The organism is Rhizobium sp. N731 (genome assembly GCF_001664145.1).
GTDB lineage: Bacteria > Pseudomonadota > Alphaproteobacteria > Rhizobiales > Rhizobiaceae > Rhizobium > Rhizobium esperanzae.
In genome coordinates this window covers 1298783-1758098 of the sequence record NZ_CP013601.1, presented here as the reverse complement: position 1 = coordinate 1758098, position 459316 = coordinate 1298783, and the positions used below count along the sequence as shown (strand labels likewise).

The window sequence follows — 459316 nt, the reverse complement described above, 5'->3', positions numbered from 1 at the left end:
ACTGGCCGACGGACGGATGATCTCATTGACCTGCGCCCCGTCGAGAGCGGGAAGCTGGATCCTGAGCTATGAAGACATCTCGACCCTCAGCCGCGTCGCAGACAGTCTGAGCGAACAACATCAGCGGTTCGACGCAGCTCTCAGCAACATGCCACATGGACTGTGCATGTTCGATTCGATGAAGAAGCTGATATTGTGCAACGCATCTTATGCACGGATGTACGATCTGCCGGATTTTCTCACTCAACCCGGAACGTCGCTGGTGGACATCCTCGCCTATCGGAGCCGGCTGGGAAATGGTCCGGCAGACACCGCCACCTATTTTGACGTTGTCTTCGAAGCGACGGCACTAGGCGCGCCGGCGAGCCAGAACATCGCGCTCACCGACGGGCGCATCATCAAAATCACCCACAATCCGATGCAGAACGGCGGATACGTGGCGACCCACGAGGATGTCACCAAGACTGTGCGGCTCGCGGAAGAGCTGCGCCGCCATCACGATCGGCTCGAAGTTACCGTGCAAAGCCGTACGGCGGAGGTCGAGCGGCAGGCGCGCGAGCTTGAGCGGATGCTCGCCCAGGAGCGGAGCATCAACGAATTGCAGCGGCAGTTCGTGGCGATGGCATCACATGAATTCCGTACGCCGCTTGCAATCATCGATGCTGCCGCCCAGCGACTGTTGCGGAAGGGAGGCGCGGTCGAGCCCGATTTTCTCAATGACAAGGTCGAACAGATCCGTGCATCGGTGAGCCGGATCGTCGATCTCATGGAGAGCATCCTGTCGGACGGACGCCTCGATACCGGGGAGATCGATATCAGTTACGACGCCTGCGCCCTGGGACCGTTGATCAGAACCTGCTGCGAGCGGCAGTCGGCAATCTCGAAGACGCATGGCTTCGTGCTTGACATAGACGGGTTGCCGGAATTCATCGATGCCGATCCCCGCAGCTTGAGCCAGGTCTTTACCAATCTGCTCTCGAATGCAGTGAAATACGCGCCAGGAACATCCGAAATTCGGATTGCGGCATGGGAGGAGACGGGCAACGTCAAGGTTTCGATCAGCGATGACGGCGTGGGGATCGATGCTGAAGACGTGCCCCGGTTGTTTCAGCGCTATTTCCGGGCGCGCACGTCGACGGGGATTGCCGGAACGGGTATCGGCCTCAACCTTGTGAAGCAGATCATCGAACTGCATCAAGGCTCGATAGAGGTGCGAAGTGCAAAAGGGTGCGGATCCACCTTCACGGTCACTCTTCCAATCAGGAGAGCCGCTGACGTTCTGGCGGGCAACGACGTTGCCTGATCATTCAGATCCTCAAATGGCGTCCTCTAGGGCCGATGGCTCGTTCCCGAACTGATGGCGCAGGATTGCTGTCCGGCATATCTACCCTATCCTTCTCGCAATAGAGGAGGACCATGCCATGGCTTTCATTCACACCCCGGATGCATCCGCCAGCGAGAGGACGACGTCGATGTACGCGTCGGCCGAGGCGAATTATGGTTATCTGCCGAACATGTATCGTGCCTTCGGCCATCGGCCGGAGGTGATGGAGAGCTGGGCGGGGCTGCTTTCGAGCATTCGCAGCCATATGAGCCCCAGGCGCTATGAACTGGTGACGCTGGCGGCCGCCAAGGAGCTCAAATCCTCTTATTGCATGCTGGCGCACGGCTCGGTGCTGCTGCGCGAGGGATTTACCAGCGACGGGCTGACGGCCCTTGTCAACGAGACGGAAAAGGCGCCGGTCGATGCCGGCGAACGTGCGATCATGGCCTTTGCGGCCAAGGTGGCGCGCGATGCGACGTCGGTCACGCAGCAGGATATAGACGGGTTGAAAAAACACGGGCTGAGCGACGCCGAGATCTTCGACGTCACGGCCGCCGCAGCCGCCCGCTGTTTCTTTCTCGAAAATGCTGGATGCGCTCGGCGCTGCCCCCGACCACGCCTATATCGAACGGCTGGAGCCGAATGTGCGAAAGGCGCTCAGCGTCGGCCGGGAGGTCGAACGGCCTCTGGCGCCTTCACCGGCCAGCGGCACATCGCAATGATGCGGTGACGCCGGCTGCCGTGACCGCTACTCTTCCGGCTTATCGGCAAAGTGCCGGATTGCAAACTCGGCAATAGTCTGGCTCGAGCGATCGGCATCGTCGAGCATCGCGGGAAACAGTTGCCACTGATGCGGCATGCCCGCCCACACCTCGGTGGTGACATCCACGCCCTCCCGGCGCGCCTTGTCGGCAAGGCGCAGCGTGTCATCAAGCAGGGCTTCGCCGGAACCGACCTGCAGCAGCAGCGGTGGGAATCCGGTCATGTCGGCGTAAAGCGGTGATGCCTGAGGATCGGTGGCAGGCCGGCTGCCGAGATAGGTCTTGCGCAAGGTCTCGATCGACGCCTTATCGACCAGCGGGTCGCTGCCGGCATTTGCCGTCATCGTTCCGCCCGTCGCGGCAAGATCGGTGATCGGGCTCAGCGCAATCACGGCCGCCGGCAAGGGTTTGGCCGCCTGCTTCTGCCGCAGCACCGTCTCGAGCGCAATATTGCCACCGGCGCCGTCTCCTGCCACGACGACATTCTCGTTGCGATAGCCGTTATCGAGAAGCCAGCGATAGGCCGTCAGCGCGTCGTTGATCTGGGCGGGATAGGTATATTCCGGCATCAGTCGATAATTGATCAGAAGCACGTCGCTGGATGCGGCCTTGGCGAGCGAACCGGCGAACAGGCTATGCGTGCGGATGGAACCGCCGGAAAAGCCGCCGCCGTGAATGTAGAGAATCGCCCTTTTGCCGATCGGATGATGGAGCCGGGCGGGCCACATCAGCTCGCCATCCACACCATCGGCATCGACCTGCCGGACCTGAATGCGCGTCGGCCCCGGCATCGTCTCCATCAGCCTGGCGAAAGCAGCCCTGCGCTCTTGCAGGCTGTCGGCGCCGGCGAAGTGCTCCTTCCACAGGCCGAGCAGTTTTTCGACCTGGGCACGCGAGGACTGGCTTTGCGGCCCGATGTCCTCTCCCAGCGCCAGCGGTGCCGATAGGATCAGCGCGGCCAATACGGGAAACAGATATCCGAGCCGCTTCGGCGCTCTTCGATCAGCATTTGACAAAATCCGCCCCTTCATCAATCTCTCCCGATGATGCTGCCGATGGCCGTATCTTTGGCCGCTTCGCCCAGCGAAGTCAAAAGGGTGACGAGCGCAACCTTCCGCTTTTTCGTCTTCCAACGAGCAGCCTGATGCCGGCCCGCGGCAGCTGCGGCCTGCTGCGGGCTGACCGGGCTGTCATCGGAAAAAATCGACAATTGCTGCCGGCGCGGCTTGCCATCTGCCAGGCTTCCATCGGAAATAGGTGCCGCCCTGCCCTCAACTCCCGTGCTTCGGTTCGCGTAGGAATGAAGGATACCGATGATCACCATTTACCTTGCCGGCCCGGAAGTCTTTCTTCCCGATGCATTGCCCATCATGGCCGAAAAACGCCGATTGGCGCGTCAGTTCGACTTCGAACCGACCGGTCCCGGCAGCGACGAAAACCAGACACCCGTGAAGCGGACGGCTGCAGAGATCTACGCCCGCAATGACGTCGCAATGCGCCGGGCCGAAATTTGCCTCGCCAATATCACGCCCTTTCGCGGCGTCAGCGCCGATCCCGGTACAGTCTACGAGATCGGCTTCATGATTGCTCTCGGCAAATCGGTCTTCGCCTATACCAATCACCCCGACGACTATGGGCTGCGCGTCCGCTCGATCTGGTATGCGGGAATGGAGATAGACGAGACGAGCGGACGCCCGCGCGGGCCTGACGGCATCGCCATCGAAAATCACGGCATGGCCGACAACCTGATGATCGACGGAGGCGTCGAGGCGGCGGGAGGCAAGGTATTCCGTGCGACCGCGCTGCCGGCGGATCCTGCCCGCGACCTCACAGTTTATCTTCAGGCGCTTCAGACGATCGCCGGCATGCGCGGGTAGGACTGCACGCTTCACTCCGCCCTGATCGCGTCGATCACCGCTCTGAAGCCCGCAGACATGTGGCGGCGGCTGGGATAGTAGAGATAGAGCGGTTCCTCCGGCTGACACCAATCATCGAGCACCTGGACGAGCTCTCCGTCGGCAATGGCCTTTGCGACGCGAGGCTCCCAGATATAGGCAAGGCCGACGCCGCCGAGCGCTGCCTGCATCATCAGTTCATGATCGTCGAGTGACAGCGGACCGGTCGGCTGAAAACTCACCGTCTGGCCGTCCTTCTCGAATTCCCAGGCATAACGCGCACCGGAGGGAAACATGTTCTGGATGCAGAGGTGGCGCTTGAGCTCGTGAGGCGTTTCCGGCCTCGGGCGCCTCTCGAAATAGCCGGGTGAACCGACGACGACCAGGCGGATGCGCGGCTTGATGCGCAAGGCGATCATGCCTTCCGTGACGCGCTCGCCGAAACGGATGCCGGCATCAAAACCCTCCTCGACAATGTCGACCAGCCTGTCGGTCGCGTTGATTTCCAGCTGCAGATTGGGATTACGCTCAATCAACGGTGCGATGACACGGCCGATGACGAAAGGACCGATCGAATTCGGCACGTTGATCCTCACCCTGCCGAAGGGGGTGTCGCGGTAGCGGTTCAGCGCATCGAGGGCCGCCGCCATCTCCCCGAAAGCCGGGGCGAGATGCGAGACAAGGAGTTCGCCGGCTTCCGTCAGCGAAACGCTGCGTGTCGTGCGGTTAAGCAGGCGGACGCCAATTCGGTCTTCCAGATTGAGCACGGCATGGCTGACGGCAGAGGCAGTAACGCCCCGCTCCTCCCCCGCCTTGCGGAAGCTCTTGTGCCGCGCCACGGCCGCGAAGGCGGCCAGTTCGGAAAGTTCGGTCGCACGCATTATTGAACTGTACTCATCATAGTTTCAATAATAACAAATCTTATACAGCACCGGAATTTCGGTCAAATTCAGCCCGTCAGCACAAAGATGCGACGCCAACAAAAGGAATTCGTCATGAAAGTCTGGTTCATCACTGGTGCATCCCGCGGTTTCGGCGCGCTGATGACCAAGGAAGCACTTGCATCAGGCGATGCCGTCATCGCCACCGCCCGCAACCCGAAGACCATCATCGAGCAATTCGGGGACCATCCGAACCTGCTGGCCGTCGCCCTCGACGTCACCAACGAGACGCAGGCGAAGGAGGCTGCGGCCGCCGGCATCGCCCGCTTCAGCCGCATCGACGTTCTCGCCAACAATGCCGGCTACGGCCTCCTCGGCGCGGTCGAGGAAGCCACGGCCGAAGAGATCGAAAAGATCTATGCCACCAATGTCTTCGGTCTCCTGAAGGTGACACGCGCCGTGCTGCCCTATATGCGTCGCCAGCGTTCCGGCCATATCCTGAACTTCTCCTCGATCGGCGGTTATTTCGGCTATCCCGGCTGGGGCGTCTACGGCTCGACAAAATTCGCCGTCGAGGGACTGTCGGAATCCATGGCCGCCGAACTCGCACCCTTCGGGATCAAGGTGACGATCGTCGAGCCCGGCTTCTTCCGCACGGACTTCCTCGCCGACACCTCGCTGGCAATAAGCCCTGCTTCCATCGCCGATTACGAGGGCACGCCGGCCGGAAACATGCGCAATTTCGCCGCCGACGCCAATCACGCCCAGCCCGGCAACCCCGCCAGGCTCGCGGCTGGCATCATGACGATGGTCAACTCGGCCAACCCACCGCTTCGCATGCCGTTCGGCAGCGATACGGTCGCCATGATCGAGGCGCAGCGTGCGAGTGTCGAAAGGGAACTGGCCGCATGGCGCGAGCTTGCCGTCTCCACGGATTTCGCAAGCGATGCAATGGCTGGGGCCTGAGCAGCCAGGATCGATGCCGTCGCATTCAAACTTGGAGATGCGGCGGCAACACCATGATCATGGAAAGAACACCTTGTGGCAAATTGGCATTCGCCTCTCGCCGGGGATGGCCTATGTAGTCAGCGTGACCCGTGAAGAGGCAACGCATGTCCATCAAGACCATCTGTATCTATGGCGCCGGCGCCCTTGGCGGCACCATCGCCGCCAAGCTCGCAGGCAGGGAAGATAACGACGTCTCCGTCGTCGCGCGTGGCGCGCATCTCGACGCGATCCGCAGCCACGGTCTCAGCCTGCGCGAAGCCGATGCGGAAACCCCGCTCAAGGTGCACGTGACAGCAACCGACGATCCGAAGACATTGCCGCCGCAGGATCTCGTCATCACCGGCCTCAAGGGGCACCAGCTGCCCCCTGCCGCGGAGGGGATCGCCGGTCTGCTCAAGCAAGGCACCCGCGTCGTCATGATCCTCAACGGCATTCCGTGGTGGTATTTCCATCGCGATACCAGGAGCGGACATGCGGAACTGCAATTTGATGAGCTCGATCCCGGCGGCAGGCTCTGGCGGCTGATCGGGCCGGACCGCGTGATTGGCTGCGTGGCTTATCAAGGTGCGGAAGTCGTCAGCCCGGGCGAGATCCGGCTCTCTCATAACGGCCGCTTCGTGCTTGGCGAACCCTGCGGCGAAATGTCTGCCGACCTTTCGGCCATAGCAGCAGTGCTGACCGGCGCCGGCCTCAGCATTACGACCACGACGGACATCCGCAGTGAAATCTGGAGCAAGTTGATGGGCAACGCCGCCTTCAACCCGATCAGTGCTCTGACACGGGCGCTGATGACTGACATCATGGCGGATCCGGCGCTGATGGATATGGTCAGCAAGGTCATGAAGGAAGTGCGCGCCGTCGGCGATGCGGTCGGCGCAGATTTCGCCATGTCAGTCGAGCGGCGGCTGGAGCAATCGCGCCACATCGGCGGCGTTCGAACCTCGATGCTGCAGGACTTGATCGGCGGCAAGGCGCTCGAAATTACGCCGCTTGTGGGCATGCTGGTGGCGCTTGGACGCCTGACCGCCGTGCCGACACCGGTATCGGAAACGATCCTGGCGCTGGTGACGCAGCTGGATCGGGAAAACCGGCGCGGCAACTGAAACGAGGAGAACGGCAGCCATCAGGCGGTCATCCCTTTCCGACACCGCGCGCCGAAATTTCCGCCGCCCGCCTTTATGCCATTCCTATATTTTTGTCCCTCGCCCCGAATGGATTTCCTATCGCAGCCGGCTGTAGATTCTCGCCGTAACGGCAAGGGTCAAACGCCATGCGAAATATCATGTCCTCCGCCTTCCACGCTCTTCGCCCACATCGGATCACGCGCGGCGACCGGCGGATGCGCGAGAGGCGCACCGCCTGGGCGCTCATCGCCTTCAGCGTCCTGCTGGCCTGCGTCGAACTTTACATCGTCTACTCCGCATTCTGAGCCCTCTGCGCGTGTTTTCCACGCAGCGAGAGAAGGCATGGGCTGAAGGGGCCGATTTCCAACTTTTCGTTAACCGGCATGCTGGTAAAATCTCGTCGCCAAGTTATCAGATGCCACGAGACCGATGCCGAAACCGAATTTCCGCTTCACCCATTACGATCTCAAGGAACAGCGAGCCGGAACGATCGTCGAGGTGTCGCTGAATGCGGTGAACAATGTTCGTCTGATGACGGCGCCGAACTTCCAGCGGTTCACCGAGGTTCTCGATTTCAAATATATTGGCGGCGTGGCGCGCAAGTCACCCGTCAAGCTCACCGTTCCGGAAAGCGGCCACTGGCACGTCGTCGTCGATATGGAAGGCCACCACGGCCTTGCCGAATCTGCTGTCAAGGTGATCGCCGCGCCACCCAATCAGAAGACGCCGCGTTCTTCCTGACATTCGGACGGGTCAGCGCGGATTGCGCTCCTTACGAAGCTTCGCCCACCATTCCAGCCGCTTGCGGATATCGCGTTCAAAACCGCGTTCCGGCGGATCGTAGAAGGTCTGGCGGCCCATTTTCTCCGGGAAATAATCCTGGCCGGAAAAGGCATCCGGCTCGTCATGGTCGTAGCGATAACCTTCACCATAGCCCTCGCCTTTCATCAGCTTGGTCGGCGCATTGAGGATATGCTTGGGCGGCAGCAGCGAACCGTTCTGCTTCGCGGCCTGGCTTGCCGCCTTGAAGGCGGTATAAACGGCATTCGATTTCGGAGCGGTGGCGAGATAGACGCAGGCCTGGGCGAGCGCCAGCTCCCCCTCCGGCGATCCGAGATAGTCATAGGCATCCTTGGCGGCGTTGCAGATCACCAGCGCCTGCGGATCGGCAAGCCCGATATCCTCCACCGCCATGCGCACCAGACGCCGGCCGAGATAGAGCGGATCCTCGCCGGCATCGAACATGCGGGCGAGATAATAGAGCGCAGCATCCGGGTCCGAACCGCGCACCGATTTATGCAGCGCCGAAATGAGGTTGTAGTGACCGTCCTGCGCCTTGTCGTAAACCGGGGCGCGGCGCTGGACGATACGCGTCAGGCCTTCGGTATCGAAGCTCTCGCCCTCGCGGGCGGCACGCCAGACCTCTTCGGCAAGCGTCAGCACCGCGCGGCCGTCGCCATCGGCCATGCGGATCAGGCTGGCGCGGGCCTCCTCGGTCAGGGGCAGCGGCCTCTGCTCGATCGCCTCGGCGCGCGTCAGCAATTCCTCCAGGCTCTCCTCGTCATGTGATTTGAAGGTGAGGACGCGGGCGCGCGACAACAGAGCGGCGTTGAGCTCGAAGGAGGGATTTTCGGTGGTGGCGCCGACGAGGATGACGGTGCCGTCCTCCATAACAGGCAGGAAACTGTCCTGCTGGGCGCGGTTGAAACGATGGATCTCATCGACGAACAGCAGCGTCTGGCGGCCGTCCATGCGGCGCATGCGAGCCGCCTCGAACACTTTCTTCAGATCGGCAACGCCGGAAAAGATCGCCGATATCTGCTCGAAGGCCAGCCCCGCCTCACCGGAAAGCAGCCGCGCCACCGTCGTTTTGCCGGTGCCTGGCGGCCCCCAGAAGATCATTGAGCCGAGCGAACCACTTTCGATCATCCTCTTCAGCACGCCGTCCTCTCCGGTCAGATGTTCCTGACCGGTGACATCGGCAAGCGTCTTCGGCCGCAACCGGTCGGCAAGCGGCCGCCTGGCGGCAACCTCTTCCGGAACACGCGGCGCGAAGAGATCATTGCTCATCGAAAGAACTGCCTGATGCGCTGGCCGTCGCGCTCGATCTCGACCCGCCACAGGCCGGGGTCGCTATCGGCGATCTCAGAGAGCTCTTTGGTCGATTTCACGTCCGTCCCGTTGATCGAAACGATGATATCCTTGGGCTCAAAACCAAGGCGGGCTGCCGGCGAATCCTCCTTGACATCCGCAACGACGACGCCCGCCGATTCCGAGGGCATACGCAATTCGTCTGCGACACGCGGCGACAGGTTTTCGACGACGGCGCCGGTAAAGGGCGTGCGCCCGCCGATAACGCGCTGGTCGCGCGGCGAGGTTTCCGGGGCGCGATCCAGCGCCAGCGATAACTGCTCCTCGCGACCGTTGTCGATGACGGTCAGATTGACCGATTTGCCAAGGCCAGCTGTCGTCAGGCGATAGAGCAATGCGTCCGGATGCTCGACGGAGATGCCGTTGACCGACGTGACGATCTGGCCGGCCTTCAGCCCGGCCTTGGCCGCCGGGCTGCCTTCAGAAACCTTGACGACGAGTGCGCCGCGCACTTTGTTGAGTCCAAGGGCTTCGGCGACTTCCGACGTCACCGCATCGAAGCTCGCGCCGACATAGGGCCGCTCGAATGATTTGACGCCGGCATCGGCGGAAGCGAGGAAGACCTTGACGAGATTGGCGGGAATGGCAAAGCCGATGCCGTTCGAGCCGCCGCCGCGCGAGAAGATCGCGGTATTGATGCCGATCAGTTCGCCCTTGATGTTCATCAGCGCGCCGCCGGAATTGCCGGGATTGATCGACGCGTCGGTCTGGATGAAGAAGCCGAACTCGTTCTTGACCACCTGGTTGCGGGCCAGCGCGGAGACGATACCGCTCGTCACCGTCTGCCCGACACCGAAGGGATTGCCGATCGCCAGTACGAGATCGCCGACCTCGACGTTATCGGAATTGCCGATCGGCAGCGTCGGGAAGCTCTCCTTGGTGTCGATCTTCAGCACGGCGAGGTCGACGCGGTCGTCGCGCAGCACCACCTTGCAGGGGAATTCGCGGCCATCCGACAGCGCCACCTTGATGTCGTCGGCGCCTTCGACGACGTGGTTGTTGGTGACGACGGTGCCGTTCGCCTCGACGATGACGCCGGAACCGAGCGAGGACTGCTTCTCGGATCGATTCGGCATCTGCTGGCCGAAAAACTGCTCGAAGAAGGGATCGCCGGCAAAGGGCGACTGGCGCTGGATGATCTTTTCCGCGTAGACGTTGACGACTGCGCCCGACGTCTGCTTGACCAGCGGCGCGAAGGAGAGCTGCATCTGCATCTGGCTCTCAGGCACCGTCTTTGCCGTCTGCGCCTGGGCTGCAGCCGGCAGAACGAGCATGAGAGCGAACAGCGAAACGGAGGCGCGCTTGAACAGGCCTTGCATGGGTATCCCTTTTGAATCCTCTTGACCAACGTTGTAGCGTCCGACGCTAGAAAGGAAAGAGGGCGGAAGCATGGAAGAATAAGGCAAGAGAATGCCCTGAGGTCGCTGCGAATTTGATTCAGGAAGATCAGCCATGGAACTGATATCAAAAGCCAAAATCTGGGCAAAGTCACTGAAGCGTGACATCGTAGCGCTGTGGCTTGCCGCTCGCGATCCTCGCGTGCCCTGGTATGCGAAAGCGGTCGCCGGTGCTGTCGCAGCCTATGCGCTTTCGCCGATCGATCTGATCCCCGATTTCATTCCCGTGCTCGGCTATCTCGACGATCTCGTCATCGTTCCGCTCGGCATCCTGCTGGCGACGCGTCTTGTCCCAGCAGAGGTGATGGCTGCGCTTCGCGTCGAAGCTGCGAGGCGGATCGAACGCCCGGCCGGCCGGGCAGGATTGATCTTCATCCTTGTCGTCTGGCTCTCCTGCATCATCTTTCTGGCTCTGGCAGTGCGCAAGCTGATTTGATCGGCAGTAAAGGAAGATGATGATGACATGGCGAATGTCGGCCGCGCTTGGTTTGGCGATCCTGATTTTCCCATCGGATCCGGCATGGTCGGCGAGCTTCGATTGTGATGCGAAGGAATTGAAGCCGGACGAAAAGGCGATCTGCGACAACCGCGCCCTCAACGACGCCGACGTCAAGATGGTGACGACCTTCGAGCTGCTCTCCGGGCTGCTGGCCATGGGTTCGCGCGGAACATTGCAGGACGAGCAGACCGCCTGGCTGAAGAAGCGACAGGAATGCGGGGCCGACGCGGCCTGTATCAAGGCTGCCTATGACGAGCGGATGAAGCAGCTCGGCGAGACCTACAAAAACATCAACCGGCCGCTTTGACAGCGGCCGGTTGGCAAAGCCGCTGACTCTTAATCAGCGGGTCGTAGGTTCGAGACTACTCAGCGGGCGTTGAGATCCCGCACGGCGCCGCGGTCGGCGCTGGTTGCGAAAGCCGCATAGGCCTTCAGCGCTGTGGTCACATTGCGTTTGCGAACCTCGGTCGGCTGCCAGCCCTTGCCGTCCTGCTCGGCGCGGCGGGCGGCGAGTTCGGCCTCGCCGACGCGCAGGCTGATCGTGCGGTTCGGGATATCGATATCGATCATGTCGCCTTCGCGCACCAGGCCGATCGTCCCGCCATTCGCCGCTTCCGGCGAGACGTGGCCGATCGAAAGGCCGGAGGTGCCGCCGGAGAAGCGGCCGTCGGTGATGAGCGCGCAGGCCTTGCCGAGCCCTTTCGACTTCAGATAGCTCGTCGGATAGAGCATTTCCTGCATGCCGGGGCCGCCCTTCGGGCCTTCGTAGCGGATGACGACGACGTCGCCGGCCTTGATCTCGTTGGCGAGGATCGCCTTGACCGACGCATCCTGACTTTCGAAGACGCGGGCCGGGCCGGAGAATTTCAGGATCGATTCATCGACGCCGGCCGTCTTGACGATGCAGCCGTCGACCGCGAGATTACCCTTCAGCACGGCAAGACCGCCATCCTTGGAGAAGGGATGTTCGACCGAGCGGATGACGCCGTGCTGGCGATCGGTGTCGAGTTCGTCCCAGCGAGCCTCCTGGCTGAAGGCGACCTGGGTCGGGATGCCGCCGGGAGCGGCGCGATAGAAGTTGCGGACGCTGTCGCTGGTGGTGCGGGTGATGTCCCAACGATCGATCGCATCGCCGAGCGTCTCGGCATGAACGGTCGGGCAATCGCGGTTCAGCAGGCCACCCTTATCGAGCTCGCCGAGGATCGACATGATGCCGCCGGCGCGGTGGACATCTTCCATATGCACATCGCTCTTGGCGGGCGCGACCTTCGACAGGCACGGCACCCGGCGCGACAGTGCGTCGATGTCGGCCATGGTGAAATCGACCTCGCCTTCGTGAGCGGCGGCCAGGATGTGCAGGACCGTGTTGGTCGAACCGCCCATGGCGATGTCGAGCGCCATGGCATTCTCGAAGGCCCGCTTGGAGGCGATGGTGCGCGGCAGCGCCTTGACGTCTTCCTGCTCGTAATAGCGGCGGGCGAGATCGACGATCAGGTGGCCGGCCTCGACGAAGAGGCGCTTGCGATCGGCATGGGTGGCGAGCGTCGAGCCGTTGCCGGGCAGCGACAGGCCGAGCGCCTCGGTCAGGCAATTCATCGAGTTTGCCGTGAACATCCCGGAGCACGAACCGCAGGTCGGACAGGCTGAACGCTCGATGACCTTGACGTCGTCATCGGAGATCTTGTCATCGGCAGCCGCGACCATGGCATCGACGAGGTCGAGCGCGTGTTGCTTGCCATGCAGCACGACCTTGCCCGCTTCCATCGGACCGCCGGACACGAAGACTGTCGGGATGTTGAGGCGCAGCGATGCCATCAGCATGCCGGGGGTGATCTTGTCGCAGTTGGAAATGCAGACCATGGCGTCGGCGCAATGGGCATTGACCATGTATTCGACACTGTCGGCGATCAGCTCGCGCGACGGCAGCGAATAGAGCATGCCGTCATGGCCCATGGCGATGCCGTCGTCGACGGCGATCGTGTTGAACTCCTTGGCAACGCCGCCGGCCGCCTCGATTTCGCGAGCGACCAGTTGGCCGAGATCCTTCAGATGCACATGGCCGGGAACGAATTGGGTGAAGGAATTCACCACCGCGATGATCGGCTTGCCGAAATCCGAATCCTTCATGCCCGTGGCGCGCCAAAGGCCGCGCGCGCCCGCCATGTTGCGGCCGTGGGTCGTGGTTCTGGAACGGTAAGCTGGCATTGGTGTCTTCCTCGACATGTCGGAAACATCAGGCGAAGCCGGGGCGGCAATGAAGCCTGCGGGCCGGGCGAACGCCGCTTTTTGGAATTGTCCTAATCCAATCGATGGGAGCTGTCACTACCGGCAAGGCCAAATCCGGTACGCTGCCGGGAGAAGCGCGTCGAACGCCATTCGAATATATACGGTTCGGCGGGACCTTTGGTTACGACCTATTCCATCACAGCCGAACACAAAAAATTGGCTTCCCGTCGGCAATATTCAAGGCATAGAGATTGATCCGAACATGCGGGCAGTTCGTTTAAGGACTATATTCGGAGTATCCGCCCTGGAGGTTTTCGACATGCCAAGCTACCGCCCCCCGAAGATCGCGTCGTCGGAGATCACGCCGCGTCAGGTCTATCTGCGCCGCCGTGAATTCCTGGGCGCCGCAGCGCTTGGCGCCATGGCGCTCTATGGCGCCGGCAAGGCGAGCGCGGCCGCCTTTTCCGCCGTCGAGAGCAAGTACAAGGTCGATGAGAAGACGACGCCGATCAAGGATGTCACGACCTACAATAATTTCTATGAGTTCGGTCTCGACAAGGGCGACCCTGCCGCTCTCTCCGGCGATTTCAAGCCGCTGCCCTGGACGGTCAAGGTCGACGGCATGGTCAACAAGCCAGGCACCTTCGACGTCGAGGCGCTGATGAAGGAATTCCCAATCGAGGAGCGCACCTATCGGATGCGCTGCGTCGAGGCCTGGTCGATGGTCATTCCATGGAACGGGTTTCCGCTGGCGGCGCTACTCGACAAGGTGGAGCCGCTCGGCAGCGCCAAATATGTCGCCTTCGAAACCGTCGTGCGGCCGGAGGAGATGCCGGGGCAGAAGGGCTTCTTCCAGTCGCTCGACTGGCCCTATGTCGAGGGGCTGCGGCTGGACGAGGCGCGCCACCCGCTGACGCTGCTTGCCGTCGGACTTTATGGTGAAACGCTGCCGAACCAGAATGGTGCGCCGATCCGCCTGGTCGTGCCGTGGAAATACGGCTTCAAGGGCATCAAGTCGATCGTCAGGATCACGCTCACCGACCAGCAGCCGAAAAACACATGGCAGGTGACAAATCCGCAGGAATACGGTTTCTACGCCAACGTCAATCCTGCCGTCGACCATCCACGCTGGAGCCAGGCGAGCGAACGACGCATCGGCGAAAGCGGTTTCTTCGGCGCAAGTCGCCACCCCACCCTGCCCTTCAACGGCTATGCCGACGAGGTGGCGAGCCTTTATGCCGGCATGGACCTGAAGGCGAATTTCTGATGGCCGAACTGTCGCTTGCCATCCCGAAGCGCTGGCAGCCTGCCTCCGTCTGGCTGCTTTATACCGTCGGGCTCGTGCCTGCCGCCTGGACCTTTTATCTCGCCGCGACCGATCAGCTCGGCGCCGATCCGGTCAAGACCTTCGAGCTCTTCCTCGGCATCTGGACGATCCGCTTCCTGATCGCGACACTTGCAGTGTCCCCTGCCCGCGAGTTGTTCGGCTGGAATTATTTGCGCTACCGCCGCGCTCTCGGCCTTTTGACCTTCTACTACGCGCTGATGCATTTCACCGTTTACATGGTGCTCGACCAGGCGATGGATATTCAGGCCGTCATCAATGACGTGCTGAAGCGCCCGTTCATCATGTTCGGCATGGCCGCCCTTGCGATGCTTATTCCCCTGGCGGTGACATCCAATAATTTCTCGATCCGTCGCCTCGGCAATCGCTGGATCTGGCTGCACCGCCTCGTCTACATCATTGCCGCCTCCGGGGCGCTGCATTTTGCGCTTTCGACCAAGGTCCTCGATCTCGAGCAGTTTATTTATGTGGGGTTGATCATCGCGCTCATCCTTTACCGCTCCTGGCGGCCGATCGCGCGCAGTCGGAAGAAAAGCCAGGGGCGGCAACGCAATCGTGCGGTGGCGTCGGTTTCCTGAAGCCAGCCGTCAACGGCGCGCGGGATCAAAGGCACAGGCCGCAGCGATGCCGATCGCATAGGCCAGTATGTTCCAGAGGGAAAATATCCGGCCAAGCAACAGGGCGCCTGCAGTCGTCAGCCGAAACGCGTCCAACCAGGGTGTATGATAAAGCCGGAACAATTCGACTGCGATTGCCATGAACAGCGCCATGACCGCAATGACTGCCCGCGGTGACTTTCCGAGAACGAGCGCCACCAGCAGATAGACCATCGCTCCCCACAGCGCCGACCCGCCATATTTGACGACGACAAAAGGCAGATCGACCGCGTAGCCGAAGCGCCTGAGCGCCAGGCCGGCCGCAATCACCACAAGCACAGCCGCGAGACGGAGGAACTGCGCTCGAGAATGCGCTTCGCGCATAGAATCTTCTTCCCTCTTAATCTCCACAGTTTGGAGCTCTGGGCGGACATAAGAATGGCTCCGTCGCTAAAGAAGCTGCGCCGCTTCCGTTTTCGACCGATGCACAAACGAAAACAGCCGGGCTTTGCAGCCCGGCTGTTTTCTATCCGCCGAAGCGGAAGACTTAGGCGGCGACGGCCTGCTCTTCGGCAGCGACGCGGGCCTTGTCGGCTGCGCCCTTGGCGTAGGTGTCACGGTCGACGAACTCGATCACGGCCATGGCGGCGTTGTCGCCCTGGCGGAAGCCGGCCTTCATGATGCGCAGGTAGCCGCCGTTGCGGGTGGCGTAACGCGTTGCGATCGTGTCGAACAGCTTCGAGACGACGGCGGCATCGCGGATCTGCGAGATCGCCTGACGGCGAGCGTGCAGGTCGCCGCGCTTGCCGAGCGTGACCAGCTTTTCGACGATCGGACGGATTTCCTTGGCCTTCGGCAGGGTCGTGACGATCTGCTCGTGGGTAATCAGCGAAGCCGCCATGTTGGCGAACATCGCCTTGCGGTGGCTTGCGGTTCTATTCAGCTTGCGGCCGGCTTTACCATGGCGCATTGCTATTCTCCTTTAATGCAGTGCCCTTACGTTAGGTGGGCCTGCCGTTTCCTGGCACATGCAGGCGATCGGCCTGCTGTTTGACGGGGAAAGGCAGCCGAAAGAGCCTGCCTTTTGTTATGTTCTTGCGATCGGCGTGCGGGCGGAAAACCGCTTTACACTTTTCCTCACGCCGCTCAGTACTGGTCTTCGTAACGCTTGGCGAGATCTTCGATGTTCTCGGGCGGCCATGCCGGCACTTCCATGCCGAGGTGCAGGCCCATGGAAGCGAGAACTTCCTTGATTTCGTTCAGCGACTTGCGACCAAAATTCGGGGTGCGGAGCATTTCTGCTTCGGTCTTCTGAATGAGGTCGCCAATGTAGACGATGTTGTCGTTCTTCAGGCAGTTTGCCGAACGGACCGACAGTTCGAGTTCGTCCACCTTCTTGAGGAGAGCCGGGTTGAAAGCGAGTTCGGTGACTGCTTCCTCTTCGGTTTCCTTCTGCGGCTCGTCGAAGTTGACGAAGACGCCAAGCTGATCCTGGAGGATGCGCGCCGCGAAAGCGACGGCGTCTTCGCCGGTGATCGAGCCATCGGTTTCGATGGTCATGTTCAGCTTGTCGTAGTCGAGAACCTGTCCTTCGCGGGTATTTTCAACCTTGTAGGACACCTTCTTGACCGGCGAATAAAGGCTGTCGACCGGGATGAGACCGATCGGAGCATCTTCCGCACGATTGCGCTCGGCCGGAACGTAGCCCTTGCCGTTGTTGACGGTGAATTCCATGCGGATTTCGGCGCCCTCGTCGAGCGTGCAGATCACATGCTCGGGGTTGAGGATTTCGATATCGCCGACCGTCTGAATGTCGCCAGCCGTGACAACGCCCGGGCCCTGCTTACGGACGACCATGCGCTTCGCGTCGTCGCCATCCATCTTGATGGCGATTTCCTTGATGTTGAGCACGATATCCGTGACGTCTTCGCGGACGCCGGGAATCGAGGAGAATTCGTGCAGCACGCCGTCGATCTGCACCGCCGTGACGGCAGCACCGCGCAGCGAGGAGAGCAGAACGCGGCGCAGCGCGTTGCCGAGGGTGAGGCCGAAGCCGCGCTCCAGCGGTTCGGCGACAAGCGTCGCCCTGGTGCGCGAGCTCGAGGAGAACTCCACCTTGTTCGGCTTGATCAGTTCCTGCCAGTTCTTCTGAATCATGAGTTTGCCTTCCGTTCGTTGCCACCATCCAATCGTGACAACCGAGCTTGAAAACCACCGGGAGCACCAAGGCGCTCACCGGTGACGAGAGCGATGATCAGACGCGGCGCTTCTTGCGCGGACGGCAGCCATTGTGCGGGATCGGGGTCACGTCGCGGATGGACGTGATCATGAAACCTGCAGCCTGGAGCGCGCGCAGAGCCGATTCACGGCCCGAACCCGGACCGCAGACTTCGACTTCCAGCGACTTCATGCCGTGCTCCTGGGCCTTCTTGGCGCAGTCTTCGGCAGCGATCTGGGCAGCAAAGGGGGTCGACTTGCGCGAGCCCTTGAAGCCCTTGGCGCCAGCCGACGACCAGGCGATCGCATTGCCCTGCGCATCAGTGATGGTGATCATCGTGTTGTTGAAGGTCGAGTTGACGTGAGCGACACCCGACGAGATATTCTTGCGCTCGCGACGGCGAACGCGGACGGCTTCCTTAGCCATGCTATTCCTTTCGTTGATCTCTTCACCGCCGTAACACCAGCGGCTACACCGGAACGGCGCCTATATGGTCCCGCTCCAAACTCAAAAGAGGCCGGCGCGGACCGCCAGCCTCCCCACCCCGGTTTCCCGGAAATTACTTCTTCTTGCCAGCGATTGCCTTTGCCGGACCCTTACGGGTGCGGGCATTGGTGTGCGTGCGCTGACCGCGGACCGGAAGGCCGCGACGATGACGCAGGCCGCGGTAGCAGCCGAGGTCCATCAGACGCTTGATGTTCATCGCGGTTTCGCGACGAAGATCACCCTCGACCTGATAGTCACGGTCGATGGCTTCGCGGATCTGAAGGACTTCAGCGTCCGTCAGCTGATGCACACGACGTTCAGCCGGAATACCGACCTTCTCGACGATTTCCTGTGCGAATTTCGGACCGATCCCGTGAATGTAGGTCAGCGCGATGACTACGCGCTTTGCAGTCGGGATGTTGACGCCAGCGATACGTGCCACGCCTGTTCTCCTTGCATTCCAGTTGCCATCCGGCAAGTGGGCTTCGTTATGCGGCCCTCAGGACCGCCCGTTCAGATTTAATGTCCGTAACATGTCAAAACGACCGCACCCGGACTTCCCAGGGAAATCCGCGCCGATCGCAGGGAATGTCGCGAGTTGGCGCGGTGTTTAGCGGAATCACTGCTGAAAAGCAACCGTTTCCGCCAAGTTTATTTTCAAGCCTTACAGCTTGGAAAGAATGGCTTCGACCTCGCCAGTCACCTGATCGATTTCAGCCATGCCGTCGACGGACCTGAGCTTGCCCTTGGCATGGTAGTAACCGATCAGCGGCGAGGTCTCCTTGTAGTAGACCTGCAGCCGGGCCGTCATGGTCTCTGGATTGTCGTCGGGACGGCGCTTGAAGTGGGTAGAGCCGCACTTGTCGCACACGCCTTCATTGGCCGGGACCTTGTCCGTGTCGTGATAGACGCTACCGCACTGCGCACAGGAGTAGCGACCGGCAACGCGCCGGACGAGCTCAGCGTCATCGACGCGGAATTCGATGACGACGGAGAGATCGAGACCCTTTGCTCTGAGCATCGCTTCCGTAGCGTCCGCCTGAACAAGGGTCCTGGGGAAGCCATCGAGAATGAAACCGTTGGCGCAATCGGGCTGATCGATTCGCTCCGAGACGATGGCGATGACGATCTCATCCGAGACCAGCTTGCCGGCGTCCATCACCGCCTTGGCGCGTTTGCCGACCTCCGTGCCGGCGTTGACCGCCGCCCGCAGCATATCTCCCGTGGAAAGCTGCGGAATGCCGTGCTTTTCCACGATCCGCTGGGCCTGGGTTCCCTTGCCCGCGCCCGGCGGCCCCAAAAGGATAAGTCTCATCGCCCCCTCTTTCCTCCTCGCAACTTCGATTTCTTGATCAGGCCTTCGTATTGCTGCGCGATCAGGTGACCCTGGATCTGTGCAACCGTATCAAGAGTTACGCTAACCACGATCAAAAGCGAAGTCCCACCAAGGGATAATGGAATGCCGGTTTGCGACACCAGAATCTCAGGGAGGATGCAGACGAAGACAAGATAGATGGCGCCGATCAGCGTGATGCGGGTCAGCACGTAGTCAATATATTCGGCGGTGCGCTCACCGGGACGGATGCCGGGAATAAAGCCGCCATGCTTCTTCAGATTGTCGGCCGTGTCCTTCGGATTGAAAACGATGGCCGTATAGAAGAAGGCGAAGAAGGCGATCAGCGCCGCATAGAGCACCATGTAGAGCGGCCGGCCATGACCGAGGGCGGCAACGATCGAGGTCGCCCAGGCAGGCATCGCAGTGGTGTTGGCAAAGCCTGCGACTGTCGCCGGCAGAAGCAGCAGCGAAGATGCGAAGATCGCCGGGATGACGCCCGAGGTGTTCAGCTTCAGCGGCAGGTGCGAGGTATCGCCTTGGAACATGCGGTTGCCGACCTGGCGCTTCGGATACTGGATCAGCAACCGGCGCTGAGCGCGCTCCACGAAGACGATGACACCGATGACGGCGATCGCGACTATGATGACGAGCAGGATCAGGCCGGTCGACAGCGCGCCGGTGCGGCCGAGTTCAAGCGTGCCGGCAAGAGCGCTCGGAAGGCCGGCTGCGATACCAGCGAAGATGATCAGCGAAATGCCGTTGCCGATACCGCGCGAGGTGATCTGCTCGCCGAGCCACATCAGGAACATCGTGCCGCCGAGCAGCGTCAGAACGGTGGAAATACGGAAGAACCAGCCCGGATCGACGACAAGGCCCTGGCCGCTCTCAAGGCCGGCGGCAATGCCGTAAGCCTGGAGCGCACCCAGAATGACGGTGCCATAGCGGGTGTACTGGTTGATGATCTTGCGCCCCTGCTCGCCTTCCTTCTTCAGGTTTTCAAGCGTCGGGACAACCGAAGTCATCAGCTGCACGATGATCGAAGCGGAGATATAGGGCATGATGCCGAGCGCAAAGATCGCCATGCGCTGAACGGCGCCGCCCGAGAACATGTTGAAAAGGCCGAGAATACCGCCTGCCTGGCCGCGGAACGCCTGGGCATAGGCTTCGGGATTGAGACCCGGAAGCGGGATATGGGTGCCGAGCCTGTAGACGAGGAGAGCAGCCAGTGTGAACCACAGGCGCTTCTTCAAATCCTCGGCTTTGGCAAAGGTCGAAAAATTGAGGTTGGATGCCAATTGTTCCGCTGCAGAAGCCATGCGATTCTCCGCCCTACCAATTCCGGCGTCCCTGGGGAAATACCGGCCCCGGAATCAGTATGAAAATAATTCAAAACCGGGCTTTGGACGGATTGCAGCGCAACCCCATGCCTCACCCTTGTTTTCCAGTCTTACCGGCATGACGCGGGCGCGCCAGCCAAGTTTTTGTGAGGCCCACATATGGGAGCAAAATCGCCCGGTGTGAAGCACTCCGGGCGATATATCATCAGATATTATTCTGCTGCAGCCGGAGCCGAAAGCAGCGTCACTGTGCCGCCGGCCTTTTCGATCTTCTCGACGGCGGGCTTGGAAGCGCCTGCGACGACGATGGTGATCTTGGCCTTGAGCTCGCCGTCGGCGAGAACGCGAACGCCATCCTTGGCGCGGCGGATAACACCGGCAGCCTTCAGGGCAGCTGCGTCAACAGTCGCCTTTGCATCGAGCTTGCCGGCGTCGATCGCAGCCTGAATGCGGCCGAGCGACACGACAACAAAATCGGAAGCGAAAATGTTGTTGAAGCCGCGCTTCGGCAGGCGACGATAGATCGGCATCTGGCCGCCTTCGAAGCCGTTGATGGCGACGCCGGAACGGGACTTCTGACCCTTGACACCGCGACCAGCCGTCTTGCCCGAGCCCGAACCGATACCGCGGCCGAGGCGCTTGCGGCTGTGGGTCGAGCCTTCGTTGTCCTTGATTTCATTGAGTTTCATGAGCGTTTCCTCCGTCTCACTTCTCGTCGACGATGCGAACGAGATGCTGGACAGCACGGATCATGCCGCGAACGGAAGGAGTATCCTCCAGCGTGCGGCGACGGTGCATCTTGTTCAGTCCGAGACCGATCAGCGTGCGCTGCTGGACGTCCGGACGGCGAATCGGGCTGCCGATCTGTTCGATCGTGACAGTCTTCGCTTCAGCCTTCTTGGTAGCCTTGGCCATTGGTCAGCTCCTCTTATTCTTCAGAGGCGTTGCCGGAGGCGCTACGACGAGCCTGCAGCGTTGCATATTTGATGCCGCGCTGAGCTGCGATGTCCTTCGGGTGAACCTGGTGCTTCAGAGCGTCGAAGGTTGCGCGAACCATATTGTAGGGGTTCGACGAACCGGTCGACTTGGCGACGACGTCGTGCATGCCGAGCGTTTCGAAAACGGCGCGCATCGGACCGCCGGCGATGATGCCGGTACCGACTTTGGCGGAGCGCAGCAGAACCTTGCCGGCGCCGTGGCGGCCGTGGACGTCGTGATGCAGCGTACGGCCGTCACGCAGCGGTACGAAGATCAGCTCGCGCTTGGCGGCTTCGGTTGCCTTGCGGATGGCTTCCGGCACTTCGCGTGCTTTGCCATGGCCGAAGCCGACGCGGCCCTTCTGGTCGCCGACGACGACGAGTGCTGCGAAACCAAAACGACGGCCGCCCTTGACGACCTTGGCGACGCGGTTGATCGCGACCAGCTTGTCGACGAATTCGCTATCGCGCTCTTCACGGCTCTGGCGGTCTTCCCGCTGCGGCCTTCTTTCCTGTGCCATTGTCCTCTTCCTTTTTCTTTTCCGGGTGCAATCGGCAAATGAATGTGGACCGCATCAGCCTCCCCTTCTTGCCGGGGAGTGCCTGCGGTCCGGCGAAAATCCGGCCGGAGCGACAGCGCCCGGCCGGAAACTGATCAGAAGGTCAGACCGCCTTCGCGGGCCGCTTCGGCGAGAGCCTTGATGCGGCCGTGATAGATGAAGGCGCCACGGTCGAATACGACGTCCGTAACACCGGCCTTGGAGGCGCGCTCGGCGACGAGCTTGCCTACGGCGGCGGCGGCGGCGGTATCGGCACCGGTCTTCAGAGAACCGCGCAGATCCTTGTCGAGGGTGGAGGCGGACGCAAGCGTCTTGCCGGCCACGTCATCGATGATCTGAGCATAGATGTTCTTCGAGGAGCGATGAACCGACAGGCGCGGACGGCCATTGGCCACCGACTTGATATGACGGCGCACGCGGTTGGCACGACGTGCAAGTGCTTCTTTCCTGCTAGCCATTTCGCGTGATCCTTACTTCTTCTTGCCTTCTTTGCGGACGATCCGCTCGTCGGCATACTTGACGCCCTTGCCCTTGTACGGCTCGGGACCGCGATATTCGCGGATTTCGGCGGCAACCTGACCGACCTGCTGCTTGTTGATGCCGCTGACGATGATTTCAGTCGGCTTCGGAACAGCGATCGAGATGCCGACCGGCGGTTCATAAACCACGTCGTGGCTGAAACCGAGGGCCAGCTGCAGGTTCTTGCCCTGCATGGCGGCACGGTAACCGACGCCGTTGATTTCGAGCTTGCGCTCGTAACCGTCCTTGACGCCCTTGAAGATGCCTTCGATCATCGTGCGGGACATGCCCCACTTCGAACGCGCATCCTTGGACTGGTTCAGCGGCGTCACGACGACCGCGTTGTTTTCGAGCTTGAGGCTGATTTCGTCATTAGCGACGAAGAACAGCTCGCCCTTCGGGCCCTTTGCGGTAACCTTCTGGCCTTCGACCGTAGCCGTGATCCCAGCAGGCACCTGAACGGGCTTCTTACCGATACGAGACATGTTTCAATCCTGTCTGTTCGCTATGGAGATCCCTGCCCGATCTTAGAAGACCGAGCAAAGAACCTCGCCACCAACGTTCTGTTCGCGAGCCTGGTGATCGGCCATCACGCCCTTCGGAGTCGAAAGGATGGTGATGCCGAGGCCGTTCGCGACCTGCGGAATGGACTTGACCGAGACATAAACCCGGCGGCCCGGCTTGGACACACGGCCGATCTCACGGATCACCGATGCGCCTTCATAATACTTCAGCTCGATGTTGAGCTCCGACTTGCCGTTGCCGAAATCGACAACGGAATAGCCACGGATGTAGCCTTCGGACTGCAGGACATCGAGAACACGGGCACGGAGCTTGGACGCAGGCGTCGAAACCGACGACTTGCGGCGGGAAGCGCCGTTGCGGATACGGGTGAGCATATCGCCCAACGGATCAGTCATTGTCATCTAACCTGCTCCTTACCAGCTCGACTTGACGATGCCCGGCACCTTGCCGAGATTGCCGAGTTCACGCAGCGCGATACGCGACATGCGCAGTTTGCGGTAGTATGCGCGCGGACGGCCCGATACTTCGCAACGGTTGCGAATGCGGGTCTTCGATCCATCGCGCGGCAGGGATGCCAGCTTGATCGAGGCCTTGAACCGCTCTTCGATCGGAAGAGCCTGGTTCATGATGATCGCCTTCAACGCAGCCCGCTTTGCGGCCTGGTTAGCGACCGTATTACGGCGGCGCTTGTTCTTTTCAACTGCGCTTGTCTTCGCCATGTCAGGTTCCTTTTCTACGCTCGTCGTTACGGTTATTGACGGAACGGGAAGCTGAACTCCTTCAGGAGAGTCCGTGCTTCGTCGTCGGTCGTCGCCGTCGTGCAAACGATGATGTCCATGCCCCACATCTGATCAACCTTGTCGTAGTTGATTTCAGGGAACACAATGTGCTCCTTGATGCCCATGGCGAAGTTGCCACGGCCGTCAAAGCTCTTCGGGTTCAGGCCGCGGAAGTCGCGAACGCGCGGGAGCGCGATGTTGACCAGGCGATCCAGGAACTCGTACATGCGGGCGCCGCGCAGGGTGACCTTTGCGCCGATCGGCATGTTTTCGCGGACCTTGAAGCCTGCGATAGAGTTGCGTGCGCGGGTGATGACCGGCTTCTGACCGGCGATCGCTGCGAGGTCGGCGGCAGCAACCGTCGGCTTCTTCGAGTCAGCGGTCGCTTCACCGACACCCATGTTGATCACGATCTTGTCGAGCTTCGGGATCATCATCTCGTTGGCGTAGGAGAACTTCTCCTGCATCGCCTTGCGGATGCGCTCGACATATTCCTTCTTGAGCCGCGGCTCGTATTTTGCCTCAGCCATCGATCACTTCTCCAGAACGCTTGGCCACGCGGACCTTCTTGCCGTCAACGACCTTGAAACCGACGCGGGTCGGCTTGCCGTCCTTGTCGACGATTGCAATGTTGGACAGGTGGACCGGGGCTTCCTTGTTGATGATGCCGGCTTCCTGGGTCTGCGTCTGACGCTGGTGGCGCTTCACGACGTTGACGCCACGGACGACCGCACGATCTTCCTTCGGCATGACCTGAACGACTTCGCCGGTACGGCCCTTGTCCTTGCCAGCGAGCATGACGACCTTGTCGCCTTTACGAATCTTCTGCATCGCTTCCGCTCCTTACAGTACTTCGGGAGCCAGCGAGATGATCTTCATGTGGTTCTTGGCGCGAAGTTCGCGCGGAACCGGTCCGAAGATACGGGTGCCGATCGGCTCTTTCTTGTTGTCGATGAGGACTGCTGCGTTGGTGTCGAAGCGGATGACCGAGCCATCCGGACGACGGATGTCCTTGGCGGTGCGAACGACAACCGCCTTCATCACGTCACCCTTCTTCACGCGGCCGCGCGGGATCGCTTCCTTGATCGAAACGACGATGACGTCGCCGATCGAGGCATACTTGCGCTTCGAGCCGCCCAGCACCTTGATGCACATGACACGACGTGCGCCGGAATTATCCGCGACGTCGAGGTTTGTTTGCATCTGAATCATATCAGGTCGCCTTCTTGGTTTACCGGAATGGTTGGGCCTAAGCCCCCTACCCCGGCTTATGAAAATGTTCGCCGGCCAGCCTGCCGTAACGGCAGGCAAAAACACGGCATAGCTGAATAGCGCGGGGTCGATCGTGCCAGGGTGGTTTCCCGAACGGGACCTTCCGTGCGCTCAAAGCAAAAGAACGCCCGGCATTCGAGCGTTCTGACGCTGCTTCATACAGATATTTCGGCGAGACGCAAGGCCTCGCACAAAATTCTGTTACTTGCCCTGGGCGGCAATCACCGTCCAGCGCTTGTCCTTGGAGATCGGCGCGCATTCCTCGATGGATACGGTATCGCCGATCTTGTACTGGTTGTTTTCGTCGTGGGCCTTGTACTTCTTGGAACGACGAACGGTCTTCTGGAGCAGCGGGTGAGCGAAACGACGCTCGACGCGAACCACTACCGTCTTCTCGTTCTTGTCGCCAACGACGACGCCCTGCAGGATGCGCTTCGGCATATTTTTCTTCCTTTAGGCCTTAACTTCTGCCGCCTTCTGGCGGGCAATGGTTTTGACGCGGGCGATGTCCTTGCGGACTTCGTTGATGCGCGAGGACTTTTCGAGCTGGCCGGTCGCCTTCTGGAAGCGCAGGTTGAACTGCTCCTTCTTCAGCTTGGCAAGCTCGTCCTTGAGTTGGTCGGCGGTCAACGCGCGAACATCTGAGGCTTTCATGAGCTCAATCCTTACTCTGCAATGCGCTGTACGAAGCGCGTCTTGACCGAGAGCTTGGCAGAGCCGAGACGAAGCGCCTCACGGGCGATCTCTTCGCTGACGCCGTCGATCTCGAACATCATACGACCGGGCTTGACCTTGCATGCCCAGTACTCAACGGAGCCCTTACCCTTACCCATACGGACTTCGGTCGGCTTTGCGGTTACCGGAACGTCCGGGAACACGCGGATCCATACACGGCCGGCGCGCTTCATGTAACGCGTGATCGCGCGGCGGGCCGCTTCGATCTCGCGTGCGTTGACGCGGTTGGGCTCCTGAGCCTTCAGGCCGAATTCGCCGAATGCCAGGTCAGAACCGCCCTTGGCGACGCCCTTGATGCGGCCCTTGAACTGCTTGCGGTACTTAGTACGCTTTGGCTGCAACATTTTCTTACTTCTCCGAGCTTATCTTTCGCCAGCGCTAATTACGCGTTGTCGCGTTCGCGGCGACGATCGCCACGGTCGCGTTCGCGGCTTGCCGGACCCTGTGCGTCGCCTTCCAGCGCGCGACGTTCGGAAGCCATCGGATCGTGCTCAAGGATTTCGCCCTTGAAGATCCAGACCTTGATGCCGCAGATACCGAATGCGGTTTCGGCTTCTGCCGTGCCGTAATCGATGTCGGCGCGCAGCGTGTGCAGCGGCACGCGACCTTCGCGGTACCATTCAGTACGGGCGATTTCAGCACCGCCGAGACGGCCGGCGCAGGTGATCTTGATGCCTTCGGCACCAAGACGCATTGCCGACTGAACGGCGCGCTTCATGGCGCGGCGGAAAGCCACGCGGCGCTCGAGCTGCTGGGCGATCGACTGAGCGACCAGCGTCGCGTCGACTTCGGGCTTGCGCACTTCGACGATGTTGAGGTGCGTTTCCGAGTTGGTCATATCAGACAGCTTCTTGCGGAGCTTGTCGATGTCGGCGCCCTTACGGCCGATGATCAGGCCAGGACGGGCCGAATGGATCGTGACGCGGCACTTCTTGTGCGGACGCTCGATAACCACCTTGGAGATGCCTGCCTGCTTCAGTTCGCTCATGACGAACTTGCGCATCTTCAGGTCTTCGTGCAGCAGCTGGCCATACTCGGCATTGTCCGCAAACCAGCGGCTATCCCAGGTACGGTTGATGCCGAGACGGAAACCGATCGGATTGATTTTCTGACCCATTATGCGGCCTCCTCTGCTGCCTGCACTTCACGAACGACGATCGTCAGGTGCGCGAAGGGCTTTTCGATGCGCGACGCGCGACCGCGGCCACGAGCGTGGAAACGCTTCATGACGATCGACTTGCCGACGTAGGCTTCGGCGACGACGAGCGCGTCGACGTCGAGGTCGTGGTTATTCTCGGCGTTGGCGATCGCGGATTCGAGCGTCTTCCTGACGGCGCCCGCGATGCGCTTGCGGGAGAACTCCAGCTCAGCGAGTGCACGCTCGACCTTCTTGCCGCGGATGGCCGCAGCAACCAGGTTGAGCTTCTGGGGGCTGACGCGGAGCGTGCGGGCGACTGCTTGCGCCTCGTTGTCCTTCAGCCGGCGTTCGGCTTTTGCCTTGCCCATTGTTACTTCCTCTTCGCCTTCTTGTCCGCGCCGTGACCGTAGTAGGTGCGGGTCGGAGAGAATTCACCGAATTTGTGACCGACCATGTCTTCATTGACGCTGACCGGGACATGTTTGCTGCCGTTGTAGACGCCGAAGGTAAGACCGACGAACTGCGGCAGGATCGTGGAGCGACGGCTCCAGATCTTGATCACTTCTGCACGTCCGCCTTCACGAACCTTCTCAGCCTTCTTGAGAAGATAGCCGTCAACGAACGGACCTTTCCATACTGAACGAGCCATTGGAGACTTCCTCTCTTACTTCTTGCGCTGATGACGCGAGCGCATGATCATCTTATCGGTCGACTTGTTCGACCGGGTGCGCTTGCCCTTGGTCGGCTTGCCCCACGGTGTCACCGGATGGCGACCACCGGAGGTGCGGCCTTCACCACCGCCGTGCGGATGGTCGACCGGGTTCATGACGACACCGCGGTTATGCGGACGCTTGCCGCGCCAGACGGTACGACCGGCCTTGCCGTCGTTGATGTTGGCGTGGTCCGGGTTGGAGACGGCACCGATCGAAGCAAGGCAGATGCCGCTGACGAGGCGCTGCTCACCGGAGTTCAGGCGAAGGATCGCCATGCCCTGGTCACGACCGACGAGCTGTGCGTAGGAACCGGCGGAACGCGCGATCTGACCGCCCTTGCCCGGCTTCATTTCCACGTTGTGGATGATGGAGCCGACCGGGATGTACTGCAGCGGCATGGTGTTGCCGGGCTTGACGTCGACAGCCTTTTCCGAAGCGATGACCTTGTCGCCGGCAGCGAGACGCTGCGGAGCGATGATGTAGGCCTGCTCGCCATCCGAATAGGTCACCAGCGCGATGAAAGCCGTGCGGTTCGGATCGTATTCGATACGTTCGACCGTGCCTTCGACATCGAACTTGCGACGCTTGAAGTCGACCAGTCGGTAGCTGCGCTTATGACCGCCACCGATGAAGCGAGCCGTGATGCGGCCGAGGTTGTTACGACCGCCGCTCTTGGTCAGACCTTCCGTCAGCGCCTTGACCGGCTTGCCCTTGTAGAGCGAGGAGCGGTCCACGATGACCAGCTGACGCTGGCTCGGGGTCGTCGGATTGAATGTTTTCAATGCCATTTTCTTATACCTCAGAGACCGGTGGAGACATCGATCGTCTGGCCTTCAGCCAGCGTCACGACAGCCTTCTTCACGTCCTTCTGCTTGCCGACGAAACCGCGGAACCGCTTGGTTTTGCCCTTGCGCAGCAGAGTGTTGACGGCCGTGACCTTGACGCCGAACAGCGCCTCGACAGCAGCCTTGATTTCCGGCTTTGTCGCCTGCTTGGCGACATTGAAAACAACCTGGTTGTTTTCGGATACCAGCGTGGACTTTTCGGTGATCGCCGGAGAGACGATCACATCGTAGTGGCGAAGATCGGTCACTTGAATCGCTCCTCTAGCGCTTCAACCGCAGCCTTGGAAAGCACGAGCTTGCCGCGGCGCACGATGTCGTAAACATTGATGCCCTGGATCGGCAGAACATCGATGTTCGGGATGTTCTGCGCTGCGAGCTTGAAGTTGCCATCAAGCTCTGCGCCGCCGATGAAGAGGGCGTTGGTCAGGCCGAGCGTCTCGAAAGCGGACGCGAGAACCTTGGTCTTGGCTTCGGCAGCAACCAGGTTGTCGATGACGATGACGTCATCAGCCTTGATCTTGGCCGAAAGGGCATGGCGAAGGCCGAGTGCGCGAACCTTCTTCGGAAGGTCGTGTTCGTGGCTGCGAACGACCGGGCCATGGGCCTTGCCGCCGCCGCGGAACTGCGGAGCGCGAGCCGAATGGTGACGAGCGCGGCCCGTACCCTTCTGCTTGTACATCTTGGCGCCGGTGCGCGAGACTTCAGCGCGGCCCTTTGCCTTGTGCGTGCCCTGCTGCTTCTTGGCAAGCTGCCAGCGGATAACGCGGGCGAGAATGTCTTCGCGGGGCTCGAGGCCGAAAATCTCGTCCGAAAGGGAGACCTTCCCGGCGTCTTTTCCCTCGAGGGTCTTGACGTTCAATTCCATTGATCTGGCTCCCTTACTTCGCGGCCGACTTGACGGCGTCGCGCACGATGATCCAGGCACCCTTGGAACCGGGAACAGCACCCTTGATCAGGATCAGACCACGATCTTCGTCGGTCGAAACCACTTCCAGGTTCTGCGTCGTGACGCGCGTCTGGCCCATGTGACCAGCCATCTTCTTGTTCTTGAAAACCTTGCCCGGATCCTGGCGCGAGCCGGTCGAACCGTGCGAACGGTGTGAAACCGACACACCGTGCGTGGCGCGCAGACCGCCGAAACCGTGGCGCTTCATGGCGCCGGCAAAACCCTTACCGATGGTCGTACCCGTCACATCGACGAGCTGACCGGCGGCAAAGTGACCCGCCTTGAGCTCCGTGCCGATCTCCAGCAGATTGTCTTCCGACACGCGGAATTCTGCGAGCTTGGCCTTCGGCTCGACGTTGGCGACGGCAAAGTTGCCGCGCATCGCCTTCGACGTGTTCTTCACCTTCGCCTGGCCTGCACCGAGCTGAACTGCGGTATAGCCATTCTTTTCGACAGTGCGCGTGGCAACGACCTGGCAGCCGTCCATACGCAGTACCGTTACCGGGACATGCTCGCCGGCGTCGTTGTAGACGCGGGTCATTCCCACCTTTTGTGCAATCACACCTGAACGCATCGGTTCAATCCTTCCAACTCAGCTCGAGCAAGCTCAGAGCTTGATCTCAACATCGACACCGGCGGCGAGATCAAGCTTCATCAGCGCGTCTACCGTCTGCGGGGTCGGGTCTACGATGTCGAGCAGGCGCTTATGCGTGCGCATCTCGAACTGTTCGCGGCTCTTCTTGTCGATGTGCGGGGACCGGTTGACCGTAAACTTCTCGATGCGGGTCGGAAGCGGAACGGGGCCCCGGACGCTTGCACCGGTGCGCTTCGCCGTCGACACGATCTCGCGCGTGGAAGCATCGAGAATCCGGTGATCGAACGCCTTCAGGCGAATGCGGATATTTTGGCCGTTCATTCGACGTTATCCTTGTGTTTGTTTTCCACATGTCTCTCAACAAGACACGGGTTGTTCTTTCTTCCTAAGGCGGACCACCGGTTTCAAAGATCGAGAGGGCGCCGATGCCGGCGTCCCTATCCAGTCTTCAGGGCCTTCTAGCCCACCTTATTTGCTTGTTCAGTCACCGCTTCGTCATCCAAAGCGGCACGCAAATCGCGCTCGCGCGCCATTTGCTACATTTCTGTGTAATAAGCAAGCGGCTTGCGCCGCCTGCATCATAATATTGTCATCGAATCGGCCACCCCACCGGAGTGGCCGAAGGAATTACTCGACGATCGAAGCGACGATGCCGGCGCCGACGGTGCGGCCGCCTTCGCGGATAGCGAAGCGCAGCTTTTCTTCCATCGCGATCGGAACGATCAGCTCGACGTCAACCGTGACGTTGTCGCCCGGCATGACCATTTCCGTGCCTTCCGGAAGCGTCACGATGCCGGTCACGTCCGTCGTGCGGAAGTAGAACTGCGGACGGTAGTTGGTGAAGAACGGCGTATGACGGCCGCCCTCTTCCTTCGTCAGGATGTAGGCTTCTGCCTTGAACTTCTTGTGCGGCTTGACCGAGCCCGGCTTGCACAGGATCTGACCGCGCTCGACGCCGTCACGGTTCACACCGCGGATCAGCGCGCCGATGTTGTCGCCGGCCTGGCCCTGGTCGAGCAGCTTGCGGAACATTTCAACGCCGGTCACCGTCGTCTTGGAGGTCGGACGGATGCCGACGATCTCGACTTCTTCACCAACCTTGATGATGCCACGCTCGACGCGGCCGGTCACGACCGTACCACGGCCCGAGATCGAGAACACGTCTTCGATCGGCATCAGGAACGGCTGGTCAACCGGACGCTCAGGCGTCGGGATGTAGGAGTCGACCGCTGCCATCAGCTCGCGGATCGCGTCTTCGCCGATCTTCTTGTCGGAATCTTCAAGAGCGGCAAGCGCCGAACCCTTGACGACCGGAATGTCGTCGCCCGGGAAGTCGTAGGACGACAGAAGTTCGCGAACTTCGAGCTCGACCAGTTCGAGAAGCTCGGCGTCGTCAACCTGGTCGACCTTGTTCAGGAACACAACGATCGCCGGAACGCCGACCTGGCGGGCGAGCAGGATGTGTTCGCGCGTCTGCGGCATCGGGCCGTCAGCGGCCGAGCAAACCAGGATCGCGCCGTCCATCTGCGCCGCACCGGTGATCATGTTCTTGACGTAGTCGGCGTGGCCGGGGCAGTCGACGTGCGCGTAGTGGCGGGCCGGCGTCTCATATTCGACGTGCGCCGTCGAGATGGTGATGCCGCGGGCCTTCTCTTCCGGAGCCGCGTCGATCTGGTCGTACGCCTTGAACTCACCGAAGTACTTCGTGATCGCTGCCGTCAGAGACGTCTTGCCGTGGTCAACGTGGCCGATCGTGCCAATGTTGACGTGCGGCTTGTTGCGCTCAAACTTACTCTTTGCCATTTTCGGCTCTCCGTTTTGCTAGTCCCCGAGGGGAGCTAATTCTTGTTATCGGTCAATAGGTATGCCGGTCACTTCTGACCGGAATACTTTGCCTGGATTTCGGTTGCGACGTTCGACGGGACCGGCGCGTAGTGATCGAAGGTCATCGTGTACTGAGCGCGGCCCTGCGACATGGAGCGCAGGTTGTCGACGTACTTGAACATGTTGGCCAGCGGAACGTTGGCGCTGATGACAACCGCGATGCCACGGCTTTCCTGACCCTGGATCTGGCCACGGCGCGAGTTGAGGTCGCCGATAACGTCACCGACGTAATCTTCCGGGGTGACGACCTCGACCTTCATCATCGGCTCGAGGAGCTGAGCGCCGGCCTTCTTGGCTGCTTCACGGAAGCAAGCGCGGGAAGCGATTTCGAACGCCAGGACCGAGGAGTCGACGTCGTGGAAGGCACCGTCGATGAGCGTCGCCTTGACGCCGAGCATCGGGAAGCCAGCCAGCGGACCGGAAGACAGAACGCTTTCGATGCCCTTCTGAACGCCCGGGATGTATTCCTTCGGAACAGAGCCGCCGACGATCTTGGATTCGAACTTGAAGTCTTCGCCTTCGGGGTTCGGTTCGAAGATGATCTTGACGCGCGCGAACTGGCCGGTACCACCGGTCTGCTTCTTGTGCGTGTAGTCTTCTTCGGTCTGGCGCGTGATGGTTTCGCGGTAAGCAACCTGCGGCGCACCGACGTTTGCTTCGACCTTGAACTCGCGACGCATGCGGTCGACGATGATGTCGAGATGCAGTTCGCCCATGCCGGCAATGATCGTCTGACCGGATTCCTGGTCCGTCTTCACGCGGAAGGACGGGTCTTCGGCTGCCAGGCGGTTGAGCGCGAGGCCCATCTTTTCCTGGTCGCCCTTGGACTTCGGCTCGATGGCGATCTGGATGACCGGCTCGGGGAATTCCATGCGCTCGAGGATAACCGGCTTCAGCGGATCGCAGAGCGTATCGCCAGTGGTGGTTTCCTTGAGACCGGCGAGAGCAACGATGTCGCCTGCAAAGGCTTCTTCGATGTCTTCACGAGAGTTGGAGTGCATCTGCAGCATACGGCCGACGCGCTCGCGCTTGTCCTTGACCGTGTTCAGAACCGAAGAGCCCTTTTCGAGCTTGCCGGAGTAGATGCGTGCGAAGGTGAGCGAACCGACGAAGGGGTCGTTCATGATCTTGAACGCCAGCATCGAAAGCGGCTCGGCGTCATCTGCATGCCGCTCGATATCGGCTTCGGTCTTGAAATCGATGCCCTTGATCGCCGGAATGTCGAGCGGCGACGGCAGGTAGTCGACCACGGCGTCGAGCAGCGGCTGCACGCCCTTGTTCTTGAAGGCGGTGCCGCAGAACATCGGATGGAACTTGACGTCGATGGTGCCGCGGCGAACGAGTTCGCGGATCTTGTCGTTGTCGGGCATGTTGCCTTCGAGGTAGGCTTCCATCGCAGCTTCGTCGATCTCGACAACGGTCTCGATCAGCTTTTCGCGATATTCTTCAGCCTTGGCCTTCAGATCTTCCGGGATTTCGACGACATCCCACTGGGCGCCGAGCGATTCGTCGCGCCAGATCAGCGCGTTCATCTCGACGAGGTCGACAACGCCCTTGAAGTCGCTCTCAGCGCCGATCGGCAGCTGCATGACGACGGCGGTCGCGCCGAGACGCGTCTTGATCATCTCGACAGAGCGATAGAAGTCCGCGCCGGTTTTGTCCATCTTGTTGCAGAAGATCATCCGCGGAACATTGTACTTCTCAGCCTGGCGCCAGACGGTTTCCGTCTGCGGCTCAACGCCGGCGTTGGCGTCGAGCAGCGCGATGGCGCCGTCGAGAACGCGCAGCGAACGCTCGACTTCGATGGTGAAGTCGACGTGGCCGGGGGTGTCGATGATGTTGAAGCGGCGCATCTTGCCGTCACGGCCTTTCCAGAAGGTCGTGGTGGCAGCAGAGGTGATCGTGATGCCACGCTCCTGCTCCTGCTCCATCCAGTCCATGGTGGCTGCGCCGTCGTGGACTTCGCCGATCTTGTGCGACTTGCCGGTGTAATAAAGGATACGCTCGGTGGTCGTGGTCTTGCCGGCGTCGATATGCGCCATGATACCGAAATTGCGGTAGTCTTCGATCTTATATTCGCGAGCCATTGTGGACTGCCTTTCGATACCGTTCGGAATTACCAGCGATAGTGCGAGAACGCGCGGTTGGCGTCAGCCATCTTGTGCGTGTCTTCGCGCTTCTTGACGGCGGAGCCGCGGTTGTTGGACGCATCGAGCAGTTCGCCGGACAGACGGTCGATCATGGTGGTTTCGTTGCGCTTGCGGGCAGCGGCAATCAGCCAGCGAATGGCGAGAGCCTGGCGGCGCTCCGGACGGACGTCGACCGGAACCTGGTAGGTCGCACCACCGACGCGGCGCGAGCGGACTTCAACGTGCGGGGCAATGTTGTCGAGCGCAGAATGGAAAACCGAAAGCGGCTCCTGCTTGGACTTGCCCTGGACGGCGTCGAACGCACCATAGACGATGTTTTCAGCAACGGACTTCTTACCATCGAGCATGATGGCATTCATGAACTTGGTCACGACGAGGTCACCGAACTTCGGATCCGGATTGATCTCGCGCTTTTCTGCTTTATGACGTCTGGACATACTTTTCGTCTCTTCAACCGTTAAGGCGCTTCATCACGCGGAGGACCTCGCGCAGCGCCGGATTATTCAAAATCCGAATTACTTCGGACGCTTCGCACCGTACTTGGAGCGACGCTGCTTGCGGTTCTTGACACCCTGGGTATCGAGAACGCCGCGGATGATGTGATAACGGACACCCGGAAGGTCCTTGACGCGGCCGCCGCGGATCATGACGACGGAGTGTTCCTGAAGGTTGTGACCTTCGCCGGGGATGTAACCAATGACTTCGAAGCCGTTGGTCAGGCGGATCTTTGCGACCTTACGCAGAGCCGAGTTCGGCTTCTTCGGCGTGGTCGTGTAGACGCGCGTGCAAACGCCGCGCTTCTGCGGGTTCTCCTGGAGAGCGGGAACCTTATTACGCTTTACGTTCGCCTGGCGAGGCTTGCGGATCAGCTGGTTTACGGTAGGCATTCAACCATCCCTTACGTTTATCTCAGTACCCTTGCGGGCTTGAACTCACGCCGTCTCCGGCAATGACGCATGCTTTCCGTCAATGCGCAAAATATGGCCCGATCCGCTTCCGCAGATGGACCACAAGGAGCAGAGGACGCATAATATCCTGCGTCATGCGTGCAGCATCATGACTTCAACGTGCGTTTAGAACCTTGTTTGAGGTGAATTTCAGGGCGCGTCGCCCCGAACAGCCAAGCCTCACATGGGATCTGATGGGCGGGGTACTACTGGTTTCCACCCGTCCCGTCAAGGCCGGTTAAGAAATAAACTTGGCCGCATCACCTTGATATGCGGGCCGAACGCCCTGTTTTCATCCTTCTAGACGCATTCAGGGACGTGCGCCAAGATAAAAACTTGGGCCTTGCAGCAAAAGCAGTTAAGGAATCAGCAATTGCGGCGTTAGGTCCTCTCAGCGGATTCGACAAAGCGAATCCCCAGGAACCGAGGACAGGCGATGATCACGACACCTGATAACGACAATAATTTCGACGGACCGATGATCTTCATCATCATCGGCAAAGGCTATGAGTCCGAGGCCAGCGAAGGCATCGACCTGCACATCCTGCTCCAGGCGCCCGATGACGACACCGCCGTGCGCGAAGCCTTGAACGCCCTTGCCGAGGAGGGTTTCATCGAGGCCGATCTCGACCAGATCGGCATGCTGACCGAAATTCCGGCGGAAGAGCCGCACGCTTCGGCCTATCAGGGTGCGGTTGACGGCGAGGTCGCGATCATCCGGTTCAACTGACGGGAACGCCTTCCCTCCCCTATCAATCAAAGACTAGCACAAACGAAAACCGCCCGGATCGCTCCGGGCGGTTTTTCAATTCGTGGACCTCAGCTGCGGATTATTCCGCAGCCGGGGCGTTTTCGGCCATGTCCTGCAGCATCGGGGTGGCGACCGCTGCCCCAGTGCCCTTGCGGCGCTCTTCGAGGATGAGCTCGTCGCGCGACGTGGCGATGCGGCGGATCTGGGTCATGGTGCCGCCGGTGCCGGCCGGAATGAGGCGGCCGACGATGACGTTTTCCTTCAAGCCCTGCAGACCGTCGGTCTTTCCGGCGATTGCAGCTTCCGTCAGCACCTTGGTCGTTTCCTGGAAGGACGCGGCCGAGATGAAGGACGGGGTCTGCAGCGACGCCTTGGTGATGCCGAGAAGAACCGGCTCGCCGCTGGCGGGCTTCTTGCCCTGCTCGATCAGGTGGTCGTTGACGTCCTCCAGCTCGATCCGGTCGACGTTGTCGCCGACGATGTAGGTCGAGTCGCCGGCATCGGTGATCTCCACCTTCTGCAGCATCTGACGGACGATCACCTCGATGTGCTTGTCGTTGATGACGACGCCCTGCAGGCGATAGACTTCCTGGATTTCGTTGACGAGGTAGGAAGCAAGAGCCTCCACGCCCTTGATCGCCAGGATGTCGTGCGGAGCCGGGTTACCGTCGAGGATGTAGTCACCCTTTTCGATATAGTCGCCGTCCTGAAGGTGGAAGGGCTTGCCCTTCGGAATCAGGTATTCGACAGGCTCGACACCGTCTTCCGCCGGCTCGATGATGACGCGACGCTTGTTCTTGTAGTCGCGGCCAAGGCGGATCGTACCATCGATCTCTGCGATGATGGCGTGATCCTTCGGACGGCGAGCTTCGAACAGTTCGGCAACACGCGGCAAACCGCCGGTGATGTCCTTGGTCTTGGCGCTTTCGAGCGGCGAACGGGCGAGAACGTCACCCTGCGAGACCTTCGTGCCCGGCTCGACCGACAGGATGGCGTCGACCGAGAGCAGGAAGCGGGCGTCACCACCACGGGACAGCTTGGCGACATTGCCGCTGGCGTCCTTGATGACAATCGCCGGCTTGAGATCCGAGCCGCGCGGGGTCGAACGCCAGTCGATGACCTGACGCTTGGTGATGCCGGTGGATTCGTCGGTCGCTTCCAGAACCGAGAGACCATCGACGAGGTCTTCGAACTGAACGGTACCGGCAACTTCCGTCATCATCGGACGGGTGTAAGGATCCCACTCCGCCAGACGCTGGCCGCGCTTGACCTTGTCACCTTCGTCGACATGCAGCTTCGAACCGTAGGCGACACGCTGCGAAGAGCGCTCGACGCCGCGCTCGTCCAGGATCTGGACGGTCATGTTGCGGCCCATGGCAACGAGGCTGCCTTCAGAGTTGCGCAGCACGTTGCGGTTCTTGATCTGCACTGTACCTTCGTACGAGGCCTCCAGGAACGACTGGTCGACCACGGTTGCCGTACCGCCAAGGTGGAAGGTACGCATGGTGAGCTGAGTTCCCGGCTCGCCGATCGACTGAGCGGCGATGACGCCGACGGCTTCGCCCATGTTGACCGGCGTACCGCGCGCGAGGTCGCGGCCGTAGCAGACCGAGCAGACGCCCGTCTGGATTTCGCAGGTCAGCGCCGAGCGGATGCGGATCGACTGGATACCGGCCTTCTCGATTTCGATGACATCAGGCTCGAGGATCATCTTGCCGGCATCGACGATGCGCTCACCCGTCACCGGATGATCGATGTCGTCGAGCGCCGTGCGGCCGAGAATACGGGCGCCGAGCGAGGCGACGACCTGGCCGGCATCGACGATGGCGGTCATGGTCAGGCCGGTTTCGGTGCCGCAATCGACGTGCGTGACGATGCAATCCTGCGCGACGTCGACGAGACGGCGGGTCAGGTAACCGGAGTTTGCGGTCTTCAAGGCGGTGTCTGCCAGACCCTTGCGGGCGCCGTGCGTCGAGTTGAAGTACTCGTTGACGGTCAGGCCTTCCTTGAAGTTCGAGATGATCGGCGTCTCGATGATTTCGCCCGACGGCTTGGCCATCAGGCCGCGCATGCCGCCCAGCTGGCGCATCTGGTTCGGAGAACCGCGGGCGCCGGAGTGGCTCATCATGTAGATCGAGTTCATCGGCTTCTGACGGCCGGTGTTCTCGTCGAATTCGACCGCCTTGATGCGTGCCATCATCTCTTCGGCGACCTTTTCAGTCGCCTTGCCCCAGGCATCGACAACCTTGTTGTACTTTTCGCCCTGGGTGATGAGGCCGTCATTGTACTGCTGCTCGTATTCCTTCACCAGATTTTCGGTGTCGTTGACGATCTTGGCCTTCGTGTCCGGAATGACCATGTCGTCCTTGCCGAACGAAATGCCGGCACGGCAGGCATGGGCGAAGCCGAGCTGCATGATGCGGTCGCAGAAGATGACCGTGTCCTTCTGGCCGCAATGGCGGTAGACCGTGTCGATCATCTTGGAGATGTTCTTCTTGGTCATTTCCTGGTTGCAGATGTCGAAGGGCACCTTGCCATTTTTCGGCAGCAGTTCGCCGATGAGCAGACGGCCAGGCGTCGTCTCGTAGATCTTCGAGTAAGGCTTGCCATCCTCGCCGATCGACTTGAAGCGGCCGCGGATCTTGGTGTGCAGCGTCACGACCTTGTTTTCCAGCGCGTGATGCAGCTCGCCGAGATCGGAGAAGGCCATGCCTTCGCCCGGCTCGTTCTGGTTCAGGATCGACAGATAGTACAGGCCGAGAACCATGTCCTGCGAGGGAACGATGATCGGCGCGCCGTTTGCCGGGTGCAGGATGTTGTTGGTCGACATCATCAGCACGCGGGCTTCGAGCTGGGCTTCGAGCGACAGCGGCACGTGAACAGCCATCTGATCACCGTCGAAGTCGGCGTTGAAGGCCGTGCAGACGAGCGGGTGCAGCTGGATGGCCTTGCCTTCGACCAGGGTGGGCTCGAAGGCCTGGATGCCCAGGCGGTGCAGCGTCGGTGCGCGGTTCAGAAGAACAGGATGTTCGCGGATGACCTCGTCGAGGATATCCCAAACTTCCGGCTTTTCCTTCTCGACCAGCTTCTTGGCCTGCTTGACGGTCGAGGAGTAACCCTTGGCGTCGAGGCGGGCATAGATGAACGGCTTAAAGAGTTCGAGCGCCATCTTCTTCGGAAGACCGCACTGATGCAGCTTCAGTTCCGGACCGGTGACGATCACCGAACGGCCGGAATAGTCGACGCGCTTGCCGAGCAGGTTCTGGCGGAAGCGGCCCTGCTTGCCCTTCAGCATGTCGGACAGCGACTTCAGCGGACGCTTGTTGGCGCCGGTGATGACGCGGCCGCGGCGGCCGTTATCGAAGAGCGCGTCGACAGATTCCTGCAGCATGCGCTTTTCGTTGCGGATGATGATGCCCGGAGCGCGCAGTTCGATGAGGCGCTTCAGACGGTTGTTACGGTTGATGACGCGGCGATAGAGATCGTTCAGATCCGACGTCGCGAAACGGCCACCGTCGAGCGGCACGAGCGGGCGCAGATCCGGCGGGATGACCGGAACGACCTTCATGATCATCCATTCCGGACGATTGCCTGACTCCATGAAGTTCTCGACGATCTTCAGGCGCTTCATCAGCTTCTTCTGCTTGAGATCCGACGTGGTGTCGGCAAGCTCGGAGCGCAGATCGCCGGCGATCTTTTCGAGGTTCATCGAAGCCAGCATCTCGTAGATCGCCTCAGCGCCGATCATCGCGGTGAACTGGTCTTCGCCGTACTCGTCGACGGCGAGCATGTACTCTTCTTCCGAGAGGAGCTGGTGCTCCTTGAGAGCGGTCAGGCCCGGCTCGGTGACGATATAGTTTTCGAAGTAGAGGACGCGCTCGACATCCTTCAGCGTCATGTCGAGCAGTGTCGAAATGCGCGACGGCAGCGACTTCAGGAACCAGATGTGGGCAACCGGAGCAGCGAGCTCGATATGGCCCATGCGCTCACGGCGAACGCGCGACAGCGTGACTTCGACGCCGCACTTTTCGCAGATGATGCCCTTGTACTTCATGCGCTTGTACTTGCCGCACAAGCATTCGTAGTCCTTGATCGGGCCAAAGATGCGCGCGCAGAACAGACCGTCGCGTTCCGGCTTGAACGTGCGGTAGTTGATGGTTTCCGGCTTCTTGATCTCACCGTAGGACCAGGAGAGGATCTTCTCCGGAGACGCGATCGAAATCCGAATGGAATCGAAATTCTGTGCAGGCACCTGCGGATTGAAAAGATTCATGACCTCTTGGTTCATGCCTGTCTCCTTCATGGGCTAAAGCGCCCTCAAAATGCGATGGCCGGCGGCAATTCCCGGGAGCCGCCTCCCTCGCTTAAACGAGAATAACCGCAAGATGCGGCGAAACTTCCCTTCCGGGCCGACACGGATGCGGCTCCCGGCGGGACCGGCGTGCGCCGCATTGGCAGCGCACGCCCTATCAATGTTTACTCGGCCGCGTCCGGCAGCTGGGTTGCCTGCGCTTCATCGAGCTTGGTGTTCTCGAGCTCGACGCTGAGGCCCAGCGAGCGCATTTCCTTGACGAGAACGTTGAAGCTTTCCGGAATACCGGCTTCGAACGTGTCGTCTCCGCGGACAATGGCTTCGTAGACCTTGGTGCGGCCGGCGACGTCGTCCGACTTCACCGTCAGCATTTCCTGCAGCGTATAGGCGGCGCCATAGGCTTCGAGCGCCCAGACTTCCATTTCGCCGAAGCGCTGACCACCGAACTGCGCCTTGCCGCCCAGCGGCTGCTGGGTCACGAGCGAGTAAGGGCCTATCGAGCGGGCATGGATCTTGTCGTCGACCAGGTGGTTGAGTTTCAGCATGTAGATGTAGCCCACGGTCACCTGGCGGTCGAACTGCTCGCCGGTACGGCCGTCATAGAGCGTCGACTGGCCGGTGTCCTTGAGACCCGCCAGACGCAGCATGTCGTTGACGTCACCTTCATTGGCGCCGTCGAAGACCGGCGTCGCGATCGAAACGCCGCGCTTCCACTGGTCGGCGAGACGCAGGACGGACTCGTCGTCGAAGTCCTGGACCTGTTCGGCCTTGGGACCGTCGCCGACGACATCGCCGATGGTCTTGCGCAGCGGCTCGATGTTGCCGTTGGCCTTATACGCTTCGATCAATTCGCCGATCTGGCGACCCATGCCGGCGCAAGCCCAACCCAGGTGCGTTTCCAGAATCTGGCCGACGTTCATGCGCGAAGGCACGCCGAGCGGGTTCAGAACGACGTCGACATGCGTGCCGTCTTCGAGGAACGGCATGTCCTCGACAGGCACAATGCGCGAGACCACGCCCTTGTTCCCGTGACGGCCGGCCATCTTGTCGCCCGGCTGGATCTTGCGCTTCACGGCGACGAAGACCTTGACCATCTTCATGACGCCCGGAGGCATTTCATCGCCGCGTTGGACCTTCTCGACCTTGTCCATGAAGCGCTGTTCAAGGCGCGACTTGGATTCGTCGTACTGGCCGCGGAGGGCTTCGAGTTCGCTCTGAACCTTCTCGTCCTCGACGGCGAACATCCACCACTGCGAGCGGGGATATTCGGAGACGACGGCGTTCGAAAGTTCGGTGCCCTTCTTGAAGCCCTTCGGGCCGGCGATGGAGACCTGGCCGCGCAGCATGTCGATCAGACGGCCGTAGACGTTACGGTCGAGGATCGCCTGCTCGTCGTCGCGGTCCTTGGCGAGCCGCTCGATCTCTTCGCGCTCGATCGCCATCGCGCGCTCGTCCTTCTCGACGCCATGGCGGTTGAAGACGCGAACTTCGACGATCGTGCCGTAGGTGCCGGGCGGCATGCGCATGGAGGTGTCGCGCACGTCGGAGGCTTTTTCGCCGAAGATGGCGCGCAGAAGCTTTTCTTCCGGCGTCATCGGGCTTTCGCCCTTCGGCGTGATCTTGCCGACGAGGATATCGCCCGGCTGAACCTCGGCGCCGATATAGACGATGCCGGCTTCGTCGAGGTTCTTCAGCGCTTCTTCCGAAACGTTCGGAATATCGCGGGTGATTTCCTCGGGGCCGAGCTTGGTGTCGCGCCCCATCACTTCGAATTCCTCGATGTGGATGGAGGTGAACACGTCGTCGGCAACGATGCGCTCGGAGAGCAGGATCGAGTCTTCGTAGTTATAGCCGTTCCAAGGCATGAACGCGACGAGCGCGTTGCGGCCGAGCGCCAGGTCGCCGAGATCGGTCGACGGGCCGTCGGCGAGAATATCGCCGCGGTTGACGACGTCACCGACAGTGACCAGCGGACGCTGGTTGACGCAGGTGTTCTGATTCGAACGCTGGAACTTCTGCAGGCGGTAGATATCGACGCCGGACTTGCCGGCTTCGAGGTCTTCCGTGGCGCGGATAACGATACGCGTCGCGTCGACCTGGTCGACGACGCCGCCGCGGCGGGCGCCGATGGCGGCACCGGAGTCACGCGCGACGACCGGCTCCATGCCGGTGCCGACGAACGGAGCTTCGGCACGCAGCAGCGGCACGGCCTGACGCTGCATGTTCGAGCCCATGAGGGCGCGGTTGGCGTCGTCGTTTTCCAGGAACGGGATGAGTGCCGCTGCGACCGAAACGACCTGCTTCGGCGAAACGTCCATCAGGTTCATGCTGTCGCGGGGCGCGAGCATAACTTCACCCGCGTGACGGCAGACGACGAATTCGTCGACGAAGGAACCGTCAACGTTCAGCTCGGCGTTGGCCTGTGCGACGTAATACTTGGCCTCTTCCATGGCGGAGAGGTAGAGCACGTCGTTCGTCACCTTGCCGTCGACAATGCGCCGGTACGGGCTTTCGATGAAGCCGTATTTGTTGACGCGGGCAAAGGTCGCAAGCGAGTTGATAAGACCGATGTTCGGGCCTTCCGGCGTTTCGATCGGGCAGATACGGCCATAGTGGGTCGGATGCACGTCGCGGACTTCGAAGCCGGCGCGCTCGCGGGTCAGACCGCCCGGACCAAGGGCCGAAAGACGGCGCTTGTGGGTGATTTCCGAGAGCGGGTTGACCTGGTCCATGAACTGCGAGAGCTGCGAGGAACCGAAGAATTCGCGGACGGCTGCGGCAGCCGGCTTGGCGTTGATCAGGTCCTGCGGCATGACCGTATCGATTTCGATCGAGGACATGCGTTCCTTGATCGCACGCTCCATGCGGAGCAGGCCGAGACGGTACTGGTTCTCCATCAGCTCGCCGACCGAGCGGACGCGGCGGTTGCCGAGGTTGTCGATGTCGTCGATCTCACCCTTGCCGTCGCGCAGTTCGACCAGCATCTTGACCACGGCCAGGATGTCGTCCTTGCGCAGGATGCGAACGGTGTCCTCGACGGAGAGGTCGAGGCGCATGTTCATCTTGACGCGGCCGACGGCGGAGAGGTCGTAACGCTCCGCATCGAAGAACAGCGAGTTGAACATGGCTTCGGCCGATTCCATCGTCGGCGGTTCACCCGGGCGCATGACGCGATAGATGTCGAACAGAGCGTCCTGACGGTTCTCGTTCTTGTCGGCCGAAAGCGTGTTGCGGATATAGGCGCCGACATTGATGTGGTCGATGCCGAGAACCGGGATCTCGTCGAAACCGTTCGCGAGAATGACGGCGAGCGTCTTCTCGTCGATCTCGTCGCCGGCCTCGAGATAGATCTCACCCGTCGAGTAGTTGACGATATCCTCGGCGAGGTAGTTACCGTAAAGGTCGTCGTCGCCGGCCTTCAGCGCCTTCAGGCCCTTATCGGAAAGCTGGCGCAGCAGGCGCGGCGTCAGCTTCTTGCCGGCTTCCACGACGACTTCGCCGGTATCGGCGTCGACCATCTCGGTGATCGCCTTGGCGCCCTTCAGGGTTTCCGGCTTGAACGGAATGCGCCAGCCTTCGCCGTCGCGCTTGTAGAGCGACTTCGTGTAGAAGGTGTCGAGGATTTCCTCGCCGTCCATGCCGAGCGCCATCAGCAGCGACGTGACAGGGATCTTGCGGCGGCGGTCGATGCGGGCGTAGACGATGTCCTTGGCGTCGAATTCGATATCGAGCCAGGAACCGCGATAGGGAATGACGCGGGCGGCGAACAGCAGCTTGCCGGAAGAATGGCTCTTGCCCTTGTCATGGTCGAAGAAGACGCCCGGCGAACGGTGCATCTGCGAGACGATGACGCGCTCGGTGCCGTTGACGATGAACGTGCCGTTGTTGGTCATGAGCGGCATGTCGCCCATGTAGACGGACTGTTCCTTGATGTCCTTGATCGACTTTGCGCCGGTATCCTCGTCGATATCGAACACGATGAGACGGAGAGTGACCTTCAGCGGCGCAGCATAGGTCAGGTCGCGCTGGCGGCACTCGTCAACGTCGAACTTCGGCGGTTCGAATTCGTAAGACACGAACTCCAGCATCGAGGCGCCGGAGAAGTCGGTGATCGGGAAAACGGATTTGAAGACGGCCTGAAGGCCTTCGTCTGGGCGACCGCCCTTCGGCTCTTCAACCATCAGGAACTGGTCGTAGGACGCCTTCTGAACCTCGATGAGGTTCGGCATTTCTGCGACTTCGGGGATCTTACCAAAAAACTTGCGTACGCGCCTGCGACCATTGAACGAAAGGGTCTGAGCCATCGTCGCTCCTTCAAAAATTGCATCCGGGCCTGCAACGGACGGGAACCGATGGCCAGTCGATCCCGCCGATCAATGAGTAGTTCAACCTCGTCCCACCTCCCGAAACAGCCAGGCCGGATTGCCTTGGCGCTTCGGTTCGAGACCATGCTCTTGAAGAACCCATTACCCAAAAGCCGTTTTCACGCGGCTTTTGGGTAATTCGTTCAGGAAAACGGCAAATGGGAGGCAGTAAATGCCGCCTCCCACGTGCAGTTCAAGATTACTTGACGTCGGCCTTTGCGCCTGCGTCTTCAAGCTTCTTCTTGATGTCGGCGGCTTCAGCCTTGGAAACGGCTTCCTTGACAGCCTTCGGAGCGCCTTCGACGAGGTCCTTGGCTTCCTTGAGGCCGAGGCCGGTGATGGCGCGGACTTCCTTGATGACGTTGATCTTGTTGGCGCCGGCATCCGTGAGGATGACGTCGAACTCGGTCTTTTCTTCTTCAGCCGGAGCAGCAGCGCCTGCACCACCAGCAGCGGCAGCAACAGCTACCGGAGCAGCAGCGGAAACGCCCCACTTTTCTTCGAGAAGCTTCGACAGTTCTGCAGCTTCCAGAACGGTCAGCGAGGAGAGGTCGTCAACGATCTTTGCGAGATCAGCCATTTTACTAGTTCCTTTTGTTCGGTTCGAACCGGTTGATTATAAACAGCGAAAAACCGCCTTAAGCGGCTTCGTCCTTCTTGGCGTAGGCCGCAAACACGCGGGCAAGCTGGCTTGCCGGTGCTGCAACAACCCCAGCGATGCGGGTAGCCGGTGTCTGGATCATGCCCAGCAGCTTCGCACGCAGCTCGTCGAGCGAAGGCAGGGTCGCAAGCGACTTGACTGCATCAGCGTTGAGCGTGGTTGTTCCCATGGCGCCGCCCAGAACAACGATCTTGTCGTTGGTCTTGGCGAAATCCATGACGACCTTCGGAGCGGTGATCGGATCGGTGCTGTATGCAATCAGCGTCTGACCCTTGAAGAGATTGGTAATCCCTTCCGCTTCCGTACCCTGAAGGGCAATTTTGGCCAGGCGGTTCTTCGCGACTTTGACGGTACCGCCAGCTGCACGCATCTTCGAACGAAAATCGTTCATCTGCGCGACTGTAGCACCAGCATAGTGGGCCACGACGACTGAGCCCGAAGCCTTGAAGACTTCGTTCAGTTCCGTGACGAATTCGCGTTTTTCCGCTCTTTCCACTGCCTATCTCCAGTTGGCGGGACCGAAAACGGGCCCGCCGGGTTGCCTTTTGCCTCCCGGGATCATGCGAGATCCCAAGCGACGCTTGAGGATCCTGTCCCCCCGCGCTCCCGCGCCAATCAAGGCTAAAGAGGCACAAGGCATCCAAGGCTCGAACCGAGTTACGAGAAGTGAACTTCATGCAATTCGGGTCTTACCCGTCTCATGCAGGCGAAGTGATTAAGGGAAAACCACCTGCAATCTCGGACAGGATTCCGGATTTCTCCGGAATATTCCGGCCCCTTGCGAGGCCGGAAATTCAGTGACCGGGCCGAAGCCCGGCCATAAACTTATGCAGTCGGAGCTGCGGTGACCGAGCCGACTTCGATCTTGACGCCCGGGCCCATGGTCGAAGAAATCGCCACGCGCTTGACATAGTTGCCCTTGGCGCCAGCCGGCTTCGCCTTGATGACGGCGTCAGCAAAGGCGCGGATGTTTTCTTCCAGAGCCTTGGCATCGAAAGAGGCCTTGCCGATGCCGGCATGGACGATACCAGCCTTCTCGACGCGGAACTCGACAGCGCCGCCCTTGGAAGCCTTGACGGCTCCAGCGACATCCATGGTGACGGTGCCGACCTTCGGGTTCGGCATCATGCCGCGCGGGCCGAGAACCTTACCGAGACGGCCGACGAGCGGCATCATGTCCGGGGTAGCGATGCAGCGATCGAAGTCGATCTTGCCGCCCTGAACGATTTCGACAAGATCTTCCGCGCCAACAACGTCTGCGCCAGCAGCCTTGGCTTCGTCAGCCTTGGCGCCACGGGCGAAAACAGCAACGCGAACCGTACGGCCCGTGCCGTTCGGCAGGTTGACGACGCCGCGAACCATCTGGTCGGCGTGGCGCGGGTCGACGCCGAGGTTCATCGAGACTTCGATGGTTTCGTCGAACTTGGCGACAGCCCGTTCCTTGACCATGCCGATGGCCTGGGTCAGAGCGTAGAGCTTGGTCGGATCAACACCTTCGTTGATTTTGCGAGTGCGCTTGCCTGCCATGGTCTTAACCCACCACTTCCAGGCCCATGGCGCGGGCAGAGCCCTCGATCATCGCCATTGCACCTTCGATATCCGCTGCGTTCAGATCCTTCATCTTGGCTTCTGCGATCGACTTGATCTGAGCCTTGGTGAGGGAGCCGGCCTTGGCGCCCTTGCCGGGCGTCTTGGAACCGGACGTGATCTTCGCTTCCTTCTTCAGCCAGTAGCTGACCGGAGGCTGCTTCATCGCGAAGGTGAAGGACTTGTCCTGGTAATAGGTGATGACGACCGGGATCGGCATACCCTTTTCCATTTCCTGCGTGGCGGCATTGAACGCCTTGCAGAATTCCATGATGTTAATGCCACGCTGACCAAGCGCCGGACCAATCGGCGGGGACGGGTTTGCCGATCCTGCCTTGACCTGAAGCTTGAGCTGGCCTGCAACTTTCTTAGCCATATCTCTCTGCCTTTCATGAACGGCCGGTCGCCCGGCCCGTGATGCCGGATTGCTCCGGCGGCTGCGGTTGCGTGGTGCGGATCATTAGGGTCCGGCTAAGACCCCTCACCTTCCACGCGGATGCGGACAAGGTCCGCAAGAAGCGGGCCACAAGGACCAGCTTCCCATCTCTCGCGATCAGACCTTCTCGACCTGCGCATATTCCAGCTCGACCGGCGTTGCGCGGCCGAAGATCGACACTTCCACCTTCAGGCGCGAACGCTCTTCGTCCACATCCTGAACCGTACCGTTGAACGAAGCGAAAGGACCGTCGGAAACGCGGACCTGCTCGCCGATCTCGAAGGTAACGGACGCCTTCGGCCGCTCGACGCCTTCCTGAACCTGACCGAGAATGCGCTCGGCTTCATAATCCGGAATCGGAACGGGCTTATTGTCGGAGCCGAGGAAACCTGTGACCTTCGGCGTATTCTTGATCAGGTGATAGGCCTCGTCCGTCAGATTGGCGCGGACCAGGACATAGCCCGGGAAGAACTTGCGCTCGCTGTCGACCTTGCGGCCGCGACGCACTTCCACAACCTTTTCGGTCGGCACGAGAATCTTCTCGAACAAGTGCTCAAGCCCCTTCTGACGAGCCTTGTTCTCGATGTCTTCAGCCACCTTCTTTTCAAAATTCGAGTACGCGTGGACGATGTACCAACGTGCCGCCATTTTCATCTCCACCCGTATCAGTTGCCGGTATTGAGCACGAAGCTCAGGGCCCAGCCGATCAGCTGGTCAGCGGCAAAGAAAAACAGCGCGGCAAAAACCACCATCACCAGCACCATGACCGTCGAGATCATCGTCTCGCGGCGCGACGGCCATGTGACCTTGGACGTCTCGGAGCGAACCTGCTGCAGAAACGCAAATGGATTGGATTTGGATGCCATCGACCGCCCACGCAATTACGGCGCGTAAAGCTGAAACTATCAGCCCCACGCACCGCGTGTCTGTTGAACCCTAAATAAACACCGATTTCCGAATGCACAAGAGGGAAACCGAAGTTTAACGAAATTAGTTGCCACCCATCAATCCCCAGCCGGAATGCCGCGAGCAACGCCGCGCTGTCCGTATCAGGGAAGATGGCAGGGGCAGAGGGGCTCGAACCCCCGACCTGCGGTTTTGGAGACCGCCGCTCTACCAACTGAGCTATACCCCTTCATGCCCGTCCTTCAGCGCCCGGGTCAAGACCCGCAAATCGCTGCCGAAATGCATGGCGCTCCCTTTAAGACGGCGGCAGCGGATTGGCAAGCACGATTTTCGATTTTCAAAGCCTTCTGCTCATTTGCGAGCGTCCGCTTTTCGATCGCGTAACCAGAGAGCATTCAGACCTTCACATATTTCCGCCAGCCGTGTTCTTCCTTGAAGCCCAACACCCCGCGAATCTTGCGGTTGGAAAGCAGCCCCTCATATTCACCGATCTCGCGGGTGAAGGGCACATTCGGGAAGAATCGCTTCGCCAGCTCTTTCGACGGCGTATTGGCCGAAACCGTGTCGTTAGCGGCGTTGAAGACCTGGTAGCCAAGCCCGTCCTTCTCGATGCAGAGATGGCAGATCTGCCCGAGGTCGCGAGCATCGATATAGCTCCAAGCGATGCGCTTGCGCATCTCGGGATGGGCAAAATAGGTTGGGAACCTCTCATATTCATGCGGCTCGATAACGTTGCCGATGCGCAGCGCATAGATGTCGAAACCCGACCGTTCGGCAAAGGCGCGCGCTGTCTTTTCGTTGACGACTTTGGAAAGGCCGTAAGAATCCATCGGATTGACGTCGTAATCTTCCTCCAGCGGGAACTGGTGGAAGTCGCGATGGCCTTCTGCAAAGCAGACGCCGTAGGTCGTTTCGCTCGACGCGACGATGATCTTCCGGATGCCGAGCTTCACCGCAGCCTCGATGACATTGTAAGTGCCCATCACGTTGATGCGGAAGGTCTCGTTGTCGGGCTTGATCAGGATGCGCGGAATGGCGGCGAAATGCACGACCGCATCAAAGGGCTGAACGCCCCTGCCCGCGTCGAGATCGGGAAAATCGCGATGCATCGACAGCGCGTTGAAGACCTGGCCGCTATCGGTGATGTCGGCGATGAGATTCGTGACGCCGGGGCTGTCCAGAGGCACGAGATCGAGGTTGTGAACCTCGTACCCTGCATTGACAAGCCATGGCACGGCATGGCGACCTGCCTTGCCGGAACCGCCCGTGAACAGAATCCGCTTTTTCATGGAAAAGTCCTCCGCATCATTAAACCGGAGGCATAGTTAGACGCTTCCGCGCGAAGAGCAAGCGAGCGTCCTGCGAGGGGTTTCACCCCGCCGCGCCAGGAGCACCCTATCCGGGAGCACCTGGCCCATTATTGCCCTATCACCGCAGCCCCGTGCGATGAACTGGTAAGGTCGTCACTTGACGACGCTTACCTCATTGATCTGCACTCCGGCCGATTGAACAACCTCTTGCGGAATCGCAGCGATGAAAAACATCGTGAAAACATACATCGCGAATATCGTCGCAACGAATGTGGCCTTTGGAATCATCCCGACTCTCCTCTTTACAAGGAGGAGTCTGGACTAAAATGAGCCAATCACAACTGCTTTCTGAACGTGAGATGAACAAAATACTGTGACGGGCATTCTTAACGATATTTTTACAACACCTGTTAAACGGCTCGGATGCATCAAAAACGAAAAACCCCGCTGTTTCCAGCGGGGTTTTCCTGATTGTGGATAACCTGAAAGGTTACTCGACGATCGAAGCGACGATGCCGGCGCCGACGGTGCGGCCGCCTTCGCGGATAGCGAAGCGCAGCTTTTCTTCCATCGCGATCGGAACGATCAGCTCGACGTCAACCGTGACGTTGTCGCCCGGCATGACCATTTCCGTGCCTTCCGGAAGCGTCACGATGCCGGTCACGTCCGTCGTGCGGAAGTAGAACTGCGGACGGTAGTTGGTGAAGAACGGCGTATGACGGCCGCCCTCTTCCTTCGTCAGGATGTAGGCTTCTGCCTTGAACTTCTTGTGCGGCTTGACCGAGCCCGGCTTGCACAGGATCTGACCGCGCTCGACGCCGTCACGGTTCACACCGCGGATCAGCGCGCCGATGTTGTCGCCGGCCTGGCCCTGGTCGAGCAGCTTGCGGAACATTTCAACGCCGGTCACCGTCGTCTTGGAGGTCGGACGGATGCCGACGATCTCGACTTCTTCACCAACCTTGATGATGCCACGCTCGACGCGGCCGGTCACGACCGTACCACGGCCCGAGATCGAGAACACGTCTTCGATCGGCATCAGGAACGGCTGGTCAACCGGACGCTCAGGCGTCGGGATGTAGGAGTCGACCGCTGCCATCAGCTCGCGGATCGCGTCTTCGCCGATCTTCTTGTCGGAATCTTCAAGAGCGGCAAGCGCCGAACCCTTGACGACCGGAATGTCGTCGCCCGGGAAGTCGTAGGACGACAGAAGTTCGCGAACTTCGAGCTCGACCAGTTCGAGAAGCTCGGCGTCGTCAACCTGGTCGACCTTGTTCAGGAACACAACGATCGCCGGAACGCCGACCTGGCGGGCGAGCAGGATGTGTTCGCGCGTCTGCGGCATCGGGCCGTCAGCGGCCGAGCAAACCAGGATCGCGCCGTCCATCTGCGCCGCACCGGTGATCATGTTCTTGACGTAGTCGGCGTGGCCGGGGCAGTCGACGTGCGCGTAGTGGCGGGCCGGCGTCTCATATTCGACGTGCGCCGTCGAGATCGTGATGCCGCGGGCCTTCTCTTCCGGAGCCGCGTCGATCTGGTCGTACGCCTTGAACTCACCGAAGTACTTCGTGATCGCTGCCGTCAGAGACGTCTTGCCGTGGTCAACGTGGCCAATCGTGCCAATGTTGACGTGCGGCTTGTTGCGCTCAAACTTACTCTTTGCCATTTGAATGCTTCCTGTGAACGAAATGGTGGCCCCGGCGAACCGGTTTAGTGCCGCCGTTTAAGGCTTTCGGCGAAATTGCGCAAGACTTAATTGCAGACGCCAATCTTGGCGTGACAGCGCATATGGGAGACAATTCGCCGCCTGCAAGGCGATTCGCCGCAGCCCCTCCAAAAATCGCTGGAATCCCAGGGAAATTCGCACGGATCACCAAGGATGAACCGCGGCCATTGACGATCTCTCGCCTGCGGCAACAGCGGTCGGCCTCCCCCCCGGCTGGAAACAGCGCGCACGACGATCGCGACTGCGATCGCATCAACCGGCTTTAAGAGAAACTGGAGCGGGTAGCGGGAATCGAACCCGCGTATTCAGCTTGGAAGGCTGCTGCTCTACCATTGAGCTATACCCGCGGGATGGTCAGATCCGATGACGAATGGTGGAGAGAGTTGGATTTGAACCAACGTAGGCTGAGCCAACGGATTTACAGTCCGTCCCCTTTAACCACTCGGGCATCTCTCCAGTTTTTCGTCCGGATCTTGAAGACCAAGTTCGTCAGACTTCGAAGCGTTGCCGCCCGTCGTCTGCGCCGCGTATATGACCGGAGCATTTCCGTCTGTCAACACGATGACAATGGAAAAAACACGAAAAATTTCATTCGCCGCCGAAAGCCGGCACATGAAAGAAAGCCTATGCGGCAGCGAACGCCATGGCTATAAAGCCGCATGAGCAAAGACAACAAATCCGGCGGCAAGGCCGCGACAGACCCATCCGCCAAGGATACGCACTACGCCAATCTGAGGCGCGCCCACCGCGACGCCAAGCGCGAACGCGGCGAGATCCCGACACCCCAGCCACAGAATCGCCGGCGTGGGGCTGAGGACTGGAAGCCGCCGGCGCTCGCGCCCGATCAGGTATATCTCTACGGTCTGCATACAGTGCGCGCCGCCCTCGACAATCCGGAGCGCAAGAAGATCAAGCTGTTTACGACGCAGAATGCGCTCGCGCGTCTGGAAATCGACATCGAGATGCTGGGCATTCCCTTCGAAATCGTCTCGCCGCACGAGATCGACAAGGTGCTCGGTCCCGAGGCGATCCATCAGGGCGTCATGCTGGAAACGCGGCCGCTACCGGTGCGCCGGCTCGAAGCGCTAAAGGACAGCCCTCTCCTGCTCGTGCTCGACCAGGTCACCGATCCGCACAATGTCGGCGCGATCATGCGCTCGGCCGTCGCCTTCAATGCCGGGGCCGTTATCACTACCCAGAGACATAGCCCGACCGAGTCAGGCGTGCTCGCCAAGTCTGCCTCCGGCGCCCTGGAACTGATACCTTATATACAGATCACCAACCTCGCCGACGCGCTCGGCGAATTGCACAAGCTCGGCTTCTCCACCATCGGCCTCGATTCGGAAGGGCCGGCGCCGCTCGAAGGTACCTTCTCAGGCGACAAGGTGGCGCTGGTGCTCGGCTCGGAGGGCAAGGGGCTCAGGCAGAAAACACGCGAAACCGTCAACGCACTTGCCCGCCTCGATATGCCGGGCGCGATCAAATCGCTGAACGTTTCGAACGCCGCGGCGATCGCGCTTTATGCGGCGCGGCTTTACTTAAAGACATAGGCTGGAGTTAAAGGCCGGCTTACGGGCCGCGGCAAAGGGGGATTGCCATGATTGGTTTCATGCTTCGGCTCACAATTCCAGCAGCCATGCTGCTGGACTGCGGTCCGGCTGGGGCGCAGGATATCGATCCCGATATTCTCAGGGCGCAGGCGGGAACCTATCTGGTCGCGCCCGAAGACGGACGCGCCGGATGTCGGCTGACGCTCGAAACCGATCTTGCGATCGGCGGCTATTCGCTATCGGGCCAGGACAATTGTTCCAAGCCGCTGCCGGCGCTTGCCGAAGCCGCTGCCTGGAATTTCGACGGCAATGGCGGCCTCATCCTGATCGATCCGACGCGCAAGGCCATCGCCCGTTTCGTCGAGAATGAGGGTTCGCCGATGAAAACGGAAGACGAAACACCGCTGCTGCTGCTCTCGGCACCCGACGGTGTCGATCGCCTGCCGACCCTCAGGAGCCTTGCCGGGACATGGGCGATGCAAAGACCGGGCGGCGAAGAACTCTGCAGCGTGACACTCGACGGCACCAGCGATGCGGACGGCCACGCACCCCTATCGCTTTCCCGAGACTGCGCCGCCAATGTCGCCAGGCTCAAGCTCGCCGTCTGGAATATCGAAGGTTTCGGGCTGACTCTGATGAGTCATGACGGTTCGTCGCTCAGCTTCGACATGCGCGCCGACGGCAATTTCAATAAGTCCAGTGAAGAAGGCGGCAAGCCGCTTTCGCTCGTGCGCCACTGATCCCGGCGCACGGCTCGATCCGGAGAAATCCACTTTTTGCCTTGGAATGACCTTCTGGAGCATTATGATCTGGCGGCGATCGATCCGTAACGACCGGTCACAAGCAAGAAGGAGCGATTCCCATCATGGCCATTCGACCGCTGATTTTCGGTATCCTCTTCATCGCGGCCTTTGTGGGAATCATCCTCAGCATCATCTGGGTGGACACGTCGCATCCCGTTCACCAGCCCGATCCCCTGTCGCCGACGGCGCCCGGCCCAGCGACGCCGGGGCCGGTGCAATAGGTCGAGAGAAACGCGGACGGCGATTGCGCGTTAATCCCACCGAACGACTATCCTCAGCTGCGATAGAACCGAGGCATGTCGCGATCATATTGGCGCCACTCGCGACGCTCTTCCCAGCGCCACGGCCGCCAATGGCGGCGTTCATAGCGCCATTCGGAGCGGCGCCAATCGCGGCCATCCCGCCAGTCACGATTACCCCGCCAATCACGGTCGTCACGCCAGTCACGATCGTCACGCCAACGGTCGTGTCGCCAGCTGTCATGAATCTGGATGATGTCGCTTTGCGCGGATAGCGGCGACCGGTCGACAGGCATGGCGGCGGCGGGCGCAACGGCAGCAAGGGCCGCACCGAGGGAAATGGCTGCGGTCAGGAAAATATGCGCGAACTTCATGGCTGCTTCCTCATTGACGATGAGGAGATACTGCGCCACCACGGCTGAACTGCTGCTGAAGCAGTCCTTCAGATAGGGTTCATCAAGGAAAAGCGCCGGAGCATTATCGGAACCAATCAGCCTTGTTCCCAACGGAACTACAGCGCGACAGCCTTCGCTTGGCCGCTCTCTTCGGCTCGCCGAGCCGAAGCTTACAGAGCGCAGGCTGGTGCCCCCGGCAGGGTTCGAACCCGCGACCCCCTGATTACAAATCAGGTGCTCTACCAACTGAGCTACAAGGGCAATAGCTGCCCAACTAACAGATTCTGCGATCCTGTAAAGAAAAATCCGTGCCGGCGCGGACAAGTCTGCGTGTGTCCAAACCGCCTTGTCGTGCAAAACGGCCTTGTCGCAACTGCCATTTATCCTTTAGCTAGAGCAGCTTCACAAAGGGTATTGTATGGGCCGTTCATTCCAGACGCTTTCCTTTATCGCCTCGCCGACGATGGAGGCGCTCGCAGCGCGCGAAGAGCTGATTCGCATCTATGGCGACGTGCCGCAGGACAAGGCTGATGTCATCGTCGCGCTGGGTGGCGATGGCTTCATGCTGCAGACGCTGCACAGCACCATGAACTCGGGCAAGCTGGTCTACGGCATGAACCGCGGCTCGGTCGGCTTTCTGATGAATGATTACAGCACGGAACGGCTTCAAGAGCGTATCTGCGTCGCCGTCGAAAACGCCTTCCGTCCCTTGAAGATGACGACGGCCAATGCCGACGGTACCAATTCGACAGCGCTCGCCATCAACGAAGTCTATCTTTTCCGCCAGTCCTATCAGGCCGCCAATCTCAGGGTCGTGGTCGACGGGCGCGTGCGTCTGGAGGAGCTGATCTGCGACGGGCTGATGGTGGCTACCCCTGCCGGATCGACGGCCTATAATCTTTCCGCCCATGGTCCCATCCTGCCGCTCGAGGCGCCACTGCTCGCCATGACGCCGGTCAGCGCTTTCAGGCCGCGGCGCTGGAGGGGCGCCCTGCTTCCGAACAAGGTGACTGTGGATATCGACGTGCTCGAGCCGGTGAAGCGGCCGGTGAATGCGGTGGCAGACAATACGGAAGTCAAATCGGTGCTGCATGTCCGCATCGCTCAGTCGGAGCATATGACGGCGCGTATCCTCTCCGATCCGGACCGCTCTTGGTCCGACCGCATTCTCGCCGAGCAGTTCAAGGATTGAGATGATGGCAATGCGCCTGACATTGATGGCTACGATTTTCCTCGTCGGATGCTCGGCCGCGATCGCTGCTCCCACGCAGGACGTCATCCTGCCGGCTTCTGTGATTTTTGCGACCAGCACCGGCTACTGGGAGGACGACGGCAACGCGCCTGATGTCGAGCGGGCGCCCACCAAGGCCGAAAGCGTTTCCGACACCCAGGAAAAGCGCCATGGTTACTATAAGCTCTTTGCCGTGCGTCAGCCGGACAGGACGTCGAAAGTCTATCTTCAGCAGATTGCCCAGACCGAGATCGGTCCGACGATTGCCTCGACCATCGAACTGCAGGAGATCAGCGACCTGAAGCCTTACGTGACCGATATCCGCCCGGAAAACTCGAGCGGCATCATCAAGCAACCCGGCCTCTTCGCCACGATCTATCTGAAGACCGATCCCGCGGCCGAGCCGGACGGCTGGACCGTGCTGATCGACGAACTCGGCGACGTCACCATCGAGAAAGCGACCAATTGAGCAGCAAGACGCTGTTCGCACAGGCGACCAAGATGAAGCTCGGCTTTCGCGAGGGCGTCCTTTACGACGACCGGAGACCGGATTGGGATGCTGCCGGTCCAAGGCCCGTCCGCTGGTCGCTATGGTATCCGGCTGCCGATGACGCGCTGGAATGTGAAATCCAGGAGAGAAGCTGGTTTCGCAAGGCGGCGGTCGCTCGCGATGCACCGATTCGGCTTTCAGACAGGCCTTATCCCCTGGTGCTGCTGTCACACGGCACCGGCGGTTCTGCGGCGGGACTGGAATGGCTGGCGCGACGCCTGGTCGATCGCGGATTTGCAGCGCTCGGCGTCGACCATCACGGCAATACGGGCAGTGAGGATTATCGCGCCGAAGGTTTTGCCTGTCTTTGGGAACGGGCGCCGGATCTGAGCTTGATGCTCGACCGCTGTCGCGACTGGCTTGGCGATCTCGCCGGTCGGATCGATGCAGATCGTGTATTCGCGGCCGGATTCTCAGCCGGAGCCTATAGCGTCATGCTGCTTGTCGGCGCTGTCACCCAGTTCTCCCAGTTCGAACCATCAAGGCTGAAGCCGGGTGCTCCACGCGGCCCAAGGGAATTTCCCGATCTTGCCGATCATATCCCCTCCTTACTTCGCACCAGCGAGGTGTTTCGCGAGTCTTGGTCCCGCATGTCGCAATGCTACCGGGATGACCGGATCACGGCGGCGCTCCTGTGCGCACCAGGTCGTTCCATTCTCGGTTTCAGCGAGGAAAGCCTGAAAACTGTCGAGGCACCCGCTCTTATCCTTGTCGGCGATGCCGATAAGGCGGCACCAGCCGAGGAATGTTCTTCATGGCTGCATGAGCGGCTGACCGGCAGCGCCCTGAAAATATTCGGCGGCGGTCTCGGGCATTATGTCTTTGTGCCGGAGGGCACAGGGCTCGGTCTTGCCTTTGCCGCCGAGCTCTTCACCGATCCGCCGGGCATCGAGCGGGGAGCCGTTCATGACGAGATTGCCGCTCTATCGGCAGCGCTGTTCATGATGGCGACGCCGGCGCGATAGGCTGAACAAAGAAAGCCCCGTTTCGGGGCTTTCTGATTTCCATGATGCTGATTGTCAGTCGACATCCTCGACGACCGCATCGGCGGCGCCGCTGATGCGGTGAGCAAGGGCCGCTTCCATGAATTCGTTCAGATCGCCGTCGAGCACGTCGTCCGGAGCGGTGCTGGCAACGCCGGTGCGCAGGTCCTTGACCAGCTGGTAGGGTTGCAGCACATAGGAGCGGATCTGGTGACCCCAGCCGATATCCGTCTTGGAAGCGGCTTCGGCGCTCGCGGCCTCTTCGCGCTTTTTCAACTCTGCTTCGTACATCCGGGCACGCAGCATTTCCCAGGCCTTGGCGCGGTTCTTGTGCTGCGAACGTTCCTGCTGGCAGGCGACCACGATCCCGGTCGGGATATGGGTGATGCGCACGGCCGAGTCCGTCGTGTTGACGTGCTGGCCGCCGGCGCCCGACGAACGATAGGTGTCGATGCGGCAATCGCTTTCGTTGATGTCGATGTTGATTGAGTCATCGACGACCGGATAGACCCAGATCGACGAGAAGGACGTATGGCGGCGCGCATTGCTGTCGTAGGGGGAAATACGCACCAGACGATGCACGCCCGATTCCGTCTTCAGCCAACCATAGGCGTTGTGGCCCTTGACGAGCAGGGTGGCGGACTTGATGCCCGCCTCTTCGCCGTCATGGACTTCGAGAAGCTCGACCTTGAAGCGCTGGCGTTCCGCCCAGCGGGTGTACATGCGCAACAGCATGTTCGCCCAGTCCTGGCTTTCGGTGCCGCCGGCGCCGGAATGGACTTCGAGATAGGTGTCGTTGCTGTCGGCCTCGCCGGAGAGCATCGCCTCCACCTGGCGGCGTGCGGCCTCGGCCTTCAGTGCCTTCAAGGCATCCTCGGCTTCCTTGACGACACCTTCGTCGCCTTCTTCCTCGCCAAGCTCGACCAGCTCGACATTGTCTTTCAGCTGCTGTTCCAGCTGCCGGACGCCGCTAACGCCGTCATCGAGCTGCTGGCGCTCGCGCATCAGCTTCTGGGCTTCGGCAGCGTCATTCCAGAGGTTCGGATCCTCTGCCTTGTTGTTCAACCAGTCCAGTCGTCTTATCGCCTGGTCCCAGTCAAAGATGCCTCCTCAGCAGGGTGATAGCCTGCTTGGTTTCATCGACCACGTTTTCGATTTCGGCTCGCATTTCCCTGCTTCTCTGTAACGGTCTTCTTCAAGTGCTGGTGACATAGAGACGCCCGCCGCGGATGTAAAGAGCCGTGGCGGGCTTCCAAAACTGGGTGAGGCTCAGAACAGGCCAGGCGTGCCGGTCTGAACCGCCTGGTTGGCCTGCGGCGAGGTTTTCAGGATCTCCTCCGGCGCCATGGTGCTGTCCATGCCGATGACGGAGAAGCTGTCGGCGGGTCCGGTACCGGGCTTGAAGGCTTCGACGATCGTGTTCGGATCGCCGTCGGCGGCGGCCATGCCGGTCTTGCGGTCGATCGGGATCAGGTTCATGCCCTGCGGAATGACGAACTTCGATTCCGGCATGTCCTTAACGGCGGCCTGCATGAATTCGTTGAAAATCGGGGCGGAGAGACCGCCGCCGGTACCGCCGCGGCCGAGCGGGGCCGGTGTATCGAAGCCCATATAGAGGCCCGCGACCAGATCTGGCGTGAAACCGACGAACCAGGCATCCTTTTCATCATTGGTGGTGCCAGTCTTTCCGGCGACGTCGCGGCCGCCGAGATCGATCTTGCCGGCAGCGGTGCCGCGCTGGATGACGCCCTGCATCATCGAGGTGATCTGGTAGGCGGTCATCGGGTCGAGGACGGTTTCGCGGTTGTCGACGACATTAGGCTCTTCCTGGTTCTGCCAGTCGCCGGCATTGCAGCCCTCGCAGAGGCGCTCCTCATGCTTGAAGATCGTCTTGCCGTAGCGGTCCTGGATACGGTCGATCAGCGTCGGCTTGATCTGCTTGCCGCCATTGGCAATGACCGAATAGGCCGAGACCATACGCAGCACTGTCGTGTCGCCGGCGCCGAGCGACATCGAGAGAACCGGCAGCATGTGATCGTAGATACCGAAGCGTTCGGCATATTCGGCAACGATATTCATGCCGAGATCGTTGGCGAGGCGCACCGTCATCAGGTTGCGCGAATGCTCGATGCCCGAGCGCAGCGTCGACGGGCCGCCGACTTCGCCGCCGTAATTTTCCGGCTTCCAGACCTGGCCGCCCGAGACGATCTCGATCGGCGCATCCATGATGACGGAGGCCGGCGTATAGCCGTTGTCCATCGCCGCTGCGTAGACGAAGGGCTTGAAGGAGGAGCCCGGCTGGCGCATCGCCTGGGTGGCGCGGTTGAATTCCGACTGGCCATAGGAGAAGCCGCCGACCATCGCGAGCACGCGGCCGGTCTTCGGATCCATGGCGACAAGGCCGCCCTGTACCTTCGGCGGCTGGCGCAGACGGTAGGAGGTCGACGCGTCGTCACCGAGCTTCTCGACATAGATGACATCGCCCGGGCTCAGGACGCCGGCCGGCGATTTCGCTGTCTTGCGCGAGCCATCCGCCGAACGGTAGGCCCATTGCATGTTCTTGGCGTCGATGGTGCCGCGAAGACGGTCCGCCGCAACCTTGCCGCTCCCGTCCTTGGCCGGCTGCAGGCCGATATCGACGTTATCGTCGGAGACGGCGAGCACGACGGCAAGGCGCCATTCCGGAACGTCGGACAGCGCGGGAATATCGGCAAGCGCCTTGCCCCAGTCGCCGTTTGCGTCGATCTGCTTGATAGCCCCATGGAACCCGCGGCGCTCGTCATAGGTCACCAGGCCATCCTGCAGCGCCTTGCGGGCGGCGAGCTGCATCTGCGGATCGAGCGATGTGCGCACGGAAAGGCCGCCCTCATAGAGGACCTTCTCGCCATATTGGTCGATCAGCTGGCGGCGCACGGCTTCGGCGAAGTAATCGGACGCGAAGAGCGACGGACCGTTGCTGCGGGCGGTAACGCCGAGCGGCTGCTTCTTGGCTTCCGCGCCGTCGCTCTGGCTGACATAGCCGTTCTCGACCATGCGATCGATAACCCAGTTGCGACGCTCGAGCGCCGCCTCAGGATGGCGGAAAGGATGATAATTGGCCGGCCCCTTCGGCAGCGACGCCAGATAGGCGGCCTCGGCGACGGTCAGTTCGGTGACCGACTTATTGAAATAGGTCAGTGCTGCGCCGGCGATGCCATAGGAATTCATCCCGAAGAAAATCTCGTTCAGGTAGAGTTCGAGAATCTTGTCCTTGCTGTAGGCCTGCTCGATACGGAAAGAGAGGATTGCTTCCTTGATCTTGCGGTCGATCGTCTGGTCCGAGCTCAAAAGGAAATTCTTGGCCACCTGCTGGGTGATTGTGGAAGCGCCGACGGGACGGCGGCCGGAACCGAAATTCTGCAGGTTGACGAGGATTGCGCGGCCGAGACCGGTGAGGTCGACGCCCGGATGGTTGTAGAAATTCTTATCTTCGGCCGAGAGGAAAGCGGCCTTGACACGGTCGGGAATGGCCTGGATCGGCAGGAAGAGACGCTTTTCCTTGGCATATTCGGCCATGAGAGCGCCGTTGCCGGCATGGACGCGGGTCGTCACCGGCGGCGCGTAGCTGTTCAGAACGGCATAGTCCGGAAGATCCCTGGCGACGTTGGCGAGATAGATGGCAATACCCGCCGCCGCGACCAGAAACAGGACGCAGGCCATTCCGAAGAAATATCCAAGAAGTCTAAGCATATTTTCAGCTACCGGTCTCTTCGATCTGCAATCGGCGCAGACGCAACGATTGCACAGATCGAGACAATTTGCACGTTGCGCGCGGCTTACTCCATGAGCGCTACCGCCACAAGCCGTTTCCGCGCCTCAAGCTAGGAAACATAAGCCGGAGTAACGGCGCGAATGTGAGCAAAATAGGGCTCTGCCCGCCGCAATCACCGCCGCGGCAGCGTTTCATCAGGACTGTCACATCCAAGCAACGCCCGTTCTGTTCCTGATTGAAACATCTTACTCAGAATTTGAGTCAGGCGAGGCAGGCTAAGTCTTTGTTTTTCAGGCTGCCGCCGTTCCAGCAGGCGCGAGGGATTTTTTGAACGGCGTCCATCAGCCGCCATTCGCCACGACGCCGGTGCGGTATCGCTTCACCGCCTCGGTCAGGAGATCGGCGATCCTGGTGCGCCAGGTTTCGTCGAGCAGCAGTTTTTCGTCTTCGGCATTCGACAGGAACCCGAGCTCGAGCAGGATCGACGGCACGTCGGGCGCCTGCAGCACGCGGAAGCCGGCGTGGCGGTGCGGATTGTTGATGGTGCCGACCTGGTCCTTGAAGGAATTCAGCACGCTCTCGGCCAGCGAGATCGAGAAGGCCTGCGTCTCGCGCCGCGTCAGATCGAGCAGGATGTCGGCGACCTCGGGCGGCTCGGCGACTACCTCCTTGCCGGCGATCTGGTCGGAAAGGTTTTCGCGATCGGCAAGATCGGCTGCGAGCTTGTCGGAGGCCTTGTCCGAAATCGTATAGACCGTCGCGCCGCGGATATCTTTCTGTTTCAGCGTATCGGCATGCAGTGAAATGAACAGGCCGGCATGGTTCTGGCGGGCGATCAGCACGCGCTGAGAAAGCGACAGGAACTCATCGTCGCTGCGCGTCAGGAACGCCTTGATGCCCGGCTCCTTGTTCAGCCGGTCGGCCAGAGCCCTGGCGAAGGCAAGCGTCACCTGCTTTTCCTCGGTCTTCGTATCGACGCCGACAGCGCCGGTATCGATGCCGCCATGGCCGGCGTCGACAGCAATAACGAAATCGCCGGGGGCGGCTTTCTCTGGCGCCGGAATGGCGCTCGTCGTCTGGGCCGCCTCGGTCCGATCATCCCAGGATTGTGTCTTGACCAGTTCGGCAAAGGCCTGCTTATCGATCATTTCGGCGTCGAGCACCAGGCGATGGCCCCTGCCCGCCTCGTCGGCCTGCACCTTGGCGAGCGAGAGCTTCACCGGCCTTGCCGCTGTCAGCACGATGCGGGCGCTCTCCTCATCCATCTTGCCGTAGCGGATATCTTTGAAGAGGCCGCGAGCGGCCAAATCCTTCGCCGGAAAACCGAAGGCGGTGGCCGGCAGATCAACGACGATCCGCTCCGGATTGGCGATATAATGGACAGAGAAACGCGGTTCGCGGTCGAAATCGATGACGATGCGCGTCCTGGCGTCATCGCCGATGATGCGCGCCCCATAAGCCAGCAGCGGATCCTTCGTCTCGGCAGAACCCGCGAGGCCAGACAGGAGGCAACCTGCAATGAGCACCACCGTCTGAACCCGCCTTGCGAATGTCGATCGCCGCGTTGCGGGCTGCACCGCGATCCGAGCCCTCTTAAACAATAAACCGCCACACCCTATTTATAACCACGATGGACCTGATATGGCCGGAACGGACGCTCGAGAGCGAAACGCCTTGCGACCTGCCGAATCGCGGTCACCTGCCCCCAGTTTCTATGCGATTCGAAATCCATCAATATTATGGCACATTTGGCTTTTCCCTTGCTATTGTGACAGAGAAAACATACAACGCATTTTAGGGTAGAAGTGTTGACGGGATAGAGTCGCCGCAAGGGCTGCCAGCCAGATCTGGACCTGGCGCCACATCGGTCATCGTCCGCCGTCTCATGCGCTTCAACCCGGGAACTGGATCCTGATTTTCCGGCTTCTGTCGGAACTTCATCGGTGGATCAGCCACCACGCTCTCAGGGAGCAACCTCATCGGACCCGAACCGGGTCTTCGTATTTGTCGATCACGCTTGGTTGTTGATGGTTTCGCAGCAGGTTTTATCTGAAGTGTACAGGCCCCGGACCGAAACGGTTCCGGCTGCGGTCTGGCTGCTGCTCTTCCCTTCGCGTCAAGCGCGACTTTCATTATCCGGCGCGGCCACGGTGGACCGCATTCTTTCTGTTTCAACAGCAGTCGGGAATGCGCTCTCGCGGCCACGCCGAGGAGCACAGCTTACATGGCAGACAAAATGCTTATCGATGCGTCTCACGAGGAAGAGACGCGCGTCGTTGTCGTTCGCGGGAACCGCATAGAAGAATTTGACTTCGAGTCGCAGCACAAGAAGCAGATCCGCGGCAATATCTATCTTGCAAAGGTAACGAGGGTCGAACCCTCGCTGCAGGCCGCTTTCGTCGATTACGGCGGCAACCGGCACGGCTTCCTGGCCTTCGCCGAAATCCATCCTGATTATTACCAGATTCCGCTCGCCGACCGTCAGGCGCTGCTTCGGGCCGAGGCCGAGGAGCACCGTCGTGACGAAGACGTCGAGCACGTCGAAACCGCGCCGATGGTCGACCTTTCGACCCAGGACCAGCCGGATGTCGGTATCGTGCCGCCGGAGGCGCCGGAGCCGGTTGCCGCAGCCGACGAGACAGCGACCGGAGAGGGTGCTGCAGCGCCGGAGGTCGTAGCTTCGCCCAAGGCCGCCGAAGAAGCCCCGGCCAAGAAGGCCAAACCACGCCGCAGCCGTAAGAAGGTCGCCGAAACAACCGCGACGGAAGACGCCGTTCCGACCGACGTCGAAGCGGAAGGCGCTTCGAGCGTCGACAACGACGATGATGCCCCTGCCGGCGGCACGATGGCCGCGATGGTGGAAACCGACGCCATCTCCGAGGATATCGACACCAGCAAGCGTCGCCACGATGACGACGATGACGATGATGATCACGGTGAAGAGGAAGTCATCGAATCCGTCGGCGCCGAAGACGCGATGGAAGAGGTGCCGGACCGCGTGCAGCGCAAGCCGCGCAAGCAGTATCGCATCCAGGAAGTCATCAAGCGCCGCCAGATCCTGCTGGTTCAGGTCGCCAAGGAAGAGCGCGGCAACAAGGGCGCCGCTCTCACCACCTATCTCTCGCTTGCAGGCCGCTATTCGGTTCTGATGCCGAACACGGCGCGCGGCGGCGGCATTTCCCGCAAGATCACCAATCCGCAGGACCGCAAGCGCCTGAAGGAAATCGCGCGCATGCTCGAAGTGCCGCAGGGCATGGGCGTCATCCTGCGCACCGCCGGCGCCAACCGCACCAAGGTCGAGGTCAAGCGCGATTTCGAATATCTGATGCGCCTGTGGGAAAATGTCCGCACGCTGACGCTGGCGTCGACCGCCCCCTGCCTCGTCTATGAAGAGGGCTCGCTGATCAAGCGCTCGATCCGCGACCTCTACAACAAGGACATCGGCGAGATCATCGTTGCCGGCGAGGAAGGCTATCGTGAAGCGAAAGACTTCATGAAGATGCTGATGCCGAGCCATGCCAAGGTGGTTCAGCCCTACCGCGACATCCACCCGATCTTCTCGCGTTCCGGCATCGAGGCGCAGCTCGACCGCATGCTGCAGCCGCAGGTGACGCTGCGTTCCGGCGGCTACCTGATCATGAACCAGACGGAAGCGCTGGTCTCGATCGACGTCAACTCCGGCCGCTCGACGCGCGAACACTCGATCGAGGACACCGCGCTGCAGACGAACCTCGAAGCCGCGGAAGAAATCGCCCGCCAGCTTCGCCTGCGCGACCTCGCCGGCCTGATCGTGATCGACTTCATCGACATGGAAGAGAAGCGCAACAACCGCGCCGTCGAGAAGAAGCTGAAGGAATGCCTGAAGAACGACCGCGCCCGCATTCAGGTCGGCCGGATCTCGCATTTCGGCCTGCTCGAAATGTCGCGCCAGCGCATCCGCGCTTCCGTTCTCGAATCGACCACCCAGGTCTGCTCGCATTGCGGCGGCACCGGGCACGTCCGTTCGCAGTCCTCCGTCGCGCTGCATGTGCTGCGTGGCATCGAGGAATATCTGCTCAAGAACACGACGCACAACATCACCGTGCGCACCACGCCCGATATCGCGCTCTACCTGCTCAACCACAAGCGCCAGACGATCGTCGATTACGAAGCGCGCTTTGGCGTAGCGATTATCATCGATGCTGACGGTTCGGTCGGCGCGCAGCACTTCGCGATCGACCGCGGCGAGCCCGTGGAAAACCCGGTCAAGATCGAAAGCCTCTTCAATTTCGCAGCCATCCCCGAGGATGAGGACGACGACATCGTCATCGAGGCTGATGAGGACGAAGACGAAGAACTCGAGGAAAAGGCTGCCGCGACCGAACGTCCCGCTGCGGCGCGTTCGGAAGGCGAAGGTGAAGGCAACCGTAAGCGCAAGCGTCGCCGCCGCCGTCGTGGCCGCAACGGCAATGCCGAGCAGCCGGCAGCCGCTGCAGGCGAAGCCGGCGACGAAGAGGAAGACGGCGACGACGCGGGCGCCGAGGGCGACGAAACCGCCGCCGCGGCACCCGAGAGCCGCGCCGAAAACGAGGAATCGCAGCGCCGCAAGCGCCGTCGCCGCGGCAAGCGCGGCGGTCGACGCAACCGGGAGGACGGCTCCGAGCTGACGGCGAATGAAGCCGGCGAAGACAGCGGCAGCGAGGATGAAGACGACGGCACTTCGGATGACGTCGCTCCCGGTGAAGCCGCAATTGTCGAGACGGTTGCCGAACAGGCCGACGAGAGCCAAGCTGTAACGGCTGCCGTCGAGGACGTGGCCGTCGTCGCCGAAGAGGTAAAGCCTGCCCGTGGCCGCGGCCGCCGCAAGCCCGCCGCAGCGCCGGTCGAAGAACCAGTCGCAGAATCGGCACCCGCCGTAGAAGCAGAGCCGGAGGTGGTCGAAGCCTCCGCCGATCTCGCAACGCCCGCGCAGGAAGAAGCAAAGCCGGTTCGCGCCAACCGCGAATCCAATATTTCTTCCTCAGAGCCGACGGTGAAATCCACCCGTACCGAAAATGGCGAAAGCGACGAAGGTAAGCCGAAGAAAGCCGGCTGGTGGCAGCGCCGTGGCTTCTTTTGAACGCTGATTTTCGGACGTAAATGAAGCTAAATCCGGCCGTGGCGACGCGGCCGGATTTTCGTTTATGGCGGCGGCATCAGCATCGATTTTCGGCAAGGCAGCGCGAGTATGTGTATTGTTGAGATTACACACATGGGATGCGACCGTGCGAACGACTCTGGATATCGATAGGGGCTTGCTCGAAGCGGCAATGGCCCCTACGGGATTGGCGACGAAAAAGGCCACGATCGAACAGGCATTGCGAAGCCTCGTCGACAGGCACCGTCAGAAAAATGCGATCGCAGATCTCGCAGGGATCGACTGGGAAGGCGACCTCGACGAGATACGTCATTCCCCCGCCGACAATCAGGCGGCCGGTGGGTAGAGCAGATCGACGACGTAGCTGGCGTCGAAGCGGGAGTCGAGCATGCCGTAAGTGGAGCGCCAGCCGCCGGCGAGGCGTGTCTCGATGAAGGCGTCGGCGATGCGCCCTGCCCCGAGCCGGTAGAGCTCGGCGGCGCCGGCGGCAAGTGCCAGCTGCTCGACAAGCAGGCGCGCCGCGCCCTCGTCCTGTTCGCAAAGCGCGATTGCTGCGCGCAACACGTCGATCGTCTTCTTGCCGGCAGGGCCGAGATCGCGGGCGAGACCTGCGAAGACCGTCTCGAACAGGTCCTTGCCACGGTTGAGCACGCGCAGCACATCCAGAGCCATCACGTTGCCGGAGCCTTCCCAGATGGCATTGACGGGGGCCTCGCGGTAATGGCGGGCGATCGGGCGCTCCTCGATGTAACCATTGCCGCCGATGCATTCCATCGCCTCATAGATCAGCGCGGGCGCGATCTTGCAGCACCAGTATTTGGCGACCGGCGTCATGACGCGGGCATAGGCCGCCTCCTCTGCATTGCCGCGCGCCTTGTCGAAAGCATCCGCAAGGCGGAAGGACAGCGCGGTGGCGGCAGCGACATCGAGCGCCATGTCGGCCAGCACGCGCGTCATGATCGGCTGGTTGACGAGCATCCTGCCGAAGACGCTGCGGCCGCGCGTGTGATGCACGGCCTCGGCCAGCGAGGCGCGCATGATGCCTGAGGAGGCCAGCGCGCAATCGAGCCGCGTCAACGTCACCATGTCGAGGATGGTGCGGATGCCGGCATCCGGGCCGCCGAGCAGGAAGCCGAAGGTGTCGGTGAACTCCACCTCTGAAGAGGCGTTAGAGCGGTTGCCGACCTTATCCTTCAGCCGCTGGAACTGCAGTCCGTTGGCGGACCCGTCCTCCAGCAGGCGCGGCACAAGGAAGCAGCCCATGCCCTCCTTGGTCTGCGCCAGCATGATGAAGGCATCGCTCATCGGCGCGGACATGAACCATTTGTGGCCGGAGAGCCGATAGATGCCTTCGCTGACCTTTTCGGCAGCGCTTTGATTGGCCCTGACATCGGTGCCGCCCTGCTTTTCCGTCATGCCCATGCCGATGGTCACAGCGGATTTCTGCATGGCGGGGCGATTGGAGGAATCATATTTGCGCGAGAGGATCTTCGGCGCCCAGTCCTTCTGCACCGCGGGCGAAGCAGAGAGGGCCGCGACGGAGGCGCTGGTCATCGTCAGCGGGCAGAGATGGCCGGATTCCAGTTGCGCCGTCAGGTAAAACCGCGCGGCGCGAACCTTATGGCCCGCGTCCTTCGCCTCAATATCGGCCTGCGGATCCCAGACGGAGGAATGCAGGCCGACCGACATGGAGCGACGCATCAGCGCGTGCCAGGCGGGATGAAACTCGACGACATCGAGGCGCTCGCCGCGCGGACCATGGGTGCGCAGCTGTGGCGCCCCCTGGTTTGCCATGCGCGCCAGCTCCTGTGCCTCCGGCGAGGTGACGTAGCGGCCGATATTTTCCAGGTCTTCACGGATGCCGCGCGGCAAGGCCGCCGTCAGATCGACAATCAGCGGATCGGACCGATAGGCATTGATGCCGGACCACAGGCTCGGCTGGTTGAGTTCTGCGAGTTTGTCGTCAGTCCGGTTTGCGGAGGTCATTGTTCGCTTCTAGTGCAAGAACCCGGCAAGGAAAACCGGAAGTTATGATTCGCTTTATTCTGCTCTATCGGAATTCGGGCGAAAATGCATGGGGACATAAGCCTTTGCCCACAGCGCGTGCTTGCCCCGGCGGGCGGCACTCATTATAGACCCGCAAGAGACAGCAAGAGGCAGGGTCATGGTCTTTTTCCCCCACCGCCACCTCATTGGCATCAAGGGCCTCACCGAGCAGGATATCACCTATCTTCTCGACAAGGCCGACGAAGCCGTCAAGATCAGCCGCCAGCGAGAGAAGAAGACGTCGACGCTGCGCGGATTGACGCAGATCAACCTCTTCTTCGAGGCATCGACCCGCACACAGGCCTCCTTCGAGCTTGCCGGCAAGCGGCTTGGCGCCGACGTGATGAACATGTCGGTCGGCAATTCCTCGGTGAAAAAAGGCGAAACGCTGATCGATACGGCGATGACGCTGAATGCGATGCGCCCGGACGTGCTGGTGATCCGCCATTCAAGCGCCGGTGCGGCCGCCCTTCTCGCCCAGAAAGTCTCCTGCTCGGTCGTCAATGCCGGCGACGGTCAGCATGAACACCCGACCCAGGCGTTGCTCGACGCGCTGACGATCCGCCGCGCCAAGGGCAAGCTTTCGCGCATCATCGTAGCGATCTGCGGCGACGTGCTGCACTCGCGCGTGGCGCGCTCCAATATCCTGCTGCTGAACGCGATGGGCGCACGCGTGCGCGTCGTCGCGCCCGCCACCCTCCTGCCCGCCGGCATCGCCGAGATGGGCGTCGAGGTGTTCCACTCGATGAAGGAAGGATTGAAGGACGCCGACGTCGTGATGATGCTGCGGCTGCAGCGAGAACGTATGTCCGGCGCCTTCGTGCCGTCGGTGCGCGAATACTATCACTTCTACGGACTCGACGCCGAAACGCTGAAAGCGGCGAAGGATGATGCGCTGGTCATGCACCCGGGGCCGATGAACCGCGGCGTCGAGATCGCCTCCGAGGTGGCCGATGGTCCGCAGAGCGTGATCGCCGAACAAGTGGAAATGGGGGTCGCAGTCCGCATGGCCGTCATGGAGACGCTGCTCGTCTCGCAGAACCAAGGTCCCCGAACCGACGGAATGATGGCATGAGCAACTCGATCGTCCTCAAGAATGTCCGCATCGTCGATCCCTCGCGCAATCTCGACGAGATCGGAACGATCGTCGCTAAAAATGGCGTGATTCTTGCCGCTGGCAGCGAGGCCCAGAACCAGGGCGCGCCGGAAGGCGCCGTCGTGCGCGACTGCACCGGCCTCGTGGCAACGCCCGGCCTCGTCGATGCGCGCGTCCATATCGGCGAGCCCGGCGGCGAGCATCGCGAGACGATCGCCTCGGCGAGCCGGGCGGCGGCAGCCGGCGGCATCACTTCGATCATCATGATGCCGGACACCGATCCCGTCATCGACGACATCGCGCTGGTCGAATTCGTCAAGAAGACGGCGCGGGACACGGCCGCCGTCAACGTCTATCCGGCAGCCGCCCTCACCAAGGGTCTTGCCGGCGAGGAGATGACGGAGATCGGCCTGTTGATGCAGGCGGGAGCCGTCGCCTTCACCGATGCTCATTCCAGTGTCCATAATACACAGGTGCTGCGCCGGATCATGACCTATGCGCGCGAATTCGGCGCCGTCATCTCCTGCGAGACCCGCGACAAATATCTCGGCGCCAATGGCGTCATGCATGAGGGCCTTTTCGCCAGCTGGCTGGGGCTCTCCGGCATTCCGAAGGAAGCCGAGCTGATCCCGCTCGAACGCGATCTCAGGGTGGCAGAGCTGACGCGCGGCCGTTATCACGCCGCGATGATCTCCGTGCCGGAGTCGGTCGAGGCCATCGAACGCGCCCGCAGCCGTGGCGCCAAGGTGACCTCGGGCATCTCGATCAACAATCTGGCGCTCAACGAGAACGACATCGGCGAATACCGCACCTTCTTCAAGCTCTATCCGCCGTTGCGCCCGGAGGACGATCGGGTCGCCATGGGCGAGGCGCTTGCGAGCGGCGCGATCGACATCATCGTCTCCTCGCACGACCCGCAGGATGTCGACACGAAGCGGCTGCCATTTGGCGAGGCGGCCGATGGCGCAGTCGGATTGGAAACGATGCTGGCGGCGGCCCTCAGGCTTCACCATGGCGGCCAGGTCGGCCTGATGCGGCTGATCGACGCCATGTCCACCCGCCCGGCACAAATCTTCGGCCTTGAGGCCGGCACGCTGAAGCCGGGTGCTGCGGCCGATATCACGCTGATCGATCTCGATGAGCCTTGGCTTGTCGCCAAAGACATGCTTCTCTCCCGCTCGAAGAACACGCCGTTCGAGGACGCGCGCTTCAGCGGGCGAGCGGTTGCGACCTACGTTTCGGGAAAGCTTGTCCACGCGGTTTAAGAGACGATCGGGACGATAAGGAGGGCTGAGGGGGCACATGTTATCCAATCTCATGTCATGGCAGATCACGCTGCCGATCGCACTTGCGGCCGCCGTCATCGGCTATCTCTTCGGCTCAATCCCCTTCGGCCTGATTCTCACCCGCGCCGCCGGCCTCGGCGATGTGCGCAGCATCGGCTCCGGCAATATCGGCGCGACCAATGTGCTCAGAACCGGAAACCGCAAGCTCGCCGCGGCAACCCTGCTGCTTGACGCCCTGAAGGCATCGGCGGCGGCCTGGATCGTCGGCTATTTCCTCGGTGAGGAGGCCGCGATCATAGCCGGCTTCTTCGCCTTCATCGGCCATCTCTTCCCCGTCTGGATCGGCTTCAAAGGCGGCAAGGGCGTGGCCACCTATATCGGCACACTTCTAGGCGTCGCGCCGATCATGGTGGTGCTATTCGCCGCCATCTGGCTGGCGGTCGCGGTCACCACCCGCTATTCCTCGCTGTCGGCCCTCGTCGCCATGCTCGTCATTCCGGTTGCCCTGTTGATACTCGGCAATGAAAAGGTCGCGGCCGTCATGGCGATCATGACGCTCATCTCCTACTGGAAGCACAAGGCAAATATTTCACGCCTGATGGGCGGAACGGAAAGCAAGATCGGGGCGAAGGGATAATGGACGCGCCGAGCGCGGGATCAACAGGTACGGTGCTAAGCGAAAGGCAGAGGATTGCCTGGCTGCGCCTGATCCGTTCCGACAATGTCGGCCCTGCAACCTTTCGCGATCTTATCAATCATTTCGGTTCGGCCGAGGCCGCACTCGCGGCGCTGCCGGAACTTTCGGCGCGCGGCGGCGCGACACGGGCCATCCGCATTGCCAGCGAGGCCGAGGCGCACCGGGAACTGGAGGCGGCGTATCGTTTCGGCGCTCGCTTTATCGGCATCGGCGAGCCGGACTATCCGCAGGCGCTGAAACAGATCGACGGCGCGCCGCCGCTTCTTGCCGTCAAGGGCGCACTTGCTGCCGCCAAACGACCGGCCGTCGGCATCGTCGGCTCCCGCAACGCGTCGGCCGCAGGCACCAAATTCGCGGCGATGGTGGCGCGCGACTGCGGCCGGGCGGGTTATACGGTGGTCTCCGGCCTGGCGCGCGGCATCGACACGGCAGCGCATCGAGCAAGCCTCGGCACGGGCACAATCGCCGCCCTTGCCGGCGGTCTCGACAAGCCCTACCCGCCGGAGAATATCGGGCTTATCGAAGAGATAACCGGCGGCAACGGCCTGGCGGTGAGCGAAATGCCTTTCGGCTGGGAGCCCCGCGCCCGCGATTTCCCGCGCCGGAACCGGCTGATTGCCGGCATCGCGCTTGGCGTGGTGATCATCGAAGCGGCGATGCGCTCGGGCTCGCTGATCACGGCGCGCCTCGCCGGTGAGTTCGGCCGCCTGGTGTTTGCCGTGCCCGGCTCGCCGCTCGATCCGCGCTGTCACGGCACCAACAGCCTGCTCAAGGACGGCGCTTCGATTGTTACCGAACCTGCCGATGTCATCGAAGCCCTGGCGCCGCTTGCGCAACTCGACCTCTTCCCCTTGTCGATGGCGGAGGAGCCGGCACGCGAGAGCCGGGCAATAACGATGCCACCCGGCGATTCGGACCGGATGCGCATCATCGGCGCGCTCGGGCCGACGCCTGTCGAGATCGACGACGTCATCCGCCACACCGGCCTTGCGGCATCCGCGGTCTATCTCATCCTTCTGGAACTCGATATATCAGGCAGGCTGCATCGGCATCAGGGCGGTCTCGTCTCGCTTTCCGATTGAAGCTTGCGGGGAACGGGGGAACTGCGTGTTGAAAACTGCACTGGCGCAATCTAGCATTGTTTTCTGCTGCAAATCTTGTTTCGCTTGCACCGTACGCAAGAAGTAAAATTGTTGCAAACCCCTTGACCGCAGCGATTTCCCTGTCCATGTCGGAGGGCCGGTATCCAATGTTGCGCTGCGCGTTGCGCTGGCTTCCACGCCGGCGTAGCTGTTTTTAGAGAATCATCATGAATGTTGTAGTGGTGGAATCGCCTGCCAAGGCCAAGACGATCAATAAGTATCTGGGTTCGGGATACAAAGTGCTCGCCTCCTTCGGCCATGTGCGCGATCTGCCTGCCAAGGATGGCTCCGTTCTTCCCGATCAGGATTTCGAAATGCTCTGGGAGGTCGACGGCGCTTCGGCCAAGCGGATGAAGGACATCGCCGATGCGGTGAAGTCCTCCGACGGGCTGTTTCTCGCGACCGACCCCGATCGCGAAGGCGAAGCGATTTCCTGGCACGTCCTCGACATGCTGAACAAGAAGCGGGTGCTGAACGGCAAGTCCGTCAAGCGCGTCGTCTTCAACGCAATCACCAAGAAGGCCGTCCTCGATGCGATGGCCGATCCGCGCGATATCGACGTGCCGCTGGTCGACGCCTATCTAGCGCGCCGCGCGCTCGATTATCTCGTCGGTTTCAATCTTTCGCCGGTGCTGTGGCGCAAGCTGCCGGGCGCGCGTTCGGCCGGCCGCGTCCAGTCGGTCGCGCTTCGTCTGGTCTGTGACCGCGAATCCGAGATCGAGCGCTTCATATCGGAAGAATACTGGAACATTTCGGCGCTGCTGAAGACTCCCCGCGGCGACGAGTTCGAGGCCAGGCTGGTTTCTGCGCACGGCAAGCGACTGCAGCCGCGCGCGATCGGCAACGGCGAGGATGCGGGCCGCCTGAAGGCCCTGCTCGAAGGCGCCAGCTATATCGTCGACACGGTCGAGGCAAAACCGGTCAAGCGCAACCCGGGACCGCCGTTCACCACCTCGACGCTGCAGCAGGCCGCCTCCTCCAATCTTGGCTTCTCCGCCTCGCGCACGATGCAGATCGCTCAGAAGCTCTATGAGGGCGTCGATATCGGCGGCGAGACCGTCGGCCTTATCACCTATATGCGAACCGACGGCGTTCAGATGGCCCCCGAAGCGATTGACGCAGCGCGGCGTGCCATCCTCGACCAGTTCGGCGAACGCTACCTGCCTGAGAAGGCCCGCTTCTACTCGACCAAGGCGAAGAACGCCCAGGAGGCGCACGAGGCGATCCGCCCGACCGATTTTTACCGCTCTCCGGACCGCGTGCGCAAATTCCTCGACGCCGACCAGATCAGGCTCTACGAGCTAATCTGGAAGCGTGGCATCGCCAGCCAGATGGCTTCGGCCGAGATCGAGCGCACGACGGCCGAAATCACAGCCGAGAACAAGGGCGAGAAGGCCGGCCTGCGCGCGGTCGGTTCGGTCATCCGCTTCGACGGCTTCATCGCCGCCTATACCGACCAGAAGGAGGACGGCGAGCAGAGCGACGACGGCGACGAGGATGGTCGCCTTCCGGAGATCAATGCGCGCGAGACGCTCGCCAAGCAGAAGATCAATTCGACCCAGCATTTCACCGAACCGCCGCCGCGTTATTCGGAAGCTTCGCTGATCAAGAAGATGGAAGAGCTTGGCATCGGCCGTCCCTCGACCTATGCAGCCACACTGGCGACGCTGCGCGACCGCGACTATGTGACGATCGACAAGCGCAAGCTGATCCCGCAGGCCAAGGGTCGGCTGGTGACGGCCTTCCTCGAAAGCTTCTTCACCAAATATGTCGAATATGATTTCACCGCCGACCTCGAGGAGAAACTCGACCGAATTTCCGCCGGTGAATTGAACTGGAAGCAGGTGCTGCGCGATTTCTGGAAGGATTTCTTCGCGCAGATCGAAGACACGAAAGAACTGCGCGTCACCAACGTGCTCGATTCTTTGAACGAGGCGCTGGCGCCGCTCGTCTTCCCGAAGCGCGAGGATGGCGGCGACCCGAGGATCTGTCAGGTCTGCGGTACTGGCAACCTTTCCCTGAAGCTTGGCAGATACGGCGCCTTCGTCGGCTGTTCAAATTATCCGGAATGCAACTACACCCGCCAGCTTTCTTCAGAAAACGGCGGAGAAGCGGAGGGTGTCGCGCTCAACGAGCCGAAGAGCCTCGGCACCGATCCGACGACCGGCGAGGAACTGACGCTGCGTTCCGGCCGCTTCGGACCCTATATCCAACGCGGCGACGGCAAGGAGGCCAAACGCGCCTCACTGCCGAAGGGCTGGAAGCCTGAGGATATCGACTATGAAAAGGCGATGGCGCTGATCTCGCTGCCGCGCGATATCGGCAAACATCCCGAAACCGGGAAGATGATCTCGTCGGGCATCGGCCGCTACGGGCCGTTCCTTCTGCATGACGGCTCCTACGCCAATCTGGAGACCGTCGAGGATGTCTTCTCCGTCGGCCTCAATCGAGCCGTGACGCTGATTGCCGAAAAAGCCAACAAGGCGCCGGGCCGCGGCGCGCGCGGTACGCCGGCAGCTCTGAAGACGCTCGGCGACCATCCCGACGGCGGCGCCATCACCGTTCGCGACGGCAAATACGGCCCCTATGTCAACTGGGGCAAGGTCAACGCGACCCTGCCGAAGGGCAAGGATCCGCAGGCGATCACCATCGAGGAGGCGCTTGCGCTGATCACCGAAAAGGCCGGCAAGGCCCCGGCCGGCAAGACGGCCAGGGCGAAAGCCAAGCCGAAGGCGGCCGCCGCCGAAGCCAAGGCAACCAAGACGGCCGCCAAGCCGAAGGCAACGAAGGCGAAGGCGCCCGCGAAATCGAAAAAGAGCTGACGTGAGCAAGACACCGCGCGACAGAACGAACCCCGCGGGCAAGCGCCCGGGCAAGATCGGCCGCGCCGGCAGGGATATTTCCGCCGTCGAACCGCTGAACATCGTCCACGGCACGCTGCCCTCGCGGGAAGTGATCCTGCGTTTCATCGCCGATCATCCGCAGAAGGCTTCCAAGCGTGAACTTGCCAAGGCGTTCGGGCTGAAAGGTGACAGTCGCGTCGAGCTCAAGCACATGCTGCAGGAGCTCGAGCAGGAAGGCATGCTGCAAAAGAGCCGCAAGTCGCTCATTCGTCCCGGCGCTCTTCCGCCCGTCACCGTTCTCGATATCACGACGCGCGATAAGGACGGCGACCTGATCGGCCGGCCGGCGGAATGGCCAGAGGAGCAGGGTGTGGCGCCTGCCGTCGCCATCCGTCAGCAATCGCCGGCAGGCCGCCAGGGTAAGGGCAAGGCGCCCGTCGCCGGGCTCGGCGACCGAATCTTGGCGAAGATCTTCCCGGCGGTCGATCGCGGCGGGCCGGCTTATACAGCGCGTATCATCAAGGTGATCGACAGGCGCCGCGGTGCGGCGATGGGCGTTTTCCGCAGCGCGCCGGGCGGCGGCGGCCGCCTGTTGCCAATCGAACGGCGCGGCGAAGAGATGGTGATCGACCCCGACTATACCGGCGGCGCCAAGGATGGCGACTTGGTCGAGATTGAAGTTGCGCGCCTCGGGCGCTTCGGCCTGCCGCGCGCCAAGGTCCTTTCCGTCGTCGGCTCGGTCGGCTCGGAAAAGGCGATCTCGATGATCGCGATCCATGCACACGGCATCCCGCATATCTTCCCGCCGGCCGTGATCGCCGAGGCGGAAGCGGCAAAACCAGCGACGATGGCGCATCGTGAAGATTGGCGCGACGTGCCGCTGATCACCATCGATCCGGCCGACGCCAAGGACCATGACGACGCAGTTTACGCCGAGATCGACCGCTCGCCCGACAATGCCGGCGGCGTTATCGTCACCGTCGCGATCGCCGACGTCTCCTGGTATGTCCGCCCCAATTCGCCGCTCGACCGCGAGGCGCTGAAGCGCGGCAACTCGGTCTATTTCCCCGATCGCGTCGTGCCGATGCTGCCGGAGCGCATCTCCAATGATCTCTGCTCGCTGAAGGAAGGCGTCGACCGCCCGGCGATCGCCGTGCGCATGAGCTTCTCGGGCGAAGGCCGCAAGATCGGCCATACCTTTCATCGCATCATGATGAAGAGTGCCGCCAAGCTCTCCTATCAGCAGGCGCAGGCGGCGATCGACGGAAGACCGGATGATCAGACCGGACCGATGCTCGAGCCGATCCTGAAACCGCTCTGGCACGCTTATGGAGTAATGAAGCGCGGACGCGACCGGCGCCAGCCGCTGGAACTCGACATGCCGGAGCGCAAGATCCTGCTGAAACCGGACGGCACGGTCGACCGGGTCTTCGTGCCGCCGCGGCTCGATGCGCACAAGCTGATCGAAGAGATGATGATTCAGGCGAATGTCTGCGCCGCCGAGACGCTCGAGAAGAAGCGTCAGCCGCTGGTCTACCGCATTCATGACGGCCCGACGCTTGCCAAGCAGGAAGTCTTGCGCGAGTTCCTGGCGACACTCGGCATCTCGCTCGCCAAGGGCGGCAATATGCGCGCCAACAGCTTCAACGGCATCCTTGCCAAGGCGGACGGCACGGCACACCAGACCATGGTCAATGAGATGGTGCTGCGCTCGCAGAGTCAGGCGATCTACAGCCCCGAGAATATCGGCCATTTCGGTCTCAACCTGATGAAGTACGCCCACTTCACCTCGCCGATCCGCCGCTACGCCGATCTCATCGTGCATCGGGCGCTGGTCGGTTCGCTCGGCTTCGGCGAAGGCGGCATCACCCCCGACGAAGAAGCCTCGCTCGACGATATCGCCGCCGAAATCTCGACCTTCGAGCGCCGGGCGATGGCGGCCGAGCGCGAGACCATCGACCGGCTGATCGCTCATCATTTGAGCACCCGCGTCGGCGAGGAGTTTGCCGGCCGCGTCTCCGGAGTTACGAAATCCGGGCTCTTTATTACCTTGCCGGACTATGGCGCCGACGGTTTCGTTCCTATATCTACGCTCGGGACCGATTATTTCATCTATGACGAGGCGCATCAGGCACTGTCGGGTGAAAAGACGGGCCTCGGCTATCGTCTTGGCGACAGCGTCACAGTGAAGCTTGCGGAAGCAATTCCGCTGGCCGGCGCGCTGCGTTTCGAGATGCTGAGCGAAGGACGCGAGATGCCGACGGCGGTGCGTTCCTTCCATAAGGCCGGCCGCCGCGACAGGGGACAGGTCCGCAAGAAACCGGGAACGCGTCCCCCGCGCGGGCGCCGCTAAGCCACGGGGTCGAAAGCAGCAATGGTCCCATTGCGGCGCTTCATGCTTTTTGCCTGAAAGAGGAAGATGCAATGAACACACCGACCGATCCGGTCGTCCGCTACGGGGATGGACCCGAAGCCGAGCGTCCGCTCGGGCGTTCCATCATGCGCGGGCTGTTGAACCGCTGCCCGGCCTGCGGCAACGGCAAGCTCTTCCGCGCCTTCCTGAAACCGGTCGATCATTGCGGCGCCTGCGGCGAGGCGATACATCACCATCGCTCCGACGACCTGCCGCCCTATATCGTCATCCTGGTCCTCGGCCACGTCCTCGTCGGCGGCTACATGCTGACCGATCTGACCTTCGTGTTGCCGGTATGGGTCCATCTTGCCATATGGGCGCCGATCACGGTCATCGCCGCGATCGCCTCGATCCAGCCGATCAAGGGCGGCGTCATCGGCCTGCAATGGGCGTTGCGCATGCATGGTTTCGGCGGCGAGAGCGACAGTCCCGATGATTACGAGCTTCCCCGCCGGCCGGATTGAGCGCCTTCACCTTCCAGACATATTTAGCGTGTAGTGCCAGCGCTCCACCGACCACCACCGACACGCGGGAGTCAACGATCTTCAACGACTTGACACGGTAAGCTTTTCTTGTCTGAACAGGCTTTACATTCCGCAGATCACATCGGAAATACTGCGAAACGCCGCCCGTCACCTGGATTTGGCACATCTGTGTCCCTTCTATGTGAGACGAGAGGTCGATTCGCTCGCGCAGCTTTCTAAGGATGGATAAATGTCTCAGCCGAGAACCGGCACACCGGGCGATGTCGAAGAAATCCATTGGCCTTCTCTGGTGGCAGCCATCTCGTCCATTTCAGCCGTCGGCATAGCAATCGGTCTCGGACTCCCGCTTCTCAGCATCATCCTCGAAAAACGCGGCATCTCATCCACGTTGATCGGGCTCAACACGGCGATGGCCGGGATCTCGGCGATGGCCGCGGCACCCGTTACCACCAAGCTCGCCCACAAATACGGCGTTGCGCCGACGATGCTCTGGGCGGTGCTGATTTCGGCGCTGAGTGCGCTCGGCTTCTATTATGCCGAGGATTTCTGGATGTGGTTTCCGCTACGTTTCGCCTTCCATGGCGCAACGACGACGCTGTTCATTCTCTCCGAATTCTGGATCAACGCCGCCTCGCCGCCATCCAAGCGCGGCTTTGTTCTCGGCATTTATGCGACCGTGCTTTCCCTCGGATTCGCTGCAGGACCCCTGCTCTTTTCGATACTCGGCAGCGACGGCATCTTTCCCTTCCTGGTCGGCGCGGGCGCCATCCTGCTTGCCGCCATTCCGATTTTCATCGCCCGTGACGAAAGCCCGGTGCTCGAGGAAAAGCCGGAATTGCATTTCATGCGCTACGTCCTGCTGGTGCCGACAGCGACGGCTGCCGTCTTCATCTTCGGCGCGGTCGAAGCTGGCGGGCTGTCACTTTTTCCGATTTTTGCCGTGCGCGCCCATTTCACCGAATCGCAGGCGGCGCTGCTGCTCACCATGATGGGCGTCGGCAACGTCATCTTCCAGATTCCCCTCGGCCTGCTCTCCGACCGCATCCGCGACAAGCGACCGCTTCTGGCAGGGATGGCGCTGATGGGCTTTATCGGCTCGATGACGCTGCCGATCCTCGTCAACAACTGGCTGCTGATGGCCGGGATGCTGCTCTTCTGGGGTGGCTGCGTCTCCGGCCTCTACACGGTCGGCCTCAGCCATCTCGGTTCGCGGCTGACGGGCTCCGATCTGGCTGCCGCCAATGCCGCCTTCGTCTTCTGTTATGCGATGGGAACCGTGGCTGGGCCACAGGTGATCGGCGCAGCAATCGACGTCGCCGGAAACAATGGTTTTGCCTGGGCGATTGCCGCTTTCTTCGGCCTTTATGCCCTACTTTCCGGCATCAGATTGATGTTCGTTCGAAAACGGACTTGACTTTTCGGGCGGGATTCGTAGTTTCGCGCCAGAATTTGCCGTGGAGCCCATCCGGCTTCCACGGCTTTCATTTCTTAAAGGCAGGACGACCATGGCCAAGGCTACAACAATCAAGATCAAGCTGCTGTCGACAGCCGACACCGGTTTCTTCTACGTCACGACGAAGAACAGCCGTACGATGACGGACAAGATGACGAAGACGAAGTATGACCCGATTGCTAAGAAGCATGTCGAGTTCAAGGAAACCAAGATCAAGTAATCACTTGGCCTGACGGATTTCAAAAAGCGCGCGCCTCCGGGTTGCGCGTTTTTTTGTCCTGGAAGATGGCCTTGGAAATGATAGCGCAAACAGACAAACGCCGCCCTTCCATCTTCGGGAAGTGGCGGCGTTTTCTTGAAAGGGGGTCGGCCAGCATGCAAAACGGCACGAGGAACCGTTATGACTTGCCTACTAGCCGACCGACCCCACGACCCAGGAGATGCGGCGGACCTGAGCATCATGGGGTATCGACAACTCCTCTGCGGGAGCGCTTCTTTTATGAGCCGATAATTTGCGCAGAAATGAAAGAAAATCAACAAATTCTTAATGATGAATTTTCCGAGCTTGATTCTATGGTTAAAAGTCCAGTTTTGGAACATACAAAGATTCGGCGGCTCTGCTTGACGGCTAAGCCTAATGACGACGGGCTGGAAGAAGTTCGACAATATAACTTACTAACTTAAGCAGCCCCTGCCCTTACGTGAGGTGATGCCACCACACTTTATTTGACCCTGTTGGCGGCGGGCGTTTTTTATAGTCTTCATTTCATTTTGGGCTGAGCTCCGGCATTCCGAAGACTGTCGCGCCGCACCATATCCACAGCAACGCCGGGAGTCCATTTTGGGCTACCGGGCTGGAAAAATCTGGGCCTGTGTCGCACAGGCGAAGGTTAAATATCGGTAATAAACCGCTTACCGCAGTGGAAAACCCGCAAATGGCCGATATGGCTCCCAAAGTGATTCGTCAGGCAGCCGCTGCGACCACGCGATTGCGGCCGGTATTCTTGGCCTCGTAAAGAGCAAGATCGGCCTGCTTCATCAGCTGGTCCGGGGTCAGCACAGCGCCAATGCGCGAGGCGATGCCGAAGGACGCGGTGACATTCAGGGCTTCACTTGAGCGCTTCAGCATGAAGGGAGCGCTTTCGACAGCCGCGCGCAGGCGCTCGGCGACAGCGGCGGCAACTTCCGGCGAGGTGTCCGGCATCACGACGACGAATTCCTCTCCGCCGTAACGGCAGGCGAGATCGGCGCCGCGGATGGTCGAACGGACGCGGTTTGCGAATTCGCGCAGCACTTCGTCGCCACCGTCATGGCCGTAGGTGTCGTTCACCTGCTTGAAACGGTCGATATCAGTGATCAGCACCGAAAGCGGCCGGCCCCGCGCCATCGACCGGTTGAAGAGCACGTTCAGGTGATTGTCGAGATAACGTCTGTTGTAAAGGCCGGTCAGTGGATCGGTCACGGCCAGCTCGATCGTCTGCTTGACGCTGGCGCGCAGACGGTCGTTGTAGCGCTTGCGACGGATCTGCGTCAGGCTGCGGGCGACGAGCTCGTTGGGATCGACGGGGCGGATGATGTAGTCGTTGACGCCGAGATCAAGGGCGCGGACGACCATGTCGTCGGCGCCCTGCTCGGTGATGATCAGGATCGGCAGGAAGCGTGTGCGCTCCAGCGAGCGCAGTTGCGAGCAGAGGCGAAGCGGATCGTAATCGTCGAAATTGGCATTGACGATGACGAGATCGAACATGTTCTCGGCCGCCTCGAAGAGGGCCGCCTGCGGATCGGAGAGGGCAAGCACATTGGCGACGGGCTTCAATGCCCTGACGATGCGCTCTTGCGAATTGGCGCGGCCATCGACCAACAACACCTGGCCGGCCTCGTCGCCACGGCCTTCGCCTGCCCGCATCAGATCGCCCATACCCATCGTATGAGCGGTGTCGGCGCGGATGCGCAGTTCGTCGCTCAACGTCTTCAGCCGCAGCAGGCTCTTCACCCGCGAGATCAGTTGCAGATCGTTGACCGGCTTGGTGAGAAAATCGTCGGCGCCGGCCTTCAGACCGCGCACGCGATCGGCAGGCTGGTCGAGTGCGGTGACCATGACGACGGGAATATGGGCGGTCTTCTGACTGGCCTTCAGCCGCTCGCAGACCTCGAAACCATCGATACCGGGCATCATGATGTCGAGCAGGATCAGGTCGACCTGGTTGCGCTCGCAGATTGCCAGCGCTTCGTGACCGTCGGCAGCGGTCATCACGTCGAAATACTCCGCGAGCAGCCGCGCTTCAAGCAGCTTCACGTTGGCCGGAATATCGTCAACCACCAGTATTCGCGCGGTCATAAGCGTCTTTCCGATGCGTCAGGCATCGCCCAGATAGGTCTTGATCGTCTCGATGAATTTCGGAACCGAGATCGGCTTGGAAACATAGGCCTCGCAACCGCCCTGGCGGATCCGCTCCTCGTCGCCCTTCATCGCGAAAGCCGTGACGGCGATGACGGGAATCACGTGCAGCTCGTCGTCCTCCTTCAGCCATTTCGTGACTTCGAGGCCGGAGACTTCGGGAAGCTGGATATCCATGAGGATGAGGTCGGGGCGATGCTTGCGCGCCAGATCGAGCGCCTCCATGCCGTTTCTCGTCTGGATCGTGGTATAGCCGGACGCCTCGATGAGGTCGCGAAAGAGCTTCATGTTGAGCTCGTTATCTTCTACAATCATCACCTGTTTGGGCATGACAAGCTGTCCCTACGTCCGTTCGCGCAGCGGTTCGTCCCATGAGAAAGGCACATGCGGATGAAGAGCTCCGTGAAACCGATAGCGCACGCTAGCGGTATTTGGTTGAAGAAAAGGTAACTTACCCCTCGAAATGCAAAGCAACTTCAAGACTTCGAAACAACTGGCGGCCGACCCGCACGAGACGGCGATCGCCGTGCTCGGCTGGCTTGCCGCCGATCCCGACATGTTCGGTCGCTTCCTTGCACTCACCGGCGTGGCGCCCGAGCAGGTGCGCAACGCGGTCAACGATCCGGGGTTCCTCTCAGGCATGATGGACTTCCTGATGAACCACGAACCGACGGCGATGGCCTTCTGCACGGCGAGCGGACTCAGCCCGGAGACGGTAACCGCCGCCTGGCGGCATTTCTCTTCGCCGGGGCTCGATTCGGGAGAATACTGAGGGTGACAGAGCTCGATATTTCGCACATCCGACTCGGCGAGCGGCCGCTGATTGTCTGTGACGTCGACGATGTCGTGCTGCGGTTCATCGACCCCTTCCAGCTTTTTCTCCAAAGCCTGGGTCACGAATTCCTGCCGCGATCGTTCCGGCTCCACGGCAACATTGTCTCGAAAGCGGACGGCACGGAGATCGAGGGCCGACAGGTCAGCCGGCTGATCGAAGATTTTTTCGAAGCGCAGGAATTGTGGCAGACGCCGGTCGACCGCGTCGTCGAAACGCTCGGCCGACTTTCGCAGGTCGCCGATATCCTTTTCCTGACGGCGATGCCGCCACGGTTCCAGGATCAGCGCCGCCGCCTGCTGGACAGCGCCGGCCTGCTCTTTCCGCTGCTTGCCAGCGAGCAGCCCAAGGGGCCGATCGTCCATGCACTGCATGCCAGCCGCTCCTTTCCCGTCGCCTTCATAGACGATATGGCGCACAATCTGCATTCGGTCAGGGAATACATGGCCGATTGCCTGCTCATTCACCTGATGCCGGACTCGCCCGTCCATCGTTTCGCGCCGGCGGCAGCCGATGACATCACCCGCGCCACCGATTGGGCGCATGCGGCCGAGGTGATCGAGGCCCATTTCCTTTCCGGCACAGTCAACCGCACAGTTCCAGCCGCATGAGCGGACGGCCGTCTTTGCGTCTGGCAATCGTCTCGAAACCAGCTGCCTCGAAGATTGCCGTCGAGCCGATGCAGAGCGTCACCGATTTCGACTGCTTCACATGATCGATCGGGCAGGCTTCGAGCAGCCGCGCGCCCTGGCGCCGGGCATGGTCGATCGCGCCGGCGAGCAGGCGATGACTTAATCCCCTGCCGCGCAGTTTCGGCAGCAGGAAGAAGCAGCTGACAGCCCAGATAGAGGGATCACGCGCATCCTCCTCCTCCAGCGGCCGCGAGGCGGTGCGCGGTGAATTGAACTGCGGCACGTCGTGGCGCGGCCCGACCTGCACCCAGGCGACCGGTCCGCCATCGGCATAACAGAGAATCCCCGGCGGCGGTCCCGCCCCGATCCGTTCGCGCATATGCGCCTTGCGCTCGTCGGCCGTCATCGTCGTCCTCACCGCATGCGGCAAGCGCAGCGCGACACACCAGCAATTATAAAAAGCCCCCTGCGGGCCGAACAGGGTCTCGAAGTCGCCCCACCGGTCTGCCGTCACCGGCTCGAAACGAAAATCTTTATCCAAAGGCAAAGCTCCCGTCCTCTCTTGTGACTCATAAGCTTAAGGCGTAGTGTCGCGCCGTTCAACCTTTGTTCTCACCATGACGCCCGCGCCTGACAAGACACCCGGCTTCTGTCGCGACTGCCTTGCCGAGCAGAAGGGCGAGGCGCGTCGTTGCCTATCCTGCGGCAGTCCGCGCCTGGTGCGCCATCGCGAACTCTATCGACTGACACTTGCGCATATCGATTGCGACGCCTTCTACGCGGCGGTCGAGAAGCGCGACAATCCCGAACTTGCCGACAAGCCGGTCATCATCGGCGGCGGCAAACGCGGTGTCGTCTCCACTGCCTGCTATATCGCCCGTATCCACGGCGTGCGTTCGGCCATGCCGATGTTCAAGGCGCTGGAGGCATGCCCTCAGGCCACCGTCATACGCCCGGACATGGAGAAATATGTCCGGGTTGGGCGCCAAGTGCGCGCGCTGATGCAGGATCTGACGCCGCTGGTGCAGCCGCTGTCGATCGACGAAGCCTTTCTGGAACTCGGCGGCACGGAGAGGCTGCATCACGATCCACCGGCGCGTACGCTCGCCAAATTCGCTCGCCGCATCGAAAAGGAGATCGGCATTACCGTTTCGGTCGGGCTTTCCTATTGCAAATTCCTCGCCAAGGTCGCTTCCGACCTGCAGAAACCACGCGGCTTTTCCGTCATCGGCCGTGAAGAAGCAGTGGAGTTCCTGGCGCCGCGTCCCGTCACCACCATCTGGGGCGTCGGCAAGGCCTTTGCCGCGACGCTGGAGGCGGATGGCATCCGCACCATCGGCCAGTTGCAGCAGATGGAGGAGAACGACCTGATGCGCCGCTACGGCAGCATCGGCCAGCGGCTCGCCCGGCTGTCGCGCGGCATCGACGACCGCGAGGTGCATCTCAACGATGCCGCCAAGAGCGTTTCGGCCGAAACGACGTTCTTCGACGACATCTCCCGCTACGACGATCTGGTGCCGATCCTGCGCAATCTTTCCGAAAAGGTTTCCTGGCGGCTGAAGAAAAACGATATCGCCGGCCAGACAGTGGTGCTGAAGATGAAGAGCGCCGATTTCAAGACGCGCACCCGCAACCGCAAGCTCGAGGACCCGACCCAGCTTGCCGACAGGATCTTCCGCATCGGCCTCGAGCTTCTCGAAAAGGAAACAGACGGCACGAAATTCCGCCTGATCGGCATTGGCGTCACCGATCTCGGCGATGCCACTCGCGCCGATCCGCCCGACCTGATCGACCGGCAGTCAGGCCGCCGGGCGGCGGCCGAAGCGGCGATGGACAAGCTGCGCGACAAGTTCGGCAAGAACACGGTCGAGACCGGCTACACCTTCGGCAGCGGCAAGCGCGATCACTAGAACATCTCGCGCAAAAGTGCGCGCTGTTATCAGAAATGCATACGAAACCAATGCTTTAAATCAGACAGCTCAAACTTTGATTCATGCGACATGCTTTGCCTTTATCTTATGCGTGTCATTATTGCGGAAGCGCTGCACCGTTCCGGGCGAGCCGACGAGTCCGGGTTTTAAAATCTTCCTTAAATTTCGTCCCGTAATGTGCCGAACCAGTATTGCGTATGGTTGGGTATCATGTTCTCGCGTCTCGTCTTCGGCCTCGGCTTGCTGTCGGCCACCGCACTCGTGCACCCTGCTCTTGCCGCGGATGCACGCACGCTGCAGATCTTCGTCTCGAAGAACAAGCAGTCGCTTGTGGTTTATGACGGCACCGAGGTCGTCGCGACCTCGAAGGTCTCCACCGGCAAGGACGGCCATACGACTCCGAGCGGCATTTTCTCGGTGCTCGAAAAGCAGAAATACCACGAATCCAACCTCTATTCGGCCGCCCCGATGCCCTTCATGCAACGGCTGACATGGTCCGGCATCGCGCTGCACGAATCCAATTCCGTGCCGCGTTATCCGGCCTCGCACGGCTGCGTACGCATGCCCGGCGCCTTCGCAAAAATGCTCTACCGAATGACCGAGCCCGGCATTCCCGTCATCATCAGCGACGACGAATTGGTGCCGCAGCCGATCGACCATCCGAACCTTTTCCGCCCGGATGCGCCGGCAGCGATGCCGCTGCTTTCGGATGTCGAATTGCGGCCCTCCATACCCGACAGCCCGCAAAAGCCGGTGCAGGTGGCGATGAACGATACCGCCGCCATGCCGATGCCGATGGTGCAGGCGCTTGCAACGCATGAAGCCGAGCCGCCGTCAGAGCCGATCAGCATGCTCATCACGCGGCGCACGCTGCGCGAGACGGTGATCGACATCCAGACGCTACTCAATCAGCTCGGCTTTTCCGCCGGCGATCCTGACGGCGTGCTCGGTCCGTCGACCGTGCAGGCGATCAACGCCTTCAAGACGCTGCGGCCGACGGAATTTGCCGGCGACAGGAGCCTGGTCTCCGACGCGTTGCTCAAATCCGTCTATGCCGCAACCGGCAAGGGCGAGCCGCCGAACGGCGTCATCATGGTGCGGCAGGCCTTCAAGCCGATCTTCGAGGCTCCCGTGACGATCGCCGATCCGGGCCTGGCACTCGGCACGCATTTCTTCACGCTGCATGCCGTCGATGGACAGGCCGGCACGGCGGATTGGCTGGGCATCACGCTCGAGAACAATCTCTCCCGCGAGACGATGAAACGGCTCGGCATCGCCAGCCAGGAAAGCTCGATTGTGATGGGCAAGCCGATTGCCCTTTCGCTGAGCCGCATCACGATCCCCGACGAAACCCGCCGCAGGATCGACGCGCTGATCTCGCCCGGCTCGACGTTGACGATCTCCGATACGGGCCTTGGCCGCGAAACCGGCGAAGGCACGGATTTCATCACAATCACCCGGGGGTGATGACTGTCACCCGGGGGTGATCACGATCAACTGGGTTGATCAGGATCAGCCGGGTTGATCAGACAAGCTCGACGTCGACGACGCCGGGGGCGGCGCGAAGGGCAGCGGCAATCTCCGGAGTGATGCGGTATTTCTCCGGCAGCGCCACTTCCACCTCGCGTTTGCCCTCTTCCTTGATGACAATGAAGGAAACCAGACCGTCGCCCTTGGTGTTCAGATGGCCGGCAACCATTTTCAGCGGTCCGGAATCTCTGACATAGACGCGCAGCGCCTTCTGCATCTGCAGCGACTTTTCCTCAAGCGACTGGATCGTCTGGATGCGAAGACCGATACCCTCCGGCCGCTCCTCACCGGTCGCGGTCAGCAGGAAGGATTTCCCGGACTCGAGCACGTCGCGATACTGGTTCAGCATCTCCGAAAACAGCACCGCCTCGAACTGGCCTGACGAATCGGAAAAGACAATGATGCCCATCTTGTTGCCGGTGCGGGTCTTGCGCTCCTGCTTTGAGATGACGGTTCCGGCAAGACGCGCATTGGCAGCCCCCTGCTTGATCGCCTGAGAAAACTCGGCAAAGGTCTGCACACGCATCTTCTGCAGGATGTTGCTGTAGGAATCGAGCGGGTGGGCCGTCAGATAGAAGCCCAGCACCTGAAATTCCTTGAGCAGCCGCTCCGATGCCAGCCAGGGTGAATAGGGCGGCAAGGAGATCTTCTCCGGGCCTGAGTTTAGTGCGCTGCCAAAAATATCCGACTGGCCGCTCAGCTTGTTTTCCTGGGCGCGCTGGGCATAACCGAGAATGCGGTCGAGGCCGGCGGCCAGCTGGGCTCGGTCGGTGCCGAAACAATCGAAGGCGCCGGCATAGATCAGGCTTTCGAGCACGCGGCGGTTCACCTGGCGCGGATCGATGCGCAGGCAGAAATCCTCGATGCTGGCAAAAGGCTTGTCGCCACGCACCTCGACGATGTGGTCGACGGCGGATTCGCCGACGCCTTTGAGGGCGGCCAGCGCATAGTAGATACGATTGTCGCCGGTCTCGAAATGGCGGAAGGAGGTCTGCACCGAAGGCGCGATCACCTCGATGCCGAGCCGCTTGGCGTCCTGACGGAAATCATTGACCTTTTCCGTGTTGGACATGTCGAGCGTCATCGAGGCGGCGAGGAATTCGACCGGATAGTGCGCCTTCATGTAGGCCGTCTGGTAGGAGACGATCGCGTAGGCGGCGGCGTGCGACTTGTTGAAGCCGTAGTTTGCGAACTTCGCCAAGAGTTCGAAGATGTTGTCGGCTTGCGGCTTTGATACGCCGTTCTTGACGGCGCCGACGACGAAGCGTTCCCGCTGCTGGTCCATCTCCGCCTTGATCTTCTTACCCATGGCGCGGCGCAGAAGGTCGGCTTCGCCAAGCGAATAGCCCGACAGGACCTGGGCGATCTGCATCACCTGTTCCTGATAGACGATGACGCCCTGCGTCTCCTTGAGCAGGTGGTCGATCATCGGATGGATCGATTCCAGCTCTTCATCGCCGTGCTTGCGGGCATTGTAAGTCGGGATGTTCTCCATCGGGCCGGGGCGGTAAAGCGCCACCAGCGCGATGATGTCCTCGATGCAGTCCGGCTTCATGCCGATCAGCGCCTTGCGCATGCCCGCACTTTCCACCTGGAACACGCCGACCGTCTCGCCGCGCGACAGCATCTCGTAGGTCGGCTTGTCGTCGAGAGGAATGGCCGCAAGATCGACATTGATGCCGCGCTTGGCGACGAAATCGACGGCGACCTTCAGCACCGTCAGCGTCTTCAGACCGAGGAAGTCGAATTTGACGAGGCCGGCCTGCTCCACCCACTTCATGTTGAACTGGGTGACAGGCATGTCGGAGCGCGGATCGCGATACATCGGCACCAGCTTGGAAAGCGGCCGGTCGCCGATGACGATGCCGGCGGCATGGGTCGAGGCGTGGCGATAAAGCCCTTCGATCTTCTGGGCGATGTCGAGCAGCCGCGCCACCACCGGTTCTTTCGCCGCCTCCTCCTGCAGCTTCGGCTCCTCCTCGATCGCCTTGGAAAGCGGCGTCGGATTGGCGGGATTGTTCGGCACGAGTTTGCAAATCTTGTCGACCTGGCCGTAAGGCATTTCCAGCACGCGTCCGACGTCGCGAAGTGCGGCACGCGCCTGCAGCGAACCAAAGGTGATGATCTGCGCCACCTGCTCGCGGCCGTACTTGGCCTGGACGTAGCGGATCACCTCTTCGCGGCGGTCCTGGCAAAAGTCGATGTCGAAATCAGGCATCGAGACGCGTTCCGGATTGAGGAAGCGCTCGAACAGTAGCGAGAAGCGCAGCGGGTCGACATCGGTGATCGTCAAGGCATAGGCGACCAGCGAACCTGCCCCCGAACCGCGGCCGGGACCGACCGGGATGTCGTGCTGCTTGGCCCATTTGATGAAGTCGGAAACGATCAGGAAGTAACCCGGGAAGCGCATGCGCTCGATGACGCCGAGCTCGAACTCCAGCCGCTCGCGATAATCCTTTTCCTCATAACCGGGCGACATGCCGAGGGTCGAAAGCCGCATGTCCAGCCCTTCCACCGCCTGACGGCGCAATTCGCCCGCCTCGGCGCGTTCCGCCTCCTCGGCATCGTCGGTGGCGCCCGTGAAACGCGGCAGAATCGGCTTTCGCGTTTTCAGCACGAAGGAGCAGCGCCTGGCGATCTCGATCGTGTTCTCAAGCGCTTCCGGCAGGTCGGCAAAGAGCTTGGCCATCTCAGCCCGGCTCTTCAGGTAGTGATCCGGAGTCAGGCGAAAACGGCTGTCGTCGGAGACGATGGCGTTATGCGCAACCGCCATCAGCGCATCATGGGCGTCGTAATCGTCGCGGGTCGGAAAGAACGCCTCGTTGGTGGCGACGAGCGGCAGGTCATGCGTGTAAGCAAGCCCGACGATCTTCTGCTCGTGCCGCTTGTCGTAGGTGCCGTGCCGCTGCAGCTCGACATAGAGTCTGTCGCCGAAGAGACGCTTCAGCGTGAGCAGCCGGGCTTCCGCCTGGGCGGAATGACCTTCCCTGACAGCTGCGTCGACCGGCCCGGTCAGGGCGCCGGTCAAGGCGATCAGCCCTTCCGTGCCTGCCTCTTCCAGCCAGGAGGTTCTGATATGAATGGCCTGGTTGCTATCGCCGCCGAGATAGGCGCGGCTGACGAGATCGACCAGCCTTTCGTAACCAGCCTCCGTCGCGGCAAGAAGAACGATCGACGGCAGCTTGATCAGGGTCGGCTGACCGCCGCGCTTTTCGCTTTCCAATCCGTCTTCCATGTCGATCGAGACCTGGCAGCCGATGATCGGCTGCAGGCCCTCGTCCATTGCCTTCTGGGAGAATTCAAGGGCGACGAAGAGATTGTTGGTGTCGGTAATGGCGATCGCCGGCTGACTGTCGCCGGTCGCCTTATAGAGGATCTTCTTCAGAGGCAGCGCGCCCTCAAGAAGCGAATAGGCGGAATGGACCCTCAGGTGGATGAAGCCCGGCGTGCCGCCGGTCGTCTCACCCATTGAACCCTTTTCCGTCTCCGCCATGACATGCCTTCCCAATCAGCCGAAATGAATCGGATGCATTGTCGGCATTGAGGGCGATGATGTCCAGAAGAAGACCCGCGTGCGAACCGCATGACTGCCATGCGATCCCCGAAAACTTTAGATTGCGATGACAATAAGCGAGAAGCTGGCAACGAACATTGCGATGGAGGTGAATGCTGCGATATCACGGATCATGTCAGTCATCTGGCTCTCCTTTACTCGTTATGTTTTCAATTTGTTCCATCTATGTTCTAATGTCAACAGGAATCTTTTCCTTTGCGCTTGCGTTTGAAGAATCTCGAAGCGCTTGGCGATTCGCATGGGCGCCTGCGCTCGGTTCGATAGGCAGCAGCCCGCCCCCTTTCCCAATCTTCGACAGATTCCGCCATTCCGTTCAGATAGGCCACCGCCCAAGTCGATTTACTGAATTCCGACGCATGTTCTCTGTATGTTCTTTACATGCCGCAGCATATTTGCCAGCATCCCGCCGAGAGGAGAATGACATGCTCGACATTGCGCAGTTGAACGAATTCATCGTGGAGGCGAAGGCTGCGACCTATGTCGGCGGCGGAGTGCCGCGCACGCCCTGCCGGTCGGGTTCCCATGATATCGGGTATGAGAGCGGCGACTGGCATTATCTCGACAGCTATTTCGGCGGCACCGACTTCGCCGGACAGGAAGTGGTTTGGTTTGCCCGCCAACCCGTCTGGGCGATGAATTATTTCGGCCGCGTCGTCGCGCCCGATCTCATCGACGGCAGTGCCGCCGGAACGGTGATCAAGGCAGCGCTGTCGGCAATGTATCGGGAGCGCCGCTTTCTTGGCGGAATGGAATTCGATCATCCGTTCGGCCGCTATGTCGACCGCAGCGAAGGCGGCTGCGAGAGTTTCAGCGGCCATGAATGCATCATGGTCGCCGGCAGGAAGGCCTATGTGCTCGATTACCGCGGCGGGCTGGTCATCCCGTGATCACCTTAGACTAAAACTCTACGACCTTGCCATCGGAGATCGTGACGCGCCGATCCATGCGGCCGGCGAGTTCGTGATTGTGGGTGGCGATGAGGGCCGCAAGGCCGGATTGGCGCACCAGCGCCTCCAGCGCGTCGAAGACGTAGCTTGCCGTTTCCGGATCCAGATTGCCGGTCGGTTCGTCGGCAAGAAGCAGCGTCGGCGCATTGGCGACGGCGCGGGCGATCGCAACGCGCTGCTGTTCGCCCCCGGAAAGCTCGGCCGGGCGATGCGAACCGCGATGGCCGATGCGCATATAGTCGAGGAGCTGCCCGGCCCGCTCCTGGGCTTCCTTCCAGGACAGCCCGGCGATCAGCTGCGGCATCATGATGTTCTCAAGCGCCGAAAATTCCGGCAGGAGATGGTGGAATTGATAGACGAAGCCGATCTCGCGGCGGCGGATCGCCGTGCGCTTCTCATCGGAAAGGCCGTCGCAGGCATGGCCGTTGATGGTAACCTCGCCGCCGTCGGGATGCTCGAGCAGGCCGGCGACATGCAGCAGCGTCGACTTGCCGGTGCCGGAGGGGGCGACAAGGGCGACGATCTCGCCTTTCGCCAGCGAAAAATCCGCTCCCTTCAAGATCGTGAGCAGCGTATCACCCTGCCCGTAATGGCGCTCGACGCCGGTAAGCTTGAGGACGACGTTGCGATTCATGAATGCGGCATTCCTTATTCGTAGCGCAGGGCCTGCACCGGATCGAGCCTGGAGGCGCGCCATGCCGGGAAGATGGTGGCGATGAAGGAGAGGCTGAGCGCCATGACGACCACCGAGATCGTTTCGCTGATATCCATCTCGGCCGGCAGCTGGCTGAGGAAATAGACCTGGGGATTGAAAATCACGGTGCCGGAGATCCAGGAGAAGAACTGGCGGATGGATTCGATGTTGACGCAGACGAGAACGCCGAGCAGCACACCGGCAAGCGTGCCGACGATGCCGATCGCCGCCCCGGTCATGAAGAAGATGCGCATGATCGCCCCGGCGCTGGCGCCCATGGTGCGCAGGATCGCGATATCGCTGCCCTTGTCCTTCACCAGCATGATGAGGCCGGAGATGATGTTGAGCGCCGCCACGAGCACGATCAGCGTCAGGATCATGAACATGACGTTGCGCTCTACCTGGAGCGCGGAGAAGAAGGTCTGGTTGCGCTGACGCCAGTCGGTGAGATTGATCTGGCGGCCGGCCGCCTCTTCCACCTTCGGCCTCAGCGCGTCGATATCATCGGGATGATCGACGAAGAGCTCGATCGACTGCACCAGCCCGGCCGCATTGAAGTAGAGCTGCGCTTCCTCGAGCGGCATGAAGATGATCGACGAGTCGTATTCCGACATGCCGATCTCGAACAGACCGGAGATCTTGTAGGATTTGACTCGCGGATTGACGCCCATCGGTGTGATGTCGCCTTCCGGCGAGGTCAGGGTGATGAGGTCGCCGACGCGCAGACCCAGCTGGTCGGCCATGCGGGTGCCGATCAGCACGCCTTCACCGGAGGCAAAGCCCACCATGTCGCCGGACTTGATGTTATTAGAGATCGTTTTGAGCTTGGTGAGGTCTTCGGCGCGGGCGCCGCGCACCAAAGCACCGGTGCTACCCCCAGCCTGGGCCGAAGCGAGCACCTGGCCTTCGACCAAGGGCAGCGCCATCTTGACGCCCGGCACCGCGGCGAGTTTGGCGGTCAGGTCGGGATAATCGGTAAAGGGGCCGTCGACCGGCTGCACGATCATGTGGCCGTTGATGCCGAGGATGCGCGAGACGAGCTCGGTGCGGAAGCCGTTCATGACGGCCATGACGATGATCAGCGTCGCGACGCCGAGCATGATGCCGACGAAGGAGAAGCCGGCGATCACCGAGATGAAGGCCTCCTTGCGGCGGGCGCGCAGATAACGCCACGCCACGAGACGCTCAAAGGTGGAAAATGGCTTGCCAGCCGGACCCAAGCCGGATTTTGAACTCCGGTCCACTGCTGCCTCCGCCATTTCGCCTCCGTTTCCTTAAGCCACGAACCTGTTGATCGCCGCTTCGATGGTCATCGTTTCGCGGGCGCCGGTCTTGCGGTCCTTCACTTCGACCTCGCCGTTCGCGACCGCACGCGGGCCGGCGATGATCTGGACAGGTACGCCGATCAGGTCGGCCGTCGCGAATTTCGTGCCGGCCCGGTCGTCGGTATCGTCATAGAGCGCATCCTTGCCGGCCTTTTTCAGAGCGGCGTAGATCAGCTCACACGTATCGTCGCAGGCCTCATCGCCCACCTTCATGTTGATGACGACGACATCGAAGGGTGCGACCGATGCCGGCCAGATGATTCCGTTGTCGTCATGCGAGGCTTCGATGATGGCGGGAACAAGGCGTGTCGGGCCGATACCGTAGGAACCCATGTGAACGAAGTGTTCCTTGCCGTCAGGTCCCTGCACCTTCGCGCCCATCGGCTCGGAGTATTTCGTGCCGAAATAGAAGATGTGGCCGACCTCGATGCCGCGGGCCGAAAGGCGGTCGCCCTCGGGCACGGCGTTGAAGGCCGCCTCGTCGTGCATTTCCGAGGTCGCCGCATAGAGCGAGGTCCATTTGTCGAAGATCGCCTTCAGGCCCTCGACGCTGTCGAAATCGGTGTTTTCGCCGGGAATATCGAAACCGACGAAATCCTTATGGCAGAAGACCTCGGATTCACCGGTATCGGCGAGGATGATGAATTCATGGCTGAGATTGCCGCCGATCGGGCCGGTATCGGCGCGCATCGGGATGGCCCGGAGACCGAGCCGGTCGAACGTTCTGAGATAGGCGGCGAACATCTTATTATAGGAATGCTCCGCCCCTTCGCGCGTCAGATCGAAGGAGTAAGCGTCCTTCATCATGAATTCGCGCGAGCGCATGGTGCCGAAGCGCGGCCGGATCTCGTCGCGGAACTTCAGTTGGATATGATAGAGATTGAGCGGCATGTCCTTATAGGACTTGACCGCAGAACGGAAAATATCCGTCACCATCTCCTCGTTGGTGGGTCCATACAGCATCGGCCGGTCCTGGCGATCCTTGATGCGCAGCATCTCCTTGCCGTAAGCATCATAACGGCCGCTTTCCTGCCAGAGCTCGGCCGACTGCAGGGTCGGCATCGAAAGCTCGATGGCGCCGGCGCGGTTCTGCTCCTCGCGGATAATGGCGTTGACCTTGTCGAGCACACGCTTGCCGAGCGGCAACCAGGAATAGATGCCCTGAGACTGCTGGCGGATCATGCCGGCGCGCAGCATCAACCGGTGGGAGACGATTTCCGCCTCCTTGGGGTTTTCCTTAAGAATGGGCATGAAGTAGCGAGACAGACGCATGGCGATTCCGGAGCAGTTGAGATCCCGCCGGCAAGCGGAATCGAAGATACATTATGAATGTGGGAGCGTTCATAGCCGCTTCGCGGCGGGAAGGAAACCCGCAACTGCCGTCGGCCGCCTCCCGGACACGCATGTTCGCACCCGCAAAATGAAAGGGCGTAAAAAAGCGCGTGTTTATAAGGACTTGAACGAAAATCTTGTCAACAGAAAAATTTTGCTGGTGTGTAGCAAAAATGCAAAAAAAGCTAATGACAAAGCCCAATGTTTGAGCTAGTTTTAGCTCACAAAACAGGCAGGAAGCTAAATTCTTGTCGAATTCGCGGTCAAGTCTTGGGAGGATCAGATCTTAGGCGCGCTCGTCGCAGCCCCGGCAACGGTTACAGATCACGCGATACTTAAAACAAGGCTTCCAGCCTTGTTTTTTTTTGGCTTTTCGCCCTCTCCTCCCATTCAAGCTCCAGACGGCTTCCGTAAGGGAACCCTCTCATTCCGTTAGGCGAGCTCCTTGCCGCAACAGCAAGACACCAATATGACGAAACGAATTTTCCCTGAATTTTACATCTGCTCAAAGTTTGAGCAAAAGCTATCTCAATAGAAGCTAGGCCCGAGTTGTGGAAGGGCGTCAAAGCCCCAGCCGAAATAGGTGTCGCAGACATACCAGATGCCATAGATCAGCGCCGAGATCAGCGTCGTCAGCGAAAAGACGAAGGCTGCGCGAAAGCGGGTGGGCGCGCTTGGCACGGTTCCGAGCACGATATTGTCGTCTTCCGCCTGAGTGCGCAGGCCGATCGGCAGAACGGCGAACAGCGTCATCCACCATATGATGAAGTAGACGGCGAATCCCTGAAGGAAGGTCTGGAGCATTATCTTTCCCGGTCGTGTCTTGCCGACAGAACGCGCGAAGCGCTGTGTCGCATGGAACTGGCGTACTTATACGGCGGAATAGGGTCCAACTCAAAGCGAAGGAAACATTTCGCCGTCTTCGGGTCACTCTGCCGCAGCGAAAAACGCGTCCGATTATATTTGATTTAGGCCTGTTCGAGTTCGATCAGCGTACCGAAGAAATCCTTGGGGTGCAGAAAGAGCACCGGCTTGCCATGCGCGCCGGTCTTCGGCTGGCCGTCACCCAGCACCCGCGCGCCGGCGACGATCAGTCGGTCACGGGCGAGGATGATATCCTCCACCTCGTAACAGATATGATGCATGCAGCCGGACGGGTTCTTTTCGAGGAAGATCGCGATCGGCGAGTCCTGCCCGAGCGGCTGCAGCAATTCGACCTTGGTGTTCGGCAATTCGACGAAGACGACGGTGACCCCGTGTTCCGGCAGAGACTGCGGCTGCGATACGGCGGCCCCCAGCGTGTCGCGGTAGGCGGCCGTCGCCGCTGCGAGATCAGGGACGGCGATGGCGATATGGTTTACCCGGCCGAGCATGGTCAGACCTTGGTGACGAAGGCGGTGACAACGGGCTTTTTGCCCCAGGCGTGATTTGCGGCTGCGCGGATGGCACGGCGCACGGCCTCCTGTAGCATGTCGATATCCTTGCGGCGGGCGCGCGGAATGCTTTCGATGGCGCTGATCGCCGCATCGTAGAGCGTATCTTCCATCTCCTCGCCTTCGTCATCATAAACCGGTAGGCCGATTGAGACGAGATCGGGATCGCCGAGAATGTCATAACGCGCGTCGAGCACGACGTTGACCGCAACATGGCCGACATAGGAGAGCTTCTTGCGCTCGCCGATACCCATTTCGTCGAAATCGCCGATCAGCAGGCCGTCCTTGTAGATACGGCCATGCGGCGCTTCGCCGATCACCTCGACCGGACCTGGCGCCAGCCGCAGGATATCGCCGTTGCGCACCCGCGGGACGATCGCGATGCCGGATTGCTCTGCCAGCTCTTTATGCGCCGTCAGATGCGTCGCCTCGCCATGCACGGGCACGACGATTTTCGGCCGGGTCCACTCATACATCCTCTGCAACTCGTTGCGGCGCGGATGGCCGGAGACGTGGACGAGCGCCTCGGTATCGGTGATGATATGCACGCCCTGCTCGACGAGGCCGTTCTTGATATCCTGAATCGCCTTTTCGTTACCGGGAATGGCACGCGAGGAAAAGACCACGATATCGCCTGCCGCAAAGGCCACGTTGCGCATCTCGTCACGGGAGAGCTTGGCAAGGGCGGCCCGCGCCTCACCCTGGCTGCCGGTCAGGATGACGACGACCTTGTCGCGCGGGATATAGCCGTATTCCTCCTCGGAAATGAAAGGTTTGACCCCTTCCATCAGGCCGATATCGCTAGCGACATCGACGACACGCTTCAGCGAACTGCCGAGCAGCAGCACTTCGCGGCCGGCCGCCTCGGCAGCCTCGGCGACGGTGCGAATACGCCCGACATTCGACGAGAAGGTGGTGATCGCTACCCGGCCCTCGGCATCCTCGATAATCTTGCGCAGGCTTTCCGACACATCCTTTTCGGAGGGCGAAACACCGTCGCGCAGGGCGTTGGTGGAATCGCACATCAGCGCCAGCACGCCCTCGTCGCCAAGCTGGCGGAATCGAGTCTCATCGGTCAGAGGCCCGAGCGAAGGCTCGTGATCGATTTTCCAGTCACCGGTATGGATGACGTTGCCAGCCGGCGTGCGGATCATCAGCGACATCGGCTCGGGGATCGAATGGTTGACGGCCACGCCTTCGATGCTGAAGGGGCCGACATTGATCGTATCGCCTGCCTTGAACGGCGTCACCGGCACTTCGCCGATCGTTGCCTTCTCGAAATTGCGTTTGGCTTCAAGCAAGCCCGATGTAAAGGCGGAGGCGAAAACCGGAACGTTGAGGCCCGGCCAGAGGTCGGCGAGTGCGCCGTAATGGTCTTCATGGGCATGGGTGATGATGATCGCCTTGAGGTTCTTGCGCTCATTGGCGAGGAAGCGGATATCGGGCAGCACGAGATCGACGCCCGGCAGGTCGGGACCGGGAAAGGTGACGCCGCAATCGACCATGATCCACTGGCGATGCTCGGGCGGGCCGTAGCCATAGAGAGCGAGATTCATCCCGATCTCGCCAACGCCGCCCAGAGGCAGGAATACCAACTCGTCCTGTTTCGCCATGATTTTCGTTTTATCCGCTATCCAAAAAACACATCACCGGCGGCAATGGACATGATCCTGCCAGCGCCGGTATCGAGCATCAACAAGCCATTATCATCAATCCCGGCGAATTGTCCGGAAATCGACCGGTCCGGTAAATTGACCGTGATCTTTTCACCGACGCCGCAGGCAATGGCGCGCCAGCGCGCGGTGATCTCGGCAATGCCGCGGCCCTGATCCCATATTTCCAGCAGTTCCGCCATCGCCGCGAAGAGATGAGCGAAGAGTTCCTCCGGCGAAGCCGCGCTTGCATGCTGACGCAGACAGGTGACGGGGTAGAGCGGATTGTCCGGCATGACCGAGACATTGATGCCGATGCCGACGATCAACGCGTAACGGCCGTCCGGCAGCTGCTCGCCCTCGACGAGGATGCCGCAGGTCTTTTTCCGGCCGATGAGAATATCGTTCGGCCATTTGACCTCAAGCGGTTCGGCGCCCGCGGGCAGCACCTGGCGGATCGCCTGGTGCACGGCGACGGCAACTGCCAGCGGCAGCGAGCCGAGGCGCTCAATCGGCGCCGGGTCGATCAATAGAAGAGACGCGTAGAGATTGCCGCGTTCGGACACCCAGAGACGGCCGCGGCGGCCGCGGCCGCCGGTCTGCCTCTCGGCCGTCACCCAGAGATTTCCGGGATCGCCCGCCCGCGCCCGGGCGAGGCATTCGCTGTTGGTGGATGATGTTTCCGACAGCGCCTCGTGCCTGAAATCGCCGAGCGATATCCGGCGCCGTCTGTCGGAAACCATCAGAAGAGCGTCGCGGCGGCAAGCTCTGCCGCGCCACCGATCGGGCCGCCGATCAGCACATAGGCGGTGACGAAGAGACCGGAGAGACCGAAGACCAGGCGCAGGGCGCTGGAGACACGGGCGAATTCGCCGGCCGCTTCATCGAACCACATCAGCTTGATGACGCGCAGATAATAATAGGCGCCGACGACCGAGGCGAGAACGCCGATGATGGCAAGCGCATAGAGCTTGGCTTCGATCGCGGCAACGAAGACGAAATACTTGGCGAAGAAACCGGCGAGCGGCGGAATACCAGCGAGCGAGAACATCAGCGCCGTCAGCACCACGGCCATGAACGGATTGGTCGCAGAAAGACCGGCGAGATCGTTGACGTCTTCGACAACGGTGCCGTCCTTGCGGCGCATCGACATGATGATCGCGAAAGTGCCGAGCGTCATGATCATGTAAATGACCATATAAAGCATGACGCCGGAAACACCGGTCTGGTTGCCGGCGGCAAGGCCGACCAGGGCATAACCCATATGGCCGATCGAGGAATAGGCCATCAGTCGCTTGATGTTCTTCTGGCCGATCGCAGCAAAGGAGCCGAGCAGCATCGAGGCGATTGAGATGAAGACGACGACCTGCTGCCAGTCGGCCAGGACCGGCTGGAAGGCGGTGATGACCATGCGTGTCATCATCGCCATAGCGGCAACCTTAGGGGCTGCGGCAAGGAAGGCGGTGACCGGCGTCGGCGCGCCTTCATAAACGTCCGGCGTCCACATGTGGAACGGAACGGCCGAGATTTTGAAGGCGATGCCGGCGAGGATGAAGACCAGGCCGAAGATGAGGCCGAGCGAGCGTGCACCTTCAACCGAAAGCGCCTGGGCGATTTCGGCGAAGTGAGTGTGGCCGGTGAAGCCGTAGACCAGCGACATGCCGTAGAGCAGCATGCCGGAGGACAGCGCGCCGAGCACGAAATATTTGAGGCCGGCTTCGGTCGACTTCAGGCTGTCGCGATTGATCGCGGCGACGACGTAGAGCGCCAGCGACTGCAGTTCCAGTGCGAGATAGAGCGAGATCAGGTCGTTGGCCGAAATCATCAGCAGGATGCCGAGGGTCGCAAGCACCAGCAGAACCGGGAACTCGAACTTATCGAGCTGATTTTCGCGGGCATGCCCCATCGTCATGAACAGCGCAACCAGCGAACCGATGAGCGCCACCAGCTTCATGAAGCGCGAGAAGCCGTCGGCCATGTAGACGCCGCCGAAGGCGAGGCCTTCCGCCGGCACGAAGAGCAGCCACAGGCCGGATGCGAGCAGCAGGACGATGGCAAGGCCGGTGACGACAAGGCCCGACCGCTCGCCTGAGAAGACGCCGACCATCAACAGGACCAGGGCGCCGACCGCGAGGATGAGCTCCGGCGCGGAAAGATGCAGACTGAGGAGAATTGTTTCAGCGGTCATGTCCGATAAGTCCCGTCATCATTTCATAGACAGCGCAACGTTCTGCGCTGCGTGCACGGCGGCCGTGTAGTTGTTGACCAGCAGATCCACCGAGGCGGCCGTCGCATCGAAGACCGGAGCCGGATAAACGCCGAAGAAGATGGTCAGCGCGACCAGCGGATAGAGGATCAGCTGTTCGCGTCTGGAAAGATCGAGCAGCGCCTTCAGCTTTTCCTTCTCCAGCGCGCCGAAGATCACCCGGCGATAGAGCCAGAGCGCGTAGGCGGCCGAAAGGATGACGCCGGTGGCGGCAAAGAGCGCGACCCAAGTGTTGACCCGGAAGACGCCGATCAGCGTCAGGAATTCGCCGATGAAGCCAGACGTGCCGGGAAGCCCGACATTGGCCATGGTGAAGACCATCATTGCCACGGCGTATTTCGGCATGTTGTTGACGAGGCCGCCATAGGCGTTGATCTCGCGGGTATGGGTACGGTCGTAGACGACGCCGACGCAGAGGAAGAGCGCGCCGGAGACGATGCCGTGCGACAGCATCTGGAAGATCGACCCCTGAACACCCTGCATGTTGGCGGCGAAGATTCCCATGGTCACGTAGCCCATATGCGCCACGGAGGAATAGGCGATCAGCTTCTTCATGTCATCCTGCATCATTGCCACCAGCGAGGTGTAGATGATGGCGATGACCGACATGGCGAAGACGAGCGGCGCGAAATAATCAGACGCTACCGGGAACATGCCGAGCGAGAAGCGGATGAGACCGTAGCCGCCGAGCTTCAGGAGCACGCCGGCCAGGATCACCGAGCCTGCGGTCGGCGCCTGAACGTGCGCATCCGGAAGCCAGGTATGAACCGGCCACATCGGCATCTTCACCGCGAAGGAGGCAAAGAAGGCAAGCCAGAGCCAGGTCTGCAGCGCCGGCGGGAACTTGTAGGCGAGCAAAGCAGTGATGTCAGTCGTGCCGGCCTGCCAGTACATCGCCATAATGGCGAGCAGCATCAGCACCGAGCCGAGCAGCGTATAGAGGAAGAACTTGTAGCTCGCATAGACACGATCTCTTCCGCCCCAGACGCCGATGATCAGGAACATCGGGATGAGGCCCGCTTCGAAGAAGACGTAGAAGAGCACGATATCGAGCGAGACGAAAACGCCGACCATCATCGTTTCGAGGATGAGGAAGGCGATCATGTATTCCTTCAGGCGCTTCTCGATCGAGAGCCAGCTTGCCAGTACGCAGAAGGGCATGAGGAAGGTCGTCAGGATGACGAACAGCATGGAGATGCCGTCAACGCCGACATGATAGCCGATGCCGGTGCCGAGCCAGTCATGCTTTTCGACCATCTGGAAGCCGGGATTGGCATTGTCGAAGCCGATCCAGATGACGAGCGAAACGATGAAGGTGAAGACGGTGGTGAACAGCGAAATCGCCAGCACGTTCCTCCGGCCGCTTTCGCTGTCGCCATTCATCAAGAGCAGGAGCACCACGCCGGCGAGCGGCAGGAAGGTGACCGTTGAAAGAATAGGCCAATCGGTCATCAGAAGGAACTCCCGAGCATCATCCAGGTAACGAGCGCCGCAATGCCGAGCAGCATGGCGAAGGCATAGTGATAGAGGTAACCGGTCTGCAGGCGGACCACGCGATCGGTGACGGCGACGACGCGGGCGGCTACACCGTTCGGGCCGTAGGTATCGATGACGCCGACGTCACCCTTCTTCCACAGGAAGCGGCCAAGCCCCCTTGCCGTGCGGACGAACAGGAAGTCGTAGAGTTCGTCGAAATACCACTTGTTGAGCAGGAAATGGTAGAGCACCCGGTGCTGCTTGGCGAGGACGCGCGGCGTCTGCGGCGAGCGGATATACATGTACCAGGCGATGACGAAGCCGAGCACCATGGCGATGAAGGGGCTCAAGCCTACGAGCGCCGGCACGTGGTGGAATTCTTCGACGAGTTCGTTTTCGGCGCCGGTAAAGAGCGCGCCCTTCCAGAACTCGGCGTATTCCTCGCCGTAGAACCTGCCTTCGAAGATCACGCCGGCCAGCACCGCGCCGATCGCCAAGAGATAAAGCGGCACCAGCATGACCTGGGGGGACTCGTGGACGTGGTGCATGACTTCATGCGAAGCGCGCGGCTTGCCGAAGAAGGTCATGAAGATCAGGCGCCAGGAGTAGAAGCTGGTGAACAGAGCGGCGATGACGAGCAAGGAGAAGGCAAAGCCGGCGACCGGTGAATGTGAAGCATAGGTCGCTTCGATGATCACGTCCTTGGAGAAAAAGCCGGCAAAGCCGATCGGCGTGAAGGGAATGCCGACACCGGTAATCGCCAGCGTGCCGATGATCATCAGGCCGCCTGTAACTTTAATATGCGGCCAAAGCCCGCCCATGTAGCGCATATCCTGCTCGCCATCGACGGCATGGATGACCGAGCCGGCGCAGAGGAAGAGCAGCGCCTTGAAGAAGGCGTGCGTGAAGAGATGGAAGATCGCTGCGCCATAGGCCCCTACCCCCAGCGCCACGAACATGTAGCCGAGCTGCGAGCAGGTGGAATAGGCGATGACGCGCTTGATGTCGTTCTGGACCAGGCCGACGGTTGCCGCGAAGAAGGCGGTGATCGCGCCGATCACGGTAACGACGGTCAGGGCGTCCGGCGATAGTTCGAAGAGCGGCGACATGCGGGCGACGAGGAAGACGCCGGCGGTGACCATGGTGGCGGCATGGATGAGAGCCGAGACCGGGGTCGGGCCTTCCATGGCGTCCGGCAGCCAGGTGTGCAGCAGGAACTGGGCCGACTTGCCCATCGCGCCCATGAACAGCAACAGGCAGATGCCGGTCAGCGCATGCGCCTTGTCGAGCTGCATGCCGAACAGGTTGAGGATCACTTCGCTCGCCTCGCCGCCGCCTTCATGCGGGGCGAAATTCGATGCATTGGCGAAGATCGTATCGAGGTTGATCGAGCCGAACAGCACGAAGACGCCGGCTATGCCGAGCACGAAACCGAAGTCGCCGACGCGGTTGACGATGAAAGCCTTCATCGCCGCGGCCGTCGCCGACGGCTTCTTGAACCAGAAGCCGATCAGCAGATAGGAGGCGAGACCGACGCCTTCCCAGCCGAAGAACATTTGGGCAAGGTTGTCGGCCGTCACCAGCATCAGCATGGCGAAGGTGAAGAGCGAGAGATAGGCAAAGAAGCGCGGGCGATGCGGATCGGTATGCATGTAGCCGATCGAATAGATATGCACCAGCGTCGAGACCGTGTTGACCACGATCAGCATGACTGAGGTGAGCGTATCCACGCGCAGCGACCAGGAGACATCAATGCCGCCGGACTGGATCCAGCGCAGCACCTCGACCTTGATCGGCCCGCCTTCAAGATGGCCCATGCCGACGTTGAAGAAGACGATCCAGGAGAGGATGCCGGCGATGATCATCAAGCCGCTGGTAACATATTCCGAAGCCTTGGCGCCAATGGCGCGGCCGAAAAGGCCGGCGACGATCGCGCCGATCAAGGGAAGAAAGACAATAGCCTTATAGAGGAACATGAGTCACTCAGCCCTTCATCATATTGACGTCTTCGACCGCGATCGAGCCGCGGTTGCGGTAGAAGACAACGAGAATTGCAAGACCGATCGCCGCTTCGGCAGCCGCGACCGTCAGAATGAACAGCGCGAAGACCTGACCGACAATGTCGTTCAGGAAGTGAGAGAAGGCGACCATGTTGATGTTAACGGCAAGCAGAATCAATTCGACCGACATCAGGATGACGATGACGTTCTTCCGGTTCAGGAAGATACCGAAGACGCCGAGCGTGAAGAGGATGGCGCTGACCGTCAGGTAGTGGGAAAGTCCGATGACCATGTTCTTTGTTCCTTGACCTGCCTTTAGACGCCCTGCCCCGGCTTGACCGACACCACCTCGACGGCGGTGGCGGGCGTGCGGGCAACCTGCCTGGAAATATTCTGCCGCTTGATATTGGTGCGGTGCCGGAGCGTCAGCACGATCGCACCGATCATGGCGACCAGCAGCACCAGGCCGGCAATCTGGAAGAAATAGACGTAGTTGGTGTAAAGCACGTCGCCGAGAGCGGCCGTATTGGTGCGCTCGCTGAGCGCCGGGATCGGCATGGCGACTGATTTGGCGATCTCGGGCGAGATGACGCTGCCGCCGATGACGACGATCAACTCGGCCGCCAGGATGATCCCGATCAATCCGCCGATCGGCGCATATTCGAGCACGCCTGCCCTCAATTCGGTGAAGTCGATATCGAGCATCATCACCACGAAGAGGAAGAGGACGGCGACGGCGCCGACATAGACGACGAGCAGGATCATCGCCAGGAACTCGGCGCCAAGCAGCAGGAACAGGCCGGCCGCGTTGAAGAACACCAGGATCAGGAACAGAACCGAGTGAACCGGGTTCTTCGCCCAGATGACCATGAACGCCGACGCCACTGCGACAAAGGCGAAAAGGTAGAAAAATAGAGCCTGCAGACCCATGTTGGTGCCTTTTTCATCTTCCCCCGGGCAGCCGGGAGTTTTCCCTGCCCGATGGAGCTTCGCGGCACTCGCCGGCAAAGCTCCTGTGCATATTGACCGCGACAGGAGCGAGCAGCTCCATCGCGGCATTTCAGATCTCAATCAGCGGTACGGCGAGTCGATCGCGATGTTGCGGGCGATTTCACGCTCCCACCGGTCTCCGTTATCGAGAAGGCGCGCCTTGTCGAAATAGAGCTCTTCGCGGGTTTCCGTGGCAAATTCGAAATTCGGACCCTCGACGATCGCGTCGACCGGGCAGGCTTCCTGGCAGAAGCCGCAATAGATGCACTTCACCATATCGATGTCGTAGCGCACGGTGCGGCGTGTGCCGTCGTTGCGGCGCGGACCGGCCTCGATGGTGATCGCCTGGGCAGGACAGATCGCCTCGCAGAGCTTGCAGGCGATGCAGCGTTCCTCGCCGTTCGGATAACGGCGCAGTGCATGCTCGCCGCGGAAGCGCGGGGAGACCGGACCCTTTTCGAAGGGGTAGTTGATGGTCGCCTTCTGGCGGAAGAAATAGCGCATCGACAGAAAGAACGCGCCGAAGAATTCCTTGAGGAACAGCGAGTTGATGGAGCTGGACAAGCTTGCCATCTTCAACCTCCAATTTTGCCGCAAACGAGAGCTGGGATCATTACGCCCATCCCATCAGTTTCAGCACGAATGCAACGATGATGACCATGGCGAGCGACAGCGGCAGGAAGACCTTCCAGCCGAGGCGCATGAGCTGGTCGTAGCGGTAGCGCGGGACGAAGGCTTTGACCATCGCGAACATGAAGAACACGAAGCAGGCCTTCAGCATGAACCAGATGATGCCGGGAACCCAGTTGAGGATCCAGATATCGACCGGAGGCAGCCAGCCGCCGAGGAAGAGGATCGTCGTCAGCGAGCACATCAGGCAGACGGCCGCATATTCGCCGAGCATGAACATCATGTATGGCGAGGAACCGTATTCGACCATGAAGCCGGCGACGAGTTCCGATTCGGCTTCCGGAAGGTCGAACGGCGGACGGTTCGTCTCGGCGAGCGCCGAAATGAAGAAGACGATGAACATCGGGAACAGCGACAGCCAATGCCAGTCGAGGAACGAGGCCGGCAGGCCGAGCATGGTGCCGAGGCCATTGTGCTGCGCATTGACGATGTCGGTCAGGTTGAGCGATCCGACGCAGAGCAGAACGGTGACGATGACGAAGCCGATCGAGACTTCATAGGACACCATCTGCGCGGCCGAGCGCAGCGCGCCGAGGAACGGATACTTCGAGTTCGACGCCCAACCGCCCATGATGATGCCATAGACTTCGAGCGAGGAGATCGCAAAGATATAGAGGATACCGACATTGATGTTGGCGATCACCCAGCCGTCGGCGAGCGGCACCACCGCCCAGGTCGACAGCGCCAGAAGCACCGTCACCAGCGGAGCGAGCAGAAACACCGCCTTGTTGGCGCCGGCCGGAATGATCGGCTCCTTGAAGACGAACTTCAGAAGGTCGGCGAATGACTGGAACAGGCCGAAGGGGCCGACGACGTTTGGACCGCGGCGCAGCTGCACCGCCGCCCAGATCTTGCGGTCGGCAAGCAGCACGTAAGCGATGAAGACGAGCAGGCAGACGAGAAGCAGCAGCGACTGACCGATCATGATGATCCCCGGCCAGACATAGGTTGAGAAGAAAGAATCCATGAGTTCCTGCCCTTACTCTGCCGCGACTTTGAAGTTGTTGCGGGCCAATGCCGAGCACTCGGCCATGACAGCCGAGGCGCGCGCTATCGGGTTCGTCAAATAGAAGTCTTTGACCGGCGACGCAAACCCTGACTTGTTCATCTTGCCGGCTTTTTTCGCGACTGCGGCAATTTGGGCGCTATCGGTTTCGGCGATCTCGTCGATGGCGGCGAAATGCGGGAAAGCGGCATAGAGCCGGCCACGTAACTCACTCAGCGAATCGAAGGGAAGCTTCTTGCCGAGCACATCGGACAGGGCACGGATGATCGCCCAGTCCTCACGGGCATCGCCCGGTGCAAAGCCTGCGCGGTTGCCCATCTGGACGCGGCCTTCGGTGTTGACCCAGGTGCCGGACTTTTCGGTATAGGCGGCGGCCGGCAGGATGACGTCGGCATGGTGGGCACCGTTGTCGCCGTGCGAGCCGATATAGACAGTCAGGCCGGCCTTTTTGACAGTGAAGTCGAGTTCGTCGGCGCCGAGCAGGAAGAGCACGTCCATCGACTGCAGCATTTCAGCGGCATTGACGCCCGCAGCGCCCGGCACGAAGCCGAGATCGAGGCCGCCGACACGCGAGGCGGCGGTGTGAAGAACGGCGAAGCCGTTCCAGCCTTCGACAACTGCGCCGACCGAACCGGCGAGCTTGGCGGCACTGGCGAGAACGCCAGCGCTGTCGCTGCGAGACAGCGCGCCCTGGCCAATGATGATCATCGGCTTGGCGGCGTTCTTCAGGACATCAGCGAAGGCGTGAGTGCCGTCGACCAGATCCTTCAGCGTGTCGGGACCGCCACCGAGATAGTCATAGCTGTAGCGCAGTTCGCCGGGCTCGCCGATGACGCCGATCGGGAACTTGCCACGGCGCCAGCGCTTGCGGATGCGGGCATTGAGGATAGCCGCCTCAAAGCGCGGATTGGCGCCGATGATCAGCAGCGCGTCGGCTTGATCGATGCCTGCGATGGTCGGGTTGAAGATGTAGCTTGCGCGGCCGAGCGACGGGTCGAGTGCCGCCCCATCCTGGCGACAGTCGAGATTGGCCGATCCGAGCGACTTCACCAGTTCGGAGAGCGCATACATTTCCTCGACGGAAGCGAGATCGCCGGCGATCGCGCCGATCTTGTCGCCCGAGGTGGCGCCGACGGCGGCCTTAATAGCGCCGAAGGCCTCGGCCCAGCTCGCCGGCTGCAGACGGCCGTCGCGGCGGACATAAGGCCGGTCGAGGCGCTGGGTCTTCAGCCCGTCCCAGATGAAGCGGCTCTTGTCGGAAATCCACTCTTCGTTGATCGCCTCATTGACGCGCGGCAGGATGCGCATGACCTCACGGCCGCGGGTGTCGACTCGGATCGCCGAACCGACGGCATCCATGACGTCGATCGATTCAGTCTTGTTCAGCTCCCAGGGGCGCGCGGTGAAGGCGAAGGGCTTGGAGGTGAGCGCGCCAACCGGGCAAAGGTCGACGACGTTACCCTGCAGTTCGGAGGTCATCGCCTGTTCGAGATAGGTGGTGATCTCGGCATCCTCACCGCGGCCGATCAGACCGAGTTCGGAGATGCCGGCGACTTCGGTGGTGAAGCGGACGCAACGCGTGCAATGGATGCAGCGGTTCATCACCGTCTTGACAAGCGGGCCGATATACTTGTCCTCGACGGCGCGTTTGTCTTCCTGATAACGCGAGGTGTCGATGCCGAAGGCCATCGCCTGGTCCTGCAGGTCGCATTCGCCACCCTGGTCGCAGATCGGGCAATCGAGCGGATGGTTGATCAGCAGGAATTCCATCACGCCTTCGCGGGCCTTCTTGACCATCGGCGTGTTGGTGAAGACCTCGGGCAGTTCGCCGTTCGGGCCGCCGCGGATGTCGCGAACGCTCATGGCGCAGGAAGCCTGCGGCTTCGGCGGGCCGCCCTTCACTTCGACAAGGCACATGCGGCAATTGCCGGCAACCGACAGGCGCTCATGGAAGCAGAAGCGCGGAACTTCGGCCCCGGCATCCTCGCACGCCTGCAATAGCGTGAAATGATCCGGAACTTCGATCTCGTTGCCGTCAATCTTCAGTTTTGCCATCGTCGCTCAGTCCTGTTTTCCGTTTGCCTGATGACGGCAAACAAACCTGTTTTTGCAACATTCTCTTTGCCGAGCCGGATCTTTCGTCCTGCCGGCAGCCGATGTCGCCCAAATTTTCTGTCGCGCGTTCCAGACGCGGAACCCGCACCGGCATCTGCAGCGTGAGGCTCCCGCCCCTGCGCCGATCCGCCCTATCTCCGGCCGGTTTGCACGGCCGGACAGTTCATTTCCTTCTGCGGCCCCGCCCGGCGAGAACCTTCGCCTGGCCGATCCAGTCGTCGCGGGCGATGCGGCCGTTGAAGCCAAGATCGGCGTCGAGCCGGGCGATGTCCTCGTCGGTCCAGGCGGCAATCTCAGCAAAGCTGCGAACGCCCCTGGCATTCAGCACCTGCTCCAGCTTCGGGCCGATGCCGGCGATCAGCTTGAGATCGTCGGCCTTTGCAGTCCGCGCAACCGGCTTTGCCTTCGCGACCGACTTTGCCTTGCTGGCCGGCTGCGGTTCGCTTGCCGGGATGGGCGCGCTCGCCGGTTTAACCACGGTCAGTCTCGGCCCTGCCTTCTTCTCGAGCTCGGGTTTGTCGGCCGCGGGCTCGGTGAAAACCTTGACGGCCGGACGGATATTTTCCGGCCGGATGTCGACATCGGGCACCGGTTCGTCCGGCGGCGTATCGTCGAGGGCGGCCGCGAGCTTGCCGGTCGTTTCCAGCGCGCTCTGGAAGGCCCCGAAAAAGGCGCCCGCCATCTGTGTCGAGAAACCGAAGCCGATCGCGGTTGCGGCGGCAAAGGCTGCGGCGGGATGCGCCATCAGCGGATGCACAGGCAACGCCTGTGCGTTTTCCAGCATCTCGGCGGCAAGACGACCGAAGCCGGCCGCGATATCGGCTGTCTCTTCCTTCTTCCCACTTTTCGATGCCTTGTCCGTCATGATTATTCAGCCGCCTCCAGAACCGCGCCGTGGTCGAGCGCGCTTGCGGTATACTGGTCGATGCGCTTTTCGATCTCCGGGCGGAAGTTACGGATCAGACCCTGCACCGGCCATGCGGCGGCGTCGCCGAGCGCACAGATGGTGTGGCCTTCGATCTGCTTCGTCACCTGAAACAGCATGTCGATTTCGCGCTTCTGGGCATTGCCCTTGGCCATGCGTTCCATCACCCGCCACATCCAGCCGGTGCCTTCGCGGCAGGGCGTGCACTGGCCGCAGCTCTCATGCTTGAAGAAGGCGGAGATGCGGGCGATCGCCTTGATGACGTCGGTGGACTTGTCCATGACGATCGCGGCGGCCGTGCCGAAGGAGGAGCCGACGCCGCGCAGGCCGTCGAAATCCATCGGGCAGTCGATGATGTCCTTGGCCGGAACGATCGGGCAGGATGCGCCGCCCGGAATGACGGCGAGCAGATTGTCCCAACCGCCGCGGATGCCGCCGGCATGGCGGTCCACCAGTTCGCGGAAGGTAATGCCCATTTCCTCTTCGACCGTGCACGGCTTGTTGACGTGGCCGGAGAGCATGAACAGCTTGGTGCCGACATTGTTCGGGCGGCCGATGGACGAGAACCAGCCGGCGCCGCGGCGCAGGATCGTCGGCGCCACAGCAATCGATTCGACGTTGTTAACCGTCGTCGGGCAGCCGTAGAGACCCATATTGGCCGGGAACGGCGGCTTCAGGCGCGGCTGGCCCTTCTTGCCTTCGAGGCTTTCAAGCAGCGCGGTCTCTTCGCCGCAGATATAGGCGCCGGCGCCGTGATGGACGAAGATGTCCATGTCCCAGCCGAGCTTGTTATTCTTGCCGAGCAGGCCGTAATCATAACATTCGTCGATCGCCGCCTGCAGCGCCTCGCGCTCGCGGATATATTCGCCGCGCACATAGATATAAGCGGTATTGGCGCCCATGGCGAAGCTTGCGACGACGCAGCCTTCGATCAGCGTGTGCGGATCGTGGCGCATGATGTCGCGGTCCTTGCAGGTGCCGGGCTCCGATTCGTCGGCATTGACGACGAGGTAATGCGGACGGCCGTCGCTTTCCTTCGGCATGAAGGACCATTTGAGACCCGTGGGGAAGCCGGCGCCACCGCGGCCGCGAAGGCCAGAGGCCTTCATCTCGTTGATGATCCAGTCGCGGCCTTTTTCGAGGATCTGCTTGGTGCCGTCCCAGTGGCCGCGGCTCATCGCACCCTTCAGGGACTTGTCCTTGAGGCCGTAGATGTTGGTAAAGATGCGGTCTTTATCTTGTAACATGCTTCACCTCTTACCGCGGCTTCTTGCCGAAGACCTTGATATATTCCGCTTCGCCGCCCTTGGCGAGCGCCTTGGCCTGCTTGACCCAGTCGTCACGCTCGATGCGGCCGCGGAAATTCAGGTAGCCATCGACCCATTCGCGCTCGGCCTTCTTCCAGCCTGCCACCTGCGAGAAGGTGAAGATGCCGATTTCGTTCAATGTCGCCTCGATCTTCGGACCGACGCCGGAGATCATCCTCAGGTCATCCGGAGCGGCGGGCTTTTCGATGCCGGCCGGGCGGTTCTTGTCGGTCAGGCTTGGCTTGGCCGCCGGGGTGGTTTCGGCCTTCGCGGCCGGCGCCGGCTCGGCAGGCGCGGTGCCGGAAACCGGCTGCTGCTCGGCTGCCTTGGCGTTTTTCGCTGCCGCCTTCGGCGCCGTTGCCGGCGTCTTCAAGATCGCATTGGTCTCGGCATCGGTGCTCTTCGGGCGGCCGGCCTCGGAGGGCGGGATCGGCGCGCCGTCGGCCGGCGCCGACACGCTTTCGGCATCGGTCTTCTTGGCGCGTGTCCTTGCCTTCGGCTCTTCCGTCGTCAGCGAGGTCAGGCCGCCTTCAGGTGCTGAGAATATCCGGTCGACCTGGGTGCCCGGCTTGATGCTCGCGCCATTGCCGGTGGCAAAGGTGTCGATGATCTCTTCGAGACGTTCGGGCGTCAGATCCTCATAGGTGTCCTTGCCGATCATCACCATCGGGGCGTTGACGCAGGCGCCAAGACACTCGACCTCTTCCCAGGAGAGCGTGCCTTCGGCATTGCGCTCGAAGGGGTGCGCGTGGATCTTGCTCTTGCAGACCGACATCAGCGCTTCCGAACCGCGCAGCATGCAGGGCGTGGTGCCGCAGACCTGGACATGGGCCCGCGTGCCGACGGGATGCAGCTGGAACTGCGTATAGAAGGTCGCGACCTCGAGCACTCTGATATAGGCCATGTCAAGCATGTCGGCGATCTTTTCGATCGCCGCGCGCGTGACCCAGCCGTCCTGTTCCTGCGCTCGCATCAGCAGCGGAATGACCGCCGATTGCTGGCGGCCGGCGGGGTATTTCTGGATCGTCTTGTCCGCCCAAACCGCATTTTCATCGCTGAAAGCGAATGCGGCAGGCTGAAATTGATCTTCGGCTAATCGACGAACGGACATTCTTCCTCACGCCTTGTCAGTTTAGGGTTCCACACCGCGAAGCGGTCAAAGACTGCATTTCGCAGGCATAGGCCGACTGGTCTTTCTGCATAAATACGACGAATTTTCCGCCGTTCGGAACGGCGGCCTTGATCTGATAGCCCTTGGACAGAAGCTCGCCCATGGACGATTGCTGCCCCGGCGGCGTCACTTCCTTATGACCCAGCGGCGTGCCGAGGGTGTCGGCCTCCTGGGCCGAAACCCCGGATGCCGCAAGAAGAATTGCGACGGCCAGCGGCAGAAGCTGCATCAGCGGTCCACCTCGCCGAAGACGATATCGAGCGAGCCAAGGACGGCAGCGACGTCGGCAAGCTGGTGGCCGCGGCACATAAAGTCCATCGCCTGCAGATGGGCGTAACCCGGAGCGCGGATCTTGCAGCGATACGGCTTGTTCGAGCCGTCGGAGACGAGATAGACGCCGAACTCGCCCTTCGGCGCCTCGACGGCGGCGTAAACCTCGCCGGCCGGCACGTGGTAGCCTTCGGTGTAGAGCTTGAAATGGTGGATCAGCGCTTCCATCGAGCGCTTCATCTCGCCGCGCTTCGGCGGCACGACCTTGCCGTCGATCGACGAGAACGGACCGGTCTTGGCATCCGAGAGCAGGCGATTGACGCACTGCTTCATAATGCGGACCGACTGGCGCATCTCGATCATGCGGATCAGGTAGCGGTCGTAATTGTCGCCGTTCTTGCCGATCGGGATGTCGAATTCGAGATCGGAATAACATTCGTAGGGTTGGGCGCGACGCAGGTCCCAGGCGGCGCCCGAACCGCGCACCATGACGCCGGAGAAGCCCCAGGCCCAGCAATCTTCCAACGAGACGACGCCGATATCGACGTTGCGCTGCTTGAAGATGCGGTTGCCGGTGAGCAGGTCGTCGATATCATCGAGCGCCTTCAGGAAGGGATCGCACCAGTCGCCGATGTCCTGAACGAGCTTTTCCGGCAGATCCTGATGGACGCCGCCCGGGCGGAAATAAGCGGCATGCATGCGCGAACCGCTGGCGCGTTCATAGAACACCATCAGCTTTTCACGCTCTTCAAAGCCCCAGAGCGGCGGCGTCAGCGCGCCGACGTCCATCGCCTGCGTCGTGACGTTCAAGAGATGCGAGAGGATGCGACCGATCTCCGAATAGAGCACGCGGATCAGCTGGCCGCGGATCGGGATCTCGATGCCGAGCAGCTTTTCGACGGCCAGCGCATAGGCATGCTCCTGGTTCATCGGCGCGACATAATCGAGCCGATCGAAATAGGGCACCGCCTGCAGATAGGTCTTGGTCTCAATCAGCTTCTCGGTGCCGCGATGCAACAGGCCGATATGCGGATCGACTCGCTCCACAATTTCGCCGTCAAGCTCCAGGACAAGACGAAGAACGCCGTGCGCCGCCGGATGCTGCGGTCCGAAATTGATGTTGAAGTTGCGGACGTTATGTTCTGTCATTTGCAACGCGCTCCGCTATTGCAGGCATTAGCCAATAGGCAATAGGCAATGGTGTATTCTTCAGATCCTACTGCTTCGCCTTTTCGTCGCCCGGCAGCACATATTCCGTGCCTTCCCAGGGAGACATGAAGTCGAAATTGCGGAATTCCTGTTTCAATTCCACTGGCTCGTAGACGACGCGCTTTGCAGCGTCGTCGTAACGGACCTCGACGAAACCTGTCGTCGGGAAGTCCTTGCGCAGCGGGTGGCCCTCGAAACCGTAGTCGGTCAGGATGCGGCGCAGATCCGGGTGGCCGGTGAACAGGACGCCGTACATATCCCAGGTTTCGCGTTCGAACCAATCGGCGCCGGGATGAACCGCACAGGCCGATGGGACCGGCGTATCCTCATCGGTCGCGACCTTGACACGGATGCGCAGGTTCCTCTTCGGCGACAGCAGATGATAGACGACGTCGAAACGCAGTTCGCGCTGCGGCCAGTCGACGCCACAAATATCGATCAGGTTGACGAATCCGCATTTGGCGTCGTCACGCAGGAAGGTCAGGAGCGCGATCAGGTTTTCACCCGTCGCCGTCAGCGTCAGCTCGCCATACTTCATCTGCGAAGCGGCGATCAGGTTGCCGCGCATTTCGCCAAGATAGGAGGCAAGCTCAGTCAGGGCTTCACTCATATGCCTTGTCCTTAACCCTTAGCGTTCGATCGTGCCGGTGCGGCGGATCTTCTTCTGCAGCAGAAGCACGCCGTAAAGCAGTGCCTCCGCCGTGGGGGGACAGCCCGGCACGTAGATGTCGATCGGCACGACGCGGTCGCAACCGCGCACCACGGAATAGGAATAATGGTAATAGCCGCCGCCATTGGCGCAGGAGCCCATCGAGATGACATAACGCGGCTCGGGCATCTGGTCGTAAACCTTGCGCAGAGCCGGCGCCATCTTGTTGGTCAGCGTGCCGGCGACGATCATCACGTCGGACTGGCGCGGCGAAGCGCGCGGCGCGAAACCAAAGCGTTCGACGTCATAACGCGGCATTGACAGCTGCATCATTTCGACGGCGCAGCAGGCAAGACCGAAGGTCATCCACATCAGGGAGCCGGTGCGAGCCCAGTTGATCAGTTCGTCCGTCGAGGTGACGAGGAAACCCTTGTCGGCGAGTTCGTTGTTGATCTCGCCAAAAAATGCGTCGTTGCTGCCGATCGGCTTGCCGGTCGACGGATCGATGATCCCCTTCGGCTGCGGTGCGACGAGCGGCTGATTGCTCACAGGGGTCACTCCCATTCCAGGGCTCCCTTCTTCCATTCATAGATAAAGCCGATGGTCAGCACGAGGAGGAAGACCATCATGGACCAGAAGCCGAACCAGCCGATGGCGCCGAAGGAAACGGCCCAGGGAAAGAGGAAGGCGACCTCGAGGTCGAAGATGATAAAGAGGATCGACACGAGATAGAAGCGGATGTCGAACTTCATGCGGGCGTCGTCGAAGGCGTTGAAGCCGCATTCGTAAGCCGAAAGCTTTTCCGAATCGGGCGCTTTGAAAGCCACGGCGAACGGCGCAATGAGCAGCGCCAGGCCGATAACGAGCGCGATGGCGATGAAGATAGCGATCGGAATATAGGAACTGAGCAGTTCAGTCATCATGTTCATCCTTGCTTGCCGGAGGCGCCAGGCGGCGCATTTGGGCAATTGCCCGACAAGCGAACGTGCGTTGCAACAAGCCGTGGTTAGCGCAGCCGACGCCGCGGCGCAAGACTTTTACAGAGGCAATTCGACGCGTCGCGCGCGGACATTATCAAGCAGATGCAACGATGTCGCGACAAATTCGCAGAAGTCGATTCAAGCTGCATGCCTGACCCTTGAAAACTGCATGGCTTTCGGAAGAGAATGGCGCGAGTGACGGGGCTCGAACCCGCGACCTCCGGCGTGACAGGCCGGCACTCTAACCGACTGAGCTACACCCGCGCATAGTGGACGAAAGAGCCGGACCGCGGCGTCTGAACGCCTGCTTTGAAATGGCGCGAGTGACGGGGCTCGAACCCGCGACCTCCGGCGTGACAGGCCGGCACTCTAACCGACTGAGCTACACCCGCACTTCATTTCAAGCAATCCGGATGCCTTCGCACCCTTACCAAAACGGCTGCCCGTTTCGATGAGCGGCTAACTACGGGGTTCGCCTTTTAGTGTCAAGCAGGTTTGGAGACAAAACCATGACAGTCGTTGAATTGTTTCGGCAAAGCCGCTGCAGGAAGAACGGAAAGCCGGCAATTCCAACCTCCGCAGCCGTAGCGAGGCACGATCGGAGCCGACGGCGCAGGCAAAATGCGTAAGTCCGCCGCCTTCCCCTCCCCTTTATCCACAGGCGACCGCGCCCGATCGGCAGCGCAGACCAGCAGACGACCGCCAAAAAAATCAAAAATTCTTCACAAACACTCTTGCGGTTTTGCCGCGATCCGCATAGATCACGGCCACCAACGCAGCAGGCCGATCCGGCTTCGCCAGCGATGGGCGATTAGCTCAGTTGGTAGAGCGCCTCGTTTACACCGAGGATGTCGGGAGTTCGAGTCTCTCATCGCCCACCATTTTTTACAAAGTGCCAAACAGCTGGATAATGCCGAGGCTTCGCAGACAGACGCCCGCATTGATTCGTCACCATATTTGCAATTCCAGTTGCACAACCTATCCAGCCGAGGCGCCCGGCAGCTTTAAATGCGCCGCTCCTTGAAAGCCAGTGCTCCACCAAAACGGACTATCCCCGGCTGGCACGCCACCTCCTATTGGGCGAATGGATGGGGGCGGGCAAAAGTGAGACTATTCGTCGCCCGGAAGTCTCCGCAGTTGAAGGCTTACGGCGCCGGGGGGTGCCATGAGAACTCTATGCTCCGCATTGACGCTGTGCATCGCGATCGCCCTTGGCGCGCCGAGCGCCACATATGTCAGCCTGCCCGGATACGCGTTCAAAACGAATCCGAACTGCCAACGCCACGTACCGAAGACGAAGTTTGACAGAAGGTGCGACCAGCCGAGACTGGGTTTCAAGGACTTTACGCCCCCGCTTGTGACCGTGCTCGGGATCTGAAGATCCTGCTCGGCTCCTAGCAAATCATCCCTTCGCCAGCTCTTGATCCACCGCCGAAACCAGCCGCGAATCGTCTGCCGTCACATCGGGCGCGAAGCGGGCGGCGATTTGGCCGCCGCGGCCGATCAGGAATTTTTCGAAATTCCAGAGGATGTCATCCTCGTCGCCGCCTGATATGCCGTGGGATTTCAGGCGTTCGCGCATCGGACCCTCGCCCGTCGTCTTCACGCCCGATTTGGTCAGCTGCCGGTAGAGCGGGTGCTGGGCGTCGCCCTTGACCGAAATCTTAGAAAAAATCGGGAAAGTGACGTCGTAGGTGGTGGTGCAGAAATCGAGGATCTCGGCGTCGGTGCCGGGTTCCTGGCCCTTGAAGTCGTTGGCGGGGAAAGCGGCGATGACGAAGCCGCGCTCGCGCTTTTCGCCATAGAGTCTTTCAAGCCCCTCATATTGCGGCGTGAGCCCGCACTTCGAGGCGACATTGACGATCAGAAGCACCCTGCCCTTGTATTCGTTCAGCGTGGTCTGTCGACCATCCACCGTCTTGACCGGAATATCCAGCACATTGCCCGTCATGGGAACCTCCAATTGGCAAGGATCGTTCGGGGAGCTTAGCGATAGCGCCGCCATTGTCATCAGGGTGAAGGATCAACTCGGCGTCAGCATCCCCGGCGTCGCCGTTTGGCGACACCGGGGAAGCCCCTCAGGCGGGTGAGGTTTCCCTTACGTCGTCGAGCAGGAAATGGACCACGAGGTAATCGGTCCTGTAGTGGCGGCCGCTGTCGGAGACGGATTCGACGCTCCTGCCATCCTTTGGATGCCAGGGATGGTAATGGGGATTAGTGGTGATGAGCGTGATGGCCTTGCCGACGAACGGTCCCTCACCCAACCGGAAACGCATCTCGGCGAGCGGCCAGATTCGCTCGTAATCTTCCATGGCGATTCGCGCCTTCAGCGCTTTCCGATGCAGCGGCTCACCGGCGCCAGGCTCGGCGGACGATTCCAGCATCACTTCTTCGGCATCGGCAATGATGGCATTGAACTCTTCGGGCCACATCCGTCTCATGAAGTCGCTCCTCCCAGGGCTCTTTCGTCATTTACAGGCGAAACTTAACCTTTTGTCCGGAAGAAGCAAATTCTTGTCATGCCGTTGTCATCCGCGTCGGCTGCTCCTACGTTCCCGTCATACCGCATCAGGGCCGTCAGCCGCCCCAATCCCGAGATCAGAGATGAAGACACGTGAAGAAAGGCAGGCGCTGCGGGCGAGCATGCCGCGCACCCCGCTCAGCGCCCATCATATGGAAAACGCCCGCCTGCTGCCGGATCGCGGCGAACTGCTCTACCGGATCCCGAATGGCGGCATCGGCGTCGAAGTGGGCGCAGCCTTCGGCGAATATACGGCGGAGATCCTGGAAAAGAATCGCCCGGCGCAGCTATATCTCATCGATCCCTGGTCGATGGATCGCTACAGCTCCGGGCTCGACGCGATTCACACGAATTTCGCGGCCGAGATCGAGGCCGGCCGGCTGCACCTGATGCAAGGCACATCGCTCGACAAGCTCGCCGAATTCGAGGACGACTTCCTCGACTGGGCCTATATCGACACCGACCATTCCTTCGAGCTCACCTGGCAGGAGCTCCTGCTCTGCGAGAAGAAGGTGAAGCGGACAGGACGCATTGCCGGCCACGATTTCTGCACCGGCAACACGGTCAAACCGATCGTCTACGGTGTCGTCGAGGCGGTTACCAAATTCTGCAAGGATTATGGCTGGCAATTCGAATTCCTGACGGTCGAATCACATGCGCATTTTTCCTATTGCCTGAAGCGCCTCTGATCAGCTCACGCCTTGCCGGAATATTGATCGTCGCTGACCTTTTCCATCCAGTCGACATGCCTGCCGTCCAATGCCTCGTGGATGGCGATGTGCGTCATTGCCGTGTCCGGGCCGGCGCCGTGCCAGTGTTTTTCGCCCGGCGCAAACCAGACGGTGTCGCCGGCGCGGATCTCGCGGATATCCCCGCTCCAGCTCTGGGCGAGGCCCTTGCCCGAGGTGACGATCAGCGTCTGGCCGAGCGGATGCGTGTGCCAGGCCGTGCGGGCGCCCGGTTCGAAGGTGACGGAGGTTGCCCTCACCCGGGCCGGCGCCGGCGGCTCGATCAGCGGATCCTGGCGAACGGCGCCGGTAAAGTAGTCGGCCGGCGGTTTCGTCGAAGGGCGAGAGCCGGCGGGTTTGATCTCCATGATCGTTCCTTTCCATCCATTGCGGTTGAAGCCTTATCTGCGGACGATATTTGATCGAGGCGACCGATCAAGACCGGATCGGCAATTGCCGCACAGTTGCCCGCCTGATAGGCCAGTGTCTTTCATAACGGGGAGATGTTCATGAAACACCATGCTTTTGGCCGCATGCCCTTCACCGTCACCAATGTCGGCTTCGGCGCCTGGCAGATCGGCGGCTCCTGGGGCGACATCAGCGAGGCGGATGGGCGCGCGGCGCTGAATGCCGCGCTCGATGCCGGTATGACGTTCATCGACACGGCGGATGTCTACGGCGACGGACGCTCGGAAAAGATCATTGCCGATGTCTTGAAGACGCGCGGCGGCGAGCGCCCGATGGTCGCGACCAAGGCCGGCCGCCGCCTCAACCCGCATGTCGCGGAAGGTTATAGCAAGGCCAATCTCGAAGGCTTCATCGACCGCAGCCTAGAGAATCTTGCGGTCGACAGTCTCGACCTCGTGCAGCTGCACTGCCCGCCGCGCGAGGTGCTTTACCAGCCTGAAATCTTCGAGAGCCTGGATACGCTGCAGAAAGCCGGCAAGATCAAGGGCTATGGCGTCAGCGTCGAAAAGGTCGAGGACGGGCTGAAGGCGATCGAATATCCCGGCGTCGTCAGCATCCAGATCATCTACAACATCTTCCGCCAACGCCCCGACCATCTGTTCTTCGCCGAGGCGCGCCGCAGGAACGTGGCGATCATCGCCCGCGTGCCGCTCGCAAGCGGCCTTCTCTCCGGCAAGATCAGCCGCGAGACGCAGTTTGCCAGCGACGACCACCGCAATTTCAACCGCCACGGCGAAGCTTTCGATGTCGGCGAGACCTTTGCGGGCGTACCCTTCGAGGTCGGGCTGCAGGCGGTCGAGGAAGTGCGCAAGCTAGTGCCGGCCGGCGCCACCATGGCCGCCTTTGCGCTGCGCTGGATCCTGATGAGCGATGCGGTCACCGTCGTCATCCCCGGCGCCCGCAATGCCGAACAGGCGAAAGCCAACGCGGCTGCCGCCGACCTTGCGCCGCTTTCAGCGGATGTCATGGCGGCAACGCGCGAGATCTACGAGCGGCTGATCGCCCCGCATGTGCATCAACGCTGGTAGCGCTGGAGGTTCTTCGTAAGGACTACGCGAGACGAGAACAGCCTCTCATCCGGCTACCCTCACCGACCGGGGTCGAGCCACTCGTCTCGACCCGTCCTTCGGACCCCCGCTCGCGGGGCGAGGGGACCAAGCCGCAACCTCCCCGTCCCCCGCTTGCCTCTCGCAGGGCGCGTCCCCTCTCCCCGTTTTTACGCATGACGGAGACATGACGACCGGCAGGATTTCAGAGAGTCGGCGTCAGGCTGCCTGCTTTTCCCGACGCATCTCATTTCTCATGATGAAGAGCGACGCGGAAAGAATGAGTGCAGCGCCCAACCACAGATAGCCGGCGGGCGCATAGCCGAAGAACAGCCAGCCGGCGAGAACGTTCAGCGGCAGCTTCAGGTCATCGAAGGGCTGGACATAGGCGGCGTCGGCGCTGGCATAGGCTAGGGTCAGCAGATATTGCGCCACGACCGTCAGGAGGCCAGCCAGAAGGAAGAGCGCGAGTGTCGTGCCTGTCGGCACTGCGAAACCCGCGGCAAGCGCCAGACCGCCGTTGATCGGCGTCAGCAGCACCAACAGCCAGACGGTGATGGTCTCCGGCCTCTCGATACCCGTCAGGCTCTTGGTGATGAGCGATGAGGCACCCCAGAGCAGTGCCGAGAGCACCGGCAGGAGCGCTCCCCAGGTGAAGCTGTCCGACCATGGCTGGAGGATGATCATCGCGCCGGCAAAGCCGACACCGGTCGCTGCCCAGCGGGCGGGGCCGACGCGCTCACCGAGGAACAGGCGGGCACCGAGAATGATGAAGAAGGGTGAGGTCATGACCAGCGCGATCGCCTGCCAGATCGGCACCGAGGCAAGACCGGAAACCCAGGCCTCGACACCAAGCGCGGCAAAGACGACGCGCACGACGTGGCGCCAGGGATAGTCCGTCCGCATAGCAGCAAGGCCGGATTTGCGCAGGAAGGGCAAGGAGAAGAGGAAGGCGAAGGCATATTGCCAGAAGGCTGCGGAGGCTGGCGGAAAGGCAAGCTTCATGGTCAGCCATTGGGTGACGACGTTGAGCAGCGAGAAGGCGACGCCTCCAAGCACCATGAAAACGGCGCCGGCAATGGCGCGGGAACGCGGCATTGTAAGGGAATTCTGATTCATGTCTTCCATCCAGAACTACAGCGCAGCGCGTCTTTCCAGACGCGCAAAGGACGCTGTAGCGCTTTTAATTGCTGCATAATTTCATCCTTAAATCGATTCCGATTTGAGGAGTTATGCAGGCGACCAACATAAATCAGGACGCATGAGGCAACGGCGCGCAGACGCCGGCAGTCCCCTGCTCGCTCGCGGCCATGCTCATTCTCTTTCATCCGGACTATACCGTCGGCTCCGGAATCGCACCGGATCTGCTGACCCTTCCCCGGCCAAAGCTTCGGAAGGCGCTCGCGGGCTCGGGCCGCAGCCCTTACCGCCGGTGGGGACTTTCACCCCGCCCTGAGAACAGCACGTTCGTAAAACAAAGCACTGCTTGCGGCAAGCGGCAAAACAAAAGGGGTCCGGCAGTGCCGAACCCCTCGAAATCCTGCTCAGCCGTTCTCGTTTACGGCCGGCGGACGATCAAATCAGCCGTTGACGGCGTCCTTCAAGCCCTTGCCGGGCGTGAACTTCGGCACGTTGCGAGCCGGGATATCGACTTCAGCGCCGGTCGACGGGTTACGGCCCTTCGTTGCAGCGCGATGAGAAACGGTGAAGCTGCCGAAACCAGCGAGGCGGATGTCGCCCTTGTTCTTGAGTTCGGCCTGGACAACGTCGAAAACCGCGTCAACAGCGGAAGCCGCGTCAGACTTCGTCAGTCCTGCCTTTTCGGCGACTGCGGACACGAGTTCATTCTTGTTCATGTTTCCACCCCTTTCTAAATGGTATGAAACGACTCAAATCTAAGCTAGGCGCAGATTAGGTTTCATCAGGCCCGCCGGGAACCCAAAAGCCCTGCAAATCAAGGAAAAGCAAGCGTCTCCATGACGTTTTCACAAAAAAGGCTGGCGTTTCCGCCAGCCTTTTCGCGTCTTTTGCGCTAATAGGGCACAAATGTGGCAAACGCCACTCAATGCGCTATGGTTGCGCCCGTATCATCAAGGCCTTCGACCGACGTGATGACAGGCGTTTCCACCGTGCCATCCCACTCGATCGGCTCCGGCCGCCGGATCAGCGCGTGCTTGATCACCTCGCCCATCCGGGAGACCGGGATGATCTCCATGCTGTTCTTCACATTGTCCGGAATCTCCGCCAGATCCTTGGCGTTCTCCTCCGGAATCAGCACCTTCTTGATGCCACCGCGAAGCGCTGCGAGCAGCTTTTCCTTGAGGCCCCCAATCGGCAGCACACGGCCGCGAAGGGTGATTTCACCGGTCATGGCCACATGCTTGTTGACCGGGATGCCGGTCATGATCGAGACGATGGCGGTTGCCATGGCGACACCGGCCGACGGACCATCCTTCGGCGTCGCACCTTCCGGCACGTGCACGTGGATGTCGTTCTTTTCGAACATCGGCGGTTCGATGCCGAAATCGACGGCGCGCGAGCGGACATAAGAGGCCGCCGCCGAGATCGATTCCTTCATGACGTCCTTCAGATTGCCGGTAACCGTCATGCGGCCCTTGCCCGGCATCATCACACCTTCGATGGTCAGCAGTTCGCCGCCGACTTCCGTCCAGGCAAGACCGGTCACGACGCCGACCTGATCCTCGCCCTCGGCTTCGCCATGGCGGAAGCGCGGGACGCCGAGATAGTCGGCGATGTTGGCGGCCGTCACGTGAACGGACTTCGTCTTGCCCTTGATGATCTCGGTGACCGCCTTGCGGGCGAGCTTCATCAATTCGCGTTCAAAGCTGCGGACACCGGCTTCGCGGGTATACTGCTGGCTGATCGCCATCAGGGCGTCGTCGCTGACCGAGAATTCTTCCGGCTGCAACGCATGTTCCTTGATAGCCTTCGGCAGCAGGTGCCGCTTGGCGATCTCGCGCTTCTCGTCCTCGGTGTAACCGGCGATACGGATGATTTCCATGCGGTCCATCAGCGGTGCAGGGATGTTCAGCGTATTCGCCGTCGTGATGAACATCACGTCCGACAGGTCGTATTCGACTTCCAGATAGTGGTCCATGAAGGTCGAGTTCTGCGCCGGGTCGAGCACTTCGAGCAGGGCGGAGGACGGGTCGCCGCGGAAATCCATGCCCATCTTGTCGATTTCGTCGAGCAGGAAGAGCGGGTTGGACTTCTTTGCCTTCTTCATCGACTGGATGACCTTGCCGGGCATCGAGCCGATATAGGTGCGGCGGTGACCGCGGATTTCGGCTTCGTCGCGAACGCCGCCGAGCGCCATGCGGACATACTCACGGCCGGTCGCCTTGGCGATCGACTGGGCGAGCGAGGTCTTGCCGACACCCGGAGGGCCGACGAGGCAGAGGATCGGGCCCTTGATCTTGGTGGCGCGGGCCTGCACGGCGAGATATTCGACGATGCGCTCCTTGACCTTGTCGAGACCGAAGTGATCGGCTTCGAGGATCTTTTCGGCGTTGTTGAGATCGGCCTTGATCTTCGACTTCTTGCCCCAGGGAATGCCGAGCAGCCAGTCCAGATAGTTGCGCACGACGGTGGCTTCGGCCGACATCGGGCTCATCTGACGCAGCTTCTTCAGCTCCGCATCGGCCTTTTCACGGGCCTCCTTGGACAGCTTGGTCTTGGCGATGCGCTCTTCCAGTTCGCTCATCTCGTCGCGGCCTTCCTCGCCGTCGCCGAGCTCCTTCTGGATCGCCTTCATCTGCTCATTGAGGTAGTACTCACGCTGGGTCTTCTCCATCTGGCGCTTGACGCGCGAGCGGATGCGCTTTTCGACCTGCAGGACCGAAATCTCGCCTTCCATGAAGCCGAGAGCCTTTTCGAGGCGCTGCTTGACGCTGGTGGTTTCCAGCATCTCCTGCTTCTCGGTGATCTTGATCGACAGGTGCGAGGCGACCGTATCGGCGAGCTTGGAATAGTCGTCGATCTGGCTGGCGGCGCCGACCACTTCAGGGGAAATCTTCTTGTTGAGCTTCACATAGCTCTCGAATTCGGAAACGACCGAGCGCGACAAGGCTTCCAGCTCGACCGGATCGTCATGGGGCTCCTCGAGCACATGGCCGAGCGCCTCATAGAAATCCTCACGGCTCGTATAGGTGTCGATCTCGGCGCGGGCGCGGCCTTCGACCAGAACCTTGACGGTGCCGTCAGGAAGCTTCAAGAGCTGCAGCACGTTTGCCACGGTGCCGACATTGTGGATCGCCGAAGGGTCCGGATCATCGTCACTGGCGTTGATCTGCGTCACCAGCATGATCTGCTTGTCCGAGCCCATGACCTCTTCGAGCGCACGGATCGACTTTTCCCGTCCGACAAACAGCGGCACGATCATATGCGGGAAAACCACGATGTCACGCAAAGGCAGAACGGGGTAGGCAGTGCTGCTCGCTACAGACGTTTTCTTCGTCATTTTTTGTCCTTTCCATCGTCCCGTTACCGGGCTCTCTGCACGACCGCTTGGGATCGGCCGGCACTCTCACTTGGCCTACAAGTGGAGGTTCTGACTACGCTTTTCAAGCCACGCTAACGCCCGCGTTCCCCGGATATGACAGCTTTGTTACAACGGAACACCAGCACTATGAAACGCGTGGCTGGACCGGCGCTTACCACTTCCGACCCGGCTAAATACAACGCCAGCAATACACTCACGGAATCACTGCATCATTGCCAAGCACCGCTCCCTGCGCAACATCGGCAAGGGCAAGCTCCAGTTCCCACCGCCAAAATACTAACAGCGCCTCGCATGGTTTTTCAAATAGAAAGGGGCTCGCCCATGGCAAGCCCCTTAAAATAATGGTGTGAAAACCATAAGATTACGCGGAAGCGTTGGCTTTTTCTTCCTGACGATCGGCATAGATGTAGAGCGGACGCGCCGAGCCGCGCACCACTTCCTCCGAGATGACGACCTCGCGCACGCCTTCCAGCGTCGGCAGCTCGAACATCGTGTCGAGCAGGATCTTTTCCATGATCGAACGGAGGCCGCGGGCGCCGGTCTTGCGCACGATCGCCTTGCGGGCGATTTCGCGCAACGCATCCTCGTGAAAGGTCAGTTCCACATCCTCCATCTCGAACAGGCGCTGATACTGCTTGATCAGCGCGTTCTTCGGCTCGGACAGGATCTGGATCAGCGCGTCCTCGTCGAGATCCTCGAGCGTCGCCAGAACCGGCAGACGGCCGATGAATTCGGGGATGAGGCCGAACTTGACCAGATCTTCCGGCTCGAGTTCGCGCAGGACTTCGCCGACACGGCGGTCGTCCTGAGCCTTGACGGTCGCACCGAAGCCGATCGAGGTCTTCTCGCCGCGGGCGGAGATGATCTTGTCGAGGCCGGCGAAGGCGCCACCGCAGATGAACAGGATGTTCGTCGTGTCGACCTGCAGGAATTCCTGCTGCGGGTGCTTGCGGCCGCCCTGCGGCGGGACGGAAGCGACCGTACCTTCCATGATCTTCAAAAGCGCCTGCTGCACGCCCTCGCCCGAGACGTCGCGGGTGATCGACGGATTGTCGGACTTGCGCGAAATCTTGTCGACTTCGTCGATGTAGACGATGCCGCGCTGGGCGCGCTCGACATTGTAGTCAGCCGCCTGCAAGAGCTTGAGGATGATGTTTTCGACGTCCTCACCGACATAACCGGCTTCCGTCAGCGTCGTGGCATCGGCCATCGTGAAGGGAACGTCGATGATGCGGGCGAGCGTCTGAGCAAGATAGGTCTTGCCGCAGCCTGTGGGGCCGACGAGCATGATGTTCGACTTCGCCAACTCGACTTCGCCGTTCTTGGAGGCGTGCGCCAGGCGCTTGTAATGGTTGTGAACGGCGACCGACAGGATCTTCTTCGCCTGGCGCTGACCGATGACATATTCGTCGAGGACCTTGATGATGTCCTGGGGCGTCGGAACGCCGTCGCGGGACTTGACCATCGAGGACTTGTTTTCCTCGCGGATGATGTCCATGCACAATTCGACGCATTCATCGCAGATGAAGACGGTCGGTCCGGCAATCAGTTTCCGGACTTCGTGCTGGCTCTTTCCGCAGAACGAACAATAGAGGGTGTTCTTGGAGTCGCCGCCGTTGCTGCCGCTGACCTTGCTCATATCATTTTCCTTCCAGCACGCCGCATTTCAAGGCGAAATCGCGGTCCACTCTATCAGCTCCTGGCGGCACTCCGTTTCCGGAGCCTTTGCCGAGAAGGGCTTCAGGGGCTACGAACCGGTCCCAATCAACCATGTCCAGGTTCCGGCGGCAACGAATTCCCCTTCGAATGCCGAATGCTATGTCATAAAAATTCAACATAGCATTAATAGTTACTATTAGCGTCTTCGTCGCCAGTTGAAAGCCTTGTTCGATCACAAATGAGATAGAACTGTGGCGAGGAAAACACCATCCCAATTAATTACTAGGCCTGCTCGCCTTCCATCTCGAGGCGTGACGTCAGAACCTTGTCGATCACACCCCAATCCTGGGCCTCGTCCGCATCCATGAAATGGTCACGATCGAGCGTCTTTTCAACTTCCTCGTAGCTGCGGCCGGTGTGCTTGACGTAGACCTCGTTCAGCCGGCGCTTCATCTTGAGGATGTCGCGGGCGTGGCGCTCGATGTCCGAGGCCTGGCCCTGGAAGCCGCCCGAGGGCTGGTGCACCATAATGCGGGAATTCGGCGTGGCGAAGCGCATGTCCTTATGGCCGGCCGCCAGCAGCAGCGAGCCCATGGACGCGGCCTGGCCGATGCAGAGCGTCGACACCGCTGGTTTGATGAACTGCATCGTGTCGTAGATCGCCATGCCGGCAGTGACGACGCCACCGGGCGAATTGATGTAGAGAGCGATTTCCTTCTTCGGGTTTTCTGCCTCGAGGAAGAGAAGCTGGGCGCAGACGAGCGTCGCCATATGATCTTCGACGGCGCCGGTCAGGAAGATGATGCGTTCCTTCAACAGACGGGAATAGATGTCGTAGGAGCGTTCACCGCGGTTGGTCTGTTCCACGACCATCGGCACGAGGGCCATTGCGGTATCAACTGGGTTTCTCATGTGCGTCCTTTGTCAACGTCATGCCGGCAGGCCGGGAATCAAAGAAAATGTCTTATCCCTACATAGAGTGTCCCTGCCCTCCTCTTCAAGACACGCCTTGGGATAACGTTAAGAAGGCGGGGCAAGACGGCGAGGTTTCGAAGCCGGCAGCCTCTATCTCGCAAACGCCTGATGGGCGCGAGCCTTCGATGGCGTCTGCCCCCGCTTTTCTCCATGACAAGATGAAGGAAAGGTTACTCCATTCGGCAGCGCTCACGCACGTTTACCCGACGGAAAGCCTATCGCCAGATACCGGCCGAAAATCATGCCGCAATGCAACGACATTAAGGAACTGGCGAACTTCCTCCGCAAGGATGCGGGCCAACAGACAAGGTCGACGGGCAAGGGGTTGCTGCCGTGTTCAATATCGCTACAGGTCTCGCCATCTGGTGTTCGGAGGCCATGACGCTCGCTTTGGTGCTTTTCGTCGCCTGGCGCCACAATGTCAGGAATGAAGCCTATCTCTATTGGGGCCTCGGCTTCTTTCTGACCGCCATCGGCTTTGCGATGATCTCGCTGCGCAGCGAAATTCCCAGCCTGCTCTCCATCGAGGTGGGCAATGCCATCGCGCTGCTCGGCCAGAGCGCCTGGGTAGCGGGTTTTCTCGCACTCGACCGCAAGAAGATCGAATGGTGGGCTCTGCTGCCGCCGGCAATCTGGCTGGCCGGGATCTTTCTGCCCTGGGTCAACACCGATTATTCCAACCGCGTCGTGCTCTATAATCTCGCTTCGGCGACGGGTGCCACGGCATTGGCCATGGCGGTCGCCGCCGGCGACATGCGCCGCGAGCGCACCCGCATCAAGCTGATGGGCGTGTTCGTCATCCAGGGCGGCTTGTGTTTCGCCTCGGCGCTGACGATGGCGGTGACGCTGCCAAGCGATATCGAGGCAACCAATCTCGGCGGCGTCTCGGCAATGGCAAGCGCCTTCCTGCTCACCATCGCCTTCGCGCTCACCTGCCGACTGGTGATGGAGCGCTCCGAACGGCATCTGCGCGCAATGACGCTGACCGATTCCCTGACCGGCGTTCTCAACCGCCGTGGTCTGCTCGGCTATTTCGAGTCGATCCAGGAGAGAGCCCATGGCGAGCAGCGGCAGGTCGCCGTGATCCTTTTCGACCTCGACCATTTCAAGCGCGTCAACGATCGCTTCGGCCATCAGTCCGGTGACGCCGTGCTCACCGCTTTCGCGCGCATGGCCCGGCAATATGTTCCAAACAACATCTTCGGCCGCATGGGCGGCGAAGAATTCGCCGCCTTCGCGGCCGTTGCCGACCAGACGGAAGCCGAGGCGATCGCCGAAGCGATCCGCACCGAATTCTGCCGCCTTCCTGTCAGCACCGGCGAAGCGATCGTTCCGGTCACGGTCAGCATCGGCATTGCACTCGCCTCCTCAATCGAAGCCAATATCGACAAGCTGATCTCGGCCGCCGACCGGGCACTCTATGCGGCCAAGGCCGCCGGCCGCAATTGCACGGTCACCTTCGGCGAAGAGGAAGCGGCGGCCCCGGCGCCGGCCACGCCGAGCACCACCGCCGGCGAGCTCGTGCCGACGGTCGACGACCAGGTGGAGGCGCTGCGGCGGATGGGCGCGCTGTCACGGGCCGGCTAGCCGCAAGTCAAAAAGCAGAATCAATCCCCGGTCTTAGACATGGATCTTAAAGCCGTTGGCGCCTCCGATCGAGCGCGCCTTGTTCCGTGCCGAACACTCCTCACCCACATCTTTTCGAGGGCCGGCAAATCCGCTAAGCCTTCGGTTCATGACGATACCGCCCTTTTTCTCGATCGACCCCGCCCTCCGCCACGTCTCGCTGGACGCCCGCAATCCGGCCTTCTACGGCAACCCGAATGCCGTTTACGCCGCGCTTCACGCTCATTGTCCGACCTTCTACTGGACCGAGCAGAAACAGTGGTTCTTCACCGGTTACGACCATGTGAACGGGTTGCTGCGCGACCGCCGCTTCGGCCGACAGATCCTGCATATCGCCAGCCGCGAGGAGCTCGGCCTAGCGGAGCCGATGGCGCATATTGAAAGTTTCGATCTCTCGGAACGTTATTCCCTGCTCGAGCTCGAACCGCCGGAGCACACGCGGCTGCGCACGCTCGTCAACCGCGCCTTCGTCTCCCGCCATGTCGAGAAGATGAAGCCGGAGCTTACCGAGCTTGCCAACCGGCTGATCGACGGCTTCGCGGACAAGGGCGAGGTCGAGCTGCTCTCGGCCTTTGCCGACATCATCCCGGTGACGATGATCGCCCGGATGATCGGCATCCCGGAAGAGATGGGGCCGCAACTGCTCGCCTGGTCACATGCCTATGTGCGCATGTACATGTTCGGCCGCACTCGCCGGCAAGAAGAGGAGGCCGAACGGGCGGCCAGAGAATTTTCCGACTATGTGAGAACAGTGATCGCAGAACGCCGGGCCGAGCCGCGCGATGACCTGTTGACCCATATGATCCACACCGAGCACAAGGGCCAATACCTCACAGAAGAAGAGCTCATCTCAACCACGATCGTGCTGCTCAATGCCGGACACGAGGCAACCGTGCACCAGATCGGCAACTCCGTGCGCACCATCCTCGACAGCGGCTGCGATCCGGCAGAACTCTTCCGGGACGAAGCGGCGGCGGAGCGCACCGTCGAGGAAACCCTGCGCATCTGCGCGCCCGTCCACATCTTCCAGCGCTGGGCGCTCGAGCCCGCAGAGATCGACGGCGTCTCCTTCAAGCGCGGCGACAAGGTAAGCCTCATTCTCGCCGCCGCTAATCTCGACCCGGCGAAATTCACCGATCCCCTTGCCTTCCGGCCCGACCGCAACGAGGCGCCAAACCTCTCCTTCGGCGCCGGCATCCATTTCTGCATCGGCGCACCGCTGGCGCGGCTGGAGCTCAACGTCGTGCTGCCGATCCTGTTCGAACGGCTTGCCGGCCTCAGGCTGGCGAAGACGCCCGTCGTCAAGGACGTCTATCATTTCCACGGGCTCGACCGGCTGGATCTCCGGTGGTGATCCGCTCAGGACGGCAGATCCGCAGAAGCTCTGCGCAGCGTGCTGGCGCGATCTCGCGGCATTACGCTGCCTGTTCTTGAAGCTTGCTCGATATGTCGAGCGCCGACATGGGTTTTCCGAGCAAATAGCCTTGCAGCTGGTCGCAGCCGGCCTCCCGCAAGATCGTTGCCTGGCGGATATTCTCGATGCCTTCCGCGGTGACGGGAATCTGCAGCGCGGTCGCCAAGGAGATGGTCGCCTTGAGAACATCGGCACCATTCGAGGCTTGGTCGAGAGCAGACACCAGCGAGCGGTCGATTTTCATCCGATCAAAGCCGAACTGCCGCAATGCGCCAATGCTTGCATAGCCGCAGCCGAAGTCGTCGAGCGCGAATTTGATACCGACCTGCTTGAGGTGATCTATCGATCGACGCGCCTGATCCGGATTGGTCATGAGGACGCCTTCGGTGATTTCCAATGTCAAGCGCCTCGGATCGAAATCGAGGTCCTGCAGGAGGGAGATCACTTCGGCGGCGAATTCCGGATTGCAGAGTTGGACCGGCGAAACGTTGACGGACAACGCCAGACCGGGCCAGTTCTTGGCGTGCTCGATCGATGTTTTCAACATGTGACCGCCGAGCGCATCGATGAGGCCGCATCTTTCGGCAAGCGGAATGAAAATCTCCGGACTGATATTTCCTGTCGCGGTCCGCCAGCGGGCCAGCGCTTCAAGACCGGTCACCACGCCCGTCGTCGCAGAAACGAGAGGTTGGAAAACAGCTTCGATCGCGCCATTGCCGATGGCGTTTTTCAACAGAGTTTCCAGTTCGGCGACCCTTTGGCGCTCCCGATCCAGCTCGGGGTCGTATTCGATTGCCCGGCCTCTGCCATTTTCCTTGGCGCGATAGAGCGCCATATCAGCCCTGCGCAAAAGCTCCAGAGGCTCGATGTCTGCGTCACGCGCAGCAGCGCCGATGCTCGCACCGACCTCGATCGTTCGTCCGTCGATTTTGAAAGGTTCGGCAAACAGCGCCAGAATCGTATCCTCTATCTCCTGTCGCTCGGCAGTTCCGACCTGGACCAGAGCGAACTCGTCGCCCCCCAACCGGGCCACGGCAACGACTTCGGGATGGCAGGCGATCAGCGCGTTCGAGACGATCCGGATAAGTTCATCCCCGACCGCGTGCCCCCAGGCGTCATTGACAGCCTTGAAACCATCGAGATCGACCAGGTAAAGCCGAGGCGGCGAAAGCTCCGAGCCTTCCAAGTCTTCCAGCAGGGCGAGAAGCCCATGCCTGTTCAGGAGACCGCTCAGGCTATCGTGGTTCGCTTCGAAAATCGCTGCTTGCGCCAGTTGACGAAGACGCCGCGCTTCGGCTGCGCCCACCAGCAGAACGCCGGCCAGGAACAGGACGAGGATGATGATGGCGGCTGCAACGAAAGGATAGACCTGTCGGAACACGGCGCTGCCTGGCGCTTTGCTCGGCCAGACGAGCTGGCCGATGACGCCACCCTTCATATCCGTGATCGGTGTGTTCAGCAGGCCCGGTTCGGGCGCGGCGGCAAGGCGCAAGCCCTCGAGTTCGTGTTCGTTCGAAAGCGCGCTGAGAACGTCCGAGTTGAACTCCTTATAGAAGCTGAGCACGCTGAGTTTCGTCGGAAGCTCGCCTTCCGCTTGATAAGGCTGGATCGGCTGTGACGCGATGAGCGCGATGCCCGTTTCTGTCTTGATGAAATTGACCACCGGCGCCTGTCCGAAATCGGTGGCCGTATTGATCTGCCGGTAGAAAGCTTCGCCGAAAAAGGCACTCGGCTGGAAGGGCTTGCCTTTGGCATAGGCGGAGACGATCGACGAGCGGTCGGGACCGGTCACGATGGCGCCGTCGTAGAGCGGATAATCCTCGCTGGTTTTACCCCAGTTCTCATAAGCCCAATCCGCGGCGGCGGAAGATGCAATCGCCTTGTAGGCATCATCCCATACGGCGTTATCAGTCGTCGTTGCGCTCAGGCGGCTGACAAAGGCTGCGATCGCCGCGCGGGAGGCGCGAATGGCCCTGGCATCGTCGATTTCGTTCGCCGACCGCGTCATCGTGGCGACGACATGCGCCATGAGGCCGGTCAAGACGAGCGCGACGACGAGGAAGAAAACGGTTGTTGCAATGATGGAAGACGTTTGGGTTCGAACGTGCCTACCCGCAAAATTCGACGACATGCCAATCCCGAAAAGATGAACTGTGAGGCCATGTCTATGGTGACGGCAGGAGACATCATGTCCGCAATGCGCTGCAGATAAGGTCTAGCATTTGACGATGTAGGTCCCATTAATGGGAAAGATCAAATGCCTTCTACCCGCGAAAGGGAAGCGGTTATTTGGGGGAAACGGATCATAATCGCCGCAAACCGGGACAGACCGCCTTCTCGCAGCCGCTGTTCAGACCTTAATCACATAGTCCTTGCGAGTCATTTCAACGACTTCCCAGGCTCCCTTGAAGCCAGGCCTCAAGATCATCCGGTCGCCGGCCTTGAGATGAACCGGCTCACCACCGTCCTCCGTGATGATCGAATGACCAGACAGCAGGCTGAAATATTCCCACTCCTCATAAACGATCCGCCACTTGCCGGGTGTCGCCTCCCAGATGCCGGAATAAAGGCCGCCTTCGGCTTCCTCCAGATTCCAGGTGCGAAAATGCGGATCGCCTGAGATAATCCGAGCGGGCTCGGGGGCGCTGAACTCGGGTTCGACCCCATCGAGGTTGAAGGTGATTAAATTCATCACGGAACTCTTCGACATCAATGTCCTTCACGGCGAAGTTCTGCGCGCGATTGATTGAAATCTTTTCAATTTATCTCTCGTCGGCACGGGACATTAACCGCGCTTGAAAACGTCAGGAGCCCCGTCTCCCACCTTGCCACCGCGTCCGGCGCAACGCCGTGTTGACGAGTAGCCGGCTGAAATAGGGGCTATGCCTGCGCGCCTGAGCGCAGGTCCGGTCGCCGCTCTACCACGCGCTGCTGAACGACCGTTAGAGCAGCGATACCCGCTTCGTCGGCAGCACGCAAAAGCGCCTCGCGGAATCGTTCCGGGTCAATTTTCCCGCTAAGTGCATCGACGCAGGCCTTTACGGCCGAGACATATTCCTCGCCGTCGTCGGAAGGCCAGTCGTTAATCAGGAGATGCGCCGCATCGCCGAGCGTTCGGACGATCTTGCGCGTTGCCGGACCGCGCAAAGCAAGCGCGACCGGCGTGAATGCCGATGATGTATTCCAGCACATTGTCCCCGAACCCTCAAGGCATGATTACTGCAATCCTGACCGCGCAACATACGCTTGTTTCCTGAAATTTGGAATTGAAAACTGAGCGATAAAACTGCTCCAACGCGAAGTAGCAGAAACTAAAAAAGGGCTGAAGGACCTCATGTCCGAGCGCTCTGAGCTACGGCGACATGTGTCGCGTTGATGACAAGGGCAGCAACTGATACGACCGGATTTGCAACTGGTGGCCGCGGCGGAGCCACAGCGTGTTTGGCACGAAGCCCATTGCCGCCATGACGGACCGGCCAGTTCGTACGGGTGCTGGTCACTCTGACATAGTAGCCGTCGGGATCGACAAGGCGAAAGTCGCGCAGTCCCCAAGGCTGCGTGGCGAGGGCGGAAAGTGGCCAGCCGCTCTCTTCCGCCTTGCGATAGGCATCCTCGACATCAGCGACCTTCAGGACGATCTCGACGCCGAGACCGACCCTGTTGCCGATTTCGCCGCGTAACGGATGATCGCTGGAAAGGACGCTTTGGGAATTGATCGCGATGACGGCGTCGCCATTTCTCAACATCGTATATTCCCTGCTCGCCGAGCCCTCGACTTCAAAACCCAGGACTCGCCGGTAGAAATCAATCGATGTCTGAGGCGTTTGGACAAACAACTCCAAAGTCAGGTTCAACTGGGCCTCCCTCTGCGCGAATTCTATGCTTTTTACCAGAAGAAGCGGACGAACGCCGCACTGGAACGGCCAAACTTCAAAGCCTGGTCCGGATCAAACACGCTGCCGCCGCAATTCGCGAAGAACTCGTTCAACTCCCTGTTCCAGCGTCAAGTTCGACGTGTCGAGAATTTCGCATCCGTATGCCGCTGCTTCATGCCGTAGGAAGGCGGCCCAGTTCATCATATCCGGATTTGCCAACTCCGGCTGACCTCGATCAATGGAAAGGCGGCTGGCTCTGGTGTCGTCGTCGCAATCGATCAGGACACAGGAATGCAAACCGATCCCGGCACGTTCGGCAGCTTTGGCCAGAAAGGAAAAGCGCGCCTGGCCCTCAAACAGGACGCTGCGCCCCTTTGTCAGGAGCGGCGACAGTCGAGCCATCCATCCGAAAATGGCCGCTCTCTGCCATCCTTCGACAGAGCCGAATTGATGAACCATCTCCTGGACGGGCGGAACGCCGATGCGGTCTTTGTAAAAGACGTCGATCTCTTGCCCATGCAGCCGCTCAACAGCTTCGGCAATTGTCGTTTTCCCGGCCCCAGATGCACCAGTGAGAATGACGAGAGGCATGATTGCTCCATCCACCGCGGTCAGCAAAAGGTGGCGGCGGTCGTACTTCAAAGGTCGTCGGGCCGACATTACGACGTCCGCCCCGAAGGTTGGCGAGGGCCGCCTCTTCAACGGGCGCGGCACTTCAAAGGCGAAACGCCTTAGATCGTTCATCGAGCGCGCCCGCGTCTTAGGTCGCGAGGCTATTGCGCGAACTCTGGGACTACCGCGACACCATCGTCACGTGAGCAGGCGCTGGAGGCCAGCTACTTCATAAGGGACCATGCCCAGATCGCCTCGGTCAAGAACTGAGGCGACCGCCGAAATACGAACAAGGCGCGTGACCTAACTCCGCCAATAAGAGAAGCGCCATCTATTGCCTATTAGACTTTGTTGCTGGCCTCGTATCGGATTTCGAGTGCGCTGAGATTCGAGATGTTCCCATTGCCTCGGATCGATTAATGGAAGGCTGCGGGCGCCGGCGCGATCAGGGGGAACCGTGCGATTAATATACTGGTGAGTTCCTCCTGGGTGCGATGGCCGCGATTGAAAAGGTCGATTGCCGCGCTACAGATTATTTCCGATGTTTTGTCGTCCGGTTTGGCCTTGTAGTGCCTAAACCAAGATTGAACGGACAGCGAGAGCACGGCCCATTCTGTTTCTTGGACGCTCGTGATCAACATTCCTCATCTCCTCACAAGTTGAAACGCGGCAGCTTTGCAGGGCTTCATAAGTGAGCCTGCAGTCCCAGTTGTGCCGTGGCGTTGAAGAATATCTCCTGCCACTCAGTGAGAGGCGATCGCGCGACCGCTGGACGCGAGATGCTCTGTAATGGCGCGCCGGATTTCGGTAACCGTGTCAAAGAGCCTGTTGTCCAAATCGATGACATTGAAGCGGACAGCGATGAATTTCAGGCGGTTTTCGACAGGGACCGCGATCCCGACTTCCTGACCATTGAATACGACAGCTTGCTTTTGCATAACAAACCTCGGGCGCGCCACACGGGGAGCACCATCTTAGAAAAGCGGAACAAAGGATTTACGACGCGTCAGATTGCCGTCGTAGGTCGGTATCGGATCGAGACGAGATCACGCATTCGCTGCACCATTGCGAAGAAACGAAGTCGGACAAACAACGTCATCATCCTCCCCTCAAGCGAGGTCAGCAGACCGCTGAGTATCGTCGGCGAGAGCCGGTTATTTCGGAGTTCCCCTGTAAAAAAACCTAGTCGAGAAATTTCGAGTAAGCAACTGATTTTTGTATTTATTTAGCGTTCTAAATCGTATGATAATTACCGCAGCTGCGAAGTAATAAATGATGTACGTTCATCCAACCTATCGTCGAGGCCCGCTGGCGGGACCGACGTAGCGACAGGGCCGTTATTGGACAGGTATTTCGAAGGCCCTACACGAACGATAGCGCGTGTAGCGCCAACGCTTGTGTGGCTAACCGGCACAACAGGGGCGGTGTTCCGCTCCTGCGCTGCCCTTCCAGAAGCTGTCGGGACCTACCTTCATGATGGCGGTACGCCTTCCGGCCATGGCTTCTCGGATCTAAGTCCCCATCGCGAACCAAATTATCTGTTCGCTGTTTCCTTCGTATCACGAAGGAGGAGTGCCATGAGCTTTGAGCCTGAAAGCCTATCCTACGATCAGCTTGCGAGCGTGCAGGCAGCGGTGTTTTGTGATGCCCTTCTACCACCCTCCTACTGTTGACAACAAAGGGCGGGCTTCACGCGGCCCGATGGGGAGCGAGGCGACGCGTCAGAAGCCCCAAGACGCCGTCAGCCTCGAGGCGACGACCTCAGCCTGACTTCGACACGACATCCCAGTCCGAAGGGTGCCTTATTACCACGCCGTCGAACTGCCGCGATCAGCTTGACGAGTTTCGATCCGACCGCGTCGCCAGGGTCGGGCGGGCAGCCTGCCCCGTTGTCTTCCACTGCAATAATTGTGTCTGCTCCTTCCATGGCCGGCGTAATCTCAATTCAGAGGCGGACGTAGGTGTCAGAGGTATGTGACGAACTACACTAGATCTTGGAGAGCGCCTGTTCGAGATCGGCGATGATGTCCTTGACGTCCTCGATGCCGATGGAAAGGCGCACCACATCGGGTCCGGCACCGGCGGCGATCTTCTGCTCATCGTTCAGCTGCCGGTGCGTTGTCGAGGCCGGATGAATGACGAGCGAGCGGGTGTCGCCGACATTGGCAAGATGGGAGAAGAGCTCAAGTCCTTCGACCAGCGTCTTGCCAGCCTCGTAACCGCCCCTGACGCCGAAGGTGAAGACGGAGCCTGCGCCCTTCGGCGAATAACGCTGCTGCAGGGCATGGTTCGGATCGTCTTCGAGGCCGGCATAATTCACCCAGGCGATCTTGCTGTGCGCCTTCAGCCACCGGGCGACAGCGATGGCATTGTCGCTGTGGCGCTGCATTCTGAGCGGCAGGGTCTCGATGCCGGTCAGGATCAGGAAGGCATTGAAGGGCGAAATCGCAGGACCGAGGTCGCGCAGGCCGAGCACGCGGGCAGCGATCGCGAAGGCGAAATTGCCGAAAGTCGCGTGCAGCACCATGCCGTTATACTCCGGCCGCGGGCTCGACAGCATCGGGTAATTGCCTGACTTCGACCAGTCAAAGGTGCCGCCGTCGACGATAAGGCCGCCCATGGAATTGCCGTGGCCGCCGAGAAATTTTGTCAGCGAATGCACGACGATATCGGCGCCGTGTTCGATCGGACGGATGAGATAGGGTGTTGCCATCGTATTGTCGACGATCAGCGGCAGGCCGTGACGATGCGCGACGTCGGCAATGGCGGCGATATCGACGAAGGTACCGCCCGGATTGGCAAGGCTTTCGATAAAGATGCCGCGGGTCTTGTCGTCGATCTGGCTTTCGAAGCTCGCCGGATCGGCAGAATCGGCCCAGCGCACCTGCCAGCCGAAATTCTCGAAAGCATGGCCGAACTGATTGATCGAGCCGCCATAGAGTTTGCGGGCGGCGATGAAATTTTCGCCCGGGCGCATGATGGTGTGGAAGACGATCATCTGCGCCGCATGGCCGGAGGCGACGGCAAGGGCCGCCGTGCCGCCCTCGAGCGCGGCGACGCGTTCCTCGAGCACGGCCTGCGTCGGGTTCATGATGCGGGTGTAGATATTACCGAAGGCCTGCAGGCCGAAGAGGTCGGCGGCATGATCGGAATCGTTAAAGACGAAAGCGGTCGTCTGGTAGATCGGCGTCACCCGTGCGCCGGTCGCCGGATCGGGCTGTGCGCCTGCGTGGACCGCCAAGGTGTTGAATCCAGGATCGTTCTTGGCCATGTCGCCCTCCGAATTGTTGTTCACCGGGCAGGATCATAGCTTGTCGCCGACGAAAGTTAATCGCGATCCGTTTCAACCCTTGGGCGTTCGGTGGAAAATCCGTCTCAGGGCAGCCCTGCTCAGGCAATGAGACGAGGATATTCGATCGCCGGGCAGCGGTTCATCACCACTTTAATGCCGGCAGCCTCCGCCTTTGCCGCCGCGGAATCGTCGCGGACGCCAAGCTGAGCCCAAATCACCTTCGGCAACGGCCTCAGCGCCAACGCCTCCTCAACAACCCTATCGAGATATTCGACGGCGCGAAAGACATCGATCATATCGATCGGCACCGGAACGTCGGCAAGCCGGGCGTAGACGGTGCGGCCCTGGATCTGTTTGCCCGCCTGCCCCGGATTGACGGGTATCACCTCATAGCCGCGCGACAGCAGATAGCCCATGACGCCGTTGCTCGGCCGGGCCGGATTGGGCGAGGCACCGGTCAGCGCGATGGTCTTTACCGACTGCAGGATTCCGGCGAGATAATCATCCGTGTAGGCGTCGTGATTCATATCCGTTTCTCCATTCCGAGAATGCCTTTGAGTCCGCCGGCATTTTTTCATTTCGGCAAACCGGCTGCACGCGTTCTGCGTATATAGGAGTTGAATGGCCCTGAGGATGATTCAGTGAGAAAAATTGCTCTTGCCGTCATGCTTGTGCTCGCCGCATCACCGGCAGCGGCGATCTCGCGCTACAATCCGCTCACCATGAGCTGCGCCAACGTGCGGGCGGCCATCCACAATCAGGGCGCCGTCATCTTCCGCTACCAATGTCCCCGCGGGCTGCCGCTTTATGATCGCTACGTCCGCAACAGCAATTATTGCGACGCAACCGATTATGCGGAATGGACTCATATCCCGGCAAAGGATGATCCCCGCTGCCCGGTTCTGAATTGCCAGAGCATAGACAACCTTGACGGGATGCTCTTCGTTCCGCATCATCAGCTCTGACGTCGCCGCCGCCGCGCGCCCTGCAGGCGCCGTTTGCCTTTCGCGCTTGCAAACAGGCTTAGAGTTCAATCGCGCGCTGCGATTTCTCCGAGAATATACAATCCAAAGCTTCTTTTTTCGCCTATGTCAAAGTTATAGAATAATATCTGTATTTCAGCAGCATAGAAAGAACAGCTCGGGAGTTCCCCCAGCCGTTTTCACCATCTGTTCCCCATAAGATCACGATGTGTTCTCTCGTCCATTAGAAGCATCTCATAGTTGCGAAGATCGCGTGGATTGAACGCATATCGCGCGCACGTAAAACTTGTCGTCAGACCCCGACATTGTTTGCATATTGAAAGGATGGTATTGGACCCGAAAACGCATCCGCGACCGCGGCAATGCATTTTCGTGCAAATATCAGTTGTCTTTCCACAATTCTGCCCCGTCGGGGCGAGGCGGTTCGCCTTCCTCCGCAGCACCGGATTTATCCCTTGCCTCTCGACGTCATCCTGCTCGTTCTGTTCGGTGCACTGCTGCATGCGACATGGAACGCGATCGTCAAAGCGGGAAGCGATAAATCCCTGGATGCGGCGTTGATTTCGGCCGGCGGCGCAGTGTCCGCGTTGCCGTTTCTGGCATTTCTGCCGTTGCCGCAAAGTGCAGCCTGGCCGTTCATCGGCGCCTCGGCCATCCTGCAGTTCGCCTATTTCCAGCTGGTTGCCGCCGCCTACCGAGCCGGTGATATCGGCCTCGTCTATCCGCTGATGCGTGGTTGCGCGCCGCTGCTGGTCGCCGCGACAAGCGGTGTCGTCCTGCGCGAACATCTTTCCGCCGCCGCTCTTGCCGGGATCATGACGATTTCAGCCGGCGTCCTAACGCTCGCCCTGGAGGCTCGGCGCAGCAGCGGCCATGCGGTCGCCTTCTCCATTGCCAATGCCTTCGTCATCGCCAGCTACACTTATGTCGACGGCATCGGCGCGCGTCTTTCAGGCAATGCGGTTTCCTATACGTTGTGGATGTCGCTGCTGCCGCCGATACTGCTGTTTGCCTGGGCGGCGTCGCAGCGCGGCAGCCTGACGGTGTTGCATCACGTTCGCCGCAATTGGTGGCGCGGCCTGATCGGCGGCGCGGGATCGATTGCATCCTACGGACTGGCACTTTGGGCGATGACGAAGGCGCCGGTGGCGACCGTTGCCGCACTGCGGGAAACTGCGATCCTGTTTGCGCTGGTGCTCTCGGATGCCGTCTTCAAGGAAAAAGCCGGCATCTGGCGTTACGTCGCCGGCGTCGTCATCGCGATCGGCGTGCTGGTTCTGAAACTCGCCTGATCATTCGCCTTTCCACTCCGGCTTGCGCTTGCCGAGAAAGGCGCCGATGCCCTCCTGCGCATCCGGCGTGAGCATGTTCTCCACCATCACCTTGGAGGCATAGTCATAGGCAGCCTCCACCGGCAGTTCGAGCTGCCGATAGAAGGCCTCCTTGCCGATCTTCAAGGTCAATGGCGATTTGCCGGCAATCACCGCCGCATATTTGGAAACGACCTGCGCCAGATACTGCTTCGGCACGATGCGGTTGACGAGGCCGAAATCCTTGGCGGTCGAAGCATCGATCGTCTCGCCGGTCAGAAGCATCTCCATCGCCTGCTTGCGATGGGCGGCACGGGTTACCGCCACCATCGGCGTCGAACAGAACAGGCCGATATTGACGCCCGGCGTGCAGAACGTCGACGTGTCCGTGCAGATCGCCAGATCACAGGAGGCAACGAGTTGACAGCCGGCAGCGGTTGCAAGCCCGTCGATCTCGGCGATGACGGGTTTCGGCAGATGGGTGATCCTCAGCATCAGATCGGCGCAGAGTCGGAAGCTTTTCTCGAAGAACGCAGCGCCTTGGTCTTCGTCGACGCGATGGGCGGTGAGCTCCTTGAGGTCATGGCCGGCGGAAAAGACGGAGCCAGTCGAGGCGATGACGACGACGCGCACATCCGCGTCCGATCCCGCCTTTTCGAGCTCGGCCATCAGCGCCTCGAGAAGCGCGATTGAAAGTGCGTTGGCCGGCGGGTCGTTGAGCATAAGCCGCAGCACGCCATCGCGCAGCGAACGGAGCAACAATCCGTCCGCCCTCTCCGCGTCCTTTCGGAAGGATACGATTTCGGCCATGATGCTGCTCCCTGCGCTTGGATTTCCACACAGCTGTTCTGCCACAAGGCACAGATAATTTCGAGCAGGATCCGCCCTCCCCGCCACGGCGTGATTAGGACCAGAACCACGATTTCGATATCTCGGCCGTCGCCTGTGCACGGGTCAGACCGATATCGCGAAGCTCGTCATCGGTGAGTTCCGACAGTTTGCGGCGGCTGCGCCGCTTTTCGAGCCGGCACTCGATGACCGACAGCAGCCGCCTGCCCCAACGCGCCGTCTCACGACATTTCGGCCGAAGGGCGCTGAGCGGTATCTCCAAGATTTCATCGAATTCCACGGTCATCTCTTCATCCTTTCCCGATGGACGAAAGATGCGCTGGAAGGCGCAGCGAAAGAAGCTTATGGATATTATAATATGCATAAGGAATTCTTTTAGTGCCGCTCAATCTCGATCAGCTCGCGAGCTTCGTCAACGTCGCCGATCTCGGAAGCTTTACCGCCGCCGCCGACAAGGAGGGCGTGACGCAACCGGCTGTAAGCCTGCAGGTCAAAGGCCTCGAACAACGGCTCGGCATCCGGCTGATCGAGCGTGTCGGTCGGCGGGCGCAGCCGACGGCGGCAGGCCTCGACCTGCTTTCGCATGCAAGGCGTCTGCTTCAGCAAGCGGCCGCGGCGGAAGAGGCGATGCTGCCGCACAGGGATGGCGCCAGCGGCCGCGTGCGCATCGGCAGCGGCGGCACCGCCTCGATCCACCTGCTCCCGCGCGCCATCGCCGCCGCCAGGAAATCCATGCCCGGCCTCGAAATCACCGTCCATATCGGCAATGCCGACGACATTCTGCGCGATCTGGAGGCCAACAGTCTCGACATCGCCGTCGTCGCTCTGCCGGCCTCGGGACGAAACTTCGAGATCGAACCGTTCTACGAGGAGGAGTTGCTGGCGGTTGCTCCCGTCGGCAGCCTCGTGCCCGAAGGCGGACCGGACGCTGCCTTCATGCGCGACAGGACGCTGCTGCTTTATGAGGGAGGCAATACCAGACGGGGAATCGACGCCTGGCTGGGCGCTCCTGATATCAGGACCCGCCCCGCGATGGAGTTCGGCAGCGTCGAGGCGATCAAGGAACTGGTGGCAGTGGGGCTCGGCTGGTCGATCCTGCCGGAGCTTGCGCTAAAGCGCGACCGTGCCGGTCTCGTGACGACATCTTCGCTGAAACCAAAGCTCACGCGCCGCCTCGGCATGGTTCTGCGCCGGGACAAACATCTGACACGCGGCCTTCGGGAAATAATGAAATGCCTACGGGAGTTCAAGGATTAGGAGCGCTCTGGACCGTGGCCCGGCGCGTCCCAATCCAGGTCGCGGCAGCGCTAGAAGGGCGAAACGCGCCCTCCTGAGATCCGGCAAATTTGAGGTATTATAATACCGCACAAATAAGTTGCTGTTTTTATTATTATTTTTTTCAGATCGTCAAAAATGTCGATATTGACCCGATGTCACATTCCCTTTATACACCGCGCCAGAACGCAGCCTTCCGGGCTGCTTTCTTTTTGGCATGTCTTGCGCCTGCCAATCCAAGCAACAAGAAACGCCCTTAAAGCCCTCGGGCCAAGGGTCCTAAAAGAGAGTATTCACTATGGCAACCTTCTCACAGAAGCCGGCAGAGGTGGAGAAGAAGTGGGTGATCATCGACGCCGAAGGGCTGGTCGTTGGCCGTCTCGCTTCCATCATCGCTATGCGCCTGCGCGGCAAGCACAAGGCAACCTTCACGCCCCACGTTGACGACGGCGATAACGTCATCGTCATCAATGCCGACAAGGTCGTTTTCACCGGCAAGAAGTATTCCGACAAGGTCTACTACTGGCACACCGGTTATGCCGGCGGCATCAAGGAACGCACCGCACGCCAGATCATCGAAGGCCGCTTCCCGGAGCGCGTCCTCGAAAAGGCCGTCGAACGCATGGTTCCGCGCGGCCCGCTCGGCCGTCGCCAGATGAAGAACCTGCGCGTCTACGCCGGCTCCAACCATCCTCATGAAGCCCAGCAGCCGGTCGCCCTCGACGTTGCCGCGCTCAACAAAAAGAACGTAAGGAGCGCCTGATATGGCTGACCTCTCCTCCCTGAAGGAACTCGGCACGGCTTCCGAAGCCGCTGCTCCGGCCCACGTCCGCAAGGTCGATTCGCTCGGCCGCTCCTACGCGACCGGCAAGCGCAAGAACGCCGTCGCCCGCGTCTGGGTCAAGCCGGGCTCCGGCAAGATCATCGTCAACGGCAAGGAATTCGCGGAATATTTCGCCCGTCCGGTGCTGCAGATGATCCTGCGCCAGCCGATCGTCGCGGCTGCCCGTGACGGCCAGCTCGACATCGTCGCAACCGTTGCCGGCGGCGGCCTCTCCGGCCAGGCCGGTGCTGTTCGCCACGGCCTGTCCAAGGCGCTCACCTACTTCGAACCGGGCCTGCGCTCGGTGCTGAAGAAGGGCGGCTTCCTGACCCGCGACAGCCGCGTCGTCGAACGCAAGAAATACGGCAAGGCAAAGGCCCGCCGCTCCTTCCAGTTCTCCAAGCGTTAATCGCTTCGGACAGACGGAATTACGAAGGCCGGGGAAACCCGGCCTTTTTGTTTTGGCGTTCGATGAATCCCGGCATCGCCTCGCCGGTCGCCATTGCCGCACTCCGGTTCTGCTGGTAGAAATCCGACAAACCGCTTCGCGAACGAGCGGAGCCGCAATCAAGGTCGCATCATGGGAACAGCCCAGTCCGCAGACGACTAAGCCGCAACAACTTTGCGCTGTTGTTGCGGCATCTGTCCCAGCAAATCCGATACTGATGAATGACAGATCGCCGCCGAATGAAAATCATTTGAGCGGATCTTACCCATGTCTTACCCGAAAATTCCGTCGTGGAATTACTCCGTGCCGGCAAGCTTGTTGCTGATGGCTCCTTTCGACATCCTGGCGTCGCTTGCCATGGACATCTATCTACCGGTCGTACCGACGATGCCCCAGGCGCTCGGCACCTCGCCTGAAGTCATCCAGTTGACCCTCAGCCTCTACATGCTTGTGCTCGGCGTCGGCCAGATTGTCTTTGGTCCGATCTCCGATATCGTCGGGCGACGGCCCGTGCTGCTCGGCGGGGCGGCACTCTTTGCCTTTGCGTCCTTTCTGCTTGCCGGGGCCTCATCCGCCCTCCTCTTCGTGGCCTTGCGATTGTTGCAGGCGATCGGCGCCTCGGCGGCTCTTGTCGCCACCTTCGCAACAGTGCGCGACGTCTACGCCGAACGGCCGGAAAGCAGCGTGATCTATAGCCTGCTCGGGTCCCTGCTATCGCTTGTGCCTGCGTTCGGGCCAATCGTCGGCGCGGTGATTGCCGACCATTATGGGTGGCGAGCCATCTTTCTCGTCATCGGCCTGCTGTCGACCGTCGCAATTCTCAATGCCGGCATGCGGTGGCATGAAACCTGCCCCGCTACGACGGCGACAAGCATTGCCATACGCCCGATCCTCGCGAGCTTTTCCTTCTGGATCTACACGACCGGCTTCAGCGCGGCGATGGGAGCCTTCTTCGTCTTCTTCTCGACCGCACCCCGCATCCTGATCGATCGGGCCGGCTTTTCCGGCATCACCTTCAGCTTCATCTTTGCCTCGGTGGCCTTGGTGATGATCGTGACAGCGCGCTTTGCCAGCCGCTTCGTCACACGCTGGGGCATCGCAGGCAGTCTCGCAATAGGCATGGCGATGCTGCTTGTCGGCGCGGTCATGCTTGGCACAGGAGAGATGTTTCTGCAGGCACCGCTTATCGGCCTCATCCTGCCGATGTGGATCATCGCGATCGGCATTGTCTTTGCGACAGCCGTCACGGCTAATGGTGCGCTTGCTGCTTTCGGCAATACCGCGGGAACAGCCGTGGCGCTCTACTTCTGCGTCGAAAGCCTGCTGGTCGCTGTTGCAGGCACATTGTTCGTGATTCTGCTCGACGGCGACACGACCTGGCCGCTCGCAGCCTATACCGGCGCGGCAGCGCTGATAACGCTGGCCGGATTGCGCCAGCTGGCGCGGAAGGCGGTCTGAGAATTTGCCACGGAATGGCGGCAGCTTAAAACGCAGAGCGGCCGTCAAGCGAGGCATCGCTTGAAATCTCGGCGCACCTCGCCTACCCCTTACCTGCCCCGAAAGGAAACATCAGTTCCTTTCGGGGCAGGATCGGGCGGACGCCATCAGCCGGTTTGGTCGTGATCGGTGGCCTGGCAATATAAGGTCGACATCGAACGCGACTACGTTAGCGCCCACAGAGAAGGAGCCCCCCTTGGCGAACAAGACCATTGATCATGCCTTCATGGCGACCAGCCTCACTTCGGCCGCCAGCGATCCCACCTTTGCCGGTGCGCTGTCCTTCATGCGCCGCCGCTTCACCAAAGAACTTACCGGCGTCGATGTCGCCGTTTGGGGCATTCCCTTCGACGCCGCCACATCGAACAGGCCGGGCACGCGCTTCGGCCCGCAGGCGATCCGGCGCGCCTCGGCGATTTTCGACAATGATGCGCAATATCCCTTCAACCGGGACCTGTTTGCCGACATGGCGGTGATCGACTATGGCGATTGTCTGCTCGACTACGGCAATCATCAGGACACACCTGGTGCCATCGAACGCCAGGCCAACGCGATCCTCGACAGCGGCGCCTTTCTGCTGACGCTCGGCGGCGATCACTACGTCACATGGCCGCTGCTGAAAGCCCATGCGGCAAAACACGGGCCTCTCGCACTCGTGCAGTTCGACGCTCACCAGGATACCTGGTTCGACGAAGAGCGGCGTATCGACCATGGCTCCTTCGTGGCGCGGGCCGTGCGCGAGGGCATCATCGATCCTGACCGCTCGATCCAGATCGGCATCCGCACCCATGCGCCGGAGGATTGCGGCCTCAATATTCTCTATGGTCATCAGGTCGAAGACATGAATGCCGGCGACATCGCCTCGGCAATCATCTCTCATACGCGCGGCGCCCCTGCCTATCTCACCTTCGATATCGATTGCCTGGATCCGGCCTTTGCGCCAGGTACCGGCACGCCGGTTGCCGGCGGACCATCGAGCGCCAAGATCCTCTCGGTGCTGCAGCGTCTGCACCAACTCGATATCCGCGGCGCCGACGTGGTCGAAGTGTCGCCGCCCTACGATCATGCCGATATCACCGCCATTGCGGGGGCAACGGTGGCAATGTATATGCTTGGCCTTCATGCCGAGCGACGCGCCATTGCGGTGTCACAAGGCTGATTTATCATCGTTCAAATTGAATCCGGAAATCCTCAGAACCCATTGAAAGCGCAGGTCTAACATGGCACCGAAAATCTTCATCGATGGCGAACACGGCACAACGGGTCTGCAGATCCGCACGCGCATGGCCGGCCGCCGCGATGTCGAGCTTCTGTCCATTCCCGAGGCCGAGCGGCGCAATGCCGCCATGCGCGAAGATATGCTGAACGGCGCCGACATCGCCATCTTGTGCCTGCCCGACGACGCGTCGAAGGAAGCAGTTCAGATGGTTTCGGCCAACAACAACGTCCGCGTTATCGACACCTCGACGGCCTTCCGCGTCAATCCCGGCTGGGCCTACGGCTTTGCCGAAATGGACAAAGAGCAGGCCGAGAAAATCGCTTCCGCCCGCTTCGTCTCGAACCCCGGCTGCTATCCCACGGGCGCGATCGGCCTTATCCGGCCGCTTCGCGCCGCCGGAATTCTGCCGGATGGCTATCCGGTGACGGTTAACGCAGTCTCCGGTTATACCGGCGGCGGCAAGCAGATGATCGCGCAGATGGAAAACCCGGATCATCCAGATGCGATCACCGCGCCGCATTTCCTTTATGGCCTGCCGCTCACTCACAAACATGTGCCCGAAATGACCGTGCACGGCCTGCTCGACCGCGCACCGATCTTCTCGCCATCGGTCGGCAAGTTCGCGCAGGGCATGATCGTGCAGGTGCCGCTGCATCTCGACGATCTCGCCGAGGGCACGACGATGGAAAGCATTCATGCCGCCCTCGTCGCGCATTATGCCGGACAGGATATCGTCACCGTCGTGCCGCTTTCCGACAGCAAGGTGCTTGCCCGCGTCAATGCCGTCGAACTCGAAGGCAAGGACACGATGAAGCTCTTCGTCTTCGGCACGCCGGGGGGTCCCCAGGTCAATCTGGTGGCGCTGCTCGACAATCTCGGCAAGGGTGCCTCGGGTGCGGCCGTGCAGAACATGGACCTGATGCTCGCCTCCTGACGCCATGACGCTGGATGCGCTTGTCTCCGACGGGCAGGCCTGGTTTGCCGCCGCCCTGCCCGATCACGGCATCTATGCGCTGATGGCTTTTGCCTTTATCGCCGGGCTAGCCCGCGGCTTTTCCGGTTTCGGCGCAGCGTTGATCTTCGTCCCGCTCGGCGGCGCCATCGTCGGGCCGAAGCTGGTCTCGCCGATCCTGCTCGTCATCGACGGCATCGCCACGCTGGGGATGATCCCACCCGCCTGGCGCGACGCCAACCGGTCCGAAGTCTTCATCATGGCCGCCGGTGCGGCACTCGGCGTCCCGGCCGGCACGGCGCTACTGGCGCTGCTCGACCCGACGCTGCTGCGCTGGAGCATCACGATCATCGCCATCTCTCTGCTCGCGCTTCTCGTATCGGGATGGCGCTACCACGGCGCGCCGTCAGCGCCGCTCAGCAGCGGCGTCGGCCTGATCGCCGGACTTTTCAGCGGCGCCGCGCAGCTCGGCGGGCCGCCTGTCGTCGCCTATTGGCTCGGCGGCAAGACCGACTTCGCGCGTGTCAGAGCGAATGTCGTGCTGTATTTCTCGATCTCGTCGGTGTTCAGCGCCATCAGCTATTATATCGGCGGACTGTTCGCGCCCGCCGTCTTCGCGCTCACCGTCGTCGTCCTGCCGAGTTATGCGCTGGGTCTCTATGGCGGCTCGAAATTGTTCGGGCTTGCCGAGGAACGGACCTTCCGGATCGCCTGCTATGTGCTGATCGCGGCGGCTGCCATCATCGGCATGCCGCTGCTCGACGGCGTGCTGCGTTAGAACGAATGAAGGCCTCCCGCTTTCAATCACGTTCTGTGATCATCGTCTCGTGCGGGTATTCACCGTGAAAGCCACGCCAGTTGGCGATGGCGAAACCGAATACAACAAGCGCGCCGGCCTGATGCAGCAGCCCCCAGTGAAGCGGCACCTGCATCAGCAGCGTGGCAATGCCGATCGCCGCCTGAACGGTCACCAGCGCGAAAAGCAGGACGGCGCGGCGGGCATGGGTGGTCCAGGGTGCGGCGCGAAGGGCGATCACCATGTTGATCAAGGTCAGCACGAAGAGCGTATATGCGCCGATGCGGTGGATGAACTGCACTGTCTTCGGGTTCTCGAAGGCATTGATCCAGAAGGGTTGCTGAATGAGCAGATCTGAGGGGATGACGGCGCCATCCATCAGTGGCCAGGTATTATAGGAAAAACCGGCATCGAGTCCCGCCACCAGGGCACCGAGATAGATCTGGAACAGCGCGAAAACAGCGATGGCGGCAGCGAATCCGCGCGAGCTGCGTGCCGGCGCCGGATCGTTGGAGTGCGGCGACAGCCCGCGCATGATCCACATGCAGCCGGCAAAGATCAGGCAGGCCATGACGAGATGCGTTGCCAGCCGGTACTGACTGACGTCGGTGCGGGCCGACAGCCCTGACGATACCATCCACCAGCCGATGAAACCCTGCAGGCCGCCGAGCGCCAGGATGCCGACAAGCGGCCATCGCAGGCGTTTCTCGATCCGCCCCGTCAGCCAGAAAAAAAGGAGCGGCAGCGCGAAGATCACGCCGATGCCGCGGGCGATCAGCCGGTGCGCCCATTCCCACCAGAAGATACCCTTGAACTCGTCGACGGTCATGGAACTGTTCAATTGCTGAAATTCGGGAATGCGCTGGTAGAGGCGGAACTCCTCTTCCCATTCCGCGGCCGACAGCGGCGGGATGACGCCATGGATCGGCTTCCACTCGGTGATCGACAGGCCGGAATTGGTCAGCCGCGTTGCCCCTCCGACGAGCACAAGACAGAAGAGCGCCAAAAGCACGACTCCGAGCCATAGCCGCAAGGCGCGGCGGTTGCGGTTCTGCTTGCGCACTTCGCTCAGGATCGCCTGTTCCATGGTGGGGTTCGCGACGGCCATGATGTCTCCTTCTATCCGGCAGTTGATTTGCCCCACCGGCTCATGCAAAACAAGCCCCGAAGCTTTGCGGCATGCCGTCGCGCCGCTCCGCGCTACCTCAGACAAGAGATAAACAATGCCCGTCCGTCTCCGCAAATTCATCGGCACGATCCTTATCATCGTGCTTGTGCTCGTCTATGCGCTGGTGGCGAACACGATCGCGGTGGCGACGCTCGGCAACGCTCCCTGGTGGGGGCACCTGCTCTACTTCCTGCTGACCGGCCTGCTTTGGGTATTGCCGGCAATGGTGATCATCAAGTGGATGGCCGGACCGCGGCAGCAATAGGCCATTAACGGCCGAATAACCGTGATCGGCGGAAAACCTCGCTGAGGAGCGGCGCTTAAACCAAATATACGTCCCGCACACCTACCTTCCCGTTCAGCATTTTGACCGGAGAGTTCCCGTGCAGACGCAAAAGCTCAATGTTGATGAACAGCCGTCAGGCGATGACGCGCTGGCCGATGTGGCGATTTCACGCCTACGCCAGGTGAGCATGAAACTTGCCATGGCAAAAATTGACATCTCGGTATTCGACGCGATGCAGCCGCTGGAGGATGATTGGCGGGCTCTGGAGACTGACGACCTCCACTCGCTTCATCAGAGCTATGATTGGTGCGCCGCCTGGGTCAACGCCTTTCGGCGGCCGCTGGCGATCCTCAAAGGCGCCTATGCCGGGGAGACGGCCTTCATTCTGCCGATCGAGATCGTCAGATCCCGGGGATTGGCCGTCGCCAAGTTCATCGCTGCCGATCACAGCAATATCAACACAGGCCTGTTTTCCGGCAATTTTGCCGAAAGCGGCGGCAGCATCGACGCGGAGAAGTTCGCGGGGCAGCTTCGGCAGGCCTTGAAGGGCCATGCCGATCTGCTGCTGCTGCAAAACCTTCCGCTGGAATGGCGCGGGCGGCCGACCCCGCTCACCGGACTGCCGACGGTGCAGAACCAGAACCACGCCTATCAATTGCCGTTCCTCTCCAATTTCGAGGAGACGCTGAAGCAGCTCAACACCAAGAGCCGGCGTAAGAAATTCCGCGTTCAATCAAGGCGCCTGGAGGAGGCAGGCGGCGTCGAATATGTCATCCCGGAAACATCGGAAGAACAGCACCGCCTGCTCGATATCTTCTTCCACCTGAAGAGTATCCGCTTCGCGAGCCTTGGCCTGCCCGACGTCTTCGCCGATGGGGAAACGCAGACCTTCCTGCACGGCCTCATCGACAAGCGGGATGATGCAAGACAGTATTTCGGCCTGCAGATGCATGCGCTGCGGCTGAAGGGGGAGAACAAGAACCGGATCGCTGCCATCTCGGGCATTTCGCGCAAGGGCGATCACGTCATCTGCCAGTTCGGGGCGATCGATGAAGATCTTGTGCCCGATACGAGCCCCGGCGAATTCCTCTATTGGCAAATCATTTCGGGACTGCATGGCAGCGGCGTCGCGCTATTCGATTTTGGCCTTGGCGATCAGACCTACAAACGATCCTGGGCGCCGGTCGAGACCGCTCATTACGACGTGGTGCTGCCGGTTTCGCCATTTGGCCTTGCCGCCGGCGCGGCACACCGGATCGTTACCCGGGGCAAGGCGCATATCAAGGCGCGCCCGAAGCTCTATAAATTTGCCCAGAACATCCGCGCACGGATCGGCTGAGCGTTCTTTGTCTTGCGCATGTCGTTCTTCGCAAAACCGCTGCACACTTTTGCGCGACATGCTTCAAGCGGCTTGGCCGAGCGTCTGCTCGGCCCCTTCGCCGCCCGACATCAGCACGACGCGCTCATAGCCCGCAGCCTGGAATTCCGTCATCAAGGTCACAAAGATGGTCTCCTCCATCTCCGGAAGGGAAAGGACGATCTCGACATCCCGGCTGCGCGTCAGTCGCGCGACGCCGGCAACATCGGCCGCACCGCATTCGACCACCACGAGGTCATAAGCGGCGGCGAGCGCATCGAGCAGCAGCGACAGCCGGTCGACACCGCGCATGGCGCGGCGCACGTCGCTCTGACCCTGCGGGATCAGATGAGCATCGGAAAGACGATCGCTATGGATCGTGTCGCCGAAGGCGGCCTCGCCGCACAGCAGATCGGTGATGCCAGCCGCGACCTGGTTCTCGGCCATCAGTTCTGTGGGATAGCCGGAGCCGGTCATATCAATCAGAATGACGCGGCGGCCGGCATCGGCGAGCATGCGCGCCAACGCAACCGTCGCCGCCGAGCCATTGTCGCCAGTTGGAGATATGGCGATTGCCAGCGGCGCGCGGCTGCCCGTGAGGTAGTCCGCAACGGAGGCAATGGAAAATTCATTGTCGTCCTCCGGCGTCTCTTCGGCAGCCACCGTTTCTTCGATCACGTCCTTTCCGTCATCCTCCGTGACAACGGCGAGCATGCTCGCCTGGACGGGCCTTCTGACGGCAGCGACGACCGAGGCGGCCTGCGGCACATTCTTGTCTTCGGCGACCGTTTCAGCCTCGACCGTGTCACGGGACGCATCGACGGCACGAAGCGCCCGGCCGCTGAAGAGTTCGGCGAGCATGGTGACGATGGCGCTCAGGATCAGCGTCGCGACGGCGGCGACGACAACGATCGGCACCACCTTCGGGAAATAGGGATCGACTGGCTCGATGGCTCGGGAAACGATACGGGCGTCCGCCGGGCTGGAATTGCTGTCGGCGCGCGAGGCGGCCTCGCGATAGCGTACCAGATAGGTTTCGAGCAGCTGGCGCTGGGCGTTTGCCTCGCGCTCCAGCGCGTTGAGGCCAACCTCGTCTTCGCCGGCACGGGCGCTGTTGGCCTGAACCGCGTCTTTCTGGCGCTCGAGTTCGCTCGCGCGGAGATCGGCAACCTTCGCCTCGTTTTCGATGCTTGCCAGGATCTTCTGCGTCTCCTGGCGGATTTGGCCGCGAATATCGGAGAGCTGGGCGCGCAGGCTCTTCAGCCTCGGATGACTGTTGAGAAGGCTGGTCTGGAGATCTGATATTTGCGACTGCAGGCCGGATTCCGTCGCCTTCAGCCGCTGGATCGCCTGGGAAGACATGATGTCAGGCAGCGTATCGGAGGCTTCGCCCGATGACAACGCATTGCGCACCGCCTGCGCCCTCGCCTCGGCATTGGCCCTGTCGCCCCGCACGCGGGTGAGTTCTGCGGAGATGTCATTAAGCTGCTGGGCGGGGAATGTGGTCGTGCCGTTCGTTTGCAGCAGACCGTGGTTGGTGCGATATTCGGCAACCCTCTTCTCGGCCTCGCTGACCTTCTGCCGCAGGTTCTCGATCTCCGGCTCAAGCCAGCGCGTCGCTTCCGAATTGGATGCGAGCTTGGCGCCGCTCTGAGTGGAAAGGTAAACATTCGCCATAGCGTTCGGGATGGCGGCTGCGAGCTTCGGATCCTTCGACGTGAAATTGATGCCGATGACGCGCGAACCCGGCACCTGATAGACCTGCAGCCGCTCGACGAAAGCGTCGATCACCCGTTCTTCCGGCGGGTTCTCCATCGGGTTCTTCTTCAGATGCAGCTTCACCAGGATGCTAGTCATCGCCGAGCCGTTGGCGGCATCGTCGAATTCCGGCAGATTGTAGAGCTTCAGGTCGTTGATCACCTTCTTGAGGAGATCGGCCGATTGCAGGAGTTGCACTTGGCTGGCGATATTCAGCTCGTCCATCAGCGGCCCGGCGCCGGCTTCGTTCGCCTGCTGGGTGCTGGCGAAGGCTGGCGCGCGGGGTTCGATGAGGATGCGTGTTTCGCTGCGATATTGCGGCGAGATGATCTTGGCGCCGGCAAAGGCGACGCCGGCCGCCGCGAGCGTGATCGTCAAAATCCTGAGCCGGCGTGCCCAGACGGCGCGAACCAGCTGGCTGAGGTCGATGTCCACATCCTGATCACGCACTACGCCGGACATGCTCTTACTCCACAACAAAGGTCCCGCAAGCGTAAACGACCGTGGTAACTCAACGGTTAATGGTAACCTTGCGAAGAAATGATCGGGATCAGCAAAGAACGCCGGAAATTGTCGGCCGTCTTTTACCGGGCATTAACCCTAACGGATCGATAACGATCTCACCAAGTTCATTTTCTGTGAGCACCAGCGGATGTCTGTCGCCCCGCCCAAAATCGTTTTGGCCCTGAGCCTTGCAGCCATGACGGCTGCATTGGGCGGATGCACGACGTATAAGCCGGCTCCGAAAGCCTTCAACGAGGCGACCATCCAGCCCTATACGCTTGATAGCGGCGACCGGCTGCGCATCACCGTTTTCGACCAGCAGAGCCTGACCAATACCTACACTGTCGATCAGGCCGGTTATATCGCCTTCCCCCTCATCGGTCAGGTCCCTGCCCGCGGCCGAACCCTGCAGCAACTTTCAGGGCAGATCGCCCAGAAACTGCAGCAGGGCTATCTTCGCGATCCCGATGTTACCATCGACGTCGACCGCTACCGCTCGATCTTCATCATGGGCGAAGTCGGCCAGCCCGGCCAATATGCCTATGTTCCGGGCATGACCGTGCAGAACGCCATTGCGGTTGCCGGCGGCTTCTCCAGTCGCGCCAACCAGAGCATGGTCGATGTCACCCGCAAGATAAACGGACAGGTGCTGACCGGCCGCATCAACATATCCGGCCCGATCATCGCCGGCGACACGATCTACGTTCGCGAACGGCTCTTTTGAGCAATGGCAAGAGAGAGACCGCTCCGCATTCTGCACTGCTTCAGATCGCCGGTCGGCGGGATTTTCCGCCATGTCCGCGACTTGGTCGAGGAACACAGCAAGGCCGGTCATCACGTCGGCATTCTCTGCGACAGCTCGACAGGCGGCGAGCACGAGGACAGTTTGTTCGATGATATCCGCCCATATCTGTCTCTCGGCCTGACGCGCGTGCCGATCCGCCGCTCGGTCAGCCCGTCCGATATCGCGACGATGTGGGATACGTACAAGAAGATTAAAAGTTTGCGGCCGGATGTGCTGCACGGGCACGGCGCCAAGGGCGGCGTGCTCGCGCGACTTGCCGGCTCAGCCCTGCGGGTGAATAGGTATCGCGTAGCCCGCCTCTATACCGCGCATGGCGGAAGCCTGCATTATTCGCGCTCCTCATTCACAGGACAGTTCGTCCTCAGGATGGAGCGCCTGCAGGAATATTTCACCGATGCGCTAGTCTTCATCTGCGAATACGAGCGCGACACCTATGTCCGCAAGGTGGGCAAGCCGCGGACGAAGACGAAACTGATCTATAACGGCATCGGGGAGCGTGAATTCGAGCCGATCCACACCCGGTCGGATGCCGTGCATTTCATCTATGTCGGGATGCTTCGGGACCTCAAGGGTCCCGATCTGTTTGTCGATGCCTTCGCCAAGACCGAGCGATTGCTCGGCCGGCCGCTTTCGGCGCTGATGATCGGCGACGGACCTGACCGCGACCGCTATCGCGAGATGATGATCGAACGCGGCCTCGGCAAACGGATCGGCATGTTGCCGGCAATGCGTATCCACGAGGCCTTTGCCATGGCGCAAAATCTCGTCGTCCCCTCTCGCGCCGAAGCCATGCCCTACATCGTGCTCGAAGGGCTGGGGGCCGGCAAGACGATCATCGCCAGCCGCGTCGGCGGCATTCCCGAGGTGCTCGGCAAGGACAGTCCGGCTCTTGTAGAGCCCGGCAATTCAGACGATCTCGCCCGCGTGATGGCGGAAGCGCTCAGCACGCCCGGCTGGCACGCCAGAACAATGCCGTCGCATGAGGCAGTAAAGGCCGTGTTTTCCTCGACCGTGATGGCGCGGGATGTTCTGCAATTATACCATGAGCTCGTCGGTCCTGCCGCCGAACCAGCAGTGTTCGTTACCCCGTAAATATTTCTTAGGGGCTTTCTGGTATTTCGCTTGCTGACAACGAGCGACAAAACCCCATGAACAAGCTGGAAAAAAGCGATCCGTTTGACGTAGAAGCGCTGCGCAAGCAGGTCTCCGACATCGAGGCGCGACGCAATGCAAGTCGGGAGCAGGCCTCCGAGCCGACTGAAATCAATGCCTATGCCCGGCAGATCGCCGAACAGTTCCGCGACGGCACTCGTTCGCCTGCCATTATTATCGGCCAATTGCGGCTCCTGGAATTCTTGGCACTGTTTTCGATTGCCCTGATCGTCCACTACTTCTGGCCGGGCGACGGCAGCGATCCTCTGCTGGTGCGGGCCGGCATGGCAGCGATCGCTTCAACCGCGACCGTCATCGCCCTGCAGCTTGCCGACACCTACACCATTCCCGCACTCCGGGCGAAGCTACGGCTGATGCCCCGCATTCTCGCCTCCTGGACGATCGCGCTTGTGCTGACCATCGGCCTGTTCGCGCTCATTCGTGGCACCACATGGGCGATGGTCGATGCCTATGTTCCCTGGTTTGCCGCCGGCGCGCTTTTTCTTGCGACCGAGCGTTTCCTCGTGGCCTACGGCATCCGCAACTGGGCGCGCAACGGCATCATGGAGCGGCGCGCCGTCATCGTCGGCGGCGGCGAACCGGCCAAGGAGCTGATCCGCACCCTCGAACAGCAGGCCGATAACGACATCCGCATCTGCGGCATCTTCGACGACCGCGGCGAGAAGCGCTCACCGATCATGGTCGCCGGTTACCCGAAGCTCGGCACCGTGGCGGAACTCGTCGAATTCGTGCGGCTGACGCGCATCGACATGCTGATCATCGCCCTGCCGCTTTCGGCTGAGGCGCGCATCTTCGATCTCCTGAAGAAGCTCTGGGTCCTGCCGGTCGATATCCGGCTTGCGGCGCACGCCAACCGGCTGCGCTTCCGGCCACGCGCCTATTCGCATGTCGGCGCTGTGCCGATGCTCGACATTTTCAAGATGCCGATCCGCGACTGGGATTCCGTCGCCAAACGCGGCTTCGACATCTTTTTCACTCTGGTCGCGCTTGCGCTGCTCTGGCCGCTGATGGCCGCAACCGCAATCGCCATCAAAGCGACCTCGGAAGGTCCTGTCTTCTTCATGCAGAAGCGTCACGGCTTCAACAACGAAGTCATCAACGTCTTCAAGTTCCGCTCGATGTACACCAACATGGCCGACCCCTCAGGCAAGGCCGCGGTGACCAAGGGCGATCCACGCGTCACCCGTGTCGGAAGGTTCATCCGCAAGACCTCGATCGACGAGCTGCCGCAGCTTTTCAACGTGCTGCGGGGAGACCTCTCGCTGGTCGGTCCGCGTCCGCATGCGGTTCTCGCTCAAGCGCGCGACCGCGCCTTTGCGGATGTCGTCGAAGGTTATTTCGCCCGCCACCGCGTCAAGCCTGGTGTGACCGGCTGGGCGCAGATCAACGGCTGGCGCGGCGAAGTGGACAATGACGAGAAGATCAAGTTCCGCACGGCCTACGACCTCTATTATATCGAGAACTGGTCGCTCTGGTTCGATCTCAAAATCCTGTTCCTGACGCCGGTCCGGCTGTTCAACACGGAAAACGCCTATTGAGCACGATCGCGGCGACATATTCGCGTGTCGCCCAGCCGCAGCGGGCAACGCTGCGGCTGATCGGTTCCGCCTTCGTCGCTTTCGGTGTTTTCCTCTCCGGCTTCGTCATCGATGAGCCGGCGCCCTATGAACTCTGGATGGCGGGACTGATCGGCCTCTGGTTCATCCTGGGGCTCAGGATTTCGCGCATCGTCGCGCCGTTACTTGCGCTGCTGCTCACTTTCAATATCGGCGGCATGCTGTCGCTGACGCAGATGAATGACCTTGCGACGGCGCCGATGTATATCGCCGTCTCGACCTTCCTGGCGCTGACCGCGGTATTCTACGGGGCGATCATCGAGGACAGCCATAAGCGGCTGCCGCTGATCTTCAACGCCTGGACCCTGGCTGCCGTCGTCACGTCGGCGCTTGGCGTGCTCGGCTATTTCCACGCCTTTCCCGGCTCGGAAGTGTTCACTCTCTATGACCGCGCCAAAGGCGCGTTCCAGGATCCGAACGTCTTCGGCCCCTTCCTGGTGCCGCCGTCGCTCCATCTCATCCACGGCATTCTGGTCGGCGACCTGAAGAAATCGCCATTGAAGGCAGCCGCCCTTCTCGTGATTGCCCTCGGCATCTTCCTCTCCTTTTCCCGGGCTGCCTGGGGCCTCTTTGCGCTCGGCGTGGTGCTGCTGATTTTCATCATGCTGCTGAAGGAGCGCAGCGGCGCCTTCCGCTTGCGCGTGCTGATCCTGTCACTGGCGGCGATCATCATGCTGGTCGCATCGCTGCTCGTGGCGCTGCGGATTCCGAAGGTCGCAGAGTTGTTTTCGACACGCGCCCAGCTCGTGCAGCAGTATGACGGCGAACATCTCGGCCGCTTCGAGCGCCACAGGATCGGTTTCACCATGATGATGGAGCGCCCGCTCGGCATCGGTCCGCTCGTGTTCGGCACCATGTTTCCCGAGGACGAGCATAATATCTGGCTGAAGTCGCTCACCTCCTATGGCTGGCTCGGCTTCGTCAGCTATGTCGGAATGCTCCTCTGGACGCTCGTCCTGGGTTTCCGGAACCTGCTTCACGACCGGCCGTGGCAACCCTTCCTGATGATTGCCTGGATCTCCGTTCTCGGCCATGCGGCGATCGGCAACGTCATCGACATCGACCACTGGCGGCATGTCTATCTGCTCTTCGGCACGGTCTGGGGCTGCGCGGCGCTGGAAGCGCGTCACAGGCGCGGCCGAAATCTCGCCGGAGCGGCTTGAAGCCCTTGCCGGCTGCCTATTTCGTCGTCCCGGCCGTCAAGCCGGCGATGAACCGCCGCTGGAAAATGAGATAGGTCAGGATGAGCGGGGCAATGACGATCACCGCCCCGGCGGTCAGAACCGGCGTGTTGACGGTGTAGCGCCCCTGGAAAAACAGCATGCCGAGGGGCAGCGTCCGATAGGCATCGTCGTTCACCAGAATGAAGGGAATCAGAAACTCGTTCCAGGTCCAGATGAACAGGAACAACGCCAGTGTCGACATTGCCGGCACCATCAGGGGTACGACGATCTTGCGAAGGATATAGAAGCGCCCGGCGCCGTCGAGGACTGCCGCTTCGAGAATCTCTTCGGGCAATTGCTGCATCGCGCTGGCGAGGAAGATCGTCGAGAATGGGATCGACATCGCGATCTGCGGCACGATCACGGCGGCATAGGTATTGATCCACCCGAGATACCGCATTTCATAATAAAGCGGGATGATGAAAGCCTCTGCCGGCACCATCATGCCGAGTGTCAGGATGGCGAACAGCATACGCCTGAGCGGGAAAGACAGAAAAGCGAAGGCGAAACCCGTCAGCAGGCCCAGAAAGACGCTCGCGGCGACAACGGGTATGACGACAATGATCGAATTCCAGAAGTAGATGTTGAAATGCCCGGCATTCCAGGCATCGAGGTAATTTTCGAAGTGCGGATATGCCGGCAAGGCGAACGCACCCTTCAGGACGTCGGCCTTGCTCTTTATTGACGTCAGAAGCAGAAGCAGGAATGGCGTGATCGTGACGAATGCGAGAAGCCAGAGGAGAATGCGAAGAGGGAGTGTGGTAGTGGGGATATTGGACGAACGGCTCATCACGCCACCCCTTTGTTCTGCGAGCCGACAAACCGGTGAATTGCATAGTTGATGATGAATGTCAGGGCCGCGCCGACAATGGCGATGGCCGCCGCCGCGCCGAACCGGTTGAGCTCGAAACCGAGCTGGTACATGTAGATATTCGGTACGAGCGTGGCGTTGGCGGGCCCGCCGCGGGTCATTGTGAAAATCAGGTCGAAGCTCTTGATCGACGCGATGACCGTCAGCAGCAAAACCACCCTGATTTCCGGCATGAGAAGCGGCAGCGTTATCCAGAAAAACGTCTTTCGCGCCGAAGCGCCATCGACCTTCGCAGCATCAAATAGCGACGGGTCGATGCGCTGAATTCCCGTGAGGAAGATGACCATGCAAAAACCGAAGAAATACCAGGTGGCAACGATCCCGACCGCGGGAAGCACGAAGTTGAAATCTCCCAGCCAGGGGAGTGCGAACATGCCCAAGCCCACTGCTCTCAGAAACTGGTTGAACGGACCGAATGCAGGATTGTAGAGCCATGCCCAGATGATGCCCAACACGGCAGTCGGCATGATATATGGCAGGAACAGGAACGTCCGCAGAGCGAGTTGTTCGCGTTGCTTCAGATTCCAGACGCAGGCGGCAAGACCTATGCCGAGCCCGAGCGGCAGGACGCAGTAAAAAATCATCAGCTCGGCATTGTTGCGCAAGGCGATGTAAAAACGATCATCGGAAAAGAGATCGACGTAATTGCCGAGGCCAACCCACCTGGGCACGGTCAAGCCGTCCCAACTGGTCAGGCTCAACCCCAAAGCCGCGACAATCGGCCCGAAGACAAAGGCCGCGTAAAGCAGCAATCCGGGGAATAGATAGATCCAGTTGGTATGTTCGGAGCCATCAAGTGGGGAGCGCTTCATTCCGGTACTCCATGAAGCCAAAGCTATCGTCGTCGTGCAGCAAGCCTGAGATCGCAGCGCTGTTTTTTAAGGTGATGTCGACCAGACGCAGGCCGCGGACGGTCGCGGCCTGCGTCCGCGCCATTTATTTCTGGCCCTTCAGGTAAGCCTGATAATCCTTGTCCATAGCGTCGACAAAGGCTTCAGGCGTGATCTTGCCGGACAGGAGAAGCGGCGTGTTGTCGTCGATTGTCTTCAGCATCGTCGGGCTAGACCAATCGGGATAGTGGCCGAGAGCGTCGTTGGCGTTGAGCGTCTTCCACATCTCGATGCCGGAGCTCAGCAGCGGCGTGAGCTTTGGCTTCGCATCCGCCGCAAGCGACGTTGCCGGAAGATAGCTGGCATTGGCCCAGGCTTCGGCAGCTTTTTCCGAAACCATGTAGTCGATATATTCACCGGCGAGGTCCTTCGTTTTCTGGTCTTTGGCAAGGCTTGTTATTGCCCAGGCAAGATCCACGCCTCCGACGCTCAGCGGCTTGGTAATGCCTTTTGGGGCAGGAATGGCCATGAAGCCGATATCCTGGTTGTGCTGCATATCACCGAAATACCAGGTTCCCGAGATCAGGAAGGCGCCCTGCCCCGATATGAAAAGCTGAACGGCGTCGTCACCCGAAATGCCTTCGAAACCGGGATAGAAATAGCCGCCTTGCGCCCACTTCTGCACCAGTTTTGCGGATTCGATGTTGCCTTTGGTATTCCAGGAGCCGCCCCTGCCGTAGATCAGATCGTCAAGTTCGGCGCGATTGCCCGCGTCGATATGGGCTTGATCGATGGCGCCGATCATGTGCAGGGCCAGATGCTGCTTTGCGCTGCCCATCATGAAGGGCGCCACGCCTTTTTCCTTCAGCTTGTCGAGATCGGCCAAAAGCTCCTCGAAAGTCTGCGGCAGTGCGATGCCGGCGTCGTCAAGGATCTTCTTGTTGTAATAGAGGCCGACGATCTCGGCGAGGCCTGATATGCCGTAGGTCTTGCCGACCCCGAACTTTGGCCCATCCCATCGATCTCGCGCCAGCACGGAATCGGACTGGCGCTTGTCCCAGCTGTATTTCTTGATGTAGTCGTCAACCGGCAGGAGCAGTCCTTCCTTGACCATTGCGCCCATATCGCCGGCGCCCTGGTTGACTTTCGTGACGACCGGGCCGTTCCCTGCCGAAACCGCAAGCTTCAGCGTCAACTTCATGTCATCGAATGTGCGGGCGGTACGCTTGATCGTAACGCCGGGATGCGCAGCTTCGAACTCTTTGTTCAGCTGCTCTATGACCGCACTCTGACCTTCGTAGGTCTGGTCATCCCAAACAGCCAGATCGTCAGCCCGGGCGGCTGCCGAAAGGCCAAAATTCATAAGCGCTGCACCAGCAAGCGCGACGGCCGTTTTCATTTGAAATGCCGGCAGTATGTTGATCGATTTCACGCTTCTTTTCATCTGCTCCACCTCACTTGGTTTATTCTCCACTCCCCGTTCGAGCCTTGCGCCAGGCGCCGCCGAACGTTTTCTTCCCCCAGAGCTTTGCCTGACCGGCGAATCTGAGGTAATCGTCAGTGCATCAGCTCCTCTCGCGACCCAAAACGACAACGCGCCACGCAGGAGGTGGCAAAGTGATGGACACCAGTTGCTTCATCCGTCCCGCGATTGAAGCGGATATCGAAGCCTTTTTTGAAATCTGCCTGAAAACCGCGAATGGCGGTCACGATGCCAGCGCTCTCTATAGTGACCCGCGTCTGCCCGGTTACATCTGGTCGGTGCCATATCTCAAGTTCGCCAAAGACTTTGCCTTTGTTCTCGTCCAGCATGACCGTCCGGTCGGCTATGTCGTGGGCGCCCCCGACACCAGCCAGTTCGATCAGGACCTGGCGGCAAGCTGGTGGCCGCTCGTGCGCCGAGAGATCGCCGGACTGGCGCCGACCCGTCCGCGCGACGCCGACGTCTTGGAACGAATCCAAAATCCGCGCAGCGGGACGGCCTGGCTTCAGCACCAGTATCCGGCGCATCTGCACATCAACATCCTTCCCGGGCTTCAGGCAAGCGGCTGGGGACGAAAGATGATCGACACCGAGCTGCAGGCGCTTCGAAATCATGGGGTCACGGCCGTGCATCTCGGGGTCGACCCCACAAACGAACGCGCCAAAGGCTTCTATCGTCACCTTGGCTTTTCCGAACTCGAACGCGATGGCGCCGTCGCCTTTGCAATGCGGATCGATCAGGGATCCCGCTGAAACCGCCGGCGCCAGACCGCTCATGACATCGGCTCCGAATTTGCAGCGTCGAGCCCATATTTCAAAGCGACGGCTGCCGGCATGGCGCTCCAGCCCTGAAGCAGGGAGCCGCGTCCATAGGGCGGCGAGAAATATTCCACCGCGCCGATCCAGCCATTGTCGAGGCAGGTTTCCCACCAGCGGGTCAGCGCGTAGCGGGCGCCTCCAAGTCCGTGGCGAAGGCGTTCTTCGGCATAGGCGCCGTCCCAATAAGGCCAGTCCGAGCCGTTATGGTAGCGGTAAGGAAAGGCGGTCTTGGATCGCAAATCGCTTTGCCGCTTGAATGGTGGATAGGCGCACATCACACCCCACCTGCCATAGGGCTGTTCCTGATTGTTGCGCGTTTCCAGCCTGGTTTCAAACGCTCTCAGGAGGCCGACAGCCCTCTCCTCTGAAATAGCACTAAATCGCGATAAGGTCAGACTGTCGAGAGCCAGATGATCTTCGACAAAAGTGCCGGGTGTCCCATAGTCGAGATATCCTCCCGTTGCCGGCACGAAGAGCCTGGCTTCGATTTCCCGGCGGGCAAGAATTGCGGTCTTGCGCGCATGTTCGGCAAGGGTCGGATCGTGTCCTTCGCCCAGCCTCGCGACAGCATCCAGCGCGCCGACGAAGAGACCGAGGTCATAGGAAACAAGGCCGTCACGAAAGACATTGTCGGCCCAATCTCGGTCGTTGCGCGGTTTCAGCGGCAGAACGCTGTCGGGACCGGCCAGGCTGACATAGCGATCCATGATCGCCCTCACTGTCGGCCAATGAAGCTGCACCTCGGCCGCGTCTTTCGTAACGCCGAAATAGTCATCGAGAAAAAGAATGAAGAAAAGCGGACTGTCGAAGTGGTCGCTCCACCAATCCTGCGGACGATTATGATACTCCGGAACTGCTCTTTTATGGGTTTTGGGATTGGCTTTGCTGTCGGCGACGAAGCGCTGCCAGGCATCCGATTGCGCCGGTCCCGTCAGGATAACGCCGCTCGGGGCCTCTCCGTCGGGCTGTATTCCCTTGGCGAGCAGTCGGATCTCGTCGCGCACCGCCTCCGGAGCAAGCGTCAACAGCGGCTGCATCGTCCAATAGCCGTCGCGGTAATAGGTCCGCGCCGGAGCGCTATAGGCCTGTCCGGCGGCAAGGCCGGCGAAGGCGCCATTTTCGTCGCGCCTTATGCTGGAAAGGGCCGCATGTATCCCCTGACTGACCATGCTGCGCATTAGCGGGTCGGCGTCAGGCATCATGTCGCAACGCGCCACATATTCCGCGGCTTCGGTGATAATGGCTTCGCTGCTGAGATCGAGGGCTCTCTCGGCTTCGTCTCTCGAGGCGCCGCCGGCAATCCGCAGATCGGAATCTCGACCTTCCGCGATAAGGACGCCCCAGCCCATTTCGAAAATCTGCCGATGACCGCTGCGGGACACCTTCGCCCTCGCGTCTCGCCCATCCGGCTCGTGCCACCAGGCGCAACGGCGCGCTGGATAGACGCCCTGCAGGCTCACTCCATTGATCAGCATCACCGGCAGCGACTGCGCGACAAAAACGCCGCCCTGTTTCGAGACGAGCCGGTTCGGAGCGTAGGTATAGGGGCCGGTGATCGGAGAAAACCGCACACGCCCCAGGCTGCCGGCACCCCAAAGGGCAAGATCGGCATATCCCTCCGGATGAACATCCGCCTGAAGGCGTGGCGCCATTATGGGCAGCAAGACGCCGGCGTCGGCTGAAAGCTGCCCGTCGGTCGAGGGTTTTATCATAGACAGGTCCCCGACAGCCGCGTGGAGGAACCCGCAGAATGCGAAACGAAGAAACAGCTGAACCAGCCTGAGCCGGTTCCTCTTTGGGCGATCTTGGCGCGTGCGCGCCGACCCAGACAATATGTACGGTGCATACTTGTCCTCGACCCTGTTTCATTCGCGCGTTGATCACGCGTTGATCCCAGCCTACAGGCGGCTCCTCCTTTGTCAAGGACGTAGACAAATTGTCGGCTTCCGTGTACTGAACTGGGCTATGGAGATGAGGGTTGAGGACTAAACCCATCATTTCGCGACGGCTGAGAACTGGACCGACCTTACATTAGGGATACACCTCGAACTAATTGGAACGATTAGCCGGATGGCAACGACGTCGTCTATCGTACAGACTCCCATCGCACGAAAAATCTCGACCAATACGGTGATCCGAACCGTGTTAGCCAAGGGGAAGATCTCGCGCGCCGATATTGCCAAGCTGACCGGCCTGTCGAAACAGACGATTTCCGATGTCGTGCGCGATCTTGAGGATGACGGGTGGCTGAAACCTGTCGGGCAGACCGATGGTCGTCCCGGTCGGAATGCGATCATCTATGAAATCAACGCAAGCGCGGGCCTGGCGGTCTCCATCGATCTCGGAGGTACCAAGATCGCTGCGGCTATCTGCGATTTGTTGGGTAACGTCGTTGCGGAAACCAAAGTGCCCACCGACCCACGCGGCGGACCGCATCTCGTCAACCAGTTCAGCGACCTGATCACTCAACTCGCGCTTGCGGCGGGGACGACTGCCGACAAGCTGCGTCTCGTCGTTCTTGGCAGTCCCGGCGTCCTCGATCCGGCTACCGGACATATCAACGTCGCGCCGAACATTCCCGGCGTGGACGCAATGGATCTGCGGCAAGCGTTCAGCGACAAGATGGGCATACCGGTGATCATCGAAAATGACGTCAACCTCGCCGCGCAAGGGGAGAGATGGCGGGGACACGGCGTCGAGGTCGGCAGTTTTGTTTTCGTGGCGCTTGGGACGGGCGTCGGCATGGGCATTATCGCCAATGGCGCGCTGTTGCGCGGTGCCCGCGGCGCGGCCGGCGAAATTGCCTATCTTCCACTCGGCGGCGATGCTTTTGATCCAGGCGGTTTTACACTGGGAACCTTCGAGAGCGCGGTCGGCAGCGTCGCCATGCTGCGGCGCTACACCGGTTTCGGCGGGCGCAACGCCTCTAGCGTGGCCGACCTCTTCGCTGCGTTCAATGCAGGCGAAACGAGCGCCATCGCCGCAATCGAAGAGACAGCGAGACTGGTGGCGATCGCCATTGCCGCCATCGGAGCAACTCTCGACCCGGAACTGGTGATCACCGGCGGCAGTATCGGTGCAAGGCCGGAGCTCGTAAACGCCATCCGCGCTTTTCTGCCGCGTTGCACCCCTTACCCGCCGCGGATCGAGATCAGCCGCTTCGGCAACCGCGCCGCTCTCATGGGAGGCATGGGTATCGCCGTCGAGCGCATGCATGACGATCTGTTCGGTGTAAAATTGCAGGACGCTTGACGATCGCAGCGGCTCGCAATCAGCCGATGCGCCACTTGCGAAGCGCGGCAAATGCGCTAGATTTTGCGTCATGATAACAGCAACGCAGATACGCGGCGCGCGTGCCATGATCGGAATGAGCATCGAAGAGCTCGCCGCCGCAAGCGGCCTGCCGGTCGAAACCGTGACAGCGTTGGAAAAGGGCGAGTTTGAGGGCGAGCCGCATGCGCTGTTCGACGTGCGCAGCACGCTCGAGGCGCATGGCATCATCTTCCTGTCGAGCGGCAATCAAGATGAAGGCGGCCCCGGCATCCGGTTGCGGGCACGCACATCAACCGATGATGGCATCCGGCCGGAAAATCTCAATGCCGCCAATGACGACTGACCAGATCCGTCTGTCAGGTTTCGCGGTCCGATCCTTTATTGCGGGAACCGCGTGTCAGAGATAGGTCTTGGCAAGGTCGGCGAGTTTGCCGCCGTCTCTCACGCCCTGTCTGTAAAGCTGAATGATAACCGCACCGATCCTCTCGGCTTCCGGCGTCGTTCTGACCAGGCCGCGTTCGTCGCAGACCTTGTCGAGCACTTGCGAAAGCAGATCGAGATCTTCCGAAAAGAGCGGTAAATCATGCGGATGAATTGATGACCGTAACATCACGCCGCACTTCCCTCCGAGGGCAAACGCCTACACGCTTGCATCGCCGGCTGCCCTCCGCAACCGGCAATGAAGTTATTATGCGTGAGGGTCCGAACTTTAGCAACTGCGCAAACTCCTGCGGAACAAAATTTCCTTCCGCATTTGCAGCAGGGATCCGAACCGGCTCAGGCGTGTTGCGATCTTTCAGATCCGCTGTTCGGCTTCATCCTGATCTGGCGTTACCGCAACATGCTTCAGCCGTTGCGGCGGCCGCCAGCAGCGATGAACGGCGGATCGATGAAGCCTTCCATGATCACCTTGGCGGTCAGCTCGATCACTCGTTCCTCGGCAAGTTCGGCAAGCGCGAGGGCAACGTCGCCCTCTGGCCAGCCGGCCTTGACCGCCTCGTCCGACAGAGCTTGGAAAGCATCGGCAAGGGCCTGCCTGCAAGTTAGGTTCTGGTTCATATCCGCCATGCGCTCGCACCAGGCCATCTCTGAGAGGAACAATCCTAATCTACACATATTCGCAAAAATGCGAAGCGCCAAAAGGTTCTCTGAAATTTAAAACCAGACTATTCAGCGCAAAATTCTGTATAGCCTTAACAAAAACAAACAAATATCAGTCCATACTATTGATGGATTCTCAAAAAGAACTAGAAGAGCTATTTTTCAACCACTCCCGTTAAGAGAGTATTTCATCGGATGATTTACTTCAAATGGTCAAAATCGAATTCGATACACTGACCATTTTCTCTGCCCAATGGCATAGACCCAAAGTCCGGCCGTTTTCATCATCTTCCCGCCACCCTGTCAATCAGCTTCGGGATATTCCCGGTGCGAGCATGACCATCAATCGCGTCGTGGTGAAGAGGAGCTTAAAGCGGTTCGGCCGTTGGGCATCGGAGGATGGCGGCGAATGCCGACCGGCGTGATCACCTTATTACCATAACGGCACCACACTGCCGTCAAAGTCCGCCGTACCATTGCCTCGGCGCGTTCAATTTTTTCAGGAGGTAAAATGTCTATCGAACTGGACGCTACTACCTATGTTCACGCCAAGCCAACGACCGCTCATTCTTATATCCTGCCGGCCGTTGTCGACGTTCTTGAAAACAGTTTTCACGAGGCAAACGAAACGGCGGTCTTTGATCTCGGCTGCGGCACCGGCGGCGCTGCCTCGGTGCTTGTGGAGAAAGGCTACGACGTCGTCGGCGTCGATCCGTCGGAGGACGGTATTGCGAAAGCGAAAGCGGTCCATCCCGATCTTCCGCTGGAAATCGGTTCCGGCTACGACGATCTTTCCAGCCGCTACGGGACCTTCGATGCGGTGATCAGCATAGAAGTCGTGGAGCATGTTTACGACCCGAAGGCTTTCTCGGCGACCATGTACGATCTGGTGAAACCGGGAGGCATCGCGGTCGTATCGACGCCTTTTCACGGTTACTGGAAAAATCTGGCTTTGGCGGTAAGCGGAAAGATGGATGACCATTTCATGCCGCTCAAAGACCACGGCCACATCAAATTCTGGTCCCCGGGGACACTCAGCACGCTGCTGCTCGACACAGGCTTCGAAGACGTCGACTTCGAATATGTCGGGAGAATTCCGCTTCTGGCAAAGTCGATGATTGCAATCGCGCAGAAACCGCACTGACCCGTCCGCTACCGCGGCCACGCACGCGCGGCGCTCACCATTAACGTGATGTGCTGACTGGGATTTCAAGGGGATAAATGGTCGGGGCGACTGGACTCGAACCAGCGACCCCTTGACCCCCAGTCAAGTGCGCTACCGGGCTGCGCTACGCCCCGACCTGCCGAAACGGCTTGATTGCTTTATGAAATCGGCCTTCATAGCGCAAGGGGAAAATGATGGTCGTGGAATAAAAATAGAACGGAAGGCGTCGAAAAGCACAGATCGGCGCAAACAGTCCCACGAAAGTCCCACGCGATGTTTCCGATGCGTTCCGAGAGCGAATTCGGGTTGACCATCCTTTCCATTTGAATCGCAAGGCGTGCTCAGCCTTAAATGACCGGAGTCTCGTCGTCTGCAGTAGAAGCGTTCTCATTTGCAATCTGCGCCCGACCTTTGGCGATTGCAGCTTCTTTTCATCAGCGATGGCTTTGAGTACCGCCATCTTTGCGTTTCCGCCTCTCCCAAGATCCTGATCGCCAACAGACACTTGATGTTGAAAAGCAATCGCGAAACAGAGAGTGAAGTCCGATGTCACCACAGGCGGACATGGCTGGGTTGTTGGATTCACCGCAGGCAGACCACCATTTGCTTTTGGTCTCACCGCTCTACCTCAATCGACAGAGACAGTGGAGGAAGTCGCAGTGCGTAAGCCGATCATACTATTTGCCTTTGCCGCGTTCGCCCTACCCGCTGATGCGATGGCGCAGTCGCCTGAGCTCGAGGATACCTGCAAATCCGTGGCAAAGAGCTTCTTCATGACCGATCAGCTCGCTATCGGCACCGTGCAATCGTTTCCCGAGTTGAAGCCGCCAGGTGTCCGCATGTCGTATTCGACGCGGCAGGGAACCGCGCCGGCCGAAATGACCGACATATTCGAATGCGAGTTCGACAAGGCGGATAAGCCGCACAACCTGGCGCGCTTCTGCGTATCGAGCACGTGCTATTCACCGAACGCCGATGACGGTGACCGCAAGCGCCGCTTCGACGAAATGCGCATTCTCCTCAACCGCGCTGAGAAATAGGATGGCGCCGTGCTCGGCATGATGGGTGGAGATGAAGCGTTTCGCGAAGGAAGCAGTGCGCCCGGTAACGTTCAGATTGCGACGACCTTCAGCCGACCTTCGGCGGTCTGGCGGGGCTGCCACGCCCGATAGTTGGCAATCGAAAAATGCGGAGTTTCGAAAGGCGTGGCGTGGGTTTCGGTGATGACGGTGACGTCGGCGCCGGCGGCCTCGCCGGCAAGAATGCCGGCAACGGCATCTTCGAAGACCAGGCAGTTTGCCGGGTCGACTCCGAGGCGGCTTGCACCGAGCAGATAACCCTCGGGGCTGGGCTTGCCGGCCACGACCTCCCGACCGCTGACCATCACCTTCGGCATTGGAATGCCGGCTGCAGCCATGCGGCGCCTGGCGAGTTCGATCGGCGCCGAGGTGACGATCGCCCATCTGCCGTCGGGGATGGCGTTGAGGAAGCGGGCGGCATCGGGAATTTCGATGATGCCGGAGACGTCCTCCATCTCCTCGGCCAGCAGCAGATCCGCCTCGTGCACCGGATCGACACCCGGCAGGCCGAGGCCGCGGATCACGTCGGAGGCACGAATGCCGTGGATCGTTTTCAGGAAAACCTCCGGCTCAAAACCATGTCGTTTTGCCCATGCGCTCCAGACGCGCTCGACGACGGCAATGGAATTCAGCAGCGTTCCGTCCATATCGAAGAGGAAGGCGTCATAGGATCTGTCGAGGACGTCGTGGTGACCGGGCACGGGTGTTTCCTTGCGAACACGAGGCAATCGGGCTCTCCGGCAGGCGAGTAGCCGAGAGCGACGACGGCGTCAACGTCAGTCGTTGATGTCCGGATGCGTGACGTTGCGAACATCGGCCAGACCACGTGCGGCGTCGCGATTGCCGGTCGCGGCGGCGGCTTCGAAGATTCGCATCGCGTCACCGTACATTTTCAGATTGAGATAGCAGTAGCCGCGCAGCACCATCAGATCGATCCGCTCCTGCTGCAACTGGGCGCGCTGATCGAGATAGATCAGGGTTTCACGGTAACGCCCCGCGTCGAAGGCCGACAAGGCGCGATCGGCGAGGATCGCCACCTGCAGTTCTGCAGCGCGCTGGCGGCTCTGCGGCGCCTTGGTTGCCGCAACGGCGGCATTGCTGGAGAGACCGGCGCGCAGATAGGCGAGGCTCTGACCATAGGCTGCGTCTTCGCGGATCTTGCGGACCGGGCTCTGCAACGCCGTCTCGAAGGCCGAGACCGCCTCCATCGGCCGGTTGATATCCATCAGGCACCAGCCACGCGACAGCGCCTCGCCCGGCCCGAGTCGTCCCGCGTCAATGGTCGTCGAGCAGTCCCGCACCTGGCGCGGACCGCGCTCGACAGTCACCGTCTGCATCGCCGGCCTTGCGGCGCGGATGGCGACGTCCGGTCCCGGCTGCCGCACAGTCGGCCGCTCGGCCGGAAGCGGCGCCATTGAAGCGGCCGGACGCTGCCGCGGCTCTACCGGCTGGCCCGGCTGCTGCGGCGCGAGCGGCGCCTTTGAGGACTGGGTATCGGCGCCCGACGCCGGCAAGGAAGTGTCCTGAAGATCGGCGATTCGCGACGACCGGCCGGCCCAGCCGCGCTGGAGGTCGAGGACGCCCTTGCGGTCGTTCAGCTGCTCACGCGTGACGGCAAGGCCATAGGCGGATGGTTCGTCATCCGGCTTCCATGCCAGCGCGGTTTCGAACCAGCGCGCGGCGGTCTGGATCTGGTTGAGAGAACGGGCGTACCAGCCGAACTGCTGCGCCGTCGGTACATATTTCCGGGCGATGACTTCGGCTGCGATCCGATGAAGCACGTCCTCGGTCAGATCGGCCGGCGGTTGCAGCGCCATCAGGTTGGCGGTGGCGGCAAGATAGGTCGCGGTCGCATCATCGGAATCGGCGCGCCAGCGGAACATCACGTCCTCGGCTTCCTGAGGCGCCTTGCGGGCGATCAGCACCAGCGCCAACCCCTGCGAGGCGGCCGCCGTATCCTCCCTGTCGCGGGCGGCACGAAACCACTTTTCGGCAAGGGCAGGATTGTTGCGGCGAAGCTGGTGCCAGCCGAGCAGCAGCGCATCGGAGGCCAGCCCCTGGCTTTCGGCGAGCTTTTCGAGATGAGCGATATAATTCGGCGCGATGGCGAGCTTCGGGTCGTCATTGCTTTCAGCGACAAAGCGTCGGGCAAGGTTGTCGCGGATTGCATCGAATTCCCTGCTGCCGTCGACAGCAGGCTTTTCCAGCGCCAGCAGCGCCTGCATCGGCTGGTAGTCAAGCAGCGTCGAGGCTTTTTCGACCGTCGCCTGCCGTTCGGCAGCGTCGGCGCAGTTCTTCAGGATATAGGCATAAGCATCCTGCCCGCGCTGCGCCCTCTCCGTCCGGATGAAGGCCTCGGCGACACGCCAGAGCACGTCGACCTCGCTGCAGGTGAGCAGGCTCGGCGTCGCGGCGGCGATATCGACCACGGTCGCATATTGCTTGAGATCCGAAGCGTTGATGAGGCGGGAGCGGGCCTCGGCGACACCAAGCCGCTCGAGCAGATCAGCCGGCGGCTGCCATCCGGCGTCGGCGGCCTGACGGTCGGCGATCGCTTTGCGCAACTCCGCATAGCGGCCATCGGAATAAAGCTTCCACATGGCCTCGAGCTGCTTGTCGCCGTTTTGCGGCACGGCGAGCGGATCGGCCGGCGGAACCCAGTTTGGATAAAGCGCCTGAAGCCGAGAGATTTCAGCCCGCAGACGCACTTTGTCGCCGCGGCTGGCAAAATAACGAAGCGCGCTTTCATCAACGGCAGGCGGCGCGGACGCCGCGGCCTTTTGAGGCGCCGGCGGGTCGGAAACGATCGGCGGTGCGACCGGCGCCGGCTCTGCAGCTGTCTGAGGCGCGTCAGGTTGCGGTGCTGCCGGCTGCTCTGCAACGGCATTCGGCTCATCGCTGCTCTGTGCCGGTGGCGGCGACGAAGTGATCGCTTCGATCCTGTCGGCGACGCTCTCGGCATTGAATTCGGAATTGCCCGCGGGAGCGTCGTCCGGCTTGATGCGCCCCATCATCAACAGCTCCGGCGCCGGCCTGTCTGCGGAGCCAAGGCCGAGCTTTTGCTGCAGGGCGGCACGATCCTTCAGTCCGGTGACGAGGGTCGCCACCACGACTGCCGCTGACATCGCCACGAGAGAAGCTTTCACAGACACTCCGGATGCTTCTCCCCGATATAGGCCAGGCCCAGCAGTTGAAGCGTGGACGGATAATAGAGCGTGGGTGCGAATTGCAGAGCCGAGACCGGCAGCCTCGTCCCGTCGATTACACAGGCCACAACATCGTTAACAATTCTATAACCCGGGTCCAGCAACACGGTCTTCGGCCGGCCGGTGGTCAGATCGATCGTGACCGGAATGCCATTCTGCGACATGCCCGTTCGCAGGCGGTTTAACAGCGCCTTGTCTCTGATGCCGCCGCGCGCGAGATAAAGCGGGATGCGAAGAGCATTATAGGCAAATTCGGCGTCGAAACCCTCTGCCGGTCGCGGTGGGCCGCTGAGGCTGACCCATTCGGCAGGAAGCTTGCGCGGACCGAACTGCATCGTCTTCAACAGCGCCACGCCGTCGTCCGAAAGCTTTTTCCAGGCATCGGAGGGAGCAAGCGCTGCCATGACGGGCATTGCCTCGTAAATCCAGTAGGAAGGATTGACGACAGGGCCGTCGTCACGATCGGCAGCGCCAAAACCTTCGCTGCCCGGCATCAGCAGCGTCCGGCCCGCCGAGCGGACGACGGCTTTCGCAAGCAGCGCCTGCGCCATGCGGGAGGCGGCGAGGATATAGTCGTTGCGCTTCCATGCGGTGCCGGCAAGCGCCAGGGCATAGGCGATCAGCATGTCGCCATCCGTGGCATTATTGGTGTCGGTCACGTGCGGCTTGACGTTGGGATCCCATTTCCAGACGGCCAGGCCATCGTCGCGCAACAGCAGCTCGGTACGGGTAAAATACCAGATCTGCTCGAAATCCGCAGGGCTCGCCGAGAGATAAGCGAGCAGCATGCCATAGCCCTGCCCTTCGCTATGGCTGATATTGCCGTTGCCGTTATCGATGATCCGGCCGCTCGCATCGAGAAATTTCGCCTTGTAGGCGGACCACGCATCGGCATTGATCATCGCCGGCTGCGCGGCGGCGGACGGGCCTGCCGGGGCGAACGCAGCCATCGCCGCAAGCAGAAGCACGCGCCACCACCTCATTTGGACCGCCCCAGCGTTTTGAGCATACGCGAGGTGGCGAGGCCGATCAGCAACACGAAGACGACGAGTAGCGAAGCATAGGAGAGGATATTCGTCGACAACCAGTTGGCGGCGATCAAGCGGTAATTGGCGATAGACCAGGGCGTGGACGGGACGAAATCGAAGCGGGTGACGGGCACTGTATCGATCTTGCCGGTCTTGCTCGAATAGGTGGTGATATGGCCTGATATCTGCGGCCAGTTCAGCTGACCGGTCAGCACCTCGAGCCCTTCGCGCAGATCCTTTGCCGATGGTGCCGCCACCACGGTCCATGAACCCTCTCCCAGGGGGCCGGAGCCTTGCGCAACCATGAGCGTGTCGGCGTTGGAGGGAGTGAAGACCGTCTCGGCGCCGGGGATGAACTGCAGCGAACTGCGGGTGATATCGAAATTGCGCCCCAGCCATTCACGGAAGGCGGTAATGCGGCTGCGCAAGATACCGCCGCTGACCTTGGAATTCCACGTCTCGAAGGCCGTGCCGGTATCGACGGCACCTGGCTCCGTGTCGGCCACCGGACGCCACGAGGCTTGGCTCGCCGTCGAGATGTTGGCTTGCGTCAGCGCGGTTGCCGGCATCTGCGAAATCGAGCCGATGAAGATGGCGTCCCGATCGCCAATCGTATTCGGCGAAGCTACGGTTTCGACGGCGATCGGATGGCCGGCCATCACCGCCATCTGACCGAGCAGCGTAGCCGCGGCCGAAAGCGTATCGGCATCGACGCGATCGATGAAGAGCGGCGTCGGTTCCGTCGCCCGGCCATAGGGATAGGCCGTGCCGGAAATGGCGGCCAGATTCGGACGCTGCCCAACGCGGGCAAAATCCGGAATGTGCACTTCGGAGGTATCGAACAGGGCAAAACGGGGATTGGCACCGGCGGTAGCACCCGGAGCGCAAGCGGTATCGTCCTTCGTCATCAGGATCGTCTCGATCCCAATCGTATTGAGGCCCGGTTTGAAGTGGCGCATCGTCACGCGGATCGGCAGATGACGGAGAATGCCCCCGGTGGTCGAAGTAAGCGGCACGGTGGAGGCAATGTTGTCGTTGACGTAAATATCGATATGGCTGCCTGGCAGCACATTGTCGGTATAGGCGGCATCGAGCATCACCTTCGCCTCGCCATAGGCATTGGCATAAAAATCGGCCGGCACGGCGACATTGAAGCTGGTGCGGAACCGCCGGCCGGAAAATTCCGTCGTCTTGACGCCGAGTTGCGAGAGGGCAATGCTGGTGTCGGAAAAGACCAGCGGCGCATTCGGCGCGCTCCAGCGCTCGGTGGTCAGCGCATCGCGGCGGACATCCGCGGACCTGTCCGTCGGCGAAACGATGGTATCGATCGCCGAGGACACGGCTTGCCAGGAGGGGCCGCTGATCAGAAGCACCGGCGAGCCGCTGCGCGGATCGGTCACGAAAGCCGCGAGCGGCGCGCTTTCGGCCCCGGGCGGCAGGCCGGGAAAGAACGGCCGCAGCTCCGCGGCAGTCCCGACGAGCACGCCGAGCTTGCCAGGACCGGCGGCCGGGAGGGAGGCAGCGCTGAAGGCAAATATCTGATTCGGCATGCTGCTCAGCACCGACAGACCCTGTGCCAGCCGCAACAACGGCTTGGTCGTCCCCGGCTGCTCCAGCGCCGGGACGACAATATCGAACTCCGTCCTGCCGGCGCCATCGACGCCGATGGCGCGGATCGCGTCGGCACTCGAAAGCTCCGCGGCATTGCCGCCGGCAAAGCTCAGAAAGGTTCCGGCCGGATCGATATTCGACCATAATTCATAGGTGGACTGGATGCTGCAATCGGTGCGATGGCGTTGCTCTGCCTGGAAGGTCACAAGATTGGCGCCCGGCTGCAGCAGGCCGGAGGGAACTTCGAAAGTGACGGCGGAAAAGCCGTCCGCCGAGCTGACCCGCTGCTGACCGATCGGACGATTGTTGAGATAGACGGTCAGCGCGGAGGCTTCCGGCGCGACGACGATCGAATTCTGATAGGCGAAGGTGAAACTCGCCTTGGCGGCCGCCTGCTCGGGAGTCAAATAGACAGACCATGACCGGCGGTCATATTCGCCGCTGAGGCTGAATTTCGAAAAGGGCACTAGATACCGCCTCATATCGCGGTGGCGCGGCTGCGAAGCGGCATTCGCCGCCGCGCCAGGCTGAGGCGCCGGCGTCGCCGGTTGCGGCACGGCAGTGATCGGCGCAGGAACGGGCGTGGGCGTTACGGAAATGGGTGGCGTGACAGGTACTGGCGCCGTCGCTGCGGGCGGAGCGGGCGGAGCTAATCTCGGGGCGGTGGACGCGCCGGGCGGCCGCTCGCCGGACATATCGAAGGGCGCCGTCTGCGCCTGGGTGACAGCGGGGGCATGCAACAGGAGAAGCGCGGCGGCGACGATCTTTCTCATCCGGCATTGACCTTTGCCGCCCGCTGCTGCGCCTCCCGCTCCGGCCGCATGCTGCGGAAGAGGTAAACCAGGCCGCGGCTGGTCTGATAGAGCGACAGGCCGAGAAACCAAATGGTGCCGCGGATGAGGCCCGGATTGCGGCGGCGCGATTCCTGAAACTGGGTCCACTGATCGGAATTGGCAAACATCAGATCGGCGATCAGGCGATGATCAAGCGCGCTTTTCGGCACATATTGGCAGCCGACATTGCTGATGTCGCCTGATGGCTCAATGTTGCGGACGATCAGCGGCAGGGTTTCCAGATCTGCCCCGCTATAGGGCCGGAAGCGCATCTCTCCGGGGGCGCCGACGAGCAGTTCATCGAGATGCTTGTTGAAGATATGCAGCCTTGCACCGTGGACGGAGACATCCTCGATCGAGGCCGCATACCACTTGCCGTTGGCGTAAAACTCGCAGCGCCGGTTGACGCGGACGCGGCGGGACAAAGCGCGCTCGCCACGTTCCGACACGACGCCGAGCGCGCAGCCGGCCATGATCAGGTTGATGATGTTCCACCCGCCGACGACAAGTGTGACGTCGGCCTTATAGGGCTCGGCATAAATCCTGTAGAAGGTGATGACGAGCGCGATGATCTGTACCGCAAAGATTACGAAGAAGGGACGGCTGATCTCAGACAGGCGGCTGACGGCGATCGATTCGTCCTTGGCGGTGACCTTGAAGGTCGGCTTCCGCGGATTGAGCATGACCGAGACGACGGCCGGCAGCAGATGCACGGTCTGGACATATTCGTAAAGCTCGGAAATCCAGGGCCAGCGGAAGGATCCGTAGAGGTAGTTCTGCATCATCAGGTTCACGAGCATATAGGCAAGCGTATAAGCAAGGAATTCGCCGCCGGAGGCCGTGAAGATTTCCAGGTCGAAGAACAGGTAGAAGAGCGGCGCAAACAGGAAGATCGTGCGCGGGAACGGGAAGAGCCAGAAAAGCGTGGATGACATGTAGCACAGGCGCTGCGGGATCGACAGGCCGCGCTTCAGAAGCGGGAAGCGGAAGCGCAGGATCTGCATCATCCCCTGCGCCCAGCGGCTGCGCTGGCCGATGAAGCTTGCGAAAGTGGCCGGTTGCAGCCCGGCGATCAGCGGCTTGTCGACATAGATGCTGTTCCAGCCGCTGCCATGGAGAGCCAGCGCCGTCTCGCAATCCTCGGTAATGCTGATACCGGAAAAGCCGTTCTGGGATTCGAGCGCCTTGCGGCTCAAGACTGCAGCCGAGCCGCAGAAGAAGGCGGCGTTCCATTTGTCGAGGCCGCGCTGGATGATGCCGTAGAACATCTCATTCTCGCTAGGCATTTTTTCGAAAGTGCGCAGATTGCGTTCGAGCGGATCGGGATTGATGAAGAAATGCGGGGTCTGGACGAGAAAGAGCTTCGGGTCGTCTTCGAAGTAGCCGACCGTCTCGAGCAGGAAATCGCGAGCCGGCGCGTGGTCCGCGTCGAAGACGGCAATGAGTTCGCCGGTCGAATGTTTCATGCCGTTGTTGAGATTGCCGGCCTTGGCATGCTCGTTGCGGTCGCGCGTGAGATAGGTGACGTCAAGATCCTGGCAGAGCTGCTTCAGCTCGACATGGCGGGCCGCCGCCGCCTGGGCCTCGAGCAACTTGCCGGAATTGCGCTTCTGCAGGGTGCCGCCGTCGTCGAGCAGCCAGACATGCAGCTTGTCGGCCGGATAGTCCATCGCCTTGGCGGCAGCCAGCGTGTTTCCGAGAAGGCCGGCATCCTCGTTATAGGAAGGCACGAACACGTCGACATGGGGCAAGCGCCCGGGATTGGCGGCTCGCGATGGGCGCGACGGAAGCGGTGTGGCAACGATGAAAAGGCTGAGCGCCAGCATCGCGACGCTGTACATTTCGGCAAGATAGAGCAGCAAGCCGGGAATGAAATTCTCAGGCTGGTTCAGCGGCGGCAGGGTGTTGGTGGTGCGCCAATAGACGTAGCGCAGCACGATCGACGTTCCGAAGGCAAGCGCCACCAGGCGCCATGTCCCCTCGCCCTTCAGAATCTTAATGAGCGCCATCACTGTGACGACCGTAATGCTGGTGATGAGCTGGGTCTGCAGATTAACCGGCAGAGTGATCAGCACAATCATGCAGAGCGAAACAACGGCCCATATGAAGACACTGCGGGCTTTGCGCATCGACGTTCCTTCGAAATTGCGCCGGGGCACCGTCTGTTACCCCGGGGCATACTCTATCTCCGGCAGACGGCCGTCATGGCCGCGTCGCCTATGCAGTCCGGCGAGGGCACCGTGACGCCGATCGCTCTTGCCGATTGTTCCAACGGCGCGGCGGCCGGATCCGGCGCGGCACTCGTCTGTGGCGCCTCGCTCGGCAGCGGCACGCGCGGGCCGATGGGCGTCGGCAAGGGCGCGGCGCCCTGCGCCGGTTGCTGGCTTGGGGCGCTGCGAACCGGAGCTGTCCGTGGCAGGCGGACTATGGCAGGCGCCGGCTCGTAGCCGATCGGCATCGGGCTGGCGCGATATCCGCTCTCATCGGGATAGATCGGTTCACCGGTACGACCGAGCGCCGCGCTGGCGGGGGGCGGGTTACCGTACGGATTCCAGGTCGGGCCGTCGAAGGTGCCGGTGATGGTATAGCCGTAGACGATGCCAAGCAGCTGGCGCTCGGTGGCGCGGGCATCGCACAGGCGCAGGCGCAGCTGGATCATGCCGAAATTGCGCGCCTGGGTATTGGCGGCCGCGCTCGAGCGGATCTGCTGCCAGGCATAGATGCAGGTATCGCCGGCGTGGCTGTGGCCGGAAGCATAGCCGAAGGGGCCATAGGCGTTCTGCAGGAAGGTCGCCGATGTCGCCATCGGCACGCCGGGAGCCGAACGGGCCACCTCGCGGGCAATGCCGCTCTCGTTGATCATGCTGAAGCTGACATTGCCTATCCCGGGATTGGCCCCGGAAGCGCCGAAGAACTCGGCTCTCAGAAAATTCTGGCCGGGTACGGAAGATGAGGTGAACAGCGAGATCGTCTGCTCGACTCCATTGCCGCGCTTGCGCTCGACGACGTTGACAATCGACGGTCCGCCCGGCGGCGGCAGGACCAGCGCCTTTTCAGGCGCCACCGTCTCCGGTCCGGAAGGCTGTCGCACACCGCCTGTCGACGTGCAGCCGGCCATCAGACCCGCCACGGCCAACAGCGATATCGTCTTCCCCAAGCGCATGTCTCGAGCCGCCGTAATCGTCTTTGCAGATATCCATTCGCAGACCGAAACGCGACGGACCGTCGAATCAACGGCCACCCGGCCGTTCACCTGACATAAATCGCCGACATGGTTAACGAAGAGTAAAGAGCCCGACCCTGATGCCACCAGACGACTCGCGTTGAACGTGATTCGGACAGCTCAACCGTATGGTGCATAAACCGGTTTAGCAACAAACAATCGGCGCCCCGGCCTCTCCCACGACGCCAAGGCGGTAGCGGAACTATGCGGTATGGCGGGCGTTGCCTTGATGTCCAGAGTTCAAAAAGGAGATTATCCCATGCGCAAGATCATGCTGGCTACAGCCGCCATGCTGACCATCTGCTCGGCCGCCTTCGCACAGAGCACGGTGATTGTCACCGATCCCGCACCAACCGGCTCCGTCGTCCTGCCAGGCGAGGTGCGCACCTATGTCATGGAGCAAAACACGCCATCCGTCGTCTATGACGGCGAAATCACGGTCGGCGCGACGCTGCCGGATACGATCGAAGTCCACACGGTGCCCAATGTCGATGGCTATGCCTACACCGTCGTCAACGAGCGGCGCGTGATCGTCGAGCCGAAGACGCACCGCGTGATCCAGGTTCTCGAATAAGGGATTGGGGGCTGGAAACGCGAGTCCTGTACGACTTCACGTCCCCTCATCTCCCGCGCTCACCGGCACGTTCAAGAGTTCACGGATCTTATGAGCGAGTTGCTCCAGGCTGAATGGCTTGGCGAGCAGCGAGACGCCGTGGTCGAGCACGCCATTGTGGACGATGGCATTGCGCGTGTAACCCGTGGTGTAAAGAATCCGGATCGCCGGCCATTTTTCTTGAACGGCATCAGCTAGCTGACGTCCGCTCATCTGCGGCATAACGATATCGGTGAAGATCAGATCGACGTCGGGATTCTCCTCCAAAAGGAGAAGCGCCTCCACGCCGCTTGCCGCCTGCAACACGCTGTAACCGAGTTCGTGGAGGCTTTCGGCAGTCATGGTGCGGACGTGTTCATCGTCCTCCACCACCAGGATTGTATCATTGACGCTTCCCTGAGGAATCGGCTGGGCCCCGGCGGCGGCCAGGCGGGGATCCGCCTTGCCGACATGACGCGGCAGATAGATCTTCACCGTTGTTCCCCGGTCGATCTCCGAATAGATCTTGATGTGGCCACCACTCTGCTTGATGTAGCCGTAGACTTGGCTCAGCCCGAGACCGGTTCCCTTGCCGGGTCCTTTGGTGGTGTAAAACGGGTCGAAGGCGCGGTCGATTACATCGGCCGACATGCCGATTCCGGTGTCGGTGATGCTGATCATGACATACTGGCCCGCCTCAACCTCCGAATGCATCCGCGAATATCGCTCGTCCAGTTCGGTATTGGCGGTCTCGATCGTCAGATGACCGCCGCCGGGCATGGCGTCGCGCGCATTGACGGCAAGGTTCAGCATGGCGTTTTCGAGTTGGCTGAGATCGGCGAAAGTCGGCCAGAGGCCACCGGCAAGCACGGTCTCGATTCGGATATGTTCGCCGAGCGTGCGCCGCAGCAACTCCGACATGCCGCCGACCAGCTTGTTGACGTCGATCACCTCCGGCGCCAGTGGCTGCTGACGAGAGAAGGCGAGAAGACGTGCGGTCAATACCGCGGCTCGCTGGGCTCCATCTCTGGCGTTCTGAAGAGAGTTCAGCAGGCGCGGATCCTCGCGTCCGGTCATCCGCCGCTGGGCGAGATCGAGATTGCCGATGATGATTGCCAGCATATTGTTGAAATCATGGGCGACGCCGCCAGTGAGCTGACCGATCGTCTCCATCTTCTGCAGCTGGCGCACCTGCGCCTGGGCCGCGGCATTCTCTTCCATTTCATGCCTGAGTTCGGCAGTGCGCTGCACCACCGTTTCTTCAAGGCGCGCATTAAAGCTGTTGAGTTCGCTGCGAAGGCGGCTCTGCCTGCCATGGGCGACAACAATCGTCTCCATCAGGCCGATGATGATCACCGCATTGATGAGAAAGGTCGCAAGGCCGATCCATTGGCCGGCGCTCACCGGCCAGAAGGCATCGTGCGGCTCGACGAAAAACTGCTGGACGAGGAAACCGGCGAGTATGGCCGCCACGAGGCCCGGCCCGGCGCCGCCCATGAAACTTGCGAGCAAGATCGCCGGAAGGAAGCTCAGGAAGGGAAATCCGGAGAGATAATCGCTGGCGGCAAGTCTTAGAAGAAAGGTCAGACCGACGAAGGCAACGGCCAGCGGATAGGTATAGCCCGGCCTGTGACGCAGCCAATCCGTGGCACTCAACAAATCCATTCCACACCCCTTCTCGGCCGTCGCGGAAACGGCACCCCAGCTTTTGCACATCGAATTTCGCCGGGCAATATGCTGTTTCCAAAGCGCGGCGCGATCTTTCAGATTCGCTTGCCGCGCCTTACACTTATATGTTTACACATATCGGCGTCTCAAAACGGCTGAACTGTTTTGTGCGACAAGTTTTACACCGCTGCGCGTGGCGTCTTGACGAGCTTCGCAAGCGGTCCACATAAATCTTCGTGCCCGGCAGGGGAATGGGTGGACGGGATCATGAAAGACATATTCATCGTCGAGGACGATGCGCTGATCGCCATGTTGCTGGAGGACATGCTCAGCGATCTCGGCTATCGGGTTTGTGCGAGCGCGCCGGATCTGGAAAGAGCGCTCGCAACCGCCAGGGACGCCGAATTCGACGCTGCAATCCTCGACGTGTCCCTCGCCGGCCGGAGCTCGCTGCCGGTCGCAAAGCTGCTCGACGAACGCGGCAAGCCCTATCTCTATGCAACGGGATATGGCAGCGCCCCGGAAGGCAGCAGCCCCAGCGCGCTCCCGGTGCTGCGAAAGCCGTTCCAGCTCAGCGAGCTCGAGCAGGCGATGAAGCAGCTTTGCGGAATCTAATCAGCGCACCTGATCGAGCAGACGCTTGCATTCCAGGAGGTCGTAGAGGGCCTCCTGAAGCAGCGCCCTGTCTTCCTTGCCGACGCTCGATTTGCCGATCGAGACTTCCGGCTGCTCGTCGTCTCCGGCGACGAAATTGAAGAACCGGCGGGTGATCGGCGGCTTGGCACGGCCGACAATCTGATCCTCCTCCGCCATGGCGACACGCGGTTCCCCGGCGCCCGCCTCCTGCGCACCCGAGGCAAGCGCCTCGACGCTGGCGAGATCGCCATGGCCGACCGATATGACGAACTTGTTGCCGTTGGTCTTCAGAAGCTTCTGCACGCCCTTGATCGTATAGCCGTGATCATAGAGCAAATGCCGGATGCCCTTGAGAAGGTCGACATCCTCCGGCCGGTAGTAGCGACGGCCGCCGCCGCGTTTCATCGGCTTTATCTGAGGAAACCGCGTCTCCCAGAAGCGCAGCACATGCTGCGGCAGATCAAGATCGTCTGCGACTTCGCTGATGGTGCGAAAGGCATCGGGGCTCTTGTCCAACGTCATACTGCTACGCAACCTCGCAGGCTCGATCCAACGGCGACTCACCATATTTCAAAGGTTTGGCGCCGACAATTCAAGTCATGTGTCGACGTTGCGCACAGGCGATGGATGATGCGGGAGAAAAAAGCCGTTCCGACCAGGCGGAAGACCGATATCAGAGAGCCGGATTCTGCGGCTTCAGCTTGACCTTGCGAGAGACGTGCGCCTTGAGGATGCGCGTCTTCAGCACGTTCGATGCCTTGAAGGTCATCACCCGGCGGGGAGAGATCGGAACCTCCTCGCCGGTCTTCGGATTGCGGCCGATCCGCTCATTCTTGTCGCGAACCTGAAAGGTCGCGAAGGAAGAAAGCTTGACGGTTTCACCGCGCACGATGGCGTTGCAGATTTCGTCGATGACGGTTTCGACAAGTTCGGCGGATTCTGTCCGGGAAAGCCCAACCTTTCGGAAAACCGATTCCGCCAGGTCTGCTCGCGTCACTGTTTTTCCGGTCATGGTTTCCCCGCCCATTACAAATTATTTTGTGAAAGCGATCGAAGAGTATTTGTCTTGCGCCTCACGGTCAAGCTCTTGTTCGCCGCCAGTTTTTTAGGATTTGCGCTTACCAGCGCAACAGAACGGCGCCCCAGGTGAAGCCGCCGCCCATCGCTTCGAGCATCACGAGGTCACCCTTCTTGATGCGGCCGTCGCCGGCAGCGGTCGCAAGCGCGAGCGGGATCGAGGCGGCCGAGGTATTGCCGTGCAGGTCGACGGTGACGACGACCTTGTCCGCATCGATGTTCAGCTTCTTCGCCGAACCGTCGATGATGCGTCGATTGGCCTGGTGCGGCACCAGCCAGTCGAGGTCTTCCGCGGTTGTCCCGGTCGAATCGAAAGCGGCCTGAATGACATCGGTGATCATGCCGACGGCATATTTGAAGACTTCGCGGCCTTCCATGCGCAGCTTGCCGACGCTGCCCGTCGTCGACGGTCCGCCATCGACATATAGCTTGTCCTTGTGCGAACCATCGGAGCGCAGATGCGCGGTCAGCACGCCGCGATCGGCAGAGGTCCCCTCACCTTCTGCCGCCTCGAGCACGATCGCGCCGGCGCCATCGCCGAAAAGCACGCAGGTGGTGCGGTCGTTCCAATCGAGAATGCGCGAAAAAGTCTCGGCACCGATGACGAGAACGCGCTTTGCAAGGCCACCGCGGATATAGGCGTCGGCGGTCGTGACCGCATAGACGAAGCCGGTGCAGACGGCCTGGACGTCGAAGGCAAAACCGTGGCTCATGCCGAGACGGTTCTGGATGTTGACCGACGTTGCCGGAAAGGTGTTGTCCGGCGTCGAGGTGGCACAGATGATAAGATCGATATCGGCGGGCATCAGGCCGCCATTGGCAAGCGCCGCACGCGCGGCCGCCTCGCCAAGCGAGGCCGTCGTCTCGTCGTCGCCGGCGACGTGACGCTGGCGGATGCCGGTGCGCTGGACGATCCATTCGTCCGACGTGTCGACGATGGCCTCCATATCACGATTGGTCATCACGCGCTTCGGAAGTGCGGCTCCGAATCCGCGAACCACTGAACGGATCATATTCGATTGAACCCCATAGCTCATGCCGCTTCCGGGCCTATGGGAGGCAGCCGCTTGGCATGATATTTCTTAAGATCGTTTTCTATTTTCTGATTGAGGCCGTTCTTAGCCATATCGTAGCCGACCTCGATCGCAGCAGCGATGCCTTCGGCATTGGCACCGCCATGACTCTTGATGACGATGCCGTTCAGCCCGAGAAACACGCCGCCATTGACCTTGCTCGGGTCGAGCTTCTCACGAAGCATATCGAAGGCGCTCTTGGCGAAGAGATAACCGATACGGGCGAGCAGGGTGCGCGACATGGCGGCACGCAGATATTCGGCGATCTGCTTGGCGGTGCCTTCAGCGGTCTTGAGCGCGATATTGCCGGAGAAGCCTTCGGTGACGACGACGTCGACCGTGCCCTTGCCGAGATCGTTACCCTCGACGAAGCCGGAATATTCGAGCGAATCGATATTCGCCTCGCGCAACAGCCGGCCGGCCTCCTTGACCTCTTCCTGGCCCTTCACCTCTTCGACACCAACGTTCAGAAGGCCGATCGTCGGGCGTTCGATCTCGAACAACGCGCGCGCCATCGCGCCGCCCATCAGGGCAAAATCCATCAGTTGCTGCGCATCGGCGCCGATCGTCGCACCGACATCGAGCACGATGCTCTCGCCCTTCAGCGTCGGCCAGATCGCCGCGATCGCCGGGCGCTCGATATTGGCCATCGTGCGAAGACAGAATTTCGCCATCGCCATCAGAGCGCCGGTATTGCCGGCCGAGACGGCAACATCGGCGTCGCCGGTCTTCACCGCCTCGATCGAGCGCCACATGGTGGAGACATAGCGGCCGCGGCGCAGCGCCTGGCTCGGCTTCTCTTCCATGCTGACAGCAAGCTCACAGTCGTGAAAGACCGATTTTTCCCTGAGTTTCGGGAATTTGGCGAGAACGGGATCGCACTGTTCCTTAAGGCCGTAAAAAACGAAGGAAATATCCGGATGCCGGTCCAGCGCCTTGGCGGCGCCGGGGATGACAACCTGGGGACCAAAGTCGCCACCCATGAGGTCGAGAGATATTCTGATCACGCGTCCCTGATCCTTCTTTTCGCCGAGGGGCGAAATTTCGGCCAAAATACCGGTTTTGGCGTCGCATACAACTGAATTATGTCAAATGCCAGAGGTGCTTCAGTCCTTTTTCCAGTCCTTGAGGACCGCGAAAGCGGAGGGCTTTTTGTCGTTTTCGCCACTATCCTCGATATGGCCCTTGAACTCGACACCCTCCTTGCGGGGATAGGGATCGATCGCGAGAGCAGCGAATTCGGCAACCACCTCGCCGGCATCGATCGTGTCCCCGACAAAGGTCTCGGGCAGATCGGGACCATCGGGATCGAGCAGCATCTCGCCGGCGTTACCGGGCTGGCGGGCAAGCTTGGAACCCTCAGGCACGAAGATCTGCTCGAAGCTTTCGTCGATCACGGCCTCGACCGGTTCCAGCGTCACGACGCAGGACTGAACGATCTTCGCGTGTACGCGGCCCTTGACACGCACGCCGTCGCGTTTCCAGCGGGCGATCTGCAGATCGGCGCTGAGATCGTCGACGGAGACGACGCTCCAGGCCTCGGCAAGCGCCTTCAACTCGCTGGCATCGGCCTCGATACGGACCTCGACGGGATTGGCCGAGATGTGGCCGACCTTGACGTGATAGGAGAAGGGAACATCCCGATCGTTCTTCATCGTTTCCTCCTTCAGGCGACCGGCGGCAGCGTTGCCGAGCCGCTAACGATCAGCTCTTCCGGAACGGCGGACAGATGGGATTCTGCGGCCATCATCCAGCTGGCCAGGCCGGACATATCGGCCGGTGTCTCGGTTTCCGGGTGGATATTGCGCGTTAATGCAAGCGCCAGCGCTTCGCCATCGCCGGCGTCCATCGCCTTCGAATAGGTTTCGAGCCGGCCGTAGAACATGCCGGCGAGCTTCTTCATGCGTTTCGGCACGCTGTTGTCGCCGATGCCGAGCTCGCGGATCGAGTAGTCGATGTCCTGAAAGAAGGCATCGACGATCTCCTGGGCAATCTCCTGACCGCTGACGGCCGAGGCGCGCGTGCGGCGAAAAAATAGAATCATCACGATCGACAGCATTTCGAAGCGGCCCATGACCGTATCCGGTACATTGAGCCGCTCGTAGAGATCGGGCATGCGCGCGGCTGCGGTCAGCGCCGCATATTGCCTGTCGACGATCACCTGATTGTTGTTTTTCTTGCGGAAGAGCCCGAGGATCATTGTTTTTTCCGGAAATGCCTCATTCTTCACGCCGGCTGGCGTCCGGCCTTGTTGCATGATTTCGAAAGCTGGTTTACCGAAGCAGGCGCGAATTGCAATGCCGATCGTAGCCTGTTTCGGGACGATGCCTTCGAGGTGTCGGCGGAACGAATTCGGGACATTCGACCCGGAATGGCCACAATGGTTTTGCAGGAGGAAGCGTGTAAGGCCCAAACGGCTGCTATCGACACTCAAGGGAGTAGATGTCGTTGAAGAAACGGTATTTCAAGTCTGACATGAAATTCTTCAGCAACGCGGCCATTGCCTTCATAATCGCCTCCACCACTGCTCTTTCCGGCTGCCAGACCAGCACCGTGCTCAACGGCGGCTATGTCGTCGATCAGCAGTCGCTCAATCTCGTTCCGGAAGGCTCCAGCCGCGAACAGGTCCTGCTGTCGCTCGGCACGCCGTCGACGACAGCGACTTTCGATGGTGAGGTTTTCTATTATATCTCGCAGCGTCGCACGCGCGCCGTCGCCTTCCAGAAGCTGAAGGTCGTCGACCAGACCGTTCTGGCCATCTATTTCGACAAGGGCGGCGTCGTCACCCGTCGCGCCAACTATACGCTGCAGGACGGCAAGGTCTTCGATACGATCTCGCGCGTCACGCCGACCGGCGGCAAGGAACTCACCTTCCTGCAGCAGATGCTCTCCGGCGGCAGCGCGGCGAGTGCTGCCCGCAGCCTGTTCGGCGGCGGCGCCGGCGGCACGCCGCAAAATCCGAGCAGCCTGCGCTGAGCGAACATGCTTTCCACGAAAAACCCGCCGGATCGCTCCGGCGGGTTTTTTAGTGGATGTCATCTCGGCCGGGGCGCACATCTCGGCCCAGTAAATTGTCGAGGCCTGCCCATCCGCCTGCGGCACCCCTCGTTTTGACGGGGAGAAGGGGATATGCCGCAACCTCTCAGTCCCTCTCCCGCGTCTCGCAGGGCACGTCCCCTCTCCCCGTTTTTACGGGGTGAGGGTTAGGTGAGTGGCAGTGGTTTGTTCAACTTATCCAGCCGGTTGCACACATCCACTGTTGCGGCATCAGCCCGCGAGAACGGCAAGCAACAGCAGCGCAACGATGTTGGTGATCTTGATAGCCGGGTTGACGGCGGGGCCGGCGGTATCCTTGTAGGGATCGCCGACGGTATCACCGGTGACGGAGGCCTTGTGCGCATCCGAGCCCTTCATGTGACGCACGCCGTCCTTGTCGACGAAACCGTCCTCGAAGCTCTTCTTGGCATTGTCCCAGGCGCCGCCGCCCGAGGTCATCGAGATAGCGACGAAGAGGCCGTTGATGATGACGCCGAGCAGCGATGCGCCGAGGGCTGCAAAGGCCGAGGCCTTGGACCCGGAGATCAGAAGCACGCCGAAATAGACGACGACGGGGGCAAGCACCGGCAGCAGCGAAGGCACGATCATCTCGCGGATGGCGGCCTTGGTCAGCAGGTCGACGGCCTTGCCGTAATCCGGCTTTTCCGTGCCCTGCATGATGCCGGGCTTCATCTTGAACTGCCGGCGAACCTCCTCAACGATCGAGCCGGCGGCGCGGCCGACGGCTGTCATGGCAATGCCGCCGAACAGATAGGGAATCAGGCCGCCGAAAAGCAGGCCGGCGACAACATAAGGGTTCGACAGCTCGAACGAGATCGTGCCGATATTGGCGAAGTAGGGATATTGGTCGCCGTGCGCCGCAAAATACTTCAGGTCGTTGGCGTAGGCGGCAAAGAGCACCAGCGCGCCGAGACCGGCCGAACCGATCGCGTAACCCTTGGTCACCGCCTTGGTGGTGTTGCCGACGGCGTCGAGCGCATCCGTCGACTTGCGCACTTCCGGCGGCAGATGCGACATTTCGGCGATACCGCCCGCATTGTCGGTAACCGGGCCGAAAGCATCCAGCGCAACGATCATGCCGGCAAGGCCGAGCATGGCGGTGACGGCGATGCCGGTGCCGAACAGGCCGCCGAGCTGATAGGTGGCGAGAATGCCGCCGACGATGACGATGGCCGGCAGGGCGGTCGATTCCAGCGAGACCGCAAGTCCTTGGATGACGTTGGTGCCGTGGCCGGTCACCGAAGACTGGGCGATCGAAACGACCGGACGTTTGCCGGTGCCGGTATAGTATTCGGTGATGACGACGATCAGCGCGGTAACGACGAGGCCGACGAGACCGCAGACGAATAGGTTCGTACCGGTGACGTCGGCGCCGGCAACCGTGCCGAGCGAGCCCCAGCCGACGGTCAGCGAGGTGGCGGCGCCAAGACCGACAATTGACAGCAGGCCGGTGACGATCAGGCCCTTGTAGAGAGCGCCCATGATCGAGCCGTTCGAGCCGAGCTTGACGAAGAAGGTGCCGATGATCGAGGTGATGATGCAGGCGCCGCAGATCGCCAGCGGATAGATCATCGCAGACTGGAGAATCGGCGCGCCGGCAAAGAAGATCGCTGCGAGAACCATGGTGGCGACGACGGAGACCGCATAGGTCTCGAAAAGGTCGGCGGCCATGCCGGCGCAGTCGCCGACATTGTCGCCGACGTTATCGGCAATTGTCGCCGGATTGCGCGGGTCGTCTTCGGGGATACCGGCCTCCACCTTGCCGACGAGGTCGCCGCCGACATCGGCGCCCTTGGTGAAGATGCCGCCGCCGAGACGGGCGAAGATCGAGATCAGCGAGGCGCCGAAGCCGAGCGCCACCAGCGCATCGATGACTTCGCGCGAGCCGCTCTCATGTCCGAGCCCGACGGTCAATATCGTGTAGTAGATGGAGACGCCGAGCAGCGCGAGGCCCGCCACCAGCATGCCGGTGATCGCACCCGACTTGAAGGCGATGTCGAGGCCGGCGGAAAGGCTGGCGGACGCCGCCTGGGCAGTGCGCACATTGGCGCGGACCGAGACGTGCATGCCGATGAAACCGGCAGCACCTGATAGTACGGCGCCGATCAGGAAACCGATGGCGGCGGTGGCGGAGAGAAGCAGCCAGGCAGCGATAAAAACAACGACGCCGACAAGCGCAATGGTTCTGTACTGGCGGGTCAGATAGGCCTGAGCGCCTTCGCGGATATAACCCGCGATCTCCTGCATCCGGCTATTGCCCTGATCGGCGGCAAGCACCGACCGGGTTGCCCAGGCGGCATAGACCACCGAGAGCAGACCGCATGCGATTACGCATAAAAGAATGGTCATTTCGCTCTTTCCTCCCATAGGCCGGAGCTCACTCCTTCTCCGGCAGATACGCCGCCGACTCGCCTTCCTCTCCACAGAATGCACAGCTAAGCGGTGCGGAGATTGCGTGGTCGATCACGTGGCGTCAAGCCCGCAAACCATTGCGGTACGAAGAAAGACGTAGGGAGATGTTCGGCGGCTAAAGAGTTACTTCTTCGCCTCGCCGCGGACCTGCTTGGCGATGCGGTCGAGCACGGCATTGACGAGCTTCGGCTCGTCGTCATCGAAAAAGGCTCGAGCGATCTCGACATATTCGGTGACGATAACCGCCACCGGGACGTCTTTGCGATCGAGGAGTTCGAAAACGCCGGCACGCAGGATGGCGCGCACCGTGCTATCGAGGCGCGACAGCGCCCAATCATCCTGCAGCGCTGCAGCAATCAGCGGATCGAGGCGGACCTGATCACGCACGACGCCGGAGACGATGGAACGGAACCAGGCGGCATCGGCCTTCAGATAGGTCGCGCCGTCGAGTTCCTGGCCGAGACGGTGCGCTTCGTATTCGGCGACGATTTCCAGAACGCCGGTGCCGCCGACATCCATCTGGTAGAGCGCCTGAACGGCCGCCAGGCGGGCAGCGCCCCGCTGGTTCGCAGTCTTGACCGGCCGTTCCGTCTTGTCGTCGTTCATTCGTTATGCACCCAGTTTCTGCTTCAGCGCGATCATCGTCAGCGCCGCACGAGCGGCAAACCCGCCCTTGTCCTTGTCCGAACGGCGGGCGCGCGCCCAAGCCTGTTCGTCATTTTCCACGGTCAGGATGCCGTTGCCGATGGCAAGGGATTCGCTGACTGCCAGATCCATCAGAGCGCGCGAGGATTCGTTCGATACGATATCGAAATGGTAGGTCTCGCCGCGAATGACCATGCCGAGAGCGACATAGCCGTCATAATGCGTGCCGCCATTGTCGTCCCCATCGAGTGCCATGGCAATCGCTGCCGGAATTTCCAACGCGCCGGGAACGGTGACGACCTCATAGGTGGCCCCGGCTTGCTCGAGCGCAAAGGTCGCGCCTTCGAGCAGCGCGTCGGCCATGTCGTCATAGAAGCGGGCCTCGACGATCAAAATATGGGGAGCGGTCTCTCTCGACATTGTTTACCTTCGGTTTGCGGGACTTTTTCCACTCGACAGCCCGCGGTCAAAACATGCCTTCATCGGAATGGCAAGCACTTTCGGCCGGTGCCGCAAATGCGAAAGAGGAAATATCGACAAGGGGATAGCCGAAACATCACTGCCGAGCCGGCGAAGCCTTCGAAATCCGCTTTTCCGGAAGCGCGGAAAACGGCAATTCGAAGGCTGTTTTCATGAAGAATTTTTAATGCGTTTTCAGTGGCTTAACCTATTGAATGGCGAAAACGGCACCGCCAATTCCTTATCGTGACGCAGACGATCCCCTGCACGACAGCCGACCGTCAAAGCAGATGAAAGGATTAAATCATGAACCGCATTGTCACAATCACCATCGCCGCAGCCCTCTCCTCCCTCGCATTTGCCGGCGTCAGCCGGGCCGAGAGCTTCGGAATGAACTCCGCCCAGGGCATCGAGCAGACGCTCAGGACCTTCCGGGGCAATGACTTCAATGTCGAGCAGGTTCGCAACTGGCACAATCTGGACGACGAAACGACAGGTCCGCGCTCGGCCCCGGAACGCTCCAGCCAGGCGATACGCGGCATCCAAGCCTCGATCGATGCCAACAGATCACTTGCACACCGTCTGAACAATGAGGGCGTCGATGTCCGCAACATCGTCAATGCCGAACAGGCGGCGGATGGAAGCGTGACCTTCTACGTCCGCTGAGGTCACAACCTGCTGCAAGCAACAGAGCGTCCGGCGCGTCCATCCGAAGCGCGGCGTTCGAAGCATGGGCGGCGGTCTCCTCTCCGCCCATGCCGAGGATTTTCCAGGGTCAGCGCCCCATCGCCATTGAATTTTCCGGCAAGATGATAGCTTCTCTTCCTGCAACAGGAGGACATCATGGCGGCGGAATCGAAAGCGGTCATCAATATCGCTGATCTCAAGCTCGACCACTGGAAACAGGGCGAGTTCTACGAAGGCGCCGACGTCTCGTTCGGCGTGCTGCTCGGCCTGGCGGGCCTCGGCATCAGCTACAATGAGGTTCCATCGGGCAAATCGAGCTGCCCCTTCCACAATCACCACGTCGAAGACGAGCTATTCTACGTGATCGCAGGCACCGGCGAATACCGCTTCGGTAGCGAGCGCCATCCGGTCCGGGCCGGTGACGTGCTCGGCGCACCGGCGGGCGGGCCGGAAACGGCGCACCAGCTCATCAATACCGGCACAACCACGCTCATCTATCTCGGCATTTCGACGATGGCGAAAACCGAGATCGTCGAATATCCCGATTCCGGAAAGTTCCTCGCCAAGACCAACAGGAACACGACAGCAACCGGGCGCTTCCGCCATATTGGAAGGACCGAAGGCGATCTTGACTATTGGGACGGCGAGCCCGGCGCCTGAACGCGATTTCCACAAGGACCCATCGTGATCGACATACCCACCCTAGAAACGGAGCGGCTGACGCTTCGCCCTCACCGTCTCGACGATTTCGAGGCGCATGCGGCGCTGTGGGCGGATGAAACCGTCGTTCGCTTCATTACCGGTGCGCCGTCGACGCGCGAGCAGAGCTGGAGCCGCATGCTGCGCATCGCCGGCATGTGGCACCATATGGGTTTCGGCTTTCTGGCGATCCTGGAAAGGGAAAGCGGCAAGTTCATCGGCGAAGCTGGATTCCTCGAAGCCCGGCGCGATATGGAACCGTCGATCGAAGGAACGATGGAGATCGGCTGGGCGCTGATGCCCGCAGCCCATGGTCGCGGTTATGCCACAGAGGCGCTGACGGCTCTGATCGGCTGGGCGGAAGCGCATTTTCCGGGAACGCCGATGAGCTGCATCATCTGTCCCGAGAACCACGCCTCGCTGCGCGTCGCAGCCAAACTCGGTTTCCGCGAGATGGTGCGCACGCAGTATAATGGCGAGGTCATTCAGTTTTCCCGTTAGGAAATTCCGCCAGCCGGGCAGCATAACGCGCCATTGTGTCAACTTCGAAATTGACGAAATCGCCGGCCTTGCGCTCACCCCAGGTGGTGACGTCGAGCGTATGGCGGATGAGCAGGACGTCGAAATCGGAGCCGTCGACCGCGTTGACGGTCAGCGAAGTGCCGTCGAGTGCGATCGACCCCTTGGGAGCGACGAATTTCGCCAGATGTTCGGGCGCACGCAGGCGATAGCGGGTGGCGTCACCCTCCGATGTCACCGAGAGGATTTCCGCCTTGCCGTCGACATGGCCGGAAACGATGTGGCCGCCGAGTTCGTCGCCGATCTTCAACGACCGTTCGAGATTGATGCGGCTGCCTTCCCGCCAAGTGCCGATCGTCGTCAACCGCAGCGCCTCTTCCCAGGCTTCCACCTCGAACCAACGGCCATTGCTGCCTTCATCAGGCAGGCCGGTCACGGTGAGGCAGATGCCGGAATGGGAGATGGACGCGCCCATATCGATGGTCGCAGGATCGTAACTTGTTGCGACGCGGAGCTTGATGCCCTCCTTCAGCGGGGAAACGGATTCGACTGTGCCGACATCGGTGACTATTCCGGTGAACATCAAAGCTCTCTCTCGTATTCGTCCAGGCGATCGTCGCCAAACGTTCGCGTGTCCATATGCATGAAACCGGATGGTATGTCGGTTGCCTGCAACGGGGATTCAATACCGCCCTTACCGATGACGATAGGCGACTGGTAAAGCTGGATACGGTCGACAAGGCCGGCGTCAAGGAAAAGCCGGGCAGTCTTGGCGCCGCCCTCGACAAGAAGCGAGGAAATGCCGCGCGTGGCAAGCGCCGGCAGCAGGACCTCGGGGTGATAGGGATTGCAGTAGACGATTTCGACACCGGCGGCTTCGAGCGCAGCGCGGCGGGAATTTATGACGGAGGGGTCAGTGGGTGGGGTACCCCCCTTTGCCCTGCCGGGCATCTCCCCCACAAAGGGGGAGATTGGCTGGGGGTTAGCTCCCTGCCCTACATCTTCTGTTGCTGGTGATGCTGAATCTGCTTGGGACGTCGGATCGCGCTCCTTGCCGATCTCCCCCCTTGTGGGGGAGATGTCCGGCAGGACAGAGGGGGGTAATCCCTCAGCATCCGCCGCCAACGGGGAAACTTCCTCGCTCGCCACCACGATGACCGGCACCTCCCGCGCCGTCTGAACCAGCTTGCTCGTCAGCGGCAATGCCAGCGCGGGATCGAGCAAGATGCGGATCGGCGACTGGGCTTCGAGCCCCGGGGTCCGCACCGTCAGCAGCGGGTCATCTGCTACAGCGGTGCCGATGCCGACCAGGATCGCATCGGTTTCGGCGCGCAGCGCCTGCACCTCTGCGCGAGCCTCCGGACCGGTGATCGCCACCTGCCCGGCCCCCTCACGGCCGATCATGCCATCGGCGGAAACGGCAAGCTTGAGAGTCACATAGGGGCGGTTCTTCGTTTGGCGGGTGAGATAGGCGGCCAGCGAACGCCGGCCCTCCGTCTCCAATACGCCGGCATCCACCTCGATGCCGGCTTGGCGCAGCATGGCGATGCCGCGGCCGGAGACGCGCGGATCGGGATCGGTGACGCTGATGACGACGCGGGCCACGCCATAGGCGATCAGCGCCTCGGCGCAGGGCGGCGTCTTGCCGTGATGCGAGCAGGGTTCGAGCGTCACATAAGCGGTAGCGCCACGGGCGAGTTCGCCGGCTTCGGCGAGCGCCTGCGGCTCGGCATGCGGGCGGCCGCCGAGCGCCGTGACCGCGTGGCCGACAATGATGCCATCTTTGACGATCAAGCAGCCGACAGAAGGGTTGGTGGCAGTGCGGCCGAGATGCTGACGCGAGAGGTGGATCGCAGCCGCCATGAAACCTTCGTCATCCGCCGTGACGCTCATGGCTCATCTATCCAGCGGGTCGCGGGCGATCTTGGCGTTGATTTCGGAAATGACCTTCTCGAAATCCTCGGCAAGCGAGAAATCCCGGTAGACCGAGGCGTAGCGCACGAAGCCGACATCGTCGAGGCTCTTCATCGCTTCCAGCACCTGCAGCCCGATCTGCTCGGAGGAAATTTCGGTCTCGCCGGAACTTTCGAGCCGGCGGACGATGCCGGAGACGGCGCGCTCAATGCGATCCCGCTCAACGGGGCGCTTGCGCAGCGCCACTTCGAAGGAGCGCACCAGTTTGTCGCGATCGAAGGGCACCTTGCGGCCGGTCTTCTTGATGACCATCAGCTCGCGTAGCTGAACGCGCTCGAAGGTGGTGAAGCGGCCGCCGCAATCCGGACAGATACGCCGCCGGCGGATGGACGTATTGTCCTCCGCCGGACGCGAATCCTTGACCTGGGTGTCTTCCGAACCGCAATAGGGGCAGCGCATCGCTACTCCTTACCCCATGTAGCCATACATGGGGAAGCGGTCTGTGAGGTTGACCACTTTGCCGCGCACGGCGGCTTCGACGGCGGCGTTGCCGTCATCGGAATTGGCGACCTTGAGGCCGTCGAGAACTTCGACGATCAGGTTGCCGATTTCGCGGAATTCGGCCTCCTTGAAGCCACGCGTCGTGCCGGCCGGTGCACCCAAACGCACGCCTGACGTGACGAAGGGCTTTTCCGGGTCGAAGGGAATGCCGTTCTTGTTGCAGGTGACGTAGGCGCGGCCGAGCGCTGCCTCGGCGCGCTTGCCGGTGGCGTTCTTCTTGCGCAGGTCGACGAGCATCAGGTGGTTGTCGGTGCCGCCGGAAACGACATCGAGGCCGCCTGCGATCAGCGTTTCGGCAAGCGCCCGGGCATTCTTGACGACCTGGGCGGCATATTCCTTGAATTCCGGCTGCAGCGCCTCGCCGAAGGCGACGGCCTTGGCGGCAATGATGTGCATCAGCGGACCACCCTGCAGGCCGGGGAAGACGGCCGAATTGAACTTCTTGGCCAGATCCTCTTCATTGGTGAGGATGACGCCGCCGCGCGGGCCGCGCAGCGACTTGTGGGTCGTCGTCGTCGCGACGTGGCAATGCGGGAACGGCGACGGATGCTGACCACCGGCGACAAGACCGGCGATGTGGGCCATGTCGACCATCAGATAGGCGCCAACCGAGTCGGCGATCTCGCGGAAACGCTTCCAGTCCCAGATACGGGAATAGGCGGTGCCGCCGGCGATGATCAGCTTCGGCTTGTGCTCTTCGGCCTTGCGGGCGACTTCATCCATGTCGAGCAGGTTGTCGCCTTCGCGCACGCCGTAGGAAACGACGTTGAACCACTTGCCGGACATGTTGACCGGCGAACCATGCGTGAGGTGGCCGCCCGAATTCAGGTCGAGACCCATGAAGGTGTCGCCCGGCTGCAGCAGCGCCAGGAACACGGCCTGGTTCATCTGCGAGCCGGAATTCGGCTGAACGTTGGCGAAATTGACGCCGAACAGCTTCTTGGCGCGCTCGATCGCCAACTCCTCGGCAATGTCGACGAACTGGCAGCCGCCGTAATAACGCTTGCCGGGGTAACCCTCGGCATATTTGTTGGTCATGATGGAGCCCTGGGCTTCCAGCACGGCGCGGGAGACGATGTTCTCGGAAGCGATCAGTTCGATCTCGTGCCGTTGGCGACCGAGTTCCTTTCCGATCGCGCCGAAGATCTCCGGATCGACGTCCGCAAGCGAGCGATTGAAGAAGGATTCGGTGGAAGCATTGGTCATGGGCGGGCTCCTCAACTGGAATGCGCTGAGGTATTAGCCTTCCGCTGTGGCAAGGGCAATACGAAGAACGACATTTGCTGAGCAAACAGCGCGCTCCGGTCATTTTGCGACAGCGCGGCACCGATGAATGGTGGCCAGATGACGCAGCCCCTCCCGGCATAAAAAACCGCGCCCGAAGGCGCGGTTCTCAAAATCACAATGCTGGGATCGCCGCTTACTGAACCGGCTGTTCCATGCCGGCCGTGGTGTCGAGCGCGAGCTCGGCATTGCCATCCATCTGATAGATGTCGTCGCGGAACTGGACGATGCCGTCGGGCATGCCCCAGGCGGAGATGTAGACGAAATAGACGGGAACTTCGGTGGCGAGCTTGATTGGCGTGTTGACGCCGCTTGCGATCACCTGCTCCATCTGCTGGCGGCTCCAGCCCGGCGTCTCGCGCAACAGCCAGGTCGACAGGTCGCGCACGTTCTGAACGCGGACGCAGCCCGACGACTCGAAACGCATAAGCTTGTTGAACAGGCCCTGCTGCGGCGTATCGTGCATGTATTCGCCGTTCTTGTTGTAGAAGTTGATCTTCGTCGACGCCATGGCGTTGATCTTGCCCGGGTCCTGGCGGAACATCAGGTTCGGCGCCTCGCCGTTCCAGTCGACAGTCTCCGGAGAAACCTCGTTGCCCTTGCCGTCGATCAGGCGGATCGCGTTCTTTTCCAGATAGGTCGGATCCTTGCGCATCAGCGGCATGATGTCCTTTTCGACGATCGAGCGCGGCGCGGTCCAGTATGGGTTGAGGATGACTTCGTAGATCTTCGAGTTGACGAGATGCGTCGGGCGGCTCAGACGGCCGACGACCGCGGTGTGGCGGGTGGCAACGCTGCCGTCTTCGACAGCCTCGACATAGGCGGCCGGAATGTTGACCATCAGATGGCGGCGGCCGAGATCTTCCGGGAAGGTCTGCAGGCGGACCAGGTTGGTGTTGAGTTGCTGCAGGCGGACATCGGCCGGAATGTTCATCGCCTTCAGCGTGAACTCGCCGAGAACGCCGTCGGACGGCAGGCCGTGACGCGCCTGGAAGCGCTTGACGGCGCCGTCGACATAAGAATCGAAGGCGTTCGACATGCCTGCCTCGCGCGGCAGGTCGCCTGTGATCGCAAGGCGCTGGCGCAGCGCCTGGACGGTGGGAGAGGAAACGCCGAGCTGCAGGCGCTGATCACCGGGATTGACTTCAGGCCAGCCGCCGGCGGCCGCAATCTGCTGATACTGCATGATCGCCTGCTGGGCACTGGCGACCGACTGGGGACCGAGGATCGGCGTGTTGGAAACGACGGCGGTCGCCGTGCGGGAAGCCGCCTTGGCATCGAACTGGTCGTCCCAGTTGCCGCGGCGCGGCGCGTTGATCAGCGTATCGAGCGCCGACTGCGCCAATGCCGGCGCGGCCATCGCGCTGGCGCCAATCGTTGCCGCGGACGCAAGGAAAGCGCGGCGCGAGAGAGCTTCATTTCCGTTTTTCTTCGACATAGTCCCAACCACTGAATGCCGCATGCAAGGAAGCGCGGCGCTTTGCGATATCACTGCGCCGTAACGCAGATCCCTATCCATTCGTTCTCCCGGCACATCGGAATATTCCGCCCGTCGCATCACAATATTGCGATGCGAAAGTCTGAACGTTCCTGGTCCATTGAAAGCGCCGGTTGCTAACTTCCGCTGCCACACCAATATGGCCAATTCGTGTTGCCTGGACCGCAGATAGCTGCCGATGGCCGAGTCATCACGCAACGAACCATGTGACGAGGTAAATCGTGCCGGTTAATAACGGCTAAAAAACGGCTTGAATACCGGCCCTTACGCTTGGCCGCCATGCGTTGCAAAGATGCCACGCGGAGCGCAAACGGCAAAACCGGACGCGCAGGGAACGCATCCGGTTTTCTTCAACCCTGAAAGGAGGTCGAGGGTCTTAGAGGCGATACATGATCGAGTCGTTCCAGAAGCGATCCAGGCGCTGGAGCAGCTTGTTCATCTGGGTGAACTCGTCGGTGCCGATCCCGCCGACCTTGTCGATCGAGGCGATGTGGCGTTCGTAGAGCTTGGCGACCGTTTCGGCTATGTCCTGGCCGGTTTCGGTCAGGCTGATGCGAACCGAGCGGCGGTCGATACGGGAGCGCTGGTGGTTGATGAAGCCGAGGTCGACCAGCTTCTTGACGTTGTAGGAAACGTTGGAGCCGAGATAGTAGCCACGGGAGCGCAGCTCGCCGGCGGTCAGCTCGGAATTGCCGATGTTGAAAAGGAGCAGCGCCTGGATGGCGTTGACGTCGCTGCGACCCTGACGGTCGAACTCGTCCTTGATGACGTCGAGAAGACGGCGGTGAAGACGTTCGACAAGATGAAGGGATTCCATGTAAAGATCACGGATGCCCTGATCCTGTTGGTCACGGAAGTTGGATACCGCCTGCGGCTTGATTTTCGTGTTCATATTGACTGCCTCACTGTTTGTTTGGCGGTGTCGTTTTCTTCCCGCCTTGAGTGAGACCCTATCGAATACATATAAAATTCGACTTAAACCGCAGGCTTAATGGAGCCTTACCGGAAACTCCACGTTGTCTCAGGGTAAATCAACACTTACCTGGCGGCGGTGCCGGCGCTTTTCCAGCCAGAGCAACAGGCGGAAAATGCAGTAGACCGCGGCGACCATGAGATGCAGCAGGATGATCAGCTTGTTGGACCCGAAAATGTCAGGCAGCAGACCATACATCAGGATCTGCCCGCCTGCGGCCAGCACCCAGATAACCGGCCCCCATGAGACGGTGAGCCAGAGGCCGAGCGAGGCGACGGGAAAAAGCACGGCAAGGCTGGTGCTCGCCACCTTCCACGGCAGGCTCAAAAGATCGAAGCGGCCGGCGCCGACCAAGGAATAGCCGACGAGCATCGCCCAATATTGCAGCCCGAACCAGAAGCAGGATACGGCCACCAACCTCAGGAAGAGGATGAAGAGAAGATCCGCCAGAGTGCGTTTCGGTATTGTCGGGGAATCGGTTTCCATGGCGCAAACATCGGTTCGGGATTGGATCGTTACAAGCAGTTTTTCCGCCGCGGCCAATCGTCCGGTTTGGATTTTCCGGGCGCCATGATAATGAGCGCTCCGATAAATGGAATGGGCCAGGGATAGATATCATGCAGGATAAGACGCATCTCGTCGACGACATCACCGGCCATCGTCGCATGCGGCGCAATCGCAAGGCAGACTGGACGCGCAGGCTGGTGCAGGAGAACCGGCTGACGGTCGACGACCTGATCTGGCCGATCTTCATCGTGCCGGGCTCCGGTATCATCGATCCGATCCCCGCCATGCCCGGCGTCAACCGTATGAGCATCGACAAAGCCGTCGAGGCCGCGCGCGAAGCGGCCGACCTCGGCATTCCGGCGCTGGCGACCTTTCCCAATATCGAGATGGAGCTGCGCGACGAGACCGGCTCGAACAGCCTCGAGGCCAACAATCTGATCAATCAGGCAACAGTGGCGATCAAGAAAGCAGTGCCCAATATCGGTGTCATCACCGACGTTGCGCTCGACCCCTTCACCAGCCATGGCCATGACGGCATTCTGCGAGACGGCGAGATCGTCAACGACGAGACCGTCGATCAGGTGGCGCGCGCCGCCGTGATGCAGGCCGATGCCGGCGCCGACATCATCGCCCCATCGGAGATGATGGACGGGCGCATCGGCGCCATCCGCATGGCGCTCGATGCGGCCGGCCACCAGGGCGTCGGCATCATGAGCTATGCAACGAAATTCGCGTCCGCCTTTTACGGCCCCTATCGCGAGGCGATCTCCACGGGCGGGCTGCTGAAAGGCGACAAGAAGACCTATTATATCGACCCCGCCAACGGCACCGAGGCGATCCGCGACGCCGCCCTCGACGTCGAGGAAGGTGCCGACATGCTGATGGTCAAGCCCGGCCTGCCCTATCTCGACATCTGCTGGCGGATGAAGGAGGCCTTCGGCCTGCCGACCTTCGCCTACCAGGTGTCCGGCGAATATTCGCAGATCAAGGCAGCGGCGATGAACGGCTGGATCGACGGCGAGCGCGCGATGCTCGAAACGCTGCTGTCGTTCAAGCGGGCGGGATGCGACGGCATCCTTACCTATTTCGCGGTCGAGGTGGCGAAAATTCTCGCAAAGAGGTGATTTCGGGGCGAATGATTGTATTTCGCCCCGCCGACACCATATCAGCGGCGTCGCTTTTGCGAGAGGAGATTGAGATGAGCTACAACCCCAATCCGCTTTATGCCGCACCGGAGGACTGGCGCGCCTATAGCGGCGTGTTGAGCCGCCGTGTCTTTGCCTTCATCCTCGATTACCTCATCGTGGCGCTGCTGTGCATTCCCGCCGCGATCGTTCTGTTCTTCCTGTCGATCGTCACGCTCGGCCTCGGCTTCTTCCTCTACCCTGCCCTCTTCGTCATCGTCGCCGGCCTTTACTTCGGCCTGACGGTCGGCGGGCCGAGCCAGGCTTCGCTCGGGATGCGGGCAATGGGGATCGCGATCGTGCGCGTCGATGGACGGCCGATGGATTTCCTGACGGCGATCGTGCATCTGGCGCTGTTCTGGATCCTCAACTCGGTGCTGACGCCGCTCATCCTGCTTGCCGGCCTGTTTATCGAGCGCAGCCGTCTCATCCACGACCTCCTGGTCGGCACCGTGACGGTGCGCACTGCCTGAGACCTGCCTGCCTGAGATCCTGGCGGAGACGAAAAAGTCTCCGCCTTCCCCTGTACCGGGGATGACGACGCTCCATATCCAAGATTAGAAGACTGAAATGTACGGCGAAGGCCGCCGCGCTGTTGACGTTTTCTATTCTTAGGTCATGCTGTCAGAAAACGGCACTGTCTCGACAAGGAAATTTCCGCGACACATGAATACGCAGACGACGCCATCCCCGCAGTTTTATCTGACGGCTCCGGCTGCGTGTCCGTATCTGCCGCATGAGATGGAGCGCAAGGTCTTCACCCATCTGGTCGGCCCGCGGGCCGCCGAAATGAACGACATCCTCACCCAGGGCGGGTTCCGCCGCTCGCAGAACATCGCTTACCGTCCGGCCTGCGAATCCTGTCGCGCCTGCGTTTCCGTGCGGATTCTCGCTCAGGAATTCGAACCGACGAAATCGATGAAACGGGCGCTTGCCGCCAACTCCGACGTCATCGCCACCGAATTCGCAGCCCAGCCTTCCAGCGAGCAATATTCACTCTTCCGGCGCTACCTCGATTTCCGTCACCAGCAGGGCGGCATGTCCGATATGACCGTGCTCGATTATGCGATTATGGTGGAAGACACGCATGTGAACACGCGAATCATCGAATACCGCCGGCGCGAGGAAGGCTCCGGGCTGGAAGAGCGGCCGAAGGGTGAGCTACTTGCCGCCGCACTGACCGACACGATGAGCGACGGGCTGTCGATGGTCTATTCCTACTTCAATCCGTCGCTCGAGCGTCGTTCACTCGGCACATTCATGATTCTCGACCATGTCAGGCGCGCGAAAGCGCTCGGCCTGCCGCATGTCTACCTCGGCTATTGGGTTCAGGGATCACGGAAAATGGACTATAAGACCCGTTTCCAGCCGCAGGAGCATCTGACCCCGCGCGGCTGGGAGCGTTTCGACCCCTCCTCCATGCCCGAAAGCACCCACGACTGAATGTTCCCCACTGCTCTTTCCGAACATTGGAAAGGCCTGTTGCTGACGGCGATCGGCGGGCTGGCGCTTTCCATGGATATCCCGCTCGTCCGCCTTGGCGACGGCGACATTTGGTCGATTCTCGGAGTGCGGAGCGCAGCAACGGTTGTCTCCACGCTCGTCATCCTCGGAGCAATGCGCCTTGTTTCGGGCAAGTGGCCGGTGCTCGTTCCAGGGCGACCCGGTCTGATCGCCGGTCTGCTCTACGGTCTCTCTTCCCTCACCTTCGTGCTGGCCGTCTTCAACACGGCCACCGCCAATGTCGTCTTCATCGTCGCCTTCAACCCAATGTTCGGGGCTCTTCTTTCCTGGATTTTCCTCAAGGAGAAGCCCCCGGCCGCAACGTTGATCGCCATGCTGTTCATGATCCTTGGCGTTGGATTGATCGTGAGCGGAGGACTTTCCAGCGGCCATGTTTTTGGCGACGCCATGGCGCTTCTCAGCGCGCTTATTCTTGCCGCAGCCATCACCGTCGGACGGGCCTCGCGCCGGCAAATGGGCTTCGTGCCGCTGCTTGCCGCCATCCTGCCGGCTGTACTCGGCCTCACGCAGGCTCTGCCCTCAGGGCTTTCTATCGCCCATCCCGGCTGGATCCTCTTCAACGGCGCCATCGTGATGCCGGTCGCCTTCTGGTGCCTGGCGACCGGGCCACGTTATCTGTCCGCGCCTGAAGTCGGCATGTTCTATCTCTTGGAAACGGTGCTCGCGCCGATCTGGGTCTGGCTGATCTTTGCCGAAACGCCCGTAACGACGACGCTCGTCGGTGGCGGCATCCTCACGGCGACAATCGCAGTGCATTCCCTCTGGATGGCGCGACGCAAGAGCGCCAGGCAAGTCTCGTGATGTGACGTTGTCGCCTGCTCGGCGCAGGCACCTTCCCGCGGCCGGCCGATGCATAAGGCCAATTACGGTTGCGACCATGTCATCGACTCGCCGCCGCATAGCTTTGGCCTTGCCCGCAAGCATGCATTCGTCGACGGCAACAAAAGCATCGAGATCGTCGCCGCCGGTGTATTCCTGCTCGAAAATGGCTAAGAGATTGAGACCACCGATGCCAATCTCTAGGCTTTCGTCCTTGGCGTCGCCGCCGAAGAGATGGAGGAAGAAGGCGCGACCAGCTTTCTGCGTGACTTCAGCGTGCCGCTCAACCGGTAGCCTTCAACTGCTGCTGTTCCAGTTCCCTGCCGAGCGCTTCGACGACATGCGCCCAGCCTTTCCGTGTTTTCTCCTCGTGTGCGGCCCATTCGGCGCACATTTCATGGGTCAACGTCAGGCGGCTGCCGCCGCCGAGAGGCTCGATGTCGATTTCGACGCGATCGCAATTGTGGTCGTGCTCCTCGACGGAAAAGCTGAAGACCATGCGTTGCGGGCGCTTCAATTCCAGGAAGACGCCCTGATGAAAGGCGTCGCCGGTCGGGCGGCGGTCGACGACGAAGAAACGTCCGCCGACGCGCGGATCGATGTCGGCACGGATGACGTGACCATCATCGGTCGCAAACAGGAAGCGGCGGGCAATTTCGGGGTTGAGCCAGGCGTCGTAGACCACAGCGGGCGGGGCCTTGTAGGTCTGGCTGACATGCAATTTGATGGTGCTGGCGGGCATCGATTTTCCTCCGGTAGGGGCACGCGCGCCTTCCCGAAGCGCAACGAACCACAGCCGTTCCGTCCGCCCACGCAACCGGCCTTCTCTTATTTTTGATAACAGCAATGAGATAGAGAAGTTCCCGCGCCCGCCAAGAGCCGAGCGCGCAATTTAATTCGTTACAAAATCAAGGCGTTACGGCAAGTCCTTTGTGCGCCTGAACAGACACGCGGCGCTGTAAAGCCTCAGCCCGCGAATTTGCCGCTGCGCGGGAAGCCCTTCGGCACGGTGCGGCCGGCGCTGGCGCGGTCGCCCAGCCATTCGGCGAGCTCGTCCTTGTTCTTCGTGAAGGTGCGGCCGGCGCTGTCTTCCCAGACGAGGCCGTCTGATATCGCGAAGCAGCGGACGTCGGAAATGCCGCCATCCTTGTAGCGCTGCAGGCGCACGCCCTTGCCGCGCGACATTTCCGGCACCTGCGCGAGCGGGAAGACCAGCAGCTTGCGGTTTTCGCCGACGACGGCGACATGATCGCCGCTGACGGGCACCAGCAGCTGCGTTTCCTCCGGCAGCGCGACATTCATGATCTGCTTGCCTTTGCGCGTGTTGGCGACCAGCTCTGCCTCTGGAACGACGAACCCGTTGCCGGCCGTCGAGACGATCAGCTGCTTGCGCGTGGGATCGTGGACGAAGGCGGTCAGCACCGCCTGGTCGTTGTCCATGTCGACCATGATGCGCAGCGGCTCGCCATGGCCGCGACCGCCAGGCAGCTTATCGCCACCGAGCGTGAAGGCCTTGCCGCCTGTCGTGACGATCAGGATCTTGTCTGTTGTCTGCGCCGGGAAGGCGACCTTCAGGCCGTCGCCTTCCTTGAAGGTCAGCGTCGCCGTGTCGGCGATGTGGCCCTTCAGGGCGCGGATCCAGCCCTTTTCGGAAATGACGACGGTGATCGGTTCCTTCTCGATCATCGCCTGCTGGATCGCCTCTTCATCCGCCTCAGGCGCTTCGGCGAACTGGGTGCGGCGGCGGCCGACCTCCGTCGCCTTGGCGAATTTCTTCTTCACTTCGCCGATTTCCCAGGCGACCGTCTGCCACTGCTTGTCGTCGGAGGCAAGCAGCGCCTCGATCTCGCTCTTTTCCTTGGTGAGTTCGTCGAACTCCTTGCGGATCTCGAATTCTTCCAGCTTGCGCAAGGCGCGCAGCCGCATGTTGAGGATTGCCTCGACCTGATTGTCGGTCAGATCCCATCGCGCCATCATGACGGGCTTCGGCTCGTCTTCCTCGCGGATGATCCGGATCACCTCGTCGATGTTGAGGTAGGCAATCAGAAGACCGCCGAGGATTTCGAGACGCTTGTCGATTGCGGCCAAACGGAAGCGTGACCGGCGCTGCAAGACCTCGCGACGGTGGTCCAGCCACTCCTTCAGCACCTCGTTCAGCGCCATGACCTTGGGAATGCGCCCCATGGACAGAACGTTCATGTTGAGCGGAAAGCGGCTCTCGAGCTCCGTCAGCTTGAACATCGATTCCATCAGGATGGTCGGATCGACGGTACGGCTCTTCGGCACCAGGACGATGCGGATATCCTCGGCCGATTCATCGCGGATGTCTTCCAACAGCGGCAGCTTTCGCGCGATCAGCAGTTCGGCGATCTTCTCGATCAGCCGCGATTTCTGCACCTGGAAGGGAATTTCGGTGACGACGATCTGGTAACCGCCACGGCCCAAATCCTCCGTCTGCCATTTCGCCCGCACGCGGAAACCGCCGCGGCCGGTGCGGTAGCTCTCGATGATGCTGTCGCGGCTGTCGATGATGATGCCGCCTGTGGGGAAATCCGGGCCGGGAATGAATTCGACGAGCTTTTCGACGGTCGCATCCGGATGTTTGATCAGATGCAGGGCGGCGTCGCAAAGCTCGTGGGCATTGTGCGACGGGATCGAGGTCGCCATGCCGACGGCGATGCCGGAGGAGCCGTTGGCGAGCAGGTTCGGGAAGGCGCCGGGAAGGACAACCGGCTCGGAATTCGATTCGTCATAGGTGTCGCGGAAATCGACGGCGTCCTGATCGATGCCTTCGAGCAGCAGTTCGGAGACCGCCGTCATCTTCGATTCGGTGTAACGCATGGCGGCGGGGCTGTCGCCGTCGATATTGCCGAAATTGCCCTGGCCGTTGACCAGCGTGTAGCGCTGCGAGAAATCCTGGGCGAGACGGGCAAGCGCGTCATAGATCGACTGGTCGCCGTGCGGATGGTAGTTACCCATCACCTCGCCGACGATCTTGGCGCATTTGCGGAAGGCCGAGGTCGGCCTCAGCCCCATCTCGTTCATGGCATAGACGATGCGGCGATGGACGGGCTTCAGCCCGTCGCGCACGTCAGGCAAGGCGCGATGCATGATGGTCGACAGCGCATAAGCGAGATAGCGCTGCTCGAGCGCCGCCTTGAGGTCGACCGGCTGGATGTTGTCGTCGTCTCCGCCGGAAGGCGGCAAAATCTCTTGTCCCATGGGTCCTGACTAGCCCAGAAGTGGCCGGCGGGCAAGGAATCCGGGCCATTGCAGCTGTGGATGAAGTCTTGGCACCGACATCAAAGGATGAGACACACGTTCCGCCGCAATTTGGACTTCGTTTGCCGTTCCTTTCAACAGAAATTTAGAAGTCCGTAAATATAAAGCGGGCCCAATCCGTAGTAGCGTAACTGCAGATTTTAGAACCGCCACACGCCACCAGAGGAATCACCCCATGAACTTTTACCGGACAATGCGGCTGATGCTGTCGAGCGCAGCCTTTTTCTCGCTCGCCGGCTCGGCCTTCGCTCTCGATGGCACCGATCTGCTGAACAAGATCAATGCCGCTTATGCCGCACAGGGCGGGACGATTGCAGCTGAGAACATCGACATCGACGGCACGACCGTGACGTTGAAGAATGTCACCCTCAAGCCGACCGGCGGCGAAAGCCTGCCCATCGGCGAAATCACCCTTTCCGGCGTCGAAGAAGACGAGGACGGCGGCTATTACATCGAAGAAGCTGCCTTCCCCGACATCAACAAGACCCAAGACGGCGTGACTGTGACCGCGCAGGAGCTGACGCTCGGCGGCATCTCCGTGCCCGCAACGGCTGGCGGCGACACGCTCGACACCATGATGCTCTACGAAACCGCCCATACCGGCCCGCTGAAGGTGGTCAAGGACGGTGCGGAAGTGTTCTCGCTGCTCCAAACCGACATGAACCTGACGCTGCGCGAAGACGAATCCGGCTTCGATTTCGACGGCGCCTTCAAAAGCATGAAGGCCGATCTCAGCAAGGCCGAAGACGCGCAGAGCAAGGACGCGATCGAGAAGCTCGCCCTGCAGCACGTCCAGGGCGACATTACCATGAAGGGCGCCTGGGAACTCGCGCCCGGCACGATCGATATTTCGGAATTCGCCTTCGACTTCACCAATATCGGCAAGCTGAATCTTGGCTTCAAGATCTCGGGTTACACGATGGCCTTCATGAAATCGATGCAGGATGCGATGAAGGAATCCGAAGCCAATCCGAACAAGGAACAGTCGCAGCAGGCGCTCGGCCTTGCCATGCTCGGCCTGATGCAGCAACTGTCCTTCGAGGCCGCACAGGTGCGTTTCGAAGATGCGTCGATCACCAAGCGCGCGCTTGATTACGCCGGTTCGCAGCAGAACATGTCCGGCAAGCAGATGGCGGATTCGCTGAAGGCGATGACGCCGATCATGCTGGCGCAGCTCAATATCCCGGAACTGCAGAACGCCGTTTCGGCCGCGGTTAACACCTTCCTCGACGACCCGAAGAGCCTGACCGTCAAGGCCGCTCCCGAAAAGCCGGTGCCGTTCCCAACGATCGTCGGTGCTGCCATGGGCGCTCCGAACACGCTGCCGCAGGTGCTCGGCGTCAAGGTTTCGGCTAACGACTGATCGTTTGGCTTTCTTCATAAGAGCAGGCTCGGCAGTTCCGCCGCCGAGCCTTTCTATTTCAGGCATGTGCAGGCATCGGCACAAATGAAAAGCCCGGCGATTGCGATCGCCGGGCTTTCTCATTCGAAAACGAACCGAACTCAGTCCTTCTTGACCGGCGGGATCGGCCGGATCGCGAGTTCGCGCAACTGCGTCGGCGTTGCCGGGCTCGGTGCGCCCATCAGCAAGTCCTGCGCTTGCTGATTCATCGGGAAGAGCGAGATTTCGCGCAGGTTCTTCGCGCCGACGAGCAGCATGATGATGCGGTCGATACCAAAGGCAGCGCCGCCATGCGGAGGCGCGCCATACTGGAAGGCGCGGTAGAGGCCGCCGAAGCGGTCCTCGACGTCCTGCTGGCTGAGGCCGATCTTCTCGAAGGCGGCAACCATGGTTTCCGGCGACTGGTTGCGGATCGAACCGGAGGCGATCTCGAAGCCGTTGCAGACGGCGTCATACTGGAAGGCCTTGATCGTCAAAGGATCCTGGTTCTGCAGCGCGTCGAGGCCACCCTGCGGCATCGAGAACGGATTATGGGCGAAATCGACCTTCTTCTCTTCCTCGCTCCATTCGAAGAAGGGGAAGTCGACGATCCAGCAGAGTTCGAAGCGGTCGCGGTCGACGAGGTTGAGTTCTTCGCCGGCCTTGGTGCGGGCCTCGCCCGCAAACTTGTGGAATTTTTCCGGCTCGCCGGCGACGAAGAAGCAGGCGTCGCCGTCACCGAGACCGAGCTGGGTGCGGATCGCATCGGTGCGCTCCTCGCCGATGTTCTTGGCGAGCGGTCCGGCGCCTTCGAGCTTCTCGCCTTCCTTGCGCCAGAATATGTAGCCGAGTCCCGGCTGGCCCTGGCTCTGCGCCCAGGCGTTCATGCGGTCGCAGAAAGCGCGCGAGCCACCGGTTTTGGCCGGAATCGCCCAGACCTGGACCTTCGGGTTAGAAGCGATCATGCCGGCGAAGACCTTGAAGCCGGAGCCGGCGAAATGCTCGGTCACCGCTTCCATGACGATCGGGTTGCGCAGATCCGGCTTGTCCGTACCATATTTGCGGATCGCCTCGTCATAGGGAATGCGCGGCCATTCCTTGGTGACCGGCTTGCCTTCGGCAAACTCCTCGAACACCTTGGTCATCAGCGGACCCATCGTGTTCCAGACGTCTTCCTGGGTGACGAAGCTCATTTCGAGGTCCAGCTGGTAGAATTCGCCCGGCAGGCGATCAGCGCGCGGGTCTTCGTCACGGAAGCACGGCGCAATCTGGAAGTAACGGTCGAAACCTGCGACCATCAAGAGCTGCTTGTACTGTTGCGGCGCCTGCGGCAGAGCGTAGAAGGTGCCGGGATGAATACGGCTCGGCACAAGGAAGTCGCGCGCGCCTTCCGGCGAGGAGGCCGTCAGGATCGGCGTGCTATACTCGGTGAAGCCCGCGCCGCCCATTTCACGGCGCATGGCCGAAATCACCTGGGTGCGCTTGACGATGTTCTTGTGCAGGGTTTCGCGGCGAAGATCGAGGAAGCGATACTTGAGGCGAACGTCTTCCGGATAATCGGGCTCGCCGAAGACCGGCAGCGGCAATTCCTTGGCGGCGGAGAGCACTTCGATCTCCTGCGCATAGAGCTCGATCTCGCCGGTCGCCATGGTCTTGTTGACGGTGTCTTCGGTACGGGCCTTGACGAGGCCGTCGATGCGGATGACCCATTCGCCACGCACGGTCTCTGCCGTCTTGAAGGCGGGGCTATCCGGGTCGGCGACGACCTGGGTGATGCCGTAATGGTCGCGAAGGTCGATGAAAAGAACGCCACCATGGTCGCGAACGCGATGGACCCAGCCGGCGATGCGGACGGTCGAGCCGACATCCGTCTTGCGGAGGGCGGCACATGTGTGGCTGCGGTAGCGATGCATGATCTCAAATCCTGGCATGTGGCTGAAGACGGCAGCAGGGGTTCGAAGACCCTCCCGCGCCGACAAGAAAATCGGGCGGAAAAGCGCATGGACGCTCCGATTTGTCAAGGCTTAGCGCGCCCCGCCCCTGGGTTTGGCATGCGTTTATGGCGAGGCTGCGACCCGCAGGCTGCGGCAGTTTGGCCGCGTTTCCCATATTGATGAAGATGCGGCTCAACTTTAAAAGGATCGGCATTCTCGTCCTGGAGCCTCTGCATGCCTCTGCTGACCCGCCGCAACCTTCTGAAGACATCCGCCGTCGCCGGCGCCTATGGCGCCGGCATCGCCGTTGCGGGCAAATTCGGGCTTGCCGAGGCGGCGCCGGAGCCGCAGCTGCTGACGGCTGTGAAAACCGAGGCCTTGCTGACCGAGGCGGGTCCGACCAGGGATGTCATGAGCTGGGGCCATGACGGCATGCCGCCGGTTCTGAGGATGACCAAGGGGCGGCCCTACGCGGCAAGGCTGAAAAACGGGCTCGATGAGCCGACGACGATCCATTGGCACGGGCTTCGCATCGACAACCGCATGGATGGCGTGCCCTTCGTGACGCAGCCCTATATCTATACCGGCGACAGCTTCGATTATGTCTTCACGCCGCCCGATGCCGGCACCTTCTGGTATCATCCGCATTGCAACACGCTGACGCAGATGGGACACGGCATGACCGGCATGCTCGTCGTCGAGGATCCGGCCGATCCGGAGTTCGACACGGAGGTGCTGCTCAATCTGCGCGACTGGCGGCTCGGAGGCGACGGGCAGTTCATCGCGCCCTTCCGGCCGCGCGACGCTGCCAAGAGCGGCACCTACGGCACGGTGCGCACGGCCAACTGGCGCCAGGAGCCGCAATATGATGCGCCGGCCGGCGGGCTGGTGCGGCTGCGCATCGCCATCACCGACGTGACGCGCATTTTCTCGCTGACGATGGCGGGCGCAGATGCGACCGTCATCGCCATCGACGGCAATCCGGTGCCGAAACGCTTCCCTCTGGACCTCCTGCAGATCGGGCCGGGCCAGCGGCTCGATCTTGCCGTACGCATGCCAGATGGCGAAGGCGCCGTCGCGACGCTGGAAGACATTCGCGGCACGGCGCCGAAGACGATCGCCAGCCTGCGTGCGGTCGGACAGTCGTTGAAACGCAATATCGGCGATCTCGGCCCGCTTGCCGAAAACCCCGTTCCGAAGGCTGATCTTTCCGCTGCCGAACAGATACCGCTGATCCTCAGCGCCACCGCGGAAAATGCCGCCGTCGAGAGTATCTGCGGCACGCTTGGTTACAGCTTCTGGGCGATCAACAAGGTGCCGTGGCCCGGAGACACGCCCGATCCGACGGCGCCGCTGGCGGAGCTGAAGCTCGGCAGGAGCTATGTCTTCAACCTCGAGAACACCACGCCGCACGCGCATCCGATCCACCTGCACGGAATGAGCTTCACGGTGATCTCCTCCTCGACGCGCGAGGTGATGCCGCTGGTGTCCGACACCTACCTCGTCCAGCCGGACGAGAAGGTACAATTGGCCCTTGTCGCCGACAATCCCGGCGACTGGGTGCTGCATTGCCATATCATCGAACATCAGAAGACGGGAATGACCAGCTATATCAGAGTGAGCTGAAGCATTCGCCTTGCCTCAGTTTGGACGTGATTCTTCTTCAGCAATGCGCGAAGCCTGTGCTGTTGTATTGACATATCGAAGCGAAAGGAGAAGGAAGGTTCAACCAACCTTTTCCTTGCGAATGAATTGATATGATCGAAACCACCGCCGATTTGGCGGCCGCCTGCAAAGAGCTGGCCAAGTCCGACTTCATCACCATTGACACCGAATTCCTGCGCGAAACGACCTTTTGGCCGGAGCTCTGCCTGATCCAGATGGCAAGCCCGACACTGGAAGTTCTCGTCGATCCGCTGGCGAAGGGCATCGACCTCGCCCCCTTCTTCGAGCTGATGGCGGACACGAAGGTGTTGAAGGTCTTTCACGCGGCGCGCCAGGACATCGAAATCATCTTTAATCGCGGCAATCTCATTCCGCATCCGATCTTCGACACGCAGGTCGGAGCCATGGTCTGCGGTTTCGGCGACAGCGTCTCCTATGACCAGCTGGTCAGCCGCATCAAGAACGTCCATATCGACAAGTCGTCGCGCTTCACCGACTGGAGCCGCCGACCACTCTCCGAAAAGCAGCTGGAATATGCGCTGGCCGACGTCACGCATCTGCGCGATGTCTACCTGTCGCTGAAGGCCGAACTCGATCGGGAAGGCCGCACATCGTGGCTGCGCGAGGAAATGGACATTCTCGAAGCGCGTGAAACCTACGACATGCATCCCGACGACGCCTGGCAGCGTCTGAAGATGCGCTTGCGCAAGCCGCAGGAGCTGGCGGTCCTGAAATATGTCGCCGCCTGGCGTGAGCGCGAGGCGCGGGCCCGCAATGTGCCGCGTTCGCGCGTCTTGAAGGATGATGCGATCTATGAGGTCGCCCAGCAGCAGCCTAAGGATTCCGAAGCGCTCGGCCGCCTGCGCACCATTCCGAAGGGCTGGGAGCGTTCGGCCGCCGGGACGGCGGTGGTCGAGGCGGTCAATGCGGCGCTCGCCCTTCCGAAAGCCGAGATGCCGCATGTGCCTCGTCAGGCACAGGCCCCGGAAGGCGCAGCTGCCGCCGTCGAACTCTTGAAGGTGCTGCTGAAGCTGATCTCGGAGAAACATGGCGTGGCGCCGAAAGTGATCGCCAACAGCGAGGATCTCGATAAGATTGCCGCCGATGGCGAGAAGGCCGATGTCGCTGCCCTGCACGGCTGGCGGCGTGATCTTTTCGGCGAGCCGGCGCTGCAGCTGATCCAAGGCCAGATCGGGCTGCGTTTCGCCGGCCGAAAGGTTGAAACCGTCAGCCTCTGAAAGCAAATCGAATTCGCTTGACGCTTTTTTCCCAGCTGAAACAATGACTGGAGGAAACCTCAGGCGACGAGGCGGCATGCGGGAAATATCTCCAACGCAGAACTGGATTTTAATCGCGATCGTGCTGGCTGCCAGCGGCGTCGTTTACGATCTGATGTTCTACTCCAATCAGACGCCCGTCATCGGGGCGATCTTCGCGCTCTTCATCGGCATGCCGATTCTCGCCTTCGAGCGCAAAGTTCTGTTTCGCACCCTCTACAGACGCATCCAGAGTCTGCCGACCTTCGTGTTCATCATCACGGAACTGGTGATCTACGAGATCCTGATGAGCATCGGCTTCGCCTGCGCCGGCCTCCTGCTCTGGTCGCTCGGCATGCTGAAGCCGTCGTCGTTCCTCGACCTCGTCATCATGCCGTTCGAGGTCTTCCTCTATGCGCTTGCCGTCTGCTCGGCACTGATCTTCATCCTGCGCGTCCGGGAATTGCTCGGCCGCGAAGTATTCGTCAGCATGCTCATCAGCCGCTATCGCAATCCGGTCAAGGAAGAGCGTGTCTTCCTCTTCATCGATCTCGTCGATTCGACAGCTTTTGCCGAAAAACATGGCGACCTCAGAGCACAGCAGCTGCTGAGCTCACTGTTTGCGACCTTCGCGGAACCAGTGCGGCGCCACAAGGGCATGATCAACGACTATGTCGGCGATGCGGCGATCATTACCTGGCCGCTTGCCCGCGGCGTCAAGGATGCGCGCTGCGTTCGCTGCATCTTCGATATCCTCGCCGATATCGAAGCCAATGCCGCCGGCTGGCGGAAAAATTACGGCCAGGTGCCGAAGCTTCGCGTTGCCCTTCATGGCGGCGACATCATCACGGCGGAAGTCGGCGTCGACCACCACAAGATCAGCTATTTCGGCGATACGGTGAATACGACCGCCCGGCTGGAGACGCTCTGCCGCAGCCTGAACCGGCAGGTGCTGATCTCCGCGGAGCTGGCCCGGCGCATGACTTTTCCCGACGACATTTCCTGCGAAGATCTCGGGATCCATGCCGTCAAGGGACGCGGCCAGGCACTCGGCGTCATGGCACTGTCCTCGCGTGCGGTGACCGTTCTGAACACGCCCGCAGTCGTTCTGCACGGCTGAGCAAGTCCATTTATCACGCGTCACCAAAGCTTCACCCAACCGTCAATTCGCTGATACGGAAGCCCTGTTAAGCGGAAGCCATTCGCATCCGTTTCATGGGGATATTATGAAGAACCTCCTTTTTGCGTCCGTATCGCTTTTCATGCTGATTGCCGGCCCCGTTTCGGCCGACCAGCAGCAGTTCCCGGCCAAGCTCGCTGGCCAGGCGATCCTGCCTGCCAACACCATGGTCCCGGCTCCGGCCGACGCGCCTGACTTCCTCAAGCATTCCGGCAAGTTCACGACGCCGGACCGCAAGCGCACCGAAGCGCTCGGCACCGTTCCCGGCAAGGACGGCGCCCGCGTGACCGATCTGAAGCTTCCGTTCGACGGCCAACCGATCCAGGGTTTCTCGGGCATCAAGACGATGGCCGATGGCACCTTCTGGACGCTCTCCGATAATGGCTTCGGTTCCAAGGCCAACTCGTCCGACTCCATGCTGTTCCTGCACCAGATGAAGTTCGATTGGACTGCCAACAAGGCTGAGGTCGTCAAGAACCTCTTCCTCTCCGATCCGAACAAGATCGCCCCCTTCCCGATCGTGCTCGAAGGCACGGATACGCGCTACCTCACCGGTGCCGACTTCGACATCGAGTCGATTCAGCCGGTTGCCGACGGCTTCTGGCTCGGCGATGAATTCGGTCCCTATATCCTCAAGGTCGATACCGAAGGTCGCCTGACGGACGTGATCCCGACCACGCTCGACGGCAAGCCGGTGCTCTCGCCCGACAATCCGCTGATCCAGCTGCCGGGCAATCCGGCCGCCAAGATGCCGGTCTTCAACCTGAAGCGCTCCGGCGGCTTCGAAGGCCTTGCCATGTCGAAGGACGGATCCAAGCTCTACGGCCTGCTGGAAGGCGCCATCTACAAGGATGACGGCACGATGGAAACAGCCGACGGCCACACAGCCATCCGCGTCATCGAATTCGACGTCGCCGCGAAGAAGTGGACCGGCCGCAGCTGGCTTTATCCGTTCGAGGGCAAGGGCGTGTCGATCGGCGATTTCAACATGCTCGATGACGCCACCGCTCTCGTCATCGAGCGCGACAGCGGCGCCGGTACCAGCGACAAGGCCTGTGCCGACCCGAAGCAGCCGAAGCCCGATTGCTTCGAAGCTCCGGCCGTGCTGAAGCGCGTCTACAAGATCGAATTCAACGATGCCAATGCCGGCAAGGCCGTCCGCAAGATCGGTTACATCGATCTCCTTGATATTCAGGACCCCGACAACAAAAAGAAGGCCGGCAGCAAGGACGGCGTCTATGACATGCCGTTCGTCACCATCGAAAACGCCGACCGCGTCGACGCCACGCACATCATCATCGGTAACGACAACAATCTGCCCTTCTCGGCCGGCCGCTCTGTCGACAAGGCTGATGACAACGAGTTCAGCCTGCTCGAGGTTGGCGAGTTTTTGAATGCGAAGTAATCGGGGGTTCTAGTGTGAGATTGAGAGGGCGGTGCGTCAGTGCCGCCCTTGTTGCGGCGGTTGTGCCGTGCGCCCCCGGCCCAGCCGGGCATTTCCCCCCACAGGTAGGGAGATTGGCTGGGCGCAACGATTCCGCCAAACAATACTGCTTAGCATCAGTAGATTGCTGGAAAGGGACCGAGCGATCACCTCCTGCCAATTTCCACCCTTGTGGGGGAGATGCCCGGCAGTGCAGAGGGGGTGCCCCATGGCCCAACCGCCGCAAATCAACCTACTCGAACCGAAACGCCAGCCTCTTGTTCGTCAGCCTCGACAGCTGCTGCAGGCGGCCGTCCAGGCGCTCGCCGGCGAAGTCCCGGTATTCCGGCGGCACCACGAATTCGAGGTCGAAGTCCGGGTTTGACGATTTGCGGAAAGTAAGGTTCTTGACGATGCCGGGCATGGAGGCCGAGAAGAGATAGACGACCCGCAGCATGCCGCCGAGCAGTTTGGCGCGGTCGATGAACTGAGGGGTGGCGATCTGCGCCAGCGGACCGGTGGCGCCGTCGTCATGCAAGCCCTCGAAACGGTAATAATTGGTGAGCGCGATGAAGGCGCGGCCGGGATGGCTGATGCCGACGAAGGAGGAGTGGGCGATGACGTTCAGCGCCTGCAGGCCGCGATAGTCGGGATGGGCGCGCCAGCTGATATCGGCAAGCAGACAGGCGGCCTGACGATAGCGGCTTTCCTCTTCGGTTTCCTGGACGCCGAACAAGGGCATCATCCGACCGGTCCATTCCGCCAGCTCGCGGGCATGCTCCGGCGAACGGGCACGCAGGATCGCCAGTTCGCCGGCGGCAGCCAACAACGGATCGGCGCGGCGCTCGGCCTCCGACAGCAGCGAGTAGAGATATCCCTCGCGCACGCCCTGCGCCGAGAAGGAAATCACCGACGGCTTCATGACGCTCAATACTTCCTTCATGGCGATGGCGCCGAAGGGCAGCAGCGAACGGCGATGCTTGGAGACCGCCTGAAGGGCCGGCTCCTTGGAATCGCGCGCGGTGGCCACCTGATCGAGGAACAGCATCATCGCTTCGAGCGACACTTCATAACCCTGCATCATGTGCAGCGGATAATTGGTAATCTCCATGTGCAGCTTGGCGATGTTTCGCCAGGTGCCGCCGACGGCGTAGAAGGTGCGCCCCTCGCCTTTCGCCAGGAGCTTTGCCGTTTTCACCTGCTTGCGGGCAAAAGTTCGCGCCTTGGGGAGCGAGCCGCCGGCATATTCCGACAGGCGCAGACCGCCAAGCGGCAGCGTAATGCCCTTGCCGACCTCCTTGCCCTTGATGTCGATCAGTTCAAGAGAACCGCCGCCGAGGTCGCCGGCAATGCCGTCAGGATTGAAGAAGCCGCTGATGATGCCGAGCGAGGCGAAGCGAGCCTCCTCCTCACCTGACAGCACCCGGACGTGGCGCTGCAGGATCGTCTCGGCCTGGTGGATGAAGTCGGGACCGTTGCTCGCCTCGCGGGCGGCGGCCGTCGCCAGCACATACATGGTGGCGGCCCGCGCCTGATCGGACAGGGCCTTGAAACGGTGGAGCGCCGCCAGAGCCCGGGCGACGCTCTCTTCATCCATCTTGCCGGTGACGGCTATGCCTTTGCCGAGGCCGCAGAGGACCTTTTCGTTGAAGAGGATCGTAGGCGAACGGGACAGGCCTTCGTAGACGACAAGACGAATGGAATTCGATCCGATGTCGACGACGGAGACCGGGGCGATCCCTGGAAGGCGCCCCTGGGCTTCAGATTCAACCATATGGTCCAGTTTTACTTGTTGTTGCGGCCTTCGAGCAGACCGGCGATCAGTTTCGGCGCGCTTGATTTCAGAGCTTCACCACGGCCCGACAGGCTCGGATTGGTCATGAAATACTGCTGCGCATTGAACGGTTCCTCGCCCCTGCGCACTTCCATGCGCCGCGACGTACCGTCGGGCAATATCTCGTAGCTTTGTTGATTGTCAATCACGTTGCCGAGCATAATCTGTGACAAGACCTGCTCATGAACAGTCGGATTCGTCAGCGGAACCATGGTCTCGACGCGACGGTCGAGATTTCTCGGCATCATGTCGGCCGAGCCGATATAGACCAGCGCCTTGTCCGACGGCAGGCCATGGCCGTTGCCGAAGCAGAAGATACGGCTGTGTTCGAGGAAGCGGCCGACGATCGACTTGACGCGGATCTTCTCCGAGAGACCAGGCACCTGCGGACGCAGGCAGCAGATGCCGCGCACGACGAGATCGATTTCGACGCCGGCATGGCTGGCGCGATAGAGCGCATCGATGATGTCGGGGTCGACAAGCGAGTTCATCTTCATCCAGATCGCCGCCGGCGCACCGTTCCTGGCATGCTGAATCTCTTCCTCGATGTGACGCAGGATACGCGAGCGCAACGTATAGGGCGAGACGGCGAGCTGCATGCCCTCTTCAGGTTCGCCGTAGCCGGTGATGAAGTTGAAGATGTTCGCCATGTCGTGGGCGATGACGGGATTGCAGGTGAAATAGGAGAGATCCGTATAGATCTTGGCGGTGATCGGGTGGTAGTTGCCAGTTCCCAAGTGGCAATAGGTTCTGAGCTTCCCTTCCTCGCGGCGGACGATCATCGACATCTTGGCGTGGGTCTTGAGCTCGATGAAACCGAATACGACCTGCACGCCGGCGCGTTCGAGATCGCGCGCCCAGCGGATATTCGCCTCTTCGTCGAAACGGGCCTTGAGTTCCACCAGCGCCGTCACCGACTTGCCGGCTTCGGCGGCATCGACCAGAGCGCGGACGATCGGGCTGTCGTTAGAGGTGCGGTAAAGCGTCTGCTTTATCGCCAGAACGTCAGGATCGCGCGCAGCCTGGAGAAGGAACTGGACCACCACATCGAAGGATTCATAGGGGTGATGGACGACCATGTCCTTCTCGCGGATGGCGGCGAAGCAGTCGCCGGCATGTTCGCGGACGCGCTCGGGAAATCGCGCATTGTAGGGCTGAAACCTGAGATCGTCGCGCGGCGCCTTGGTGATCTCGGACAGAGTGTTCAGCGCCAGGAGCCCCGGCAGAACGGCGACGCGATTGTCGGGGATGCTGAGTGCCTGCACGACGAACTGACGCAGCGAGGCCGGCATTTCCGAATCGGTCTCGATGCGGATGACTTTGCCGCGGCGGCGCCGCTTCAGTGCCGTCTCGAAAAAGCGCACGAGATCCTCGGCCTCTTCCTCGACTTCGATATCGCTGTCGCGGATGACGCGGAACGTACCGGAACCCTGCACCTCGTAGCCCGGATAGAGACGGTGGATGAAGATATTGGCGACGTCTTCCAGCGTGATGTAGCGGATTGTGTTCGCGTCATCCGGCAGGCGGACGAAGCGGTCGAGCGCCGGCGGCAGGCGCAGCAGTGCCGTCATCGGTTCACGGCCGTTCTTGCTGACGAGCTGCAGGCCGATCGAGAAGCCGAGATTGGGAATGAACGGGAACGGATGGGCCGGGTCGATCGACAGCGGCGTCAGCACCGGGAAAATCGCCTGTTCGAATTCGGCGGCCAGCCACTGGCGGTCGGCATCGCTGAGCGCGCCGGGGCGCACGATCAGGATGTCTTCCTTGGCGAGATATTGCTGCAGCACGGCGAGCGAGGCCTGCTGCTCCATCTGCAGATGGTCGATCTCCTGCAGGATCGAGTCGAGCTGCTCGGCCGGCGTCTTGCCGTCGGGGCTGCGGATGGCGATGTTCTGGCGTACCTGACCTTCGAGGCCGGCGACGCGCACCATGAAGAACTCGTCGAGGTTGGCTGCCGAGATCGACAGGAAACGGACGCGCTCGAGCAGCGGATGCTCGGTGTTGAGCGTCTCTTCCAGCACGCGGCGATTGAACTGCAGCCAGGAGAATTCGCGGTTGATGAAGCGCTCGGGGCTGGTCAGCAGCTCGTCCAGCGGGGGTATGTTGTCGTTGGTTTCCGGAGTGAGTTCCTGATGTTCTGCGACTGCGCTGTCCATGGTCCGCTACCCCGTTTTCAATCGCGACGGCAATTATATCAGTTTCACGACGGAACTGTGACAGTCAATCGGCCGGCTCCGAATTTCCCAATTCATTCAATACTTCGGCAGCAAGAGACCGGGTGATCTTCGTGCCCCGGGACAGGGCCAGCCGGTCGAGCCTTTCGACGATCGTCTGGGCCGCGTTCAGCGACCGCTCCATGCGGTTAACGATATAGAGCACGAGTTTGTCATCTATATAAAGCTGCCGGTCGGCGAAGAGCTTGACGATCACTTGCGACAGCAAGGCCTCGTCGGGTTCGCCGATCTCGACGATGGTCGCAGCTTTCAGACGCGAGCGCAGATCGGGCAGCAAAACCGGCCAGGAGATCGGCCAGAGACGGCTTGTTATCAACAGGCTGGTGGCGTTTTCGCGCACGCTGTTGATGACGTGGAAAAGCGCATTGTCGTCGAAGCCGAGGCGGTCGGCATCTTCGAACAGCACCGGACCGGCAGCGGCAGCGACAGCCGCGTCCGAACCGAGTTCGGGATGAATGCTGACGGCGCCGCTCAACTCCTGCCAGATGCGGGCGAGATGCGATTTCCCCGAACCGACCGGGCCGGCGAGCACGACTACCGGCGACGGCCATGCCGGCCAGGCGTCGACGATCGACACGGCGGCGGCCAGCCGCTCCGAAATCAGAAGATCGTCGCGGCTGCTTGCGGCGTCGTGCGAAAAGGCCAATGGCAGCTGCTCTCCGGCCTTGCGCTTCGGATCAGCGTTCTTCACGTCACTCATTGGGAACTGATTTCGTCTTCTGAGCGCGGGCGCTCGGCGACCCGCCAAAATAAAGATCGCTCTGAAGGTAACGCGAAAGCGCGAAGCGGACAAGGACGCCGACGGCAGCGGCAGCCGGCACGGCAACCAGAAGACCGACGAAGCCGAAGAGCGCGCCAAAAGCAAACAGCGCAAACATCAGCCAGACCGGATGCAGGCCGACGCTGGAGCCGACGAGCTTCGGCTGCAGGATATTGCCTTCCAGAAACTGGCCGCTGAAGAAGACGACCAGCACCAGGCCGATCCAGGGATAATCTGGCCAGAATTGCACGATTGCCACGCCGACGGCGAGAACGAGGCCGACCAGCGAGCCGACATAGGGAATGAAGCTGATCATACCGGCGAAGAGGCCGATCAAGAGGCCGAAATTCAATCCGACGAGGGAAAGGCCAGCGGCATAATAAATACCGAGAATGAGGCAGAGCGAGCCCTGGCCACGGATGAAGCCGGCGATTGCCTGATCGATCTCACTGGCGATCTGGCGGACATCATTCACGTAATCGCGCGGAATCCATTGATCGACCTTGGCGACCATGCGGTCCCAATCGAGCAGGATATAGAAAGCGACGACGGGGGTGACGACGAGCAGCGAGATGACGTCGACGATCGCCTTGCCGGAATTCCAGATCTGCGCGAAGAGCCCGGTCAGAAAGCCCATGCCTTCGGAGAGGATTCCTGAGAAATTATCCTTGATCGTGCCGACTTGACTCCTGATCCACTGCGGCAGCAGCGAATGCTGCGACTGGGCGATGAATTTCTGCAGCTGGCTGATATAACTCGGCAGGCGCTCGGCGAAATCGTTGAACTGGCTGATCAGCACGGGAATGAGGATCATCAGCGCCAGCGCAAAGACGATGACAAAGGCGATCAGAATGCCGACCGTCGCCATCATGCGGCTGAGGCCCAGGCGCTCCAGCCGGTCGGCGACGGGATCGAGGAAATAGGCGATCGCCATGCCGGCGATGAACGGCAAGAGGATCGAGCTGAAGACATAGAGAAAGGCGATGAAGAAAACGAGCACGGCCAGCCAGAAGAAGATCTGGCGCTTCAGACTGTTGCCGCTGACATGCTGTGGCATTGCTTCCCCGTTTCACTCGCCGCCGCCGAACGCCGCCTCTTGTCCGACGCGGCCATTCAGCACATAGGATGCAGGCGCAAAGATGGTCAACCCTATCACGCCAAATCCCGGACAGGCCGGTTAAAGACACGGGAAATTGGGGGCTTTTCCCATGCAGCGCTTGCATAAATGCCCCTGTCATGCAATTGCGACCGGCAGATGACGCGGCGCGTCTGCCGCCTGGAAATAGCCATCGGAGACCAGCATGAGCCAGTCTGGAAAAAACGGCCTGACCTATAGCGACGCGGGCGTCGACATCGATGCCGGCAACCTCCTCGTCGAGAAGATTAAGCCGGCTGTGCGCTCGACGCGCCGTCCGGGCGCCGACGGCGAGATCGGCGGCTTCGGCGGGCTCTTCGATCTCAAGGCGGCGGGCTTTACCGATCCGGTCCTCGTCGCCGCCAATGACGGCGTCGGCACCAAGCTGAAGATCGCAATCGACGCGGATTACCACGATACTGTCGGCATCGACCTCGTCGCCATGTGCGTCAACGACCTCGTGGTCCAGGGCGCCGAGCCGCTGTTCTTCCTCGATTATTTCGCGACAGGCAAGCTCGATCCCGATCAGGGTGCGGCGATTGTCGGCGGCATTGCCGCCGGCTGCCGCGAGGCTGGCTGCGCTCTGATCGGCGGGGAGACCGCCGAAATGCCCGGCATGTATTCCTCCGGCGACTATGATCTTGCCGGCTTTGCCGTCGGCGCCGCCGAACGCGGCAAGCTGCTCCCCTCCGGCGACATTGCCGAAGGCGACGTCATTCTCGGTCTCGCCTCCTCCGGCGTCCATTCCAACGGCTTCTCGCTGGTCCGCAAGATCGTGGAACTGTCCGGCCTCGGCTGGGACGCGCCGGCGCCGTTTGCCGAAGGCAAGAAGCTCGGCGAAGCGCTGCTCGAACCGACCCGCATCTATGTGAAGCCGCTTCTGAAGGCGATCCGCGAGACCGGCGCGCTGAAGGCGCTCGCCCATATCACCGGCGGCGGATTCCCGGAGAATATTCCGCGCGTGCTGCCGAAGCATCTGGCAGCCGAGATCGATCTTACCGCCGTCAAGGTTCCCACGGTATTTTCGTGGCTCGCCACGACGGGCGGCGTCCAAGCGAAGGAAATGCTGCGCACCTTCAACTGCGGCATCGGCATGATCGTCGTCGTCGCCGAGGAGAATGTCGCCGCGGTATCCAAGGCGCTCGAAGCCGAAGGCGAAAAGGTCATCATGCTCGGCCGGATGATTGCCCGCGCCGAAGGCGCTGCCGGCACGGTCTACAAGGGTACGCTTGCCATATGAGCACGCCGCGCAAACGCGCCGTCGTCTTCATATCGGGTGGCGGCTCCAACATGATGGCGCTTGTCGCGGCCGCGAAAGCCGCCGATTACCCGGCCGAGATCGTCGGGGTGATCTCCGACAAGGCGGATGCCGGCGGGCTTGCCAAGGCAGCGACCGAAGGCATCGCCACCTTTGCCTTTCCCCGCAAGGACTATGCCAGCAAGGAAGCGCATGAGGCGGCGATCTTTTCCGCACTCGATGAGCTTTCGCCCGATATCCTCTGCCTGGCGGGCTATATGCGGCTGCTGACGCCGACCTTCATTCAGCGCTACGAAGGCCGGATGCTCAACATCCACCCTTCCCTGCTGCCGCTGTTCCCAGGCCTCCACACCCATCAGCGCGCCATCGACGCCGGCATGCGCATCGCCGGCTGTACCGTGCATTTCGTCACCGAGGGCATGGACGAAGGGCCGGTGATCGGCCAAGCCGCCGTTCCGATTCTTTCCGGCGACACGGCCGAAAGCCTGGCCGCGCGGGTACTGACGGTCGAACACCAGATCTACCCGCAGGCGCTACGGCTCTTTGCGCAAGGCAGCGTGACGATGGATGGCGGCAAGGCCGTGAGCGCCGAGGCTTCAACCGCCGCGCCCAAGGCTCAACTGATTTCGCTGATCGGCGACCGCGCTTAGAGCGCATCTGCATGGCTCTGGTCGAGGGCTGCCCCTCATCCGCCTGCCGGCACCTTCTCCCCGTTTTTACGGGGAGAAGGGCATATGCCGCCCCCTCTCGCCCCCCGCAAACCTCTCGCATGGCACGTCCCTCTCCCCGTTTTTACGGGGAGAGTGTTAGGGTGAGGGGCGAAAACCACAGCTTTAGGCGAAATGCATCAAGCCGCCAGCGCCCGCAGCGGATGCAGCGTACCATCGCTATAAACGAAGCGGCCGGCGCGGAAGGTGGCGCGGATGCGGTTGATCTCGCCCGGCTCGACGACGACCAGATCGGCGCGCTGGCCGATGGCGATTTCGCCACGGTCCAAGAGACCGGCGGAGCGGGCGGCGTTGCCGGTCGCCATGGCGACGGCTGAAGGCAGGCCGCCTTCCACCATGTCGGCGAGCTTGAAGATGCCGGGCACAAAGGCAGCCGGGTGATAATCGGCGGCGATGATACTGAGCAGCCCGGCCCTTGCAGCGTCGAGCGCGCTGAGATTGCCTGACATCGACTGGCCGCGCAGCGCGTTCGGCGCGCCCATCAGCGTCCAGAGGCCGCGGCGGCGCGCCTCTTCGGCCGCAGGTGCGGTGACCGGAAACTCGCTGATGGTGACGCCGAGATCATGCATTTCGGCGACTTTCTCGACGCTGTCATCGTCATGCGAGGCAAGCGAGAGCTTGTGTTTCAGCGACAGCGCGACGATCTCCCTGAGCTTCGCCTCGATCTCAGGATTGCTGCGCATGGCGATGCGCTTGGCGACGATCTCGGCGGCCATCTCCTCGGAGATGGCGCGGCGCTCGGAAATGCTGAGGATGTAGCTTTGCAGGTTGTTGTACTGGCCCTGACCCGGCGTGTGGTCGGTCAGCGAAACCATGTCGATCTGATCGGCATTCAGCAGGCGCTCGAGTGCGGGAGCGGCGCCGACATTGGTGATTTCGTAACGGGCATGGACGCGGTGGTCGATCAGGAGATCGTCGCGCAGCCGGTTGATGCCCTCGATCACCGCCGACGTCGTCTCCAGCGAACGGACGTGACCATAGACGCTTTCGGTGGCGAAAGAGACCGCGGCAAAGGCTGTCGTCACACCGGCAGCGGCAAGCTTCTTGTCGAGTTCGTGGATGCCGAAATCGATCGGCATCGTCGCATTCGGCCGCGGCGCGATCTCGCGCTCGATCATGTCGCCGTGCAGGTCGACGAAGCCCGGCATCAGCAGCCGCCCGCCGCCATCGATCGCCGCGCCGGAAACCGGCTCCGGCCGGATCTCGGCGATGGCGCCATCCTCGACACGCACGGAACCTTCACTCACTACCTCGTTCGGGAGAACGAGAGTGAAATTGTTGAGCCACATGGGCCTTCTCCTGACCGATCCGATGATTGACAAGCCGCAGCGGATAGAACCGCTCCATGACATTCGTATGAAATCGTAAGCGCTATTATCTCAAAGCGGAAAACGTCATGGGCTAACCGCCAAGCCGCCCGAAGACCGCCTCATCCGCTATCGAATTTTGTGCCTGTTCAAGGCTGCCCATTGCAGCAGCACGATCGTCTTGGTGTCGAAGATCTCGCCGGTTTCGATCATCCGGGTCGCCTCATCCAGCGGAATTTCAAGAACCTCGATATCCTCGTGTTCCTCATCCAGGCCGCCGCCTTCCGCGACGCGGTCCGTGGTATCGATAAGGGAAACGAAGAAATGGACGACCTCGGCGATAGCGCCGGGCGAGGGATAGGATTTGAAAAGGAAGCGGGCCTCACGCAAGTGGTAACCGGTTTCCTCCATCGCCTCACGGCGGATCGCCTGTTCGGGATGGTCGTCATCAAGAAGGCCGGCCGGCACCTCGATCATCCATGCGGGATCGCCGTTCAGATGAACGGCGAGACGGAACTGGCGGACGAGAACGACGAGATCGCGTTTCGGATCATAAAGCAGGATGCAAGCGGCCGGCGTGCGGTGGTAGACCTCCCGCTTCAGCCGCTGTGTCGCGCCCTTTCGGTCGATATAGTCGAGCAGATAGCTGCTCAGCCGCGTCCACCCATTCGACAGGATTTCCTCGCCGACGATCTTCACCCGCGATTTCGGCTGCATCATACCGTGTCCTTGCGAAGCCAGACCTTGTTGTCGTGCACGGCCGCCCCGCCGTAGGGCGCGATCGGATCGGCCCCTGTCAGCACGTTGATCCCCTCCCCGTCGACATGAGCCTTGTTCGGCCAGAGCCCCTCGGCAATCAGCACGCCCGGTTTCACCTCGGTGGTGATACGGGCGTGGATGCGCAGATCGCCGCGGCTGTTGCCGATGCAGACGAGATCGCCATGGGCGATGCCGTTGGCTTCGGCATCGACAGGATTGATCATCACCTCGGGACGGCCTTCCTTCTGCCGCGACGTCTTGGTCTCCGAAAAGCTCGAATTCAGGAAGTTGCGCGCCGGCGACGTGGCGAGACGGAAGGGATGCTCTGGATCGGCAACTTCGATGACATCGACCTGATCGGGGAAGGCCGGCAGTTCGGCATGCGGCCCGAGCGCGCCGATGGCGGCCGGCGGCTTGTTTGGCGCCGGCTGATTGATCCAGTCCGGACGAAAATGGAACCTGCCGTCCGGATGGGCAAAGCCGTTCAGGAAATGGGCGTCCTCGAAAGCCGCCTGGCGATCGAACCATTTATGTTCGAGGAAATGGTCGTAGTCCGGCAGGTCGCTCGATCGGAGGATGCGGTCGATCATCTCGCGGGCGGTAAAGCCGAAACCGGGGCGATCGGCGACGCCGAGGCGTTTTGCCAATTCCTCGATCACGAAGAGATTGGTGCGCACGGTCGGTGGCGGCTCGACCAGCTTCGGTCCCAGCAGAATGTGATTCTGGCCGCCGGCGCGATAGATATCGTCATGCTCGACGAACATGGTCGCAGGCAGCACGATGTCGGCAATCTCCGCCGTTTCGGTCATGAACTGCTCATGGACGGCGACGAAAAGGTCGTCGCGGGCAAAGCCGCGTCTGACGAGGCGCTGTTCGGGAGCGATGTTCGCCGGATTGGTGTTCTGGATCAGCATCGCCGTCACCGGACCGCGATGGCGCAGCGCCACCGGATCTCCGGTCAGCACGCGACCGATCTGCGATTGGTCGAGCATGCGGATATCGCCATCCTTCATCGAGCGGCCGGTCAGTTCCGCATTGTTCATGCGGAAGATATCGCTGTTCGAATGGAAGGCGCCGCCGCCCTCATATTGCCAGGAGCCGAGAACGGTGGCGACCGAGGCGGCCGCATGCATGGCGACCGCGCCGTTGCGCTGGCGGGTAAAGCCGTAGCCCAAACGGAAGAAGGTCTTCTTCGTCGTGCCGACGAGGCGGGCAAAGGCCTCGATCTCCTCGACCGAAAGGCCGGTGATGGCAGCGGCCCATTGCGGCGTCTTCGTCTTCAGGTGCGCTTCTAGACCGCCCGGATCATCCGCATATCTCGCCATATAGTCGCGGTCGGCATAGCCGTCGCGGAAGGCGATGTGCATGGTGGCGCAGGCGAGTGCAGCGTCGGTGCCAGGCCTGACGATCAGCGCCATATCGGCCTGCTTCATCGTCGGATTGTCGTAGATGTCGATGACGACGATCTTGGCGCCGCGCTCCTTGCGCGACTTGATCGCATGGGTCATCACGTTGACCTGGGTCGAGACCGCGTTGGTGCCCCAGATGACGACGCAATCGGTTCGGCCCATCTCGCGCGGATCGGGGCCGCGCAGCACGCCGGTCGCCATGGTGAAGCCGGTCCAGGCCGGGTTGGTGCAAATCGACGAGAAAAAGCCGGAGTAGCGCTTGGCGTGACGCAGGCGATCGATTGAATCGCGCTGCACCCAGCCCATGGTGCCGGCATAGAAATAGGGCCAGACCGCCTCGCTGCCGTCCCTCGCCTCGGCCTTTATGAAGGCTTCGGCAATTTCATCCAGCGCATCGTCCCAGGAAATCTGCTGCCATTGCCCTGCCCCCTTGGGGCCGGCGCGGCGCAAGGGGTGCATCAGGCGGTCGGGATGGTAGAGCCGCTCGGCATACCGGGCGACCTTGGCGCAGATGACGCCCGACGTATAGGAATGGTCGCCGGCGCCGCGCACGCGGCCGATGCGGCCGTCTTCCGATACCTCAACCTCCAGCGCGCAAGTGGAGGGACAGTCGTGCGGACAGGCCGTGTGGCCGATCTTGCTGTCCAGCTTCGGGGATTTGGCGTCGATGGGGGTCGCAATATTCATGGCATTTGTATATGCCAAGGCCTGCATGGCCAAAAGCCAGAAAAACTCCCCATGATACGAATTCATACGGGCATCAGCGAAAATGAACTACCGCCATATCTACCACGCGGGCAATTTTGCCGATGTGCTGAAACATGCCGTGCTGGCGCGGCTGATCCGCTATATGCAGAAGAAGGAGGGCGCCTTCCGCGTACTCGACACGCATGCCGGCATCGGCCTCTACGACCTCTCCTCCGAGGAAGCGCAGAAAACCGGCGAGTGGCAGGCTGGCATCGGCAAATTGATGGAGGCCGAACTCGGGCCTCAGGTCTCCGAGCTGCTGGAGCCCTACCTCTCGACAATCCGTGAACTCAATCCCGAGGGTGGCATCCGTTTCTATCCCGGATCGCCGAAACTTGCGCGCATGCTGTTCCGGCCGCAAGACCGGCTGTCGGCCATGGAGCTGCATCCGGAGGATTACGCCCGGCTGCACCGGCTGTTCGAGGGCGATCACCATGCCCGCATCACCGAGCTCGACGGCTGGCTGGCGCTCGGCGCGCACCTGCCGCCGAAGGAGAAGCGCGGCATTGTGCTGGTCGATCCGCCTTTCGAGGAAGAGGACGAATATGAACGCCTGGCCGAGGGGCTGGAAAAGGCCTATCGCCGCTTTCCCGGCGGCACCTATTGCCTTTGGTACCCGCTGAAGAAGGGCGCGCCGATCAAGGAATTCCACGAAACTCTGCAGGCGCTCGACATCCCGAAGATGCTTTGCGCCGAACTCACCGTGCGCAGCGACCGCGGCATGACCGGACTGACCGGCTCCGGCCTCGTCGTCGTCAATCCGCCCTTCACATTAAAGGATGAGTTGCACCAGATGCTTCCGGCGCTGAAGGATCACCTGGCCCAGGATCGCTTCGCCTCGCACCGCGCCTTCTGGCTGCGCGGCGAGAACAAGACGGTCAAGGGCGATTGACCGGGTAATCCGCATCGGGGATAGTCCGTCCCACAGCCCCACAGCCTCATCAGGTGTCCCATGAAGCTCCTCTGCTCACCCGCCTCGCCCTATTCCAGCAAGGTGCGGATGGCCGCGCACTTTCTGGATATCGAGATCGACGCCATCCGAGTCGATACCAATACCGGACCGGCGATCCTGGTGGACAACAATCCGCTCGGCAAGATTCCGACGCTTCTGACCGATGACGGAGCCTCGATCTTCGACAGCGTCGTGATCATGCATTATTTCGACAGGCTGACGAAGGGCCGGCTCTACCCCTCCAAGAAGAGCAAGCGCACGGATGCGGAAGTTCTCGAAGCGCTCTGCGACGGTATCTGCGACTGCCTGCTGACGATTGTCTACGAGCGCCGCTTCCGCGAGGAAGAAAAGGTTCACCAGCCCTGGATCGACCGGCAATGGAAGAAGGTGACGGCCGGGCTCGCCCATCTCGGCGCCAAGCCGCCGAAACTCGGCAAGAAGCTCAATGGCGGGCATTTCGCGCTGGCCGCCACGCTCGACTATCTCGACCTGCGCTTCAAGGACCAGTGGGAAGCCGATCACGCGCCGCTTGTCGACTGGCTGGCGCAATTCGAAAAGAAATTCCCTGCTCATCGTGAGTTCAAAGCCAGCGCCTGAGCCTGATCCGGAGCTGAAACGGAGCGCCGGACAGCAAAAAGCCGGGCGATGAGCCCGGCTTCTGCATATTGGGATGTTCAATCGGCTTAGAACTTCACGCCGATACCGAGCTTGACGCTGTTCTCGTCGTAACCGCGCGAGAAGCTGCCGGAGTCGAGGTCGTAGTCCTTGCTCTGGTAGTCGGTGTAGCGATATTCGAGGCGCGTCGTGATGTTGTTGGTCACGAAGGCTTCGACACCGGCGCCGACCGTATAACCGTAGTTCGTCTTGCTTTCGTCCGAGGTGCCGTCGGAAACCTTGACGTTGCCGAGGGCAAGACCGGCTGTACCGTAGAGCAGGAAGGGGTTCATGTCGTAGCCGACGCGGCCACGGACGGAGCCGTTCCAGCCATACTTATTCTTGACGCCGCCCGAGGAGACGTCATCGCCGCTGTAGCCGAGATCGGATTCAACGCCGTAAACGATCTGGCCTGCTTGCCAATTGTAACCGGTGAAGACCTGGCCGCCGAAACCGTAGGTGTGGCGGTCGGAACCGAAATCACCCATGTTGTAGGTGCCGGCGCCGCCGAGGTAGAAGCCCTCCCAGTTGCCGGTCGGCTTGACCGGGGCTTCCTGAGCAACCGGTGCTTCCGGAACCTGGTCGACGGCATCAGCCGCCTGAGCTACCGAAAAGCCCGCAATCGCAAAAGTGGAGGCCATGAGGCCAGCAATGAGTACACGCATACTTTTCTCCTTTCAGTCCCGCGCCGCTTATCATCTGTCTCTCAGCGAAGCATTGGCGGGGAAATTGCCAGATGTCCCTTCCGGATCGAGACTGAAATTGGAACTGAATTGCGGATTTGAAAGAGCCAAATTGTGATATCATTGTGGCTGCCGGATGGCGGAAATTCGATGTTGCTTGCGAGCAACATAGGTTTCATTAACCCTACCGAATGGTTAAACTTAAAATACCGATTTTAAGAAATCACATTATTAAATAATACATAGAATATCTCGGCCATGGATGCAACCGTGGCCGCCTATTTATATAATCTCCGCCCGCCCTTATATAGGTTGCACACAGACTCGCGGGATCAGAAGGCAAGATTTTGAACCACAAAAGACTTCGCTCAGCCCTGATAACAGGGGCGGCCAAGAGAATAGGCCGCGCAATCGCCGAAGACCTTGCTGCAAATGGCTTTTCCGTCGCGATCCACGCCAACAGCTCCCTCCGCGAAGCGGAAGAGCTGGCGGCGGAATTGCGGCGAAAGGGACAAAGAGCGGTCGCGTTGCAGGCCGATCTTACCGATATCGGCGAGGCGGGCGAACTGGTCGCGAAGGCGTCGGAAGCGCTTGGGCCTCTCGATCTGCTCGTCAATAATGCGTCGGTCTTCCAGCATGATTCCGCGCGTAGTTTCAACGCCGACACATGGGCTCTGCACTTCGACCTGCATGTGCGTGCGCCGTCGATCCTTGCGGCAGCCTTCGCGCAGCAGGTGCCCGCCGAGGCAGCGGGGATGATCGTCAACATCATTGATCAGCGGGTCTGGGCACTGAGGCCCAGCTTCTACTCCTATACGCTCTCCAAGTCCGCGCTGTGGACGGCAACGCAGACGCTCGCCCAGGCATTGGCGCCACGCATTCGCGTCAATGCGATCGGCCCCGGCCCCTCGATGCCGAGCGAGCGGCAAGCATTGGAGGACTTCCAAGCGCAGGTCTCAGCCCTTATCTTGCAGCGAGGGCCGGCACTGGAAGAATTCGGACAAACGATTCGCTTCCTTTACGACACGCCCTCGATCACCGGCCAGATGATTGCCCTCGACGGCGGCCAGCACCTTGCCTGGCAGACGCCCGACGTGGCGGAGATTACGGAATGAACGGACGAAAGCTGCCGGATGGCGGCGTTCTCTACGACGATACGGATGAGAGCGAAGACGATATCGAGGTGGAAGGCGAGGTTTCCGCCGCCCCTCTGGCGGCTGCGGTCGACTGGAATGTGGGCAGCCTCAACGAGACCGGGCTTGTCGGCGCCGAACTGATCGCCGAATTCGTCAAGCGGCTACCGAACAGCCCCGGTGTCTACCGCATGTTCAATGCCGAGGGAGACGTGCTCTATGTCGGCAAGGCGCGCAGCCTGAAGAAGCGTGTCGGCAACTACGCCGTCGGCCGCGTCCATTCCAACCGCATCGCCCAGATGGTGCGACAGACGGCGAACATGGAGTTCGTGACGACGCGCACGGAAACCGAAGCGCTGCTTCTGGAAGCGAATCTGATCAAGCGCTTGCGGCCGCGCTTTAACGTGCTGCTGCGCGACGACAAGTCCTTTCCCTACATCCTCATCACCGGTGATCACCGGGCGCCGGCGATTTTCAAGCATCGCGGGGCCAGGGCGCGAAAGGGCGACTATTTCGGGCCTTTCGCTTCGGCCGGCGCAGTCGGGCGTACGATCAATTCGTTGCAGCGCGCCTTCCTGATCCGCACCTGCACCGATAGCGTCTTCGAAACACGCACGCGACCCTGCCTGCTCTACCAGATCAAGCGCTGTTCCGGGCCTTGCACGCGCGAGGTCAGCGATGAGGGCTATGCCGAGCTCGTACAGGAGGCGAAAGATTTCCTGTCCGGCAAGAGCCAGAAGGTGAAGTCGCATATGGCGGAGGCCATGAACCAGGCGGCCGAGGATCTCGATTTCGAGCGGGCGGCGATCTATCGTGACCGCCTGGCAGCACTGTCGCATGTGCAGAGCCATCAGGGCATCAACCCGGCCGGCGTCGAGGAGGCTGACGTTTTCGCCATCCACCACGAAGGCGGCGTCTCCTGCATTCAGGTATTCTTCTTCCGCACCGGCCAGAACTGGGGCAACCGCGCCTATTTCCCGAAAGCCGATCCGCAACTATCAAGCGCCGAAGTTCTGAATGCCTTCCTCGCGCAATTCTACGACGATAAGCCGGTGCCGAAACAGATCATGCTGTCGGAAACCGTCGAGGAACTGGAACTGCTCGCCGCAGCGCTCAGCGAAAAGGCCGGCCACAAGGTTTCCATTCTCGTGCCGCAGCGCGGCGAGAAGCGCGATCTCGTCGAGCATGTGGTCGGCAATGCGCGCGAAGCGCATGGGCGAAAGCTCGCCGAGACGGCGTCGCAGTCGCGGCTGCTGGAAGGCTTCAAGGAAACGTTTGGGCTGGCCTATGCGCCGCAACGCATCGAAATCTACGACAACTCGCACATCATGGGCACCAATGCCGTCGGCGGCATGGTGGTGGCGGGGCCGGAAGGCTTCGTAAAGAACCAATACCGCAAGTTCAACATCAAATCGACCGACATCACCCCCGGCGACGACTTCGGAATGATGAAGGAGGTGATGACGCGGCGCTTCTCGCGGCTGATCAAGGAGGAAGGCATTCCCGACCGGACGGCACAGGCAGCAGCTGCCGACGCCGCTGACATGCCCTTCCCCGCCTGGCCGGATGTGATCCTCATCGACGGCGGCCAGGGGCAGATGACGGCGGTGCGCGCCATCCTGGCCGAACTCGGTATCACTGACAGCGTGACGGCGATCGGCGTCGCCAAGGGTGTCGATCGCGACGCCGGGCGGGAGCGCTTCTTTCCGCCCGGGCGCGAGAGCTTCACACTGCCGCCGCGCGATCCGGTGCTCTATTTCATCCAGCGCATGCGCGACGAAGCGCATCGTTTTGCGATCGGCTCGCACCGGGCGCGGCGCAAGAAGGAAATGGTCAAGAACCCGCTCGACGAGATCGGCGGTATCGGCCCGTCACGCAAACGCGCGCTGCTCCAGCATTTCGGCACGGCGAAGGCGGTTTCTCGTGCCGCTTTGTCCGACCTGATGGCGGTGGAAGGTATTTCGGAAGCCGTGGCAAAGCAGGTCTATAACCATTTCCACGACGACGCCGCGAAATAAGCGGCGGCCGTCGCAAATTCCACGCAATGGCGGCGAAAAGACAGAAAGAATGTTGACGGTCCCTGGCCAAAGCCGTCATCTACATCGACCCGAAAATCGGAATCGGTTTTCGTAAAGACGCGACGCTGCAGCGGCGCATCAATTCAGAGAAACGATCCATGGCATCGCGTGCGTACAGCCTTCCCAACCTTTTGACTTACGGCCGCATCCTCGCCGTGCCGCTGATCGTTCTCTGCTTCTTCGTCGAGGGCAGACTGTCGATCAGCAATACGGCGCGCTGGGTGGCGCTGTGGATCTTCATCATCGCCTCGATCACCGATTTTCTCGACGGCTATCTCGCGCGGATCTGGAACCAGACGTCGAATATCGGCCGGATGCTCGATCCGATCGCCGACAAACTGCTGGTCGCCTCGATCCTTCTCCTGGTCGCGGCCGACCAGACCATCGCCGGCTGGTCGATCTGGGCGGCAATCATCATTCTCTGCCGTGAGATCCTGGTTTCCGGCCTGCGCGAATATCTGGCGGCGCTGAAGGTCAGCGTGCCGGTGACGCGGATCGCCAAGTGGAAGACGACGCTGCAGCTCGTTGCCATCGCCTTCCTGCTCGCCGGCCCGGCCGGCGACGAGATTTTCCCTTATACGACGCAGACCGGCATCGCGCTCTTGTGGATCGCGGCACTGCTGACCATCTATACCGGCTATGACTATTTCCGTGCCGGGCTGAAACATATCGTGGATGACGAGGAATGACGCGGCTTGTCTATTTCGCCTGGGTGCGCGAGCGCATCGGCAAGGGCGAGGAGGAGATCGACCTACCCTCCTCCGTCGTCACCGTTGCCGATCTTCTGAATCATTTGAAGACGCTGGGCGAGGAATATGAAGCCGCACTTCAATATCCCGAGGTCATTCGTGTGGCGCTGGATATGGAGCATGTCGAACATGATGAGCCGATTGGAGCTCCCCGTGAGATCGGGATCTTTCCGCCGATGACGGGGGGATGAGACGGTGACGGTGGTGCCATGTCGCTACCCCCCTCTGCCCTGCCGGCCATCTCCCCCACAAGGAGGGAGATTGGCTGGGCGCACCGGTCTCTCCAAACAATCAACGTTTCAGCGCAACGAAACGGTAAACGGGTGGGAAGAGCACCCCACTTGTAATCTCCCCACCTGTGGGGGAGATGGCCGGCAGGCCAGAGGGGGGCGGACACGGCACAGCCTTTCCGCATTCTTCACAGCGGCTTCAAAGCAGCGGAGGATTTCGCTGTGACCCCCACCATCCGCGTCCAGCGCGAGGACTTCGACCTGCAAGCCGAGGTCGATCGCCTCTCCAAGGGCAAAGCCGGCGTCGGCGCCGTCGTCACCTTCTCCGGCCTCTGCCGTGACGAAGGCGGCACGCTGGTGGCGCTTGAACTCGAGCATTATCCCGGCATGGCCGAAGCCGAGATGACCCGCATCGGCGAACTCGCCATCACCCGTTTCGGGCTGCTCGGGCTGACCGCCATCCACCGCTACGGCAAGATCGCTCCCGGCGAGAATATCGTGCTCGTCGTCGCAGCCGCGCCGCACCGACAGGCGGCCTTCGACGGCGCCAATTTCGTCATGGATTTCCTCAAGACCGCAGCTCCCTTCTGGAAGAAGGAGCACGGCAAGGACGGCACCGAAGGCGACTGGGTCGCGGCGAAAGACGCCGACGATGCGGCGCGCGACAAGTGGAAGTGATCAGAGCATGATGCCGAAAAGTGTGCGCGGTTTTTGGATAACATCATGCGCCATTTCTAAAGCACGACGCGCTCCCTGCGGCTCATAACCAGCAGCAGGACGAGCAGTGAGAAGATGACGAGATCCCGCCAGACAAAGGGACCATAAGCGCCCCACAGGGTTTCGACGACGGCAAGCCCGGCAGCGCCGCCAGCCGAGCGCAGCGGATCGGAATAGCCGCCCACGGCTGCGATCAGCAGCACCTTGAGCCCGAACATCAGACCCGCGCCGAAATCCATCGAACCGTAATAGAAGGTGGCGAGGATGCCGCAGAGGGTGGCGACGAGCGCGGCTGCCGCATAGGCGACAAGGAAGACGCGACTGGCGCTGGTGCCGCAGAGCTCGGCGGCCAGCGGATCGTCGGTGACGGCGCGCCAGAGGCGGCCCCAGGCCGTGCGCCTGAGGATCAGCGCACCGACCGCGACGATGGCTGACATCAGCGCCGTGTCGATCAGTTGGATGTAAGTGAGCGTCACCTTGAATGAACCGTCGTTCCAGAAGACGACGACATCGTTCAGGAACGGCGGCAGCCAGATGGCGCGCGTATCGGCGGCGAGTCTGGCGGTCTCCATCAGCACGATCATAATGCCGAGGGCGGCAACGATCACCGTATTCGGCGATTTGCTGGCGAGCGGCAGCATGATCGAGCGGCCGATCCAGATGCCCGCGGCCAGCGAATAGATAAGCGCAGCGCAGGCGCCGATGGCAAGGGCGGCCGGCAGCACCAGCCAGAACCTGATATAGGCGAGTTCGGTAAAAAGCAGCAGGATCTGGCCCGAGAAGGCGAAGATCGCCCCATAGGTGATATCGGCCCGCTTGGTCACGCCGAAGGCAACGGCATAACCGAAGGCGAGCGCGGCATAGAGGGCGGCAAGCGGCACCGCGTTCGCCATCTGCTGCAGAAGATAAGCCATTCCGAGGACTCCGCGTCAGTAAATTATAACTGGTAAAACCTATTTCGCCAGTTATAATTTCATCATGAGCTTTTCCTGGACCCCTCACCGTTTTGCCGGCGGCGCGCTGGCGCTCGATGTCGCCAACAGCGTCGTGCTGCGCGACGACCCAAAACGGCGGATCGACCGCTTCGCGAGCCGCGAGCAGATGCGGAACTTCCCGCGCGCCGCCGCCGAATTCTGCGCCGAACGCGCCTTGTTCGGCGAGATCGCACCGCTGGCAGCACAAGACGAGGTGGATTTCTTCGCGCTGAGGGAAGCGATCGACCTCTATTTCCGCAAGCGTATACTGGACGGCAGCGACAACCAATTGCTGGCCGGACTACTGGAAGCGGTGGCCAAGATCTTGCGTGGAGCCAGTCCTGGCAATCTGGCCGCGGCGACCGCCCATTCGGTGCTCAGGCTGATCGCCATGCCGGATCCCGAACGCATGAAGATCTGCGGCAATTGCGGCTGGCTGTTCATCGACCGCAGCAAGAACAGGAGCCGCGCCTGGTGCGACATGGCGGTCTGCGGCAACCGCGCCAAGGCGCACCGTCACTATCGCCGCAAGAAGGAGGAGACGCCATGAGAAGACATCTGATCGTCACAGCGGCGGCAATCGGCCTTGCGCTATCCGCCTGCCAGCGTCAGGCCGAAAACCTGGTCGAGGTCACCGGCCATCTCTTCGTCTTCAACTATCGGGTGGCGAGCGCCACCTATCTGCTCACGCTGAAGAAGACCGGTCCCATTCCCGACGGCTCGGTCATCATCGCCGAATTCGAAAATCCTCAAGGCGGCGCGCCGCTGGTGCTGAACCAGAAAATCTACCCGATCGACGACAAGATCGCGCTGCAGAGCGAAAACCTGCACTGCGTGCGCAAGGACCGTCCCTATTCCGTCAGCGTCCGGCTGGTCGACAAAGACGGCAAGGTGCTGCAGCAATTGAAGACTGAGTTCCGCTCCGACCTCGACCAGACGGTGCTGCCGAGCAAGCCGCTTGTGGTCGGTGCGCTTTATGACAAGAACCCTGAGGTCTTCAAGCCCGACGGCAGCGTCGATTTCTCGAACACCGACAAATGCCCGGCATAGGACCGGAATAGAAAAAGCCGGAGTGAAGCCCCGGCTTTCGAGAGTCAGTTCAAGGCGTTGCCAGCCAATGCCGAAGCGCGGCCTCAGCCAACGATTTCGGTGTCGGAGAACCAGTATTTGATTTCCTGGGCAGCCGTTTCCGGAGCGTCCGAGCCGTGAACGGAGTTTTCGCCGATCGACAGCGCATGGACCTTGCGGATCGTGCCTTCATCAGCGTTTGCCGGGTTGGTCGCGCCCATGATCTCGCGGTTCTTCAGGATGGCGCCTTCGCCTTCCAGAACCTGGACGACGGTCGGGCCGGAGGTCATGCCTTCGACGAGTTCGCCGAAGAAGGGACGATCCTTGTGAACGGCATAGAAGCCCTCGGCTTCGCGGCGGCTCATCCAGACGCGCTTGGAGGCGACGACGCGCAGGCCGGCATCTTCGAGCATCTTGGTGATGGCGCCCGTCAGGTTGCGCTTGGTTGCGTCCGGCTTGATCATCGAGAAGGTGCGTTCAATCGCCATAGTCAAATCCTCTGTTTTCTCGGGAAAAGTGGGCGGTCTTTACCCGCCCCAACGCTCGAAAACAAGAGGTCGGCGGCAATTTCACGCCGCTGTCACAGTCCGGCCGCGGCTTTGGTGGAGATCGAGGCAGCGATCGAACCAGGCGATCACGGGATCGTCGGCGGCCAGCATGGCCAGCCCTGCGGACACGCGCAGCCATTGCAGCGCGCCGAAGACGATATAATCGGCAAAGAGCGGCGATTGCCCCCCGATGAAGAGCTGGAACTTCAGCATGTGACGGAGCGGCTCCAGCTTGGCGCCGAAGGCAGCCTTCTCCGCCTCGCTGTCGGCGGCAAAGACTTCGAGCGGCTTGCCGAGCCTGACCTCGCGGCTCTGACGAAAGTAAGCCTTGTCGCCTTCGTCCAGGATCGCGTGGATATCGAGAAGGGCGATCCGCATGATCGCCGGGTGGATGATCATCTGCGAATAGCCCTCCACCATGCGCGACAGCGCCTTGCCGCCCTCGCCATTGAACAGCGACGGCCGCTCCGGATAGGCCTCTTCGAGATAGAGGGCGATGGCAAAACTGTCCGAGATCAGCCGGCCATTATCGTCGAGCACGGGCAGGGTCGACGAGACGCCGCCGCCGATTTCACGGATGCGGGCATAGGTTGTCGGAATCTCCTCGAAATCGAGCCCCTTATGCGCGAGCGCCATCACCGCTTTCCAGCAATGGGGCGAAAAGAAGCGCCCTTCGTCGGCGCCGCAGAGGGAATAGAGGGCTCTGGTCATGATAATCCTTTCGAGGTCTGATCTGCCTGCATTCGACGACAGAAAGCGAGCGTGATCAAATCAGGAAATTTCATGGCGCCATCACTCGGACTTCTCGGGAAACCGGCTAGACTGCGCCAGCAACGTCAGGGGAAACATATGCTTAGACATTTCAGAATGTTCGCGGCCTATAACCGCTGGGCCAATGCCCAAGTCTATGCGGCTGCGGCCGAACTCAGCGAGGCGGAGTTCCGCAGCGACCGCGGCGCCTTCTTCGGCTCGCTGCATCGCACGCTCAATCACCTGCTCGTCGCCGACCGCATATGGATGAAGCGCTTCACCGGCATCGGCGAAGCGCCGGTGACCCTCGATGCCGTGCTTTTCGAAGAGCTGGACGCGCTTGCCGCCGCGCGCAAGGCGGAGGACGAGCGCATCATTGCCTGGACAAGTACGCTCGATGAGGCGAGCCTTGCCGGTGACTTCACCTATGCCCCGGTGACGCAGCCGATCCGGATCACTCAGCCACTGTCGAGCGCGCTCGCGCACCTTTTCAATCACCAGACGCATCACCGCGGCCAGTGCCATATGACCCTGACGGCGCTAGGCAAACCGAGCCTCGGGCTGGATCTTATCTATTTTCTGCGCAGCGAAGGCCGCGAGTGGATGTGAGGCAGCGGCCTGCATCAAGACTGAATTAACCGCCTTCGCCGGTTCCCATCGCCCATCCGCCGCTTCCCTTCGCAAATTCAGCCTCTTTTAAAAGCTTGCGAGCATAGCAGAAGGCGAGAAATGAGATCGCGCCGCGAGGGATCGTCATGCAGAATGCAAGCACAAACGCATTGGTGGCGCGCGAGACCGTGCGCCCGGGGCCAATGTCCGATATCCAGAAGATTGCCCAGCACATGGCGCGGCTCAACGTCGCCGCGCTGCCGCGCAACTATGAACTCTTTCATGAGGCGATCATCGGACACAATCCTGGTCTTGCGCAGGATATCGCCGCGCTCGGATCGCAGCCGCAACAGGCGATGCTCGACGAACTCGGACTGAAATACCGCCTCGTCGGCCATTGCGGGCTGGCGGGCGAGACGTCGCGCAACGAGGCCAGCCGGACGCTGCGCGCGCTGGCGGAAAGGCTTGCCGAAGGATTGCGGCACAGAGACGCCTTTGCCCGCGCCTGCGGCACGATCCTGAGATCTGTCGCCGGTCATGAGGACCAGAGCCTTGCCGCCTTCATCGGCGAGGTCGATTACCTCACAGCCTCGCTTGCAACGGTGATGTCGGCGGAGATGGAAATCGGCGCCAGACTGCAGGACGACATCGACAGGCTGGAAACGTTGGAGCGCGGCATTTCGGCGATGCAATCGGCCACCGTCGCCGACAAGATCACCGGCCTTGCAAACCGGATCGCGCTGAACCGGCAGATCGCCGAACTCTACGAACGTGAAGAGGGTGCCGCCGGCAGCGCGCTGATCATGGTCGATATCGACGATTTCACCGAGATCAACGACAGATACGGCACTCAGGCCGGCAACAAGCTCTTGAAGAAGCTTGCCGCCCTGTTTCGGAAATCAGTGAAGAAGAACGACTTCGTCGCCCGCACCGAGGCCGACGAATTCGCCTTGCTTTTTGCCAATGTTGGTATGCAGGATGCGATTGCGATCGCCGAGCGTCTGCGCGCCTCCGTCGAGGAAAATCTCGTCTTCGCCACCTCCGACAGGGCTGACAGCGGCAGGCTGACCATCTCGGTCGGCCTGGCGCTCAGCGCCGATGCGGCAACACCGGGGCAGCTCCAGGCCAACGCCCGGGTAGCGCTGCTTGCCGCGCAATCGAACCGCCGTCTGCCGGTGCAAGCTTTCGGCCGCTGAGGCGTATGGTTGCGGCCAGCGCCGACGAGCGCGCCGCCGGACGAACGGGCTCGCCGCCGGACGAGCAAGCTCGCCGCCGGACGAGCAAGCTCGCCGGGGATAAGCGGTCTTGCCTTGGCGGGCAGTTTCGGCCAAAACGCCGGCCATGATCACGATTACCGATATTTCCGCCCGCATCGCCGGACGCCTGCTTCTCGACAATGCCAGCCTCTCGCTGCCTTCGGGCGCCAAGGCCGGTCTCGTCGGGCGCAATGGCGCCGGCAAATCCACGCTGTTTCGCGTCATCACAGGCGATCTCGGCTCGGAGACCGGGTCAGTGTCGATCCCGAAGGCGGCGCGTATCGGCCAGGTGGCCCAGGAAGCGCCGGGAACCGAGGATTCCCTGATCGAGATCGTGCTTGCCGCTGACAAGGAACGCGCGGCTCTGCTTGCCGAGGCGGAAATCGCAAGCGATCCGCACCGCATCGCGGAAATCCAGATGCGCCTCGTCGATATCGATGCGCATTCGGCCGAAGCGCGGGCTGCGAGCATCCTCGCCGGCCTCGGCTTCGACCAGGCGGCGCAAGCCCGTCCCGCCTCCTCCTTCTCGGGCGGCTGGCGCATGCGCGTGGCCCTTGCCGCCGTGCTGTTTGCCGAGCCGGACCTGCTTCTGCTTGACGAGCCGACCAACTATCTCGACCTCGAAGGCACGATGTGGCTGGAGGACTATATCCGCCGTTATCCGCATACGGTCATCATCATCAGCCACGACCGCGATCTCCTGAACAACGCGGTCAATTCCATCGTCCATCTCGACCAGAAGAAGCTCACCTTCTACCGCGGCAATTATGATCAATTCGAGCGGCAGAAGGCGGAGGCCGAAGAGCTGCAGACGAAGGCCAGGGCCAAGAATGAGGCAGCGCGCAAACATCTGCAGAGCTTCATCGACCGCTTCAAGGCCAAGGCTTCCAAGGCCCGGCAGGCACAGTCGCGCGTCAAGGCGCTCGAGCGCATGGGAACGGTCGCTGCCGTCATCGAGGACCATGTGCAGCCGATCACCTTTCCCGAGCCGGAGAAGCAGCCGGCCTCGCCGATCGTCGCAATCCAGGGCGGCGCCGTCGGCTACGAACCCGGCAAGCCCATCCTGAAGAACCTCAACCTGCGCATCGACAACGACGATCGCATCGCTCTGCTCGGCTCGAACGGCAACGGCAAGTCGACCTTCGCCAAATTCATCTCAGGGCGACTGTCGCCGGAGAGTGGCGAAGTAAAGCTTGCGCCGAGCCTGAAGATCGGTTTCTTCGCCCAGCATCAGCTCGACGATCTGATCCCCGAGCAGTCGGCCGTGGAGCATGTGCGGCGGCTGATGCCCGCCGAACCGGAGGCCAAGGTGCGCGCCCGCGTTGCGCAGATGGGACTGGCGACCGAGAAGATGGCAACGGCCGCCAAAGACCTTTCCGGCGGCGAGAAGGCACGCCTGCTGATGGGGCTTGCCGCCTTCCATGCGCCGAACCTGCTGATCCTCGACGAGCCGACCAACCATCTCGACATCGACAGCCGCCGTGCCCTCATCGAGGCGCTGAACGATTATGACGGTGCAGTCATCCTGATTTCGCACGACCGCCACCTGATCGAGGCGACCGTCGACCGGCTGTGGCTGGTCAACGGCGGCACTGTCACCACCTTCGAAGGCGATATGGACGAGTATCGCGACCTCATCGTCAGTTCCGGCAAGAAAAAGGAAGAGAGGCCGCAGACCAGCGACGATACGACCTCCAAGGCTGACCAGCGCAAGCTCAATGCGGAGAGACGCGCCTCGCTGACGCCGCTGAAGAAAAAGATCAACGAAATCGAATCCTTGACGGCCAAGCTGGAGAAACAGATTCAGGCTCTTGATGCGGAACTTGCGGATCCGGCTCTTTATGAGAAGACGCCCGCCAAAGCCGCCGAAAAGGCAAAACAGCGCGGCGAGGCCGCGGCAAAACTCACTGCTGCCGAGGAAGAATGGCTGATGCTGTCGTCCGAATACGAAGAGGCAATGGCAGGATAGCCACAGTCTTCGAGGAAACGCGGCGGACTGCCACGCGTTAACGAGAATTCCTGCCGATCTCAACCGATCGTTAACCATAATTCGAAAGGTTGTCTCAACATTCATTACTGATTTGTTGAGCCCTTTCCATGCATCGATTTTTCGTTCTTTCCTGCATCGCCCTTGCGGCCGCCCTCTCCGCCTGCAGCACGACCAGACAAGCTCCCGACACCTCGATCAAAACCGCCTCGGTTGTTGCGCCCGAGGGGCGGACGCCTTCAGGCAAGCCCGCCAAGGATGATGATGCAACGCCGCTCTTCGTCGGCCCGCATCACCTTTCCGGTAGGACGCTGGAGATCTCCTCGCTCGCCGATCTCAAGCTCAACGACAAGGAAGTGATCCTGAGCTTCGACGATGGCCCGATCCCCGGCCGGACGGACAAGGTGCTGGCGATCCTCGACCAATTCGGTGTCAAGGGCGCCTTCATGATGGTCGGCGAGATGGCCGAGATGCATCCGGCGCTGGCGCGCAAGGTGGCAATGGAGGGCAATGCGATCGGCAGTCACACCTATGACCATGCCAATTTGACTGCGCTGAGCTTCGATGCGGCAATGGACGAGGTGGTGAAGGGCGAACTGGCGGTGACCAAGGCGACGGGAACAGACGTCTCGTTCTTCCGCTTCCCCTATCTCGCCGAGAGCCACAGGCTGCGCGCCGCCATCGCCATGCGCGACGTGGTCGTCATGGATGTCGACATCGACAGCAAGGACTATTTCACAACCACACCGGTATGCGTAACGCAGCGGACGATGAATCTGCTGCACAAGCGCGGCCGCGGCATCGTTCTGATGCACGACATCCACAAGCGCACCGCGACGATGCTGCCGACCCTGCTTTCGAAACTCGAAGCCGAAGGTTACAAAGTCGTGACGCTGAAGTTCAAGAAGCCGGCGGCGCCAAGCAACCTCGTCGCCTCGGCCGATCTGGTGATGACCCGCTAAGGCGGCTTGCCAAGCGAGGACCGGCTGCCTAGATCTCAGCGACATCAATGCAAGCGGCAGCTCAGACATGAACCTTCATCTCGAAACGGACGAAGATCCACGCACCCGCCAGTTCATCGGCGAACATAATGCGCTCTCCGACGCGGCATTGAGAACGCCGCAATTTGGCGAAGATCGCGAGGCGATCAAGGCGCTGATCGAGCGTCAGGACAGGCTGATCGTGCCGATGCGCCGCGGCGGTTGGCTGTTCGATTTCCGACAGAGCAAGGACAATCCGCTCGGGGTCTGGCTGCGCCTGGCAGCCAGCCAGCAGCCGTTGCCGGAGGCCGATTGGGAGCCGGTCTTCGATCTCGACGCCTTCTGCCTCGCCGAAGGCAAGCGCTGGAGCTGGCGCGGCGCCGTCACCTGCCCGTGGGAGCCGACGCGCGTCCTACTGATGCTTTCGGACGGCGGCTCAGACCTCATCCGCCTGCTCGAATTCGACGCGGAGCGCAAACAGATCGTGAAGGGCGGGTTCGACACGCCCGCCGTGCGGTCGCATGCCACCTGGCTGAGCCGCGACGAAATTTGTTATTTCGGCTCGATCGACCGATTTTCGGCGACCCGCTCGGGATGGCCGCGCGTCGGGCGGCGGTTGACGCGCGGACAGCGGCCGGAAGATGCCGCCATCATGTTCGAAGCCGCCGATGAGGATGTCTATGGCTTCAATCTCGTCATCGACCCTGCCCTATCGGGCGCTTCGGCGGATGCCGGACTGATCGACATTTTCGTCACCACCCACGAAATCGGCGTGGCCAGCGCTTTCCTCATCGCCGATGATGGCGCGCAACGGCACATCGATCTGCCCAAGGAAGCCGATTTTCAGTTCAATCATAATCATTGCCTCTGGCGGGCAAAGACCGATGAGCGCGTTGCGACCGGCAGCCTCGTACTGCAATCTTTCGATCCCGCCTCGCAGGCGCTGCTCGGGCCGGAACGGATCCTGTTTCAGCCTGGTGAGGGCCAGTCGATTTCGCAGATGATGCTGATGCGCGAATGGTGCGTGTTCATCGTTTCCGACCGGCTGCGGCCGCGTCTTCTGGTGCTCGACCTGACAAAGCCCGATGCCGAACAGCGGGAAATCGCGCTGCCGGCGGAGATGCAGACGGCTTATGTCAGGCCGCTCCATGCGGATCTGCATCTTGGCGACGACACGCTTCACATCGTCGGCCAGGGTTTCCTGCAGCCGCCGACCTGCTACCGCCTCGAACTCTCCGATCGCAGCAGAGAGCCGGAGCCGATTTTCGTAGCGGCGGCGCCGAGCTACTTCGATGCGACCGATATGTCATCGGAACTGCTGGAGGCCGTGTCCGAGGACGGAACCAGGGTCGCCTACCGGCTGGTGCTGCCGCGACAGTGGACCAAAGGCGCACTGCCGGTGCTGATCTACGGTTATGGTGGCTTCGATGTCTCGCTGTCGCCGAGCTATTCCGGCGTAACCGGCCGCTGGCTGGAGCAAGGCGGCGCCTATGTGCAGGCCTATATCCGCGGCGGCGGTGAATTCGGCCCTGACTGGTATCGAAGCGCCAAGCGGCAGGGGCGAGATCGGGCATTTGCCGATTTCGTCGCCATCGCCCGCGACCTCGTTGCTCGCGGCTACACCGTGCCATCGCGGATTGCCTGCCAGGGCGGCAGCAATGGCGGGCTGCTGACAGGTGTGATGCTGACGCGCTACCCGCACGATTTCGGCGCGGTCTGGTGCCAGGTGCCGGTGCTCGACATGACGCGCTTCCACCTGTTCAGCGCCGGCCGGGCGTGGATGGACGAATATGGCGATCCGGAGACGCCGGCGGACCGGGAATTCATGCTCGGCTATTCACCGCTTCACAATATCAGGCCGGCCAGCGAGGTCACTTATCCGCCGATCTATATTGAAAGCTCCAGCAATGACGATCGCGTGCATCCCTCGCACGCACGCCGTTTTGCTGCGAGGCTGGAGGAAGAAGGACATCAGTTGCTCTTCCACGAATTCGGCTTGGGCGGGCATGGCGGCGACGGCAGTTCCGAGGAGCGCGCCGCCCGCGCGGCGATGGGTTACAGCTTCCTTCGCGAGACCATCATGCGATAGGATAGAGGAGCAGAGCTTGTCGGCGCTCTTCTTTCTGCTACAACAGGCTCAATAAATCATACTTTTCATACAGGCACGAGCGAAACACCATGTCTCCTATCAATCTCGCCATCGTCGGCGTCGGCAAGATCGTCCGCGACCAGCACCTTCCTTCCATCGCCAAGAACCCGGATTTCAAGCTCGTCGCCACGGCAAGCCGTCACGGCACGGTCGAAGGCATCAATAGCTACACAACGATCGACGCGATGCTCGACGCCGAGCCCACGATCGATGCCGTTTCGCTCTGCATGCCGCCGCAATATCGCTATGAAGCAGCCTATAAGGCGCTCGTTGCCGGCAAGCATGTCTTCCTGGAAAAACCGCCGGGTGCAACGCTGAGCGAAGTGGCCGACCTCGAGACGCTGGCGAACAAGCAGGGGGCGTCGCTCTTTGCCAGCTGGCATTCGCGTTATGCCCCGGCCGTCGAAGCCGCCAAAGCCTTTCTTGCCTCGACGACGATCAAAAGCGTGCATGTGATCTGGAAAGAGGATGTCCGCCACTGGCATCCGAACCAGGACTGGATCTGGCAGGCCGGCGGCCTCGGCGTTTTCGATCCCGGCATCAATGCACTGTCGATCGTCACCCATATCCTGCCGCGGCAGGTCTTCATCACCGGGGCTGTGCTGGAATTCCCGGAAAATCGTGATGCGCCGATCGCCGCCGACATTCACTTCCGCGATGCAGACGGCCTTCCCGTTCATGCCGAATTCGACTGGCGCCAGACCGGCAAGCAGAGCTGGGACATCGTCGCGGAAACGGCAGCCGGCCAAATGGTCCTCTCCGAGGGCGGCGCCAAGCTTTCCATCGATGGTAGGCTGACATTCGCCGAACCGGAACAGGAATATCCTTCGCTCTATCGCCGCTTCGCCGAGATCATCAAGGCAGGTAAATCGGATGTCGATCTCGCCCCGCTGCGCCACGTCGCCGACGCCTTCATGCTCGGCAAGCGGAAATTCGTCGAGGCCTTCCACGACTGAGTCATTTGGGTCCTTGCCGGTCGCCTCCGACGGCAAGGACTCGCTCAAGCCTTCTTTTCCCACCGCCCTTCCGGCGTCTGCTGCCAATAGGTGAGGTTATGCCCCTCGCCTTTCAGCTTCTTCCATTGGGCGCGGGCAGCTTCCAACTGCTCCTGATCGTGGCCATCGAACATGAAGACAACGCGCTCATAGGCATCGGCCGGCGGCGGCTCGGCGCCGTCGACGATGAAACGAACCGTCGCCGTATTGGCATTGTCCGACGTGACCGTCAAAAGCACCGGCTGGTTTTGAGCGAAATCAGCCGTGTCGATCCCATGCGGCAGGAAACTTTCCTCGCGAAACGTCCAGAGATGCGCATCGAGTGCATCGCGCCGCGCGGCCTCGCTCGTCTGGACGACGACGCGCCAGCCGCGCTCAATGCTTTTGTCGAGGAGCGGCGGAAGCGCGTCTTCCAGCCTGGTTTCGGTCAGATGATAGAAGAGAATGTCGGTCATCGGGATTCACAGTGGGCGCGAACGAGCTCGTCGAGCAGGCGCACCCCGAAACCGGAACCCCAGGACTGGTTGATCTCATCCTGCGGCGAACCCATCGCCGTGCCGGCAATGTCGAGGTGCGCCCAGGGCGTGTCCTGCACGAAGCGTTTGAGGAAATGCGCCGCGGTGATCGAGCCGGCCTGACGGCCGCCGGTGTTCTTCATGTCGGCGAATTTGCTGTCGATCAGCTTGTCATAATCCTTGCCGAGCGGCATGCGCCAGAGTTTCTCGTTTGTCGAAAGGCCGGCCGCCGTCAGCTGGGCGGAAAGCTCGTCGTCATTGGAGAACAGACCGGCGTGCACATTGCCAAGCGCCACGACGATTGCACCAGTCAAGGTGGCCAGATTGATCATGAACTGCGGCTTGAAGCGATCATTGCAATACCAGAGCGCATCGCAGAGCACGAGGCGGCCTTCGGCATCGGTGTTGATCACCTCGATCGTCTGGCCGGACATGGAGGTGACGATGTCGCCCGGACGCTGAGCGTTGCCATCCGGCATGTTCTCGACCAGGCCGATGATGCCGACAGCGTTGACGGCCGCCTTGCGGGCGGCGAGCACGTGCATCAGGCCGGTCACGGCGGCGGCGCCGCCCATATCCCCCTTCATGTCCTCCATGCCGGCGGCCGGCTTGATCGAGATGCCGCCGGTATCGAAGACGACGCCCTTGCCGACGAAGGCGACGGGACGGTCCTTGCTCTTGCCGCCCTTCCACTGCATGACCGCCAGACGCGGCGGGCGCACGGAGCCCTGCGCGACGCCGAGCAGCGCGCCCATGCCGAGACGGCGCATCTCCTTCTCGGTCAGAATTTCCACCTCGACGCCGAGATTTTCCAGTTCCTTCGCCCTGGCGGCGAACTCGACGGGTCCCAGCGCGTTCGGCGGTTCATTGACGAGGTCACGGGCGAGATTGACGCCGCCGGCGATCGCTTCGGAATCGGAAAACGCCTTTTTGGCACCGGTCGCATCCGCGGTGACGATCGTCACCTTGACGGATTTTGCCGGCTTCTCCTCGTCATCATTTTTCTTTGTCTTGTAGGCATCGAAGCTGTAGGCGCGCAGCAGCATGCCGAGAGCGAAATCGGCAGCGGCGCGTGCGTTCGTCTCGAGGCCGGGCACGTCGATGAAGATGGCGGCCTTGTCAGTATTCTTGACTTTCGACGCCGCAGCGCCCCCGGCCTTCAGCCAGTCATGGGCGGCGAGTTCGCCGACCTTGCCAAGCCCGATGACGACGATGCGATCGACGGGGGCTCCTTCCGGGGCGACAATATCGAGCGCGGCCATTGATTTAGCGGAGAATCGAGCGATCTTGGCAGCCTTGGCGATCACGCCTGCCGGATCAGCCGTTTCGGTGCCTGCGGCGCTGTCGGCCTCGGCAGTCTTCAACAGGATCGCCAGCCCGCCATTGAGCTTTACCGACTTCGAGAATGAAATTTCGAACTTTGCTGACATGTCTTCTCCGCTGGGATTCTTGAAATCCGTCCCCGGCGGATAATTTCGCGTTTGGCGGGTCTGTCAATGGCTCGCGACACTTGTTATGGTCGCCCGCGTCCGTCCAGGCTCTCGTGTTTCGTCACTTTCGTAGATATTCGCGTTGACAGTTTTTTCGAAAAATCGATGGCAGGGCCCTGTGATCCGCCTGCCGAAAACGACTTTCGGTGCATTCCTGTTTCTGTTCTGGGCGTGGTGGGCGCTGCTTGCCATCTTTCGCGCCTTCGCCGGAATAGACATCTATTTTTCCCAGCTTTTTTTCCTGGGCACCGATTGTGACGCGACCTCCGCTGCCGGAAGCATCTGCGGCGGTTTTCCCTATCGCGACTCGGGCAATTTCGACCTGCTGCGCACCATCTTCTTCCGCCTCCCCTATGTTGTGGCGATCGTGATGGCGTGGAAACTGATCGAATGCTACCAGCAGCACGGCGCGACCTTCAACGCCGAGCGGGCGCGCAAGCTCAAAGTCGCACTCGGAACGATGCTGATCGGGCCGGTGCTGCTCGTCAATGTTATCCTGAAGGAACATTGGGGTCGGCCGCGGCCGGTGCAGACGGATATTTTCGGCGGGAGCCTGCATTTCGTCGAGGCCGGCTCGCTTGCCGGCAAATGCGTGTCGAATTGCTCCTTCGTCTCCGGCGAGGCGGCGAGCGCCGGCTGGCTGTTCTGCCTGCTGCTCTTTGTCCCGAAATCGCTACGCTATGCGCTGGTGCCGCCCGTTGCCGCGATCTCGATCCTGACGCCGGCAATGCGGCTGTCCTTCGGCGCGCATTATCTCTCCGACGTCACGCTCGGATGGCTCTCGTCGCTTGTGGTCTTCGCAGCGCTGCTGGCGTTAACTGAGTCGCAACAGCACCAAAAAAATTCTGAAATTTGAATGAATTTTTGACACCTGCTTGTCGCAAAAGCGCGACAAAGAGCGTAGAGGGATTCTCCTGCAAGCCGTTTGGGCGTGCAGGTGCTTTCAAGGGCCGGCATGAAACTACTCGAGACATACATATTGCGGCGCGTCGGCCAGATGTTTCTCGTGGCGCTCCTGCCCGTGCTGGCGATCATCTGGACGACACAGGTTTTGCAGCGCATCAACCTCGTCACCGACAGCGGCCAGTCGATCGGCTCGTTCGCCAAGCTCGCGACGATGATCCTGCCGTCGATCATTCCCGTGGTGCTGCCCTTCGCCCTCGTCATCGCCATCACCCAGACGCTGACGACGATGAACAACGATTCCGAGCTGACCGTCATCGATGCGGCCGGGGCACGGCGCACCATTCTGGTCCGGCCGATCCTGCTGCTCGCCGCCGTCATCAGCGTCTTTTCCTTTTTCGTCGACAACATCGTCGAGCCGCGGGCAAAGACCGTGGCTCGTCAGATGATCGCCGAAACCTATGCCGATCTCCTCTCCTCGGTCATCGAGGAAAAGACCTTCCGCAAGCTCGACGAGGGTCTCTATGTGCAGATCTCGCAGCGCCTGGCGGGGCGCATGCTGAAGGGCCTGTTCGTCGCCGACGAGCGGGACCCGGCCTACGAGCTGATCTATTACGCCAAGGAAGGCGCCGTCGACGATACCGGCACGACGCTGATCATGCACGACGGCGAGGTGCATCGCAAAACGCCCGACGGCAACGTCTCGGTCATCAATTTCGATTCCTATTCCTTCGACCTCTCCGACATGACGGAGAGCCGCGGTCAGGCGACGCTGAAAGCCAGCGACCGTGACCTGTGGTTCCTGTTCAATCCGGATCCGAACGACAAGGATTATACGATCCGTCCGCAGAGCTACCGTGCCGAACTGCATCGACGGCTGACGGACTGGATCCTTCCTGTCGTCTTTGCCCTGTTTTCGCTGGCGATCGCCGGCGACGCCCGCTCGCACCGCGAAGCGCGGCTGCATCCGATGGTGAGCGCGCTCGGCTATGCTTTCGCACTACGGTGGGCTGCCTTCTACGCGGCAAACCAAATCGACACCGATCCGGAATATATCGCGGTTCTCTACGCTCTCCCGATCGTCAGCAGCATCGTCTCGATCATCTTCCTCGGCTTGCACAAGCGACTGGTCATGCCTTCGTTCGTCTGGGACCGGATATCGGTTTCCTGGAGACGCATGCAGGAAAGACTGCTTACCGCGACCAGCAGGTCCGGCGGGGGCGCGGCCCAATGATGTTCGGGACATTGTCGCGTTATTTCTTTCGCCGCTACCTGGCGACGACGGGCTGGTTTCTGATCGGCGCGTCGGCGATCGCCTTTCTTCTTGATTTCAGCGAGACGGCGGGACGTATGTCCGGCCTGCCCGGCTACACGATCGGCGGCGGCATCGTGATGACCGCCGTGCGCCTGCCGCTCATCCTGCAGCAGACAATCCCCTTCGTTGCCCTCTTCGTCGGCATGACGGTGCTGATCGGGCTCAATCGCAAATATGAGCTCGTCGTCACCCGCGCAGCCGGCATTTCGGTCTGGCAGTTCATGTTTCCCTTCATCGCCGGCTCATTGGTGCTCGGCGTACTGACGACGACGGCGCTTAACCCGCTTGCCGCCTGGGGACAGCGCCAGGCGCTGCTGGTCGAGTCCGACTGGCGCGGCGAAAACGCGGTTCTGCGCAAGGCGCCACAGATTCCGTGGCTGCGCCAGATCAGCGGCCGCGACGATGTCATCATCGGCGCCCAGACGGTCCAGGAGAACGGCACCAAGCTGATCGACGCCGTGTTGATCCATTTCGATTCAAGCGGTCGAGTCATTCTGAGACAGGATGCCGCCACGGCTAAGTTGGAAGATGGTTACTGGCAGCTTAACGGTGTCGTCGAGCGCAAGCCTGGCGAAATCCCGTTGCGCAAAGCTTCGGTCCAACTTCGCACCAATCTGAAACAGGATTTCGTTCAGGAGCGGCTGACAGCGCCGGAAACAATTGGTTTCTTTGACCTTTCCAACCGCATTGCGGCGGCCAAGTCCTTCGGCATCTCGACCAAGGCCTTGGAGACGCAATTCAACTCTCTGTTGTCTCAGCCATTGCTGCTGGTGGCCATGACTCTCATTGCTGCAACAGTGTCCCTAAAATTTAGCCGGTTCAACCAATCCCGCTCCGTGATTCTGGGTGGAATCCTGTCAGGCTTCATGCTTTATGTCATCACCGTGCTTGTAAAAGCATTCGGAAGCAGTGGAGTCGTGCCTCCCTTCGTGGCGACCTGGATACCGGTTGTTGTCGCGCTGGCCTTGGGCGCGACTATTTTGCTTCATCAGGAGGACGGCTAGTGGCGGTAGGCGACCGCAAGTATTTTAGTAAACAATCGGTTGCCCTGCTTGTCGGTGCGGCTCTATGTTCCTATTTCGGCAGCGTCCCGGCCTCCCACGGCCAGGCCAGCGCGCCTGAGCAAAATATTCAGAACAAGATTCCCGAAGGCGCCAAATTGCTGCTTTCGGCCAATGAACTCGTCTATAATCGTGACGCCGACCTCGTCTCGGCGGTCGGCGGCGTGCAGATCAACTATGGCGGCTACAAAATGGTCGCGCAGAAGGTCGAGTACAATCAGAAGACCGGCCGGATGTTGGCGATGGGCAATGTCGAGCTCGTCAGCCCGGACGGCAACCGCATCTATGCCGACAACCTTGACGTGACCGACAATTTTGCCGACGGGTTCCTGAACTCGCTGCGCGTCGAAACCTCCGACAATACGCGTATCGTCGCCGAAAGCGGCGAGCGGGTCGGCGGCACGAAGATGATTCTCAACAAGGGCGTCTATACCGCCTGCCTTCCCTGCGCCGAAGATCCGAAGCGCGCACCGTTCTGGCAGGTCAAGGCCAAGCGCGTGATCCAGAACGGCGAGACCCATACGATCCGTCTGGAGCGAGCGCGTTTCGAGCTGCTCGGCTACCCGATTGCCTTCGTGCCGTTCATCGAAGTTCCCGACAATACGGTGAAGCGCAAATCCGGCTTCCTGTTCCCGACGATGAGCCTGTCGCAAAATCTCGGCTTCGGTCTTTCCATTCCTTATTATTATGTGATCTCGCCGAGCATGGATGCGACGGTCACGGCGACCGGCTATACGGCCCAGGGCTTCCTCGTCGAAGGCGAATTCCGTCAGCGCTTCGAGAACGGCACGCATATCCTGCGCGTCGCCGGTATCGACCAGGCAAAGCCCGGCAATTTCAGCTCGGGCACCAGCGATGCCGAAGCCGAGCAGCGCGGCATGGTGGCGTCAAAGGCGGAGTTCCGCATCAATCCGCGCTGGACGTTCGGCTGGGACGTCATGGTGCAGAGCGACAATAATTTCTCGAAAACCTACAAGCTCCGCGGCCTGAGCGGCACGGATCGCACCAACCAAATCTACCTGACCGGGCTCGGCAAGCGGAATTATTTCGACATGCGGGCGTTTTATTTCGACGTCCAGGATGCCGACCGCAAGAACACCGCCGAAAAACAGCAGGCGATCGTCTATCCGGCGCTCGATTATCATTATGTAGCGCCTCAGCCGCTTGCAGGCGGCGAACTTTCCGCAGACGTCAACCTGACGAATATTTCGCGCACACATGATGACTTCTACACTGTCGACGGATTCGACCGTTTCCGCGGCCTGAAGGGCCAGACGTCGCGCCTGACCGCCGAACTTCAGTGGAAACGCACCTACGTCACGCCGACCGGCCTGGTGATCACGCCGCTTCTGGCGGCGCGCGGCGACGCTTTCGCGCTCAATATGGACGATCCGACCGGTTACGCCGGCAATTACCTTGACGACAATTCCGCCACCCGTTCGATGCTCACCGCCGGGTTGGAGGTGCGTTATCCAATTCTGGTGACGACGGAAAACAGCACCCATATCCTCGAGCCGATCGCGCAGATCTACGCCCGTCCCGACGAGCAGCTCGCCGGTCGGCTGCCGAACGAGGATGCACAAAGCTTCGTCTTCGATGCCACGTCGCTTTTCGACCGTGACAAGTTCTCAGGCTACGACCGTATTGAAGGCGGCACCCGCGCCAATGTCGGCGTCCAGTATACCGGGACTTTCGACAGCGGTTACAAGCTGCACGGCATCTTCGGCCAGTCCTACCAGATCGCCGGCCAGAACTCGTTCGCCACCGATGACCTCGTCAATGTCGGCGCGGATTCCGGCCTCGAAACCGACCGCTCCGATTATGTCGGCCTCGGCGGGGTCGAAACGCCATACGGTGTGTCCGTCGCCGCCTCCTATCGTCTCGACGAGAAGGATTTCGACTTCCGGCGCGGCGACCTGACGACCGCCTACCACAACGACACCTTCCAGACACAGGTGACCTACACCCATCTCAGCGCCCAGCCGGCCTACGGCTTCGCCGAGGACAATGACGAGATCCAGACCAGCAGCAGAGTGAAATTCAAGGACTACTGGTCGATCTTCGGCGGCATCGCCTGGGATCTGAACAATGATGTGATTGCCCGCCGGACGCTCGGTCTCTCCTATGAGGACGAATGCACGATCTTTACGATCGCCTATACCGACAGCAGGGATTCCGACGACGAGACGGCGAGCGATTGGACGATCGGCGCGCGGCTGACGTTCCGCACGCTCGGCGATATCAAGATCGGCACCGATACCCTCTCCAACTAGCAGGCGGGCGGCGTAAACATGGCCCCAAGTCATTCTTTCGCCGCAAGCCTGTGCAGGACATTGCCGCCAGCCGATATCTGAGGCATAGGGGATTTGCGCCGTGACGGAAGCGATTTCCGCGTGTCTCGCACTGTGGTAAGGACGCCGCGATCAACGTCTCGCAGCGCTATTGGGAGGTCAACAGATGATTGACGCGAAAAAAGCCATAACCGCCTTTCTCGCCGGCGCAGCGATTGCCTTGCTGACAGGCCTTGCCGGCCCGGCGCTTGCAGTAAGCGGAGTCCAGGCCGTGGTGAACGGCACAGCCATCACCAGCGGCGATGTCGCCAAGCGTCAGGCCTTCCTGCGCCTGCAGCATACCAAGGCCGACGCCAAGACGGCCACGGAGCAATTGATCGACGAGTCGCTCAAGCGGCAGGAGGTCGCCCGCGTCCATATGTCGGTTTCGCAGCAGGACGTCGATGCGTCTTTCGCGCGCTTTTCGGCCGGCAACAAACTTTCCGTCGAACAGATGTCGCAGATCCTCGATCGCGCCGGCGTCGGCGTCGACCATTTCAAAGGCTTCATCGCCGTGCAGATGAGCTGGCCGCGCGTCGTCAATGCGCGCTACGGCTCGACGTCACGGCTGTCGAACTATGATCTCGTCTCGCGCATGATGCAGAACAACAAGCAGAAGCCGGTGACGACGGAATATATGCTGCAGCAGATCATCTTCGTCATTCCCGAGGCCAAGCGCGGCGCCATCACCGGCAAGCGCAAGGGCGAGGCCGAGGCATCGCGGTCGAAATTCCCCGGCTGTGATCAGGCAAAGACCTTTGCCGCGACGATGCGCGATGTTTCCGTGCGTGATCTCGGCCGCATGCTCGCTCCCGAGATCCCGCCGGATTGGAAGCCTCTGGTCGAGCAGGCCAAGGGCAACACCACAGGCACCCGCGTTACCGAGAAGGGCGTCGAATATCTGGCGATCTGCAGCCAGCGCCAGGTCTCCGACGACCAGGCCGCCGAAATGGTCTTCCGCCAGGAGGATCTCGACAAGTCCAAGGCCGGCAAGAGTGGCCCACCGGAAAACGAAAACAGCAAGAAATACCTGGACGAACTGCGCAAGAAGGCGCAGATCGCCTACCGCTGACCGACAATGGCGATACCCTTTTCACGACCGCTTGCGCTGAGCCAGGGCGATCCCGCGGGCATCGGACCGGATATCACCTTGATGGCCTGGCTCCGCCGGCGTGAACTCGGGCTCCCGCCTTTTTTCCTGATCGGCGATCCGGATGTCCTGGCTCTGCGGGCCCGCCAGCTCAATCTGGCGGTTTCCATTCGTGAGATCGACACGGCCGGCGAAGCAGCGGGCATATTTGCCGATGCGCTGCCCGTCATGAGCGTCCCGGCCGGCATTGAGGTGGTGGCCGGCGAGCCGCATGCGGCAACGGCGAAGGGCACGATCGCGGCGATCGAGAAAGCAGTCTCGCTTGTCATCGGCGGCGAGGCACTCGCGGTCGTCACCAATCCGATCGCCAAGGCCGTGCTCTACGAGGCGGGTTTCCGGTTTCCCGGCCATACCGAATTTCTCGCCGATCTTGCTGCCAGGGCAACCGGCAGGCCGGTGACGCCGGTCATGATGTTGTCGGGACCGAAACTGAGGGCCATTCCCGTTACCATCCACATTCCTGTCCGCGATGTGCCGCAAGCGCTGACCGGCGATCTGATCATCGAAACCTGCCGGATCGCCGATGCGGATCTCAGGCAGCGTTTCGGAATCGACGCGCCACGGCTTGCCGTCGCCGGTCTCAACCCGCATGCGGGTGAAGGCGGAGCGATCGGGACGGAGGATGAGGACATCATCCGCCCGGCGATCGAGCAGCTGCGTTACGAGGGGATCGATGCGATCGGCCCCCTGCCCGCCGACACCATGTTCCATGACGACGCGCGGGCGCGATACGACGCCGCCATCTGCATGTATCACGATCAGGCGCTGATCCCCGCCAAGGCCCTCGGTTTCGACGACAGCGTCAACGTCACGCTCGGACTTCCCTTCGTGCGAACCTCGCCGGATCACGGCACCGCTTTTGGCATTGCCGGCAAGGGTCTGGCGCGTGAGCAGAGCCTGGTTGCGGCAATGAAGCTTGCCGCCCAGCTCGGCCGCACTTGGGAAGGCCGCCGCTGATGGCAGCACTCGACGGCCTGCCGCCGCTTCGCGACGTCATTCAGCGTCATGGCCTCGATGCGCGCAAGGCGCTCGGGCAGAACTTCCTGCTCGACCTCAACCTTACGCAGAAGGTCGCCCGCACGGCAGGCGCGCTCGAAGAGGCCACCGTTTTCGAGGTCGGCCCCGGTCCCGGCGGGCTGACCCGCGCGATTCTGGCGCTCGGCGCCAAGAAGGTCATTGCCATCGAGCGGGACGCGCGCTGCCTGCCGGCGCTTGCCGAGATCGCCGATCACTATCCCGGCCGACTGGAGGTCATCGAAGGCGATGCGCTGAAGACGGATTTCGAAGCATTGGCGCCGGAAGGCCCCGTCAAGATCATCGCCAACCTGCCTTATAATGTCGGCACGCAACTGCTGGTCAACTGGCTGCTGCCGAAAGCCTGGCCGCCGTTTTGGCAGTCGCTGACGCTGATGTTTCAGAAAGAAGTCGGCGAGCGTATCGTCGCGGGCGAGGACGACGACCATTACGGGCGCCTCGGCGTTCTCTGCGGCTGGCGAACGGAGGCACGCATGGCCTTCGACGTGCCGCCGCAAGCCTTCACGCCGCCGCCGAAGGTGACTTCGACAGTGGTGCATCTCGTCCCCAGGGCGAACCCCATCCCCTGCGCTGTCGCCAATCTGGAAAAAGTAACGCAGTCCGCCTTCGGCCAGCGCCGCAAGATGCTGCGCCAGAGCCTGAAGCCACTCGGCGGCGAGAGCCTGCTCATCAAGGTGGGAATCGATCCAGCGCGGCGGGCGGAGACCCTCTCAGTCGAAGAATTCTGCCTTCTCGCAAATAGCCTTTAGCGCCACATTTCCTGTGGACGCACAAAGGACGCGCCTCAAAGAGACGGCGTCTCTTCCAGCAGCTCGCGAACGAAATCGAACATGCCGTGGCGGCGGTCGCGGCGCAGGCGTTCGGCCTTGACGATCGACTGGACGGCGTCGAAGGCGGTGTTGAGATCGTCGTTGACGATGACATAGTCATATTCGCGCCAGTGGCCGATCTCGGCGCGGCTGTTGGCGAGACGCGTCTGGATGACCTCCTCGGAATCCTCGGCGCGGCGATGCAGCCGTGACTGGAGCTCCGTCATGGTCGGCGGCAGCACGAAGATCGAGACGACGTCGGCCGACATCTTCTCCTGCAGCTGCTGGGCGCCCTGCCAATCAATATCGAAGAGCATATCGCGGCCCTCGGCCATCGCCTGCTCGACCGGCTCGCGCGGCGTGCCGTAGAAATTGCCGTGCACTTCGGCCCATTCGAGCAGCGCGTCGCTGTCACGCAGCCGCTCGAACTCGCGCACGCTCTTGAAGTGGTAATGCACGCCCTCGACCTCGCTCGGGCGGCGCTGGCGCGTGGTGACGCTGACGGAAAGGCCGATATGCTTGTCGGTCTCCAGTAGCGTGCGCGCGATGGTGGACTTGCCGGCGCCAGACGGCGACGAAATGACAAGCATCAGACCGCGGCGGGCGATCTGCACGGGCGAGGATTTCGCCGGTTTCATGTCCTACTCCAAATTCTGGACCTGCTCGCGGAACTGGTCGATCACGACTTTCAACTCGATGCCGGCGGCCGTAACCGCCGAGGCATTCGACTTCGAGCAGATGGTATTCGATTCGCGGTTAAATTCCTGTGCAAGGAAGTCCAGCCGGCGCCCGGCAGGCCCGCCTTTCACCAGGAGATCGCGCGCGGCGGCGACATGCGCCTTCAGGCGGTCGATTTCCTCGCGCAGATCCGCCTTGGTCGCCAACAGCGCGGCTTCGGCATGCAACCGGTCGCGGTCGAGCGCGGCCATGCCGTCCATCAGCAAGGCGACCTGCGCCACGAGCCGGGAGGCGATCTCCTGCGGCGAGCGCGAAGGATCCATCTCGATCGTCCGTGTCAGACCCTCGATCGTTGCGACGTGATCGAGAAGAATGCGGGAGAGCGCCGCCCCTTCCTGTTCGCGCATCGCCCGGAGGTCGGCAAGCGCGGCCATGAGTCCGGCGGCAATATCGGCATCCCGGGCAGCCAGCGCCTCCTCAGCGTCCTCGCCCTCACGGAACTCCACGATGCCGCGCACCAGAAGCAGCGTGTCGAGCTTCAGCGGCGCCGGATCGATCACGCCCGCCAATTGCTCGCGCATGGCAAGCACGGCGGCAAGCGCTTCCCTGTTCAGCACCGCCTCGAAACGGTTCTCGTCAGCGGTGACCGAAAGCGAAGCCTGCAGGTTGCCGCGGCTGAAGCTTTCGCCGGCAAGGCGGCGGACCTCCGCCTCCATGCGTTCGAGGCCGGGCGGCAGGCGCAGGCGCAGGTCGAAACCCTTGCCGTTGACCGAGCGCAGCTCCCATGCCCAACGCCAGCGGCCGCTTGTTCCCTCGCGTCGCGCAAAACCGGTCATGGACTGCAAAGCCATGCGAGCCTCCCGAAAACTGTCAGTTGATCTTCTTTTTCTTCGGCGGCACGACAGTCGCGCCACTGTCGCCCGGCTGCTCTTCCGGCTGGCCGTCGACTGCGATGTTCGGGTCCGAGCCCTTGTCGGCCTCAAGCTTGCGCCAGCGCTTGACGTTGGCATTGTGCTCCTCAAGCGTAGCGGCAAAAACGTGGCCGCCGGTGCCGTCGGCGACGAAATAGAGATCCTGGGTTTTCCAGGGATTGGCGACGGCTTCCAGCGCATCCTTGCCGGGATTGGCGATCGGCGTCGGCGGCAGGCCCTTGATGACATAGGTATTATAAGGCGTGTCCCGTTTCAGATCCGACTGGTAGATCGGCCGGTCGGCCGGTTTTCCCTCGCCACCGAACAGCCCATAGATGATCGTTGGATCGGACTGCAGACGCATGCCCTTGCCAAGCCGGTTCAGGAACACGGAAGCGACATGGGCACGTTCGTCGGGAATGCCGGTCTCCTTTTCGACGATCGAAGCGAGCGTCACGAATTCTTCTTTGGTTCGCAGCGGCAGCGAGGAGTCGCGCTTATCCCAGATCTGGTCGACCAGCTTCTGCTGTGCAGCTGCCATCTGTTCGACGATTTCCGAGCGCTTCGTGCCGCGCGAGAATTTGTAGGTGTCCGGACGCAGGCTGCCTTCGGCCGGCAGTGCGGCCGGCAAGTCGCCTTCCAGCACCGGATCCTGCAGCATGCGGTCGAACATCTGGCGGACCGTCAGGCCTTCCGGAAAGGACACCGAATAGAGGATGGACTTGCCCGATTTCAGCAGCTCCATGATATCGCTCATGGAGGCTCTCGCCTTGATCTCGTATTCGCCGGCCTTCAGGCTCTCGCCGGCGGCAAGATGCGTCGCGGTGAGATAACGGAAGATACGGGCATCGGAGATGATCGCGTTGCGCTCGAGGTTCGAGGCGATTTCGGCGAGACCCGCGCCGTTGCGGACGATGAAATTGGTGTTGGTCTGCAGCGGGCCTGGGCTCTGATAAGTCGAGGTCGCGTAATAGAAGCCGATGACGGCAAGGACGCAGACCAGCACCGTCATCGTCATGATGAAGTTCAGGAAAAGGACGATCTGGCTGCGAGCGTTCCTGGAGCGCTTCGGCGGCTCCGGAACACGTTCCGGACGCAGGGCTTCGCTCGGCGACTTCGGGATGATCGGTCCCTTCTGCGCCTGGCTGTCGTTGCTCTGGTTCGTCGTATCGCTCACCGGCAATCCTCTAAAACTTGGCCCTCATTCCGCTATTTCGCGAAGCAATGCGGCAAAAACAGGTTCCGCCACAGTTCAACGAAGCCGCTGCCCATCGTTCAACTCCAGCACGCTGCTCCGGCGGGCCTCTTACTGCGCGTAACGGCGCAGCACGAGCGATGCGTTCGTGCCGCCGAACCCGAACGAATTGGACAGAGCCACGTCGATTTCTCGCTCACGAGCCTTGTGCGGAACAAGATCGATCGCCGTCTCGCATTCGGGATTGTCAAGATTGAGCGTCGGCGGCGCGACATTGTCACGGATGGCAAGTGTCGCGAAGATCGCCTCGATCGCGCCGGCAGCACCGAGAAGGTGTCCGGTCGCCGACTTGGTCGAGGACATCGAGATCTTCGACGCCGCGTTGCCGACAAGGCGCTCGACCGCCCCGAGCTCGATCGTGTCGGCCATGGTCGAAGTACCATGAGCGTTGATGTAGTCGATGTCGGCCGGTGTCAGCCCGGCGCGCTTCAGCGCCATCCCCATGCAGCGGCCGGCACCCTCGCCGTTTTCGGAAGGCGCGGTAATGTGATAGGCGTCGCCCGACAGGCCGTAACCGACGACCTCAGCGTAGATCTTGGCGCCGCGGGCCTTGGCATGCTCCAGCTCTTCGAGCACCACGATGCCGGCACCCTCGCCCATGACGAAGCCGTCGCGATCACGGTCATAGGGGCGCGAAGCCTTCTGCGGATCGTCATTGTGCTGGGTCGACAGCGCCTTGCAGGCGGCAAATCCTGCCAGCGAAATACGGCTGACGGGAGATTCCGTGCCGCCGGCGACCATGACGTCGGCGTCACCAAGCGCGATCAGCCGCGCGGCATCGCCGATCGCATGCGCGCCCGTCGAGCAGGCGGTGACGACCGAATGATTGGGTCCGCGCAGCTTGTGGCGGATCGACACCTGGCCGGAAACGAGGTTGATCAGGCGGCCGGGAATGAAGAAAGGGGAGATGCGGCGCGGGCCCTTGTCGCGCAAGGTGTAACCTGCCTCGACGATGCCTTCGATGCCGCCGATGCCGGAGCCGATCAATACGCCGGTGGCAATCTGATCCTCATCGGTCTCGGGATGCCAGCCGGCATCGGCAAGCGCCATATCGGCGGCGGCCATGCCGAAGATGATGAAGGGATCGACCTTGCGCTGCTCCTTCGGCTCCATCCACTGATCGGCATTGAAGGTGCCGTCGGTACCGTCACCGATCGGGATACGGCAGGCGATCTTGGCGGGAAGGTCGTCGACTTCGAATTCGGTAACCAGACGAGCGCCGTTCTGGCCGGCAAGCAGCCGCGACCACGTCACCTCAGTTCCGCATCCCAAGGGTGATACCATGCCGGTACCGGTGATGACGACACGTCTCATCGCGTGCTTTCCCCCGTCTCTTATGTTCTATGGAGAAATATGCCGAAAAGAAAAGGGCGGACTCCAGGCCCGCCCTTTCTCAAATGTACAGGATCAGGCCTGGGCCTTCTCAATAAACTTCACTGCATCACCGACCGTCAGGATCGAGTCGGCAGCGTCGTCAGGAATTTCGACGCCGAATTCTTCTTCGAATGCCATGACAAGTTCGACCGTGTCGAGCGAGTCGGCGCCCAGATCGTCGATAAAGCTGGCGCTCTCGACGACCTTGTCGGCATCGACGCCAAGATGATCAATAACAATTTTCTTTACGCGTTCTGCGATATCGCTCATGTCGGTTTCCTCGACCTTATGTCCTGATCGGAATGCCGTTGCGGCACCCCTACCCTGTTTCAGCCTGCGATGTTTTCAGACATCCTCGGCAAACTCGTTTAACCCGGCTTCAGAGATGTCCGAGGCTTGCGAAAAGCCCGCCGGTTCGTCTGCTTTCTCGGGACGACTGTTCACAGTCATTGGCCCGCTTAACATGGTTTAAGTCTGCCGCAAAGCCAGAAAATCAACGCTTCGTGATTGCTCAACATGCTATTACGGGAAATATCCCCGTGCCAACAGTTTGTTGTTTCAGATCATCGCCATGCCGCCGTTTACGTGCAGCGTCTGGCCGGTCATGTAGGCGGCTTCGGCGGAGGCAAGATAGGCAACCGCCGAAGCGACCTCGCCGCCCGTGCCCATGCGCCTCATCGGGATCGCCCCCATGATCGCTTCCTTCTGTTTGTCGTTCAGCTTGCCGGTCATGGCGCTTTCGATGAAGCCGGGCGCGACACAGTTGACCGTCACGTTACGGGTGGCGATTTCCTGCGCCAAGGACTTGGTGAAGCCGATCATGCCGGCCTTGGAGGCGCAGTAATTGGCCTGGCCCGGATTGCCGGTGACGCCGACGACGGAGGTGATGTTGATGATACGGCCATAGCGGCGGCGCATCATCGGATGCGTCAACTCGCGCGTCAGGCGGAAGGTCGCCGTCAGATTGACCTCGAGGACCGCATCCCAATCCTCGTCGCTCATGCGCACGAACAGGCCGTCCTTGGTGATGCCGGCATTGTTGACGAGGATATCGACACCTTCGAGATCGGCCTCGGCCTTCTGGCCGAGCGCCTTCACCTCGTCGCGGTCCGACAAGTTGGCCGGGAAGATCTTCACGCGCTCGCCGAGCTCGGCCGCCAGCGCTTCCAGCTTCTCGACGCGGGTGCCGTGCAGGCCGACGATGGCGCCCTGCTTATGAAGGAGACGGGCGATTTCCTCGCCGATGCCGCCCGAAGCGCCGGTGACGAGAGCCTTGCGGCCGGAAAGATCGAACATGGAAACGTTCCTTATATCTGGAGATATCAATCAGGCCATGAGTGCGGCGACGGCCGCGTCGATATCCGCCGGGCCGCTGACGGAGATGCCATTCACTGTTTTGTCGATGCGGCGGGCAAGACCGGTGAGCACTTTGCCGGAACCGAGCTCGTAAAGCGTCGTGACGCCGTTTGCGGCAAACCATTCCACTGTCTCGCGCCAGCGGACCTGACCGGTCACCTGCTCAACCAGGAGGCTGGCGATCTCGCCGGCGCCGGTCACCGGCGCGGCGCGGACATTGGCGATCAGAGGCACGACGGGATCGGACTTGGCGACCGTTGCCAGCGCTGCGCGCATGGCCTCGGCCGCAGGCGCCATCAGCTTGGAATGGAAAGGAGCGGAGACCGGCAGCAGGATGGCGCGCTTGGCGCCCTTGTCGGTCGCAAGGCCGGCGGCCTTTTCGACGGCTGCCTTCTCGCCCGAGATGACGATCTGGCCGCCGCCGTTGTCGTTGGCGATCTGGCAGGCGCCGATGGCGGCCGCCTCCTCGCAGACGGCAACGACATCGGCGTGTTCGAGGCCGATGATCGCGGCCATGGCGCCGACGCCGACGGGGACGGCCGCCTGCATGGCATTGCCGCGAATACGCAGCAGCCGCGCCGTATCGGCGAGCGAAAAGGTGCCGGCGGCGCAGAGTGCCGAATATTCGCCAAGCGAGTGGCCGGCGACGTAGGCGATCTTCGACTGCAGATCCAGCCCCTTGGCTTGGAGAACACGGACGACGGCGATCGATACGGCCATCAGCGCCGGCTGGGCGTTCGCCGTCAAGGTCAACGTGTCCTCGGGACCATTGAACATGACGTCGGAAAGCTTTTCACCAAGTGCCTCATCGACCTCTTCGAAAACGGCGCGGGCTTCGGCGAAATTCTCGGCGAGATCCTTGCCCATGCCGACGGCCTGGCTGCCCTGGCCGGGAAAAGTGAAAGCGATGGTCATGTTCATGTCCCTGACTGTGCCCCTCAAGGCTGTTTTGCCTCCAATTGACATTCTTTCCAGCAGAGTCAAGTGGCGCTCCATTCTCCGCAAAGCCTTTCGCGCCCGCGCAAAAGCCCGGATTTTGCTCTTGCGCTCCGTCAAATCCAGCCTAGATTTGCCCAGACCCTTCCAAGGCTTCCCTCTCTCTCCCAAGGTTTTTCCATGAAGTACAATTCCCTAGGCCGAACCGACATTTCCGTTTCAGAAATCTGCCTTGGCACCATGACCTGGGGCTCGCAGAACAGCGAAGCCGACGCTCATGCGCAGATGGACTACGCCGTCGAGAAGGGCATCAATTTCTTCGATACCGCCGAACTCTACCCGACCACGCCGGTGTCGCCCGAAACACAGGGCTGGACCGAAGACTATATCGGTAGCTGGTTCAGCAAATCAGGCAAGCGTCGAGATATCGTGCTTGCGACCAAGGTCGCCGGCCGCGGCCGCGATTATCTGCGCGGCGGCGAAGGCGCGGATGCAAAGAACATCCGCATGGCGCTCGAGGCCAGCCTGAAACGGCTGAGGACGGATTACGTCGACCTCTACCAGGTCCATTGGCCGAACCGCGGCCATTTCCACTTCCGTCAGAACTGGAGCTATAATCCCTTTACCCAGGATCGAGACAAGGCCGTCGCCAATATGGCCGAGATCCTGGAAACACTGGGCGCGCTGGTGAAGGAAGGCAAGATCCGCGCGATCGGCCTTTCCAACGAAACCACCTGGGGCATCCAGAAATATCTGACGCTCTCCGAACAGAAGGGCCTGCCGCGCGTCGCCAGCGTCCAGAACGAGTACAATCTGCTCTACCGCCATTTCGACCTCGATCTCGCCGAACTCTCGCATCACGAGGACGTCGGGCTGCTTGCCTATTCGCCGCTCGCCGGCGGCATCCTGACCGGCAAATATGTCGATGGTCTGAGGCCGAGGGGTTCGCGCGCGTCGATCAATCCCGATATCGGCGGCCGGTTGCAGCCGCTGCAGGAGCCGGCGACCAAGGCCTATTTGGCGCTCGCAGCCCGGTACGGCCTCAATCCGGCAATCATGGCGCTCACCTTCTGCCGCTCGAGGCCCTTCATGACCTCGGTCATCATCGGCGCGACCTCGATGGAGCAGCTGAAGCTCGATATCGGCGCGGCCGACCTGACGCTTTCGGATGAGATCCTGGCGGAGATCGCCAAGGTGCACCGGCAGTATCCGCTGACGCTCTGATCTATCCCGCATCGCCCCGACGCTGCCGATTGGGCAGCGTCGGGTTCGAATCTCCGATTGCGCTTGCCTTTCCCCTAAAAATCCGTATAAGCCGCGCTGTTCGTTAACCCGGTCTTCTGGCTGGTGGCTGAACGGAGGGCCGGTTTCCTCTCGGAAATCGTTCGGAACGGAAGCGTTCCAGCCTCCCGTGTCTCCGCTCTCGACCGTCTCGGAAACGCTTTTCTTGCCTGGGTCCGCCCAATCAGGAGCAGTCGTTGAGGCTTAGCCGCCGAATATCGGGTTGAACCAAACGCAAGAAAGGCAAAGCTGTCATGGCTCTTTATGAACATGTATTCCTTGCCCGGCAGGATATTTCCGCTCAGCAGGTCGATGCCCTCGTAGAACAGTACAAGGGTGTGATCGAAGCTAACGGTGGTAAAGTCGGGCGCATCGAAAACTGGGGCCTCAAGTCCCTCACCTATCGCATCAAGAAGAACCGCAAGGCGCATTATGCCCTGATGGACATCGATGCACCGGCAGCAGCGATCCAGGAAATGGAACGTCAGATGCGCATCAGCGAAGACGTTCTTCGCTACATGACCATCGCCGTCGAAAAGCACGAAGAAGGCCCGTCTGCCATGCTGCAGAAGCGCGACCGCGACGACCGCGGCCCGCGCGAAGGCGGCGATCGTGGCCCGCGCCGCGAGTTCGGCGACCGTCCGCCGCGCCGTGACGGCGATTTCCAGCGTGGCCCGCGTCCGGATCGCGCTCCCCGCGAAGACCGTGCATAAGGAGATATAAGAATGTCTGAAGCTTCCTCCGCACCGGTCCGTCGTCCGTTCCATCGCCGTCGCAAGACCTGCCCGTTCTCAGGCGCAAACGCACCGCGGATCGACTACAAGGACGTCCGCCTGCTGCAGCGCTACATTTCCGAGCGCGGCAAGATCGTTCCGTCGCGCATCACGGCCGTTTCCCAGAAGAAGCAGCGCGAACTCGCCCAGGCGATCAAGCGCGCCCGTTTCCTCGGCCTGCTGCCCTACGTCGTCGCTTAATCGGCCGACGCAATCAGATTTGGGGGAAGGTATTCGTGCCTTCCCTTCTCCCTTTCGCGATGGGCGCGGATCGGAATCTTTAAAACCCATGTTGAGACGTTTCTGAATTCGATTCAGCAACAGCCTCTAACTGCTTGATGAAGCAGGACAGCGACTTTGAAACGACCGGATCTTAAAACGCTGCTGATCGGCGCACTCGCCGGATTGACCGCCGCCCTGCTTGTGCTGGGCGCGAGCATGCAGCCGTCGTTTTTCAGCGCGCTCCTCTACACGGCCTCGGCGCTGCCGATCCTGATCGTCGGGCTTGGCTGGGGCAATGCCGCCGGGATTTCGGCCGTCGTCACGGGAGCGGCGCTTGGTGCGGTCCTCATCTCCCCGTCTTTCGCGCTCATCATGACGCTGGTGACGCTGCTGCCGGCCGGCTGGCTCAGCCATCTTGCCAATCTCGCGCGTCCCGCCTCCGAACTCGGCGGCCCCGACCATCTGCTTGCCTGGTATCCGCTCTCCGATATCCTGCTGCATCTCTGCGGACTGGTGACGCTTGCCGTCATCGTCATCGGCGTAATGATCGGCTATGGGCCTGATATCACCGACCCGATTGTCGATCTGCTGATCACCTCGGTCAAGCAGCAGCAGCCGGAATTCATGCCCGATCCGGCGGCGACCGCGCAGACAAAATCGCTGATCCTGCTGATGCTGCCGGCCGTGCAGGGCGGCATGTGGGTCAGCATGCTGTTTGCCGCCTATTACTTCGCCGTGCGCATCGTCGCCGCATCCGGCCAGGGCCTTCGGCCGCGCGAGGATATTCCCTCATCGCTGCGGATGAACCGCAATTCGATCTTTATCTTCCTGGCCGGGCTTGCTGCCTGCTTCTTCGGCGGCGTTCCGGCGCTCGTCGGCGCCACCGTGATCGGCACCTTCGGGGCCGGTTTCATGCTCTCCGGCTTCGCTTCGCTGCATTTCCGCACACGTGGAAAGGACTGGCGCATACCGGCCCTCATCCTTGGCTACCTGGCTTCGATGCTCATGCTGCTGCCAGCTCTCCTCATCCTCGTCCTGGGTCTCAGCGATACGCGCAAGGCGATCGCGCTCACCCCGGCGAAAGATGCCGATACCTCCAAACAATCCGACACGAAAATCTGAGACACAAGAAAGGAACAAGAAAATGGAAGTCATCCTTCTCGAACGCATCTCCAAGCTCGGCCAGATGGGCGAAACCGTAAAGGTTCGCGACGGCTTTGCTCGCAACTACCTGCTGCCGCTCGGCAAGGCGCTTCGCGCCAACGCTGCCAACAAGGCTCGTTTCGAATCCGAGCGTGCGACGCTCGAAGCCCGCAACCTCGAGCGCAAGTCGGAAGCCCAGAAGGTCGCCGACGTTCTCGACGGCAAGTCCTTCATCGTCGTGCGCTCCGCCGGCGAAACCGGCCAGCTCTATGGCTCGGTCGCTGCCCGTGACGTCGTCGAAGTTCTCGCCGCCGAAGGCTTCAACATCGGCCGCAACCAGGTTCACCTGAACACGCCGATCAAGGCGATCGGCCTGCACAAGGTCGAACTGCAGCTGCATGCCGAAGTCGAAATCCATGTCGAGCTGAACGTTGCCCGTTCCGCCGAAGAGGCCGAGCGTCAGGCCAAGGGTGAAGAACTCACCTCGGTCGACGCGATCTACGGTGTCGATGAAGACGCGCTGCGTCCCGAAGACTTCTTCGATCCGGAAGCCGACGGCCTCGACGAAGACGAAGCATAAGTCTCGCCGGTACGATCCGCGTGAGGGAAGCCCGGCCGTTGCGCCGGGCTTTTTCTTTTCCGTGCGTTCCGGGTTCGCGCAGCGGGTCGCTTTTTTAGCGGGGGATTACCCGGATGTTTTTGCTGCGTGCCCGATGTCATCGGGCTAACATATCCTTCTCCGGAACGGATGAGCTGAGTCGGCTCCGTACCGTGTCCTGCGGGTGACACTGCCAGTATTTCGCATTTGTGGCGCCCGGGACTGTGGAGAAGTCGAACAATGGGCACAGCGTTCAGGATTTAGGAGAGACGAGCCCCGCTCCTTTCGCAGCCCCTTGATTTTCTCCATCCGGAATTGCAAATCCGGAGTTGGAAAAAGACAGAACGGATGATGATGAACGACGCCGCTCGAAAGATTGCAGCTGTTGCTCCGTCGGAGCAGCATTACCGCGAAGCACCCAACAATATCGAAGCCGAGCAGGCGCTTCTCGGCGCCATCCTGATGAACAACGACGCCTATTACCGGGTGTCGGATTTTCTGAAGCCGATCCATCTCTACGAACCCCTGCACCGGAAGATCTTCGAGGTCGCCGGCGACATCATCCGCATGGGCAAGATCGCCAATCCGGTGACGATCAAGACCTTCCTGAAAGCCGACGAGAAAGTCGGCGACATGACGGTTTCGCAATATCTGGCAAGCCTTGTCAGCAACGCGGTCACGGTCATCAACGCCGAGGATTACGGCCGGGCGATCTATGATCTCGCGCTGCGCCGGGCGCTGATCACCATCGGCGAGGACGTCGTCAACATCGCCTATGACGCGCCGCTCGACATGCCGCCGCAGTCGCAGATCGAGGATACCGAGCGCCGGCTGTTCGAGCTCGCCGAAAATGGCCGCTACGACGGCGGCTTCCAGTCCTTCAACGACGCCGTGGCGTTGGCGATCGACATGGCGGCCGTCGCCAAGGAACGCGACGGCGGCCTTTCCGGCATTTCCACCGGCATCCATTCGCTCGATGCCAAGATGGGCGGTCTGCAGCGTTCGGACTTGATCATCCTCGCCGGGCGTCCCGGCATGGGCAAGACCTCGCTTGCCACCAACATTGCCTATAACATCGCCGCCGCCTATGAGGGCGAAGTTCAGTCGGACGGCAGCATGAAAGCCAAGAACGGCGGCGTCGTCGGCTTCTACTCACTCGAAATGTCGTCGGAACAGCTCGCCACCCGTATCATCTCGGAGCAGACGGAAGTCTCGTCCTCGAAGATCCGCCGCGGCGACATCAACGATGCCGATTTCGAAAAGCTCGTCGCCTGCTCGATGATGATGCAGAAAGTGCCGCTCTATATCGACCAGACCGGCGGCATCTCGATCGCCCAGCTTTCAGCGCGCGCGCGCCGGCTCAAGCGCCAGCGCGGCCTCGACGTGCTCGTGGTCGACTACGTGCAGCTGATGACCGGCTCGGGCAAGTCAAGCGACAATCGCGTCCAGGAAATCACCCAGATCACCACCGGCCTCAAGGCGCTCGGCAAGGAGCTCAATGTTCCGATCATCGCGCTGTCGCAGCTCTCGCGTCAGGTCGAAAGCCGCGACGACAAGCGCCCGCAGCTCTCCGACCTTCGTGAATCCGGTTCGATCGAGCAGGATGCCGACGTCGTGCTCTTCGTGTTCCGCGAGGAATATTACGTCAAGAACCAGGAGCCACGCGATCCTCACGATCCGAAATATCCGGAATGGGAAGCACTCTTCGACAAGGTGAAGGGCACCGCCGACGTCATCATCGCCAAGCAGCGTCACGGACCGACAGGCACCGTGAAGCTCGCCTTCCAGGCGGAATTCACGCGCTTCGCCGATCTCGCAGATCCTTCCTTCATACAATACGAGGAACATTGACGCGGTTTCCCGCGTCGATTTTCTTCAGAGCCCTGCAGCCCGCAACAGTGCAACCGTCGCGACGCCGACCACGACGCTTGCAAGCATCGGCAGGCGGCGCGCGGCGATTGCGGTTGCTGCGCATGCCAGCGTCTCCGCCCAGCCGGTCGCAAAGGCGGTCGGGGCGATGACGGCCATCAGCACGGCCGGCGGAATGGCTTCGATCGCCGTTCTCCGGCGCTCATCGATCTCGACATGCCGGATCAGGACGAGACCGCTGACGCGGGTGAAGACAGTTGCGGCAGCCATCGCGAGGATGGCGAAAAAGATATCGCTGTCCAGCGTCATGCCGCCTGCTCCCGCGCCCTGCCCTGCCAGAGGGCCATCGCCAGCCCTGCCAGCGCACCGGCGGCGATATACCAGACCCCCGGCACGAAATGGTGGATTGCAACGGAGGCGGCACCGCTTGCGGCAAGCACGGCGCCGGTTTCCGGCCCCTTCCAGAAGCCCATGACCAGCACGACGAAGACAGCCGGAAAGGCGAAGTCAAGGCCGATGAAGGCAGGATTGCCGAGAAAGGCGCCGAGCAGTGCGCCTGTCAGCGAGGAACCGACCCAGGTGAGGTAGAAGGGCGTGACGATGCCGGCATACCAGGCGGGTGTCAGCCTTGTGCTGCCGGCTCGGAATTCCGCCATGGCCCAGAGCTCATCGGCGAGGAAGAGCATGGCGATATAACGTTTGACGCCGGGGAAGGACTGCATCTTCGTGCCGATCGACGCGCTCATGAGCACGTGGCGAATATTGACCAGCAGCGCCGCGAAGCCGACGCCGATCCAGCTTGCCGGATGCGTCCAGATGTCCATCGCCACGAATTGCGAACCACCTGCGAAAACAAGTGCGCTCATCAGTGTCGTTTCCAGCGGCGAAAGGCCCTTGGCGGTGGCGACCGCGCCGAAGACCAGGCCGATCGGCAAAACGGCGACGACAAGCGGAAAAATGGTGCGCATACCGGCGAGAAATTCGCCAAGACGAAATTCGCCGGATGGCCGGCTGTGCTGCAACATGGCAACCTCCTGATCAAGATCGCGGAGGAGTAGCCCAGCACGCCACGGCCGTATTGAACGAAAGTGATCAGCCCGTGCGGAATTGACCGGGGGTCACGCCCGTGCGCGCCTTGAAATGCCGGGTGAAATGCGCCTGATCGGCAAAACCACATTCGAGCGCAATATCGGCCGGCATGCGCCCCTGCCGCAGCAGCCGGCGGGCGACCTGCACGCGCCGATCCGTCAGGAAGGCATGGGGCGTGATGTGATATTCCTTGCGGAAGGAGCGGATGAGGTGAGCACGGCTCAAACCCGCCACTCCGGCCAATTCCTCGAGGCCGACGTCGCTATCGAAATTCTCGACCAGGTATTCGCGGGCGCGGCCGACGGCGCTTCGCTCCTGCGTATCGACAGGCACGACAATCGTGCTGCCGTGACGCGCAAAGATCGCCGCCAGAACCGAGAACATGCCTTCATCGGACTCCAGCGCGCCTGCGCCGCTTTCGAGCGTGCGATGGGCCGCATGAAAGGCATTGGCAAGCTGCAGATCGCGTGGAAGCGCGCCGGCGAAGGACGGCGTCGCGTGGAAGGCCTTGCCGGTGACATCCTCCAGAATATCGACGAACAGCTTCGTGTCGGGATAGATCATGCGGTAGCGGTAGCCTTCACCGCCCGGAGCGCCGTCATGGATGACACCGGGGTCGATCAGATAAAGGTCGCCGGGCCCGGTTTCCTCCCGCCTGCCGCTGAGCGTGGCGATCTGGGTGCCGCTTTCTATCGCGCCGATGCTGAAGGTATCGTGCGCATGCGGCGCGTACTCATGCGTGAGAAAGGTAGCGCTCAGGCACTCCATGCCGCGGAAACGGGTATCCCGCCAGAAGCGGGCCGATTCCACATTGGCCAGCGGCATGGCCTCCGCGGCCTCTTTTTGCGATACGTTGTGCATCCAATAGAATTAGCGCGGGAAGCCGGCATGCGTCTTGAACAAAAGTGATCGGACGACAGGCAAAGGGTGATATGTGACCGCCTGCGCTTTTCCTTGGCCACAATGCTCTCTAGACTGGGCGACACGGCTCCTTCATTTCTTCACGGCGATTCATGACAGATTTTCCCATCCTCTCCGAAGACGACGATCTCTTCACTTCCGCAGGCCTGCGGCTGACCGTCGACCTGAGCGCGCTCACGGAAAATTGGCGCGACATGGCGCGCCGCTCAGGTGCAGCGCGCGCCGCAGCCGTCGTCAAGGCGGACGCCTACGGCACAGGCATCGAGGATGCCGGCGAAGCGCTCTACCTCGCAGGCGCCCGGGATTTCTTCGTCGCGACCGTCGATGAGGGCGTCACCCTTCGCCTCTATGCGCCCGAGGCGCGCATCTTCGTGCTCTCGGGCATATGGCCGGGCACGGAACGGCGGTTCTTCGACAATGATCTGGTGCCGGTGATTTCCTCCGACGAGCAGCTCGCCTTCTGGATGGCGGTGCTTGCCGATTACGGCGATTATCCCTGCGCGCTGCATGTCGATACCGGCTTCAATCGGCTGGGATTGCACATCGACGACGCGGTGGCTCTCGCCAATGACGTCTCGCGGCCTGCAAGCTTCGCGCCGGTGCTGGTCATGAGCCACCTCGCCTGCGGCGACGATCCCAGCCATGCCATGAACCGGCAGCAACTCGAATCGTTCCGCAGGGTTACGGCCGCCTATGAAGGCATCGATTCAAGTCTTGCCGCCTCGGCCGGCATCTTTCTCGGCGAGGATTATCATTTCGACCTGACCCGGCCGGGCATCGCGCTCTATGGCGGCGAGGCGGTCAGCGGCATGGCGAACCCGATGCGGCCGGTCGCGACCGCGGAAGCGCGCGTCATCCAGGTTCGGACCGTCGAGGCCGGCGAGACCGTCAGCTATGGACGGGCGCTGCAGCTTGGCCGTGAAAGTCGGCTGGCGATCGTCTCAGCCGGCTACGCCGACGGTTATATGCGCAGCCAATCAAGCGGCGGCGTGCCTCTGCGCCAGGCTGTGCCGCAAGGCGGACAAGGTTTCATCGCCGGGCATAAGGTACCGGTTGCCGGCCGGATCACCATGGACCTGACGATCTTCGATATCACCGACCTGCCAGAGAACGCGGTGCGCGCCGGCGATTATGTCGAGCTGTTCGGAAAGAACATGCCTCTCGACGACGTAGCGCGGGCAGCGGGCACGATCGGATACGAGATCCTCACCAGCATGGGGCTGCGTCACGAACGGCGCTATGTGGCCGAGGCGTAGGCCTCGTTATCATCGACTGCTCAGGGCAAGACGCACACCGAGCGCCACAAAAAGCGCGCCGAGGCTGCGATCGAGCCATCGCCCGATTTTCGCATTCCGCCTGAGCGCATCGGCAAGGCGTCCTCCGAGGAGCACGAGCGGCGGTTCGATGAAGGCGGCGACGGCGATGATGAGTCCGCCATGCAGCATCAGCTGGGCCCATGCCGGCCCTGCCCCCTCGACAACGAATTGCGGCAGGAATGCCAGGAAAAATATCGCCACTTTCGGATTGAGCAGCGACACCAGGATTCCTTGCCGGTAGATCCTTGCGGCTGGGATTTCCTCACCAGTGGCGTTGATCAGGCCACCGTCGCCGCTGGTGCGCAGAGCTTGAATGCCCAGCCAGACGAGATAAGCGGCACCGAGCCATTTGACCGTAGAGAATGCCAAGGCAGAAGCGGCAAGCACAGCGGAAAGGCCCAATGCCGCCATCAGAACATGCAGGCAGGCGCCTGACCAGACGCCGAACAATGCGGAAAAACCGGCGCGTTTCCCGCCTTTCATCGTATGGCCGAGGATGTAGGCGATGTCTGGACCTGGCGAGAGGTTGAGCAAAACCGCCGCCGACAGAAATGCAAGCCAGTGCGCGAGCGAATAGTCGAACATCTTCCACCGTTTCTGATGATCAGAGGCGAAAAGCATAGGCACGGCGAAGGCTGATGGGGAAATCATTAGTTTTGATCCATCGCGATAGCCATTATCTCGAGCACGACAATGATTCGGTGAAGCCTTCGACGGCTTCATTTGTGGAACGCGACTGAAAGAAAGATTGATGGCCAAGGCCAAGACACAGTTCATCTGCCAGAATTGCGGCGCGGTTCATAACCGATGGGCCGGCAAATGCGACAATTGCGGCGAGTGGAACACCATCGTCGAGGAAGACCCGATGGGCGGCATCGGCTCCGGTCCGGGCAAGACGCCGAAGAAGGGCCGGCCGGTGACGCTGACGGCGCTGTCGGGCGAGATCGAGGAGGCACCGCGCATCCATACCGCCATGTCGGAGCTCGACCGGGCGCTCGGCGGCGGTTTCGTGCGCGGTTCGGCGGTGCTGATCGGTGGCGATCCCGGCATCGGCAAATCAACGCTGCTGATGCAGGCCGCCGCCGCCCTGGCGCGGCGCGGCCACAAGATCATCTATGTCTCCGGCGAGGAGGCGGTGGCGCAGGTCCGGCTGCGGGCGCAACGTCTTGCCGCAGCCGATACCGACGTGATGCTGGCGGCCGAAACCAATGTCGAGGATATTCTGGCGACGCTTGCCGAGGGCAAACGCCCGGATCTCGTCATCATCGATTCCATCCAGACGCTGTGGAGCGAGCTTGCCGACTCCGCACCGGGAACGGTGACGCAGGTGCGCACCGGCGTGCAGTCGATGATCCGTTTCGCCAAACAGACGGGAGCCGCCATGGTGCTCGTCGGGCATGTGACCAAGGACGGGCAGATCGCCGGGCCGCGCGTCGTCGAGCACATGGTCGATGCCGTTCTCTATTTCGAAGGCGACCGCGGCCATCATTACCGCATCCTGCGCACGGTCAAGAACCGCTTCGGCCCGACCGACGAGATCGGCGTCTTCGAAATGTCGGACAGAGGACTCCGCGAGGTCGCCAATCCCTCCGAACTCTTCCTCGGCGAGCGCAACGAAAAATCCCCCGGCGCTGCCGTCTTCGCCGGCATGGAGGGCACGCGGCCCGTGCTCGTGGAAGTCCAGGCGCTGGTGGCGCCGACCTCGCTCGGCACGCCGCGGCGCGCCGTGGTCGGATGGGATTCGGCCCGACTGTCGATGATCCTGGCGGTGCTGGAGGCCCATTGCGGCGTCAGGCTCGGCCAGCACGACGTCTATCTCAACATCGCCGGCGGCTACCGCATTTCCGAGCCGGCAGCCGATCTCGCGGTCGCCTCGGCGCTGGTTTCCTCGCTCGCCGGTATTGCCCTTCCAGCCGATTGCGTCTATTTCGGCGAAGTCAGCCTGTCGGGCGCCATCCGGCCGGTTGCGCACACCGCCCAGCGCCTCAAGGAAGCCGAGAAGCTGGGCTTTTCCGCAGCGCTGCTTCCTTCCGCCTCCGCTGAGCTGCCGAAGGGCTCCGGACGATGGAGCGAGGTCGAAAGCCTGCCGGATCTGGTGGCGCGCATCGCCGGGTCGAAGGGAGCGCTGCGTGTGGAAGACGAGGTTTGATCCTTTCATTGCCGGGAACGGTGATGATATAGGAGGCACACGATAAGGCGCGACACGGCCGCCCAGCGGCAGTCCTGGAGTTGAATTTACATGCCCATTACGATTTTCGACGGTATTGTCATCGGCGTCGTGCTTTTCTCCGCCGTGCTGGCGATGGTCCGCGGCTTTTCGCGGGAAATCCTTTCGATCGCGAGCTGGGGCGGTTCGGCCGCCGCTGCCTACTATCTCTACCCGTACCTGCTGCCCTATGCGAAGAAGTACACCGATGACGACCGCATCGCGATCGCCGGTTCGGCAGCCGTCGTCTTCCTGATCGCGCTCATCGTTATCTCCTTCATCACCATGAAGATCGCCGATTTCATCATTGACAGCCGCATCGGCGCCCTCGACCGCACCCTCGGCTTCCTGTTCGGCGCGGCCCGCGGCCTGCTGCTGATGGTTGTCGCCGTCGCCTTCTGGAACTGGCTGGTCGATGTCGAACACCGGCCGGCCTGGGTCAACGAGGCCAAGTCGAAGCCCTTTCTGGATTCGATGGTCGTGAAGCTGAAGGCGGTGCTGCCGGAGCAATTCGCCCAGATGATACAGGCGAGCTTCCGTGATAAGATGCAGTCGCCGGCACAGGGCAGCGAAGGCGCCACGCCGCCGGCCGCCGATCAAGCGCCGGCGGAAGACGCGCCTGCAGGCAGCGCGCAGCAGCCGGCGAATTGACGCAGTGTTCAAGAGCTTGACCCGCCGTCCGGCAATTGCCATTTGAGCGGGACGTAAAGTCAAGGTCCGGCCGGGCATTCCAGCTCCGCCGGGCCTCAGCTGTTTCAGAGCCGGCAAACGAGCTTTGAAAGCAGATGTCGTTCAGCATGACGTTATCGGAAAGCTGCCAGGTTTCCGATATATGATATTGGAAATGCAGATCCATTCTTGTGAGAGCAGAGGCCCGCAGAAATGAACCAGTCCCATTCCTTCCCAATCGACGATCCGCTCGACGGAGATACGCTGCATGAAGAATGCGGTGTTTTCGGAATTCTGGGACATCCCGATGCCGCGGCTCTCACGGCTCTCGGGCTGCATGCCCTGCAGCACCGCGGACAGGAGGCAGCCGGCATCGTCTCCTTCGACGGCAAACGCTTCTATCAGGAGCGCCATATGGGCCTGGTCGGCGATCACTATACCAATCCGATGACACTGGCCCGCCTGCCCGGCAGCATAGCGATCGGCCACACACGCTATTCGACGACAGGCGAAGTGGCGATGCGCAACGTGCAGCCGCTGTTTGCCGAACTTGAGGAAGGCGGCATCGCCATTGCCCATAATGGCAATTTCACCAATGGCCTGACGCTGCGCCGCCAGATCATCGCAACCGGGGCCATCTGTCAGTCGACCTCCGATACCGAAGTCGTCCTGCATCTTATCGCCCGCTCGCGCCATGCTTCCACGTCCGACCGGTTCATCGACGCCATCCGCCAGATGGAAGGCGGTTATTCGATGCTTGCCATGACCCGCACGAAGCTGATTGCCGCGCGCGATCCCACCGGCATCCGCCCGCTTGTCATGGGCGAACTCGACGGCAAGCCGATCTTCTGCTCGGAAACCTGCGCGCTCGACATCATCGGCGCCAAGTTCATTCGCGACGTGGAAAACGGCGAGGTCATCATATGCGAAATCCAGCCTGACGGCTCGATCAGCATCGATGCCCGCAAGCCCAGCAAGCCACAGCCGGAGCGTCTCTGCCTGTTCGAATATGTCTATTTCGCCCGTCCGGATTCGGTCGTCGGCGGCCGCAACGTCTATACGACGCGCAAGAACATGGGCATGAACCTCGCCAAGGAATCGCCTGTCGATGCCGATGTCGTCGTGCCGGTGCCGGATGGCGGCACGCCTGCAGCTCTCGGCTATGCCCAGGAAAGCGGCATCCCCTTCGAATACGGCATCATCCGCAACCATTATGTCGGCCGCACCTTCATCGAGCCGACGCAGCAGATTCGCGCCTTCGGCGTCAAGCTGAAGCATTCCGCCAACCGGGCGATGATCGAAGGCAAGCGCGTGGTGCTGGTCGACGATTCCATCGTGCGCGGCACGACATCGCTGAAGATCGTGCAGATGATCCGCGAGGCCGGTGCGCGCGAAGTCCATATCCGCGTCGCAAGCCCGATGATCTTCTTCCCGGATTTCTACGGGATCGATACGCCCGACGCCGACAAGCTGCTCGCCAACCAATATGCCGACGTCGAAGCCATGGCCAAATATATCGGCGCGGATTCGCTTGCCTTCCTGTCGATCAACGGGCTTTACCGCGCCGTCGGCGGCGAGGACCGCAACCCGGCCCGTCCGCAGTTCACCGACCACTACTTCACCGGTGACTATCCGACCCGCCTGCTCGATAAGAACGGCGAGTCGATGGGCAACAAGCTTTCGATGCTTGCCAGCAACGGCTGAGCCGCTGCCGCTTTGACTTTCGCTTCCGAGGGGCCTATTGCGCCCCTCACCTTCGCAAGCAAATCCGGAACCGGACAGATGAACATCAATCTTGAGGGCAGGATCGCACTCGTCACCGGTGCGTCGCGCGGCATCGGCTATTTCACGGCCCTGGAACTTGCCAAAGCCGGCGCCCATGTGATCGCCTGCGCACGCACCGTCGGCGGGCTCGAGGAGCTCGACGATGCGATCAAAGCCGTCGGCGGCAGCGCGACCCTCGTGCCCTTCGACCTTGCCGATATGAATGCGATCGACGCGCTCGGCGGCTCGATCTTCGAACGCTGGGGCAAGCTTGATATCCTCGTCGCCAATGCCGGCGTGCTCGGCGTCATTTCGCCGATCGGCCATATCGAGGCGAAGGTGTTCGAGAAGGTGATGACGATCAATGTGACGGCGACGTGGCGGCTGATCCGCTCGGTCGATCCGCTGCTCGCCCGCTCGGATGCCGGCCGCGCCGTGATCCTGTCCTCGGGTGCGGCCCACAAATGCAGACCCTTCTGGGGTGCTTATTCCGCGTCCAAGGCCGCTGTCGAGGCGCTGGCGCGCACCTGGGCCGGCGAGAGCCAATCGACGCCGCTGCGCATCACCAGCGTCGATCCGGGCGCCACACGCACGGCGATGCGGGCACAGGCCGTGCCGGGCGAAGATCCGCAGACGCTGCCGCATCCTTCGCAGGTCGCCAAGGCGATCCTGCCGTTGCTCGGTCCCGGTGTGACCGAAACGGGCAAGCTGTTCATCGTGCGCGAAAACAAGCTCGCCGACTACCGCCTGCCGGAATAAACGGACGCTTCAGTTCGCGGCAACGGCCGGGAACAGATGTGCGAAACCTGTTTCGGCGGGGCATAGGACATTGAGGTCCACTGGTCCCCGGATGCCGTTCAGGGCGCCATTGTCGGCAAATTGCCAGATCGACCAGCGACTGCACCCCTCCTGCGTCGGCTCATTCAACACGCTTCGCAGCCAGAGGTAGTGCTCGGGGAAGCGGGCCTCATTGCCCTTCAGATATTGATCGAAGAATTCGTGCGTGACGTAGAAGATCGGCTTTTCCGGAAAGATGGCTTTCAGTTCGGTGACGAAGGCATTCACCTCCGTCGCCATCTCCTCGACCGTCGGGACCTTGTTGCAATTGCCGACGAATTCCAGATCGATGGCGATCGGCAGGGTGCGCGGCGCCTTCGGCACCGTCGCCAGCACATTCTGCGCCTGATCCCTGCCCGGGCGGCAGAAGGTGAAGAAATGGTAGGCGCCTCTCACGATCCCTGCATCTCTCCGGCACGCTGCCAGTTCTCGGCAAATCTGGAATCCTTGTGATCGCCGCCTTCGGTCGCCTTCATGATTGCAAAACGCACATTCGGCTGCGCGGCCACCGTCCTCCAATCGATGTCGCCCTGGTGATGGCTGACATCGATGCCTTGGATCGGATAGCGCGATAAGGACGGATTGTTGAAGCGAAGCATGCCGAAATCGTATGCGAAATATGCGGCGGATGCGACCACCAGAATTGCTGCCGCACCGATCGTCCACCGAACAACGCTCCCCACTCATTCCTCCCGTATTTTCAGCAGCTTCCGAACCGGCTATACGCGATTTGCGCCACGAAAATGGCAGACGAGCCTTAGGGACGCAGCGCACCGGATAGGTCACTGCAGTTGCCGCCGATCCTTCCTCGCCCCTCTTGACCAAACGTCGTTCCCGCGCCATAAAACGCGGCATGAAAACGGTTATCTGCATTATCTGCGGAAAGATTATTCGCTAGCGCACGCGCTGGCCTGGCCGTTTTCGTCTCCCCAATAGTCAAGATGCGAAACGCCCCGGCCTGCCGGTCGCGATATTTTCTGATCGTGCATTTGGGAGAGTGAAATGGGCCGCACGCCGGAACTGAAGCTGTACAACACCCTGACGCGGGAAAAGTCGGTTTTTGCGCCGATCGACCCCGACAATGTCCGCATGTATGTCTGCGGCCCGACCGTCTATGATTTCGCCCATATCGGCAATGCCCGGCCGGTCATCGTCTTCGACGTGCTGTTCCGGCTGCTGCGCCATGTCTACTGCGAAGATCACGTCACCTACGCCCGCAACATCACCGACGTCGACGACAAGATCAATGCGCGGGCGCTGAAAGATCATCCCCGTCTGCCGCTGAATGAAGCGATCCGCGCGGTCACCGAAAAGACCGAGACGCAGTTTCACGCCGATGTCGCCGAGCTCGGCTGCATCGAGCCGAATGTCGAGCCCCGCGCCACCGACAATATCGCAGAGATGATCCAGATCATCGACAAGCTGATCGGCAATGGGCATGCCTATGTGGCGGCCGGCGAAGTGCTGTTCGACACCAGATCCATGCCCGATTACGGCCAGCTTTCGAAGCGCCCGCTCGACGAGCAGCAGGCCGGCGCCCGCGTCGCCGTCGACGCGCATAAGAAGAACCCGGGCGATTTCGTGCTGTGGAAACTGTCCAGCCATAACGAACCCGGCTGGGAGAGCCCCTGGGGCCGCGGCCGACCGGGCTGGCATATCGAATGCTCGGCGATGAGCCGGCGCTATCTCGGCGATGTCTTCGACATTCACGGCGGCGGGCTGGACCTGATCTTCCCGCATCATGAAAACGAGATCGCCCAGTCGCGCTGCGCCCACGGGACCGAGGTGATGGCGAATGTCTGGATGCACAACGGCTTCGTGCAGGTCGAGGGCCGCAAGATGTCGAAGTCCGAGGGCAATTTCGTCACCATCCACGAGCTGCTGCACACGGAAACCTTCGGCGGCCGCAAATGGCCGGGCGAAGTGCTGCGTCTTGCCATGCTGATGACGCATTACCGCGAGCCGATCGATTTCTCGATCAAGCGGCTTGAAGAGGCCGAACGGCTGCTTGCCAAGTGGCCGGCGACGGAACCAGGCGACGCCAAGCCGGACGAGGCCGTCCTGAACGCGCTGGCCGACGATCTCAACACTGTCGCGGCCGTGCAAGCCCTGCATGCGCTGGCGCAGGCTGCCCATACCGATGCCGCAGCGGGCGCCACCTTCGCCGCAACGGCTTCCCTCCTCGGCGTGCTGCCGAAGAAGGCCGAAATCGATGAAGCCGTCGCCGCAGCGGTCGATGCACTGGTCGCCATGCGTCTCGAAATGCTGAAGGCGAAGAATTTTGCCGAAGCCGACAAGATCCGCGACGAGCTGACTGCGAAAGGGATCCAGCTGAAGGACGGCAAGGATGCGGCGACGGGCGAGCGGGTGACGACGTGGGAGGTGAAGCGGTAGGATGGGTTGGGCGGCTAGATATACCCCCCTCTGCCCTGCCGGGCATCTCCCCCACAAGGGGGGAGATCGGCAAGACGCGCCCGCTTGCCAAGATATCGACCGCGCACCACGTGGCTTCGGCCAACTGAGGCGTTTGATTAGGGTGAGCGGCCGCTCCTATCCGATCTCCCCCCTTGTGGGGGAGATGCCCGGCAGGGCAGAGGGGGGTGCCGCCGCAGCCCCGTCACGTCATCGCGAGAGGCAAGCCATGCCGCATGCACCAGTTCCGCCCCAACGGCGGGCGAACGCCCGGCGCATGCGCAAAGCTCTGAGCGAGGCTGAGCTGAAACTCTGGAACGAGCTTCGCGCCCATCGTTTGATGGGCCTCAGCTTCCGTCGACAGATGCCGATCGCCGGTTATATCGTTGATTTCGCATGCCCTAGCCATCGCCTTATCGTAGAGATAGACGGCTCGCAGCACGCCCTCGCCCCGAACGTCTCCTACGATCATATCAGGACCCAACGTCTTCAGGCGGACGGCTGGACCGTTCTGCGCTTCTGGAACGAAGATATCCTGCGGGATATCGAAAACGTGTGCAGCCATATCATCCGCATCATCGGAAAGGACCTGCCATGACCGAGACTTATACCGGCGGGTGCCAGTGCGGCGCGATCCGTTTCCGCGTCAGCGGCGAGCTCAAGGATTCGTCGATCTGTCATTGCCGCATGTGCCAGAAGGCGTTCGGCGCCTATTATGCGCCGCTGGTCTCGGTGCGCGGCGCCGATTTCGAATGGACGCGGGGAGTACGCAAGACGTTCCGGTCTTCGAATTTCGTCCTCCGCGGTTTCTGCGGCGATTGCGGTACGCCGCTGACCTATGAGGCGCCTGATGGAACGGCGATTGCGGCGGGTGCCTTCGACGATCCGTCACAGCTGCCGCCGACCATTCAATGGGGCGTGGAAGGCAAGATCGGCTTCGTCGATCATCTGCATGAACTGCCCGGAGAGCGAACCGAAGCGGATCTGACGGCAGGCTCCTTCCTACGTGAACTCGTTTCCTATCAGCACCCCGACCACGATACGCCGGTCTGGCCGCCGGAGGATCGCACCTGATGGAAACGGCGAGACAGACCGGCGGATGCCAGTGCGGCATGGTTCGTTATCGCGTGCGCGGCGAACTCGGCTATCCACATATCTGCCACTGCCGCATGTGCCAAAAGGCGGCCGGCAATTATTTCCTGCCGCTCGCGGCGGCCAAGCGCGAGCATTTCGAGCTGACACGCGGCGAACCGAAGTGGTTCCGCTCCTCTGATATCGTTCGGCGCGGCTTCTGCGGCGATTGCGGCACGCCGCTATTTTACGATATTCCGGAAGCGGACTTCATCAACATCGCGCTCGGCACGCTTGACGAGCCCGATGCGGTCAAGCCCGTGATGCAATCGAACACCGTGCGCAAGATGTCGTGGTTCCACGCACTCGACGGCCTGCCGGTGGAACCAGAGCCTGAAACGCCCGACCGCGAGGAGGCGATCGCGGCAAGCAACAACCAGCACCCGGATCAGGACACTTCCCATTGGCCACTCGGAGAAACACATGACGGATAAGATCAGAACAGGCGGATGCCAGTGCGGCGCCGTGCGCTTCCGCATATCGGGCCAGTTGGGGCGGCCGTCGATCTGCCATTGCCGCATGTGCCAGAAGCAGTTCGGCGGCTTCTTCTCCGCGCTGGTCACAGCACCGGAGGAAGGGATGGAATGGACGCGCGGCGAGCCGAGCTATTTTCAATCCTCGGTCAACATCGATCGCGGCTTCTGCAGCAATTGCGGCACGCCGATGACCTACCGGCATCCAGGCGGGCTGGAGCTTGCGATCGGCACCTTCGACGACCGCAGCGATCTCGCGCCGCAGATCCAGGTCAATTACGAGGCCCGCATGCCCTGGGTCGAGGAAATCTTCGACGCCCCTGTTCATAAGGACCCGGATTTCTACGCGCGACAGGAGGCGATCATCTCCTTTCAGCATCCCGACCACGACACCCGGGCGTGGCCCGCGAAAGGCGTGAAAATATGACCGAGATACTGCGCACGCTCTATCCCGAGATCGAAGCCTATACCTCCGGCCATCTCGATGTCGGCGACGGCCATGTGATCTATTGGGAGCGCTCGGGAACGCCTGGCGCCAAACCCGCCGTCTTCCTGCATGGCGGCCCGGGCGGCGGCTTCTCGCCGGCGCACCGCCGGCTCTTCGATCCGCATCTCTACGACGTCATGCTGTTCGACCAGCGCGGCTGCGGCAGGTCGACGCCGCATGCGGAACTGAATGCCAACACGACCTGGCACCTCGTCGCCGATATCGAGCGGCTGCGCGAAATGGCGGGAGTCGACAAATGGCAGGTGTTCGGCGGCTCCTGGGGCTCGACGCTGGCGCTCGCCTATGCCGAAACGCATCCGGAGCGCGTCTCCGAGCTCATCCTGCGCGGCATTTACACACTGACCAAGGCCGAGCTCGATTGGTACTACCAGTTCGGCGTCTCGGAAATGTTCCCGGATAGATGGGAACGCTTCATCGCTCCCATTCCGCCGGAAGAGCGGCACGAGATGATGCATGCCTATCATCGCCGCCTGACGCATGAGGATAGAACCGTGCGCCTTCAAGCCGCGCAGGCCTGGAGCATCTGGGAAGGCGAAACGATCACGCTGCTGCCCGAACCGTCGACCAGCGGCAAATTCGAGGAGCCGCAATTCGCCTATGCCTTTGCCCGCATCGAGAACCATTTCTTCGTCAATGCCGGCTGGCTGGACGAGGGACAATTGATCCGCGATGCCGGCCGGCTCAAGGACATTCCAGGCGTGATCGTGCATGGGCGCTACGACATGCCCTGCCCGGCAAAATATGCCTGGCAGTTGCACAAGGCCTGGCCGAAGGCGGAATTCCACCTGATCGAGGGTGCCGGCCATGCCTATTCGGAGCCGGGCATTCTCGACCAGTTGATCCGGGCGACGGATAAGTTCTCCGGGAAGCCGGACTGATCATTTGGGGCAGCCCCTCACCCTAGCCCTCTCCCCGCTCGCGGGGAGAGGGGACGTGCCCTGCGAGACGGTGCGGCATATGCCTTCTCCCCGTCAGAACCGGGAGAAGGTGGCGGCAGCCGGATGAGGGCAGCATCCGCAGTACAACAACACCCGCCCGGCGGGAGGAAACGACATGAAAGAACGCATCTATCTCTTCGACACGACGCTCCGGGACGGGCAGCAGACGCCCGGCATTGACTTTTCCGTCGAGGACAAGATCGCGATCGCCGCCATGCTGGATGAGTTCGGCCTCGATTACGTCGAAGGCGGATATCCCGGCGCCAATCCGACCGACACCGCCTTCTTCAGCGAGAAGCGCACAAGCCGGGCCACCTTCGTCGCCTTCGGCATGACGAAACGGGCGGGCGTTTCTGTGTCCAACGATCCAGGCATCGCCGGACTGCTGCAGGCCAAAAGCGAAGCCATCTGTTTCGTCGCCAAGAGCTGGGACTATCATGTCGCTGTCGCCCTCGGCTGCACCAACGAGGAAAACCTCGAATGCATCGCCGAAAGCGTCAAGGCGGCGGTCGGCGCAGGCAAGCAGGCGATCGTCGACTGCGAACATTTCTTCGACGGCTTCAAGGCCAATCCGGCCTATGCGATCGCCTGCGCGAAGACGGCCTATGAAAGCGGCGCCCGCTGGGTCGTGCTCTGCGACACCAATGGCGGGACGCAGCCGCCGGAGGTCCGCGCCATCGTCGAAGCGGTGATCGCAGCCGGTGTTCCCGGCCGCTGTCTCGGCATTCACGCTCACAACGATACCGGCCAGGCCGTTGCCAATTCGCTTGCTGCTGTGGAAGCCGGGGTTCGGCAGATCCAGGGCACTTTGAACGGTATCGGCGAGCGCTGCGGCAACGCCAATCTGGTGACGCTGATCCCGACCCTGGCGCTGAAGAGCGCCTACAACACGCGTTTCGAAACGGCGATCGACGAGGAGCGGCTGCTCAACCTCACCCGGTTCTCGCACGCCTTCGATGAGCTGCTCAACCGCTCGCCGGATCACCAGATGCCTTATGTCGGCGCGTCCGCTTTCGCCACCAAGGCCGGCATTCACGCATCGGCGCTGCTGAAGGATCCGAAGACCTATGAACATGTGCCGCCGGAAAGTGTGGGCAATTTCCGTAAGGTCATGGTCTCCGACCAGGGCGGCAAGGCGAACTTCATCAATGCGCTGAAGCGGCGCGGCATCACCGTCGCCAAGGACGATCCGAAGCTCGACCTCCTGATCTCGATCGTCAAGGAACGTGAATCCATCGGTTATGCCTATGAGGGCGCCGATGCGAGCTTCGAGCTCCTAGCGCATCGCACACTCGGCACCATCCCGGAATTCTTCACCATAGAAGGCTTCCGGGTGATGATCGAGCGCCGCTTCGATAGTCTCGGCCGCGTGAAAATCGTCTCGGAAGCGGTGGTCAAGATCACCATCGACGGACAGACGCTGATGTCGGTTGCCGATGCCGAAGGTCCGGTTAACGCGCTCGACCTGGCGCTGCGCAAGGATTTCGGCAAGTACCAGCACGAGATCGACGATCTGGTGCTCGCCGATTTCAAGGTGCGCATCCTCAATGGCGGCACGGAGGCGATCACCCGCGTGCTGATCGAATCCACCGACAGCGACGGCGTGCGCTGGTGGACGGTCGGCGTCTCGGAGAACATCATCGACGCCTCGTTCCAGGCGCTGATGGATTCCGTCATCTACAAGCTGATGAAGAACCGACAGCTGGCGGGCAAGATCGCGGCGGAATAATCTGTTCCGCCGGTTCGGCTAACCGCGGGCAAACGCCGCCAGCGTCTCGCCCGTCATCCGATAGCGGATCCATTCCTTCTGCGGCTCCGCGCCAATCGCCTCGTAGACACGGATCGAGGGTTCGTTCCAGTCGAGCACGCTCCATTCGAAGCGGCCGCAACCCTTCTCCAGCGCGATCTGCGCCAGGCGCCGCAAAAGCGCCTTGCCGGCGCCCGAACCGCGCGCGTCCGGTGTTACGTATAGATCTTCCAGATAAAGGCCGTTCTTCGCTTGCCAGGTCGAATAGCTGAAGAAATAAACCGCCATGCCGATGGCTTGACCCTCGCGTTCGCAGATCAGCGCATGCGTGACTGAACCGTCGCCGAAGATTGCCGCACGCGTGCTCTCCTCGGTCGCCTCGACCTCGTGGATCGCCTTTTCATAATCGGCCAATTCGCGGACAAATCGCAGGATCGTTGCCGCGTCTGAAGGCGTTGCCGGGCGTACGGTAAGTGTCATGTGAGAGGCTCCTGATCTGGCGCTTGGCGTTCCAGATGAAAGAACCTGCCGGGCCTGTCAACTGAATGCGCAGATCATCAGCGGGTTTGCGAGTTTGTTCCCTCGATTGGTCCGCCTGTCGCCTGCCCGCGGCAGTCTGGAACAGGATTCGGATTTTTGGAGGCCGATACCAGCCTTTGCCGCTATCATGCGTTCATTCTTCCCCATCCGCTTCAAATCCTATTAGCCTTTATTCAACGAAATGAATTGGCCTATTCACGGCGCTTAAGCTAGGCCGGATCAGAAGAAGAACAAAGATGGAAACACCCGATGTCGACCGATGCATCCGTTCCCTTGGCTAAGAACGAAGATAGTCCACGCGGTTTCGCCTTCGCGCTGACAGCCTATCTGCTCTGGGGCTTCCTGCCGTTCTATATGAAGGCGGTGGCGCATATCCCGCCGGCCGAAGTCATCGCCCACCGCATCGTCTGGTCGCTGCCGCTGGCCGGCATCGTGCTGATCGTGCTCGGACGCACCGCCGATATCAGCGCAGCGCTGCGCTCGCCGCGCATGCTGGCGATGGGGGCGCTGACGGCGTCGCTGATCACTGTCAACTGGGGCACCTATGTCTGGGCGATCGGCGCCGGCCATTCGCTCGATGCGGCGCTTGGCTATTTCATCAATCCGCTGTTCAGCATCTTCCTCGGTGCAGTGCTCCTCCAGGAGAAGCTGCAGCCGCTGCAGATCGCGGCGATCGCGCTTGCCGCACTTGCCGTCGCCATTCTCGCCTTCGACAGCGGCGGCATTCCGTGGGTGGCGCTGACGCTGGCCGTCAGCTGGGGTTTTTACGCCCTGCTCCGCAAGACGTTGCCGCTCGGACCCAATCAGGGTTTCTTCCTCGAGGTGCTGATCCTGAGCGGGCCGGCCCTCCTCTACATCCTCTATCTCGAATTCGGCAGCGGCCAGGGCCATCTCTACCGCACCGGCCTTGCCGATACGACCCTGCTGCTCGGCTGTGGCGTCGTCACTGCCGTGCCGCTGATGATCTATGCGAACGGCGCAAAGCTGCTGAAACTTTCGACGATCGGCATCATGCAGTATATCGCACCGACGATGATCTTCCTGATCGCCGTCTTCGCCTTTCAAGAGCCGCTGAGCACGGCGCGCATGATCGCCTTTCCGCTGATCTGGGCGGGGCTGTTCTTCTATAGCTGGTCGATGCTCAAAGGGAGCCGCGGAAGGATGTAGCCGTTGCGCTCGTCTCGACCCGACCGACTTGGCTCAAAGCCAGGATAGCAGAGCTGTGCGGACCAGGATTCCGGCCAGTGCGCTGAAGACTGCGACGCCTGCTACCGAGCGGAGCGCCGGCACCGAAGCGATAAGAATGGAGAGGCCAGGAAGGTCAAGAGGGTTTAGCAGAAATGCGGATCCGTGAATGATTTTCTCTGGCGTAAGACTCAGTTCCTTGTGGGCGTCGAGTAACAGCGTGACCGTTGCGCTCGATCCTGCCAGGCACTTTGTGAGGAAGAACAGCACATCCTGCTGCGAGGCGCCGAGCAGCTGAAGCAATGGCTGCGCAACGGACGTGAAAGCCGAAAGTGCGCCTGTATTTTGGGTCAGCCTTACCAGGGCAAGTGAGATCACGAGCACCGGCAGGATCGCAGCAATGACGCCAATGGCATCTGCGCCACCGCGATTGATCGCGGCCAGCAGATCGCGCCTGACGACGTCGTGGTCATCCGCCCTGTCGCAGGAACAGATCTTTCCAGGCAAGGAACGGCGGCCGACGATCCAACCGGCGAGAGTGGACGCAGCGAGCGCCCCGCAAATGCCGTTCATTATGATCGAGCCCGGATCGACACCGAGGCTTGCGAGCGGAAAACTGGCATTCGCCGGCGCCGCCGCAAGCACCGCGGCAAAGGCCGCGGCCATAAATTTCTCCGACGTTCTTTTATGCGCCATCAGCGTCAGGGCAGCGACCGGGGCAGCCGAACTCACGAGGCTGAGCTGGATGATTGCCAAAACCCCAAAACCGTCCAGACCGAAAGGTCTGAACAGCGGGTTTACCTTGCCGGCGATTGATCGCAACGCGCTCACGCTCTCGAGGTAGCGCATCAGCGAAAATGTCACGATCATGAGAGGCAGAAAGGTGAATATCGCGATGTCGACGGCACTTCGCCCGGCATCCAGAATGGCGGTTATCAGAATTGTCATGGAAACGAATGGCTCGATGGCCGGGTGAACGCGCGGCCGGCTTGATGGAGGAAGCAGACTCCGGATTCGATGCCGGAGCCTGGTCGTTCAGACTCTATTCCGGTTTGAAAGCTTCATCGAAGAAGCGGACGACCTCGGTATAGGCCTGCATGCGGTGGCTCTCCATCAGGGCCAGATGTGTCGCCTCCCCGATTTCCACCCATCGCCTGTAGGAGGCGCCGGTCAGCTGCTCGAAATAGGCCCGCGCCAGATCAAGCGGAACGTCGATGTCCCATTCGCCGTGCAACAGCAGCACCGGCGCGCGAATCTCGCTCGGTTGATAATATGGGGTTCCAGCTCTCCAGTAGGTGCGGATGTCTTGGATCGGCCCGTTGGTGGCGCGAAGTTTGCCTTGCTCCCTATCGTCTTGCCACGTCTCCTCCGAGAGGGTCAATTCCGACCAGAGATCGAACCAGCCCTCGGGCACAAGACGTTCACGCGCGTATTCAGGTGCGGTGCCCAGCCAACGCGCCAGGGCCGCTTTGACGGGAACAAGCCTGTAGGAGCCGAGGGAACCGCCCTGGTCGATGGGAATGGGAACGTCACTCAGCCATTGTGGCGCGAGCAGCGCGAGCTTGACGACCTTGTCGGCGTTGCGAGCAGCATATGCGCCGGCTACGGTACCGCCCCATGACATTGCGAACACGTTGACAGCCTTCAGGCCCCGAAGTCGAAGCACGAACTCGACAGCCGTTGCGAAGTCGGTGACGCCCGTGTCGGTGGAAACAAGGGGCGGGTTGAGATCGGGCTGCGCCTGCATTTCCGGTGGACGGGTCGATTTTCCGTAGCCCCGGACATCGACGGCAAAGACGTCGAACCCATGATGCGCGAGGAAGTCGATGAAGGACATTCCATTGAAGGGAACGTCGTAAAGACTTCCGGACGAGAAGGTCGCTCCATGCACCATCACGATTGTTTTCTCCGCAAGAAAGACTTTGTGGTCCTTCCTTCGCTTATTGCGCAGATAGAGCTTGATGCCCTCGGTTCCGCTGTCGACGTAATGCTCGTCGAATACGATCTGACTGGCGTCAAAAGCTGACGATGCGAGCTCGTTGTTAGACATAGGACCACCTGAATTTTTCGCCGTCGCGGGTGACATAACCAGCAGACGAACCGGGGAAATGCGTGGAGAAGTACATGGCGCGATTATCAGCTGCGAGTTCGAGGACGCGCTGTCTGGACTGGGCAGCCTGATCCAGGAATTCGCAGAAGACCGTGTTGAGGTCGGGCCGTTCCACCTGGATCGGATGGTGCATGACATCGCCGGGGAAGATTGCCGCTTCATTGTCCGCCTCCAGCATAACGGACATATGGCCGATGCTGTGCCCAGGCGTCGGCAAGAAGATGAATCGATCGAGGAAAGGACCGCCTGCGCTGTCGATGAAATCGGCAAGCCCCGCCTCGATCACCGGCCTTACGCTGTCTTCATAGACGCCGAGGCTGGGAATGTTGACATCGTTGTGACTCGCCGTCGACGCGTAATATTCCTGCTCGGCGCGCGGGAAGACGTAGCGGGCGTTTTTGAAAGTCGGGATCCATCGTCCGTCCTGAAGCACGGTATTCCAGCCGGAATGATCGACGTGGAGATGGGTATTGATGACGAAGTCAACGTCTTCGGGCTCGACACCCGCCTGACGCAGCCTATCGAGAAACGGAATGGTCTGACGATGGAAGCCGGAATTGCGCGGTCTCTCCTTGTCGTTCCCCGAGCCCGTGTCGATGAGGATGACATGGTCGGGCGTGATGACAAGCCAGCTATGAATGCTCACTACAAGGGCATCGCGGCCCTCTTCCATATCGACGGCGGAAAGCCGCGGCTCGACCGCCTTGATCTCCTCAGATCCGGCAGTCGGGTAGAGGAATGAGGGCGGAACGTCGTGAAGGTACTGCTCCTGCACCTTTCTCACTGTCACGCCGGCAATACGATATTCCTTTCCAAGATCGCTCATGGAATTCCTTTCGAGTTGAACTGGAACCGGGACAGCGCTGTCTGATGGCTATGGACAGTAAGAAGGATTCATGCAACGATCAAATCGATGAATGAAATTGTCTCCATTGATCATTTCAATTTGTGGTCTTTCGACCTCAATCTGCTGGTCGCGTTCGATGCGCTCATGAAGGAGCGGAGCGTGACGAAAGCTGCTGTTCGCCTGAAAATCCAGCAGCCCGCTATGAGCCACAATCTCGGCACTCTCCGGACATTGCTGCAAGATGAGCTGTTTGTGCGTGTCGGCCAGGTCATGCAGCCAACTCATCGGGCGCTGCGTTTCGCCGAAGCCGTAGAGCAGATACTCAGCCGCACGCAGCAGGCGATCGTAACGCCGGCATTCTTCGAGCCCGATCAGGCCGAGCAGATATTCCGCATCGGCTTTTCCAGCGAGCTTGAGGTGCTGCTCGTGCCGCGCCTCGTCGCTATGTTGAACGAGACAGCCCCCGGTATTAAAGTGCTTGCGCGAGCGGTCGACCCGGAGCTGGTCCACAAGCTTCTGGACGACAATGTCATCGACCTCGGCGTCGGTTGCTACGATGACGGCAACAACAGACACCGGCGGAGCCTGCTGTTCGAGCAATCGCTAATGTGTTGCTACAATCCTGAGCTTCTCGATCTTCCCGAAACTTTGGACCGGGACAGCTATGTCGGGCTGAGGCATGCACTCGTTTCCCAGAAGGACGCCATCGAAGGCTGCATCGATGACGCGTTGAAGCGGATCAACGTGCGACTGGACGTGTCGGTGGCAGCGCCGGAATTCCTGACCGTGCTTACCGCCGTCCTGGAAGCGCCCCTGATCGCGACCCTGCCGACCAGGATCGTGAAGCGGTACGCCGGCCTTTTCGGCTTGGCGACAGCAGAGGTTCCCCTCGATTTAACGGTGAGCCCGATATCGATGGTCTGGTCGGCGGCAAGTGACAATGATCCCGCCAATCAATGGATGCGATCTCAGGTGACCCGGCTTGTTCCGGCCTACAGCTGAATATGCCGGCCACAGGGCTGGGCAATCCAGGGCTCTTGCCGACCTACATCTTCGAGATTACCTCGTCCTCGCCGTCGCAATCGGCGGCGAGCTGGGCGGCCTGGGCCATGATCGCCGGAATGATGCCGGAAACGTCGTCGACGACGAGCGGCTGCACCCGATGAGCGGTGTGCAGGAAGCCTTCTTCCGTCATATGGCGCAGCAGTTCCATCATCGGATCCCAGAAACCGTTGATGTTGGCAAAGACCATCGGCTTTTCATGGCGGCCGAGTTGGGCCCAGGTCATGATCTCGACGATCTCCTCCAGCGTGCCGATGCCGCCGGGCAGCGCGACGAAGGCATCGGAACGCTCGAACATCGTGTGTTTGCGCGCGTGCATGTCAGGGGTTACAATAAGTTCGTTGAGCTGACCGAGCGAATGGCGAGTCGCTTCCATATCGATCAGAAATTCCGGGATGATGCCCGTGACCTGACCGCCGCCTGAAAGCACCCCGCTCGCAACCGCGCCCATGATGCCTTTGGTACCTCCGCCATAGACGAGGCGCAGGCCGTATTCGGCGATCTCTCTTCCGAGAGCACGCCCGGCCGCCATGTGAGAAGGATCGCGTCCCGGCCTTGAGCCGCAGTAAACGCAGATGGATCGAATCGATACAGATTGTTCGGTCATAGGGCAAAACAACTATTCCATTTCAATGCAGTCAAGAAAATTGACTGAAAAGCAGCGTGCCGAGCTTGCGAAATTGCGTTGAATGCTTGTGAAAAGCATCGGAAATCGCTAGCAATTTCGGTTACTACGGCAAATTGCCGCCTTGGGAGACATAATGATGAAGAACCGTGCCGGCTTGCTGGCCCTTGCAGTGCTCGTAATCGCAATCCTACTGATGGTATTCTTCGTCATGCCGCGCATCGGTGGCGATGCATCCAAAGTCGGCGACGCGATCAACCAGGCGGGCACGGAGCTCAAGAACACGGTTAACGAAGCGGCAAAGACATCACGCTCTGCCGTGGCCGACTCGGCTGCGGTCGTCGATCAGGTCAGACACCTATCGACCGACGCCGGCGTGGCGCTCGGCGAGCTGAAGGCGCTGTTTGCCGACGGCAAAGGACCGGCCATCGATGTCTTCACCGCCGCCAAGACCAAGGCCATCAATGCGCTCACCGCACTTGTCGGCTTCACCGTTCCCGAGGGCATCGATCCCGCAACACAAGCAATTGCCGTCAAGGTTAAGGAAGGCGGCGCCAAGGCGCTCGCCATCGTGCAGTCGCTGCCGGAAAACATGGCGGATGCGCCTGCCGCGATTGCCAGGGCCGAAGCTGCGCTGACCGGTGCGCCCGAACCAGCCTCCGCCGCGACAACGGCAGCCGCGAATGCCGGCCCGAAGCTTCCAGCCTTCGACGTCCTGCGGGTCGAGCCTGATGGATCGACCGTCATCGCCGGCTCCGCCGAGCCGAACGGCAAGCTCGAAGTACTCGATGGCGAAAAGGTGGTGACGACGGCCGATATTGGCCCGAGCGGCGATTTCGCCGCCGTCCTCGACGATCCGCTTCCGGCCGGCGACCACCAGCTCGTGCTCAAGGTGACGGGCAAGGATGGCAAGACCGCGCTTTCCGAAGAAGTCGCCACCGTTTCCGTGCCGAAGGACGGCAATGCCGCAAACCTGCTCGCGATGGTCTCCAAGCCTGGCGCGGCGAGCCGCATCATCACTGCACCGACAGGGGACACCGAAGTCGCCGACGCCTCCAATCCGTTGGTGCCGGCTGCGGACAAGCCGGCAACTGGCGAGGCCGCGACTGCTCCCGCTGCAGCCGACGCGCCTGCCGCAACAGCAGCACCGACCGGCGAGCTGGCGCTGCAGACGCCTGGCCTGCCCGACGCCTCCGTCGGTGGGACAGATGCGGCGCCGGCCGTACCCGGTGCGGGCCAAACCGACAAGGCCACTGCGCCCGATGTGATGGTCAACGCCGTCGAGATCGAGGGCAACAAGATCTTCATTGCCGGCACGGCGCGGGCCAACGCCAAGGTCCTCGGTTATGCCGACGACAGCCTTGTCGGCCAGGACACGGCCGGACCCGACGGCCATTTCGTCATCGACAGTGTCGCGGCGCTTTCGGTCGGCGATCATAAGATTCGCGTCGACGTCGTCGATCCAGCGGGCAAGGTGATCGTGCGGGCCGCAGTGAACTTCAACCGCCCGGCGGGCGACCAGGTGCGGGTTGCTGCTCAAGCCGGCCCCGCCGATGCAAATGGCGCTTCCTCGATGGTACCGCTCGACGAAGGCGAACTCGGCAAGCTCAAGGCCGAAGCCGGCAAGGCGTTCGGGCTTTTGAAGGGGCTGTTTGCCGATGGTAAGCTGCCAGGTGCCGAACAGCTGGCGGCGGCGCGCTCGGCAACGGAATTCGCGCTGCGCTCTGTCGCCGACTTCCGCCCCGCGGCGGATGCGTCCGACAGCTTCAAGCAGGCCTCCGGCGCCTCCTCGCAAACCGCCGCCAAGGCGCTGAAGGTGCTGCAGGATCTGCCGAAGGATGCAAAATCGGTCGGCGCCGGTCTCGACGGGCTGGGCGCAATCATCGGTGAACTGACCGACACGCCCGCACCGGCCGCGCCCGCCGCAAACGATGCTGCGAGCAATCAGCCGAAGACGATCGAACAGGCGCCGCTGACGGCAAACAATGCGGCGGTCATCATCCGCCGCGGCGATACGCTGTGGCAGATCTCGCGCCGGACCTATGGCCTCGGCGTGCGCTATACGACGATCTACATCGCCAACGAGGACAAAATCGTCGACCCGGATCGCATTCGTCCCGGCCAGATTTTCGGCCTGCCGAAGGACGCGCTGCCGAACGCCGAGGAACTGCACCGTAAACGGCTCTCCAAGCAGCACCTCTGAAAAGGCGGCAGCTTAAGCGCAACGCGACATGATGAAGCCGGGCGGGAGAAACGCCTGGCCTCACTTTTCCCGGCTACTGCACGTGTTGCATTCCTCGGCCCGACGCCCTATCTGCCGGTGGCGTTCGGGATTCAGGGAAGCGCGCCAGATGCGCCCTGCCCCACGCCTTGCCGGACATCGAAGCAAATCATCCGGACTGGAGATACGGCATGGCAAACGGCAAGACAGTCTCGGAATCACACCTGCTGCGGACGCTTTTCAACCTCTGGCCCTATATGTGGCCGGCCGGGCGAACCGACCTCAAGATGCGTGTCGTCTGGGCGTCGGTCTATCTGCTGATCTCCAAGTTCGTCCTGCTGCTCGTCCCCTATTTCTTCAAGTGGTCCACCGATGCGCTGAACGGCAGGATGGACCTCGCCGGCACGGTACCGCCGCTCCTTGCCGGAGCCATCGCCCTTGTCATCGCCTATAACGTCACCCGGCTGATCCAGCTCGGTCTCAACCAGCTGCGCGACGCGCTCTTTGCCAGCGTCGGGCAACATGCCGTGCGCCAGCTCGCCTACAAGACCTTCGTGCATATGCACGAGCTGTCGCTGCGTTTCCATCTGGAGCGAAAGACCGGCGGGCTGTCGCGCATCATCGAGCGCGGCACCAAGGGCATCGAAACGATCGTGCGCTTCACGATCCTCAATTCCGTTCCGACCGTCATCGAATTCCTGCTGACGGCGGTGATCTTCTGGTGGGGCTACGGCTTTTCCTATCTTGCCGTCACCGCCTTCACCGTCTGGGCCTATATCTGGTTCACGATCCGCGCATCCGACTGGCGCATCGCGATCCGCCGGTCGATGAACGACAGCGACACCGACGCCAATACCAAGGCGATCGACTCTCTTCTCAATTTCGAAACCGTCAAATATTTCGGCAACGAGGAGATGGAGGCCAAACGCTTCGACAAATCGATGGAGCGCTACGAGAAAGCGGCGACCGACGTCTGGACGTCGCTCGGCTGGCTGAACTTCGGCCAGGGCGTCATTTTCGGTATCGGCACGACGATCATGCTGGTGCTGTCGGCGCTGGCGGTGCAGCGCGGCGAGCAGACGGTCGGCGATTTCGTCTTCGTCAATTCGATGCTGCTGCAGCTTTCCGTGCCGCTCAATTTCATCGGTTTCGTCTACCGCGAAATCCGCCAGGGTCTGACCGATATCGAGCAGATGTTCGACCTGCTTGAGGTGAAGGCCGAGGTCAAGGACGCCCCCGACGCTGCCGAGCTTCGGATCCGCCAGGGCGCGATCTCTTTCAAGGATGTGCACTTCGCTTACGATCCGGCCCGTCCTATCCTGAAGGGCATTTCCTTCGAGGTGCCGGCCGGCAAGACGGTCGCGGTGGTGGGGCCGTCGGGCGCCGGCAAATCGACGCTGTCGCGCCTGCTTTACCGTTTCTACGATATCCAGAGCGGCACCATCACGGTCGACGGCCAGGATATCCGCACCGTGACGCAGAAGAGCCTGCGCTCAGGGATCGGCATGGTGCCGCAGGATACCGTGCTGTTCAACGACACGGTCGCCTACAATATCCGCTACGGCCGCACGTCGGCCAGCGACGGCGAGGTGTTTGCAGCGGCCGAGGTCGCGCAGATCGCCCATTTCATCGAGGCGCTGCCCGAAGGCTTCGATACCAAGGTCGGCGAGCGCGGGCTCAAGCTTTCCGGCGGCGAGAAACAGCGTGTGGCGATCGCCCGCACCATCCTCAAGGCGCCGCCGATCCTGATCCTCGACGAGGCGACGTCGGCTCTCGACACGACGACGGAACGGGAGATCCAGACCGCTCTCGACGTGGTTTCAAAGAATAGGACGACCTTGGTCATCGCCCACCGGCTCTCGACCGTCATCGGCGCCGACGAGATCATCGTGCTCAAAAGCGGCGAGATCGCCGAGCGCGGCACCCATGCCGCCCTCCTCGAAAGGAATGGCCTCTATGCCTCGATGTGGAACCGCCAGCGCGAGGCGACGCAGGCGGAGGAGCATCTGAAGCAGGTGCGCGACAGCGACGAGATGGGCGTGATCACGCGGCTTGCCCCGGCAAGCTGAAGCGGCAGGCGGTAGCGTTACCCCGCCACTAACGCAAATGTGGAATCGTTGGAACGATCTTCAGCAATCGGGTTTTTTGCGGCAAGGCTTATAAGCTGCTCGTGTCTTCCCGAACTTTCAGAATACGGTCTATAAGACCCCATTCAAGCGCTTCCTCCGCCGTCATGAAGCGGTCGCGATCCATCCCGCGCTCAAAGTCTTCGTAGGAACGTCCGCAATGCTCCGCGTAGAGCCGCGTCATGCGTTGCTTGGTCTTTAGAATTTCCTCGGCATGAATCAGCATGTCGGAAGCCTGTCCTTGAAAGCCGCCGGAGGGCTGATGAATGAGGATACTGGCATTGGGCAATGCGGCTCTTTCGCCAGGTTCACCTGCCATCAGCAGGAACGACCCCATTGAACGGGCCGTCCCCATGCAAAGTGTATGAACCGGCGCACGGATGAAGCGCATGGTGTCGTACATGGCCAGGCCGCTGGTCACGGCGCCGCCCGGCGAATTGATATAGAGGTTGATGGGCTTTTTGGGGTTTTCCGCTTCCAGAAACAGCAGTTGCGCACAGACGAGGGCCGAAACGGTATCGTTCACCTCGCCATTGAGGAAGATAATCCGCTCGCGCAGAAGCCGGGAATAGATATCGAAGGATCGCTCCCCCCGGCTGGACTGTTCTACCACCATAGGGACGAGTTGCATCGCTTCGCGCATCGGCGACCTCCAGACTTTCAGAATTTAAGGGGAAGGCTCGCCGTGTCAGGCGGCGAGCATGAGGGGCGGGCTGTTGCTGTTCGCCGGCGCTCTTGCCATTCTTGCGTCCGTCAGTTCGTGGACGATCCGAAGGCAGGTGCCGCCAGTGGCATTCGGGGTGATCGTGAACGTCACGGTGCTTTCAAGGAAAGGCGGGTTATCGTCACGCAGCTTGTAGCGAACTTCCTGGCCGGGGGTGACGGTGATCGCATCGGGATCAGACAATGCTTCCTTCGGCAACCACCTTTCCCGAAGTTCGGGAATGGTGACGGCACGCCAGACCTTTTGCGGCGGATCGCCCAAGTCAAACTCCAACTCGACGCCGCTATCCTGCTCCTTGGTCTTCCCTTCGTTCATTGATCCATGTCCTTCAGCAAGACTTTGAGTGCTGCGATCCGCTCCGGCCAGTAGGCGCGGTATTTTGTGAGCCACTGGGCGATGAGAGCCAACCCGTCGGGATCGACTTCGTAATTCACGAAACGCCCCTGTCGTTCTTCCCTCACGAGCTTTGCACTGCGCAGAACTGCGAGGTGTTGCGACATCGCCGGCTGGCTAATTTCCATGCCCTCGCGCAAGGCACTAGCGTTCATCCTCCCTGACGCCAGCTTCTCAAAGATCGCACGGCGGGTCGGGTCTGCCAAAGCGCGGAAAAAGTCATTCTCGATCATGCGAACACATAAGCACGCACTTATGCGATTCGCAAGCTGTTTCGAGGCAGCTTTCTGTTGCTGCGGAAATCCTAGACGATGTCCGCATCGGGCCGAAGGCGATCAAAAGCTACGAAGTGCGATCATAAAACCTTAGCGATTCCACATTTACGTTAGCGGCTGGGTAGCGTTACCGGCTTTTGTTGTTCAGAACCACGACAGCGGAACCAGGGCCAGGGTCGCAGCATTGCTCAGGAGCTGGTTTTTCGCTAACCAGCAAAAACCGAAAAGCAAGGAGACCGGCAGCCATGAGCCTGTTCAACACGGTTCGCAACACGATCGTGCCCGTGCACAAGGAGGGTTATCCCTTCGTCGCCGCCTTCTTCGTCGCATCGCTGGTGCTGGGTTGGATCTTCAAGCCGCTCTTCTGGATCGGCATGATCTTCACGCTCTGGTGCGCCTATTTCTTCCGTGATCCCGAGCGGGTGACCCCGCAGGACGACGATCTCGTGATCTCTCCCGCCGACGGCAAGGTCTCGGCGATCCAGATGGTGACCCCGCCGGCAGAGCTCGACCTCGGCTCCGAGCCGATGCTGCGCATCTCCGTCTTCATGAACGTCTTCAACTGCCATGTGAACCGGGCGCCGATGCGCGGGCGCATCGTCAGCATCAACTACCGCTCCGGTAGCTTCGTCAACGCCGAACTCGACAAGGCAAGCGAGGACAACGAGCGCAACGGACTGGTGATCGAAACGCGGCACGGCCAGATCGGCGTCGTACAGATTGCCGGCCTCGTGGCGCGGCGTATCCTTTGCTGGGCAAACACCAACGAGCCGCTGGACGCCGGCGAACGCTTCGGGCTGATCCGCTTCGGCTCGCGGCTCGACGTGTTCCTGCCCGCCGGTGCGGCGCCCCGCGTCTCGCTCGGCCAGACGGCGATTGCGGGGGAAACGGTCATCGCCGAATTCGCCTCGGCCAAGGGTCCGGTCATCAGCCGCCGCAGCTAAGGCGCGGAACCTCCGAGCCCTTGCCGGAATTGCTCTAGGAACGATTGGAACGCGACATGGAAACACCCTTTCCGCCTTTCGAACCAAACGGGCCGGATGATTCCGCCCGCGGCCCACGCCTGCGCGAGATTCCGTTCCGCCTCGTCTTTCCGAACCTCATCACCATTCTGGCGATCTGCGCCGGGCTGACCGGCATCCGGCTCGCTTTCGAGAACCGTTACGAGCTCGCCGTCGCGATGGTGCTGCTCGCCGCCTTCCTCGATGGCATCGACGGGCGCGTAGCGCGGCTGATGAAGGCGACTTCGAAGTTCGGCGCGCAGATGGATTCGCTTGCCGATATCGTCAATTTCGGCGTCGCGCCCGCGCTCGTCGTCTACGTTTTTGCCCTCGATCAGGCTCGTTCGCTCGGCTGGATCGCCGCCTTGATCTATGCGATCGCCGCCGGGCTTCGCCTTGCCCGCTTCAACGTCATGGCCGAGCGCGAAAACAAGGCGAGCTGGCAATCGGAGTATTTCGTCGGAGTGCCAGCGCCGGCCGGCGCCATGCTGGTGCTGCTGCCGGTCTATCTCGGCTTCCTCGGTCTGGCGACGGACCGCACCTTCGCCTATCTCTCTTCGGTCTATACGGTCGCCATCGCCTTCCTGCTGATCAGCCGGCTGCCGGTCTGGTCGGGCAAATCGGAAGGCAACCGCTTGCGGCGCGATCTGGTGCTGCCGATGATGCTCGGCGTCGTGCTCTATGTGGCTCTGCTGATGAGCTACACCTGGGAGGTGATGGTCTTTACCGTTGCCGCCTATCTCGTCTCCCTTCCCTTCGGCGCACGCAGATGGCGGCGCAAATATGGGACGCTGACGATCGAGGAACCCGGCGTCGGCGACGACGATATTGGCCGGCACATCTGACCTCCGCGCGCTCCCGGATTCTCCCGGGCCACGGAATTGCTTCTCTCCCTGTTGTCACCTCCCGAATATATGCCCACGCGTTTTCCCGGGGAAAACCGCTTTGCGTTTTTTTTGGAACCGCTCCCTTCAGTAAGTATTAACCAACGTAGGCTTCAGTTAAGCCTCGCGAATTATGGTGGGCGTTCACAAATCCTGATAAGCGACGCCGCCGTTTTGTCGCTATTTCCGACGAAAAGCAAAAATACAAAATACCCAGGGAAGCAACACGCAAGGAGAGTATCGTGACTTCGAAGAAGAGCAGTACCGGCGAACAACAGGCGGCCAAGCCAGACCTCGCCGCCAACTATCGCCCGGTCGGATTGAAGGCCGTTGCCGCGGCATCGCTGATGGCAAAGAACAAGCCGGACAGTGTCAAGAAATCCGCTTGAAGCGCCGAGCTTCGAACAGTAGCCATCCGGTTTCCGGCATGCCGTCATCCCGAGACTGCGGCATGGCTCTCGTGACATGCCTTCAGCATCGCAGCTGAGCCGAACAGGCGGCCGTGCCGGAAGCGGCCGATCCCGTTTTTAGAAAAAGCTGAGCTGGCCGTGATCCGGCTTTTGTTTCGCAGGCGCCTCGAGCGGTCTCTCGATGACGACCGGCTCCTGCAGGTCCGGTCCCATATTGGCAACCTTGTTGACCTTGTCGGAAATCGGTATGGCCTCGAAGAAATCACCCTGAGCAGGCTGCATCAGGTCGACCACCTCGCGCGGTTCCTGCGTCTTGCAATCGAGCCAGCGCGAGAAGTCCTCCGGCTTTATGACGACAGGCATGCGATCGTGGATCGCGGAGATGCCCGCATTGGCTGGCGTCGTCAGGATCGCACCGGTATCGACCTCCGAACCGTCGGCCGAGGACCATGTCTCCATCAGTCCGGCGAAGGCGACGACCCCGCCTTGGCGCGGCCTGATCCAATAGGCTTGCGGCTTGCCGCCGCTCTCCCTTGAGGGGCGATGCCATTCGTAAAAACCTGAGGCCGGAATCAGCACGCGTCGATGACGCATCGCCGCCCGAAACGAGGCCTTGCCGATCGCCGTCTCGGCGCGTGCATTGATCAGCAGCGGGAAATCCTTCGGGTCCTTGACCCAGCCCGGCGTGAAGCCCCAGCGCACGAGCACGGCGCGCCGGTCGGGCAGGTTGCTGCCCCGCTCCCTGCCCTCGCCTGCGATGACGACGAGGATCGGCTGCGTCGGGGCGATGTTGTAGCGCGCCGGGAAATCGTCGAGATCAAGACCGGAGAAGAAGTTGCGCAGGTCGGCGCTGGAACTTGTCAGGGCGAAACGTCCACACATCGGCCTGTCTTTGCACCCGGTCCGAGTCCGGTCAAGGCGCACTGCATGCTTTTGCGTGACGTGATTCAGGCTCGCGGCGCAAAGAGGATGACGCTCGCCCCGGCAAGGCAGATCAGTCCGCCGCCGATATCATAACGATCGGGCACACGGCCTTCGATCAGCCACAGCCAGAGGAGCGAGGCAAGAATGTAGATGCCGCCATAGGCTGCGAAGGTTCGACCGGCGGCATCGCTCGGCACCAGCGTCAGAAGCCAGGCGAAAAGCACGAGCGAGATCATGCCCGGCGCCAGCCACCAGATGGGCTTTTCAAGCTTCAGCCACGCCCAGAAGGCGAAACAGCCGACGATCTCGAAAACGGCGGCAAAGGCGTAAATGAGATAGCTCACGCAAAGCCCTTTCGAATATTTTGACTCCTTGTTGCACAGATGTCGTTATCTCGGGAGCCGCTGCGCAGATTTTGGGACTTGTCTCGGGAGCTATCCCACACGAAAATCGGGCAGGCCCGCTGCCGCGGCCCGCAATCATCAGCCCGTCGGATCGAATAGCCGTCACAGCAAGAGCAGCCATGACCTCCACCGCCAAAGCCGCCTCCTCCGCCATTCTCGAACGCGACGGGCGATTCCTTCTGGTGTTGCGGCGCAACCCGCCCTCTGCCGACATGTATGCCTTTCCCGGCGGCCGCGCAGAGCCGGGCGAAACGCCGGAGCAGACGGCGCTGCGGGAGTTCCGCGAGGAAACCGGCATCTCGGCGCATAATCCGCGGCTGTTTTCGACCTATGACCTGAAGACACATGGTCCGGATGGCAGCATCAGGAGCCATTTCTTCCTGTCGGTCTTTTGCGTCGACGCCGACCGGGAAATGGTGGCGGAAGCCGCCGACGATGCGGCGGCGCTCGGCTGGTATACGGTGGAGGAGATCCGGCGGCTGCCTGTGCCGCAAAGCGTGCTCGAATGCGCGGAACGGCTGGCGAGCGGTGAATAGAAGTGGAAACTTTCAGGCGCGCCTTGTTGCCGTCACGCTCAAAGTATCAACTTGCAGCATGATTCCCGTTCGACGCGTTGTCCTGCCCCTGCTCGTGCTTGCCGGCCCCGCCATGGCTCAGGGCAAGAATACGGCGTCTGTGCAGGAGGAGATTGCGCCGCCGGTCGCGACCGTGCCCTATGACGACAAGCTGGCGCGGCTCGCCGAAGTGCTGGGTTCGGTGCATTATCTGAGAACGCTTTGCAAAGCGCCGGGCGGGGATGAGTGGCGGGAAGGCATGAAGCAGCTGCTCGATTCGGAGACAGGCAACGAGCCGCAACGGAAGGAAAAGCTCACCGCCGCCTTCAATCGCGGCTACCGGGCCTTCGCTTCCGTCTATACGGATTGCACCCCGGCGGCCATCGTGGCAGAAGAGCGCTACCGTAACGAAGGTGCAACACTCGCCACAGAAATTACCTCGCGCTTTGGAAATTGACGATTAATTAACCTGTTTTCGCATGCGGACGTGTCGTTTTGGGAAAAGGCTGTTAGTGTTATTAACGGTGCAGTAAGACATGAGAAGTTCTGAGGAAAAGACAATGGAAGCAAGCCTCAACGACATCGACGACATGATCGTCCACGAAAAGATGCAGGCGGCTCTGGAGTACCAGAACGAGGCTTGGGCCGACGGCATGGCCGACGGGATCGAGCCGGAGATCATCGCTGATGCCGCCATCGCGCACGCCCTGCGCGAAACCATCCGATTGCACGGGGAAAACAGCGCCGAAGCTCTGCTCGATTCGCTGCGCGACCGTATGCTTGCCGGCGAATTCTCCGCCAACCGCACCCTGCAATAATTATTATCAGAGAGTTCGATGCGCATCGGTAAAGAGAAAGTTTCGCGAATTCGGCTCGCGCCGGTGCTGCTTGCGCTGAGCTTTGCCGCCGGCAACGTCCTCCTCGCGCCCTCGGCCTACGCACTTTCCGAACTCCACAAAATCCCCGGCCAGGCTCCCAGCGATGCGCCGCCGGCACAGGGGAGTGCTGAGGGGCAGAACCAGACCCAGGGCACCACTCCCGGCGTTCCCATGGCCGAGCCGCTGGTCAACAGCCAGAACAATCAGGGTGTCGACAAAACGCCGGGCGCCCAGGACGCATCCAAGCCGGTCGAGGTGATTTACGACATCAACAAGGCGCCCGAGCCGGTTCGCAAAATGCGCCAACAGATCGTCGAGGCCGCCGCCTCCGGCGATCTCGAACGGTTGCGGCCGCTGGTGGGCACCGGCAAAGACCAGACGCAGGTGACGGTGGGTGAAGCGACCGACGACCCGATCGGCACGCTGAAAGACATCTCCGGCGATCCCGACGGAGATGAAATTCTCGCCATCATGCTCGATATCGTTTCGACCGGTTTCGTCCATGTCGGCCAGGGCACATCAGACGACATGTATGTCTGGCCCTATTTCGCCGAGAAGGATCTGAAGTCGCTGACGCCGCCGGAGCGAGTCGAGTTGCTGCGCATCGTGACCGCCGGCGACCTTTCCGACATGCAGGAATTCGGTGGCTATAATTTCTACCGCCTCGGCATTACGCCGGACGGCAAGTGGAAGTTCTTCACGGCGGGCGACTGACGCCGCCTCGCATGCGTCTTCCGCATGTCGCATGGCGCTTGCGATCCACTTCACGAAGTCATACCTCTGAGCGACGACCAACGCGACAGGTTCCGCCATGCCAGCCGTATTCCTGAAAGACCGCTCCCTGCTCTCCGTCGGCGGTGCGGACGCCCAATCCTTCCTGCAGAACCTGATCACCACCGATATCGTCTCGCTGGCGCCCGACGAGGCACGCCCTGGAGCCCTGCTGACGCCGCAGGGCAAGATCCTGTTCGACTTCATGGTCTCGCAGGACGGCGACGGCTACCTGATCGAAACGGATGCCGACCAGAACGACGGGCTGCTGAAGCGCCTGACGATGTACAGGCTGCGGGCCGCCATTACACTTACGCCCCTTGCTGAGAATGGCATTACCGTTTGCTGGGGCGAGGATGCCGATCGCATCGGGGGTGCCCGAGACAGCCGCTTCGCCAAGGCGGGTGTCCTGCTCAGCCGCCGGGCAGGAAGGCATGGCGATGACGCGTCCGCGCTCTACGAGGCGCTGCGCATCCGCCACGGTATTGTCACCTCCGGATTGGACTTCGCCTTGCAGGATGCCTTCCCGCATGACGTGCTGATGGATCTGAACGACGGCCTCTCCTTCAAGAAAGGCTGCTATGTCGGCCAGGAGGTCGTCTCGCGCATGCAGCACCGCGGCACCGCGCGCCGGCGCGTCGTCACCGTGTCCGCCGCAACGGCCTTGCCTCAAGCGGGCACAGAGATCACCGCCGCGGGCAAGCCTGTGGGGACACTCGGTTCGGTCGAAGGCGGCAGCGGGCTTGCGATCGTGCGAATCGACCGCGCCGGTGCTGCGATGGCGGAAGGCACGCCGCTGCTGGCCGGCCAAACGCCGGTTTCTCTCGCCCTGCCGCAATGGTCCGGCCTTGTCTTCCCCACAAGCGCCGACGAGGCCAGCGCGTGACGGCCAAAGCTCCGCGTGCCTGGCAACGCATGCTGTCGGGGCGCAGGCTCGACCTGCTCGACCCCTCCCCGCTCGATGTCGAACTCGCCGATATCGCCCATGGTCTCGCGCGCGTGGCACGCTGGAACGGTCAGACATCAGGCGATCATGCCTTTTCGGTGGCGCAGCACAGCCTCGTCGTCGAAGATATTTTCCGCCGCTCCAACAATGCGCGGCCGGAGGAATGTCTGATGGCGCTGCTCCATGACGCGCCCGAATATGTGATCGGCGACATGATCTCGCCGTTCAAATCCGTGGTCGGCGGCGGCTATAAGGCGGTCGAAATGCGGCTGGAGGCCGCCGTGCACCTGCGCTTCGGCCTGCCGCCTCATCCATCGCGCGATCTCAAGGACCGGATCAAGAAGGCCGACACGATCGCGGCCTATTTCGAGGCGACGGTACTTGCCGGCTTCACGCCCGCCGAGGCGCAGAAATTCTTCGGTCAGCCGCGCGGCATCAGCAAGGAGATGTTGCTGATCGAACCCTTGCCGGCGCTTGAGGCACAGCGGTTGTTCTGTCAACGCTTTGCGGCGATTGAAGCCGAGCGAGGGATAGTATCGTGAGCTTCATCGTCGTCTCGCCGATGTCACGCATCGCCGAAATGGCGGTGCGCCACAAGGCGCGCGACATGATCAGCCTGATCGCCAAAGAACAGAGCTTTCATCGGCCGGGTGTGATCGCGCCCGATCGTCACCTGACGCTTTCGATAAACGACATCACCTTCAAGGGCACGGGCGGTCTGGTGGCGCCTGACGAAACGCATGTGCAGGCGATCATCGAGTTTGCTGCATCGTGGCGACAGGAGACACCACTGCTCATCCATTGCTGGATGGGCGTGTCGCGATCACCGGCCGCCGCACTCATCGCAGCGCTATCGATCGCGCCGGATCAGGACGAGGGAGGACTTGCCCGTCGGTTGCGCGCCGCCTCGCCTTTCGCGACGCCGAACGCCCGGCTGATCGAGATCGGCGACACATTGCTTGGCCGCGGCGGCCGGCTGGCTGCGGCCGTAAAGGCAATCGGGCGTGGCGCCGATGCCGACGGCAATGCGCCCTTCCTGCTTGGGCTCCGCGACGACGCCGGCGGTTGACGCTGCTGCCGCCTGCTCCATTTTGGCCTCGACCCCGCAATAGCCACAGGGCCTGATCATGGAACAGCAAGCAGCCGATGTCCTCCTCGCCACCCGCACGGCACTCAGCCAGGCAAGCGCGCTTGCAGTCCAATATTCCTTCTCCGTCCTCGGGGCGTTGATCCTGCTCGTCATCGGCTGGACGTTGGCCGGCTTTGTCAGCCGCTGGGCCTATGAGGGCCTGTCGCGCATCCATGGCATCGACGAGACACTGGCGCGCTTCTTCACCAATGTGGTGCGTTATGCGCTGCTGATTCTGGTGTTCATCACCGTGCTCGGCCAATTCGGTGTCCAGACCGCCTCGATCATTGCCGCCCTCGGCGCAGCCGGCCTGGCGATCGGGCTGGCGCTGCAAGGGACACTGCAGAATATCGCGGCCGGCATCATGCTCCTGATCCTCAGGCCGTTCCGGGTCGGCGAATATATCGAAACCAGCAGCGTCGCCGGCACGGTCCGCGAGGTCGGATTGTTTGCGACAGAACTCAGAACCGGCGACGGGCTCTATCGCCTGGCGCCAAATTCAACGCTGTGGAACACGCCGATCACCAACTTCAGCCGTGAACCTACGCGACAGAACGACCTAAAAATCAGCATTTCTCGTGAGGATGACCTCGATCTGGCGATGGAGACGTTGATGGGCATTGCCAAAGGCAACCCAAGGGTGCTGCCGTCACCAGCACCCAGCGTTTTCATCGACAGCCTCGGTGACAGCACGATATCGCTAACGCTGCGCTACTGGGCAAAGACCGGTGACTGGTGGCAGGTCAGCCGCGACATGGTGAAGCGGGTAAAACTTGCCTTCGACGAGAAGGGCGATCCGGCCGCTGTGCGGGACGGTGGAAATTCCGCGCTGGGAAAAAGGTCCAACGGCACGGCGACGGAAAAGCCGACACGGCAGTGAAACATTGCAGCGCGGAGGCGATCGTCGGCCTATTCGATCACTCCGCAGGCAAGTCTTTCCCCGGCGTCACCGGAAGGCTGGCTGCGATAATCATCCGAATTGGCGTGCACCATCAATGCGCGGCCGCGAATGCCATCTTTCTTGCCGTCGAGCGTGACCATGCCATCGAAGATCTGGGCTCTGAGCACGCCGTCCTGGCCGACATACTGGTTGGGCATGTCGCCGGCATGCGGCCCCTTGGCGGCGAGGATGCCGTGCTCGGCCGAGCCCGGGTTGAAATGGCCGCCTGCCGACTCGTAATGGGCCGCCGCGTCACAGCGGCCGGTTTCATGAACATGAAAGGCCACCCATTTATTCGCCGGCAGCCCCGATATCTCCACTTCGATCAGGACGCCGCCATTAGCGGCAGCCGTCAATTGCGCCCGACCGTTTTCCTTACCGTCCTTGCCGACGAAATTGGCGACTGCCGTCTGCTTATCCTGGGCGCTTGCCGGCAAGGCAAGGGCGGACAGGCTCAGGGCGGCGATGATGCGCATGGCTTTCATGGAGATCTCCTTCCGTCCGGTTGTCCTTCTGAACGTCTCAGCCCGAAAGCTGTTCCTCTGGGGAGCATCCAAAGAGAAAAGCCGGCCAAAGGGCCGGCTTCAGATCACGTGAACGATGACATCGTCAGGCGACGGCGTCGAAATCGAACTGGCCGTAGGTGTTGCGGTAGAGATCGTCGGATTGGCTGCCGGTCGCAGACGCGCTCTGCTGCAGCGGATAGGGCACGGCGATGCTGCTTGTCGCGCCGCTATCGTGGGTATCCATCATCAGCGCAATCAGGCTGCCGGAAAATTTGGGCTGAGTCTCGCTGCCCATGTCCTCCTCCAGGAGTTCCTTGATGATGCCTGGCTTCTCATCGGCGGCACGCTCGCCGCGGCTCAATACGCCGTCGCCGTTTAGATCAAGCCGCGAAAGCGTCGCAAGATACGCATATGAAGTGTCTGAAACGGATGTGGTGCGGGTCATACAAACCTCCATTCACCGCCTTTTGCCGGTGGTGTTTGTACGCAATACGAGGTGGGAAATCACTGTTGACTCGGTGGTTAAACTGATTTGCGCAGTGCGTCAATAAGTTGTTAACTTCTCATTAACAATGGTTGACATAAATTAACGGAGCGCGCTCGGACCGGGTTTCCGCCGCTGCCCGCCTTGGTATTTCAGTAATTTTCAACATAGAAAGCAACCTGTCTGACGACGTGCACCTCTGCTGCACTGCAACCGAATATTAATCCGGCCGCCTCAAAATAGTCATCAGGCATTACCCCCATACGTCACTCATAAAAATTGATTTCAATGGTTTCTCTCAGAAAGGTTTTCATGTCCAGTATTTTGAGGCACGTCCATCAGACGCTGACGGCTTTTGCTATTGCCGTCAGCCAAGATGCTTTTCCATGAAGGCTGAAGCGCTCTTCTGGCGGCAATGTACGGAGGCTGTCATGGCCGACGGATCAATCGACGCGCAGCGTCTGATGGAACTAGTGATCGCAACGTATCACAGTTACGAAACCGATTATGAGGCAATCGAGAGAAGCGCGGAAACGCTTCTGAGGGAAACCCAGACGCTGAAAGGGAATCTATCGGCGCTCAGTCAAGCGTTCGACGGACAGAAAAAACTCTTCGAGATCGTCCTGAATAACCTGCCGCTCGGCCTCAGCGTTTTCGATGCCGGCCAGCGGCTGACGCTTTACAATATCCGCTTCCCTCAGCTCTTTGGCCTGACACCGGAGGATATCGCCGCGGGCGCGACGATTGCCGAACTCATCGGCAAAATGCGCGGCAACGAAAGCGCTGCCTCCAAAACCGACCGGCAGACAGCACGACCTTCCCTCGCCAAGACAGGAAGCAGCAGCATCCGCCGGCGCGAATGGCAGATGCATGATGGCCGCATCATTCAGAGCGTGGTGACCATCCTCTCCGACGGCAGCAGCATCGCCATTCATGCTGATATCACTGAGGATCGAAAGGCGGCCCAGCGCATCACCTATCTCGCCCATCACGATCCCCTGACCGGTCTTCCCAATCGGATGTATTTCCGCGAGCAGGTCGATGCGACGCTCGCCGAGCGCAAGCCGCACGAGCAGATCGCCCTCGTCCATCTCAATCTCGACCGGTTCAAATCGATCAACAACACGATCGGGGTGTCGGTCGGCGACAAGATCCTGCAGCAGGTCGCGGAGCGGATCCGAGCCTCGGCCGGGTCGGAAAACATGCTGGCGCGCCTTGGTTCGGACGAGTTCGCCATCCTGCAGACGGGCAAGCAGCAGCCTGGAAACGTGACGGCGCTGGCCGACCAGATCCGCCGCGAGCTTTCCCAGCCATTTCTGAACGGCAAGAAACGGGTGACGCTCAGCGTCTCCATGGGTATTGCGATCGCTCCCGAGAACGGTGGGGAAACCGATATCCTGCTGAAAAATGCCGGCGTGGCGCTGTCGCATGCCAAGGCGGACGGACGCAAACGCCAGCGCTTCTTCACCGGAGAAATGGAAGCGCAGATGCAGTTGCGCCATGCGCTGGAGGCAGATCTACGAGCCGCGGTCGAGAATGAGGAATTCGAACTGCACTACCAGCCGCTCTACGATCTTGCCGAGCGGCGAACCTGCGGTTTCGAAGCATTGATCCGCTGGAACCATCCGGTGCGAGGCCGCGTGCCGCCGGTGGATTTCATTCCGCTTGCCGAGGAGGTCGGCCTTGTCGTCGATATCGGCCGCTGGGTTTTGCGCCGGGCCTGCAGGGATGCGGCCCAATGGCCGGAGAGCATCAAGGTCGCAGTCAATGTTTCGGCGATCCAGTTCCGCAGCGGCAACCTGATGCAGGACGTCAGCGAAGCGCTTGCCGCCGCCGGGCTGTCGCCATCGCGGCTCGAACTGGAAATCACCGAGAGCGTGCTGATGGAGAACCTCAGTGAGGTGCTGCCGATCCTGCACGCACTCAAAGAGCGCGGCATCCGCATCTCGATGGACGATTTCGGCACCGGATATTCCTCTCTGAGCTATCTCTCGAGCTTCCCCTTCGACAAGATCAAGATCGACAAATCCTTCGTCGCCGACATCGTCGACAATAAGGAGGCGCATGCGATCATGCGCGCAATCATCCTGCTCGGTGATGCGCTCGGCATGCGCGTCACTGTCGAAGGCGTTGAGACGGCCGCCCAGCTGACGCTGCTCGAATGCGAGGAATGCGACGAGATTCAGGGCTATCACATCAGTCCGCCGCGCCCGGTCCGTGACGTGCCCCATCTTCTCTGCCTGCCGCCGAAGAGCGGCGGCGCGACAGCTTTTCCGACGCTCGAGCGCTGACCTCCCTCGATTGCGACTCGCACGTTAAGCCGCTACAAACCGGCTTCGAGATCTCCGAATTTCGTGGCGGCGTCGCTTCCTGTGAAGCTCCCTTCGCTTTCGGCCGGCGCTCTTCGACGTTTTCCTTCCGACAAGAGGTGGCGCAATGTTCGAGGCCGAAACCTTCTCCCCTCATGAAACGCTCGCAGCCGCGCTGGTCGCACACGCGGCCGAGGGCGACGACGGCTCACACGATCTTGCCCATATCCTGCGTGTCTTCAGGAACGCCATGCGCATCCATGCGGGAGAAGGCGGAGATGGACGGATCCTTGCTGCCGCCGTGCTGCTGCACGACTGCGTCGCCGTCGAGAAGAATTCACCGTTGCGGGCAAAAGCGTCGGCCTTGGCGGCGGAAAAGGCTTCGGTGATCCTTTCCGAACTCGGCTGGAGCGAAGCGGATATCGAAGCCGCCGCCCACGCCATCACCGCTCATAGTTTTTCCGCCGGGGTGGCGCCGCAGACGCTCGAGGCGAAGATCCTGCAGGATGCCGACCGACTGGACGCGATCGGCATGGTCGGCGTGGCACGCTGCTTTTATATCGGCGGGCGAATGGGATCGGGGCTCTACGATCCGTTCGACCCCGAGGGCGCGAACCGGCCCCTCGACGACAAGCGCTATGCCATTGACCACTTCCAGACGAAGCTGTTCAAACTGGCGGAAGGATTTCAGACCGAGACCGGCCGCCGGATCGCGGCCGCGCGCGACAAGAGCCTGCGCGACTTCCTTTCGGCCTTCATGGATGAGATCTAGTTTAGGGAACGAGATCCAGGAGAACGGCATGCGTATCAGCGACCTCTTCATCTACCCGCTCAAGAGCGCCCGCGGCATTGCATTGCCTGCCGCCGAGGTCGACGCCTATGGGCTTGCCGGCGACCGGCGGGTGATGATCACCGACCCGCTGGGTCACTTCATCACTCAGCGCGAATTGCCGGATCTCGCGCGCATCGCAGTACGACCGGAACCAGGCACCTTTCGGCTGCTGATGGAAGGAAAGACTGAACTGTCGGTGCCGCCGCCCCGGCCTGAATTCCGTATGGATGTGACCGTTTGGAAATCGACCGTCAGCGCTGCCGTCGCCGATCCCGACAGCAACAGGCAGATTTCCGAATGGCTTGGTCGCGAGGTGCGGCTGGTCTTCTTCGACGGGCAGGCACGGCGGACGGCGAGCGCCGAATGGGCCGGCGAAGGCTCGCCCGTCACCTTTACCGACGGCTACCAGACCCTGGTAACGACGACGGGCTCTTTGAAGGCACTGAATGCCGATCTCGCCGCGCATGGCGAAGGCAGCGTCGGCATGGAGCGTTTCCGTCCGAACATCGTCATCGACACCGATGAGGCCTGGCCGGAAGACCGCTGGGCGGCGATCGAAATATCAGGCGTCCGTTTCGATCTCGTCAAACCTTGCTCCCGCTGCATCATGACCACGCAGGACCAGTGGACCGGTTCACGCGAGGGGCCGAACCCGATGCCGGCCATGGGCCGCATCCGCATGTCTGCCGACCGGCGTGTGCCCGGGCCACTCTTCGGCTGGAATGTCACGCCACGCGGCAGCGGACGGATTACGATCGGCGACGAGGTGAGGATCATCGAGGCTCGGTCGGAGGGCTGGGCGATGAAGGTTCGCACACGAGGGTAGGTCGGGCTGAGGGCGCTTTGTCCCTTATATATCGCAACATTCTCCCTCATTCCAAAGTTTCACCGGCTCTCACCCATGTCCGAGTGCGGCGTCGATCGCGGCCATGATCTCGGCCGAGAGCGGTCCCTTTTCCAGCGCACCGGCATTTTCCTCGACTTGGGCGACGGTGCGGAAACCCGGAATGGGGAAAGTGCGCGGCGACCTCGCCAGGAGCCAGGCGAGCGCCCCCTGCGTCAACGTGCGACCGCCCGACGTCAGGAGATCGCGGACGGCATCGAGCCTTGCGGCAAATTCCGGGGCCATGCGCCCGTCCTTGAAATAGACCATCCAGGGGAGTGCCGCGCCACGGACATCCTTGGCGCCCACTGCCTTGTCGGCGGTGAACTTGCCGGTGAGCAGCCCCATGGCCAGCGGACCGCGATTGATGGAGATCAGGCCCTTCCCTTCGATCACAGAGATCATCTCCGGCACCGGATCGAAGACGTTCATCGTATGCTGGACCGAGACAAAGCCGGCGCGGCCGGCATGGCGGGCGGCGCGATCGGGATAATCGGTGCTCCAGCCGAACGCGTCGATCTTGCCTTCGGTCCGCAGCGCCTCCAGCGTATCGAAGACGGCAACCGACTCTTCCAGCGGAAAGTCATTGATGTGAAACTGCAGGAGATCAAGACGGTCGCGCTTGAGACGGCGCAGCGATGTCTCGACCGAGCGGCGAATGAAAGCCTCATCGGCGAAGGCGCCGATTGCCTGCTTCGTCTCCGGATCGGTCGCGAAGCCGAATTTGGTGGCGACGATGATATCGTCACGATTGCCGACCGCCCGGCCGAGCACCTCTTCCGAATGGCCGGCGCCGTAGTTCGAGGCGGTGTCGAAGAAGCGGATGCCGAGGGCGATGGCGCGATTGATCGCTTCGACGGATTCATTGTCGTCGACTTCGCCCCAGCCAAGCGGCGTGTCACCGGCGTAGAAAGGGCCGCCGATTGCCCAGCATCCCATGCCGAGGCGCGGAATTTCACGGCCGTTCCAGAGCGTAATCGTCGTCGGTGATGCGGTCTTGGTCAGCATGGGATCCTCCTTAATTGGCATTTTTCAAGAAATAGGTGCCGCCCATCGGCGGGTAAACCGCCAAATCCGGAGGATGTTTTGCAGCAGTAAAAAACCAGGTCAGGCGGGGACGCCGTTCGGACCGGAAAGCGTCCGCGAGGCTGGATCAAGCGCCCTGAGCGCGGCCCGCACGAAACCGTCACGGGCTGCCGCAGCCTCGATGCCGCGCGGCTCGTAAACATGGCGATGCAGGAAGAAGCCGGTCAGACGGAACGCGGCTGCAAGGCTGTCGAAGTCCGCCGCGTGATTGCCTTCGACGCCGAGGAAGGGCGGCAGGATCAGCATCTTGTCTGCCCACGGCGCGCCGGCGCTACGACTGACGGCGCGGCCGGATTTCGGCGAGACATAGGCGAGATCGGAGCGGGCGCCCGTCGCCGCGCATTCGGCAAGATCGAGACCGAAGCCGAGATCATTCAGCACCGCCAGTTCGAAACGTACGAAAAGCTCACCGGCATCGGCCGGGTTATGCAGGTGATCGAGGATCACCTGCAGCGCGTCGAACAGGTGCGGATGCGGGTCTCGTTCCGGCAGCAGCCGCAGCAGAGCGCCCATCGCCTGGACGCCGTAGACGGCGGTCGCCGTTTCCATCAGACGGGCGGCGCGCAGCGTCACCGGCTCGACGCGGAATTCGCCGAGATGTTCGTCGAGCCGGGCGCGCCAGACGACCTCGACGGCATTGCCCGGCTGCAGCACCGGCTGCATGGCGCGCGAACGGCCGGAACGCACCAGGCCGAGGTGACGGCCGCGATCACGCGTCATCACCTCGGCGATGACGCTCGTCTCGCCGTGGCGTTTGACACCCAGAATGATTGCGTGGTCCTGCCACTGCATAAAAAAGTCCCTGCGGCCGATTGGCTCATCTTAGCCGATCGGCCCGAAAATCGGAATCGATATCAGAAGAGCACGATGTCGATTGAGAGTGCTCAGCAGGTCTGGCATTTGTCATGGACCGCGTCAGCCCGCAGCCTGCAGAAGCCTCTGCAGGAAGTCGCTCATTGCCTTTTCGTCGAACGGCTTCACCAGCAGCGGTATGTGCTGAAGGTCGCACGGGAAGTCCCGTATGTCGGAATAGCCGCTAACGAAACCGAAGGGGATGCCGACATCGAGGAGATGACGGGCAAATCCGAAACTCGTACCCTCGCCCAGGTTGACGTCGAGAAGGGCGAAATCGTATTTCTCCGCGGCGATGGCAGCTCTCGCCTGTTCGAGACTGCCGACGATATCGATGCTCTCGACGCCGGCCAGCCGCAGGATATCCTCCGCCTCCATCGCAATGATCAGACTGTCCTCGAGAACCAAAACACGCAACGCGTTCATGATTCCATGCCCCTCGTGGTGCGCCTTTCGCAGCGCCCCGGTCGTTTCGCCAACATCATTGCCCTCCGGTGCCCCGCATGGCACGCTATCGGTGAATTCCGCCACCAGTTCTGAATAAACCATTTTTCTGCCCGGTCGATAAGAATCAAAATCGGAGGAAAGATGACGACCGACCTTATTTTCTCAAATGCTAAACTGCATTTAAAAAAGACATAGACGCTTCTGCTAAATGAAGGGACGCTTGCCCTCTCCAAGCCCCTCCCAGCCGGCGATCGCCATCAACTCCTCACCGTTTTGAACTTCGCAGCCGCGTTCCTGCCAGCGGATCAGACCACGTTCTCCAAGCTTTCTCAGAGTCTTGTTGGTGTGAACGATAGAAAGACCGAGAGTGTCGGCGATATGCTGTTGAGTGATGGGGATGAATTTGCGGCCGTTGAAGAGATCGAGCTTCCTGCCGCGCTCATACAGGAAAGCGATCAGATAGGCCGCTCTTTCCAATGCAGTGCGGCGACCGATGCTCAGGAGATGCTCATCCAATATTCGTTCTTCGCGCGCGGCAATCCAGGTAATGTCGAAGGCGAGCGAAGGATGTTTGTTGTAGAGCGTCATCAAACGATCACGCTCGAAGACACAAAGGGAAACGGGTGAAAGCGCTTCAATGGAATGCTGCATTTCGCCGGCGATCGTTCCCTGCAGACCGATCAGCTCACCAGGCATGATGTAATTCAGAATCTGCCGGCGACCGTCCTCCAGCATCTTATAGCGGAAGCCCCAACCGGACAGCACGGTGAAAAGATGAGCGCTGTGGGCGCCTTCGACGAGGATCGTGGAGCCGGCATCGACGGCAAGTTCGCCGCGCTTGAAACGCGAAACGAATTCCAGCTCGTCGCGGCTAAACTCCCTGAAGTGCGGCAGAGGCCGCAATGGACATAGCTCGCAAGGAGTTTTGAAAGAATGGATTCGTTTCGACGTTGCCATGCCTGCCCTGCAGTCGCGCAAACGACGACGCGTCCGGCGCGCGCCGTCAACCGAGGAATGCGCAAGGCTCGGATTCGTTCCGCAACGACACGGATTTTTTCCTAAGAAACAAGGGACTGGAGGTCGCCCGGTAAAATCGTTGCCATCCTTATTTAGGGAATTCGAGGCCCATTTCGCGGAACCGCTCGGGATCATCGCCCCAGTTTTCGCGAACCTTGACGAACAGGAAGAGATGGACCGGCTGCTCTAATATTTCCGACAATTCCTTACGGGAGGCGGTCGAGATTGCCTTGATGGTTTCGCCACCTTTGCCGAGGGCGATCTTCTTCTGGCTGTCACGCTCGACATAGATCACCTGCTCGATCCGCACCGAGCCGTCCTTGCGCTCCTCCCACTTTTCCGTTTCGACATGCGAGGAGTAGGGAAGCTCCTGGTGCAGGCGCAGGAACAGCTTTTCGCGGGTAATCTCGGCGGCGAGCTGACGCATGGGAAGATCGGAGATCTGGTCTTCCGGATAGTACCACGGCCCTTCCGGCAAGGTGGTGGCGAGATAGTCCATGACGTCGTCGCAGCCGGAACCGGTTTCGGCTGAGATCATGAAAGTGCGCTCGAAAGCAATCTTCTCGTTGGCGGCGGCCGCCAGCGCCAGCAGATCCTCGCGGTTGACGCGGTCGATCTTGTTGAGCACCAGGATCTTCGGCTGCTGAACTTCCTTCAGGCCCTCGAGGATGGCTTCGGCATCGCCGCGCAAGCCGCGCTCGCTGTCGATCAGCAGCATGATCAGATCGGCATCCTTGGCGCCGCCCCAAGCAGAGGTTACCATGGCCCGGTCGAGCCGACGGCGCGGCTTGAAGATGCCGGGCGTATCCATGAAGACGATCTGGGCATTGTCGTGAATGGCAATGCCGCGGACGATCGCGCGCGTCGTCTGCACCTTGTGACTGACGATCGAGACCTTGGCGCCGACGAGGCGGTTCACCAGTGTCGACTTGCCGGCATTGGTCGGCCCGATCAGCGCGACAAAGCCCGAATGCGTCGGGCCATGGCTTTCTGCAGCAGCGTCGGCCGCGATATCTTCTTCTTGTGTCATTGTCCCGTCAGTTTCCGGCAGACGATTGCTGCCAAATGCCTTCACGCTCGAGCATCTTGGTCGCCGCAACCTGTTCGGCGGCACGCTTCGACCGCTCTACGCCGGTTTCCGGCCTTATGCCAGCAACTTCCACCGTCACCTTGAAACGCGGATCATGATCCGGTCCGCTGCGTTCATCAACACGGTAGATCGGCGTGACGCCGAATTTCGCGTGTGACCATTCCTGCAGCTCGGTCTTGGCGTCGCGCTTGGCGCCGTCGGCCCTGACCGCCCTGCCCTGCCAATAGCGCAGGATGAACCGCCGGGCGACTTCGAGACCACCATCGAGATAGATCGCGGCGATCAGGCTCTCGACGACATCGGCGCGCACGTTCATCATGCGCTTGCCGGTCAATTTCTTCACATCGGCCCCGGTGCGGATATAAAGGTGGAGATTGAGTTCGTCGGCCACCGCGGCGCAAGTTTCGGCGCTGACGAGCTGGTTGAGACGAACCGAGAGCTCGCCTTCACCCGCCGTGCCGAAGGTGCGGAACAGAAGCTCGGCGATGCAGAGCCCGAGGACCCTGTCGCCGAGAAACTCCAGCCGTTCGTAGTTGCCGCCCTTTTCGGTACGCGCGCTGGCATGGGTCAGCGCCCGGTCCAGGCGTGCCTTTTCGGCGAAGTCATGGCCGATCAGGCTTTCGAGCTTTGCGCGGTCGGCCGCAGAAAGCGTCTGCGCCTTGCTCATTCAACGACCTTGAAAAGGCGGTCCCAGCGCATGTTGGTCGGCCACTTCCAGATTTCGCGGAAAGACGTGTCGTTGCCGAGCGAGAAGAAGATGACACTGGCGCGACCGACAAGATTTTCAGCCGGCACGAAGCCGACGTCGAAGCGGCTGTCGAGCGAGTTGTCGCGGTTGTCGCCCATCATGAAATAATGGCCTTCCGGCACGATGAATTCGCGGGTGTTATCGCCGCGCGACACCGGCGACTGGTCGAGCGTGTCGTAGGTCTTGCCGTTATCAAGCGTTTCGCGGAATACCGGCACGTCCTCGCCCGGATCGAGCTTGTAGTCCGAGGTGAAGCTGCCATCCGCCACCTTCGGAACAGGCTTGCCGTTGACGTAGAGGACGCCGTCGGTGACCTGGATATGATCGCCGGGCAGGCCGATGCAGCGCTTGATATAATCGACATCGGGATTCGGCGGGAAGCGGAAGACGACGATATCGCCGCGCTTCGGATCCGAGCCGAAGATGCGGCCGCTGAAGAGATCAGGCGAGAAGGGCAGCGAATACTTCGAATAGCCGTAAGCGAACTTATTGACGAAGATATAATCGCCGACGAGCAGCGTCGGCATCATTGAACCGGACGGAATGGTAAAGGGCTGGAACAGCACGGTTCGGATCACCATCGCCAGAATCAGCGCCTGAATGATGACCTTGATATTTTCCCAGAGGGCGTTCGGCTTGGTATCGACTTTTTCGGACACGCAGTCTCATTCCTTCAAGACGCCGTAAAGGCGCAATTCTTTCTGCCGTTCTCTCTAGCGGCTTCGGCCGGTTGCGGCAATGGCGACAACATGAAAAGCGACGAGAGGTCGCGATCAACGCTCCCGAGGTCACGATCAGAGGCTCTCGGGCAACGCCTCGATGATGACGAAGGCCTGCGCCAACGGATAATCATCGGTTATTGTCAAATGAATGGCGGCCCGATGGCCCGCGGGCAGCATCGATTTGAGGAGTACGGCGGCGGCACCGGTCAACTGCATGGTCGGCTTGCCGCTCGGCAGGTTGACGACGCCCATATCCTTCCAGAAGACGCCCTGGGCTATGCCGGTGCCGAGTGCCTTGGAACAGGCCTCCTTGGCGGCGAAACGCTTGGCATAGGATGCGGCGCGGTTTGCCCGGTGGTCGGAACGGGCACGCTCGACCTCGGTGAAGCAGCGATGGGTGAAGCGCTCACCGAAGCGCTCGATCGATTTCTCGACACGACGAATGTCGATCAGATCGCTGCCAATGCCGATGATCATGCCGGAACCTTCCGTCGCCTAAGAATTCTGCACCGGTTCATACGCTCGGCATGTCGCCGGCCGGACCCGCCAGGCGCAGGCGCGCCCGCTCCATCAGCCGCGTGCGGCGGCGCGCCTGAAAACCCTTGACGGTGTAGAACGTCAGCGCATAGAGCGCAACGGCGGTCACGGTTCCCGGCGGAATGGCACCGATCAGCATCGGCTCCAGCACCGGCCTCCATAATTCGGTGAAGTTCAGCTTGTGAAAGAGCGCGGCGAGATCCACCGCCTGACCGGCCAGATGATCCTTACGGCTCAACAGCAGATGGCCGATCTCCCAGGTGATGCCCCAGATGAAAGGATAGGTCAGCGGATTGCCGAAGGCGGCGCAGCCGAGAGCCGCGGCCACCATATTGCCGGAGAGGAAATAGCTGATGACGAAAGCCATGACGAAATGCACGCCGATGAACGGCGTCCACGAGACAAAGACGCCAGCGGCGACGCCGGCCGCAACCGCATGCGGAGAAGCGCTCAGGCGCAGGATGCGCATTGTCAGGTAACGGATCGGGCGAAGGAAACCTTTTCGGGGCCATAGAAGCTCCCGCATCTTTTCCTTGAAACCCGCAGGCTTGCGACGGCGAAACAACATGGTCGCTATTTAGTGCAGTGCACCGGACCGTGACAAGAGCGGCAAATGGTACCGCCCGAAACAGCCCCCTTATCTTTCTTGCAAAGGAGCATCTTCATGCCGAGGGGCGCTCGTTATACGTAACGTCCCTCACTCGACCAAGTATAAAGGCGGTATCAGCGATTGCGGAACAGACCGCGGTCGACCTGACGCTGACGAAACTCGAGATCGATACGATCCAGCGAGCCGTTCAGATAGGCCATTTCACGTTCCTGCGTTGTCGGAGCGCGAAAGGCGCGAGCGATTTTCCTGATAGGATCAAACATTACCTTGTCTCATCTTCTGTTTACGTTTTCGATGACCAGAAGATAGTCCTGCCAAAGGCTGATTACCACCGCTGCGACATGGACACAGCTATGCGTTCAACGCATTCCTTGCCTTATTGCTGCGCCGTCACGATTATAAACCGATCATAAAATGTGCATCTTTGTCGATTCGGGCCCATGGCAGGCTTAACAAAAGCCTACTCATAGAGCCGCCGGACCGTGGCGATGCAATCCAGGTCCTTCATCTGGGCGAGCAACTGGTTGAGCTGGCGCAGATCCCACACCTCGACTTCCAGCATCATCTCGGTGAAATCGGCTGCCACGCGCACCGTATTCAGCATACGAATATTGACGTCGAGCCCGGCGACGGTCTGGGCCACCTTGGCGAGCGTGCCGGGCTCATTCAATGCATTCACCATGATACGCGCCATGAAACGCGACTTGTTGGCCTCGTCGAGATCCCAGCGGACGTCGATCCAGCGATCAGGTTGATCATCGAAACGCTGCAGGCTCGGTGACTGGATCGGATAGATGGTGATGCCCTTGCTCTGATCCATGATGCCGACGATGCGGTCGCCGGGCACGGCGCCGGTCGAGGCGAACTTGACGTCGACATTGCCGGACAGGCCGCGGATCGGGCCGACATCGACATCGGCATCAAGTTCCGAATGGCCGCCTTCGGCCCCTGCCTTGGCCTTGCCGGGAATCTTGAAGATCATGCCTGCGGCGCTGCGGACATTGAACCAGCCGTCATCGCCGGAGGGCTTGACGGTAACGCGCTCGTCCTGATGGTCGGGATAGACGGCGCGCAGCACGTCGAGCGAGGACATCTCGCCGCGGCCGACGGCGGCGATCGCATCCTCGACATCCTTCTGGCCCAGACGGTGCAGTGCCGGCTTCATCGCCTCACGCGAGAAAATCTTGCCGGCTCGGTTGAAGGTGCGCTCGAGAATGCGGTGGCCGAGGCCGGCATATTGCTTGCGGATCGCCATGCGGGTGGCGCGGCGGATAGCTGCCCGCGCCTTGCCGGTGACGACGATCTCCTCCCAGGCGGCCGGCGGAACCTGCACGCCGGAGCGGATGATCTCGACCTCGTCGCCATTCGCCAGCCGCGTCACCAGCGGCATGATGCGGCCGTTGATCTTGGCGCCCACCGTGGTATCGCCGATATTGGTATGCACCGCATAGGCGAAATCGATCGGGGTGGCGCCACGCGGCAGGGCAATCAGCTTGCCCTTCGGCGTGAAGCAGAAGACCTGATCCTGGAAGAGTTCGAGCTTGGTGTGCTCGAGGAATTCCTCCGGGCTGTCACCTTCGGCGAGCGCCTCGATCGTATGGCGCAGCCAGGAATAGGCATTGGATTCGCGCGAAAGAATGTCGCCATCGGCATTGGTGGCACCGTCCTTGTAGAGCGTGTGGGCGGCAATGCCGAATTCGGCGATTTCGTGCATGCGCTTGGTGCGGATCTGCAACTCGATGCGCTGGCTGGACGGACCGACGATGGTGGTGTGGAGCGAACGGTAATCGTTCTGCTTCGGCGTCGAGATATAATCCTTGAATCGCCCGGGCACGACGCGCCAGCGCGTATGGACGATGCCGAGCGCCCGGTAACAGGACGGGATGTCCTCGACGATCAGACGGAAGCCGTAGACATCGGAAAGTTGCTCGAAGGAGAGCGACTTCGACTGCATCTTGCGAAAGACCGAATAGGGCTTCTTCTGCCGGCCCTTGACATAGGCGCTGGTCAGGCCGCTGGCGACCAGGAGGTCGCGCAATTCGGCCTCGATCTTCTTGACGATGCCTTCGTTGCGCTTGGAGAGCTCTTCCAGCCTTTTCGTGACGGTCTCGTAGGCCTCCGGATTCATGTGCCGGAAGGAAAGCTCCTCGAGTTCCTCGCGCATGTCCTGCATGCCCATGCGGCCGGCGAGCGGCGCATAGATTTCCATCGTCTCCTCGGAGATGCGGGCACGCTTATCGGCCGACATGTGATCGAGGGTGCGCATATTGTGCAGGCGGTCGGCGAGCTTGACGAGCAGCACCCGTACGTCATCTGATATGGCGAGCAGCAGCTTGCGCAGGTTCTCCGCCTGCTTGGCTTTCTTGGTGACGAGATCGAGCTTCTTGATCTTCGTCAGTCCCTCGACCAGGCGGCCGATGTCCTCGCCGAAGAGTTCGTCGATCTCGGCGCGCGTCGCCGTCGTATCCTCGATCGTATCGTGCAGAAGGGCGACCGCGATCGTCGATTCATCGAGATGCATATCGGTCAGGATGGCGGCGACCTCGAGCGGATGGGAAATATACGGGTCGCCGCTCGCGCGTTTCTGCTGGCCATGTTTCTGCATGGCGTAAACATAGGCCTTGTTCAGCAGTGCTTCATTGGCATCGGGCTTGTATTGCTGAACCCGCTCCACGAGCTCGTACTGCCGCATCATTCCAAAGCCACTCCGACAAAAATAAAAGCGCGCCAATCAACGATTGGCGCACACATGGGCAATAATATGCCTAAGCAATAAAGGCGCAAGATTGACGATTGGTAATCGTCGCTCTTTTCCGAATCAGATCCGGTCGAGACGCTTAATAATCGTCGCTCTTTTCCGGCGGCACGAGGCCCTCGATACCGGCAAGCAGCTCTTCTTCCGACATCTGGTCGAAAGTGATCGTCTCCGGCAGGTCGTCCTGCTCCTCGCTGTCAGCGGCAGCAGCGCCGCCGGCGGCGATCATGCTGGCCGGATCGGGCTCGGGCTCGTCGACTTCGACATGCTTCTGCAGCGAATGGATCAGATCTTCCTTGAGATCATCGGGCGAAAGCGTCTCGTCGGCGATTTCGCGCAGCGCCACGACAGGATTCTTGTCGTTGTCTCGATCGATGGTGATCGAGGCACCCTGGGAAATCAGCCGGGCGCGGTGGCTGGCGAGCAGAACCAGCTCGAAGCGGTTCTCCACCTTGTCAATGCAATCTTCAACTGTGACACGGGCCATTGCCTGTCCTTTACGGTCGTCATTTCGGGATTAGCACGCCCGATACAATTAAAACCGGGCAAATACAAGTTTTTCGTTCCGGCTCCCCTCGTCTTTATCCGCGGCCGAGCTAAATTTCCATGGAGAATGTGACAATTCCACCAAAGGTTGCTTGGAATATGCGGAATCGTGCCCTAAATCTCTCTTATATGAACAGATGGTAAAGTAAGCATCAGATCAAAAATCACAATAAGCCATTGTATTTATTGAAATTTGATGCCCCGCGAATTTCGATTTCTCTCATTGGAATTGGTAAGCGATGTTTGACCCACGCGAAAAAATTGCACTCTTCATTGACGGCGCCAACCTCTACGCTGCATCCAAGAGCCTCGGTTTCGACATAGATTACCGCAAGCTCTTGAAGGCATTCCAGAAACGCGGCTACCTCCTGCGCGCCTACTATTATACGGCGTTGATCGAGGACCAGGAATATTCATCGATCCGTCCTCTGATCGACTGGCTCGACTATAACGGCTATAAGGTCGTCACCAAGCCTGCCAAGGAATTCACCGACTCCATGGGCCGGCGGAAGATCAAGGGCAACATGGACATCGAGCTTGCGATCGACGCCATGGAGCAGTCGGAAACCGTCGACCATCTCGTCATCTTCTCCGGCGACGGCGACTTCACGAACCTCGTCGAGGCGCTGCAGCGCAGAGGCCGCAAGGTCTCGGTGATCTCGACGATGGCGACGCAGCCGCCGATGATCGCCGACGACCTGCGCCGGCAGGCCGATCATTTCATCGACCTCTTGTCGCTGAAGGCTGAAATCGGTCGCGATCCCGCGGAGCGGGCGCCGCGCCCGGTCGAAGTCGCCCCGGCCAGCGATTTCGGGGAGTAATCGAAAGCGCCGCGAGCCTATCGGCTGCGGCGCGATGGGCTAGCCGTTATCCTTCAACAAGCGGCTCTTCTGCCGGTTCCAATCGCGCTCCTTCTCGGATTCGCGCTTATCGTGCAATTTCTTGCCCTTGGCGAGCGCAAGCTCCATCTTCGCCCGACCCCGATCATTGAAATAGATCTTCAGCGGGACCAGCGTCATGCCTTCGCGGTTGACAGCTGAACGCAGGCGATGGATCTCACGGCCCGACAGCAAGAGCTTGCGGCGCCGGCGCGGTTCGTGATTGAAGCGGTTCGCCTGCAGATATTCCGGCAGGTAGGAGTTGATCAGCCAGATCTCGCCGTCCTCATCCGACGCATAGGATTCGGCGATATTGGCCTTGCCTTCGCGCAACGACTTGACCTCCGTGCCCTTCAGCACGAGACCTGCCTCATAAGTATCGATGATCTCGTAGTTGAAGCGGGCCTTGCGGTTTTCGGCCACGACCTTGTTCACCACACGCTGGCTGCCTTTGGGGGCCATGACGATATTCCCTTCGGGGCGCGAAAAGCCGCGCCCTCATTGCCTGTCCTTATGTAAGGGAACGACCCGGCCTTGTGAAGGTGGCGGGTCTCCTCAGTTCAGCAATCCTGCATGACGCATGGCGGCGTCGATTGCTGCTTCGGTTGCCGGCTCCAGGGTCGAAAGCAGCGGCGAGCGGACATTGCGGCTCATCCGGCCGAGCTTGGAGAGGCCGTATTTGGCGCCGCAGAGACCGGGCTCAAGGAAGATCGCCTTGTGCAGCGGCATCAGTCGGTCCTGATATTCGAGCGCGCGGGCGAATTCACCGGCCAGCGTCGCGGCCTGAAAATCGGCGCAGAGGCGCGGGGCGACATTGGCCGTCACCGAAATGCAGCCGACGCCGCCATGGGCGTTGAAACCGAGGGCTGTCGCGTCCTCGCCGGACAATTGTCTGAAGTCCTTGCCGCAGGTGATGCGCTGCTCGGAGACACGCTCGATCTTGCCCGTCGCGTCCTTGACGCCGACGATGTTGCTGTGCGCCTTGGCGAGAGCACCCATCGTTTCCGGCGTCATGTCGATCACCGAACGGCCGGGAATATTGTAGATATAGATCGGCAGGGCGACGGCCTCGGCGATCGCGGAAAAATGCGCGATCAGACCCTTCTGCGTCGGCTTGTTGTAATAGGGCGTGACGACGAGCACGGCGTCGGCGCCGACCTTTTCGGCATGCTGGGCGAGTTCGACCGCCTCACGCGTATTGTTCGAACCGGCGCCGGCCATGACCGGAACGCGTTTTGCCGCCACTTCGATGCAGAGTTCCACGACCCGCTTGTGCTCGGCATGCGACAGCGTCGGCGATTCGCCGGTCGTGCCGACCGGAACGAGACCGCTGCTGCCTTCCTTGATCTGCCAGTCGACATGGGCGGCGAAGCTCGCTTCGTCGATCAGTCCGGCATCGGTGAAGGGGGTGACGAGGGCGGGAATGGACCCATTGAACATGCAAAGCTCCTCACGACCAAATCCTTGCTTCGGCCGCATTCCATGAATATTTTGCGCACCATAGAGCGCCGAAATCATCGCGACAAGCGCGGAGAGTTCGGTTTAGGGCAAATTCCGATAGCAGATGTGAATGAATTTTACCTGGTACGGTAAGGTTTCGTTAAGAAGCCTCTAGCCAAATGGGCAGGGCGTGTTTTCCGTTGCGAGATCCCGGATGAAGAAAGCTGTCCTGATTCTGACCGCCTTCGGCTTTGTTGCCGCCGCGTGGGGCAGCCTCGCGTCGCCGCTTCCCGGCGAAGGCATTCCGACGCCTGACGTCAAGCCGATCGGCTTCGTTCCCGAGACATCGATACCGGCAGCGCTGACAACCGGCGCCATACCCCGCAATCCCGCCGTCGCGCCTGTCGCCAGCGATCTGAAAACCGGCCTCGACGCACTTTCCGCCAAGAATCCGCAACTGGCTCTATCGATCCGCGACAGCATGCGCGAGGGTACGCTCGACCGGCATATCCTCACCTGGGCGATCGCCGTCTCCGGATTGAAGGGCGTTCCCTCTTATGAAATCGCCAGCGCCGCGCAGGAGCTCAAGGGATGGCCCGGCCTTTCCAGGCTGCGCGCCTATTCCGAACGTGCGCTCTACGACGAAAACCCCGCCCCGTCAGCCGTGCTCGCCGCTTTCGGCGATACCGCGCCGGAGACGGAGCAGGGCGCCGTCATCCTCGGGCGGGCGCTGACTGCGTCAGGCAAGCAGGCGCAGGCAGCAAAATATATCCGCAAGGTCTGGCGCACCGAGGCGCTCGACAAGGCGAGCGAAGACAAGATCCTCCTCGAGTTTTCCGCCCTGCTGACGCCAGCCGACCACAAGGCGCGGATGGACTATCTGATGTATCGTGGCCGGGTGGCGCAGGCCAAGCGCTTCGGCGATATGGGCGGGGCGCAGTCCCTCTACAAGGCCTGGGCCGCCGTCGACGCCAAAGCTGCCAATGCCGACGCGCTGCTCAATAGCGTCGAGCCGAAATGGCGTGGCGATGCCGGCCTGCTGTTCGCGCGGATCGAATATCTGCGCAAGCAGGACAAGTATGCCGAAGCGGCGGCGCTTCTGGAAAAGATGCCGCGCGAGCCGGGCGAACTGGTCAATTCCGGAGAATGGTGGAACGAGCAGCGGATCGTCAGCCGCGGCCTCGTCGATCAGGGACAATTCAGACCGGCCTACCGCGTCGTCGCAAGTTCCGCGGCAACCAGCCCGACTGATATCGTCGAGGCCGAGTTCCATGCCGGATGGTATGCGCTGCGCGGTCTGCAGGATCCGACAACGGCAGAAAAGCATTTCCGCAAGATTCTGGCGACTTCGAACGGCCCCATCTCGGTGTCGCGCGCCTGGTATTGGCTCGGGCGGGCAGCCGAGGCCGGCGGCCCCGGCAACTCCAGCGAATTTTACGGCAAGGCCGCAAATTTTCCCGGCACCTTCTATGGGCAGCTCGCGGCCGAAAGGCTTGGACGCAAGACGCTCAACGTCAGCTATCCCACCCCGAGCGCAGCCGACCGCCAGAGTTTCCAGGCGCGCGAGGCCGTGCAGGCAATCGCCCGGCTCGAGGCAGCCGGCCATGGATGGCGGGCCGATATCCTCTATCTCGCGCTCGCCGATCAGCTGCAAAGTCCCGGTGAACTGGCGATCCTTGCGGCGCAAGCCGAGCAATCAGGCAATCATCATCTGTCACTGCAGGTCGGCAAGATCGCCTATGGCCGCGGCATCGACGTCGCCGCGCTCGCTTTTCCCGTCGGCGTAATCCCGGCGAATGCCAATATCTCCGGCTCCGGCAAGGCGCTCGCCTACGCGATTGCCCGGCAGGAAAGCGCCTTTAACCCGGCCGCCGTTTCGGCGGCGAATGCTCGCGGCCTGCTGCAGCTTCTGCCCGGCACGGCCCAGGCGGTGGCCAAGCGCCACAACATCACCTTTTCGAAGGACAAGCTGACGGCCGATGCCGGTTATAATGCGACGCTCGGCGCGCATTATCTCGGCGAGCAGATCGAAGCCTTCGGCGGCTCCTACATCCTCACCTTCATCGCCTATAATGCCGGGCCGAAGCGGGTGCCGGAATGGATCGGACGCTACGGCGACCCGCGTGGCAGGCCGGTCGACGAGATCGTCGACTGGATCGAGCGCATCCCCTTCCCCGAAACGCGCAACTACGTGCAGCGGGTGATGGAGAATTACGAAGTCTACAAAGCCCGCCTCGGCCAGCCGGCGGATATCGAGCGCGACCTGATCGGCGGACGCAGCGCCTCCTGAAGCCGTTTGGCGCGGCTTGAAAAGCAGGCTGGTCTTTGTTTTTGCGCATGTCTTTATCGCAAAACCGCTGCACACTTTTGCGAGACATGCTCTACACCTTCTGGATCAGACAGGTCTCGAGGATGCGATGCCGGATATGGATGCAGGCGGTTTCCAGGAACGATTTTACTCTTCCCCCGATGGGCTGAGGCTTTATGCACGCGACTACCGGCCGGAGGAGGCGGCAGCCGCCGAACGGCTGCCGGTGATCTGCCTGCCCGGCCTGAGCCGCAATGCCCGGGACTTTCATCCGCTTGCGCTGCTTCTCAGCCGCGACAGAACAGGCCCGCGCAGGGTGATCGCGCTCGATTCGCGCGGGCGCGGAAATTCTGCATGGGATGAGAACAAGGCCAATTACAATCTTGCCGTCGAGACCGGCGACATCATTGCCGCCTGCACGGCATTCGGCATCGAGCGAGCGATTTTCATCGGCACCTCGCGTGGCGGCCTGATCCTGCATTTGATCGCGGCGACACGGCCGGATCTTCTCGAAGCCGTGGTCCTGAACGATATCGGACCGGCGATCGAGGCGAGAGGGCTGGCGCTCATTCGCGACTACCTCAACAGCGGCAAGGCGCCGGCCGACTGGAAAGAGGCGGCCGATCTATTGCGGGAAAATCACGGCGCCTCGTTTACCGCGCTTACAGGCGAGGACTGGCGCGAAATGGCGCTTGCGCTATATCGCGACGTCGGCGGAAGGCCGGTCGCCGACTTCGATCCGGCGATCGCCGAGGCGCTGAGATCGATCGATTTCAGCCAGCCGCTGCCCGATCTCTGGGCACAATTCGAAAGCCTGAGCCGCTTTCCGCTGATGCTGATCCGCGGCGAAAATTCACCGCTTCTTTCCCAAGAAACCGCGGGCGAAATGGCCCGACTGCATCCCGGATTGATCCTTCATACCGCCGGAGGGCAAGGACATGCGCCCCTCCTCCATCTCGGCAATATCCCTGCAGCAATTCGCGCTTTTCTTGCCACTTTCCCGGTAGGCTGATTAATCGGAATCGAATGCGGCTCCCGCTGCTACCCAAACGCCTTGGGGGCGGCTGCCTGGAATCCTGGCGCGCCATCCCCTCCCCCGGCGTGTGTCGAAGGCCCCTCGCCTCCGCCTCGTCTGCGGCTCTCTCAGTTCGGTTCCCGGATGGCATCATCCAGGCCGCGCAGCAGCGGGTAGAGGAAATAGGAGATTACCGTCCTGTTGCCCACCTTGATCTCTGTCGAGACGGTCATGCCCGGCAGCAGTCTGACCGGCACGTCCGAGGCGTTCAGCCTCGTATCGGCAAGCAGGATGCGAGCCTTGAAGAAGGGCGCGGCCGGCTGGCTCGGAGTGGCGGTCTGTTCCTGCTGCTGGCCGGTCATAAACGTGTCCTGGCTGATGGTGCGAACCTCGCCCGACGCGGTGCCGTATTTCTGGAAGGGATAGGCGTCCAGCTTGATGCGGGCCTCCTTACCCACGGCGATGCGGCCGATGTCGCGGGTGTTGATCGAGACTTCCGCTTCGAGCGGCACGTTGATCGGCACCAGCGTGACGATGGGTTCGGCTTCGCGCACGACGGAGCCGATGGAGCGCTGGGCGAGATCGAGCACGACGGCGTCGGCAGGTGCTGTCAGCGACACCATGTTGCGGCGCAGCTCCATCTTCTTCAGCTCTTCATCCGCCATGTCGCGCTGGCCGCGCAGCTCTACCAGCTGTTCCATCGCGGCACGGCGGAAATCCTCGATGAAGGCCTGCCGATCGGCTTTCAGCTTGGCAAAGGCATGCGCGGCCTCGTCGGCCTTGCCGCGCACGGCAGTCAGATCGGACTCGACGTCGAGGCGGGCGTCGCGCGAGCCGAGCATGGTGATCAGCGAGCCGCTCTGCGTGTTAAAGAGCCGCTCGCGCGCGCCTTCGATCTGCGAGAGCGTGTCGCGTCGGTCGATGAGCACGGCCTCCTGGTTCCTGGCCGCGGCAAGCGCTGCCGACTGGCCGGCGATCTGCTGCTCGAAATTCTGCAGCTGCGCCGTGTAGAATGCCCGCCGCTGGCCGAAGAGCTGCACCTGCAGCATCTCGTCGGGCGTTGTTCCCGCCATCATCGTGTAGTCGTCGCCGGCAAGTTCCGCCTCGATGCGCTTCACCTGGGCGTCGAGTGCCGAGAACTTCGCCTGCTGCTGGTCGACATCGGCCTGGCTGAAAGTGGCGTCGAGCGTTGCGAGCGTCTGTCCGGCATGCACCACCTCGCCGGCCTTCACATCGATCGTGCGGATGATCGAGGTTTCGAGCGGCTGGACGACGATGGTCGGCTGGGTGGTGACGAGCTTGCCGGGCGCAATCACCACCTCGTCGATATCAGAAACGGAGGCCCAGATGATGGTCGCAGCAATCAGCGCCGTCACGCAATAGAGCGTCGTGCGCGCAACACGCGGCGGAGCACGTTCCTCGAGCTCGACGGCGTCGGACTGAAATTCCGCAATTGCCGGCGGCAGCGGCAGGCGGGCGGCGAGCTGCCCACCTCTGCCTGGCGGCCCCTTGTCTGAGGGACCATGGTCTGGGGCTACGGGCAGGTTCTCGCCGGATTTTCTGACACGCGCGTTCATGCGACCTGCCTCATTTGCTGTGCCCACAGGTGGCGATAGGTCATGCAGCGCGACACCAGCTGGTCGTGCCGGCCGATATCGGCGACCTTGCCCCGATCGATGACGAGAATGGCATCGGCATCGACGAGCGTCGAAAGCCGGTGCGAGACGATGACGACGGTGCGCCCGGCAGCGATACGGCTCAGATTCTCGCGGATGATCGCCTCGCTGTCGGGGTCGAGCGCGCTCGTCGCCTCGTCGAAGATCAGGAGCTTCGGATCGGTGATCAGCGCCCGCGCAATGGCAAGCCGCTGCCTCTGGCCGCCGGAGAGGTTGGCGGCGTTTTCTTCCAGCATCGTGTCGAAGCCGCGCGGCAGGCGCTCGATGAATTCTTCCGCGCCGGCGATGCGGGCGACCTCCATGATTTCCTCGATGCTGGCATCGGGTTTGGCGGCGGCGATATTATCGCGCACCGTTCCGCGGAAGAGGAAATTATCCTGCAGCACGACGCCGATGCTGGTTCTCAGGTGCACGAGGTCGATCTCGCGGCTGTCATAGCCGTCCATGCGCACCAGCCCTTCCTGGCTCTGATAGAGCCCCTGGATGAGCCGCGTGATTGTCGTCTTGCCCGAGCCGCTCTTGCCGACCACGCCGAAAACACAGCCCGCCGGAATGGCGAAGGACACATTGTCGAGCGCCGGCGGCCCATCCGGACCATAGCGGAAAGTGACCCTGTCGAATTCGATACGTCCGTGCAGATGCGGCCGCACCCCTCGCCCGCGGCCTGCCTGTTCCGGCCGCTGGTTCATGATCTCGCCGAGCATGCGCACCGACAGAGCCACTTCCTGATATTCGTGCACCATGGTCACGATCTGCACCAGCGGTCCCGAGACGCGGCCGGCCAGCATGTTGAAGGCGACCAGCGCGCCGATCGTCATGGAACCGCTGAAGACATCGAGCGCGCCGAGTCCGATGATCGCCACGCTCATCAGCTTCTCCAGAAGCCCGGTCATCGACTGGGCGATAGTCGAGATCTTCTCGACCCGGAAACGCACCGAAATCGACTGCGCCGAATAATCGTCCCACACCTTGCGCTGGCGCGGCTCCAGCGCCAGTGACTTGACGGTGCGCATGCCATGCACGGTTTCCACCAGCAGGGCCTGCCGGTCGCCTTCGGCCTGATAAAGAGCCTGCAGGCGACGCTGGAACGGCCCGACGAGCAGTATCACCACGAGCCCGACGAGCGCCGCAAAACCCAACACCACGAGCGTCAGCTTGACGCTGTAGAGAAGCAGGATCGGCAAGAAGACGAAGAGTGAAACACCGTCGAGAAGCGTCAGGAACAGCCGGCCGGTCAGGAATTCGCGGATGCGCCCCGTCTGCTGCATATGCTTGACGAGAACACCGGCTGAGGCCTGTTCGAAGAGCGCGATCGGCAGGTTGAGCAGGTGGCCGAAGGTGCGTGTCGCCACCCGGATGTCGATCCTATTGGTGGCGTAGAGCAGCAGATAGCGGCGCAGGAAGCTGAAGGTCGCGTCGAAGACGAGCGCCACCGCGATGCCGACCGTCAGAACCGTCAATGTCGCGTAGCTCTGATGCACGAGCACCTTGTCGATGACGAGCTGAAAAAACATCGGCGTCGTCAGCCCCAGGCCGTAAAGCACGAAGGCTGCGAGCGCCACGTCACGGAAGAAGCTGCGCTGGCGGATGATTTCGGGGACGAACCAGCGGAAGCCGAAGGGCCGGTCCTCATCCGACATGCGATAGTTGCGCTTCATCAGCACAACCGATCCGAGCCAGGCCTTGGCGAATTGCTCCTCGCTCAGCAGCATGACTTCGGGGCGCGTGGCGAGCGGGTCGAGAACGCGGATCCGCTCATCCTCGCCCTCCCCGAGAGCGCCGGCGATGACCACCCAGTTGCCGTTCGAAAGTTCGGCAAGCACCGGGAAAGCCTCGCCGAGCTGGAACAGGCTTCGCCAGTCGAGGGTCAGATGCCTGGCCCTGAGGCCGGCATCCTTGGCCATTCTGAGCATTTGCCGCACGGCCACCGGATCGTTGCCGACGGAATAATCGTGCTGCAATCGCTCAGGAGAAAGGTCGACGCCGTGGTGACGCGCGACGAGCGCAAGACAATGCAGGTTGGTATGCAGAAAACCACTCATGGCCCACCCGAAACACTACGAGACCGAGGCTGTCCCCGTTGTCAGTTGAAATTCGGCGAGGCGTTCGAAGCGCCGCCCTGCACCGACTGGATATCGGTGGCGGCTGCAGCCGACATGTCACCGATGCGACGGACCGCGCCCGCCTCGACCAAGCCGCCAAGCGCCTTCTGCATGAGGTCGACCGCATTGGCGAAGGCGTCGACAGGCATGATGATGCGCTGGCGGAAAACCGGCTTCGGATTGTTGTTGGCGTCACGATCGGTGGCCGAGAGCGACATCAGGTCGATGCGCACGATCGTTCCCGTGACGGTGATTTCGCCGATTCCGTCGGCATAAAGTTCGCTGCTCATTGTTCTCTCCTCTGGTTGATAATCAAAACCTGTTCACCTTTGGGCCGACGCATCGGATTATCCGAAAACCGCTTCACACTTTTCGGTCCGATGCGTGCGTATCGTGCCGCCATGCCGGAAACGGATCGCGAAGGCCGACGGCCGTCTGTGGATCGAAACCCGTCTCCTCCCCGGTCAGGCAATCGTCGAGCGCGGTGCGGATGGCGCCCTCGTCGAAGCCGGAGCCGATGAAGACCAGCTCCTGGCGGCGGTCGCCCCAGACATCGTCCCAATGCCGGTCGAGTAACTGGCGGAATTGCGGATGGCGCGGCCAGTGCGCCCGCGGCACCGAAGCCCACCAGAACCCTCTGGTATCGATGCGGCATTGCGTGCCGGCAATCGACAGCAAGCCGATCTCGTCCGGCCGGGTCGCCAGCCAGAAATGGCCTTTCGCCCTGATGACGCCGGGCAATGGCTGCTCGAGCATGCGGCCCAGCCGCGCCGGATCGAAGGGCCGGCGGCTGCGATAGACGAAGCTTGTTATGCCGTATTCCTCGGTCTCCGGCACATGATCGCCCCAGCCGTAAAGCTCCTTGTGCCAGAGTGGATGGCGGGCGGCCTTGGCTTCGCTGAAAAAGCCGGTATCCAGGATCGCGCCGAGCGGCACCTGGCCGAAAACCGCCTCGATGACGCGGGCATCCGGATTGAGCGCTGCGACGACCCGGCGAACCTCGGCAAGATCGGTGCAGGGCACGTCGCCCGCCTTGTTGATGATGACGACATCAGAAAATTCGATCTGCTCGACGAGCAGTTCCACGAGTTTGCGATCATCGTCCCCGTCACGCCTTTCGCCGCGATCGGCCAGGAACTCGTCGCTCCGGTAATCGGCAAGCAGATTGACCGCGTCGACGACGCAGACCATGGTATCGAGCCGCGCCACATCGCAAAGGGCCGCTCCGCTCTCGTCGCGGAAGGAGAAGGTCGCCGCTATCGGCAGGGGCTCGGCGATCCCCGTGCCCTCGATCAGCAGATAGTCGAAACGGCCGGTGGCGGCGAGCCCGCGGACCTCGCTCAGGAGATCGTCGCGCAATGTGCAGCAGATGCAGCCGTTGGTAAGCTCGACCAGGGTTTCGTCCGTCCTCGAGAGGTTGGCGCCGCCGTCACGGACGAGATCGGCATCGATGTTCACCTCGCTCATGTCGTTGACGATCACGGCGATCCGACGTCCCTCGCGATTGTTCAGGACATGATTGAGGACCGTCGTCTTGCCGGCGCCGAGAAACCCCGCCAGGACTGTTACCGGAAGTCGATTGTCTGCACCCGTCATCGATACCCCCGCTCGCCTTTACGCCGCGAGCTGCGGTTTGAACGCCACGTCCACATAGTAGTTTGTGCTGTTGTAACTGCTGGTCGGGAACAACCCGCTCGATCCATAGGCGTAGACGCCGTTGTCACCGCTGAGCGCCCTGAGGTCGCCGCTCGTCTTCTCGGCGCTGAAATAATTGCCCGTCGCCGAGTAGTTGCCGTTCGTGCTGTAGGAAACGACGTAGGTCGTATCCGCTTCGACCGCGACCTGCTGGGTGAGCGCGGCAGTCTGCCAGCCGCTTGCTGTTTCGTTGCTGAAGGTGATGCTTGCAAGCAGCGTGCCCGAGGCGGTCCAGAGATAACCGTTATGCGGGCCCGTATTGTCGGCGCCCTTATAGAAGCGGATGCCCGTGACCCAGCCTGCCGTGTCCGCCTGAAATTTCATGCCGAGATTGACCGGGTGATTGTCGTTCACCGAGACGACTGCAGGCGTTTCATTGGCGCTGAAGAGGTTCTGCTCACTCCCCTGGGCGTTGACGGTAAGCGCAACCTGGGCCGATGCCGTGCCGCCCTGACCGTCGGTGATGGAATAGCTGAAGCTCGCCGGCCCGGTATATCCTGCTGTCGGCGTGAAGGTGACGGTCTGCGTCTGGCTGTTGTAGGACACCGAACCGTTGACCGCGCCGCTGACGCCGGTGATGACAAGCGGGTCGCCATCGGCGTCGCTGTCATTTGCGAGCAGGTTTGCAGCGGCGATCGACAGAGCCGTATTGGTATAGGTCGTATAGCCATTGTCATTGGCGGCGACCGGCACCGTATTGCCCGTCGACTGGTTGAAGACGACGTCGACCCAGTAATTCGTCGACTGGTAGCTTGACGTCGGGAAGGTCGAGCCTGATCCGACCGCGTAGACGCCGTTGCTGCCTGCAAGCGCCGTCAGCGAGCCGTTGGTATGAGCAGTGTTGAAATAGTTCGAGGTTGCCACATAGGTGCCGGTCGTGTGGTAGGAGGCGACATAGGTCGCACCCGCCGTGATCTGCAGCGGCGTGGCGAAGTTCGCGGTCTGCCAGCCGGAAAGCGACTCGTTGGTGAAGGTGACTGCGGCGACGAGCGTGCCGTCGGCCCTCCAGATGGAGCCGGTATGCACACTGGTATCGCCGGCAGCCTTGTAATAGCGGATGCCCGAGATCGTGCCGGTCGAGGAAGCGACGAACTTCATGCCGAGTTCCAACGCGGTATTGTCGTTGAAGCTGCCGCCGGTCGGCCCCTCACTTGCCGTAAACAGCGTCTCGCCAGCCGAACCCGTCTGGACGGTCAGGCTGACATTGCCCTGATCCGTGCCGCCGCGTCCGTCCGACAGCGTATAGGTGAAGCTCGCCGGGCCTGAATAATCGTTGGCCGACGTGAAGGTGATGGTGCCGGTCTGCTTGTTGAGAGCGACCGTGCCGTTGGCGGCATTGCCGACGGCCGTGATGGTCATCGCATCGCCATTTGGATCGGTATCGTTTGCCAGGAGCGCGGCAATGGAGATAACAAGCGTTCCGTTGTGGCCGACGATCAGCCCACTGTCGTCGGTCGCGACCGGTTGGCTGTTGGGGCCGGCATCGAAGACCACGTCCACCCAGTAATTGCTGCCGCCGGGGTTCTGGCCGGGGAATGTGCTGGGCGTGGTGCCGTAGGCGAAGACGCCGCCGCCATCGACGGCCTTCAGCTGGCCGCTGGCATAGGGCTCGTTGAAATAGTTCTGGGTGAGCGAGTAGTAGCCATTGCTGTGATAGGAGGCCACATAGGTCGTGCCGGCCGCGATCTGGATCGGGCTGGAGAACATCACCGTCTGCCACCCTGAGAGCGATTCCCCTGTCGCTACGCCGGTCGCCAGCAGCGTTCCGGTGCTGCTCCAGAGGCTGACGACGTGTTCGCCGATGTTATAGAAGCCCTTGTAGAAGCGGATGCCCTCCACCGAGCCTGCCGTCGTCGCCTGGAAGCGCAGGCCGAGCTCGACTGAATCGCGATCGACCGCTACTTCGGTCGCGGGCTTTTCGGCGAGCGTCCACAGGCCCTGCGTGCCCGGCAGCGTGACGGTGACCTGCTTGCCGGCCGATGGCGCCTCCAGATTGACGCTGTCGTCGACGGCGCGTGGCAGGATCGTATAGGTGCCGCTCGCCTGGACGACCCAGTTATAGCTCCAGTTCTCGCGGCCCGTGGCCTTGAACCAGTGCTGGCCGCCATCGGTGGAGACCTCGACGCCGGCAATGATGCCGCCGCCGAAATCCTGCGCCGTTCCTGATATCGTCACATGCTGCCCTTCGAGAAAGCTTGCGCCTGATATCGACGAGGTGATCGACGAGGTGGGCTTCAGCGTGTCGGTCGATTGGGTCGCGAGGATCAGGCTCGCGTCGAGCGTCGTCGGCTGGATGCCCATGTCCGCGAACATGTTGACCATCGCCTGCTGCACGTTGCGATCGGTTGGCGTTGCCGGCCCCTGATGCTGATCGTTCAGCCCCCAGGACCAGAAGACGGTGCCGGCGCCGAAGACGAGCGCGCCGCTTGCCGCCCGGTACATCGTCAGGCTGTGGGTCGCCACCGCATCGCCGATCGTCGAGCCGTAATCGCGGAGATAGGTGTTGACCGCGATCGAGGAGAGCGACAGGTCGATCAGTCCAGCCGGACGGAATCCATTCTCGACATCCGAGTCCCATTCATAGCCGAGCAGATTCCGCACCAGATTGTAGGTCTCGCCCGGTTGCAGCTCTGCCACATCGGTATTGCGCCAGAAGCGAAGGTTCGAATAGTCGTAGGGGATGGAGATCGTATCCTGGCGGTAGCCGTCCACCTGAAACATCGTGCCCGTCAGCGAATTTTCCGGCTCCTGCCCCGGATCGGCGTAACGCGGATCGCGCCAGGTGCCGGTGCCGATATTGCTCGGGTCCGTGCTCGTGCCGTAGGTCTCCTTGTAGCAGACCATGGTGCGGTAGGCCTGGCCGCTGCCGTCGATGCTGCTTTCCCAGCGAACCTTCCAATAGACTTCGTTGCCGCTCCAGAAGGCGAGGTTCACGCCGGCATCGCGCGCGGCCTCCACATTGGTGCGCTGCTCGGCTGACCAGTATTCGTCATGGCCGACCGACAGGAAGGCCTGATGGTTGAGCAGCAGATTGCCGCTGCGCGTCGCATCGACGCCGGAAATATAGGAAACGTCGTAGCCGTTCTGCTCCAGCCACTGGATGGCTGAATGCTCCACGCCAAAGATGAAATCGTGCGAGCCGCCGACCGGGCTCGTATTGGTGATGATCGGCCTGTTATAGCTGATCGCCGAGGCGCGACCGATTGCGGTCAGGCCGCAGCTGCAGTTCGGCGGCAGGTAGCCGATCATGTCGGCGGGATCGACGGGGACATCGCCGTAATAGAGGCTGGCGCCGCCCCAGGCATTATAGGCCTGCCAGGTCGTGTCCGAGGTCTGGAAGACAATATTGCTGTGCGAGGAGTCGTCGCGCACGACGAAGGGGATGATGCTGGCATCCTCGGTGCCGTCCTCACGCACCAGCTTGGCGAAATAGACGCCGGAGACGGCATCGGTCGGAATCTGCCAGCTCGCCGAGACCGACCAGTTGCCGCAGTCGATGAGACCGAGCGACATATCGACGATCGGATGCGGCTGGATCTGCGCCGTGGTCAGCTGCTGCTCGATCGAGTCGACCTTGCGCGCACCGGCCCCGCCGTAATAGCCCATTCGGTAGATATCGATGCGGTAATGCGTGGAATCGGTGGCGATCTTGAAATCGACCGTCTGGCCGATATTCGTGCTGATTTCAGTGGCGAAGCCCTGAATGGTGCCATTGCCATCGCCCTCCAATCCCCACTCGCTGATAGGGTTGCCCTGTTTCAGATTTTCCAGTGCGATCTTGTTGAGGGTCACCGCAGCCGGAGCTGCCGCCGGTGCGGCCAGCGCTGAGACCGCGGTCGTCTCAGCCGAAGCGTCCTGACTGGGTTCCACCGAGAGGGATGCTATCGAGGTCTGAAGCCGCAACGAAGTCGTGTCGAGACTGCTGGAAGACGTCACCGGCGCCGCCGTCGTGGCGCTTCCGGTATCGGCATCGCTGGTAATACCCGTCAGCGCGGGAGCGGCAGGCAGTGTCGCAGCCTCTTCGTACGGATCCGGGGCAAGTACGGTGTCTTGCGACGTCGAGGAGGTCGTGTCGAAGACCGTCGCAGCCGACGCCGTCTTCGTGGATGTGTCCTGCGCGCCGCCATCGGCGGCAGGCGCTGGCATCGGCGTCGACGATGCAGGCGACGACTGAATGTCGCCTGATGATATCAAGGAAGATGTAACCGTGCCGATGAAGGAGGATTGAACGCTTGCGCTGCCTTGATTGGCAAAGCCGGAAGAACCCTGAGTGCTCGAAGACACTACGGTCGGAGTTCCAAGCAGTGCGGCCCAGGCCGAGGTTGCGTGACTGATGCACGGCGTGCCGCCGGCAGCAGTCAAGTATTTGCGATTCCTCACATGAAATCTCAGCAAGAGCGGCGTCCCCATTTCCCGTCGACCAGCATTGAATGACTTCATCCTGCCAGCTTTCGGAGCGGAACGTACGACAGCAATCTTGGGTATGTGGGTGGTACTCCATACGCCGATATGATGATCCTCACCGCATGTCCGACCGACAGGTTCTGGAGCTGTCTGGTGCTTCCGCTAAGCCGCAGATGTTGGGTGAAAGGAAACTTGTCGGCCTTGTTTTGCCGATCCGGGTGATCGAGCCGGTAATCTCCTACGCCGCTCCGTGCTACCAGGTCGGAAAGGGATCTTCGAGGGCCGACCAGTCCCGAGGATCCGAGCTGGCCAGGCAGTCGTCCAACGCGCTGCGGACGCCTGTCTCGTCCATATCAACACCAATGAACACGAGTTCCTGCCGACGATCGCCCCAAGCGCTGTCCCATCGACGCTCGATATGCTGGCGAAACTGGTGGTGGCTCGGCCAGTCCTGCCGGGGAACGGCCGCCCACCAGAGCCCCATGGGTTCACAGCGCCGCTGCGCTCCGGCCGCCGACATCAGACCCACGTGACGCGGTCGCGTAGCCAGCCAGAAATGACCTTTGGCGCGGATGACCCCCGGCCAGGGCTCGTCCAGGAACGCCCGAAACCGCGTCGGGTCGAAGGGACGCCTGGTGCGATAGACAAAGCTCGATACCCCATATTCCTCCGTCTCCGGAACATGAGCACCCGGGCTGTACAGTTCCTTGTGCCATAACGGGTGAGCGGCGGCCTTTGCTTCGTCGAAGAGGCCCGTACTGAGAATGCTTGCAAGAGATACCTTGCCGAAGTCCGTCTCCACCTGGTGCGCATCCGGGTTGAGCGCAGCCACTGTCTTGCGGACTTCCGCGCGAATCTCCTCGGTCGCGTCCGAGATCTTGTTGATGACGACAACGTCGGCAAACTCGATCTGGTCCACCAACAGGTCGATGAGTGTCCGCCGGTCCTCGCCGTCCCGTTGCATGCCGCGATCGCGAAGCAGATCGGCGCTGCTGTAATCAGCCAGAAGGCTGGCGGCGTCGACAACAGTCACCATCGTGTCAAGTCTGGCAAAATCGGAGAGCGAAACACCGTTCTCGTCGCGGAAGGAAAAGGTGGCAGCGATGGGGCGCGGCTCGGCAATACCGGTTCCCTCTATCAGCAGATAGTCGTATCGCCCCTCTTCGGCCAGTCGCCGCACTTCCGTCAGGAGGTCATCGCGCAGGGTACAGCATATGCAGCCATTGCTGAGCTCAACCAATGCCTCCGTCGTATGCGACAAGTTGCAGCCGCCGTCGCGAATGAGACTGGCGTCTATGTTCACGTCACTCATATCGTTGACGATGACGGCGACCCTGAGGCCCTGACGATTGGTCAGCACGTGGCTGAGAAGCGTCGTCTTGCCGGCGCCGAGAAAGCCGGCGAGCACTGTCACCGGGAGCCGCTCGCCCTTGTTCATCACTGTCGCTTGAATGGGAGCGGAGGCGGCGTCCCTCTCTGCGATCCGCATTTGCGTCGTGTCAGCCTCATTCGAAACCGATCCTAATCTTATCCTTTGCATCACGCGACCAGTTGCGGCCGGAAGACGACGTCGGCGTAGTAATTGGTTGAATTGTAGCTGTTGGTCGGGAAAAGACCTGCGGTGGCGGAACCGCCATAGGCATAGACGCCATTGCCGCTGGCCGGTGCCGTCAGCGGCCCGCTGGTGACGGGGCTGGTATAGAAATTGCTGGTCGCCACATAAGCGCCGGTCGTGTGATAGGAGGCGACATAGGTGGTGTTGGCGGCGATGGTGACTGGTTTTGTGAAGTTCACCGTCTGCCAGCCGCTCGCGGTGGTGGTGGTGAAGGTGGCGGTGGCAAGCTTCGTGCCTGTCGTGGTCCAAAGGTCGACGACATTCTGGCCGTTGTCATTGGCGCTGCGATAGAACCTGATGCCGGTGACATCTCCGGCAACGTTCGACGTGAACTTGACGCCAAGTTCGAGCTGCTGACCATCGTTGAAGGTCCGGCTCGGCGTGCTGGAAGCAGAGAACAGGCTGTAGGTCGTCGGCGCCGTCGACACGGCAATGTTGAAGGTCTCGTTGGCGGCAAGGCTGCCGAGATCGGTTGCCGTCACCTTGACGCCGTAAGTGCCTGACGTCGTCGGCGTGCCGGAGAAGGTGCGTGTCGAGGCGTTGAAGCTCAGCCAGGAAGGCAGCGCCGTGCCATCGGCGGACGTTGCCGCATAGGCCAGCGTGTCGCCGCTGTCGACATCGGTGAAGGTGGTCGTCGGCAGCGTGAAGGAGAAGGCAGAGCCGACGGTGGCGTTCTGGGTCGTCGTCTGGACGGCCAGCACCGGCGCATCGTTAGCGCCATGGATGGTGATCGTCAGGTTCGCCGTGGCCGTGGCGCCAGCGCTGTCGCGCATCGTGTAGCTGAAGACATCGCTCAGCGTGTTGGTCGACTGTCGCAGCGCCTGGACGGTCGCATTGTTCTCGTTGACCGCATAGCTATAGGCACCCGATGCATTGAGCACGAGACTGCCATAGGTGCCGTTCAGCGCCGAGCCGAGCGTGCCTGACGTCGTCCCGAAACGGACTGCCGTAACGGTCTTGGTGTCACCGGTATCCGGATCGGTGTCGTTGGTCAGCACGTTGCCGCTCGCAACCACGCCGCCCGAACCATTAGCCACACCACCCTTCTCGGTCGCATCCCCTATATCGGCAACCGCCGTCGGCGTCGTATTCGAGCTCGACGTCGTAAACATCACATCGACCCAATAGTTCGTCGACTGGAAGGTGCTCGTGGGGAATAGGCTGTTGCTGCCATAGGCATAGACGCCGTTGCCGCTGGCCGGCGCCGTGAGCGGACCGCTGGTTACATTTGAGGTGAAGTAGCCGGTCGTCGACGAATAGTGACCGGTATTGGTATGGTAAGATGCAGTGTAGGTTTGTCCGACCGTCAGCGATACCGGACTGGTGAAATAGGCGGTCTGCCAGCCGCTGGCAGTCTCGTTCGTGAAGGTGAGGGTCGCAATCCTCGTGCCGGTACTCGACCACAGTGAACCGGTATGCGTGCCGGTATCCTGGCTTCCCTTATAAAAACGAATGCCGGTGACGGTACCTGCCACGGACGTCTGGAATTTGAAGCCGAGTTCAACCGCCGAGGTATCGTTGGTGTTGACGACCGCGGGCGTCCCCGAACCGAAGAGAGAGGTGTAACTCGGCCCGCTGACGGTGACCGTTCGTCCCGCAGAGGGCGTTTCCAGGTTGACGTTATCATCGACTGCGCGAGACCGGATAGTATAGGTGCCCGCGGTTTGCGGCTGCCAGGTATAAGTCCAGTTCTCATCGCCCGTCGCCGGATGCCAGCTCGCACCGTTGTCGGTCGAAACCTCGACCGCGGCGATGACCCCGCCTCCGGTATCGGCAGCGGTGCCGGTAATCGTCACGGTGGATCCAACGGTCGCCGTGGCGGGCACCGTGATGACCGATGTCGGCGCAGTGTGGTCCAACGAAGCGGTCGCGGCGGTGAGCCCGGACTGTAGCGTTCCAGGCTGAATGCCCATGTCAGCAAGCAAATTGACCATTGCCTGCTGTACGCGCGAGTCCGTCCGGGTCGCCGTGAGGTCGTGATTGTCGCTGAGACCCCATGTCCAGTAGACCGTGCCGGCGCCGAACACCAGCGCGCCGCTGGGCGCGCGATAGAGCGTCAGATTGTGGGTCGCCGTCGCATTGCCGGTCGTGTTTCCGTAATCGAGCAAATAGCTGCTGACCGGAAGCGTCGTCGACGACAGCTTCACCAGGCCAGCCGGATCGAAGCCGTTATCGGGTGCTTCGTCCCACTCGTAACCGAGATAATTCTTGGTGAGCGTCGCCGTCTGCCCCGGCTGAAGATTGGCAACGCTCGTATTGCGCCAGAAGCGAAGGTTGGCATCATCGTAGCCAACGGTGATCGCACCGAGGTTGCTGCCGACATCGTCGACCTTGAACAGTTGACCGGTCAGCGAATTCTCCGGATTGCCGCCGCCAATGGCAGGTGGGCTGAAGCGTGGATCGCGGAAAGTGCCTGTCCATTGGTCGGAAGGATCGATATCGCCGCCCGCCCATGTCTCCTTGTAGGTGATCAGAGTGCGGTAGGGCGTGCCGTCGGCGCTATAGGCGTTGCCCCAGCGGGTGCGCCAATAGACTTCGTTGCCGCTCCAGAACATCAGGTTGACGCCCGCATCGCGCGCGGCCTCGACATTGGTTCTCTGCTGTCCCGACCAATATTCGTCATGCCCGGCATCGACATAAGTCTTGTGATTGAGCAACAGGCTGCCATAGCGATCGGCGTCGACACCCGACAGATAGGAGACATCATAGCCGTTCTGTTCCAGCCAGTAGATGCCCGCATATTCAGCACCGAACAGATAGTCCTGGGGGCCGGCGTAAGTGCCGACCCCGCCGCGCGTCGCGATCGGCCTGTTGTAGCTAACGGCATAGGCGCGACCGGCACCCTGCCCTGTCGCCGGACCGTTGCCGCCATAGAGGTTTGCGCCACCCCAACCATTGTAAGCTTGCCAGGTCTCATCCGCGGTCTGGAAGACAACGTCGCTGTGGCTGTCGTCGTCGCGCACGATGAACGGGATGTGATTTTCGCCGGAGGTGCCATCCTGACGGACGAGCTTGGCGATATAGACGCCTGAAACGGCATCATCCGGTACGGTCCAGGACGCCGAGACGGCCCAGTTACCGGCGTCCACCGTGCCGGTCGTCGCATTGCGCAACGGACTAGGTTGGGTCTGCAATCCTGTGTGCTGCATCGTCGCGACCTTGCGCGCCCCCATGCCGCCATAATAGCCGAGCCGATAGATATCGATCCGGTAGTTGGTGGAATTGGTATTGATCTTGAAGCTGATCGTCTTGCCATTATCGACGCTGATATCGGTCGCAAACCCTTCGATGTTGGAGCTGCCGGCACCGTCGATGCCCCACTCGCTCTCCGGATTGCCCTGCTTCTGGTTTTCCAGCACGATCGCGTTGCTGACCGCCGCCGCAGCCGCCAGACTCTGCGTTGTCGATGACCCCTGCGTAGAAGGCTTAGGTGGCTTCGTCACAGAGCCGGACAGGATACCGATATCCTTGGATTTTGTTCCCGTTCCCGTCTCTCCCCCGCCCGGCAGGGTTCCATTGGTGAGCGCCGCGTCCGACCACGTTGCAGTGCCGGTCCAGCCCGAGAGTGGGGACACGTCACGATCGAGAAGCGGATCGCTGACCGAGGCGCCGATGGCCTGCTTGATCGTCGCCACATAGTCCGGCCCTTCGATCAGCCTGGTCCCCGGCAATTGACCGTCCTGTTGAAGCAGGGCGCCGCCATGGGCCCAATCGAGAATCCGCGTAGGGGAGGTAAGATAGCCGCACCCGCACACGCCAAAGGGCATGCCGAAGGCCAGCGAATTCGCGCCGGCGTCGTGCGCCGTCGCCTGCCCTGACGGGCTCGATTCGAGAATGACGACCTTGCCCGAATGAGCACGCCCGGCCGCCACCTTAGGAGCACCATGCCCCGAAACTGTCGGTGCAGGGCTTTGCGGCAGATAGGGAGCCAGAGGATCGTCGCCCATTGAGCTAATTGCCGTATTGGTGCGCTGAAGGGACGATGCGGTCCCGAACGCAACTCCATCCGCGCGCCACTGGAAACGTGCAAAATCCGGCATAGGCGCCGACAGCGCGGCCACATCGCCGCTTCGAATACCAATTTCGGCAGGCGTTGCGAAAGTGTCAGGCAACGGCCGCTCTTCGAGGCTGTTGTCCGCGTCGCCGTTCACGTGCGCTCTCTGCCCGCCATCATGCTCGTTGAGGGCCGCATCCTTATAGGGATCGTCGACAAGGGTGCCCTGCTTGTGTCCATCGGCGGTTTGCGCCGATGCCGCAAGTTGAGCACTATCCTTATGCTTTTCGGCAGGTTTGCGCGGTCTTTCCTTTCCGCCGACGGTCAACCATCGGGGCACCAACGAATCCACCAGGAGTGAGCGCGAAGTCCACCGGCGAGCGTTGCGATACATGGCAAGAACCTCTCGCGAAATTTAAGGATTAAATCTATTAGGATCGTTTGACACGATCTCCGGAAGTATAGTCGAAAAATACACGAGTATATCCTACGCCTTTCGCTCTACAGACGGCATCCTTTGGGCAACGGCCGTTGACGCTGTAAACGCCCAAACGGGAAGCAACGGCCGGGTCGACCAAGCGATGGCAAAGGCCGTCTGCATCGGGGTGTCTTCAATCCGGCACGCCTATGCGATCGCTATCCTTCAGGGCGAGCACATCTATTCCTGCGTGCATGATCTCGTGATTTTTCAGGATGATACCTCTCTGAGATATACGCTCCTGCTCGATTTTAGACTGATGCACCCACCCCATCTCATCAATAGTGATGAGGCAAAGCAAACGACCTTCACCTTCCTCAAGCCTTCGCCAGACGGCACACTAACGATGCGGCTTCGGACCTGCCGGCCGGCGGTCGAACAGCGTCAAGGCATCGGATCAGCATCCGTTCAAGGATGTTTCGCAGGCGAGATATGTATATGAATTCATCGCACCGCATCCCCCAGCTGCTCTTTCGCACGACGTTTGTCATCGGTGTACTCGCCCTTCTTGCCGGCGCGGTGTCGCCGGCTCTCGCCGATAGCGCGTTCTTCGCTCCACAAACGAAAATCCGTCTGAGCGTCGTGCAATGGATACCCTCCAAGGGTCAGTTTGATCGGTTGGATGGGATCAGTGGGGAATACACTGTTTCGGATTCAGGTATAATCTCCCTGCCCTTCCTGGGGGCGCTGGCGGTCGCCAATCTCGACAATGAGGGCCTTACCATCGAAATTGCCAAGCGCCTTCAGGCGAAGATGGGTCTGACCCAGGCACCTGCAGTGACCATCGACGTTCTGGACTATTCCTCCATTTACGTGGTGGGAGACGTGATGGCGCCGGGAGAATACAAGTTTCGCTCCGGCCTCAGCGTCTTGCAATCCCTCGCAATGAGCGGCGGCCCGTTGCGGGCGGCGGCGCAGCAGCAATCGCAGGCGATCAGGCTTGCCGGCGATTTGCGGGACATTGACCATTCGCTGCTGCGCAGTTCGGCAAAGCTCGCGCGGCTGCAGGCGGAGATGGCCGACGCGAAGGAGATAGTCTTCGATCAGCCGCCCGCCGCCGATCGGCAATATGCCGAGAGTATCTACCAGGAGGAGCGGGTCATTTTTCAGGCCCGTGCAAGCGCGCTGGACAGACAGTCGGTAGCGCTCGTCGAATTGCGTAATCTCTTGACTGCGGAAGTCGAAACGCTGCAAGAAAAACTGAAAGGCTCGGATGACAATATCCAGTCGGTGGAGGAACAACTGACGAGCGTGAAGACGTTGGTCCAGAAGGGCCTGACGATCTCCTCACGTCAGATGGATCTGGAACGATTGCTCACCACCTATCGCTCCGATCGGCTCGATCTCGTGACTGCCATCATGCGGGGACGCCAGGCAATCAACGAGACGACGCGCAGTCTCGAGGGACTTTCCGACACTCGCCGCAACGAGCTCGCTACCGAGCTACAGGCGGAAAAGGCCAACCTCGATCAGCTCAAATTGAAGCGTGACACCACGCAACAGCTGCTTCTCGAAGAACTGTCGAGCGGCGCCAGCGTGAAGAATTACAATGAAGAACTGCCGCTGACGTTCATTGTGAGCCGGCGGGAAAAGGGTGAGGTCAGTCAATTCCAGGCTTCCGAAATGACGGAGCTGGCACCGGGCGACGTGGTCAGGGTGACTCGGGTACGCACCGCCGATGCGTCTTCCGAAGACGCCACTGCGCTGCCTGTCCAGACAGGGGCGAATGTCAGTCAGGTAAGCCGATGATAACGGGCTGGGGCCTTCGATGACTTTCAGAATGATCCCACCAAGCCAGACCTATACCCAGATCCTCAAATCGACGATGCTGATGGGCGGCTCTTCGCTCGTCAACGTCGCACTCAGCATCGTCAGAAACAAAGCCATGGCCGTCCTGCTCGGGCCGGAAGGCATCGGGCTGATGGGCCTTTACAGCTCGATCGTGGACATGGCGCAGTCCCTCGCCGGCCTGGGCGTCGGCGGCAGTGGCGTGCGTCAGGTCGCTGAGGCAGCCGGCACCGGCGATACAACCAGGATCGCCCAATCGGCGACCGTACTGAGACGCATATCAGTGGTGCTGGCGCTCTTTGGGGCGCTCCTTCTTGCCGCATTGGCGTATCCTGTCTCAAGTTTCACCTTCGGTGATTACCAGCACGTCGGGGGCATTGTGCTGCTGTCGCTCGCCGTTTTCTTCCGGCTGGTGTCTGCGGGGCAAGGCGCATTGATTCAGGGTATGCGCGGAATTGCGGATCTTGCCCGTATCAACGTGCTTGCCGGGCTCTTCGGTACAGCGGTGAGTATCCCTCTTATCTATCTCTTCGGGGTGCAGGCGATCGCACCGTCGCTTGTGCTCATTGCAGCTGCCTCAATCGTTCCGACGTGGTGGTACAGCCGGCGGATCTTTCCAAATCCCTACCCGATGTCGGCGCGCCAGTTCGGCCGGCAGGTGTCGGCGCTGCTCCGGCTCGGGTTCGTCTTTATGGCAAGCGGGCTTCTGACCTTCGGCGCGGCCTATGCCATCCGCATCATCGTGCTGAAGGAAGGCGGCGTCATGGCGGCGGGATTGTATCAAGCTGCCTGGGGTCTCGGCGGTCTCTACGCCGGCTTCATCCTGCAGGCCATGGGGACGGATTTCTATCCTCGCCTGACTGCAATGATCGACAACGATGTCGAATGCAACCGGCTCGTCAACGAACAGGCCGAAGCCAGCATGCTGCTCGCCGCCCCCGGCCTGCTCGGCACGCTGACGCTGGCGCCGCTCATGATGAGCCTGTTCTATTCGGCAGAATTCCACGGGGCAGTCGAACTTCTGCGCTGGATCTGTCTCGGCATGATGCTGCGCATTATTTCCTGGCCGATGGGTTTCATCGTTGTGGCGAAGAACACCCAGGCGATTTTCTTCTGGACTGAGGTTGCGGCTGCAGTCGTGCATGTTGGGCTTGCCTGGCTCCTAGTATCGCTGCTTGGTACCCAAGGAGCCGGCATGGCATTTTTTGGCCTCTATGTCTGGCACGGCATCCTGATCTATGTGATCGTCCGCAAATTGACCGGTTTTCGCTGGTCCGCCGCCAATCGCCGACACGCGTTGCTTTTCTTGCCCGCATCGGGGCTGGTATTCCTGATGTTCTCGATTTTGCCGCTGTGGCCGGCGACGGTGATCGGCTTCGTCGCCGTCCTTGTCTGTGGGTTGTATTCACTGCGCATGCTGGTCGACCTGCTTCCGCCGGAGTCCGTGCCGGCCATGATTCGCGGATGGATCACAAAGTCAGCCTAGAGCGATTCAGCTCTTCACGAAAACGCAGGGCCGCTTTAACCTTTTGTATTCACCGCAATTCCCGGCAACAGCGCTTCGCGGTTGCCTGGGAAAACCGCTTCGCACTTTCCTGGTGCTATAACGAACAATGCGCGCATCCTCAGATCCGCGCATTGTTCGTTATGCAAATTGCCGTATCAGGAGATCGCGTTCAGGCGACAGCGATATCCATGGGACGTTGGACGTTGGCGGCTCCGACGGTAGCCTCCTCAAGGGCTGCGCGAAGTGCCTCAACAACCCTGACGATGTCGAGGTCCGTCATCTGGGCGAAGAGCGGCAGGATTATCGTTTCCTGCTGCGCTGACACGCTTCGCGCCAGGCCAGTGGCGGCTCGATGGACGCTCTGGCCGGAATATGCTCCTTCCAGATGAATGTTCATCACGCCGCGCCTGGTCGATATCCCTTGATCGAGCAGTACCTGCATGACTGCCCGTTGGTCGACGGCATCAGGTAATCTCACACAGAAGCTCTGCCAGTTGCTGCGGGCCCAATCAGGCTCCATCGGCAGCTTTAGGCCGGCGATCGTCGACAGGTGCTCGCAATATTGAGCGGCAATCCGCCTTCGCTCTGCAACCAGCTCCGGCAGCCGCCGGAGCTGCACCCGTCCGACCGCGGCCTGGAGGTCGGTCATGCGATAGTTGTAGCCCAGTTCATCATAGTCTTCGAAAATCACCTGTTTCGAGCCGTGGCGGACGGCATCGGTGACGCTCATGCCATGCTGGCGCCACAGCCGGAATTTTCGGTCATATTCCGGATTCACAGTCGTCAGCATGCCGCCGTCACCCGTCGTGACGACCTTTCGGGGATGGAAGGAGAAGCAGGCAATGTCGCCATGCGGCTTGCCGATCTTTTCCCAACGCCCGTCCCAAAGGATTTCGCTTCCCGTCGCACAGGCAGCATCCTCGATAACCGGTATCGAATGGCGCTTGCCGATCTCCACGATCGAACGGAGATCGCAGGGCATGCCGAGCTGATGCACGCACAGGATTGCCTTGGTGCGGGGCGTGATTGCCGTTTCGATCAAGCTGGGGTCGATATTGTAGCCATCCGGCTCGATGTCGACGAAGACGGGCACCGCATTGCAGTACCGAACAGCGTTCGCGGTGGCGATGAACGAATGGCTGACCGTGATGACTTCATCACCGGTACCGATGCCGACCGCCATCAAGGCGAGATGAAGCGCGGTCGTGCAGTTGGAAACGGCACAAGCGTGCTCGGTGCCGACGAAGGCTGCGAATTCCTTCTCAAATGCCGCGACTTCCGGCCCTTGCGTCACCCACCCCGACAGGATGACGCGGCGCGTGGCTTCAGCCTCTTCCTCTCCGAGAACGGGTTTGGCGACGGGAATCGTCGATAACAACGGGCTCATGCAGCCTGCCCTCCTGCCGAAGCAGTCTTCGACTGCCACCACGCGACAAGGTCACGAAGCCCCTGCTCCATCGAGATTTCCGCCTTGAAGCCCAGAAGCCTTTCGGCCTTGCTGATATCGGCAAGACGACGCGTGACGCCGTTGACGGCGCGCGCCTCTTTGTGCTGCGGCTCGAGTGAGGATCCCATGATATCACTCAGCATCTGCGCGAGTTCCAGCAGGCTTATTTCCCTGCCGCTCGCGACGTTGAACACCTCGTCCGTAACGTCGCTCTTTGCCGCCAGCATGTTTGCCCGCGCGATATCGCGTGCATCGACGAAGTCCATCGTCTGGCTGCCGTCTCCATAGACGAGCGGCGGCATTCCGGCCGCCAGACGTTCCATCCAGCGGATCAGAACTTCCGTATAGGCGCCGTAAACGTCCATTCTCGGCCCGTAGACGTTGAAATAGCGCAGCGCCACATAGCGCAGGCCGTACATTTCCGCGAAACTGCGCAATAGACCCTCGTTGAAGGTCTTGGCCGCGCCGTAGATCGTCCGGTTATTGTAGGGATGATGCTGCTCGGTCGTCGGGAAGCTTTCGGCAAGCCCCAGCACGGAGGCGGAGGAAGCAGCAACGACCTTCGACACGCCGGCCTTCACGGCAGCTTCGAGGACGTTGAACGTGCCCTCGGCCAGAACATCGAAGGCGAGCCGCGGTTCTTCCGCGCATTGGGTGATGCGGATCGCCGCCTGGTGAAAGACGATGTCGACGCCTTCGAAGGTTTTCGCCAGCAATGCCCTGTCGCGGATATCGCCCTCGATGATGTTGACGGAGCCGCTTGATATTGCCGTGCTGAGATTGTCCCGGCGCCCACGCACGAAATTGTCCAGGACGATGATCTCGCGAGGTTTTTCCAATGCAACAAGATCGGCAATATGCGAACCGATCAGACCTGCACCGCCGGTGATGAGCACTCGTTTGTTTCTCATGATCTTCCCTCACGCGACATGTTCGTCATCGGATCATTCTCCGAACGCCAACGTATGAATTTCGCCGGTACACCGGCGGCAACCGAGAACGGCTCGACGTCGGAAACGACGACTGCTCCCGCTCCAACGATCGCCCCCTTCCCGATGGTCACGCCGGGAAGAATGGTCGCATTCGTTCCGATATCGGCCTCTGCACAGATGCGTACCGGCTTGATTTCAAGATCCGTACGGATGATCGGCACGTCTATCGGCAGTGCGGTGTGGGTCGAGCCAAGCACCTTGGCGCCCGGCCCCCACCCGACAGAATCCTCGATCACGAGGTCGCGCGCGTCGAAATAGGCCATCGGGCCGATCCAGACATTGTCGCCGATGACGCAAGTGCCATCGTAGCGTCCCTGGATGTAGGCCTGAGCACCGATGAACACGCCATTGCCGATTTCGAACGTTTCCGGATGTTTGAAACCAGCGCCGCCTGCGACCTGCAGACCTTCGCCGCAGCTCCGCGTGATAGCCTGCCAGATGGCTTTGCGCATCAGCGCGTCGACCACGCCGTCGCCTGTCGCGAAGCGGCCGTAGAGTTCGATCAGGCCGGCGCGCCCATATGATTGCCTGAGCTCTTCGACGAGCCCCGCCTGATATGCTGGATCTGCCGGCTTCTGGCTGCGGCCGTGGACGGCCTGCACGACGCGAGCCTCGCGTGGACTAGCTGACATAGGCATACTCCAGCGCAGCCGCGACCTGATCGACGTGCTGTACGGGCATTTCAGGATAGATCGGTAAGGAGAGAACCTCGCGTGCGGCAGCTTCCGAGACCGGGAAGTCGCCTGCTTGGTAACCGAGGTCGGCATGGGCCTTCTGCAAATGAACGGGAATAGGATAGTGCAGGCCGGATGGAATGCCCTCTGCTGTGAGCACACGTTGCAGGCCGTCCCGATCATGGCTTCTGATGGCGTAGACATGGTAGACATGCCGCCGCTCCGGCACTTCGACAGGCGTTCGCAAATGTGGCGATCCTGCAAGCAGCGAGGAGTAGCGGCGACCATGCGAACGACGGGCTTCGGTCCAGGCTTCGAGATGCCGGAGCTTGACACGCAGAATGGCTCCCTGGATGGCGTCCATGCGATAGTTGAAGCCCTTCAGCAGATGATGATAGCGCTGCTCCTGACCCCAATCCCGCAGCATGCGCATTGTCTTGGCCTGCTCATCGCTGTTCGTGACGGCGATCCCGCCCTCGCCGCAAGCGCCGAGGTTCTTGCCCGGATAGAAGCTGAAGCAGCCAGATGCGCCGATGCTGCCGGCGCGCGCGCCCTTATATCGGGCGCCATGTGCCTGGCAGGCGTCCTCGATGACCGGGATCTGGTAGCGATCGGCGACTGCCATGATGCCATCCATATCCGCCATCTGACCATAGAGATGGACGGGGATGATGGCCTTGGTCCGGGAGGTGATCTTCGCCTCGAGCTGAGCCGGATCCATGGTCAGCGTCACCGGCTCGACATCGACGAATACGGGTGTTGCGCCCGTATAGCAGATCGCCGACACAGTCGCGACAAAGGTGAATGGCACTGTGATGACTTCATCGCCGGGACCAATGCCCGCCGCAAGCAAAGACAGATGCAGGGCACTCGTCCCGGTGTTGACGGCGATCGCGTGTTTGACGTTGCAATAATCCGCGAATTCCTGCTCGAGGCGGATGACTTCCTCGCCCAGTATGTATTGCCCAGAGGCGAGCACGCCGAGCACGGCGGCGTCGATTTCGCTCTTGATCGATTGATATTGTGCTTTGAGGTCCAGAAAGGGGATCATGCGATGCGCCTCGCCTCTTCGAGCTCGACGATACGACCGCGCTGTGCGAGCGACCGGCTTGCGGCTTCAAGGACTCGAACGACACGCAACCCGGCATGCCCGTCCGTAATGGGCCGGGAATTCTGCTCGATGCACTCGACGAAGTGATCCAGTTCGCGCTTCAATGCCTCGGTCATATCGAGCTTGGGCGCCCACATATCGCCGCTGCGGTAGCCGACCAGCATCTGATGCACCTTCTCGCCATACGCATCGGAATTTGGGCACATGGTGATGCCCTTGTCATAAACCTTGATCTTTTCGCTGGGCTCGAGATCGTCATAGACGATCATCTTGTTGCTGCCGCCGATCAGCGTGCGGCGCACCTTGACCGGCGCAAGCCAATTGACGTGGATGTGCGCGATGAGCTTGCTCTCGAAAAAGAGCGTCAGATAGGCGATGTTCTCCGGCTCGCCGAGCACGTGGCTCATGCCCGTCGCAGAAACAGCCACCGGTTTTTCCTGCAGGACGTGGTCCAGGATGGAAAGGTCGTGCACGGCGAGGTCCCAGATGACGCTGACATCATGCTGGAAGAGCCCGAGATTGACCCGAACCGAGTCATAATAATACATGTCGCCAAGGCCGCTTTCGACCAGTTCGCGCATTTTCCGGACGGCGCCGGTGTGGACGAAGGTATGATCCACGGCCAGCACGAGGCGCCGGCGCGCAGCTTCGTCGACCATTCGCGAGGCTTCTTCCGCCGTCGCTGCCATCGGCTTTTCGACGAAGACATGCTTTCCGGCCATCATCGCCTGCATTGCAAGCTTGAAATGTGTCGAGACCGGCGTCGCGATGGCGATCGCGTCGACTCTCGGATCGCGCAAGACTTCCTCGAAGTTGTCGGTGACCGTTATTGCGGGGTACCGGCTTTTGACGGCCCCCAACCGTTCGACGTTGAGATCACAGACTGAAACAAGGTGGGCGCCGGCCGCTTCCGAGATGTTACGAACCAGATTCGGACCCCAATACCCATATCCGACAACAGCGATACCGATCATTCCATTTCTCCCAACGCAAACATGTCTACCGGTCCGTCATTGACGCGGCCGATCACCCGAGCCGGAACGCCCGCGACGATGGCGCCGTCAGGCACGTCCTTCGTTACAACCGCCCCGGCGCCGACCTGCGCAGCCTCTCCGATGGTCACGCCGGGCAGAATGGTGGCGTTGCTGCCGATCGACGCGTGGCGCTTGACAAGTGTAGGGATGAGGATCCAGTCGGCCTCCGTCTGCAGGCTGCCGTCCGGATTAATGGCGCGCGGGTAGGTGTCGTTCGTAAACATGACCCCGTGGCCGATGAACACGCCGTCTTCCAGCGTCACGCCCTCACAGAGGAAGGAATGGCTGGAAATCTTGCAGTCTCTCCCGACCACGACATTCTTCTGAATTTCGACAAAGGTGCCGATGCGCGTTCCTGCGCCGATCGTGCAGCCATACAGATTTACGAGATCTCGATGGTGGATGACGCTGCCGTCGCCCAGCTTGACATTTGATGCAATCATCCCTGAAAACCCCTACTACTCCTAACAGGGCCCGATTTTCAGTTGAAACAAACAATCGGGCGATTGCGTCCAAGGTTTCAAACCAACAGGACAAATATTTCTCTACACCTCAAAGAGAATTGTTTTCGTCACTCGAGTAAAGAAACAAAACGGTTAAGATTACTCACCTAAAGGCGTATCTACTTATGACGACTTACGCCCTGGCTCATGCTATCGACCAGCACTGGTGGCAGGAGTCACCTCCCGTACGCAATGCGGCCTACGCCGGAGACAGCGATTGTTTCCATGCATTTAGTGGCTTGCCATAAAACAGATATGTAAAAACATAGACTAGCTTGCGATGAATCCAGTAAGACCTAAGTCTATACTCAGGATTACCTTCCAATTTCCAGCAATTTAAGGAAGTTGTGCTGTACTTAGCCTATATTAGCTACTGTAACGTTCCGCGAATTGTGGTATTCGATTCCTACTTTAGAGTTTCCTAAACCCCCGTATTGAGAGGGGTCGGTACTCGGGTCGTAGTGAAGCGTAACGTGTTAGAGGGAGGGTGAAGCTGTGAATTCAGCACTTATACCGAATTTGGACCTCAGGCAGGAAAACGTAGCTCTTCCCCTTAATAACGCGCACACACTTGCCCTATCGGCAGGACAGACGCATTCGCTTGTCATTCTCGATAATCGCGAACTTGATCGTCAATGCCTGGCGCAATGCATGGCTGCCCAAAAGGCGGATTTGCAGATTCTGGCGTTTGGATCGATTGAGGAGTGGAAGCAGAAGCGAGACGAATACGCTCCGCTTGCGGCAATCCTCTTGAACGTCGGCGGCAAGAAGGTCGATGAACCGGCCGTTTCGGAACAAATCCGGAAGCTGTCGTCGGAATTCGCCTCTACACCCCTTATCGTATTGGCTGATAGCGACGATTTCGGCCAAATCGTCAGGGCTCTTGAGTACGGTGCCAAAGGGTTCATACCCGCCTCAGTCAGCGTCAGCGTCTGCATGGAGCTGATCGCGCTGTCGGTGGCAGGAGGAATATTTGTGCCTGCAAGCGCCCTGTTCGCCATGCGTCACCTGCTGGACTCGAGCAACTCGACGGCCCGCCCGCTCTCCGGCATCTTCACCGATCGTCAGGCAGAAGTGGTGGAGGCGCTCCGACGCGGAAAGGCGAACAAGATCATCGCCTACGAGCTCAATCTCCGAGAGAGCACCGTCAAGGTGCATGTTCGCAACATCATGAAAAAGGTCAAAGCGACCAACAGGACGGAAGTTGTTTTCAAACTCAACGACTTGTTCCAAAGTGGTGTTCCGGCGTGAGCGTGAATACAGCGATGCGCTGATACAATTCTTGGGGTCAATCTTTTCGTATTTTGCAGCACATTTGTGCTCAAATCACCCCGGTGGCGCGAAATGCGTCACCGGTTTTTTTTGATACGTTTTTTTGATAACCGGGCAGGTCTGTCTCGTATGGCGTGAAGAGCGATCGAGCGCTCAGCTGCCGACCGTTGTTCCCGTACTTGCAGATGAACTAACCCGGTTCCTGCGCATGCATCCTGCAACTCGTCGCGCGATGGACTTCAAGGCGTACCAATACTTTGGCCCAATCATTTGCTTGCAGGCCAATTTGAAGCAGGGCAACGAATTTCGCAGCTCAGGAGAGACCTCCAGTGCAAAACGCTGAATGGCAGCGGCCGTTGCAAGGTCGAAGTTGTTGAAGGCGATGCCAGCCTGTTGAAGCGCCTTATTTCCGAGCTCCCTGGCAAGAAAGCGTCTCAGCGTCTGATCCTTTTTGAGGCTATCTGTCGCTTGGCTAAACAGCGCATCAAAAGCCTTTTTTCTTTGCAGAAGGTCGGAAAGAATGTTTTCGCCGTAGTATTGCAGCGACATATTCGAAGCATGTCGGCGATATACTGCTTGATCCTCTTTGATGAAGCCTACATCGGCATGTGATGCGAGCCGCAGCCACATTTCCATATCGCCGGCATGCGGCAGCTCCTTACGATAGCCGCCAACCTGCTTTTGCAGCGCCGTCCTCACGACAGCCGTCGGCGTTGGAACGAGATTGCTTGCCCCGCTCAACCGCATGAATTGCGGACCGGACAAGACCTGCATGGGACGCACGTTATCGCCGAGAGGATCAGCGCGGCTCGTATTACCGTCCGGCTCAGCTATGAGCGCGTTCCCGAACGCCATCCCCACATTTGGATAGGTGCGCATCAGTTCCGCCGCGCGGCCCAGCGAGCCCGGCAAAAGATAATCATCCGCAGAAAGAAGCAGGAATAAGTCACCGCCTGCCCAATCGATTCCCTCATTGTAGGTGGCGATGTGGCCCATGTTTGTCGTGTGCCGCCGATAAGTGACCCGGTCATCCCGGGACGCCAGCGCCTTTCCGACTTCCGGTGTATTGTCCGGCGAGCAGTCATCCAGAATAAGCACGCGCACATCGACGCCTGCTTGTGAAAGGACACTCTCAACAGACTCCTGCAGGAAATGAGCGTAGTTATAGCAGGGAATGACGACATCAACACGTTGCAAACTTATTCCTCCGCTGGCACAGCGCCATGCTTGGTTCGACAGATCTTCCGCTGGCGGCATCGTCTTGTTGTTCAGTGGCGTTTGTTTCCCGCTCGCAGGTGCGTTGAGAGATGTTTCCGCCTCAGCACTCATATTTTGGCTCCGAGATAGGAGTACGGGGAAAGTCTTGACAGCGCATATTGACCGATCAGCTTTGCTACCGTGCGCCGCCTGAGCGGAAAGCCGAAATCCTGCCAGATGCGCCAGCGGTCTCGAACCGGAAGGGACTTGAGCCAGTAGTAGGGCTGATCAGTGAATGCGAGGGTCTTGCTGCCCGCGGGGGCAGGTTCACCCATCCGCTTGTAGTCGGCTTCCCAAGTCGTGCGGTAACAGACCGTCGAGATCGGCTCATGAGCGCGCGACAGCCCAGAGCTCCGTATCGAGCTCCAATAGACAGAATCTCCTACTGGATAGAGTTCCCTCGGCATGTGAGCCCAACGCGCGATGATCGGCAGGCACGGCCGCGTGAGAAACAAGCAGTTCGTATCCACGTGCGTGCGGCCGTCGCTTTTTGAGTCGTCGAACATGTAGGTGCCGTCTGCGCGATGCATCGAACGTCTCGATGAGCAAACCGCAGCACCGGTACGGTGGTGAAGTTCAAGCAGACGCTGGATGTGGTCGGATCTGTACCAGTTGTCCGCATCGAGAAACGCCACCGCGTCATAACCCTGGGCGAAGGCGCTGAGGCTGCCGATCACGCGAGCCATGTTGCCCGCATCGCCGTGAGCATTGGGCAGGATGAAATGTTTTGCGCCCCAGCGACCGACGGAACTGTTCGGAAAACCGTCGGCAACAAAGACATGGTCGCATGCAACGGTTTGGTCGACAACGCTCGCCCGGCACTGCTCAAGGAGTTCGTTAGGCTCCTTGTAATATGGTGTAATAACAGCAATGCGCATTGCCCATGTCCTCGGTGTTTTTTTGCGGCGATTTGCACGTCCGACGATCGCCGCCCCTTTTTTACAAACCGCGATATGGGCTCGGTTCAGTAAACCCAAACCGAGCCATGATTTGCGCTTTGACGTTGCCGATCACGTTCCCAAGGGCGCAGCGTGCGGAACGGGAACGCCGACGGCCGGAGCAGGCGGATTGGTGTAGGCCATCTGTGGAAATCTGACGCCGGGCATGCTTCTGGCCTCGCCGGAAAGCTTCCACTCGAAATAGGCGATCGTTCTCTCGAGCCCCTGGCGCAGGCTCACCGTCGGCTGCCAGCCCAGTTCCTGCTTTGCCCGGCTGATATCGGGCTTGCGCTGGGTCGGATCGTCGATCGGCAGGGGTTTGAAGACGATGCTTGATTTCGATCCGGTCATGTCGATGACCATTTCGGCCAGTTCTCGGACCTGGAATTCTCCCGGGTTACCGAGATTGATCGGACCGGTTACGCCGGCCGGCGTACCCATCAGGCGGATGAAGCCCTCGATCAGATCGTCGACATAGCAGAAGGAGCGCGTTTGCGTGCCGTTGCCGAAGATGGTGATCGGTTCGTTTTGAAGCGCCTGAACGATGAAATTGGAGACGACGCGGCCGTCATTGGTCTGCATTCGTGGCCCGTAGGTATTGAAGATCCGTGCCACCCGGATTTCCACGCCATATTGACGGTGATAGTCGAAGAACAGCGTCTCGGCGCACCGCTTGCCTTCGTCGTAGCATGCCCGCGGGCCTATGGGACTGACGCTTCCGCGATACTCCTCGGGCTGCGGGTGAACCGCCGGATCGCCATAGACCTCGCTTGTCGATGCCTGGAAGATCTTTGCCTTGGTGCGCTTGGCCAGGCCGAGCATATTGATTGCTCCATGCACATTGGTCTTCACGGTCTGCACCGGATCGTGCTGGTAGTGGACCGGAGATGCCGGGCAGGCAAGGTTGTAGATCTCATCGACCTCCACATAAAGCGGGAATGTGATGTCGTGGCGGAGTATCTCAAAACGAGGATCGTCAAGAAGATGCAGCACGTTATCGCGCGAGCCGGTATAGAAATTGTCCACGCAGAGGACGTCATTGCCCTCTCGCAAAAGCCTTTCGCACAGGAATGATCCCAGGAATCCGGTGCCGCCGGTAACCATAATTCGCTTCTGTCCGTGCATTGATTTGCTCCGTTGTTAATGTTTGCCCACAGGGATGGAGAACATGTCAGCAGGCTCCCTTGCCTTTCAGGACCGCAGGAATTGTGCTGAGAAGGATGTGCCAGTCGAACCACAAGGATCGATTGTCGATGTAGAACTCGTCGAGTTGCTGCTGCAGTTCGATATCCGCATTGCTTCGTTCGGATATCTGCCAAAGCCCAGTCAGCCCCGGCGTTACCGAGCGCCGCTTGGCACGAAACTCGCTATCCATCGCCGAAAGGTGATATTCCGGGAAGGGGCGCGGTCCCACGAAGGACATCTCTCCTGCAATGATGTTCACCAACTGCGGGAGTTCGTCGAAACTCGATGAGCGAAGGACATGCCCGATCACCGGCAGGATGCGCGGATCCTGCCGAAGCTTGAAGTGGTTCGACCACTCGGCTTGTATGTCCGGATTGTCCCGGAACAATGTTTCGAGCCGCTGCTCCGCATCTCTGTACATCGTTCTCAGTTTCAGGACGCGCACCGGTTTGCCAGACAAGCCTTCCCTGGCGTGTCTGAAGAAGACGGGGCCCGGATCGATGGCATAGATCGCGGCGGCGGCAACCAGAATGCAGGGCATCAGCACCAGCGTCGCAGGGATAGCGATCACGAGATCGAGGACTCGACGAACCAGGTTCGAGCTTGCCGATCTCCCGCCGACGGCCAAGCGAACACCGATCTCTCCGCCGACGTCCGCGGGTCGCAATCCGGTTATCTTGAGGTTCGGCGTGTCGGAGAGGAGGATGACTTCGGCGAACTGCCGACGCATCGTTGCCAACTCGGCGATAAATGAGCCCGTATCATCAGCGATCAAGGCAATCGACGGCCCATTGTCGGCTAATGCTTCCGAAGTATCGGGAGAAAATGATTCCGGCCGAATGCCGTAGTGCCAATGCTCTGAGAAATACGCCATGAGCGCGGGGATGCGATTGCGGGCACCGACGATCACTGCCCGCTCACCCCAGATACCGATCCTCCAGGACAGTCCTCGTGCGGCCCCACGCATAAGAGGTTGAACAACCAGTCCGAGACCCAGGAAGCCGATGATCGGAAGCAGCACTCCTAGCCCTTCCGGCAGAAGAATCGCCCCAAACGCTGCAATGACCCCCACCTTGAAGGACGCTATCGTGCGGCGGCGCAGATGTTCGTGGTCGTGGAGACGATATCCGGGATAGAGGGCGTTCGATGCATAAAGAACGATCGCTGCCAGCGCTGCGAGGGCGAACGCGCGCTCCGGCACCATATTCTCCGAACCGTGCGGAAGAAACGGCAGCAGAAGAAGATAGGCTATCAGATAGCTTGCGATGTCGCCGGCAATCAGAAATGACGACGTAGCAAGCCGAGGTAACCTGCGCCTGAATGGAACCGGTATCTTCAGCCCTGCCCGCTTGTTGAATTCGTCGGTCGGCGTGGGGTTTGCCACGAAAGGGTTCGCCTTCCGCAGGTCGGACGTGATTGCTGACGGCGCAAATAGGGACATGATCGCTTCACACCTTTACGGCTGTTGCTTTTGGCGCACTCGATCCGAAAACCTGGTCTTCGATCGGAAACTTCCGAAGCCCCAGTCTCTGGAATGCTGTCAGTGAGATGAAGGTCGGCACGACGAGCGCATAGCGCCGCCATAGCCGTCGCGGCTCGCATAAAAGACGAAAGGCCCATTCGAAGCCGCTTCTTTGAATGAACCTTGGAGCTTGCCGCTTGAGGCCGGCGTGGAAATCGAATGCAGCTCCGACGCCGATAAGCATCGATGCATCCAGACGGTCACGCATGCGCGCCATCCAGAGTTCCTGCTTGGGACTGCTCAGCCCCACCCAGATGATATCGGCGCCGGATCGATTGAGCCGGTCCGCAATATCGGCTTCCTCTTGCGGCGACAGTTTATGAAAAGGCGGTGCATAGGAGCCGGCTATCTCAGCTTCCGGGAATTTCGCGAGAAGCCGCGCCTGCAAGTGCTGCAGCGTCTCGGGCGTTGCGCCATAAAGGAAGTGGCGTATACCCTTCGATGTGCCGGCCTCGAAAACAGACAACATCAGATCAGGTCCGTAGACCCTGTCGCTGTCCACATGGCCAGCACGCTTCAACGCCCATACCAACGGCATGCCGTCGGGGGTCACGAGGAACGCCCGGTTATGTATCGACCGGAGCTCTGGGTCATCTTGACATCGGACGACACCGTGTGCGTCGCGAACACACACATATTCCCTCCTGCCGTCTTCAATCCCTTTTTGAATAAAACCGGTCGCGCTTTTAAGATTAACTGCCGAAATGCGAACACCAAGGACATTAGTCCATTCCAGGGAGTCCTTTTGTTTAAGAACTGAAGTTTGGCCTCTGTCTGTCGGTTGCTTTCCCATGACCTACGCTTTCGCGATTTAAACTGTCACCAGAATATGCCGGCAGAGCGATTGCCTCCATACTTTCAGTTCCAACTATTGGACGTAGAAGACACTTCATATTCCTACGCCTTCGGCCGAGATAAGTTACAATGTTCGAAGTAAGGCGGCGTACCCCCACGGCTTGCCACGTTGCTCTTTTTGATGAGTACGATCCCGAAAGAGCGGTTTGACCTTCACAAAGCCGCGGAAGATAGTCACTCTCGCGCCAAGCCTGGGCGGACCTGCGCGCGAATAAAGCGGGGGAGAGATGGTTAACCCAACAGGCGAGATGACAGGCCCGGCTGGCGAGCCTTCAGAGCTGCCCGGCAAAACTAACCAGCTACAGAAAGACCTGAGCTCTCATGGGTATATCGTCATCAGAGAACTATTGTCCCCCGATCAGGTGGAGCGCTTACGGCTGATTATCAAGCAGCACCTGAAGTCGGGAGGTCGCTACCAGTACGGCGGCAAACTCCAGCTTCATGCCATGTATGTCGCAGAGGAAATCGCCAAGTTTCTGACTTCCGATGTGATCCTCAGTCGCCTCAAGGAAATCACGCGACCGCTTGACGTCATTCTCACGGGCGAATGCGATATGATGATCAACACGACATCGTCATGGCATAACGACGTTCCCCACCACCCTGCCTGCATCGACGGAACCATCTTCGCGGACGAATCTTTCAGGGTCTACAAGATCGCATTCTACCTACAGGACCAGGACGAAAACTCGCCGGCGACATTGAAGGTTCGACCAAGATCTCACCTCAAGGGCCTGGTTGAGAGCATGCCGGAGAAGGGCTTGGGTATAGGGGCAGGCGATGCCATCATCTTCGACGTGCGCATCGAACACGCCGGTCAAATGCCGACACTCGTTGACAGAAGCCTACGCAAGTTCTTTGAGCGGATCGGGCCGCGACTTCGCCTCGACTCGCAAAAGGCTTTCACCCTGACACGTTCAGCCCTCCGACGGATGGTCGGGACCGGTGACCGCATGGCGCTTTTCATGACCTTTGGTCCGTCCGATCCATGGACCCACTCTTATGCCGAAGAAGGCTGCAATCGCCATCCCGGCGTTCGGGGAACGCTGAGTGCAGAGGTTCTGAAACAGCTCGCTGCCAATAACATCAGCCCGCCCATTATCGGCAAGCCGGTCGCACCCCAGCAGGTTTCCGGCCCGGGAACTTGATGCGTATAGCTCCGTCGGCGTATGCATTCGAACCTGACGCAGTATCCGTTGGAATTTTCGCTCTGGGCCGGTTCGCTGAGGCCATGACGCCATAGCTCCTACCGGCAGCAGTCATTTCCGTCGCGTTGCGGCCTTGTTATTTGGGGTGCGACGCTACGCTGCCTATGTCGATCCCAGCCTTTTGAAGATCGCTTAGACTGCCAAACTCTCCCGACGGCATGGTCTCCGGATGTATCCTGAAGCTCTTGTCGTTCAGATTGCCGCTGTAGCGGTTACGCGCAAATTGCACCGATCCGAGCTTGTGGTCAGGCACGTAGATGTATGCCGCCAGCCCATTACCGCTGTTGACCGACACGATATTGTCCTCGATACGATTGGGGCCTGCCCAAGGGGGACGCCACCCCCGGCCCGTACCGTCATCGACGCGAAAGGCAGCCCCAGACCCGCCTGTAATGATGTTCCCGGTCACCAGGTTGCTCCAGCCGCCGTTTATGCCGATCGCCGATATGTTATCCGAAAGCGTATTTCCTTCGATGCGCACTCCACTCGCCTTGCCGTCGGTATAGATCGCCCAACTGATAGGAGAAGGCCATTCACTGGTATTTTCATATCCAGGAGGCCAGAATGTCCCATCGACCCTGTTCATAAGCTGACCTGTTCCGGTGACGAGATTGTAGCGAATGCTGCTGTTCAAAGGGTCCGTCTGCTCACCCATCATCTTGATGGCACCGCCATCTGCCGTTTGCTGATTGGCGTTGCGGACCACGTTGTGTTCGATGACCGCGTCATGAACTGCGTCCTGATCTCCCCACAGCGAGCCACCGGCGATACCGAACTGGGCTGCGTTTTCGATGAGATTATGAGCGATCCTGACATTGTCGGCAGCCTGGAACCAGATCCCGGCCGTTTCGAAATAGACCCTGCCGATGTCATGGATGTGGTTCGACAGGATTGTCGCACCGTGGGACTTGAGGAAGGTGCCGTAGGTCGTGCCGACATAAATCCCGTTGCCGGCCACATCCGCAATCACGTTGCCGGCAATCAGGACATCTTTGCTCTCGGAAACATGGATGCCGACGCCGACATTGTCGATGGAATTGCCAAGCAGCCGGACGCCGTCCGCCCGGTCGAGCCGTATGGCGCCGAAGCTCCTGGTGTCGGTACCGAACTTGCCGCTGCCGCGCGGATCCCCATCCCGGAACTGGAGCCCGGATACAACCATTCCATCGGCTCCATCCAGCCTGAAGAATGTCGGCAGGATGCCGGCGACAGCCGTAGAACTGATTGGCAATCCATCGGTCGGGAGGTAGACGAGTTGCTCCTTGGCGCGGTCATACCACCACTCGCCGGGAGCATCGAGCAGGGCCGCCGCCCCGGCCAGGAAATAGCGGCTGCCTTCCGCGGTGAAGAAATAGGCAGTGCCTCTGGTGTTGATGGCCCGGTTCGCGGTGTCGATTGAGACCACTGGGAGGGTGTCACTGCCCCATTGGCTGCCGGGGCGAAAACCACCGACAATATGGGCGACAAGCCCCGCTGTATTTTTCGAGATCGCAAGATCGCCGGCATGGAAGCAAAAACGCGTGTTGCCATGCCATATGTCATCATCCTCAGTACACTTGGCCGCAAAAAGCCATCCTTTGCGCGGATCTCCATCGAGCGGGGCGTTGGGAAAGCGTGCCTGCGTCTGCACCGCCCCCTTGACGAAAAGGTCGCCCACCTCCCTGCCTGCAGGCAGCTTCAGTGATGCCGTCCAGCGGCCATCGGCCTCTGCCGTCCAATTGCGTACAAGCGGACCCCCGTGCAGAACCGGCGCTTCGTTGCACCTCGCCGCGATGACAAGGCCCGCGTCGCGCGCGTCGAAGACGATCGGTTCAGAGAGATAATAGTCCCCGCCGCCCATTGCGATCGTATTTTGGCCGCCCTTCTCACGCGCAGCATCCTGAGCTCTCTCGATGCTGACAAAAGGACCGTCGGTATGCTGAGGATTGGGTTTGGGAAGACGCCCACTCCAACTGTCCTTGCCATTAGGAGAAACATAGAATACCGCCCGGGCCGCAGATGTGCCCGTCAGTACTTTGCTCAGTGAAGTCCCCTTCAACCTGTCGGAAAAGATAGCCGGCGACGCTTCCGCGCAAGTCGCTTCCCTGAGCGCCGTCTGCAGCTTATCGGGCGCATCTGCGTCCGAAGTCACTGAGGCCAGGTTGCTCGGCTGCGGAAAGAGCGTCGTAAAGAGAATGCTCAAGATTGGTGCGAAACGCAGGCTCAAATCTGCATCTCCGCCGTTTTGCTGCGCGCCGATGTCCGCATTTGCTGGCCGGGGGTCATTGAAACAACGGGCTCGTATAGAGAGAACATGATGATGCCCGACATAAACAGAACGAAAATCGCGTCATTCTGAATTAGGAAGATGGTCTCGGTCATGTTCATCACCAAAATGACGACTGTGAAGACATTCAGCCAGAGCCAGCAATAGCGCGGGTCCCGGCATTGGAGGACCGCCCCTTGGCGCAATGCCTGTAGAAGCATCAGAGCGAACAAAATCATTCCGCTTATTCCGAAGTTCAGCAGCGTATCGCGGAATCCGTTATGGGCGTGGGGAGCCATCCATTGGATCTTCGACCAGATAATCCAGGCCTCGGGATTCGCCTCTGTCCAAAACGCCTGGTAGCCGAAGCCGAGCAGCAGATGATCGGCAATCTGACCATCGACCAGTTCCCACAAGGGCACTCGGCCCGTTAAAGTGGCATCCTTGCCAAGCGCCTCCAGGAATGGAACCAGGAATTCGTGAAGCAAAAGGAGGAGCCCGATGAACATTTGAACAAAAAACAGGATGAGGACGATGCGACTGATGCCACCGATCCGCCGCAACAGGGAATAGAACCCGATCAAGCAATAGGCAGATACCGTCGCAATGATCGCGGTCATCGATCCGGAGCCCATGAGACAGGCCCCACCCGCGATCAAGAAAAGCAAAGCGGTTCGCCGCAAACCCCGGTTACCGTCCATTAAAACGGCCGTCGACACCAGTATCATCATGGCGGCATACCAACCGAGACTGTTCTTGTGGATGAATATGCCACGCACGGCGCCGTCCATCGGCATGCGAGCGAGACCCGGCGACGCCACGAAGACCAGCAGGCTGAGGACGATGCATATTCCGAAGGTGGCAAATGCCAGGAGAAGCAACTGCCGTGGTGTGAAGCGTATCGCCAGCACGTAAGCCAGAAGCACCGTAAAGAGCAGGCCGATGGCGCGCCTGAATGTCGTTGATGGGCCTACCGACCAGAAGACGGACACAAACGGCATGGCGACCATCAGGGGGACAAACCAATTTCGCTTGAGCGCCGTTAGAAATTGCGGAAAATTCCTGACCAGCATCAACAATGTAAAGCCGTATACGGGTAGGCAAAGCAGACGCAATATAGACCGGGCGTGATCGCTAAGGGCTCCGTCGGCGTCCGCCAGCATGAGCGGGAAAAGGGCGCCTGTCTGAAGGAAAAGGCAGAAGCCCGCGCCCCAGCATTCTATCGCTCGCCAACTGACGGTTGGCCCATTCGCGGCTCTAAGCGTATCGGCTCTCATCATCGGTCCCGATTTGCTTGGACAGATGAGAGGCTGTTGATCGCGGCAATTTGGAAAGACATGGGTCCCCTTTCACACCTGCGCTGCTTACCAACGAACATCCCGCCACATCCCCAGTCAACTGACGCAAACGAAGACGGAGCTAAGCCTAACGCGCATACCCACCGTCCAAGGACGTTGGTTGGGTTAAGCTCACGGTCACCCCCTCCCCCAAAAGTTGGTGCTTGGGCCAACGGCATTGCCCATAAGAGCAGATGTCACCCGTGACCAATCGCCGGTAGCTTGGCGATGAAAACATACCGCGAAGATCGCGCTGAGCCGCAGTTGGTGGTGAGGTGAGGCAATAATTCTGGCGCAGCTGGCTGTTGGCAGTGACGCTTGGAAGGGTTGGGATTCTTATGGTTCTGCGTCATGGTCCTGGTTTCGTATGCACTATAACGGAAGCGTCACGCGTTGCGGTGGTGACCCTACGAGCTCAGGGCGGAAGCCTGATCGCGCAGAATGATGCCTGTCCGCCTCTCATCTCTTTCCATCAATTCGCGTTGCCGAACGAACGAGCGTTCGCAACTCCGGCGTACCGATGTGTCGCGCAGCAACGCGCTTGAGAGGGGGTGTCATGGAGCGGCCGACGATCAGCGTCCTCATCAACAACTACAACTACGGTTGCTTTCTTCCTCGGGCGATCGAGAGCGCCTTGCGCCAAAGGGCGTCTGATGCCGAGATCATCGTCGTCGATGACGGCTCGAGCGATCAGTCGCGCTCGATTCTCGAAGGTTATGAAAAGCGGGTGAAGGTGCTCTTCCAGGAGAACCAGGGGCAGGCCGCCGCCATTAATGCTGCTGTGAAGGCAAGCAGTGGTGACATCCTCTGTTTTCTGGATGCCGATGACTGGTGGGCGCCGGACAAGCTGTCGGCAACAGCCGCTGCTTTCCAGTCGAATCCTCGTGCATCGCTTGTTTATCACCGACTTCAGCCAACGCAGACCGATGGCTCAATGGCCTTCAAGCCAATTCCTCGAACCCTGTGTTCGGGAGATTTGTCGCTGCGCCTTGCGAGATCGGCTGGCTGGTGGCCCTTCCCACTGACATCAGCCATCGCAGTAAGACGTAGCGCCTGGAAAGCGGCAGGAGATATTCCCGAGCAGTTCCACATTTCCGCCGATGCCTGGCTCACGGGCATCTACCCATTTCTGGGGGATGTTGTCGCCCTGTCGGATTCACTCGGATTCTACCGGATTCACAACAATAACTGGTATCGGCCAGTCGATGACGCCGCCATGCTGCAAAAGCGGCTGGCCCATTGGCGGACTGTCGTTGACGCGACGAATCAGTTTCTTTCCGCGCACGGCTTAGCCGGAAGGCTGCGTCTGGCCGATCACTTTCCGTATCGGGTGGCCTCAGCCAGACTGGAGGGCGCAGATGCACGCACCCGGTTCAGACTTGCCGCCGAAGGACTTTTTTTCGCCGGAGAACCAAACTTGCTGAGGCGTATGCGTGAGGCATTGCGGACAGCCCGCGACCTTCCTCGACGCGGTCAGGCCGTTAGCTTGTCGGAGTCGGCACGATGAAGGCGCTGATGCTGGTTTCCGAACTCGAAGACTACACCATCTCCTTCGCCAGCGGTGTTGCGCAACACCTGCAGGTCGTGCTCGCAGTCCCGCGTCGGCGCTACGCCAACCTTGTCTCCTCTTTCGATCCGGCTGTCGATCTGCGCCTTTTGGACTGGCCACGGCACCGCTCGCTCTCCAATCCCTGGTTCCTGCACCAACTCACGCGTCTCATCCGGCACGAGCGGCCGAACGTGATTCACCTTCTAAGCAATTCAACGCTCTGGCTGAACTTTGCTGCGCCATTCTGGCGGCCGATCCCGCTCGTGACGACTGTCCATGACGTTGACGTGCATCCCGGCGATTCCGACACCCGAACGCTGCCGGCCTGGGCTCCGCAATTGATCGTGCGGCAATCGGGTCATGTCGTCGTCCATGGCGAGGGGCTGAAACGAATGGTTCTCGAGCGATATTCAAAATCGCCCGAGTGCGTCCATGTCCTGTCGCATCCGGCCATTCATCGCTACGCGGAACTCGCTCGGCAGCACAAGATGGCGCGGCGCCGCGCAGATGGAACCTTGCGCGTCCTGCTTTTCGGGCGGATTTTTGCTTACAAGGGGTTGGAGAATCTGGTCCGCGCCGAGGCGCTGCTGAAGGACCAGCTCCCCAATCTGCGCATCACGGTCGCCGGCCGCGGCGATGATCCCTGGATATTCCAGCCTCTTATGGGCGAAGCCGGCCGCTATGATATTCGCAACCGTTTTATCGAGGACATGGAGGTCGCCCAGCTTTTTCTGGATGCCGATATCGTTGTTCTTCCCTACACGGAAGCCTCGCAAAGCGGTGTACTCAACCTTGCCGCGGCATTTGGCAAACCGGTCATCGTGACCGATGTCGGCGAATTGCGCGCCACCGTTCTGCCGAACGGACTGGGAATGGTGGTTCGGCCAGGGGACGTCGAACAGCTCGCCAGCGCCATCCGGACACTGGCTGATAACAGCGAACTGAGAAGCAGCTTCGGGACCAGCGCGCTCGCCTGGGCCACAGGTCCGAATTCGCCTGAACAGGTCGGGGCGCAGGCTGCGGCCGTTTATCGTGAGGTGGTCGGAGCATGCGAATGACGGCGCTCACAGAGGGGAATCGGATAGCGGTGCGGAATGCAGCAGCAACCGTGCGCCACTATGTCCCGGGTGGATGCGAGAACGGCGGCGGAATTGGCAGGCTGGTCGGTTATATATCGAGAACGGCGAAGGAGGCGGGCGAAACGCACGTCGTCACCGACACCAGAGGACCGCGCTGGTCCCTGGTTACGTCGCCGATGCGCATGCTCGGCGCCATCTTGATGATGGCCAAGGATCGGATAATTGCTCCGGCGCGCATTCACCATATCCATATCGCCGGTCGCGGCAGCACCGCAAGAAAACTGATCCTCACCGAGGCTGCCCGCCTCCTCGGATGCTCTCACATATTGCACCTGCACGATTACGACTATGCGAGTGACTTTGCCGCGCGCTCGCCACGGCAACAAATGCTCATACGCCGGATGTTCCAACATGCCGACCAGGTCGTAGCGCTGGGGCAGCGCGACCGTATGACGCTAACGACGCTTCTCGGCGTGGACGAGCGCCGCGTGGTCGTCATCCGCAATTGTGTTCCCGACCCCGGCGCGCGCAGTGTTCACGTCGGCAAGATGCCGTTGATCGTCTTTCTCGGCCGACTGAGCGAACGCAAAGGCGTTGGGGAGCTTCTGCTCGCCTTAAGTCATCCGATTATGAAGGCGCTCCAGTGGCGAGCCGTGCTGGCAGGCGACGGACCTGTGGAAGACTACCGACGCCAAGCCGCAGCCCTGGGCCTTTCAGATCTGGTGAAAATGCCGGGCTGGCTCGGCGCCGACGAGGCGCAAGCCTTGTGTGCACGGGCAGATATCCTGGTCCTACCTTCGCATGCCGAGGGTTTGGCAATGGCTGTGGTCGAAGGACTCGCCCACGGGCTTGCGGTCGTTACCACGCGCGTCGGCGCGCATGGCGAAGTCATCTCCGACGGTGAAACGGGCGTCTTCGTGCCTGTCGGAGACAAGGATGCCCTGGCTGCGGCGCTGGCGAAACTCGTCAGCGATCCGGAAATCCGCAACCGCCTCTCGGCCAAGGCCCGAGCTCATTATCTCGATCAGTTCAGTATGAAGGCCTATATGCGATCGCTGGAAAAACTCTACGACGCCGTCTCCGCGCAACCTCAAACGTCGGTTGGTGAACGATGACCATTTCAACTATCCCGCCAGACCGCAACACCTCGCTCTCGTCGATGCGCTACGATCCCCGGTTTCAGGTAGAAACGAGGTCGGACGACTTCGACCTCACATCGGGCCTGCGTCTTATCCGGCGAAGGATGGCGATGATCGCTGCTATCATCACGCTGTTTATGGCGATCGCCGCGATCATGGTTTCGGGATTGAAGCCGAGTTTTCATGCCGAGTCTCGGCTGATAATCCACACGCCTCTGGCGACGAAACTCGGCCCGGAGGATTCCGGCCGCAACGATCCGCTGGACGCCGCATCGGAGACCGAACGGCTTCTTTCCAGAAGCATTGCAGAGCGGGTAATCCGCGACCTGCGGCTCGATCAGTGGCCGGAATTCAATCCGGCGCTGCAAGAGAGCTCGCTTATCGACAGGATCCGAGCAATGTTGCGCGGTCTGGTCGACAGAGAAAAACCATTCTCGCCGGTACGAAACAGCATCGAGCCAATCATCCCGAAGTACTACAAGGCATTGCGCGTATGGCGTGATGGCCAGAGCGACGTTATTCAGATCGGCTTCGATGCGAGCGATCCCCAACTGGCAGCCTCGGTCCCGAACCGGCTCATCAGCATCTATCTCGAAGAGCGGAAGGACGGTCTGCGGGGGCGCCTAGACGCGGCAGAAGAATGGGTTCTGCAGCGCATCGCCGAACAGAAGGACCGCGCTGCGGCAGCACGCGATGCCGCCGACGCGTATCAGAAAACGATGGACGTCGTCTCAAATGACGACGATCAGGTTGAACAGATCAAGTCAATAATGGAGCTGGGCGAGCGGCAAACAAAAATCGAACAAAGCCGCACTGAAGCGAGAGCAACGATATCTGCACTGGAAGCGGCTGACGACCTCTCGCTTGCCCTGCAGAATATCGTTATTCCCGACAGCATTGGCACGGCGCAACGGGAGCTTCGTACGCAGGAGCAAGATCTCGAGCGCCTTCTCGAGATATATGGCAACACCGCCGAAGCCGTTGTCGATATGCGGGCGAAAATCCTCAAATCCCGCACCGATCTCAGCCTTGCGGTCGATCGATATCTTCAATCCATCCGCTCCAAGCTTGCGGCGCTCGATCATGAGGATGACGCCGTCCGGTCGGCCTTGGCGGTTGCTCATGAGAAGCGCGCTCGCTCTGCCCTGGCGCAAACGGAGCTGGCGCGACTCCAACGCATGGCTGACAAGGAGCAGACCGCGCTTGATAAGCTCGAGGAGCAGCGCCGTGGCCTGGCTGCGCAAGCCATGCTGCCGGGAGCGGAACTGGAAGTTTTGTCACCGGCAGCAGTGCCGCTGGCACCGCAGGGGCGCGGACGACTTTTCTATCTGGTCGGCGCCCTCCTGGCTTCGATATCGATCGCGGTAACAGCCGCTTTCGTGGTCGAGATGCTGGATAACTCGGTCCGCAGCTTCGATCAGATGGCCGGAATGCCTCGTATAGCGCCAGCCGGATTCATCCCGCGCTTGAAACGGAAGGACCGGGGGGATCCATCTATGCTCTTTGGGTACATTCAAGACGGAATGTTTGACGAAGCAATTCGCTCGGTCATAACTTCGCTCAAACAGTCCAACGGTGGAAAGCTACCTAACAGTATTGTCGTGACGTCGGCTCACAGCGGAGAGGGCAAGTCGCTTGTCGCCAGATCACTGGCAATCGATCTCGCCGCAAACGGAATTCCGGTGCTGCTTGTTGATGGCGACCTCAGACACGGAAATCTCGACTCGTTTTTCAGGTCAGAGCTACAGCAGGGGTTGAACGAATTCCTGTGTGGACAGGCTGGAATCCGGGACATCATCGATCACCATCCGAGCGGCATCGATTTCATTCCGGCCGGCAATGCCACTCTCCATCGGCGCGCCCGCATGACGGATGCGGCCGACATCGTCTCGATGGCCGCCTCGTTGGGCCAAGTCGTGATCTTCGACAGCGCACCTGTGCTCGCCTCGGCTGATACGATGCATCTGACGGCCTTAGCAGAACGAACGCTCGTGGTCGTTAAATGGGGTAAGACGAGCCGTCGCGCCGTCGAATTTTGCTTACATCAGCTGAGGACCGCACGCAACGCAGAGCTCTGCGTTGCGATAAACAACGTCAATCCGAAACAACACGCCATGTACAACTTCAGCGATTCGGAATTGTTTGTGAAATCACTGAGGAAATACCACGAATTCACCTGAACCGGGAGTGCATTCACATCTGGTTCTGCCGAAACAAATTACGGAGACCGTAGTGAAGAATAAAAACAAGGTTGCGCTGATTACGGGTATAACAGGTCAGGACGGTGCTTACCTGGCCGAGTTTCTCTTGGAGAAGGGTTATATTGTTCACGGCCTCAAGCGACGCTCATCGTCATTCAACACCAGCCGCATCGAGCACCTATACGAGGATCCCCATGTCGAGAATCCCCGGTTCATCTTGCATTTCGGGGACATGACCGATTCAACGAACCTCATCCGTGTCGTTCAGGAAACGCAGCCGGATGAGATCTATAACCTCGCAGCACAGAGCCACGTTCAAGTCTCCTTCGAGACGCCGGAATATACGGCCAACGCCGATGGAACCGGCACCCTTCGGCTGCTTGAAGCAATCCGCCTCCTGGGGCTGACCAAGAAGACACGCTTCTATCAAGCGTCCACCTCGGAACTCTACGGCAAAGTGCAGGAAGTTCCGCAAAGCGAAACGACGCCTTTCTACCCTCGATCACCCTACGCAGCGGCCAAGCTCTACGCCTATTGGATCGTGGTCAACTATCGCGAGGCATATGGCATGCACGCCTCGAACGGCATCTTGTTCAATCATGAAAGTCCGATTCGCGGCGAAACATTCGTGACCCGTAAAATCACCCGGGCAGCGGCTGCGATCCATCTTGGACTGCAGGAAAGGCTCTATCTCGGCAATTTGGATGCACAGCGCGACTGGGGACATGCGCGCGAATATGTCCGTGGGATGTGGCTGATGCTGCAACAGGACGAACCGGAGGACTATGTCCTTGCAACCGGCGAAACGCACTCGGTCCGTGCCTTTGTCGACAAGGCCTTTGCCAAGGTGGGCATGCCGATTGATTGGCGTGGGACCGGAGTTGAGGAAAAGGGGTATGACAAGACATCCGGTCGGTGCGTGGTGGAGATCGATCCGGCTTATTTCCGCCCGACTGAAGTTGACCTTCTGATCGGTGATCCGACGAAGGCGCATACGAAGCTTGGCTGGAAACACGAGACCAGTCTTGATCAGCTGGTTACGGAGATGGTCCGCGAAGATCTGAAAGTCATGGCACGAAATGTTCCGGCGGTGAGCGTAACCAAGGGTTTTGCCTATGCCTGAGGTGATCTGTCGCCGGCCACCACGGCATGGTGGGCTCCGCGATCATGCGATCGTCTCGCTTCCGAGGGCTGCGAGATTCAAACACTACCCTGCACAAGGCAAAAAGCCCGGCTCGAGAGCCGGGCTTTCCTGATCGACCGAAGTCAAACTAGATTAGAACGAACGCTGCAGGCGGAAGTAGCCCGAGGTGGAGTCGTCGCCGTCTTCCGGATCGAGGTACTGAACCGAAGCCTTGGCGTAGAAGTTGTCGACGATCTGGTAATCAACCGTCAGACCAACCTTCCAGGCATCGCCGTCGGCGAAGTCGTTGCCGTCAACACCGTAGTCGCTGTAGTACTGGACGCCGGGGGTGATCTTGAGCTTGTCGGTTGCCTTGATTGCGTATTCGGCAGCGATAGCCCATTCAGCTGCGGTGTAGTAGGAGCTCGGGCCGGTGGCGTAGACGGCTGCGAGGCCGAGCGTGCCGGGACCGATGTCAACCGTACCCATTGCGCGGATAGCGCCTTCTTCGTTGTCGACGTCGTAGCCGGCAGTGATCTGGTAGCTGAAGATACCACCCTTGCCGCCGAGACCGACTGCAACGCCGACGTTGTTCGGGTCTTCGTCCGTCTTGTAGAAGCCGTCTTCCAGTTCGTCGACGCTGATGCCAGCGTAGAAAGCGTCGGTTTCGTACTGATAACGGATGGAGTTATGCAGCGTGACCGGCGAGCCGATATCGTCGGTTTCACCCGAGAGACCATCGTCCCACCAGCTGTAGAACAGACCAGCGCGGAAGCCGGCGATGTCGAGGTAAGCGGAGTCGAGCTTAGCGTTCTGATCCGAAGCGTTGTCAGCATTGAACTGCATGACGATGACGCCGGTCAGCGGACCATACTCGGTGTCGCTCTTGGCGGTGAACTGAACCTGACCGCGAGTAACGGCATCCCAGTCCGAGTCGTTGCCGCGATCGTCGGTTGCGCCGACATTTTCGCCAACGTTAACCTGGAAACGGATGTAGCCGTTGATCTTCAGGCAGGTTTCCGTGCCCGGGATGTAGAAGTAGCCGGTGCCGTAAGCGTCGCAGACGCGAACATATTCAACCGGTTCCGGCTCAGCAGCAACAATAGCGTCAGCAGCCTGAGCACCGGAAACTACTGCGAGAGCAGCAGCGGAGCCGAGAAGAAGGCTCTTGATGTTCATAAATGACCTCCAATTCAAAGTTTCGATCGGGTTTGAGATCTTTCGCTGAGCAGCGTTCCCTGCCCCATCCCCGTGTTTCAAGAAGTGGACGATCCGTCGCCCTTGCTTCCGAGGGTGAAAATACAAGACGGCGCCCGTCACGCAATCACCAACTTACTCGAATGGGTGGTTTGCGGGAGCCTTCCCGGCATTCTGTTGCCGAAAGGACACAAGTCGGGCAACCGGCCCCGATTTCCTTTATGCTTTGTTAAGAAAAGCCTGATTTTGCCGCTGCTTAGCCGAAGTCGATAAAGAGCTGGACAGTCGCTTTCCGACGCATTCGCGACACTTTTTTGACAAGTTCGGGGAGTTGCGGGAAAGACGGCAGCTCCCGAGAGCGTAACCGCACGTTCACGGATCCGCTCGCTACCGCCTGAGCGCAGAAGCGCGGGACGTGATTCCTGCCGGCGATTCTCTCTCTTCGAAGCGAAGCGATTCTACCTCGCGCGACGGCAGAGATAGCCGACCAGCGCATCGGCCCGAAAATCGGAATCGATTTTCCGTAAGCATGATGCGTAGATTCGTAGCGTTAGAGCCTCCTCGTGCGTCCGACAGGACGTACGGCGCTCTAAGCGGCTGTGATTCGCCAATGGAAAGTGAGACCAGAGATACGCTGCGGAAATCGAAGTGGCGGAGAAGATGGGATTCGAACCCACGATACGCTTTTGACGTATACTCCCTTAGCAGGGGAGCGCCTTCGACCACTCGGCCACCTCTCCGGTGCGGCCTAACTAGGGTGAGCGATCTGTGAATGCAAGGGTTTTTTGAGTTTTCACCAGAAGAAATGCAGGGGCCGGCGTTTTGGCTTTTGACGGACGGACGAGAACAATCGCTCGTCTGCGCCCACCCCCAAAAGCTCTGCCGATCGATCCTTCAGGCGCACACGCCTTACGGCGCGCGCGCTCGCGGACTCAGCTCAACAGGCTCTTCAGATCGGCCGAGGGGTCGGCGAGGATCGCTCGATCGGGATTGGCTCCGGATTCCAGCAGCTTCTTGCCGGTCACATAAGCTTTCGCGTCATTGATCGCATCGACAGCGATCAGCTGGCCTTCCCTGAAGTACCAGATCGAATGAGCCCCTTCGCGGGCGCCCGGACGCAAAAGCGTGTCGTCATAACCGAGATTGAAACCGGCGATCTGGAGTTTGACGTCGTACTGGTCGGACCAGAACCAAGGCCTCGGCTCATAAGGCTCGTCGCCGCCGGCGATGAGAGCTGCCGCAGCTTCGGCCTGGTCGACGGCGTTCTGCACCGATTCGAGCCTGATGCGCCCACCCTGCCATGGAAGTGCGGCGCAATCGCCGGCAGCAAAGATCGCCGGATCGGAGGTGCGGGCGAATTCATCGACGAGGATGCCGTTGGCGACTTCCAGACCGGCTTCCTTGGCAAGCTGGTCGTTCGGCACGACGCCGATGCCGACGACGACGAAATCGACATCGATGACCGAGTCGTCGGAAAGGGCGGCGCCGGAGACCCGGCCATCCTTGCCGATCAGATGTTTCAGGCCGGTCTTCTCGCGGATCACCACGTCGTGGCTCTCGTGGATGGCGCGCATGAGGTCGGCCGTTTCCTTCGCCGCGACGCGCTGCAGGATGCGATCGGCCATTTCGATGACCGTGACTTCGAGACCACGATGGCGGGCGACGGCGGCAGCCTCGAGGCCGATGTAACCGCCGCCGATGATGAGGACGCGACGACCGGGGCGCATTTCATCGGCGAGCAGATCGGCATCGCGCTTGTCGCGGGCGACATAGACGCCTTCGAGATCGCCGCCGATGGCCGCCGGCAGCCGGCGCGGCGTTGAGCCGGTGGCGAGCACCAGGGTGCCGTAGTCGAGAACGGAGCCGTCCTGCAGCAGAACTTGCTTGCTGTCCCGCTTGATCTCCTCGGCCCAGGTCGAAAGGCGAAGATCGACGTCGTTGTCGGCATACCAGTGTTCCGGGCGGAACAGCAGGCGGTCGAAGCTCATTTCGCCGAGCAGATATTTCTTCGAAAGCGGCGGTCGCTGATAGGGCGCCACATCCTCGGCGCCGATGAGGGTGATCGGGCGCGTATCCTTCAAAGCACGCAGTTTGGCCGCCAAGGCGAAACCCGCCTGTCCCGCGCCGATGATCACCACTCTATCCGTCACGATCTCACTCCTAAAACCAGGCTCGACACTTACGCCAAGGCCTATCCCCTGCCCCATGCGCCGTCAACGGAAAGCGGCTTCTTACATTCAGCCGATCTCGATCCAGCGACGCTCGTGGAATGACTGTGCCATGGCATGCACCGACTTCTCTATCCTGAGACCGTCTTTAAATGTCACGATCGACGACGGCTCGCCTGATATTGCCCGGATCAGCTCGCGGCACTCGATGATCTTCAGATCGTTGAAGCCGAGACCATGGCCGGGCGCCGGAATGAAGCGATCATAAGGCCGATGGGCGGGCGCCGCCAGTATCTTGCGGAAGCCCTGTTCCGAGCCAGGCCCTTCTGCCTGATAGAGTTCAAACTCGTTCATGCGCTCCTGGTCGTAGAGGATCGAGCCTTTCGAGCCGTAAATCTGCAGGGCGATGCGCCCCTTGCGACCCCAGGCGGCGCGATTCGCCATCAACACGGCGGAGATGCCGCCGCCGAGCCGCATCAGCACGTTGGCGGCATCGTGATTTTCGACGGCACGGCGACCACCCTCGCTGAGCGGACGGTCGGCATAGGGCTTCACCATGTCCGTTATGACGGCCTCGACATGGCCGAAAAGATACCAGAGCAACGACAGCGGGTGCACGGCGAAATCGTCAAGCGCACCATAGCCGGCGGAAAGCTCGCTCTTCCAATAAAAGAAGACGTCGGGATCGGCCATGAAATCCTCGTCCATTTCGACGCGGACATGATTGACCGTACCGATGACGCCGTCGCCGAGGAGCGTCCTGATGTGCCGCATGACGGGATTCTGAATGTAATTATAGCCCAGAGCGGCAACCTTGCCTGATCGTTCCGCCGTCGCCAGCATGCGCTCGGCGTCGGCGTAGGCGGGCGCCATCGGCTTCTCACACCAGACATGCTTGCCGGCTTCCAGGGCTGCAATCGCCATCTCGGCATGGAACTGGTTGGGCGTGGTGACGGAAACGACGTCGACCTCGGGGTCGGCGATCAGCGCCCGCCAGTCGGCCGTTGCCTTCTCGAAGCCGAACTCGCCGGCACGGACCTCCGCAAGCCCGGCATTGGCTTCAGCCAGGTGCACGAGCCGCGGACGCTCGACATCGCCGAACACGGTCTTTACCGCATTCCAGGCCAGCGCGTGGCACTTGCCCATATAGCCGGTGCCGATCAAACCGATGCCAAGTGGCTTCATTTTCCGTCTCCTCCAGAAGTGTGCGCGGATTTTTGGAATATTTGGATCATTTTGACAAGAGACCGTTGGCAGTCATATGGCCTTCATTCTCTCGGTGCGATTGTCCAAAACCCTTCAATTACAGGCGATTAAAAACAATTAGGCGCACCGTTTGAAATCGTCTATGCTCGGGGATATGGAATATTTGTTTCATCCCGTGAGCCGCAAGCATGGATAATGACCCCCAAAGGCACGCGCGCGTGCCGCGCGATTTCGAAAGCCTGCGCAGCACCATCATCGAGCGCAAGGCGAACATGCCGAAGCGGCTGGCGCAGGTCGCCGCTTTCGCGCTCGGCAATCCCGACGAGATCGCCTTCGGCACGACGGCGAGCATCGCGGCCGCCTCCGAGGTCCAGCCGTCGACGCTGGTGCGCCTGGCGCATCATCTTGGTTATGACGGCTTTTCCGATCTGCAGAGCATCTTCCGTGAAAGGCTGCGCGACCGAACGCTGAGCTATGAAGAGCGGCTCGTCACGCTGGAGCAAACGAGCGGCGACGACGAAGACGCCAATCTACTCTCCGGATTCATTGCCGCGGCGAACCAGTCGGTCAATCGGCTGGCCGCGACGGTGCAGAGCGAGACATTCACGAAGGCGGTGGATATCCTCGCCGCCGCCGAAACGATCTATCTGATCGCCAAGCGCCGCTCCTATCCGCTGACGGCGCATATGAGCTACGCATTTTCCAAGCTCAACATCCGCCACCAGATCGTCGCCTCGCCGAACGGAGTCGATCTTGAAATGGTGCAGTTCGCATCGCCGAGGGATGCGGCGATCGCTGCGAGCTTCTCGCCCTATGCAGCCGACAGCCTTAGCCAGAGCCAGGAGCTTGCCGACCGCGGCGTCCCGGTCATTGCGATCACCGATTCGGCCTTTTCGCCGCTTGCCGCCTGCGCCACGCATTGGTTCGAGGTGGCGGAAGCCGATTTCGCCGGCTTCCGCTCGCTTTCGGCCTCGATGGCGCTCACCATGGCGCTGCCGGTTGCGATCGCCGAGCGGCGTCGCAAGCGTCAACATCACAAAGCTGGAAAAGAGAAAATGGAATAAACATTCCGAATTGACAAAATATCGGAACCAATGTTTCATTATCGACATTCGCAGGCACTGGAAGCCGCGCAAAATCTAGCGGGAGGACATCATGGTACAAACGAATCCGGGTTCACAGCCGGAGCCGGCGCTTGATGTAATCACCATCGGCCGGTCCTCGGTCGATCTTTACGGCCAGCAGATCGGTTCGCGGCTGGAGGATATCGCCTCCTTCGCCAAATCCGTCGGCGGCTGCCCGTCCAATATCGCCATCGGCACGGCGCGGCTCGGCCTCAAGTCCGGGCTCATCACCCGCGTCGGCGACGAGCAGATGGGACGCTTCATCCGCGAGCAGGCCGCGCGCGAGGGCGTGGCGACGGACGGCATCGTCACCGACAAGGAACGGCTGACAGCGCTGGTGCTGCTGGCGGTCGAGGCGGAGGGCGTGTCGCCGATGATCTTCTATCGCTCCGACTGCGCCGACATGGCGCTCGAGGAAGGCGATATCGACGAAAACTTCATCAAATCGTCGCGCGCCGTTCTCGTTTCCGGAACGCATTTCTCGCGGCCCAACACCGAAGCCGCGCAACGCAAGGCAATCCGCATCGCCAAGGAGAACGGCCGCAAGGTGATCTTCGACATCGACTACCGGCCAAACCTCTGGGGGCTTGCCGGCCATGCGGAAGGCTTCGAACGCTATGTGAAATCCGACCGCGTCTCATCGAAGATGAAGGAAACGCTGCCCGATTGCGATCTCATCGTCGGCACCGAAGAGGAAATCCTCATCGCGTCGGGCGCCGACGACGTGCTCGGCGCGCTGAAGGAGATCCGGCGGCTGACGCCGGCGACGATTGTGCTCAAGCGCGGCGCGATGGGCTGCATCGTCTATGACGGGCCGATCGCCGACGACCTCGAAGCCGGCATCGTCGGCCAGGGCTTCCCGATCGAAGTCTTCAATGTGCTCGGTGCAGGTGACGCCTTCATGTCCGGTTTCCTGCGCGGCTTCCTGCGCGACGAGCCGCTGAAGACCTGCGCCACCTTGGCCAATGCCTGCGGCGCCTTCGCCGTGTCCCGCCTGCTCTGCTCGCCGGAATATCCGACCTGGGCGGAACTCGACTTCTTCCTGAAGACCGGCAGCAAACATCGGGCGCTGCGCAAGGACGAGGCGATCAATCATATTCACTGGGCATCGACGCGGCGCGGCGAAATCCCGCTGCTGATGGCGCTGGCGATCGACCACCGCTCGCAGCTTGTCAGCGTCGCTGATGAACTCAGCGTCGGCCATGACAAGATCGTCGCCTTCAAGCGGCTGGCGGTCGAGGCGGCAGCGCGCGTTTCGAACGGCCGCGACGGCTACGGCATGCTGATCGACGAGCGTTTCGGTCGCGACGCGTTCTTCGACGCGGCGACCAAGAATTTCTCCTGGATCGGCCGGCCTGTCGAACTGCCGGGCTCGAAGCCGCTGCGCTTCGAATTCAGCCAGGATATCGGCTCACAGCTTGTCGAATGGCCGCTCGGCCATTGCATCAAGTGCCTGTGCTTCTATCATCCCGACGATCCGGCCGAATTGAAGACGGAACAGCAGGAGAAGCTGCGCACGCTGTTCGAGGCCGCGCGCAAGGTCGGTCGCGAGCTCCTGGTGGAAATTATCGCCGGCAAGAACGGACCGCTCACCGACGATACGATCGCGACCGCGCTGGAGGAGCTCTACGCGCTCGGCATCAAGCCGGACTGGTGGAAACTGGAACCGCAGGCCTCCCGCGAAGCCTGGAAGAAGATCGATGCGGTGATCGCCAAAAATGATCCATGGTGCCGTGGTATCGTGCTTCTCGGGCTCGAAGCGCCCGCAGAGGAACTGATCTCCTGTTTCGAGGCGACGCTGGCGGCTCCCTCGGTGAAGGGCTTCGCCGTCGGACGGACGATCTTTGCCGATCCGGCGCGCGCCTGGCTCTCGGGCAACATGAACGACGAGGAGGCGATCGCCGACATGGCCGACCGCTTCCGGCAATTAACAGAGGCCTGGCTTAAGACGCGTGGGCTTCGGTAGCATAAAATTTAGACCCCTCCCCAACCCCTCCCCACGAGGGGGAGGGACTTAACCTGAGGCGCCGCCTCGAACCAGGCGGCAACCGTCCTGCTGGAAGAAGCGCTGCAATAGGCGTGAAACGGCACGGCAGGTTGGCCCCTCCCGCTTGTGGGGAGAGTTGGGGAGGGGAAACCAGACAAAGAGTTAAAAGTTCGGGAGGCCCCGATGGGCAAGACGATACGGTTGACGATGGCGCAGGCTGTCGCGCATTTCCTGAAAGTACAGATGACTGTTGTCGACGGCAAAAAGGTGCCGATCTTCGGTGGCGTCTGGGCGATCTTCGGTCACGGCAATGTCGCCGGTGTCGGCGAGGCGCTCTACCAGGTGCGTGGAGAACTGACGACCTATCGAGCCCACAATGAACAGGGCATGGCGCATGCCGCGATTGCCTATGCCAAGGCGAATTTCCGCACGCGATTCATGGCTTGCACCACCTCGATCGGCCCCGGCGCGCTGAACATGGTGACAGCCGCAGGCGTCGCGCATGTCAACCGCATTCCCGTTCTCTTCCTCCCAGGCGACGTCTTCGCCAACCGCGCGCCGGATCCGGTGCTGCAGCAGATCGAGGATTTCGGCGACGGCACGGTTTCCGCCAATGATGCCTTCCGCCCGGTTTCGCGCTATTTCGACCGAATCACCCGGCCGGAGCAGATCATCACGGCGCTGAAGCGGGCCATGCAGGTGCTGACCGATCCGCTCGATTGCGGGCCGGTGACGCTGTCGCTCTGCCAGGACGTTCAGGCCGAGGCCTTCGATTATCCGGAAAGCCTGTTCGAAGAAAAAGTCTGGGCGAGCCGCCGGCCGCAGCCGGATGCGGACGAGCTGGCAAATGCCATCGCGCTGATCAAGGCGTCTGAGAAGCCGGTGATCGTCGCCGGCGGCGGCGTGCTTTATTCGCAGGCAACGAGGGAACTCGCGGCCTTCGCCGAAACCCATGCCATCCCCGTCGTCGTCACCCAGGCCGGCAAGTCGTCGATCAACGAGACCCATCCGCTGGCACTCGGCTCGGTCGGCGTCACCGGCACCTCGGCGGCGAACGCGATCGCCGAAGAGACGGATCTCGTCATCGCCGTCGGCACGCGCTGCCAGGATTTCACGACCGGCTCCTGGGCGCTCTTCAAGAACGACAGCCTGAAGATGATCGGCCTCAACATCGCCGCCTATGACGCGGTGAAGCACGACAGCCACCCTGTGGTGGCCGATGCGCGCGAAGGGCTGAAGGCGCTTTCGGCAGGCCTTTCCGGCTGGAAGGCGCCGGCGGCACTTGCCGAGAAGGCAACGGCGGAAAAGAAGATCTGGATGGAGGCTGCCACCAAGGCTATGGCGGCGACCAACACCGCCCTGCCCTCCGATGCGCAGGTGATCGGCGCGGTGGCGCGCACGCTCGGCGGTGAGAACACGACGGTGCTTTGCGCCGCAGGCGGTCTCCCCGGCGAGCTGCACAAGCTCTGGCCGGCGACGGCGCCCGGCAGCTATCATATGGAATACGGCTTCTCCTGCATGGGCTACGAGATCGCTGGCGGGCTCGGCGCCAAGATGGCGCGCCCCGAACGCGATGTCGTCGTTATGGTCGGTGACGGTTCCTACATGATGATGAACTCCGAGATCGCGACCTCGGTCATGCTCGGCCTCAAGATCAATATCGTCATGCTCGACAATCGCGGTTATGGCTGCATCAACCGGTTGCAGATGGGCACCGGCGGCGCCAACTTCAACAATCTGCTCAAGGACTCCTATCACGAGGTGATGCCGGAGATCGATTTCCGCGCACACGCCGAAAGCATGGGCGCCATAGCCGTCAAGGTCAGTTCCATCGCCGAACTCGAGCAGGCGATCGTCGATTCGAAGAAGAACGATCGCACGTCCGTCTTCGTCATCGACACCGATCCCTTGATCACCACTGAGGCCGGCGGCCACTGGTGGGATGTCGCGGTGCCGGAAGTCAGCCCGCGCGAAGAGGTCAACAAGGCGCGCAAGGGTTATGTCGAAGCCCGCGGCTCCCAGCGCATCGGCTGAACAGGTTAGCCCCATTTTTCCGGAGGAGCGGACCCGCTCCTCCGCAATGTCTTTAAGGAGAATATTGATGAAGGCCAAACTCGGCATGTCGCCCATCGCATGGTGGAACGACGACCTTCCTGAGCTTAGCGACGATGTGTCGCTCGAAGAATGCCTGCGGCAGTCGCGCAGCGCCGGTTTCACCGGCATGGAGCAAGGGCGCCGTTTCCCGAGCAACCCGGAAGAGATGCTGCCGATCCTGCGCGCTGCCGACGTGACGCTATGCGGCGGCTGGTTCTCCGGCACGCTTGTCAATGAGGAACTGGCGGCCAACAAGGACCGCATCGCGCCGATGATCGAGCTTTTCAAGGCGGTCAATGCGCCCTGCATCGTCTATGGCGAAGTGGGCCGCTCCATCCAGGGCGACCGCTCCAAGCCGCTCGCGACCAAGCCGCGCCTCGCCGAAGACGAGATGAAGGCCTATGCGCGCCGCGTCACCGAATTCGGCGAATGGTGCGCCGACCAGGGCATGCCGCTCTCCTACCACCACCACATGGCGGCGGTGGTCGAAACCGAGCCGGAACTCGACACCTTCATGCGCAATTCGGGCGAAGGTATTCCGCTGCTGCTCGACGCCGGGCATCTGGCCTTTGCCGGCGGCGAAGTGCTGCGCGCCATCGACAATCATCACGCCCGCATCAACCACGTCCACGTCAAGGATATTCGCCAATCCGTGGTGGATGGGCTCGACCGCAGCCGGCAATCCTTCCTCGACGCCGTGGCGCTTGGCGCGTTCACCGTGCCGGGCGACGGCTCGCTCGATTTCGGCGCCATCGTCCAGCGCTTCGCCGACCATGGCTATGAAGGCTGGTTCGTCGTCGAGGCCGAACAGGATCCGCGCAAGGCGCCGCCGCAGAAGATGGCCGAGATTGGCCATGCCGAACTGATGCGCGTCATGACCGCGGCTGGTTATACTGTGGAAACGGAAGGTTTCCCGAAGGGGTAACGCGACGAAGGCCCTCCCCCGCCAGGGGGCGGGGGCAAGGCGCCCCCTCATCCGCCCTTCGGGCACCTTCTCCCCGATGGGGAGAAGGGGGAATGGAGACGGCACGGCACATCCCTTCTCCCCCGCGCCCGCTAACGTTACGAGGAGAAACACCAATGCCAAACCTCAAGGTGAAACCATCCGGCACGCATGGTCGTGTGACGCATGTCACCCCGGAGAATGCCGGCTGGACGTATGTCGGCTTCGATCTGCATCGAATCAAACCGGGTGAGACCGTTTCTGGGGAAACCGGCGAGCGCGAGGTCTGCCTGGTCTGGGTGACCGGCAAGGGCAAGGCCTCGGCCGGCGCGAAGGATTTCGGCACGCTCGGCGAGCGGATGAACCCCTTCGACGGGGCTCCGCATGCGCTTTATATCCCGACGGGCTCGACATGGTCCGTCACAGCAGAGACCGATCTGGAGCTGGCCGTCTGCTCGGCGCCCGGCGGCGGCACCTATGAGGCAAAGGCGATCCCGCCCGGCACGCATCCGCAGGTGACGCGCGGCAAGGGCACGAATGTGCGCTACGTCAACAACATCATGCCTGAGGACGATAATTCGGCGCATTCCTTGCTCGTCGTCGAGGTGATCACGCCAGGTGGCCATACCTCCTCCTATCCGCCGCACAAGCACGATCAGGACGACCTGCCGAACGAGAGCTTCCTGGAAGAGACTTACTATCATCGCCTCAACCCGCCGCAGGGTTTCGGTTTCCAGCGCGTCTACACCGACGACCGCTCGCTCGACGAGGCGATGGCGATCGAGGACGGCGACGTCACACTGGTGCCGAAGGGCTATCATCCCTGCGCGGCAACGCATGGCTATGATCTCTATTATCTCAATGTCATGGCCGGGCCCAAGCGAATCTGGAAATTCCACAATGCCGCCGAGCACGAATGGCTGCTGAAGGCATGAAGGCCGTGCTCGATCGCTAAATAATCTGACAGCGCCAAACTGTCGGTGATGGTTCACTGCCTCCATCCAATGAGGATGGAGGATCATCATGCACAGCTCGAATTTCACGATACCGGCCCGCAATATCCGCTCTTCGCGGCGCATCCGGTCCGGCCTTCTTTCTGCAGTCGGCACCGCGGTCCGCTGGCTGGGGCGCAAGATCAGCGAACGGCGCAACTACAATGCGCTGATGGAACTTTCCGACGCTCAGTTGAAGGATGTCGGCCTCTCCCGGGGGCAGACAGAAAGCGACGTGCACGTTTACAGCCGCTACTGAAACATCAAACTCACTGTGGTACTGTGCCCCTGCGCAGCCTTGTCGGGCTGCCTGCCTGAACCCGGACGATACGATGTCGCAGTTTTCAACAGCACTGCTCCTGAAAACGAAGACCGTCACCATTCGTGACGTCGTCTGCAATGGCGAGTGCCGCCACAAGAGCGACGAGGAATGTGCGCACAAGACAAGCCTCGTCTATCCCTATCGCGGCGTCTTCATGCGCCATGTCGGCCGCACGGATACTGTGGCTGAAGCCAATCAGGTGCTGTTCTTCAATGCCGCTCAGGGCTATCGGATCAGTCATCCGATCGCGGGCGGCGACGCCTGCATCGACCTGTCGATCGACGAATCCATGCTGGAAGAGCTGGCGCCGAAAGAGCAGGCGCAGCCCGGCCCGGCCTTTTCCTTCCGCCGCCAGCGCCGGCGGATCGACCCGCGCGCGCAGGCGCTGGTCGCGCTGCTGCGTCACGGCCTCAGGCGCAATATCGCAGAAACGCTCGAGGCGGAAACGCTGGCTCTGACGCTGGTTCGCCGCTCGCTCGGCGAGCGTACGTCGCACGCCGCCGGCGCCAGCGTCGGCCGGCAGAAACTCGTCGACCGGGCAAAGCTGGTGCTTTCCTCCGATCTCGCGAGACGCTGGACGCTCGCGGAAATCGCCTCGGAAGTCGGCGTTTCCCCTGTTTACCTCACCCAGGTCTTCCAGCAGGTCGAGGCCACGCCGCTCTATCGCTATCAGTTGAGGCTGCGGCTTGCCCGGGCGCTCGATCTGCTCGGCCAGTATGACGATCTGACCTCACTCGGCCTCGATCTCGGTTTTTCCAGCCATAGTCATTTCAGCGCTTCCTTCAAACAGGCCTTCGGTCAGACTCCGGCCGAATTTCAGCGCTCGGCGCAATTGCGGCGCCGACCGTAGAGCTTTTCCGCATTGATAATCGCTAAAGTTTTCGACAGCGGTGATGCGGTCTTCGATGCTCTCATGACGCTGTCCCGATCCGGGGACGATCAATGGAGGATTACCCGATGAAGAAGACCACATGTGCTGCCTGCGACTGCGAACTCGGCGCCGAGGTCATCACCGTCAAGCTCGGCGGCAGGACCGTCGAAGTCTGCTGTCAGGAATGCGCCGAGGCGCTGAACGAGGCGGAAGCGTCGACGTCGGCCGCTCAGAGCGGCAAGGAATAAAGGGCAATCGACGGAGGCCGCGCCAGGGAGGCGCGGCTCCCACATCTCAGGCGGGCAGAAGCCCGTATCGCCAGCCGCGGCGCCTGGCATTCTCAGACAGCACCAGCAAGGCAAGCGCCACCATGCCTGCCTCGGCAAAGACAGGCACCATCCAGATTCCCTGCTCGCCGAAGACGAAGGGCAGCAGGAAGGTGAGAGGCACGGTGAGAAGATAGGGTCGTGACAGACCGAAGATCGCCGCGCGCGGCGCATCGCCGATCGACTGGAAATAGGACGACAGGATCAGCATCTGCCCGAAGAGAAAATAGGCGCCGATCGTCCAAGGTAGAATTCGCCTGACCTCGGCGATAATGGCGGGATCGCCGACGAAGACGGCGCCGATGCGGCCGGCCAGCAATTCCACCGTGATCTCCACCAGGCTGCAATAGACGAGCGCCGAGAGCATGGCGATCTGCAGGCTGCGGCCGACTCGCAAGCCAAGGCCGGCGCCATGATTGTTGCCGGCGATCGTCTGTAGGGCGATGCTGAGACCAAGCAGCGGCAGATAGGTGAAGGTCAGGATGCGGGTGATGATGCCGTAGGCGGCAATGGTGGCGGTATAATCACGCGTGCTCCAGAGCGAGACGTTGACCAGAATCGCGGCCGAGGCAAGCGATATGCCGATGAAACCGAGGCTCATGGGCGCGCCCAAGGCGACGATGCCGCGCCATTCGACAAGGGCGAATGCGGGAGCAGGTCTCAGCGTCGCCGGCCGGCGCCAGCGATAGACGAGCACGGCCACGAGACAGACGAATTGCGAAGCGATGGAGCCTGCAGCCGAACCGAGCACGCCCCAATGCATCGCTGCCATGAACAGCCAGTTGGCGAGGATGTTGAGCAGCGAGGCCGAGAGCGTGACCGCCGTCATGAAACCGATCCTGCCTTCACAGCGCAGCCCGTCGAGATGCAGCGACAGGAAGAAACTCACTGGCGTCGAGGCGATCATCGCGCCCATGAATAGCGTGGCGCCGTCGGCCACAGCGGTGTTTTCGGCGGCGCCGGCATTGATGATCCGCCCGCCGAGGGTCCAGTAGACCATGATGAGGATCACGATGACGGCGAGCGCCAGCGTATGGGCGCCGGAAAATACCCGACGTGCACCCTGGCGATCGCCGGCACCGAGCCGGCGGGCGAGGATGCTTCCCATGCCGTTCGAGACGAGCGATTGCAGGGCGACCAGCAGCATTAACCCCGGGAAGATCAGGCTGACGGCTGAGAGCGCGTCGGGGCCGACATAGGCGCCCAGGAAATAGGCGTCGACGACAGTAAAGAGGCCGTTGACGGTGGTGATCGCGACGATCGGCGCCGCAGTCCTGATGAATACGCCCGGCAGCCAGCCGGTGAGGAAGGCATTGCCTTTGGAAGGATCGGTCATGGGGAAATCCGCGCGATATCGGGCGACATCCGCTGCGGCTTGAACAAGCGCATGCGGGCAGCCTGGAAAGGATGAGGAGCAAATCAGAGATCGAGCACCAGATGAGGCACGCCGTTCGAGGTCTTCCTGGGGGAGACGCCGTCGGCATCGATCTGCGCAGTCACGCGCCGCCGAAAGGCTGAAAAGCTCTCGAAGGTGACCACGTCAACCGCTTCGTCGAAATGGATAGTGATCCGGTGGAGGCCGCCCGGCAGAGCGGAAAGCGAGAGGATTTCGCCAATGAACGGCTGATTGAGATAGCGTCCGCGAATATGGGCGCCGACGAAGAGCGGCGTTTTCGCAGCCGCATTGGGCCTTGCCGCCAGAGCCGCAAGCGTGTTCCAGTCACGCGCGCCGTGCTGGCGGGCGATCATTTCCAAGGCCGCACTGTGGGTCAGCGCGGTGCCGCGATCGTTCATCGCCTGGCGCAAGCGCTTGGCCTGGGCCTTCAGTTCTTCAATGCCGGGATAATTCGTCATGGAGTGAGCCTTCGCAAGGCATGCTCTTCGACTGCAAATGGGAGCTCGCGTTGCCGTCAGTCAGCATGCACAAGGGGCCGTGACCATGATCGCGAAGGCTTCACCATGGATTTTCATCCGCGAGCGGCCGGTGCCTCGAACCGGGCTTTGTATGCGCGATTGCCGTCGGCATGTCAAGAATGGCGCGATTGCCCGCGGAATTGCGCGAATTTGGAGCAGATCTGGACGGAATCGGTGCGATTTTCAGCGATTCACAGCAACAGCCTTCAATCTTAACGATGATCTTCAGCAATCGTCAGCACTCTTGCATTATTCTCTGCTTACGATGAGCGGAGGCTAAAAGGGCCTTTCAGATGCACCTCGACACAGAACACCCCAAGCCGGAACGTGCTTACCGGGAATTCAATCTCGTCAGGCCGGGCAATATCATCTTCGTCGGCCACCACCTCAGCACCGGTACGCAGGTACGCTGCCTGATCCGCACGATCACACTTGCCGGCGCGGTGCTCGAAGTCAGTCCGAGCCTGGAGATGCCGAGTCATTTCTTTCTCGAAATACTCGGCATCCATGACGAGATCGGCGCCACCGTGGTCAAACGCGAAGACGAATTGGTGACGATCAGCTTCAACATGCTGCTCAATCCGGCATTCCTGCACCACGTGCTGCGACTGAGCTTCGAAACCTGAGGCGTCTTCCGATCACCGCCCGGTCGGGGCGCGACCTCCTCGTCTCGCCTCTTCTTGCTGAGAGATGCGCGATGATCGGTATGATCCAGAGAAGTCCGCGCCATTCCGGGCCATCGAGCGGATCGGCCACGGGATCGCGGCGCATCCGGTAATTGCGGGACGCGACTTCGTTGAAGAAAACTACCCAGTTGAGAAGCATTGCCTATCCTCCATCTATTGCTGGAGTAGTTGAGCTAGGCCTTCACGCCCCCGCTATGTAGAGGCGTGGAGGAAAGGGGGGTTTCATCCATGAAAGAGGCGAGCTGGGACGATCTGCAGCTTTTCTTCCATGTCGCGACCGGCGGCGGGCTTTCGGCAGCGGCGGCGCGGACGGGGCTCAGTGCGCCGACGATCGGCCGGCGGATGCTGGCGCTCGAACGGGTGACCGGCCGGTCGCTATTCAACCGCGGCCCCACAGGCTACCTGCTTGCCAAGGACGGCCAGGAGCTGCTCGATCGCGTGCGGCGGATGCAGGATGCAGCGCGGGCGATCTCCGACTGGCGCGGTGAAGTTCTGACGCTGCCGATTGTGTCGACGGTCGTCGACAGCTGGACGTCGCGCTTCATCGCCGACCACCTGGCCAGTGTCTGGACGCCGAAAGACTGCTTTCGCATGTGCTACAAGACCTGTGACGCGAGCGTCGATTTCACCTATCGCGAGGCGCATATCGCCATTCGCCACAGCCGGCCGGACGGCGGCAACGTCGCGATCCGCCGTTCAGTCAAGGTGGCGCATGCGGTTTATCAGGCAGCCGATTATGACGAGACCAATTGCAACTGGATCTCGCTCGGAACGGACATCGCCATCACACCGGCGGACAAGTGGACTTTCGAACAGCCGGATTATTGGATCACCAGCTGGACGAACACGCCGCATATGCTCTTTTACCTGATCCGAGGCGGCGCCGGCCGCGGCGTGCTGCCCTGTTTCATCGGCGACCAGGAGCGCAAGCTCGTCCGCGCCGGACCTGTCATCGATGAATTGACCTACGAGATGTGGATCGTCGCGCATGACGACGAGCGGCAAAGGCCTGAAGTCAGGACGGTCATCGATCGCCTGGCCACACTGTTTGCCGATCATGAAGATCTGTTTGCCGGAGAGAGACCGTTGGTCTGAAGCGAACAAGAACACGGGCCAACGGGCCCGCGTTAGCTCATCGGTTGGTTTCATCACGCGGCGAGATGCCGCTCGATCTCGTCTATCGGCAGATTGGTATAGTCTTTCGCCAGTTCCGCCGATATCGCCGCCTGCGTCTCGGCGCTCAGCGCCGGCCGCAGGGTGCCGAGCGCCTTCGGCGGCGCGATAAGGACGATACGGCGTGCATCCTTTGCCTGCGTCAGTTCGTCCATTCGCTCCGCCACATGTTTCAGAAATTGCGCTTCGGCCTGCTCCTGCCAGCTGGTCTCTTCGACAGCGCTGCGGCTCCATCCATCAGCGGCATGGCTGCGGCCAGGCTTGTCGGTGCCGAGCTCGCGATCGGGCTCGTTCGGCTGCGTCAGGGTTTCCAACACCTTCAGGTTCATCAGCTGGGCGTCGCCGGCGTTCTGCATGATGAGGGCCTTGGCTCCATTGCAGACTACGACCCATGATTTCCCGGGGATTCTGATGTCGGTCATCTTCAACTCCTCGCTGTCGTCATCGAAGCGCCCTTGCTTCATCGATCGAAAATGCGTCGCGATCTTTCAGATTCGCTCCTTGCGCTTTCGCTGTTTGTTTTTACGCATGTCGTTACCGCAAAACCGCTGACACTTGTGCGCGACATGCTTTAGGCAGAACGCCCGGCCATTGAAAGAGTTCGGGAAAACTGCGCCGAAATCGGTAGGGGCACATCCGTAATGCGTTTCGGCAGCACAGTCTGCGTACCGATTGTGAACATTCGGCGTCCCGCATGGAAACAAAATTTGAACTCGTTAAAATTGTCTTTTTATATTTGACGAATGTGCAAAACATTCATGTGACCGTGGCTAAAGCAAGATTAGCTTGCTCCAGAGCAAGAACCCCCAATTGTGCCCTGTCTGACGGAGAATGTAAGATGACTATGCTCCGCGCCACACACCTTGCGACGGTCAAGTCCGCCATTTACGACCTGCGCTGGGAAGAGTTCAACGTCAAGCGCCCGGCCCGTATCGTCGCCGTCCGGCCGTGCCTCACCGGCGTCTCGATGCGAAGCGCCGAGATCATCGACATATCGCAGGGCGGCGCAACCTTCATCGTGTCGACCACCGCCGGTCTGCCGAAACATTATTATCTCAACATTCTCGGCCTGGCCTATCGCATCGGTTGCGCCGAGGTCTATCGCAATAAAGAACGCATCGGCGTAAGGTTCATCAACCTCCTGGACCCCGAGGTTCTGCGCCGCGTCGTGCGCGCCGATTTCCTTGTCGGCAATATGGAAGCGATCGACGCCCGGCGTGCACCGATGTTCCGCGATACGAGGCTCGCCGCCGGTCCCGCATAAGTCCTTGGATGGAAATGACCCAAGGACAAATTGTTCGGCAATTCAAAGCGCTACGTCGCCCCCGCCGCTTTGAAAAGGACGCACTGTGTGAGCGCTGCGGCTGCAGGATAATCTTGCTTGCCTTGGCCGTGCCCGGGCCTATTGTTGCGCCTGATCTCAACATGTCCGGGAAACAGCCTTCGCATGTCCGCCTTCTCGCGCTTCACGCCCCTCATCAGCGCCCTGCCCTCCACAGTTCCCTTCGTCGGCCCCGAAGCCATCGAACGCCAGCGCGGACGTGCCGTTCTGGCGCGCATCGGCGCCAATGAGAACGGCTTCGGCCCGGCCCCCTCCGTGCTCGCCGCGATGGGCGAAGAGGCGCGCGACATCTGGAAATACAACGACTCGGAAAATTTCGCGCTGAGGGAAGCGCTTGGCGCGCATCTTGGTGTGACGGCCGCCAATATCGCCATCGCCGGCGGCATTGACGAATTGCTCGGCCAGATCGTCCGGCTGGTGATCGAACCGGGGGCACCCGTCGTTACCTCGCTCGGCGCCTATCCGACATTCAACTTCCATGTCGCCGGTTTTGGCGGCCGACTGGTGACCGTCCCCTACGCAAACGACCGCGAGGATCTCGACGGGCTGCTCGACGCGGTCAGGCGCGAGAATGCGCCCCTCGTCTATTTCGCCAATCCCGACAATCCGATGGGAAGCTGGTGGGACGCCGACAGCATTGTCGCTTTCGCCCGGGCGCTGCCCGAGACCACGATGATGGTGCTGGACGAAGCCTATATCGAAACCGGGCCGGCACATTCGCTGCCGTCGATCGCCTCGCTCATCGAACTGCCGAACATCGTGCGCACCCGCACCTTTTCCAAGGCTTACGGGCTTGCCGGCTCACGCACCGGCTACGTGATCTCGACCTCAGGCACGGCACAGGCCTTCGACAAGATCCGCAATCATTTCGGCATGAACCGGCTGGCGACGGCTGCAGCGCTGGCCGCGCTCAAGGATCAGGCCTATCTGGCCAGGGTGGTCGGGAAAATCCATGCAGCACGGGAGCGGATCGGCCGCATCGCCCGGGCAAACGGTCTTGAGCCGCTGCCCTCGGCAACGAATTTCGTGGCGATCGATACCGGCCGCGACGGCGCCCATGCGCGGGCGATCGTCGATGGCCTGATGGAGCACGGCGTCTTCGTCCGCATGCCGGGTGTTGCGCCGCTCAATCGCTGCATCCGCGTCAGCGTCGGACCGGAGGCCGAGATGGCGCTGTTCGAGGAAGCGCTGCCGCAAGTCCTGAAGACGCTCACCTGAGGTTGTCATTCCTGTCCGTTCGCCGACATGGTCGGGTCTTCGCCATTTGCCTGCGTATTGCGATCAGCTGAGTTCCTGGGCGAGGCCGATCAGAATCCCTTCAGGTCCGCGAATGTAGCAGAGCCGATACGCATCCTTATACTGAACGACTTCCCCTACGAGCTGCGCGCCGCACCCGCGGAGCCTCTCGAGCGTCTCGTCGATGTCATCCACTGCGAACATGACGCGGAGGTAGCCGAGGGCGTTGACTGGGGCGTTCCGGTGATCTGCGACGACAGGCGGCGCCAGGAAGCGGGAGAGCTCAAGCCGGCTGTGGCCGTCCGGTGTGCGCATCATGGCGATCTCGACACGCTGATCTCCCAGTCCGGTGATACGTCCGGCCCATTCGCCTTCGACCGTGGCCCGCCCTTCCAATTCGAGGCCGAGCTCGCGAAAGAAATCAATCGCCTCTCCGAGGTCTTTGACGACGATTCCGACATTGTCCATTCGCTTGAGCGCCATGTTTTGATCTCCAAGGTGTCGTTGCAATCGACGAGGTCTTGCCTCGTCTAACGAAGGACGTCTGAGGCGTCCCAACACCGACAACCTCAGAAATTTGAATCATGGACCCGCTCAAATCGCCACTCCGATTTCAAACGTCTGTTAGAGCACCGTGCGTCCCTTGGACACGCGGCGCTCCAACACGTCGAGTTGAGCTATCGTTCTGTCCGTGAATCGTTTCGGATTTTCGATCGATGCGTTAGTGGACCGTCATCCATTCGCGGGCAGCGCGCAGTGCTTCCACGAGCTGCATCTTGTTCATGGCAGCGGCCACGTCGGCGCGAAGCTCGGCGGCGCGGTCGTTGCCCTTGATCGCGGCAATGTTCAGCCACTTGTGGGCGGCAACGAGATCGACGGCACAGCCGCGGCCGGTTGCGTACATCAGACCCATTTCGCAGAAGACATCGGCGCTGTTGTTGTCGCCACCCATGGTGGCCGTTTCAGCATTGTGCATTTCAAAGCGTGCCATCGGTTTTATCCCTGTTAGCCTGTTTACGACTTACCCTGTTTTACCTTCGGACCCGCCGTCTATCGCGGCTTTGCGGCCCTTCCGGTCCGGCGGGTTTGCCCCGCTCGTCTGATGGCTTGACTATGCCAAATGGCTTTCAAAAAACGCCTAAAATGCATGATTAATTTGAGACAAACAAACTGCAAACGCTTGGTAAAATTGGGTTTTTGTTAAACATCGGATTCCCTGGGATTTAGGCATTTTCGCTCAAATTTTACAAAAGATTCAGATTCGCAAATAAACGGATCATTCATCATGAAATCAGCAGGCGACGGGTTTAAAAGCTCTACGGTCGGCTTTTCGGCTGCTTTCAGCGAGCGGCGAACGGACAGCCGGCTCTATTTACCTTTACGTTCGCGTCAGTTATTTTCGCGGCCGGTCAGAGGACATCAGGGAGGAAAAGATGATCCGCAGTCTCATTCTTGCCGGCGTTATCGCCGTGATCGCTGGTACAGCGCATGCCGAGGAACCTATCGTCGGCAAGTGGAAGACGGCTTCCGGCGAAACGGCGGTGATCGCGGCATGCGGCGGGAGTTATTGCGTGACGCTGAAAACCGGAAAATATACCGGCCGCAAGATCGGCACACTCGCCGGGACCGGCGGCAGCTATGCCGGCGAGATCACCGACCCCGCCGCCAACAAGACCTATAGCGGCTCAGGAACGATTTCCGGCAATTCACTGAAGATGCAGGGCTGCGTGATGAATATCCTCTGCAAGACGCAGACCTGGACGCGGCTCTGACGCGATAAGGCCGACGCAACAATCATCCCAAACGTATAATCATGCCGGCCGAAATGCCGGCATGCCTCATGGCCTTCTCCGGCTTGCCGATCCTCACCGCAATCGCCCGAGCCTGCCCCGCAAGCTGAACGGCTGATGAACCGGCATCTCAGCACTCGTTCAGCCGAGGTGTGGCAAAACTCATGTCACGGTTAGGTTGCGTATCGGGGGCCTGGGATGAACTTCTATATTATGGCAAGACGTTTCACCATCATCACGCTGTTCGCGGCGATCTTCGCCGTCACATTTTCGGCGGTCGTCGTGCACAATGGCGGCGGCGGCACGCAGTCGCATTTCGGTGCGAGCTATACCTGCCTGGAGAGAAGCGGAACCTTCTGCGCACCCACGGTGCGATGACCGGCATCAGATTCGCAAGAGGATAAAAAATCGGATTCCGCCGGCGCGCGTCGTTTGCTTGTCAAAAACAACTCTCTATAATGCGTCATGAACAAACGAATCTCCCCTCTGTCGCCCCTCGACATATCCTCTCCGCCTCCTTTCCAGCCTGAGAGTTTCGATGATCCGGCCAAGGCCGTCGAGACGCTGACAGCGCTTTATGAACGCAATACGGCGTTCCTGATCCAGAGCTTCACCGACCTTGCCCAGGGCGCTCCGATCGCCTCGCGCTACCGCGCCTTCTATCCGCAGGTCAGCATCGAGACGACGAGCTTCGGCCATGTCGATTCACGCCTCTCCTACGGCCATGTCACGGCGCCCGGCATCTACACGACGACGGTCACCCGGCCGAAGCTCTTCAAGCATTACCTGAAGGAGCAGCTGTCGCTCTTGATAAGGAGCCACAATGTTCCGATCGTCGTCTCGGAATCCTCGACGCCGATCCCGCTGCACTTCGCCTTCGGCGAGGGCGCGCATGTCGAAGCATCGGCCTCAGCCTTCGTCGACGTTCCCATGCGCGATATTTTCGACACACCCGACCTCAACACCACCGACGACGAGATCGCCAACGGCGAATATATCCCGCCGCCGGGAGAGCCCTCGCCGCTTGCGCCGTTCACCGCGCAGCGCATCGACTATTCGCTCGCCCGGCTGTCGCATTATACGGCCACCCATGCCGAGCATTTCCAGAACTTCGTGCTGTTTACGAACTACCAGTTCTATATCGATGAATTCTGCAGCTGGGCGCGCAAGCTGATGGCGGAAGGCGGCGATGGCTATACGGCCTTCGTCGAGCCTGGCAACATCGTCACCTTGCCCGGCTCGAGCGTGCCTGAAACCGATGCCACGCTCGCCCGCCTGCCCCAGATGCCGGCCTATCATCTGAAAAAGAAGGGCCATGCCGGGATCACCATGATCAATATTGGCGTCGGCCCTTCCAACGCCAAGACGATCACAGACCACGTCGCCGTGCTGCGCCCGCATGCCTGGCTAATGCTCGGCCACTGCGCCGGTCTTCGCAACAGCCAGCGGCTCGGCGATTATGTGCTTGCCCATGCCTATATGCGCGAGGACCATGTGCTCGACGACGACCTTCCGGTCTGGGTGCCGATCCCGGCGCTCGCCGAAGTGCAGGTGGCGCTGGAGGCCGCCGTGGCCGAAATCACCGGCTACGAGGGCTTCGAACTGAAGCGCATCATGCGCACCGGCACCGTCGGGACGATCGACAACCGCAACTGGGAACTGCGCGACCAGCTCGGGCCGGTGAAGCGGCTGTCGCAGGCGCGCGCCATCGCGCTCGACATGGAATCGGCAACGATCGCCGCCAACGGCTTCCGCTTCCGCGTGCCCTACGGCACGCTGCTCTGCGTCTCCGACAAGCCGCTGCACGGCGAATTGAAGCTGCCGGGCATGGCGACGGCCTTCTACCGCACGCAGGTCAACCAGCATCTGCAGATCGGCATCCGCGCCGTGCAGAAGCTTGCCGCCATGCCGAAGGAAGCCCTGCATTCGCGCAAGCTGCGCAGCTTCTTCGAAACGGCCTTCCAATAGGCCGTTTCCTCATCTGCCTGCGACGACTGGTGCCGCGTGCTGCGCAACCACCTGCGGTCTGCCGGCAGCAGCGTTCAGCCCTGCGATCAACAGGGTGAAGCCGACGATGGCGAAAGCGGTGCGTGAGAGAATCGTCAGCCCATCGCGTTCGTCGAACGCCTGACGACGCTTTTCATGGCGGCGAGCCCAGATCTGGCTTGCGAGCGCGATTTCAAGAATACTCATTGCCGTTCTCCTCGACGGGTTTCGATGAAGCCTTGTCGAGTGCTGCCTTGCGATTTCGACACCGGACCGGCACAAATTATTTTTACCGCCGCTGTCGAAATGCGCGGCGATCGTTCGTCCAGGGATATGGAGACAGCAAAGGAGGCTGCCTGCGATGAAATATCTCTGCCAGGTCTGGTTCGATGGCGCGATACTCGGCGCCATGACGAAAGAGGAGAAGGCCGAACTCGACGCGAATTCCTTGAACTACGACAGAGATCTCGTCGAAAGCGGACATATGATCGTCGCCCAGGCGCTGCAGTCGCCGAAATCAGCGGTGACCGTCAGGGTACGCCATGGCGAGATGTCGGTGACGGACGGCCCCTTCGCCGAGACCAAGGAGGCGCTCGGCGGCTTCATCCTGATCGAGGCCAAGGATCTCAATGATGCGATCCGGGTTGCGGCTGGCATTCCGCTAGCGAAACTCGGCGCGATCGAAATTCGCCCCATCCATGAATTCGGCTGAGGAGGTCACGCAATGAAGTTTCTGGGTCAGGTCTGGTTCGATACCGAAAAGAGCAGCAAAGTCACGCAGGAGGAATGGGACGCGGTCACGCAGGAGTGCATCGTCAGCGACGACCATTGGCGCGACAGCGGTCACATGCAGAGCGCCCTGGCGCTTTATGAACCGGAGCGAGCCGTAACGCTCCGCATTCGCAACGGCACTGTCGCCGCTACAGATGGTCCCTTCGCCGAAATCAAGGAGCATCTCGGTGGCTTCGTGGTGATCGAGGCCAAGGACATGGATGAAGCGAAAGCGATCATTTCCACCTTCCCGATCCTCAAATATGCGTCGATCGAAATCAGACCCGCCTATTCGATCAAGGATGGGAGATAGCCATGCGCTTCGTCTGCCTCATCTATAATCCCGCCGATATGGATGGCACGCTCAGTCAGGCCGAGGGCGACGATCTCGTAAGGGCGCATTTCCAGTATGACGAGGAGCTTCAGCGCAAAGGCATCATGATCCATTCCGATGCATTGGAAGGTCCCGACAGCGCCTCGGTCCTGAGAGTGCGCCATGGCATTCTGTCTTCGACCGATGGCCCTTACGTCGAGACCAAGGAACATCTGGCTGGCATCTACATCATCGAGGCAGCCGATCTCGAAGAGGCGCGGAAGGTCGTCGAGGGCATTCCAAGCGTCCGCGTCGGATCGATCGAATTGCGTCCGGTGAGGCTGCTCACCCTGCCAGAGTGAGGATCGCCTGTTGGAAAGCGTGATCGAAGATATCTACAGGCAGCATTCGCGTCGGGTTCTGGCGACGCTGATCCGTCTGCTCGGCGATTTCGACCGTGCCGAGGACGCGCTGCACGATGCCTTTGCCGCGGCGGCACGGACCTGGCCGGCTGACGGCATTCCCAGCAACCCTTTCGCTTGGCTCGTTTCGACGGGACGCTTCAAGGCAATCGATACAATCCGCCGCCGGGCGCGCTTCGATGCCTCGCAGCAGCACATCGAGGACAGTCTCTACACGTTCGACGAAACGGAGATCGGCGACATGGAAGCGATCGAAGACGATATGCTGCGGCTGGTCTTCACCTGTTGCCATCCCGTTATTCCCGCCGATGCGCAGATGGCGTTGGCGCTTCGGGAAATCTGCGGGCTGACCACCGAAGAGCTCGCCCATGCCTTCCTCATTCCGGCGCCGACGGTCGCCCAGCGGATCGTGCGCGCCAAAGGCAGGATCCGGGCTGCGAACATCCCTTATGAAGTGCCAGGCCGCGAGGCGCTGCCCGAACGGCTCGACCGAGTGCTGCATGTCATCTATCTCGTCTTCAACGAAGGCTATTCCGCCTCTTCGGGAGACGCGGCCGTTCGCGCCGACCTGACCGCAGAGGCCATCCGGCTGGCGCGTCTGTTGCTGGCGCTGCTGCCGCATCCTGATGTTTGCGGCCTTCTGGCGCTGATGCTGCTGCAGGATTCCCGCCGCAGCGCCCGCAGCAGCGAGGAGGAAGCGCTGGTGCTGCTTGCCGATCAGGACCGCTCGCTCTGGGACCGCGCCAAGATCTCGGAAGGTCTGACACTCCTAGCCGAGGCAATGCGGACAGGAGAGATCGGCACCTATACGGTGCAGGCGGCGATCGCCGCCGAACATGCGAAGGTGCCGACCGCCGAGGAAACCGACTGGCGGCGCATCGCCTTCTATTATGACCTCCTTCTGGCGGCCCAGCCCTCACCGGTCGTCGAACTCAACCGCGCCGTGGCGATCGCGATGGCGGAAGGACCGGCGACAGGCCTGGATCTGATCGATGCCATTCTGGGCCGCCAGGAGCTCACGGCCTATCACCTCGCCCATTCGGCCCGCGCCGATCTCCTGCGCCGTCTCGGCCGGCGAGAAGAGGCAATCGCGGCCTATGAAACGGCGCTGTCGCTCTGCCGGCAGGAGCCGGAGCAGGCTTTTTTGCGGAACCGGATTTCAGAGCTTGCCGCGGCGCCCGAGCGGCAGTGAGATTGCGGTGCCCGTCAGCGCCGAGACGATGATCAAGAGATGCGCATTGACGCTTGCCTGCGCCAGCGCGGCCAGAGCCATCCGCTCGCTCGAGGCTCCGAGCGCAATGGCGCCGGCGGTGATGCCGGCCGGATAGGTGCCGACGCCGCCCGGCGCGTGCACCGGCAGAACGGAGGAGAGTTCGCCGCCGAGCGCGCCGCCGAAGCTTGCCGCCATCGGCAGCACCCCCATCAGGCCGAGCGCCCATGCTAGCACGATCACCTTCACCAGCCAGTTGACGATGGTCATCACCCAGGCGCGCGCAAAGGCTGCGGCGTCGAGCGGTAGCCCGTTTTCGATCTCGACGACGAATTTCTGCGCCTTATCAGGCAACAGCCTGGCAGCGAGCCTGAACAGCGGCTTGCGCGCGGCGAAAGCTGCGACCGGCAGCAGCAGGAAGACTGCCCAAAGCGACCATGCGACAAGTGCATCGGCCGCGGCGAGTGCAAAGCCGATACCGGCCGCCGCCAGGAGCGCGTGCAGGTCGAGCAGCCGCATGACCAGGAGCGCCGAGGTTCCGCGGGTCAGCGGGATGCCGAACTCGGTGCGCATCAACAGCGGAAAACTGGTCTCGCCGGTGCGGAAGGGCATCATGATATTCAACAGATTGTGGATCTGCGTGACGCGGAAGAGGGTCGCGAACCGGCCGGCTGTTTCCTTGGGAAAATAATCGTAAATACGCCAGGTGCGCAGGAAATAGGTGCTCGTCAACGCCACGAGCGCGCCGATCACCGGGCCTGCCCCGACATCGGCCCATTGACTGATGATGACGGGCCAACCCCAGAACCATTGCACGAAGAGCGCATAGGCTGCGACAATTACGACCGTCAGCGCCGTCATGCGATTGCGCATAAACCAGGACTGCTGGCTTTCAACGATCGAACTCTTCATGTAGTAGGCATTCCTCGCTTGGCGTCGGCATGAGCCTCGGCTCCATTGCCAGGCGTTTTAGGAGAAATGAAGGTTGGGCACAACGGCGGAGTTGAAGCGACGGCGGCCGAGATCGCTTTAAGGCCGACAACCGCCGTGGCAGACCGACAGATCACGGCGCCTTGCCGGCTTGACTTGGAGATCGATGTTGGAGCGCATTACCAAAAACATCACGAGCGCGAGCATTTTTCTGGCAGTCTATTTCCTGCTGAACATCGTGCTCCGCATCGCGCTGCCCCATACGCTCGATCTCGACGAGGCGGAACAATCGTTCTATTCGCAATATCTTCTGGCTGGCTATGGCCCGCAGCCGCCCTTCTACAACTGGATCCAATACGCCATCGTCTCGGTCACCGGGATCACGATGTGGGCGCTCTCGGTTCCGAAGAACATCATTCTCTTCGGCTGCTATCTTTTCTATGGGCTGGCTGCCCGCGAGGTGCTGAAGAGCCGTCTGCTCCCGCCCATCGCCATGCTGAGCCTGATCACCCTGCCGCAGGTCGGCCTCATGGCGCAGCGCGAACTGACCCATACCGTTGCCCTGCTGTTTGCGACCTCGCTCTTCCTCTTCGGCTTTTTTCGCACACTTCGGCAGCCGACGATCGGCAGCTATCTCGTCATCGGCATCGCCACCGGCATTGGCCTCATCTCCAAATATAATTTCGCCATTCTGCCGTTTGCCGCCTTCGTCTCAGTCCTGGTGGACCGAAAGTGGCGCAGCCGTCTGTTGGACTGGCGTCTGCTGCCGGCGTTCGCAATCGCCATTCTGATCGTTCTGCCGCATGCGCTCTGGCTGCCCGATAATCTCGTCAGCGCTTCGGCCCCGACCATGGAGCGGATGACCGCCGAGCACGAGGCCGCCGCTGGCCTTCCCCGTATCGCACAGGGGCTGTTGTCCCTCGTCATCGCCGTCCTCGGCTTCGTCGCGTTGCCGATCGTTGTCTTCGCGGCAGCCTTCCGACGGGATTTCTTCCGTGCGCTTTCCGCGTCCAGCCCGATGATCCGGGTCATTGAGCGGATGATGGCCGTCAGCCTGCTTGCCTTCGTCGGTGTCGTCATCGTCGCCGGCGCAAGCGATATCCACGAGCGCTGGCTCGACCCGTGCCTGCTCGTCCTGCTGATCTATCTGTTCCTGAAGCTGGAAACCGCAGGCTTCGATCTCTCCGCAGGCCTTGTACGCTTCCGGCCTGTGGTGCCGGTCTTCATGGTCGTCATCCTGGCGATCCTTCTGCTACGGATCGTCGCCATGCAATATACCGGCGTTTATACGAGAACGAATGTGCCCTTCTCCGGCTACGTGGCCGAACTGACCGCGGCCCGCAAGCCGGTTCTCATCGTGGCGGGAACCAAGTTCGTGGCCGGCAACATGAAGCTGGAATTCCCCGACGTTCCCGTCGTGATCCCATTCTTTCCAGGCCCCGGAGTGCCTGAATATGCGACTGCGAAGGGTCCTGTGCTCGTCGTCTGGCGCGGAGAAACCGCAAATGACCCCACCATTTCTCCCGACTTTGCCGATGATCTCGTGAAATCGGGTATTCATCTGCAGGAGGTGAAGACGCTGACCCTTCCCTATCTTTTCGGTGACGGCAAACATACGTTCTCGATTGGTTATTCCTGGGTGGAAGGCGGCGCGAAGTAGGTTTCGGCAAGTCGGCCGATTGCGGGAAAGCGGCATTGCCCGCTGGCAACGGGCGGACACTTCATGTAGTAGGCTTCCGCAAGCGCGGCGGCGGCAGTAAGATTGCAAGGCCGCTCGGCCTTTTGGAGATGCAAAGTTGCAGACAACGGTAGAGCCCATTCGCGGCACGAATGATCCGGTACAATCGCTCGAGCTGTCGCTGGTCGTGCCCGTTTTCAACGAAGAGGAAAGCGTCGGCCCGCTGGTCGAGCGCATCGTTGCGGCGATGGCCGAGTATCCGCATCGCTGGGAACTGATCCTCGTCGACGACGGCAGCACGGATGCGACGCTCGTCAACGCCCGCAAATTCGTCGGACACGAGGGCCTGGCGCTCCGGATTGTCGAGCTGCAGCGCAACTTCGGCCAGACCGCCGCCATGCAGGCCGGTATCGACACCGCCCAGGGCCGCCTGATCGCGACGATGGACGGCGATCTGCAGAATGACCCGAAGGATATCCCTTCGATGGTCTCCGAGCTCGAGCGGCGCCAACTCGACCTCCTGGTCGGCTGGCGCAAGAACCGCAAGGACGGCCTGTTCCTGCGCAAGATCCCGTCATGGTGCGCCAACTACCTGATCGGCCGCATCACCGGCGTCAAGCTACATGATTACGGCTGCAGCCTGAAGATCTACCGTGCCTCGATCATCAAGCAGGTGAAGCTGATGGGCGAAATGCACCGCTTCATCCCGGCCTGGGTGGCCGGTGTCGTCCCGAGCTCGCGCATCGGCGAGATGGCCGTCACCCACCATGCTCGCGAGCACGGCGTTTCGAAGTACGGCATTTCGCGCACCTTCCGCGTCATCCTCGACCTGCTCTCGGTCATGTTCTTCATGCGCTACAAGGCAAGGCCCGGCCATTTCTTCGGCTCGCTCGGTCTCGGTCTCGGCGCGGTTGCCATATTGATCCTGCTCTACCTCGGCTTCGACAAGTTCATCCTCGGCAACGATATCGGCACCAGACCCATGCTGATGGTCGGGGTCGTTCTCCTCCTTTCGTCGGTGCAGATGATCACCACCGGCATTCTGGCGGAAATGATCGCGCGTACCTATTATCGTGACGACGCCTCCCCGAACTATATCGTGCGGCAGATCTTCGACGATCAAAGCCAAGCGTAAGCCGGCAGCATGATGCTGGACCGCGCGACGAGGACGATCAGAACCGCGGCGCTGCTGCTTGCAGCCTATTTCGTGCTGAACATCGCGCTCAGGCTCGCGCTTCCGCACGCGCTGGAACTCGACGAGGCCGAGCAGTCCTTCTTCTCGCAATATCTGCTGGCGGGCTACGGTCCGCAGCCGCCCTTCTACAACTGGATGCAATATGCCATCGTTTCGGTGACCGGCTTGTCGATGGGCGCGCTTATCATCCCGAAGAACATCCTGCTCTTCCTGTGTTACCTCTTTTACGGCCTTGCCGGGCGCGAGGCACTGAAGGACCAGAAGCTTGCCGCCGTCGGGATGATGGCGCTGATCACCCTGCCCCAGGTCTCCTATATGGCGCAGCAGGATCTGACCCACACGACGGCGCTGCTCTTTGCAAGTTCGCTCTTCCTCTATGGCTTCTTCCGCACGCTCGAGCGGCCCGGCATCGGCAGCTACCTCCTGCTCGGGCTTGCCACAGGCATCGGGCTGATCTCGAAGTATAATTTCGCGCTTATGCCCGTCGTCGCGCTGCTTGCCATCCTGCCCGATGCCGAGTGGCGGCGCCGGGCACTGGACTGGCGTATCCTGGCAGCGATCGTCATCGCGCTCATTATCGTGCTGCCGCACGCGATCTGGCTGCGGAGCAACCTCGAATTCGCCTCCTCCGATACTCTGGTCAAGATGGCCGCCGGCAACGAACCGGCTGGCGCGGTGCGGATCGGCAAGGGCATTCTTGCCTTTCTCATCGCCATCATCGCCTTTGCAGCGCTGCCCGTCGCCATTTTCGCCGCCGCCTTCCGCCGGGATTTCATCCAGGCGCTCTCATTCGGAAACCGCTGGACGGGGATGCTGGAGCGAATGATGCTCGCGAGCCTCGCCGGCATTCTTCTGATCGTGCTGCTCACCGGCTCCACGACGGTGCGTGAACGCTGGCTCGACCCGTTCCTGCTGGTGCTGCCGATCTATTTCCTGGCAAAGATGCAGGCGGCCGGACTCGACCTTTCCGCCGGACTGCGCCGCTTCCGGCCTGTCGTGCCGGTGCTGATGGCCTGCGTCCTGGTCGCGCTCGGCTTCCGCGTCGTCGGCGCCGGGCTGATCGGCACCTACAGCAGGCCGAATGTGCCGATGGCCGATCTCGTCCGCGATATGACCCGACAGGCCGAGCCCGCGCTGGTGATTGCCTCCGATCCCTATGTCGCCGGCAACATGCGCCTGCAGCTTCCCCATGTGCCCGTCGTCATCCCCGATTTTCCCGTTGCCGGCATTCCGGCCTACACAACAGCAGGCGGACCGGTGCTGATCGTCTGGCGCGGCAAGAAGACGGCGACGGCTGCGGACGCCGTCATGCCGGAGCGGTTTTCATCGGCGCTGACGGCGGCTGATATCACGCCGCAGGAGATCGGCGCCCTGTCCCTTCCCTATGCCTTCGGCCGCCAGGGCGATAATTTCGCACTCGGTTATGCCTGGGTTCGGCCGGGGGCGCGATAATGACCGAGACCAGGCTTCGCGACATCCGGTGGATTTTCGTCCTGCTGGCCGCCTATTTCGTGCTTCAGGTCGGCGTCCGGCTTGCAACCTCACATTCGCTCGATCTCGATGAGGCCGAACAGGTCTTCCGCTCGCAATGGCTCGCCGCCGGTTACGGCCCGCAGCCGCCATTTTACAACTGGCTGCAATATACTGTCTTCCAGTTTACAGGCGTTTCGCTGGCTGCTCTGTCAGTCGTCAAGAACCTTCTGTTGTTCAGCTCTTATCTGCTGTACGGCCTGACGGCGCGGCTCATCCTGCGCGACAAGGCGCTCGTGGCGATCGCAACGCTCGGGCTGCTGACGATCCCGCAGATGGTTTTCGAGATGCAACGGGATCTGACACACACAGTCGCGGTCTTCTTTTCTGCCAGCCTGTTCTTCTACGGCTTCGTTCGCAGTCTGAAACAGCCGAGCGCCCTCTCCTATCTGATGGCGGGCATCGGCATCGGTTTCGGCCTGCTTGCCAAGTATAATTTCGCCATCCTGCCGGCGGCGGCCCTGATTGCCGCGCTGGCGGATGCGCGCCTGCGGCCGCGGATCTTCGACCGGCGGCTGGCGCTGACCGCGGTCGTGGCGCTCGTCATCATCCTACCGCATCTTTTCTGGCTGAAGGACAATCTCGATTTCGCAAGCGCGCGCACGCTGGAGAAGATGACCGCGAGCGGCCACGCGAGTTATCCCATGCAGGTCGCCATGGGCATCGGCTCGCTCGCTCTCGCGGTCATCAGCTTCGCAGGATTGACGGTGGCGGTGTTTGCGGCCGTCTTCGGCAAGAAGCTTCGTTCGGCGCTCGGCGCCCGATCGGAATGGACTGGGCTTCTCGAGCGGATGATGCTCGTCTTCGTCATCGGCATCCTGCTCCTGATCGTCTTCGGCGGCGCGGCCGGGATCAAGGATCGCTGGCTGGTGCCGATGCTCTTCATCGTGCCGCTCTATCTCTGCTTGAAGATCGAGGCGGCGGGCGTGGAGACCGACAGGGCTTTCCGGCGTTTCATGCCCATCGTTGCCGTCATCATGATCGGCGTGCCGGCCGCCCTTTACGGCAGCGTGGCGAGCGCGAGCTTCTCAGGGCACTACGAACGATTGAACAGGCCCTATGCCACGATGCTGAAAAACCTGCGTCAACAGGCTGAACCGGCGGCAATCCTTGCCGGCGACAGCCTTCTTGCTGGTAATCTCAGGCAGGATATTCCCGGGGTACCGGTCCTCTCCGTCGATTATCCCGGCTTCCATCCGGATCTGACCGGCCGGCGACCGCTTCTCCTCGTCTGGCTGATACCGCCGAAGGGAGGCAGCGAAGCGCTCCCGCCTGATATGGCTCAATGGCTCCAGGCCAATCTCGGCGCCTCCGCGCCTGAGACGTCGGTGATCGACGTGCCCTATTTGTACGGCCGCGGCAGGGACAGCTATCGTTTCGGCTATGCCTGGATCAATCAGCCGGGCTGAGCGAAATCACGATTTCAGCTCCTTCCAGGCCGCGTCCAACGCCAGCCTGGTAATCCTTGCCATCTCGTCCACCTCCGCGTGGCTGATGACAAGCGGGGGCGAGGCGAGCATACGGTCGCCGGTGGCGCGCAGCACCAGGCCGTTCGCCAGTGCGTGGTTGCGTACCAGCGCGCCGATCTGATCGGGCTTGTCGAAGCGAGTGCGCGTGCTCTTGTCGGCAGCAAGCTGCAGGCCGCCCATGAGGCCGATGCCGACTGCCTCGCCGACAAGATCGTGTTCGGCCAGCGCTGCCCAGGCCTTGCCGAAATAGGGACCGATATCGTCGCGCACGCGCTCGACCAGTCTTTCCTCCTCGATGATGCGCAGGTTTTCGAGGGCGGCGGCGGCGCAGACCGGGTGGCCGGAATAGGTGAAGCCGTGATTGAAGTCACCGACGTCGTTGATCAGCACGTCGGCAATGCGGCCGCTGACCAGCACGCCGCCGATCGGCAGATAGCCGGAAGACAGTCCCTTGGCGATCGGCGCGAGATCCGGCTCGACGCCGAAATGCTGATGGCCGAACCAGGCGCCGAGACGGCCGAAACCGCAGATCACCTCGTCGGTCACCAGCAGAATATTGCGCGCCTTGCAGATGCGGTCGATCTCCGGCCAATAGGTCTCCGGCGGGACGATGACGCCGGCAGCACCCTGCACGGGCTCGGCGACGAAGGCGGCGACATTCTCCTCGCCGAGCTCGTCGATCTTCGCTTCCAGCTCACGCGCGACTTTGAGACCGAATTCGGCGGGCGAGAGATCGCCGCCCTCGCCGTACCAATAGGGCTGGCCGATATGGACGATGCCCGGGATCGGCAGATCGCCCTGCTCATGCATGTATTTCATGCCGCCAAGGCTGGCGCCGGCAACGGTCGAGCCGTGATAGCCGTTCTTCCTGGCGATGACGATCTTCTTCGACGGCTTGCCGACGGCGCTCCAATAGACGCGGGCCATGCGAAACCAGGTGTCGTTCGCCTCCGAGCCGGAGCCGGTGAAGAAGATATGGTTGAACCGTTCGCCGGCATGGGACGTCACCTTCTCAGCCAGCAGCGTCGCCGGCGTCGAGGTCGTGCCGAAGAAGGTGTTGTAATAAGGCAGCTCATTCATCTGCCTTGCGACGGCCTCGGTGATCTCCCTGCGACCATAACCGATATTGACGCACCAGAGACCGGCGAAGCCGTCGAGATATTTCCTGCCGTGATTATCGAAGATGTAGACGCCCTCGCCGCGCTGAATAATGCGCGTTCCCTCGGCATTCAGCTTCTTCATGTCGGCGAAGGGATGCAGATGGTGCGCGGCGTCGATAGCAGCAAGGTTGGAGGGCGGGTAAGTATCGGGCATGACTGGTAAAAGACCCTCGCGGATTGAAAGGCTGCTGTCGATGGGATAGGAGCTTGGCCTTGTCCCGGAGGATTTTCAAGGTCATGGCGAGCGACAGGATGGACGGCAAGGCCGATGGAGAGCCGCGTTTCGAAATCCTGATCGTCGGCATGAACGGTGAGTTGCGCGGCAAGCAGCTTCCTCAGAACAGCGAAGGTAAGATCTGGACCGGCGAGATCCGCCTGCCGACCTCGACGCAATCGCTCGACATTTGGGGCGACGACAATGACGATATCACTGGCCTGTCGCTGACGATCGGCGATCCCGACGGCATGGTCGTTGCCGACCGACGCAGCCTCGCGCCGATGCCCTGGGCGCCGGAGGGCTCGATGCAGGTGCTGGCCACCATGTGCGAATTCGACGGCAGCCCAAGCTTCATGGATCCGCGCGCCATCCTTGCCTCGGTGGTTGAGCGCTACAGGCTGCGCGGATTGACGCCCGTCGTCGCGACCGAACTGGAATTCTATGTGATGTCTGGAGACTGGCGCGAGACCGGACGCCCTTCCCCGCCCGAAAGCCTCACCTATCGCGGCGAGCCGAACGGTTTCCAGCTCTACGACATGAGCGCCGTCGATGCGCTCGACGCCTATCTGCAGACGCTGAGGGCCTATGCGAAGGCGCAGGGCCTGCCGGCGGATGCGACGACAGCGGAATTCGGGCCCGGTCAATTCGAAGTCAACCTCATGCACCGCGCCAATGCGCTGGCGGCGGCCGACGACTGCCTCTACTTGAAGCGCATCGCCGAACAGGCGGCGCGCCGCCACGGGTTGAAATCGACCTGCATGGCCAAGCCCTATACCGACCATGCCGGTTCCGGCCTGCATGTGCATGTAAGCGTCATCGACGAACAAGGCCGCAACATTCTCGACGCCAAAGGCGGCGAGCCGAAGCTGCTGAAATCGGTCACCGCAGGCATGCTCGACAGCATGCGCGAGGCGCAGCTGATCTTCGCCCCCTTCGCCAATTCCTACCGGCGCTTCCAGCCAGGCTCGTTCGCGCCCGTCGATCTGACCTGGGGCAGCGGCCATCGGGGCACGGCGATCCGGATCCCCGACAAGGAAGGGCCGGCCGCGCGCATCGAACACCGCGTCGCCGGCGCCGACGCCAATCCTTACCTGCTGCTGGCGGCGATCCTCGGCGGCATGCTCACGGGGCTCGACCACGAACTCAACCCCGGCGAGGAGACGACGCCGGCGCATACGCCCGCCAATACAACGCGACTGACACATGATTTCCTGAGCGCGGTCGATGCTTTCCGCGCCTCACCCTTCGTCGCCGATATCTTCGGCACACGCTATCAGGCGCTCTACGGCGACACCAAACGCAAGGAAGCGCTGGCGCACCTGCGCGCGGTCTCCGATTTCGATTACCGCACCTACCTGCCGCGTGTCTGACGTCTTCGGCCCTCACGCCGCGGGTTCGCGGCGTTCGTCCGCATCAATCTGAGCTGCCAGACCCTGCTTGACGAGAACCTTCAGTTCGCCGGGATGCAGACGGATCAAAACGTCGCGTTCGAGCGGCAGCAACTCGCCGTCCATGACGCAATTGGCCTTGGAGCGCAGCTTCGGGAAATGCAGGCGCACCTCGGCCGGATGCATCACCATGACATCGGCATTCTCGCGCACCTTTCCGCGCAGCATGTCGATGGCAAGGCGGGCGACACCAAGGGGTTTCAGCGGATTTGCCGTATAGAAGCCGAGCTCGCCGCTTCTGAGATTATCGGCATAAAGCAGCGCATTTTCGCCGAAAGGATTGTTGGAGACCGAGACCGCCGAGACCCTGCGGCGCTCACGCATGCCGGCTGCTTCGAACTCGACCTCGAACTCGGGCGGATTGAAGATCACGCCGAGAGCAGCCTTCATGCTCGCCCTGATCTTGCCCAGCCGCGAACGATAGCTGTAGGCGTTGCGGTAGCGCACCATGCGGGCATGCAAGCCGGCGGAAAACTGGTGAATGAAGGGGCGGCCATTGGCGCTGGCGATATCGACGTTGTCGATCTCGCCTGATGCAAGCACATCGAGCGCCTGCCAGATATCGAGCGGCACGCGCAGCGAGCGGGCAAAGAGGTTCATGGTGCCGGCCGGCACGACGCCAAGCGCGATGCCGTTTTTCCAGGCGATCGAGGCCGCCGCCGAAATCGTGCCGTCGCCACCACCGGCGACGATGCCGTCGATATCGTCGCGCTTGGCCGCCCGCTCCATGGCGGGAATGATTTCCTTGCCGGAGAAAACGATCGCCTCGAAATCGTGTCCGGCGTCGCGGAAAGCTGCTTCCGCCCTCTTCTCGTAGGCCAGCATATCGGTGGTCTTGAAGGTACCGCCGTCGCGATTGAAAAAGCCTACAAGCTTCATGAGGGCTCCCGTTCCTGGCGCGGAAATGGTCCTGCCTTGCTCCTCAGATGGTTGCGCCACCGGCGATTTCAAGCGCCGCCCCTTCACGGCAGGAAATGACAGAAATGCAAATATTGCAACGGACATATGCACATAGCAGGACGCTGCACTGCGAAAATTGCACTCGACGCCGGCCGCTGCATTGCGGATAGATCGGATATCGGAGAGATCGTCCACTTCCCGCCATTTATCCCGATCGCCTCGCGGCGACGCCAGGGGTCATTGCCAAGCAGAAAACCTTTCCACGGAGCTCTCATGACTGAGATCGCCATCAGTGATTCCATTGGTACCCGGCCGGGTGACGAACTGCCATCGGCAACGACCGTGGCCTTGGTTCAACTGGCGCTCGCTTGCGGCGGCTTCGGCATCGGTACCGGCGAATTCGCAATCATGGGGCTGCTGCCCAATGTCGCCGATACCTTCTCGGTAACGACGCCGCAGGCGGGATATGTCATCAGCGCCTATGCGCTCGGCGTCGTCGTCGGCGCGCCCGTCATCGCCGTTCTTGCCGCGAAGATGGCGCGCCGCACACTGCTTTTGACGCTGATGCTGGTCTTTGCCATCGGCAATATATCGAGCGCCATGGCGCCGACCTTCGAGGCCTTCACCGTGCTGCGCTTCATCACCGGTCTGCCGCATGGCGCCTATTTCGGTGTCGCCGCGCTTGTGGCCGCCTCGATGGTGCCGGTTCATCGGCGGGCACGCGCTGTCGGACGCGTCATGCTCGGACTGACTGTCGCAACTCTCCTCGGCACGCCGCTGACGACGTTTTTCGGCCAATCGCTCGACTGGCAGGTGGCGTTCCTGTCGGTCGGCGTCGTCGGCCTGCTGACAGTGGCCTTGATCTGGCTCTATGTTCCCAGGGACAGGGTTTCCGAAGAAGCGAGTTTCTCACGCGAACTCGGCGCCTTCCGCCGACCGCAGGTCTGGCTGACGCTCGGCATCGCCGCCGTCGGTTATGGCGGCATGTTTGCCATGTTCAGCTATATCGCCTCGACGACGACCGAGGTGGCGATGTTGCCGGAAACAGCCGTTCCGATCATGCTGGTGCTCTTCGGCGTCGGCATGAATGCCGGCAATTTCATCGGCTCGTGGCTCGCCGACAAGTCGCTGCTCGGCACGATCGGCGGCTCGCTCATCTATAATATCGTCGTGCTGACCACCTTCTCGCTGACTGCTGCCAACCCCTATATGCTCGGCCTCTCGGTCTTCCTCGTCGGCTGCGGCTTTGCCGCCGGCCCGGCGCTGCAGACGCGGCTGATGGATGTCGCTGCCGATGCTCAGACGCTGGCGGCGGCTTCCAACCATTCGGCCTTCAACATCGCCAATGCGATCGGCGCCTGGCTTGGTGGTCTCGTCATCGCCTGGGGCTATGGGTTTGCGGCAACCGGCTATGTCGGCGCGGCACTCTCCTTCCTCGGCCTGTTCGTCTTCGCCGCCTCCGCCCGCCTGGAGCGTCGCAGCACGCAGGTGGCGTAGCGCATCTCCGCCTGCAACGCGAACAGGTGCGACATTCTGGCGTTAAGCATTTAGCCGGCTTGACTTTTTCCGCGTTCGGGACCACCTAGCATACATGTGGACGGCACCTGTCGGCCACGGATTTCAACGGAGTCATCTTAGCGATGCCAAGCGACAGTAGCAGTCGATTGCCTTTGCCGTACGCGGCCGCCCTCGTGCGCTGACCGACTCCTGTCGGCTCGCCCGATCGGACGCTACGGCGGATCGACGGAAAGGCGAGCCTCATGAATATCAATCGCTTCCCTCTTCGGGCAGGCCATGCCGCCCGTGCCTTCATCAACAACAGCCGCGGCGCCACGATCGCCGAACGCGTCGACGCGTTGAACGCGCTCAGCATCCAAGACGCCGGGCGGGTGCTGTCGGCCATGCCGCTCGACTATGCCGTCAACATTCTCGACCGGCCGGAGCTTCGCAACGCCGCACAGATCCTCGCGCTGATCAGCGCCGAGGACGCCGCACGGCTGCTGCACGGCATGTCCAACGACCGCGTCGCCGACGTGCTGCTCGAACTCGACGGCGAGACCCGCGCCCGGCTGTTCTCCAGCCTCGACGAGCCGGTGCGCGTCGCCATCCAGCATCTGATGGGCTATCCGCCACGCACGGCCGGCGGCATCATGACGACGGAGTTCGTCAGCGTGCCCGACAGCTGGACCGTTGCCCAGACGCTCGATCATGTGCGCCAGGTCGAACGCTCGCGCGAGACCGTCTACGCCATCTATGTGCTCGACGAGCGCAGCCATGCGCTGATGCATGTGGTGACGCTGCGCCGCCTCATCACCGGCGAGCCTGACGCCTCCATCCTCACGGTCGCCCAGAAAGGCGTTCCGGTTTCGGCCGATCCGCTGATGAAGCAGGAGGATGTTGCCCGGTTGATCCGCAAACACGACCTGCTCGCCTTGCCGGTGACCGACGAACATGGGCAGGTGCTCGGCATCGTCACGGTCGACGACGTGATCGATACGATGATTTCGGACACGACGGAAGCAGCCCAGAAGTTCGGCGGCATGGAGGCGCTCGGCCAGCCCTATATGAAGATCGGCTTTGCCGGCATGATCCGCAAGCGGGCCGGCTGGCTCGCCGCCCTGTTCCTCGGCGAGATGCTGACGGCGAGCGCCATGCAGCATTTCGAAGGCGAGCTGGAAAAGGCCGTGGTGCTGACGCTGTTCATCCCGCTGATCATGAGCTCGGGCGGCAATTCCGGTTCGCAGGCGACGTCACTGATCATAAGGGCGCTGGCGCTCGGCGAGCTGAAGCTTTCGGACTGGTGGAAAGTGCTCTTCCGCGAGCTGCCGACCGGCATCGTGCTCGGCGCGATCCTCGGCCTCGTCGGCTTCATCCGTATCGTCTTCTGGCAATCCGCCGGGCTCTACAATTACGGCCCGCACTGGCCGATGGTCGCCGTCACAGTGTTTGCCGCGCTGATCGGGATCGTCACCTTCGGCTCGATCTGCGGCTCGATGCTGCCGTTCGTGCTGCAGAAGCTCCGGCTCGACCCGGCCAGCGCCTCGGCCCCCTTCGTCGCCACGCTGGTCGACGTCACCGGCCTCGTCATCTACTTCTCGGTGGCGCTGCTCATCCTCAGCGGGACGCTGCTGTAGCACCCAAGACCCCTCCCCAACCCCTCCCCACAAGGGCCACAAGGGGGGGAGCTTAAACTGCCGCACCCGCATCCCAACTATTGACCTTTGATGGGGAGCGAGACGGCGCCCCAGATTAGTCCCTCCCCCTTGTGGGGAGGGGTTGGGGAGGGGCTTTTATTAGCGAGAAAAACTATTGGGAAATTATCTTCCCTCGGGCAGTTTCAACGGCCCATGCGTCTTGATGCTGCGGATGGCGAAGTTCGAGCGGATGTCGCTGACGTTCGGCAAGGTCAGCAGCGTGTCCGTTAGAAGCCGTTCATAGGCGGCGAGATCTTCCACTACCACTTCGGCCAGGAAATCGGCTGTTCCCGAAATCAGGAAACAGGAGACGATTTCGGGGATGGCGAGCAATGCCTTCTGCTGTGCCTCGGAATTTTCGCGGCTGTGATGCACCACCTTGAATTCGACGAAGACCGTCAGGCCGAGACCGACCTCCTTGCGATCGATATCGGCGGTGTAGCCGCGGATGATACCGGAGCGTTCGAGATTACGGATGCGACGCAGGCAGGGCGACGGCGAGAGGTTCACCTTCTCGGCGATCTCGACGTTAGTGGCGCGCGCATCTTCCTGCAGGCATTTCAGGATGGCAATATCGAATTTATCGAGATTTGGCACTTTCGTGAAACCCTTTGGCATGATTTGGCAGAAGATTGCGTATAGCACGCTTTTCGAGCCATAGATAGCAAGGACATGCCCTGGCTCCCGGCGCTAATCTCTTCCTCGACCGGACAAGATCCGGATGGAGGAAAGGATTAGGGACGATGAGCACGATTGTATTTTCAAACGACAAATCACCTTCGCAGACGTTCGGTTATGCCGCCGGCAGTATCACCGTACTGATCTGGGCGACCTGGTTTCTGGCGACCCGCCACAGCGCGGCGACGTCGCTTGGCTCCATCGATATCGGCCTCATCCGCTTCGGCATTCCGGCGCTCGCGCTTTCGCCCGTCTGGCTTCGCATCGGTCTGCTGCCGAAGGGCGTGCCGCTCTATCTGCTGGCGATCATGGTCGCCGGCTGCGGCGCGATCTTCTTTCTGGTCACGACGCTTGCCATTCACTCCACACCGGCAGCTTCCTCCGGCATCCTGCTCGGCGGCTCCATGCCGCTTGCCACCGCACTGATCGGCATTCTCTTGTTTCGGGAACGGCCGGATGCCACACGCATTGCCGGGCTGGCGGCAATCGTCGGCGGCGTCCTGATCCTGCTTGCCCGCAGCCTTGCCGATGCCTCCCTGCCCTGGACAAGCTTTGTCATGCTGCCGGCCGGCGCCGTGCTCTGGGCAAGCTACACCCATGCCTTTCGCCGCTCGGGTCTGACGGCCATTCAGGCCAGCGCGCTGATTGCCGCCTGGTCTTTCGTGATCATGGCGGTGCTCGCACTCGTCTTCGGCATCTCGCTGCCGCAGGCCCCGCTTGCCGAAATCGGCCTGCAGGTTTTGAGCCAGGGCATTCTGTCAGGCCTCGTCGCCATGGTCGCCTATGGCACGGCGGTCCGCATCCTCGGCGGAACACAGGCCGCCGCCTTTACGGCTTTGACGCCTGTTCTTGCGACCCTCGGCGGCGGTCTCCTGCTCGGCGAAACGATCGGCCTTGCCGAAATCAGTGCCGCGGTGGTCACCGGCATCGGCGTCGCACTTTCGACGGGAATTGCCGCGCGACGCTGACCATCAGCCGCGACCGACATTACGAAGCCGCCGGCAGCCATCGCTGCGGCGGCTTTTCAGCGTGTTCTCGGTCGCTCAGGCCTGAATGACGACAACCCTGGCTCCGACCTCGACGCGGCTATAGAGATCAATCACATCGTGGTTCATCATGCGGATACAGCCGCTCGACATGGCGAGGCCGATCGATTCCGGCTGATTGGTGCCATGAATGCGGAAATGCGTGTCGTTGCCGCTGCGATAGAGATACATCGCCCGCGCGCCGAGCGGATTGTTCGGGCCGCCCGGCATGCCGCCGGCAAGCCTGCGATAGCGTTCTTCGCGGCGCTGCATGTTTTCCGTCGGCGTCCAGCTCGGCCACTCGGCCTTGCGTCCGATATAGGCGTTGCCGGCAAATGCCAGTCCCTCGCGGCCGACACCGACACCATATCGCATCGCCCTGTTGTCACCAAGGACGTAGTAGGCGCGACGCGCCGGCGTGTCGATGACGATCGTGCCCGGCGCATGCGCGCTTTCATAGGCCACTTCCTGGCGGCGAAGTTCCGGCTTGATCTTGTCGATCGGCACCTGCCTCAACGGAAACTTTTCATCCGGAAGTGCTGCATAATTCGTCTGGCTGTTGAGGCCGGTCGAGGAGCAGCCGGCGACAAAAAGCGGCAGAGCGATCAGAAAACCCCGACGGGAGATCGTCATGAATGTGTCCTTAGTGCGTCAACAAGATGTCGCAAGCTAAGGAATTTATGGTTAACGAACGGCTAACGGCAGCCGTCGAAAGGCGATCACGAAGACGTCAGCGGTCGAAATAACCGCCAATGTCCGCGATCCGCCTCACATATTCGGATAGACCGGCCCCTCGCCGCCCTGCGGCGGCACCCAGTTGATGTTCTGGTTGGGGTCCTTGATGTCGCAGGTCTTGCAGTGCACGCAGTTCTGGGCGTTGATGACGAAGGTCTTGTCGCCATCCTTCTCCACCCATTCGTAGACGCCGGCCGGACAGTAGCGGGTCGACGGCCCGGCATAGATGCCGAGCTCGGAGCTCTTCTGCAGCCCCATGTCCTTGACCTGCAGATGCACCGGCTGGTCTTCCTCATGATTGGTGTTCGACAGGAACACCGAGGACAGACGGTCGAAGGTCAGGACGCCGTCGGGTTTCGGATAGGCGATCGGCTTGTGATTTGCGGCAGGCTCCAGCGACTGCGCATCGGTCTTGCCGTGACCAAGCGTGCCGAAGAAGGAGAAGCCGAACAGCGTGTTCACCCACATGTCGAGACCGCCGAGCGCGACGCCGAGCGCCGTGCCGAACTTCGACCACAGCGGCTTGACGTTGCGCACCCGTTTCAGGTCGCGGCCGATGTCGGTGCCACGCCATTCATTCTCGATCTCGACCACCTCGTCATGGCTGCGGCCTGATACAATCGCCGCAGCAATCTTCTCGGCGGCCAGCATGCCCGACAGCACCGCATTGTGGCTGCCCTTGATGCGCGGCACGTTGACCAGACCGGCCGAACAGCCGATCAGCGCCCCGCCCGGGAAGGACAGCTTCGGCACCGACTGGTAGCCGCCCTCGGTAATGGCGCGCGCGCCATAGGAGAGCCGCTTGCCGCCCTCGAAGGTTCCGCGGATCGCCGGATGGGTCTTGAAACGCTGGAACTCCTCGAAGGGATAGAGATAGGGGTTCTTGTAGTTCAGGTGAACGACGAAGCCGACGGCCACCAGATTGTCTTCGAGGTGATAAAGGAAGGAGCCGCCGCCGGTCTTCATGCCGAGCGGCCAACCGAAGGAATGCTGCACAAGGCCCGGTCTGTGGTTCTCCGGCTTGACCTGCCAGAGCTCCTTGATGCCGATGCCGAATTTCTGCGGCTCACGATCCTTTTGCAGGTCGAACTTGGCGATCAGCTGCTTGGCGAGCGAACCGCGCACGCCCTCGCCGATCAGCGTGTATTTGCCGCGCAGCTCCATGCCGCGGGTATAGTTCGGGCCGGGTTCGCCATTCTTGTCGATACCCATGTCGCCGGTGGCAACGCCGATTACCGCACCTTCGTCATCGTAAAGCACTTCGGCGGCGGCAAAACCCGGATAAATCTCGACACCGAGTTCCTCGGCCTTCGTCGCCAGCCAGCGACAGACATTGCCGAGAGAGACGATGTAGTTGCCGTGATTGTTCATCAAGGGCGGCATCAGCACATTCGGCAGACGGATCGAGCCGGCCGGGCCGAGTACCAGGAAGTGATCTGCCGTCACCTCCGTCTTGAACGGATGATCGGCTTCCTCACGCCAGCCGGGCAGCAGCCTGTCGATGCCAATAGGATCGACGACGGCGCCGGAGAGGATATGGGCGCCGACCTCGGCCCCCTTCTCCAGCACCACCACCGACAGTTCCGGATTGACCTGCTTCAGCCGGATCGCCGCCGCCAGACCGGCAGGACCGGCGCCGACGATCACAACGTCGAATTCCATGCTCTCGCGTTCGGGCAGCTCAGTCGTCTCGGTCATTCATTCGTCTCCGCTTGGCCAGTGGCCATCATCCCATGGCCACTGTCTTGTCAAAACCGCGAAGCATTGTCGAGCCGGGATGCGACAGCCAATCCTCAATTCGCACAAAGACATTTCAGCCGATGCGAGACTTACAGTACCGCTTACGTTAACGTCAAATGCGAAACCTGTGAGACCACGGCCCTCCCTTTCCTTTTTTGTCGCCCGCGCCTTATACATCCCTCGAAGACATCGGAGGAAATCATGGATCTCGGCATCAAGGGCAAACGGGCGCTCGTTCTCGCCTCCTCGCGCGGGCTTGGCCTCGGCATCGCCGCAGCACTCGCACGCGAAGGTGCAAACGTGCTGCTTTGCGGACGCAGTGGCGAACAGCTGGAGGCCAATTGCGCGGCGATCAACAGCGAAGGCAATGGCCGGGCCGACTGGATCTGGGCCGATCTTGGCGATGAGCGCTTCGTCGAGACGGCAACAACGGCGGTGAAGGAGAAGTTCGGCGGCATCGACATCCTCATCAACAATACCGGCGGACCAACGCCCGGTACGACGGAGGAGATGACGGCCGAAAAGCTCGAAACCTACTTCCTCTCCATGGTTGCGCGGGTGATAACGCTCACCAATGCGCTGCTGCCCGATATGAAGGCGCAAGGCTGGGGCCGCATCCTGACGGTTGCCTCATCAGGCGTGATCGAACCGATCGCCAACCTGGCGCTGTCGAACACGCTGCGCCCGGCGCTTGCCGGCTGGAGCAAGACGCTTGCTTCCGAAGTGGCGAGCTTCGGCATCACCACCAACCTGCTTCTGCCGGGCAGCATCCTGACGAGGCGGCTCGACGACCTCGACGGCGCCGCGGCAAAGCGGACGGGCAAAAGCCTCGAGGAAATTCGCGCCGACAAAGAGGCGCGCATTCCCGTCGGCCGCTATGGCACGGTCGAGGAATTTGCCGCAACGGCCGCCTTCCTGTGCAGCCAGCCGGCAAGCTACATTACCGGCTCGCTGATCCGCTGCGACGGCGGCGCCGCACGGTCCGTCTAGAGCCGCTCAGGCCGCACGGGCCGCCGCAGCGGCCCAGGTCGCCGCGCTCCGGATCATCTGTTCGACATTCGCCGGATCATCGGCAAGTTCGGCGAGTTCGGAAAGCCGATGGAAGCCCGTCAGGATCGCAATGCGCCGCCGGTCAAGCCTGCGTCCGGTCAGGATTTCATAGGCCGAGACGATGCGCGCGGTCAGATCGGGCGAGATGAAGTTCGAATAGATGAACTCCTGGTGCAACGGACCGAAACCTGAATCGGCGAAATCGTAAATGCCGTTGAGCCTACCCTGGCGATAGTCGAAGGCCATATTCCAGCCGTGACCGTCGAAGAAACCGTAGACGTTGCCGTAGGGATCCGGCGGCAAGGCTTCGAAATCCGAAACAACGGTTTCGGCAAAGCCCTTGATATCAGCCGGCAGCAGCGGCAAAGCCTTCGTCCGAACCGCCTCCGGCGATTGCCATGGCTGGATCGCTCCGGCGCCGGCCGCCCGCAGGCGATCGGCATCGAGCGCGTGCAGTTCGGCGTAGAAACGCGCGAGGTCATCCGCCAGGCGCTGACGGCCGCCCTCTCCCAGCGCATCGTAATCTTCGGCAATGAGGTGTTCGCCCTCGAGCTTGGCGTGGCTGGAGAAGATCGGCGGCCCGTCGTGAATGCGCATGTCGGGAACTGCCATCGACAGCGAGGGTCGAACGATATCGAGCAAAGCCGCTTCCTTCACGAGCGCTCTTTCGGCGCCGAGATGGCGGGGAAACTTGAAGATCAGCGTGTCGTCGACGTCGACTGCCATCGAATCCCAGCCCTTCGCCGCGAGCTTGAAAACGGAGGCCGTCAGTTCCGGAAATACACTTGTGATGAGAGAGCGAAATTCGCTGACGTTCAACTCTGTCATGACGACCTGCCTTTTCTGTTTTCCCTGTTCTTTGGATGCAGGCGAGCAGCATCGGCCTGTCGAAACCCGTCGGCGTCCAGCCGCCGAAGCCGCGCCAAGTGGCACCCGCACTATATTAGTATAATTTGAATATTACGGAATATTCATTACAAAAATTTAAGCCGTTATAACCACTTAGTGATCGCGACACCGGAATTATGTCTTTTTTGCGCCGCAATATAAGCGGCTCAATCAAAGCATAAATTTGCACCCTTGCTCAAACCCCGGTCTAGCCCATGAAGAAATTTTGGATCACCGTCAGCTTTGTCGCAATCGCCGCGGTCGGCGTTTGGCAATTCGGGAATCTGGTCCCTTATGCGGCGCGCATTCCCTACCTCTCCGAGCTCATCAAGCAGCCGGCCGGCGGCAATGGCGGCAGCAGGCAGGCACAGGGCGATCAGACGCAGGCAAATCAGGCGCCGACCGATCAGGCCGAGAATGGCGGGCAACACCAGGGTGGCGGGCGCAGACGCGGCGGCGGTCCAACTGTCGTCAAAACAGTCGCTGCGGTGAAAACGACGCTGCCGACGGATGTCACCGCGTCCGGCTGGGCCGATGCCGACGACAATACGACCATGGCCGCACAGGAACAGGGCCTGATCGTCAGCATCAATGCGCAGGATGGAGCGACCGTCAAAGCCGGCGACCTTATCGCCAAGCTGGACGACCGGACGGCGAAGGCGGCGGTCGACAAAGACAATGCGATGATCGTTCGGGATACGGCAACGCTTTCGGAAGCAGAGACGGCGCTGGTTCGCGCGCAGGACCTGTTCGACCAGAAGGCCGGCACGCAGCAGAGCCTCGACCAGGCAAGAGCTGCCCGCGACACCGCCGCGGCCACGGTCGAGGCTGACAAGGCCACCCTCGCCTCGGATCAAGTCATCCTCGAGAATACAGATATCCGGGCGCCCTTCGACGGCCGGCTCGGCGATATTGCCGTCAGCAAGGGCGCCTTCCTCAATGCCGGCTCGGCAATCGTCACCATCGCGAAATACGATCCGATCTATGTGAAATTTCACCTGCAGGAACGTTATCTGCGCGTCCTGAAGAAGGCGCTGGCAGTCGGTCCGGTCGAGGTCAGCACAGTTCCCGCTTCCACCAAGGGGCAGATCCGCAAGGGCGAAATCAGCTTCTACGACAACACGGTCGATACCGCCTCGGGCACGATCGTGGCCAAGGCAAAGTTCGAGAATGCCTCCGGTGCGCTCTGGCCTGGCCAATCGATCAACATCATCGTGCATTTCAACAACGACCAACAGCAGGTGGTGGTGCCGACGGTTGCCGTCAGCCCCGGCCCGGACGGGTTCTTCGCCTTTGTCGTCAAGGACGGCAAATCGCATCTGACGCCGGTCACCGTCGCCCGCGCCAATGGCGGCTTTACCGCCATCGAATCGGGTCTTCAGCCGGGCGACCATGTCGTCATCGAAGGCCAGGGCCAGCTCAGCGACCAGCAGGCAATCAACGAGCAGTTCGACGACAAGACCCTTGATGTCGCCTCTGCCGAAGAGCCTCGGCAACCGCAGCAGTCCGAGACGATCGCCGTGGGAGCTCAGCAATGATCCCGATTTTTTGTATCCAGCGCCCCGTCGCGACGACGCTGCTTGCCATCGGCGTCATTCTGGCCGGTCTTGCCGGCTACCGGCTCGTGCCGGTTGCAGCCCTGCCGCAGGTCGATTTTCCGACGATCAACGTTTCGGCCCAGCTGAGCGGCGCCTCGCCGCAGACCATGGCGACCTCGGTTGCCACGCCGCTGATCAAACAGTTCGAGACCATTCCCGGGATCAGCGAAATCAGCGCCTCGAGCTCGCTCGGCAGCACCAGCATCGTGCTGCAGTTCGATCTTAACCGCGATATCGACGCGGCCGCAGCCGACGTGCAGGCGGCGATCTCGCACGCGACCCGGCAGCTGCCCGACAACTTGACGACACCACCGAGCTATCGCAAGACCAACCCAGCCGATGCGCCTGTGATGCTGCTCTCCGTGCAGAGCAACACCATGCCGCGCAGCAAGCTCGACGAGATCGCCGAGGACATCATCTCGCCATCGCTTTCGACGCTTCCGGGCGTTGCCCAGGTCAGCGTCTATGGTGCGCAGACCTATGCCGTGCGCGTCGAAGTCGACCCCAACAGGCTGCTCACCCGCGGCATCGGCATCGACACCGTCAACAAGGCGCTTGCTGCCGCCAACAGCCAGCAGCCTGTGGGGACGCTGCAGAACAATTCGCAGAGCATGACGATCACCGCCAACACGCAGCGCACCAATGCCGACCAATTCCGCTCGCTCGTCATCGCCAATCCGAATGGAGCGCCGATCCATCTGGGTGATGTCGCCGATGTGCAGGATGGGGTCGAGAACCAGTATACCGGCAGCTGGTATGATGGCCAGCGCGGCATCATCCTCGCCATCCAGCGTCAGCCGGATGCCAATACGGTCGATGTCGTCGATGCGATCAACGCCAAGCTGCCGCAGCTGCACGCCGAAATTCCGTCTTCGGTGACGACCGTGGTCATGAACGACGCCGCAAAACCCATTCGCGCCGCCATCGCCGATGTGAAGTTCACACTGTTCCTGACGATCGGCCTCGTCGTTCTCGTCATCTATCTCTTCACCGGCCATGCGACCGCGACGATCATTCCGGGGCTTGCCGTTCCGCTGTCGCTGATCTCGACGTTCGGGATGATGTATGTGCTCGGCTACAGCATCGACAATATCTCGCTGTTGGGGCTGACGCTCGCGGTGGGTCTGGTGGTGGACGATGCGATCGTCATGCTCGAAAACATCCTGCGTCACGTCGAAGAAGGCATGCCGGTGCGTGAAGCGGCGATCAAGGGAGCGGGCGAAGTCAGCTACACCATCATTTCCATGTCGGTTTCGCTGATCGCGGTCTTCATCCCGATCCTCTTGATGGGCGGCGTCGTCGGCCGCGTGTTCAACGAATTCGGCATGGTCGTTGCCATCGCCATCATATCGTCAGCGATCGTCTCGCTGACGGTGACGCCGATGCTTGGCTCGCGTCTTTCCAACAATCACAGTCGGCCGCCGCTCCTCATTCGCCTCTTCGACGCAGGCTTCGAGCGGACGCTCAACGGCTACGACAGGGCAGTTGGCTGGTGCCTTCGCCATCGTCTGACGATCCTCGGCATCTTCCTGGGCTCCGTCGCACTGACGTTCTATTTCTTCATGACGCTGCCGACGAGCTTCTTCCCGCAGGAGGATATCGGCCGCCTGTCGATCAGCACGCAGGCCCGGCAGGACATTTCCTATTCCGCCATGGAGGCGCTCCAGCAACAGGCGGCAGCCGCCGTCAAGGCGAACCCGGCGGTCAATCACGTGATGTCGACAATCGGCGGCAACCCGAACAAACCGCAGAACAATGGCTCGATGTTCGTCGAACTCAAGGACAAGAAGGAGCGCCCGCCGCTTGATCAGACATTGCGTGAGCTGCGCACTGCAATCAACAAGATTCCCGGATTGCAGGCCTTCGTGACGCCGAACCAGAGCCTGCGCTTCGGCGGCCGCCAGACCGCCAGCCAGTATCAGCTGGTCATCCAGGCGCTGAGCGCCGACCAGACCAACCTCTGGGCCGGCAAGATCCAGGCGGCGATGCGTGGTGACCGCGGGCTGTTCACCGATGTGACATCGGATGCCCAGAACAACGCCCTGCAAGCCAATATCGTCATCGATACCGAGCGGGCGGCCGCCTATGGGATCGACAATGATACGCTGCGCACGACGCTGCAGGAATCCTTCAGCGGATATGCAGCGGCGGAGATCCAGTCGACCGGCGACAGCTACGACGTCATCGTCGAATACGACACCAGCAAGCCCTGGGACGACCAGAAGCTGTCGGAGATTCGCGTAGCCTCGTCCAATGGCAGTCTGGTGCCGCTTTCGAACTTCGCGCACGTCCAGCGCACCACCGGCCCCGTGACGATCAATCAGACGGGCCAGCTCGTCTCGACCACCGTTTCCTTTAACCTGCCCGAGGGCGTTTCGCTCAGCGACGCGACGGCAGCGATCGACCAGATCAAGAAGGAGATCGGCCTGCCGGCCGATGTCTTCACCTCCTATGGCGGCACGGCCGAGATCTTCGAACAGTCGCAAGGCAATACGCCCTATCTGATCCTGGCGGCCATTCTGACCATCTATGTCGTGCTCGGCGTCCTCTATGAGAGCTTCATCCATCCGCTCACCATTCTGTCCGGCCTGCCCGCGGCGGCCTTCGGTGCGCTGCTCGCCTTGAAGATCATGGGCTTCGATCTGTCGATCATCGCGCTCATCGGCCTGCTGATGCTGATCGGCATCGTCAAGAAGAACGCGATCATGATGATCGACGTGGCGGTGGAGACCATGCGCACGACCGGCGAAAAGGCGACGGCGGCGATCCACGAGGCCTGCGTGCGGCGCTTCCGGCCGATCATGATGACGACCTTCTGCGCCCTGCTCGGCGCTCTGCCGATCGCACTCGGCACCGGCGCAAGCTCGGAGCTGCGCCAGCCGCTCGGCATTGCCGTCGTCGGCGGCCTTGTCGTCTCGCAGCTGCTGACGCTGTTCATCACCCCTGTCATCTTCGTCGAGATGGACCGCTTCGGAAGCTTCCTCGGCAGGCTGATGGGCCAGAAGAAGGTCGAGGAGCCGGTGTTGCAGGAGACAAGGGCGCTGGCCGCCGAGTAAGGCGTTCTGACGATACCGGGCCTTGCCGGTCCGCTTCTTGCCCGAGCGGCGAAGAAGCGGACATGGCGGCGCGCCTCGATCTTCAATCCACTTGAATGTGTCACGCCGCTATGGCATCAACCGCCCTCCTTGATCCGGGCGTCCTTACGCCCTTGCGGAGCGCTGCTCCGTCTCCATCAACAATCGGCATGAAGAGGTGCGGGCATGGCTCAGGCGCTGGGTTTCGACTTCGGCACGACGAATACGGTTCTCGCCATGGCGGATGGCGGGGCAACGGGCTCGATGACGTTCACAAGCGCAGCCGGCACGGCCGACAGCATGCGGACGGCACTCTCCTTCATGAAGGACTCCCAGCTCGGCGCCTCGGCGCTGAAGGTGGAGGCGGGCCATGCGGCGATCCGGCAATTCATCGACAATCCCGGCGAATGCCGGTTCCTGCAGTCGATCAAGACCTTTGCGGCAAGCGCGCTGTTCCAGGGCACGCTGATCTTCGCCAAGCGGCACAATTTCGAGGACCTGATGGAGATCTTCGTGCGGCGCCTGCGCAACTATGCCGGCGACAGCTGGCCCTCGGATGTCAGCCGCATCGTCACCGGCCGTCCGGTGCATTTCGCCGGCGCCAGCCCCGATCCGGCGCTGGCGACCGAACGTTACAACGAGGCGCTGTCGCGCTTCGGCTTTCCCGAAATCCACTATGTCTACGAGCCGGTCGCCGCCGCCTTCTATTTCGCGCAGAATCTGAAGCAGGATGCGACGGTGCTGGTCGCCGATTTCGGTGGCGGCACGACCGACTATTCGCTGATCCGCTTCGAAACCGTCGCCGGCAGGCTGACGGCAACGCCGATCGGCCATTCCGGCGTCGGCGTCGCCGGCGATCATTTCGACTATCGGATGATCGACAACATCGTCGCTCCGCTAATCGGGAAGGGAAGCCATTTCAAGAGCTTCGACAAGATTCTCGAAGTGCCGTCCAACTACTATTCCAGCTTCGGTCGCTGGAACCAGCTGTCGATCTTCAAGACCACGCGGGAGTTCGAGGATTTGAAGAAACTGGTGCGCACCAGCCTGGAGCCGGAAAAGCTCGAAATCTTCATCGACCTCATCGACCATGACGAGGGATATCCGCTCTACCAGGCGGTGTCGGCGACAAAGATGGCGCTCTCGGCTGCCGACGAGGCGCATTTCGACTTCGCGCCGCTTGGCCGCGGCGGACAGCGCAGCATCAAGCGCCGCGACTTCGAAGGCTGGATCGCCGAGGATCTCGCCCGCATCGAAGGTGCGCTCGACGAGGTGCTCGTCAAGACCGAGACGAAGCCTGCCGACATCGACAAGGTGTTCCTGACCGGCGGCACCTCCTTCGTGCCGGCGGTGCGCCGCATCTTCACCGAGCGCTTCGAGCGCGGCCGGATCGAAAGCGGCGGCGAACTGCTGTCGATCGCCCATGGACTGGCGCTGATCGGCGAACGCGACGACATCACGCAATGGACTGTGCAATAAAGCCGGCAAGTGCGGCCAATGTGCCGCCCGCCCTTTCAATGCCACGATCTCTTCGCTAGATTTGCCGCATGATCTCCGCCAACGACCTTTCCCCCGCCGAGCTTGCAGCGCTTCTGCATTTCCATGCGGATGCCGGTGTGGAATGGCTGCTGGAAGAAGAGGCGGTCGACCGCTTCGCCGAATTCGAGGCGATAAAGGCCGCGCGCCGTCCGGCGGCGCAGGCGCAGCAGGAACGGCCCATTGCTGAGGAACGCCAGACATCGCCTCGTCCAAGTCCAGCGGCGCGTCCGGCCCCGGCCTCCGGGCCGCAACCGGCGATCCCGGACGGCGAGGCCGTGCAGCAGGCGCGTTTTGTCGCCGAAGCCGCGCGGTCGCTCACTGAGCTCAAGACCGCGATCGAGGCCTTCAACGGCTGCAATCTCAAGCACAGCGCCCGCTCGACGATCGTTGCCAGCGGCGACGCCGACAGCGGCATCATGGTGATCGGCTCGGCGCCGAGCGCCGAAGACGATCGTGAGGGCACGCCGTTCTCGGGAAAATCCGGCCAGCTGTTCGACAAGATGCTGGCGGCGATCGGGCTTAGCCGTTCCGGCGTCCTGCTGACGCAGGTCATTCCCTGGCGGCCGCCCGGCAACCGCGCGGCGTCGCCGGCCGAAATGGATATCTGCCGACCCTTCATCGAGCGGCAGATTGCGCTCGCCGAGCCGCAGGCGATCCTGCTGCTCGGCAATTTCGCGGCGCGGTTCTTCTTCGGAGAAAACGATACGATTCACGGCCTGCGCGGCCGCTGGAGAGAAATTGCCGTCGCCGAGCGCGTCATCCCCGCCATTGCCAGCCTGCATCCTCAGGATCTGTTAACCGCACCTGTCAACAAACGGCTGGCCTGGAACGACCTGCTGGTCTTTCAAGCAAAGCTTAACTCGCTCGCTTTGCTTAGAAATTAGTCGAAGTGAATAATTCATGAAATGATCCATGCGTTTTCCGCATGGCTGCATCGCGTCACGATGCATTGCAGAATCGATGCTGCACTGCAATATAAAGGGGTGTCTTGGGAGGAATTACAGGAACCAAGGCCATGAACAAGCGATTTCGTCCTATCCATTGCGGGTTTGAAACCCTTCGCCTCGCCGGCGACCAGATTCGTTCCACCCAGGGCTATAGCCGTTTCGGCTTTGCCGCGAACGAGCAGATGGTTGCCCGCGGCACCGGCATCAACGGCCGCACAGCGCGTCCGAACGCTATTTTTTCCGACTTCCAGCAATATTGAGTGGCGGGCACCACAGCCCCGTGCGTCTTTTCGGGGGGCGCACCGGCTTCGATTTAACGAAGCGTGCACTCCGTATCAGAGTAAGCCAACATGTCGACGATCCTGCTATCCATTCTTCGCAACATTGAAACCTTCGAGCATATCCGCGCCGCGGTCTGCGCCGCACGGGAGTATGAACGCGAGCGGGTAAGGCCTGTCGATGGCGTCTCCGATTTCGGCGCGAGTGCAGCGGCGATCGTTCTCTGATCAGACCGCCAATTCTTCGATCCGGGTTTTCGCCCATTCGAAGGCCTCGTCGACGTAGGCGAACTTGACGGCCTGCCAGGCGCAATATTCCTCGACAAAATCCCGCGATATCCAGAGCCGCGTCTTGCGCGGCTCGTCATGCCAGCCGACGCAGCCGCGCTGCGCCGCCTTTGCCAAGAGCCGCTGCAGGTGCGTCCGCGACATCATGAAATCGGCGGCGAGCGCGCGGGTTTCGACGCGGCCGACGACAAACCTGTCGGACTCGGTGTTCTCGATATCCATCCGGCTGATGAAGTTGTCGACGACGAGGCCGCCGGCTTCCGTCCAGAGAAACTGTGCCACCTGCTCCGGCGGCTCCCGCCAGGCGGCATCTTCCAGGCAATGGCGGGCAATGCGCGGCTGAACGAGCTTCATCAATGCTGGATTTGCCTGGAAAAAGGTCGCCCTTTCGCCGCCGTCGAGCAGGTCGAGGGCGGCCAGATTGGCGTAGATCCAGCCGAACATCGCCTGGTGGCTGACACTGGCCGGTTCAAAATGTCGTGGCCGGCGCCGCTCGTCGCCAGGTGTGTGGGTGATGAAACGGTAGGTATAGAGTTCTTCGATGAAGGCGAGCACGGTGTTGCGGCTCGCCACCTTGTGTGCGGTGATGCGACCGGTCAGCCGAACGGCGGTGAAACCCGACGTCGGGTCGCGCGGATCAAATTCCAGGTGGAGGGCATAGGCGGTCTGAGTCAGGAGCCAGCGCTGATGCGAGGCGAGCAGTCGCGCCAAACGTGGACCGGCGTCGAACATGCCGCGCGTCTGCCCAGCCAGAAAGCGGATGCTCATCAGAAAGGAGCAGTTCCCCGCCAATTGCTCCGCCGTGAATGCCATTATGCTTTTCTCCACCTCCGCTCGCAGGCCAGCGTTCGGAGCAGTAATATCGAAGCCGCAAAGCGGCCTATCAGTCATGCATAGCGTTGAATAAATGATAGTTTCTCATGTTCAACAATCATATTCCGCGGGTCGACGCCATCCCAAGAATTCGCCATTCCTTTCGCTCACCGGAAGCAAGCCTCACACGGAGGCAATCTTCGCGTTAATGCCGGTCAGAGCGTCAGGCTTGCGGCGTCGTCGCCTTGCGCGCCTCGCGCTGTTCGATGCCCAGCTGATGCTCGCGGTAGATGATGAAGATACCGGCGGCAACGACGATGACGGTACCGATCAGCATGGTGACGGTCGGTACGTCGCCGAACACGAAGTAGCCGACGATACCGCCGAGCAGGATCGAGGTATATTCGAACGGCGCGATGGTGGAGACATCGGCATGGCGATAGCTTTCCGTCAGCAGAATCTGGGCGACACCACCGCAAAAGCCGGCAGCGACCAGATAAAGCGCCGACGGCCATGGCAGGACGAGCCAGCCGAAAGGAAGGGAAGCCAGCGAGAAGGCCGACGCGGTGAGTGAAAAATACAGCACGATCGTCGCAGTCTTCTCCTCCTCGACGAGACGACGCACCTGGATCATCGCCATGCCGCCGAGAACGGCCGAGAGCAGCACGCAAAGTGCGCCGACTGCCTGTTCGGCTTCCATGCCACCGTCACGCAACAGCGTCAGTTTCGGCCAGGAGACGATAGCGACGCCGACGATGCCGACCAGAACGGCGCTCCAGCGATAGATGCGTACGGTCTCGCCGAGAAAAACCGCGGCGAAGATAACGGCGACGAGCGGCAAGGCGTAGCCGAGCGCGATCGCCTCCGGCAGCGGCAGATGCAGCAGGCCGTAAAAACCGAAAGCCATCGACAGGATGCCGATCGTGCCGCGCTTCAGGTGGCCGACCGGATTGGCGGTGTGGAAGGCGGCGCGCAGCTGGCCGATATAAGCGAGGGAGGCCATGATCGGGAATAGCGCGAAGAAGGACCTGCAGAAGGTGACCTGGCCCGGCGGGATGTCCGGGCCGGCCAGCTTGATGAAGGTCTGCATGGCCAGGAAGACCACGACCGACGAGACTTTCAGCGCAATGCCTCTCATCGGGTTTCTGAGAACCGAGTGCATGATCCTGGCTCTGATGCTGACTCAACAGGAACGGGGAGACGCGTCCGACTCGGGGACGCGGCGAGTGACGTCTGTCATCCTAGCTAAAGAAAATCCGAGATGGGCGAAAATTTATCACTTTTCGCATCCAATCCGACTGGTCAGGCGGGAGAGCGACGCTGCGGCGCTCGATCCGATATAGCACCTTCGGCCGACAGCCACGTTCATCCGCTTCCAATAGATATTTTGCCTGCGAACTTCGCGTTTGCCGGCAATTTGCTTTAACTTTAGTTCAGACTTTAATGTAATCATGCCCGGCAATTTAGGCAGAGTGCGCCCGCCTCTGTATCCGCGGTTGTCAAATAACGGTCTTCAGGAAACACCATGCGAACAGATACCGGCCAGGTCATTCATCTGGCAGATTACCGTCCCACCGACTTCGTGCTGGAACGCGTGGACCTGACATTCGAACTTGATCCGACGGAGACGAAGGTCGAAGCGCGGCTCATCTTTCATCGTCGTCCGGGCGCCGACATTGCGGCGCCGATCGTGCTCGACGGCGACGAGCTGACGCTGGCGGGGCTGCTGTTCGACCAGGTCGAGCTTGACCCTTCACGTTATGACGCGATGCCGGAAAGCCTGACAGTGCGCGACCTGCCGGAGAGCGCTCCCTTCGAGCTGACGATCACCACGATCATCAATCCTGAAGCCAATACCCAGCTGATGGGCCTTTACCGCACCGGCGGCATCTACTGCACCCAGTGCGAGGCGGAAGGCTTCCGCCGCATCACCTATTTCCCCGACCGGCCGGACGTGCTGGCGCCGTTCACGGTCAACATCATCGCCGACAAGGACGCCAACCCGCTGCTGCTGTCGAACGGCAATTTCCTCGGCGGCGCCGGCTATGGCCCCGGCAAGCATTTCGCCGCCTGGTTCGACCCGCATCCGAAGCCCAGCTATCTCTTCGCCCTCGTGGCCGGCGATCTCGGCGTCGTCGAAGACACCTTCACTACCATGTCCGGTCGCGAAGTGGTGCTGAAGATCTATGTCGAACACGGCAAGGAGACCCGCGCAGCCTATGCGATGGATGCGCTGAAGCGCTCGATGAAGTGGGACGAAGAGCGGTTCGGGCGCGAATATGATCTCGACATCTTCATGATCGTCGCCGTCTCCGACTTCAACATGGGCGCGATGGAGAACAAAGGTCTCAACGTCTTCAATGACAGATATGTCCTAGCCGATCCCGAGACCGCGACCGATGCCGACTACGCCAATATCGAAGCGGTCATCGCGCATGAATATTTCCACAATTGGACGGGCAACCGCATCACCTGCCGCGACTGGTTCCAGCTGTGCCTCAAGGAAGGCCTGACGGTCTATCGCGACCAGGAATTTTCCTCCGATCAGCGCTCGCGCCCGGTCAAGCGCATCGCCGATGTGCGCCACCTGAAATCCGAGCAGTTTCCGGAGGATGGCGGCCCTCTGGCCCATCCGGTGCGGCCGACGACATATCGCGAGATCAACAACTTCTACACGCGGACTGTCTACGAGAAGGGCAGCGAAGTCACGCGCATGATCGCCACGCTCATCGGCAAAGACAGTTTCAAGAAGGGCATGGACCTCTATTTCGACCGCCATGACGGCCAGGCCGTGACGATCGAGGATTTCGTCAAATGCTTCGAGGATGCAAGCGGGCGCGACCTCACGCAATTCTCGCTCTGGTATCATCAGGCCGGCACGCCGCTGGTCACCGCATCGGGCGGTTATGATCCGGCAGCCGGCACCTTCACCCTGTCGCTCGAACAGATGATCCCGGCAACACCCGGCCAGTCGAGCAAGGAACCGATGCATATTCCGCTCAGCCTCGCGCTCTTCGGCGAAAATGGCGGCAAGATCGAGCCGAGCGCGGTCAGCGGCGCGGAATATTCCGGCGAGGTGCTGCACCTGACCAGCCGCGCACAGACGGCGGTATTCCACGGCGTCGGCTCACGCCCGGTCGTCTCGATCAACCGCAGCTTCTCGGCGCCGATCAACCTGCATTTCGATCAGAGCCCGGCCGATCTTGCTCGCCTCGCCCGTTACGAGACGGATCACTTCTCCCGCTGGCAGGCGCTGACCGATTTGGCGCTGCCGAACCTTCTCAAAGCCGCCCGTGACGCGCGTGAGGGCAAGCCGGTTGCCTGCGAGGCGACCTTCGTCGAGACCCTGGTGGCGGCTGCCGCCGACGAGAGCCTCGAGCCTGCCTTTCGCGCCCAGGCGCTGGCTCTGCCAAGCGAATCCGATGTTGCCCGCGAACTCGGCGGCAATAACGATCCCGACGCCATCCATACCGGCCGGCAGGCGATTCTGAAACAAATTGCCGATGCCGGAAAGAGTATCTTTGCCGGCCTCTACGCATCGATGACGACATCAGGTGATTTCAGCCCGGATGCCAAAAGCGCCGGCTTGCGCGCGCTGCGCAATAGCGCCCTCACCTACCTCTCCTATGCCGAGCAGACACCGGTTCGCGCCAAGGCCGCCTTCGATGCGGCCAACAATATGACCGATCTCAGCCATGCGCTGACGCTTCTCGTCCATCATTTCCCCGAGAGTGCAGAGACGGGTCAGGCGCTGGCCGCCTTCCGCGACCGCTTTGCGGAAAACGCGCTCGTCATCGACAAATGGTTCTCCATTCAGGCCGGCATTCCAGGCGCCAAAACCCTGGAGCGGGTGCGCGCCCTCATGGAGAATTCGCTCTTCAGGCGGACCAATCCGAACAGAATGCGGGCGCTGGTCGGCACCTTCGCCTTTGCCAATCCGACCGGTTTCGGCCGTGCCGATGGCGAAGGCTATCATTTTCTCGCGGGCGAAATTCTCGAAATCGACGAGCGCAACCCGCAGCTTGCCGCCCGCATTCTGACCTCGATGCGCTCCTGGCGCTCGCTGGAGCCGACGCGCGCCGATCACGCCCGCGCCGCATTGAGCAGGATCGAACAGGCGCCCAACCTTTCCACTGACGTCCGCGACATCGTCGAGCGCACGCTTAAAGGGTAATTTGCCGAACCGGCCGCCGCGCAGGACGTGGCGGCCGGCCCGCCCGTGATTCGAATCGCGCAAAAAAAATAGAAATATAAATAGTTAACGGATTTTTACCTTTGCCTCTGGACAAGGCGAATCACCCATGATTCTCTAGGTCAGGTTCGGGCGAGCGGCGCGCGAATCACACGAGGGACAAGGCGAAGAGATGATGGACGTGCGACGGGCAACCGTGGCCGGAGGACGGCTGCGTGTCGATTTTGACGGGCTGAAAGCTTGGCGAAACAGCCTTTCCGGTCATGCGGCATCGGAACCGCTTCTTCGTCATCTGCCGAAGGCGGAACTCATCTTGAAGCGCACCATTCCGGCGCTGATCATCGCCTTCCTCTCCGTCGTCGCCGCCTCGCATTTCTTCGGCATGGCGAGCGAGTATGCCCGACTCGAGGCTTCCGCCCGCCATGCCACCGCGCTCTCGGCGGCCACTGCCTCGGCCGTGTTTGCCGATGCGGCCCAGATCTTCGACAGTGGCGATGTCGGCCAGGCGCAGACCCGCCTCACCAAGTACCTGCCGCAGGACCGGCTGGACAGCGGTGCTTTCGTGCTGCTGGTGCAGGCCAGCGGCAAGGTTTTTGCCGCAACGACCGCCGGGCTCTCGCATGTCGGCAGCAATGTCGGCGATTTCTTCCCGGAGGTCTCGGCGATCCGGCGTTTCGGCGATCGTGCCGGCGTCATCGAAACCACGATCGGCGGCGTGCCGCACTATGCCGAGATCACCTTGATGGGCAATACCGGCGGCTATATCGTCGCCGCCACCTCGCTTGAGGAGATCAGTCAGGTCTGGCGCGAGGAGCTGGCGCTCAACGTCACGCTGTTTGCCGGCATATCCTCGATCCTGCTCGTCATCCTCTACGCCTATTACACCCAGGTGAAACGCGCCCGCGACGCCGACGATATCTTCCTGGAGTCGAACCTGCGCGTCGAGACGGCGCTGTCGCGCGGCCGTTGCGGCCTCTGGGATTTCGATTTCGAGAACCGCGAATTCTTCTGGTCGCGCTCGATGTACGACATGCTCGGCCTGCCGGGTTCGGACAAGACACTGGGGTTCGGCGAGGCCGCGCGACTGATGCATCCGGATGACGGCGGTCTCTACGAAATCGCGCGCGCCATCGCCAACGGCCATTCCGGCCAGGTCGACCAGATCTTCCGCATGCGCCATGCCGGCGGCCACTATGTCTGGATGCGCGCCCGCGCCCAGGTGATCCGCAGCAATTCCGGCCGCATGCACCTGATCGGCATCGCCATGGACGTGACCGAACAGCATCGCCTCGCCCAGCGCTATGCCGAAGCCGACCAGCGGCTCGCCGACGCCATCGAATGCACCTCCGAAGCCTTCGTACTCTGGGACAAGAACGACCGGCTCGTCATGTGCAACACGCATTTCCAGGAAGCCTACGGCCTGCCGGACAACGTGCTGGTGCCCGGCACCGAACGCTCGATCGTCAATGCCGCCGCCGCCCGCCCGGTCATCGAGCGGCGGGTCGCCGATGCCGACGGCTCGGGGCGCACGACGGAGGTGCAGCTTGCCGACGAGCGCTGGCTGCAGATCAATGAACGGCGCACGCGCGATGGCGGCCGCGTTTCGGTCGGCACCGATATCACGCTGATGAAACGTCATCAGGAGCGGCTGCGGGAATCCGAACGCCGGCTGATGGCGACGATCGGCGATCTCTCCGCCTCGCGTCAGACGCTGGAGCTGCAGAAGGCCGAGCTTTCGACGGCGAACGCCAACTATCAGGCGGAGAAGGAGCGCGCCGAAGCCGCCAACAAGGCAAAGTCGGAATTCCTCGCTAACATGTCGCATGAGCTGCGCACCCCGCTCAATGCCATCCTCGGTTTCTCCGAGATCCTGCAGAACCAGATGTTCGGGCCGCTCGGCTCGCTGAAATACGACGAATATGCCCGCGATATCCATGATAGCGGCAAACATCTGCTCAACGTCATCAGTGACATTCTAGACATGTCGAAGATCGAGGCCGGCCACCTGAAGCTGCACCGCGAGCGCATCGACCTCGTGCCGCTGATCGAGGAAAGCCTGCGTTTCACCGCCATTCCGGCCGCCGAAAAGAACATCGTCATCGAACAGCGCATCTCGTCGGGCCTGACGCTGACGGCCGACCGCCGGGCGATGAAACAGGTACTGCTCAACCTGCTCTCCAATGCGGTGAAATTCACCGACAATGGCGGCCGCATCGCGGTGCGCACGCGCCGCGTCGACGGCGCCGTCTTCGTCACCATCGCCGACACCGGCATCGGCATTCCCCGCTCGGCGCTCTCGAAAATCGGCCAGCCGTTCGAACAGGTGCAGAGCCAGTACGCCAAGAGCAAGGGCGGCTCCGGCCTCGGACTTGCCATCTCGCGCTCGCTGACCTCGCTGCATGGCGGCCGCATGAAGATCCGCTCCCGGGAGGCGGTGGGCACGGTAATCTCGCTGCGCATTCCGGATGATGTCTAAGCTTTCACGGTATTGACGAATATCTTTCTCACCGCTTTCGAAAGCCGCTTCACCTCTCCTTCCAGGGTCCTGATGTCAGGGCAGTCGCCGGCACGGCAGACGAGCTCGATGAGGCCGGCCGGCGCATCGTTCGGGTCGAACTCGCTCTCGATGCAGAGCCGGATCAGCTGCGAAAGACTGGTGTAGAGCGCAAAGGCTTCGAGGCAGATGTCGAGGTCGGCCGCCGACATCAGTCGGTCGCCGAGCAGCTTAAGAGCTTCGCCGGTGCTCTTGCCGTTCACGGCAATGCCGACGTCCCTCGTTGGCGCGATCAACGCCAGATATTGGGCAATGAATTCGAGATCGATGACGCCGCCGGGGATCTGCTTCAAGTCCCATAGACTGGATGGCGGCTTTTCCTTGTCGATCAGTTCGCGCATCTCGGCAACGTCATGCGCCACCTTGGCGATGTCGCGATCTGAAGTCAGCACCTCGCTGATAATATGCTCCGCCTCGGCGATCAGGCTTTCATCGCCCGAAATCAACCGGGCGCGGCTGAGCGCCATGTGCTCCCAGGTCCAGGCCTCCTCGCGCTGGTACTTGCCGAAGGCATTGATGCGGGTTGCGACTGGGCCCTTGTTGCCGGAGGGGCGCAGCCGCATGTCGACCTCATAAAGCACGCCCTCGGCGGTCGGCGCAGACAAGGCGGCGATCAGTCGCTGGGTGATACGGGTGAAATAACGCGTCGCATCGAGCGGCTTCGGCCCATCGGATTCGGAAGCCGCGTCGTCATAATCATAGAGCAGGATCAGATCGATATCGGAACCTGCCGTCAGCTCGAAGCTGCCGAGCTTGCCCATGCCTGAGATGGCGATGCGACCACCGGGATAATCGCCGTGTGCGGCCCGCATCTCGCTCGTCACGGCATCGAGTGCGGCTGCGATGATGAGATCGGCGAGATGGGTGAAGGCGCGGGCGGCCATTGCGCCATCGATTGCGCCGGTGAGCAGGCGGATGCCGATCAGGAAGCGCTGCTCGGCAGCAAAGATGCGCAGCCGGTCGAGCACTTCCTCATAATGGCGCGCCTGAGCAAGCGAGCCCTTCAGGCGCTCGCCGAGATAGTCGCGCGTCGGCAGCTCGGCCATCAGGCCGGGGTCGAGCATGCCGTCGAAGACATGCGGCCTGGCGGCGATCACCTCGGCAAGCCGGGGTGCGGAGGACATGATGTTGACGATCAGCGACAGGAGCGCCGGATTGCTGCCGAGCAGCGAGAAGAGCTGGATGCCGGCGGGAAGGCCGGAGATGAAGCTGTCGAAGCGCAGCAGCGCCTCATCGGCGCGCTTGCTTTCGCCGAAGACACGCAGCAACTCGGGCGTCAGCTCCGTCAGCCTTTCGCGCGCCTCTACCGATTGCGTCGCGCGATAGCGGCCATAGTGCCAGGTGCGGATGATGCGGGAAATGTCGGATGGCCTGGTGAAGCCAAGCTTCTTCAGCGTCTCCAGCGTGTCCGGGTCGTCGCCCTGGCCGGTGAAGACGAGGTTTCCGGTTTCAGTGGAAAGCCTGGTCTCCTGTTCGAAAAGACGGGCATACCGCCGCTCCACCGTCTTCAGTACGCCGACCAGCCTTTCGGAAAAGCTCGGCGTGTCGGAAAAGCCCATCATGAAGGCAATGCGCTTCAGGTCGGCATCGGTCTCCGGCAGGAGGTGAGTCTGCTCGTCGCGCACCATCTGGATGCGATGTTCGACATCACGCAGGAACCAATAGGCCTCCGTCAGTTCGTCCCGCGTCTGCGCATCGATCCATTTCGCCTTGGTGAGTTCGCCGAGCGTCTCCTCCGTCGCCCGGCCGCGCAGCGCCGGCATGCGGCCGCCGGCGATCAGCTGCTGCGTCTGGACGAAGAATTCGATCTCGCGGATGCCGCCGCGGCCGAGCTTGACATTATGGCCCTTGACCGCGATCGCACCATGGCCCTTGTGCGCGTGGATCTGCCGCTTGATCGAGTGGATATCGGCGATTGCCGCGTAATCGAGATATTTGCGGAAGACGAAAGGGCCGAGCCCGCGCAGGAACTCGCCGCCGGCCGCAAGGTCTCCGGCCACGGCGCGCGCCTTGATGAAAGCCGCCCGCTCCCAGTTCTGGCCCCTGCCCTCATAATAGATCATCGCCGCGTCAACCGGGATCGCCAGCGGCGTCGAGCCGGGATCGGGACGCAATCTGAGATCGGTGCGGAAGACGTAACCGTCCGCGGTGCGCTCCTGCAGGATGCGCACCAGCCGGCGCATCAGCCTGGGGAAAATCTCGATCGCATCATCCGGGTCGGGCACGATGCCGGCCTCTTCGTCGAAGAAGACGACGAGATCGATATCGGAGGAATAGTTGAGTTCGGACGCGCCGAGCTTGCCCATGCCGAGCACGATCAGGCCCGAGCCCTCGCTTGGCTGCGCCGGATCGCGCAGCCTGAGCTTCCCACCCTCATGCGCCGAAAGCAGCAGATGGTCCATCGCGGCCGCAACCGACGCTTCGGCAAGCCGGCTGAGCCAGGCCGTCGTCGCACGTCCGTCCAAGATGCGCGAGAGATCGGCAACGGCAACGAGGAAAGCAGCCTTGCGCTTGATGATGCGCAGCCTGCTCATCACCACAGATTCCGCGGGTGCGGTGCCCTCGCCGTCCGGCCGCCAGCAGTCGCGCGCCTCGGCGATCAGTGCCTCGATCTGCGGCTCCAGCGGTTCATTGATGGCGCCAGCGAGGATGGCGGGATCGAGACTGACGATTTCGCGCAGGTAGGGCGACAGCGACAGCACGGCGGCGATGAAATCGCGCAGCCGCCCTCCCGTCTTCAGCATCGCCGCGACTGACGGCTCGCTTTTGCCGGCCTCCTGAAGATCGGCCAGCGCCAGCTTCAGCTCCGTCTGGCTCAGCGGACGCAGCAACCCTTCGGCGACATCCTTCAGGCCATGCGTCGATTTCGTCAGCATGCGCTCTCCCTGGCTCTGCAAAAGAAGTGACGATTACCCGGAATCGCGCTCGCCGCCTCCGTTCCGAATTAACTTAGGGCCTAGGCGGAAAACCGCCAATACGCGATTCAGCCTATCGCAATTCGGACAAGACCTTCAGGCAGCCTTGGCCGGGAAGATCATGCTGACGGTCAGTCCGCGCTGTTCGGGCTTGTCGGGATTGGTGTCGGAGAGCTCCAGTCGGCCGTTATGCAGTTCCATCACTGCTTCGACCAGCGAGAGTCCAAGCCCGGTGCCCGGCTTCGAACGGCTTTCATCGAGGCGAACGAAGCGCTTCACCACATCGTCGCGCCTGTCGGCCGGAATGCCGCGGCCATGGTCGGCCACCGACAGGCAGATGCCGTCCGGATGGCGGGCAAGCTTGAGCGACACCTCGCCCGCCCCTTCCGTATCGGAGGAATATTTGATCGCATTGTCGAGCAGGTTGAAGATCGCCTGGCCGATCAGCTCGCGATTGCCCTGCACCTCGATGCCAGGCTCGACGCTGGCACTGAGACCGAGACCGGCTTCTTCAGCCGCCGGTTCGTAAAGCTCGGCGCTGTCGGAAACGATTGCCGAAAGCTCGACCGGCGACATCTCCGCCGCGACCGATCCGGCCTCGACGCGGGAGATCATCAACAGGGCGTTGAAGGTGCGGATCAGCTGATCCGATTCGGAAATGATGCCTTCGAGCGCCGTTCGTCGCGTTTCACCATCGGCCATATCGAGGGCGTCGGCGGCCTTGTTGCGCAGCCGCGTCAGCGGGGTCTTGAGATCGTGGGCGATGTTATCGGAGACCTGCCGCAGGCCTTCATTGAGCTTCTCTATGCGTTCGAGCATGGTGTTCAGCGACATAGACAGCCGATCGAATTCATCGCCGGATCCGCCGACCGGCAGGCGCTGCGACAGATCGCCCGCCATGATCTTCTTGCTCGCATCCGACATGCGGTCGATGCGTTTGAGCGCGTTGCGGCCGATGCCGAACCAGATGATGATCGCGCCGAGCCCCATGATCGCCAAAGCCACCATTAGCGCCTGGCGCACCAGCAGGCGGAAACGCTCGGGATCGCCGAGGTCTCGGCCGACCAGAATTCTCAAGCCGTTGTCGAGCACGAAAATGTTGGCGATCGCCTTGTGCCGGCGCTCGACACCACCACCGTCTGTATAACGCTGATAGGCGAAGGGAGCCGAGGTCCAGCCGACCTCCTCGAAGACACCAGGCTGCACCGAAGCGACATTGCCGGCGAGAATATCCCCCGAGGGACCGGCGATGATGTAGAGATTGGCGCCCGGCTGGCGGGCACGCCGCTCCATCGTGCGCAGCAGAAGGTTCATGCCGCCGGTGTCATAGGCGCGCTGCACCTGCTCCACCTCCTGCCGGACGGCGTCGCGGATCTGGCCGGTCAGCAGCCGTTCCGACATCGCCGTCACATAGAAGACGAGCGTCGCGGCGCAGATGGCGAATAGCAGGATGTAGAGTGCCGATAGGCGGACTGCGGTGGACTTGAAGAGAACCCTGAAGCGGCTCATCCCTCGTCCTTGATCATGTACCCCGCGCCCCGGATGGTTTTCAGGAGCGGCTGGCTGAAGTCCTTCTCGATCTTCGAGCGCAGGCGCGAGACATGGACGTCGATGACGTTGGTCTGCGGGTCGAAGTGGTAGTCCCAGACATTTTCGAGCAGCATGGTGCGGGTGACCACCTGGCCGGCATTCTTCATCAGATATTCGAGCAGGCGGAATTCGCGCGGCTGCAGCGGGATTTCCTTGCCGCCGCGGCGCACCTCGTGGGAGAGTCGGTCGAGTTCAAGATCGCCGACGCGATAGACGACGTCCTGTTCCGGCGTGCCCTTGCGGCGGCCGAGCACTTCGACGCGCGCCAGCAGCTCACTGAAGGCGTAAGGCTTCGGCAGGTAATCGTCGCCGCCGGCACGAAGGCCGGTCACGCGGTCATCGACCTGGCCGAGCGCCGAGAGGATGAGGACCGGCGTGTGGATGCCCTTGCGGCGCAACTCGCTGATGACGGAAAGTCCGTCCCGGCGCGGCAGCATGCGGTCGATGACGATGACGTCATAGGTGTTCTCCGACCCCATGAACAGGCCGGCCTCGCCGTCGCTGGCGTGATCGGCGACGATGCCCGCCTCGCGAAAGGCTTTCGTGAGGTAGGCCGCGGCTTCGAGATCATCTTCGATGATGAGAATCTTCATGCGGCCGACATTACCCACCGGCTGCGTTTCGGCAAGGCTCAAAGCATCTTGCTGCGGGGCGGCGCTCATCGCGATCATCCTTGAAAGGTCAGAAGAAACGAGCCGCGCGGACCTCGGTCCGCACGGCTCCTGCTTTCTTTGCGGATCAGCCCTGGCCGTTGATCGGAAGCGCGACGAAACGACTTCCTTCGCTGGACTGGATCTGGAACAGCGCGCGGGTGCGGCCGTCCTTCTTGGCCTGGTTCAACACCTTGACGACATCGGCTGCGGTGGAGACCTCCTGGTTGTTGACCGAGGTGATCTTTTCGCCTTCCTTGATACCCTTGTCGGCGGCATCGGAGTCGGGATCGATGCCAGTGATCGCCAGGCCCTTGCCGTCATCAGAAGGACCGACAGTCAGACCGAGATCGGCAAGGGCCTTCTCGGAAGCCGGTGCCTCAGGCTGCTGCGGCTGATTGTTGTTGTCATCGGCATTGGCATCCTTCTGATCGGCCGGCAGCGTGCCGAGTTCGACCGTGAGCGACTGGGCCTTGCCGGCGCGCCAGACCGAAAGCTCGGCCTTGCTGCCCGGCTGCATCGCACCGATGCGGCGGCTGAGATCACGGGCATCCTTGATCGTTTCGCCATTCAGCGCCGTGACAACGTCACCGGCCTTCATGCCGGCCTTGTCACCCGGCGATCCGGGCTGCGGGGCGACAACGAGAGCGCCGCTCGGCTCGGAAAGGCCGATAGATTCGGCGATATCCTTGGTCACCGGCTGGATCTGGACGCCCAGCCAGCCGCGCGACACCTGGCCATCCTTCATCAGATCGGCGACGACATCCTTGGCGGTCGAGGCGGGAATGGCGAAGGCGATGCCGACGCTGCCGCCCGAGGGCGAGAAGATCGCGGTATTGATACCGACGACTTCGCCGTTGAGGTTGAAGGTCGGACCGCCGGAGTTGCCGCGGTTCACGGCCGCGTCCACCTGCAGGTAATCGTCATAGGGACCGGAACCGATATCGCGGCCGCGGGCCGAGATGATGCCGGCGGTGACGGTGCCGCCGAGGCCGAAGGGGTTGCCAACGGCGACGACCCAGTCGCCGACGCGGACATTGTTGTCGTCGGCCCAGTTGACATAGGTGAACTTCTTGCCCTTGCCGTCGACTTTGAGGACGGCGAGATCGGTGCGCGGATCCTTGCCGATCAGCTTGGCATCGAGTTCGGTGCCGTCATTCATGACCGCGACGAAAGCCTGGCCATCCGAAACCACGTGGTTGTTGGTGACGATGTAGCCGTCCTCGGAGATGAAGAAGCCGGAACCTTGAGCGACCGGCCGCAGACGTCCTTTACCGCCCGGACCGTTCGGGCCGCCCGGACCACCGGGGCCGTTCTGGCCGAAGTGGCGCTGGTGGCCCTGCTGGTCGTTCGGATCCTGGCCAAACTGCTTGAAGAAGCGCTTCAGCGGGTGATCGTCGGGCAGATCGTCGAAGCCGCGGCCATTGAAATCGAAGGAGAAGCCGTCATTGTTGTCGGCAACGGGATTGACGCGGTTTTCAACGCGAACGGAAACAACGGCGGGCGAAACGGCATCGACGACATTGGCGAAGCTCGGGACGGCGGGGGCCTGAACCTTGACCGCTTCAGCGTAGGACCGGGTAATTTCGAGCGGAACGCCGGTTGCGAGCACAGCGGCTGCGATACCGGCGACGGTAGAAGCCTTGAGCACAGTGGCGAGGGACGGACGTCCGTTGAAATTCTGCAGCATTGGAGCACCTTCTCTTGTTCTTGGATCTTCAGACCGGCGACGCCGGATCAGTCGATGACTTAAGATATAGGATGGCGCACCTTACTGCGAACTGTCCGGTCAATGAAAAGTTCGTAATGTTTGTGATGTTTCTGACGGTCGGACGCGCCCGGCCATGTCTCAGGCCCGCTCAGAGCATGCGGAAATAGTGTCGCTACCGCCTCGTTCGAGCGCTATTTCTTTAGAAGTTCGCGCAGCTGCGCCTGTTCTTCCGGCGTCAGCTTGCTGCCCGTCGGCTTGCCGGCCCTCCGACGCGCAAAGACCAGCAGTGACAGCCCCCCGGCGAGCACCAGCAGCGCCGGCGTTCCCCACAGCAATACCGTCTTCGAGCTGAACTGCGGTTTCAGCAGGACGAATTCGCCGTAGCGCGAGACGATGTAGTTGAGTACAGCCTCATCGCTGTCGCCGTTGCTGATGCGCTCACGCACAAGCAAGCGGAGATCCTTGGCGAGCTCGGCATTGGAATCGTCAATCGACTGATTCTGGCAGACCATGCAGCGCAGTTCGGCCGACAGGGCGCGGGCCCGCGCCTCCAGCACCGGATCGGCCAGCACCTCATCGGGATTGACAGCGAAGGCGGAGACGGGCGCGAAGAGGATGAAGAGAATGACGAGAAGCCGGGAGAGAAGCGGCATTCCCCTTCTCCCCTGGGGGAGAAGGTGCCCGACAGGGCGGATGAGGGGGCGACCCCTCGCAGCAATAACGACCTTTCGCTTTCGCTCAAAATCCTTGCGGCTCTGCCGTTCGGCCCCCTCATCTGCCCTTCGGGCATCTTCTCCCCGGTGGGGAGAAGTGGAAAAAAGGTGCGAGCGCATCATTCCGCCGCCTCCATCACAGGCGCGGCCGGTTTTGCCTTCGCCTTCCGGCGCGGGGCGCCGACGCGCAGGCGCCGGTCGGAGAGCGAGACGCAGCCGCCGGCGGCCATGAACAGCGCGCCGCCCCAGATGCAGAGGATGAACGGCTTCCACCAGATGCGCACGACGATGCCGCCGTCCTTGGTGGCGTCGCCGAGCGAGACATAGAGCTGGCTGAGGCCGAAGGTCAGGATGCCCGCCTCCGTCGTCGGCATCTGCCGGGCGGTATAGAGCCGCTTGGCCGACCAGGTGTCGGCAATGGTGACACCGGCGCGCCGGATGGTGAAGTGGCCGCGCTCCTCGGTGTAGTTCGGCCCCCTGCCCGCCCGCATGCCGTCGAACTCAAGGCTGTAGCCGCCGGCCTCGACCGTCTGACCCGGCTTCATCTCGACGACATGTTCGCTCTGGAAGGTGGTGACGGCGACGATGCCGAGCACACTGACGCCGAGCCCGGCATGGGCAAGCGCCGTGCCGAAAGCCGAGCGCGGCAGGCCCGACAGGCGGCGCCAGGCGACAGAGCCCGCCACCTTGCCGATGCCGGCCCGATACCAGAGATCGGCAATGGCGCCGAGGATCAGGAACAGCCCGGCCGCCAGCCCGAGCACGGAGAGCACCGGCCCGCCATGTTGGAGATAGAAGAAGACCAGAGCGGCGGCGAAGGCGAGAGCCGCGACAAGGTAGAGCCGCTGCAGGGCGCCGAGCAGATCGCCGCGCTTCCAGGCCAGCAGCGGCCCGAACGGCACGATGACGAGCAGCGGCGCCATCAGCAGGCCGAAGGTCAGGTTGAAGAAGGGCGGCCCGACCGAGATCTTGTCACCGGTGATCGTCTCCAGAAGCAGCGGATAGAGCGTGCCGGTCAGCACCGTGCCGCAGGCGACCGTCAGGATCAGATTGTTGAGGACGAGCGCGCCCTCGCGCGAGATCGGCGCAAACAGCCCGCCGGCCGCAAGCTTCGGCGCCCGCAGGGCAAACAGCGACAGCGCCCCGCCGATGAAGATCAAGAGGATCGAGAGGATGAAGACGCCGCGGGTGGGATCGCTGGCAAAGGCATGCACCGAGGTCAGCACGCCGGAGCGCACCAGGAAGGTGCCCATCAGCGACAGCGAGAAGGTCAGGATGGCGAGCAGCACCGTCCAGATCTTCAGCGCCTCGCGCTTTTCCATGACGAGGGCCGAATGCAGCAGCGCGGTGCCGGCCAGCCACGGCATGAACGAGGCGTTCTCCACCGGATCCCAGAACCACCAGCCGCCCCAGCCGAGCTCGTAATAGGCCCAGTAGGAGCCCATGGCGATGCCGAGCGTCAGGCAGGTCCAGGCAGCCAGCGTCCAGGGCCGCACCCAGCGGGCCCAGGCGGCGTCGATCCGGCCTTCGAGGAGAGCCGCCACGGCAAAGGAGAAGCAGACGGAAAAGCCGACATAACCGAGATAGAGCAGCGGCGGGTGGATGGCGAGCCCGATATCCTGCAGCACCGGATTGAGGTCGCGGCCCTCGGCCGGGGCCGGATCGAGCCGCAGGAAGGGATTGGAGGTCAAGAGAATGAACAGGGTGAAGGCGAGCGAGATCCAGGCCTGGACGGCAAGCACATTGGCCTTCAGCGTCTCCGGCAGGTTGGCGCCGAAGATCGCGACCAGGGCGCTGAACAGCGCCAGGATCAGCAGCCAGAGCATCATCGAGCCCTCGTGATTGCCCCAGACGCCGGAATATTTGTAGATCAGCGGCATCAGCGAATGCGAATTCTCCCAGACGTTCTCGACCGAGAAGTCGGAGACGACATGGGCATAGGTCAAAACGGCGAAGGCGAAGGCGACGAGCGCAAACATGACAAGCGAACCGACGCTCGCCACATCCATCATCGCCCGGTCATGGCGGCGGGCGCCGATCACAGGCACGATCGAGACGATCAGCGCCGTCGCCAGCGCCAGCACCAAAGCGTAATGGCCGATCTCGATGATCATGGCGTCGCTTTCGCCTCCTGCCCTTGGCCTTGTCCCCCTTGGCCTTGTCCCCCTTGGCTTTGTCCGCCTTGGCCATCCTGCCACAGGCCCTGCGCCTTCAGCTTGTCGGCCACCTCCTTCGGCATATAGGTCTCGTCATGCTTGGCGAGAACCGTGTCGGCTGTAAAGACGTTCGTTCCGGCGGCAAACATGCCTTCGGTGACGACGCCCTGCCCTTCGCGGAACAGATCGGGCAGGATGCCGGTATATTGAACCTTCACCGCATTGGCGCTGCCGTCGGTGACGGAAAACTCCACCGTCGAACCGGCGCCGCGCACGACGCTGCCGGCCCCGACCAGGCCGCCGAGCCGGATGCGGGTCTCCGGCGCCACCGGCGTCTTTGCCAGATCGGCCGGCATGTAGAAATAGGCCACCGACTGGCTGAAGGCGAACATCACCAACAACACCGCCGCCAGGATGAAACTCATCCCGCCAGCAATCACCGCAAGGCGCTTCTGCTTGCGCGTCATTGTGTCATTCCCTCCGTGGCAATGCCAAGTTCCCTGGCAAGCGCCAGCAATTGCCGACCCTGCTCGCCGGACGGCGGAAAGGCGGCAAGCCCTCGCTTCAGGGCGTCGGCCGCGCGATTCTTATCGTTCAATACGGCGTAAGAGCGGACGAGCCGCATCCATCCCTCGAAATTGTCGGGATCCTCGCTGAGCTCGGCATCAAGCCTTTCGACCATGCCACGGATCATCTGCTGACGGTCGCCGGCATTCATGTTTTCAGCCGCCGCCACATCTTCCGACGTCGGTCCACCGGGCGTCGCCGGCGGGGCGGCCGCGCCGCCGTTCTTGGCGATATGTTCATTGACCAGCGGCAGCCAGGGCGCATCGGCCGGCGATTGCTGCGCCAGCGCCTCGAAGGCCCGGCGGGCCTCGTCGGCCCGTCCCGCCTGTTCCATGCTGAGCGCAATGTAGAAGCGGGCACGAGGATTATCGGGCTCCAGCGTCAGCGACTGTTCCAGCGCCTGGCGGGCCTCCTCCGTCACGACGCCGTCGGAGACCGCCATCAACGTCTCGGCAAGACCGTCTAGCCGGATCGGGCTCGGGCCGAGAAGCCGGATCGCGTTGCGGTAGGCCACCTCAGCATCGGTCACCCGCATCGTGCGGAAATAGATCGGCGCCAGCACGTCCCAGCCCTTGCCGTCGTCGGGATTTTGAGCCAGATGCCGTTCCGCCTTGGCGATCAGCACCGCCACGTCGTCACCGGGATTTTCCAGCCGCGCTTCCAGCGGCTGCGACGGCAGATCCGGCCTGCCTGTCGTCAGATAAAGACAGAGCCCGAGCGCCGGCAGGATCAAGAGGACGAAGACTTCGGCAAGGCGATGATGCCGTGCGGGTTTCTGCGTCATCTCCGCCTCTCCGGCAGAGACGGCGATCAGCCGCCGGCCGATTTCGGCTCTGGCGTAATCAGCCTCCTCAGGCGTGATCAGCCCGCCAGCAAGATCGCGGTCGAGTTCGCGCAACTGGTCGCGATAGACTGCCGCCTCGCCGGCGCGGCTGTTCTGCGCCGCCTTCGCACCACGCAGAAGGGGGTAGAGCAGGATGACGGCGACGGCTGCCGTCAAAACGGCAACGAGAATCCAGAACAGCATATCGGCCCAAATACGTGAAGCATACGCCTATTCCAACTGCCAAAGCCGGAATGACGAAGATTTGAGGCTATTCGCCGCAATCTAGAGCCGGATTTCTCAGCCGAGCGGCGACCAACTGCCGTCTTCGTTGCGGCAGGCTGCACCCCGCGCCACGGTTTCCTTGCCGTCGACGGTCAGCGTATGGGTATATTGCCGGCAATTCTGCGAGCCGACCTGATAGGGCGCGGCCGCCACGACCTTGCCTGTGACGTCCTTGCCGCTCCAGACTACCGGCTGGCCGACCGCCGCTCCTTCCAGCGCCCGATATTCCGCCTCGAGCGCCCGCTGCTTGTTGCTGTCGCTCAAGCTCACGCCGCTGCGGCCGACGATGCCGCCCTGGAGCGCGGTGATGAACGCGGCCGACGCGGAGGGTTTGCTCGAAAAAATGCCGCGCGAAGCGGCACCCTTCGTCGTCGTGCAGCCGGTGAGCGCGACGGCGATAAGAAGGATGGAAACCATCATGCCTTGCGAGCGTAGAATCATTGCGTCGAACCGCGATCAGAGGTCAAATTCAAGCCGATCGAAGTGCAGCGTCCCCGTGTCAGCATTATGGCAAAGCATGCTATACGTTTGCTACTATCGTTGTGACATCAAGCAGTTGGTCATGCAACATCCTTTGTGACGCCTGGCAGGATAAGCTTCGCCTTCAGGCCGCCCCATTCGCCGCGGGAGAGCTCAAGCCTTCCCTGATATTCGTTGGAAATCTCGGTGACGATCGAAAGGCCGAGCCCGGTTCCCGGCTTGCTTTCATCGAGCCTGCGGCCACGCTTCAGCGCCTCGCGGATCTGGTCGGGCTCAAGGCCGGGCCCGTCATCCTCGACGGCAAGCTCCACCCAGCGCCGGCGGGCGCTCGCCTCCGCCCCCTTCACGTCCTCGCCGGCCTCGACGGCCGAAAGCCGCACCCTGCTCTTAGCGAAACGCGCCGCATTTTCCAGGAGATTGCCGACGGTTTCCTCGAGATCCTGCTGTTCCATGGCGACGGCAAGATGCGGCGGCGAGACGACAAGATCGAATTCGGTATCAACGTTCAGCCGGCGCATGACGCGCACCAGCCGCTCCAGCGCCGGTTCGGCATCGGTGCGGGCCAGCACGGATTCGCGCTGGGCGGCGATGCGGGCCCGGTTGAGATAGGATTGCACCTGCCCTTGCATCGATTCCGCCTGGCTGCGCACCAGTTCGCCATGGGATTTTTCCAGCACCCGCGCCTCGTTGAGCAGAACGGCGATCGGCGTTTTCAGCGAATGCGCCAGGTTGCCGACCTGCATGCGCGCCCGCTCGACGATGCGGCGATTGCTATCGATCAGCGCATTGACCTCGTTGGCGAGCGGCAGGATCTCGCGCGGGAAGTCACCTTTCAGCTGCTCGCTCTCGCCGGCGCGGATGCGCTCCAATGCGGCACGCGCCTTGTCGAGCGGCTTCAGGCCGTAGAGGATCGCCAGCGCATTGACGATCAGGCTGCCGACGCCGAAACCGGCGAGCGCCAGATAGAGGCTGTGGGAAAAGGTGCGGACATCGTCCTCGACGACGTCGACATTGCCGGTGACGCGGAAGCGTGCCGCGCGCCCGTCGGTGTCGAGCACCACTTCGGTCTCGGCCACCTGCACGCGGTTCCCGGAGGCATCCATCACCTGGTAGTAGCGCTCGTAATTCTTGTCGAAAGGCGCCTCGACGACGGAGGGTACCGGAATGAGCGCCGAGCCGAGCGATGGCGAAACCAGCGGCGCAGTCGTATAGGTGCCGAGCGGCTCCACCACCCAATACCAGCCGGTCTTCGGCTGAGCGAAACGCAGATCACCGAGCTGCGGGCTGCCGCTCAACGCCCCCTGATCGCCGATCGTCACGGAATTGATGACGTTATAGAGCTGCGCCCGCAGCAGATCCTGGAAACCGCGTTCTGCGCTCTTGCGATAGAGCGTCGAGATCAGCAGGCCGATCACCACCAGGGCCACCGTCGACCAGACCGTGGTCAGCAGCAGCACACGTGCGGTGAGCGACTTAATTCGCATGTTTCGGCGCTTGGATGCGGTAGCCGAGACCGCGCACCGTTTCGATCAGGTCGACGCCCATCTTTTTGCGCAGGCGGCCAACAAAGACCTCGATGGTGTTGGAATCGCGGTCGAAATCCTGGTCATACATGTGCTCGACCAGCTCCGTGCGCGAGACGACCTCGCCCATGTGATGCATGAGATAGGCGAGCAGGCGATATTCATGCGAGGTCAGCTTCAGCGCTGTACCGTTGACCGTCGCCTTCGAGGATTTGGTATCGAGCCGCACCGGCCCGCAGACGATCTCGGAGGAGGCATGCCCGGCGGCGCGGCGGATCAGCGCCCGGATGCGCGCCAGCACTTCCTCGACATGAAAAGGCTTGGTGACGTAATCGTCGGCGCCGGCATCGATGCCGGCGACCTTGTCGCTCCAGCGGTCGCGCGCCGTCAGGATCAGAACCGGCATGCCGCGGCCGGCGCCGCGCCATTTTTCCAGCACCGTCACACCGTCCATCTCCGGCAGGCCGATATCGAGGATAATGGCGTCATAGGGTTCGGTGTCGCCGAGGAAATGGCCCTCTTCGCCATCGAACGCCTGGTCGACGACATAACCCGCCTCCTTCAGCGTGTCGGTCAGCTGCCGGTTCAGGTTGACGTCGTCTTCGATTACCAGGATGCGCATCGGTCCGCCTTCGTCCACTTTAAATCGATCGTGTTTGAATAGACCGATTCCGCTTACATCGGAACCTTTACCGTTACCTTGCGTGGACGCTGGCCATTGCCCGACACGAGAACGGTAATGATGCAGCTATCGCCCACCGGTTGCACGGACAGGAGCTGCCCGCCCGTCTGTTCGACGACCTGGGCTGCGGCGGCGCTGCAATCGCCAGCCACGCGCAGGACGAGGGTGCCTGCGCCGTCCGGTGAGGGCGCCGATACCACCAGTCCGGCGGCCACTACTGCGACGCTCAGAGGAAAGGCCATGTCTTACGCTTTCAAGGTAATTCCAACTTGCTGCGAATATGTACTCAAGCGACCTGAATGGCAAATGAATGCGCTGTAATACAGGGCATTTAGAACCGTTCTCGCCTGTTTGGGGCAATCGATTTCAGCCCTTGGAATCGGCGGCCGCCACAAGTGCCGGCGGTCCGCCTTGCGCCTGGAAACAAGGCGTCCCGCCGCTGGAATCCGGATGCTGGCCAGCTCCTCCGGCAAGCATGCAAATCCGGGGTGATCCCACCGCGGTCATCGTTTCCGAATCGGCCGCGTCGTTCTGATTCGCGCCGAACAGCAATTACGTCAGGCCGGCCGACAGTGGCACGCATCAGGGCGCAGCGGGTCGTCCTCAAATTGTACCGCTCTCTCATGTCGTTCGCTCATCTTTTCATCCGTTCGAGAAAAACGCAGGCGTCAGGCATAGCGGAATTGCCGATCGCGGCTTTCGCCGGCTGGTTGAAACTGCTATCCCTTGCTGGCCTCGCATTTCAGAGCCTTTTCAGCCCCAATGCCAAATTCCTTCCGCTTCCGTTCGGCGCAGACGGTCACCGTGCTTGCCGCTACCCAGCTGATCGGCTGGGGCACGACGTTCGACATGCTCGGCGTCATGGGCCGCGCCGTGGCACCGGCTCTCGGCGTGGCGAACGAGGTTATCTTTGCCGGCCTGACGATCATGATGGTGGTCAGCGCCATTGCCGGCCCGACGACCGGCCGTTGGCTCGGCCGCTATGGCGCCGCCCGGGTGCTTTCGGCCGCCTCGCTGATCTTCGCGCTCGGCCTCTCTCTGCTGGCGGTGGCAAACGGCATTCTGCTCTACGCCGCCGCCTGGCTCGTCATCGGCATCGGCGGCGCATTGGGTCTCTCGGCACCGGCCTATACCGCCGTCGTCGAACGCGAAGGCATAAACGGCAAACGCGTCATCGCCATCCTCATGCTGTTCACCGGGCTATCGAGCACCATCTTCTGGCCGATCCTCAGCCTGCTCAACGAGGCGGTCGGCTGGCGGCTCACCTTTGTTTTCTGCGCGGCGCTGCAATTCTTCGTCTGCCTGCCGCTGCATCTTTTCGCTCTGCCGAAGCCGATCGTGACGCATGCCGAGAGCAGCGCGGCGGAGATTCCGCCGGTGCCATTGTCGAAGACGGCTCGGCGCAAGGCTTTCCTGCTGATTGCCGCTGTGACAACGATCTCGACCTTCGTCACCTTCGGCATCGCCCCATCGCTGCTCGAAATCTTCCGCCAGTCCGGGGCTTCACCGGCGCTCGCGCTGCAGCTCGGCTCGGCGCGCGGCGTCCTCGGCATCTCGGCCCGTTTCCTCGACATGCTGCTCGGCCGCCGCGGCAACCCCATCCTCAGCGCCTTCATGGGCATCAGCCTGACGGTAATCAGCTTTCTGATCATGCTGACAGCCGGCCCATCGACGCCGGTCCTCGTCACCTTCATCCTGCTCTACGGCTTCGGCTCGGGCGTCATGGCCGTCGCCCGGGCCCTGCTACCGCTGGCGCTGTTCTCGCCGAGCGAATTCGGCCTGCATTCGGCCCGGCTGTCACTACCGCAGAACCTCGCCAATGCCATCGCTCCCGTCGTCTTCACCGCCATTCTAGATCGCGCCGGCACCGGTCCGGCGCTGCTCGCCTGCGCCGTTTTCTCAGCATTGGCGCTCACTCTCGTGCTGATGCTGATGGCGCTGGTGCGGGACGCCGGGGCACCGGAGCCGAGCCCGGTCGTTTCGTGAGGCTCGGGCCTGGACGTCAGCGGTTCCGAATATCTCTCGATCAGCATCTTCAGGCCGCTGCAGCTGTTCCAACGAGCCATGATCCGTCGTGATCGGTGAGTCTTTTGAGTCCCTTGCGGCGGGTTTCTCGAAAAGTGATTCCGGTTCTCAGAAGGTCGGTCCGTGTCGCAACGACCTAAATCCGAAAAATCGCTCATCTCTCTGAAAAAAAATGGCGATTTTCCACAATTGCCCCAAGCGCGGCTACCGGAGGATGGCCGGCGTCAGAGCGGCCGCGTCACGGCCGTGCGGCTGTCGTAATCGGCGGCGATGCGCTTTTCCCGAAGCGGGCGCACGCGCTCGATCGAACGCTGGTAATCGGGGTGCGCCTTATAAGCAGCGAGAGCCGCCTCATCGTCGAATTCGCCATAGACCACGAGATCGATCTCGGTGCCCAGCTGATCGGTCTTCACATTGGAGCCGATTTCCAACAGGCGCGCGTATGGAATGGCGGTCAGGATCGAAAGTCCCGCCCTCACCTCCTCCAGATGTTCCTCCTGCACGGTGAAGAAGACGATATGGCGGATCACGCGGAAGCTCCTGTCAGATTCCAGAGGGGGTGGCCCGCGCGATAACACGCGCGGCGTGGGCCTTCAACCGCGCGGCCTGCCCTGCGCGGCATCCGGACGCAGTGCCGCATGGAAGGTGATGGCGTAACCCGCGAGCTTTTCCGCCCGGTCGGTACCGTTGACGATGCGGCGCGCGTTGACCCAATCCTCGGTCGTCGCATTCAGGTGATCGGCGAGTTTGTGGCCGGTAAAGCTGCCCTGCAGCATGCCTTCGATCAGGATCGTCACCGCCGCCTCCATTCCCATCGCCCGATCGGGATCGGCAACCAGATCGATGCCTGTCAGCGCGCTCATTGCCTCGTAATTCCGCTTATGGGTGAGCTGCACGAGTCCGCGCCCGAGCCAGCAGCGGCCATCCTCGTCCGGCCGCCAGTAGGGCGTCTTCACCCAGGAGAGCCGGCCTGCGGCAAAGGCTGCCTCCAGGATCTCGACCGCGCGCACATCGCTTTCAGCCAGTGTCTCGCGCACCGGCTGCATCGTATAGGCGGTCTCATGATAGGCGGTTGCGAGGATATAGGCCAGCCATCGGCGGTCGGTCGGCGCAGACCGCTTTTCCCAGGCGTCGAGAATCGCCGTCATCCCCACTACCTGAGGATGAGTCAGCTCTCCCCTGAAGAGCTCGCGCCGTACAGCGTCAAAAAAGAATACCCGGTTCATGTGAACAACCATTCCGCGCTTCCCGTAGGCCTTGTGGTTAAAACGGTCTTAATCGATTAAAATAAACTTAATCGTTTGAAGTGTCTAAGCCCCTGATTTACACGCCTTTTGTCTTGTGCAATGCATTTTTCACGCCCTGAAGCCTTACCACCACAAGAGGAGACTTCCGATGCAGACGCCCGCCAACACGCAGACCACCATTCCCCAGCATGTCGTCGACCAGATGGAAAATGAGTGGCGCCAGATTCGCCTTGAGCGCGAGAATACCCGCCCGGCACCGGCAGCCTCAACAGCAGCGCTGATTGATACAGGCAAGGCGGCGCGGATGTAAGGCCTGACCTCATCGTGTTGCAGCCTCAAGCCGGTTCGCCAGCGCTTCGAGCGACCGAGTGAAGACCTTTCCATCTCTGAGTGCGCGCGACAGCACCAACGCGCCTTGAATGCCGCAGACGCCTTCCTCAGCGAGCGTCTGCGCCTCCGTCTCAGCACAGCCAGCCCGCATCAGCGCCGAACTCAACGCCTCGATCCAGCGGATGAAATAATCGGCGATCTCCGACGAAAACCGCGCGCGGGTGTCGTCGAGCGCGAAGGCGCCGACAAGGCAGATGCGGCCGCCGGCGCGGAAGTAGTCATTGACATTGACCCACATCGCCGCAATCGCCTGACGGGCGTCGTCATTCCTCAGCGGCCGATAGATCGCCTGTTCGAACCAGGCATCGATATCGGCGAGCACAGCGCCAGCCATCTCCTCCTTGCCGCCGGGGAAGAAGTGATAAAGGCTGCCCTTGCCGATGCCGGTGCGTTCGGTGATGCGGCTGAGCGTGGCGCCCTCATAGCCGAGCTCGCGGAAGGTTTCCGCGAGCAGCGGTACGATATCGGCGCGTTCATAGACGGTCCTCACCGGCCCAAGTTCATCCTATTCTAGAGGCCGAGCTCGGTCAGGCCGGGATGGTCGTCAGGCCGCCGGCCGAGCGGCCAGTGATATTTGCGCTCCGTTTCCCGGATCGGCAGATCGTTGATGCAGGCAAAACGGCGCTGCATCAAGCCGGTGGCGTCGAATTCCCAATTCTCATTGCCGTAGGAGCGGAACCAGTTGCCGCTGTCATCGTGCCATTCATAGGCAAAGCGCACGGCAATGCGATTATCGGTAAAGGCCCAGATCTCCTTGATCAGCCGGTAATCCAGCTCTTTGGCCCATTTGCGGGTGAGGAAAGCGACGATCTCGCTGCGGCCGGTGATGAATTCGGCGCGGTTGCGCCAGCGGCTGTCCGGCGTATAGACGAGCGAGACGCGCTCAGGGTCACGGCTGTTCCAGCCGTCCTCGGCAAGCCGAACCTTCCGGGTGGCAGTCTCGAGAGTGAACGGCGGGACGAGGCCGGACATGGTCTTCTCCTTGTACTGATCTGTCTTCTTTGTACTGATCAGTACAAAGATCGATCTGCAAGCGGGACGATGAGGTATTTTCTCAGAGGCCGAGATTGCGGCTCCAGCGCAACGGCAGGGCATCAGGGCGAAACACTGTGTTTTCAGGGGTAAAACGCCAGAGTCTTTCGGCCCTTTCAAAGCTGGCGATCTCAGGCGAAGACAGCAATATTTCAGCTCTTCCGGTCATCTGCAGCATGTCACCGGTTTCAAAATCGACGAAGACCAGGCCGGCCTTCGGATTGACGAGAAGATTGCCGAGCGTGTTGAAGAACCGGTTGCCGGGAAAATCGGGGATGGTCAGCACGCCATCGGCGCCGAGCCGCACGAAGCCGGCATTGCCCCCGCGATGAGAGACATCGACCTGCCGCTCGCCATTATCACGATCGACATAGGAGGCAACGAAAAACGTATCGGCGCCCTCGACCACGCGCCTCGCCCGGTCGTCGAGGATGACGGAGTGAACCGGCCGCATCGCGGTCGGTTTATCGGGATCGCGGGCAAAGGCGGCCGCGCGCGGCTGGATATATTGCGGGCAGTTGCCGAAGCTCTGGCCGACCCGCAGGCGGAAAGCCTCGGCATCCGTCCTGCGGATGACGCCGTTCAGCCGATTGCGCCTGCGGGTCTCGAGCTGGATGCCGAGCAGCGCAATCGCGTCTCCATCTTCCATGCCGGCATCGGCAGGATCGTCCGGATCGCGCCGCAGATCGACGTCGAGAGCCTCCGGCACCGGCGAGGACATGAATCCCGGCCGTCCCGCCCGCATCGTCGCCCAGACATCGCCCTTGGCATCGACCGCGCCGAGCACGACGAAAGGCAGCATCGGGAAGAAGGCGCGGTGCTGTTCGGGCATGGCCTTGCGGATGAAATTGCGCCCCGGCCCGTCCATGCGTTCGACGACGCCGATACTGCGCTGCATGGCAAGTTCGCCCTCATGCCAAGGCGATGCGGCATCCTGTCCTGTCTCGTTCAGCATCATGGCCTCCTTGCGGGACCATCGGGAGGCCGGGACGGTGCTCCGCCCCGGCGGCTCATCATGCGGCAAGGCCGATCTTCGTCTTGCGAAAGCCGACGAAACCCGGCAGCGCCTCGACACGCGCTAGCCATGCGCGGACGCTCGGATAGGCCGAGGTATCGACATTGCCCTCGGGCGCATTGGCGATGTAGCTGTAAAGCGCGATATCGGCGATCGTCGGCCTGTCGCCGAGCAGGAAGCTGCGGGCGCCGAGCTCCGCCTCGAGCAGTGCAAGGATGCGGTGCGCCCGGGCGATCACCTCCTCCGTGCGGAAATCGGCGCCGAAGACGGTGACCAGGCGGGCCGCACACGGTCCGTAAGCGATCTCGCCCGCGGCGACCGACAGCCATTTCTGCATCTGCGCCGCCGCAACCGCGTCCTCTGGCAGCCAATCGATGCGGCCGTATTTGCGCGCGAGATAGACGAGGATGGCGGAGGAATCGGCAATGACCGTGCCATCATCATCGAGAACCGGCACCTGGCCGAACGGGTTGAGCTTGAGGAAATACGGCGCCTTGTGGGCGCCTGCCGCCAGGTCGACCTCGACCAGTTCATAGGGCACACCAAGCAGCGACAGGAAAAGATGGGCGCGATGCGAATGGCCGGACAGCGGGTGATGGTAGAGTTTCATGATGGCTCCTCTGCGAACGAAGGCGATTGGCGATGGCTGCTCGGAACCATCGGCAGTGAATCTACAGCCTTCCACAGAGATGCAGTAGAATGCTAATCTGAGAGACGGATCTCCACTTTATGGTAGGATAGGATGGACCGCCTCGAAGCCATGACCGTGCTTCTCACCGTCGTCGAACAAGGCAGCCTGTCGGCCGCCTCACGGCATCTGCACTCGCCGCTTGCCACCGTCAGCCGCAAGGTTTCGGAACTGGAAGCACATCTCGGCGCCCGGCTTTTGCAACGGACCAACAGGAAGGTCGCGCTGACGGAGGCCGGCCGCGCCTATGTCGAGGCGGCGCGGGAGATTCTCGACCGGGTGGAAGAGGCGGAGCGGACGGCGGCCGGCGAATACAGCGCACCGAAGGGTGAACTGACGATGACGGCGCCGATCGTCTTCGGGCGGCTGCATGTCCTGCCCGTCGCGGTGGACTTCCTGAAGGCCTATCCGGATATCAATCTGCGGCTGATGCTCGGCGACCGGCTGGCAAACCTCGTCGAGGATCATATCGACCTGGCGCTCAGGATCGGCAATCTGGCCGACAGCAACCTGATCGCCACAAGGCTCGGCGCCATCCGCCGCACGGTCTATGCAAGCCCGGATTATATTGCCCAAGGCGCAATCCGCCACCCCAGCGATCTTTCCGCGCATGACTGCATCACCTTCGAGGGCATGGCCTCGACGCGAAGCTGGACATTCGTCGAGGGCAAACGCGACCTCGTCGTGCCGATCCGCTCACGGCTTGCCGTCAACACCGCCGAGGCGGCCGTAGATGCCGCCGTCGCCGGCCTCGGCATCACCCGCGTGCTCTCCTATCAGGCCGCCCGCGCCGAGAAGGCAGGCCTGCTGGTGCCGCTGCTTGCTGATTTCGAACCGCAACCGGCGCCGGTGCATCTCGTCTATCCCTCGCAGGGGCTGGTGCCGCTGAAACTGCGCGCCCTCATCGATTTCGCAACCCCGCGCCTGCGCGCAACGCTGAAATAGCGTCAGGCAAGCCTGCCCTCTTCCGCCTTGTAGAAATACTGGCTGGCGACCAGCCATCCTTTCAGCGGCCTGAGCGGCGGAATGCAGGTCGCGAGCATGAAGGGGCCGGTGACGAGAAGCTGCACCCAAATCGGCGCCGAGAATGCCACCTCCAGCCAGACGCCGAGCAACACGCTCGGGATGCAGGCGAAGCAGATGACGAAGAAGGCCGGGCCGTCAGCCGGGTCGGCGAAGGAATAATCGAGGCCGCAGGCCTCGCATTGCGGCTGCAGCGTCAGGAAGCCTTTGAACATATGGCCTTGGCCGCAGCGCGGGCAGCGTCCCCTGATGCCGGTCTGCATCGGAGGAAGCGGGGGGTATTCGGTGTCCATGACGATGTCGTCCTATCTTGCGGCTCATTCAATGCCACGCAATGTATGCATTCAATATAGATACATTATATGGGAGGCGCCAATCAATCTGTCAGATTGCCGCAGAAGTCCGCCGGTCAAGGACCGGTCGCAGATGTCGCAAATCCATTGGAGGACGGCCTCGCCTGGCAGGCCCAGCCGCGACGTCGGCGGATCAGAAGAACGAACTCGCCATTTCCGGCGGACCGTCGAGCGCATGGGCCATGAACTCCAATGCGCCCTGCAACTTCGCCCGTGCGATCGGACCGCCGAGGCAGACCCGGACTGCCTCGGGTGCGGCGCCCTCGACCGCGAAGGCATCGCTTGCCACCACGCCGATGCCGGAGAAATGCATATGGCTGCCGAAGGTGGAACGGGTCCAGCCGTTGCTCAGCGGCAGCCAGATATTGAAGCTGATCGGATCGGCGCGGTAGCTGCCGGCGGGCAGGATGGCGGCGACCATCTGCTGGCGGGCGCCGGCCTCGGCGCGGATGAACCGCAGGATCGCATCGGCCGTGCCGTCCTCGATCCAGCGGGTGGCGAGCGCCATATTCAACGGCGAAGCCATGACGGTGTTGGCGCGCATGGCGCTGACGAAGGGCCACACTGCCCTGGTGTCGGGAGCCACCACATAAGCAAGGCGCAGGCCGGCGCCGAGGCATTTCGCCAGGCCGCCAATATACCAAGTCAGATCGGGCGCCGTTGCCGCAAGCGGCGCGGGCCCTTCCGGCGGGATGAAGCCGTAGGCATCGTCCTCGATGATCGGCAGATGATATTTGCGGGCGACGGCTGCGATTTCCTCACGGCGACCAGACGAAATCGTCAGCGTCGTCGGGTTCTGCAGCGTCGGATTGAGGTAGAGCGCCTTCGGCTTCAACCGCTCGCAGGCACTGGCCAAAGCATCCGGCCGGATCCCGTCCCCATCCATCGGCAGGCCGGCAAGATTAAGCCGCAACTGGGCTGCGATCGAACGCATGCCGGGATAGGTGACGATTTCCGAAAGCACGGTCTCGCCGGGCTTTGCCAGCAGGCCGAAGATCGCCAGCAGGGCCGGATGGGCGCCCGGCGTGACGAAGATCCGCTCCTGCGAAGGCGTGAGACCGCGGCGGCCGAGCCAGGCGGCGGCGGCCTCCTTGTCCATGCCGGCGCCGCCGAAGCCTTGATAACGAAGAAGCGGGATCAGGCTCGCCGCCACCGCCGACATGCCCTCACGCATGCGGGCGATCAATTCCGGATCGTCCGGTTCCGGCGGCAGGTTCATCGAGAAGTCGACAACCGATGCACGGCGGGGATCGGGCGCGGCATCGGCGCTCAAATCCTGGCGCTGCCTGACCGCAGCGCCGGTGACGAAGGTGCCTCGGCCGACATGGGAATCCACCAGGCCGCGCTTCTGCGCCTCGACATAACCTCTCGCCACCGTGGTGAAATCGACGTTCAGCCGTTTGGCGAGTTCGCGCTGCGGCGGCAGCCGGTCACCTGCCGCCAGATGACCGCTGCGCAGATCCATTTCGATCAGATCGGCGATCGCCATGTAACGCGGGCTGCTGCTGCGGCTGAGATCGGGATGCCAGTCCTTCATGTCGTGATCCGTGCACGTCTGATTCCTGGATTGACTGTATATTGTTGCGCAGCGCCGCACCACCCCCGCATATTCCGGTATTCCTTCACGCCAGCAGATGCGGTTGCAGAAATTCCCCCCGCTCCAACCTTGCCGCCGCCCCTTCATCTCCTTACCTATGGAAGGAGAAGTGCCGGCTTTCGGCGTTGCGCGGCGGCGCCCATCGGGATGAAAGCATGAATATCGATCCGATCTTGCGGTCAGTCGTGGCCGTCCGTTCCACCATTCCGGAAGATGCCTTCACGGCGGAGACGCTGGGTACCGTCCGCGAGGGCAGCGGCGTGGTCATTCGCGACAATGGGCTGGTGCTGACCATCGGTTATCTCATCACCGAGGCCGAGGAAGTCTGGCTGACGACCCTTGACGGCCGGGTGGTTCCCGCCCATCCGCTTGCCTATGATCAGGAGAGCGGTTTCGGGCTGCTGCAGGCGCTCGGCGTGCTGAACGCTCCGGCGGTGGATTTCGGCGATGCGGCCGCGGCCAAGCCCGGCGATCCCGTCGTGCTTGCCGACGGCGACGGCGAATATGTCCAGGCAAATATCGTTGCCCGGCAGGAATTCGCCGGTTATTGGGAATATCTGCTGGACGAGGCGATTTTTACCGCGCCGGCTCATCCCGCATGGGGCGGCGCGGCCCTGATCGGCGCGGACGGCAAGCTTCTCGGCATCGGTTCGCTTCGTCTGCAAATGAGCCAGGACGGCGAGGTCGCCGATATCAATATGATCGTTCCGATCGATCTTTTGCCGCCGATCCTCGACGATCTCTTGAACCGCGGCCAGGTCAACAAGCCGCCGCGGCCCTGGCTCGGCGCATTCTCCGCCGAGAGCAGTGGCGGCGTGGTGGTGATGAGCGTCGCCGAAGGCGGCCCGGCCGCCGAGGCCGGCTTGCGTCAGGGCGATATCATTTCGGAAATCCGCGACGAAGAGGTCGATGGCCTGGCCGATTTCTACCGCAAGCTCTGGAGCAGCGGCCCGGCCGGCGCCGAGATTCCGATGCGAATTCTGCGCAACGGCCGGGAAGCCTGGCTGCGGATCAAATCCGCCGACCGCAACAGTTTTCTGAAAAAGCCGCAACTGCAGTAGGGCCGTATCGCGTGACTGCCGTCGAAGGCTGAAATCACGGCTGCTTCGCAGGCCGGGCCGGTCATCCGGCGCACCTATGAACGAGGCAAGTTCGTTCGTTGACTTGGAGCGGCCGTTGAAAGATGCTGCCGGCAATCCTGGGATGAACGGAGTCTGCGGTCCATGTTCGATCATATCTCCATCGGCGTCAAAGATCTCGAAAGAGCCCGCCGCTTCTACGACGCGGCGCTGGCGCCGCTCGGATATGAGCGCCTGTCGAATTCCGACGGCATGATCGGCTACGGTTCCGAACAGGTCGGCCTCTGGGTGATGCAGGTTGCGCATCCCGTTGTCGCCGACATGCGGTCCGGGCTGCATTTCTGCTTCGTCGCCCCGAACGAGGCCGCGGTCGACGCGTTTTTTGCGGCCGCGATTGAATCCGGCGGCACGGATAACGGCGAACCGGGCATCCGGCCGGATTACGGCCGCTTCTATTACGCCGCTTTCGTCATCGATCCGGACGGCTACCGCCTCGAAGCCTATTTCCACAAAGGCGAGATATAACGGCCGTCAGGCCGCAGCTCTGGAGATCGCCATCACCTGCCTGCGGCCGTCGGTCCGAGGGCAGCCCTCGCCCGTCCGCCAGCCGCAAAAATCCCGTTGCGTCGCCCCGGCGAAAGGCGCATTGTTTCCGCTTCGGCAGCCATCGCACGGGCGCTGCCGACTGAGGGTTTTATGACCCCCGCCCCGACGAAAGGAGGACTTCGATGTCTTCCACTTCCGATAAGCCCTATCTGACGTCATCCGATCTCGACATGCTTCAGGGCGTGCTCGATGCCGCCGGCTACAAAGCAAGAATCCCGGCCGGCGACGAACAGACCTGCAACGCCGCAGCCATGCTGCTGATCAAGCTGTTCCAGGACGGCGTCACCTCGCCGGCCATGCTCTTGCGGGCGCTCGAATACCATTTCGGTAAACCGAAGAAGCAACCGAAACCGGTCACCCCCGTCTGTAACCGCTATGCGATCCAGGGATTGCCGCGCGAGCGCCGAACGATGCGGCGGGGCAATTCCGCGGGCCGGTAGCGCGCGGCCTTCAATTCCGATCCAAAGGGAGATCTATCCATGGCAAAGGGACAACTGAGAAGCAATCGCGAGGCCCGCAAGCCGAAGAAGGACAAGCTGGTGACAAAGCCGGAAACCAGCTTCGCCGGACAGATGAAGACGGCGGCCCAAACCGCGCCTCACGGCAGCAGCGCGCCCAAGGGCGGCGGTCAGCCTCACCGGTAGCCGGTTACATCAGCCGGTTTGCCCGGCTCCTGCACTTCCACCAGGTAGCGCCAGCAATCCGGCCGCGAACCGTCGACATCGTCGAAACCATAGGCCTTGGCCATCCCGCCGCTCGACAGCGACTGGCCGTTCCAGCGGGCGCGGTCGGGATCGGCTGATATCGCCGCGACTGCACGGCCGACGAAGCGTGGGGTTTCGGAAATGGCGAAATGCGGCTGTGCCCTGGTCGCGTCACGCCAATTCTGCTCGCCCACGCCATATGCCTCCAGCATCATTTCGGAGCGCAGCCAGCCGGGCGTGATCGAAACGGCGGTGGCGCCGTGTTTGGCCAGGTCCTGGGCATGCGCCCAGGCCATGCGGGTGACGCCCGTCTTGACGAGGTCGTAGAAGGGCGAGAGCCGGTAATGCGTGGCATTGTATTCAGCCGTGCCGTCGGTTACCTCCACCAGCAGCCCGCCCGGCCGCTCGATCATCAGCGCCAGCGCGTAATGGGCCGTGATCAGGTGCGTCTCGATGCCGAGCCGCAGCATGCGCAGGCCCTTGTCCAGCGAATGCTCCCAGATCGCCTTGTCCCATTCGAACAGCTTCTCGCAGCCCCAGATGTCGTTGACGAGGATGTCGAGCCGGCCGGCTTCCGCCCGGATGCGCGCGACGAGCGCCTCGACCTCATGCGGAACGAGATGATCCACTTGCACGGCAATGCCCTTGCCACCCGCCGACGTCACCAGCTCGGCCGTCTCCTCGATCGTTTCCGGCCGGGCATAATCGGACTGCTCGGCGCGTGTCGTGCGGCCGGTGACATAGACGGTGGCGCCGGCAGCGCCGAGTTCGACCGCAATGCCTCGACCGGCACCGCGCGTCGCGCCCGCTACCAAGGCCACCTTCCCCCGCAAATCCGCTGTCACGTCTCCATCCTCCACGCTAGAACCGAGAGCCGGCCGATTGTGACTGGCCCTAGTTGAATATAAACGAATGTTCGTTCATATTCAAAATGAACGCAAGAGGAATTTCATGCCGCGCCGCCGCACCCTTTCTGACGAACAGCTTCTCGCCATGGTGCTGGCGCTGATCCATGCCGAAGGGCCGGATGCGGCGACCTTTGCCGCGGTCGCGAAAGCGAGCGGGCTTTCCGGTTCGACGCTGGTGCAGCGCTTCGCGACGAAGGCCGCCATGCTGCGCGCCGCCCTGCTCCATGCCTGGGACCGGCTGGATGCACAGACGGCGCATCTCGCCGACAGCGTGGCGAAAACGCCGGAGGGCGCCGTCGCGCTGCTCGTCGGCCTGTCGCAGGATTACGGCGACGATGCCGCCGCCTATGGCGAGGGATTGCTGGTGCTGCGCGAGGATTTTCGCGATCCGGTGCTGCGCGCCCGAGGTGCGGCCTGGGGAACGACGCTGACAGCGGCGGTCGCACAATGTTTCGGCTCGGCGAAGGCGCCGGAAACGATCGCCCGGCTGATGCTGTCACAGTGGCAGGGATCGCTCACCTGGTGGGGGTTTGGCGCAGGCGGCCCGGTGGCAGCCTATGTGGAGACGGAATTGCGGCGCTTCCTGTCAGCAGTGGAAATATGACCGCCGCTCACGCTTCTTCTTCATCCTTTTCCGCGCCCACTGTCAGCGGCCAGTCAACGACGTAATCCTCGAGATCGTCGATATCGATCTCGTTTTCATTGATCGTGCGGCCGCGGGCGGAAATGCCGGCGGCGTGAACGGTCTCGGGATCGCCGGAGACAAGCGGATGCCACCAGTAAAGATCGCGGCCCTCATTAATCAGCCGATAGCCGCAGGTCGGCGGCAGCCAAGCGATCTCGGGCACGTTCTCCATGGTCAGTTGCACGCAGTCCGGCACGAAATCCCAGCGGTTCCCATAGCTGGAGCAGCGACAGCTTTGGCCGTCGAGCAGTTTGCAGCGAACCGAGGTGAAATAGATATCGCCGCTCTCCCATTCCTCGAGCTTGTTGAGGCAACAGAGACCGCAGCCGTCGCAGAGGCTTTCCCATTCGGCGGTGGTCATTTCAGCAAGCGTCTTGCTCTTCCAGAAGGGCAGATCTTTCATCGTCCGTTTCTTGCAACAGCGGCCCGCAAATTCACGTGACCGCCACTCTATCTCTCTTGTTATCCGCGACAAAATCAATCAATTCTTCAGCATGCTCCTGGTATTGGAGCGCTACAGGCCCATCGGGCCTCGCGCTTTCATCGCTTTCCGGCGACCGGACATGAATGACGCGCGATCAGGCGGGAATACAGGACGTGCAGGATCCGGACAAGCCAGAAAAGGGGCCAGGAAAAGAGGCGGGTGACCCAGCGAACCGGCGGCCGGCCAAGAGCCGTCATATTCTGCTGCGCATCGATTCCTGGATCGACTCAACCGTCTGGAATGCCGGCTTCCGCGCCGCCGAGATCTGGGAAGACACCACCATTTTCTTCCGCCGCTTCCGCGTGCGCGGCTGGAAACGCATGGTCTTCGAACTCGCCGGCGAAGGGCTGACCCTGGGGGCGGTCGGCGCGGTGCTGATGCTGGTGCTTGCCCAGCCGGCCTTCGAGGCGACCAAGGAGGACTGGCGCAATCGCGGCGATTTCGCCGTCACTTTCACCGACCGCTACGGCAACGTCATCGGCCATCGCGGCGTCATCCACCAGAATTCCGTGCCGATCGACGAGCTGCCGGATTCCTTGATCAAATCCGTCCTTGCCACCGAAGACCGGCGCTTCTTCGACCATTTCGGCATCGATGCGATCGGCCTCTTCCGCGCCATGGTCACCAACGCCCAGGCCGGCGAAGTGGTGCAGGGCGGCTCGACGCTGACCCAGCAGCTCGCCAAGAATCTGTTCCTCTCCAACG

Annotated in this window: 435 protein-coding genes, 9 tRNA genes, 4 pseudogenes and 1 riboswitch (2 of these 449 cut by a window edge); of the genes and pseudogenes, 194 read left to right on the top strand and 254 right to left on the bottom strand. The window is 61.2% G+C overall.

Going from position 1 to position 459316, the window contains the following annotated elements; all coding sequences use genetic code 11:
• Both AMK02_RS08695 and AMK02_RS08690 read left to right on the top strand, forming a co-directional pair.
• Positions 1-1303: the 3' portion of a sensor histidine kinase gene (locus AMK02_RS08695; protein WP_064801940.1), read on the top strand. Its footprint begins 230 nt before the window's first position; the window shows 1303 of its 1533 coding nt (coding positions 231-1533); its start codon lies off the left edge, out of view; the stop codon is at positions 1301-1303.
• 118 nt (positions 1304-1421) lie between these two features.
• Positions 1422-2046 (top strand): annotated as a pseudogene (locus tag AMK02_RS08690) (carboxymuconolactone decarboxylase family protein).
• Between the two features lie 26 nt (positions 2047-2072).
• Here AMK02_RS08690 and AMK02_RS08685 read toward each other — a convergent pair.
• Together AMK02_RS08685 and AMK02_RS31085 are read right to left on the bottom strand one after the other, a co-directional pair.
• Positions 2073-3047, bottom strand: coding sequence for an alpha/beta hydrolase (locus AMK02_RS08685; protein ID WP_189637017.1), 975 nt, complete (start codon positions 3045-3047; stop codon positions 2073-2075).
• A gap of 68 nt (positions 3048-3115) precedes the next feature.
• Entirely contained in the window at positions 3116-3409 is a 294-nt protein-coding gene (locus AMK02_RS31085) for a hypothetical protein (protein WP_145924220.1), read from the bottom strand.
• Between AMK02_RS31085 and AMK02_RS08675 the strand changes: the two genes are divergently transcribed.
• Positions 3399-3962 carry a nucleoside 2-deoxyribosyltransferase gene (locus AMK02_RS08675; protein WP_064801934.1) on the top strand — a complete coding sequence of 188 codons (564 nt, stop codon included), beginning with the start codon at positions 3399-3401 and terminating at the stop codon, positions 3960-3962. The genes AMK02_RS31085 and AMK02_RS08675 overlap by 11 nt on opposite strands.
• 11 nt (positions 3963-3973) lie before the next feature.
• Here AMK02_RS08675 and AMK02_RS08670 read toward each other — a convergent pair whose 3' ends face one another.
• Positions 3974-4861: a LysR family transcriptional regulator gene (locus AMK02_RS08670; RefSeq protein WP_064801932.1), complete on the bottom strand. Its 888-nt coding sequence runs from the start codon at positions 4859-4861 to the stop codon at positions 3974-3976.
• A 114-nt stretch (positions 4862-4975) separates the two neighbouring features.
• Between AMK02_RS08670 and AMK02_RS08665 the strand changes: the two genes are divergently transcribed.
• The 4 genes from AMK02_RS08665 (at position 4976) to AMK02_RS08655 (ending at position 7734) form a co-directional block, all read left to right on the top strand.
• Positions 4976-5827, top strand: a complete 852-nt coding sequence (locus AMK02_RS08665) for an oxidoreductase (protein ID WP_064806087.1) — start codon at positions 4976-4978, stop codon at positions 5825-5827.
• A 146-nt stretch (positions 5828-5973) separates the two neighbouring features.
• Complete coding sequence (locus AMK02_RS08660; RefSeq protein ID WP_064801931.1) at positions 5974-6972, top strand: ketopantoate reductase family protein; 999 nt, start codon at positions 5974-5976, stop codon at positions 6970-6972.
• Positions 6973-7139: 167 nt separating this feature from the next.
• The gene (locus AMK02_RS31675) at positions 7140-7298 is read left to right on the top strand and encodes a hypothetical protein (protein WP_164517743.1); all 159 of its coding nucleotides are present in this window, start codon (positions 7140-7142) and stop codon (positions 7296-7298) included.
• 124 nt (positions 7299-7422) lie between these two features.
• Positions 7423-7734: a DUF1883 domain-containing protein gene (locus tag AMK02_RS08655; RefSeq protein WP_064801929.1), complete on the top strand. Its 312-nt coding sequence runs from the start codon at positions 7423-7425 to the stop codon at positions 7732-7734.
• A 12-nt stretch (positions 7735-7746) separates the two neighbouring features.
• On the opposite strand, the gene AMK02_RS08650 is transcribed toward AMK02_RS08655, so the two are convergent.
• Together AMK02_RS08650 and AMK02_RS08645 are read right to left on the bottom strand one after the other, a co-directional pair.
• Positions 7747-9063: a replication-associated recombination protein A gene (locus AMK02_RS08650; protein WP_064801927.1), complete on the bottom strand. Its 1317-nt coding sequence runs from the start codon at positions 9061-9063 to the stop codon at positions 7747-7749.
• Positions 9060-10463 carry a DegQ family serine endoprotease gene (locus AMK02_RS08645; protein WP_064801925.1) on the bottom strand — a complete coding sequence of 468 codons (1404 nt, stop codon included), beginning with the start codon at positions 10461-10463 and terminating at the stop codon, positions 9060-9062. Before AMK02_RS08645 ends, AMK02_RS08650 begins: the two co-directional genes overlap by 4 nt.
• Before the next feature lie 133 nt (positions 10464-10596).
• Here AMK02_RS08645 and AMK02_RS08640 point away from each other — a divergent pair, with 133 nt between their 5' ends.
• A complete protein-coding gene (locus tag AMK02_RS08640; protein ID WP_064801923.1) occupies positions 10597-10977 on the top strand; it encodes a YkvA family protein in 381 nt (126 codons plus the stop codon).
• A gap of 19 nt (positions 10978-10996) precedes the next feature.
• On the top strand, positions 10997-11347 hold the full coding sequence (locus AMK02_RS08635) for a lysozyme inhibitor LprI family protein (protein WP_086005019.1): 351 nt from the start codon (positions 10997-10999) through the stop codon (positions 11345-11347).
• A gap of 59 nt (positions 11348-11406) precedes the next feature.
• Here AMK02_RS08635 and ilvD read toward each other — a convergent pair whose 3' ends face one another.
• Positions 11407-13245, bottom strand: a complete 1839-nt coding sequence (gene ilvD, locus AMK02_RS08630) for a dihydroxy-acid dehydratase (protein ID WP_064801922.1) — start codon at positions 13243-13245, stop codon at positions 11407-11409.
• A gap of 340 nt (positions 13246-13585) precedes the next feature.
• On the opposite strand from ilvD, the gene msrP reads away from it, so the two are divergent.
• Positions 13586-14533: a protein-methionine-sulfoxide reductase catalytic subunit MsrP gene (msrP, locus tag AMK02_RS08625; RefSeq protein ID WP_064801920.1), complete on the top strand. Its 948-nt coding sequence runs from the start codon at positions 13586-13588 to the stop codon at positions 14531-14533.
• Positions 14533-15189, top strand: a complete 657-nt coding sequence (gene msrQ / locus AMK02_RS08620; protein ID WP_064801918.1) for a protein-methionine-sulfoxide reductase heme-binding subunit MsrQ — start codon at positions 14533-14535, stop codon at positions 15187-15189. The genes msrP and msrQ overlap by 1 nt, the downstream gene beginning before the upstream one ends.
• Positions 15190-15198: 9 nt before the next feature.
• Here the strand turns inward: msrQ and AMK02_RS08615 are convergent, their stop codons facing one another.
• The 32 genes from AMK02_RS08615 to rpsL form a co-directional block, all read right to left on the bottom strand.
• On the bottom strand, positions 15199-15591 hold the full coding sequence (locus AMK02_RS08615; protein WP_064801917.1) for a ribosomal maturation YjgA family protein: 393 nt from the start codon (positions 15589-15591) through the stop codon (positions 15199-15201).
• Between the two features lie 163 nt (positions 15592-15754).
• Positions 15755-16177 carry a 50S ribosomal protein L17 gene (gene rplQ, locus AMK02_RS08610; protein ID WP_011424993.1) on the bottom strand — a complete coding sequence of 141 codons (423 nt, stop codon included), beginning with the start codon at positions 16175-16177 and terminating at the stop codon, positions 15755-15757.
• A 176-nt stretch (positions 16178-16353) separates the two neighbouring features.
• The gene (locus AMK02_RS08605; protein WP_003547579.1) at positions 16354-17364 is read right to left on the bottom strand and encodes a DNA-directed RNA polymerase subunit alpha; all 1011 of its coding nucleotides are present in this window, start codon (positions 17362-17364) and stop codon (positions 16354-16356) included.
• Positions 17365-17461: 97 nt separating this feature from the next.
• Positions 17462-17851: a 30S ribosomal protein S11 gene (gene rpsK, locus AMK02_RS08600; RefSeq protein ID WP_003547577.1), complete on the bottom strand. Its 390-nt coding sequence runs from the start codon at positions 17849-17851 to the stop codon at positions 17462-17464.
• A gap of 133 nt (positions 17852-17984) precedes the next feature.
• A complete protein-coding gene (gene rpsM, locus AMK02_RS08595) occupies positions 17985-18353 on the bottom strand; it encodes a 30S ribosomal protein S13 (protein ID WP_008521297.1) in 369 nt (122 codons plus the stop codon).
• Between the two features lie 222 nt (positions 18354-18575).
• Positions 18576-19226 carry an adenylate kinase gene (locus AMK02_RS08590; protein ID WP_064801915.1) on the bottom strand — a complete coding sequence of 217 codons (651 nt, stop codon included), beginning with the start codon at positions 19224-19226 and terminating at the stop codon, positions 18576-18578.
• On the bottom strand, positions 19223-20563 hold the full coding sequence (secY, locus tag AMK02_RS08585) for a preprotein translocase subunit SecY (protein ID WP_064801913.1): 1341 nt from the start codon (positions 20561-20563) through the stop codon (positions 19223-19225). Before secY ends, AMK02_RS08590 begins: the two co-directional genes overlap by 4 nt.
• Positions 20564-20796: 233 nt before the next feature.
• Complete coding sequence (gene rplO / locus AMK02_RS08580) at positions 20797-21273, bottom strand: 50S ribosomal protein L15 (protein ID WP_064801911.1); 477 nt, start codon at positions 21271-21273, stop codon at positions 20797-20799.
• A 16-nt stretch (positions 21274-21289) separates the two neighbouring features.
• Positions 21290-21499: a 50S ribosomal protein L30 gene (gene rpmD / locus AMK02_RS08575; RefSeq protein ID WP_011424988.1), complete on the bottom strand. Its 210-nt coding sequence runs from the start codon at positions 21497-21499 to the stop codon at positions 21290-21292.
• Positions 21500-21512: 13 nt separating this feature from the next.
• Positions 21513-22082 carry a 30S ribosomal protein S5 gene (gene rpsE, locus AMK02_RS08570; RefSeq protein WP_003573784.1) on the bottom strand — a complete coding sequence of 190 codons (570 nt, stop codon included), beginning with the start codon at positions 22080-22082 and terminating at the stop codon, positions 21513-21515.
• 134 nt (positions 22083-22216) lie between these two features.
• On the bottom strand, positions 22217-22579 hold the full coding sequence (gene rplR / locus AMK02_RS08565; protein WP_011424987.1) for a 50S ribosomal protein L18: 363 nt from the start codon (positions 22577-22579) through the stop codon (positions 22217-22219).
• Positions 22580-22591: 12 nt separating this feature from the next.
• A complete protein-coding gene (gene rplF / locus AMK02_RS08560) occupies positions 22592-23125 on the bottom strand; it encodes a 50S ribosomal protein L6 (protein WP_064801909.1) in 534 nt (177 codons plus the stop codon).
• Between the two features lie 42 nt (positions 23126-23167).
• Positions 23168-23566, bottom strand: a complete 399-nt coding sequence (gene rpsH / locus AMK02_RS08555) for a 30S ribosomal protein S8 (protein ID WP_004674934.1) — start codon at positions 23564-23566, stop codon at positions 23168-23170.
• A 12-nt stretch (positions 23567-23578) separates the two neighbouring features.
• Positions 23579-23884: a 30S ribosomal protein S14 gene (rpsN, locus tag AMK02_RS08550; RefSeq protein WP_018115514.1), complete on the bottom strand. Its 306-nt coding sequence runs from the start codon at positions 23882-23884 to the stop codon at positions 23579-23581.
• Positions 23885-23916: 32 nt separating this feature from the next.
• The gene (rplE, locus tag AMK02_RS08545) at positions 23917-24474 is read right to left on the bottom strand and encodes a 50S ribosomal protein L5 (protein ID WP_011424985.1); all 558 of its coding nucleotides are present in this window, start codon (positions 24472-24474) and stop codon (positions 23917-23919) included.
• Entirely contained in the window at positions 24467-24775 is a 309-nt protein-coding gene (gene rplX / locus AMK02_RS08540; RefSeq protein ID WP_004674929.1) for a 50S ribosomal protein L24, read from the bottom strand. Before rplX ends, rplE begins: the two co-directional genes overlap by 8 nt.
• Before the next feature lie 12 nt (positions 24776-24787).
• Positions 24788-25156 carry a 50S ribosomal protein L14 gene (gene rplN, locus AMK02_RS08535; protein WP_003573790.1) on the bottom strand — a complete coding sequence of 123 codons (369 nt, stop codon included), beginning with the start codon at positions 25154-25156 and terminating at the stop codon, positions 24788-24790.
• 261 nt (positions 25157-25417) lie between these two features.
• Positions 25418-25657 carry a 30S ribosomal protein S17 gene (rpsQ, locus tag AMK02_RS08530; protein WP_004674926.1) on the bottom strand — a complete coding sequence of 80 codons (240 nt, stop codon included), beginning with the start codon at positions 25655-25657 and terminating at the stop codon, positions 25418-25420.
• A gap of 12 nt (positions 25658-25669) precedes the next feature.
• Complete coding sequence (gene rpmC, locus AMK02_RS08525; protein ID WP_004674925.1) at positions 25670-25870, bottom strand: 50S ribosomal protein L29; 201 nt, start codon at positions 25868-25870, stop codon at positions 25670-25672.
• Positions 25871-25881: 11 nt separating this feature from the next.
• Positions 25882-26295, bottom strand: coding sequence for a 50S ribosomal protein L16 (gene rplP, locus AMK02_RS08520; RefSeq protein WP_003573792.1), 414 nt, complete (start codon positions 26293-26295; stop codon positions 25882-25884).
• Between the two features lie 38 nt (positions 26296-26333).
• Positions 26334-27068, bottom strand: coding sequence for a 30S ribosomal protein S3 (gene rpsC / locus AMK02_RS08515; RefSeq protein ID WP_003573793.1), 735 nt, complete (start codon positions 27066-27068; stop codon positions 26334-26336).
• Positions 27068-27457, bottom strand: coding sequence for a 50S ribosomal protein L22 (gene rplV / locus AMK02_RS08510; protein WP_064801907.1), 390 nt, complete (start codon positions 27455-27457; stop codon positions 27068-27070). Before rplV ends, rpsC begins: the two co-directional genes overlap by 1 nt.
• A gap of 2 nt (positions 27458-27459) precedes the next feature.
• The gene (gene rpsS, locus AMK02_RS08505; RefSeq protein WP_007531666.1) at positions 27460-27738 is read right to left on the bottom strand and encodes a 30S ribosomal protein S19; all 279 of its coding nucleotides are present in this window, start codon (positions 27736-27738) and stop codon (positions 27460-27462) included.
• 15 nt (positions 27739-27753) lie between these two features.
• Complete coding sequence (gene rplB, locus AMK02_RS08500; RefSeq protein ID WP_064801905.1) at positions 27754-28590, bottom strand: 50S ribosomal protein L2; 837 nt, start codon at positions 28588-28590, stop codon at positions 27754-27756.
• Between the two features lie 11 nt (positions 28591-28601).
• Positions 28602-28895, bottom strand: coding sequence for a 50S ribosomal protein L23 (locus tag AMK02_RS08495; RefSeq protein WP_003547550.1), 294 nt, complete (start codon positions 28893-28895; stop codon positions 28602-28604).
• Complete coding sequence (rplD, locus tag AMK02_RS08490) at positions 28892-29512, bottom strand: 50S ribosomal protein L4 (RefSeq protein ID WP_037138168.1); 621 nt, start codon at positions 29510-29512, stop codon at positions 28892-28894. The genes AMK02_RS08495 and rplD overlap by 4 nt, the downstream gene beginning before the upstream one ends.
• A 13-nt stretch (positions 29513-29525) precedes the next feature.
• A complete protein-coding gene (gene rplC, locus AMK02_RS08485; RefSeq protein WP_004674916.1) occupies positions 29526-30167 on the bottom strand; it encodes a 50S ribosomal protein L3 in 642 nt (213 codons plus the stop codon).
• A 33-nt stretch (positions 30168-30200) separates the two neighbouring features.
• Positions 30201-30509, bottom strand: coding sequence for a 30S ribosomal protein S10 (gene rpsJ, locus AMK02_RS08480; protein ID WP_003547547.1), 309 nt, complete (start codon positions 30507-30509; stop codon positions 30201-30203).
• A gap of 306 nt (positions 30510-30815) precedes the next feature.
• Positions 30816-31991, bottom strand: coding sequence for an elongation factor Tu (gene tuf / locus AMK02_RS08475; protein WP_011424970.1), 1176 nt, complete (start codon positions 31989-31991; stop codon positions 30816-30818).
• A 68-nt stretch (positions 31992-32059) separates the two neighbouring features.
• Positions 32060-34159: an elongation factor G gene (gene fusA, locus AMK02_RS08470; protein ID WP_064682261.1), complete on the bottom strand. Its 2100-nt coding sequence runs from the start codon at positions 34157-34159 to the stop codon at positions 32060-32062.
• A gap of 29 nt (positions 34160-34188) precedes the next feature.
• Entirely contained in the window at positions 34189-34659 is a 471-nt protein-coding gene (gene rpsG, locus AMK02_RS08465; protein ID WP_004669085.1) for a 30S ribosomal protein S7, read from the bottom strand.
• 78 nt (positions 34660-34737) lie between these two features.
• Positions 34738-35109 carry a 30S ribosomal protein S12 gene (rpsL, locus tag AMK02_RS08460; RefSeq protein ID WP_003547537.1) on the bottom strand — a complete coding sequence of 124 codons (372 nt, stop codon included), beginning with the start codon at positions 35107-35109 and terminating at the stop codon, positions 34738-34740.
• Positions 35110-35605: 496 nt separating this feature from the next.
• Here rpsL and AMK02_RS08455 point away from each other — a divergent pair, with 496 nt between their 5' ends.
• Positions 35606-35899, top strand: a complete 294-nt coding sequence (locus AMK02_RS08455; protein WP_064801904.1) for a hypothetical protein — start codon at positions 35606-35608, stop codon at positions 35897-35899.
• Between the two features lie 100 nt (positions 35900-35999).
• Here the strand turns inward: AMK02_RS08455 and rpoC are convergent, their stop codons facing one another.
• From rpoC to AMK02_RS08390, 14 genes are all read right to left on the bottom strand, one after another.
• Positions 36000-40208, bottom strand: coding sequence for a DNA-directed RNA polymerase subunit beta' (gene rpoC / locus AMK02_RS08450; RefSeq protein ID WP_064801902.1), 4209 nt, complete (start codon positions 40206-40208; stop codon positions 36000-36002).
• Positions 40209-40396: 188 nt separating this feature from the next.
• A complete protein-coding gene (gene rpoB / locus AMK02_RS08445) occupies positions 40397-44536 on the bottom strand; it encodes a DNA-directed RNA polymerase subunit beta (protein WP_064801900.1) in 4140 nt (1379 codons plus the stop codon).
• A gap of 259 nt (positions 44537-44795) precedes the next feature.
• Positions 44796-45176 carry a 50S ribosomal protein L7/L12 gene (gene rplL / locus AMK02_RS08440; protein ID WP_064801898.1) on the bottom strand — a complete coding sequence of 127 codons (381 nt, stop codon included), beginning with the start codon at positions 45174-45176 and terminating at the stop codon, positions 44796-44798.
• Between the two features lie 58 nt (positions 45177-45234).
• On the bottom strand, positions 45235-45753 hold the full coding sequence (gene rplJ / locus AMK02_RS08435; protein ID WP_064801896.1) for a 50S ribosomal protein L10: 519 nt from the start codon (positions 45751-45753) through the stop codon (positions 45235-45237).
• A 329-nt stretch (positions 45754-46082) separates the two neighbouring features.
• Positions 46083-46784: a 50S ribosomal protein L1 gene (rplA, locus tag AMK02_RS08430; RefSeq protein WP_064801895.1), complete on the bottom strand. Its 702-nt coding sequence runs from the start codon at positions 46782-46784 to the stop codon at positions 46083-46085.
• 4 nt (positions 46785-46788) lie between these two features.
• Positions 46789-47220: a 50S ribosomal protein L11 gene (gene rplK, locus AMK02_RS08425; RefSeq protein WP_003547518.1), complete on the bottom strand. Its 432-nt coding sequence runs from the start codon at positions 47218-47220 to the stop codon at positions 46789-46791.
• A gap of 177 nt (positions 47221-47397) precedes the next feature.
• Complete coding sequence (gene nusG, locus AMK02_RS08420) at positions 47398-47928, bottom strand: transcription termination/antitermination protein NusG (RefSeq protein ID WP_007791989.1); 531 nt, start codon at positions 47926-47928, stop codon at positions 47398-47400.
• A gap of 17 nt (positions 47929-47945) precedes the next feature.
• Entirely contained in the window at positions 47946-48146 is a 201-nt protein-coding gene (gene secE, locus AMK02_RS08415; RefSeq protein WP_003547514.1) for a preprotein translocase subunit SecE, read from the bottom strand.
• Between the two features lie 193 nt (positions 48147-48339).
• Positions 48340-48415, bottom strand: a tRNA-Trp gene (locus AMK02_RS08410).
• Between the two features lie 166 nt (positions 48416-48581).
• Positions 48582-49475, bottom strand: a complete 894-nt coding sequence (locus tag AMK02_RS08405) for an NAD-dependent epimerase/dehydratase family protein (protein ID WP_064801893.1) — start codon at positions 49473-49475, stop codon at positions 48582-48584.
• Positions 49476-49649: 174 nt separating this feature from the next.
• Positions 49650-49784 (bottom strand): hypothetical protein, encoded by a 135-nt coding sequence (locus AMK02_RS32460; protein WP_257784632.1) that lies wholly within the window; start codon positions 49782-49784, stop codon positions 49650-49652.
• 202 nt (positions 49785-49986) lie between these two features.
• Positions 49987-51162, bottom strand: coding sequence for an elongation factor Tu (gene tuf, locus AMK02_RS08400; RefSeq protein WP_011424970.1), 1176 nt, complete (start codon positions 51160-51162; stop codon positions 49987-49989).
• A 333-nt stretch (positions 51163-51495) separates the two neighbouring features.
• Positions 51496-51569, bottom strand: a tRNA-Gly gene (locus AMK02_RS08395).
• Between the two features lie 24 nt (positions 51570-51593).
• A tRNA-Tyr gene (locus AMK02_RS08390) sits at positions 51594-51678 on the bottom strand.
• 203 nt (positions 51679-51881) lie between these two features.
• On the opposite strand from AMK02_RS08390, the gene rlmB reads away from it, so the two are divergent.
• From rlmB to AMK02_RS31670, 3 genes are all read left to right on the top strand, one after another.
• Positions 51882-52772, top strand: a complete 891-nt coding sequence (rlmB, locus tag AMK02_RS08385) for a 23S rRNA (guanosine(2251)-2'-O)-methyltransferase RlmB (RefSeq protein ID WP_064801891.1) — start codon at positions 51882-51884, stop codon at positions 52770-52772.
• Between the two features lie 47 nt (positions 52773-52819).
• The gene (locus AMK02_RS08380; protein ID WP_064801889.1) at positions 52820-53512 is read left to right on the top strand and encodes an AprI/Inh family metalloprotease inhibitor; all 693 of its coding nucleotides are present in this window, start codon (positions 52820-52822) and stop codon (positions 53510-53512) included.
• Between the two features lie 125 nt (positions 53513-53637).
• Positions 53638-53796: a hypothetical protein gene (locus AMK02_RS31670; RefSeq protein ID WP_164517777.1), complete on the top strand. Its 159-nt coding sequence runs from the start codon at positions 53638-53640 to the stop codon at positions 53794-53796.
• Between the two features lie 53 nt (positions 53797-53849).
• On the opposite strand, the gene AMK02_RS08375 is transcribed toward AMK02_RS31670, so the two are convergent.
• The gene (locus AMK02_RS08375; RefSeq protein ID WP_064806086.1) at positions 53850-54188 is read right to left on the bottom strand and encodes a hypothetical protein; all 339 of its coding nucleotides are present in this window, start codon (positions 54186-54188) and stop codon (positions 53850-53852) included.
• Between the two features lie 206 nt (positions 54189-54394).
• Positions 54395-54470 (bottom strand) — tRNA-Thr (locus tag AMK02_RS08370).
• Between the two features lie 157 nt (positions 54471-54627).
• Here AMK02_RS08370 and AMK02_RS08365 point away from each other — a divergent pair.
• From AMK02_RS08365 to AMK02_RS08355, 3 genes are read left to right on the top strand one after another with little or no spacing between them, the layout of a single operon-like run.
• On the top strand, positions 54628-55401 hold the full coding sequence (locus AMK02_RS08365; protein ID WP_011424966.1) for an NAD kinase: 774 nt from the start codon (positions 54628-54630) through the stop codon (positions 55399-55401).
• Positions 55402-55405: 4 nt separating this feature from the next.
• Positions 55406-55909: a hypothetical protein gene (locus AMK02_RS08360; protein ID WP_064806084.1), complete on the top strand. Its 504-nt coding sequence runs from the start codon at positions 55406-55408 to the stop codon at positions 55907-55909.
• A gap of 32 nt (positions 55910-55941) precedes the next feature.
• On the top strand, positions 55942-56955 hold the full coding sequence (locus tag AMK02_RS08355; RefSeq protein ID WP_064806082.1) for an alpha/beta hydrolase family protein: 1014 nt from the start codon (positions 55942-55944) through the stop codon (positions 56953-56955).
• 54 nt (positions 56956-57009) lie between these two features.
• Here AMK02_RS08355 and prfB read toward each other — a convergent pair.
• The 3 genes from prfB to AMK02_RS08340 form a co-directional block, all read right to left on the bottom strand.
• A protein-coding gene (gene prfB, locus AMK02_RS08350) for a peptide chain release factor 2 (protein WP_164517776.1) occupies positions 57010-58141 on the bottom strand; the annotation gives its coding sequence in 2 pieces (ribosomal slippage) (positions 57010-58071 and positions 58073-58141; 1131 coding nt in all).
• Between the two features lie 101 nt (positions 58142-58242).
• Positions 58243-60702: a penicillin-binding protein 1A gene (locus AMK02_RS08345; protein ID WP_064801883.1), complete on the bottom strand. Its 2460-nt coding sequence runs from the start codon at positions 60700-60702 to the stop codon at positions 58243-58245.
• A gap of 363 nt (positions 60703-61065) precedes the next feature.
• On the bottom strand, positions 61066-62325 hold the full coding sequence (locus AMK02_RS08340; protein WP_064801881.1) for an N-acetylmuramoyl-L-alanine amidase: 1260 nt from the start codon (positions 62323-62325) through the stop codon (positions 61066-61068).
• 623 nt (positions 62326-62948) lie between these two features.
• Here AMK02_RS08340 and AMK02_RS08335 point away from each other — a divergent pair.
• Both AMK02_RS08335 and AMK02_RS08330 read left to right on the top strand, forming a co-directional pair.
• Positions 62949-65822: a ribonuclease E/G gene (locus tag AMK02_RS08335; RefSeq protein ID WP_064801879.1), complete on the top strand. Its 2874-nt coding sequence runs from the start codon at positions 62949-62951 to the stop codon at positions 65820-65822.
• 145 nt (positions 65823-65967) lie between these two features.
• Entirely contained in the window at positions 65968-66186 is a 219-nt protein-coding gene (locus AMK02_RS08330; protein ID WP_064801877.1) for a type II toxin-antitoxin system VapB family antitoxin, read from the top strand.
• Here AMK02_RS08330 and AMK02_RS08325 read toward each other — a convergent pair.
• Positions 66168-67826 (bottom strand): acyl-CoA dehydrogenase family protein, encoded by a 1659-nt coding sequence (locus AMK02_RS08325; RefSeq protein WP_064801876.1) that lies wholly within the window; start codon positions 67824-67826, stop codon positions 66168-66170. The genes AMK02_RS08330 and AMK02_RS08325 overlap by 19 nt on opposite strands.
• Before the next feature lie 178 nt (positions 67827-68004).
• Here AMK02_RS08325 and AMK02_RS08320 point away from each other — a divergent pair, with 178 nt between their 5' ends.
• The 9 genes from AMK02_RS08320 to rpmG all read left to right on the top strand — a co-directional run bounded on the left by AMK02_RS08320 (position 68005) and on the right by rpmG (position 79521).
• Positions 68005-68961: an aspartate carbamoyltransferase catalytic subunit gene (locus tag AMK02_RS08320; protein ID WP_064801874.1), complete on the top strand. Its 957-nt coding sequence runs from the start codon at positions 68005-68007 to the stop codon at positions 68959-68961.
• Positions 68958-70247, top strand: coding sequence for a dihydroorotase (locus AMK02_RS08315; protein WP_064801872.1), 1290 nt, complete (start codon positions 68958-68960; stop codon positions 70245-70247). Before AMK02_RS08320 ends, AMK02_RS08315 begins: the two co-directional genes overlap by 4 nt.
• A 37-nt stretch (positions 70248-70284) precedes the next feature.
• Positions 70285-70905: a glycerol-3-phosphate 1-O-acyltransferase PlsY gene (plsY, locus tag AMK02_RS08310; RefSeq protein ID WP_064801870.1), complete on the top strand. Its 621-nt coding sequence runs from the start codon at positions 70285-70287 to the stop codon at positions 70903-70905.
• Positions 70905-72047, top strand: a complete 1143-nt coding sequence (gene dprA, locus AMK02_RS08305; RefSeq protein WP_064801868.1) for a DNA-processing protein DprA — start codon at positions 70905-70907, stop codon at positions 72045-72047. Before plsY ends, dprA begins: the two co-directional genes overlap by 1 nt.
• Before the next feature lie 227 nt (positions 72048-72274).
• Positions 72275-74929: a type I DNA topoisomerase gene (gene topA, locus AMK02_RS08300; RefSeq protein ID WP_064801867.1), complete on the top strand. Its 2655-nt coding sequence runs from the start codon at positions 72275-72277 to the stop codon at positions 74927-74929.
• 1 nt (position 74930) lies between these two features.
• Positions 74931-77303 carry a ribonuclease R gene (gene rnr / locus AMK02_RS08295; RefSeq protein ID WP_064801866.1) on the top strand — a complete coding sequence of 791 codons (2373 nt, stop codon included), beginning with the start codon at positions 74931-74933 and terminating at the stop codon, positions 77301-77303.
• Between the two features lie 71 nt (positions 77304-77374).
• Positions 77375-77827 carry a DUF983 domain-containing protein gene (locus AMK02_RS08290; RefSeq protein WP_064801865.1) on the top strand — a complete coding sequence of 151 codons (453 nt, stop codon included), beginning with the start codon at positions 77375-77377 and terminating at the stop codon, positions 77825-77827.
• 250 nt (positions 77828-78077) lie between these two features.
• Positions 78078-79262: an MFS transporter gene (locus tag AMK02_RS08285; RefSeq protein WP_064801864.1), complete on the top strand. Its 1185-nt coding sequence runs from the start codon at positions 78078-78080 to the stop codon at positions 79260-79262.
• Between the two features lie 91 nt (positions 79263-79353).
• Entirely contained in the window at positions 79354-79521 is a 168-nt protein-coding gene (rpmG, locus tag AMK02_RS08280) for a 50S ribosomal protein L33 (protein ID WP_003587245.1), read from the top strand.
• Positions 79522-80265: 744 nt separating this feature from the next.
• Here the strand turns inward: rpmG and AMK02_RS08275 are convergent.
• Entirely contained in the window at positions 80266-81639 is a 1374-nt protein-coding gene (locus tag AMK02_RS08275; protein ID WP_064801862.1) for a PleD family two-component system response regulator, read from the bottom strand.
• Positions 81640-81657: 18 nt separating this feature from the next.
• Positions 81658-82029: a response regulator gene (locus AMK02_RS08270; RefSeq protein ID WP_003547430.1), complete on the bottom strand. Its 372-nt coding sequence runs from the start codon at positions 82027-82029 to the stop codon at positions 81658-81660.
• Positions 82030-82162: 133 nt separating this feature from the next.
• On the opposite strand from AMK02_RS08270, the gene AMK02_RS08265 reads away from it, so the two are divergent.
• On the top strand, positions 82163-82471 hold the full coding sequence (locus AMK02_RS08265) for a DUF3572 domain-containing protein (protein WP_064801861.1): 309 nt from the start codon (positions 82163-82165) through the stop codon (positions 82469-82471).
• Positions 82472-82473: 2 nt separating this feature from the next.
• Positions 82474-83142 carry a hypothetical protein gene (locus AMK02_RS08260; protein ID WP_064801859.1) on the top strand — a complete coding sequence of 223 codons (669 nt, stop codon included), beginning with the start codon at positions 82474-82476 and terminating at the stop codon, positions 83140-83142.
• Here AMK02_RS08260 and AMK02_RS08255 read toward each other — a convergent pair.
• Positions 83117-83704 carry a GNAT family N-acetyltransferase gene (locus AMK02_RS08255; RefSeq protein WP_064801857.1) on the bottom strand — a complete coding sequence of 196 codons (588 nt, stop codon included), beginning with the start codon at positions 83702-83704 and terminating at the stop codon, positions 83117-83119. The genes AMK02_RS08260 and AMK02_RS08255 overlap by 26 nt on opposite strands.
• A gap of 76 nt (positions 83705-83780) precedes the next feature.
• On the opposite strand from AMK02_RS08255, the gene AMK02_RS08250 reads away from it, so the two are divergent.
• A complete protein-coding gene (locus AMK02_RS08250) occupies positions 83781-85073 on the top strand; it encodes a DNA polymerase IV (protein WP_064801856.1) in 1293 nt (430 codons plus the stop codon).
• Between the two features lie 231 nt (positions 85074-85304).
• Complete coding sequence (locus tag AMK02_RS08245) at positions 85305-86561, top strand: L,D-transpeptidase family protein (protein ID WP_064801854.1); 1257 nt, start codon at positions 85305-85307, stop codon at positions 86559-86561.
• 58 nt (positions 86562-86619) lie between these two features.
• Here AMK02_RS08245 and dnaE read toward each other — a convergent pair whose 3' ends face one another.
• The gene (gene dnaE / locus AMK02_RS08240; RefSeq protein ID WP_064801852.1) at positions 86620-90117 is read right to left on the bottom strand and encodes a DNA polymerase III subunit alpha; all 3498 of its coding nucleotides are present in this window, start codon (positions 90115-90117) and stop codon (positions 86620-86622) included.
• Positions 90118-90620: 503 nt separating this feature from the next.
• On the opposite strand from dnaE, the gene AMK02_RS08235 reads away from it, so the two are divergent.
• Positions 90621-91085, top strand: a complete 465-nt coding sequence (locus tag AMK02_RS08235) for a DUF5680 domain-containing protein (protein ID WP_064801850.1) — start codon at positions 90621-90623, stop codon at positions 91083-91085.
• A gap of 10 nt (positions 91086-91095) precedes the next feature.
• Here the strand turns inward: AMK02_RS08235 and AMK02_RS08230 are convergent, their stop codons facing one another.
• The 3 genes from AMK02_RS08230 to proS are packed head-to-tail and all read right to left on the bottom strand — an operon-like array spanning position 91096 to position 94436.
• Positions 91096-91779: an ABC transporter ATP-binding protein gene (locus AMK02_RS08230; protein WP_011424942.1), complete on the bottom strand. Its 684-nt coding sequence runs from the start codon at positions 91777-91779 to the stop codon at positions 91096-91098.
• A gap of 14 nt (positions 91780-91793) precedes the next feature.
• A complete protein-coding gene (locus AMK02_RS08225) occupies positions 91794-93098 on the bottom strand; it encodes a lipoprotein-releasing ABC transporter permease subunit (protein WP_064801848.1) in 1305 nt (434 codons plus the stop codon).
• Between the two features lie 15 nt (positions 93099-93113).
• The gene (gene proS, locus AMK02_RS08220) at positions 93114-94436 is read right to left on the bottom strand and encodes a proline--tRNA ligase (RefSeq protein WP_064801846.1); all 1323 of its coding nucleotides are present in this window, start codon (positions 94434-94436) and stop codon (positions 93114-93116) included.
• Here proS and AMK02_RS31665 point away from each other — a divergent pair.
• Complete coding sequence (locus AMK02_RS31665; RefSeq protein WP_167377188.1) at positions 94435-94710, top strand: hypothetical protein; 276 nt, start codon at positions 94435-94437, stop codon at positions 94708-94710. The genes proS and AMK02_RS31665 overlap by 2 nt on opposite strands.
• Before the next feature lie 314 nt (positions 94711-95024).
• On the opposite strand, the gene AMK02_RS08215 is transcribed toward AMK02_RS31665, so the two are convergent.
• From AMK02_RS08215 to AMK02_RS08110, 22 genes are all read right to left on the bottom strand, one after another.
• Complete coding sequence (locus tag AMK02_RS08215; RefSeq protein WP_064801844.1) at positions 95025-95300, bottom strand: DUF1467 family protein; 276 nt, start codon at positions 95298-95300, stop codon at positions 95025-95027.
• 164 nt (positions 95301-95464) lie between these two features.
• Entirely contained in the window at positions 95465-95869 is a 405-nt protein-coding gene (gene mce, locus AMK02_RS08210) for a methylmalonyl-CoA epimerase (protein ID WP_064801843.1), read from the bottom strand.
• Positions 95870-95871: 2 nt separating this feature from the next.
• Positions 95872-97542 carry a ribonuclease J gene (locus tag AMK02_RS08205; protein ID WP_064801841.1) on the bottom strand — a complete coding sequence of 557 codons (1671 nt, stop codon included), beginning with the start codon at positions 97540-97542 and terminating at the stop codon, positions 95872-95874.
• A gap of 17 nt (positions 97543-97559) precedes the next feature.
• Entirely contained in the window at positions 97560-98324 is a 765-nt protein-coding gene (locus tag AMK02_RS08200; protein ID WP_064801839.1) for a biotin--[acetyl-CoA-carboxylase] ligase, read from the bottom strand.
• Positions 98324-99769 (bottom strand): NADH-quinone oxidoreductase subunit NuoN, encoded by a 1446-nt coding sequence (gene nuoN, locus AMK02_RS08195; protein WP_064801837.1) that lies wholly within the window; start codon positions 99767-99769, stop codon positions 98324-98326. The genes AMK02_RS08200 and nuoN overlap by 1 nt, the downstream gene beginning before the upstream one ends.
• Before the next feature lie 18 nt (positions 99770-99787).
• On the bottom strand, positions 99788-101299 hold the full coding sequence (locus AMK02_RS08190; RefSeq protein ID WP_064801835.1) for an NADH-quinone oxidoreductase subunit M: 1512 nt from the start codon (positions 101297-101299) through the stop codon (positions 99788-99790).
• On the bottom strand, positions 101299-103299 hold the full coding sequence (gene nuoL, locus AMK02_RS08185) for an NADH-quinone oxidoreductase subunit L (RefSeq protein WP_064801833.1): 2001 nt from the start codon (positions 103297-103299) through the stop codon (positions 101299-101301). Before nuoL ends, AMK02_RS08190 begins: the two co-directional genes overlap by 1 nt.
• A 7-nt stretch (positions 103300-103306) precedes the next feature.
• The gene (nuoK, locus tag AMK02_RS08180) at positions 103307-103615 is read right to left on the bottom strand and encodes an NADH-quinone oxidoreductase subunit NuoK (protein WP_010066755.1); all 309 of its coding nucleotides are present in this window, start codon (positions 103613-103615) and stop codon (positions 103307-103309) included.
• Between the two features lie 23 nt (positions 103616-103638).
• Positions 103639-104253 (bottom strand): NADH-quinone oxidoreductase subunit J, encoded by a 615-nt coding sequence (locus tag AMK02_RS08175; protein WP_064801832.1) that lies wholly within the window; start codon positions 104251-104253, stop codon positions 103639-103641.
• A 141-nt stretch (positions 104254-104394) separates the two neighbouring features.
• Positions 104395-104886: an NADH-quinone oxidoreductase subunit NuoI gene (nuoI, locus tag AMK02_RS08170; protein WP_004680064.1), complete on the bottom strand. Its 492-nt coding sequence runs from the start codon at positions 104884-104886 to the stop codon at positions 104395-104397.
• A gap of 40 nt (positions 104887-104926) precedes the next feature.
• The gene (gene nuoH, locus AMK02_RS08165; protein WP_064801830.1) at positions 104927-105970 is read right to left on the bottom strand and encodes an NADH-quinone oxidoreductase subunit NuoH; all 1044 of its coding nucleotides are present in this window, start codon (positions 105968-105970) and stop codon (positions 104927-104929) included.
• A gap of 12 nt (positions 105971-105982) precedes the next feature.
• Positions 105983-108064: an NADH-quinone oxidoreductase subunit NuoG gene (nuoG, locus tag AMK02_RS08160; RefSeq protein ID WP_064801828.1), complete on the bottom strand. Its 2082-nt coding sequence runs from the start codon at positions 108062-108064 to the stop codon at positions 105983-105985.
• Between the two features lie 223 nt (positions 108065-108287).
• Positions 108288-108989 carry a hypothetical protein gene (locus AMK02_RS08155; RefSeq protein ID WP_064801826.1) on the bottom strand — a complete coding sequence of 234 codons (702 nt, stop codon included), beginning with the start codon at positions 108987-108989 and terminating at the stop codon, positions 108288-108290.
• A gap of 2 nt (positions 108990-108991) precedes the next feature.
• Complete coding sequence (gene nuoF, locus AMK02_RS08150) at positions 108992-110296, bottom strand: NADH-quinone oxidoreductase subunit NuoF (RefSeq protein WP_064801825.1); 1305 nt, start codon at positions 110294-110296, stop codon at positions 108992-108994.
• A 10-nt stretch (positions 110297-110306) separates the two neighbouring features.
• Positions 110307-111467 carry an NADH-quinone oxidoreductase subunit E gene (locus tag AMK02_RS08145; protein ID WP_064801823.1) on the bottom strand — a complete coding sequence of 387 codons (1161 nt, stop codon included), beginning with the start codon at positions 111465-111467 and terminating at the stop codon, positions 110307-110309.
• A 16-nt stretch (positions 111468-111483) separates the two neighbouring features.
• Positions 111484-111756: a hypothetical protein gene (locus AMK02_RS08140; protein WP_064801821.1), complete on the bottom strand. Its 273-nt coding sequence runs from the start codon at positions 111754-111756 to the stop codon at positions 111484-111486.
• Positions 111756-112946 carry an NADH-quinone oxidoreductase subunit D gene (locus tag AMK02_RS08135; protein WP_064801819.1) on the bottom strand — a complete coding sequence of 397 codons (1191 nt, stop codon included), beginning with the start codon at positions 112944-112946 and terminating at the stop codon, positions 111756-111758. Before AMK02_RS08135 ends, AMK02_RS08140 begins: the two co-directional genes overlap by 1 nt.
• A gap of 67 nt (positions 112947-113013) precedes the next feature.
• Positions 113014-113616 carry an NADH-quinone oxidoreductase subunit C gene (locus AMK02_RS08130; protein ID WP_064801817.1) on the bottom strand — a complete coding sequence of 201 codons (603 nt, stop codon included), beginning with the start codon at positions 113614-113616 and terminating at the stop codon, positions 113014-113016.
• A gap of 18 nt (positions 113617-113634) precedes the next feature.
• The gene (locus tag AMK02_RS08125; RefSeq protein WP_064801815.1) at positions 113635-114219 is read right to left on the bottom strand and encodes a NuoB/complex I 20 kDa subunit family protein; all 585 of its coding nucleotides are present in this window, start codon (positions 114217-114219) and stop codon (positions 113635-113637) included.
• Positions 114210-114575, bottom strand: a complete 366-nt coding sequence (locus AMK02_RS08120; RefSeq protein WP_010055493.1) for an NADH-quinone oxidoreductase subunit A — start codon at positions 114573-114575, stop codon at positions 114210-114212. The genes AMK02_RS08125 and AMK02_RS08120 overlap by 10 nt, the downstream gene beginning before the upstream one ends.
• Positions 114576-114822: 247 nt before the next feature.
• Positions 114823-114899: transfer RNA gene (locus AMK02_RS08115), tRNA-Asp, on the bottom strand.
• A gap of 51 nt (positions 114900-114950) precedes the next feature.
• A tRNA-Asp gene (locus tag AMK02_RS08110) sits at positions 114951-115027 on the bottom strand.
• Positions 115028-115440: 413 nt separating this feature from the next.
• Between AMK02_RS08110 and AMK02_RS08105 the strand changes: the two genes are divergently transcribed.
• Together AMK02_RS08105 and AMK02_RS32555 are read left to right on the top strand one after the other, a co-directional pair.
• Positions 115441-115516 (top strand) — tRNA-Val (locus AMK02_RS08105).
• A gap of 284 nt (positions 115517-115800) precedes the next feature.
• Complete coding sequence (locus AMK02_RS32555; protein WP_064811676.1) at positions 115801-116013, top strand: hypothetical protein; 213 nt, start codon at positions 115801-115803, stop codon at positions 116011-116013.
• Between the two features lie 24 nt (positions 116014-116037).
• Here AMK02_RS32555 and AMK02_RS08095 read toward each other — a convergent pair whose 3' ends face one another.
• Together AMK02_RS08095 and AMK02_RS08090 are read right to left on the bottom strand one after the other, a co-directional pair.
• Positions 116038-116586: a glutathione peroxidase gene (locus AMK02_RS08095; protein ID WP_064801811.1), complete on the bottom strand. Its 549-nt coding sequence runs from the start codon at positions 116584-116586 to the stop codon at positions 116038-116040.
• A 127-nt stretch (positions 116587-116713) separates the two neighbouring features.
• On the bottom strand, positions 116714-117076 hold the full coding sequence (locus tag AMK02_RS08090) for a hypothetical protein (protein ID WP_064801809.1): 363 nt from the start codon (positions 117074-117076) through the stop codon (positions 116714-116716).
• Between the two features lie 163 nt (positions 117077-117239).
• Here AMK02_RS08090 and AMK02_RS08085 point away from each other — a divergent pair, with 163 nt between their 5' ends.
• The gene (locus AMK02_RS08085) at positions 117240-117845 is read left to right on the top strand and encodes a class I SAM-dependent methyltransferase (protein ID WP_064801807.1); all 606 of its coding nucleotides are present in this window, start codon (positions 117240-117242) and stop codon (positions 117843-117845) included.
• Between the two features lie 5 nt (positions 117846-117850).
• Here AMK02_RS08085 and AMK02_RS08080 read toward each other — a convergent pair whose 3' ends face one another.
• Positions 117851-118252 (bottom strand): (R)-mandelonitrile lyase, encoded by a 402-nt coding sequence (locus AMK02_RS08080; RefSeq protein WP_064801805.1) that lies wholly within the window; start codon positions 118250-118252, stop codon positions 117851-117853.
• A 141-nt stretch (positions 118253-118393) separates the two neighbouring features.
• Here AMK02_RS08080 and AMK02_RS08075 point away from each other — a divergent pair, with 141 nt between their 5' ends.
• Positions 118394-119380, top strand: a complete 987-nt coding sequence (locus AMK02_RS08075; RefSeq protein WP_064801803.1) for an aldo/keto reductase — start codon at positions 118394-118396, stop codon at positions 119378-119380.
• Between the two features lie 237 nt (positions 119381-119617).
• Here AMK02_RS08075 and AMK02_RS08070 read toward each other — a convergent pair whose 3' ends face one another.
• From AMK02_RS08070 to clpP, 5 genes are all read right to left on the bottom strand, one after another.
• Positions 119618-120526, bottom strand: a complete 909-nt coding sequence (locus tag AMK02_RS08070) for a DMT family transporter (protein ID WP_442966367.1) — start codon at positions 120524-120526, stop codon at positions 119618-119620.
• 184 nt (positions 120527-120710) lie between these two features.
• A riboswitch (FMN riboswitch) is annotated at positions 120711-120862 on the bottom strand.
• Positions 120863-120978: 116 nt separating this feature from the next.
• A complete protein-coding gene (gene hupB / locus AMK02_RS08065) occupies positions 120979-121254 on the bottom strand; it encodes a DNA-binding protein HupB (RefSeq protein ID WP_003558438.1) in 276 nt (91 codons plus the stop codon).
• Positions 121255-121460: 206 nt separating this feature from the next.
• Positions 121461-123878 carry an endopeptidase La gene (gene lon, locus AMK02_RS08060; RefSeq protein WP_064801801.1) on the bottom strand — a complete coding sequence of 806 codons (2418 nt, stop codon included), beginning with the start codon at positions 123876-123878 and terminating at the stop codon, positions 121461-121463.
• 403 nt (positions 123879-124281) lie between these two features.
• Positions 124282-125559 carry an ATP-dependent Clp protease ATP-binding subunit ClpX gene (clpX, locus tag AMK02_RS08055; protein ID WP_004680013.1) on the bottom strand — a complete coding sequence of 426 codons (1278 nt, stop codon included), beginning with the start codon at positions 125557-125559 and terminating at the stop codon, positions 124282-124284.
• Between the two features lie 302 nt (positions 125560-125861).
• The gene (gene clpP / locus AMK02_RS08050; protein WP_064801799.1) at positions 125862-126491 is read right to left on the bottom strand and encodes an ATP-dependent Clp endopeptidase proteolytic subunit ClpP; all 630 of its coding nucleotides are present in this window, start codon (positions 126489-126491) and stop codon (positions 125862-125864) included.
• A 396-nt stretch (positions 126492-126887) separates the two neighbouring features.
• On the opposite strand from clpP, the gene AMK02_RS08045 reads away from it, so the two are divergent.
• On the top strand, positions 126888-128141 hold the full coding sequence (locus tag AMK02_RS08045; protein WP_064801797.1) for a GGDEF domain-containing protein: 1254 nt from the start codon (positions 126888-126890) through the stop codon (positions 128139-128141).
• Between the two features lie 148 nt (positions 128142-128289).
• Positions 128290-129534: a cytochrome P450 gene (locus AMK02_RS08040; RefSeq protein WP_064801795.1), complete on the top strand. Its 1245-nt coding sequence runs from the start codon at positions 128290-128292 to the stop codon at positions 129532-129534.
• A gap of 61 nt (positions 129535-129595) precedes the next feature.
• Here AMK02_RS08040 and AMK02_RS08035 read toward each other — a convergent pair whose 3' ends face one another.
• The 9 genes and pseudogenes from AMK02_RS08035 to AMK02_RS07995 form a co-directional block, all read right to left on the bottom strand.
• Positions 129596-131725, bottom strand: a complete 2130-nt coding sequence (locus AMK02_RS08035; protein WP_064801793.1) for a bifunctional diguanylate cyclase/phosphodiesterase — start codon at positions 131723-131725, stop codon at positions 129596-129598.
• A gap of 219 nt (positions 131726-131944) precedes the next feature.
• Positions 131945-132304: a cupin domain-containing protein gene (locus AMK02_RS08030; protein WP_189637005.1), complete on the bottom strand. Its 360-nt coding sequence runs from the start codon at positions 132302-132304 to the stop codon at positions 131945-131947.
• Between the two features lie 170 nt (positions 132305-132474).
• Positions 132475-132786, bottom strand: a complete 312-nt coding sequence (locus AMK02_RS08025) for a DUF982 domain-containing protein (RefSeq protein WP_064801791.1) — start codon at positions 132784-132786, stop codon at positions 132475-132477.
• 299 nt (positions 132787-133085) lie between these two features.
• Positions 133086-133448, bottom strand: a pseudogene (locus AMK02_RS08020) (VOC family protein); the annotation flags it as partial.
• A 93-nt stretch (positions 133449-133541) separates the two neighbouring features.
• Positions 133542-134213, bottom strand: a complete 672-nt coding sequence (locus AMK02_RS08015; RefSeq protein ID WP_237358338.1) for an AAA family ATPase — start codon at positions 134211-134213, stop codon at positions 133542-133544.
• A 284-nt stretch (positions 134214-134497) separates the two neighbouring features.
• Positions 134498-134722 (bottom strand): hypothetical protein, encoded by a 225-nt coding sequence (locus AMK02_RS08010; RefSeq protein WP_064801789.1) that lies wholly within the window; start codon positions 134720-134722, stop codon positions 134498-134500.
• A 102-nt stretch (positions 134723-134824) separates the two neighbouring features.
• Positions 134825-135019: a hypothetical protein gene (locus AMK02_RS08005; RefSeq protein ID WP_064801787.1), complete on the bottom strand. Its 195-nt coding sequence runs from the start codon at positions 135017-135019 to the stop codon at positions 134825-134827.
• Positions 135020-136068: 1049 nt separating this feature from the next.
• Positions 136069-137352, bottom strand: coding sequence for an O-acetylhomoserine aminocarboxypropyltransferase (locus AMK02_RS08000; protein ID WP_064801785.1), 1284 nt, complete (start codon positions 137350-137352; stop codon positions 136069-136071).
• Between the two features lie 119 nt (positions 137353-137471).
• Positions 137472-137900 carry a CoA-binding protein gene (locus AMK02_RS07995; RefSeq protein ID WP_064801783.1) on the bottom strand — a complete coding sequence of 143 codons (429 nt, stop codon included), beginning with the start codon at positions 137898-137900 and terminating at the stop codon, positions 137472-137474.
• 114 nt (positions 137901-138014) lie between these two features.
• Between AMK02_RS07995 and AMK02_RS07990 the strand changes: the two genes are divergently transcribed.
• Both AMK02_RS07990 and AMK02_RS07985 read left to right on the top strand, forming a co-directional pair.
• Positions 138015-138338, top strand: a complete 324-nt coding sequence (locus AMK02_RS07990; protein WP_064801781.1) for a hypothetical protein — start codon at positions 138015-138017, stop codon at positions 138336-138338.
• A gap of 473 nt (positions 138339-138811) precedes the next feature.
• The gene (locus AMK02_RS07985) at positions 138812-139648 is read left to right on the top strand and encodes an EamA family transporter (RefSeq protein WP_064806075.1); all 837 of its coding nucleotides are present in this window, start codon (positions 138812-138814) and stop codon (positions 139646-139648) included.
• Here the strand turns inward: AMK02_RS07985 and AMK02_RS07980 are convergent, their stop codons facing one another.
• Together AMK02_RS07980 and AMK02_RS07975 are read right to left on the bottom strand one after the other, a co-directional pair.
• Positions 139649-140476 carry an enoyl-CoA hydratase gene (locus AMK02_RS07980; protein WP_064801779.1) on the bottom strand — a complete coding sequence of 276 codons (828 nt, stop codon included), beginning with the start codon at positions 140474-140476 and terminating at the stop codon, positions 139649-139651. It lies immediately after the preceding gene.
• A gap of 94 nt (positions 140477-140570) precedes the next feature.
• Positions 140571-140801: a DUF1127 domain-containing protein gene (locus AMK02_RS07975; protein WP_064801777.1), complete on the bottom strand. Its 231-nt coding sequence runs from the start codon at positions 140799-140801 to the stop codon at positions 140571-140573.
• A gap of 92 nt (positions 140802-140893) precedes the next feature.
• Between AMK02_RS07975 and AMK02_RS07970 the strand changes: the two genes are divergently transcribed.
• From AMK02_RS07970 to AMK02_RS07940, 7 genes are all read left to right on the top strand, one after another.
• Entirely contained in the window at positions 140894-141772 is an 879-nt protein-coding gene (locus tag AMK02_RS07970; RefSeq protein ID WP_064801775.1) for a LysR family transcriptional regulator, read from the top strand.
• A gap of 316 nt (positions 141773-142088) precedes the next feature.
• Positions 142089-142553 (top strand): 50S ribosomal protein L13, encoded by a 465-nt coding sequence (gene rplM / locus AMK02_RS07965; protein ID WP_012483399.1) that lies wholly within the window; start codon positions 142089-142091, stop codon positions 142551-142553.
• 1 nt (position 142554) lies between these two features.
• The gene (gene rpsI / locus AMK02_RS07960) at positions 142555-143022 is read left to right on the top strand and encodes a 30S ribosomal protein S9 (protein WP_064801773.1); all 468 of its coding nucleotides are present in this window, start codon (positions 142555-142557) and stop codon (positions 143020-143022) included.
• Positions 143023-143328: 306 nt separating this feature from the next.
• On the top strand, positions 143329-144519 hold the full coding sequence (gene cml / locus AMK02_RS07955; RefSeq protein ID WP_064801771.1) for a CmlA/FloR family chloramphenicol efflux MFS transporter: 1191 nt from the start codon (positions 143329-143331) through the stop codon (positions 144517-144519).
• Between the two features lie 235 nt (positions 144520-144754).
• Complete coding sequence (speB, locus tag AMK02_RS07950; RefSeq protein ID WP_064801769.1) at positions 144755-145717, top strand: agmatinase; 963 nt, start codon at positions 144755-144757, stop codon at positions 145715-145717.
• Between the two features lie 61 nt (positions 145718-145778).
• On the top strand, positions 145779-146711 hold the full coding sequence (gene argC / locus AMK02_RS07945; protein WP_064801767.1) for an N-acetyl-gamma-glutamyl-phosphate reductase: 933 nt from the start codon (positions 145779-145781) through the stop codon (positions 146709-146711).
• A 4-nt stretch (positions 146712-146715) separates the two neighbouring features.
• Positions 146716-147507: a sulfite exporter TauE/SafE family protein gene (locus AMK02_RS07940; protein ID WP_064801765.1), complete on the top strand. Its 792-nt coding sequence runs from the start codon at positions 146716-146718 to the stop codon at positions 147505-147507.
• A 22-nt stretch (positions 147508-147529) separates the two neighbouring features.
• Here AMK02_RS07940 and AMK02_RS07935 read toward each other — a convergent pair whose 3' ends face one another.
• Complete coding sequence (locus AMK02_RS07935; protein ID WP_064801763.1) at positions 147530-148633, bottom strand: COX15/CtaA family protein; 1104 nt, start codon at positions 148631-148633, stop codon at positions 147530-147532.
• A gap of 115 nt (positions 148634-148748) precedes the next feature.
• Here AMK02_RS07935 and AMK02_RS07930 point away from each other — a divergent pair, with 115 nt between their 5' ends.
• Entirely contained in the window at positions 148749-148958 is a 210-nt protein-coding gene (locus AMK02_RS07930; RefSeq protein WP_003573983.1) for a DUF2842 domain-containing protein, read from the top strand.
• Between the two features lie 118 nt (positions 148959-149076).
• Positions 149077-150318 carry a GNAT family N-acetyltransferase gene (locus AMK02_RS07925; protein WP_064801761.1) on the top strand — a complete coding sequence of 414 codons (1242 nt, stop codon included), beginning with the start codon at positions 149077-149079 and terminating at the stop codon, positions 150316-150318.
• 63 nt (positions 150319-150381) lie between these two features.
• Here the strand turns inward: AMK02_RS07925 and AMK02_RS07920 are convergent, their stop codons facing one another.
• Positions 150382-152556 carry a GumC family protein gene (locus AMK02_RS07920; protein ID WP_064801759.1) on the bottom strand — a complete coding sequence of 725 codons (2175 nt, stop codon included), beginning with the start codon at positions 152554-152556 and terminating at the stop codon, positions 150382-150384.
• Between the two features lie 190 nt (positions 152557-152746).
• Here AMK02_RS07920 and AMK02_RS07915 point away from each other — a divergent pair, with 190 nt between their 5' ends.
• Genes AMK02_RS07915 through AMK02_RS07900 form a run of 4 tightly spaced genes read left to right on the top strand, consistent with a single transcriptional unit; the run spans position 152747 to position 157355 of the window.
• Positions 152747-153322, top strand: a complete 576-nt coding sequence (locus AMK02_RS07915; RefSeq protein ID WP_064801757.1) for a polysaccharide biosynthesis/export family protein — start codon at positions 152747-152749, stop codon at positions 153320-153322.
• A 3-nt stretch (positions 153323-153325) separates the two neighbouring features.
• A complete protein-coding gene (locus AMK02_RS07910) occupies positions 153326-154495 on the top strand; it encodes a glycosyltransferase family 4 protein (RefSeq protein WP_064801755.1) in 1170 nt (389 codons plus the stop codon).
• A 56-nt stretch (positions 154496-154551) separates the two neighbouring features.
• Positions 154552-156114, top strand: a complete 1563-nt coding sequence (locus AMK02_RS07905) for an undecaprenyl-phosphate glucose phosphotransferase (protein WP_064801753.1) — start codon at positions 154552-154554, stop codon at positions 156112-156114.
• A complete protein-coding gene (locus tag AMK02_RS07900) occupies positions 156111-157355 on the top strand; it encodes an O-antigen ligase family protein (protein WP_064801752.1) in 1245 nt (414 codons plus the stop codon). The genes AMK02_RS07905 and AMK02_RS07900 overlap by 4 nt, the downstream gene beginning before the upstream one ends.
• Positions 157356-157371: 16 nt before the next feature.
• Here the strand turns inward: AMK02_RS07900 and AMK02_RS07895 are convergent, their stop codons facing one another.
• The 3 genes from AMK02_RS07895 to AMK02_RS07885 form a co-directional block, all read right to left on the bottom strand.
• Positions 157372-158205 carry a carbohydrate ABC transporter permease gene (locus tag AMK02_RS07895; RefSeq protein WP_064801750.1) on the bottom strand — a complete coding sequence of 278 codons (834 nt, stop codon included), beginning with the start codon at positions 158203-158205 and terminating at the stop codon, positions 157372-157374.
• The gene (locus tag AMK02_RS07890) at positions 158205-159098 is read right to left on the bottom strand and encodes a carbohydrate ABC transporter permease (RefSeq protein ID WP_064801741.1); all 894 of its coding nucleotides are present in this window, start codon (positions 159096-159098) and stop codon (positions 158205-158207) included. The genes AMK02_RS07895 and AMK02_RS07890 overlap by 1 nt, the downstream gene beginning before the upstream one ends.
• 124 nt (positions 159099-159222) lie before the next feature.
• Positions 159223-160560, bottom strand: coding sequence for an extracellular solute-binding protein (locus AMK02_RS07885; protein ID WP_064801739.1), 1338 nt, complete (start codon positions 160558-160560; stop codon positions 159223-159225).
• Positions 160561-160736: 176 nt separating this feature from the next.
• Here AMK02_RS07885 and AMK02_RS07880 point away from each other — a divergent pair, with 176 nt between their 5' ends.
• The gene (locus AMK02_RS07880; protein WP_064801737.1) at positions 160737-161351 is read left to right on the top strand and encodes a GNAT family N-acetyltransferase; all 615 of its coding nucleotides are present in this window, start codon (positions 160737-160739) and stop codon (positions 161349-161351) included.
• 20 nt (positions 161352-161371) lie between these two features.
• On the opposite strand, the gene AMK02_RS07875 is transcribed toward AMK02_RS07880, so the two are convergent.
• Positions 161372-163129: a hypothetical protein gene (locus tag AMK02_RS07875; protein WP_064801735.1), complete on the bottom strand. Its 1758-nt coding sequence runs from the start codon at positions 163127-163129 to the stop codon at positions 161372-161374.
• Between the two features lie 358 nt (positions 163130-163487).
• Between AMK02_RS07875 and AMK02_RS07870 the strand changes: the two genes are divergently transcribed.
• Both AMK02_RS07870 and AMK02_RS07865 read left to right on the top strand, forming a co-directional pair.
• Positions 163488-164669, top strand: coding sequence for an ROK family transcriptional regulator (locus tag AMK02_RS07870; RefSeq protein WP_064801733.1), 1182 nt, complete (start codon positions 163488-163490; stop codon positions 164667-164669).
• A 70-nt stretch (positions 164670-164739) separates the two neighbouring features.
• The gene (locus AMK02_RS07865) at positions 164740-165033 is read left to right on the top strand and encodes a helix-turn-helix domain-containing protein (protein ID WP_064801731.1); all 294 of its coding nucleotides are present in this window, start codon (positions 164740-164742) and stop codon (positions 165031-165033) included.
• A gap of 54 nt (positions 165034-165087) precedes the next feature.
• On the opposite strand, the gene AMK02_RS07860 is transcribed toward AMK02_RS07865, so the two are convergent.
• Together AMK02_RS07860 and AMK02_RS07855 are read right to left on the bottom strand one after the other, a co-directional pair.
• The gene (locus tag AMK02_RS07860; RefSeq protein WP_064801730.1) at positions 165088-165300 is read right to left on the bottom strand and encodes a hypothetical protein; all 213 of its coding nucleotides are present in this window, start codon (positions 165298-165300) and stop codon (positions 165088-165090) included.
• A gap of 236 nt (positions 165301-165536) precedes the next feature.
• A complete protein-coding gene (locus AMK02_RS07855; RefSeq protein ID WP_064806073.1) occupies positions 165537-165758 on the bottom strand; it encodes a hypothetical protein in 222 nt (73 codons plus the stop codon).
• Positions 165759-166302: 544 nt separating this feature from the next.
• Between AMK02_RS07855 and AMK02_RS07850 the strand changes: the two genes are divergently transcribed.
• Entirely contained in the window at positions 166303-166935 is a 633-nt protein-coding gene (locus AMK02_RS07850) for a class I SAM-dependent methyltransferase (protein ID WP_064801727.1), read from the top strand.
• Positions 166936-167013: 78 nt separating this feature from the next.
• Here the strand turns inward: AMK02_RS07850 and AMK02_RS07845 are convergent.
• A tRNA-Pro gene (locus AMK02_RS07845) sits at positions 167014-167090 on the bottom strand.
• Between the two features lie 525 nt (positions 167091-167615).
• On the opposite strand from AMK02_RS07845, the gene AMK02_RS07835 reads away from it, so the two are divergent.
• Positions 167616-167996 (top strand): hypothetical protein, encoded by a 381-nt coding sequence (locus AMK02_RS07835; RefSeq protein ID WP_064801724.1) that lies wholly within the window; start codon positions 167616-167618, stop codon positions 167994-167996.
• Between the two features lie 71 nt (positions 167997-168067).
• On the opposite strand, the gene AMK02_RS07830 is transcribed toward AMK02_RS07835, so the two are convergent.
• The 6 genes from AMK02_RS07830 to bcsN all read right to left on the bottom strand — a co-directional run bounded on the left by AMK02_RS07830 (position 168068) and on the right by bcsN (position 177876).
• Entirely contained in the window at positions 168068-168736 is a 669-nt protein-coding gene (locus AMK02_RS07830) for an HAD family hydrolase (protein ID WP_064801722.1), read from the bottom strand.
• 75 nt (positions 168737-168811) lie between these two features.
• On the bottom strand, positions 168812-171181 hold the full coding sequence (locus AMK02_RS07825) for a hypothetical protein (RefSeq protein ID WP_064801720.1): 2370 nt from the start codon (positions 171179-171181) through the stop codon (positions 168812-168814).
• Positions 171178-172224 carry a glycosyl hydrolase family 8 gene (locus AMK02_RS07820; protein WP_064801718.1) on the bottom strand — a complete coding sequence of 349 codons (1047 nt, stop codon included), beginning with the start codon at positions 172222-172224 and terminating at the stop codon, positions 171178-171180. The genes AMK02_RS07825 and AMK02_RS07820 overlap by 4 nt, the downstream gene beginning before the upstream one ends.
• On the bottom strand, positions 172221-174653 hold the full coding sequence (locus AMK02_RS07815) for a cellulose biosynthesis cyclic di-GMP-binding regulatory protein BcsB (RefSeq protein ID WP_064801716.1): 2433 nt from the start codon (positions 174651-174653) through the stop codon (positions 172221-172223). Before AMK02_RS07815 ends, AMK02_RS07820 begins: the two co-directional genes overlap by 4 nt.
• Positions 174650-176842: a UDP-forming cellulose synthase catalytic subunit gene (bcsA, locus tag AMK02_RS07810; RefSeq protein ID WP_064806071.1), complete on the bottom strand. Its 2193-nt coding sequence runs from the start codon at positions 176840-176842 to the stop codon at positions 174650-174652. Before bcsA ends, AMK02_RS07815 begins: the two co-directional genes overlap by 4 nt.
• Before the next feature lie 53 nt (positions 176843-176895).
• On the bottom strand, positions 176896-177876 hold the full coding sequence (bcsN, locus tag AMK02_RS07805; protein ID WP_064801714.1) for a cellulose biosynthesis protein BcsN: 981 nt from the start codon (positions 177874-177876) through the stop codon (positions 176896-176898).
• A gap of 319 nt (positions 177877-178195) precedes the next feature.
• Here bcsN and AMK02_RS07800 point away from each other — a divergent pair, with 319 nt between their 5' ends.
• Positions 178196-178510, top strand: coding sequence for a DUF1236 domain-containing protein (locus tag AMK02_RS07800; protein WP_064801712.1), 315 nt, complete (start codon positions 178196-178198; stop codon positions 178508-178510).
• Between the two features lie 36 nt (positions 178511-178546).
• Here AMK02_RS07800 and AMK02_RS07795 read toward each other — a convergent pair whose 3' ends face one another.
• Entirely contained in the window at positions 178547-180193 is a 1647-nt protein-coding gene (locus tag AMK02_RS07795) for an ATP-binding protein (RefSeq protein ID WP_064801710.1), read from the bottom strand.
• 270 nt (positions 180194-180463) lie between these two features.
• Between AMK02_RS07795 and AMK02_RS07790 the strand changes: the two genes are divergently transcribed.
• Positions 180464-180811, top strand: coding sequence for a response regulator (locus AMK02_RS07790; protein ID WP_064801709.1), 348 nt, complete (start codon positions 180464-180466; stop codon positions 180809-180811).
• On the opposite strand, the gene AMK02_RS07785 is transcribed toward AMK02_RS07790, so the two are convergent.
• The 6 genes from AMK02_RS07785 to AMK02_RS07760 all read right to left on the bottom strand — a co-directional run bounded on the left by AMK02_RS07785 (position 180812) and on the right by AMK02_RS07760 (position 185239).
• Positions 180812-181354, bottom strand: a complete 543-nt coding sequence (locus AMK02_RS07785; RefSeq protein WP_064801706.1) for a MerR family transcriptional regulator — start codon at positions 181352-181354, stop codon at positions 180812-180814.
• Positions 181355-181505: 151 nt separating this feature from the next.
• Positions 181506-181844 carry an integration host factor subunit alpha gene (locus AMK02_RS07780; protein ID WP_009987526.1) on the bottom strand — a complete coding sequence of 113 codons (339 nt, stop codon included), beginning with the start codon at positions 181842-181844 and terminating at the stop codon, positions 181506-181508.
• A 106-nt stretch (positions 181845-181950) separates the two neighbouring features.
• Complete coding sequence (locus AMK02_RS07775; protein WP_011424863.1) at positions 181951-182922, bottom strand: beta-ketoacyl-ACP synthase III; 972 nt, start codon at positions 182920-182922, stop codon at positions 181951-181953.
• Positions 182923-182942: 20 nt separating this feature from the next.
• Positions 182943-183989 (bottom strand): phosphate acyltransferase PlsX, encoded by a 1047-nt coding sequence (gene plsX / locus AMK02_RS07770; RefSeq protein ID WP_064806069.1) that lies wholly within the window; start codon positions 183987-183989, stop codon positions 182943-182945.
• Between the two features lie 99 nt (positions 183990-184088).
• A complete protein-coding gene (locus AMK02_RS07765) occupies positions 184089-184637 on the bottom strand; it encodes a YceD family protein (RefSeq protein WP_064801704.1) in 549 nt (182 codons plus the stop codon).
• An 11-nt stretch (positions 184638-184648) separates the two neighbouring features.
• A complete protein-coding gene (locus AMK02_RS07760) occupies positions 184649-185239 on the bottom strand; it encodes a ubiquinol-cytochrome C chaperone family protein (protein WP_064815674.1) in 591 nt (196 codons plus the stop codon).
• Positions 185240-185424: 185 nt separating this feature from the next.
• On the opposite strand from AMK02_RS07760, the gene AMK02_RS07755 reads away from it, so the two are divergent.
• On the top strand, positions 185425-185958 hold the full coding sequence (locus tag AMK02_RS07755; protein ID WP_012483371.1) for an outer membrane protein assembly factor BamE: 534 nt from the start codon (positions 185425-185427) through the stop codon (positions 185956-185958).
• Positions 185959-186249: 291 nt separating this feature from the next.
• On the opposite strand, the gene AMK02_RS07750 is transcribed toward AMK02_RS07755, so the two are convergent.
• The 3 genes from AMK02_RS07750 to AMK02_RS07740 form a co-directional block, all read right to left on the bottom strand.
• Positions 186250-188388: a sodium-translocating pyrophosphatase gene (locus tag AMK02_RS07750; RefSeq protein WP_064806067.1), complete on the bottom strand. Its 2139-nt coding sequence runs from the start codon at positions 188386-188388 to the stop codon at positions 186250-186252.
• Positions 188389-188574: 186 nt separating this feature from the next.
• Positions 188575-189057, bottom strand: a complete 483-nt coding sequence (gene nusB, locus AMK02_RS07745; RefSeq protein ID WP_064706868.1) for a transcription antitermination factor NusB — start codon at positions 189055-189057, stop codon at positions 188575-188577.
• Between the two features lie 3 nt (positions 189058-189060).
• A complete protein-coding gene (locus tag AMK02_RS07740; protein WP_011424856.1) occupies positions 189061-189516 on the bottom strand; it encodes a 6,7-dimethyl-8-ribityllumazine synthase in 456 nt (151 codons plus the stop codon).
• 345 nt (positions 189517-189861) lie between these two features.
• Between AMK02_RS07740 and AMK02_RS07735 the strand changes: the two genes are divergently transcribed.
• The 3 genes from AMK02_RS07735 to AMK02_RS07725 all read left to right on the top strand — a co-directional run bounded on the left by AMK02_RS07735 (position 189862) and on the right by AMK02_RS07725 (position 191442).
• Positions 189862-190221, top strand: a complete 360-nt coding sequence (locus AMK02_RS07735; RefSeq protein ID WP_064801701.1) for a hypothetical protein — start codon at positions 189862-189864, stop codon at positions 190219-190221.
• Between the two features lie 177 nt (positions 190222-190398).
• Complete coding sequence (locus AMK02_RS07730) at positions 190399-190902, top strand: cupin domain-containing protein (protein WP_064801699.1); 504 nt, start codon at positions 190399-190401, stop codon at positions 190900-190902.
• 24 nt (positions 190903-190926) lie between these two features.
• Positions 190927-191442, top strand: coding sequence for a GNAT family N-acetyltransferase (locus AMK02_RS07725; protein WP_064801697.1), 516 nt, complete (start codon positions 190927-190929; stop codon positions 191440-191442).
• On the opposite strand, the gene AMK02_RS07720 is transcribed toward AMK02_RS07725, so the two are convergent.
• The 7 genes from AMK02_RS07720 to AMK02_RS07690 form a co-directional block, all read right to left on the bottom strand.
• Positions 191423-192043: a riboflavin synthase gene (locus tag AMK02_RS07720; RefSeq protein ID WP_064801695.1), complete on the bottom strand. Its 621-nt coding sequence runs from the start codon at positions 192041-192043 to the stop codon at positions 191423-191425. The two genes, AMK02_RS07725 and AMK02_RS07720, sit on opposite strands and share 20 nt — an antisense overlap.
• Complete coding sequence (gene ribD / locus AMK02_RS07715; protein WP_064801693.1) at positions 192043-193353, bottom strand: bifunctional diaminohydroxyphosphoribosylaminopyrimidine deaminase/5-amino-6-(5-phosphoribosylamino)uracil reductase RibD; 1311 nt, start codon at positions 193351-193353, stop codon at positions 192043-192045. The genes AMK02_RS07720 and ribD overlap by 1 nt, the downstream gene beginning before the upstream one ends.
• A 3-nt stretch (positions 193354-193356) precedes the next feature.
• A complete protein-coding gene (gene nrdR, locus AMK02_RS07710; protein WP_003547190.1) occupies positions 193357-193833 on the bottom strand; it encodes a transcriptional regulator NrdR in 477 nt (158 codons plus the stop codon).
• A gap of 9 nt (positions 193834-193842) precedes the next feature.
• On the bottom strand, positions 193843-195141 hold the full coding sequence (gene glyA / locus AMK02_RS07705) for a serine hydroxymethyltransferase (RefSeq protein ID WP_064801692.1): 1299 nt from the start codon (positions 195139-195141) through the stop codon (positions 193843-193845).
• Positions 195142-195355: 214 nt separating this feature from the next.
• On the bottom strand, positions 195356-196657 hold the full coding sequence (locus AMK02_RS07700; protein ID WP_064806065.1) for a L,D-transpeptidase family protein: 1302 nt from the start codon (positions 196655-196657) through the stop codon (positions 195356-195358).
• A 436-nt stretch (positions 196658-197093) separates the two neighbouring features.
• Positions 197094-197609: a transcriptional regulator LdtR gene (ldtR, locus tag AMK02_RS07695; protein WP_004673822.1), complete on the bottom strand. Its 516-nt coding sequence runs from the start codon at positions 197607-197609 to the stop codon at positions 197094-197096.
• A 129-nt stretch (positions 197610-197738) separates the two neighbouring features.
• Complete coding sequence (locus AMK02_RS07690; protein WP_064806063.1) at positions 197739-198176, bottom strand: DUF6163 family protein; 438 nt, start codon at positions 198174-198176, stop codon at positions 197739-197741.
• 131 nt (positions 198177-198307) lie between these two features.
• Between AMK02_RS07690 and hemB the strand changes: the two genes are divergently transcribed.
• The 5 genes from hemB (at position 198308) to AMK02_RS32060 (ending at position 201898) form a co-directional block, all read left to right on the top strand.
• On the top strand, positions 198308-199321 hold the full coding sequence (hemB, locus tag AMK02_RS07685; RefSeq protein WP_064801690.1) for a porphobilinogen synthase: 1014 nt from the start codon (positions 198308-198310) through the stop codon (positions 199319-199321).
• A 74-nt stretch (positions 199322-199395) separates the two neighbouring features.
• Positions 199396-199854 (top strand): RDD family protein, encoded by a 459-nt coding sequence (locus AMK02_RS07680; RefSeq protein WP_064801688.1) that lies wholly within the window; start codon positions 199396-199398, stop codon positions 199852-199854.
• A 193-nt stretch (positions 199855-200047) separates the two neighbouring features.
• Entirely contained in the window at positions 200048-200824 is a 777-nt protein-coding gene (locus tag AMK02_RS07675; protein WP_064801686.1) for an arginyltransferase, read from the top strand.
• The gene (locus AMK02_RS07670) at positions 200825-201706 is read left to right on the top strand and encodes a DMT family transporter (protein WP_064801684.1); all 882 of its coding nucleotides are present in this window, start codon (positions 200825-200827) and stop codon (positions 201704-201706) included.
• A 48-nt stretch (positions 201707-201754) separates the two neighbouring features.
• Positions 201755-201898 (top strand): hypothetical protein, encoded by a 144-nt coding sequence (locus tag AMK02_RS32060; RefSeq protein ID WP_237358337.1) that lies wholly within the window; start codon positions 201755-201757, stop codon positions 201896-201898.
• 109 nt (positions 201899-202007) lie between these two features.
• On the opposite strand, the gene AMK02_RS07660 is transcribed toward AMK02_RS32060, so the two are convergent.
• Together AMK02_RS07660 and parC are read right to left on the bottom strand one after the other, a co-directional pair.
• A complete protein-coding gene (locus AMK02_RS07660) occupies positions 202008-202466 on the bottom strand; it encodes an SRPBCC family protein (RefSeq protein WP_064801682.1) in 459 nt (152 codons plus the stop codon).
• A 224-nt stretch (positions 202467-202690) separates the two neighbouring features.
• Positions 202691-204946: a DNA topoisomerase IV subunit A gene (gene parC / locus AMK02_RS07655; RefSeq protein ID WP_064801680.1), complete on the bottom strand. Its 2256-nt coding sequence runs from the start codon at positions 204944-204946 to the stop codon at positions 202691-202693.
• A 235-nt stretch (positions 204947-205181) separates the two neighbouring features.
• On the opposite strand from parC, the gene AMK02_RS07650 reads away from it, so the two are divergent.
• Positions 205182-206369: a hypothetical protein gene (locus tag AMK02_RS07650; protein ID WP_064801678.1), complete on the top strand. Its 1188-nt coding sequence runs from the start codon at positions 205182-205184 to the stop codon at positions 206367-206369.
• A gap of 140 nt (positions 206370-206509) precedes the next feature.
• Here the strand turns inward: AMK02_RS07650 and aspS are convergent, their stop codons facing one another.
• Positions 206510-208300, bottom strand: a complete 1791-nt coding sequence (gene aspS / locus AMK02_RS07645; RefSeq protein ID WP_064806062.1) for an aspartate--tRNA ligase — start codon at positions 208298-208300, stop codon at positions 206510-206512.
• A 255-nt stretch (positions 208301-208555) separates the two neighbouring features.
• Here aspS and AMK02_RS07640 point away from each other — a divergent pair, with 255 nt between their 5' ends.
• The 4 genes from AMK02_RS07640 to AMK02_RS07625 all read left to right on the top strand — a co-directional run bounded on the left by AMK02_RS07640 (position 208556) and on the right by AMK02_RS07625 (position 213827).
• The gene (locus tag AMK02_RS07640) at positions 208556-209947 is read left to right on the top strand and encodes a multicopper oxidase family protein (RefSeq protein WP_064801676.1); all 1392 of its coding nucleotides are present in this window, start codon (positions 208556-208558) and stop codon (positions 209945-209947) included.
• A gap of 131 nt (positions 209948-210078) precedes the next feature.
• On the top strand, positions 210079-211224 hold the full coding sequence (gene rnd / locus AMK02_RS07635; protein ID WP_064801674.1) for a ribonuclease D: 1146 nt from the start codon (positions 210079-210081) through the stop codon (positions 211222-211224).
• 76 nt (positions 211225-211300) lie between these two features.
• Positions 211301-212362 carry an adenylate/guanylate cyclase domain-containing protein gene (locus tag AMK02_RS07630; protein WP_064801672.1) on the top strand — a complete coding sequence of 354 codons (1062 nt, stop codon included), beginning with the start codon at positions 211301-211303 and terminating at the stop codon, positions 212360-212362.
• Positions 212363-212468: 106 nt separating this feature from the next.
• Positions 212469-213827 (top strand): esterase-like activity of phytase family protein, encoded by a 1359-nt coding sequence (locus AMK02_RS07625; protein ID WP_064801670.1) that lies wholly within the window; start codon positions 212469-212471, stop codon positions 213825-213827.
• A gap of 271 nt (positions 213828-214098) precedes the next feature.
• On the opposite strand, the gene ppx is transcribed toward AMK02_RS07625, so the two are convergent.
• The 4 genes from ppx to AMK02_RS07605 form a co-directional block, all read right to left on the bottom strand.
• Positions 214099-215619 carry an exopolyphosphatase gene (gene ppx / locus AMK02_RS07620; protein WP_064801668.1) on the bottom strand — a complete coding sequence of 507 codons (1521 nt, stop codon included), beginning with the start codon at positions 215617-215619 and terminating at the stop codon, positions 214099-214101.
• Between the two features lie 11 nt (positions 215620-215630).
• The gene (locus tag AMK02_RS07615) at positions 215631-217835 is read right to left on the bottom strand and encodes an RNA degradosome polyphosphate kinase (protein WP_064801667.1); all 2205 of its coding nucleotides are present in this window, start codon (positions 217833-217835) and stop codon (positions 215631-215633) included.
• Positions 217836-217899: 64 nt separating this feature from the next.
• On the bottom strand, positions 217900-218613 hold the full coding sequence (hdaA, locus tag AMK02_RS07610; RefSeq protein WP_064801665.1) for a DnaA regulatory inactivator HdaA: 714 nt from the start codon (positions 218611-218613) through the stop codon (positions 217900-217902).
• Positions 218606-219730 carry an AI-2E family transporter gene (locus tag AMK02_RS07605; RefSeq protein WP_064801663.1) on the bottom strand — a complete coding sequence of 375 codons (1125 nt, stop codon included), beginning with the start codon at positions 219728-219730 and terminating at the stop codon, positions 218606-218608. The genes hdaA and AMK02_RS07605 overlap by 8 nt, the downstream gene beginning before the upstream one ends.
• 244 nt (positions 219731-219974) lie before the next feature.
• Between AMK02_RS07605 and purM the strand changes: the two genes are divergently transcribed.
• Together purM and purN are read left to right on the top strand one after the other, a co-directional pair.
• Positions 219975-221048, top strand: a complete 1074-nt coding sequence (gene purM / locus AMK02_RS07600) for a phosphoribosylformylglycinamidine cyclo-ligase (RefSeq protein ID WP_064801661.1) — start codon at positions 219975-219977, stop codon at positions 221046-221048.
• Positions 221045-221716, top strand: a complete 672-nt coding sequence (gene purN, locus AMK02_RS07595) for a phosphoribosylglycinamide formyltransferase (RefSeq protein WP_064801659.1) — start codon at positions 221045-221047, stop codon at positions 221714-221716. Before purM ends, purN begins: the two co-directional genes overlap by 4 nt.
• Before the next feature lie 197 nt (positions 221717-221913).
• On the opposite strand, the gene AMK02_RS07590 is transcribed toward purN, so the two are convergent.
• The 3 genes from AMK02_RS07590 to AMK02_RS07580 form a co-directional block, all read right to left on the bottom strand.
• A complete protein-coding gene (locus tag AMK02_RS07590; RefSeq protein WP_064801658.1) occupies positions 221914-223083 on the bottom strand; it encodes an alpha-D-ribose 1-methylphosphonate 5-triphosphate diphosphatase in 1170 nt (389 codons plus the stop codon).
• 147 nt (positions 223084-223230) lie between these two features.
• Positions 223231-223821: an NUDIX domain-containing protein gene (locus tag AMK02_RS07585; RefSeq protein WP_064801656.1), complete on the bottom strand. Its 591-nt coding sequence runs from the start codon at positions 223819-223821 to the stop codon at positions 223231-223233.
• Positions 223818-226022 carry a molybdopterin-containing oxidoreductase family protein gene (locus tag AMK02_RS07580; RefSeq protein ID WP_064801654.1) on the bottom strand — a complete coding sequence of 735 codons (2205 nt, stop codon included), beginning with the start codon at positions 226020-226022 and terminating at the stop codon, positions 223818-223820. The genes AMK02_RS07585 and AMK02_RS07580 overlap by 4 nt, the downstream gene beginning before the upstream one ends.
• Before the next feature lie 16 nt (positions 226023-226038).
• On the opposite strand from AMK02_RS07580, the gene AMK02_RS07575 reads away from it, so the two are divergent.
• Both AMK02_RS07575 and AMK02_RS07570 read left to right on the top strand, forming a co-directional pair.
• Positions 226039-226908, top strand: a complete 870-nt coding sequence (locus tag AMK02_RS07575) for a 23S rRNA (adenine(2030)-N(6))-methyltransferase RlmJ (RefSeq protein ID WP_064801652.1) — start codon at positions 226039-226041, stop codon at positions 226906-226908.
• A gap of 60 nt (positions 226909-226968) precedes the next feature.
• The gene (locus AMK02_RS07570; RefSeq protein ID WP_064801650.1) at positions 226969-227565 is read left to right on the top strand and encodes a glutathione S-transferase; all 597 of its coding nucleotides are present in this window, start codon (positions 226969-226971) and stop codon (positions 227563-227565) included.
• Between the two features lie 86 nt (positions 227566-227651).
• On the opposite strand, the gene AMK02_RS07565 is transcribed toward AMK02_RS07570, so the two are convergent.
• Positions 227652-228287, bottom strand: coding sequence for an outer membrane protein (locus tag AMK02_RS07565; protein WP_064801648.1), 636 nt, complete (start codon positions 228285-228287; stop codon positions 227652-227654).
• Positions 228288-228652: 365 nt separating this feature from the next.
• Between AMK02_RS07565 and AMK02_RS07560 the strand changes: the two genes are divergently transcribed.
• From AMK02_RS07560 to AMK02_RS07540, 5 genes are all read left to right on the top strand, one after another.
• Entirely contained in the window at positions 228653-229420 is a 768-nt protein-coding gene (locus AMK02_RS07560) for an SDR family oxidoreductase (RefSeq protein ID WP_064801647.1), read from the top strand.
• Positions 229417-231456, top strand: a complete 2040-nt coding sequence (uvrC, locus tag AMK02_RS07555; RefSeq protein ID WP_064801645.1) for an excinuclease ABC subunit UvrC — start codon at positions 229417-229419, stop codon at positions 231454-231456. The genes AMK02_RS07560 and uvrC overlap by 4 nt, the downstream gene beginning before the upstream one ends.
• A gap of 158 nt (positions 231457-231614) precedes the next feature.
• Positions 231615-232205 carry a CDP-diacylglycerol--glycerol-3-phosphate 3-phosphatidyltransferase gene (gene pgsA / locus AMK02_RS07550; protein ID WP_011424811.1) on the top strand — a complete coding sequence of 197 codons (591 nt, stop codon included), beginning with the start codon at positions 231615-231617 and terminating at the stop codon, positions 232203-232205.
• Positions 232202-232456, top strand: a complete 255-nt coding sequence (gene moaD, locus AMK02_RS07545; protein WP_064801643.1) for a molybdopterin converting factor subunit 1 — start codon at positions 232202-232204, stop codon at positions 232454-232456. Before pgsA ends, moaD begins: the two co-directional genes overlap by 4 nt.
• A gap of 261 nt (positions 232457-232717) precedes the next feature.
• A complete protein-coding gene (locus tag AMK02_RS07540) occupies positions 232718-233173 on the top strand; it encodes a molybdenum cofactor biosynthesis protein MoaE (RefSeq protein WP_064801641.1) in 456 nt (151 codons plus the stop codon).
• A 56-nt stretch (positions 233174-233229) separates the two neighbouring features.
• Here AMK02_RS07540 and AMK02_RS07535 read toward each other — a convergent pair whose 3' ends face one another.
• Positions 233230-234126 carry a branched-chain amino acid ABC transporter permease gene (locus AMK02_RS07535; RefSeq protein WP_064801639.1) on the bottom strand — a complete coding sequence of 299 codons (897 nt, stop codon included), beginning with the start codon at positions 234124-234126 and terminating at the stop codon, positions 233230-233232.
• Between the two features lie 64 nt (positions 234127-234190).
• Here AMK02_RS07535 and AMK02_RS07530 point away from each other — a divergent pair, with 64 nt between their 5' ends.
• Both AMK02_RS07530 and AMK02_RS07525 read left to right on the top strand, forming a co-directional pair.
• Positions 234191-234736 carry a CGNR zinc finger domain-containing protein gene (locus AMK02_RS07530; protein ID WP_064801637.1) on the top strand — a complete coding sequence of 182 codons (546 nt, stop codon included), beginning with the start codon at positions 234191-234193 and terminating at the stop codon, positions 234734-234736.
• Positions 234733-235236, top strand: a complete 504-nt coding sequence (locus AMK02_RS07525) for a hypothetical protein (protein ID WP_064801636.1) — start codon at positions 234733-234735, stop codon at positions 235234-235236. The genes AMK02_RS07530 and AMK02_RS07525 overlap by 4 nt, the downstream gene beginning before the upstream one ends.
• Before the next feature lie 83 nt (positions 235237-235319).
• On the opposite strand, the gene ndk is transcribed toward AMK02_RS07525, so the two are convergent.
• Together ndk and AMK02_RS07515 are read right to left on the bottom strand one after the other, a co-directional pair.
• A complete protein-coding gene (ndk, locus tag AMK02_RS07520) occupies positions 235320-235742 on the bottom strand; it encodes a nucleoside-diphosphate kinase (RefSeq protein WP_004680549.1) in 423 nt (140 codons plus the stop codon).
• Positions 235743-235823: 81 nt separating this feature from the next.
• The gene (locus tag AMK02_RS07515) at positions 235824-236513 is read right to left on the bottom strand and encodes a glutathione S-transferase family protein (RefSeq protein WP_064801634.1); all 690 of its coding nucleotides are present in this window, start codon (positions 236511-236513) and stop codon (positions 235824-235826) included.
• A gap of 138 nt (positions 236514-236651) precedes the next feature.
• Between AMK02_RS07515 and AMK02_RS07510 the strand changes: the two genes are divergently transcribed.
• The 6 genes from AMK02_RS07510 (at position 236652) to AMK02_RS07485 (ending at position 244489) form a co-directional block, all read left to right on the top strand.
• On the top strand, positions 236652-237161 hold the full coding sequence (locus tag AMK02_RS07510; protein ID WP_064801632.1) for a DinB family protein: 510 nt from the start codon (positions 236652-236654) through the stop codon (positions 237159-237161).
• Between the two features lie 146 nt (positions 237162-237307).
• Entirely contained in the window at positions 237308-238357 is a 1050-nt protein-coding gene (locus tag AMK02_RS07505; RefSeq protein WP_064801630.1) for a GGDEF domain-containing protein, read from the top strand.
• A 145-nt stretch (positions 238358-238502) separates the two neighbouring features.
• Positions 238503-240386, top strand: a complete 1884-nt coding sequence (locus AMK02_RS07500; RefSeq protein ID WP_064806060.1) for an ABC-F family ATP-binding cassette domain-containing protein — start codon at positions 238503-238505, stop codon at positions 240384-240386.
• A 128-nt stretch (positions 240387-240514) separates the two neighbouring features.
• Positions 240515-241366 carry a polysaccharide deacetylase family protein gene (locus AMK02_RS07495; RefSeq protein ID WP_064801628.1) on the top strand — a complete coding sequence of 284 codons (852 nt, stop codon included), beginning with the start codon at positions 240515-240517 and terminating at the stop codon, positions 241364-241366.
• Between the two features lie 67 nt (positions 241367-241433).
• The gene (locus AMK02_RS07490) at positions 241434-243473 is read left to right on the top strand and encodes a prolyl oligopeptidase family serine peptidase (RefSeq protein WP_064801626.1); all 2040 of its coding nucleotides are present in this window, start codon (positions 241434-241436) and stop codon (positions 243471-243473) included.
• Positions 243474-243562: 89 nt separating this feature from the next.
• Positions 243563-244489 carry a Gfo/Idh/MocA family protein gene (locus AMK02_RS07485; protein ID WP_064801624.1) on the top strand — a complete coding sequence of 309 codons (927 nt, stop codon included), beginning with the start codon at positions 243563-243565 and terminating at the stop codon, positions 244487-244489.
• Positions 244490-244533: 44 nt separating this feature from the next.
• Here AMK02_RS07485 and AMK02_RS07480 read toward each other — a convergent pair whose 3' ends face one another.
• Complete coding sequence (locus AMK02_RS07480; protein ID WP_064801623.1) at positions 244534-244983, bottom strand: DNA polymerase III subunit chi; 450 nt, start codon at positions 244981-244983, stop codon at positions 244534-244536.
• Positions 244980-246473: a leucyl aminopeptidase gene (locus AMK02_RS07475; protein WP_064801621.1), complete on the bottom strand. Its 1494-nt coding sequence runs from the start codon at positions 246471-246473 to the stop codon at positions 244980-244982. Before AMK02_RS07475 ends, AMK02_RS07480 begins: the two co-directional genes overlap by 4 nt.
• A 142-nt stretch (positions 246474-246615) precedes the next feature.
• Between AMK02_RS07475 and lpxF the strand changes: the two genes are divergently transcribed.
• The 7 genes from lpxF (at position 246616) to rsmA (ending at position 255076) form a co-directional block, all read left to right on the top strand.
• Positions 246616-247389 carry a lipid A 4'-phosphatase gene (gene lpxF, locus AMK02_RS07470; protein WP_064801619.1) on the top strand — a complete coding sequence of 258 codons (774 nt, stop codon included), beginning with the start codon at positions 246616-246618 and terminating at the stop codon, positions 247387-247389.
• A gap of 99 nt (positions 247390-247488) precedes the next feature.
• Positions 247489-248670: an LptF/LptG family permease gene (locus tag AMK02_RS07465; RefSeq protein WP_011424787.1), complete on the top strand. Its 1182-nt coding sequence runs from the start codon at positions 247489-247491 to the stop codon at positions 248668-248670.
• Complete coding sequence (gene lptG, locus AMK02_RS07460; RefSeq protein ID WP_011424786.1) at positions 248667-249755, top strand: LPS export ABC transporter permease LptG; 1089 nt, start codon at positions 248667-248669, stop codon at positions 249753-249755. The genes AMK02_RS07465 and lptG overlap by 4 nt, the downstream gene beginning before the upstream one ends.
• Positions 249755-252085 carry an LPS-assembly protein LptD gene (locus tag AMK02_RS07455; protein ID WP_064801617.1) on the top strand — a complete coding sequence of 777 codons (2331 nt, stop codon included), beginning with the start codon at positions 249755-249757 and terminating at the stop codon, positions 252083-252085. The genes lptG and AMK02_RS07455 overlap by 1 nt, the downstream gene beginning before the upstream one ends.
• A gap of 184 nt (positions 252086-252269) precedes the next feature.
• The gene (locus tag AMK02_RS07450) at positions 252270-253214 is read left to right on the top strand and encodes a peptidylprolyl isomerase (protein ID WP_064801616.1); all 945 of its coding nucleotides are present in this window, start codon (positions 252270-252272) and stop codon (positions 253212-253214) included.
• Positions 253215-253220: 6 nt separating this feature from the next.
• Entirely contained in the window at positions 253221-254249 is a 1029-nt protein-coding gene (gene pdxA / locus AMK02_RS07445; RefSeq protein ID WP_064801614.1) for a 4-hydroxythreonine-4-phosphate dehydrogenase PdxA, read from the top strand.
• On the top strand, positions 254249-255076 hold the full coding sequence (gene rsmA / locus AMK02_RS07440) for a 16S rRNA (adenine(1518)-N(6)/adenine(1519)-N(6))-dimethyltransferase RsmA (RefSeq protein ID WP_064801612.1): 828 nt from the start codon (positions 254249-254251) through the stop codon (positions 255074-255076). Before pdxA ends, rsmA begins: the two co-directional genes overlap by 1 nt.
• Before the next feature lie 35 nt (positions 255077-255111).
• Here rsmA and gmk read toward each other — a convergent pair whose 3' ends face one another.
• From gmk to fabD, 7 genes are all read right to left on the bottom strand, one after another.
• A complete protein-coding gene (gmk, locus tag AMK02_RS07435) occupies positions 255112-255774 on the bottom strand; it encodes a guanylate kinase (protein WP_004680508.1) in 663 nt (220 codons plus the stop codon).
• Positions 255775-255777: 3 nt separating this feature from the next.
• Positions 255778-256665 (bottom strand): YicC/YloC family endoribonuclease, encoded by an 888-nt coding sequence (locus AMK02_RS07430; RefSeq protein WP_064801611.1) that lies wholly within the window; start codon positions 256663-256665, stop codon positions 255778-255780.
• 19 nt (positions 256666-256684) lie between these two features.
• Positions 256685-257902 (bottom strand): endolytic transglycosylase MltG, encoded by a 1218-nt coding sequence (gene mltG / locus AMK02_RS07425; protein ID WP_064806058.1) that lies wholly within the window; start codon positions 257900-257902, stop codon positions 256685-256687.
• A gap of 129 nt (positions 257903-258031) precedes the next feature.
• Positions 258032-259294: a beta-ketoacyl-ACP synthase II gene (gene fabF, locus AMK02_RS07420; protein ID WP_064801609.1), complete on the bottom strand. Its 1263-nt coding sequence runs from the start codon at positions 259292-259294 to the stop codon at positions 258032-258034.
• 93 nt (positions 259295-259387) lie between these two features.
• Complete coding sequence (locus tag AMK02_RS07415) at positions 259388-259624, bottom strand: acyl carrier protein (protein WP_003547058.1); 237 nt, start codon at positions 259622-259624, stop codon at positions 259388-259390.
• Positions 259625-259912: 288 nt separating this feature from the next.
• Positions 259913-260650 (bottom strand): 3-oxoacyl-[acyl-carrier-protein] reductase, encoded by a 738-nt coding sequence (gene fabG, locus AMK02_RS07410; protein WP_064801607.1) that lies wholly within the window; start codon positions 260648-260650, stop codon positions 259913-259915.
• Positions 260651-260680: 30 nt separating this feature from the next.
• Positions 260681-261625 (bottom strand): ACP S-malonyltransferase, encoded by a 945-nt coding sequence (fabD, locus tag AMK02_RS07405; RefSeq protein WP_064806056.1) that lies wholly within the window; start codon positions 261623-261625, stop codon positions 260681-260683.
• Between the two features lie 201 nt (positions 261626-261826).
• Between fabD and AMK02_RS07395 the strand changes: the two genes are divergently transcribed.
• From AMK02_RS07395 to AMK02_RS07370, 6 genes are all read left to right on the top strand, one after another.
• On the top strand, positions 261827-262870 hold the full coding sequence (locus tag AMK02_RS07395) for an aldo/keto reductase (RefSeq protein ID WP_064801602.1): 1044 nt from the start codon (positions 261827-261829) through the stop codon (positions 262868-262870).
• 311 nt (positions 262871-263181) lie between these two features.
• Entirely contained in the window at positions 263182-263640 is a 459-nt protein-coding gene (gene rpsF / locus AMK02_RS07390; protein WP_004680499.1) for a 30S ribosomal protein S6, read from the top strand.
• A 12-nt stretch (positions 263641-263652) separates the two neighbouring features.
• The gene (gene rpsR / locus AMK02_RS07385) at positions 263653-263901 is read left to right on the top strand and encodes a 30S ribosomal protein S18 (RefSeq protein ID WP_004680498.1); all 249 of its coding nucleotides are present in this window, start codon (positions 263653-263655) and stop codon (positions 263899-263901) included.
• A gap of 156 nt (positions 263902-264057) precedes the next feature.
• Positions 264058-265044, top strand: a complete 987-nt coding sequence (locus tag AMK02_RS07380; RefSeq protein ID WP_064801601.1) for a hypothetical protein — start codon at positions 264058-264060, stop codon at positions 265042-265044.
• 22 nt (positions 265045-265066) lie between these two features.
• Positions 265067-265645, top strand: a complete 579-nt coding sequence (gene rplI / locus AMK02_RS07375; RefSeq protein ID WP_010013418.1) for a 50S ribosomal protein L9 — start codon at positions 265067-265069, stop codon at positions 265643-265645.
• A gap of 372 nt (positions 265646-266017) precedes the next feature.
• On the top strand, positions 266018-267514 hold the full coding sequence (locus AMK02_RS07370; RefSeq protein WP_064692681.1) for a replicative DNA helicase: 1497 nt from the start codon (positions 266018-266020) through the stop codon (positions 267512-267514).
• 24 nt (positions 267515-267538) lie between these two features.
• Here AMK02_RS07370 and AMK02_RS07365 read toward each other — a convergent pair whose 3' ends face one another.
• From AMK02_RS07365 to AMK02_RS07355, 3 genes are all read right to left on the bottom strand, one after another.
• Positions 267539-267841, bottom strand: coding sequence for an AzlD family protein (locus AMK02_RS07365; protein WP_064801599.1), 303 nt, complete (start codon positions 267839-267841; stop codon positions 267539-267541).
• The gene (locus AMK02_RS07360) at positions 267838-268557 is read right to left on the bottom strand and encodes an AzlC family ABC transporter permease (RefSeq protein WP_064801597.1); all 720 of its coding nucleotides are present in this window, start codon (positions 268555-268557) and stop codon (positions 267838-267840) included. The genes AMK02_RS07365 and AMK02_RS07360 overlap by 4 nt, the downstream gene beginning before the upstream one ends.
• Before the next feature lie 67 nt (positions 268558-268624).
• Positions 268625-269446: an AraC family transcriptional regulator gene (locus AMK02_RS07355; RefSeq protein WP_064806055.1), complete on the bottom strand. Its 822-nt coding sequence runs from the start codon at positions 269444-269446 to the stop codon at positions 268625-268627.
• A 188-nt stretch (positions 269447-269634) separates the two neighbouring features.
• Here AMK02_RS07355 and alr point away from each other — a divergent pair, with 188 nt between their 5' ends.
• Positions 269635-270798, top strand: a complete 1164-nt coding sequence (gene alr, locus AMK02_RS07350; protein WP_064801596.1) for an alanine racemase — start codon at positions 269635-269637, stop codon at positions 270796-270798.
• Positions 270799-270807: 9 nt separating this feature from the next.
• On the opposite strand, the gene AMK02_RS07345 is transcribed toward alr, so the two are convergent.
• Positions 270808-271443: a LysE family translocator gene (locus tag AMK02_RS07345; RefSeq protein ID WP_064806053.1), complete on the bottom strand. Its 636-nt coding sequence runs from the start codon at positions 271441-271443 to the stop codon at positions 270808-270810.
• Between the two features lie 166 nt (positions 271444-271609).
• On the opposite strand from AMK02_RS07345, the gene radA reads away from it, so the two are divergent.
• The 4 genes from radA (at position 271610) to AMK02_RS07325 (ending at position 276256) form a co-directional block, all read left to right on the top strand.
• Positions 271610-273007 (top strand): DNA repair protein RadA, encoded by a 1398-nt coding sequence (radA, locus tag AMK02_RS07340; protein WP_064801594.1) that lies wholly within the window; start codon positions 271610-271612, stop codon positions 273005-273007.
• Between the two features lie 90 nt (positions 273008-273097).
• On the top strand, positions 273098-273715 hold the full coding sequence (locus tag AMK02_RS07335; RefSeq protein ID WP_064801593.1) for a CvpA family protein: 618 nt from the start codon (positions 273098-273100) through the stop codon (positions 273713-273715).
• A 231-nt stretch (positions 273716-273946) separates the two neighbouring features.
• Complete coding sequence (gene purF, locus AMK02_RS07330) at positions 273947-275437, top strand: amidophosphoribosyltransferase (protein WP_064801591.1); 1491 nt, start codon at positions 273947-273949, stop codon at positions 275435-275437.
• A gap of 78 nt (positions 275438-275515) precedes the next feature.
• Entirely contained in the window at positions 275516-276256 is a 741-nt protein-coding gene (locus AMK02_RS07325; RefSeq protein ID WP_064801589.1) for an SDR family NAD(P)-dependent oxidoreductase, read from the top strand.
• Between the two features lie 9 nt (positions 276257-276265).
• Here the strand turns inward: AMK02_RS07325 and AMK02_RS07320 are convergent.
• A pseudogene (locus tag AMK02_RS07320) lies at positions 276266-277017 on the bottom strand (glycoside hydrolase family 25 protein).
• Positions 277018-277336: 319 nt separating this feature from the next.
• Between AMK02_RS07320 and cysS the strand changes: the two are divergent.
• From cysS to cimA, 7 genes are all read left to right on the top strand, one after another.
• Positions 277337-278728: a cysteine--tRNA ligase gene (gene cysS / locus AMK02_RS07315; protein ID WP_064801586.1), complete on the top strand. Its 1392-nt coding sequence runs from the start codon at positions 277337-277339 to the stop codon at positions 278726-278728.
• A gap of 247 nt (positions 278729-278975) precedes the next feature.
• Complete coding sequence (locus tag AMK02_RS07310) at positions 278976-279344, top strand: endonuclease domain-containing protein (RefSeq protein ID WP_064801584.1); 369 nt, start codon at positions 278976-278978, stop codon at positions 279342-279344.
• Positions 279341-279820, top strand: coding sequence for a GFA family protein (locus tag AMK02_RS07305; RefSeq protein ID WP_064801583.1), 480 nt, complete (start codon positions 279341-279343; stop codon positions 279818-279820). The genes AMK02_RS07310 and AMK02_RS07305 overlap by 4 nt, the downstream gene beginning before the upstream one ends.
• Positions 279820-280311: a GFA family protein gene (locus AMK02_RS07300; RefSeq protein ID WP_064801581.1), complete on the top strand. Its 492-nt coding sequence runs from the start codon at positions 279820-279822 to the stop codon at positions 280309-280311. The genes AMK02_RS07305 and AMK02_RS07300 overlap by 1 nt, the downstream gene beginning before the upstream one ends.
• Positions 280301-280777, top strand: a complete 477-nt coding sequence (locus tag AMK02_RS07295) for a GFA family protein (protein WP_064801579.1) — start codon at positions 280301-280303, stop codon at positions 280775-280777. Before AMK02_RS07300 ends, AMK02_RS07295 begins: the two co-directional genes overlap by 11 nt.
• Entirely contained in the window at positions 280774-281736 is a 963-nt protein-coding gene (pip, locus tag AMK02_RS07290; RefSeq protein WP_064801577.1) for a prolyl aminopeptidase, read from the top strand. Before AMK02_RS07295 ends, pip begins: the two co-directional genes overlap by 4 nt.
• A 175-nt stretch (positions 281737-281911) precedes the next feature.
• Complete coding sequence (gene cimA, locus AMK02_RS07285; protein WP_064801575.1) at positions 281912-283525, top strand: citramalate synthase; 1614 nt, start codon at positions 281912-281914, stop codon at positions 283523-283525.
• Between the two features lie 18 nt (positions 283526-283543).
• Here the strand turns inward: cimA and AMK02_RS07280 are convergent, their stop codons facing one another.
• Positions 283544-284023, bottom strand: a complete 480-nt coding sequence (locus tag AMK02_RS07280) for a GNAT family N-acetyltransferase (RefSeq protein ID WP_049733904.1) — start codon at positions 284021-284023, stop codon at positions 283544-283546.
• Between the two features lie 309 nt (positions 284024-284332).
• Here AMK02_RS07280 and rarD point away from each other — a divergent pair, with 309 nt between their 5' ends.
• Positions 284333-285250, top strand: a complete 918-nt coding sequence (gene rarD, locus AMK02_RS07275; protein ID WP_064801573.1) for an EamA family transporter RarD — start codon at positions 284333-284335, stop codon at positions 285248-285250.
• 33 nt (positions 285251-285283) lie between these two features.
• On the opposite strand, the gene AMK02_RS07270 is transcribed toward rarD, so the two are convergent.
• The 3 genes from AMK02_RS07270 to AMK02_RS07260 form a co-directional block, all read right to left on the bottom strand.
• Complete coding sequence (locus tag AMK02_RS07270; protein WP_004675111.1) at positions 285284-286138, bottom strand: hypothetical protein; 855 nt, start codon at positions 286136-286138, stop codon at positions 285284-285286.
• Between the two features lie 172 nt (positions 286139-286310).
• On the bottom strand, positions 286311-287318 hold the full coding sequence (locus AMK02_RS07265; protein WP_064801571.1) for an alpha/beta hydrolase: 1008 nt from the start codon (positions 287316-287318) through the stop codon (positions 286311-286313).
• A complete protein-coding gene (locus AMK02_RS07260; protein WP_064801569.1) occupies positions 287311-288204 on the bottom strand; it encodes an MBL fold metallo-hydrolase in 894 nt (297 codons plus the stop codon). The genes AMK02_RS07265 and AMK02_RS07260 overlap by 8 nt, the downstream gene beginning before the upstream one ends.
• Before the next feature lie 87 nt (positions 288205-288291).
• Here AMK02_RS07260 and AMK02_RS07255 point away from each other — a divergent pair, with 87 nt between their 5' ends.
• A complete protein-coding gene (locus AMK02_RS07255; protein ID WP_064801567.1) occupies positions 288292-289227 on the top strand; it encodes a LysR family transcriptional regulator in 936 nt (311 codons plus the stop codon).
• Positions 289228-289270: 43 nt separating this feature from the next.
• Here AMK02_RS07255 and AMK02_RS07250 read toward each other — a convergent pair whose 3' ends face one another.
• Positions 289271-289894, bottom strand: a complete 624-nt coding sequence (locus AMK02_RS07250; RefSeq protein ID WP_082929650.1) for a TIGR00730 family Rossman fold protein — start codon at positions 289892-289894, stop codon at positions 289271-289273.
• Between the two features lie 154 nt (positions 289895-290048).
• Here AMK02_RS07250 and AMK02_RS07245 point away from each other — a divergent pair, with 154 nt between their 5' ends.
• Both AMK02_RS07245 and AMK02_RS07240 read left to right on the top strand, forming a co-directional pair.
• Entirely contained in the window at positions 290049-292115 is a 2067-nt protein-coding gene (locus AMK02_RS07245) for a LysM peptidoglycan-binding domain-containing protein (RefSeq protein WP_064801564.1), read from the top strand.
• Between the two features lie 209 nt (positions 292116-292324).
• Complete coding sequence (locus tag AMK02_RS07240; protein ID WP_064801562.1) at positions 292325-294202, top strand: ABCB family ABC transporter ATP-binding protein/permease; 1878 nt, start codon at positions 292325-292327, stop codon at positions 294200-294202.
• An 88-nt stretch (positions 294203-294290) separates the two neighbouring features.
• On the opposite strand, the gene AMK02_RS07235 is transcribed toward AMK02_RS07240, so the two are convergent.
• Genes AMK02_RS07235 through AMK02_RS07225 form a run of 3 tightly spaced genes read right to left on the bottom strand, consistent with a single transcriptional unit; the run spans position 294291 to position 295609 of the window.
• Positions 294291-294902 carry an ATP-dependent Clp protease proteolytic subunit gene (locus AMK02_RS07235; RefSeq protein ID WP_064801560.1) on the bottom strand — a complete coding sequence of 204 codons (612 nt, stop codon included), beginning with the start codon at positions 294900-294902 and terminating at the stop codon, positions 294291-294293.
• Positions 294903-294947: 45 nt separating this feature from the next.
• Entirely contained in the window at positions 294948-295298 is a 351-nt protein-coding gene (locus tag AMK02_RS07230; RefSeq protein ID WP_064801559.1) for an SRPBCC family protein, read from the bottom strand.
• Positions 295295-295609 carry an ArsR/SmtB family transcription factor gene (locus AMK02_RS07225; protein WP_064801557.1) on the bottom strand — a complete coding sequence of 105 codons (315 nt, stop codon included), beginning with the start codon at positions 295607-295609 and terminating at the stop codon, positions 295295-295297. The genes AMK02_RS07230 and AMK02_RS07225 overlap by 4 nt, the downstream gene beginning before the upstream one ends.
• A gap of 287 nt (positions 295610-295896) precedes the next feature.
• Between AMK02_RS07225 and AMK02_RS07220 the strand changes: the two genes are divergently transcribed.
• The 3 genes from AMK02_RS07220 (at position 295897) to AMK02_RS31660 (ending at position 297925) form a co-directional block, all read left to right on the top strand.
• On the top strand, positions 295897-296595 hold the full coding sequence (locus AMK02_RS07220) for a phosphatidylserine decarboxylase (protein ID WP_020920887.1): 699 nt from the start codon (positions 295897-295899) through the stop codon (positions 296593-296595).
• Between the two features lie 56 nt (positions 296596-296651).
• A complete protein-coding gene (gene pssA / locus AMK02_RS07215) occupies positions 296652-297497 on the top strand; it encodes a CDP-diacylglycerol--serine O-phosphatidyltransferase (RefSeq protein WP_064801555.1) in 846 nt (281 codons plus the stop codon).
• Positions 297498-297778: 281 nt separating this feature from the next.
• Entirely contained in the window at positions 297779-297925 is a 147-nt protein-coding gene (locus AMK02_RS31660) for a hypothetical protein (RefSeq protein ID WP_164517774.1), read from the top strand.
• A gap of 138 nt (positions 297926-298063) precedes the next feature.
• On the opposite strand, the gene AMK02_RS07210 is transcribed toward AMK02_RS31660, so the two are convergent.
• Entirely contained in the window at positions 298064-298828 is a 765-nt protein-coding gene (locus AMK02_RS07210) for an SOS response-associated peptidase (protein ID WP_064801553.1), read from the bottom strand.
• Between the two features lie 65 nt (positions 298829-298893).
• A complete protein-coding gene (locus tag AMK02_RS07205) occupies positions 298894-299214 on the bottom strand; it encodes a YnfA family protein (protein ID WP_064801551.1) in 321 nt (106 codons plus the stop codon).
• Between the two features lie 179 nt (positions 299215-299393).
• Between AMK02_RS07205 and AMK02_RS07200 the strand changes: the two genes are divergently transcribed.
• The 8 genes from AMK02_RS07200 (at position 299394) to AMK02_RS07165 (ending at position 304432) form a co-directional block, all read left to right on the top strand.
• A complete protein-coding gene (locus AMK02_RS07200; RefSeq protein ID WP_064801549.1) occupies positions 299394-299810 on the top strand; it encodes an NUDIX hydrolase in 417 nt (138 codons plus the stop codon).
• A gap of 58 nt (positions 299811-299868) precedes the next feature.
• A complete protein-coding gene (locus AMK02_RS07195; RefSeq protein WP_064801547.1) occupies positions 299869-300285 on the top strand; it encodes a TIGR02301 family protein in 417 nt (138 codons plus the stop codon).
• A gap of 103 nt (positions 300286-300388) precedes the next feature.
• The gene (locus AMK02_RS07190) at positions 300389-300646 is read left to right on the top strand and encodes a hypothetical protein (protein WP_020920882.1); all 258 of its coding nucleotides are present in this window, start codon (positions 300389-300391) and stop codon (positions 300644-300646) included.
• 18 nt (positions 300647-300664) lie between these two features.
• A complete protein-coding gene (locus AMK02_RS07185; protein ID WP_064801546.1) occupies positions 300665-301420 on the top strand; it encodes a hypothetical protein in 756 nt (251 codons plus the stop codon).
• Between the two features lie 97 nt (positions 301421-301517).
• Positions 301518-302363, top strand: coding sequence for a CAF17-like 4Fe-4S cluster assembly/insertion protein YgfZ (gene ygfZ, locus AMK02_RS07180; RefSeq protein ID WP_064801545.1), 846 nt, complete (start codon positions 301518-301520; stop codon positions 302361-302363).
• 29 nt (positions 302364-302392) lie between these two features.
• Positions 302393-302965, top strand: coding sequence for a YfbR-like 5'-deoxynucleotidase (locus AMK02_RS07175; RefSeq protein ID WP_064806051.1), 573 nt, complete (start codon positions 302393-302395; stop codon positions 302963-302965).
• Positions 302962-303492 carry a tyrosine phosphatase family protein gene (locus tag AMK02_RS07170; protein ID WP_064801544.1) on the top strand — a complete coding sequence of 177 codons (531 nt, stop codon included), beginning with the start codon at positions 302962-302964 and terminating at the stop codon, positions 303490-303492. Before AMK02_RS07175 ends, AMK02_RS07170 begins: the two co-directional genes overlap by 4 nt.
• Positions 303493-303550: 58 nt before the next feature.
• Entirely contained in the window at positions 303551-304432 is an 882-nt protein-coding gene (locus AMK02_RS07165) for a mechanosensitive ion channel family protein (protein ID WP_064801543.1), read from the top strand.
• Positions 304433-304461: 29 nt separating this feature from the next.
• Here AMK02_RS07165 and AMK02_RS07160 read toward each other — a convergent pair whose 3' ends face one another.
• Both AMK02_RS07160 and AMK02_RS07155 read right to left on the bottom strand, forming a co-directional pair.
• Complete coding sequence (locus tag AMK02_RS07160; protein ID WP_064801541.1) at positions 304462-304977, bottom strand: superoxide dismutase family protein; 516 nt, start codon at positions 304975-304977, stop codon at positions 304462-304464.
• 124 nt (positions 304978-305101) lie between these two features.
• The gene (locus tag AMK02_RS07155) at positions 305102-305443 is read right to left on the bottom strand and encodes a hypothetical protein (protein WP_064801539.1); all 342 of its coding nucleotides are present in this window, start codon (positions 305441-305443) and stop codon (positions 305102-305104) included.
• A gap of 425 nt (positions 305444-305868) precedes the next feature.
• Here AMK02_RS07155 and AMK02_RS07150 point away from each other — a divergent pair, with 425 nt between their 5' ends.
• The 3 genes from AMK02_RS07150 to AMK02_RS07140 all read left to right on the top strand — a co-directional run bounded on the left by AMK02_RS07150 (position 305869) and on the right by AMK02_RS07140 (position 309449).
• Complete coding sequence (locus tag AMK02_RS07150) at positions 305869-307773, top strand: putative bifunctional diguanylate cyclase/phosphodiesterase (protein ID WP_064801537.1); 1905 nt, start codon at positions 305869-305871, stop codon at positions 307771-307773.
• Positions 307774-307918: 145 nt separating this feature from the next.
• Positions 307919-308563, top strand: coding sequence for an HD domain-containing protein (locus AMK02_RS07145; protein WP_064801535.1), 645 nt, complete (start codon positions 307919-307921; stop codon positions 308561-308563).
• Between the two features lie 28 nt (positions 308564-308591).
• The gene (locus tag AMK02_RS07140) at positions 308592-309449 is read left to right on the top strand and encodes an MOSC domain-containing protein (protein WP_064801533.1); all 858 of its coding nucleotides are present in this window, start codon (positions 308592-308594) and stop codon (positions 309447-309449) included.
• A gap of 69 nt (positions 309450-309518) precedes the next feature.
• On the opposite strand, the gene AMK02_RS07135 is transcribed toward AMK02_RS07140, so the two are convergent.
• From AMK02_RS07135 to rpoZ, 12 genes are all read right to left on the bottom strand, one after another.
• On the bottom strand, positions 309519-310514 hold the full coding sequence (locus AMK02_RS07135; protein ID WP_064801531.1) for an aldo/keto reductase: 996 nt from the start codon (positions 310512-310514) through the stop codon (positions 309519-309521).
• Positions 310515-310613: 99 nt separating this feature from the next.
• Positions 310614-311384, bottom strand: coding sequence for a DNA repair protein RecO (gene recO, locus AMK02_RS07130; RefSeq protein WP_064801529.1), 771 nt, complete (start codon positions 311382-311384; stop codon positions 310614-310616).
• A 123-nt stretch (positions 311385-311507) separates the two neighbouring features.
• Positions 311508-311993: a response regulator gene (locus AMK02_RS07125; protein WP_064801528.1), complete on the bottom strand. Its 486-nt coding sequence runs from the start codon at positions 311991-311993 to the stop codon at positions 311508-311510.
• 102 nt (positions 311994-312095) lie between these two features.
• The gene (locus AMK02_RS07120) at positions 312096-312848 is read right to left on the bottom strand and encodes a Crp/Fnr family transcriptional regulator (RefSeq protein ID WP_064801527.1); all 753 of its coding nucleotides are present in this window, start codon (positions 312846-312848) and stop codon (positions 312096-312098) included.
• Positions 312849-312996: 148 nt separating this feature from the next.
• Complete coding sequence (era, locus tag AMK02_RS07115; RefSeq protein WP_064801526.1) at positions 312997-313938, bottom strand: GTPase Era; 942 nt, start codon at positions 313936-313938, stop codon at positions 312997-312999.
• A 7-nt stretch (positions 313939-313945) separates the two neighbouring features.
• A complete protein-coding gene (gene rnc / locus AMK02_RS07110; RefSeq protein ID WP_064801525.1) occupies positions 313946-314665 on the bottom strand; it encodes a ribonuclease III in 720 nt (239 codons plus the stop codon).
• On the bottom strand, positions 314662-315405 hold the full coding sequence (gene lepB / locus AMK02_RS07105) for a signal peptidase I (RefSeq protein ID WP_064801523.1): 744 nt from the start codon (positions 315403-315405) through the stop codon (positions 314662-314664). Before lepB ends, rnc begins: the two co-directional genes overlap by 4 nt.
• A gap of 135 nt (positions 315406-315540) precedes the next feature.
• Positions 315541-315945, bottom strand: coding sequence for a holo-ACP synthase (gene acpS / locus AMK02_RS07100; protein WP_064801521.1), 405 nt, complete (start codon positions 315943-315945; stop codon positions 315541-315543).
• Between the two features lie 37 nt (positions 315946-315982).
• Positions 315983-316573 carry a DUF2062 domain-containing protein gene (locus AMK02_RS07095; protein WP_064801519.1) on the bottom strand — a complete coding sequence of 197 codons (591 nt, stop codon included), beginning with the start codon at positions 316571-316573 and terminating at the stop codon, positions 315983-315985.
• A 155-nt stretch (positions 316574-316728) separates the two neighbouring features.
• Positions 316729-316878: a DUF3563 family protein gene (locus tag AMK02_RS07090; RefSeq protein WP_064706756.1), complete on the bottom strand. Its 150-nt coding sequence runs from the start codon at positions 316876-316878 to the stop codon at positions 316729-316731.
• Between the two features lie 197 nt (positions 316879-317075).
• Positions 317076-319310 (bottom strand): RelA/SpoT family protein, encoded by a 2235-nt coding sequence (locus tag AMK02_RS07085; protein WP_064801517.1) that lies wholly within the window; start codon positions 319308-319310, stop codon positions 317076-317078.
• Between the two features lie 142 nt (positions 319311-319452).
• Positions 319453-319857, bottom strand: coding sequence for a DNA-directed RNA polymerase subunit omega (gene rpoZ, locus AMK02_RS07080; protein WP_011424719.1), 405 nt, complete (start codon positions 319855-319857; stop codon positions 319453-319455).
• A gap of 298 nt (positions 319858-320155) precedes the next feature.
• Here rpoZ and AMK02_RS07075 point away from each other — a divergent pair, with 298 nt between their 5' ends.
• A complete protein-coding gene (locus AMK02_RS07075) occupies positions 320156-320737 on the top strand; it encodes a LabA-like NYN domain-containing protein (protein ID WP_064801515.1) in 582 nt (193 codons plus the stop codon).
• Positions 320738-320776: 39 nt separating this feature from the next.
• Here AMK02_RS07075 and smpB read toward each other — a convergent pair whose 3' ends face one another.
• Together smpB and dapA are read right to left on the bottom strand one after the other, a co-directional pair.
• Positions 320777-321256, bottom strand: a complete 480-nt coding sequence (gene smpB / locus AMK02_RS07070; RefSeq protein ID WP_004675044.1) for an SsrA-binding protein SmpB — start codon at positions 321254-321256, stop codon at positions 320777-320779.
• A 93-nt stretch (positions 321257-321349) separates the two neighbouring features.
• On the bottom strand, positions 321350-322234 hold the full coding sequence (gene dapA, locus AMK02_RS07065) for a 4-hydroxy-tetrahydrodipicolinate synthase (RefSeq protein WP_064801513.1): 885 nt from the start codon (positions 322232-322234) through the stop codon (positions 321350-321352).
• A gap of 214 nt (positions 322235-322448) precedes the next feature.
• On the opposite strand from dapA, the gene AMK02_RS07060 reads away from it, so the two are divergent.
• Together AMK02_RS07060 and AMK02_RS07055 are read left to right on the top strand one after the other, a co-directional pair.
• The gene (locus AMK02_RS07060) at positions 322449-324524 is read left to right on the top strand and encodes a lytic transglycosylase domain-containing protein (protein ID WP_064801511.1); all 2076 of its coding nucleotides are present in this window, start codon (positions 322449-322451) and stop codon (positions 324522-324524) included.
• Between the two features lie 127 nt (positions 324525-324651).
• Complete coding sequence (locus AMK02_RS07055) at positions 324652-325554, top strand: alpha/beta fold hydrolase (protein WP_064806049.1); 903 nt, start codon at positions 324652-324654, stop codon at positions 325552-325554.
• A gap of 131 nt (positions 325555-325685) precedes the next feature.
• Here the strand turns inward: AMK02_RS07055 and AMK02_RS07050 are convergent, their stop codons facing one another.
• The 7 genes from AMK02_RS07050 to AMK02_RS07020 form a co-directional block, all read right to left on the bottom strand.
• Positions 325686-327134, bottom strand: a complete 1449-nt coding sequence (locus AMK02_RS07050; RefSeq protein ID WP_064801509.1) for an HlyD family type I secretion periplasmic adaptor subunit — start codon at positions 327132-327134, stop codon at positions 325686-325688.
• Complete coding sequence (locus tag AMK02_RS07045) at positions 327131-329275, bottom strand: peptidase domain-containing ABC transporter (protein ID WP_064801507.1); 2145 nt, start codon at positions 329273-329275, stop codon at positions 327131-327133. Before AMK02_RS07045 ends, AMK02_RS07050 begins: the two co-directional genes overlap by 4 nt.
• Before the next feature lie 41 nt (positions 329276-329316).
• Entirely contained in the window at positions 329317-329625 is a 309-nt protein-coding gene (locus tag AMK02_RS07040; protein ID WP_064801506.1) for a hypothetical protein, read from the bottom strand.
• A gap of 73 nt (positions 329626-329698) precedes the next feature.
• Positions 329699-330931 (bottom strand): GTP-binding protein, encoded by a 1233-nt coding sequence (locus AMK02_RS07035; RefSeq protein WP_064801504.1) that lies wholly within the window; start codon positions 330929-330931, stop codon positions 329699-329701.
• Positions 330932-330949: 18 nt separating this feature from the next.
• A complete protein-coding gene (locus tag AMK02_RS07030) occupies positions 330950-335470 on the bottom strand; it encodes a DUF4082 domain-containing protein (RefSeq protein ID WP_064801502.1) in 4521 nt (1506 codons plus the stop codon).
• Between the two features lie 217 nt (positions 335471-335687).
• Complete coding sequence (locus AMK02_RS07025; RefSeq protein ID WP_064806048.1) at positions 335688-336872, bottom strand: GTP-binding protein; 1185 nt, start codon at positions 336870-336872, stop codon at positions 335688-335690.
• Between the two features lie 101 nt (positions 336873-336973).
• The gene (locus tag AMK02_RS07020; RefSeq protein ID WP_064801500.1) at positions 336974-341437 is read right to left on the bottom strand and encodes a DUF4082 domain-containing protein; all 4464 of its coding nucleotides are present in this window, start codon (positions 341435-341437) and stop codon (positions 336974-336976) included.
• Positions 341438-341953: 516 nt separating this feature from the next.
• Between AMK02_RS07020 and AMK02_RS07015 the strand changes: the two genes are divergently transcribed.
• Both AMK02_RS07015 and AMK02_RS07010 read left to right on the top strand, forming a co-directional pair.
• Positions 341954-343270, top strand: coding sequence for a polysaccharide biosynthesis/export family protein (locus tag AMK02_RS07015; RefSeq protein WP_064801498.1), 1317 nt, complete (start codon positions 341954-341956; stop codon positions 343268-343270).
• Positions 343271-343289: 19 nt separating this feature from the next.
• Positions 343290-344795: an O-antigen translocase gene (locus AMK02_RS07010; RefSeq protein ID WP_064801496.1), complete on the top strand. Its 1506-nt coding sequence runs from the start codon at positions 343290-343292 to the stop codon at positions 344793-344795.
• Between the two features lie 190 nt (positions 344796-344985).
• Here the strand turns inward: AMK02_RS07010 and AMK02_RS07005 are convergent, their stop codons facing one another.
• Genes AMK02_RS07005 through AMK02_RS06980 form a run of 6 tightly spaced genes read right to left on the bottom strand, consistent with a single transcriptional unit; the run spans position 344986 to position 350517 of the window.
• Positions 344986-346203 (bottom strand): DegT/DnrJ/EryC1/StrS family aminotransferase, encoded by a 1218-nt coding sequence (locus AMK02_RS07005; protein WP_064801494.1) that lies wholly within the window; start codon positions 346201-346203, stop codon positions 344986-344988.
• A complete protein-coding gene (locus AMK02_RS07000; RefSeq protein ID WP_064801492.1) occupies positions 346200-347174 on the bottom strand; it encodes an NAD-dependent epimerase/dehydratase family protein in 975 nt (324 codons plus the stop codon). The genes AMK02_RS07005 and AMK02_RS07000 overlap by 4 nt, the downstream gene beginning before the upstream one ends.
• The gene (locus AMK02_RS06995; protein ID WP_064801490.1) at positions 347171-347887 is read right to left on the bottom strand and encodes an acyltransferase; all 717 of its coding nucleotides are present in this window, start codon (positions 347885-347887) and stop codon (positions 347171-347173) included. Before AMK02_RS06995 ends, AMK02_RS07000 begins: the two co-directional genes overlap by 4 nt.
• On the bottom strand, positions 347877-348980 hold the full coding sequence (locus AMK02_RS06990) for a DegT/DnrJ/EryC1/StrS family aminotransferase (RefSeq protein ID WP_064801488.1): 1104 nt from the start codon (positions 348978-348980) through the stop codon (positions 347877-347879). Before AMK02_RS06990 ends, AMK02_RS06995 begins: the two co-directional genes overlap by 11 nt.
• Positions 348977-350014, bottom strand: coding sequence for a Gfo/Idh/MocA family protein (locus tag AMK02_RS06985; protein WP_064801487.1), 1038 nt, complete (start codon positions 350012-350014; stop codon positions 348977-348979). Before AMK02_RS06985 ends, AMK02_RS06990 begins: the two co-directional genes overlap by 4 nt.
• On the bottom strand, positions 350011-350517 hold the full coding sequence (locus AMK02_RS06980) for an acyltransferase (protein ID WP_064801486.1): 507 nt from the start codon (positions 350515-350517) through the stop codon (positions 350011-350013). Before AMK02_RS06980 ends, AMK02_RS06985 begins: the two co-directional genes overlap by 4 nt.
• A gap of 555 nt (positions 350518-351072) precedes the next feature.
• Between AMK02_RS06980 and AMK02_RS06975 the strand changes: the two genes are divergently transcribed.
• The gene (locus tag AMK02_RS06975) at positions 351073-351828 is read left to right on the top strand and encodes a response regulator transcription factor (protein ID WP_064801485.1); all 756 of its coding nucleotides are present in this window, start codon (positions 351073-351075) and stop codon (positions 351826-351828) included.
• Between the two features lie 174 nt (positions 351829-352002).
• Here the strand turns inward: AMK02_RS06975 and AMK02_RS06970 are convergent, their stop codons facing one another.
• The 5 genes from AMK02_RS06970 to AMK02_RS06950 all read right to left on the bottom strand — a co-directional run bounded on the left by AMK02_RS06970 (position 352003) and on the right by AMK02_RS06950 (position 357544).
• Positions 352003-353046 carry a glycosyltransferase family 2 protein gene (locus tag AMK02_RS06970; protein WP_064801484.1) on the bottom strand — a complete coding sequence of 348 codons (1044 nt, stop codon included), beginning with the start codon at positions 353044-353046 and terminating at the stop codon, positions 352003-352005.
• Between the two features lie 128 nt (positions 353047-353174).
• Complete coding sequence (locus AMK02_RS06965; RefSeq protein ID WP_064801483.1) at positions 353175-353984, bottom strand: glycosyltransferase; 810 nt, start codon at positions 353982-353984, stop codon at positions 353175-353177.
• A gap of 132 nt (positions 353985-354116) precedes the next feature.
• Positions 354117-355169: a UDP-glucuronic acid decarboxylase family protein gene (locus AMK02_RS06960; RefSeq protein ID WP_064801481.1), complete on the bottom strand. Its 1053-nt coding sequence runs from the start codon at positions 355167-355169 to the stop codon at positions 354117-354119.
• Positions 355170-355215: 46 nt separating this feature from the next.
• The gene (locus tag AMK02_RS06955) at positions 355216-356670 is read right to left on the bottom strand and encodes a sugar transferase (RefSeq protein WP_064801479.1); all 1455 of its coding nucleotides are present in this window, start codon (positions 356668-356670) and stop codon (positions 355216-355218) included.
• A 7-nt stretch (positions 356671-356677) separates the two neighbouring features.
• Positions 356678-357544 carry a WecB/TagA/CpsF family glycosyltransferase gene (locus AMK02_RS06950; protein WP_064801477.1) on the bottom strand — a complete coding sequence of 289 codons (867 nt, stop codon included), beginning with the start codon at positions 357542-357544 and terminating at the stop codon, positions 356678-356680.
• A gap of 289 nt (positions 357545-357833) precedes the next feature.
• Here AMK02_RS06950 and AMK02_RS32055 point away from each other — a divergent pair, with 289 nt between their 5' ends.
• Positions 357834-358754 carry a phytanoyl-CoA dioxygenase gene (locus AMK02_RS32055; protein WP_237350448.1) on the top strand — a complete coding sequence of 307 codons (921 nt, stop codon included), beginning with the start codon at positions 357834-357836 and terminating at the stop codon, positions 358752-358754.
• A gap of 136 nt (positions 358755-358890) precedes the next feature.
• Here AMK02_RS32055 and AMK02_RS06935 read toward each other — a convergent pair whose 3' ends face one another.
• Both AMK02_RS06935 and AMK02_RS06930 read right to left on the bottom strand, forming a co-directional pair.
• On the bottom strand, positions 358891-361020 hold the full coding sequence (locus AMK02_RS06935) for a right-handed parallel beta-helix repeat-containing protein (RefSeq protein WP_064801469.1): 2130 nt from the start codon (positions 361018-361020) through the stop codon (positions 358891-358893).
• Positions 361017-362336, bottom strand: coding sequence for an O-antigen ligase family protein (locus tag AMK02_RS06930; protein ID WP_064806046.1), 1320 nt, complete (start codon positions 362334-362336; stop codon positions 361017-361019). The genes AMK02_RS06935 and AMK02_RS06930 overlap by 4 nt, the downstream gene beginning before the upstream one ends.
• A 616-nt stretch (positions 362337-362952) precedes the next feature.
• Here AMK02_RS06930 and AMK02_RS06925 point away from each other — a divergent pair.
• From AMK02_RS06925 to gmd, 5 genes are read left to right on the top strand one after another with little or no spacing between them, the layout of a single operon-like run.
• Positions 362953-363903 carry a glycosyltransferase family 2 protein gene (locus AMK02_RS06925; RefSeq protein WP_064801467.1) on the top strand — a complete coding sequence of 317 codons (951 nt, stop codon included), beginning with the start codon at positions 362953-362955 and terminating at the stop codon, positions 363901-363903.
• Positions 363900-365003 carry a glycosyltransferase family 4 protein gene (locus AMK02_RS06920; protein WP_064801465.1) on the top strand — a complete coding sequence of 368 codons (1104 nt, stop codon included), beginning with the start codon at positions 363900-363902 and terminating at the stop codon, positions 365001-365003. Before AMK02_RS06925 ends, AMK02_RS06920 begins: the two co-directional genes overlap by 4 nt.
• Positions 364994-366139, top strand: coding sequence for a glycosyltransferase family 4 protein (locus tag AMK02_RS06915; RefSeq protein WP_064801463.1), 1146 nt, complete (start codon positions 364994-364996; stop codon positions 366137-366139). Before AMK02_RS06920 ends, AMK02_RS06915 begins: the two co-directional genes overlap by 10 nt.
• A complete protein-coding gene (locus tag AMK02_RS06910; protein ID WP_064801461.1) occupies positions 366136-368343 on the top strand; it encodes a GumC family protein in 2208 nt (735 codons plus the stop codon). Before AMK02_RS06915 ends, AMK02_RS06910 begins: the two co-directional genes overlap by 4 nt.
• A gap of 52 nt (positions 368344-368395) precedes the next feature.
• Entirely contained in the window at positions 368396-369487 is a 1092-nt protein-coding gene (gene gmd, locus AMK02_RS06905; RefSeq protein ID WP_064801459.1) for a GDP-mannose 4,6-dehydratase, read from the top strand.
• Between the two features lie 153 nt (positions 369488-369640).
• Here the strand turns inward: gmd and AMK02_RS06900 are convergent, their stop codons facing one another.
• The 4 genes from AMK02_RS06900 to AMK02_RS06885 form a co-directional block, all read right to left on the bottom strand.
• Entirely contained in the window at positions 369641-370666 is a 1026-nt protein-coding gene (locus AMK02_RS06900; protein ID WP_064801457.1) for a porin, read from the bottom strand.
• A 667-nt stretch (positions 370667-371333) separates the two neighbouring features.
• Positions 371334-371424: transfer RNA gene (locus AMK02_RS06895), tRNA-Ser, on the bottom strand.
• A gap of 192 nt (positions 371425-371616) precedes the next feature.
• Positions 371617-372834 carry an NAD(P)/FAD-dependent oxidoreductase gene (locus AMK02_RS06890; RefSeq protein ID WP_064801455.1) on the bottom strand — a complete coding sequence of 406 codons (1218 nt, stop codon included), beginning with the start codon at positions 372832-372834 and terminating at the stop codon, positions 371617-371619.
• Positions 372835-372921: 87 nt separating this feature from the next.
• On the bottom strand, positions 372922-374037 hold the full coding sequence (locus AMK02_RS06885; protein WP_064801453.1) for a Gfo/Idh/MocA family protein: 1116 nt from the start codon (positions 374035-374037) through the stop codon (positions 372922-372924).
• A gap of 209 nt (positions 374038-374246) precedes the next feature.
• On the opposite strand from AMK02_RS06885, the gene AMK02_RS06880 reads away from it, so the two are divergent.
• The 8 genes from AMK02_RS06880 to AMK02_RS31655 all read left to right on the top strand — a co-directional run bounded on the left by AMK02_RS06880 (position 374247) and on the right by AMK02_RS31655 (position 382639).
• The gene (locus AMK02_RS06880) at positions 374247-375122 is read left to right on the top strand and encodes a MurR/RpiR family transcriptional regulator (protein ID WP_064801451.1); all 876 of its coding nucleotides are present in this window, start codon (positions 374247-374249) and stop codon (positions 375120-375122) included.
• Between the two features lie 91 nt (positions 375123-375213).
• Complete coding sequence (locus AMK02_RS06875) at positions 375214-377148, top strand: bifunctional 5-dehydro-2-deoxygluconokinase/5-dehydro-2-deoxyphosphogluconate aldolase (RefSeq protein WP_064801449.1); 1935 nt, start codon at positions 375214-375216, stop codon at positions 377146-377148.
• Positions 377149-377352: 204 nt separating this feature from the next.
• Positions 377353-379203: a 3D-(3,5/4)-trihydroxycyclohexane-1,2-dione acylhydrolase (decyclizing) gene (gene iolD / locus AMK02_RS06870; RefSeq protein WP_064801447.1), complete on the top strand. Its 1851-nt coding sequence runs from the start codon at positions 377353-377355 to the stop codon at positions 379201-379203.
• Positions 379204-379270: 67 nt separating this feature from the next.
• Positions 379271-380188 carry a myo-inosose-2 dehydratase gene (gene iolE / locus AMK02_RS06865; protein ID WP_064801445.1) on the top strand — a complete coding sequence of 306 codons (918 nt, stop codon included), beginning with the start codon at positions 379271-379273 and terminating at the stop codon, positions 380186-380188.
• A gap of 155 nt (positions 380189-380343) precedes the next feature.
• Positions 380344-381141 (top strand): 5-deoxy-glucuronate isomerase, encoded by a 798-nt coding sequence (gene iolB, locus AMK02_RS06860; RefSeq protein WP_064801443.1) that lies wholly within the window; start codon positions 380344-380346, stop codon positions 381139-381141.
• An 88-nt stretch (positions 381142-381229) separates the two neighbouring features.
• Positions 381230-381457, top strand: coding sequence for a DUF1127 domain-containing protein (locus tag AMK02_RS06855; protein WP_064801441.1), 228 nt, complete (start codon positions 381230-381232; stop codon positions 381455-381457).
• 73 nt (positions 381458-381530) lie between these two features.
• Entirely contained in the window at positions 381531-382370 is an 840-nt protein-coding gene (locus tag AMK02_RS06850; RefSeq protein ID WP_064801440.1) for a helix-turn-helix transcriptional regulator, read from the top strand.
• A 107-nt stretch (positions 382371-382477) separates the two neighbouring features.
• The gene (locus AMK02_RS31655; RefSeq protein ID WP_189637002.1) at positions 382478-382639 is read left to right on the top strand and encodes a hypothetical protein; all 162 of its coding nucleotides are present in this window, start codon (positions 382478-382480) and stop codon (positions 382637-382639) included.
• 46 nt (positions 382640-382685) lie between these two features.
• Here the strand turns inward: AMK02_RS31655 and AMK02_RS06845 are convergent, their stop codons facing one another.
• Together AMK02_RS06845 and AMK02_RS06840 are read right to left on the bottom strand one after the other, a co-directional pair.
• Entirely contained in the window at positions 382686-384053 is a 1368-nt protein-coding gene (locus AMK02_RS06845) for an MATE family efflux transporter (protein ID WP_064801438.1), read from the bottom strand.
• Positions 384054-384136: 83 nt separating this feature from the next.
• A complete protein-coding gene (locus AMK02_RS06840; RefSeq protein WP_064801436.1) occupies positions 384137-384571 on the bottom strand; it encodes a glyoxalase superfamily protein in 435 nt (144 codons plus the stop codon).
• A gap of 353 nt (positions 384572-384924) precedes the next feature.
• Here AMK02_RS06840 and AMK02_RS06830 point away from each other — a divergent pair, with 353 nt between their 5' ends.
• Positions 384925-385257 (top strand): hypothetical protein, encoded by a 333-nt coding sequence (locus AMK02_RS06830; RefSeq protein ID WP_064801433.1) that lies wholly within the window; start codon positions 384925-384927, stop codon positions 385255-385257.
• Here AMK02_RS06830 and AMK02_RS32050 read toward each other — a convergent pair.
• Positions 385208-385456, bottom strand: coding sequence for a hypothetical protein (locus AMK02_RS32050; protein WP_082929649.1), 249 nt, complete (start codon positions 385454-385456; stop codon positions 385208-385210). The genes AMK02_RS06830 and AMK02_RS32050 overlap by 50 nt on opposite strands.
• Positions 385457-385545: 89 nt before the next feature.
• Between AMK02_RS32050 and AMK02_RS06825 the strand changes: the two genes are divergently transcribed.
• On the top strand, positions 385546-386412 hold the full coding sequence (locus AMK02_RS06825; RefSeq protein WP_064801431.1) for a LysR family transcriptional regulator: 867 nt from the start codon (positions 385546-385548) through the stop codon (positions 386410-386412).
• A 53-nt stretch (positions 386413-386465) separates the two neighbouring features.
• On the opposite strand, the gene AMK02_RS06820 is transcribed toward AMK02_RS06825, so the two are convergent.
• The gene (locus AMK02_RS06820) at positions 386466-386912 is read right to left on the bottom strand and encodes a baeRF12 domain-containing protein (protein ID WP_064806044.1); all 447 of its coding nucleotides are present in this window, start codon (positions 386910-386912) and stop codon (positions 386466-386468) included.
• Positions 386913-387328: 416 nt separating this feature from the next.
• Here AMK02_RS06820 and AMK02_RS06815 point away from each other — a divergent pair, with 416 nt between their 5' ends.
• On the top strand, positions 387329-387754 hold the full coding sequence (locus AMK02_RS06815) for a hypothetical protein (RefSeq protein WP_064801427.1): 426 nt from the start codon (positions 387329-387331) through the stop codon (positions 387752-387754).
• A 183-nt stretch (positions 387755-387937) separates the two neighbouring features.
• Positions 387938-389050 carry a pyridoxal phosphate-dependent aminotransferase gene (locus AMK02_RS06810; protein WP_064801425.1) on the top strand — a complete coding sequence of 371 codons (1113 nt, stop codon included), beginning with the start codon at positions 387938-387940 and terminating at the stop codon, positions 389048-389050.
• Positions 389051-389113: 63 nt separating this feature from the next.
• Here AMK02_RS06810 and AMK02_RS06805 read toward each other — a convergent pair whose 3' ends face one another.
• Positions 389114-389551 (bottom strand): VOC family protein, encoded by a 438-nt coding sequence (locus AMK02_RS06805; RefSeq protein ID WP_064801424.1) that lies wholly within the window; start codon positions 389549-389551, stop codon positions 389114-389116.
• Between the two features lie 238 nt (positions 389552-389789).
• Entirely contained in the window at positions 389790-390059 is a 270-nt protein-coding gene (locus AMK02_RS06800) for a sel1 repeat family protein (RefSeq protein WP_011424668.1), read from the bottom strand.
• Positions 390060-390501: 442 nt separating this feature from the next.
• On the opposite strand from AMK02_RS06800, the gene AMK02_RS06795 reads away from it, so the two are divergent.
• The 3 genes from AMK02_RS06795 (at position 390502) to amn (ending at position 392826) form a co-directional block, all read left to right on the top strand.
• Positions 390502-390840, top strand: coding sequence for a DUF2147 domain-containing protein (locus AMK02_RS06795; RefSeq protein ID WP_064801423.1), 339 nt, complete (start codon positions 390502-390504; stop codon positions 390838-390840).
• Positions 390841-391056: 216 nt separating this feature from the next.
• Positions 391057-391236, top strand: a complete 180-nt coding sequence (locus AMK02_RS06790) for a hypothetical protein (RefSeq protein ID WP_064801421.1) — start codon at positions 391057-391059, stop codon at positions 391234-391236.
• Positions 391237-391323: 87 nt separating this feature from the next.
• Complete coding sequence (gene amn / locus AMK02_RS06785; protein ID WP_020920826.1) at positions 391324-392826, top strand: AMP nucleosidase; 1503 nt, start codon at positions 391324-391326, stop codon at positions 392824-392826.
• 9 nt (positions 392827-392835) lie between these two features.
• Here the strand turns inward: amn and AMK02_RS06780 are convergent, their stop codons facing one another.
• Positions 392836-393051 carry a hypothetical protein gene (locus AMK02_RS06780; protein ID WP_064801419.1) on the bottom strand — a complete coding sequence of 72 codons (216 nt, stop codon included), beginning with the start codon at positions 393049-393051 and terminating at the stop codon, positions 392836-392838.
• A gap of 154 nt (positions 393052-393205) precedes the next feature.
• Between AMK02_RS06780 and AMK02_RS06775 the strand changes: the two genes are divergently transcribed.
• The 4 genes from AMK02_RS06775 to AMK02_RS06760 are packed head-to-tail and all read left to right on the top strand — an operon-like array spanning position 393206 to position 395542.
• Entirely contained in the window at positions 393206-393556 is a 351-nt protein-coding gene (locus AMK02_RS06775) for a YciI family protein (RefSeq protein ID WP_064801417.1), read from the top strand.
• Positions 393557-393568: 12 nt separating this feature from the next.
• Complete coding sequence (locus AMK02_RS06770) at positions 393569-393928, top strand: YciI family protein (protein ID WP_064801416.1); 360 nt, start codon at positions 393569-393571, stop codon at positions 393926-393928.
• A gap of 2 nt (positions 393929-393930) precedes the next feature.
• A complete protein-coding gene (locus tag AMK02_RS06765; protein WP_064801414.1) occupies positions 393931-394290 on the top strand; it encodes a YciI family protein in 360 nt (119 codons plus the stop codon).
• 10 nt (positions 394291-394300) lie between these two features.
• Positions 394301-395542, top strand: coding sequence for an RNA polymerase sigma factor (locus AMK02_RS06760; RefSeq protein ID WP_064801412.1), 1242 nt, complete (start codon positions 394301-394303; stop codon positions 395540-395542).
• On the opposite strand, the gene AMK02_RS06755 is transcribed toward AMK02_RS06760, so the two are convergent.
• The gene (locus AMK02_RS06755) at positions 395510-396472 is read right to left on the bottom strand and encodes a lysylphosphatidylglycerol synthase domain-containing protein (RefSeq protein ID WP_064801410.1); all 963 of its coding nucleotides are present in this window, start codon (positions 396470-396472) and stop codon (positions 395510-395512) included. The two genes, AMK02_RS06760 and AMK02_RS06755, sit on opposite strands and share 33 nt — an antisense overlap.
• Before the next feature lie 184 nt (positions 396473-396656).
• On the opposite strand from AMK02_RS06755, the gene AMK02_RS06750 reads away from it, so the two are divergent.
• The 4 genes from AMK02_RS06750 to AMK02_RS06735 all read left to right on the top strand — a co-directional run bounded on the left by AMK02_RS06750 (position 396657) and on the right by AMK02_RS06735 (position 402302).
• The gene (locus AMK02_RS06750) at positions 396657-398150 is read left to right on the top strand and encodes an ArnT family glycosyltransferase (RefSeq protein ID WP_064801408.1); all 1494 of its coding nucleotides are present in this window, start codon (positions 396657-396659) and stop codon (positions 398148-398150) included.
• A 136-nt stretch (positions 398151-398286) separates the two neighbouring features.
• Positions 398287-399303 (top strand): glycosyltransferase family 2 protein, encoded by a 1017-nt coding sequence (locus tag AMK02_RS06745; RefSeq protein WP_064801406.1) that lies wholly within the window; start codon positions 398287-398289, stop codon positions 399301-399303.
• A gap of 12 nt (positions 399304-399315) precedes the next feature.
• Positions 399316-400815 carry a glycosyltransferase family 39 protein gene (locus tag AMK02_RS06740; RefSeq protein WP_064806042.1) on the top strand — a complete coding sequence of 500 codons (1500 nt, stop codon included), beginning with the start codon at positions 399316-399318 and terminating at the stop codon, positions 400813-400815.
• Entirely contained in the window at positions 400815-402302 is a 1488-nt protein-coding gene (locus tag AMK02_RS06735; RefSeq protein WP_064801404.1) for an ArnT family glycosyltransferase, read from the top strand. The genes AMK02_RS06740 and AMK02_RS06735 overlap by 1 nt, the downstream gene beginning before the upstream one ends.
• Before the next feature lie 6 nt (positions 402303-402308).
• On the opposite strand, the gene AMK02_RS06730 is transcribed toward AMK02_RS06735, so the two are convergent.
• Positions 402309-403676 (bottom strand): aspartate aminotransferase family protein, encoded by a 1368-nt coding sequence (locus AMK02_RS06730; protein ID WP_064801402.1) that lies wholly within the window; start codon positions 403674-403676, stop codon positions 402309-402311.
• Between the two features lie 83 nt (positions 403677-403759).
• Here AMK02_RS06730 and AMK02_RS06725 point away from each other — a divergent pair, with 83 nt between their 5' ends.
• A complete protein-coding gene (locus AMK02_RS06725) occupies positions 403760-405109 on the top strand; it encodes a glutamine synthetase family protein (RefSeq protein ID WP_064801400.1) in 1350 nt (449 codons plus the stop codon).
• A gap of 12 nt (positions 405110-405121) precedes the next feature.
• Here the strand turns inward: AMK02_RS06725 and AMK02_RS06720 are convergent, their stop codons facing one another.
• Positions 405122-406066: a diacylglycerol/lipid kinase family protein gene (locus AMK02_RS06720; protein ID WP_064801398.1), complete on the bottom strand. Its 945-nt coding sequence runs from the start codon at positions 406064-406066 to the stop codon at positions 405122-405124.
• Between the two features lie 294 nt (positions 406067-406360).
• Between AMK02_RS06720 and AMK02_RS06715 the strand changes: the two genes are divergently transcribed.
• Positions 406361-407584, top strand: coding sequence for an MFS transporter (locus AMK02_RS06715; RefSeq protein ID WP_064801397.1), 1224 nt, complete (start codon positions 406361-406363; stop codon positions 407582-407584).
• Positions 407585-407847: 263 nt separating this feature from the next.
• Positions 407848-409221: a magnesium transporter gene (gene mgtE / locus AMK02_RS06710; protein WP_064801395.1), complete on the top strand. Its 1374-nt coding sequence runs from the start codon at positions 407848-407850 to the stop codon at positions 409219-409221.
• 183 nt (positions 409222-409404) lie between these two features.
• Here the strand turns inward: mgtE and AMK02_RS06705 are convergent, their stop codons facing one another.
• On the bottom strand, positions 409405-409926 hold the full coding sequence (locus AMK02_RS06705; protein WP_011424650.1) for an Lrp/AsnC family transcriptional regulator: 522 nt from the start codon (positions 409924-409926) through the stop codon (positions 409405-409407).
• 98 nt (positions 409927-410024) lie between these two features.
• Here AMK02_RS06705 and AMK02_RS06700 point away from each other — a divergent pair, with 98 nt between their 5' ends.
• Entirely contained in the window at positions 410025-410927 is a 903-nt protein-coding gene (locus AMK02_RS06700; protein ID WP_064801393.1) for a DMT family transporter, read from the top strand.
• 75 nt (positions 410928-411002) lie between these two features.
• Here AMK02_RS06700 and AMK02_RS06695 read toward each other — a convergent pair whose 3' ends face one another.
• Together AMK02_RS06695 and AMK02_RS06690 are read right to left on the bottom strand one after the other, a co-directional pair.
• Positions 411003-411617, bottom strand: a complete 615-nt coding sequence (locus AMK02_RS06695) for a L,D-transpeptidase (protein ID WP_064801392.1) — start codon at positions 411615-411617, stop codon at positions 411003-411005.
• Between the two features lie 135 nt (positions 411618-411752).
• Positions 411753-413417, bottom strand: coding sequence for an electron transfer flavoprotein-ubiquinone oxidoreductase (locus AMK02_RS06690; RefSeq protein ID WP_064801391.1), 1665 nt, complete (start codon positions 413415-413417; stop codon positions 411753-411755).
• A gap of 243 nt (positions 413418-413660) precedes the next feature.
• On the opposite strand from AMK02_RS06690, the gene AMK02_RS06685 reads away from it, so the two are divergent.
• A complete protein-coding gene (locus tag AMK02_RS06685) occupies positions 413661-414449 on the top strand; it encodes an SDR family oxidoreductase (protein WP_064801390.1) in 789 nt (262 codons plus the stop codon).
• Positions 414450-414455: 6 nt separating this feature from the next.
• Here the strand turns inward: AMK02_RS06685 and AMK02_RS06680 are convergent, their stop codons facing one another.
• On the bottom strand, positions 414456-415337 hold the full coding sequence (locus tag AMK02_RS06680; RefSeq protein ID WP_064801389.1) for a phosphotransferase family protein: 882 nt from the start codon (positions 415335-415337) through the stop codon (positions 414456-414458).
• A gap of 275 nt (positions 415338-415612) precedes the next feature.
• Here AMK02_RS06680 and AMK02_RS06675 point away from each other — a divergent pair, with 275 nt between their 5' ends.
• From AMK02_RS06675 to AMK02_RS31650, 6 genes are all read left to right on the top strand, one after another.
• Positions 415613-416935 carry an efflux RND transporter periplasmic adaptor subunit gene (locus tag AMK02_RS06675; RefSeq protein WP_064801388.1) on the top strand — a complete coding sequence of 441 codons (1323 nt, stop codon included), beginning with the start codon at positions 415613-415615 and terminating at the stop codon, positions 416933-416935.
• Positions 416932-420051, top strand: a complete 3120-nt coding sequence (locus tag AMK02_RS06670; protein WP_064801387.1) for an efflux RND transporter permease subunit — start codon at positions 416932-416934, stop codon at positions 420049-420051. The genes AMK02_RS06675 and AMK02_RS06670 overlap by 4 nt, the downstream gene beginning before the upstream one ends.
• Before the next feature lie 204 nt (positions 420052-420255).
• The gene (locus AMK02_RS06665; protein ID WP_064801386.1) at positions 420256-421548 is read left to right on the top strand and encodes an Hsp70 family protein; all 1293 of its coding nucleotides are present in this window, start codon (positions 420256-420258) and stop codon (positions 421546-421548) included.
• A gap of 68 nt (positions 421549-421616) precedes the next feature.
• Positions 421617-422492: a uracil-DNA glycosylase gene (locus AMK02_RS06660; protein ID WP_064801384.1), complete on the top strand. Its 876-nt coding sequence runs from the start codon at positions 421617-421619 to the stop codon at positions 422490-422492.
• Positions 422493-422623: 131 nt separating this feature from the next.
• A complete protein-coding gene (locus AMK02_RS06655; RefSeq protein ID WP_064801382.1) occupies positions 422624-422815 on the top strand; it encodes a hypothetical protein in 192 nt (63 codons plus the stop codon).
• Between the two features lie 90 nt (positions 422816-422905).
• Entirely contained in the window at positions 422906-423061 is a 156-nt protein-coding gene (locus AMK02_RS31650; protein WP_167377185.1) for a hypothetical protein, read from the top strand.
• Here AMK02_RS31650 and AMK02_RS06650 read toward each other — a convergent pair whose 3' ends face one another.
• Both AMK02_RS06650 and AMK02_RS06645 read right to left on the bottom strand, forming a co-directional pair.
• Positions 423062-423934, bottom strand: coding sequence for a hypothetical protein (locus AMK02_RS06650; protein ID WP_064801380.1), 873 nt, complete (start codon positions 423932-423934; stop codon positions 423062-423064). It abuts the gene before it with no gap.
• A 223-nt stretch (positions 423935-424157) separates the two neighbouring features.
• A complete protein-coding gene (locus tag AMK02_RS06645) occupies positions 424158-425096 on the bottom strand; it encodes a DMT family transporter (protein WP_064801378.1) in 939 nt (312 codons plus the stop codon).
• A gap of 363 nt (positions 425097-425459) precedes the next feature.
• Here AMK02_RS06645 and pepN point away from each other — a divergent pair, with 363 nt between their 5' ends.
• The gene (gene pepN / locus AMK02_RS06635; RefSeq protein WP_064801374.1) at positions 425460-428108 is read left to right on the top strand and encodes an aminopeptidase N; all 2649 of its coding nucleotides are present in this window, start codon (positions 425460-425462) and stop codon (positions 428106-428108) included.
• A 190-nt stretch (positions 428109-428298) separates the two neighbouring features.
• On the top strand, positions 428299-430602 hold the full coding sequence (locus tag AMK02_RS06630) for a PAS domain-containing sensor histidine kinase (RefSeq protein ID WP_064801369.1): 2304 nt from the start codon (positions 428299-428301) through the stop codon (positions 430600-430602).
• Here AMK02_RS06630 and AMK02_RS06625 read toward each other — a convergent pair.
• The 12 genes from AMK02_RS06625 to AMK02_RS06565 all read right to left on the bottom strand — a co-directional run bounded on the left by AMK02_RS06625 (position 430599) and on the right by AMK02_RS06565 (position 445017).
• Positions 430599-433556, bottom strand: a complete 2958-nt coding sequence (locus AMK02_RS06625) for a bifunctional [glutamine synthetase] adenylyltransferase/[glutamine synthetase]-adenylyl-L-tyrosine phosphorylase (protein ID WP_064801367.1) — start codon at positions 433554-433556, stop codon at positions 430599-430601. The two genes, AMK02_RS06630 and AMK02_RS06625, sit on opposite strands and share 4 nt — an antisense overlap.
• Positions 433557-433691: 135 nt before the next feature.
• On the bottom strand, positions 433692-435104 hold the full coding sequence (locus AMK02_RS06620) for a sensor histidine kinase (protein ID WP_064801365.1): 1413 nt from the start codon (positions 435102-435104) through the stop codon (positions 433692-433694).
• Positions 435101-435856, bottom strand: a complete 756-nt coding sequence (locus AMK02_RS06615) for a response regulator transcription factor (RefSeq protein WP_405047712.1) — start codon at positions 435854-435856, stop codon at positions 435101-435103. The genes AMK02_RS06620 and AMK02_RS06615 overlap by 4 nt, the downstream gene beginning before the upstream one ends.
• Before the next feature lie 67 nt (positions 435857-435923).
• Complete coding sequence (locus tag AMK02_RS06610) at positions 435924-437525, bottom strand: Do family serine endopeptidase (protein WP_064801363.1); 1602 nt, start codon at positions 437523-437525, stop codon at positions 435924-435926.
• A 212-nt stretch (positions 437526-437737) separates the two neighbouring features.
• Positions 437738-438199, bottom strand: coding sequence for a cytochrome c-type biogenesis protein (locus AMK02_RS06600; RefSeq protein WP_064801359.1), 462 nt, complete (start codon positions 438197-438199; stop codon positions 437738-437740).
• Between the two features lie 179 nt (positions 438200-438378).
• Positions 438379-440373, bottom strand: coding sequence for a heme lyase CcmF/NrfE family subunit (locus tag AMK02_RS06595; protein ID WP_064801357.1), 1995 nt, complete (start codon positions 440371-440373; stop codon positions 438379-438381).
• Entirely contained in the window at positions 440370-440882 is a 513-nt protein-coding gene (gene ccmE / locus AMK02_RS06590) for a cytochrome c maturation protein CcmE (RefSeq protein ID WP_064801355.1), read from the bottom strand. The genes AMK02_RS06595 and ccmE overlap by 4 nt, the downstream gene beginning before the upstream one ends.
• Positions 440879-442009, bottom strand: coding sequence for a c-type cytochrome biogenesis protein CcmI (ccmI, locus tag AMK02_RS06585; protein ID WP_064801352.1), 1131 nt, complete (start codon positions 442007-442009; stop codon positions 440879-440881). Before ccmI ends, ccmE begins: the two co-directional genes overlap by 4 nt.
• A gap of 96 nt (positions 442010-442105) precedes the next feature.
• Positions 442106-442531: a hypothetical protein gene (locus AMK02_RS06580; protein ID WP_064801350.1), complete on the bottom strand. Its 426-nt coding sequence runs from the start codon at positions 442529-442531 to the stop codon at positions 442106-442108.
• Positions 442532-442650: 119 nt separating this feature from the next.
• The gene (locus AMK02_RS06575) at positions 442651-444054 is read right to left on the bottom strand and encodes a sensor histidine kinase (RefSeq protein ID WP_064801348.1); all 1404 of its coding nucleotides are present in this window, start codon (positions 444052-444054) and stop codon (positions 442651-442653) included.
• Positions 444044-444715, bottom strand: a complete 672-nt coding sequence (locus tag AMK02_RS06570) for a response regulator transcription factor (RefSeq protein ID WP_064682001.1) — start codon at positions 444713-444715, stop codon at positions 444044-444046. Before AMK02_RS06570 ends, AMK02_RS06575 begins: the two co-directional genes overlap by 11 nt.
• 53 nt (positions 444716-444768) lie before the next feature.
• The gene (locus AMK02_RS06565; protein WP_011424624.1) at positions 444769-445017 is read right to left on the bottom strand and encodes a hypothetical protein; all 249 of its coding nucleotides are present in this window, start codon (positions 445015-445017) and stop codon (positions 444769-444771) included.
• Between the two features lie 520 nt (positions 445018-445537).
• On the opposite strand from AMK02_RS06565, the gene AMK02_RS06555 reads away from it, so the two are divergent.
• Complete coding sequence (locus tag AMK02_RS06555) at positions 445538-446761, top strand: MFS transporter (RefSeq protein ID WP_064801344.1); 1224 nt, start codon at positions 445538-445540, stop codon at positions 446759-446761.
• 263 nt (positions 446762-447024) lie between these two features.
• On the opposite strand, the gene AMK02_RS06550 is transcribed toward AMK02_RS06555, so the two are convergent.
• Positions 447025-447330: a Dabb family protein gene (locus AMK02_RS06550; protein ID WP_064801342.1), complete on the bottom strand. Its 306-nt coding sequence runs from the start codon at positions 447328-447330 to the stop codon at positions 447025-447027.
• 13 nt (positions 447331-447343) lie between these two features.
• Positions 447344-448038: pseudogene (locus tag AMK02_RS06545) on the bottom strand (hypothetical protein).
• 157 nt (positions 448039-448195) lie between these two features.
• Here AMK02_RS06545 and AMK02_RS31645 point away from each other — a divergent pair.
• Positions 448196-448357, top strand: coding sequence for a hypothetical protein (locus AMK02_RS31645; RefSeq protein WP_164517771.1), 162 nt, complete (start codon positions 448196-448198; stop codon positions 448355-448357).
• Between the two features lie 9 nt (positions 448358-448366).
• Here AMK02_RS31645 and AMK02_RS06540 read toward each other — a convergent pair whose 3' ends face one another.
• The 4 genes from AMK02_RS06540 to AMK02_RS06525 form a co-directional block, all read right to left on the bottom strand.
• Complete coding sequence (locus AMK02_RS06540; protein WP_064801339.1) at positions 448367-448927, bottom strand: TetR/AcrR family transcriptional regulator; 561 nt, start codon at positions 448925-448927, stop codon at positions 448367-448369.
• Between the two features lie 20 nt (positions 448928-448947).
• A complete protein-coding gene (locus AMK02_RS06535; protein WP_064801337.1) occupies positions 448948-449409 on the bottom strand; it encodes a nuclear transport factor 2 family protein in 462 nt (153 codons plus the stop codon).
• A gap of 82 nt (positions 449410-449491) precedes the next feature.
• Positions 449492-450424 carry a pyridoxamine 5'-phosphate oxidase family protein gene (locus AMK02_RS06530; protein ID WP_064806040.1) on the bottom strand — a complete coding sequence of 311 codons (933 nt, stop codon included), beginning with the start codon at positions 450422-450424 and terminating at the stop codon, positions 449492-449494.
• A gap of 58 nt (positions 450425-450482) precedes the next feature.
• The gene (locus tag AMK02_RS06525) at positions 450483-451094 is read right to left on the bottom strand and encodes a glutathione S-transferase family protein (protein ID WP_064801335.1); all 612 of its coding nucleotides are present in this window, start codon (positions 451092-451094) and stop codon (positions 450483-450485) included.
• A gap of 132 nt (positions 451095-451226) precedes the next feature.
• On the opposite strand from AMK02_RS06525, the gene AMK02_RS06520 reads away from it, so the two are divergent.
• The gene (locus tag AMK02_RS06520; RefSeq protein ID WP_064801334.1) at positions 451227-452117 is read left to right on the top strand and encodes a LysR family transcriptional regulator; all 891 of its coding nucleotides are present in this window, start codon (positions 451227-451229) and stop codon (positions 452115-452117) included.
• 2 nt (positions 452118-452119) lie between these two features.
• On the opposite strand, the gene AMK02_RS06515 is transcribed toward AMK02_RS06520, so the two are convergent.
• Positions 452120-452488, bottom strand: a complete 369-nt coding sequence (locus AMK02_RS06515) for a DUF983 domain-containing protein (RefSeq protein WP_064801332.1) — start codon at positions 452486-452488, stop codon at positions 452120-452122.
• Positions 452489-452681: 193 nt separating this feature from the next.
• Entirely contained in the window at positions 452682-454085 is a 1404-nt protein-coding gene (locus tag AMK02_RS06510) for an aminotransferase-like domain-containing protein (RefSeq protein ID WP_064801330.1), read from the bottom strand.
• A gap of 215 nt (positions 454086-454300) precedes the next feature.
• On the opposite strand from AMK02_RS06510, the gene AMK02_RS06505 reads away from it, so the two are divergent.
• From AMK02_RS06505 to AMK02_RS31640, 4 genes are all read left to right on the top strand, one after another.
• Entirely contained in the window at positions 454301-455206 is a 906-nt protein-coding gene (locus AMK02_RS06505; RefSeq protein WP_064806038.1) for a S1C family serine protease, read from the top strand.
• A gap of 162 nt (positions 455207-455368) precedes the next feature.
• Positions 455369-455749, top strand: a complete 381-nt coding sequence (locus AMK02_RS06500) for a VOC family protein (protein WP_064801328.1) — start codon at positions 455369-455371, stop codon at positions 455747-455749.
• A 203-nt stretch (positions 455750-455952) separates the two neighbouring features.
• On the top strand, positions 455953-456270 hold the full coding sequence (locus AMK02_RS06495; protein WP_064801326.1) for a hypothetical protein: 318 nt from the start codon (positions 455953-455955) through the stop codon (positions 456268-456270).
• A gap of 39 nt (positions 456271-456309) precedes the next feature.
• Positions 456310-456474 carry a hypothetical protein gene (locus tag AMK02_RS31640; protein ID WP_167377184.1) on the top strand — a complete coding sequence of 55 codons (165 nt, stop codon included), beginning with the start codon at positions 456310-456312 and terminating at the stop codon, positions 456472-456474.
• Here AMK02_RS31640 and AMK02_RS06490 read toward each other — a convergent pair.
• Complete coding sequence (locus AMK02_RS06490; RefSeq protein ID WP_064801324.1) at positions 456465-457379, bottom strand: SDR family oxidoreductase; 915 nt, start codon at positions 457377-457379, stop codon at positions 456465-456467. The two genes, AMK02_RS31640 and AMK02_RS06490, sit on opposite strands and share 10 nt — an antisense overlap.
• Before the next feature lie 106 nt (positions 457380-457485).
• Between AMK02_RS06490 and AMK02_RS06485 the strand changes: the two genes are divergently transcribed.
• The gene (locus tag AMK02_RS06485; RefSeq protein WP_064806036.1) at positions 457486-458046 is read left to right on the top strand and encodes a TetR family transcriptional regulator; all 561 of its coding nucleotides are present in this window, start codon (positions 457486-457488) and stop codon (positions 458044-458046) included.
• A gap of 7 nt (positions 458047-458053) precedes the next feature.
• Here AMK02_RS06485 and AMK02_RS06480 read toward each other — a convergent pair whose 3' ends face one another.
• Positions 458054-458530: a YcgN family cysteine cluster protein gene (locus AMK02_RS06480; RefSeq protein WP_064801322.1), complete on the bottom strand. Its 477-nt coding sequence runs from the start codon at positions 458528-458530 to the stop codon at positions 458054-458056.
• A 164-nt stretch (positions 458531-458694) separates the two neighbouring features.
• On the opposite strand from AMK02_RS06480, the gene AMK02_RS06475 reads away from it, so the two are divergent.
• A protein-coding gene (locus tag AMK02_RS06475) for a transglycosylase domain-containing protein (protein ID WP_189637001.1) crosses the window boundary here: on the top strand, positions 458695-459316 show its start. It continues 1583 nt past the right edge of the window; the window shows 622 of its 2205 coding nt (coding positions 1-622); the start codon lies at positions 458695-458697; its stop codon lies off the right edge, out of view.

Bases quoted from the DNA above. Each gene is read 5' to 3' on its own strand.
- AMK02_RS08675 (WP_064801934.1), top strand. From the start codon at position 3,399: ATGATCACCATTTACCTTGCCGGCCCGGAAGTCTTTCTTCCCGATGCA.
- AMK02_RS31085 (WP_145924220.1), bottom strand. From the start codon at position 3,409: ATGGTGATCATCGGTATCCTTCATTCCTACGCGAACCGAAGCACGGGA.
- AMK02_RS08670 (WP_064801932.1), bottom strand. From the start codon at position 4,861: ATGCGTGCGACCGAACTTTCCGAACTGGCCGCCTTCGCGGCCGTGGCG.
- AMK02_RS08665 (WP_064806087.1), top strand. From the start codon at position 4,976: ATGAAAGTCTGGTTCATCACTGGTGCATCCCGCGGTTTCGGCGCGCTG.
- AMK02_RS08660 (WP_064801931.1), top strand. From the start codon at position 5,974: ATGTCCATCAAGACCATCTGTATCTATGGCGCCGGCGCCCTTGGCGGC.
- AMK02_RS31675 (WP_164517743.1), top strand. From the start codon at position 7,140: ATGCGAAATATCATGTCCTCCGCCTTCCACGCTCTTCGCCCACATCGG.
- AMK02_RS08655 (WP_064801929.1), top strand. From the start codon at position 7,423: ATGCCGAAACCGAATTTCCGCTTCACCCATTACGATCTCAAGGAACAG.
- AMK02_RS08650 (WP_064801927.1), bottom strand. From the start codon at position 9,063: ATGAGCAATGATCTCTTCGCGCCGCGTGTTCCGGAAGAGGTTGCCGCC.
- AMK02_RS08645 (WP_064801925.1), bottom strand. From the start codon at position 10,463: ATGCAAGGCCTGTTCAAGCGCGCCTCCGTTTCGCTGTTCGCTCTCATG.
- AMK02_RS08640 (WP_064801923.1), top strand. From the start codon at position 10,597: ATGGAACTGATATCAAAAGCCAAAATCTGGGCAAAGTCACTGAAGCGT.
- AMK02_RS08635 (WP_086005019.1), top strand. From the start codon at position 10,997: ATGATGACATGGCGAATGTCGGCCGCGCTTGGTTTGGCGATCCTGATT.
- ilvD (WP_064801922.1), bottom strand. From the start codon at position 13,245: ATGCCAGCTTACCGTTCCAGAACCACGACCCACGGCCGCAACATGGCG.
- msrP (WP_064801920.1), top strand. From the start codon at position 13,586: ATGCCAAGCTACCGCCCCCCGAAGATCGCGTCGTCGGAGATCACGCCG.
- msrQ (WP_064801918.1), top strand. From the start codon at position 14,533: ATGGCCGAACTGTCGCTTGCCATCCCGAAGCGCTGGCAGCCTGCCTCC.
- AMK02_RS08615 (WP_064801917.1), bottom strand. From the start codon at position 15,591: ATGCGCGAAGCGCATTCTCGAGCGCAGTTCCTCCGTCTCGCGGCTGTG.
- rplQ (WP_011424993.1), bottom strand. From the start codon at position 16,177: ATGCGCCATGGTAAAGCCGGCCGCAAGCTGAATAGAACCGCAAGCCAC.
- AMK02_RS08605 (WP_003547579.1), bottom strand. From the start codon at position 17,364: ATGATTCAGAAGAACTGGCAGGAACTGATCAAGCCGAACAAGGTGGAG.
- rpsK (WP_003547577.1), bottom strand. From the start codon at position 17,851: ATGGCTAAGGAAGCCGTCCGCGTTCGCCGTCGCGAGCGCAAGAATATC.
- AMK02_RS08590 (WP_064801915.1), bottom strand. From the start codon at position 19,226: ATGAGACTTATCCTTTTGGGGCCGCCGGGCGCGGGCAAGGGAACCCAG.
- secY (WP_064801913.1), bottom strand. From the start codon at position 20,563: ATGGCTTCTGCAGCGGAACAATTGGCATCCAACCTCAATTTTTCGACC.
- rplO (WP_064801911.1), bottom strand. From the start codon at position 21,273: ATGAAACTCAATGAAATCAAGGACAACGAAGGCTCGACCCACAGCCGC.
- rpmD (WP_011424988.1), bottom strand. From the start codon at position 21,499: ATGGCCAAGGCTACCAAGAAGGCTGAAGCGAAGACTGTCACGATCGAA.
- rpsE (WP_003573784.1), bottom strand. From the start codon at position 22,082: ATGGCACAGGAAAGAAGGCCGCAGCGGGAAGACCGCCAGAGCCGTGAA.
- rplR (WP_011424987.1), bottom strand. From the start codon at position 22,579: ATGGCTAGCAGGAAAGAAGCACTTGCACGTCGTGCCAACCGCGTGCGC.
- rplF (WP_064801909.1), bottom strand. From the start codon at position 23,125: ATGTCTCGTATCGGTAAGAAGCCCGTTCAGGTGCCTGCTGGGATCACG.
- rpsH (WP_004674934.1), bottom strand. From the start codon at position 23,566: ATGACAATGACTGATCCGTTGGGCGATATGCTCACCCGTATCCGCAAC.
- rpsN (WP_018115514.1), bottom strand. From the start codon at position 23,884: ATGGCGAAGACAAGCGCAGTTGAAAAGAACAAGCGCCGCCGTAATACG.
- rplE (WP_011424985.1), bottom strand. From the start codon at position 24,474: ATGGCTGAGGCAAAATACGAGCCGCGGCTCAAGAAGGAATATGTCGAG.
- rplX (WP_004674929.1), bottom strand. From the start codon at position 24,775: ATGCAGAAGATTCGTAAAGGCGACAAGGTCGTCATGCTCGCTGGCAAG.
- rplN (WP_003573790.1), bottom strand. From the start codon at position 25,156: ATGATTCAGATGCAAACAAACCTCGACGTCGCGGATAATTCCGGCGCA.
- rpsQ (WP_004674926.1), bottom strand. From the start codon at position 25,657: ATGCCGAAGCGCATCCTGCAGGGCGTCGTCGTTGGCGACAAGAACGAG.
- rpmC (WP_004674925.1), bottom strand. From the start codon at position 25,870: ATGAAAGCCTCAGATGTTCGCGCGTTGACCGCCGACCAACTCAAGGAC.
- rplP (WP_003573792.1), bottom strand. From the start codon at position 26,295: ATGTTGCAGCCAAAGCGTACTAAGTACCGCAAGCAGTTCAAGGGCCGC.
- rpsC (WP_003573793.1), bottom strand. From the start codon at position 27,068: ATGGGTCAGAAAATCAATCCGATCGGTTTCCGTCTCGGCATCAACCGT.
- rplV (WP_064801907.1), bottom strand. From the start codon at position 27,457: ATGGGCAAGGCAAAAGCCGAACGCCGGCTGAAGGACAACGAGGCGCAA.
- rpsS (WP_007531666.1), bottom strand. From the start codon at position 27,738: ATGGCTCGTTCAGTATGGAAAGGTCCGTTCGTTGACGGCTATCTTCTC.
- rplB (WP_064801905.1), bottom strand. From the start codon at position 28,590: ATGGCATTGAAAACATTCAATCCGACGACCCCGAGCCAGCGTCAGCTG.
- rplD (WP_037138168.1), bottom strand. From the start codon at position 29,512: ATGGAATTGAACGTCAAGACCCTCGAGGGAAAAGACGCCGGGAAGGTC.
- rplC (WP_004674916.1), bottom strand. From the start codon at position 30,167: ATGCGTTCAGGTGTGATTGCACAAAAGGTGGGAATGACCCGCGTCTAC.
- rpsJ (WP_003547547.1), bottom strand. From the start codon at position 30,509: ATGAACGGCCAAAATATCCGCATTCGCCTGAAGGCGTTCGATCACCGG.
- tuf (WP_011424970.1), bottom strand. From the start codon at position 31,991: ATGGCAAAGAGTAAGTTTGAGCGCAACAAGCCGCACGTCAACATTGGC.
- fusA (WP_064682261.1), bottom strand. From the start codon at position 34,159: ATGGCTCGCGAATATAAGATCGAAGACTACCGCAATTTCGGTATCATG.
- rpsG (WP_004669085.1), bottom strand. From the start codon at position 34,659: ATGTCCAGACGTCATAAAGCAGAAAAGCGCGAGATCAATCCGGATCCG.
- rpsL (WP_003547537.1), bottom strand. From the start codon at position 35,109: ATGCCTACCGTAAACCAGCTGATCCGCAAGCCTCGCCAGGCGAACGTA.
- AMK02_RS08455 (WP_064801904.1), top strand. From the start codon at position 35,606: ATGATCACGACACCTGATAACGACAATAATTTCGACGGACCGATGATC.
- rpoC (WP_064801902.1), bottom strand. From the start codon at position 40,208: ATGAACCAAGAGGTCATGAATCTTTTCAATCCGCAGGTGCCTGCACAG.
- rpoB (WP_064801900.1), bottom strand. From the start codon at position 44,536: ATGGCTCAGACCCTTTCGTTCAATGGTCGCAGGCGCGTACGCAAGTTT.
- rplL (WP_064801898.1), bottom strand. From the start codon at position 45,176: ATGGCTGATCTCGCAAAGATCGTTGACGACCTCTCCTCGCTGACCGTT.
- rplA (WP_064801895.1), bottom strand. From the start codon at position 46,784: ATGGCAGGCAAGCGCACTCGCAAAATCAACGAAGGTGTTGATCCGACC.
- rplK (WP_003547518.1), bottom strand. From the start codon at position 47,220: ATGGCTAAGAAAGTTGCAGGCCAGCTCAAGCTTCAGGTCAAGGCAGGA.
- nusG (WP_007791989.1), bottom strand. From the start codon at position 47,928: ATGGCGGCACGTTGGTACATCGTCCACGCGTACTCGAATTTTGAAAAG.
- secE (WP_003547514.1), bottom strand. From the start codon at position 48,146: ATGGCATCCAAATCCAATCCATTTGCGTTTCTGCAGCAGGTTCGCTCC.
- AMK02_RS08405 (WP_064801893.1), bottom strand. From the start codon at position 49,475: ATGAAAAAGCGGATTCTGTTCACGGGCGGTTCCGGCAAGGCAGGTCGC.
- AMK02_RS32460 (WP_257784632.1), bottom strand. From the start codon at position 49,784: ATGATTCCAAAGGCCACATTCGTTGCGACGATATTCGCGATGTATGTT.
- tuf (WP_011424970.1), bottom strand. From the start codon at position 51,162: ATGGCAAAGAGTAAGTTTGAGCGCAACAAGCCGCACGTCAACATTGGC.
- rlmB (WP_064801891.1), top strand. From the start codon at position 51,882: ATGAGCAAAGACAACAAATCCGGCGGCAAGGCCGCGACAGACCCATCC.
- AMK02_RS08380 (WP_064801889.1), top strand. From the start codon at position 52,820: ATGATTGGTTTCATGCTTCGGCTCACAATTCCAGCAGCCATGCTGCTG.
- AMK02_RS31670 (WP_164517777.1), top strand. From the start codon at position 53,638: ATGGCCATTCGACCGCTGATTTTCGGTATCCTCTTCATCGCGGCCTTT.
- AMK02_RS08375 (WP_064806086.1), bottom strand. From the start codon at position 54,188: ATGAAGTTCGCGCATATTTTCCTGACCGCAGCCATTTCCCTCGGTGCG.
- AMK02_RS08365 (WP_011424966.1), top strand. From the start codon at position 54,628: ATGGGCCGTTCATTCCAGACGCTTTCCTTTATCGCCTCGCCGACGATG.
- AMK02_RS08360 (WP_064806084.1), top strand. From the start codon at position 55,406: ATGGCAATGCGCCTGACATTGATGGCTACGATTTTCCTCGTCGGATGC.
- AMK02_RS08355 (WP_064806082.1), top strand. From the start codon at position 55,942: ATGAAGCTCGGCTTTCGCGAGGGCGTCCTTTACGACGACCGGAGACCG.
- AMK02_RS08345 (WP_064801883.1), bottom strand. From the start codon at position 60,702: ATGCTTAGACTTCTTGGATATTTCTTCGGAATGGCCTGCGTCCTGTTT.
- AMK02_RS08335 (WP_064801879.1), top strand. From the start codon at position 62,949: ATGGCAGACAAAATGCTTATCGATGCGTCTCACGAGGAAGAGACGCGC.
- AMK02_RS08325 (WP_064801876.1), bottom strand. From the start codon at position 67,826: ATGACCTCCGCAAACCGGACTGACGACAAACTCGCAGAACTCAACCAG.
- AMK02_RS08320 (WP_064801874.1), top strand. From the start codon at position 68,005: ATGGTCTTTTTCCCCCACCGCCACCTCATTGGCATCAAGGGCCTCACC.
- AMK02_RS08315 (WP_064801872.1), top strand. From the start codon at position 68,958: ATGAGCAACTCGATCGTCCTCAAGAATGTCCGCATCGTCGATCCCTCG.
- plsY (WP_064801870.1), top strand. From the start codon at position 70,285: ATGTTATCCAATCTCATGTCATGGCAGATCACGCTGCCGATCGCACTT.
- dprA (WP_064801868.1), top strand. From the start codon at position 70,905: ATGGACGCGCCGAGCGCGGGATCAACAGGTACGGTGCTAAGCGAAAGG.
- topA (WP_064801867.1), top strand. From the start codon at position 72,275: ATGAATGTTGTAGTGGTGGAATCGCCTGCCAAGGCCAAGACGATCAAT.
- AMK02_RS08290 (WP_064801865.1), top strand. From the start codon at position 77,375: ATGAACACACCGACCGATCCGGTCGTCCGCTACGGGGATGGACCCGAA.
- AMK02_RS08285 (WP_064801864.1), top strand. From the start codon at position 78,078: ATGTCTCAGCCGAGAACCGGCACACCGGGCGATGTCGAAGAAATCCAT.
- rpmG (WP_003587245.1), top strand. From the start codon at position 79,354: ATGGCCAAGGCTACAACAATCAAGATCAAGCTGCTGTCGACAGCCGAC.
- AMK02_RS08275 (WP_064801862.1), bottom strand. From the start codon at position 81,639: ATGACCGCGCGAATACTGGTGGTTGACGATATTCCGGCCAACGTGAAG.
- AMK02_RS08270 (WP_003547430.1), bottom strand. From the start codon at position 82,029: ATGCCCAAACAGGTGATGATTGTAGAAGATAACGAGCTCAACATGAAG.
- AMK02_RS08265 (WP_064801861.1), top strand. From the start codon at position 82,163: ATGCAAAGCAACTTCAAGACTTCGAAACAACTGGCGGCCGACCCGCAC.
- AMK02_RS08250 (WP_064801856.1), top strand. From the start codon at position 83,781: ATGACGCCCGCGCCTGACAAGACACCCGGCTTCTGTCGCGACTGCCTT.
- AMK02_RS08245 (WP_064801854.1), top strand. From the start codon at position 85,305: ATGTTCTCGCGTCTCGTCTTCGGCCTCGGCTTGCTGTCGGCCACCGCA.
- dnaE (WP_064801852.1), bottom strand. From the start codon at position 90,117: ATGGCGGAGACGGAAAAGGGTTCAATGGGTGAGACGACCGGCGGCACG.
- AMK02_RS08235 (WP_064801850.1), top strand. From the start codon at position 90,621: ATGCTCGACATTGCGCAGTTGAACGAATTCATCGTGGAGGCGAAGGCT.
- AMK02_RS08230 (WP_011424942.1), bottom strand. From the start codon at position 91,779: ATGAATCGCAACGTCGTCCTCAAGCTTACCGGCGTCGAGCGCCATTAC.
- AMK02_RS08225 (WP_064801848.1), bottom strand. From the start codon at position 93,098: ATGGCGGAGGCAGCAGTGGACCGGAGTTCAAAATCCGGCTTGGGTCCG.
- AMK02_RS31665 (WP_167377188.1), top strand. From the start codon at position 94,435: ATGGCGATTCCGGAGCAGTTGAGATCCCGCCGGCAAGCGGAATCGAAG.
- proS (WP_064801846.1), bottom strand. From the start codon at position 94,436: ATGCGTCTGTCTCGCTACTTCATGCCCATTCTTAAGGAAAACCCCAAG.
- AMK02_RS08215 (WP_064801844.1), bottom strand. From the start codon at position 95,300: ATGCTCCAGACCTTCCTTCAGGGATTCGCCGTCTACTTCATCATATGG.
- mce (WP_064801843.1), bottom strand. From the start codon at position 95,869: ATGCTCGGCCGGGTAAACCATATCGCCATCGCCGTCCCTGATCTCGCA.
- AMK02_RS08205 (WP_064801841.1), bottom strand. From the start codon at position 97,542: ATGGCGAAACAGGACGAGTTGGTATTCCTGCCTCTGGGCGGCGTTGGC.
- AMK02_RS08200 (WP_064801839.1), bottom strand. From the start codon at position 98,324: ATGGTTTCCGACAGACGGCGCCGGATATCGCTCGGCGATTTCAGGCAC.
- nuoN (WP_064801837.1), bottom strand. From the start codon at position 99,769: ATGACCGCTGAAACAATTCTCCTCAGTCTGCATCTTTCCGCGCCGGAG.
- AMK02_RS08190 (WP_064801835.1), bottom strand. From the start codon at position 101,299: ATGACCGATTGGCCTATTCTTTCAACGGTCACCTTCCTGCCGCTCGCC.
- nuoL (WP_064801833.1), bottom strand. From the start codon at position 103,299: ATGTTCCTCTATAAGGCTATTGTCTTTCTTCCCTTGATCGGCGCGATC.
- nuoK (WP_010066755.1), bottom strand. From the start codon at position 103,615: ATGGTCATCGGACTTTCCCACTACCTGACGGTCAGCGCCATCCTCTTC.
- AMK02_RS08175 (WP_064801832.1), bottom strand. From the start codon at position 104,253: ATGGGTCTGCAGGCTCTATTTTTCTACCTTTTCGCCTTTGTCGCAGTG.
- nuoI (WP_004680064.1), bottom strand. From the start codon at position 104,886: ATGGCAAGCTTGTCCAGCTCCATCAACTCGCTGTTCCTCAAGGAATTC.
- nuoH (WP_064801830.1), bottom strand. From the start codon at position 105,970: ATGGATTCTTTCTTCTCAACCTATGTCTGGCCGGGGATCATCATGATC.
- nuoG (WP_064801828.1), bottom strand. From the start codon at position 108,064: ATGGCAAAACTGAAGATTGACGGCAACGAGATCGAAGTTCCGGATCAT.
- AMK02_RS08155 (WP_064801826.1), bottom strand. From the start codon at position 108,989: ATGACGGACAAGGCATCGAAAAGTGGGAAGAAGGAAGAGACAGCCGAT.
- nuoF (WP_064801825.1), bottom strand. From the start codon at position 110,296: ATGTTACAAGATAAAGACCGCATCTTTACCAACATCTACGGCCTCAAG.
- AMK02_RS08145 (WP_064801823.1), bottom strand. From the start codon at position 111,467: ATGTCCGTTCGTCGATTAGCCGAAGATCAATTTCAGCCTGCCGCATTC.
- AMK02_RS08140 (WP_064801821.1), bottom strand. From the start codon at position 111,756: ATGCAGCTTCTGCCGCTGGCCGTCGCAATTCTTCTTGCGGCATCCGGG.
- AMK02_RS08135 (WP_064801819.1), bottom strand. From the start codon at position 112,946: ATGACAGAACATAACGTCCGCAACTTCAACATCAATTTCGGACCGCAG.
- AMK02_RS08130 (WP_064801817.1), bottom strand. From the start codon at position 113,616: ATGAGTGAAGCCCTGACTGAGCTTGCCTCCTATCTTGGCGAAATGCGC.
- AMK02_RS08125 (WP_064801815.1), bottom strand. From the start codon at position 114,219: ATGGGAGTGACCCCTGTGAGCAATCAGCCGCTCGTCGCACCGCAGCCG.
- AMK02_RS08120 (WP_010055493.1), bottom strand. From the start codon at position 114,575: ATGACTGAACTGCTCAGTTCCTATATTCCGATCGCTATCTTCATCGCC.
- AMK02_RS32555 (WP_064811676.1), top strand. From the start codon at position 115,801: ATGAGAACTCTATGCTCCGCATTGACGCTGTGCATCGCGATCGCCCTT.
- AMK02_RS08095 (WP_064801811.1), bottom strand. From the start codon at position 116,586: ATGACGGGCAATGTGCTGGATATTCCGGTCAAGACGGTGGATGGTCGA.
- AMK02_RS08090 (WP_064801809.1), bottom strand. From the start codon at position 117,076: ATGAGACGGATGTGGCCCGAAGAGTTCAATGCCATCATTGCCGATGCC.
- AMK02_RS08085 (WP_064801807.1), top strand. From the start codon at position 117,240: ATGAAGACACGTGAAGAAAGGCAGGCGCTGCGGGCGAGCATGCCGCGC.
- AMK02_RS08080 (WP_064801805.1), bottom strand. From the start codon at position 118,252: ATGGAGATCAAACCCGCCGGCTCTCGCCCTTCGACGAAACCGCCGGCC.
- AMK02_RS08075 (WP_064801803.1), top strand. From the start codon at position 118,394: ATGAAACACCATGCTTTTGGCCGCATGCCCTTCACCGTCACCAATGTC.
- AMK02_RS08070 (WP_442966367.1), bottom strand. From the start codon at position 120,526: ATGGAAGACATGAATCAGAATTCCCTTACAATGCCGCGTTCCCGCGCC.
- hupB (WP_003558438.1), bottom strand. From the start codon at position 121,254: ATGAACAAGAATGAACTCGTGTCCGCAGTCGCCGAAAAGGCAGGACTG.
- lon (WP_064801801.1), bottom strand. From the start codon at position 123,878: ATGACGAAGAAAACGTCTGTAGCGAGCAGCACTGCCTACCCCGTTCTG.
- clpX (WP_004680013.1), bottom strand. From the start codon at position 125,559: ATGAGCAAGGTCAGCGGCAGCAACGGCGGCGACTCCAAGAACACCCTC.
- clpP (WP_064801799.1), bottom strand. From the start codon at position 126,491: ATGAGAAACCCAGTTGATACCGCAATGGCCCTCGTGCCGATGGTCGTG.
- AMK02_RS08040 (WP_064801795.1), top strand. From the start codon at position 128,290: ATGACGATACCGCCCTTTTTCTCGATCGACCCCGCCCTCCGCCACGTC.
- AMK02_RS08035 (WP_064801793.1), bottom strand. From the start codon at position 131,725: ATGTCGTCGAATTTTGCGGGTAGGCACGTTCGAACCCAAACGTCTTCC.
- AMK02_RS08030 (WP_189637005.1), bottom strand. From the start codon at position 132,304: ATGTCGAAGAGTTCCGTGATGAATTTAATCACCTTCAACCTCGATGGG.
- AMK02_RS08025 (WP_064801791.1), bottom strand. From the start codon at position 132,786: ATGTGCTGGAATACATCATCGGCATTCACGCCGGTCGCGCTTGCTTTG.
- AMK02_RS08015 (WP_237358338.1), bottom strand. From the start codon at position 134,213: ATGAACGATCTAAGGCGTTTCGCCTTTGAAGTGCCGCGCCCGTTGAAG.
- AMK02_RS08010 (WP_064801789.1), bottom strand. From the start codon at position 134,722: ATGTTGATCACGAGCGTCCAAGAAACAGAATGGGCCGTGCTCTCGCTG.
- AMK02_RS08005 (WP_064801787.1), bottom strand. From the start codon at position 135,019: ATGCAAAAGCAAGCTGTCGTATTCAATGGTCAGGAAGTCGGGATCGCG.
- AMK02_RS08000 (WP_064801785.1), bottom strand. From the start codon at position 137,352: ATGGCCAAGAACGATCCTGGATTCAACACCTTGGCGGTCCACGCAGGC.
- AMK02_RS07995 (WP_064801783.1), bottom strand. From the start codon at position 137,900: ATGAATCACGACGCCTACACGGATGATTATCTCGCCGGAATCCTGCAG.
- AMK02_RS07980 (WP_064801779.1), bottom strand. From the start codon at position 140,476: ATGGCCGAAATCGTATCCTTCCGAAAGGACGCGGAGAGGGCGGACGGA.
- AMK02_RS07975 (WP_064801777.1), bottom strand. From the start codon at position 140,801: ATGACCGTGGAATTCGATGAAATCTTGGAGATACCGCTCAGCGCCCTT.
- rplM (WP_012483399.1), top strand. From the start codon at position 142,089: ATGGCAACCTTCTCACAGAAGCCGGCAGAGGTGGAGAAGAAGTGGGTG.
- rpsI (WP_064801773.1), top strand. From the start codon at position 142,555: ATGGCTGACCTCTCCTCCCTGAAGGAACTCGGCACGGCTTCCGAAGCC.
- cml (WP_064801771.1), top strand. From the start codon at position 143,329: ATGTCTTACCCGAAAATTCCGTCGTGGAATTACTCCGTGCCGGCAAGC.
- argC (WP_064801767.1), top strand. From the start codon at position 145,779: ATGGCACCGAAAATCTTCATCGATGGCGAACACGGCACAACGGGTCTG.
- AMK02_RS07940 (WP_064801765.1), top strand. From the start codon at position 146,716: ATGACGCTGGATGCGCTTGTCTCCGACGGGCAGGCCTGGTTTGCCGCC.
- AMK02_RS07935 (WP_064801763.1), bottom strand. From the start codon at position 148,633: ATGGCCGTCGCGAACCCCACCATGGAACAGGCGATCCTGAGCGAAGTG.
- AMK02_RS07930 (WP_003573983.1), top strand. From the start codon at position 148,749: ATGCCCGTCCGTCTCCGCAAATTCATCGGCACGATCCTTATCATCGTG.
- AMK02_RS07920 (WP_064801759.1), bottom strand. From the start codon at position 152,556: ATGTCCGGCGTAGTGCGTGATCAGGATGTGGACATCGACCTCAGCCAG.
- AMK02_RS07915 (WP_064801757.1), top strand. From the start codon at position 152,747: ATGTCTGTCGCCCCGCCCAAAATCGTTTTGGCCCTGAGCCTTGCAGCC.
- AMK02_RS07910 (WP_064801755.1), top strand. From the start codon at position 153,326: ATGGCAAGAGAGAGACCGCTCCGCATTCTGCACTGCTTCAGATCGCCG.
- AMK02_RS07905 (WP_064801753.1), top strand. From the start codon at position 154,552: ATGAACAAGCTGGAAAAAAGCGATCCGTTTGACGTAGAAGCGCTGCGC.
- AMK02_RS07895 (WP_064801750.1), bottom strand. From the start codon at position 158,205: ATGAGCCGTTCGTCCAATATCCCCACTACCACACTCCCTCTTCGCATT.
- AMK02_RS07890 (WP_064801741.1), bottom strand. From the start codon at position 159,098: ATGAAGCGCTCCCCACTTGATGGCTCCGAACATACCAACTGGATCTAT.
- AMK02_RS07885 (WP_064801739.1), bottom strand. From the start codon at position 160,560: ATGAAAAGAAGCGTGAAATCGATCAACATACTGCCGGCATTTCAAATG.
- AMK02_RS07880 (WP_064801737.1), top strand. From the start codon at position 160,737: ATGGACACCAGTTGCTTCATCCGTCCCGCGATTGAAGCGGATATCGAA.
- AMK02_RS07875 (WP_064801735.1), bottom strand. From the start codon at position 163,129: ATGATAAAACCCTCGACCGACGGGCAGCTTTCAGCCGACGCCGGCGTC.
- AMK02_RS07870 (WP_064801733.1), top strand. From the start codon at position 163,488: ATGGCAACGACGTCGTCTATCGTACAGACTCCCATCGCACGAAAAATC.
- AMK02_RS07865 (WP_064801731.1), top strand. From the start codon at position 164,740: ATGATAACAGCAACGCAGATACGCGGCGCGCGTGCCATGATCGGAATG.
- AMK02_RS07860 (WP_064801730.1), bottom strand. From the start codon at position 165,300: ATGTTACGGTCATCAATTCATCCGCATGATTTACCGCTCTTTTCGGAA.
- AMK02_RS07855 (WP_064806073.1), bottom strand. From the start codon at position 165,758: ATGGCGGATATGAACCAGAACCTAACTTGCAGGCAGGCCCTTGCCGAT.
- AMK02_RS07850 (WP_064801727.1), top strand. From the start codon at position 166,303: ATGTCTATCGAACTGGACGCTACTACCTATGTTCACGCCAAGCCAACG.
- AMK02_RS07820 (WP_064801718.1), bottom strand. From the start codon at position 172,224: ATGAGGTGGTGGCGCGTGCTTCTGCTTGCGGCGATGGCTGCGTTCGCC.
- AMK02_RS07815 (WP_064801716.1), bottom strand. From the start codon at position 174,653: ATGAGAAAGATCGTCGCCGCCGCGCTTCTCCTGTTGCATGCCCCCGCT.
- bcsA (WP_064806071.1), bottom strand. From the start codon at position 176,842: ATGCGCAAAGCCCGCAGTGTCTTCATATGGGCCGTTGTTTCGCTCTGC.
- bcsN (WP_064801714.1), bottom strand. From the start codon at position 177,876: ATGCGCTTGGGGAAGACGATATCGCTGTTGGCCGTGGCGGGTCTGATG.
- AMK02_RS07800 (WP_064801712.1), top strand. From the start codon at position 178,196: ATGCGCAAGATCATGCTGGCTACAGCCGCCATGCTGACCATCTGCTCG.
- AMK02_RS07795 (WP_064801710.1), bottom strand. From the start codon at position 180,193: ATGGATTTGTTGAGTGCCACGGATTGGCTGCGTCACAGGCCGGGCTAT.
- AMK02_RS07790 (WP_064801709.1), top strand. From the start codon at position 180,464: ATGAAAGACATATTCATCGTCGAGGACGATGCGCTGATCGCCATGTTG.
- AMK02_RS07785 (WP_064801706.1), bottom strand. From the start codon at position 181,354: ATGACGTTGGACAAGAGCCCCGATGCCTTTCGCACCATCAGCGAAGTC.
- AMK02_RS07780 (WP_009987526.1), bottom strand. From the start codon at position 181,844: ATGACCGGAAAAACAGTGACGCGAGCAGACCTGGCGGAATCGGTTTTC.
- AMK02_RS07775 (WP_011424863.1), bottom strand. From the start codon at position 182,922: ATGATCCGTTCAGTGGTTCGCGGATTCGGAGCCGCACTTCCGAAGCGC.
- AMK02_RS07765 (WP_064801704.1), bottom strand. From the start codon at position 184,637: ATGAAGAACGATCGGGATGTTCCCTTCTCCTATCACGTCAAGGTCGGC.
- AMK02_RS07760 (WP_064815674.1), bottom strand. From the start codon at position 185,239: ATGCAACAAGGCCGGACGCCAGCCGGCGTGAAGAATGAGGCATTTCCG.
- AMK02_RS07755 (WP_012483371.1), top strand. From the start codon at position 185,425: ATGTCGTTGAAGAAACGGTATTTCAAGTCTGACATGAAATTCTTCAGC.
- AMK02_RS07750 (WP_064806067.1), bottom strand. From the start codon at position 188,388: ATGACCATTCTTTTATGCGTAATCGCATGCGGTCTGCTCTCGGTGGTC.
- nusB (WP_064706868.1), bottom strand. From the start codon at position 189,057: ATGAACGACGACAAGACGGAACGGCCGGTCAAGACTGCGAACCAGCGG.
- AMK02_RS07740 (WP_011424856.1), bottom strand. From the start codon at position 189,516: ATGTCGAGAGAGACCGCTCCCCATATTTTGATCGTCGAGGCCCGCTTC.
- AMK02_RS07735 (WP_064801701.1), top strand. From the start codon at position 189,862: ATGAACCGCATTGTCACAATCACCATCGCCGCAGCCCTCTCCTCCCTC.
- AMK02_RS07730 (WP_064801699.1), top strand. From the start codon at position 190,399: ATGGCGGCGGAATCGAAAGCGGTCATCAATATCGCTGATCTCAAGCTC.
- AMK02_RS07720 (WP_064801695.1), bottom strand. From the start codon at position 192,043: ATGTTCACCGGAATAGTCACCGATGTCGGCACAGTCGAATCCGTTTCC.
- ribD (WP_064801693.1), bottom strand. From the start codon at position 193,353: ATGAGCGTCACGGCGGATGACGAAGGTTTCATGGCGGCTGCGATCCAC.
- nrdR (WP_003547190.1), bottom strand. From the start codon at position 193,833: ATGCGCTGCCCCTATTGCGGTTCGGAAGACACCCAGGTCAAGGATTCG.
- glyA (WP_064801692.1), bottom strand. From the start codon at position 195,141: ATGACCAATGCTTCCACCGAATCCTTCTTCAATCGCTCGCTTGCGGAC.
- AMK02_RS07700 (WP_064806065.1), bottom strand. From the start codon at position 196,657: ATGTCGAAGAAAAACGGAAATGAAGCTCTCTCGCGCCGCGCTTTCCTT.
- ldtR (WP_004673822.1), bottom strand. From the start codon at position 197,609: ATGAACACGAAAATCAAGCCGCAGGCGGTATCCAACTTCCGTGACCAA.
- AMK02_RS07690 (WP_064806063.1), bottom strand. From the start codon at position 198,176: ATGGAAACCGATTCCCCGACAATACCGAAACGCACTCTGGCGGATCTT.
- hemB (WP_064801690.1), top strand. From the start codon at position 198,308: ATGCAGGATAAGACGCATCTCGTCGACGACATCACCGGCCATCGTCGC.
- AMK02_RS07680 (WP_064801688.1), top strand. From the start codon at position 199,396: ATGAGCTACAACCCCAATCCGCTTTATGCCGCACCGGAGGACTGGCGC.
- AMK02_RS07675 (WP_064801686.1), top strand. From the start codon at position 200,048: ATGAATACGCAGACGACGCCATCCCCGCAGTTTTATCTGACGGCTCCG.
- AMK02_RS07670 (WP_064801684.1), top strand. From the start codon at position 200,825: ATGTTCCCCACTGCTCTTTCCGAACATTGGAAAGGCCTGTTGCTGACG.
- AMK02_RS32060 (WP_237358337.1), top strand. From the start codon at position 201,755: ATGCATAAGGCCAATTACGGTTGCGACCATGTCATCGACTCGCCGCCG.
- AMK02_RS07660 (WP_064801682.1), bottom strand. From the start codon at position 202,466: ATGCCCGCCAGCACCATCAAATTGCATGTCAGCCAGACCTACAAGGCC.
- parC (WP_064801680.1), bottom strand. From the start codon at position 204,946: ATGGGACAAGAGATTTTGCCGCCTTCCGGCGGAGACGACGACAACATC.
- AMK02_RS07650 (WP_064801678.1), top strand. From the start codon at position 205,182: ATGAACTTTTACCGGACAATGCGGCTGATGCTGTCGAGCGCAGCCTTT.
- aspS (WP_064806062.1), bottom strand. From the start codon at position 208,300: ATGCATCGCTACCGCAGCCACACATGTGCCGCCCTCCGCAAGACGGAT.
- AMK02_RS07640 (WP_064801676.1), top strand. From the start codon at position 208,556: ATGCCTCTGCTGACCCGCCGCAACCTTCTGAAGACATCCGCCGTCGCC.
- rnd (WP_064801674.1), top strand. From the start codon at position 210,079: ATGATCGAAACCACCGCCGATTTGGCGGCCGCCTGCAAAGAGCTGGCC.
- AMK02_RS07630 (WP_064801672.1), top strand. From the start codon at position 211,301: ATGCGGGAAATATCTCCAACGCAGAACTGGATTTTAATCGCGATCGTG.
- AMK02_RS07625 (WP_064801670.1), top strand. From the start codon at position 212,469: ATGAAGAACCTCCTTTTTGCGTCCGTATCGCTTTTCATGCTGATTGCC.
- ppx (WP_064801668.1), bottom strand. From the start codon at position 215,619: ATGGTTGAATCTGAAGCCCAGGGGCGCCTTCCAGGGATCGCCCCGGTC.
- AMK02_RS07615 (WP_064801667.1), bottom strand. From the start codon at position 217,835: ATGGACAGCGCAGTCGCAGAACATCAGGAACTCACTCCGGAAACCAAC.
- hdaA (WP_064801665.1), bottom strand. From the start codon at position 218,613: ATGAGTGACGTGAAGAACGCTGATCCGAAGCGCAAGGCCGGAGAGCAG.
- AMK02_RS07605 (WP_064801663.1), bottom strand. From the start codon at position 219,730: ATGCCACAGCATGTCAGCGGCAACAGTCTGAAGCGCCAGATCTTCTTC.
- purM (WP_064801661.1), top strand. From the start codon at position 219,975: ATGAGCCAGTCTGGAAAAAACGGCCTGACCTATAGCGACGCGGGCGTC.
- purN (WP_064801659.1), top strand. From the start codon at position 221,045: ATGAGCACGCCGCGCAAACGCGCCGTCGTCTTCATATCGGGTGGCGGC.
- AMK02_RS07590 (WP_064801658.1), bottom strand. From the start codon at position 223,083: ATGTGGCTCAACAATTTCACTCTCGTTCTCCCGAACGAGGTAGTGAGT.
- AMK02_RS07585 (WP_064801656.1), bottom strand. From the start codon at position 223,821: ATGATGCAGCCGAAATCGCGGGTGAAGATCGTCGGCGAGGAAATCCTG.
- AMK02_RS07580 (WP_064801654.1), bottom strand. From the start codon at position 226,022: ATGAATTCGTATCATGGGGAGTTTTTCTGGCTTTTGGCCATGCAGGCC.
- AMK02_RS07575 (WP_064801652.1), top strand. From the start codon at position 226,039: ATGAACTACCGCCATATCTACCACGCGGGCAATTTTGCCGATGTGCTG.
- AMK02_RS07570 (WP_064801650.1), top strand. From the start codon at position 226,969: ATGAAGCTCCTCTGCTCACCCGCCTCGCCCTATTCCAGCAAGGTGCGG.
- AMK02_RS07565 (WP_064801648.1), bottom strand. From the start codon at position 228,287: ATGCGTGTACTCATTGCTGGCCTCATGGCCTCCACTTTTGCGATTGCG.
- uvrC (WP_064801645.1), top strand. From the start codon at position 229,417: ATGAACGGACGAAAGCTGCCGGATGGCGGCGTTCTCTACGACGATACG.
- pgsA (WP_011424811.1), top strand. From the start codon at position 231,615: ATGGCATCGCGTGCGTACAGCCTTCCCAACCTTTTGACTTACGGCCGC.
- moaD (WP_064801643.1), top strand. From the start codon at position 232,202: ATGACGCGGCTTGTCTATTTCGCCTGGGTGCGCGAGCGCATCGGCAAG.
- AMK02_RS07535 (WP_064801639.1), bottom strand. From the start codon at position 234,126: ATGGCTTATCTTCTGCAGCAGATGGCGAACGCGGTGCCGCTTGCCGCC.
- AMK02_RS07530 (WP_064801637.1), top strand. From the start codon at position 234,191: ATGAGCTTTTCCTGGACCCCTCACCGTTTTGCCGGCGGCGCGCTGGCG.
- AMK02_RS07525 (WP_064801636.1), top strand. From the start codon at position 234,733: ATGAGAAGACATCTGATCGTCACAGCGGCGGCAATCGGCCTTGCGCTA.
- ndk (WP_004680549.1), bottom strand. From the start codon at position 235,742: ATGGCGATTGAACGCACCTTCTCGATGATCAAGCCGGACGCAACCAAG.
- AMK02_RS07515 (WP_064801634.1), bottom strand. From the start codon at position 236,513: ATGACCAGAGCCCTCTATTCCCTCTGCGGCGCCGACGAAGGGCGCTTC.
- AMK02_RS07510 (WP_064801632.1), top strand. From the start codon at position 236,652: ATGCTTAGACATTTCAGAATGTTCGCGGCCTATAACCGCTGGGCCAAT.
- AMK02_RS07505 (WP_064801630.1), top strand. From the start codon at position 237,308: ATGCAGAATGCAAGCACAAACGCATTGGTGGCGCGCGAGACCGTGCGC.
- AMK02_RS07500 (WP_064806060.1), top strand. From the start codon at position 238,503: ATGATCACGATTACCGATATTTCCGCCCGCATCGCCGGACGCCTGCTT.
- AMK02_RS07495 (WP_064801628.1), top strand. From the start codon at position 240,515: ATGCATCGATTTTTCGTTCTTTCCTGCATCGCCCTTGCGGCCGCCCTC.
- AMK02_RS07490 (WP_064801626.1), top strand. From the start codon at position 241,434: ATGAACCTTCATCTCGAAACGGACGAAGATCCACGCACCCGCCAGTTC.
- AMK02_RS07485 (WP_064801624.1), top strand. From the start codon at position 243,563: ATGTCTCCTATCAATCTCGCCATCGTCGGCGTCGGCAAGATCGTCCGC.
- AMK02_RS07480 (WP_064801623.1), bottom strand. From the start codon at position 244,983: ATGACCGACATTCTCTTCTATCATCTGACCGAAACCAGGCTGGAAGAC.
- AMK02_RS07475 (WP_064801621.1), bottom strand. From the start codon at position 246,473: ATGTCAGCAAAGTTCGAAATTTCATTCTCGAAGTCGGTAAAGCTCAAT.
- AMK02_RS07465 (WP_011424787.1), top strand. From the start codon at position 247,489: ATGAAACTACTCGAGACATACATATTGCGGCGCGTCGGCCAGATGTTT.
- lptG (WP_011424786.1), top strand. From the start codon at position 248,667: ATGATGTTCGGGACATTGTCGCGTTATTTCTTTCGCCGCTACCTGGCG.
- AMK02_RS07450 (WP_064801616.1), top strand. From the start codon at position 252,270: ATGATTGACGCGAAAAAAGCCATAACCGCCTTTCTCGCCGGCGCAGCG.
- pdxA (WP_064801614.1), top strand. From the start codon at position 253,221: ATGGCGATACCCTTTTCACGACCGCTTGCGCTGAGCCAGGGCGATCCC.
- rsmA (WP_064801612.1), top strand. From the start codon at position 254,249: ATGGCAGCACTCGACGGCCTGCCGCCGCTTCGCGACGTCATTCAGCGT.
- gmk (WP_004680508.1), bottom strand. From the start codon at position 255,774: ATGAAACCGGCGAAATCCTCGCCCGTGCAGATCGCCCGCCGCGGTCTG.
- AMK02_RS07430 (WP_064801611.1), bottom strand. From the start codon at position 256,665: ATGGCTTTGCAGTCCATGACCGGTTTTGCGCGACGCGAGGGAACAAGC.
- fabF (WP_064801609.1), bottom strand. From the start codon at position 259,294: ATGAGACGTGTCGTCATCACCGGTACCGGCATGGTATCACCCTTGGGA.
- AMK02_RS07415 (WP_003547058.1), bottom strand. From the start codon at position 259,624: ATGAGCGATATCGCAGAACGCGTAAAGAAAATTGTTATTGATCATCTT.
- fabG (WP_064801607.1), bottom strand. From the start codon at position 260,650: ATGTTCGATCTTTCCGGCCGCAAGGCTCTCGTCACCGGCGCTTCGGGC.
- fabD (WP_064806056.1), bottom strand. From the start codon at position 261,625: ATGACCATCGCTTTCACTTTTCCCGGCCAGGGCAGCCAGGCCGTCGGC.
- AMK02_RS07395 (WP_064801602.1), top strand. From the start codon at position 261,827: ATGAAGTACAATTCCCTAGGCCGAACCGACATTTCCGTTTCAGAAATC.
- rpsF (WP_004680499.1), top strand. From the start codon at position 263,182: ATGGCTCTTTATGAACATGTATTCCTTGCCCGGCAGGATATTTCCGCT.
- rpsR (WP_004680498.1), top strand. From the start codon at position 263,653: ATGTCTGAAGCTTCCTCCGCACCGGTCCGTCGTCCGTTCCATCGCCGT.
- rplI (WP_010013418.1), top strand. From the start codon at position 265,067: ATGGAAGTCATCCTTCTCGAACGCATCTCCAAGCTCGGCCAGATGGGC.
- AMK02_RS07370 (WP_064692681.1), top strand. From the start codon at position 266,018: ATGAACGACGCCGCTCGAAAGATTGCAGCTGTTGCTCCGTCGGAGCAG.
- AMK02_RS07365 (WP_064801599.1), bottom strand. From the start codon at position 267,841: ATGACGCTGGACAGCGATATCTTTTTCGCCATCCTCGCGATGGCTGCC.
- AMK02_RS07360 (WP_064801597.1), bottom strand. From the start codon at position 268,557: ATGTTGCAGCACAGCCGGCCATCCGGCGAATTTCGTCTTGGCGAATTT.
- AMK02_RS07355 (WP_064806055.1), bottom strand. From the start codon at position 269,446: ATGCCGCTGGCCAATGTGGAATCGGCCCGCTTCTGGCGGGATACCCGT.
- alr (WP_064801596.1), top strand. From the start codon at position 269,635: ATGACAGATTTTCCCATCCTCTCCGAAGACGACGATCTCTTCACTTCC.
- AMK02_RS07345 (WP_064806053.1), bottom strand. From the start codon at position 271,443: ATGTTCGACTATTCGCTCGCGCACTGGCTTGCATTTCTGTCGGCGGCG.
- radA (WP_064801594.1), top strand. From the start codon at position 271,610: ATGGCCAAGGCCAAGACACAGTTCATCTGCCAGAATTGCGGCGCGGTT.
- AMK02_RS07335 (WP_064801593.1), top strand. From the start codon at position 273,098: ATGCCCATTACGATTTTCGACGGTATTGTCATCGGCGTCGTGCTTTTC.
- purF (WP_064801591.1), top strand. From the start codon at position 273,947: ATGAACCAGTCCCATTCCTTCCCAATCGACGATCCGCTCGACGGAGAT.
- AMK02_RS07325 (WP_064801589.1), top strand. From the start codon at position 275,516: ATGAACATCAATCTTGAGGGCAGGATCGCACTCGTCACCGGTGCGTCG.
- cysS (WP_064801586.1), top strand. From the start codon at position 277,337: ATGGGCCGCACGCCGGAACTGAAGCTGTACAACACCCTGACGCGGGAA.
- AMK02_RS07310 (WP_064801584.1), top strand. From the start codon at position 278,976: ATGCCGCATGCACCAGTTCCGCCCCAACGGCGGGCGAACGCCCGGCGC.
- AMK02_RS07305 (WP_064801583.1), top strand. From the start codon at position 279,341: ATGACCGAGACTTATACCGGCGGGTGCCAGTGCGGCGCGATCCGTTTC.
- AMK02_RS07300 (WP_064801581.1), top strand. From the start codon at position 279,820: ATGGAAACGGCGAGACAGACCGGCGGATGCCAGTGCGGCATGGTTCGT.
- AMK02_RS07295 (WP_064801579.1), top strand. From the start codon at position 280,301: ATGACGGATAAGATCAGAACAGGCGGATGCCAGTGCGGCGCCGTGCGC.
- pip (WP_064801577.1), top strand. From the start codon at position 280,774: ATGACCGAGATACTGCGCACGCTCTATCCCGAGATCGAAGCCTATACC.
- cimA (WP_064801575.1), top strand. From the start codon at position 281,912: ATGAAAGAACGCATCTATCTCTTCGACACGACGCTCCGGGACGGGCAG.
- AMK02_RS07280 (WP_049733904.1), bottom strand. From the start codon at position 284,023: ATGACACTTACCGTACGCCCGGCAACGCCTTCAGACGCGGCAACGATC.
- rarD (WP_064801573.1), top strand. From the start codon at position 284,333: ATGTCGACCGATGCATCCGTTCCCTTGGCTAAGAACGAAGATAGTCCA.
- AMK02_RS07270 (WP_004675111.1), bottom strand. From the start codon at position 286,138: ATGATCGTGACATTTTCGCTGATGCGCTACCTCGAGAGCGTGAGCGCG.
- AMK02_RS07265 (WP_064801571.1), bottom strand. From the start codon at position 287,318: ATGTCTAACAACGAGCTCGCATCGTCAGCTTTTGACGCCAGTCAGATC.
- AMK02_RS07260 (WP_064801569.1), bottom strand. From the start codon at position 288,204: ATGAGCGATCTTGGAAAGGAATATCGTATTGCCGGCGTGACAGTGAGA.
- AMK02_RS07255 (WP_064801567.1), top strand. From the start codon at position 288,292: ATGAATGAAATTGTCTCCATTGATCATTTCAATTTGTGGTCTTTCGAC.
- AMK02_RS07250 (WP_082929650.1), bottom strand. From the start codon at position 289,894: ATGACCGAACAATCTGTATCGATTCGATCCATCTGCGTTTACTGCGGC.
- AMK02_RS07245 (WP_064801564.1), top strand. From the start codon at position 290,049: ATGATGAAGAACCGTGCCGGCTTGCTGGCCCTTGCAGTGCTCGTAATC.
- AMK02_RS07240 (WP_064801562.1), top strand. From the start codon at position 292,325: ATGGCAAACGGCAAGACAGTCTCGGAATCACACCTGCTGCGGACGCTT.
- AMK02_RS07235 (WP_064801560.1), bottom strand. From the start codon at position 294,902: ATGCGCGAAGCGATGCAACTCGTCCCTATGGTGGTAGAACAGTCCAGC.
- AMK02_RS07230 (WP_064801559.1), bottom strand. From the start codon at position 295,298: ATGAACGAAGGGAAGACCAAGGAGCAGGATAGCGGCGTCGAGTTGGAG.
- AMK02_RS07225 (WP_064801557.1), bottom strand. From the start codon at position 295,609: ATGATCGAGAATGACTTTTTCCGCGCTTTGGCAGACCCGACCCGCCGT.
- AMK02_RS07220 (WP_020920887.1), top strand. From the start codon at position 295,897: ATGAGCCTGTTCAACACGGTTCGCAACACGATCGTGCCCGTGCACAAG.
- pssA (WP_064801555.1), top strand. From the start codon at position 296,652: ATGGAAACACCCTTTCCGCCTTTCGAACCAAACGGGCCGGATGATTCC.
- AMK02_RS07210 (WP_064801553.1), bottom strand. From the start codon at position 298,828: ATGTGTGGACGTTTCGCCCTGACAAGTTCCAGCGCCGACCTGCGCAAC.
- AMK02_RS07200 (WP_064801549.1), top strand. From the start codon at position 299,394: ATGACCTCCACCGCCAAAGCCGCCTCCTCCGCCATTCTCGAACGCGAC.
- AMK02_RS07195 (WP_064801547.1), top strand. From the start codon at position 299,869: ATGATTCCCGTTCGACGCGTTGTCCTGCCCCTGCTCGTGCTTGCCGGC.
- AMK02_RS07190 (WP_020920882.1), top strand. From the start codon at position 300,389: ATGGAAGCAAGCCTCAACGACATCGACGACATGATCGTCCACGAAAAG.
- AMK02_RS07185 (WP_064801546.1), top strand. From the start codon at position 300,665: ATGCGCATCGGTAAAGAGAAAGTTTCGCGAATTCGGCTCGCGCCGGTG.
- ygfZ (WP_064801545.1), top strand. From the start codon at position 301,518: ATGCCAGCCGTATTCCTGAAAGACCGCTCCCTGCTCTCCGTCGGCGGT.
- AMK02_RS07175 (WP_064806051.1), top strand. From the start codon at position 302,393: ATGCTGTCGGGGCGCAGGCTCGACCTGCTCGACCCCTCCCCGCTCGAT.
- AMK02_RS07165 (WP_064801543.1), top strand. From the start codon at position 303,551: ATGGAACAGCAAGCAGCCGATGTCCTCCTCGCCACCCGCACGGCACTC.
- AMK02_RS07160 (WP_064801541.1), bottom strand. From the start codon at position 304,977: ATGAAAGCCATGCGCATCATCGCCGCCCTGAGCCTGTCCGCCCTTGCC.
- AMK02_RS07155 (WP_064801539.1), bottom strand. From the start codon at position 305,443: ATGACCCGCACCACATCCGTTTCAGACACTTCATATGCGTATCTTGCG.
- AMK02_RS07150 (WP_064801537.1), top strand. From the start codon at position 305,869: ATGAAGGCTGAAGCGCTCTTCTGGCGGCAATGTACGGAGGCTGTCATG.
- AMK02_RS07145 (WP_064801535.1), top strand. From the start codon at position 307,919: ATGTTCGAGGCCGAAACCTTCTCCCCTCATGAAACGCTCGCAGCCGCG.
- AMK02_RS07140 (WP_064801533.1), top strand. From the start codon at position 308,592: ATGCGTATCAGCGACCTCTTCATCTACCCGCTCAAGAGCGCCCGCGGC.
- AMK02_RS07135 (WP_064801531.1), bottom strand. From the start codon at position 310,514: ATGCTGACCAAGACCGCATCACCGACGACGATTACGCTCTGGAACGGC.
- recO (WP_064801529.1), bottom strand. From the start codon at position 311,384: ATGCAGTGGCAGGACCACGCAATCATTCTGGGTGTCAAACGCCACGGC.
- AMK02_RS07125 (WP_064801528.1), bottom strand. From the start codon at position 311,993: ATGGTTTATTCAGAACTGGTGGCGGAATTCACCGATAGCGTGCCATGC.
- AMK02_RS07120 (WP_064801527.1), bottom strand. From the start codon at position 312,848: ATGGCAACGTCGAAACGAATCCATTCTTTCAAAACTCCTTGCGAGCTA.
- era (WP_064801526.1), bottom strand. From the start codon at position 313,938: ATGACACAAGAAGAAGATATCGCGGCCGACGCTGCTGCAGAAAGCCAT.
- rnc (WP_064801525.1), bottom strand. From the start codon at position 314,665: ATGAGCAAGGCGCAGACGCTTTCTGCGGCCGACCGCGCAAAGCTCGAA.
- acpS (WP_064801521.1), bottom strand. From the start codon at position 315,945: ATGATCATCGGCATTGGCAGCGATCTGATCGACATTCGTCGTGTCGAG.
- AMK02_RS07095 (WP_064801519.1), bottom strand. From the start codon at position 316,573: ATGTTGTTTCGCCGTCGCAAGCCTGCGGGTTTCAAGGAAAAGATGCGG.
- AMK02_RS07090 (WP_064706756.1), bottom strand. From the start codon at position 316,878: ATGTTTGATCCTATCAGGAAAATCGCTCGCGCCTTTCGCGCTCCGACA.
- AMK02_RS07085 (WP_064801517.1), bottom strand. From the start codon at position 319,310: ATGATGCGGCAGTACGAGCTCGTGGAGCGGGTTCAGCAATACAAGCCC.
- rpoZ (WP_011424719.1), bottom strand. From the start codon at position 319,857: ATGGCCCGTGTCACAGTTGAAGATTGCATTGACAAGGTGGAGAACCGC.
- AMK02_RS07075 (WP_064801515.1), top strand. From the start codon at position 320,156: ATGTTTGACCCACGCGAAAAAATTGCACTCTTCATTGACGGCGCCAAC.
- smpB (WP_004675044.1), bottom strand. From the start codon at position 321,256: ATGGCCCCCAAAGGCAGCCAGCGTGTGGTGAACAAGGTCGTGGCCGAA.
- dapA (WP_064801513.1), bottom strand. From the start codon at position 322,234: ATGTTCAATGGGTCCATTCCCGCCCTCGTCACCCCCTTCACCGATGCC.
- AMK02_RS07060 (WP_064801511.1), top strand. From the start codon at position 322,449: ATGAAGAAAGCTGTCCTGATTCTGACCGCCTTCGGCTTTGTTGCCGCC.
- AMK02_RS07055 (WP_064806049.1), top strand. From the start codon at position 324,652: ATGCCGGATATGGATGCAGGCGGTTTCCAGGAACGATTTTACTCTTCC.
- AMK02_RS07050 (WP_064801509.1), bottom strand. From the start codon at position 327,134: ATGAACGCGCGTGTCAGAAAATCCGGCGAGAACCTGCCCGTAGCCCCA.
- AMK02_RS07045 (WP_064801507.1), bottom strand. From the start codon at position 329,275: ATGAGTGGTTTTCTGCATACCAACCTGCATTGTCTTGCGCTCGTCGCG.
- AMK02_RS07040 (WP_064801506.1), bottom strand. From the start codon at position 329,625: ATGAGCAGCGAACTTTATGCCGACGGAATCGGCGAAATCACCGTCACG.
- AMK02_RS07035 (WP_064801504.1), bottom strand. From the start codon at position 330,931: ATGACGGGTGCAGACAATCGACTTCCGGTAACAGTCCTGGCGGGGTTT.
- AMK02_RS07030 (WP_064801502.1), bottom strand. From the start codon at position 335,470: ATGAAGTCATTCAATGCTGGTCGACGGGAAATGGGGACGCCGCTCTTG.
- AMK02_RS07025 (WP_064806048.1), bottom strand. From the start codon at position 336,872: ATGAACAAGGGCGAGCGGCTCCCGGTGACAGTGCTCGCCGGCTTTCTC.
- AMK02_RS07020 (WP_064801500.1), bottom strand. From the start codon at position 341,437: ATGTATCGCAACGCTCGCCGGTGGACTTCGCGCTCACTCCTGGTGGAT.
- AMK02_RS07015 (WP_064801498.1), top strand. From the start codon at position 341,954: ATGTATATGAATTCATCGCACCGCATCCCCCAGCTGCTCTTTCGCACG.
- AMK02_RS07010 (WP_064801496.1), top strand. From the start codon at position 343,290: ATGACTTTCAGAATGATCCCACCAAGCCAGACCTATACCCAGATCCTC.
- AMK02_RS07005 (WP_064801494.1), bottom strand. From the start codon at position 346,203: ATGAGCCCGTTGTTATCGACGATTCCCGTCGCCAAACCCGTTCTCGGA.
- AMK02_RS07000 (WP_064801492.1), bottom strand. From the start codon at position 347,174: ATGAGAAACAAACGAGTGCTCATCACCGGCGGTGCAGGTCTGATCGGT.
- AMK02_RS06995 (WP_064801490.1), bottom strand. From the start codon at position 347,887: ATGTCAGCTAGTCCACGCGAGGCTCGCGTCGTGCAGGCCGTCCACGGC.
- AMK02_RS06990 (WP_064801488.1), bottom strand. From the start codon at position 348,980: ATGATCCCCTTTCTGGACCTCAAAGCACAATATCAATCGATCAAGAGC.
- AMK02_RS06985 (WP_064801487.1), bottom strand. From the start codon at position 350,014: ATGATCGGTATCGCTGTTGTCGGATATGGGTATTGGGGTCCGAATCTG.
- AMK02_RS06980 (WP_064801486.1), bottom strand. From the start codon at position 350,517: ATGATTGCATCAAATGTCAAGCTGGGCGACGGCAGCGTCATCCACCAT.
- AMK02_RS06965 (WP_064801483.1), bottom strand. From the start codon at position 353,984: ATGCGCATTGCTGTTATTACACCATATTACAAGGAGCCTAACGAACTC.
- AMK02_RS06960 (WP_064801481.1), bottom strand. From the start codon at position 355,169: ATGCACGGACAGAAGCGAATTATGGTTACCGGCGGCACCGGATTCCTG.
- AMK02_RS06955 (WP_064801479.1), bottom strand. From the start codon at position 356,670: ATGTCCCTATTTGCGCCGTCAGCAATCACGTCCGACCTGCGGAAGGCG.
- AMK02_RS06950 (WP_064801477.1), bottom strand. From the start codon at position 357,544: ATGGGAAAGCAACCGACAGACAGAGGCCAAACTTCAGTTCTTAAACAA.
- AMK02_RS32055 (WP_237350448.1), top strand. From the start codon at position 357,834: ATGGTTAACCCAACAGGCGAGATGACAGGCCCGGCTGGCGAGCCTTCA.
- AMK02_RS06930 (WP_064806046.1), bottom strand. From the start codon at position 362,336: ATGAGAGCCGATACGCTTAGAGCCGCGAATGGGCCAACCGTCAGTTGG.
- AMK02_RS06925 (WP_064801467.1), top strand. From the start codon at position 362,953: ATGGAGCGGCCGACGATCAGCGTCCTCATCAACAACTACAACTACGGT.
- AMK02_RS06920 (WP_064801465.1), top strand. From the start codon at position 363,900: ATGAAGGCGCTGATGCTGGTTTCCGAACTCGAAGACTACACCATCTCC.
- AMK02_RS06915 (WP_064801463.1), top strand. From the start codon at position 364,994: ATGCGAATGACGGCGCTCACAGAGGGGAATCGGATAGCGGTGCGGAAT.
- AMK02_RS06910 (WP_064801461.1), top strand. From the start codon at position 366,136: ATGACCATTTCAACTATCCCGCCAGACCGCAACACCTCGCTCTCGTCG.
- AMK02_RS06900 (WP_064801457.1), bottom strand. From the start codon at position 370,666: ATGAACATCAAGAGCCTTCTTCTCGGCTCCGCTGCTGCTCTCGCAGTA.
- AMK02_RS06885 (WP_064801453.1), bottom strand. From the start codon at position 374,037: ATGAAGCCACTTGGCATCGGTTTGATCGGCACCGGCTATATGGGCAAG.
- AMK02_RS06880 (WP_064801451.1), top strand. From the start codon at position 374,247: ATGGATAATGACCCCCAAAGGCACGCGCGCGTGCCGCGCGATTTCGAA.
- AMK02_RS06875 (WP_064801449.1), top strand. From the start codon at position 375,214: ATGGTACAAACGAATCCGGGTTCACAGCCGGAGCCGGCGCTTGATGTA.
- iolD (WP_064801447.1), top strand. From the start codon at position 377,353: ATGGGCAAGACGATACGGTTGACGATGGCGCAGGCTGTCGCGCATTTC.
- iolE (WP_064801445.1), top strand. From the start codon at position 379,271: ATGAAGGCCAAACTCGGCATGTCGCCCATCGCATGGTGGAACGACGAC.
- iolB (WP_064801443.1), top strand. From the start codon at position 380,344: ATGCCAAACCTCAAGGTGAAACCATCCGGCACGCATGGTCGTGTGACG.
- AMK02_RS06855 (WP_064801441.1), top strand. From the start codon at position 381,230: ATGCACAGCTCGAATTTCACGATACCGGCCCGCAATATCCGCTCTTCG.
- AMK02_RS06850 (WP_064801440.1), top strand. From the start codon at position 381,531: ATGTCGCAGTTTTCAACAGCACTGCTCCTGAAAACGAAGACCGTCACC.
- AMK02_RS31655 (WP_189637002.1), top strand. From the start codon at position 382,478: ATGAAGAAGACCACATGTGCTGCCTGCGACTGCGAACTCGGCGCCGAG.
- AMK02_RS06845 (WP_064801438.1), bottom strand. From the start codon at position 384,053: ATGACCGATCCTTCCAAAGGCAATGCCTTCCTCACCGGCTGGCTGCCG.
- AMK02_RS06840 (WP_064801436.1), bottom strand. From the start codon at position 384,571: ATGACGAATTATCCCGGCATTGAAGAACTGAAGGCCCAGGCCAAGCGC.
- AMK02_RS06830 (WP_064801433.1), top strand. From the start codon at position 384,925: ATGCACCTCGACACAGAACACCCCAAGCCGGAACGTGCTTACCGGGAA.
- AMK02_RS32050 (WP_082929649.1), bottom strand. From the start codon at position 385,456: ATGCTTCTCAACTGGGTAGTTTTCTTCAACGAAGTCGCGTCCCGCAAT.
- AMK02_RS06825 (WP_064801431.1), top strand. From the start codon at position 385,546: ATGAAAGAGGCGAGCTGGGACGATCTGCAGCTTTTCTTCCATGTCGCG.
- AMK02_RS06820 (WP_064806044.1), bottom strand. From the start codon at position 386,912: ATGACCGACATCAGAATCCCCGGGAAATCATGGGTCGTAGTCTGCAAT.
- AMK02_RS06815 (WP_064801427.1), top strand. From the start codon at position 387,329: ATGACTATGCTCCGCGCCACACACCTTGCGACGGTCAAGTCCGCCATT.
- AMK02_RS06810 (WP_064801425.1), top strand. From the start codon at position 387,938: ATGTCCGCCTTCTCGCGCTTCACGCCCCTCATCAGCGCCCTGCCCTCC.
- AMK02_RS06805 (WP_064801424.1), bottom strand. From the start codon at position 389,551: ATGGCGCTCAAGCGAATGGACAATGTCGGAATCGTCGTCAAAGACCTC.
- AMK02_RS06800 (WP_011424668.1), bottom strand. From the start codon at position 390,059: ATGGCACGCTTTGAAATGCACAATGCTGAAACGGCCACCATGGGTGGC.
- AMK02_RS06795 (WP_064801423.1), top strand. From the start codon at position 390,502: ATGATCCGCAGTCTCATTCTTGCCGGCGTTATCGCCGTGATCGCTGGT.
- AMK02_RS06790 (WP_064801421.1), top strand. From the start codon at position 391,057: ATGAACTTCTATATTATGGCAAGACGTTTCACCATCATCACGCTGTTC.
- amn (WP_020920826.1), top strand. From the start codon at position 391,324: ATGAACAAACGAATCTCCCCTCTGTCGCCCCTCGACATATCCTCTCCG.
- AMK02_RS06780 (WP_064801419.1), bottom strand. From the start codon at position 393,051: ATGAGTATTCTTGAAATCGCGCTCGCAAGCCAGATCTGGGCTCGCCGC.
- AMK02_RS06775 (WP_064801417.1), top strand. From the start codon at position 393,206: ATGAAATATCTCTGCCAGGTCTGGTTCGATGGCGCGATACTCGGCGCC.
- AMK02_RS06770 (WP_064801416.1), top strand. From the start codon at position 393,569: ATGAAGTTTCTGGGTCAGGTCTGGTTCGATACCGAAAAGAGCAGCAAA.
- AMK02_RS06765 (WP_064801414.1), top strand. From the start codon at position 393,931: ATGCGCTTCGTCTGCCTCATCTATAATCCCGCCGATATGGATGGCACG.
- AMK02_RS06755 (WP_064801410.1), bottom strand. From the start codon at position 396,472: ATGAAGAGTTCGATCGTTGAAAGCCAGCAGTCCTGGTTTATGCGCAAT.
- AMK02_RS06750 (WP_064801408.1), top strand. From the start codon at position 396,657: ATGTTGGAGCGCATTACCAAAAACATCACGAGCGCGAGCATTTTTCTG.
- AMK02_RS06740 (WP_064806042.1), top strand. From the start codon at position 399,316: ATGCTGGACCGCGCGACGAGGACGATCAGAACCGCGGCGCTGCTGCTT.
- AMK02_RS06735 (WP_064801404.1), top strand. From the start codon at position 400,815: ATGACCGAGACCAGGCTTCGCGACATCCGGTGGATTTTCGTCCTGCTG.
- AMK02_RS06730 (WP_064801402.1), bottom strand. From the start codon at position 403,676: ATGCCCGATACTTACCCGCCCTCCAACCTTGCTGCTATCGACGCCGCG.
- AMK02_RS06725 (WP_064801400.1), top strand. From the start codon at position 403,760: ATGGCGAGCGACAGGATGGACGGCAAGGCCGATGGAGAGCCGCGTTTC.
- AMK02_RS06720 (WP_064801398.1), bottom strand. From the start codon at position 406,066: ATGAAGCTTGTAGGCTTTTTCAATCGCGACGGCGGTACCTTCAAGACC.
- AMK02_RS06715 (WP_064801397.1), top strand. From the start codon at position 406,361: ATGACTGAGATCGCCATCAGTGATTCCATTGGTACCCGGCCGGGTGAC.
- mgtE (WP_064801395.1), top strand. From the start codon at position 407,848: ATGAATATCAATCGCTTCCCTCTTCGGGCAGGCCATGCCGCCCGTGCC.
- AMK02_RS06700 (WP_064801393.1), top strand. From the start codon at position 410,025: ATGAGCACGATTGTATTTTCAAACGACAAATCACCTTCGCAGACGTTC.
- AMK02_RS06695 (WP_064801392.1), bottom strand. From the start codon at position 411,617: ATGACGATCTCCCGTCGGGGTTTTCTGATCGCTCTGCCGCTTTTTGTC.
- AMK02_RS06690 (WP_064801391.1), bottom strand. From the start codon at position 413,417: ATGACCGAGACGACTGAGCTGCCCGAACGCGAGAGCATGGAATTCGAC.
- AMK02_RS06685 (WP_064801390.1), top strand. From the start codon at position 413,661: ATGGATCTCGGCATCAAGGGCAAACGGGCGCTCGTTCTCGCCTCCTCG.
- AMK02_RS06680 (WP_064801389.1), bottom strand. From the start codon at position 415,337: ATGACAGAGTTGAACGTCAGCGAATTTCGCTCTCTCATCACAAGTGTA.
- AMK02_RS06675 (WP_064801388.1), top strand. From the start codon at position 415,613: ATGAAGAAATTTTGGATCACCGTCAGCTTTGTCGCAATCGCCGCGGTC.
- AMK02_RS06670 (WP_064801387.1), top strand. From the start codon at position 416,932: ATGATCCCGATTTTTTGTATCCAGCGCCCCGTCGCGACGACGCTGCTT.
- AMK02_RS06665 (WP_064801386.1), top strand. From the start codon at position 420,256: ATGGCTCAGGCGCTGGGTTTCGACTTCGGCACGACGAATACGGTTCTC.
- AMK02_RS06660 (WP_064801384.1), top strand. From the start codon at position 421,617: ATGATCTCCGCCAACGACCTTTCCCCCGCCGAGCTTGCAGCGCTTCTG.
- AMK02_RS06655 (WP_064801382.1), top strand. From the start codon at position 422,624: ATGAACAAGCGATTTCGTCCTATCCATTGCGGGTTTGAAACCCTTCGC.
- AMK02_RS31650 (WP_167377185.1), top strand. From the start codon at position 422,906: ATGTCGACGATCCTGCTATCCATTCTTCGCAACATTGAAACCTTCGAG.
- AMK02_RS06650 (WP_064801380.1), bottom strand. From the start codon at position 423,934: ATGGCATTCACGGCGGAGCAATTGGCGGGGAACTGCTCCTTTCTGATG.
- AMK02_RS06645 (WP_064801378.1), bottom strand. From the start codon at position 425,096: ATGCACTCGGTTCTCAGAAACCCGATGAGAGGCATTGCGCTGAAAGTC.
- pepN (WP_064801374.1), top strand. From the start codon at position 425,460: ATGCGAACAGATACCGGCCAGGTCATTCATCTGGCAGATTACCGTCCC.
- AMK02_RS06630 (WP_064801369.1), top strand. From the start codon at position 428,299: ATGATGGACGTGCGACGGGCAACCGTGGCCGGAGGACGGCTGCGTGTC.
- AMK02_RS06625 (WP_064801367.1), bottom strand. From the start codon at position 433,556: ATGCTGACGAAATCGACGCATGGCCTGAAGGATGTCGCCGAAGGGTTG.
- AMK02_RS06620 (WP_064801365.1), bottom strand. From the start codon at position 435,104: ATGAGCCGCTTCAGGGTTCTCTTCAAGTCCACCGCAGTCCGCCTATCG.
- AMK02_RS06615 (WP_405047712.1), bottom strand. From the start codon at position 435,856: ATGATCGCGATGAGCGCCGCCCCGCAGCAAGATGCTTTGAGCCTTGCC.
- AMK02_RS06610 (WP_064801363.1), bottom strand. From the start codon at position 437,525: ATGCTGCAGAATTTCAACGGACGTCCGTCCCTCGCCACTGTGCTCAAG.
- AMK02_RS06600 (WP_064801359.1), bottom strand. From the start codon at position 438,199: ATGCCGCTTCTCTCCCGGCTTCTCGTCATTCTCTTCATCCTCTTCGCG.
- AMK02_RS06595 (WP_064801357.1), bottom strand. From the start codon at position 440,373: ATGATCATCGAGATCGGCCATTACGCTTTGGTGCTGGCGCTGGCGACG.
- ccmE (WP_064801355.1), bottom strand. From the start codon at position 440,882: ATGACGCGCAAGCAGAAGCGCCTTGCGGTGATTGCTGGCGGGATGAGT.
- ccmI (WP_064801352.1), bottom strand. From the start codon at position 442,009: ATGCTGTTCTGGATTCTCGTTGCCGTTTTGACGGCAGCCGTCGCCGTC.
- AMK02_RS06580 (WP_064801350.1), bottom strand. From the start codon at position 442,531: ATGATTCTACGCTCGCAAGGCATGATGGTTTCCATCCTTCTTATCGCC.
- AMK02_RS06575 (WP_064801348.1), bottom strand. From the start codon at position 444,054: ATGCGAATTAAGTCGCTCACCGCACGTGTGCTGCTGCTGACCACGGTC.
- AMK02_RS06570 (WP_064682001.1), bottom strand. From the start codon at position 444,715: ATGCGCATCCTGGTAATCGAAGACGACGTCAACCTGAACCGGCAGCTG.
- AMK02_RS06565 (WP_011424624.1), bottom strand. From the start codon at position 445,017: ATGGCCTTTCCTCTGAGCGTCGCAGTAGTGGCCGCCGGACTGGTGGTA.
- AMK02_RS06555 (WP_064801344.1), top strand. From the start codon at position 445,538: ATGCCAAATTCCTTCCGCTTCCGTTCGGCGCAGACGGTCACCGTGCTT.
- AMK02_RS31645 (WP_164517771.1), top strand. From the start codon at position 448,196: ATGCAGACGCCCGCCAACACGCAGACCACCATTCCCCAGCATGTCGTC.
- AMK02_RS06535 (WP_064801337.1), bottom strand. From the start codon at position 449,409: ATGTCCGGCCTCGTCCCGCCGTTCACTCTCGAGACTGCCACCCGGAAG.
- AMK02_RS06530 (WP_064806040.1), bottom strand. From the start codon at position 450,424: ATGCTGAACGAGACAGGACAGGATGCCGCATCGCCTTGGCATGAGGGC.
- AMK02_RS06525 (WP_064801335.1), bottom strand. From the start codon at position 451,094: ATGAAACTCTACCATCACCCGCTGTCCGGCCATTCGCATCGCGCCCAT.
- AMK02_RS06520 (WP_064801334.1), top strand. From the start codon at position 451,227: ATGGACCGCCTCGAAGCCATGACCGTGCTTCTCACCGTCGTCGAACAA.
- AMK02_RS06515 (WP_064801332.1), bottom strand. From the start codon at position 452,488: ATGGACACCGAATACCCCCCGCTTCCTCCGATGCAGACCGGCATCAGG.
- AMK02_RS06510 (WP_064801330.1), bottom strand. From the start codon at position 454,085: ATGAAGGACTGGCATCCCGATCTCAGCCGCAGCAGCAGCCCGCGTTAC.
- AMK02_RS06505 (WP_064806038.1), top strand. From the start codon at position 454,301: ATGAATATCGATCCGATCTTGCGGTCAGTCGTGGCCGTCCGTTCCACC.
- AMK02_RS06500 (WP_064801328.1), top strand. From the start codon at position 455,369: ATGTTCGATCATATCTCCATCGGCGTCAAAGATCTCGAAAGAGCCCGC.
- AMK02_RS06495 (WP_064801326.1), top strand. From the start codon at position 455,953: ATGTCTTCCACTTCCGATAAGCCCTATCTGACGTCATCCGATCTCGAC.
- AMK02_RS31640 (WP_167377184.1), top strand. From the start codon at position 456,310: ATGGCAAAGGGACAACTGAGAAGCAATCGCGAGGCCCGCAAGCCGAAG.
- AMK02_RS06485 (WP_064806036.1), top strand. From the start codon at position 457,486: ATGCCGCGCCGCCGCACCCTTTCTGACGAACAGCTTCTCGCCATGGTG.
- AMK02_RS06480 (WP_064801322.1), bottom strand. From the start codon at position 458,530: ATGAAAGATCTGCCCTTCTGGAAGAGCAAGACGCTTGCTGAAATGACC.